457 protein-coding genes, 6 tRNA genes, 1 other RNA gene, 7 pseudogenes, 2 riboswitches and 1 other annotated feature (1 of these 474 only partly in view) are annotated in these 449,983 nt (G+C 56.1%); of the genes and pseudogenes, 222 read left to right on the top strand and 249 right to left on the bottom strand.

Going from position 1 to position 449,983, the window contains the following annotated elements; genetic code table 11:
* The 3 genes from malX to add all read left to right on the top strand — a co-directional run.
* On the top strand, window positions 1–1,192 hold the 3' portion of the coding sequence (gene malX / locus AC2TE5_RS09845; protein WP_213328473.1) for a maltose/glucose-specific PTS transporter subunit IIBC. Its footprint begins 401 nt before the window's first position; 1,192 of the gene's 1,593 nt are visible here — the last part of the coding sequence; the start codon falls outside the window, past its left edge; it ends in the stop codon at window positions 1,190–1,192.
* A 48-nt stretch (window positions 1,193–1,240) separates the two neighbouring features.
* The gene (locus AC2TE5_RS09840; RefSeq protein ID WP_213328474.1) at window positions 1,241–2,413 is read left to right on the top strand and encodes a MalY/PatB family protein; all 1,173 of its coding nucleotides are present in this window, start codon (window positions 1,241–1,243) and stop codon (window positions 2,411–2,413) included.
* A gap of 96 nt (window positions 2,414–2,509) precedes the next feature.
* Entirely contained in the window at window positions 2,510–3,511 is a 1,002-nt protein-coding gene (gene add, locus AC2TE5_RS09835) for an adenosine deaminase (protein WP_033145337.1), read from the top strand.
* A 51-nt stretch (window positions 3,512–3,562) separates the two neighbouring features.
* Here the strand turns inward: add and AC2TE5_RS09830 are convergent, their stop codons facing one another.
* A complete protein-coding gene (locus AC2TE5_RS09830) occupies window positions 3,563–4,603 on the bottom strand; it encodes an oxidoreductase (protein ID WP_484613120.1) in 1,041 nt (346 codons plus the stop codon).
* A gap of 243 nt (window positions 4,604–4,846) precedes the next feature.
* On the opposite strand from AC2TE5_RS09830, the gene blr reads away from it, so the two are divergent.
* The 12 genes from blr to gstA all read left to right on the top strand — a co-directional run bounded on the left by blr (window position 4,847) and on the right by gstA (window position 15,011).
* The gene (gene blr, locus AC2TE5_RS09825) at window positions 4,847–4,972 is read left to right on the top strand and encodes a division septum protein Blr (RefSeq protein ID WP_204624059.1); all 126 of its coding nucleotides are present in this window, start codon (window positions 4,847–4,849) and stop codon (window positions 4,970–4,972) included.
* 231 nt (window positions 4,973–5,203) lie between these two features.
* Window positions 5,204–5,419 carry a transcription modulator YdgT gene (ydgT, locus tag AC2TE5_RS09820; RefSeq protein WP_013096896.1) on the top strand — a complete coding sequence of 72 codons (216 nt, stop codon included), beginning with the start codon at window positions 5,204–5,206 and terminating at the stop codon, window positions 5,417–5,419.
* Between the two features lie 86 nt (window positions 5,420–5,505).
* Window positions 5,506–5,946, top strand: a complete 441-nt coding sequence (locus tag AC2TE5_RS09815) for a DUF2569 domain-containing protein (protein WP_023335458.1) — start codon at window positions 5,506–5,508, stop codon at window positions 5,944–5,946.
* Window positions 5,947–6,022: 76 nt separating this feature from the next.
* Window positions 6,023–6,604: an electron transport complex subunit RsxA gene (gene rsxA, locus AC2TE5_RS09810; protein ID WP_008500564.1), complete on the top strand. Its 582-nt coding sequence runs from the start codon at window positions 6,023–6,025 to the stop codon at window positions 6,602–6,604.
* Complete coding sequence (rsxB, locus tag AC2TE5_RS09805) at window positions 6,604–7,182, top strand: electron transport complex subunit RsxB (protein WP_032657710.1); 579 nt, start codon at window positions 6,604–6,606, stop codon at window positions 7,180–7,182. Before rsxA ends, rsxB begins: the two co-directional genes overlap by 1 nt.
* Window positions 7,175–9,196 carry an electron transport complex subunit RsxC gene (rsxC, locus tag AC2TE5_RS09800; RefSeq protein ID WP_484613119.1) on the top strand — a complete coding sequence of 674 codons (2,022 nt, stop codon included), beginning with the start codon at window positions 7,175–7,177 and terminating at the stop codon, window positions 9,194–9,196. The genes rsxB and rsxC overlap by 8 nt, the downstream gene beginning before the upstream one ends.
* Entirely contained in the window at window positions 9,197–10,249 is a 1,053-nt protein-coding gene (rsxD, locus tag AC2TE5_RS09795; protein WP_339277385.1) for an electron transport complex subunit RsxD, read from the top strand. It abuts the gene before it with no gap.
* 10 nt (window positions 10,250–10,259) lie between these two features.
* The gene (gene rsxG / locus AC2TE5_RS09790) at window positions 10,260–10,880 is read left to right on the top strand and encodes an electron transport complex subunit RsxG (RefSeq protein ID WP_063142978.1); all 621 of its coding nucleotides are present in this window, start codon (window positions 10,260–10,262) and stop codon (window positions 10,878–10,880) included.
* Window positions 10,881–10,882: 2 nt separating this feature from the next.
* A complete protein-coding gene (locus tag AC2TE5_RS09785) occupies window positions 10,883–11,569 on the top strand; it encodes an electron transport complex subunit E (RefSeq protein WP_213328476.1) in 687 nt (228 codons plus the stop codon).
* Window positions 11,566–12,201: an endonuclease III gene (gene nth, locus AC2TE5_RS09780; RefSeq protein ID WP_213328477.1), complete on the top strand. Its 636-nt coding sequence runs from the start codon at window positions 11,566–11,568 to the stop codon at window positions 12,199–12,201. The genes AC2TE5_RS09785 and nth overlap by 4 nt, the downstream gene beginning before the upstream one ends.
* A gap of 590 nt (window positions 12,202–12,791) precedes the next feature.
* Window positions 12,792–14,300, top strand: coding sequence for a dipeptide/tripeptide permease DtpA (gene dtpA / locus AC2TE5_RS09775; RefSeq protein WP_484613118.1), 1,509 nt, complete (start codon window positions 12,792–12,794; stop codon window positions 14,298–14,300).
* 105 nt (window positions 14,301–14,405) lie between these two features.
* Window positions 14,406–15,011, top strand: a complete 606-nt coding sequence (gene gstA, locus AC2TE5_RS09770; RefSeq protein ID WP_063142974.1) for a glutathione transferase GstA — start codon at window positions 14,406–14,408, stop codon at window positions 15,009–15,011.
* Between the two features lie 77 nt (window positions 15,012–15,088).
* Here the strand turns inward: gstA and pdxY are convergent, their stop codons facing one another.
* The 5 genes from pdxY to anmK all read right to left on the bottom strand — a co-directional run bounded on the left by pdxY (window position 15,089) and on the right by anmK (window position 19,673).
* Window positions 15,089–15,949, bottom strand: a complete 861-nt coding sequence (pdxY, locus tag AC2TE5_RS09765) for a pyridoxal kinase PdxY (RefSeq protein WP_484613117.1) — start codon at window positions 15,947–15,949, stop codon at window positions 15,089–15,091.
* Between the two features lie 68 nt (window positions 15,950–16,017).
* Complete coding sequence (gene tyrS / locus AC2TE5_RS09760; RefSeq protein WP_121423496.1) at window positions 16,018–17,292, bottom strand: tyrosine--tRNA ligase; 1,275 nt, start codon at window positions 17,290–17,292, stop codon at window positions 16,018–16,020.
* A gap of 125 nt (window positions 17,293–17,417) precedes the next feature.
* Complete coding sequence (pdxH, locus tag AC2TE5_RS09755; RefSeq protein WP_028017303.1) at window positions 17,418–18,074, bottom strand: pyridoxamine 5'-phosphate oxidase; 657 nt, start codon at window positions 18,072–18,074, stop codon at window positions 17,418–17,420.
* A gap of 57 nt (window positions 18,075–18,131) precedes the next feature.
* Window positions 18,132–18,455, bottom strand: coding sequence for a C-type lysozyme inhibitor (mliC, locus tag AC2TE5_RS09750; RefSeq protein ID WP_213328480.1), 324 nt, complete (start codon window positions 18,453–18,455; stop codon window positions 18,132–18,134).
* A 93-nt stretch (window positions 18,456–18,548) separates the two neighbouring features.
* The gene (anmK, locus tag AC2TE5_RS09745) at window positions 18,549–19,673 is read right to left on the bottom strand and encodes an anhydro-N-acetylmuramic acid kinase (protein ID WP_484613116.1); all 1,125 of its coding nucleotides are present in this window, start codon (window positions 19,671–19,673) and stop codon (window positions 18,549–18,551) included.
* A 254-nt stretch (window positions 19,674–19,927) separates the two neighbouring features.
* On the opposite strand from anmK, the gene slyB reads away from it, so the two are divergent.
* The gene (gene slyB, locus AC2TE5_RS09740; RefSeq protein ID WP_063142969.1) at window positions 19,928–20,395 is read left to right on the top strand and encodes an outer membrane lipoprotein SlyB; all 468 of its coding nucleotides are present in this window, start codon (window positions 19,928–19,930) and stop codon (window positions 20,393–20,395) included.
* 199 nt (window positions 20,396–20,594) lie between these two features.
* A complete protein-coding gene (locus tag AC2TE5_RS09735) occupies window positions 20,595–21,956 on the top strand; it encodes an MASE4 domain-containing protein (protein WP_484613115.1) in 1,362 nt (453 codons plus the stop codon).
* A gap of 36 nt (window positions 21,957–21,992) precedes the next feature.
* On the opposite strand, the gene slyA is transcribed toward AC2TE5_RS09735, so the two are convergent.
* On the bottom strand, window positions 21,993–22,433 hold the full coding sequence (slyA, locus tag AC2TE5_RS09730; RefSeq protein ID WP_033145325.1) for a transcriptional regulator SlyA: 441 nt from the start codon (window positions 22,431–22,433) through the stop codon (window positions 21,993–21,995).
* 186 nt (window positions 22,434–22,619) lie between these two features.
* Here slyA and AC2TE5_RS09725 point away from each other — a divergent pair, with 186 nt between their 5' ends.
* The 3 genes from AC2TE5_RS09725 to AC2TE5_RS09715 are packed head-to-tail and all read left to right on the top strand — an operon-like array spanning window position 22,620 to window position 25,752.
* On the top strand, window positions 22,620–22,856 hold the full coding sequence (locus AC2TE5_RS09725; RefSeq protein ID WP_023335444.1) for a DUF1656 domain-containing protein: 237 nt from the start codon (window positions 22,620–22,622) through the stop codon (window positions 22,854–22,856).
* A gap of 2 nt (window positions 22,857–22,858) precedes the next feature.
* A complete protein-coding gene (locus AC2TE5_RS09720; RefSeq protein WP_484613114.1) occupies window positions 22,859–23,719 on the top strand; it encodes an efflux RND transporter periplasmic adaptor subunit in 861 nt (286 codons plus the stop codon).
* Window positions 23,719–25,752, top strand: coding sequence for an FUSC family protein (locus AC2TE5_RS09715; RefSeq protein WP_484613113.1), 2,034 nt, complete (start codon window positions 23,719–23,721; stop codon window positions 25,750–25,752). Before AC2TE5_RS09720 ends, AC2TE5_RS09715 begins: the two co-directional genes overlap by 1 nt.
* On the opposite strand, the gene sodC is transcribed toward AC2TE5_RS09715, so the two are convergent.
* The 3 genes from sodC to AC2TE5_RS09700 form a co-directional block, all read right to left on the bottom strand.
* Entirely contained in the window at window positions 25,731–26,249 is a 519-nt protein-coding gene (gene sodC, locus AC2TE5_RS09710) for a superoxide dismutase [Cu-Zn] SodC (RefSeq protein ID WP_063142964.1), read from the bottom strand. The two genes, AC2TE5_RS09715 and sodC, sit on opposite strands and share 22 nt — an antisense overlap.
* An 81-nt stretch (window positions 26,250–26,330) precedes the next feature.
* Complete coding sequence (locus AC2TE5_RS09705) at window positions 26,331–27,227, bottom strand: aldo/keto reductase (protein WP_032638255.1); 897 nt, start codon at window positions 27,225–27,227, stop codon at window positions 26,331–26,333.
* A 48-nt stretch (window positions 27,228–27,275) separates the two neighbouring features.
* The gene (locus AC2TE5_RS09700; protein WP_023335439.1) at window positions 27,276–27,515 is read right to left on the bottom strand and encodes a DUF1289 domain-containing protein; all 240 of its coding nucleotides are present in this window, start codon (window positions 27,513–27,515) and stop codon (window positions 27,276–27,278) included.
* Window positions 27,516–27,664: 149 nt separating this feature from the next.
* Between AC2TE5_RS09700 and eptA the strand changes: the two genes are divergently transcribed.
* The 5 genes from eptA (at window position 27,665) to rnt (ending at window position 32,345) form a co-directional block, all read left to right on the top strand.
* Window positions 27,665–29,290 carry a phosphoethanolamine transferase EptA gene (eptA, locus tag AC2TE5_RS09695; protein WP_484613112.1) on the top strand — a complete coding sequence of 542 codons (1,626 nt, stop codon included), beginning with the start codon at window positions 27,665–27,667 and terminating at the stop codon, window positions 29,288–29,290.
* A 41-nt stretch (window positions 29,291–29,331) separates the two neighbouring features.
* A complete protein-coding gene (locus tag AC2TE5_RS09690) occupies window positions 29,332–29,931 on the top strand; it encodes a TetR/AcrR family transcriptional regulator (protein ID WP_063142961.1) in 600 nt (199 codons plus the stop codon).
* A gap of 53 nt (window positions 29,932–29,984) precedes the next feature.
* Window positions 29,985–31,082: an alkene reductase gene (gene nemA / locus AC2TE5_RS09685; protein ID WP_045353833.1), complete on the top strand. Its 1,098-nt coding sequence runs from the start codon at window positions 29,985–29,987 to the stop codon at window positions 31,080–31,082.
* A 100-nt stretch (window positions 31,083–31,182) separates the two neighbouring features.
* A complete protein-coding gene (gloA, locus tag AC2TE5_RS09680; protein ID WP_013096923.1) occupies window positions 31,183–31,590 on the top strand; it encodes a lactoylglutathione lyase in 408 nt (135 codons plus the stop codon).
* Window positions 31,591–31,685: 95 nt separating this feature from the next.
* Window positions 31,686–32,345: a ribonuclease T gene (gene rnt / locus AC2TE5_RS09675; RefSeq protein ID WP_159513975.1), complete on the top strand. Its 660-nt coding sequence runs from the start codon at window positions 31,686–31,688 to the stop codon at window positions 32,343–32,345.
* Between the two features lie 75 nt (window positions 32,346–32,420).
* Here rnt and grxD read toward each other — a convergent pair whose 3' ends face one another.
* Window positions 32,421–32,768 carry a monothiol glutaredoxin 4 gene (gene grxD, locus AC2TE5_RS09670; protein WP_003832760.1) on the bottom strand — a complete coding sequence of 116 codons (348 nt, stop codon included), beginning with the start codon at window positions 32,766–32,768 and terminating at the stop codon, window positions 32,421–32,423.
* A gap of 338 nt (window positions 32,769–33,106) precedes the next feature.
* Between grxD and AC2TE5_RS09665 the strand changes: the two genes are divergently transcribed.
* Together AC2TE5_RS09665 and sodB are read left to right on the top strand one after the other, a co-directional pair.
* A complete protein-coding gene (locus tag AC2TE5_RS09665) occupies window positions 33,107–33,880 on the top strand; it encodes a C40 family peptidase (protein WP_032657756.1) in 774 nt (257 codons plus the stop codon).
* A gap of 122 nt (window positions 33,881–34,002) precedes the next feature.
* Window positions 34,003–34,584 (top strand): superoxide dismutase [Fe], encoded by a 582-nt coding sequence (gene sodB / locus AC2TE5_RS09660; RefSeq protein ID WP_023311353.1) that lies wholly within the window; start codon window positions 34,003–34,005, stop codon window positions 34,582–34,584.
* A gap of 38 nt (window positions 34,585–34,622) precedes the next feature.
* On the opposite strand, the gene AC2TE5_RS09655 is transcribed toward sodB, so the two are convergent.
* The gene (locus tag AC2TE5_RS09655; protein WP_121423486.1) at window positions 34,623–35,789 is read right to left on the bottom strand and encodes an MFS transporter; all 1,167 of its coding nucleotides are present in this window, start codon (window positions 35,787–35,789) and stop codon (window positions 34,623–34,625) included.
* A 163-nt stretch (window positions 35,790–35,952) separates the two neighbouring features.
* Entirely contained in the window at window positions 35,953–36,042 is a 90-nt protein-coding gene (gene cydH, locus AC2TE5_RS09650; RefSeq protein ID WP_008500596.1) for a cytochrome bd-I oxidase subunit CydH, read from the bottom strand.
* Window positions 36,043–36,339: 297 nt separating this feature from the next.
* Here cydH and purR point away from each other — a divergent pair, with 297 nt between their 5' ends.
* The gene (gene purR, locus AC2TE5_RS09645) at window positions 36,340–37,365 is read left to right on the top strand and encodes an HTH-type transcriptional repressor PurR (protein WP_023335431.1); all 1,026 of its coding nucleotides are present in this window, start codon (window positions 36,340–36,342) and stop codon (window positions 37,363–37,365) included.
* Window positions 37,366–37,382: 17 nt separating this feature from the next.
* Here purR and punR read toward each other — a convergent pair whose 3' ends face one another.
* Complete coding sequence (punR, locus tag AC2TE5_RS09640; RefSeq protein ID WP_023311350.1) at window positions 37,383–38,294, bottom strand: DNA-binding transcriptional activator PunR; 912 nt, start codon at window positions 38,292–38,294, stop codon at window positions 37,383–37,385.
* Window positions 38,295–38,408: 114 nt separating this feature from the next.
* Here punR and punC point away from each other — a divergent pair, with 114 nt between their 5' ends.
* Both punC and cfa read left to right on the top strand, forming a co-directional pair.
* On the top strand, window positions 38,409–39,608 hold the full coding sequence (gene punC, locus AC2TE5_RS09635) for a purine nucleoside transporter PunC (RefSeq protein WP_484613111.1): 1,200 nt from the start codon (window positions 38,409–38,411) through the stop codon (window positions 39,606–39,608).
* A gap of 298 nt (window positions 39,609–39,906) precedes the next feature.
* A complete protein-coding gene (cfa, locus tag AC2TE5_RS09630) occupies window positions 39,907–41,055 on the top strand; it encodes a cyclopropane fatty acyl phospholipid synthase (protein ID WP_484613110.1) in 1,149 nt (382 codons plus the stop codon).
* 31 nt (window positions 41,056–41,086) lie between these two features.
* Here the strand turns inward: cfa and AC2TE5_RS09625 are convergent, their stop codons facing one another.
* Window positions 41,087–41,731 (bottom strand): riboflavin synthase, encoded by a 645-nt coding sequence (locus tag AC2TE5_RS09625; protein WP_023311347.1) that lies wholly within the window; start codon window positions 41,729–41,731, stop codon window positions 41,087–41,089.
* A gap of 225 nt (window positions 41,732–41,956) precedes the next feature.
* Here AC2TE5_RS09625 and mdtK point away from each other — a divergent pair, with 225 nt between their 5' ends.
* The 4 genes from mdtK to AC2TE5_RS09605 all read left to right on the top strand — a co-directional run bounded on the left by mdtK (window position 41,957) and on the right by AC2TE5_RS09605 (window position 45,355).
* Window positions 41,957–43,330 carry an MdtK family multidrug efflux MATE transporter gene (mdtK, locus tag AC2TE5_RS09620; protein ID WP_484613109.1) on the top strand — a complete coding sequence of 458 codons (1,374 nt, stop codon included), beginning with the start codon at window positions 41,957–41,959 and terminating at the stop codon, window positions 43,328–43,330.
* Between the two features lie 153 nt (window positions 43,331–43,483).
* A tRNA-Val gene (locus AC2TE5_RS09615) sits at window positions 43,484–43,560 on the top strand.
* A gap of 4 nt (window positions 43,561–43,564) precedes the next feature.
* Window positions 43,565–43,641, top strand: a tRNA-Val gene (locus tag AC2TE5_RS09610).
* A gap of 118 nt (window positions 43,642–43,759) precedes the next feature.
* Complete coding sequence (locus AC2TE5_RS09605) at window positions 43,760–45,355, top strand: FAD-NAD(P)-binding protein (RefSeq protein WP_484613108.1); 1,596 nt, start codon at window positions 43,760–43,762, stop codon at window positions 45,353–45,355.
* A 28-nt stretch (window positions 45,356–45,383) separates the two neighbouring features.
* Here the strand turns inward: AC2TE5_RS09605 and AC2TE5_RS09600 are convergent, their stop codons facing one another.
* Together AC2TE5_RS09600 and AC2TE5_RS09595 are read right to left on the bottom strand one after the other, a co-directional pair.
* Window positions 45,384–46,019, bottom strand: a complete 636-nt coding sequence (locus tag AC2TE5_RS09600; RefSeq protein WP_023335425.1) for a carbonic anhydrase — start codon at window positions 46,017–46,019, stop codon at window positions 45,384–45,386.
* 72 nt (window positions 46,020–46,091) lie between these two features.
* Complete coding sequence (locus AC2TE5_RS09595; protein WP_484613107.1) at window positions 46,092–46,874, bottom strand: MBL fold metallo-hydrolase; 783 nt, start codon at window positions 46,872–46,874, stop codon at window positions 46,092–46,094.
* 125 nt (window positions 46,875–46,999) lie between these two features.
* On the opposite strand from AC2TE5_RS09595, the gene AC2TE5_RS09590 reads away from it, so the two are divergent.
* Window positions 47,000–47,140 carry a hypothetical protein gene (locus AC2TE5_RS09590; RefSeq protein ID WP_008500607.1) on the top strand — a complete coding sequence of 47 codons (141 nt, stop codon included), beginning with the start codon at window positions 47,000–47,002 and terminating at the stop codon, window positions 47,138–47,140.
* 45 nt (window positions 47,141–47,185) lie between these two features.
* On the opposite strand, the gene AC2TE5_RS09585 is transcribed toward AC2TE5_RS09590, so the two are convergent.
* Window positions 47,186–48,592, bottom strand: a complete 1,407-nt coding sequence (locus AC2TE5_RS09585) for a DUF1996 domain-containing protein (protein ID WP_484613327.1) — start codon at window positions 48,590–48,592, stop codon at window positions 47,186–47,188.
* A 144-nt stretch (window positions 48,593–48,736) separates the two neighbouring features.
* Complete coding sequence (locus AC2TE5_RS09580) at window positions 48,737–48,904, bottom strand: hypothetical protein (protein ID WP_014831607.1); 168 nt, start codon at window positions 48,902–48,904, stop codon at window positions 48,737–48,739.
* Between the two features lie 245 nt (window positions 48,905–49,149).
* Between AC2TE5_RS09580 and AC2TE5_RS09575 the strand changes: the two genes are divergently transcribed.
* From AC2TE5_RS09575 to AC2TE5_RS09560, 4 genes are read left to right on the top strand one after another with little or no spacing between them, the layout of a single operon-like run.
* Window positions 49,150–49,980: an ABC transporter substrate-binding protein gene (locus tag AC2TE5_RS09575; protein ID WP_183078906.1), complete on the top strand. Its 831-nt coding sequence runs from the start codon at window positions 49,150–49,152 to the stop codon at window positions 49,978–49,980.
* Window positions 49,981–49,982: 2 nt separating this feature from the next.
* On the top strand, window positions 49,983–50,798 hold the full coding sequence (locus AC2TE5_RS09570) for an amino acid ABC transporter ATP-binding protein (protein WP_484613106.1): 816 nt from the start codon (window positions 49,983–49,985) through the stop codon (window positions 50,796–50,798).
* Complete coding sequence (locus tag AC2TE5_RS09565; RefSeq protein WP_121423477.1) at window positions 50,798–51,574, top strand: ABC transporter permease subunit; 777 nt, start codon at window positions 50,798–50,800, stop codon at window positions 51,572–51,574. The genes AC2TE5_RS09570 and AC2TE5_RS09565 overlap by 1 nt, the downstream gene beginning before the upstream one ends.
* Complete coding sequence (locus AC2TE5_RS09560; protein ID WP_484613105.1) at window positions 51,558–52,244, top strand: amino acid ABC transporter permease; 687 nt, start codon at window positions 51,558–51,560, stop codon at window positions 52,242–52,244. The genes AC2TE5_RS09565 and AC2TE5_RS09560 overlap by 17 nt, the downstream gene beginning before the upstream one ends.
* Here AC2TE5_RS09560 and fumD read toward each other — a convergent pair.
* The 4 genes from fumD to AC2TE5_RS09540 all read right to left on the bottom strand — a co-directional run bounded on the left by fumD (window position 52,225) and on the right by AC2TE5_RS09540 (window position 55,064).
* The gene (gene fumD, locus AC2TE5_RS09555; protein WP_008500615.1) at window positions 52,225–52,434 is read right to left on the bottom strand and encodes a fumarate hydratase FumD; all 210 of its coding nucleotides are present in this window, start codon (window positions 52,432–52,434) and stop codon (window positions 52,225–52,227) included. The two genes, AC2TE5_RS09560 and fumD, sit on opposite strands and share 20 nt — an antisense overlap.
* A gap of 110 nt (window positions 52,435–52,544) precedes the next feature.
* Entirely contained in the window at window positions 52,545–53,357 is an 813-nt protein-coding gene (locus tag AC2TE5_RS09550) for a MetQ/NlpA family ABC transporter substrate-binding protein (RefSeq protein WP_063142945.1), read from the bottom strand.
* Window positions 53,358–53,380: 23 nt separating this feature from the next.
* Complete coding sequence (locus AC2TE5_RS09545; protein WP_063142944.1) at window positions 53,381–54,049, bottom strand: methionine ABC transporter permease; 669 nt, start codon at window positions 54,047–54,049, stop codon at window positions 53,381–53,383.
* Entirely contained in the window at window positions 54,042–55,064 is a 1,023-nt protein-coding gene (locus tag AC2TE5_RS09540; RefSeq protein ID WP_484613104.1) for a methionine ABC transporter ATP-binding protein, read from the bottom strand. The genes AC2TE5_RS09545 and AC2TE5_RS09540 overlap by 8 nt, the downstream gene beginning before the upstream one ends.
* 400 nt (window positions 55,065–55,464) lie before the next feature.
* Here AC2TE5_RS09540 and AC2TE5_RS09535 point away from each other — a divergent pair, with 400 nt between their 5' ends.
* The 5 genes from AC2TE5_RS09535 (at window position 55,465) to lpp (ending at window position 60,336) form a co-directional block, all read left to right on the top strand.
* Complete coding sequence (locus tag AC2TE5_RS09535; RefSeq protein ID WP_484613103.1) at window positions 55,465–56,835, top strand: pyridoxal-phosphate dependent enzyme; 1,371 nt, start codon at window positions 55,465–55,467, stop codon at window positions 56,833–56,835.
* Between the two features lie 11 nt (window positions 56,836–56,846).
* Window positions 56,847–57,992, top strand: coding sequence for a trans-sulfuration enzyme family protein (locus AC2TE5_RS09530; RefSeq protein ID WP_484613326.1), 1,146 nt, complete (start codon window positions 56,847–56,849; stop codon window positions 57,990–57,992).
* Window positions 57,993–58,065: 73 nt separating this feature from the next.
* Entirely contained in the window at window positions 58,066–58,362 is a 297-nt protein-coding gene (gene ynhH / locus AC2TE5_RS09525) for a protein YnhH (protein ID WP_418921897.1), read from the top strand.
* A gap of 7 nt (window positions 58,363–58,369) precedes the next feature.
* A complete protein-coding gene (pykF, locus tag AC2TE5_RS09520) occupies window positions 58,370–59,791 on the top strand; it encodes a pyruvate kinase PykF (RefSeq protein ID WP_024909386.1) in 1,422 nt (473 codons plus the stop codon).
* 308 nt (window positions 59,792–60,099) lie between these two features.
* Complete coding sequence (lpp, locus tag AC2TE5_RS09515) at window positions 60,100–60,336, top strand: murein lipoprotein Lpp (protein WP_010430241.1); 237 nt, start codon at window positions 60,100–60,102, stop codon at window positions 60,334–60,336.
* A gap of 62 nt (window positions 60,337–60,398) precedes the next feature.
* Here lpp and ldtE read toward each other — a convergent pair whose 3' ends face one another.
* From ldtE to AC2TE5_RS09470, 9 genes are all read right to left on the bottom strand, one after another.
* A complete protein-coding gene (gene ldtE / locus AC2TE5_RS09510) occupies window positions 60,399–61,412 on the bottom strand; it encodes a L,D-transpeptidase LdtE (protein ID WP_484613102.1) in 1,014 nt (337 codons plus the stop codon).
* A 97-nt stretch (window positions 61,413–61,509) separates the two neighbouring features.
* The gene (sufE, locus tag AC2TE5_RS09505) at window positions 61,510–61,926 is read right to left on the bottom strand and encodes a cysteine desulfuration protein SufE (RefSeq protein WP_484613101.1); all 417 of its coding nucleotides are present in this window, start codon (window positions 61,924–61,926) and stop codon (window positions 61,510–61,512) included.
* A gap of 14 nt (window positions 61,927–61,940) precedes the next feature.
* Complete coding sequence (gene sufS / locus AC2TE5_RS09500) at window positions 61,941–63,161, bottom strand: cysteine desulfurase SufS (RefSeq protein ID WP_484613100.1); 1,221 nt, start codon at window positions 63,159–63,161, stop codon at window positions 61,941–61,943.
* Window positions 63,158–64,429: a Fe-S cluster assembly protein SufD gene (sufD, locus tag AC2TE5_RS09495; RefSeq protein WP_484613099.1), complete on the bottom strand. Its 1,272-nt coding sequence runs from the start codon at window positions 64,427–64,429 to the stop codon at window positions 63,158–63,160. Before sufD ends, sufS begins: the two co-directional genes overlap by 4 nt.
* Window positions 64,404–65,150, bottom strand: coding sequence for a Fe-S cluster assembly ATPase SufC (gene sufC / locus AC2TE5_RS09490; protein ID WP_166770071.1), 747 nt, complete (start codon window positions 65,148–65,150; stop codon window positions 64,404–64,406). The genes sufD and sufC overlap by 26 nt, the downstream gene beginning before the upstream one ends.
* Before the next feature lie 9 nt (window positions 65,151–65,159).
* Entirely contained in the window at window positions 65,160–66,650 is a 1,491-nt protein-coding gene (sufB, locus tag AC2TE5_RS09485) for a Fe-S cluster assembly protein SufB (RefSeq protein ID WP_023335409.1), read from the bottom strand.
* Window positions 66,651–66,658: 8 nt separating this feature from the next.
* Complete coding sequence (gene sufA / locus AC2TE5_RS09480; protein ID WP_484613098.1) at window positions 66,659–67,027, bottom strand: Fe-S cluster assembly scaffold SufA; 369 nt, start codon at window positions 67,025–67,027, stop codon at window positions 66,659–66,661.
* Between the two features lie 313 nt (window positions 67,028–67,340).
* Window positions 67,341–68,069, bottom strand: a complete 729-nt coding sequence (locus AC2TE5_RS09475) for a MerR family transcriptional regulator (protein ID WP_148243118.1) — start codon at window positions 68,067–68,069, stop codon at window positions 67,341–67,343.
* Between the two features lie 189 nt (window positions 68,070–68,258).
* Complete coding sequence (locus tag AC2TE5_RS09470) at window positions 68,259–69,479, bottom strand: diguanylate phosphodiesterase (protein ID WP_213328503.1); 1,221 nt, start codon at window positions 69,477–69,479, stop codon at window positions 68,259–68,261.
* 337 nt (window positions 69,480–69,816) lie between these two features.
* Here AC2TE5_RS09470 and ycgZ point away from each other — a divergent pair, with 337 nt between their 5' ends.
* The 4 genes and pseudogenes from ycgZ to fdhF all read left to right on the top strand — a co-directional run bounded on the left by ycgZ (window position 69,817) and on the right by fdhF (window position 73,027).
* On the top strand, window positions 69,817–70,056 hold the full coding sequence (ycgZ, locus tag AC2TE5_RS09465; RefSeq protein ID WP_484613097.1) for a regulatory protein YcgZ: 240 nt from the start codon (window positions 69,817–69,819) through the stop codon (window positions 70,054–70,056).
* Between the two features lie 4 nt (window positions 70,057–70,060).
* Window positions 70,061–70,381, top strand: coding sequence for a hypothetical protein (locus tag AC2TE5_RS09460; RefSeq protein ID WP_033145299.1), 321 nt, complete (start codon window positions 70,061–70,063; stop codon window positions 70,379–70,381).
* A 29-nt stretch (window positions 70,382–70,410) separates the two neighbouring features.
* Window positions 70,411–70,690 (top strand): annotated as a pseudogene (locus tag AC2TE5_RS09455) (biofilm/acid-resistance regulator YmgB/AriR).
* Between the two features lie 186 nt (window positions 70,691–70,876).
* Window positions 70,877–73,027 carry a formate dehydrogenase subunit alpha gene (gene fdhF / locus AC2TE5_RS09450; protein WP_484613096.1) on the top strand — a complete coding sequence of 717 codons (2,151 nt, stop codon included), beginning with the start codon at window positions 70,877–70,879 and terminating at the stop codon, window positions 73,025–73,027.
* A 50-nt stretch (window positions 73,028–73,077) separates the two neighbouring features.
* On the opposite strand, the pseudogene AC2TE5_RS09445 reads toward fdhF, so the two are convergent.
* The 8 genes and pseudogenes from AC2TE5_RS09445 to AC2TE5_RS09410 all read right to left on the bottom strand — a co-directional run bounded on the left by AC2TE5_RS09445 (window position 73,078) and on the right by AC2TE5_RS09410 (window position 80,739).
* Window positions 73,078–74,138 (bottom strand): annotated as a pseudogene (locus tag AC2TE5_RS09445) (capsule assembly Wzi family protein).
* A 389-nt stretch (window positions 74,139–74,527) separates the two neighbouring features.
* Window positions 74,528–75,160, bottom strand: coding sequence for a helix-turn-helix transcriptional regulator (locus AC2TE5_RS09440; protein ID WP_484613095.1), 633 nt, complete (start codon window positions 75,158–75,160; stop codon window positions 74,528–74,530).
* 53 nt (window positions 75,161–75,213) lie between these two features.
* The gene (locus tag AC2TE5_RS09435; RefSeq protein WP_213328507.1) at window positions 75,214–75,372 is read right to left on the bottom strand and encodes a hypothetical protein; all 159 of its coding nucleotides are present in this window, start codon (window positions 75,370–75,372) and stop codon (window positions 75,214–75,216) included.
* A gap of 25 nt (window positions 75,373–75,397) precedes the next feature.
* Entirely contained in the window at window positions 75,398–75,916 is a 519-nt protein-coding gene (locus AC2TE5_RS09430) for a fimbrial protein (protein ID WP_484613094.1), read from the bottom strand.
* Window positions 75,917–75,921: 5 nt separating this feature from the next.
* On the bottom strand, window positions 75,922–76,869 hold the full coding sequence (locus AC2TE5_RS09425) for a fimbrial protein (RefSeq protein ID WP_213328509.1): 948 nt from the start codon (window positions 76,867–76,869) through the stop codon (window positions 75,922–75,924).
* A gap of 10 nt (window positions 76,870–76,879) precedes the next feature.
* Window positions 76,880–79,408, bottom strand: coding sequence for a fimbria/pilus outer membrane usher protein (locus AC2TE5_RS09420; RefSeq protein ID WP_484613325.1), 2,529 nt, complete (start codon window positions 79,406–79,408; stop codon window positions 76,880–76,882).
* A gap of 44 nt (window positions 79,409–79,452) precedes the next feature.
* A complete protein-coding gene (locus AC2TE5_RS09415) occupies window positions 79,453–80,130 on the bottom strand; it encodes a fimbrial biogenesis chaperone (RefSeq protein ID WP_484613093.1) in 678 nt (225 codons plus the stop codon).
* A 78-nt stretch (window positions 80,131–80,208) separates the two neighbouring features.
* Window positions 80,209–80,739: a fimbrial protein gene (locus AC2TE5_RS09410; protein ID WP_484613092.1), complete on the bottom strand. Its 531-nt coding sequence runs from the start codon at window positions 80,737–80,739 to the stop codon at window positions 80,209–80,211.
* Between the two features lie 418 nt (window positions 80,740–81,157).
* Between AC2TE5_RS09410 and AC2TE5_RS09405 the strand changes: the two genes are divergently transcribed.
* Window positions 81,158–81,817 (top strand): helix-turn-helix domain-containing protein, encoded by a 660-nt coding sequence (locus tag AC2TE5_RS09405; RefSeq protein WP_213328512.1) that lies wholly within the window; start codon window positions 81,158–81,160, stop codon window positions 81,815–81,817.
* A gap of 69 nt (window positions 81,818–81,886) precedes the next feature.
* Complete coding sequence (locus tag AC2TE5_RS09400; RefSeq protein WP_213328513.1) at window positions 81,887–82,516, top strand: helix-turn-helix domain-containing protein; 630 nt, start codon at window positions 81,887–81,889, stop codon at window positions 82,514–82,516.
* Window positions 82,517–82,566: 50 nt separating this feature from the next.
* On the opposite strand, the gene AC2TE5_RS09395 is transcribed toward AC2TE5_RS09400, so the two are convergent.
* The 3 genes from AC2TE5_RS09395 to ydiJ form a co-directional block, all read right to left on the bottom strand.
* The gene (locus AC2TE5_RS09395; RefSeq protein ID WP_063448958.1) at window positions 82,567–82,761 is read right to left on the bottom strand and encodes a YdiH family protein; all 195 of its coding nucleotides are present in this window, start codon (window positions 82,759–82,761) and stop codon (window positions 82,567–82,569) included.
* An 85-nt stretch (window positions 82,762–82,846) separates the two neighbouring features.
* Window positions 82,847–83,257 (bottom strand): 1,4-dihydroxy-2-naphthoyl-CoA hydrolase, encoded by a 411-nt coding sequence (gene menI / locus AC2TE5_RS09390; protein WP_023311321.1) that lies wholly within the window; start codon window positions 83,255–83,257, stop codon window positions 82,847–82,849.
* Window positions 83,254–86,310, bottom strand: a complete 3,057-nt coding sequence (gene ydiJ, locus AC2TE5_RS09385; RefSeq protein ID WP_484613091.1) for a D-2-hydroxyglutarate dehydrogenase YdiJ — start codon at window positions 86,308–86,310, stop codon at window positions 83,254–83,256. Before ydiJ ends, menI begins: the two co-directional genes overlap by 4 nt.
* A gap of 199 nt (window positions 86,311–86,509) precedes the next feature.
* Here ydiJ and ydiK point away from each other — a divergent pair, with 199 nt between their 5' ends.
* Window positions 86,510–87,625: an AI-2E family transporter YdiK gene (gene ydiK, locus AC2TE5_RS09380; protein WP_029739766.1), complete on the top strand. Its 1,116-nt coding sequence runs from the start codon at window positions 86,510–86,512 to the stop codon at window positions 87,623–87,625.
* 208 nt (window positions 87,626–87,833) lie between these two features.
* An RNA gene (rprA, locus tag AC2TE5_RS09375) (antisense sRNA RprA) lies at window positions 87,834–87,941 on the top strand.
* 5 nt (window positions 87,942–87,946) lie between these two features.
* On the opposite strand, the gene AC2TE5_RS09370 is transcribed toward rprA, so the two are convergent.
* The 3 genes from AC2TE5_RS09370 to ppsA form a co-directional block, all read right to left on the bottom strand.
* Complete coding sequence (locus tag AC2TE5_RS09370) at window positions 87,947–90,322, bottom strand: glycoside hydrolase family 3 N-terminal domain-containing protein (RefSeq protein ID WP_484613090.1); 2,376 nt, start codon at window positions 90,320–90,322, stop codon at window positions 87,947–87,949.
* Between the two features lie 3 nt (window positions 90,323–90,325).
* Window positions 90,326–91,726 (bottom strand): MFS transporter, encoded by a 1,401-nt coding sequence (locus AC2TE5_RS09365; protein WP_484613089.1) that lies wholly within the window; start codon window positions 91,724–91,726, stop codon window positions 90,326–90,328.
* 233 nt (window positions 91,727–91,959) lie between these two features.
* Window positions 91,960–94,338: a phosphoenolpyruvate synthase gene (gene ppsA, locus AC2TE5_RS09360; protein ID WP_193939896.1), complete on the bottom strand. Its 2,379-nt coding sequence runs from the start codon at window positions 94,336–94,338 to the stop codon at window positions 91,960–91,962.
* A 335-nt stretch (window positions 94,339–94,673) separates the two neighbouring features.
* Here ppsA and ppsR point away from each other — a divergent pair, with 335 nt between their 5' ends.
* The 8 genes from ppsR (at window position 94,674) to AC2TE5_RS09320 (ending at window position 102,805) form a co-directional block, all read left to right on the top strand.
* Window positions 94,674–95,507, top strand: a complete 834-nt coding sequence (ppsR, locus tag AC2TE5_RS09355; protein WP_063142920.1) for a posphoenolpyruvate synthetase regulatory kinase/phosphorylase PpsR — start codon at window positions 94,674–94,676, stop codon at window positions 95,505–95,507.
* A 152-nt stretch (window positions 95,508–95,659) separates the two neighbouring features.
* Window positions 95,660–96,706, top strand: coding sequence for a 3-deoxy-7-phosphoheptulonate synthase AroH (aroH, locus tag AC2TE5_RS09350; RefSeq protein WP_213328518.1), 1,047 nt, complete (start codon window positions 95,660–95,662; stop codon window positions 96,704–96,706).
* 209 nt (window positions 96,707–96,915) lie between these two features.
* Window positions 96,916–97,098 (top strand): hemin uptake protein HemP, encoded by a 183-nt coding sequence (gene hemP / locus AC2TE5_RS09345; RefSeq protein WP_032638304.1) that lies wholly within the window; start codon window positions 96,916–96,918, stop codon window positions 97,096–97,098.
* A 78-nt stretch (window positions 97,099–97,176) separates the two neighbouring features.
* Window positions 97,177–99,159, top strand: a complete 1,983-nt coding sequence (locus tag AC2TE5_RS09340) for a TonB-dependent hemoglobin/transferrin/lactoferrin family receptor (protein WP_484613088.1) — start codon at window positions 97,177–97,179, stop codon at window positions 99,157–99,159.
* 35 nt (window positions 99,160–99,194) lie between these two features.
* A complete protein-coding gene (chuS, locus tag AC2TE5_RS09335; RefSeq protein WP_484613087.1) occupies window positions 99,195–100,223 on the top strand; it encodes a hematinate-forming heme oxygenase ChuS in 1,029 nt (342 codons plus the stop codon).
* Window positions 100,220–101,041: a heme/hemin ABC transporter substrate-binding protein gene (locus tag AC2TE5_RS09330; protein WP_484613086.1), complete on the top strand. Its 822-nt coding sequence runs from the start codon at window positions 100,220–100,222 to the stop codon at window positions 101,039–101,041. Before chuS ends, AC2TE5_RS09330 begins: the two co-directional genes overlap by 4 nt.
* The gene (locus AC2TE5_RS09325) at window positions 101,041–102,033 is read left to right on the top strand and encodes a FecCD family ABC transporter permease (protein WP_484613085.1); all 993 of its coding nucleotides are present in this window, start codon (window positions 101,041–101,043) and stop codon (window positions 102,031–102,033) included. Before AC2TE5_RS09330 ends, AC2TE5_RS09325 begins: the two co-directional genes overlap by 1 nt.
* Window positions 102,026–102,805 carry a heme ABC transporter ATP-binding protein gene (locus tag AC2TE5_RS09320; RefSeq protein WP_213328523.1) on the top strand — a complete coding sequence of 260 codons (780 nt, stop codon included), beginning with the start codon at window positions 102,026–102,028 and terminating at the stop codon, window positions 102,803–102,805. The genes AC2TE5_RS09325 and AC2TE5_RS09320 overlap by 8 nt, the downstream gene beginning before the upstream one ends.
* On the opposite strand, the gene AC2TE5_RS09315 is transcribed toward AC2TE5_RS09320, so the two are convergent.
* Window positions 102,784–103,695 carry a LysR family transcriptional regulator gene (locus AC2TE5_RS09315; protein WP_159513941.1) on the bottom strand — a complete coding sequence of 304 codons (912 nt, stop codon included), beginning with the start codon at window positions 103,693–103,695 and terminating at the stop codon, window positions 102,784–102,786. The two genes, AC2TE5_RS09320 and AC2TE5_RS09315, sit on opposite strands and share 22 nt — an antisense overlap.
* A gap of 140 nt (window positions 103,696–103,835) precedes the next feature.
* On the opposite strand from AC2TE5_RS09315, the gene AC2TE5_RS09310 reads away from it, so the two are divergent.
* From AC2TE5_RS09310 to AC2TE5_RS09290, 5 genes are read left to right on the top strand one after another with little or no spacing between them, the layout of a single operon-like run.
* Window positions 103,836–104,543 carry a CoA transferase subunit A gene (locus AC2TE5_RS09310; RefSeq protein ID WP_213328524.1) on the top strand — a complete coding sequence of 236 codons (708 nt, stop codon included), beginning with the start codon at window positions 103,836–103,838 and terminating at the stop codon, window positions 104,541–104,543.
* Between the two features lie 2 nt (window positions 104,544–104,545).
* A complete protein-coding gene (locus AC2TE5_RS09305) occupies window positions 104,546–105,202 on the top strand; it encodes a CoA transferase subunit B (protein ID WP_339277293.1) in 657 nt (218 codons plus the stop codon).
* A gap of 9 nt (window positions 105,203–105,211) precedes the next feature.
* Window positions 105,212–106,393 (top strand): acetyl-CoA C-acetyltransferase, encoded by a 1,182-nt coding sequence (locus AC2TE5_RS09300; protein ID WP_484613084.1) that lies wholly within the window; start codon window positions 105,212–105,214, stop codon window positions 106,391–106,393.
* A 44-nt stretch (window positions 106,394–106,437) separates the two neighbouring features.
* Window positions 106,438–107,829, top strand: a complete 1,392-nt coding sequence (locus tag AC2TE5_RS09295; protein WP_063142909.1) for a GntP family permease — start codon at window positions 106,438–106,440, stop codon at window positions 107,827–107,829.
* Between the two features lie 10 nt (window positions 107,830–107,839).
* Window positions 107,840–108,610, top strand: coding sequence for a 3-hydroxybutyrate dehydrogenase (locus AC2TE5_RS09290; RefSeq protein WP_213328527.1), 771 nt, complete (start codon window positions 107,840–107,842; stop codon window positions 108,608–108,610).
* Window positions 108,611–108,653: 43 nt separating this feature from the next.
* Here AC2TE5_RS09290 and selO read toward each other — a convergent pair whose 3' ends face one another.
* From selO to thrS, 14 genes are all read right to left on the bottom strand, one after another.
* Window positions 108,654–110,096 (bottom strand): protein adenylyltransferase SelO, encoded by a 1,443-nt coding sequence (gene selO, locus AC2TE5_RS09285; RefSeq protein ID WP_484613083.1) that lies wholly within the window; start codon window positions 110,094–110,096, stop codon window positions 108,654–108,656.
* A gap of 61 nt (window positions 110,097–110,157) precedes the next feature.
* Window positions 110,158–110,874: an EAL domain-containing protein gene (locus tag AC2TE5_RS09280; RefSeq protein ID WP_023335378.1), complete on the bottom strand. Its 717-nt coding sequence runs from the start codon at window positions 110,872–110,874 to the stop codon at window positions 110,158–110,160.
* A 293-nt stretch (window positions 110,875–111,167) separates the two neighbouring features.
* Complete coding sequence (locus tag AC2TE5_RS09275) at window positions 111,168–111,632, bottom strand: C40 family peptidase (protein WP_023335377.1); 465 nt, start codon at window positions 111,630–111,632, stop codon at window positions 111,168–111,170.
* Window positions 111,633–111,706: 74 nt separating this feature from the next.
* Window positions 111,707–112,462 carry a vitamin B12 ABC transporter ATP-binding protein BtuD gene (gene btuD, locus AC2TE5_RS09270; protein WP_213328529.1) on the bottom strand — a complete coding sequence of 252 codons (756 nt, stop codon included), beginning with the start codon at window positions 112,460–112,462 and terminating at the stop codon, window positions 111,707–111,709.
* The gene (locus AC2TE5_RS09265) at window positions 112,462–113,013 is read right to left on the bottom strand and encodes a glutathione peroxidase (protein ID WP_484613082.1); all 552 of its coding nucleotides are present in this window, start codon (window positions 113,011–113,013) and stop codon (window positions 112,462–112,464) included. The genes btuD and AC2TE5_RS09265 overlap by 1 nt, the downstream gene beginning before the upstream one ends.
* Before the next feature lie 34 nt (window positions 113,014–113,047).
* A complete protein-coding gene (gene btuC, locus AC2TE5_RS09260; protein ID WP_032650944.1) occupies window positions 113,048–114,028 on the bottom strand; it encodes a vitamin B12 ABC transporter permease BtuC in 981 nt (326 codons plus the stop codon).
* Window positions 114,029–114,131: 103 nt separating this feature from the next.
* A complete protein-coding gene (gene ihfA, locus AC2TE5_RS09255) occupies window positions 114,132–114,431 on the bottom strand; it encodes an integration host factor subunit alpha (protein ID WP_003857805.1) in 300 nt (99 codons plus the stop codon).
* Between the two features lie 4 nt (window positions 114,432–114,435).
* Window positions 114,436–116,823 carry a phenylalanine--tRNA ligase subunit beta gene (pheT, locus tag AC2TE5_RS09250; RefSeq protein ID WP_484613081.1) on the bottom strand — a complete coding sequence of 796 codons (2,388 nt, stop codon included), beginning with the start codon at window positions 116,821–116,823 and terminating at the stop codon, window positions 114,436–114,438.
* Window positions 116,824–116,838: 15 nt separating this feature from the next.
* Entirely contained in the window at window positions 116,839–117,822 is a 984-nt protein-coding gene (gene pheS / locus AC2TE5_RS09245; protein ID WP_010426091.1) for a phenylalanine--tRNA ligase subunit alpha, read from the bottom strand.
* 62 nt (window positions 117,823–117,884) lie between these two features.
* Window positions 117,885–118,009: a sequence feature (Phe leader region), on the bottom strand.
* Window positions 117,960–118,004, bottom strand: coding sequence for a pheST operon leader peptide PheM (pheM, locus tag AC2TE5_RS09240; protein WP_001386830.1), 45 nt, complete (start codon window positions 118,002–118,004; stop codon window positions 117,960–117,962). It overlaps the preceding feature by 45 nt.
* A gap of 117 nt (window positions 118,010–118,126) precedes the next feature.
* Complete coding sequence (rplT, locus tag AC2TE5_RS09235) at window positions 118,127–118,483, bottom strand: 50S ribosomal protein L20 (protein ID WP_000124850.1); 357 nt, start codon at window positions 118,481–118,483, stop codon at window positions 118,127–118,129.
* Window positions 118,484–118,534: 51 nt separating this feature from the next.
* On the bottom strand, window positions 118,535–118,732 hold the full coding sequence (gene rpmI / locus AC2TE5_RS09230) for a 50S ribosomal protein L35 (protein WP_003030583.1): 198 nt from the start codon (window positions 118,730–118,732) through the stop codon (window positions 118,535–118,537).
* Between the two features lie 97 nt (window positions 118,733–118,829).
* The gene (gene infC / locus AC2TE5_RS09225) at window positions 118,830–119,372 is read right to left on the bottom strand and encodes a translation initiation factor IF-3 (protein ID WP_014069901.1); all 543 of its coding nucleotides are present in this window, start codon (window positions 119,370–119,372) and stop codon (window positions 118,830–118,832) included.
* A 3-nt stretch (window positions 119,373–119,375) separates the two neighbouring features.
* Window positions 119,376–121,304, bottom strand: coding sequence for a threonine--tRNA ligase (thrS, locus tag AC2TE5_RS09220; protein WP_008500657.1), 1,929 nt, complete (start codon window positions 121,302–121,304; stop codon window positions 119,376–119,378).
* Window positions 121,305–121,446: 142 nt separating this feature from the next.
* Between thrS and yncL the strand changes: the two genes are divergently transcribed.
* Entirely contained in the window at window positions 121,447–121,719 is a 273-nt protein-coding gene (gene yncL / locus AC2TE5_RS09215) for a stress response membrane protein YncL (RefSeq protein WP_310742614.1), read from the top strand.
* A 98-nt stretch (window positions 121,720–121,817) separates the two neighbouring features.
* Window positions 121,818–121,925: a small membrane protein YniD gene (gene yniD, locus AC2TE5_RS09210; RefSeq protein ID WP_008500658.1), complete on the top strand. Its 108-nt coding sequence runs from the start codon at window positions 121,818–121,820 to the stop codon at window positions 121,923–121,925.
* 80 nt (window positions 121,926–122,005) lie between these two features.
* On the opposite strand, the gene AC2TE5_RS09205 is transcribed toward yniD, so the two are convergent.
* Window positions 122,006–122,764: a DUF481 domain-containing protein gene (locus tag AC2TE5_RS09205; RefSeq protein WP_029740435.1), complete on the bottom strand. Its 759-nt coding sequence runs from the start codon at window positions 122,762–122,764 to the stop codon at window positions 122,006–122,008.
* 295 nt (window positions 122,765–123,059) lie between these two features.
* Between AC2TE5_RS09205 and pfkB the strand changes: the two genes are divergently transcribed.
* The 3 genes from pfkB (at window position 123,060) to AC2TE5_RS09190 (ending at window position 125,355) form a co-directional block, all read left to right on the top strand.
* The gene (pfkB, locus tag AC2TE5_RS09200) at window positions 123,060–123,992 is read left to right on the top strand and encodes a 6-phosphofructokinase II (protein ID WP_213328573.1); all 933 of its coding nucleotides are present in this window, start codon (window positions 123,060–123,062) and stop codon (window positions 123,990–123,992) included.
* A 106-nt stretch (window positions 123,993–124,098) separates the two neighbouring features.
* Complete coding sequence (ghoS, locus tag AC2TE5_RS09195) at window positions 124,099–124,389, top strand: type V toxin-antitoxin system endoribonuclease antitoxin GhoS (RefSeq protein ID WP_047648044.1); 291 nt, start codon at window positions 124,099–124,101, stop codon at window positions 124,387–124,389.
* 105 nt (window positions 124,390–124,494) lie between these two features.
* Window positions 124,495–125,355 (top strand): fructosamine kinase family protein, encoded by an 861-nt coding sequence (locus tag AC2TE5_RS09190; RefSeq protein WP_029740438.1) that lies wholly within the window; start codon window positions 124,495–124,497, stop codon window positions 125,353–125,355.
* Window positions 125,356–125,390: 35 nt separating this feature from the next.
* On the opposite strand, the gene AC2TE5_RS09185 is transcribed toward AC2TE5_RS09190, so the two are convergent.
* Window positions 125,391–125,927, bottom strand: a complete 537-nt coding sequence (locus tag AC2TE5_RS09185) for a YniB family protein (RefSeq protein WP_023311291.1) — start codon at window positions 125,925–125,927, stop codon at window positions 125,391–125,393.
* A gap of 148 nt (window positions 125,928–126,075) precedes the next feature.
* Here AC2TE5_RS09185 and hxpB point away from each other — a divergent pair, with 148 nt between their 5' ends.
* From hxpB to AC2TE5_RS09170, 3 genes are all read left to right on the top strand, one after another.
* Window positions 126,076–126,747, top strand: a complete 672-nt coding sequence (hxpB, locus tag AC2TE5_RS09180; RefSeq protein ID WP_484613080.1) for a hexitol phosphatase HxpB — start codon at window positions 126,076–126,078, stop codon at window positions 126,745–126,747.
* A 101-nt stretch (window positions 126,748–126,848) separates the two neighbouring features.
* Window positions 126,849–127,439: a metal-dependent hydrolase gene (locus AC2TE5_RS09175; protein WP_023335366.1), complete on the top strand. Its 591-nt coding sequence runs from the start codon at window positions 126,849–126,851 to the stop codon at window positions 127,437–127,439.
* A gap of 127 nt (window positions 127,440–127,566) precedes the next feature.
* The gene (locus AC2TE5_RS09170) at window positions 127,567–128,958 is read left to right on the top strand and encodes an L-cystine transporter (RefSeq protein ID WP_484613079.1); all 1,392 of its coding nucleotides are present in this window, start codon (window positions 127,567–127,569) and stop codon (window positions 128,956–128,958) included.
* A gap of 48 nt (window positions 128,959–129,006) precedes the next feature.
* Here AC2TE5_RS09170 and cedA read toward each other — a convergent pair whose 3' ends face one another.
* Window positions 129,007–129,261: a cell division activator CedA gene (gene cedA, locus AC2TE5_RS09165; RefSeq protein WP_340674077.1), complete on the bottom strand. Its 255-nt coding sequence runs from the start codon at window positions 129,259–129,261 to the stop codon at window positions 129,007–129,009.
* 188 nt (window positions 129,262–129,449) lie between these two features.
* Here cedA and katE point away from each other — a divergent pair, with 188 nt between their 5' ends.
* Window positions 129,450–131,699 (top strand): catalase HPII, encoded by a 2,250-nt coding sequence (katE, locus tag AC2TE5_RS09160; RefSeq protein ID WP_219322253.1) that lies wholly within the window; start codon window positions 129,450–129,452, stop codon window positions 131,697–131,699.
* A gap of 55 nt (window positions 131,700–131,754) precedes the next feature.
* Here the strand turns inward: katE and chbG are convergent, their stop codons facing one another.
* The 7 genes from chbG to osmE form a co-directional block, all read right to left on the bottom strand.
* Window positions 131,755–132,504: a chitin disaccharide deacetylase gene (gene chbG, locus AC2TE5_RS09155; RefSeq protein WP_213328534.1), complete on the bottom strand. Its 750-nt coding sequence runs from the start codon at window positions 132,502–132,504 to the stop codon at window positions 131,755–131,757.
* Between the two features lie 11 nt (window positions 132,505–132,515).
* On the bottom strand, window positions 132,516–133,871 hold the full coding sequence (locus AC2TE5_RS09150; RefSeq protein ID WP_484613078.1) for a 6-phospho-beta-glucosidase: 1,356 nt from the start codon (window positions 133,869–133,871) through the stop codon (window positions 132,516–132,518).
* Window positions 133,872–133,980: 109 nt separating this feature from the next.
* Window positions 133,981–134,799 (bottom strand): transcriptional regulator ChbR, encoded by an 819-nt coding sequence (gene chbR, locus AC2TE5_RS09145; protein ID WP_047648049.1) that lies wholly within the window; start codon window positions 134,797–134,799, stop codon window positions 133,981–133,983.
* 29 nt (window positions 134,800–134,828) lie between these two features.
* Window positions 134,829–135,176 (bottom strand): PTS N,N'-diacetylchitobiose transporter subunit IIA, encoded by a 348-nt coding sequence (chbA, locus tag AC2TE5_RS09140; protein WP_063142895.1) that lies wholly within the window; start codon window positions 135,174–135,176, stop codon window positions 134,829–134,831.
* A 47-nt stretch (window positions 135,177–135,223) separates the two neighbouring features.
* Window positions 135,224–136,582, bottom strand: a complete 1,359-nt coding sequence (chbC, locus tag AC2TE5_RS09135) for a PTS N,N'-diacetylchitobiose transporter subunit IIC (protein ID WP_063142894.1) — start codon at window positions 136,580–136,582, stop codon at window positions 135,224–135,226.
* 79 nt (window positions 136,583–136,661) lie between these two features.
* On the bottom strand, window positions 136,662–136,979 hold the full coding sequence (gene chbB / locus AC2TE5_RS09130; protein ID WP_008500676.1) for a PTS N,N'-diacetylchitobiose transporter subunit IIB: 318 nt from the start codon (window positions 136,977–136,979) through the stop codon (window positions 136,662–136,664).
* Between the two features lie 281 nt (window positions 136,980–137,260).
* Window positions 137,261–137,605 (bottom strand): osmotically-inducible lipoprotein OsmE, encoded by a 345-nt coding sequence (osmE, locus tag AC2TE5_RS09125; RefSeq protein WP_213328535.1) that lies wholly within the window; start codon window positions 137,603–137,605, stop codon window positions 137,261–137,263.
* A 232-nt stretch (window positions 137,606–137,837) separates the two neighbouring features.
* Between osmE and nadE the strand changes: the two genes are divergently transcribed.
* Entirely contained in the window at window positions 137,838–138,662 is an 825-nt protein-coding gene (gene nadE / locus AC2TE5_RS09120) for an ammonia-dependent NAD(+) synthetase (protein ID WP_029740447.1), read from the top strand.
* A gap of 180 nt (window positions 138,663–138,842) precedes the next feature.
* Window positions 138,843–139,721 carry an excinuclease Cho gene (gene cho / locus AC2TE5_RS09115; protein WP_213328536.1) on the top strand — a complete coding sequence of 293 codons (879 nt, stop codon included), beginning with the start codon at window positions 138,843–138,845 and terminating at the stop codon, window positions 139,719–139,721.
* On the opposite strand, the gene ves is transcribed toward cho, so the two are convergent.
* The 7 genes from ves to astC form a co-directional block, all read right to left on the bottom strand.
* Window positions 139,699–140,256: an environmental stress-induced protein Ves gene (gene ves / locus AC2TE5_RS09110; RefSeq protein WP_484613077.1), complete on the bottom strand. Its 558-nt coding sequence runs from the start codon at window positions 140,254–140,256 to the stop codon at window positions 139,699–139,701. The genes cho and ves overlap by 23 nt on opposite strands.
* 297 nt (window positions 140,257–140,553) lie before the next feature.
* The gene (gene spy, locus AC2TE5_RS09105; protein ID WP_484613076.1) at window positions 140,554–141,048 is read right to left on the bottom strand and encodes an ATP-independent periplasmic protein-refolding chaperone Spy; all 495 of its coding nucleotides are present in this window, start codon (window positions 141,046–141,048) and stop codon (window positions 140,554–140,556) included.
* A gap of 338 nt (window positions 141,049–141,386) precedes the next feature.
* The gene (astE, locus tag AC2TE5_RS09100) at window positions 141,387–142,352 is read right to left on the bottom strand and encodes a succinylglutamate desuccinylase (protein ID WP_484613075.1); all 966 of its coding nucleotides are present in this window, start codon (window positions 142,350–142,352) and stop codon (window positions 141,387–141,389) included.
* Between the two features lie 10 nt (window positions 142,353–142,362).
* On the bottom strand, window positions 142,363–143,688 hold the full coding sequence (astB, locus tag AC2TE5_RS09095; protein ID WP_213821716.1) for an N-succinylarginine dihydrolase: 1,326 nt from the start codon (window positions 143,686–143,688) through the stop codon (window positions 142,363–142,365).
* Entirely contained in the window at window positions 143,675–145,162 is a 1,488-nt protein-coding gene (gene astD, locus AC2TE5_RS09090) for a succinylglutamate-semialdehyde dehydrogenase (protein WP_484613074.1), read from the bottom strand. Before astD ends, astB begins: the two co-directional genes overlap by 14 nt.
* Window positions 145,159–146,193: an arginine N-succinyltransferase gene (gene astA / locus AC2TE5_RS09085; protein ID WP_121423424.1), complete on the bottom strand. Its 1,035-nt coding sequence runs from the start codon at window positions 146,191–146,193 to the stop codon at window positions 145,159–145,161. The genes astD and astA overlap by 4 nt, the downstream gene beginning before the upstream one ends.
* On the bottom strand, window positions 146,190–147,410 hold the full coding sequence (astC, locus tag AC2TE5_RS09080) for a succinylornithine/acetylornithine transaminase (RefSeq protein ID WP_484613073.1): 1,221 nt from the start codon (window positions 147,408–147,410) through the stop codon (window positions 146,190–146,192). The genes astA and astC overlap by 4 nt, the downstream gene beginning before the upstream one ends.
* Before the next feature lie 433 nt (window positions 147,411–147,843).
* On the opposite strand from astC, the gene xthA reads away from it, so the two are divergent.
* The 6 genes from xthA to AC2TE5_RS09050 all read left to right on the top strand — a co-directional run bounded on the left by xthA (window position 147,844) and on the right by AC2TE5_RS09050 (window position 154,019).
* Window positions 147,844–148,650, top strand: coding sequence for an exodeoxyribonuclease III (gene xthA, locus AC2TE5_RS09075; RefSeq protein WP_213328544.1), 807 nt, complete (start codon window positions 147,844–147,846; stop codon window positions 148,648–148,650).
* Between the two features lie 6 nt (window positions 148,651–148,656).
* Window positions 148,657–149,340 (top strand): TVP38/TMEM64 family protein, encoded by a 684-nt coding sequence (locus tag AC2TE5_RS09070; protein WP_213328545.1) that lies wholly within the window; start codon window positions 148,657–148,659, stop codon window positions 149,338–149,340.
* 15 nt (window positions 149,341–149,355) lie between these two features.
* Window positions 149,356–150,516, top strand: coding sequence for an ABC transporter substrate-binding protein (locus tag AC2TE5_RS09065; protein ID WP_484613324.1), 1,161 nt, complete (start codon window positions 149,356–149,358; stop codon window positions 150,514–150,516).
* Window positions 150,489–152,018 carry an ABC transporter permease family protein gene (locus tag AC2TE5_RS09060; protein ID WP_484613072.1) on the top strand — a complete coding sequence of 510 codons (1,530 nt, stop codon included), beginning with the start codon at window positions 150,489–150,491 and terminating at the stop codon, window positions 152,016–152,018. Before AC2TE5_RS09065 ends, AC2TE5_RS09060 begins: the two co-directional genes overlap by 28 nt.
* Complete coding sequence (locus tag AC2TE5_RS09055; RefSeq protein ID WP_484613071.1) at window positions 152,018–152,638, top strand: ATP-binding cassette domain-containing protein; 621 nt, start codon at window positions 152,018–152,020, stop codon at window positions 152,636–152,638. Before AC2TE5_RS09060 ends, AC2TE5_RS09055 begins: the two co-directional genes overlap by 1 nt.
* A 73-nt stretch (window positions 152,639–152,711) precedes the next feature.
* Window positions 152,712–154,019: a sulfurtransferase gene (locus AC2TE5_RS09050; protein WP_484613070.1), complete on the top strand. Its 1,308-nt coding sequence runs from the start codon at window positions 152,712–152,714 to the stop codon at window positions 154,017–154,019.
* Here the strand turns inward: AC2TE5_RS09050 and AC2TE5_RS09045 are convergent.
* Both AC2TE5_RS09045 and AC2TE5_RS09040 read right to left on the bottom strand, forming a co-directional pair.
* Window positions 154,016–154,633: a CDP-alcohol phosphatidyltransferase family protein gene (locus AC2TE5_RS09045; RefSeq protein WP_484613069.1), complete on the bottom strand. Its 618-nt coding sequence runs from the start codon at window positions 154,631–154,633 to the stop codon at window positions 154,016–154,018. The two genes, AC2TE5_RS09050 and AC2TE5_RS09045, sit on opposite strands and share 4 nt — an antisense overlap.
* Window positions 154,626–155,195: a carboxymuconolactone decarboxylase family protein gene (locus tag AC2TE5_RS09040; protein WP_484613068.1), complete on the bottom strand. Its 570-nt coding sequence runs from the start codon at window positions 155,193–155,195 to the stop codon at window positions 154,626–154,628. Before AC2TE5_RS09040 ends, AC2TE5_RS09045 begins: the two co-directional genes overlap by 8 nt.
* Window positions 155,196–155,270: 75 nt before the next feature.
* Here AC2TE5_RS09040 and AC2TE5_RS09035 point away from each other — a divergent pair, with 75 nt between their 5' ends.
* Complete coding sequence (locus AC2TE5_RS09035) at window positions 155,271–155,687, top strand: pyrimidine (deoxy)nucleoside triphosphate diphosphatase (RefSeq protein WP_121423414.1); 417 nt, start codon at window positions 155,271–155,273, stop codon at window positions 155,685–155,687.
* Here AC2TE5_RS09035 and AC2TE5_RS09030 read toward each other — a convergent pair.
* Window positions 155,647–155,925, bottom strand: coding sequence for a DUF1496 domain-containing protein (locus AC2TE5_RS09030; protein WP_023335340.1), 279 nt, complete (start codon window positions 155,923–155,925; stop codon window positions 155,647–155,649). The genes AC2TE5_RS09035 and AC2TE5_RS09030 overlap by 41 nt on opposite strands.
* 228 nt (window positions 155,926–156,153) lie before the next feature.
* Here AC2TE5_RS09030 and gdhA point away from each other — a divergent pair, with 228 nt between their 5' ends.
* The gene (gene gdhA / locus AC2TE5_RS09025; protein WP_484613067.1) at window positions 156,154–157,497 is read left to right on the top strand and encodes an NADP-specific glutamate dehydrogenase; all 1,344 of its coding nucleotides are present in this window, start codon (window positions 156,154–156,156) and stop codon (window positions 157,495–157,497) included.
* Between the two features lie 71 nt (window positions 157,498–157,568).
* On the opposite strand, the gene AC2TE5_RS09020 is transcribed toward gdhA, so the two are convergent.
* From AC2TE5_RS09020 to AC2TE5_RS09010, 3 genes are all read right to left on the bottom strand, one after another.
* Entirely contained in the window at window positions 157,569–159,476 is a 1,908-nt protein-coding gene (locus AC2TE5_RS09020; RefSeq protein ID WP_484613066.1) for a DNA topoisomerase III, read from the bottom strand.
* Between the two features lie 4 nt (window positions 159,477–159,480).
* Entirely contained in the window at window positions 159,481–160,524 is a 1,044-nt protein-coding gene (gene selD, locus AC2TE5_RS09015; protein WP_008500702.1) for a selenide, water dikinase SelD, read from the bottom strand.
* 116 nt (window positions 160,525–160,640) lie between these two features.
* Window positions 160,641–161,192 carry an NAD(P)H nitroreductase gene (locus AC2TE5_RS09010; protein ID WP_484613065.1) on the bottom strand — a complete coding sequence of 184 codons (552 nt, stop codon included), beginning with the start codon at window positions 161,190–161,192 and terminating at the stop codon, window positions 160,641–160,643.
* A 167-nt stretch (window positions 161,193–161,359) separates the two neighbouring features.
* Between AC2TE5_RS09010 and sppA the strand changes: the two genes are divergently transcribed.
* From sppA to chiD, 4 genes are all read left to right on the top strand, one after another.
* Window positions 161,360–163,216 (top strand): signal peptide peptidase SppA, encoded by a 1,857-nt coding sequence (sppA, locus tag AC2TE5_RS09005; RefSeq protein ID WP_213328553.1) that lies wholly within the window; start codon window positions 161,360–161,362, stop codon window positions 163,214–163,216.
* 63 nt (window positions 163,217–163,279) lie between these two features.
* The gene (ansA, locus tag AC2TE5_RS09000) at window positions 163,280–164,296 is read left to right on the top strand and encodes an asparaginase (RefSeq protein ID WP_008500705.1); all 1,017 of its coding nucleotides are present in this window, start codon (window positions 163,280–163,282) and stop codon (window positions 164,294–164,296) included.
* Window positions 164,297–164,305: 9 nt separating this feature from the next.
* Window positions 164,306–164,947 (top strand): bifunctional nicotinamidase/pyrazinamidase, encoded by a 642-nt coding sequence (gene pncA / locus AC2TE5_RS08995; RefSeq protein ID WP_193939933.1) that lies wholly within the window; start codon window positions 164,306–164,308, stop codon window positions 164,945–164,947.
* A 219-nt stretch (window positions 164,948–165,166) separates the two neighbouring features.
* Window positions 165,167–166,423 carry a chitinase ChiD gene (gene chiD, locus AC2TE5_RS08990; RefSeq protein WP_213328555.1) on the top strand — a complete coding sequence of 419 codons (1,257 nt, stop codon included), beginning with the start codon at window positions 165,167–165,169 and terminating at the stop codon, window positions 166,421–166,423.
* 49 nt (window positions 166,424–166,472) lie between these two features.
* On the opposite strand, the gene AC2TE5_RS08985 is transcribed toward chiD, so the two are convergent.
* Both AC2TE5_RS08985 and msrB read right to left on the bottom strand, forming a co-directional pair.
* Entirely contained in the window at window positions 166,473–166,736 is a 264-nt protein-coding gene (locus AC2TE5_RS08985; protein WP_196239757.1) for a YeaC family protein, read from the bottom strand.
* Between the two features lie 56 nt (window positions 166,737–166,792).
* Window positions 166,793–167,206, bottom strand: a complete 414-nt coding sequence (gene msrB / locus AC2TE5_RS08980; protein ID WP_024908573.1) for a peptide-methionine (R)-S-oxide reductase MsrB — start codon at window positions 167,204–167,206, stop codon at window positions 166,793–166,795.
* A 341-nt stretch (window positions 167,207–167,547) separates the two neighbouring features.
* Here msrB and gapA point away from each other — a divergent pair, with 341 nt between their 5' ends.
* The 3 genes from gapA to AC2TE5_RS08965 all read left to right on the top strand — a co-directional run bounded on the left by gapA (window position 167,548) and on the right by AC2TE5_RS08965 (window position 170,846).
* The gene (gene gapA, locus AC2TE5_RS08975; RefSeq protein ID WP_213328556.1) at window positions 167,548–168,543 is read left to right on the top strand and encodes a glyceraldehyde-3-phosphate dehydrogenase; all 996 of its coding nucleotides are present in this window, start codon (window positions 167,548–167,550) and stop codon (window positions 168,541–168,543) included.
* A 229-nt stretch (window positions 168,544–168,772) separates the two neighbouring features.
* The gene (locus AC2TE5_RS08970) at window positions 168,773–169,414 is read left to right on the top strand and encodes a hypothetical protein (RefSeq protein WP_236545796.1); all 642 of its coding nucleotides are present in this window, start codon (window positions 168,773–168,775) and stop codon (window positions 169,412–169,414) included.
* 547 nt (window positions 169,415–169,961) lie between these two features.
* Window positions 169,962–170,846 (top strand): D-hexose-6-phosphate mutarotase, encoded by an 885-nt coding sequence (locus AC2TE5_RS08965; RefSeq protein ID WP_193939937.1) that lies wholly within the window; start codon window positions 169,962–169,964, stop codon window positions 170,844–170,846.
* A 96-nt stretch (window positions 170,847–170,942) separates the two neighbouring features.
* Here the strand turns inward: AC2TE5_RS08965 and AC2TE5_RS08960 are convergent, their stop codons facing one another.
* Window positions 170,943–171,689 (bottom strand): MipA/OmpV family protein, encoded by a 747-nt coding sequence (locus AC2TE5_RS08960; protein ID WP_024908575.1) that lies wholly within the window; start codon window positions 171,687–171,689, stop codon window positions 170,943–170,945.
* 430 nt (window positions 171,690–172,119) lie between these two features.
* Here AC2TE5_RS08960 and yeaG point away from each other — a divergent pair, with 430 nt between their 5' ends.
* The 3 genes from yeaG to AC2TE5_RS08945 all read left to right on the top strand — a co-directional run bounded on the left by yeaG (window position 172,120) and on the right by AC2TE5_RS08945 (window position 176,011).
* Window positions 172,120–174,054, top strand: a complete 1,935-nt coding sequence (gene yeaG / locus AC2TE5_RS08955; RefSeq protein ID WP_008500713.1) for a protein kinase YeaG — start codon at window positions 172,120–172,122, stop codon at window positions 174,052–174,054.
* A 74-nt stretch (window positions 174,055–174,128) separates the two neighbouring features.
* The gene (locus tag AC2TE5_RS08950; RefSeq protein WP_024908577.1) at window positions 174,129–175,412 is read left to right on the top strand and encodes a YeaH/YhbH family protein; all 1,284 of its coding nucleotides are present in this window, start codon (window positions 174,129–174,131) and stop codon (window positions 175,410–175,412) included.
* 98 nt (window positions 175,413–175,510) lie between these two features.
* Window positions 175,511–176,011 carry a YbaK/prolyl-tRNA synthetase associated domain-containing protein gene (locus tag AC2TE5_RS08945; RefSeq protein WP_029739834.1) on the top strand — a complete coding sequence of 167 codons (501 nt, stop codon included), beginning with the start codon at window positions 175,511–175,513 and terminating at the stop codon, window positions 176,009–176,011.
* 21 nt (window positions 176,012–176,032) lie between these two features.
* Here the strand turns inward: AC2TE5_RS08945 and yoaI are convergent, their stop codons facing one another.
* Window positions 176,033–176,137 (bottom strand): small membrane protein YoaI, encoded by a 105-nt coding sequence (gene yoaI / locus AC2TE5_RS08940; RefSeq protein WP_010430055.1) that lies wholly within the window; start codon window positions 176,135–176,137, stop codon window positions 176,033–176,035.
* Window positions 176,138–176,282: 145 nt separating this feature from the next.
* Here yoaI and AC2TE5_RS08935 point away from each other — a divergent pair, with 145 nt between their 5' ends.
* Window positions 176,283–176,729 carry a DUF441 domain-containing protein gene (locus tag AC2TE5_RS08935; protein ID WP_121423405.1) on the top strand — a complete coding sequence of 149 codons (447 nt, stop codon included), beginning with the start codon at window positions 176,283–176,285 and terminating at the stop codon, window positions 176,727–176,729.
* Here the strand turns inward: AC2TE5_RS08935 and AC2TE5_RS08930 are convergent.
* Complete coding sequence (locus AC2TE5_RS08930; RefSeq protein WP_335244213.1) at window positions 176,713–177,504, bottom strand: AraC family transcriptional regulator; 792 nt, start codon at window positions 177,502–177,504, stop codon at window positions 176,713–176,715. The genes AC2TE5_RS08935 and AC2TE5_RS08930 overlap by 17 nt on opposite strands.
* A 99-nt stretch (window positions 177,505–177,603) precedes the next feature.
* Between AC2TE5_RS08930 and AC2TE5_RS08925 the strand changes: the two genes are divergently transcribed.
* Window positions 177,604–178,791 (top strand): CynX/NimT family MFS transporter, encoded by a 1,188-nt coding sequence (locus AC2TE5_RS08925; RefSeq protein WP_484613064.1) that lies wholly within the window; start codon window positions 177,604–177,606, stop codon window positions 178,789–178,791.
* A 96-nt stretch (window positions 178,792–178,887) separates the two neighbouring features.
* On the opposite strand, the gene AC2TE5_RS08920 is transcribed toward AC2TE5_RS08925, so the two are convergent.
* Entirely contained in the window at window positions 178,888–179,598 is a 711-nt protein-coding gene (locus AC2TE5_RS08920; protein ID WP_213328560.1) for a CTP synthase C-terminal region-related (seleno)protein, read from the bottom strand.
* Between the two features lie 101 nt (window positions 179,599–179,699).
* Here AC2TE5_RS08920 and AC2TE5_RS08915 point away from each other — a divergent pair, with 101 nt between their 5' ends.
* The gene (locus tag AC2TE5_RS08915; RefSeq protein ID WP_213328561.1) at window positions 179,700–180,044 is read left to right on the top strand and encodes a DUF488 domain-containing protein; all 345 of its coding nucleotides are present in this window, start codon (window positions 179,700–179,702) and stop codon (window positions 180,042–180,044) included.
* Here the strand turns inward: AC2TE5_RS08915 and AC2TE5_RS08910 are convergent, their stop codons facing one another.
* The gene (locus AC2TE5_RS08910) at window positions 180,045–180,350 is read right to left on the bottom strand and encodes a nuclear transport factor 2 family protein (RefSeq protein WP_193939942.1); all 306 of its coding nucleotides are present in this window, start codon (window positions 180,348–180,350) and stop codon (window positions 180,045–180,047) included.
* 80 nt (window positions 180,351–180,430) lie between these two features.
* Window positions 180,431–180,685, bottom strand: coding sequence for a putative hemolysin (locus tag AC2TE5_RS08905; protein WP_029739839.1), 255 nt, complete (start codon window positions 180,683–180,685; stop codon window positions 180,431–180,433).
* Between the two features lie 309 nt (window positions 180,686–180,994).
* Between AC2TE5_RS08905 and AC2TE5_RS08900 the strand changes: the two genes are divergently transcribed.
* Entirely contained in the window at window positions 180,995–182,023 is a 1,029-nt protein-coding gene (locus tag AC2TE5_RS08900) for a sensor domain-containing diguanylate cyclase (RefSeq protein WP_484613323.1), read from the top strand.
* Window positions 182,024–182,068: 45 nt separating this feature from the next.
* Window positions 182,069–182,167, top strand: coding sequence for a YoaK family small membrane protein (locus AC2TE5_RS08895; protein ID WP_121423399.1), 99 nt, complete (start codon window positions 182,069–182,071; stop codon window positions 182,165–182,167).
* 129 nt (window positions 182,168–182,296) lie between these two features.
* Here AC2TE5_RS08895 and AC2TE5_RS08890 read toward each other — a convergent pair whose 3' ends face one another.
* The 3 genes from AC2TE5_RS08890 to AC2TE5_RS08880 form a co-directional block, all read right to left on the bottom strand.
* On the bottom strand, window positions 182,297–182,545 hold the full coding sequence (locus tag AC2TE5_RS08890) for a GlsB/YeaQ/YmgE family stress response membrane protein (protein WP_006174788.1): 249 nt from the start codon (window positions 182,543–182,545) through the stop codon (window positions 182,297–182,299).
* A gap of 284 nt (window positions 182,546–182,829) precedes the next feature.
* Entirely contained in the window at window positions 182,830–184,314 is a 1,485-nt protein-coding gene (locus tag AC2TE5_RS08885; protein ID WP_484613063.1) for a sensor domain-containing diguanylate cyclase, read from the bottom strand.
* Between the two features lie 113 nt (window positions 184,315–184,427).
* Window positions 184,428–185,948, bottom strand: a complete 1,521-nt coding sequence (locus tag AC2TE5_RS08880; protein ID WP_213328563.1) for an EAL domain-containing protein — start codon at window positions 185,946–185,948, stop codon at window positions 184,428–184,430.
* A gap of 235 nt (window positions 185,949–186,183) precedes the next feature.
* Here AC2TE5_RS08880 and AC2TE5_RS08875 point away from each other — a divergent pair, with 235 nt between their 5' ends.
* Window positions 186,184–187,683 (top strand): EAL domain-containing protein, encoded by a 1,500-nt coding sequence (locus AC2TE5_RS08875; protein WP_484613062.1) that lies wholly within the window; start codon window positions 186,184–186,186, stop codon window positions 187,681–187,683.
* A gap of 290 nt (window positions 187,684–187,973) precedes the next feature.
* On the opposite strand, the gene AC2TE5_RS08870 is transcribed toward AC2TE5_RS08875, so the two are convergent.
* The 3 genes from AC2TE5_RS08870 to icd form a co-directional block, all read right to left on the bottom strand.
* Entirely contained in the window at window positions 187,974–188,219 is a 246-nt protein-coding gene (locus AC2TE5_RS08870; protein WP_484613061.1) for a YmjA family protein, read from the bottom strand.
* 74 nt (window positions 188,220–188,293) lie between these two features.
* The gene (locus AC2TE5_RS08865) at window positions 188,294–188,641 is read right to left on the bottom strand and encodes a DUF1304 domain-containing protein (protein ID WP_032657956.1); all 348 of its coding nucleotides are present in this window, start codon (window positions 188,639–188,641) and stop codon (window positions 188,294–188,296) included.
* 77 nt (window positions 188,642–188,718) lie between these two features.
* Window positions 188,719–189,969, bottom strand: a complete 1,251-nt coding sequence (gene icd / locus AC2TE5_RS08860; RefSeq protein WP_332983785.1) for an NADP-dependent isocitrate dehydrogenase — start codon at window positions 189,967–189,969, stop codon at window positions 188,719–188,721.
* A gap of 117 nt (window positions 189,970–190,086) precedes the next feature.
* Between icd and rluE the strand changes: the two genes are divergently transcribed.
* From rluE to purB, 5 genes are read left to right on the top strand one after another with little or no spacing between them, the layout of a single operon-like run.
* Complete coding sequence (rluE, locus tag AC2TE5_RS08855) at window positions 190,087–190,740, top strand: 23S rRNA pseudouridine(2457) synthase RluE (protein ID WP_213328566.1); 654 nt, start codon at window positions 190,087–190,089, stop codon at window positions 190,738–190,740.
* 9 nt (window positions 190,741–190,749) lie between these two features.
* Window positions 190,750–191,223 carry an NUDIX hydrolase gene (locus AC2TE5_RS08850; RefSeq protein ID WP_033145233.1) on the top strand — a complete coding sequence of 158 codons (474 nt, stop codon included), beginning with the start codon at window positions 190,750–190,752 and terminating at the stop codon, window positions 191,221–191,223.
* Between the two features lie 40 nt (window positions 191,224–191,263).
* Window positions 191,264–192,376 (top strand): tRNA 2-thiouridine(34) synthase MnmA, encoded by a 1,113-nt coding sequence (mnmA, locus tag AC2TE5_RS08845; protein WP_213328567.1) that lies wholly within the window; start codon window positions 191,264–191,266, stop codon window positions 192,374–192,376.
* 27 nt (window positions 192,377–192,403) lie between these two features.
* On the top strand, window positions 192,404–193,033 hold the full coding sequence (gene hflD, locus AC2TE5_RS08840) for a high frequency lysogenization protein HflD (protein ID WP_013097081.1): 630 nt from the start codon (window positions 192,404–192,406) through the stop codon (window positions 193,031–193,033).
* A 19-nt stretch (window positions 193,034–193,052) separates the two neighbouring features.
* Entirely contained in the window at window positions 193,053–194,423 is a 1,371-nt protein-coding gene (gene purB, locus AC2TE5_RS08835) for an adenylosuccinate lyase (RefSeq protein WP_484613060.1), read from the top strand.
* Window positions 194,424–194,968: 545 nt separating this feature from the next.
* Here purB and AC2TE5_RS08830 read toward each other — a convergent pair.
* Together AC2TE5_RS08830 and AC2TE5_RS08825 are read right to left on the bottom strand one after the other, a co-directional pair.
* Complete coding sequence (locus tag AC2TE5_RS08830; protein ID WP_484613059.1) at window positions 194,969–195,421, bottom strand: hypothetical protein; 453 nt, start codon at window positions 195,419–195,421, stop codon at window positions 194,969–194,971.
* Complete coding sequence (locus tag AC2TE5_RS08825) at window positions 195,418–196,203, bottom strand: winged helix-turn-helix domain-containing protein (RefSeq protein WP_484613058.1); 786 nt, start codon at window positions 196,201–196,203, stop codon at window positions 195,418–195,420. The genes AC2TE5_RS08830 and AC2TE5_RS08825 overlap by 4 nt, the downstream gene beginning before the upstream one ends.
* Before the next feature lie 377 nt (window positions 196,204–196,580).
* Between AC2TE5_RS08825 and AC2TE5_RS08820 the strand changes: the two genes are divergently transcribed.
* The 3 genes from AC2TE5_RS08820 (at window position 196,581) to AC2TE5_RS08810 (ending at window position 200,739) form a co-directional block, all read left to right on the top strand.
* On the top strand, window positions 196,581–197,204 hold the full coding sequence (locus AC2TE5_RS08820; protein ID WP_484613057.1) for a helix-turn-helix transcriptional regulator: 624 nt from the start codon (window positions 196,581–196,583) through the stop codon (window positions 197,202–197,204).
* 96 nt (window positions 197,205–197,300) lie between these two features.
* The gene (locus AC2TE5_RS08815; RefSeq protein ID WP_484613056.1) at window positions 197,301–199,991 is read left to right on the top strand and encodes an autotransporter outer membrane beta-barrel domain-containing protein; all 2,691 of its coding nucleotides are present in this window, start codon (window positions 197,301–197,303) and stop codon (window positions 199,989–199,991) included.
* Window positions 199,992–200,196: 205 nt separating this feature from the next.
* Window positions 200,197–200,739 carry a hypothetical protein gene (locus AC2TE5_RS08810; protein ID WP_484613055.1) on the top strand — a complete coding sequence of 181 codons (543 nt, stop codon included), beginning with the start codon at window positions 200,197–200,199 and terminating at the stop codon, window positions 200,737–200,739.
* 364 nt (window positions 200,740–201,103) lie between these two features.
* Here the strand turns inward: AC2TE5_RS08810 and AC2TE5_RS08805 are convergent, their stop codons facing one another.
* The 5 genes and pseudogenes from AC2TE5_RS08805 to AC2TE5_RS08785 all read right to left on the bottom strand — a co-directional run bounded on the left by AC2TE5_RS08805 (window position 201,104) and on the right by AC2TE5_RS08785 (window position 204,743).
* Window positions 201,104–202,327, bottom strand: coding sequence for a tail fiber domain-containing protein (locus AC2TE5_RS08805; protein ID WP_484613054.1), 1,224 nt, complete (start codon window positions 202,325–202,327; stop codon window positions 201,104–201,106).
* 64 nt (window positions 202,328–202,391) lie between these two features.
* Window positions 202,392–203,339, bottom strand: coding sequence for a DUF6453 family protein (locus tag AC2TE5_RS08800; protein WP_484613053.1), 948 nt, complete (start codon window positions 203,337–203,339; stop codon window positions 202,392–202,394).
* A pseudogene (locus AC2TE5_RS08795) lies at window positions 203,339–203,944 on the bottom strand (phage tail tip fiber protein); the annotation flags it as partial. The pseudogene AC2TE5_RS08795 and the gene AC2TE5_RS08800, both read right to left, overlap by 1 nt.
* A pseudogene (locus AC2TE5_RS08790) lies at window positions 203,941–204,255 on the bottom strand (phage terminase large subunit family protein); the annotation flags it as partial. The pseudogenes AC2TE5_RS08790 and AC2TE5_RS08795, both read right to left, overlap by 4 nt.
* The gene (locus AC2TE5_RS08785) at window positions 204,255–204,743 is read right to left on the bottom strand and encodes a DUF1441 family protein (RefSeq protein WP_484613052.1); all 489 of its coding nucleotides are present in this window, start codon (window positions 204,741–204,743) and stop codon (window positions 204,255–204,257) included. The pseudogene AC2TE5_RS08790 and the gene AC2TE5_RS08785, both read right to left, overlap by 1 nt.
* A 430-nt stretch (window positions 204,744–205,173) precedes the next feature.
* On the opposite strand from AC2TE5_RS08785, the gene AC2TE5_RS08780 reads away from it, so the two are divergent.
* A complete protein-coding gene (locus AC2TE5_RS08780) occupies window positions 205,174–205,566 on the top strand; it encodes a hypothetical protein (protein WP_484613051.1) in 393 nt (130 codons plus the stop codon).
* A 77-nt stretch (window positions 205,567–205,643) separates the two neighbouring features.
* On the opposite strand, the gene AC2TE5_RS08775 is transcribed toward AC2TE5_RS08780, so the two are convergent.
* From AC2TE5_RS08775 to AC2TE5_RS08765, 3 genes are read right to left on the bottom strand one after another with little or no spacing between them, the layout of a single operon-like run.
* Window positions 205,644–206,213: a hypothetical protein gene (locus AC2TE5_RS08775; protein ID WP_484613050.1), complete on the bottom strand. Its 570-nt coding sequence runs from the start codon at window positions 206,211–206,213 to the stop codon at window positions 205,644–205,646.
* Entirely contained in the window at window positions 206,210–206,746 is a 537-nt protein-coding gene (locus AC2TE5_RS08770; protein WP_279262250.1) for a lysozyme, read from the bottom strand. Before AC2TE5_RS08770 ends, AC2TE5_RS08775 begins: the two co-directional genes overlap by 4 nt.
* Window positions 206,746–207,048 carry a hypothetical protein gene (locus AC2TE5_RS08765; RefSeq protein WP_484613049.1) on the bottom strand — a complete coding sequence of 101 codons (303 nt, stop codon included), beginning with the start codon at window positions 207,046–207,048 and terminating at the stop codon, window positions 206,746–206,748. Before AC2TE5_RS08765 ends, AC2TE5_RS08770 begins: the two co-directional genes overlap by 1 nt.
* Window positions 207,049–207,315: 267 nt before the next feature.
* On the opposite strand from AC2TE5_RS08765, the gene AC2TE5_RS08760 reads away from it, so the two are divergent.
* Entirely contained in the window at window positions 207,316–208,488 is a 1,173-nt protein-coding gene (locus AC2TE5_RS08760; RefSeq protein ID WP_484613048.1) for a nucleoid-associated anti-phage protein, read from the top strand.
* Complete coding sequence (locus AC2TE5_RS08755; protein WP_484613047.1) at window positions 208,475–209,731, top strand: anti-phage protein; 1,257 nt, start codon at window positions 208,475–208,477, stop codon at window positions 209,729–209,731. Before AC2TE5_RS08760 ends, AC2TE5_RS08755 begins: the two co-directional genes overlap by 14 nt.
* Window positions 209,732–209,750: 19 nt before the next feature.
* Here the strand turns inward: AC2TE5_RS08755 and AC2TE5_RS08750 are convergent, their stop codons facing one another.
* The 4 genes and pseudogenes from AC2TE5_RS08750 to AC2TE5_RS08735 form a co-directional block, all read right to left on the bottom strand.
* Window positions 209,751–210,098, bottom strand: coding sequence for an antiterminator Q family protein (locus AC2TE5_RS08750; protein ID WP_484613046.1), 348 nt, complete (start codon window positions 210,096–210,098; stop codon window positions 209,751–209,753).
* Window positions 210,091–210,459, bottom strand: a complete 369-nt coding sequence (locus tag AC2TE5_RS08745; RefSeq protein ID WP_484613045.1) for a RusA family crossover junction endodeoxyribonuclease — start codon at window positions 210,457–210,459, stop codon at window positions 210,091–210,093. Before AC2TE5_RS08745 ends, AC2TE5_RS08750 begins: the two co-directional genes overlap by 8 nt.
* A pseudogene (locus AC2TE5_RS08740) lies at window positions 210,452–210,745 on the bottom strand (Ref family recombination enhancement nuclease). Before AC2TE5_RS08740 ends, AC2TE5_RS08745 begins: the two are co-directional and overlap by 8 nt.
* 144 nt (window positions 210,746–210,889) lie before the next feature.
* Window positions 210,890–211,108 (bottom strand): hypothetical protein, encoded by a 219-nt coding sequence (locus AC2TE5_RS08735; protein ID WP_484613044.1) that lies wholly within the window; start codon window positions 211,106–211,108, stop codon window positions 210,890–210,892.
* A gap of 469 nt (window positions 211,109–211,577) precedes the next feature.
* Between AC2TE5_RS08735 and AC2TE5_RS08730 the strand changes: the two genes are divergently transcribed.
* Together AC2TE5_RS08730 and AC2TE5_RS08725 are read left to right on the top strand one after the other, a co-directional pair.
* The gene (locus AC2TE5_RS08730) at window positions 211,578–212,960 is read left to right on the top strand and encodes a hypothetical protein (RefSeq protein ID WP_484613043.1); all 1,383 of its coding nucleotides are present in this window, start codon (window positions 211,578–211,580) and stop codon (window positions 212,958–212,960) included.
* Window positions 212,957–213,355, top strand: a complete 399-nt coding sequence (locus AC2TE5_RS08725; RefSeq protein ID WP_484613042.1) for a hypothetical protein — start codon at window positions 212,957–212,959, stop codon at window positions 213,353–213,355. Before AC2TE5_RS08730 ends, AC2TE5_RS08725 begins: the two co-directional genes overlap by 4 nt.
* 159 nt (window positions 213,356–213,514) lie before the next feature.
* Here AC2TE5_RS08725 and AC2TE5_RS08720 read toward each other — a convergent pair whose 3' ends face one another.
* From AC2TE5_RS08720 to AC2TE5_RS08710, 3 genes are all read right to left on the bottom strand, one after another.
* Complete coding sequence (locus tag AC2TE5_RS08720) at window positions 213,515–214,399, bottom strand: helix-turn-helix domain-containing protein (protein ID WP_484613041.1); 885 nt, start codon at window positions 214,397–214,399, stop codon at window positions 213,515–213,517.
* Complete coding sequence (locus AC2TE5_RS08715; RefSeq protein ID WP_484613040.1) at window positions 214,396–214,572, bottom strand: DUF4222 domain-containing protein; 177 nt, start codon at window positions 214,570–214,572, stop codon at window positions 214,396–214,398. The genes AC2TE5_RS08720 and AC2TE5_RS08715 overlap by 4 nt, the downstream gene beginning before the upstream one ends.
* 97 nt (window positions 214,573–214,669) lie before the next feature.
* Window positions 214,670–215,053 (bottom strand): toxin YdaT family protein, encoded by a 384-nt coding sequence (locus AC2TE5_RS08710; RefSeq protein ID WP_484613039.1) that lies wholly within the window; start codon window positions 215,051–215,053, stop codon window positions 214,670–214,672.
* A 10-nt stretch (window positions 215,054–215,063) separates the two neighbouring features.
* Here AC2TE5_RS08710 and AC2TE5_RS08705 point away from each other — a divergent pair, with 10 nt between their 5' ends.
* The 7 genes from AC2TE5_RS08705 (at window position 215,064) to AC2TE5_RS08675 (ending at window position 220,658) form a co-directional block, all read left to right on the top strand.
* Window positions 215,064–215,405, top strand: a complete 342-nt coding sequence (locus AC2TE5_RS08705; protein ID WP_484613038.1) for a hypothetical protein — start codon at window positions 215,064–215,066, stop codon at window positions 215,403–215,405.
* Window positions 215,406–215,426: 21 nt separating this feature from the next.
* Window positions 215,427–215,666, top strand: a complete 240-nt coding sequence (locus AC2TE5_RS08700; protein WP_484613037.1) for a DUF4060 family protein — start codon at window positions 215,427–215,429, stop codon at window positions 215,664–215,666.
* A gap of 67 nt (window positions 215,667–215,733) precedes the next feature.
* On the top strand, window positions 215,734–215,949 hold the full coding sequence (xisR, locus tag AC2TE5_RS08695; protein ID WP_023343778.1) for an excisionase family protein: 216 nt from the start codon (window positions 215,734–215,736) through the stop codon (window positions 215,947–215,949).
* Entirely contained in the window at window positions 215,949–217,235 is a 1,287-nt protein-coding gene (locus AC2TE5_RS08690; protein WP_484613322.1) for an Arm DNA-binding domain-containing protein, read from the top strand. The genes xisR and AC2TE5_RS08690 overlap by 1 nt, the downstream gene beginning before the upstream one ends.
* A gap of 73 nt (window positions 217,236–217,308) precedes the next feature.
* Window positions 217,309–217,980, top strand: a complete 672-nt coding sequence (gene phoP / locus AC2TE5_RS08685; protein WP_028019015.1) for a two-component system response regulator PhoP — start codon at window positions 217,309–217,311, stop codon at window positions 217,978–217,980.
* The gene (gene phoQ, locus AC2TE5_RS08680; RefSeq protein ID WP_484613036.1) at window positions 217,981–219,444 is read left to right on the top strand and encodes a two-component system sensor histidine kinase PhoQ; all 1,464 of its coding nucleotides are present in this window, start codon (window positions 217,981–217,983) and stop codon (window positions 219,442–219,444) included.
* 92 nt (window positions 219,445–219,536) lie between these two features.
* Entirely contained in the window at window positions 219,537–220,658 is a 1,122-nt protein-coding gene (locus tag AC2TE5_RS08675; protein ID WP_023311180.1) for a ribosomal protein uL16 3-hydroxylase, read from the top strand.
* Between the two features lie 92 nt (window positions 220,659–220,750).
* On the opposite strand, the gene AC2TE5_RS08670 is transcribed toward AC2TE5_RS08675, so the two are convergent.
* Window positions 220,751–221,242: an REP-associated tyrosine transposase gene (locus AC2TE5_RS08670; RefSeq protein ID WP_484613035.1), complete on the bottom strand. Its 492-nt coding sequence runs from the start codon at window positions 221,240–221,242 to the stop codon at window positions 220,751–220,753.
* Between the two features lie 99 nt (window positions 221,243–221,341).
* On the bottom strand, window positions 221,342–222,565 hold the full coding sequence (pepT, locus tag AC2TE5_RS08665; protein ID WP_121425914.1) for a peptidase T: 1,224 nt from the start codon (window positions 222,563–222,565) through the stop codon (window positions 221,342–221,344).
* A 237-nt stretch (window positions 222,566–222,802) separates the two neighbouring features.
* On the opposite strand from pepT, the gene potA reads away from it, so the two are divergent.
* The 4 genes from potA to potD are packed head-to-tail and all read left to right on the top strand — an operon-like array spanning window position 222,803 to window position 226,611.
* Window positions 222,803–223,951 (top strand): spermidine/putrescine ABC transporter ATP-binding protein PotA, encoded by a 1,149-nt coding sequence (potA, locus tag AC2TE5_RS08660; protein ID WP_201283091.1) that lies wholly within the window; start codon window positions 222,803–222,805, stop codon window positions 223,949–223,951.
* Window positions 223,935–224,792, top strand: a complete 858-nt coding sequence (gene potB, locus AC2TE5_RS08655; protein ID WP_213328236.1) for a spermidine/putrescine ABC transporter permease PotB — start codon at window positions 223,935–223,937, stop codon at window positions 224,790–224,792. Before potA ends, potB begins: the two co-directional genes overlap by 17 nt.
* Complete coding sequence (gene potC / locus AC2TE5_RS08650) at window positions 224,789–225,580, top strand: spermidine/putrescine ABC transporter permease PotC (RefSeq protein WP_484613034.1); 792 nt, start codon at window positions 224,789–224,791, stop codon at window positions 225,578–225,580. Before potB ends, potC begins: the two co-directional genes overlap by 4 nt.
* Window positions 225,577–226,611: a spermidine/putrescine ABC transporter substrate-binding protein PotD gene (gene potD, locus AC2TE5_RS08645; RefSeq protein ID WP_484613033.1), complete on the top strand. Its 1,035-nt coding sequence runs from the start codon at window positions 225,577–225,579 to the stop codon at window positions 226,609–226,611. The genes potC and potD overlap by 4 nt, the downstream gene beginning before the upstream one ends.
* Window positions 226,612–226,658: 47 nt before the next feature.
* Here potD and AC2TE5_RS08640 read toward each other — a convergent pair whose 3' ends face one another.
* Window positions 226,659–227,888 (bottom strand): EAL and HDOD domain-containing protein, encoded by a 1,230-nt coding sequence (locus AC2TE5_RS08640; RefSeq protein ID WP_213328239.1) that lies wholly within the window; start codon window positions 227,886–227,888, stop codon window positions 226,659–226,661.
* Window positions 227,889–228,126: 238 nt separating this feature from the next.
* On the opposite strand from AC2TE5_RS08640, the gene AC2TE5_RS08635 reads away from it, so the two are divergent.
* Window positions 228,127–230,058, top strand: a complete 1,932-nt coding sequence (locus tag AC2TE5_RS08635) for a methyl-accepting chemotaxis protein (RefSeq protein ID WP_484613032.1) — start codon at window positions 228,127–228,129, stop codon at window positions 230,056–230,058.
* 45 nt (window positions 230,059–230,103) lie between these two features.
* Here AC2TE5_RS08635 and cobB read toward each other — a convergent pair whose 3' ends face one another.
* Genes cobB through lolC form a run of 5 tightly spaced genes read right to left on the bottom strand, consistent with a single transcriptional unit; the run spans window position 230,104 to window position 235,044 of the window.
* Window positions 230,104–230,925, bottom strand: a complete 822-nt coding sequence (gene cobB / locus AC2TE5_RS08630; protein WP_121425907.1) for a Sir2 family NAD+-dependent deacetylase — start codon at window positions 230,923–230,925, stop codon at window positions 230,104–230,106.
* Between the two features lie 14 nt (window positions 230,926–230,939).
* Window positions 230,940–231,851: an N-acetylglucosamine kinase gene (nagK, locus tag AC2TE5_RS08625; RefSeq protein WP_484613031.1), complete on the bottom strand. Its 912-nt coding sequence runs from the start codon at window positions 231,849–231,851 to the stop codon at window positions 230,940–230,942.
* A gap of 55 nt (window positions 231,852–231,906) precedes the next feature.
* On the bottom strand, window positions 231,907–233,151 hold the full coding sequence (gene lolE, locus AC2TE5_RS08620; RefSeq protein WP_193939993.1) for a lipoprotein-releasing ABC transporter permease subunit LolE: 1,245 nt from the start codon (window positions 233,149–233,151) through the stop codon (window positions 231,907–231,909).
* Window positions 233,151–233,852 (bottom strand): lipoprotein-releasing ABC transporter ATP-binding protein LolD, encoded by a 702-nt coding sequence (gene lolD, locus AC2TE5_RS08615; RefSeq protein WP_010429765.1) that lies wholly within the window; start codon window positions 233,850–233,852, stop codon window positions 233,151–233,153. Before lolD ends, lolE begins: the two co-directional genes overlap by 1 nt.
* Window positions 233,845–235,044, bottom strand: a complete 1,200-nt coding sequence (lolC, locus tag AC2TE5_RS08610; RefSeq protein WP_213328242.1) for a lipoprotein-releasing ABC transporter permease subunit LolC — start codon at window positions 235,042–235,044, stop codon at window positions 233,845–233,847. The genes lolD and lolC overlap by 8 nt, the downstream gene beginning before the upstream one ends.
* Before the next feature lie 256 nt (window positions 235,045–235,300).
* Here lolC and AC2TE5_RS08605 point away from each other — a divergent pair, with 256 nt between their 5' ends.
* The 3 genes from AC2TE5_RS08605 to ldtC all read left to right on the top strand — a co-directional run bounded on the left by AC2TE5_RS08605 (window position 235,301) and on the right by ldtC (window position 241,084).
* Window positions 235,301–236,374 carry an acyltransferase family protein gene (locus AC2TE5_RS08605; protein WP_484613030.1) on the top strand — a complete coding sequence of 358 codons (1,074 nt, stop codon included), beginning with the start codon at window positions 235,301–235,303 and terminating at the stop codon, window positions 236,372–236,374.
* Window positions 236,375–236,523: 149 nt separating this feature from the next.
* Window positions 236,524–239,970 (top strand): transcription-repair coupling factor, encoded by a 3,447-nt coding sequence (gene mfd, locus AC2TE5_RS08600; protein WP_484613029.1) that lies wholly within the window; start codon window positions 236,524–236,526, stop codon window positions 239,968–239,970.
* A 148-nt stretch (window positions 239,971–240,118) separates the two neighbouring features.
* Window positions 240,119–241,084: a L,D-transpeptidase LdtC gene (gene ldtC / locus AC2TE5_RS08595; RefSeq protein WP_484613028.1), complete on the top strand. Its 966-nt coding sequence runs from the start codon at window positions 240,119–240,121 to the stop codon at window positions 241,082–241,084.
* A gap of 75 nt (window positions 241,085–241,159) precedes the next feature.
* On the opposite strand, the gene bhsA is transcribed toward ldtC, so the two are convergent.
* Window positions 241,160–241,417, bottom strand: a complete 258-nt coding sequence (bhsA, locus tag AC2TE5_RS08590) for a multiple stress resistance protein BhsA (RefSeq protein ID WP_008500777.1) — start codon at window positions 241,415–241,417, stop codon at window positions 241,160–241,162.
* Window positions 241,418–241,661: 244 nt separating this feature from the next.
* Here bhsA and AC2TE5_RS08585 point away from each other — a divergent pair, with 244 nt between their 5' ends.
* Window positions 241,662–242,297 (top strand): TetR/AcrR family transcriptional regulator, encoded by a 636-nt coding sequence (locus AC2TE5_RS08585; protein WP_029739866.1) that lies wholly within the window; start codon window positions 241,662–241,664, stop codon window positions 242,295–242,297.
* A 60-nt stretch (window positions 242,298–242,357) separates the two neighbouring features.
* Here AC2TE5_RS08585 and AC2TE5_RS08580 read toward each other — a convergent pair whose 3' ends face one another.
* From AC2TE5_RS08580 to hinT, 8 genes are all read right to left on the bottom strand, one after another.
* The gene (locus tag AC2TE5_RS08580; RefSeq protein ID WP_008500779.1) at window positions 242,358–242,897 is read right to left on the bottom strand and encodes a glycine zipper 2TM domain-containing protein; all 540 of its coding nucleotides are present in this window, start codon (window positions 242,895–242,897) and stop codon (window positions 242,358–242,360) included.
* A gap of 193 nt (window positions 242,898–243,090) precedes the next feature.
* Window positions 243,091–244,395, bottom strand: coding sequence for an NAD(P)/FAD-dependent oxidoreductase (locus AC2TE5_RS08575; RefSeq protein ID WP_213328245.1), 1,305 nt, complete (start codon window positions 244,393–244,395; stop codon window positions 243,091–243,093).
* A 238-nt stretch (window positions 244,396–244,633) separates the two neighbouring features.
* A complete protein-coding gene (gene ycfP, locus AC2TE5_RS08570; protein ID WP_047650880.1) occupies window positions 244,634–245,176 on the bottom strand; it encodes an alpha/beta hydrolase YcfP in 543 nt (180 codons plus the stop codon).
* A 34-nt stretch (window positions 245,177–245,210) separates the two neighbouring features.
* Window positions 245,211–246,236, bottom strand: coding sequence for a beta-N-acetylhexosaminidase (nagZ, locus tag AC2TE5_RS08565; protein WP_484613321.1), 1,026 nt, complete (start codon window positions 246,234–246,236; stop codon window positions 245,211–245,213).
* A gap of 11 nt (window positions 246,237–246,247) precedes the next feature.
* Window positions 246,248–247,072, bottom strand: coding sequence for a thiamine kinase (gene thiK / locus AC2TE5_RS08560; protein ID WP_484613027.1), 825 nt, complete (start codon window positions 247,070–247,072; stop codon window positions 246,248–246,250).
* Window positions 247,053–247,697 carry a penicillin-binding protein activator LpoB gene (gene lpoB / locus AC2TE5_RS08555; protein WP_103791505.1) on the bottom strand — a complete coding sequence of 215 codons (645 nt, stop codon included), beginning with the start codon at window positions 247,695–247,697 and terminating at the stop codon, window positions 247,053–247,055. The genes thiK and lpoB overlap by 20 nt, the downstream gene beginning before the upstream one ends.
* Window positions 247,698–247,710: 13 nt before the next feature.
* The gene (locus AC2TE5_RS08550; protein WP_063144624.1) at window positions 247,711–248,085 is read right to left on the bottom strand and encodes a YcfL family putative periplasmic lipoprotein; all 375 of its coding nucleotides are present in this window, start codon (window positions 248,083–248,085) and stop codon (window positions 247,711–247,713) included.
* A gap of 1 nt (window position 248,086) precedes the next feature.
* A complete protein-coding gene (hinT, locus tag AC2TE5_RS08545) occupies window positions 248,087–248,446 on the bottom strand; it encodes a purine nucleoside phosphoramidase (RefSeq protein ID WP_006809243.1) in 360 nt (119 codons plus the stop codon).
* A gap of 350 nt (window positions 248,447–248,796) precedes the next feature.
* On the opposite strand from hinT, the gene fhuE reads away from it, so the two are divergent.
* On the top strand, window positions 248,797–250,986 hold the full coding sequence (gene fhuE, locus AC2TE5_RS08540) for a ferric-rhodotorulic acid/ferric-coprogen receptor FhuE (RefSeq protein ID WP_484613026.1): 2,190 nt from the start codon (window positions 248,797–248,799) through the stop codon (window positions 250,984–250,986).
* Window positions 250,987–251,068: 82 nt separating this feature from the next.
* Here the strand turns inward: fhuE and ptsG are convergent, their stop codons facing one another.
* The 14 genes from ptsG to yceD all read right to left on the bottom strand — a co-directional run bounded on the left by ptsG (window position 251,069) and on the right by yceD (window position 263,394).
* On the bottom strand, window positions 251,069–252,502 hold the full coding sequence (ptsG, locus tag AC2TE5_RS08535; RefSeq protein WP_484613025.1) for a PTS glucose transporter subunit IIBC: 1,434 nt from the start codon (window positions 252,500–252,502) through the stop codon (window positions 251,069–251,071).
* Between the two features lie 297 nt (window positions 252,503–252,799).
* Window positions 252,800–253,594 (bottom strand): metal-dependent hydrolase, encoded by a 795-nt coding sequence (locus AC2TE5_RS08530; protein WP_029739870.1) that lies wholly within the window; start codon window positions 253,592–253,594, stop codon window positions 252,800–252,802.
* A 10-nt stretch (window positions 253,595–253,604) separates the two neighbouring features.
* Complete coding sequence (gene holB / locus AC2TE5_RS08525) at window positions 253,605–254,609, bottom strand: DNA polymerase III subunit delta' (protein ID WP_213328248.1); 1,005 nt, start codon at window positions 254,607–254,609, stop codon at window positions 253,605–253,607.
* Window positions 254,606–255,247 (bottom strand): dTMP kinase, encoded by a 642-nt coding sequence (gene tmk, locus AC2TE5_RS08520; protein WP_484613024.1) that lies wholly within the window; start codon window positions 255,245–255,247, stop codon window positions 254,606–254,608. Before tmk ends, holB begins: the two co-directional genes overlap by 4 nt.
* Window positions 255,237–256,259 carry a cell division protein YceG gene (gene yceG / locus AC2TE5_RS08515; RefSeq protein WP_484613023.1) on the bottom strand — a complete coding sequence of 341 codons (1,023 nt, stop codon included), beginning with the start codon at window positions 256,257–256,259 and terminating at the stop codon, window positions 255,237–255,239. The genes tmk and yceG overlap by 11 nt, the downstream gene beginning before the upstream one ends.
* A gap of 2 nt (window positions 256,260–256,261) precedes the next feature.
* A complete protein-coding gene (pabC, locus tag AC2TE5_RS08510; protein WP_484613022.1) occupies window positions 256,262–257,071 on the bottom strand; it encodes an aminodeoxychorismate lyase in 810 nt (269 codons plus the stop codon).
* Between the two features lie 120 nt (window positions 257,072–257,191).
* Window positions 257,192–258,433: a beta-ketoacyl-ACP synthase II gene (gene fabF, locus AC2TE5_RS08505; protein WP_023335279.1), complete on the bottom strand. Its 1,242-nt coding sequence runs from the start codon at window positions 258,431–258,433 to the stop codon at window positions 257,192–257,194.
* A gap of 91 nt (window positions 258,434–258,524) precedes the next feature.
* The gene (gene acpP / locus AC2TE5_RS08500; RefSeq protein ID WP_003857954.1) at window positions 258,525–258,761 is read right to left on the bottom strand and encodes an acyl carrier protein; all 237 of its coding nucleotides are present in this window, start codon (window positions 258,759–258,761) and stop codon (window positions 258,525–258,527) included.
* A 154-nt stretch (window positions 258,762–258,915) separates the two neighbouring features.
* Window positions 258,916–259,650, bottom strand: a complete 735-nt coding sequence (gene fabG, locus AC2TE5_RS08495; protein ID WP_008500795.1) for a 3-oxoacyl-ACP reductase FabG — start codon at window positions 259,648–259,650, stop codon at window positions 258,916–258,918.
* A gap of 12 nt (window positions 259,651–259,662) precedes the next feature.
* Window positions 259,663–260,592 (bottom strand): ACP S-malonyltransferase, encoded by a 930-nt coding sequence (gene fabD / locus AC2TE5_RS08490; protein ID WP_059311028.1) that lies wholly within the window; start codon window positions 260,590–260,592, stop codon window positions 259,663–259,665.
* A gap of 15 nt (window positions 260,593–260,607) precedes the next feature.
* On the bottom strand, window positions 260,608–261,561 hold the full coding sequence (locus AC2TE5_RS08485) for a beta-ketoacyl-ACP synthase III (protein WP_032658014.1): 954 nt from the start codon (window positions 261,559–261,561) through the stop codon (window positions 260,608–260,610).
* A 6-nt stretch (window positions 261,562–261,567) separates the two neighbouring features.
* Entirely contained in the window at window positions 261,568–262,602 is a 1,035-nt protein-coding gene (plsX, locus tag AC2TE5_RS08480) for a phosphate acyltransferase PlsX (protein WP_060568787.1), read from the bottom strand.
* Between the two features lie 80 nt (window positions 262,603–262,682).
* A complete protein-coding gene (gene rpmF / locus AC2TE5_RS08475) occupies window positions 262,683–262,856 on the bottom strand; it encodes a 50S ribosomal protein L32 (RefSeq protein ID WP_003857964.1) in 174 nt (57 codons plus the stop codon).
* 16 nt (window positions 262,857–262,872) lie between these two features.
* Entirely contained in the window at window positions 262,873–263,394 is a 522-nt protein-coding gene (gene yceD / locus AC2TE5_RS08470; RefSeq protein ID WP_014883375.1) for a 23S rRNA accumulation protein YceD, read from the bottom strand.
* Window positions 263,395–263,534: 140 nt separating this feature from the next.
* On the opposite strand from yceD, the gene AC2TE5_RS08465 reads away from it, so the two are divergent.
* Window positions 263,535–264,119: a Maf family protein gene (locus AC2TE5_RS08465; protein ID WP_484613021.1), complete on the top strand. Its 585-nt coding sequence runs from the start codon at window positions 263,535–263,537 to the stop codon at window positions 264,117–264,119.
* Window positions 264,120–264,185: 66 nt separating this feature from the next.
* On the opposite strand, the gene rluC is transcribed toward AC2TE5_RS08465, so the two are convergent.
* Window positions 264,186–265,133 carry a 23S rRNA pseudouridine(955/2504/2580) synthase RluC gene (rluC, locus tag AC2TE5_RS08460; protein WP_024909023.1) on the bottom strand — a complete coding sequence of 316 codons (948 nt, stop codon included), beginning with the start codon at window positions 265,131–265,133 and terminating at the stop codon, window positions 264,186–264,188.
* 572 nt (window positions 265,134–265,705) lie between these two features.
* On the opposite strand from rluC, the gene rne reads away from it, so the two are divergent.
* The gene (rne, locus tag AC2TE5_RS08455) at window positions 265,706–268,834 is read left to right on the top strand and encodes a ribonuclease E (protein WP_484613020.1); all 3,129 of its coding nucleotides are present in this window, start codon (window positions 265,706–265,708) and stop codon (window positions 268,832–268,834) included.
* A gap of 41 nt (window positions 268,835–268,875) precedes the next feature.
* On the opposite strand, the gene AC2TE5_RS08450 is transcribed toward rne, so the two are convergent.
* Window positions 268,876–269,778, bottom strand: a complete 903-nt coding sequence (locus tag AC2TE5_RS08450) for a LysR substrate-binding domain-containing protein (protein WP_407601102.1) — start codon at window positions 269,776–269,778, stop codon at window positions 268,876–268,878.
* A 145-nt stretch (window positions 269,779–269,923) separates the two neighbouring features.
* Here AC2TE5_RS08450 and AC2TE5_RS08445 point away from each other — a divergent pair, with 145 nt between their 5' ends.
* The gene (locus tag AC2TE5_RS08445) at window positions 269,924–271,138 is read left to right on the top strand and encodes an MFS transporter (protein WP_484613019.1); all 1,215 of its coding nucleotides are present in this window, start codon (window positions 269,924–269,926) and stop codon (window positions 271,136–271,138) included.
* A gap of 75 nt (window positions 271,139–271,213) precedes the next feature.
* On the opposite strand, the gene flgL is transcribed toward AC2TE5_RS08445, so the two are convergent.
* From flgL to flgB, 11 genes are all read right to left on the bottom strand, one after another.
* A complete protein-coding gene (gene flgL / locus AC2TE5_RS08440; RefSeq protein ID WP_213328257.1) occupies window positions 271,214–272,167 on the bottom strand; it encodes a flagellar hook-associated protein FlgL in 954 nt (317 codons plus the stop codon).
* 14 nt (window positions 272,168–272,181) lie between these two features.
* Window positions 272,182–273,822, bottom strand: coding sequence for a flagellar hook-associated protein FlgK (gene flgK / locus AC2TE5_RS08435; protein WP_484613018.1), 1,641 nt, complete (start codon window positions 273,820–273,822; stop codon window positions 272,182–272,184).
* A 75-nt stretch (window positions 273,823–273,897) separates the two neighbouring features.
* Entirely contained in the window at window positions 273,898–274,851 is a 954-nt protein-coding gene (gene flgJ, locus AC2TE5_RS08430; RefSeq protein ID WP_484613017.1) for a flagellar assembly peptidoglycan hydrolase FlgJ, read from the bottom strand.
* Window positions 274,851–275,948: a flagellar basal body P-ring protein FlgI gene (locus AC2TE5_RS08425; protein WP_148243241.1), complete on the bottom strand. Its 1,098-nt coding sequence runs from the start codon at window positions 275,946–275,948 to the stop codon at window positions 274,851–274,853. The genes flgJ and AC2TE5_RS08425 overlap by 1 nt, the downstream gene beginning before the upstream one ends.
* A 12-nt stretch (window positions 275,949–275,960) precedes the next feature.
* A complete protein-coding gene (gene flgH, locus AC2TE5_RS08420) occupies window positions 275,961–276,659 on the bottom strand; it encodes a flagellar basal body L-ring protein FlgH (protein WP_148243242.1) in 699 nt (232 codons plus the stop codon).
* 57 nt (window positions 276,660–276,716) lie between these two features.
* Window positions 276,717–277,499: a flagellar basal-body rod protein FlgG gene (gene flgG, locus AC2TE5_RS08415; RefSeq protein WP_008500810.1), complete on the bottom strand. Its 783-nt coding sequence runs from the start codon at window positions 277,497–277,499 to the stop codon at window positions 276,717–276,719.
* An 11-nt stretch (window positions 277,500–277,510) separates the two neighbouring features.
* Window positions 277,511–278,266 carry a flagellar basal body rod protein FlgF gene (locus AC2TE5_RS08410; protein ID WP_484613016.1) on the bottom strand — a complete coding sequence of 252 codons (756 nt, stop codon included), beginning with the start codon at window positions 278,264–278,266 and terminating at the stop codon, window positions 277,511–277,513.
* A 20-nt stretch (window positions 278,267–278,286) separates the two neighbouring features.
* Window positions 278,287–279,537: a flagellar hook protein FlgE gene (flgE, locus tag AC2TE5_RS08405; RefSeq protein ID WP_029740348.1), complete on the bottom strand. Its 1,251-nt coding sequence runs from the start codon at window positions 279,535–279,537 to the stop codon at window positions 278,287–278,289.
* A 26-nt stretch (window positions 279,538–279,563) separates the two neighbouring features.
* Window positions 279,564–280,274: a flagellar hook assembly protein FlgD gene (gene flgD / locus AC2TE5_RS08400; protein WP_464283141.1), complete on the bottom strand. Its 711-nt coding sequence runs from the start codon at window positions 280,272–280,274 to the stop codon at window positions 279,564–279,566.
* 11 nt (window positions 280,275–280,285) lie between these two features.
* Window positions 280,286–280,690, bottom strand: coding sequence for a flagellar basal body rod protein FlgC (gene flgC, locus AC2TE5_RS08395; RefSeq protein WP_008500814.1), 405 nt, complete (start codon window positions 280,688–280,690; stop codon window positions 280,286–280,288).
* A gap of 3 nt (window positions 280,691–280,693) precedes the next feature.
* Window positions 280,694–281,110 (bottom strand): flagellar basal body rod protein FlgB, encoded by a 417-nt coding sequence (gene flgB, locus AC2TE5_RS08390; protein ID WP_023311135.1) that lies wholly within the window; start codon window positions 281,108–281,110, stop codon window positions 280,694–280,696.
* A gap of 157 nt (window positions 281,111–281,267) precedes the next feature.
* Here flgB and flgA point away from each other — a divergent pair, with 157 nt between their 5' ends.
* The 3 genes from flgA to flgN all read left to right on the top strand — a co-directional run bounded on the left by flgA (window position 281,268) and on the right by flgN (window position 282,744).
* Window positions 281,268–281,927, top strand: coding sequence for a flagellar basal body P-ring formation chaperone FlgA (gene flgA, locus AC2TE5_RS08385; protein ID WP_484613015.1), 660 nt, complete (start codon window positions 281,268–281,270; stop codon window positions 281,925–281,927).
* Between the two features lie 93 nt (window positions 281,928–282,020).
* Complete coding sequence (flgM, locus tag AC2TE5_RS08380) at window positions 282,021–282,314, top strand: flagellar biosynthesis anti-sigma factor FlgM (RefSeq protein WP_023335261.1); 294 nt, start codon at window positions 282,021–282,023, stop codon at window positions 282,312–282,314.
* A gap of 4 nt (window positions 282,315–282,318) precedes the next feature.
* Window positions 282,319–282,744: a flagella biosynthesis chaperone FlgN gene (gene flgN, locus AC2TE5_RS08375; RefSeq protein ID WP_025755834.1), complete on the top strand. Its 426-nt coding sequence runs from the start codon at window positions 282,319–282,321 to the stop codon at window positions 282,742–282,744.
* Between the two features lie 59 nt (window positions 282,745–282,803).
* Here the strand turns inward: flgN and murJ are convergent, their stop codons facing one another.
* From murJ to rimJ, 4 genes are all read right to left on the bottom strand, one after another.
* Complete coding sequence (gene murJ, locus AC2TE5_RS08370; RefSeq protein ID WP_484613014.1) at window positions 282,804–284,339, bottom strand: murein biosynthesis integral membrane protein MurJ; 1,536 nt, start codon at window positions 284,337–284,339, stop codon at window positions 282,804–282,806.
* Window positions 284,340–284,468: 129 nt separating this feature from the next.
* On the bottom strand, window positions 284,469–285,392 hold the full coding sequence (locus AC2TE5_RS08365; RefSeq protein ID WP_484613013.1) for a Gfo/Idh/MocA family protein: 924 nt from the start codon (window positions 285,390–285,392) through the stop codon (window positions 284,469–284,471).
* Window positions 285,393–285,394: 2 nt separating this feature from the next.
* Window positions 285,395–286,045 (bottom strand): YceH family protein, encoded by a 651-nt coding sequence (locus AC2TE5_RS08360; RefSeq protein ID WP_484613012.1) that lies wholly within the window; start codon window positions 286,043–286,045, stop codon window positions 285,395–285,397.
* Between the two features lie 9 nt (window positions 286,046–286,054).
* On the bottom strand, window positions 286,055–286,639 hold the full coding sequence (gene rimJ, locus AC2TE5_RS08355; RefSeq protein ID WP_008500822.1) for a ribosomal protein S5-alanine N-acetyltransferase: 585 nt from the start codon (window positions 286,637–286,639) through the stop codon (window positions 286,055–286,057).
* A gap of 236 nt (window positions 286,640–286,875) precedes the next feature.
* Between rimJ and mdtH the strand changes: the two genes are divergently transcribed.
* The 9 genes from mdtH (at window position 286,876) to AC2TE5_RS08310 (ending at window position 293,552) form a co-directional block, all read left to right on the top strand.
* Entirely contained in the window at window positions 286,876–288,084 is a 1,209-nt protein-coding gene (gene mdtH / locus AC2TE5_RS08350) for a multidrug efflux MFS transporter MdtH (RefSeq protein WP_213328265.1), read from the top strand.
* 123 nt (window positions 288,085–288,207) lie between these two features.
* Complete coding sequence (locus AC2TE5_RS08345; RefSeq protein ID WP_023311126.1) at window positions 288,208–288,768, top strand: lipoprotein; 561 nt, start codon at window positions 288,208–288,210, stop codon at window positions 288,766–288,768.
* Between the two features lie 126 nt (window positions 288,769–288,894).
* Window positions 288,895–289,941 carry a dihydroorotase gene (pyrC, locus tag AC2TE5_RS08340; RefSeq protein WP_484613011.1) on the top strand — a complete coding sequence of 349 codons (1,047 nt, stop codon included), beginning with the start codon at window positions 288,895–288,897 and terminating at the stop codon, window positions 289,939–289,941.
* Window positions 289,942–290,015: 74 nt separating this feature from the next.
* Complete coding sequence (dinI, locus tag AC2TE5_RS08335; RefSeq protein ID WP_008500826.1) at window positions 290,016–290,261, top strand: DNA damage-inducible protein I; 246 nt, start codon at window positions 290,016–290,018, stop codon at window positions 290,259–290,261.
* A 273-nt stretch (window positions 290,262–290,534) separates the two neighbouring features.
* Window positions 290,535–290,789 (top strand): biofilm formation regulator BssS, encoded by a 255-nt coding sequence (bssS, locus tag AC2TE5_RS08330; protein ID WP_008500827.1) that lies wholly within the window; start codon window positions 290,535–290,537, stop codon window positions 290,787–290,789.
* Between the two features lie 116 nt (window positions 290,790–290,905).
* The gene (gene solA / locus AC2TE5_RS08325) at window positions 290,906–292,024 is read left to right on the top strand and encodes an N-methyl-L-tryptophan oxidase (RefSeq protein WP_484613010.1); all 1,119 of its coding nucleotides are present in this window, start codon (window positions 290,906–290,908) and stop codon (window positions 292,022–292,024) included.
* 59 nt (window positions 292,025–292,083) lie between these two features.
* A complete protein-coding gene (locus AC2TE5_RS08320) occupies window positions 292,084–292,197 on the top strand; it encodes a YceO family protein (protein WP_032638658.1) in 114 nt (37 codons plus the stop codon).
* A gap of 208 nt (window positions 292,198–292,405) precedes the next feature.
* Window positions 292,406–292,972, top strand: coding sequence for a cytochrome b (locus tag AC2TE5_RS08315; RefSeq protein WP_063145757.1), 567 nt, complete (start codon window positions 292,406–292,408; stop codon window positions 292,970–292,972).
* A gap of 1 nt (window position 292,973) precedes the next feature.
* The gene (locus AC2TE5_RS08310) at window positions 292,974–293,552 is read left to right on the top strand and encodes a YceI family protein (RefSeq protein ID WP_484613009.1); all 579 of its coding nucleotides are present in this window, start codon (window positions 292,974–292,976) and stop codon (window positions 293,550–293,552) included.
* A 41-nt stretch (window positions 293,553–293,593) separates the two neighbouring features.
* Here AC2TE5_RS08310 and trhO read toward each other — a convergent pair whose 3' ends face one another.
* Complete coding sequence (trhO, locus tag AC2TE5_RS08305) at window positions 293,594–294,643, bottom strand: oxygen-dependent tRNA uridine(34) hydroxylase TrhO (protein WP_213328268.1); 1,050 nt, start codon at window positions 294,641–294,643, stop codon at window positions 293,594–293,596.
* Window positions 294,644–294,864: 221 nt separating this feature from the next.
* Between trhO and AC2TE5_RS08300 the strand changes: the two genes are divergently transcribed.
* The 3 genes from AC2TE5_RS08300 to AC2TE5_RS08290 all read left to right on the top strand — a co-directional run bounded on the left by AC2TE5_RS08300 (window position 294,865) and on the right by AC2TE5_RS08290 (window position 297,621).
* A complete protein-coding gene (locus AC2TE5_RS08300; RefSeq protein WP_032658045.1) occupies window positions 294,865–295,791 on the top strand; it encodes a Kdo(2)-lipid IV(A) acyltransferase in 927 nt (308 codons plus the stop codon).
* 140 nt (window positions 295,792–295,931) lie between these two features.
* Window positions 295,932–297,149, top strand: a complete 1,218-nt coding sequence (mdtG, locus tag AC2TE5_RS08295) for a multidrug efflux MFS transporter MdtG (RefSeq protein ID WP_484613008.1) — start codon at window positions 295,932–295,934, stop codon at window positions 297,147–297,149.
* 97 nt (window positions 297,150–297,246) lie between these two features.
* Window positions 297,247–297,621, top strand: coding sequence for a MysB family protein (locus AC2TE5_RS08290; RefSeq protein ID WP_023311118.1), 375 nt, complete (start codon window positions 297,247–297,249; stop codon window positions 297,619–297,621).
* A gap of 6 nt (window positions 297,622–297,627) precedes the next feature.
* Here AC2TE5_RS08290 and AC2TE5_RS08285 read toward each other — a convergent pair whose 3' ends face one another.
* The 3 genes from AC2TE5_RS08285 to mdoG all read right to left on the bottom strand — a co-directional run bounded on the left by AC2TE5_RS08285 (window position 297,628) and on the right by mdoG (window position 302,014).
* Window positions 297,628–297,855 (bottom strand): YceK/YidQ family lipoprotein, encoded by a 228-nt coding sequence (locus AC2TE5_RS08285; protein ID WP_008500835.1) that lies wholly within the window; start codon window positions 297,853–297,855, stop codon window positions 297,628–297,630.
* Window positions 297,856–297,939: 84 nt separating this feature from the next.
* A complete protein-coding gene (gene mdoH / locus AC2TE5_RS08280) occupies window positions 297,940–300,468 on the bottom strand; it encodes a glucans biosynthesis glucosyltransferase MdoH (protein ID WP_193940015.1) in 2,529 nt (842 codons plus the stop codon).
* Window positions 300,461–302,014, bottom strand: coding sequence for a glucans biosynthesis protein MdoG (gene mdoG / locus AC2TE5_RS08275; RefSeq protein ID WP_021240787.1), 1,554 nt, complete (start codon window positions 302,012–302,014; stop codon window positions 300,461–300,463). Before mdoG ends, mdoH begins: the two co-directional genes overlap by 8 nt.
* A gap of 254 nt (window positions 302,015–302,268) precedes the next feature.
* Between mdoG and mdoC the strand changes: the two genes are divergently transcribed.
* The gene (gene mdoC / locus AC2TE5_RS08270) at window positions 302,269–303,408 is read left to right on the top strand and encodes a glucans biosynthesis protein MdoC (protein WP_121425869.1); all 1,140 of its coding nucleotides are present in this window, start codon (window positions 302,269–302,271) and stop codon (window positions 303,406–303,408) included.
* Window positions 303,409–303,441: 33 nt separating this feature from the next.
* On the opposite strand, the gene ymdB is transcribed toward mdoC, so the two are convergent.
* From ymdB to csgB, 5 genes are all read right to left on the bottom strand, one after another.
* Complete coding sequence (gene ymdB / locus AC2TE5_RS08265; RefSeq protein ID WP_484613007.1) at window positions 303,442–303,984, bottom strand: O-acetyl-ADP-ribose deacetylase; 543 nt, start codon at window positions 303,982–303,984, stop codon at window positions 303,442–303,444.
* 106 nt (window positions 303,985–304,090) lie between these two features.
* Window positions 304,091–304,411, bottom strand: a complete 321-nt coding sequence (locus AC2TE5_RS08260) for a type 1 fimbrial protein (RefSeq protein WP_121425867.1) — start codon at window positions 304,409–304,411, stop codon at window positions 304,091–304,093.
* A gap of 164 nt (window positions 304,412–304,575) precedes the next feature.
* Window positions 304,576–304,908, bottom strand: coding sequence for a curli assembly chaperone CsgC (csgC, locus tag AC2TE5_RS08255; protein ID WP_032658052.1), 333 nt, complete (start codon window positions 304,906–304,908; stop codon window positions 304,576–304,578).
* 61 nt (window positions 304,909–304,969) lie between these two features.
* Entirely contained in the window at window positions 304,970–305,422 is a 453-nt protein-coding gene (gene csgA, locus AC2TE5_RS08250; RefSeq protein ID WP_213328273.1) for a curli major subunit CsgA, read from the bottom strand.
* A gap of 41 nt (window positions 305,423–305,463) precedes the next feature.
* Entirely contained in the window at window positions 305,464–305,919 is a 456-nt protein-coding gene (gene csgB / locus AC2TE5_RS08245) for a curli minor subunit CsgB (protein WP_213328274.1), read from the bottom strand.
* Window positions 305,920–306,662: 743 nt separating this feature from the next.
* Here csgB and csgD point away from each other — a divergent pair.
* From csgD to csgG, 4 genes are read left to right on the top strand one after another with little or no spacing between them, the layout of a single operon-like run.
* The gene (gene csgD / locus AC2TE5_RS08240; RefSeq protein WP_021240790.1) at window positions 306,663–307,313 is read left to right on the top strand and encodes a biofilm master transcriptional regulator CsgD; all 651 of its coding nucleotides are present in this window, start codon (window positions 306,663–306,665) and stop codon (window positions 307,311–307,313) included.
* 4 nt (window positions 307,314–307,317) lie between these two features.
* Window positions 307,318–307,707 (top strand): curli production assembly/transport protein CsgE, encoded by a 390-nt coding sequence (gene csgE / locus AC2TE5_RS08235; protein WP_213328275.1) that lies wholly within the window; start codon window positions 307,318–307,320, stop codon window positions 307,705–307,707.
* A gap of 23 nt (window positions 307,708–307,730) precedes the next feature.
* Window positions 307,731–308,144 carry a curli production assembly/transport protein CsgF gene (gene csgF / locus AC2TE5_RS08230; protein WP_213328276.1) on the top strand — a complete coding sequence of 138 codons (414 nt, stop codon included), beginning with the start codon at window positions 307,731–307,733 and terminating at the stop codon, window positions 308,142–308,144.
* Window positions 308,145–308,170: 26 nt separating this feature from the next.
* On the top strand, window positions 308,171–309,004 hold the full coding sequence (gene csgG, locus AC2TE5_RS08225; RefSeq protein WP_148243268.1) for a curli production assembly/transport protein CsgG: 834 nt from the start codon (window positions 308,171–308,173) through the stop codon (window positions 309,002–309,004).
* Window positions 309,005–309,047: 43 nt separating this feature from the next.
* Here csgG and AC2TE5_RS08220 read toward each other — a convergent pair whose 3' ends face one another.
* The 4 genes from AC2TE5_RS08220 to ghrA all read right to left on the bottom strand — a co-directional run bounded on the left by AC2TE5_RS08220 (window position 309,048) and on the right by ghrA (window position 311,962).
* Complete coding sequence (locus tag AC2TE5_RS08220) at window positions 309,048–309,530, bottom strand: DUF1097 domain-containing protein (RefSeq protein WP_073961616.1); 483 nt, start codon at window positions 309,528–309,530, stop codon at window positions 309,048–309,050.
* A gap of 96 nt (window positions 309,531–309,626) precedes the next feature.
* Entirely contained in the window at window positions 309,627–310,181 is a 555-nt protein-coding gene (locus AC2TE5_RS08215; protein WP_213328277.1) for a TorD/DmsD family molecular chaperone, read from the bottom strand.
* 20 nt (window positions 310,182–310,201) lie between these two features.
* A complete protein-coding gene (locus AC2TE5_RS08210) occupies window positions 310,202–310,939 on the bottom strand; it encodes a PHP domain-containing protein (protein WP_484613006.1) in 738 nt (245 codons plus the stop codon).
* An 84-nt stretch (window positions 310,940–311,023) separates the two neighbouring features.
* Window positions 311,024–311,962 (bottom strand): glyoxylate/hydroxypyruvate reductase GhrA, encoded by a 939-nt coding sequence (ghrA, locus tag AC2TE5_RS08205; RefSeq protein ID WP_484613005.1) that lies wholly within the window; start codon window positions 311,960–311,962, stop codon window positions 311,024–311,026.
* Window positions 311,963–312,193: 231 nt separating this feature from the next.
* Here ghrA and AC2TE5_RS08200 point away from each other — a divergent pair.
* A tRNA-Ser gene (locus AC2TE5_RS08200) sits at window positions 312,194–312,281 on the top strand.
* A gap of 242 nt (window positions 312,282–312,523) precedes the next feature.
* Here the strand turns inward: AC2TE5_RS08200 and AC2TE5_RS08195 are convergent.
* Window positions 312,524–313,429, bottom strand: coding sequence for a LysR family transcriptional regulator (locus tag AC2TE5_RS08195; RefSeq protein WP_484613004.1), 906 nt, complete (start codon window positions 313,427–313,429; stop codon window positions 312,524–312,526).
* A 109-nt stretch (window positions 313,430–313,538) separates the two neighbouring features.
* On the opposite strand from AC2TE5_RS08195, the gene AC2TE5_RS08190 reads away from it, so the two are divergent.
* The 3 genes from AC2TE5_RS08190 (at window position 313,539) to AC2TE5_RS08180 (ending at window position 315,322) form a co-directional block, all read left to right on the top strand.
* Entirely contained in the window at window positions 313,539–314,399 is an 861-nt protein-coding gene (locus AC2TE5_RS08190; RefSeq protein WP_213328281.1) for a pirin family protein, read from the top strand.
* Between the two features lie 20 nt (window positions 314,400–314,419).
* Window positions 314,420–315,097 (top strand): isochorismatase family protein, encoded by a 678-nt coding sequence (locus AC2TE5_RS08185; RefSeq protein ID WP_032638688.1) that lies wholly within the window; start codon window positions 314,420–314,422, stop codon window positions 315,095–315,097.
* A gap of 137 nt (window positions 315,098–315,234) precedes the next feature.
* Window positions 315,235–315,322 (top strand) — tRNA-Ser (locus tag AC2TE5_RS08180).
* Between the two features lie 370 nt (window positions 315,323–315,692).
* Here AC2TE5_RS08180 and phoH read toward each other — a convergent pair.
* The 4 genes from phoH to efeU all read right to left on the bottom strand — a co-directional run bounded on the left by phoH (window position 315,693) and on the right by efeU (window position 320,271).
* Window positions 315,693–316,481: a phosphate starvation-inducible protein PhoH gene (phoH, locus tag AC2TE5_RS08175; protein WP_008503509.1), complete on the bottom strand. Its 789-nt coding sequence runs from the start codon at window positions 316,479–316,481 to the stop codon at window positions 315,693–315,695.
* Between the two features lie 499 nt (window positions 316,482–316,980).
* Window positions 316,981–318,264 carry an iron uptake transporter deferrochelatase/peroxidase subunit gene (gene efeB, locus AC2TE5_RS08170; RefSeq protein WP_331412669.1) on the bottom strand — a complete coding sequence of 428 codons (1,284 nt, stop codon included), beginning with the start codon at window positions 318,262–318,264 and terminating at the stop codon, window positions 316,981–316,983.
* A 5-nt stretch (window positions 318,265–318,269) separates the two neighbouring features.
* A complete protein-coding gene (gene efeO / locus AC2TE5_RS08165; RefSeq protein WP_484613003.1) occupies window positions 318,270–319,397 on the bottom strand; it encodes an iron uptake system protein EfeO in 1,128 nt (375 codons plus the stop codon).
* 40 nt (window positions 319,398–319,437) lie between these two features.
* A complete protein-coding gene (gene efeU, locus AC2TE5_RS08160) occupies window positions 319,438–320,271 on the bottom strand; it encodes an iron uptake transporter permease EfeU (protein WP_484613002.1) in 834 nt (277 codons plus the stop codon).
* A 251-nt stretch (window positions 320,272–320,522) separates the two neighbouring features.
* Here efeU and AC2TE5_RS08155 point away from each other — a divergent pair, with 251 nt between their 5' ends.
* Window positions 320,523–321,707 carry a NupC/NupG family nucleoside CNT transporter gene (locus AC2TE5_RS08155; protein WP_045354577.1) on the top strand — a complete coding sequence of 395 codons (1,185 nt, stop codon included), beginning with the start codon at window positions 320,523–320,525 and terminating at the stop codon, window positions 321,705–321,707.
* 81 nt (window positions 321,708–321,788) lie between these two features.
* On the opposite strand, the gene AC2TE5_RS08150 is transcribed toward AC2TE5_RS08155, so the two are convergent.
* The 3 genes from AC2TE5_RS08150 to AC2TE5_RS08140 form a co-directional block, all read right to left on the bottom strand.
* Window positions 321,789–322,208: a DUF3574 domain-containing protein gene (locus AC2TE5_RS08150; RefSeq protein ID WP_032658073.1), complete on the bottom strand. Its 420-nt coding sequence runs from the start codon at window positions 322,206–322,208 to the stop codon at window positions 321,789–321,791.
* Between the two features lie 116 nt (window positions 322,209–322,324).
* Entirely contained in the window at window positions 322,325–323,836 is a 1,512-nt protein-coding gene (gene putP, locus AC2TE5_RS08145) for a sodium/proline symporter PutP (protein ID WP_484613001.1), read from the bottom strand.
* A 54-nt stretch (window positions 323,837–323,890) separates the two neighbouring features.
* Window positions 323,891–324,130 carry a hypothetical protein gene (locus AC2TE5_RS08140; protein ID WP_484613000.1) on the bottom strand — a complete coding sequence of 80 codons (240 nt, stop codon included), beginning with the start codon at window positions 324,128–324,130 and terminating at the stop codon, window positions 323,891–323,893.
* Window positions 324,131–324,259: 129 nt separating this feature from the next.
* On the opposite strand from AC2TE5_RS08140, the gene putA reads away from it, so the two are divergent.
* On the top strand, window positions 324,260–328,225 hold the full coding sequence (gene putA, locus AC2TE5_RS08135) for a trifunctional transcriptional regulator/proline dehydrogenase/L-glutamate gamma-semialdehyde dehydrogenase (protein WP_484612999.1): 3,966 nt from the start codon (window positions 324,260–324,262) through the stop codon (window positions 328,223–328,225).
* Between the two features lie 101 nt (window positions 328,226–328,326).
* A pseudogene (locus AC2TE5_RS08130) lies at window positions 328,327–328,720 on the top strand (lysozyme inhibitor LprI family protein).
* On the opposite strand, the gene rutR reads toward AC2TE5_RS08130, so the two are convergent.
* Window positions 328,717–329,355 carry an HTH-type transcriptional regulator RutR gene (gene rutR, locus AC2TE5_RS08125; RefSeq protein WP_213328288.1) on the bottom strand — a complete coding sequence of 213 codons (639 nt, stop codon included), beginning with the start codon at window positions 329,353–329,355 and terminating at the stop codon, window positions 328,717–328,719. The pseudogene AC2TE5_RS08130 and the gene rutR overlap by 4 nt on opposite strands.
* 245 nt (window positions 329,356–329,600) lie before the next feature.
* Between rutR and rutA the strand changes: the two genes are divergently transcribed.
* Genes rutA through rutG form a run of 7 tightly spaced genes read left to right on the top strand, consistent with a single transcriptional unit; the run spans window position 329,601 to window position 335,035 of the window.
* Window positions 329,601–330,692, top strand: coding sequence for a pyrimidine utilization protein A (rutA, locus tag AC2TE5_RS08120; RefSeq protein ID WP_100167076.1), 1,092 nt, complete (start codon window positions 329,601–329,603; stop codon window positions 330,690–330,692).
* Window positions 330,692–331,381 (top strand): pyrimidine utilization protein B, encoded by a 690-nt coding sequence (gene rutB, locus AC2TE5_RS08115; RefSeq protein ID WP_484612998.1) that lies wholly within the window; start codon window positions 330,692–330,694, stop codon window positions 331,379–331,381. The genes rutA and rutB overlap by 1 nt, the downstream gene beginning before the upstream one ends.
* An 11-nt stretch (window positions 331,382–331,392) precedes the next feature.
* Entirely contained in the window at window positions 331,393–331,779 is a 387-nt protein-coding gene (rutC, locus tag AC2TE5_RS08110) for a pyrimidine utilization protein C (RefSeq protein WP_010429508.1), read from the top strand.
* 7 nt (window positions 331,780–331,786) lie between these two features.
* Window positions 331,787–332,587, top strand: coding sequence for a pyrimidine utilization protein D (gene rutD, locus AC2TE5_RS08105; protein WP_484612997.1), 801 nt, complete (start codon window positions 331,787–331,789; stop codon window positions 332,585–332,587).
* 9 nt (window positions 332,588–332,596) lie between these two features.
* Complete coding sequence (locus AC2TE5_RS08100) at window positions 332,597–333,187, top strand: malonic semialdehyde reductase (RefSeq protein WP_484612996.1); 591 nt, start codon at window positions 332,597–332,599, stop codon at window positions 333,185–333,187.
* A gap of 9 nt (window positions 333,188–333,196) precedes the next feature.
* Complete coding sequence (rutF, locus tag AC2TE5_RS08095; protein WP_213328292.1) at window positions 333,197–333,691, top strand: NADH-dependent FMN reductase RutF; 495 nt, start codon at window positions 333,197–333,199, stop codon at window positions 333,689–333,691.
* A gap of 21 nt (window positions 333,692–333,712) precedes the next feature.
* Entirely contained in the window at window positions 333,713–335,035 is a 1,323-nt protein-coding gene (rutG, locus tag AC2TE5_RS08090; RefSeq protein WP_213328293.1) for a pyrimidine utilization transport protein G, read from the top strand.
* On the opposite strand, the gene AC2TE5_RS08085 is transcribed toward rutG, so the two are convergent.
* Both AC2TE5_RS08085 and AC2TE5_RS08080 read right to left on the bottom strand, forming a co-directional pair.
* Window positions 335,023–335,946: a DMT family transporter gene (locus tag AC2TE5_RS08085; protein ID WP_484612995.1), complete on the bottom strand. Its 924-nt coding sequence runs from the start codon at window positions 335,944–335,946 to the stop codon at window positions 335,023–335,025. The two genes, rutG and AC2TE5_RS08085, sit on opposite strands and share 13 nt — an antisense overlap.
* Before the next feature lie 116 nt (window positions 335,947–336,062).
* Complete coding sequence (locus tag AC2TE5_RS08080; protein WP_024909630.1) at window positions 336,063–336,236, bottom strand: con-10 family general stress protein; 174 nt, start codon at window positions 336,234–336,236, stop codon at window positions 336,063–336,065.
* A 390-nt stretch (window positions 336,237–336,626) separates the two neighbouring features.
* Between AC2TE5_RS08080 and wrbA the strand changes: the two genes are divergently transcribed.
* Together wrbA and AC2TE5_RS08070 are read left to right on the top strand one after the other, a co-directional pair.
* Window positions 336,627–337,223, top strand: a complete 597-nt coding sequence (gene wrbA, locus AC2TE5_RS08075; protein ID WP_198885131.1) for an NAD(P)H:quinone oxidoreductase — start codon at window positions 336,627–336,629, stop codon at window positions 337,221–337,223.
* Window positions 337,224–337,243: 20 nt separating this feature from the next.
* On the top strand, window positions 337,244–337,471 hold the full coding sequence (locus tag AC2TE5_RS08070) for a YccJ family protein (protein WP_008499832.1): 228 nt from the start codon (window positions 337,244–337,246) through the stop codon (window positions 337,469–337,471).
* 33 nt (window positions 337,472–337,504) lie between these two features.
* On the opposite strand, the gene agp is transcribed toward AC2TE5_RS08070, so the two are convergent.
* The gene (gene agp / locus AC2TE5_RS08065; RefSeq protein ID WP_484612994.1) at window positions 337,505–338,746 is read right to left on the bottom strand and encodes a bifunctional glucose-1-phosphatase/inositol phosphatase; all 1,242 of its coding nucleotides are present in this window, start codon (window positions 338,744–338,746) and stop codon (window positions 337,505–337,507) included.
* 152 nt (window positions 338,747–338,898) lie between these two features.
* Here agp and AC2TE5_RS08060 point away from each other — a divergent pair, with 152 nt between their 5' ends.
* A complete protein-coding gene (locus tag AC2TE5_RS08060) occupies window positions 338,899–339,342 on the top strand; it encodes a winged helix-turn-helix transcriptional regulator (protein WP_213328296.1) in 444 nt (147 codons plus the stop codon).
* A 125-nt stretch (window positions 339,343–339,467) separates the two neighbouring features.
* Complete coding sequence (locus tag AC2TE5_RS08055) at window positions 339,468–340,262, top strand: SDR family NAD(P)-dependent oxidoreductase (RefSeq protein WP_331412693.1); 795 nt, start codon at window positions 339,468–339,470, stop codon at window positions 340,260–340,262.
* Window position 340,263: 1 nt separating this feature from the next.
* Here the strand turns inward: AC2TE5_RS08055 and AC2TE5_RS08050 are convergent, their stop codons facing one another.
* The gene (locus AC2TE5_RS08050) at window positions 340,264–340,623 is read right to left on the bottom strand and encodes a winged helix-turn-helix transcriptional regulator (RefSeq protein WP_202774956.1); all 360 of its coding nucleotides are present in this window, start codon (window positions 340,621–340,623) and stop codon (window positions 340,264–340,266) included.
* A gap of 100 nt (window positions 340,624–340,723) precedes the next feature.
* Between AC2TE5_RS08050 and AC2TE5_RS08045 the strand changes: the two genes are divergently transcribed.
* Window positions 340,724–341,473, top strand: a complete 750-nt coding sequence (locus AC2TE5_RS08045; RefSeq protein WP_484612993.1) for an SDR family oxidoreductase — start codon at window positions 340,724–340,726, stop codon at window positions 341,471–341,473.
* A gap of 1 nt (window position 341,474) precedes the next feature.
* On the opposite strand, the gene AC2TE5_RS08040 is transcribed toward AC2TE5_RS08045, so the two are convergent.
* Entirely contained in the window at window positions 341,475–341,978 is a 504-nt protein-coding gene (locus AC2TE5_RS08040) for a DedA family protein (RefSeq protein ID WP_484612992.1), read from the bottom strand.
* Window positions 341,979–342,137: 159 nt separating this feature from the next.
* Window positions 342,138–342,307, top strand: a riboswitch (M-box (ykoK) riboswitch).
* 60 nt (window positions 342,308–342,367) lie between these two features.
* Here AC2TE5_RS08040 and AC2TE5_RS08035 point away from each other — a divergent pair.
* Complete coding sequence (locus tag AC2TE5_RS08035; protein WP_484612991.1) at window positions 342,368–343,369, top strand: magnesium transporter; 1,002 nt, start codon at window positions 342,368–342,370, stop codon at window positions 343,367–343,369.
* 85 nt (window positions 343,370–343,454) lie between these two features.
* Here the strand turns inward: AC2TE5_RS08035 and hpxK are convergent, their stop codons facing one another.
* The 7 genes from hpxK to hpxU all read right to left on the bottom strand — a co-directional run bounded on the left by hpxK (window position 343,455) and on the right by hpxU (window position 349,793).
* Window positions 343,455–344,684, bottom strand: a complete 1,230-nt coding sequence (gene hpxK, locus AC2TE5_RS08030; protein ID WP_484612990.1) for an allantoate amidohydrolase — start codon at window positions 344,682–344,684, stop codon at window positions 343,455–343,457.
* Window positions 344,681–345,922 (bottom strand): pyridoxal-phosphate-dependent aminotransferase family protein, encoded by a 1,242-nt coding sequence (locus tag AC2TE5_RS08025; RefSeq protein WP_484612989.1) that lies wholly within the window; start codon window positions 345,920–345,922, stop codon window positions 344,681–344,683. The genes hpxK and AC2TE5_RS08025 overlap by 4 nt, the downstream gene beginning before the upstream one ends.
* A gap of 13 nt (window positions 345,923–345,935) precedes the next feature.
* Complete coding sequence (locus tag AC2TE5_RS08020; RefSeq protein WP_032638731.1) at window positions 345,936–346,673, bottom strand: amino acid ABC transporter ATP-binding protein; 738 nt, start codon at window positions 346,671–346,673, stop codon at window positions 345,936–345,938.
* Entirely contained in the window at window positions 346,654–347,310 is a 657-nt protein-coding gene (locus tag AC2TE5_RS08015; RefSeq protein WP_010429434.1) for an amino acid ABC transporter permease, read from the bottom strand. The genes AC2TE5_RS08020 and AC2TE5_RS08015 overlap by 20 nt, the downstream gene beginning before the upstream one ends.
* A complete protein-coding gene (locus AC2TE5_RS08010) occupies window positions 347,310–347,975 on the bottom strand; it encodes an amino acid ABC transporter permease (protein WP_484612988.1) in 666 nt (221 codons plus the stop codon). Before AC2TE5_RS08010 ends, AC2TE5_RS08015 begins: the two co-directional genes overlap by 1 nt.
* A gap of 4 nt (window positions 347,976–347,979) precedes the next feature.
* Window positions 347,980–348,762 (bottom strand): transporter substrate-binding domain-containing protein, encoded by a 783-nt coding sequence (locus AC2TE5_RS08005; protein ID WP_023311064.1) that lies wholly within the window; start codon window positions 348,760–348,762, stop codon window positions 347,980–347,982.
* A 191-nt stretch (window positions 348,763–348,953) separates the two neighbouring features.
* The gene (gene hpxU / locus AC2TE5_RS08000) at window positions 348,954–349,793 is read right to left on the bottom strand and encodes a MurR/RpiR family transcriptional regulator HpxU (protein WP_213328303.1); all 840 of its coding nucleotides are present in this window, start codon (window positions 349,791–349,793) and stop codon (window positions 348,954–348,956) included.
* Between the two features lie 142 nt (window positions 349,794–349,935).
* Here hpxU and hpxW point away from each other — a divergent pair, with 142 nt between their 5' ends.
* Genes hpxW through hpxZ form a run of 4 tightly spaced genes read left to right on the top strand, consistent with a single transcriptional unit; the run spans window position 349,936 to window position 353,494 of the window.
* Window positions 349,936–351,519 carry an oxamate amidohydrolase gene (gene hpxW, locus AC2TE5_RS07995; RefSeq protein ID WP_484612987.1) on the top strand — a complete coding sequence of 528 codons (1,584 nt, stop codon included), beginning with the start codon at window positions 349,936–349,938 and terminating at the stop codon, window positions 351,517–351,519.
* 9 nt (window positions 351,520–351,528) lie between these two features.
* Complete coding sequence (hpxX, locus tag AC2TE5_RS07990; RefSeq protein WP_126794766.1) at window positions 351,529–351,717, top strand: oxalurate catabolism protein HpxX; 189 nt, start codon at window positions 351,529–351,531, stop codon at window positions 351,715–351,717.
* Entirely contained in the window at window positions 351,714–353,111 is a 1,398-nt protein-coding gene (locus tag AC2TE5_RS07985) for an AtzE family amidohydrolase (protein ID WP_484612986.1), read from the top strand. Before hpxX ends, AC2TE5_RS07985 begins: the two co-directional genes overlap by 4 nt.
* Window positions 353,108–353,494, top strand: coding sequence for an oxalurate catabolism protein HpxZ (hpxZ, locus tag AC2TE5_RS07980; protein ID WP_063143946.1), 387 nt, complete (start codon window positions 353,108–353,110; stop codon window positions 353,492–353,494). Before AC2TE5_RS07985 ends, hpxZ begins: the two co-directional genes overlap by 4 nt.
* 110 nt (window positions 353,495–353,604) lie before the next feature.
* On the opposite strand, the gene puuE is transcribed toward hpxZ, so the two are convergent.
* From puuE to AC2TE5_RS07965, 3 genes and pseudogenes are all read right to left on the bottom strand, one after another.
* Window positions 353,605–354,504, bottom strand: a complete 900-nt coding sequence (puuE, locus tag AC2TE5_RS07975; protein WP_484613320.1) for an allantoinase PuuE — start codon at window positions 354,502–354,504, stop codon at window positions 353,605–353,607.
* Window positions 354,422–355,295 (bottom strand): annotated as a pseudogene (gene hpxA, locus AC2TE5_RS07970) (allantoin racemase). Before hpxA ends, puuE begins: the two are co-directional and overlap by 83 nt.
* Window positions 355,295–356,011 (bottom strand): GntR family transcriptional regulator, encoded by a 717-nt coding sequence (locus AC2TE5_RS07965; RefSeq protein WP_010429412.1) that lies wholly within the window; start codon window positions 356,009–356,011, stop codon window positions 355,295–355,297. Before AC2TE5_RS07965 ends, hpxA begins: the two are co-directional and overlap by 1 nt.
* A 144-nt stretch (window positions 356,012–356,155) precedes the next feature.
* Between AC2TE5_RS07965 and AC2TE5_RS07960 the strand changes: the two genes are divergently transcribed.
* Together AC2TE5_RS07960 and guaD are read left to right on the top strand one after the other, a co-directional pair.
* Complete coding sequence (locus AC2TE5_RS07960) at window positions 356,156–357,652, top strand: NCS1 family nucleobase:cation symporter-1 (RefSeq protein ID WP_484612985.1); 1,497 nt, start codon at window positions 356,156–356,158, stop codon at window positions 357,650–357,652.
* Between the two features lie 98 nt (window positions 357,653–357,750).
* On the top strand, window positions 357,751–359,070 hold the full coding sequence (guaD, locus tag AC2TE5_RS07955) for a guanine deaminase (protein WP_484612984.1): 1,320 nt from the start codon (window positions 357,751–357,753) through the stop codon (window positions 359,068–359,070).
* Here guaD and uraH read toward each other — a convergent pair.
* Together uraH and uraD are read right to left on the bottom strand one after the other, a co-directional pair.
* On the bottom strand, window positions 359,050–359,373 hold the full coding sequence (uraH, locus tag AC2TE5_RS07950; protein WP_198885116.1) for a hydroxyisourate hydrolase: 324 nt from the start codon (window positions 359,371–359,373) through the stop codon (window positions 359,050–359,052). The two genes, guaD and uraH, sit on opposite strands and share 21 nt — an antisense overlap.
* Window positions 359,370–359,870, bottom strand: coding sequence for a 2-oxo-4-hydroxy-4-carboxy-5-ureidoimidazoline decarboxylase (uraD, locus tag AC2TE5_RS07945; protein WP_484612983.1), 501 nt, complete (start codon window positions 359,868–359,870; stop codon window positions 359,370–359,372). Before uraD ends, uraH begins: the two co-directional genes overlap by 4 nt.
* A gap of 239 nt (window positions 359,871–360,109) precedes the next feature.
* On the opposite strand from uraD, the gene hpxO reads away from it, so the two are divergent.
* From hpxO to AC2TE5_RS07930, 3 genes are read left to right on the top strand one after another with little or no spacing between them, the layout of a single operon-like run.
* The gene (gene hpxO / locus AC2TE5_RS07940; RefSeq protein ID WP_484612982.1) at window positions 360,110–361,264 is read left to right on the top strand and encodes an FAD-dependent urate hydroxylase HpxO; all 1,155 of its coding nucleotides are present in this window, start codon (window positions 360,110–360,112) and stop codon (window positions 361,262–361,264) included.
* A 17-nt stretch (window positions 361,265–361,281) separates the two neighbouring features.
* Window positions 361,282–362,316 (top strand): molybdenum cofactor-independent xanthine hydroxylase subunit HpxD, encoded by a 1,035-nt coding sequence (gene hpxD / locus AC2TE5_RS07935; RefSeq protein ID WP_484612981.1) that lies wholly within the window; start codon window positions 361,282–361,284, stop codon window positions 362,314–362,316.
* An 11-nt stretch (window positions 362,317–362,327) separates the two neighbouring features.
* On the top strand, window positions 362,328–363,263 hold the full coding sequence (locus AC2TE5_RS07930) for a PDR/VanB family oxidoreductase (protein ID WP_484612980.1): 936 nt from the start codon (window positions 362,328–362,330) through the stop codon (window positions 363,261–363,263).
* A gap of 123 nt (window positions 363,264–363,386) precedes the next feature.
* Here AC2TE5_RS07930 and AC2TE5_RS07925 read toward each other — a convergent pair whose 3' ends face one another.
* The 4 genes from AC2TE5_RS07925 to AC2TE5_RS07910 are packed head-to-tail and all read right to left on the bottom strand — an operon-like array spanning window position 363,387 to window position 368,328.
* The gene (locus tag AC2TE5_RS07925) at window positions 363,387–363,986 is read right to left on the bottom strand and encodes a DJ-1/PfpI family protein (protein WP_484612979.1); all 600 of its coding nucleotides are present in this window, start codon (window positions 363,984–363,986) and stop codon (window positions 363,387–363,389) included.
* A gap of 22 nt (window positions 363,987–364,008) precedes the next feature.
* On the bottom strand, window positions 364,009–365,199 hold the full coding sequence (locus AC2TE5_RS07920) for a glycoside hydrolase family 88 protein (protein ID WP_484612978.1): 1,191 nt from the start codon (window positions 365,197–365,199) through the stop codon (window positions 364,009–364,011).
* Window positions 365,200–365,212: 13 nt separating this feature from the next.
* Window positions 365,213–366,493, bottom strand: coding sequence for an oligosaccharide MFS transporter (locus AC2TE5_RS07915; RefSeq protein ID WP_484612977.1), 1,281 nt, complete (start codon window positions 366,491–366,493; stop codon window positions 365,213–365,215).
* Entirely contained in the window at window positions 366,490–368,328 is a 1,839-nt protein-coding gene (locus tag AC2TE5_RS07910) for a DUF2264 domain-containing protein (RefSeq protein WP_484612976.1), read from the bottom strand. Before AC2TE5_RS07910 ends, AC2TE5_RS07915 begins: the two co-directional genes overlap by 4 nt.
* 228 nt (window positions 368,329–368,556) lie before the next feature.
* Between AC2TE5_RS07910 and AC2TE5_RS07905 the strand changes: the two genes are divergently transcribed.
* Window positions 368,557–369,414, top strand: a complete 858-nt coding sequence (locus AC2TE5_RS07905) for a helix-turn-helix domain-containing protein (RefSeq protein WP_484612975.1) — start codon at window positions 368,557–368,559, stop codon at window positions 369,412–369,414.
* A 39-nt stretch (window positions 369,415–369,453) separates the two neighbouring features.
* Here AC2TE5_RS07905 and cobT read toward each other — a convergent pair whose 3' ends face one another.
* Genes cobT through AC2TE5_RS07800 form a run of 21 tightly spaced genes read right to left on the bottom strand, consistent with a single transcriptional unit; the run spans window position 369,454 to window position 386,559 of the window.
* Window positions 369,454–370,509 carry a nicotinate-nucleotide--dimethylbenzimidazole phosphoribosyltransferase gene (gene cobT / locus AC2TE5_RS07900; protein ID WP_252031637.1) on the bottom strand — a complete coding sequence of 352 codons (1,056 nt, stop codon included), beginning with the start codon at window positions 370,507–370,509 and terminating at the stop codon, window positions 369,454–369,456.
* An 11-nt stretch (window positions 370,510–370,520) separates the two neighbouring features.
* Entirely contained in the window at window positions 370,521–371,129 is a 609-nt protein-coding gene (cobC, locus tag AC2TE5_RS07895; protein ID WP_484612974.1) for an alpha-ribazole phosphatase, read from the bottom strand.
* Window positions 371,130–371,132: 3 nt separating this feature from the next.
* Complete coding sequence (gene cobS / locus AC2TE5_RS07890; protein WP_484612973.1) at window positions 371,133–371,891, bottom strand: adenosylcobinamide-GDP ribazoletransferase; 759 nt, start codon at window positions 371,889–371,891, stop codon at window positions 371,133–371,135.
* Window positions 371,882–372,433, bottom strand: coding sequence for a bifunctional adenosylcobinamide kinase/adenosylcobinamide-phosphate guanylyltransferase (gene cobU / locus AC2TE5_RS07885; protein ID WP_484612972.1), 552 nt, complete (start codon window positions 372,431–372,433; stop codon window positions 371,882–371,884). Before cobU ends, cobS begins: the two co-directional genes overlap by 10 nt.
* Entirely contained in the window at window positions 372,430–373,953 is a 1,524-nt protein-coding gene (locus AC2TE5_RS07880) for a cobyric acid synthase (protein WP_484612971.1), read from the bottom strand. The genes cobU and AC2TE5_RS07880 overlap by 4 nt, the downstream gene beginning before the upstream one ends.
* Complete coding sequence (locus AC2TE5_RS07875; RefSeq protein ID WP_121425809.1) at window positions 373,950–374,768, bottom strand: energy-coupling factor ABC transporter ATP-binding protein; 819 nt, start codon at window positions 374,766–374,768, stop codon at window positions 373,950–373,952. Before AC2TE5_RS07875 ends, AC2TE5_RS07880 begins: the two co-directional genes overlap by 4 nt.
* Before the next feature lie 11 nt (window positions 374,769–374,779).
* Complete coding sequence (locus tag AC2TE5_RS07870; protein WP_484613319.1) at window positions 374,780–375,457, bottom strand: energy-coupling factor ABC transporter transmembrane protein; 678 nt, start codon at window positions 375,455–375,457, stop codon at window positions 374,780–374,782.
* The gene (locus tag AC2TE5_RS07865) at window positions 375,444–375,725 is read right to left on the bottom strand and encodes an energy-coupling factor ABC transporter substrate-binding protein (protein WP_024908226.1); all 282 of its coding nucleotides are present in this window, start codon (window positions 375,723–375,725) and stop codon (window positions 375,444–375,446) included. Before AC2TE5_RS07865 ends, AC2TE5_RS07870 begins: the two co-directional genes overlap by 14 nt.
* A gap of 1 nt (window position 375,726) precedes the next feature.
* A complete protein-coding gene (gene cbiM, locus AC2TE5_RS07860) occupies window positions 375,727–376,464 on the bottom strand; it encodes a cobalt ECF transporter S component CbiM (protein WP_159513820.1) in 738 nt (245 codons plus the stop codon).
* The gene (locus AC2TE5_RS07855) at window positions 376,461–377,174 is read right to left on the bottom strand and encodes a cobalt-factor II C(20)-methyltransferase (RefSeq protein WP_213328322.1); all 714 of its coding nucleotides are present in this window, start codon (window positions 377,172–377,174) and stop codon (window positions 376,461–376,463) included. Before AC2TE5_RS07855 ends, cbiM begins: the two co-directional genes overlap by 4 nt.
* The gene (gene cbiK, locus AC2TE5_RS07850) at window positions 377,171–377,965 is read right to left on the bottom strand and encodes a sirohydrochlorin cobaltochelatase (protein ID WP_213328323.1); all 795 of its coding nucleotides are present in this window, start codon (window positions 377,963–377,965) and stop codon (window positions 377,171–377,173) included. Before cbiK ends, AC2TE5_RS07855 begins: the two co-directional genes overlap by 4 nt.
* Window positions 377,966–377,975: 10 nt before the next feature.
* Window positions 377,976–378,761, bottom strand: a complete 786-nt coding sequence (locus tag AC2TE5_RS07845; RefSeq protein ID WP_484612970.1) for a cobalt-precorrin-6A reductase — start codon at window positions 378,759–378,761, stop codon at window positions 377,976–377,978.
* Window positions 378,758–379,483, bottom strand: a complete 726-nt coding sequence (locus tag AC2TE5_RS07840; protein ID WP_193940066.1) for a precorrin-3B C(17)-methyltransferase — start codon at window positions 379,481–379,483, stop codon at window positions 378,758–378,760. Before AC2TE5_RS07840 ends, AC2TE5_RS07845 begins: the two co-directional genes overlap by 4 nt.
* Window positions 379,483–380,538, bottom strand: coding sequence for a cobalt-precorrin 5A hydrolase (cbiG, locus tag AC2TE5_RS07835; protein ID WP_484612969.1), 1,056 nt, complete (start codon window positions 380,536–380,538; stop codon window positions 379,483–379,485). Before cbiG ends, AC2TE5_RS07840 begins: the two co-directional genes overlap by 1 nt.
* The gene (locus tag AC2TE5_RS07830; protein WP_484612968.1) at window positions 380,519–381,292 is read right to left on the bottom strand and encodes a cobalt-precorrin-4 methyltransferase; all 774 of its coding nucleotides are present in this window, start codon (window positions 381,290–381,292) and stop codon (window positions 380,519–380,521) included. The genes cbiG and AC2TE5_RS07830 overlap by 20 nt, the downstream gene beginning before the upstream one ends.
* On the bottom strand, window positions 381,285–381,854 hold the full coding sequence (locus AC2TE5_RS07825) for a decarboxylating cobalt-precorrin-6B (C(15))-methyltransferase (RefSeq protein ID WP_213328328.1): 570 nt from the start codon (window positions 381,852–381,854) through the stop codon (window positions 381,285–381,287). The genes AC2TE5_RS07830 and AC2TE5_RS07825 overlap by 8 nt, the downstream gene beginning before the upstream one ends.
* Complete coding sequence (locus AC2TE5_RS07820) at window positions 381,844–382,449, bottom strand: cobalt-precorrin-7 (C(5))-methyltransferase (protein ID WP_484612967.1); 606 nt, start codon at window positions 382,447–382,449, stop codon at window positions 381,844–381,846. Before AC2TE5_RS07820 ends, AC2TE5_RS07825 begins: the two co-directional genes overlap by 11 nt.
* Window positions 382,443–383,582: a cobalt-precorrin-5B (C(1))-methyltransferase CbiD gene (gene cbiD, locus AC2TE5_RS07815; protein WP_484612966.1), complete on the bottom strand. Its 1,140-nt coding sequence runs from the start codon at window positions 383,580–383,582 to the stop codon at window positions 382,443–382,445. The genes AC2TE5_RS07820 and cbiD overlap by 7 nt, the downstream gene beginning before the upstream one ends.
* Window positions 383,579–384,211 (bottom strand): cobalt-precorrin-8 methylmutase, encoded by a 633-nt coding sequence (locus tag AC2TE5_RS07810; RefSeq protein WP_213328331.1) that lies wholly within the window; start codon window positions 384,209–384,211, stop codon window positions 383,579–383,581. Before AC2TE5_RS07810 ends, cbiD begins: the two co-directional genes overlap by 4 nt.
* A 12-nt stretch (window positions 384,212–384,223) precedes the next feature.
* Window positions 384,224–385,183 (bottom strand): adenosylcobinamide-phosphate synthase CbiB, encoded by a 960-nt coding sequence (cbiB, locus tag AC2TE5_RS07805; protein ID WP_484612965.1) that lies wholly within the window; start codon window positions 385,181–385,183, stop codon window positions 384,224–384,226.
* Complete coding sequence (locus AC2TE5_RS07800) at window positions 385,180–386,559, bottom strand: cobyrinic acid a,c-diamide synthase CobB (protein ID WP_484612964.1); 1,380 nt, start codon at window positions 386,557–386,559, stop codon at window positions 385,180–385,182. Before AC2TE5_RS07800 ends, cbiB begins: the two co-directional genes overlap by 4 nt.
* 100 nt (window positions 386,560–386,659) lie before the next feature.
* Window positions 386,660–386,834, bottom strand: a riboswitch (cobalamin riboswitch).
* A 444-nt stretch (window positions 386,835–387,278) separates the two neighbouring features.
* On the opposite strand from AC2TE5_RS07800, the gene AC2TE5_RS07795 reads away from it, so the two are divergent.
* On the top strand, window positions 387,279–388,145 hold the full coding sequence (locus tag AC2TE5_RS07795) for a GHMP family kinase ATP-binding protein (RefSeq protein ID WP_219324096.1): 867 nt from the start codon (window positions 387,279–387,281) through the stop codon (window positions 388,143–388,145).
* Here AC2TE5_RS07795 and AC2TE5_RS07790 read toward each other — a convergent pair.
* The 3 genes from AC2TE5_RS07790 to cobA are packed head-to-tail and all read right to left on the bottom strand — an operon-like array spanning window position 388,137 to window position 390,667.
* Window positions 388,137–388,784, bottom strand: coding sequence for a precorrin-2 dehydrogenase/sirohydrochlorin ferrochelatase family protein (locus AC2TE5_RS07790; RefSeq protein ID WP_484612963.1), 648 nt, complete (start codon window positions 388,782–388,784; stop codon window positions 388,137–388,139). The genes AC2TE5_RS07795 and AC2TE5_RS07790 overlap by 9 nt on opposite strands.
* A gap of 4 nt (window positions 388,785–388,788) precedes the next feature.
* Entirely contained in the window at window positions 388,789–389,859 is a 1,071-nt protein-coding gene (cobD, locus tag AC2TE5_RS07785; RefSeq protein ID WP_484612962.1) for a threonine-phosphate decarboxylase CobD, read from the bottom strand.
* Window positions 389,860–389,896: 37 nt separating this feature from the next.
* Window positions 389,897–390,667 (bottom strand): uroporphyrinogen-III C-methyltransferase, encoded by a 771-nt coding sequence (cobA, locus tag AC2TE5_RS07780; RefSeq protein ID WP_484612961.1) that lies wholly within the window; start codon window positions 390,665–390,667, stop codon window positions 389,897–389,899.
* Window positions 390,668–391,185: 518 nt separating this feature from the next.
* Here cobA and glmS point away from each other — a divergent pair.
* From glmS to cobO, 10 genes are all read left to right on the top strand, one after another.
* On the top strand, window positions 391,186–391,635 hold the full coding sequence (gene glmS, locus AC2TE5_RS07775; RefSeq protein WP_121425791.1) for a methylaspartate mutase subunit S: 450 nt from the start codon (window positions 391,186–391,188) through the stop codon (window positions 391,633–391,635).
* Window positions 391,635–393,023: a methylaspartate mutase accessory protein GlmL gene (gene glmL, locus AC2TE5_RS07770; protein WP_213328338.1), complete on the top strand. Its 1,389-nt coding sequence runs from the start codon at window positions 391,635–391,637 to the stop codon at window positions 393,021–393,023. The genes glmS and glmL overlap by 1 nt, the downstream gene beginning before the upstream one ends.
* An 18-nt stretch (window positions 393,024–393,041) precedes the next feature.
* Entirely contained in the window at window positions 393,042–394,487 is a 1,446-nt protein-coding gene (locus AC2TE5_RS07765) for a methylaspartate mutase subunit E (protein ID WP_484612960.1), read from the top strand.
* Entirely contained in the window at window positions 394,487–395,728 is a 1,242-nt protein-coding gene (locus AC2TE5_RS07760; RefSeq protein ID WP_213328339.1) for a methylaspartate ammonia-lyase, read from the top strand. Before AC2TE5_RS07765 ends, AC2TE5_RS07760 begins: the two co-directional genes overlap by 1 nt.
* Before the next feature lie 3 nt (window positions 395,729–395,731).
* Window positions 395,732–397,102, top strand: a complete 1,371-nt coding sequence (locus AC2TE5_RS07755) for an acyclic terpene utilization AtuA family protein (protein WP_213328340.1) — start codon at window positions 395,732–395,734, stop codon at window positions 397,100–397,102.
* A complete protein-coding gene (locus AC2TE5_RS07750; RefSeq protein WP_121425786.1) occupies window positions 397,099–397,416 on the top strand; it encodes a DUF4387 domain-containing protein in 318 nt (105 codons plus the stop codon). Before AC2TE5_RS07755 ends, AC2TE5_RS07750 begins: the two co-directional genes overlap by 4 nt.
* Before the next feature lie 165 nt (window positions 397,417–397,581).
* Window positions 397,582–398,874: a dicarboxylate/amino acid:cation symporter gene (locus AC2TE5_RS07745; RefSeq protein ID WP_484612959.1), complete on the top strand. Its 1,293-nt coding sequence runs from the start codon at window positions 397,582–397,584 to the stop codon at window positions 398,872–398,874.
* Window positions 398,875–398,927: 53 nt separating this feature from the next.
* Window positions 398,928–399,929, top strand: coding sequence for a glutaminase A (glsA, locus tag AC2TE5_RS07740; RefSeq protein WP_213328342.1), 1,002 nt, complete (start codon window positions 398,928–398,930; stop codon window positions 399,927–399,929).
* Window positions 399,930–400,011: 82 nt separating this feature from the next.
* Window positions 400,012–401,664, top strand: coding sequence for a class I fumarate hydratase (locus tag AC2TE5_RS07735; protein WP_213328343.1), 1,653 nt, complete (start codon window positions 400,012–400,014; stop codon window positions 401,662–401,664).
* A gap of 9 nt (window positions 401,665–401,673) precedes the next feature.
* Window positions 401,674–402,276, top strand: a complete 603-nt coding sequence (cobO, locus tag AC2TE5_RS07730) for a cob(I)yrinic acid a,c-diamide adenosyltransferase (RefSeq protein ID WP_484612958.1) — start codon at window positions 401,674–401,676, stop codon at window positions 402,274–402,276.
* Between the two features lie 47 nt (window positions 402,277–402,323).
* Here cobO and AC2TE5_RS07725 read toward each other — a convergent pair whose 3' ends face one another.
* Complete coding sequence (locus tag AC2TE5_RS07725) at window positions 402,324–403,229, bottom strand: LysR substrate-binding domain-containing protein (protein ID WP_121425781.1); 906 nt, start codon at window positions 403,227–403,229, stop codon at window positions 402,324–402,326.
* A gap of 162 nt (window positions 403,230–403,391) precedes the next feature.
* Here AC2TE5_RS07725 and AC2TE5_RS07720 point away from each other — a divergent pair, with 162 nt between their 5' ends.
* Window positions 403,392–403,634 (top strand): hypothetical protein, encoded by a 243-nt coding sequence (locus tag AC2TE5_RS07720; RefSeq protein ID WP_484612957.1) that lies wholly within the window; start codon window positions 403,392–403,394, stop codon window positions 403,632–403,634.
* A gap of 18 nt (window positions 403,635–403,652) precedes the next feature.
* Here AC2TE5_RS07720 and AC2TE5_RS07715 read toward each other — a convergent pair.
* A tRNA-Ser gene (locus AC2TE5_RS07715) sits at window positions 403,653–403,740 on the bottom strand.
* Window positions 403,741–404,017: 277 nt separating this feature from the next.
* Between AC2TE5_RS07715 and AC2TE5_RS07710 the strand changes: the two genes are divergently transcribed.
* The 7 genes from AC2TE5_RS07710 (at window position 404,018) to AC2TE5_RS07680 (ending at window position 410,265) form a co-directional block, all read left to right on the top strand.
* Window positions 404,018–405,151, top strand: coding sequence for a D-alanyl-lipoteichoic acid biosynthesis protein DltD (locus AC2TE5_RS07710; RefSeq protein ID WP_484613318.1), 1,134 nt, complete (start codon window positions 404,018–404,020; stop codon window positions 405,149–405,151).
* Window positions 405,151–405,273, top strand: a complete 123-nt coding sequence (locus AC2TE5_RS07705) for a hypothetical protein (protein ID WP_023335174.1) — start codon at window positions 405,151–405,153, stop codon at window positions 405,271–405,273. The genes AC2TE5_RS07710 and AC2TE5_RS07705 overlap by 1 nt, the downstream gene beginning before the upstream one ends.
* A gap of 9 nt (window positions 405,274–405,282) precedes the next feature.
* Window positions 405,283–406,401 carry an MBOAT family O-acyltransferase gene (locus tag AC2TE5_RS07700; protein ID WP_121425779.1) on the top strand — a complete coding sequence of 373 codons (1,119 nt, stop codon included), beginning with the start codon at window positions 405,283–405,285 and terminating at the stop codon, window positions 406,399–406,401.
* A complete protein-coding gene (locus AC2TE5_RS07695) occupies window positions 406,398–407,831 on the top strand; it encodes an AMP-binding protein (RefSeq protein ID WP_484612956.1) in 1,434 nt (477 codons plus the stop codon). Before AC2TE5_RS07700 ends, AC2TE5_RS07695 begins: the two co-directional genes overlap by 4 nt.
* Window positions 407,832–407,848: 17 nt before the next feature.
* Complete coding sequence (locus tag AC2TE5_RS07690; RefSeq protein WP_008499867.1) at window positions 407,849–408,067, top strand: acyl carrier protein; 219 nt, start codon at window positions 407,849–407,851, stop codon at window positions 408,065–408,067.
* A gap of 155 nt (window positions 408,068–408,222) precedes the next feature.
* Window positions 408,223–409,251 (top strand): diguanylate cyclase domain-containing protein, encoded by a 1,029-nt coding sequence (locus tag AC2TE5_RS07685; protein ID WP_484612955.1) that lies wholly within the window; start codon window positions 408,223–408,225, stop codon window positions 409,249–409,251.
* A 177-nt stretch (window positions 409,252–409,428) separates the two neighbouring features.
* Complete coding sequence (locus AC2TE5_RS07680; RefSeq protein ID WP_063439613.1) at window positions 409,429–410,265, top strand: alpha/beta fold hydrolase; 837 nt, start codon at window positions 409,429–409,431, stop codon at window positions 410,263–410,265.
* A gap of 98 nt (window positions 410,266–410,363) precedes the next feature.
* Here AC2TE5_RS07680 and AC2TE5_RS07675 read toward each other — a convergent pair whose 3' ends face one another.
* The 3 genes from AC2TE5_RS07675 to AC2TE5_RS07665 form a co-directional block, all read right to left on the bottom strand.
* A complete protein-coding gene (locus tag AC2TE5_RS07675) occupies window positions 410,364–410,621 on the bottom strand; it encodes a YjhX family toxin (protein WP_484612954.1) in 258 nt (85 codons plus the stop codon).
* Window positions 410,622–410,910: 289 nt separating this feature from the next.
* Window positions 410,911–410,998, bottom strand: a tRNA-Ser gene (locus AC2TE5_RS07670).
* Window positions 410,999–411,128: 130 nt separating this feature from the next.
* Window positions 411,129–412,757: an ABC transporter substrate-binding protein gene (locus AC2TE5_RS07665; protein WP_339277036.1), complete on the bottom strand. Its 1,629-nt coding sequence runs from the start codon at window positions 412,755–412,757 to the stop codon at window positions 411,129–411,131.
* A 269-nt stretch (window positions 412,758–413,026) separates the two neighbouring features.
* Here AC2TE5_RS07665 and yccA point away from each other — a divergent pair, with 269 nt between their 5' ends.
* Together yccA and tusE are read left to right on the top strand one after the other, a co-directional pair.
* The gene (yccA, locus tag AC2TE5_RS07660) at window positions 413,027–413,686 is read left to right on the top strand and encodes an FtsH protease modulator YccA (RefSeq protein ID WP_023335168.1); all 660 of its coding nucleotides are present in this window, start codon (window positions 413,027–413,029) and stop codon (window positions 413,684–413,686) included.
* 87 nt (window positions 413,687–413,773) lie between these two features.
* Window positions 413,774–414,103 carry a sulfurtransferase TusE gene (gene tusE / locus AC2TE5_RS07655; RefSeq protein WP_484612953.1) on the top strand — a complete coding sequence of 110 codons (330 nt, stop codon included), beginning with the start codon at window positions 413,774–413,776 and terminating at the stop codon, window positions 414,101–414,103.
* On the opposite strand, the gene yccX is transcribed toward tusE, so the two are convergent.
* On the bottom strand, window positions 414,100–414,381 hold the full coding sequence (gene yccX, locus AC2TE5_RS07650; protein ID WP_484612952.1) for an acylphosphatase: 282 nt from the start codon (window positions 414,379–414,381) through the stop codon (window positions 414,100–414,102). The genes tusE and yccX overlap by 4 nt on opposite strands.
* A gap of 92 nt (window positions 414,382–414,473) precedes the next feature.
* Here yccX and rlmI point away from each other — a divergent pair, with 92 nt between their 5' ends.
* Together rlmI and hspQ are read left to right on the top strand one after the other, a co-directional pair.
* A complete protein-coding gene (rlmI, locus tag AC2TE5_RS07645; RefSeq protein WP_484612951.1) occupies window positions 414,474–415,664 on the top strand; it encodes a 23S rRNA (cytosine(1962)-C(5))-methyltransferase RlmI in 1,191 nt (396 codons plus the stop codon).
* A 60-nt stretch (window positions 415,665–415,724) separates the two neighbouring features.
* Window positions 415,725–416,042 (top strand): heat shock protein HspQ, encoded by a 318-nt coding sequence (gene hspQ / locus AC2TE5_RS07640; RefSeq protein ID WP_008499919.1) that lies wholly within the window; start codon window positions 415,725–415,727, stop codon window positions 416,040–416,042.
* A 37-nt stretch (window positions 416,043–416,079) separates the two neighbouring features.
* On the opposite strand, the gene AC2TE5_RS07635 is transcribed toward hspQ, so the two are convergent.
* Window positions 416,080–416,493 carry a CoA-binding protein gene (locus AC2TE5_RS07635; RefSeq protein WP_028012609.1) on the bottom strand — a complete coding sequence of 138 codons (414 nt, stop codon included), beginning with the start codon at window positions 416,491–416,493 and terminating at the stop codon, window positions 416,080–416,082.
* 173 nt (window positions 416,494–416,666) lie between these two features.
* On the opposite strand from AC2TE5_RS07635, the gene csgI reads away from it, so the two are divergent.
* Together csgI and mgsA are read left to right on the top strand one after the other, a co-directional pair.
* A complete protein-coding gene (csgI, locus tag AC2TE5_RS07630; protein WP_121425765.1) occupies window positions 416,667–417,329 on the top strand; it encodes a curli synthesis inhibitor in 663 nt (220 codons plus the stop codon).
* An 80-nt stretch (window positions 417,330–417,409) separates the two neighbouring features.
* Window positions 417,410–417,868: a methylglyoxal synthase gene (gene mgsA / locus AC2TE5_RS07625; RefSeq protein ID WP_023311034.1), complete on the top strand. Its 459-nt coding sequence runs from the start codon at window positions 417,410–417,412 to the stop codon at window positions 417,866–417,868.
* Window positions 417,869–417,926: 58 nt separating this feature from the next.
* Here the strand turns inward: mgsA and helD are convergent, their stop codons facing one another.
* Entirely contained in the window at window positions 417,927–419,981 is a 2,055-nt protein-coding gene (helD, locus tag AC2TE5_RS07620) for a DNA helicase IV (protein ID WP_484612950.1), read from the bottom strand.
* 123 nt (window positions 419,982–420,104) lie between these two features.
* On the opposite strand from helD, the gene AC2TE5_RS07615 reads away from it, so the two are divergent.
* The gene (locus AC2TE5_RS07615; RefSeq protein WP_023311032.1) at window positions 420,105–420,551 is read left to right on the top strand and encodes a YccF domain-containing protein; all 447 of its coding nucleotides are present in this window, start codon (window positions 420,105–420,107) and stop codon (window positions 420,549–420,551) included.
* A 19-nt stretch (window positions 420,552–420,570) separates the two neighbouring features.
* A complete protein-coding gene (gene yccS / locus AC2TE5_RS07610; protein WP_484612949.1) occupies window positions 420,571–422,733 on the top strand; it encodes a YccS family putative transporter in 2,163 nt (720 codons plus the stop codon).
* On the opposite strand, the gene AC2TE5_RS07605 is transcribed toward yccS, so the two are convergent.
* A complete protein-coding gene (locus AC2TE5_RS07605; RefSeq protein WP_213328355.1) occupies window positions 422,690–423,316 on the bottom strand; it encodes a TfoX/Sxy family DNA transformation protein in 627 nt (208 codons plus the stop codon). The two genes, yccS and AC2TE5_RS07605, sit on opposite strands and share 44 nt — an antisense overlap.
* Before the next feature lie 217 nt (window positions 423,317–423,533).
* On the opposite strand from AC2TE5_RS07605, the gene sulA reads away from it, so the two are divergent.
* A complete protein-coding gene (gene sulA / locus AC2TE5_RS07600) occupies window positions 423,534–424,043 on the top strand; it encodes an SOS-induced cell division inhibitor SulA (protein ID WP_213328356.1) in 510 nt (169 codons plus the stop codon).
* A gap of 355 nt (window positions 424,044–424,398) precedes the next feature.
* Window positions 424,399–425,454 carry a porin OmpA gene (ompA, locus tag AC2TE5_RS07595; protein ID WP_148242612.1) on the top strand — a complete coding sequence of 352 codons (1,056 nt, stop codon included), beginning with the start codon at window positions 424,399–424,401 and terminating at the stop codon, window positions 425,452–425,454.
* 63 nt (window positions 425,455–425,517) lie between these two features.
* Here the strand turns inward: ompA and matP are convergent, their stop codons facing one another.
* Window positions 425,518–425,970, bottom strand: coding sequence for a macrodomain Ter protein MatP (gene matP / locus AC2TE5_RS07590; protein ID WP_063143983.1), 453 nt, complete (start codon window positions 425,968–425,970; stop codon window positions 425,518–425,520).
* 186 nt (window positions 425,971–426,156) lie between these two features.
* On the opposite strand from matP, the gene AC2TE5_RS07585 reads away from it, so the two are divergent.
* Both AC2TE5_RS07585 and fabA read left to right on the top strand, forming a co-directional pair.
* Window positions 426,157–427,917: an AAA family ATPase gene (locus AC2TE5_RS07585; protein WP_484612948.1), complete on the top strand. Its 1,761-nt coding sequence runs from the start codon at window positions 426,157–426,159 to the stop codon at window positions 427,915–427,917.
* A 68-nt stretch (window positions 427,918–427,985) separates the two neighbouring features.
* A complete protein-coding gene (gene fabA / locus AC2TE5_RS07580) occupies window positions 427,986–428,504 on the top strand; it encodes a 3-hydroxyacyl-[acyl-carrier-protein] dehydratase FabA (RefSeq protein ID WP_008499931.1) in 519 nt (172 codons plus the stop codon).
* 72 nt (window positions 428,505–428,576) lie between these two features.
* Here the strand turns inward: fabA and rmf are convergent, their stop codons facing one another.
* From rmf to rlmKL, 6 genes are all read right to left on the bottom strand, one after another.
* Window positions 428,577–428,744, bottom strand: coding sequence for a ribosome modulation factor (rmf, locus tag AC2TE5_RS07575; protein ID WP_013097261.1), 168 nt, complete (start codon window positions 428,742–428,744; stop codon window positions 428,577–428,579).
* Between the two features lie 256 nt (window positions 428,745–429,000).
* Window positions 429,001–429,567, bottom strand: coding sequence for a membrane integrity-associated transporter subunit PqiC (gene pqiC, locus AC2TE5_RS07570; protein WP_032658165.1), 567 nt, complete (start codon window positions 429,565–429,567; stop codon window positions 429,001–429,003).
* On the bottom strand, window positions 429,564–431,204 hold the full coding sequence (gene pqiB, locus AC2TE5_RS07565) for an intermembrane transport protein PqiB (RefSeq protein ID WP_213328359.1): 1,641 nt from the start codon (window positions 431,202–431,204) through the stop codon (window positions 429,564–429,566). The genes pqiC and pqiB overlap by 4 nt, the downstream gene beginning before the upstream one ends.
* Window positions 431,205–431,208: 4 nt before the next feature.
* The gene (gene pqiA / locus AC2TE5_RS07560; RefSeq protein ID WP_484612947.1) at window positions 431,209–432,462 is read right to left on the bottom strand and encodes a membrane integrity-associated transporter subunit PqiA; all 1,254 of its coding nucleotides are present in this window, start codon (window positions 432,460–432,462) and stop codon (window positions 431,209–431,211) included.
* Between the two features lie 13 nt (window positions 432,463–432,475).
* Window positions 432,476–434,383 (bottom strand): ABC transporter ATP-binding protein, encoded by a 1,908-nt coding sequence (locus AC2TE5_RS07555; protein ID WP_148242617.1) that lies wholly within the window; start codon window positions 434,381–434,383, stop codon window positions 432,476–432,478.
* A 12-nt stretch (window positions 434,384–434,395) separates the two neighbouring features.
* Window positions 434,396–436,504, bottom strand: a complete 2,109-nt coding sequence (gene rlmKL / locus AC2TE5_RS07550) for a bifunctional 23S rRNA (guanine(2069)-N(7))-methyltransferase RlmK/23S rRNA (guanine(2445)-N(2))-methyltransferase RlmL (protein WP_484612946.1) — start codon at window positions 436,502–436,504, stop codon at window positions 434,396–434,398.
* A 98-nt stretch (window positions 436,505–436,602) separates the two neighbouring features.
* Here rlmKL and AC2TE5_RS07545 point away from each other — a divergent pair, with 98 nt between their 5' ends.
* Window positions 436,603–437,712: a YcbX family protein gene (locus AC2TE5_RS07545; RefSeq protein ID WP_213328362.1), complete on the top strand. Its 1,110-nt coding sequence runs from the start codon at window positions 436,603–436,605 to the stop codon at window positions 437,710–437,712.
* Here AC2TE5_RS07545 and zapC read toward each other — a convergent pair.
* Window positions 437,709–438,251 carry a cell division protein ZapC gene (zapC, locus tag AC2TE5_RS07540; RefSeq protein ID WP_023311020.1) on the bottom strand — a complete coding sequence of 181 codons (543 nt, stop codon included), beginning with the start codon at window positions 438,249–438,251 and terminating at the stop codon, window positions 437,709–437,711. The two genes, AC2TE5_RS07545 and zapC, sit on opposite strands and share 4 nt — an antisense overlap.
* 165 nt (window positions 438,252–438,416) lie before the next feature.
* Window positions 438,417–439,427 (bottom strand): quinone-dependent dihydroorotate dehydrogenase, encoded by a 1,011-nt coding sequence (gene pyrD / locus AC2TE5_RS07535; protein ID WP_213328363.1) that lies wholly within the window; start codon window positions 439,425–439,427, stop codon window positions 438,417–438,419.
* 248 nt (window positions 439,428–439,675) lie between these two features.
* Between pyrD and ssuE the strand changes: the two genes are divergently transcribed.
* From ssuE to ssuB, 5 genes are read left to right on the top strand one after another with little or no spacing between them, the layout of a single operon-like run.
* A complete protein-coding gene (ssuE, locus tag AC2TE5_RS07530) occupies window positions 439,676–440,251 on the top strand; it encodes an NADPH-dependent FMN reductase (RefSeq protein WP_023335146.1) in 576 nt (191 codons plus the stop codon).
* Window positions 440,244–441,206 (top strand): sulfonate ABC transporter substrate-binding protein, encoded by a 963-nt coding sequence (locus tag AC2TE5_RS07525; protein ID WP_032638812.1) that lies wholly within the window; start codon window positions 440,244–440,246, stop codon window positions 441,204–441,206. Before ssuE ends, AC2TE5_RS07525 begins: the two co-directional genes overlap by 8 nt.
* Window positions 441,203–442,348 (top strand): FMNH2-dependent alkanesulfonate monooxygenase, encoded by a 1,146-nt coding sequence (gene ssuD / locus AC2TE5_RS07520; protein WP_484612945.1) that lies wholly within the window; start codon window positions 441,203–441,205, stop codon window positions 442,346–442,348. The genes AC2TE5_RS07525 and ssuD overlap by 4 nt, the downstream gene beginning before the upstream one ends.
* 9 nt (window positions 442,349–442,357) lie before the next feature.
* Complete coding sequence (ssuC, locus tag AC2TE5_RS07515) at window positions 442,358–443,149, top strand: aliphatic sulfonate ABC transporter permease SsuC (protein WP_023311016.1); 792 nt, start codon at window positions 442,358–442,360, stop codon at window positions 443,147–443,149.
* Window positions 443,146–443,916, top strand: coding sequence for an aliphatic sulfonates ABC transporter ATP-binding protein (gene ssuB / locus AC2TE5_RS07510; protein WP_484612944.1), 771 nt, complete (start codon window positions 443,146–443,148; stop codon window positions 443,914–443,916). The genes ssuC and ssuB overlap by 4 nt, the downstream gene beginning before the upstream one ends.
* A 104-nt stretch (window positions 443,917–444,020) precedes the next feature.
* Here the strand turns inward: ssuB and pepN are convergent, their stop codons facing one another.
* Window positions 444,021–446,633, bottom strand: coding sequence for an aminopeptidase N (pepN, locus tag AC2TE5_RS07505; RefSeq protein ID WP_193940106.1), 2,613 nt, complete (start codon window positions 446,631–446,633; stop codon window positions 444,021–444,023).
* A 254-nt stretch (window positions 446,634–446,887) separates the two neighbouring features.
* Between pepN and pncB the strand changes: the two genes are divergently transcribed.
* Complete coding sequence (gene pncB / locus AC2TE5_RS07500) at window positions 446,888–448,090, top strand: nicotinate phosphoribosyltransferase (protein ID WP_213328366.1); 1,203 nt, start codon at window positions 446,888–446,890, stop codon at window positions 448,088–448,090.
* A gap of 166 nt (window positions 448,091–448,256) precedes the next feature.
* Complete coding sequence (gene asnS, locus AC2TE5_RS07495) at window positions 448,257–449,657, top strand: asparagine--tRNA ligase (RefSeq protein ID WP_484612943.1); 1,401 nt, start codon at window positions 448,257–448,259, stop codon at window positions 449,655–449,657.
* Window positions 449,658–449,983: the final 326 nt, after the last annotated feature.

Genomic DNA, 449,983 nt, shown 5'->3' with positions numbered 1-449,983 from the left:
CATTCAGAGCGTGATTGGCATCCAGTCTATTGATACCGGGATCCTCGGTGCAGTGATCGCGGGTGTGATTATCTGGATGCTGCACGAGCGCTTCCACAATATCCGCCTGCCGGATGCCCTGGCCTTCTTCGGCGGTACCCGCTTCGTGCCGATTATCACCCTGGTGGTGATGGGCCTGTTTGGTTTGATCATTCCGCTGATCTGGCCGGTCTTTGCGATGGGGATCAACGGCATTGGCCGCATCATCAACGGCGCGGGAGATTTTGGTCCGATGATCTTCGGCACCGGCGAGCGTCTGCTCCTGCCGTTTGGCCTGCAGCATATCCTGGTGGCCCTGATTCGCTTCACCGAAGCGGGCGGTACGATGGAGGTGTGCGGTCACGACGTGAGCGGTGCGCTGACCATCTTCCAGGCGCAGCTGAGCTGCCCGACCACCCACGGCTTCTCCGAAAGCGCCACCCGCTTCCTGTCTCAGGGTAAAATGCCTGCCTTCCTCGGCGGCCTGCCGGGTGCCGCGCTGGCGATGTACCACTGCGCGCGCCCGGAAAACCGTCATAAAATTAAAGGCCTGCTGATTTCCGGCGTCATTGCCTGCGTCGTGGGCGGTACCACCGAGCCAATCGAATTCCTGTTCCTGTTCGTCGCACCGGTGCTGTACCTCATCCACGCGGTGCTGACCGGTCTGGGCTTTACCGTGATGGCGGTGCTGGGCGTGACCATCGGCAACACCGACGGCAACGTGATCGACTTCGTTGTGTTCGGGATCCTGCACGGCCTGTCCACCAAGTGGTATCTGGTGCCGGTCGTGGCGGCTATCTGGTTTGCGGTGTATTACGGCATCTTCCGCTTCGCCATCACCCGCTTTAACCTGAAAACGCCTGGCCGCGATGTTGATACGGCGAGCAGCGTTGAACAGGCGGTTGCCGGGACCGTGGGCAAATCCGGCTATAACACCCCGGCCATTCTGGCGGCGCTGGGCGGTGCGGATAACATCACCTCTCTGGACAACTGTATTACCCGCCTGCGTCTGTCGGTGGCGGATATGTCAAAAGTGGATACCAACGCCCTGAAAGCCAACCGGGCCATCGGCGTGGTACAGTTAAATCAGCACAATTTGCAGGTGGTTATCGGCCCGCAGGTGCAGTCGGTGAAGGATGAGCTGGCTACCCTGATGCGAACAGTAGAAGCCTGATGCCTCAGCCCCCTCTCATGAGGGGGTTTTACTTTAAGGATTAACGTCATGTTTGATTTTTCTACCGTCGTGGATCGACACGGCACCTGGTGTACGCAGTGGGACTACGTCGCCGACCGCTTTGGCGCGGCCGACCTGCTGCCCTTCACCATCTCGGATATGGATTTCGCCACCGCACCCTGCATTACCGACGCGCTGCATCAGCGCATCAATCACGGCGTGTTGGGCTACAGCCGCTGGAAGAACGATGAGTTTCTCGCCGCCGTCGCGCACTGGTTCCAGCAGCGCTTTAACAGCCAGATTGAGACCGAATCGATCGTTTATGGCCCTTCCGTCATATATATGGTCTCTGAGTTGATTCGTCTCTGGTCAAACCCCGGCGACGGCGTGGTGGTACACACCCCGGCATACGATGCGTTTTACAAAGCCATTGAAGGCAATGCGCGTCATGTGGTGCCCGTCGAGATGGAAAAGCATGCCGCTGGCTGGCAGGGAAATATGGCTGCGCTGGAAGCGGCCCTCGCGAAACCTGAAAACAAAATTTTGCTGCTGTGCAGCCCGCAAAACCCGACCGGCAAGGTCTGGACGCGGGAGGAGCTGACGCAGATGGCTGAACTGTGCGCACGCTATGACGTGGCGGTTATCAGCGATGAAATACACATGGATATGGTGTGGGGAGAGCATCGTCACACGCCGTGGAACGCGGTGGCGCGCGGCAAATGGGCGCTTCTCACCTCTGGGTCGAAAAGTTTTAATATTCCGGCGCTGACGGGCGCTTACGGCCTGATTGGCGATGAAGAGAGCCGTAACGGTTATCTCAGCGCGCTAAAAGGCCGGGACGGCCTCTCTTCCCCTTCCGTGCTGGCGCTGACGGCGCATATCGCCGCCTATCAGCAGGGAGCGCCGTGGCTGGATGCCCTGCGGGGTTATCTGGAAGAGAATTTGTTGTATATCGCGCAGGAAGTAAACAGCGCTTTTCCGAAACTGAACTGGCAGCCGCCGGAAGCGACCTATCTGGCCTGGATTGACCTGCGCCCGCTGAATATTGACGACCGGACGCTGCAAAAAGTGCTGATCGAGCAGCAAAAGGTCGCCATCATGCCGGGATATACCTACGGCAAAGAGGGAAATGGCTTTGTTCGCCTGAATGCGGGCTGCCCGCGCAGCAAGCTGGAACAAGGCGTTCAACGCCTCATTGCCGGGATTAACGCACTCCTGTAATCAATTTGCGCAACGGAATATTCCCTTGCGCAAATAGCTTTTTACCCCGTTTTGTTTTTATAATATGGCGCACTTTAACCAGAAAAGAGTGCGACCATGATTGATACACGCCTGCCTTTAACTGATATTCATCGTCACCTTGACGGTAACATTCGTGCCCAAACCATCCTCGATCTTGGCCGCCAGTTCAATTTAACGCTCCCAGCGCAGACGCTTGAGTCGCTGATCCCGCACGTACAGGTGACCTCCAATGAACCGGACCTGGTCAGCTTCCTGAGCAAACTCGACTGGGGCGTGAAGATGCTGGCCTCGCTGGATGCCTGCCGCCGCGTGGCGTTTGAGAACATTGAAGATGCGGCCCGTAACGGCCTGCATTACGTCGAGCTGCGCTTCTCGCCGGGCTACATGGCGATGACCCACAGCCTGCCCGTTGCAGGCGTGGTGGAAGCCGTCATTGAAGGCGTCCGCGAAGGGTGTAAAACCTTCGACGTTCAGGCCCGTCTGATTGGCATTATGAGCCGTACGTTCGGCGAAGCCGCCTGCCTGCAGGAGCTGGAAGCGCTGCTGGCCCATCGCGATGCCATCACCGCCGTCGACCTCGCCGGCGACGAGCTGGGCTTCCCGGGCAGTCTGTTCCTCTCCCACTTCAACCGCGCGCGCGATGCCGGCTGGCACATTACCGTGCATGCGGGTGAAGCGGCTGGCCCGGAAAGCATCTGGCAGGCCATCCGCGAGCTGGGCGCCGAGCGTATCGGTCACGGCGTGAAGGCGGTAGAAGATCGCGCCCTGATGGATTTCCTGGCGGAGCAGCGTATCGGGATTGAGTCGTGCCTGACGTCTAACATTCAGACCAGCACCGTGGCAACGCTGGCGCATCATCCGCTGAAAACGTTCCTCGAGCACGGCGTGCTGGCCTCGCTGAACACCGACGACCCGGCGGTTCAGGGCGTGGATATCATCCACGAGTACAACATCGCCGCACCGCAGGCGGGTCTGAGCCGCGAGCAGATCCGTCAGGCGCAGATCAACGGGCTGGAAATTGCCTTCCTGACGCCTGAAGAGAAACAGGCGCTGAAAGATAAAGTGGCTCGCGGTTAACACCGTTGCCGGGTGGCGCTGACGCTTACCCGGCCTACAAAACGTTTAAACTTATGCCAGACAGAGCGTGGCGCGATGTTTGGCAGATTCGATGCCCAGCTCAATCAGCTCCATAATCTGAATCGCCTGGCTGGCCGGAACCGGATTCTCTCCCGTGCCGTTCAGCGCATCGCGGATGGCCGCATAGTAGGCCGGATAGTTCCCCGGGATCGTCAGCAGGGTCTCCTCAACCAGCTCCTCACCTTCCACCCGCGTTACCACGCCGTCGCGCATGTCATAGCCCCAGTCTTCCTGCGGCAAACGTTCACCGCTTTTCAGTCGGTCCTCCTGCGGATCGAGACCAAACTTCACGTAGCTCCCGCGCGTACCGTGAATGATATAGCGGGCCGATTCTGCGGCCGCGACCATCGTGCCGTGCAGCACAATCCGCCGCTGCGGGTAGCTGAGCACCGCGTGGAAGTAATCGGTTGTCTGCGCTCCGGGCCTGAGCTGGGCCAGATCGACCGTCATGCTCACCGGCAGACCAAAAAGATTGACGGCCTGATCCAGCAGATGCGGGGCTAAATCGTACCAGATACCGCTGCCCGGACCGGCCTGCTCGCGCCAGCGGTTTCTTACCTGCGGGCGGAAGCGGTCAAAGTGCGATTCAAAAAAGAGGATCTCCCCTAGCGTGCCCTCGCTGAGAAGCCTTTTTACCGTCAGAAAGTCGCTGTCCCAGCGGCGGTTGTGGAATACCGACAGCAGCCTGCCCAGGCTCTTTGCCAGCGCATCCAGCTCGCGAGCCTGAGACAGCGTGACGGTAAAGGGCTTATCGACAACCACGTGCTTACCGGCTTCCAGCGCGGCCTTTGCCAGCGGAAAGTGGGTGTCGTTCGGCGTGGGGATGACGATTAAATCAATATTCGGATCGTTGAAAAGGTGTTTAGGTTCAGAGATAACCGGCACGGAGGGCCAGTCGGCGTGGACTTTAGCGGCATCGCTGCTGGATACCGCCGCCAGCGCCATCCCCGGCGTACCGGCTATCAGAGGCGCATGAAACGTTTTGCTCGCGTACCCGTAGCCGATAAGCCCGACGCGGATATTATCACTCATAGTGCCATCCTCTTTTATGACGTTCTTATTTCACACTGGCTAACCTGGCATGACCACAGATTAATAATGTGCCATATGACTTAAAATAGCAGGTTGTACGGGTTGTTTTTGTTACATAGTATTAACCTACTGATTTTGTTTAAGGGAACCGTTCCCAAAGCCCTTGCCGTCGGGGAAACGTCGCTGTAACATTTGCGCCCTGTATTTATGGATAAAGTACAATTACGAATCATGACGTCAATTATTAATCGAATCATTGAATTAGCGGGATGGATTGTCCTTGGGGTTTCGGTCATTTTGCTGGGCGTTGCCAGCCATATCGATAACTACCAGCCGCCGGAGCCTGTCACACTCGCCCAACCTAAGTAACCGGTTACTGCAATAAAGAGTGACATAATATGTCAGTTACTTATTGCCAGCCCTGGTGAACACGGTTAACCTTCTCTTCCAGGCATCGTCTGATGCCTGAATTTCAGCAAAGAAAACTCCTAATTTCGTCGCGTTACCTGAGTGGGCTGTTTACGTCTTTATTAATCCGTTTATTATTCGAACGAATTACCTTAACTGGTATTACTCACTTTTATATGGAAACTTATTAATATGACAGTTCAGGACTATTTATTAAAATTTCGCAAGATCAATTCGCTTGAGAGCCTGGAAAAACTGTTTGACCATCTGAACTACACCCTGTCGGATAATCAGGACATCATTAATATGTATCGCGCCGCTGACCATCGCCGTGCGGAGCTGGTTTCCGGTGGTCGTTTGTTCAACGTCGGTGAAGTGCCTAAGTCCGTATGGCGTTACGTTTTATAAGAAAGTAGCCATCCGCGCGAAATGTTATATACTCTCCGCCCTGCAAACTGGCTGTACAACATTTCGCGCAGATTATGGGAGAGTTCATGACCGCAACGCCTGGAGAACGCATTGGAGGCTGGTTAATCGCCCCACTGGCATGGCTGCTGGTTGCCTTATTAAGCGCATCGCTTGCGCTGCTGCTGTATACCACCGCACTGGTTACCCCTCACGCCATCCAGACCCTGATGTCGCAAAGCGTGCTGAATATTGCGATGTGGTTTGTGTCGTTCGTTTTCGCGATTGGAATGTGGTACTACACGCTGTGGCTGACCATTGCCTTCTTTAAGCGCCGCAAGAGTGTGCCGAAGCACTATATCATCTGGCTGCTGATTTCGGTCCTGCTGGCGGTGAAGGCCTTTGCTTTTTCGCCCGTTTCAGACGCTCTGGCCGTTCGTCAGCTGCTTTTCCCACTGCTGGCCGCGGCGCTGCTGGTGCCCTATTTCAAGCGTTCGACGCGGGTGAAAAACACCTTCGTGAACCCGTAATAACCCTACAGATAACCTGTTGTCGCCTGCGTTGGTTTGTCCGATAATAGGCGGCTTTTTTATTTCAGGCTAAATAATGACCGATTACTTACTGCTCTTTGTCGGCACCGTGCTGGTTAACAACTTCGTTCTGGTGAAGTTCCTTGGCCTGTGTCCGTTTATGGGCGTTTCCAAAAAGCTGGAAACGGCAATGGGTATGGGGCTGGCGACGACCTTCGTGATGACGTTGGCGTCCATCTGCGCGTGGTGGATCGATACCTGGATCCTCATCCCGCTGGGGTTGACCTATCTTCGTACGCTGGCCTTTATTCTGGTTATCGCGGTGGTGGTGCAATTTACCGAAATGGTGGTGCGCAAAACCAGCCCGGCGCTTTATCGCCTGCTGGGTATCTTCCTGCCGCTGATCACCACCAACTGCGCCGTTCTCGGCGTCGCGCTGCTGAACATCAACCTTGGCCATAACTTTATGCAGTCGGCGCTGTATGGTTTTTCTGCGGCAGTCGGTTTCTCCCTGGTAATGGTGCTGTTCGCCTCCATTCGCGAGCGCCTGGCAGCAGCGGATATTCCTGCGCCCTTCCGCGGTAACGCGATTGCGCTGGTGACCGCAGGTTTAATGTCTCTGGCCTTTATGGGCTTTAGTGGTCTGGTGAAGTTGTAATGAATGCTATCTGGATTGCCATCGCCTCTATCAGCGTTCTGGGGTTGGTGTTTGGCCTTATCCTGGGTTACGCCTCCCGCCGTTTCGCGGTAGAGGACGATCCTGTTGTTGAGAAAATTGATGAGCTTCTGCCGCAAAGCCAGTGCGGGCAGTGTGGCTATCCCGGCTGCCGCCCCTATGCCGAAGCGGTAGGGATTCAGGGTGAAAAAATTAACCGCTGCGCCCCCGGCGGCGAAGCGGTGATGCTGAAAATCGCGACCCTGCTTAACGTTGATCCGCAGCCCGTTGACGGCGATGCGGACGTGCAGGAGCCGGTCCGTGCCCTGGCCGTGATCGACGAAGCCAACTGCATCGGCTGCACCAAATGTATTCAGGCCTGCCCGGTTGACGCCATTGTCGGCGCCACCCGCGCTATGCACACCGTCGTGGCGGACCTCTGCACCGGCTGTAACCTCTGCGTGGCCCCCTGCCCGACGCAATGTATCGAGCTGCGCCCGGTTGAAACGACTACCGAAAGCTGGAAATGGGATCTTCAAACCATTCCGGTTCGCAATATTCCTGTGGAACAACATGCTTAAGTTATTTTCTGCTTTCAGAAAAGAGAAGATCTGGGACTTTGATGGCGGTATTCATCCACCGGAAATGAAAACCCAGTCCAACGGCACGCCGCTGCGTCAAATTCCGCTGGCGACGCGTTACGTTATGCCGCTCAAGCAGCATATTGGCGCTGAGGGTGAGCTGTGCGTGAAAGAAGGCGATACGGTGCTTCGCGGCCAGCCGCTGACCTTTGGTCGTGGACGCATGCTGCCTGTGCACGCGCCAACCTCGGGTAAGGTGGTCGCCATCGCCCCGCATACGGTGGCGCATCCGTCCGCGCTCTCAGAATTGAGCGTTATTATTGAAGCCGACGGCGAAGACCGCTGGATTGACCGTGACGGCTGGAGCGATTACCGCGCCCACAGCCGCGAAGCGCTTATCGAGCGAATTCATCAGTTCGGCGTCGCCGGGCTGGGTGGCGCGGGCTTCCCGACCGGCGTCAAGCTGCGCGGCGGTGGCGATAACATTCAGACGTTGATTATCAACGCCGCCGAGTGCGAACCGTATATCACCGCTGACGATCGTCTGATGCAGGACTGTGCCGCCCAGGTGGTGGAAGGCATCCGCATTCTTGCGCACATTCTGCAGCCGCGGGAAGTGCTGATTGGTATCGAAGACAATAAACCGCAGGCTATTTCCATGCTGCGCGCGGTGCTGGCGGGCAGTCACGATATTAGCCTGCGCGTTATCCCGACCAAGTACCCTTCTGGCGGCGCAAAACAGCTGACGCAAATTCTCACCGGCAAGCAGGTTCCGCACGGCGGACGCTCTTCGGATATCGGCGTGCTGATGCAAAACGTCGGCACCGCGTATGCCGTGAAGCGCGCGGTGATTGACGGTGAACCGTTAACCGAGCGCGTGGTGACGCTGACCGGGGAATCGATTTCTCGTCCGGGCAACGTCTGGGCGCGTCTGGGTACGCCGGTGCGCCATCTGCTGGAACAGGCTGAGTTTTGCCCGGGCAGCGACCAGATGGTGATCATGGGCGGCCCGCTGATGGGCTTTACCCTGCCGTGGCTGGACGTTCCGGTAGTGAAAATCACCAACTGTCTGCTCGCGCCTTCCCCGACCGAGATGGGCGAAGAGCAGGAAGAGAAAGGCTGCATCCGCTGCAGCGCCTGCGCCGATGCCTGCCCGGCGGATCTGCTCCCGCAGCAGCTGTACTGGTACAGCAAAGGCCAGCTGCACGACAAGGCAAAAGCCCACAACCTGGCCGACTGCATCGAATGCGGTGCCTGCGCCTGGGTCTGCCCAAGCAACATCCCGCTGGTGCAGTATTTCCGCCAGGAGAAGGCTGAGATTTATGCCATCTCCATGGAAGAAAAACGCGCTGCGGAAGCCAAAGCGCGCTTCGAAGCGCGCCAGGCGCGACTGGAACGCGAAAAAATCGCCCGTCAGGAACGCCATAAGCAGGCCGCCGTTCAGCCTGCCGAAAAAGATCAGGATGCCATTAACGCCGCGCTGGCGCGCGTTCGTGAGAAAAAAGCGACCGCGGCTCAGCCTGTGGTGATCCCGGCAGGTGAGAAACCTGATAACAGCGAAGCCATCGCCGCGCGTGAGGCACGTAAGGCCGCAGCGCGCGCCCGTCAGGCTGAAAAAGCGCAAACGGTCCAGGCAGAGGCTGAAGTCGACCCGCGTAAAGCCGCCGTTGAAGCGGCAATAGCCCGGGCCAAAGCCCGCAAAGCCGGTGAGCAAAGCGTGGTCGTCGAGCAGGATGCGGTAGACCCGCGTAAAGCGGCCGTTGAAGCGGCGATTGCCCGCGCCAAAGCGCGCAAAGCAGCTCAGCAGGCCCCTGCGGCAGAACCCGAAGCACCGGTCGACCCGCGCAAAGCCGCCGTCGAAGCGGCCATTGCTCGCGCCAAAGCCCGTAAGGCGGCGCAGCAGGAAGAGCAACCGCAGGCCGCCAACGATGACCCGCGCAAGGCCGCCGTCGCCGCCGCCATTGCGCGCGTTCAGGCGAAGAAAGCCGCACAGCAAGCAGTTAACGAGGATTAAATGGTTTTCAGAATCGCAAGCTCCCCTTACACCCACAATCAGCGCCAGACATCGCGCATCATGATGCTGGTCTGCCTGGCGGCGCTGCCGGGCATTGCCGTTCAGTGCTGGTTTTTCGGCTGGGGAACCCTGTTCCAGATAATCCTGGGCTGTGCCAGCGCCTTAGCGGCGGAAGCCCTTGTGCTTAAGCTGCGCAAGGCGGCTGTCTCCCGCATTCTTGCCGACAACTCCGCGCTGCTGACCGGCCTGCTGCTGGCCATCAGTATCCCGCCGTTCGCCCCATGGTGGATGGTGGTTCTCGGAACCGTTTTCGCCGTGATCATTGCCAAACAGCTGTATGGCGGGCTCGGTCATAACCCGTTTAACCCGGCGATGATTGGCTACGTGGTGCTGCTGATCTCCTTCCCGGTACAGATGACCAGCTGGCTGCCTCCGCACGAGATTGCCGCCACGGTTCCGGGCTTTATGGATGCCCTGCACGTTATCTTTACCGGCCAGACGGCGCTCGGCGCTGATATGAACGCGCTGCGCATGGGCGTGGACGGCATTAGCCAGGCGACGCCTCTCGATACCTTTAAAACGTCCCTGCACGCCGGGCACAGCGTTGAGCAGATCATGAAATCCGCGATCTACAGCGGCGTGCTGGCGGGTGCAGGCTGGCAGTGGGTCAACCTTGCGTATCTGCTGGGCGGCCTGTTCCTGCTGCAGCAGAAAGCCATTCGCTGGCATATTCCGGTCAGCTTCCTCGTGACGCTGGCGGTTTGCGCGACGCTGGGATGGGTCTTCTCTCCTGAATCCCTGGCCAGCCCGCAGATGCATTTGCTCTCCGGTGCGACCATGTTAGGTGCCTTCTTTATCCTGACGGATCCGGTTACGGCGTCAACGACTAACCGCGGCCGCCTGATCTTCGGCGCGCTGGCGGGCCTGCTGGTATGGCTCATCCGCAGCTTTGGCGGTTACCCGGACGGCGTGGCATTTGCCGTCCTGCTCGCCAACATTACCGTTCCGCTCATCGACTACTACACGCGTCCGCGCGTGTACGGCCATCGCTAAGGGTTTCGCCATGTTAAAAACGATGCAAAAACACGGCGTCACGCTGGCCGTCTTCGCCGCGGTCCTGACGGGGCTGACGGCACTGGTTAATGCGTTGACCAAAACGACCATCGAAGAGCAGGCCTCTAAGCAGCAAAAGGCGCTCTTCGATCAGGTGATCCCGTCAGATTTCTACGATAATGACCTGCAAAAAAGCTGCTTTGTGGTAGACGCGCCGCAGCTTGGGAAAGGCGCGCACCGTGTCTTTATCGCCCGCAAAGGGGATAAACCGGTAGGCGCAGTGATGGAAGCGACGGCGCCCGACGGCTATTCCGGCGCCATTCAACTGCTTGTCGGCAGCGATTTCACCGGCACGATACTGGGCACCCGCGTGACGGAACACCATGAGACGCCGGGTCTTGGCGATAAAATTGAAACCCGGCTGAGCGACTGGATTTTGCACTTCGCCGGTAAAGTTATCCATGGCGAAGGTGACACCGCGTTTGCGGTGAAGAAAGACGGCGGCGAGTTCGACCAGTTCACCGGCGCGACCATCACGCCGCGCGCCGTGGTGAACGCCGTAAAACGAGCCGGGCTGTATGCTGAAACGCTGCCCGCGCAAATCAACAATCTTCCGGCCTGTGGAGAGTAATCATGAGCCAGGTTAAAGAGGTTATTGTCCAGGGGTTGTGGAAGAACAACTCCGCGCTGGTACAGCTTCTGGGGATGTGCCCACTGCTGGCGGTAACGTCCACCGCCACCAACGCGCTCGGTCTGGGTCTGGCAACAACGCTGGTGCTGACCCTGACCAACCTCTCCATCTCCGCCCTGCGCCGCTGGACGCCGTCGGAAATTCGTATTCCGATTTACGTCATGATCATTGCGTCAGTGGTCAGTATCGTCCAGATGGTGATTAACGCCTACGCGTTCGGCCTGTACCAGTCGCTCGGGATCTTTATTCCCCTTATCGTCACCAACTGTATCGTCGTCGGGCGGGCGGAAGCCTTCGCGGTGAAAAACAGCCCCGCCATGTCGGCGCTGGATGGGTTTTCCATTGGCATGGGCGCCACGTGCGCCATGTTCGTGCTGGGCTCGCTGCGCGAGATCCTCGGTAACGGTACGCTGTTTGACGGCGCCGATGCGCTGCTCGGCGGCTGGGCCAAAGCGCTGCGCGTTGAAGTGTTCCACACCGATACGCCATTCCTGCTGGCGATGCTGCCGCCTGGCGCGTTTATTGGCCTTGGCATGATGCTGGCGATAAAATACCTGATTGATGAGAAACGTAAGCGCCGCGCGGCTGAGCGTAGCGTTCTGGAAGGGACACCCGAGAAGGCTTCATGAATAAAGAAAAGCGCATTGCGATCCTGACCCGTCTGCGGGACGAGAACCCGCACCCGACGACGGAGCTGAATTTTACCTCCCCGTTTGAGCTGCTGATCGCCGTGTTGCTCTCCGCGCAGGCTACCGATGTGAGCGTCAATAAAGCCACTGCCCTGCTCTATCCGGTCGCCAATACGCCGAAAGCCATGCTGGAGCTGGGCGTGGAAGGCGTGAAGTCCTATATCAAAACCATCGGCCTGTTTAACAGTAAAGCAGAGAACGTCATTAAGACCTGCCGGATCCTGCTGGAACAGCACGGAGGCGAAGTGCCGGAGGACCGCGCCGCGCTGGAGGCCTTACCGGGCGTGGGGCGTAAGACCGCGAACGTGGTGCTTAATACCGCGTTTGGCTGGCCCACTATCGCCGTGGATACGCATATCTTTCGCGTGTCTAACCGGACTAACTTTGCGCCGGGGAAAAACGTCGAGCAGGTCGAAGAGAAGCTGCTGAAAGTGGTTCCGGCAGAATTTAAGGTTGATTGCCACCACTGGCTGATTCTGCACGGCCGTTATACCTGTATTGCCCGCAAGCCTCGCTGCGGCTCCTGCATTATTGAAGATCTCTGCGAATACAAAGATAAAGTGTATTCCTGATCGCCCTAACCCACACCAAAAGAAGGGCTATCGAACGTTCTTCTTTTGGCCGTTATTTGTCCGTCTTTCGCTTCCTCCAACCTGTCACTTGTTCGGCTGTTTAACGCTCAAACAGGTTAATACTTTTTTCATAGCCAAAAATTTCTATATATCTGTGATCGCGATCACCCTGATAACTTCATGTTGAATTTTTGTTGTCAAAATCGGCCTAAACCCTTTGTCTGACAAGATACTCACCTCTCCTTACCGAAGATAAGACCAGCTATTTTTCAGAATATGGGCTATATCACTGCATGAAGCGGCAAATAGCAGAACATATCGCCAAAAGCCGGTCGGGGAGGGTTATTGCCAGTCGAAAAAACTACCTTTGCTCATGGTATGAAATTTAACGCTGAATAACATTTATATGAACCGACGATTATACCACTCCAGATATATGTAACAGATTATTACAAACGTATTGCCAGATGGGGCAGGATAGTGAACATTACCCGCCGTTTCTCCTCCCAATATAACTATAAGGCGTATGGGCTACGGCCATCACGCTATGAACACCCCCGTTAATATGGGATGTAAAAAAAGAGGTATATGTGTCTACTGCAAACAATAAACCAACAGATGAAAGCGTGAGTCTTAACGCTTTTAAACAGCCTAAAGCGTTCTATCTCATCTTCTCTATCGAGTTATGGGAGCGTTTTGGTTATTACGGCCTGCAAGGGATCATGGCGGTTTACCTGGTAAAACAGCTGGGTATGTCCGAAGCCGATTCCATCACGCTGTTCTCTTCCTTCAGTGCTCTGGTGTACGGTCTGGTCGCTATTGGCGGCTGGCTGGGTGATAAAGTCCTCGGGACTAAACGTGTCATCATGCTGGGCGCCATTGTCCTGGCAATTGGCTATGGTCTGGTTGCATGGTCAGGGCATGATGCCGCTGTCGTGTATATGGGTATGGCGACGATTGCCGTCGGTAACGGTCTGTTCAAAGCAAACCCGTCCTCCCTGCTTTCGACCTGCTACAACAAAGACGATCCGCGCCTGGACGGTGCATTTACCATGTACTACATGTCCATCAACATCGGTTCGTTCTTCTCAATGCTGGCAACCCCATGGCTCGCGGCGAAATTCGGCTGGAGCGTGGCGTTTGCGCTGAGCTTCGTGGGCATGCTGATTACCGTGGTGAACTTCCTGTTCTGCCGCAGCTGGGTTAAAGACTACGGTTCAAAACCTGACTTCGAGCCTGTGCATATGGGCAAACTGCTGGCGACCATCGTGGGCGTTGTTGTCCTCGCGGCAATCGCCACCTGGCTGCTGCACAACCAGGGTATCGCACGTGCCGTTCTGGGCGTGGTTGCGCTGGGTATCGTGGTCATCTTTGCGAAAGAAGCCTTCGCCATGCAGGGCGCTGCACGTCGTAAGATGATTGTTGCGTTCATCCTGATGCTGGAAGCGATTATCTTCTTCGTGCTGTACAGCCAGATGCCAACTTCCCTGAACTTCTTCGCTATCCGTAACGTTGAACATTCAATCCTCGGTATCGCGTTCGAACCTGAGCAGTTCCAGGCTCTGAACCCGTTCTGGATCATGATTGGTTCCCCGATTCTGGCCGCTATCTATAACAAGATGGGCGACCGTCTGCCAATGCCGCACAAGTTCGCCGTGGGCATGGTGCTGTGTTCTTGCGCCTTCCTGGTGCTGCCGCTGGGTACCAAATTTGCCACCGACGCCGGTATCGTGTCCGTTAACTGGCTGATCCTGAGCTACGCGCTGCAGTCTATCGGCGAACTGATGATCTCCGGCCTGGGCCTGGCGATGGTTGCACAGCTGGTGCCGCAGCGTCTGATGGGCTTCATTATGGGTAGCTGGTTCCTGACCACTGCCGGTGCGGCAATCATTGCAGGTAAGATTGCTAACCTGATGGCGGTTCCGGAAAACGTGACTGACCCACTGCTTTCCCTGAACGTGTACGGCACCGTGTTCATGCAGATTGGTATCGCGACTGCGGTTATTGCCGTTCTGATGCTGCTGACCGCACCGAAGCTGAACCGTATGACTCAGGACGACGACAAGACCGCTAAAGCGACCAACACCGCTACCGCGTGATTTCCGTGAGAAACGACTGACCAGAAGCCGCTAATGCATTAGCGGCTTTTTTTTTATCCGTTTGCGCACTAACATAGCTGGAACCTCAGCAAAAAGGAGTTACCGATGAAACTGTTCTACAAACCGGGCGCGTGCTCTCTTGCTTCCCATATCACCCTGCGCGAGAGCGGCAAAGATTTTACGCTGGATGGCGTTGATCTGATGAAAAAACGTCTGGAAAACGGTGATGATTTTCTTGCCATCAACCCGAAAGGACAAGTTCCGGCGCTCCTGCTGGATGACGGTACCCTGCTGACCGAAGGCGTGGCGATTATGCAGTTCCTGGCCGATAGCGTACCCGATCGCCATCTGCTGGCGCCGGTCAGTACCATTTCTCGCTATAAAACGCTGGAATGGCTGAACTACATTGCGACCGAGCTGCACAAAGGGTTTACGCCGCTGTTCCGCCCGGATACGCCAGAGGAGTTCAAACCGACCCTGCGCGCGCTTCTTGAGAAAAAGCTGCAGTACGTTAACGCATCGCTGAAAGACGATCAGTGGATTGCGGGTTCGCGCTTCACGATTGCCGATGCGTACCTGTTCACCGTGCTGCGCTGGGCGCGCGCGGTTAAGCTGAACCTGGAAGGGTTAGACCATATTGCATCGTATATGAAACGCGTGGCAGAGCGCCCTGCCGTGGCTGCGGCGCTGAAAGCGGAAGGTCTTAGCTAATATCGCCCGGCGGCGCTTCGCTTGCACGGGCCAACGGGTTTTGTAGGCCGGGTAAGCGCAGCGCCACCCGGCATCGTTTAAAGCTGGGTGGCGCTGAAATAGTGTTCCGGCTTCGCGATACGATCCTGTGCCGCGACCACCTGCAGTTCATATTCCTGCATCTCTTTCGTCGCAATCATGATTTCGTACACCGCCGCAGTAACATGCTCGAGCGCGTCGCGCATTGTCGCCCCTTGCAGTAATTTCACCAGCAGCAGACCGCTGGTGACATCTCCGACCCCAACCGGCTGGCGCTGGCCAAAATCCACCAGCGGACGGCTGATATGCCAGGCATCCTCTTTCGTCACCAGCAGCATCTCAAAACGGTCCTGGCTCAGCCCTGCGCGCGCAAGGTGTTTTACCAGCACAACGTCAGGCCCCAGCGCGATAAGCTCGCGGGACGCGCTTACGGCCTCTTCTACGCTGTTAACCGGACGCTCGCAGAGAATTTCGAGTTCGACCAGGTTTGGCGCAATGATATCGCTGGCGGGCAGCGCGTGGCGGACGTGAAACTCTGCGACGCCAGGCGCCACGATGCAGCCTTTCTCCGGATGGCCCATGACGGGGTCGCAGAAGTATTTTGCCGACGGGTTTGCGGCTTTCACCTGGCGCACGATGCCGAGGATATGCTCCCCCTGCTCCGCTGAGCCGAGGTAACCGCTCAGCACGGCGTCACAGCGTTTGAGCTGGTCGATATCGGCAATACCCTGCACAACCTCGGTGAGGTGCGAAGGCGGCATCACGCAGCCGGTCCATTTGCCGTACTGCGTGTGGTTAGAGAACTGCACGGTATTAAGGGGCCAGACGTTGACGCCGAGGCGACGCATCGGGAATTCCGCGGCGCTATTGCCAGCGTGTCCAAAAACAACGTGGGACTGAATGGCGAGGATGTTCTTCATTTTTTTCTTACCAAACCCTGAAAAAACAAAAAGGGGCGTGGTTTCCCACGCCCCCTGGAGACTGTTAATTACTTCCAGCAGACAAGGCAGTAGTTCTTCTTGCCGCGACGCAGCAGCGTGTAGCGACCATACAGACGGTCGCCGTCAACGAAGGTGTATTCCGGGTCGGCCTGTTTCTCACCGTTGATGGTGATAGCGTTAGACGCGATGGTTTTACGCGCCTGACCGCGGGAAGGCTGGAGCTCAGAGTCCACCAGCGCCTGCATCAGGTCAGCCCCTTTTTCCATCTCAACCATCGGCACGCCGTCCTGCGCCAGCTGTTCGAAGTCCGCTTCGCTCAGATCGCTCAGGGTACCGTTGAACAGGCTTGCGGTAATGCGTTTTGCCGCGGCCAGACCTTCTTCACCGTGAACCAGTTTGGTCACTTCGTCCGCCAGCACGTACTGAGCGCGCGGCGCTTTACCGCTGTTCTTGTCTTCTTCTTCCAGCGCGTTGATCTCTTCAATGTCCATAAAGGTGAAGAACTTCAGGAAGCGGTAAACATCGGCATCCGCCGTGTTGATCCAGAACTGGTAGAATTTGTACGGGCTGGTTTTCTTCGGATCGAGCCATACCGCGCCGCCTTCGGTTTTACCGAATTTGGTGCCGTCGGCTTTGGTGATCAGCGGAACGGTCAGACCGAAGACCTGATTCTGATGCAGACGACGGGTCAGGTCGATACCGGAGGTGATGTTACCCCACTGATCGGAACCGCCAATCTGCAGGGATACGCCGTGCAGTTTGTTCAGGCAGGCAAAGTCATAACCCTGCAGCAGGTTGTAGGAGAACTCGGTAAAGGAGATACCCTGGTCGTCGCGGTTCAGACGCTGCTTCACGGCCTCTTTGTTAATCATCTGGTTAACAGAGAAGTGCTTGCCGATATCACGCAGGAAGGTCAGCACGTTCATGCCACCAAACCAGTCGTAGTTGTTCGCGGCAATGGCGGCGTTATCACCACAGTTGAAGTCGAGGAACGGTGCAACCTGTTTGCGGATCTTATCCACCCACTCCTGCACGGTATCTTCGGTATTCAGTTTACGCTCAGCGGCTTTAAAGCTTGGGTCACCAATCAGACCGGTCGCACCGCCCACCAGGGCAACAGGCTTATGGCCCGCCATCTGGAAGCGTTTCAGGCATAACAATGGAACAAGATGCCCCAAATGCAAGCTGTCAGCGGTGGGGTCGAAGCCGCAATAGAGCGCGATCGGGCCTTGCGCCAGTCGCTCTGCTAACGCTTCCTCGTCCGTCACCTGGGCCACGAGGCCCCGCTCTTGCAATTGTTTAATCAAGTTACTGCTTGCCATCAAATTCTCCATGTATAAACGACTGCACCTTTGCCGGTACACGACTTTTCGCCTGATGCGAAAGGACCATAGAATAAAGCGCAAGCGCGGTGTGCGCTAGCGCTTAAATCAACAAATTTCGGGGATTACGGTGCCAGTCTGTCGATTTTCCAGCCGCCATTGTCGCGCTGGTATAAAAAGCGGTCATGCAGGCGATGTTCACCGCCCTGCCAGAATTCCATCTGCTCAATCGGGATACGGAAACCGCCCCAGAAGCTTGGCAGGGGAATTTCACCCTGCTGGAACTTCTGTTTCAGCTCCAGGAATTTACTTTCCAGCACGCCGCGGGCAGAAATTCGGCTGGACTGTTTTGAGACCCAGGCGCCAATCTGGCTGTCACGCGGACGGCTGTGGAAATACTTCACCACTTCCAGCGTCGAGAGACGTTCCGCCTTGCCGGTGACCATCACCTGACGTTCCAGCATGTGCCAGGGGAACAGCAGGCTGATACGCGGATTGTTTTCTAAATGGTGCGCTTTGCGGCTGCCGAGGTTGGTATAGAACACCAGACCTTTCTCGTCATAGTGCTTGAGCAAAACGATGCGCTGATACGGTTGACCGTTTTCATCAACCGTCGCGACAACCATCGCCGTTGGATCGGCAAGTTTCGCTTCGCAGGCCTGTTTCAGCCAGCGTTCAAAAAGCACGAGGGGTTCAGCGGGAAGATCCTGGCGACGCAGGCCGCCTTTGGTGTATTCACGGCGCAGATGCGCAATTTGCTGCAGTTCGTCGTTATCTGACATGGCGTTAGCTGACATTGAGAGTGGGTGGCGCTATTGTGCGCCGCCCCTGTAAAAATCTCAACGCTTCGGATTTTCAAGCTGGCAATTGTTCAGCACAATGCGGTCGCGTTTGTAGACCGTGGCGCTGTCGCCTTTCGACCAGAAGACGTAGATACCGTCGGTATAGCGCGCGCCGGAGGCCGACATGCCCTGCTTCAGCGTCAGCAGTTTATTGTCGTAAATAAAGCTGGCCTCCTGGCGTGGGTTATTCAGCTTCACGGTCAGCGGTTTTTCGTCGCAGCGATACTCCAGCGTATCGGTCTGCATGCGGTCAAGGAGCTGGTTATAGACGCTGCATCCTGACAGCAATAAAGGCGCGGCAATAAGAAGAAGTTTTTTCATGGGCGTATTCCGAAGACTTTCCTGGTCCTGGAGGGCATGGCTGCCCTCCTGTTTCGTTCCATTCTAACGACGACACGCCGCGCTGAATTTCAGTTAACTCTGATTATGACGAGGATTTGCCGGGAAAATCGCCCCGAGGACGCTCGCTTCACGTGCACCGGTTACCGACGGCAGGTTGCCCGGCAGTCCGGCAACGGTGCGCCAGGCGAGCCAGGCGAAGGCCAGCGCCTCCATATCATCACCGCTGATGCCGGCCTCATCGGTCGTGCTCACTTCGGTACCCGGCAGTAGCCCCGCAAGACGCGCCATCACCAGCGGGTTGCGGCTTCCTCCACCGCACACCAGCAGCCGCTCACATCCGCCGCTGAGCAGAACCTGTTCGGAAATCGACACGGCCGTCAGCTCGGCAAGCGTCGCCTGGACATCCTGCGGCGCGAGCGCAGGGAATGGCGCCAGCTGACGCTCAAGCCAGCCCAGGTTGAAGTATTCACGCCCCGTGCTCTTAGGGGCAGGCAGGGCAAAATAAGGATCGCTTAGCATCGACTGCAGCAGCGGAAGAATCACTTTCCCACCGCTCGCCCACTCGGCATTTTTATCATACGGTTGACCGCACTGACGCCAGATCCAGGCATCCATTAGCATATTGCCCGGGCCGGTATCGTAGCCGCGGACGGGCTGTCCCGGGATGAGCATCGACAGGTTGGCAATCCCGCCAATGTTGAGCACCATCCGCCGCTCTGTTGGGTGCGCCAATAACGCCTGATGGAACGCGGGTACCAGCGGCGCGCCCTGTCCGCCAAGGGCGATATCGCGACGACGGAAATCGCCTACTACCGTCACGCCCGTCTTCGCCACAATCTGGTTGTTATCGCCGATTTGCAGGGTATGCGGGGCATCTCCGCCGGGCTCATGCCAGACCGTTTGTCCGTGACAGCCGATGGCCACCACATCCTGCGGGCGAAGATGTTCTTTTTGCATCAAAGCCTGCACCGCATCCGCAAACAGCGCCCCAAGACGGACATCAAGCTGTCCAAGCTGGGAAAGGGTCAGCTGCTGCCCCTGACAGATACTCAGAATATCCTCTTTCAGTGAAATGGGGATTGGCCAGGTCAGGCTCGCCTGCTGTGCCACCATGTTTTCGTCAATGGCGGCCAGAACGACATCTACCCCATCCAGACTGGTGCCTGACATCACACCAATGTAGCGACCCGATTTCATGCGCTTTCCTTACGTTGCGTGGGCTAAGGACATCCACTCAACCATAAACGGCGCAGCTTTGCCATCCGGCAATAATATTTTTTAACAATGTCAGACGGGTAACACAGGCGGACCCTGTTTATGTCTCGTTAAGTCAAATTCAAGTACAATTTTCCTATTGTTAATGCAAAGATATGAACTATGGCTTCTTATGCCATATAATTTAGCCATAACGGATGCCCCACTCGGGCGTTTTTGGTGAACAGGAGATTCAAATGATTTTACGTGTACTGGGCGTTTCGCTGATTGGTTTAACTCTGGCTGGCTGTGTGAATGACAGTTCACTTTCTGGCGACGTTTACAGCGCTTCTGAAGCGAAACAGGTTCAGAACGTGACTTACGGTACCGTTGTTAACGCACGTCCTGTACAGATCCAGGGTGGTGATGAAAGCAACGTAATGGGTGCAATCGGCGGTGCCGTTCTGGGTGGTTTCCTCGGTAATACCGTCGGTGGCGGCACGGGTCGCTCGCTGGCAACAGCAGCAGGCGCCGTTGCGGGTGGCGTAGCCGGCCAGGGCGTTCAGGGTGCGATGAACAAAACCCAGGGCGTAGAGCTGGAAATCCGTAAAGACGACGGCAGCACTATCATGGTTGTACAGAAACAAGGCAACACCCGCTTCTCTGCAGGCCAGCGCGTAGTTCTGGCAAGCAACGGACGTCAGGTGACCGTTTCCCCACGTTAATTAAAAATGGATGTGGCCATCGGGCCACATCCATTTACAATATATATCACTCCCACAAATATATTTACAAAATATATTCACCACATCTATTATTTACCATGACATATATTGTTTCCGCGCAAAGTATTTAGCGCGCTAATTGATTAAACTCATCGCAATCCTCTTACCTTCATTCATTATAAAGTCGTTAAAAACGTATATGATTGCGAATCGTCGTTCTCTAAAGAGTCGTTATATCGCGTTCTGCCTCGGTTGCATTGCCGTCATCGGGATATTACAAACGCTCTATTTAAAGGTCGTTGAATGGGTACCGTCCTTTTCACCGCTTTTATTCCCTACGCTCACCATTTTTCTTCTGGTGTTCCACCTGTTTATTGCCTGTTTTATGGTGATGAAATACTGGTGTGACAGAAAACGGCTGTATCTGGTGGCCTTTGCCTTCGCCTTTGCGGGCTCCGCGTTGCTGATGGTCGGAACGCTGTCCAGCTTTCCCGCCTGGCTGGACCTCTACCAGTTCAACGTGGTGAACTACAACGATGCGATGATCTACTATATGTTCCGCCATCTCTTAATGGCGGTGCTCATCATCGTTGCGGCAATACTTTATACCACGCGCAATTACCCCCTTTCACGACTGGCGCATATCGCGATTGTAAGCGGCGAGTTTCTCTTTACGGCCTGTGCGGTGGGATTGGCCTGGATCTATTCCAGTCATTCACCACTCTTATCAATTGACCTGGTTGATAATGAAACCCGTCAGTTTATGGTTCTCTGGAGCCAGTTCATTAATATTTCATTAATTGCCCTGTGGGTGGTGACATTAGCAACGCTGATGTTTATTACGCGCGTACGCAATTTATTCTGGGTGGGCGGTAATTTTTTGTGCGTCTGCTATATCGTCACGCTCTCAATGCTGCTGGTGGGTGGACATGCCGAAGGTATCTCCTGGTATCGCGCCCGCTTATTTGAAACTGTCGCCACGCTGCTGATTATTTTTGTTTTGCTCTACGATGTCTTCAGGCTGTATCGCGACTCGCACGTGAAATACCAGCAGTCCTACCAGAACTCGATTCGCGACCCGCTCACGCGCCTGTATAACCGCAGTTATTTTTATGAATCACTAAAGCAGGCTCTGGATATCGCCAAACCCAGCCGCCCTGTTTCCGTCATCGTCAGCGATCTCGATCGCTTCAAGCGTATCAACGACACCTACGGGCATCTTCAGGGCGACAAAGTCCTGCAGTTTGTCGCCAACCTGCTAATGGATTCGGTGCGCCCGCAGGATATCGCGGCCCGTATCGGCGGTGAGGAGTTTGTTCTGATGCTGGCCAACACCTCATCAGACGCGGCGTACCAGGTGGCCGAACGCATACGGTTAAACCTGAGCAGCTTTGATCACAACAGCAGCGGCGGTCAGCTACCGGAGCCGATCACCATCAGCATGGGGGTGTTCACCGCGACGTCACCGACGATAACCGCAGAAGTTTGCGTGGAAAGTGCCGACAAGGCGATGTATGAAGCGAAGGAGACAGGCCGTAACCGTGTGGTCGTCTTTAAGTAAAAAAAAGGCCTTGCTGCTGCAAGGCCTTGTTGTTTGTCAGTCTCGCGACTGCAGCTCATGGATGTTCTGCTCGAGGCGTCCAATGAGGCTGATGAGCATTTCCAGTTCCGCCGGTGAAACGCCTGACAGGATTTCACCGCGCGTCTTGGTGATCACGGCTTCCATTTCCGTGATGATAGGCGCCGCTTTCTCGGTGAGTTTAATCCGTTTCGCACGACGATCGCTGGCGCAGGTTTGCCGCGAGATCAACCCCTTCTCTTCCAGCTGGTCAAGCGTGCGTACCAGCGACGGTTGCTCAATTCCTATCGCTTTTGCCAGTTGAATTTGCGACTGTTCGGGCGGCAGCTGATGGATGTTGTGCAGCGTGACCCAATGCGTCTGTGTGAGTTCCAGAGGTTTCAGGCGATGGTCAATCAGAGCACGCCAGACGCGTACCAACCTTGCCAGATCAGAACCTAATGGCGATTCCAATTTCATCTCCTTATAATTAGCTTGCTAAGTTATTATACTGATTTTAGAATAGTGTGCAGCATTTGTATTGCCAAAACAAATGCAATACTGCATTCATCGAACTTAAAAGTATGACTTACACTGAATTGTGATGCTTCATCATACTAAGACAAGCCAACGCGGCATTCTGTTCACTGCAAAGGATTTCTGCCCGTGACGTTTTTTCATCGCTCAGAGGGTTTACCCCTTCAGGACCTGATCTTCGGTGCGTCAGTCTACTTTCCTCCTCTGTTTAAGGCCGTTCTGGTGGGCTTTATACTCTGGCTCATCGCGCATCGTCTGCTTCGCGACTGGATGTACTCCGGCGAAATCTGGCATCCCATGCTGATGGATCTTTCCCTGTTTGCCCTCTCCGTAAGCCTGGGCCTTGCCGTTTTGACTGCGTGGTGAATATGTCCCTGAAAACGCTAAAATACTTTTCCACCCTCTTTATCCTTGCCCTCGCGCTGGTTGCGGGTTGGTGGATGTGGAATTTTTATATGCAGTCGCCCTGGACGCGTGACGGCAAAGTTCGTGCTGAACAGGTCAGCATCACCCCTCAGGTGTCGGGAAGCATCACGACGCTGTTGGTTAAGGATAACCAGTTCGTCAAAAAGGGAGACGTTTTATTCCGAATTGACGACACCCCGTACCACATTGCGATTCTGAACGCCCAGGCACAGCTGGCGAAAGCCCAGTCTGACCTGGCAAAGGCCAACAACGAGGCCAACCGCCGCCGACACCTGTCGCAAAACTACATCTCAGCGGAGGATTTAGACACCGCGAATATTAACGTTAAGGCCATGCAGGCGAGCGTCAACGTGGCGGAGGCGACGCTGAAGCAGGCGCAGTGGCAGCTGACCCAAACCGTGATTACGGCACCGGTCGATGGATGGGTGACCAACCTCTTCGCCCGCGTGGGTAACTACGCCACTACCGGCCAGCCGGTTTTCGCCCTCGTCGACAGCCACTCCTTCTACGTGGTGGGCTATTTCGAAGAGACCAAGCTTCGCCATATTCGCGAGGGATCGCCCGCCGCGATTACGCTTTACAGCGGTTCGCAAAAGTTACAGGGTCACGTATCCAGCATAGGCCGGGCCATTTACGATCAAAGCGTTGAAACGGATTCAGGGCTGGTGCCGGACATTAAGCCGAACGTTCCCTGGGTGCGCCTGGCCCAGCGCGTTCCGGTTCGCGTAGAATTTGACCGTTTGCCGGAGGACATTACCCTGGTATCCGGCACCACCTGCACCGTCTCCATCGGAACCCGCTAATGAAGCTGCAGGGGCTCACCTGGCACAACACGCCGTGGATGAAAGCGACGCGTCCCCAGTGGCGCTACGCGCTGCGTAACGGCATTGCCATGTGCCTTGCGCTGACCATCGCCTACTACCTGAACCTGGATGAACCCTACTGGGCGATGACGTCTGCAGCGGTGGTCAGTTTCCCAACGGTCGGCGGGGTGATCAGTAAAAGCCTTGGCCGTATCGCAGGCAGCCTGCTCGGTGCCACCGCGGCGTTAATTATCGCGGGCCATACGCTGAACGATCCGTGGCTGTTCCTGCTGAGCATGGCGGCATGGCTGGGATGCTGTACCTGGGCCTGCGCCCATTTTACCAATAACGTCGCCTACGCGTTCCAGCTGGCGGGGTACACCGCCGCCATCATCGCCTTTCCGGTGGTTAACGTGCTCGACACCACCGAGCTGTGGGATATCGCGCAGGCGCGCGTCTGCGAAGTGATTGTCGGGATCCTCAGCGGCGGCTTCATGATGATGATCCTTCCCAGCACCTCCGACGGCACCGCGCTCATCACCGCACTGAGAACCATGCATACCCGATTGCTGGAGCACGCGAGCCTGCTGTGGCAACCGGATACCAGCGATGACATCCGCCTCGCGCATGAAAAGGTTATCGGACAGATCCTGACCATGAATCTGTTGCGTATTCAGGCGTTCTGGAGCCACTACCGCTTTCGCCGTCAGAACACCCTGCTTAACTATTTGCTGCACCAGCAGCTGCGCATGACCAGTGCCATCTCCAGCCTGCGCCGGATGCTGCTCAACTGGCCGACGCCGCCTGAAAATACCCGCGCCGTGATTGAAGCGCTACTCGCGGCCCTTGCGCGCCCGGATGCGGATATCTATACCGTGGCGCGGATTATCGCCCCGCTCGCCCCGGTTGATGAGTACGACTATCGCCATCGCGCCTTCTGGCAGCGCCTGAATTACTTTTGTCGGCTGTACCTGCGCAGCAGCCGCTGGATCACGTCCGTCGAAAATGCGACCCCAGTAACGGAATTTAACGTCCCCGGCAGCCCGGCACTCGCACGCCATACCGACTACCTGGAAGCGCTGTGGAGCGGTTTTCGCACCTTCTGCGCGCTGATGCTGGTGGGGGCGTGGAGCATCACCACGCAGTGGGAGTCCGGCACGGCGGCCCTGACGCTTGCCGCCATCAGCTGCGTGCTTTACTCCGTCGCGGCCTCGCCGTTCAACTCGCTTACGCTCCTGCTGCGCACGCTGGTGCTGCTGTCGCTGTTCAGCTTCGTGGTTAAGTTTGGCCTGATGGTGCAGATAAGCGATCTGTGGCAGTTCCTGCTGTTTCTGTTTCCCCTGTTGACCACCATGCAGCTTCTGAAGCTGCAAATGCCAAAACTGGCGGGCCTCTGGGGACAGCTGATTGTCTTTATGGGGTCGTTTATCTCCGTGACGAATCCCCCGGTTTACGATTACGCCGACTTTCTCAATGACAACCTGGCGAAGATCCTGGGCGTGGGGCTGGCGTGGCTGGCTTTCGCGGTGCTGCGTCCCGGCTCCGATGCCCGCAAGAGCCGCAGGCATATTCGGGAGTTACGCAGAGGGTTTGTCGACCAGCTCAGCCGTAAACCGTATCTGGGTGAAAACGAGTATGAATCGCTGGTTTATCACCACGTCAGCCAGCTGAATAACAGCCAGGACGCGCTGTCGCGGCGCTGGCTGCTGCGCTGGGGCGTGGTGCTGTTGAACTGCTCGCACGTGGTCTGGCAGCTTCGCGCGTGGGAAACGCGCTCCGATCCGCTGTCGCAGGTTCGTGATGTTTGCATCTCCCTGCTGCGCGATGTGATGAGCGAGCGCGGCGTCCAGCAGCGGCCGCTGGAAACCACGCTGAATGAACTGCAGCGGATCTGCGATACGCTGGCACGGCATCATCTGCCCGCAGCCCGTGATTTGGCCTCGATAATCTGGCGCCTGCACTGCTCGCTGTCGCAGCTGGAACAGGCCCCGCCGCCGGGAACGATTGGGGATCAGATCACCCCACACGCATAGCGTGCCCCGCCGCCACCGAGCGGTTTAGGCCGATCGGACATATTGTCGCCGCCGACATGAATCATCAGCGCTTTGCCTTTCACCTCATCCAGCTTTTTCAGTCGCGGCGCGACAACGGGATCGGTGGCTTTACCGTCGTTATTCACCACCAGCACAGGCAGATCGCCTAAATGCCCCATGCCATCCGGGCCTTCATGCTTGCCGGAATGCTGCGGATCGAGGTGACCCCCGGCCGCTTCCGCCGCCGACGGTTTGCCCTCTTTTAAAGCGGGCTGGCAGCTGCCTTTGGCGTGAACATGGAAACCATGTTCACCGGGAGGGAGGGCTTTGAGGTTGGGGGCAAACTCCAGTCCTTTATCGGTTTCAGTGATTTTCACCGTTCCGATGGACTGACCCACACCCTGTGAGGTGACGAGATTCATTTCCACTTCATCGCTGGCTGCCTGCGCTCCTGCGCAAACAACCAGCGTGACCAGTGCCAGAGCAAAACGCTTCATAATGACCTCCGAGGGTTATTTTTTGCCCCTTAAGTGTATACCAGGGGCAAAGATTTCACCGGAAAGTCACCTTCAGGCGGTTTATGGTACGTCGTAACCCAGCGCGGCCTTGCGGATGCGGAACCACTGCTGGCGGGTCATCTGCAGTTCTTCAGCCGCCAGCGCAGAACGCACGCGCTCAATTTTGCCGGAACCGATAATCGGCAGCGGTTTTGACGGCAGGCGCAGGATCCACGCGTAAACCACCTGCTCGATGCTCTCGGCGTTGAGCTCGCGGGCGATAGTTTCAAGCTCGTTGCGCAGCGGCTGGAATTCATCATCATTGAACAGACGTCCTCCCCCCAGGCACGACCAGGCCATTGGGCGAATGCGCAGCTGCTGCAGCTGATCGAGGGTACCGTCCAGCAGCAGCGGCTGGTGTACCGGGGAGATCTCAACCTGGTTAGTGGCCAGGGTAAACGGCAGACGAGACTGAAGCAGCGCAAACTGTGCCGGGGTAAAGTTAGACACGCCGAAGTGACGCACTTTCCCACTCTGGTGCAGGTTCAGGAAGGCTTCCGCCACCTCATCGGCGTCCATCAGCGGGTCAGGGCGGTGGATTAACAGCAGGTCGATACGGTCGGTCGCCAGATTGACCAGCGACTGCTCGGCGCTCTTGATGATGTGCGCGCTGTCGGTGATGTAATGACCGAGGGCGTGTTCAGGTTTTGCCGTGGTGGCAATCCCACACTTCGTGACGATCTCCATGCGATCGCGGAGTGCCGGAACCAGTTTGAGCGCCTCGCCGAACGCGGCCTCGCACTGGTAGCCACCGTAAATATCCGCATGATCGACCGTGGTGATGCCTAAATCGAGGTGCTCTTCAATAAAGCTCGCCAGCTGGAGGGGGGACATATTCCAGTCCATCAGGCGCCAGTAGCCCATAACAAAACGGGAGAATTCTGGCCCCTGGGGGGCAAGGGTAATTCGCTGAACCATAACATTTTCCTCAAGGATGTAATGTCATGAGTATACGCAATTACCGGGTTAAAAAAGTGAAGGTTGCTGCGGTTCTTCGGTCTCACCGGCTTTGTTTGCGCGTATTTTGCGCAGAAAACGCTGTCGGCAGAGGCGTAGCACCTCCTGCTTCTGCGTGTCGCTAAAGTTTTGCCAGTTAAAACGCTCATCACGGGTACGCATGCACCCGCGGCAATATCCGCGTTCATCGACCTGACAAATACCCCGGCACGGGCTCTGGATGGGGAAAAACTCCAGCTGCTCTGCCACACTCACCTCCCGATAGCCACTCTCACCTACAGTGAAGACGCTAAACGCGCCGCGTGCAAGGCCTATATCACAGATTTATGGCATTAAGGTTTCACTAATCTTCCCTCTCTATACTCGGCCCATCATGACAATGACAGGTTCACCGATCGATGTGGTTAATCAAAAAGTTACAATGTAACGACATTAAATTTACTCTGGGCTGTGCACTCTTCTTTACTCTGCTTAACGGGCTGTTTATCCAGCGCAGCTGGGCCATTATCGCCCCTGCCCATCTGCACGACATCCTCTTTGCCGCGTCCGTACCGCTGGTGCTGTTTTGCGGCTGGGTGATTGTTTTTAGCCTGCTTATTATCCCGTATCTCCGTAAGCCGCTGCTGATTGTATTGACGATCGGATGCGCTGCGGCTACCTACTTTATGTACACCTATGGCGCGGTGATCGATCAGAACATGATTGTGAACGTGTTCGAAACCAACTCTCAGGAAGCGACCGCTCTGGTGACCCCGCAGATGATCCTGTGGATTGTCATTGCCGGCCTCGTGCCTTCCGTGGTGGTGGCGTTGACCCGCATTCGTACCGGGAAATGGTGGTATGCCCTGCTGACGCGGGTTGCCGCGATGCTCGGCGCCCTGCTGGTGATTATCCTGATCGCCGCGCTGTTTTATAAAGACTACGCGTCGCTGTTCCGCAATAACAAAAGCATCGTCAAAATGGTCACCCCGGCGAACTATGTCAGCGCCGTGGTGAAGTACAGCAAAATGCGCTGGTTTGCTGGCGATCAAACGCTGGTGCGCATTGGTGAAGATGCCCATAAAGGGCCACTGATTACCGGTCAACAAAAGAAAACCGTTCTGGTGCTTGTCGTTGGCGAAGCCTCGCGCGCGGCAAACTACTCCCTGAACGGCTACGGGCGCGAAACCAACCCGGAGCTGAAAAAGCAGGATGTGATTAACTTCCCGCAGGCCTCCTCGTGTGGGACTGAAACCGCGGTCTCCGTTCCCTGCATGTTCTCCGGCATGACGCGCAGCAAATACGATGCCGACCTGGCTCACCACCGCGAAGGACTGCTCGACGTGCTCAAGCATGCGGGTATCAACCTGCTGTGGCGCGACAACGACGGCGGCTGTAAAGGTGCCTGCGATCGCATCCCTCATACCGACATGACGCAGTGGAATCTGGATCAGTTCTGCAAAGACAAATCCTGTATTGACGACGTGAATTTCTACCGTCTGGACAACGTGCTGGATGGCGTGAAGCAAGACACGGTGCTGGTTATCCACCTGATGGGGAGCCACGGTCCGGCATACTATCGCCGTTACCCGGACAACTTCCGTAAATTCACCCCAACCTGCGACACCAATGAGATTCAGGATTGCGATCATCAGGCGCTGATGAATACCTATGACAACACCATCCTCTATACCGACAGCATGGTCAGCAAAACCATTGATGCGCTGAAAGCACGCCAGGGGAGCATGAACACCGCCCTGATTTATCTTTCAGATCACGGTGAATCGCTGGGTGAAAGCGGTATTTATCTGCACGGTACGCCGTACGTGCTGGCACCGGAGCAGCAAACGCATATTCCGTTTATGTTCTGGCTGTCGCCGGATTACGCGAAAAACTTTGGCGTCAACGAGCAGTGTTTGCGTGACCATGCAGCAAAAAATGCGGTTTCTCAGGACAATTTGTTCTCGACCGTGCTGGGTATGATGGACGTGAAATCAACGGTTTATCAACAGCAGCTGGATATCCTGAGCGCATGTCGTCAGTAAACGCGCTTGCATTAGACCGAACGGTCTATTAGAGTGCGGCCATGAGCAGAAATACTGAACACGATACCCGCGAACATTTACTGGCGACCGGCGAGCAACTTTGCATGCATCGCGGGTTCACCGGTATGGGGTTGAGCGAGCTGTTAAAAACCGCTGAGGTACCGAAGGGGTCGTTTTACCACTACTTTCGGTCCAAAGAGGCCTTCGGCGTGGCGATGCTGGAGCGTCATTATGCTGGCTACCACCAGCGTCTGGCGACCCACTTTGCGTCGGGTGAAGGCAACTACCGGGATCGTGTTCTGAACTACTATCAGGAAACGCTGAACCAGTTCTGTCAGCAGGGCATCATCAGCGGTTGCCTGACCGTTAAGCTGTCTGCAGAAGTGTGCGATCTTTCTGAAGATATGCGCACGGCGATGGATAAAGGTGCCCGCGGCGTTATCGCCCTGCTGGCCCAGGCGCTGGAGAAAGGCCGCGATGAAAAAACGTTGGCCTTTTCAGGCGAGCCGCTAACCCAGGCGCAGGTGTTATATGCGCTCTGGCTAGGGGCTAACCTGCAGGCAAAAATTTCGCGCAGTGCCGTGCCGCTGGAAAGCGCGCTGGCACATGTGAAAAACAGTATTACTGCGCCTGGCGTATAGCAGGCGTTTTTATTTACCTTATTACTAGTCGACTGGTCTACTCAGGAGTCTTTATGTCAGCTGAAAAATTATTTACCCCCTTAAAAGTGGGTGCCGTCACTGCGCCAAACCGCGTGTTTATGGCTCCGCTTACCCGTCTGCGCAGCATTGAGCCGGGTGACATCCCAACCCCACTGATGGGTGAATACTACCGTCAGCGCGCAAGCTCTGGCCTGATCATCACCGAAGCCACGCAGATTTCTGCTCAGGCTAAGGGTTATGCGGGTGCGCCGGGTCTTCACAGCCCGGAACAGATCGCCGCATGGAAGAAAATCACCGCGGGCGTTCACGCTGAAGAGGGTCGCATTGCGGTCCAGCTGTGGCATACCGGTCGTATCTCTCACAGCAGCATTCAGCCTGGCGGCCAGGCACCGGTCTCCGCTTCGGCCCTGAGCGCAAACACCCGTACGTCCCTGCGTGATGAAAACGGCAATGCGATCCGCGTGGATACCTCTATGCCGCGCGCGCTTGAGCTGGACGAGATCCCGGGTATCGTGAACGACTTCCGTCAGGCAGTAGCGAACGCCCGTGAAGCCGGTTTTGACCTGATTGAGCTGCACTCCGCCCATGGCTACCTGCTGCACCAGTTCCTGTCACCGTCGTCTAACCATCGCACCGACCAGTACGGCGGCAGCGTCGAAAACCGCGCTCGCCTGGTGCTGGAAGTGGTTGACGCCGTATGCCAGGAGTGGAGTCCGGACCGTATCGGGATCCGCGTCTCCCCAATCGGTTCTTTCCAGAACGTCGACAACGGTCCGAACGAAGAAGCGGACGCGCTGTATCTGATTGAAGAGCTGGCTAAACGCGGTATCGCCTATCTGCACATGTCCGAGCCGGACTGGGCTGGCGGTAAACCTTACACGGACGCATTCCGCCAGAAAGTGCGCGAGCGTTTCCACGGGGTGATCATCGGTGCGGGGGCTTATACCCCGGAGAAAGCCGAAGACCTGATCGGCAAAGGGCTGATTGATGCCGTCGCGTTTGGCCGCGACTACATCGCCAACCCGGATCTGGTTGCCCGCCTGCAGAAAAAAGCGGCCCTGAACCCGCAGCGCCCGGAAAGCTTCTACGGCGGCGGCGCGGAAGGCTACACCGACTACCCTTCTCTGTAATCTCACCGTTGTTCATTGATAGCGGCGATACTTCGCCGCTATACTAAAACATCGTTTCTGTTCAAAAAGACAGTCTATTTCATTGGTTAATGAGGAAATTATGCGCCTACTTCACACCATGCTGCGCGTTGGCGATCTGCAACGTTCCATTGATTTCTACACTAACGTACTGGGCATGAAGCTGCTGCGCACCAGCGAAAACCCGGAATACAAATACTCGCTGGCGTTCGTGGGTTACGGCCCGGAAACGGATGAAGCGGTGATCGAGCTGACCTACAACTGGGGCGTAGACAGCTATGAGCTGGGCACTGCCTACGGCCACATCGCGCTGGAAGTGGACAACGCGGCCGAAGCGTGTGAGCGCATTCGCAGCAACGGCGGTAACGTTACGCGCGAAGCGGGCCCGGTAAAAGGCGGCACCACCGTGATTGCGTTCGTGGAAGATCCGGACGGTTACAAAATCGAGCTGATTGAAGCCAAAGACGCGGGTCGCGGTCTGGGCAACTGATCCCTCAGGGCGCAACATGCGCCCGTTGTTTTACTGCATCACCCTGCAAAATTTGCCATAATGCGCTCTGCTTTTTCCCCTTGTAAGAGACCCTGATGTCCGATAACGCTCAATTTAGCGGTCTGTGCGACCGTTTTCGTGGTTTTTATCCCGTTGTCATTGATGTAGAAACAGCCGGATTTAACGCTAAAACCGATGCGCTGCTCGAAATTGCCGCCATCACGCTGAAGATGGATGAACAGGGCTGGCTTATCCCGGACACCACGCTGCATTTCCACGTTGAACCTTTCGAAGGGGCAAACTTACAGCCGGAAGCGCTGGCGTTCAACGGTATCGATCCGCATAACCCGCTGCGTGGTGCAGTGAGTGAATATGATGCGCTGCACGCCATTTTTAAAATGGTGCGTAAAGGCATGAAAGAGAGTAACTGCAGCCGCGCCATCATGGTGGCCCATAACGCCACCTTCGATCATAGCTTTACCATGGCCGCCGCCGAGCGCGCCGCGCTCAAACGCAACCCCTTCCATCCTTTTGTGACCTTCGATACCGCCGCACTGAGCGGCCTGGCCCTGGGGCAAACGGTGTTATCAAAGGCCTGCATCACGGCCGGGATTGAGTTTGACGGCACGCAGGCACATTCCGCTTTATACGACACGGAGCGCACCGCAGAGCTGTTCTGTGAGATCGTCAACCGCTGGAAGCGTCTGGGCGGCTGGCCGCTGCCGATGGGTGATGAGGCCGAGCGCCAATCGTAGGTCGGGTAAGCGCAGCGCCACCCGACAAAAAAAAAGCGACCACATAGCGGGTCGCTTTTTTATTTGCGCAGAAAATTACTCTGCGTCCGGCTCTTCAGTTTTGTACTTCGCCGCCGTCTCTTTGATCAGCTGCTGCAGTTCGCCGCGCTGATACATTTCAATCAGGATATCGCAGCCGCCAACCAGTTCACCGTCAACCCACAGCTGTGGGAAAGTCGGCCAGTTAGCATACTTTGGCAGCTCAGCGCGGATGTCCGGGTTCTGCAGGATATCAACGTAAGCAAAACGCTCACCACAGGCTGACAGCGCCTGAACCGCTTGTGCGGAGAAGCCGCAGCTTGGCAGCTTCGGAGAACCTTTCATATACAGCAGAATCGGGTTTTCAGCGATCTGGCGCTGGATTTTTTCAATAGTGGTGCTCATGTCTTGCTTCCTTTAACTTCTGTTACGGCATTCGTCTGACATTGTAGCGGGTCAGACTGGCATCGGAAAATAACATTTTTGTCACGTTTATACATTCTACCCCGAGTCACGAAAAGTTGCATTGCAAATGGTGTTTACCCCTGCGGCGGTCAGGGTTTTGCTTAGGGAGTGGGCAAATGTGCGACAGAACGATGAATTTTTTTGCACTTGCTAACGAAACACGATTGTAGATTGAAAAATGCTATTAACTTTCTGGGTTTTTATAGATTAGAATCGACGGGCTTTGTAAATCACACGCGGGTATTATTGATGACCTGCATTAATCAGGGGACTGCCCAGTGGCGCGGATAAATAAAATCTCGATCACGCTCTGTGCTTTACTGTTTACTTCACTCACTTTCACGCCAGTGGCAAACGCCTCTCAGCAGGCGCGGCATTCTGCTGTACAAAAAAACCATCTGGTGAAAGCCACAGAACGTAAGAAAAAAACCACCGCTAAGAACGACAAGAAAAAAACACCGGCTCAAACGAAACAGACCGCTTCCAGCAAGACGAAAACAAAACCTTCCCGCACTGCCCACTCCGCCAAAAGTAAAGCTTCGCAAACCGCCGCTAACCTCGTTACTGAAAAATGCATCACGCGTAAAGGCCACAAGGCGAAATGCACGAAGGTCACGAAAATAGCGGAAGTGCATAAAGTGCGTGTACAGAAAGCGCAAAAAACCGCGATGAACAAACTGATGGGGCAGATTGGCAAACCTTATCACTGGGGTGGCAGCTCGCCGCGTACCGGGTTTGACTGCAGCGGCCTCGTCTATTACGCCTATAAAGATCTGGTCAAATTCCGCATTCCTCGTACCGCCAATGAGATGTACCACCTGCGCGATGCCTCTCCGGTTGACCGCGGTGAGCTGGAAAACGGCGATCTGGTGTTCTTCCGCACCCAGGGTCGCGGTACGGCTGACCACGTCGGCGTCTATGTCGGCAACGGGAAATTCATCCAGTCTCCGCGTAGCGGCCAGGATATTCAGATCACCTCTCTCAGTGAAGACTACTGGCTACGCCACTACGTCGGCGCGCGTCGCGTGATGACGCCGAAAACCATTCGCTAACCCCTGCCCTGCCACATCCGTGGCGGGGTAAGTTCCTCTTTTGCATACCCTTTCAATTTGCTATCCTGTCCTTGTTGTCTGTGTGGTTATTGGCAACGCAAAATACAATAAGGAGAGAAGCAATGTCGTTCGAATTACCTGCACTACCGTATGCAAAAGACGCCCTGGCACCGCACATTTCGGCGGAAACCCTGGAATACCATTACGGCAAGCATCACCAGACGTACGTCACCAACCTGAACAATCTGATCAAGGGCACCGATTTTGAAGGCAAAACGCTGGAAGAGATCGTCCGCAGCTCAGAGGGTGGCGTATTTAACAACGCGGCTCAGGTGTGGAACCACACCTTCTACTGGCACTGCCTGGCGCCGAATGCCGGCGGTGAACCTGCCGGTGAACTGGCTACCGCTATCAATGCCGCATTTGGCAGCTTCGCGGATTTCAAAGCGAAATTTACCGATGCAGCCATCAAGAACTTCGGTTCTGGCTGGACGTGGCTGGTTAAAGAGGCGGATGGCAAACTGGCTATCGTTTCCACCTCTAACGCGGGCACCCCGCTGACCACCAGCGCTAAGCCGCTGATGACCGTAGACGTATGGGAACACGCTTACTACATTGATTACCGCAACGCGCGCCCGAACTACCTGGAGCACTTCTGGGCACTGGTTAACTGGGACTTTGTCGCGAAGAACTTCGCCGCGTAAGAGACACGCAGAAGGGTTCGCCCTTCTGCGTTTTTGGTTTATTCCGCAGCGCAGGCTGCTTCAGGCTGTTTACGACCCGACATCATCACCAGCAGCAGGCCGAGCGCGGCAATAATCGCCCCCATCACCGGCACAAAGCTGTACCCCAGTCCCCCCGAAATCACGGCCCCACCGGCCGCCGCACCGAGCGCATTACCCAGGTTGAAGGCACCGATGTTGACCGAAGATGAGAGGCCCGGCGCTTCATGGGCGACGCGCATCACGCGCATCTGCAGCGGCGGCACCACGGCGAAAGTGGCAGCTCCCCAGACGACCATCGCGATCGCGGCCCCAAACTCATTACGCGCCAGCCACGGAATGGCAATCATGATGACAATCAGCAGGGTTAAGAAGCCCTTCAGCGTCCCGCTCACGGAACGGTCGGCAAATTTCCCACCGAGATAGTTACCGATCGAGAAGCCTACGCCAATCAGCACCAGCATCGCGGTCACGAAGAGAGGCGTTGCGTGGGTGATGTCATGCAAGACCGGTGAAATATAGGTGTAGAGGGTAAACATCGCCCCTGCCCCCAGCACGGTGGTGAGCAGCGCGGAGAGCACCTGCGGGCGCATCAGCACCGACAGCTCTCTGCGCACGTCAGGACGTTCCCCCGCGCTGCCTTTCGGCAAGGAGAAGAACAGCGCCACCATCGCAACCACGCCCAGCCCGGCAGTCGCCAGGAAAGACATACGCCAGCCGATCGCTTCCCCCAGCCAGGTTGCCGCAGGCACCCCGCCGATGTTGGCAATCGTTAGCCCCATAAACATGGTTGCCACAGCGCTCGCCTGCTTATGTTTTGGCACCACGCTGGCAGCAACGACCGACCCCAGCCCAAAGAACGCGCCGTGGTTAAGGCTGGTCAGAATGCGTGAGAGCATCAATGTGGTGTAGTCCGGCGCAATGGCCGAAAGCACGTTGCCCAGGGTGAAAATCGCCATCAGGAAAATCAGCGCATTGCGGCGCGCGCGGTGCGAAAGTAGAAGCGTCATCAGCGGCGCTCCTACCATCACGCCGATGGCGTAGGCGCTGATTAACATGCCAGCCGCAGGGATCGAGACGTCTACGCCCCGGGCAATAACGGGCAGTAACCCCATCGGGGAGAATTCAGTGGTGCCAATCCCAAAAGCGCCAATCGCCAGGGCCAGCAGGGGAAAATTGATTTTCATGCGTCAACTCCGGATGCCGTGTCATGTGGTGACACAGAACAAAGAAGCGGAAAGCATGACATCAATCACAAAAAATGAGAAGTTAACAAAATGGCAAAAGATTTTTGCCAGAGAAGTAACAATCCGGGGAGTCGGGAGGGAGAAGGCTCTCCCTCCGCGTAAATCAGTGCAGCGCAGCCGTCAGACCGGCCGCGACAATCAGAGCCAGCACAACAACGGTGGTGAACAGCGAAAACTTAAGATCGGAACTCATCAATTTTTCTCCTTTTAATCCCCACACGAAAAGTGAGCTTGCTCATTTTTGCACAGATTACGTCAAAAATCTTCCTGGATTTATACTGATAACCACTTTACCTCTTCCCCTTTTCATCAAGATAGGACAAAATTCCACGCTAAATTTATTAGCGTACCGGCCATTGACCCCCTCCTGACGTCCCGTGTCGTTTTCCCGGCGTGCCGCAATTCAACATTGCGAGATAAGGGTGAGAGAAGGCAAACGTTTACCTTCAAGTTTTTCAGGAGTTTAGGATATGGTCTGGAGTGACATTTAATGGCAACAATTAAAGACGTAGCAAAACGCGCAAACGTTTCCACTACAACCGTATCACATGTAATTAACAAAACCCGCTTCGTGGCGGAAGAGACGCGCAATGCCGTCTGGGCAGCGATCAAAGAGCTGCACTATTCGCCAAGCGCGGTTGCGCGTAGCCTCAAGGTTAATCACACCAAGTCTATTGGATTGCTGGCGACCAGCAGTGAAGCGGCCTATTTTGCCGAGATCATTGAAGCGGTTGAAAAAAACTGCTTCCAGAAAGGCTATACCCTGATTCTGGGCAACGCGTGGAACAGCATTGAAAAACAGCGCGCCTACCTGTCGATGATGGCGCAAAAGCGCGTTGATGGCCTGCTGGTGATGTGTTCCGAGTACCCGGAATCCGTGCTGTCGATGCTGGAAGAGTATCGCCACATTCCCATGGTGGTCATGGACTGGGGCGAAGCGCGCGCGGATTTCACCGATTCCGTTATCGATAACGCCTTTGAAGGCGGCTATATGGCCGGTCGTTATCTGATCGAACGCGGTCACCGCGAGATTGGCGTGATCCCCGGTCCGCTGGAGCGCAACACCGGCGCGGGCCGTCTGGCCGGTTTTATGAAAGCGATGGAAGAAGCGCTGATCAACGTGCCGGAAAACTGGATTGTGCAGGGTGACTTTGAGCCGGAATCGGGCTACCGCGCGATGCAGCAGATTGTCTCCCAGCCGCACCGTCCGACCGCCGTTTTCTGCGGGGGCGACATCATGGCGATGGGCGCGCTCTGTGCTGCCGACGAGCTGGGCCTGCGAGTCCCGCAGGATATTTCTGTGATCGGGTATGACAACGTGCGTAACGCGCGTTTCTTCACGCCAGCGCTGACCACCATTCACCAGCCGAAAGATTCGCTGGGCGAAACGGCCTTCAATATGCTGATGGACAGGATCGTCAACAAGCGTGAAGAGTCGCAGTCCATTGAAGTTCACCCGCGTCTTATCGAACGCCGTTCCGTTGCGGACGGTCCGTTCCGCGACTACCGTCGTTAATCGCTTTACGGGGCCAGCTATGCTGGCTCCCGTAACCATTCCCGGTTTAGCGTTTCGCTATCTCCCAGATAATCCAGCAGCCAGGCCATCGCAGGCGAGACATCATTTTGCTGCCAGGTGAGGCAGCAGGCCGCATCCGGGAACGGATTCTCCAGCGTCAGCTCAACCCACTCTCCGGTATCGATGCGCGGACGCGCGAAATGAACGGGCACCATTGCGACGCACAGTCCGGCGCTGAGGCACGTCGCCGACGATTCCCAGTCGGGGGCCACCACCCGCCGCTGGTTGTCCAGAAGCCAGGTGATACGCTTGGGCAATGAACGGGACGTATCCTCCAGCACCAGCGACGGCCAGTTGCGCAGCGTATCATCGCTCAGCGGCCCTTCCATCGCCGCCAGCGGATGATCGCTTGCCACCACGCACTTCCAGCTCAGCATCCCCATATCGCGAAAGGCGTAACGCCCCCCGACCGGGATCGCCTGCGTGGCCCCAATCGCCATCTCTGCCCTGCCGTCAGCCAGCGCATCCCAGACGCCGTTGAACACCTCCTGCGAGACCCGCAGTTCGACATCCGAAAAATGACGATAGAAGTCGACGATCATCTGCCGGGTGCGTTCCGGCTTAACGATGTTATCCACCGCGATGGAAAGATGTCCCCGCCAGCCGTTAGCGATCTGCTGACACTGTTCGCGGGTGATCTGCATTTTTTTGATAACAGAACGCCCTTCCTTCAAAAACCATGCGCCTGCGGGCGTTAATTCCACATCACGATGCCGCCGTTCAAACAGCGGAACCGCCAGCCACTCCTCCAGCTGACGCACCGTATAGCTGATTGCCGAAGGGACGCGGTGCAGCTCCTGCGCCGCACCGCTAAAGCTACCGTTACGCGCAACAGCATCGACCACTTCAAGAGAATAATCTGACCACATTTTCTGCCTGCAAAAAATTTGAATGCACCCGCCAAATATTAGCGTTTCACAAGCGGCTTTGCACTCCCTACACTCAGCGCCACTGTATACCTGCCTCCTCAGGAGAATAAAATAATGCAACTCAGGAACGGTTTTTTAGTCTGGCTCGGCGGCTTAAGCGTGCTGGGCTTTTTGGCCACCGATATGTACCTGCCGGCGTTTGCCGCCATGCAGGAAGATTTGCACACCCCGGCTGCCGCCATCAGCGCCAGCCTGAGTTTATTCCTCGCCGGTTTTGCCTTCGCACAGCTTCTCTGGGGACCGCTTTCGGACCGCTTTGGTCGTAAACCGGTACTGCTGCTGGGCCTGGCCATTTTTGCCGTGGGCTGCCTGGGGATGTTATGGGTACGCGATGCCACCTGGCTGCTGGTGCTGCGTTTTATTCAGGCCGTGGGCGTCTGTGCCGCGGCCGTGACCTGGCAGGCTCTGGTCACCGACTATTACCCGGCTAACCGCACTAACCGTATTTTCGCCACCATTATGCCGCTGGTGGGTCTCTCACCTGCCCTCGCTCCCCTGCTGGGCAGCTGGATCCTCGCGCATTTCGACTGGCAGGCCATCTTCGCCACGCTGTTTGCCATTACCCTGGTACTGATGCTGCCGGCGTTCGCCCTCAAGCCCGCGCATAAAAAAGAAGCGCATGCTGACGCGAAGCCGATTACCTTCACGTCCCTGTTCAGCACCAAAGCGTATCGCGGTAATGTCCTGATCTATGCCGCCTGCTCGGCCAGCTTCTTCGCATGGCTCACCGGTTCGCCGTTCATTCTGCATGATATGGGCTACAGCCCGGCAGCCATCGGCCTGAGCTATGTTCCGCAGACTATCGCGTTCCTGGTGGGCGGGTACGGCTGCCGCGCGGCGCTGCAGAAGTGGGAAGGTCAGCAGATGCTGCCATGGCTGCTGGTGCTGTATGCGCTGAGCGTCATCGGGACCTGGGCCGTTGGCTTTATTCCGGGTGCCGGTCTGGCTGAAATTTTGATCCCATTCTGCGTGATGGCCGTCGCGAACGGGGCGATTTACCCGATTGTCGTGGCCCAGGCGCTGCGTCCGTTCCCGCATGCGACGGGCCGCGCCGCCGCGCTGCAGAACACCCTGCAGCTGGGGCTGTGCTTCCTGGCAAGCCTGGTGGTCTCGGCGCTGATTGCCACGCCGCTCCTGACCACCACCAGCGTAATGCTGGTCACGGTTGCGCTGGCGGTGATGGGCTATCGCATGCAGGCAGCCGCGCAGCGCGAGCAGGACAACCGCACTCAGGTTGAAACGTCGCATGCATAATCGCGCCGGAAATCATGTTAATTTTCAGTGATTAGGTTGCTAACAATTTTCTATTGAATCACCAAATTTTGAGGCCTATACTAAATTTGGTTCGATTAAATACGATAAATATTAAGTGTTAACGGGAGCCGGAGCGCTCCCGTTTTACCATGGAAGGCATTTCGGCAAGGGTTATCTCCCTTCCTCTGTTCTACGTCGGATATTAGCCTCGCGGTATTTACCGTGAGATTTCTCACAAACCAAAAAAAGCGTCTACGCTGTTTTAAGGTTCTGATCACAGTAGGGTGATGGAGAAGCTATGAGTTCATCGTGTATAGAAGAAGTCAGCGTTCCGGACGATAACTGGTCCCGGATCGTCAGTGAACTGTTAGGTCGAGCAGGCATCACTATCAATGGATCATCGCCATCCGATCCTCAGGTTAAACATCCCGACTTTTTTAAACGCGTGCTGCGGGAGGGATCGTTAGGCCTGGGAGAAAGCTATATGGACGGCTGGTGGGAGTGCGAACGTCTGGATACCTTTTTCGCCAGCGTGCTGCGTGCCGGTCTTGAAAATCAACTCCCTCGCAATCTGAAAGACACCCTGCGCGTCGCATCTACCCGACTGTTCAATCTGCAAAGTAAAAAACGCGCGTGGATCGTTGGCAAAGAACACTACGATCTTGGCAACGACCTGTTCAGCCGTATGCTGGACCCTTTCATGCAGTACTCCTGCGCCTACTGGAAAGAGGCGTCGACGCTTGAAGAGGCCCAGCAGGCCAAGCTGCGTCTGATTAGCGAGAAGCTGCAGCTGCAGCCCGGTATGCGCGTGCTGGATATCGGCTGCGGCTGGGGCGGGCTGGCGTATTTTATGGCGAAGCACTATGGCGTCAGCGTCGTCGGCGTGACGATTTCAGCGGAACAGCAAAAAATGGCGCGAGAGCGCTGCCAGGGTCTCGATGTCGATATCCGGCTGCAGGATTACCGTGACCTGAACGAACAGTTTGACCGGATCGTTTCCGTCGGCATGTTTGAGCACGTCGGGCCGAAAAACTACGATACCTATTTTGAGGTGGTGGATCGTAATCTCAAACCGGACGGCATCTTCCTGCTGCACACCATCGGCTCTAAGCGGACCGACAATAACGTTGACCCGTGGATCAACAAATACATCTTTCCGAATGGCTGTTTACCGTCCGTTCGCCAGATTGCCAACGCCAGTGAACCCCATTTCGTGATGGAAGACTGGCATAACTTTGGCGCGGATTACGACACCACGTTGATGGCATGGCATGCGCGTTTTCAGGAGACCTGGCCTGAGATTGCGGACAACTATTCTGAACGATTCAAGCGGATGTTTAGCTATTATCTGAATGCCTGCGCGGGGGCGTTTCGCGCACGGGATATTCAGCTCTGGCAGGTAGTATTCAGCCGTGGGATTGAACACGGACTCCGTGTCGCACGCTAAAAAATAACCCCGGAAGCCCGGGGTTATTTTTTTATTCTTCTTCTGCGGCGGTCTTTATTATTGCCGCTTCTTTTGCGGCCAGCACGCGCTCAACCGTATCCACCACCGCCTGGGTTTGCGGATCGATTTCGATATTCACGCGGTGCCCCAGTTTTTTCGCACCCAGCGTGGTGCGCTGCAGCGTTTCAGGAATTAAATGCACGCAAAAACGCGTTGGCGTTACTTCACCCACCGTCAGGCTAATCCCATCAATGCCAATAAATCCTTTATAGAGGATGTATTTCATTAATGAAGGATCCTGCATTTTAAACCAGATTTGACGGTTATTTTCCGAGGTCACGATTTTCGCTACTTCAGCGGTGGTCATGATGTGCCCGGACATCAGGTGGCCGCCAATCTCATCGCTGAACTTCGCCGCACGCTCAACGTTGACGGTATCTCCCACCGCCAGCTCGCCCAGGTTGGTGATGCGCAGCGTCTCTTTCATTAAATCAAAGCTGATCTGGTTGCCGTTAATTTCGGTAACGGTCAGGCAGCAGCCGTTATGGGCAATCGACGCGCCGGTTTCAATGCCCTCAAGCATATATTCCGGCAGCTCAACAACATGAGTACGGAAATTAGGTTTTTCATCAATGGACACCACTTTGGCGGTGCCCTGCACAATACCAGTAAACATGCTTACAACTCCTGTTTTTTCCGGACGGTGGTGACACCGTTTAATCCCACCACAATAACAGTTGGAAAAACAGGTTGCCAGCGGAGCGCATTTTCTGGCGATTTTTTCACTAGATAAATAGCTAAAGCCCGCTACAATAGCTGGCACCCCCCTGCATTTTCTTCTTGCTGCCCGTTTCGGCGGCTTTTTTAGTCTCTCAAATAACTACAAAATAAAGGTGTTCACGTGCAGAAGTACATGAATGAAGCGCGCCAGTTATTGGCACTGGCTATACCAGTGATCGTCGCGCAAGTGGCCCAGACCGCAATGGGATTTGTGGATACGGTAATGGCAGGTGGCTACAGCGCCACCGATATGGCGGCCGTTGCTATCGGCACGTCAATCTGGCTTCCGGCCATCCTGTTCGGCCACGGTCTGCTGCTCGCGCTCACGCCTGTTATCGCTCAGCTCAATGGTTCGGGTCGTCGCGAGCGCATTGCCCATCAGGTTCGTCAGGGTTTCTGGCTGGCAGGGTTTGTCTCCGTGCTGATCATGGTCGTGCTCTGGAACGCGGGCCATATCATTCGCGCTATGCATAACATTGACCCGGCACTGGCTGATAAAGCCGTGGGCTATCTGCGCGCCCTGCTCTGGGGTGCGCCCGGCTACCTCTTTTTCCAGGTAGCGCGTAACCAGTGTGAGGGCCTGGCGAAAACCAAGCCCGGGATGGTGATGGGCTTTATCGGCCTGCTGGTCAATATTCCGGTGAACTATGTCTTTATTTACGGTCACTTCGGGATGCCGGAGCTGGGCGGCGTCGGCTGCGGCGTGGCGACGGCAGCCGTTTACTGGGTGATGTTTTTCGCGATGATCACCTATGTAAAACGCGCCCGTTCCATGCGCGATATTCGCAACGAGAACAGATTTAGCACGCCGGACTGGAACATCATGACGCGTCTGGTGCAGTTAGGGTTGCCGATTGCCCTCGCCCTGTTCTTTGAGGTGACCCTGTTTGCCGTGGTCGCCCTGCTGGTCTCCCCGCTGGGCATTGTGAACGTGGCCGGGCACCAGATTGCGCTGAACTTCAGCTCCCTGATGTTCGTCCTGCCGATGTCGCTGGCGGCGGCGGTGACGATCCGCGTGGGCTTCCGCCTGGGCCAGGGCTCAACGCTGGATGCGCAAACGGCCGCCCGTACCGGGCTGGGCGTCGGCGTCTGCATGGCTATCTGTACGGCGCTCTTTACCGTTGCATTACGCGAGCAGATTGCCCTGCTCTATAACGACAATCCGGAAGTGGTGACGCTGGCCTCGCACCTGATGCTGCTGGCCGCGATTTACCAGATCTCTGACTCCATCCAGGTGATTGGCAGCGGCGTGCTGCGCGGATATAAAGACACGCGCTCCATCTTCTTTATCACCTTCATCGCCTACTGGGTGCTGGGACTGCCGGCTGGCTATATCCTGGCGCTCACCGATCTGGTGGTGGATCGCATGGGTCCGGCAGGGTTCTGGATGGGCTTTATCATCGGCCTGACGTCAGCGGCGATTATGATGATGATGCGTATGCGCTTCCTGCAGCGCCAGCCATCAACGGTTATTTTGCAACGCGCTGCACGTTAACGACGCAGTAGCCGCCCCCTGGCGGCTACTTTCTCTTCACTTTGCGCGGTAATGAAGCAATCGCGTGAAATCAGAGAGAAAAATGCATTTTCCCTCTTGCCACCTTGGTGCTCTGCCGCTAATATTCGTCCCCGTTGTCACCGACAACACGTTGCGTTCATAGCTCAGTTGGTTAGAGCACCACCTTGACATGGTGGGGGTCGTTGGTTCGAGTCCAATTGAACGCACCATTCTGCGTCCGTAGCTCAGTTGGTTAGAGCACCACCTTGACATGGTGGGGGTCGGTGGTTCGAGTCCACTCGGACGCACCATTTCAGTCCTGAAATGGTGCAAATCCTCTTCTGATATCCTGAATTTTCCTAATCCCTTATTTTCATCATTATTCTCCTGCTACGCTTTTCTTATGGAAAAAAAACAGGAAGACCGTCGATGAAGAAAATCGCGATTATCGGCTCCGGCCCCACAGGGATTTACACTTTTTATCATCTCCTTAAAAACAGCACGCCGCTCTCAGTTTCCATCTTTGAACAATCCCAAGACGCTGGCGTGGGTATGCCCTATAACGACGACGATAACTCTCGTCTGATGCTGGCGAACATTGCGAGCATTGAAATCCCGCCCATTTTTATGACCTACCTCGACTGGCTCAAGGAACAGAGTGACGCCCATCTTGCGCGCTTTAAGGTTGATAAAGCCCGCCTGCATGACCGGCAGTTCCTGCCCAGGCTCCTGCTGGGTGAGTATTTCCGCGACAGCTTTCTTTCCATCGTAAAAGAGGCAAAAAGGCTGGGATTCAACGTTGATGTCCATGAATCTGCGAAGGTCACAGACATCATTCCCACAACAACCGGCGTTACGCTTTCCGTAAACGGCAGCGTCTTGCCCGATCAATTCGACCTTGCGGTTATCGCCACCGGCCACGTCTGGCCCGAAGAGGATGAAGCCACGCGCACGTTCTTCCCAAGCCCCTGGTCCGGTCTGATGGACGCCCGTATTCCTCCCTGCCGCGTCGGTATTATGGGGACATCGTTAAGCGGTCTCGACGCGGCCATGGCGGTAGTGATGCAGCACGGTGCGTTTCGCGACGATAAATTCGTGCTGGATAAAGGTAGCGACGCGTTGAAGATTGTTCTGATGTCCCGGACGGGCATTCTGCCGGAAGCCGATTTTTACTGCCCTATCCCTTACGAACCGCTATCGGTATTGACCGAACGCGCGGCTGAAAGCGAGATTGCGAAAGGATCGGATGGCCTGCTCGACCGCATCTTTACCCTGATGGTCAAAGAGCTTCAGCTCGCTGACCCGACGTGGTGCGAGAAAATATCGCTGCATAAGCAGAATGCGGACAGCATCCGTGAGGCCTGGTTTGAGGATCGTAAACGGCACGGCCCCTTTACCTGGGCGGAAGATAACCTGAAAGAAGTTGAGAAAAATAAACGCGAACAGCGCACCGTGGCCTGGCGCTATGCCGTCCTTCGGCTGCATGAGGTGGTTCAGGAGATTGTCCCCCACCTCGACGAAGAGGACAGAGAGCGCTTTAAGCAAGGCCTGGCCCGGGTATTTATCGACAACTATGCGGCCATTCCTCCGCAGTCGATCCGCAGGCTGCTCGCGCTTCGCGAAGCCGGCATCGTTAGCGTGGCTGCGCTCGGTGACGATTACACGCTGGATGTTGGCAGCGATCGAACGGTGATAACCACAAAAGAGACCGTTTACCGCTTCGACGTTTTTATTGATGCGCGCGGCCAAAAGCCGCTCAAAACGAAAGATCTGCCCTTCCCGACGCTGCGCAAACAGCTGGAAGCCACGGGCGAAGAGATACCCGACATCGGCGAGGATTACACCTTAAAAGCGCCTGACACCGTTCGCGGGCGCATCGCCTTCGGCGCGATACCGTGGCTGATGCACGATCGTCCCTTCGTTCAGGGGCTGGCGGAGTGTGCAGAGATTGCGGAAGCAATGGCGAAGGCGGCGGAAAAACCCGCGTCCGGATCGCGGCGGAGATTGCCGTTTATTGAGAACTGACAGGGCTTCCATGCCCTGCTGTTGCTGATTACTCGAAGAAGACTTCCGGGTTTTCAGACAGCGAAACGAAGGTTTTCGTCTCTTTATCCAGTGCAAGGATTTTGCCGCTTTCAATGTCGTACACCCAGCCGTGCAGTCGGATAGAGTTATTACGCAGGCCCACCGCGACGGACGGATGGGTCTTAATGTTGCTCAGCTGCGCAAACACGTTCTCCTGCACCATCGCATTGACTTTATCGATCGGCTTGTCCCAGGTTTTCTTCTCAACCACGGCTTTCGCCGCGTCAGAATAGCGCAGCCAGTGTGACACGGCAGGCATCGGCTCCAGGTTCGCGTTATCGGCAATCGCCTTCATCGCGCCACAGTTGGAGTGACCGCAAATCACGATATCCGTGACGCCCAGCGCCACAACGGCGTATTCGATGGTGGCGGACACGCCGCCAGGCTCCGGCCCGAAAGGCGGCACGATGTTGCCAGCATTACGAATGACAAAGAGTTGTCCTGGCTCTTGCTGGGTGACCAGTTCCGGGACCAGACGGCTGTCGGAGCATGAGATGAACAGCGCTTTGGGATTCTGGCTGGACGCTAAACTGCGGAAGAGTTCTTTACGTTGCGGGAAAATCTCTTTTTGAAAGCTGAGAAAACCTTCAATGATATGTTGCATAGCAATGTCTCTTTTATCTGTTTTAGTTTAGGTATGATCGAGATCACACTCGTAAAGTTTACCCATCGTGGTTTACTTCAGACAAGCAATATATTTCTGGCCCGACCGCTGCACAATCTCGTCCGCACTGGACTGGATGTTCTGCCCTTCGAACGCGCCGTAAAGACGTTCAAAGGTTTTTCCTTCCAGATGACCCACGACCGACGCCACGGCGCGGGCCGGCAGTGGGAGATAATTCGGGTAGCTCCACATAAACGAGACGGCGTCTTTACCCGGCGTGACCTGTAGAATATCGCCCACCAGCAGTACCCCGCCCCCCTCCTGCCAGTGCAGCACCGTTCCACCGGCAAAATGCCCGCCCAGACGCAGCAAAGTGACCGACGGGAAAACGTCCAGCGCATCCCCCTCCCAGAAATGAATGGCCGGGCTGTCGCGCATGACCCACTCTCGGTCGCTGGCGTGCAGGTACACCGGCGCATCAAACGCCGCAGCCCACTCCTGCATCGTGGTGTAATAGTGCGGATGTGAAATCGCAATCGCGCTGATGCCGCCGAGGGCGGTAATGAGCGTTTTGGTTGCGGCGTCGAGGTTGGCGATGCAGTCCCAGAGGATATTCCCGTGAGGCGTTTGCAGGAGCAGCGCCCGCTGGTTGATCGCAAACGCAGGGACCGTTTTGATCCCAAACAGCCGCGGCTCCAGCTGCTGCCATTTGTTGCTATGCGTGGCGGTGACGGTGTCGAGATCGGTCCACGCCTGGCCCGTGGCGGGCACGTACTGGCGCTCGTCCTCGCAAATCGGACATCGGTCCGGCTGCGTATCGTAGGCGGTTCCACAGGTTTCACAGAGTGTAATCATGTGCTCTCCTCAGCGATAAAGCACTGAGTATGGCAGGGATTATCCTTATGTGCTGCGAGGTACATTGCTGGCTTTTTTTGCCCTATACTGTGCCAGAATCACATACTGAACAGAGCAGGTGCCACATGGAAATTGATCTCGATAACTTAGTCTTTAACGGTCTGGATGAAGCCGAAGAGCGTAATGCGGAACGTCTGGACGATGCAGACAAAAAAGCGCAGGCGATTATCGCCGACGACGACTGCGGCGACGCCTGCAAGATCTAATAAAAAAGCACCGGGAAACCGGTGCTTTTTTTCTCAGCGGGGGGATTACAGCTCGGGCGTCTTTTTAAACCCCGTCAGCATCAGCACCAGGCTTTCTGATGAAGAAGCCGGTTCGAACTGGTAGTGATTCCCCTGGCGGTCACCGCCGATGTACCACGAAATTTCGGTTTTCCCTTCCGCCAGCGCCTTACGCACGGCTTTGTCCACGTCCACCATCCGGTATTCACGAGAATGGTTCAGATAGAGCACGGCGTCTGAGCGATAGTTACAGGCCGGACGCGAGGCCCATCTCACGGTAGCAGGATCCCAGTCGTTGCTGGCCGGATAGAAGAAGATCTGATCGGCACCGTCAGTTTCCACTTTCCCGCCATAAATCCGCACGCGGTATGTAAACTGCGAAGGATCCTGCCCGACTGGCAGCGGAGGAATGTGAAACTTCACCAGCGACAGCGTTTCGCCATTTTTCGTGCGCCCCCCGTTTTGCCAGTTGTCTTGCACCAGTAAAACCTGCGGTTCTGGCTGGGAGAGTTCTGGCTCCAGGCTGCTGAGCCAGACGTTGGCCTTCGCCCTGGAATAACCATACGGGACGGTGGTGCCGCAATCTAACCCACGGTTCATGCACAGGTCCGTCATAAAGCGCGCGGCGTCTTCCGTCCAGCCGTTCATGAAGTCAGCATGCGCCGTGTACAGGCTACCCCACCGCTCTTCACGCTCATCGCCGTGCATGACGGGGTCGAGTGAGAGCTGCGCTTTGCTGGTATCAAGCGAGCTAATCGTCGGGAGCACGTAAGCAATGTTCATGTTCACGGTGGGAATTTTTACCGGGAACGCGGACGGGCACTGCCCCTTGATGTCGTAGGTGGCGTTCATCAGACCGTGGGCAGGCTTCAGGTTTACTCCGTCCCAGCAGTTCGGAAACTGAATGCCAATATTGAACTGCACGGCATCGTTGGCTTTGCGCAAGCCGCAGACCTCACCGGTTCTGGTGGTGTAACCCTTGCCGTTGGCGCATAAAAAGGTGATATGTGGATTTGGCGCGCTACCGTGGTGGTCGCCCGCCAGCAGCGACAGCCCCGCCGGGAAAGGGTGTAGCGGCCAGACGTCCACGTTCGACGCCTGATAATAGGTTTTTTGATACGCCGACTTTACGACCGTGCCGTCAGGCAGGCGCAGCGAAGGTGCCCAGTATGCCGAGCTGTCGGCTTTGTTATCGCAGGTGGTCTTTTCATCTCTGCGCAGGGATTCACGGCTGGCGTAAGCATCCGTTTGCACGTTGCCGAAGAAGTCGTGCAGCATGGCCTCGTTGGGCATGCCGTACATCATAATGGCATCATCGCCAAGGGTATGGGAGTAACTGCAAACAACGTGCGCCTGAGGTGCGGCGTGTGCCGAATGAAGTGTGAAAAGTAGCGCAGGGACAGAAAGCGCGCATGTTACCGTGGTCCGTTTCATCATTTTCTCCATGACTGAAAGGACACATTGGTAACAAAAGCGGGCTATTTAACCGAATGATTTACGGCGTACTTTTCCGTCTTTTGAGGCTTTACAGACGTCACGCACACCTCGTTCCAGTACGTTTCGCGCGTGCGGCGCAGTTCAGCGTGACGTTTTATCATGGAACCACTCCGGGTCAATGTTGGCAACGTCCACGCCATACAGGCTGGCGACAGGCAGTATTGACTCAAGAACACGTTGCGCGCTGTTCTCCGCATTCACTGGTCGGGTCGCAAAAAACCGCCGTAACGTGCTGATCCACTTTTTCATCGTCTTACCATCTCTCGCCGTGTCTGACCTCAGTTAAACACTCAAATGCCGCGCGGGGGAAATACCAAAATCCACTGTCGATGTGCAGGATTTGCAAATAGCATCCCGTTCGTTTCACTCTTCATTAACACCTTGTTCACTAATGCTTTTTTGCTCATAGCAAAGAACGATTTCTTATTTGGCGATAGCTTTCGCTTATGGGAGCGTAGCGGGGTAAAACAAAAACAACGGGATGGCGAATGACTATGGCAGCAAACATGAAAGGGTTTACCAAACGGACACTGGTTCTGGGATTACTGGCGGCGGGGAGCCTGCTTTCAGCACAGGCACAGGCCGATCAGCTGGCGGATATTAAGGCCGCAGGGGTGGTGAAAGTGGCCACGTTTGACGCCAACCCGCCGTTTGGCTCTATTGATGCAAAAACGCACGAGATCGTGGGTTATGACGTGGACTTCGCCAAAGCGCTGGCAAAATCGCTCGGCGTGAAGCTTGAACTGGTTGCCACCAATCCGGCTAACCGTATTCCGCTGCTGCAGTCCGGGAAAGCAGACCTGATCGTGGCGGATATTACCATCACCCCGGAACGCGCGCAGGTGATTGATTTTTCAACCCCTTACTTCGTCACCGGCCAGCAGTTCCTGGTTCCGGCTAAATCACCGGACAAGCTTGATGACTACAGCCGGGCGCGCATTGGCGCGGTCAAAGGAACGACGGGCGAGCAGGCGCTGCACCAGCGTTTCCCGCAGTCACGCGTGCTCTCTTATGACGATATTCCCCTGGCGCTGACGGCACTGCGCAATGGAAACGTGCAGGCCATTACCCAGGACAGCACCATTCTGGCCGGTCTGCTGGCGCAGGCGCCGGATAAAGCGAACTTCAAAATCCTGCCCGATCTGCTGAGCAAAGAAGAGATTGGCGTTGGGGTGAAAAAAGGTGAAACGGCGCTGCTGAAGGCCGTTAACGACGAGCTGGTTAATCTTGAGAAGAACGGCCAGGCGGCAAAAATCTACGACGTCTGGTTTGGTCCAGGCACCCCAGCTCCACAGCCTCGCGCCTTTAAAATAGAAGCCAGGTAATTATGCTCTCAGGTTTATTTTCACACTCCGCGGCCGGTGCCGCGGATTTTTCACATCTGGAACAGGCCAGCGTCGAGTTTCGTCATGTGGACAAACGCTACGGTGACCATCAGGTTTTAAACGACATAAATCTGACCATCACGCCCGGTGAAGTGGTCGCCATCCTCGGCCCCTCGGGTTCCGGTAAATCCACCCTGATTCGTCTCATCAACCAGCTTGAAAGCCTGAGCGGCGGGGAGATTCTGGTCGACAGCAAGCCTACCGCAAAGCTCTCCGGTAGCGGGCTGCGCCAGCTGCGCAGCCGCGTGGGGTTTGTGTTCCAGCAGTTCAATCTTTACGCCCATCTCACCGCCAGCCAGAACATTACCCTGGCCCTGGAGCACGTTCACGGCTGGAAGCCGCAGCCTGCCCAGGAGCGCGCGCTGGCCCTGCTGGAAAAGGTCGGGATGCTGGAAAAAGCCCACCATTTCCCGGCAGAGCTTTCCGGTGGACAACAGCAACGCGTCGCGATTGCCCGCGCCCTGGCCTCTTCACCGCAAATCATCCTGTTCGATGAACCCACCTCCGCGCTGGATCCGGAGATGATTGGTGAAGTGCTGTACGTGATGAAAGCCCTCGCCCACAGCGGGATCACGATGATCGTGGTGACCCACGAGATGCAGTTTGCCCGGGAAATTGCCGACCGGATTGTCTTTATCGACGGCGGGCAAATTCTGGAAACCGCTCCGCCGGCGCAGTTTTTCAGCCGGCCGTCGCATCCGCGCGCGCAGCGGTTCCTGCAAAAGGTACTCAACCCGCTGCATCAGGAGCATCTGTAATGCCCGCGCTGGACTGGCAGGGGGTACTGACCGGACAGCCTCTGCAGTGGATACTCTCCGGATTCCTCACCACCCTGTGGGTAACGCTTGCCGGGATGCTGCTGGCCAGCCTGCTCGCACTGCTCTTTATGCTTCTGCGCCTTTCCGGCGGACGCCTCGGGAACGCGGTCGTCAGCAGCTGGGTGTCGCTGTTTCGCAATACGCCGCTGCTGGTGCAGCTGCTGTTCTGGTATTTTGCCGCCTGGAACGGACTACCGCAGGCGTTCCGCGACGCGGTGAACGCGGATCACAGCTGGTCAATTCTGCCCGGCGACGTCTGGTGGTTTACGCCCGAATTTTTATGTTCTGCCTGGGGGTTGGGCGTCTTTACCTCGGCGTTTTTAATCGAAGAGGTGGAGTCGGGGTTACGTTCCGTGCCTGCCGGACAGCGGGAGGCGGCGCTCGCTCAGGGATTCTCCGCGTGGCGTCTGTTTCGTTACATCCTTCTGCCGCAGGGTCTGGCCAACGCCTGGCAGCCGGTCGTGGGCCAGTACCTTAATCTGATGAAGCTCTCCTCGCTCGCAAGCGGAATTGGCTTTGCCGAGCTGACCTATCAGGTCAGGCAGATCGAGAGCTATAACGCGCACGCGCTAGAGGCATTTACCCTCGGAACCGCACTCTATCTGCTGACCGGCCTGGTCATGGGGATGGTGCTGGTTCGCATCGGACCTGAAGCGAAACGTAAACGCCCAAACGTCGCCACCTCAGGGAGTGAAAAACATGATTGCCGGACTTAATGTCATCACCGATAACCTCGATTACCTGCTGTGGGGCCGCGCGGCAACGGGTGAACCGGGGGGCGTACTGCTCTCGTTGATGATGGCGGTTGGTGCCTCCGTCATCGCTCTGCCCGGAGGGATAGTGCTCGCGTGTCTGGCCTGGCGCTTTACCGGGCTTGTGCGAAAGGCCCTCTTTTTGTGGGCAGAGCTGATTCGCGGTATCCCGCTCATCTTCGTGATTTTCTGGATGTGGTATCTTCTGCCGCTTATGACCGGAGGCGATCTGCCGGGGGCGCTTACCGTCACGCTGGCCCTGGCCTGGTTTACCGCGGCAACCGTAATGCACTCGGTACTGGCCGGGCTTAACGCGCTACCGTCCGGGCAGTACGAGGCCGCACTGTCTCAGGGATTCAGCACGCAGCAAACCCTCCTGCGCGTGCTGCTTCCGCAGGCGCTGAGGAATATTCTGCCGTCGCTGGTGGGGATATTTATCAGCCTGCTGAAGGATACGTCGCTGGCGTTTATCGTGAACGTACCGGAACTGACCACGGTGGCGGGACAGGTCAACAACCGGGTGCAAATCTACCCGGCGGCCATTTTTATCTTTACGGGCGTGGTCTACTACCTGCTCTGCTGCTCGCTCGAGCAGCTTGCAAAACGCTGGCGCTTTACCCGGCCAGCGCTTTAACCACCGTTTCCATCGCTTCGGTTGTCAATTCACTGCGCTTAACGCGCTGGTTCGCCAGCGCGGTACGCAGGACTCCGGCAATGACAATATGCTTTGGCTCCTGCCCTAAATCACGCATCTCGAGCACCACCTTCCCGACCACCCGGCACATCTCCTGGTACAGCGCTTCATCTTTGGTCACGTTACCCATCGTCATCACTCCATTGCCTTTTAAACGTTGAGCTTAAATGATTCTCCTGCCGGATACAAAAAAGAAGCCCGGCGAGAGACCCGCCGGGCTTCATCTGTAAAATCAGTAAATTAGTTGTTTACTGGAATAACCGCGCCTTTGTACTTGGTGCGGATCCAGTCCTGAATCTCTTTCGAGTGCAGCACGTTCACCAGCGCGACGATATCTTTCTTCTTCTCGTCACCGCGGTGCACGGTAATGATGTTTGCGTACGGGTTGTTTTCACCGCTCTCTACCGCAATCGGGTCGTGAACCGGGTCCAGACCCGCGTCAATCGCGTAGTTGGCGTTGATCACCACCGCAGCGCCTTCGTCGTTGTTGTACATCTGCGGCAGCAGAGAGGCTTCAACGTTAGGCGTGAACTTCAGCTTTTTCGGGTTCTCGACGATATCGCTGATGCGCGCGGTCACTTTATCGATGCCCGGCTTCAGCTTGATCACGCCCTCTTTCTCGAAGATGGAGAGAATGCGCCCTTCTTCAGAAACCGCGTCACGCATGATGATCTTGCCACCTTCCGGCAGGTCTTTCAGCGACTTGTATTTTTTGGAATAGATGCCGATTGGCTCAATGTGGATCGCGCCCGCGCTGACAAAATCGTAGTCTTTATCGCCCGCATGATCTTTCAGCACGCTGTTCAGGTAAGGAATGTGCTGGAAATAGTTCGCGTCGATGTCATGACCCGCCAGCGCGGTGTTCGGCAGAATGTAGTCCTGGAACGGCTTAATCTCCAGGTCGATACCCTGCTTCGCCAGAATCGGCTTTGCCTGCTCCAGAATTTCGGCGTGCGGCGTGTTGGATGCGCCCACGGTCAGGGTATCAGCCCAGGAAGCGAAGCTCAGGGCGCTCAGGGTTGCGGCGGCGATCAGTGTCAGTGTCTTTTTCATGATGTGGTTCCTGTGTGTATTTATTAGCGTTTATCTAACAGTGAAGTAATGACATCGCCGCAGAACTGGATAATGAAAACGATGATCAGAATGGTCACCGTTGCCACCAGCGTGACGTCACCATGGTTGCGCTGGAATCCTTCCAGATAAGCCAGATTTCCCAAACCACCGGCGCCAATCACCCCCGCCATTGCGCTGTAGCTCACCAGCGCAATCAGCGTCACCGTAATACCTGATACCAGTGCAGGTGATGATTCCGGCAGTAAAACCCGAAACACTAACGTGCTCAGTCGTGCGCCCATCGAGCGCGTTGCTTCTATAACGCCTTTATCCACTTCACGCAGGGCGATCTCCACCAGGCGTGCGTAGAACGGTGCGGCGCCCACAATCAGCGCCGGCAGCGCCGCGTTGGCGCCAAGAATGGTGCCGACGACGGTCTTGGTGAACGGGATCAGCAGGACAATCAGAATGATGAACGGAATAGAGCGGAACACGTTCACCACAATCGAAATGACGCTGTAGACCGTGCGGTTGTGGAACAGCCCGCCGCGCGCGGTTAAAAACAGCGCCAGCCCCAGCACGAGACCCAGCACAAACGTCGCCACGCCGGACAGTGCGGTCATATACAGCGTCTCCAGCGTCGCCGCCCAGAGCTGATCCCACTTGAGATGCGGAAAGAGATTCTCAGCCATGTTTAATCACCTCGCCTTCAATATCGCTGTGCTGCAGGTCGGCGAGGATATTGTTCAGTTGTTCATCGGATGCCACTACATGCACCCAGAGCTGACCAAACACGCCGTGGGCGGTTTGCGTCATTTTCCCGTGCAGGATGTTAAACGGCAGGCCGTAGCGCAGGGTCAGTTCACCCACGATCGGCTTATGGGTGCTGTGCCCGGTAAAGGTCAGCCTGATGACCGTGCCTTCCAGATCCTTTGCCAGTTCGGTATTGAAGGTTTCCTCTTCGGCGTACTGGCTCACCTGGCGGACAAACTGCTGCGTAATCGGCTGCTGCGGATGGGTAAAGACGCTCAGCACGTCGCCCTCTTCCACGACTTTACCGTTCTCCATCACCGCCACGCGGTCGCAGATTTTGCGCACCACGTGCATCTCGTGCGTGATCAGCACGATGGTCAGCCTGAAGCGACGGTTAATATCCAGCAGCAGATCGAGTATCTGATCGGTGGTCTGCGGGTCTAGCGCGGACGTGGCTTCATCGCAGAGCAGCACGTCAGGGTTGTTTGCCAGCGCGCGGGCAATGCCGACGCGCTGTTTTTGCCCGCCGCTCAGTTGGGACGGGTAGGCATTCTCACGCCCCTTCAGGCCTACCAACTTCACCAGCTCGGCGACGCGCGCCTTGATGCTGGCTTTTGGCACACCGGCGATTTGCATCGAGAAAGCGATGTTCTCGCTCACCGTGCGCGACCACAGCAGGTTGAAGTGCTGGAACACCATGCTGATTTTCAGACGCGCCTGGCGCAGCGCTTCGCCCTTTGCGGCAGAGATATCCTGCCCGTTAATGGTGACGCTTCCGGCGCTGGGTTTTTCCAGGCCGTTCAGCAGACGAATCAGCGTGCTTTTCCCGGCTCCGCTGTAGCCGATAATTCCGTAAATCTGTCCCTGCTCTATCGTCAAATTGACGTTATCAACGGCAGTCAGCGCGACCTTTCCGTTGTCAAAAACCTTCGAAATATTCCTGAGTACGATCATTCTTATTCTTTATCCGTTTCGCGCATGGCTGTTTAGCAGTATGGATGTCCAAACGATAGTAAACAGGCGTTATCAGGTTTTAAATGACCAAAAAAGAATTTGTTATAACTTTCGGAAATAAACAGCGGATTGAGCGGGTGGGGAACATTTAGACCAATTTCAGCAATGATTATCTGCCGGATGCATATCTGCCGGTTGATGCCCGCGAAAAACGGTCATTTTTGCAGCATTTCATGCCGATATAGCCATCCTCACATCCAGACAACTTTACGTCTTGCTGTCCTGACTTCCAAAAATGGCATATATATTCTTTTCTGTTCTAAAGAGCAGTGAATGGTTCTTTATTGAGAAAATTTCACCGCCCTATCATCCCGTCATGACATCCAGAAAGGAAAACATCATGACGATTTATCACTCCGTCACTGAACTGATTGGTCGTACCCCGCTTATCCAGCTGCATAAGCTTGATACCGGTCCCTGCTCGCTGTTCCTGAAGCTGGAAAACCAGAATCCGGGCGGTTCTATTAAGGATCGCGTCGCGCTGTCGATGATTAACGAAGCGGAGCGTACCGGGCAGCTGCTGCCGGGCGGCACGATTATTGAGGCCACGGCGGGGAATACCGGACTCGGCCTGGCCCTGATCGCCGCCCAGAAAGGCTACTCGCTGATCCTGGTGGTGCCGGACAAAATGAGCCGCGAGAAGATTTTCCACCTGCGCGCGCTGGGTGCCCAGGTGGTGCTGACCCGCTCCGACGTCAACAAGGGCCACCCCGCCTACTACCAGGATTACGCCCAGCGCCTGGCCAACGAGCTGCCCGGCGCGTTTTACATCGACCAGTTCAATAATGAAGCCAACCCGCTGGCGCACCGCACCACCACGGCACCGGAGCTGTACGAGCAGCTTGACGGCAGGATCGACGCCATCGTGGTGGGCGTCGGCTCAGGCGGTACGCTGGGCGGCCTGCAGGCGTGGTTCGCCGAGCACTCTCCGCACACGGAGTTTGTCCTGGCTGACCCGGCCGGTTCCGTTCTGGCCGACCAGGTGGAAACCGGACGCTACCACGACGCGGGCTCCTGGCTGGTTGAGGGTATTGGCGAAGACTTTATTCCGCCGCTGGCCCACATTGAAGGGGTGAATCGCGCCTGGCGCATTACCGACCGCGAGGCCTTCACCACCGCGCGCGATCTGCTGAAAACGGAAGGCATTCTGGCGGGCTCCTCCAGCGGCACGCTGCTGGCGGCCGCGCTGAAATATTGCCAGGCGCAGACCGCGCCGAAACGCGTGGTGACCTTCGCCTGCGACAGCGGCAATAAGTACCTCTCGAAGATGTTCAACGATGACTGGATGCGTCAGCAAGGGCTCATCACCCGCCCTCAGGCTGGCGATCTCTCTGACTACATCGCCCTGCGCCACGATGAAGGCTCCACCGTCACCGCCGGTCCGGACGACACGCTTTCCACCGTACTGGCGCGCATGCGTCTGTATGACATCTCCCAGCTGCCGGTGCTGGAGAACGGCAAGGTGGTGGGCATTATCGACGAGTGGGATCTCCTGCGGCATATCGGCGGCGACGGCGATCGCTTCTCGCTTCCGGTGACGGCAGCCATGACGCGTCAGGTGGAGTTCCTGGATAAACACGCCCCGGAAAGCGCCCTGAACGCCATCTTCGACCGCGGTCTGGTGGCCGTGATTAATGACAACGACCGTTTTCTCGGTCTGATTACGCGCAGCGACGTTCTGACCGCCTGGCGCAACCGTCTTCAGCAATAAAGGAATAGATGATGAAAAACCTGGCTACCCTGAGCGTCCACAGCGGCGAGTTCAACGACCAGCACGGCGCCGTCATGCCGCCGATTTACGCCACCTCGACGTTTGCGCAACCGTCACCCGGCGAGCATACCGGCTATGAGTATTCCCGCAGCGGCAACCCCACCCGCCACGCGCTGGAAACCGCCATCGCCGAACTGGAAGGCGGCACGCGCGGCTACGCCTTCGCCTCCGGCCTGGCGGCCATCTCCACGGTGCTCGAACTGCTGGATAAAGACAGCCATATTGTCGCCATCGATGACGTTTACGGTGGGACGTACCGCCTGATTGAAAACGTGCGCAAGCGCAGCACAGGCCTGCAGGTCAGCTGGGTTAAGCCGGACGACCTGGCCGGGCTTGAGGCCGCCATTCGCCCGGATACCCGCATGGTGTGGGTCGAAACGCCAACCAACCCGCTGCTGAAGCTGGCGGATCTGGCGGCCATCGCGGCAATCGCCCGTCGTCATAACGTCATCAGCGTGGCGGATAACACCTTCGCGTCGCCGGTGATCCACCGTCCGCTGGAGTCGGGTTTCGATATCGTGGTGCACTCCGCCACCAAATACCTGAACGGCCATTCTGACGTGGTGGCCGGGCTGGCGATTGTCGGGGACAACAAGGAACTGGCGGATAAGCTGGGCTATCTGCAAAACGCGGTGGGCGGCGTACTGGATCCGTTCAGCAGCTTCCTGACGCTGCGCGGTATACGCACGCTTGCGTTGAGGGTAGAAAAGCACAGCACCAACGCGCTGACGATTGCGCAATGGCTGGATCAGCATCCTCTGGTCGAAAGGGTTTTCTATCCCGGCCTGGAATCGCATCCACAGTATCAGCTAGCCCGCACGCAGATGGCGCTGCCCGGCGGCATGATTTCCGTCGTCGTAAAAGGCGATGCGCAACGCGCCACCGAGGTGATTCGCAACCTGAAGCTGTTCACCCTCGCGGAAAGCCTCGGCGGCGTGGAAAGTCTGGTGAGCCAGCCTTACAGCATGACGCACGCCTCGATACCCCTTGAGCAACGGCTGGCAAACGGCATTGTGCCGCAGCTGATCCGTCTGTCAGTCGGGATTGAAGATCCGAAAGACCTGATTGCCGACCTCAGCCAGGCGCTGCAAAAATAAGCAAAACGCGGCAGGTCAATCACCTGCCGCCACAAGTTGTCATCATGGCTTAACGCCTTGATAACAATATTATGTGAAACTGCATAGATTATTTCTGAAACACCGTTTCCATTTTCCTTTTATCTTAAAATCAGCGTATAATGCGCGCCTAATCCCTGGTGAATGGTTTCAGCGCTTGGAATACAAAAAACAACGTACAACTTCTCCTCTCCTTCGTTGGGCTGTCACTCAGGCACACTTTCTTCTGCACGCTCATTTGATGTCTCCTATCCTTAGTGCGTGTCATATACTCTTTTGCAACACAGGTTTGACTCCGCGGCGGTGCGCCCCCGGAGCGAGATTTCCATATCCTTCCCAACTTAAAGACTAAGACTGTCATGAAAAAGACGAAAATTGTTTGTACTATCGGCCCGAAAACCGAATCTGAAGAGATGCTGACCAAGATGCTGGACGCCGGCATGAACGTGATGCGTCTGAACTTCTCCCACGGTGACTATGCAGAACACGGTCAGCGTATCCAGAACTTGCGCAACGTGATGAGCAAGACCGGTAAAAAAGCGGCCATCCTGCTGGATACCAAAGGTCCAGAAATCCGTACCATCAAACTGGAAGGCGGTAACGACGTTTCCCTGAAAGCGGGCCAGACCTTCACCTTCACCACCGACAAAACCGTTGTCGGCAACAGCGAAATCGTTGCAGTGACCTACGAAGGCTTCACCAGCGATCTGTCCGTCGGTAACACCGTGCTGGTGGACGATGGTCTGATCGGTATGGAAGTCACCGCGATCGAAGGTAACAAGGTTATCTGTAAAGTGCTGAACAACGGCGACCTGGGCGAAAACAAAGGCGTTAACCTGCCGGGCGTCTCTATCGCACTGCCAGCACTGGCTGAAAAAGACAAACAGGACCTGATCTTCGGCTGTGAACAAGGCGTTGACTTTGTTGCGGCATCCTTCATCCGTAAGCGTTCTGACGTGGTTGAAATTCGTGAGCACCTGAAAGCGCACGGCGGCGAGAAGATCCAGATCATCTCCAAAATTGAAAACCAGGAAGGCCTGAACAACTTCGACGAGATCCTCGAAGCGTCTGACGGCATCATGGTTGCACGTGGCGACCTGGGCGTAGAAATCCCGGTTGAAGAAGTGATCTTCGCGCAGAAGATGATGATCGAGAAATGTGTTCGCGCGCGTAAAGTGGTTATCACCGCAACGCAGATGCTGGACTCCATGATCAAAAACCCACGCCCAACCCGCGCAGAAGCAGGCGACGTGGCAAACGCCATCCTCGACGGTACTGATGCCGTTATGCTGTCCGGCGAATCCGCAAAAGGTAAATATCCGCTGGAAGCGGTGTCCATCATGGCCACCATCTGCGAACGTACCGACCGCGTAATGAAAAGCCGTCTGGACTACAACAACGACAGCCGCAAGCTGCGCATCACCGAAGCAGTATGCCGCGGTGCTGTAGAAACGGCTGAGAAACTGGAAGCACCGCTGATCGTGGTTGCCACCCAGGGCGGTAAATCTGCTCGCGCAGTGCGTAAATACTTCCCGGATGCGACTATCCTGGCGCTGACCACCAACGAAACCACTGCCCGTCAGCTGGTGCTGAGCAAAGGCGTGATCCCTCACCTGGTGAAAGAGATCGCGTCTACGGATGATTTCTACCGTCTGGGTAAAGAAGTGGCGCTGGAGCTGGTTGATCGTGGTCTGGCACAGAAAGGTGACGTTGTGGTCATGGTTTCTGGCGCGCTGGTACCAAGCGGAACCACCAATACCGCATCTGTTCACGTGCTGTAATAATTCCCGAACGAATTAATTTTGATAAAAAGCGCCTCCGGGCGCTTTTTTTATTCCTGTCATTAGCCAAAGTCATTCAAATTGCAAATCGGGTTTTTCTATTTAATTGCGAATTATCTAAGATGAATCCGATGATAAATGCCTTTTTTTACATAGATTTTTGCCCAAAAAGGGCTAATTCGATGCTTCTTTGAGCGAACGATCAAAAATAGGTGTATTCCCATCAAAAAAATATTCTCAACCCAAAAAACTTTGTGTAATACTTGTAACGCTACATGGAGATTAACTCAATCTAGAGGGTATTAATAATGAATCGTACTAAACTGGTACTGGGCGCGGTAATCCTGGGTTCTACTCTGCTGGCTGGTTGCTCCAGCAACGCTAAAATCGATCAGCTGTCTTCTGACGTTCAGACTCTGAACGCTAAAGTTGACCAGCTGAGCAACGACGTGAACGCAATCCGTTCCGACGTTCAGGCTGCTAAAGACGACGCAGCTCGCGCTAACCAGCGTCTGGACAACCAGGCTACTAAATACCGTAAGTAATAGTACCTGTTAATAAAATGGCGCACATTGTGCGCCATTTTTTTTTTGCTTGCGTCAAACGGCTACTGCGTCACCCTCTCCCCTTCATCTTCCGCTACCGCTGCGGACACCCGGCTGTTCTGCACCGACAGCACGCTATTGCTGGCTGACGGACCGCTACCTGACGACACGATAACCGGGATCCCTGCACGGCGTGACAGGGCGCGATCGATCAGCGCCTTATCGCTTCCCGCCTGAGAAACAAAGGTCGCAAAGTCTGCGGAATGAGTAATAGGCGAGACCTGCGGGTTTTCACCCTCAGCCTGCGCCAGCGGGCGGTGGACTTCAATATAGCGTTTACCATCCGGCTCGACGGCGAACTTCACGGGTTCATTGATAATCTGTACCCGCGTGCCAACCCGCACCTGTTCGAACAGGGCTTTAATGTCCGAGGCATTCATCCGCATACAGCCGGAGCTGACCCGCAGGCCGACGCTGTCCGGCGCGCTGGTGCCGTGGATGAGATATTCCCCATTACCCACGCCTAAACGCAGTGCGAAGCGTCCCAGAGGGTTATTTGGCCCGGCAGGCACCACCGGCGGTAATTTAATTCCCTGCTCCAGAGAGCGTGCTCTGATGCCCGGCGTAGGTGTCCAGGTGGGATTCGGGATTTTCTGGCTCACGCGCGTGGTCGTGACCGGCGTTTCCAGCCCCAGCTGTCCGATGCCGAGCGGGAAGACCTGAACGATGTTTTCTCCCGGCGGGAAGTAGTAGAGCCGAAGCTCTGCGAGGTTCACCACAATGCCCTCGCGCGGCGTGTCCGGCAGCAGCATCTGCGACGGGATGGTAATCACGGTTCCCGGCGCAGGGTTTACCGGCGCAATGGTATTGTTCGTTTCCAGGATCACCTGCGCCGCCGTATTAAACCGGCGGGCGATAGTCTGAAGCTTATTATCCCCTTCCTGTATCGTGTAGGTTTGATTTTGCCCAATCAGACGACTGCCTGCGGGCGGCAACGGATAGTCCATCGCGCGGGCCGAATTAAGGGCACCGAGCGAACTGAGGAGTAAGAGAGTTATTAGAGACGCGCGCTTCATGCTGAGATTCCTTATTCACTGACAGAACGCCAGAAAGCTGAAAAACCAGCGAGGCGGGAACCACCTCGCGAAACAGAATGAATGCTGTTCTGTAAGTCTAGCTAAGGATTGCAGCTTTGGCGCGAATGGCGCGGATCATCGCTTCCAGTCCCTGGGATCGGGACGGGGTGAGGTGTTGGGTCAGGGCCATTTTTTCAAACCACGGGCGGACGTCGAACGCGACAATATCCTGCGCCGACATCCGGTGATAAAGAATAAAGACGACCGCAATAAGCCCTTTTACAATTGCCGCATCGCTGTCGCCGTGCAGTTCGATAGTGCCGTCGTCCGACTGCGCCATCACAATCCACACCTGGCTCTGACAGCCCTGAATAATATTTTCCGGATTATGCGCCTCTTCACCGAGCGGCGGCAGACGCTGCCCCAGCTCGATGATATAAAGGTACTTCTCTTCCCAGTTTGCGCAACGCGAGAAGTTGCGCAGTAATTTGTCTTTGTCCGGCAGTTCCGCCATCTTTCGCCTCTCCGTTAGCCCAGCAGCTGATGAATGCGCTTAAGCCCCGCCACCAGCCTGTCGACCTCTTCCGTTGTGTTGTACATCACCAGCGACGCGCGGCACATTGCCGGTACCTGGTAAAACGCCATCAGCGGCATCGCGCAGTGGTGCCCGGTACGGACCGCCACGCCGTAGTTATCGAGGAAACTGCCCACGTCATAGGCGTGATGTTTCCCGAGATTGAACGCAATCACCCCTTGCCGGTCGGCAGGCCCGTAGAGAGTCAGATCCGGCACGCTGGCGAGCTCCGCAAGCGCATAGTGCATCAGCAGCTGTTCGTACTCCTGAATGCTATCAAGGCCGATTGCGGAGACATATGAAACCGCCGCCCCCAGACCGATAATCCCGCCGGTGTTGGGCGTGCCCGCCTCAAAACGCCAGGGCGCGCGGGCATAGGTAGTGCCTTCCGTCAGGCTAACGGTGGCGATCATCGACCCGCCCCCTTCCCACGGCGGCATCGCCTGCAGGATCGCCTCTTTCACGTACAGCACGCCAATCCCGGTCGGCCCATAGAGCTTGTGGCCTGAAAAGACGTAGAAATCGCAGTCCAGCGCCTGGACGTCAACCGCGTGGTGCATCACCGCCTGAGCGCCGTCAATCAGCACCTTCGCGCCCGCCTGATGGGCCTTTTCGACAATCTCTGCCACCGGGTTTTCCGTCCCCAGCACGTTGGAGACCTGGGTGACCGCCACCAGCCGCGTTTTATCGTCAAGCAGTACGTCTAGCTGCTCGAGCTGCAGCGTCCCGTCGGCATTCAGCGGGATCACCCGCAGCTGCGCGCCAACGCGCTCGCAGAGCATCTGCCACGGCACGATATTGGCGTGGTGTTCCATCTGGGTGATGATGATGTTATCCCCCGCGTGGACCTGCGCGTTGCCCCAGCTGTTAGCGACAAGGTTGATCCCTTCGGTGGTTCCGCGCACGAAGACCAGCTCTTCAGGCGAACGTGCATTGAGGAAGGCGGCCAGCTGCGTACGCACGTTTTCCATACGCTGGGTCGCCTCGGCGCTCAGGGTATGGATACCGCGATGCACGGCGGCGTAGCCGTGGCGATAAAACTCGGCTTCCGCATCCACCACCTGATTCGGCTTCTGGGCGCTGGCCGCGCTGTCCAGATAGGCCAGAGGGAGACCGTTTACTTCACGGGTCAGAACCGGGAAATCTGCCCGTACTTTCTCGACGGGAAAACTCATGCTTCGCCTCCAGGCAGACGCTGGCCGATACGCGCCAGCACCTGCTGTTTTAACTGACCATCGTGCAGCGCTTCCGTCAGCTCGGCGGCAAACGCATAGATAATCATTTTCTGCGCCGCCTGCTCGTCGATGCCGCGGGAACGCAGGTAGAACATCTGCTCGTCGTCTATCCGCCCGACCGTCGCACCGTGGCTGCACTTCACGTCGTCGGCGTAAATCTCCAGCTGCGGTTTGGTGTCCACCTCCGCCAGGCGCCCTAACAGCAGGTTGTTGTTGGTCATCTGCCCGTCGGTTTTAATGGCGTGCTGCGCCACGTTAATCAGTCCGTTAAACACCGCGCGGCCTCTGTCGCTGACGATGGTTTTATGCAACTGGCGGCTGTTGCAGTAGCCCTTATTGTGCTCAAGCCAGGTGCGCGTGTCGCACACCTCTGATTTAACCGGCATCGCCAGGCTGTTGATGCGCAGCGTGGTGTTTTCACCGTTAAGCTGCGTGCTGGTGTTGTGGCGCAGCACCGCCCCGCCGAGCAGGAAGCTATGGCTGTACGCCGCGGCATCCTGACCCAGCACAATGTCGTTATGGGCAAAGTGGTGGCTCTGCGCATTTTCAAACGCCAGCTTGACGTGGTGAAGCTGCGCATTGGCGGCAACGTTCATCGTCAGACGGGATCCGGTAAAGTGACGCGTCTCATTAAGGCTGACGTAATGTTCAATGACCGTGGCCTCCGCCCCTTCCGCCAGCTCCAGATGGTGGCGATAGTGCGCGGTGTTGATTTCATCGCCGTCCAGCCCCTGGGTGATGTGCATCAGCAGCAGCGGTTTTGCCGGACGCTGGTTACGCTTCACGCGGATGTGCGTCACGCTGCGGGCCAGACTCTCGGTCAGGTGCAGGAAAACCTCAGGCTGAACCGGGGCGCTCAGGGACTGGCGATCGTCGTTTATCTCAATCTCAAATCCGCTCGCCTGAAGCGCGTCGCTCAGCTCCGGACGGAACGCGCCATCGACAAACACGAGGCGCACGGCGTCCACGCCCACCGCCAGCGCGTCACGCTGCGCAGACGTGAGATCCGCCAGACGGGTCACATACTCGGCGTTCAGCAGGCCATCAAGCGGGGTGTACTTCCAGTTCTCATGCTTACGCGTCGGCAGGCCGAGACGCAGCATCTGCTGCAGATGCTGCTGCGCCTGCTCAGAGCGCGTGCCGCCCTGGGCTTCAAACAGCCTGTGCCACTGCTGGAGCGCATTACTGCTGTTCGGTAAGCCAGCCATAGCCCTGCTCCTCCAGTTGTTTAACCAGCGTGAAATCACCGGATTTCACAATACGCCCCTGGTAAAGCACGTGGACGTAATCCGGCTTGATATAGTCAAGAATGCGCTGGTAGTGGGTGACGATAATGAACGAACGCTTGCCGTCGCGCAGGGAGTTCACCCCGTCAGCGACAATCTTCAGGGCGTCGATATCCAGACCAGAGTCGGTCTCATCCAGAATGCACAGCTCGGGCTCCAGCACCGCCATCTGCAGAATGTCGTTACGCTTTTTCTCGCCGCCGGAGAAGCCAACGTTCACCGAACGGGTCAGCAGATCCTCCGGCATTTTCAGCAGCTTGATCTTCTCTTCCATCAGATCCTGGAAGTCGAAGCGGTCCAGCGCCTCCAGGCCGCGATACTTGCGCACCGCATTCAGCGCCGTCTGCAGGAAGAACTGGTTGCTGACGCCCGGAATTTCGACCGGGTACTGGAAGGCCATAAAAATGCCCTCTCCCGCGCGGTCTTCCGGCGACATCTCCAGCAGATCTTTGCCGTTAAACTCGACCGAGCCCTGGGTTACCTCATAATCTTCGCGCCCCGCCAGCGTCGCAGAAAGCGTACTTTTTCCGGAGCCGTTCGGCCCCATAATGGCGTGGACTTCACCCGGCTTGACGTCAAAATTGAGGCCACGCAGGATGGCTTTGTCTTCTACGCTAACCTGTAAATCTTTAATACTTAACATGTGCTTTCCTTAACCGACGCTGTGTTCAAGACTAATGGCGAGGAGTTTCTGGGCTTCAACGGCAAATTCCAGCGGCAGTTCAGAGAACACATCCTTACAGAAGCCGTTGACGATCATCGAGATGGCGTCTTCTTCGCTGATCCCGCGCTGCAGGCAGTAGAAGAGCTGATCTTCCCCAATCCGCGACGTCGTCGCCTCGTGCTCAAGCTGGGCCGTGTTGTTACGGCACTCGACGTACGGGAAAGTATGCGCCCCGCAGTCTGCGCCAATCAGCATCGAGTCACACTGGGTAAAGTTTCGCGCGTTGGTGGCCGTCGGCATGATTTTCACCAGCCCGCGATAGCTGTTCTGGCTATGCCCGGCGGAGATCCCTTTCGAGATGATGGTGGATTTGGTGTTTTTACCAATGTGGATCATCTTGGTGCCGGTATCGGCCTGCTGATGGCCGCTGGTCAGCGCCACCGAGTAAAACTCGCCGATGGAGTTATCCCCGCGCAGGATGCAGCTCGGGTATTTCCAGGTAATGGCCGAGCCGGTTTCAGACTGGGTCCACGACATCTTGCTGTTTTCGCCTTCGCACAGCGCGCGCTTGGTGACGAAGTTAAGGATACCGCCGGTATTGCCGTCGCCCGGGAACCAGTTTTGCACCGTAGAGTACTTCACCTCGGCATCTTTGTGGATGATGACCTCCACCACCGCCGCGTGCAGCTGGTAGCTGTCGCGAACCGGGGCGGAGCACCCTTCTATATAGCTGACGTAGCTGCCTTCATCCGCGACCAGGATCGTGCGTTCGAACTGGCCGGTTTTTTCGGCATTGATGCGGAAATAGGTGGAAAGCTCCATCGGACAGCGCACGCCTTTCGGCACATAGATAAAGGTGCCGTCAGAGGCTACCGCCGCGTTGAGCGCCGCGAAGAAGTTGTCGTTAGAGGGCACCACGGTCCCAATGTACTTTTTCACCAGTTCCGGATGATCGTGAATCGCTTCGCCGAAGGAGCAGAAAATGATCCCCTGCTCAGCGAGCTTCTCGCGGTAGGTGGTTGCCACCGAGACGGAGTCGAAAATGGCGTCTACCGCCACCTCTTTGCCCTCACGCACGGGCACGCCCAGCTGATTAAAGGCTTCTTCCACCTCTTTGCTGAGGAAGCTGTTCTCCGCACCGGTTTGCTGCACCGCGCCGGGCTGCGAGGCGCAGGTGTCGTCACAGCTGCCGCAGGACGGCGCAGAGTAGTAGCTGTAATCCTGATAGTTCAGCTTGTCATAATGCGCTTTCAGCCAGTGCGGCTCTTCCATCTCCAGCCAGGCGCGGAAGGCGCTCAGGCGAAACTCCAGCATCCACTCCGGCTCGTTACGTTTCGCCGAGATCGCCCGCACGACATCTTCGTTGATGCCTTTCGCCAGCTCATCGGTCTGCAGCTGGGTGAAGAACCCCTCTTTATAGTTGAGGTGCCCACCGCCCCAGGTATTTACTTCACTCGTTGCTTCAGTATTACGAGACATAGTACCGCCTATACCCCAAAGCTTTCGCCGCAGCCGCATTCGTTCTGGGCTTTCGGGTTATGAAATTTGAATAACTGGTTTAAGCCTTCGCGGACGTAGTCCACTTCGGTGCCGTCAATAAACGGCATGGCCTGCAGCGCGACGTACAGTTTCGCGCCGTCCGTCTCGAACACCAGGTCATCTTTCTCGGGTTCGGTGACGGTATCGAGCACGTAGCCAAAACCTGCGCAGCCGGTCTGTTTGACGCCCAAACGCACGCCGAGGATCTGGGGCTTTTTCGCCACCAGCTCGTGAATATGTGCCGCCGCCGCTGGCGTGAGCGTTAAACCGCGCCAGGCAAAATCGGCAGGATTAAAGGTTTCTGAATGCAGTTCCATAGGTCCACCTCATCTGATAAGCCATCAGGGCATAACACCATGTTAGTGATAACGATTATCACTTCAACCCTCTGTCAGCAGGGGCATTCGGCTAAACCGCCCTTTTTGCCTACTTTTATTAAGCATAGACCCTATGGCAGGATGCAGTCAGGATGGATGTATTTGTTCAATGCATTGATTAATAATGCATTTCGTCGCGGTATTTATGACGAAGAAGAGAAAAGTAAAATATGCATCGGAAATGCCTATTTTTGAGATAGCTTTTGCTCAGAAAATGACAAAAACAAAAAAAGGCCCTCAAGGCCTCTCACGATCAGTGATGAAATGAAACAGCAAACCCCTGTTCACGCCAGTGATCGAGCTGTTCCTGCTGGCGAGGCGTTGGGGATTTCCCCGTCCAGACGAAGATTTTTTGCCCGGGGAAGAGTTCAGGACGCGGCGAATCAATAGGTTCCGCCAGGACGTCAATGTGCCAGCCCTTCTGCGATAATCGCGCGGCTTCCAGCCACAGGTGGGTGCGGTCATCGCATTCCCAGCCAATCAGCAGCGCGTCTTTACCGGCTTTTTTGCGGGACTCCGCGAGGCTTGCAATGGCGAATTCGATCAGTACGCCGTCAAACAGGCTCGCCATGTGACGCACGGTATTTTGATCCTGATTCATTCGCTGACGGACGGGAGAGATAATATTGTCAATCAGCGCGTCTATCGCGTGATCGCGGCGGAATTCACTGATTTTGGCGCGCAGCTTTGCCGGGCTGGCGTAACGCAGAACGGTCATCATCTCTTCCTGGAACGAGACCCAGTTGCCCTGAGTCAATACTTCTTTGTTTTCCAGCAGGGCTTTGACTTTTCCGACCGAGACGCCGCTTTTCATCAGGCGCTTGATCTCTTCAATGCGCAGGATATCTTCATCGTCAAACTGACGATGACCCCCTTCGCTGCGCTGCGGCTTCAACAATCCATAACGGCGCTGCCAGGCACGCAGCGTAACGGGGTTGATACCGCATCGTTCGGCCACTTCGCCGATACTGTAATAGGCCATTAACTCCCTCACGCTCAGAACTTCCATACCTAACTGCACCAACCTTATCAGATTGTACACACCATTTGTATAACTAAGACCGCATTTTGAACGGGTGAACGGGGGTTCTTTCCCATCCACCTGTAAATACATTGTTGTATAAAATTTGCCATTCGTACAGTTAAGTCTGCCGGAATGTGTACAGCTTTATCAGAAGTCGAACTTTTTCTCCGGCCACGCAATCGCGGGAATACCGCCGTGGCGCGGGCTGGCAAAAAGATGCCCCTGGAACTGGGAAATCCCCGCGGACTCCAGCCACATCCACTCTTCCGCCTTCTCTACCCCCACCGCGCAGAACTGGATCTCAAGCGAGGAGCAGCATTTGATAATCGCCTGAATAATGGCCTGCCGGGGGCCACTTTTATGCACGTTCGCCACCAGATCGCGATTTATCTTAATTCTGTCCGGCTGGAACTGGGCCAGCAGCTGCAGCCCGGCAAAACCGGCGCCAAAGTGATCGATCGTCACGCTGATGCCCGCGCTTTTTAACTGCCTGACCGAATCCGTGAATTCATCAAAACGGGAAATGGCTTCGCTTTCTGTAAACTCCACCACAATTTGCTCGGGCACAAACCCATTTGCTTCAATCGCGGTGAGCAGGAAATCCACGGCGTTGGGAATGTTGACCAGCGTCATGGGCAGCAGGTTAAGGGATAACGTCTGGTCCTGTAGCCCCAGCGCGCTGGCCATGGAAAGCGCCACCTGCTTGCTCTGCAAATCAGACGCATATACCTCGTCACGCGGCCGGTTAGCGAAATAGACCCCCGGCGGGTCGCCGTCAGGAGTGCGGAGAAGCGCCTCCCAGGAGACGACCTGCTGCATAAACGGATCGACTATCGGCTGGAACGCAAAGCTGCAATCCGCCCCTTTCGCGACTACCTCGGGCTGCGCGGACAAGCGCGTTTCCTCGCGAACAAACTCCCAGGAATCCGCAGGCGGCAGTTCAAAATAGTTCGCTTTTTCCGTGGCCTCGACAAAGGTGCGGAAAAACTGCAGCGGGCGGTCGTTATACGTCAGCTGATAGCGTGTCGTTCCCCTGTTAAGCACCTGCTGCAGCACCTCATCCCTGTCGAAGTGGCGTAAATCAAAAAGCTCCATGCCCACGTTGCCAAAGCGTCGGACAGGTCCGTGATCGCGCATCAGCTCCACCACGTTATGGTGGCGCGGGTCGTTGCAGATCTGCTCATAGATAGCAGTGACGTGTTCCACTGGCCCTTCAAGCAGCTGAAAAAAATGCGTGCCGTTAAACAGCAGGATCCCCGTGACGTTGGATTGCCGGTTTTTACTATTTGCTGCAGCGACCATTGCTTCCAGCGCCTTCACTGGAACGTCCTCGCAGATATGACTGCGGTAAATGATGGTTGTGAGCATGCGATTCCTGGGGTTAGGGTTTTGGCCACAAATAAGGTGGATAAGAAGCATTTATAGCACATTAATTGACTGACAAATAATTTACATCTCAACCATTTACGGCAGTTAATGAAACATTTTTCTGTGCTGTACAACTTACCCGTATCAGACCATTTTGTACAATATATCCTGTAACGTTACCGGCTCATGACACACCATCAACATCATGAAAATTAAGTACTTTATAAAATATATCATAAAAATATTAAAAATTTGTACATTTTATATGTACAGATTTAAGAATTGTGTATACCTTAATTGTAACGTTAGTGATTACAAAATTTTACAGGAGCGAAACATGCAGCAGAAAGGTTACGCCATAGATTCCGCAGCAGCGATCGCACAGTACTTCGAAAAGGCTGCGCTTCCCACCCAGCAGGAGACGCTGGGCCAGGTGGTTGTCGAAATTCTCAGCGACGGGCGAAACCTGAATCGCAAATCGCTCTGTACCAAACTGCTCAGCCGCCTCGAAAGGGCCGATGGTCCGGAAGAGGAAGAGCATTACCACATGCTGCTTGGCCTGCTCTTCAAACGGTAACGTGATGAATAGCAGTGACGCAGACCGACTGATCGACACGCTTATCGGTGAAGCCGTTCTCTCTCTTCTGAAAGAGCGGGGGCCAGTGACAACCGAAGGATTGCTGCAGCGTCTGCGGGTAATGAAAGAACATGAAAAGGATCCCCGGCGGCGGGAGACACTTGCGGTGGTAATTGCCGAGATCGGCTCAAACAGCATCGCCTTTACACGTCGCAGAACCGCGCAAGGACGAACGAACAGAGAGGGACCTCTCAACGATAACAGAGACAATGTAGTGCCGTTATTTGGAAGTGGAAAACCGTCCGACCCCAAAAAAATACATTGACTGCAATTTAACAGCTACGGTGAGAACAAATGAGACAAAATATTCAGCTTCAACCCGAATACCATTCTGCTTTTTTAGACAGTGCGCTGTCGGAATATTTCCGTCACGCAGGCGATCGTTTTGCTGAAGAGTCCGCTGTTTTTTCTACTGCAGTACGCTGTGTTCTGGCCTCTGAAGGTCATCTGTCCAACAAAGCGATCATCCTCTGGCTCATTCAGACGCTGGAAGCCACCCCACGACGTGGTTCAGGCGGATGTGATTCGTAAGACTCTGGAAATCGTGGTGGGTTACACGATGGACGATCTGTAAGCTCCTGCGCTCCCCCCTACGTGTCATCGTCAAAACTGACGAATAGCCTGACGATGACACGCGCCTTTCCCGCGTAACACCCTGTAAAACCAGAAAAGCCAACCTGGCACGGTTCCTGCTTACCTCTGCTTACGGGACTGGGTTGTCCAGTCAACTTTGCTTCATTTCTTAACAGGTCTGTTATTGATGAAAAAGATCGCCAGCGTCTGCCCCTACTGCGGTGCAGGCTGTAAATTAAACCTTGTCGTTGAAAATAACCGTATCATCCGTGCCGAAGCGGCAGAGGGCGTCACAAACCAGGGCACCCTGTGTCTGAAAGGCTTTTACGGCTGGGACTTCCTCAACGATACCCGTCTGCTCACCCCGCGCCTGACCCAGCCGATGATCCGCTACCACAAAGGCGAGGCATTCACCCCCGTTACCTGGGAAGAGGCTATCCGCTACACCGCCCACCGGCTCAGCAGCATTAAAGCGCAGCACGGGCCCCGGTCGATCATGACCACCGGATCCTCCCGCGGAACCGGCAATGAAACAAACTATGTGATGCAAAAATTTGCCCGCGCGGTGCTGAACACCAACAACGTGGACTGCTGCGCGCGCGTCTGCCATGGCCCTTCCGTGGCCGGTTTACAGGAAACGCTCGGCAACGGCGCGATGAGCAACTCAATCAACGATATTGAAAACTCAAAATGCCTGCTGGTGTTTGGCTATAACTGCGCGGACTCCCACCCTATCGTCGCCCGCCGGGTGCTGAAAGCGCGTGAAAACGGCGCGAAAATCATCGTCTGCGATCCGCGGCGCATTGAAACGGCGCGCATCGCCGACCAGCATCTGCAATTGAAAAACGGCAGTAACATGGCGCTGGTGAACGCCTTTGGCTACGTGCTGCTGGAAGAGGAACTCTACGACAAAAGCTACGTGGCGCGCTTTACGGAGGGGCTTGAGGCCTATCGCCAGACGGTGAAAGACTATGCGCCGGAGAAGGTCGAGCATCTTACCGGCATTCCCGCCCGCGACGTTCGTCAGGCGATGCGCACCTTCGCGGCGGCCCCTTCCGCCACCGTGATGTGGGGGATGGGCGTGACCCAGTTTGGTCAGGCTGTGGATGTGGTCAAAGGGCTTTCCAGCCTGGCGCTGCTGACCGGTAACCTGGGTCGCCCCGCCGTCGGCGTCGGGCCCGTGCGCGGTCAGAATAACGTACAGGGTGCCTGCGACATGGGCGTTCTGCCGAATATGTTCCCCGGCTATCAGGATGTGACCGACCCGGCGGTCAGGCAGAAGTTCGCCGATGCCTGGGGGATTGACGTCAATAACATGGACGATCGGGTCGGGACGCGCATTACCGAGGTGCCTCATCTGGCGCTGGAAGGCAAGGTCAAGGCCTACTACATCATGGGGGAAGATCCGCTTCAGACCGAAGCGGATCTCGGTCTCGTTCGCAGCGGCTTTGAGGCGCTCGACTTTGTCGTGGTTCAGGACATCTTTATGACCAAAACGGCAGAAGTGGCGGACGTTCTGCTCCCGGCCACCTCCTGGGGTGAACACGGCGGCGTCTTTACCTGTGCCGATCGCGGGTTCCAGCGTTTTGGTAAAGCCATTGAGGCCAGCGGCAACGTGAAGCGCGACTGGGAGATTATCAGCCTGCTCGCCACAGAGATGGGCTACCCGATGCATTATGACTCCAACCAGCAGATCTGGGATGAGATGCGCGAGCTGTGCCCCCTCTTCTACGGCGTGACGTATGAAAAAATGGGCGAGATGGGCCACGTGCAGTGGCCGTGCCCGACGCTGGATCACCCGGGAACGCCGTACCTGTACAAAGACAATCAGTTCGACACCCCAACCGGTAAAGGGCAGCTCTTCGCCGCGCCGTGGCGCGCGCCGGCGGAAACCCCGGATGCGGATTTCCCGCTGGTGCTGTGTACGGTTCGCGAAGTGGGACACTACTCCTGTCGCTCGATGACCGGGAACTGCGCCGCGCTGCAGAGTCTGGCCGATGAGCCGGGTCGGGTACAAATGCACCCTGCCGATGCGGTCAAACTGGGCATTACTGACGGACAGCTGGTCTGGGTGCGTTCGCGTCGCGGCAAAGTGATTACCCGAGCCAGCATCAGCGAGCGTATCAACGCCGGGGCCGTCTACATGACCTATCAGTGGTGGATTGGCGCCTGCAACGAGCTGACCCAGGATAATCTCGATCCCATCTCCAAAACGCCGGAAACGAAGTACTGCGCGGTGCAGCTGGAGGCGATTGAGGACCAGCGCTGGGCGGAGGATTTTGCGGCGTCGGCGTATCAGTCCATGAAGTCGCGGCTGATTAACGCGGTGAATGTCTGAAGAACATGCCGGGTGGCGTCACTGCCACCCGGCAATGATGTTGTGATGAATCAGGGCTCACCATAAAGAAAAACGCGTACCTGAAGCCCGGCATCATTGCTTCTCCGATCGCTGTGGCTTAACCAGGCGCCTGACGAAACCGTAACGACGTTGTTGAGCGGGGTCTGCCAGGCTGTCTCGACCCCTTTCAGCGTCTCATTATGTGGATAAGCCTGGTTAAACGACTGCGACGTGCGGTTCACCCGAGCCCTCACGCCGCGCAGGCTTAGCCGTTGGTCGTTCTCAAATACCCACTCAACGCGCGCCGAGTACTGCGTGCCGTCACCGCCCATCGCATCCGCCAGCGGCCAGCCCTGCTGATAAAAACCGCCGTGATAGCAGTAGTGATAATAGATCACCCCGGTCTCTTTCATTTGCGAACGCGTATCCGCCGCTTCGAGAGCCCAGTTCACCTGGCTATTTCCCCATACATTATGCCCTTCGATCCCCCCAGCCAGGTGTTATGGGATGGCAAAAATCCAGCTTCATCATCACCCACAACCTGACCATATAGACTCACCGGAATATCTAACAGACTGGCTAAATGAACGCGAAAATCAATGCCGCCAAGCTGGTCTCCCGGATCGCTTTTCTGGTTTCCGGTATTGTCCTGCCCAATTAACGCATCCCGGAAGGACGCGTAGTTTTCCGGGCGCCCCTTTCCGCCCCACATGATCACACGGGAAAGGGCCAGTTCCAGCGCGTTACCTGGCGCAAAGGCCACTCTGGCTCCTGAAAGCTTCGGCTGCTCCGGGCGAGAATATTGCCGAATCTGTCCCGTAAAAATTTGATATTGCCATGCTCCCAACCATGCAAACCAGGGGCTCTCGAAGGGATACTGTTCATCACGCTGCATCATCAACCCCACCACCGGACGTGCTGCATCAGAACGGATTAGACTGGCATCATTTCCAGAGCCCCACCACTGCGGGATCTCACCGAAGCTTAACCACTGGTTAGCCAGACGCAACGCCGCATAGCTGCCGTTTGGGTTAACGCCGGACGCGTCAGCGATCCATTGTCTTCTCTCTACATTCCCCTTCAGGGTAATATCCCAGTCACTGTCATTCATATTGATAGCGGTGCTAAACGACTGCCCCGCGGTATGCTCTGCTCCCATGCCAGCCGGGAGCACGTTGCGGCCAGTCGCGGCAAAAGCAGAAACCTGTACCGACGATTTAAGTTGCTGTAACCGTTTTTGAATCCGATGAATAACCTGCAGGTTAACGGGATCCTGGCTGGAGCGTAGCGTTAACAGTGCATTTTGTATTTCCGCCTCACTAAGGGGCCATGTTGAAAGGTCAAGGTGTATTAATTTTCGGTCGGACAACCATGCCAGATCGTCACGCAGGGAGCGGTCGTTAACCACCAGTCCCGCAGAAAACCCCGGACAGCAAAAAAGGCAGAGGACAAGCGCCACTGTGTTATTAGCGAAACGAGACAGCATATCAATCCTGGATATTATCGATTCAGATACTGGTGAAATATATTCGCCCAGTTATTTTTCTCAGCAATTCTGTTAAGAAGCTTTATTAATTCATAATCGCTTCGCAAATGAAATTTCTGCATCAGCATATATTTATGCGTAAAAACCGTTTTATCACTGATGCATAGCTCATTCGCTATGTCGGTCACCGACAACCCCTTATACAAGCCAATCATAATGCGAACCTGTTGGGGTGATAATGTTTTTTGCTGGCACTCGAAACAAGAAATAGAAGGTCGTCGATATTTATTTAACGGGGCTACCTGCCAGGCGCTAAAGAGCGCATGACGTACCTGCGACAGAGGCGCTCTTCTTGAAATGAAAATAATATCCTGAAAACAGGATGGCAACGCTTTTACCGGGGCATCATCTTCCAGAATTCCGATGATGATTCCCTGCTGGCGCGCCTGCAATTCGGGAAAACAGGTAAAGTACTCCCCCTGGCACAACGAGAGCACAATGACATCAGCCGCTCTGATACTATCCGCTGTAAAATCAAACGTAAATGTAACGTCCCGCTGTGCGACATGAGAGAAAAAATCCTTAAAAAAATACTGCAAGCCGCACTGAAATAATATATCAGTCTCGCTTATTAAAATATTGACCATTTTTATGCCAGGGAGTCGTTAAAATAAATAGTAAAGTAACCGTTTTATTTTGATTACAAGTCTGTCGTCACTTGGCACTCAACTTTTGCAAGCGCGTTATCGCTTTGATCCCAATCTGCAGTTTTGATAACCGGCTCTTTAAAGGCCCACATAATGGACAGCAACAGGACCAGTACGATAGTTCCCTTTAACAAAAGGCGGATAAAATACATGTCATCTCCATCAGTCAAAAGCGTATCAGTTATATTGCATGGTAAGAACGACAACCGCGCTAATCGTCCCTGGCGTTGCACCACCCGCGACCGATTTAACCCTCGCCTGCATGGGTAAAGTAGCCGTTCTGTCTGCAGCAATATTTTGGGTGATGCTTGATCCCGTCCCCATGAGCACATCGCTGCTCATCTCCGTCATAGCGATAGCAACATTCTCTGCCGTGCCGCTATTCTTGTAGTAGCCGACTCCGGCAACAGGGTCGGGTGTTCCGCTAAAGGTGGCTGTTACGCTGCGGGTGCCCACTGGACAAAGGGTGAACAATAAATTAAACGCAACCGGATCGGAAAGGGATCCCGGTGTCGCCATATTGGATGCCTGAATATTGCCGAGATTAACATCCAGACTGGTATTGCCCCCATTAAATACGCAGGGGGAGGCAACAATATTGCCGGTGACGCTGACGTTAACGCTATCCGCGGCAATAACATTGCCGCTTATTACTGCCGCGATGAACGCTGCCGTGCGCATTATATTCATCGTCATCCCCTTTACTGGTAGGTCAAATTTAAGGTTGCTGACGCATTTGCGGTGCCGGGTTCTACCGTCGTTTGCGTCTGGTAATAACGCGCCGTTAAAGGGAACGCTTCCTGGCCGCCCGCCGCGAGTTTTAACGGCAGACGCGAGCTGAGAGTGAGAGGTGTACCGTTATAGAGCAACTGAACGCCAACCCCTTTCGCCGTGCCGGTATTACCCTGCCCCGTCAGCGCGAGCACGCTCGTTGTTGCTACGTCCGGGTTCTGAATGCCGCTGAGTGACACGTTGACGTTAGCCCCCGCATCGCAGTTAAGTCCGAGATTCTGCGTATTTTGGGCGCCCGCCGGTGTGGTGCCTACCGTTGAGCCAAAAACTGCGGCAGAAATATCGCCTATCGGAAATGTCAGTTGCGGTGTTGTTATATTGCAGGCCAGTACGTTAATGGTTCCGCCCAACAGGGTGGTCGTCAGGCCATCACGATAAACGCCGTCACTGCCCTGCAGCATCACCACGCCCAGCACGCCAGGCGTCAGCGACCCCGACGCAACCGCTCCGGTAACGATAAGTTCTATTTTACCGCCCCACCATTCGACATAATCCGACTGCGCGTTATAGGAGAAGGTATTGGTCGGGTTTTCAAAATAATTACCCGATGAAAAGCGCACGCCTATACCGTTTACATTGGTGTTATAAACATGATTACCGTAAGCACTCGGTGTCGCATTAAGGTAGCGCATGCTAAAACCCAGCATTAATGGATTGGCACATCCCGTTAAATAGGAACCGGTTAACGTCGCGTTTCGCGAAAATAATACGGTTCCAACGGCAACGTCGCGCTGAACCGTAATCGTGCCGATGGACAAGGTTGATTCCTGTGGCGTAATCGTCGTGCAGGTTCCTGCATGAGCACTGTTCCAGCCTGCTGCGACACACAGCAGGAATATGATGTTAATTAAGCGCATTTTAAAAACCCTAAAGACAATTGACGTTAATTTCGGTAATTCCGCCTGCCGAAGGCTGCGGGGAAAGCACGTACGGTGCGCGGCATTGCCGATCGCTTTCCGCTCCCCACGAGACGAAGACAGTTCCCTGTGTGTCCAGACCGGTGAGATAAGCCTGACCTCTATCGCCAACAATAACGCTGCTGCCGTCGGCGCCCTTCAGGCTTGCCGTTGCGCCAAAGGGAACAAACTGGCCGTTATGCAGTAAATTAAATAATGCCCGTCGCCCCACCTTCGCCTTATAGTCGGCCAAAACGATCGCGCCGCGCGTCGGCGTCACCGTCCGGGTATTAATATCCAGCTCAACATCATCCGGCAGGCTTTCCGGGGCAAGGGTGATGTCATTTTTACGGTATACGGAGAGATTGCTGACCACCGTATATCCGCGGTAATCCGTTCTGACACCCGGCTGATTGCGAATATCGACGTCGTGCGCGCCCGGCGCGCTAATCAGAACATTGGTCTCACCCAGGGGCTGCGAAAGCGTAATCCCCTCTCTGTGAGCGAGAATGCCCCCCTGTAAGCCGTAGTTAAGCCGCTCGCTGTTTTTGTCGTAGCTGTAGCCCGCCGTCACTTCGCCGTAGGTTCCCTTATAATCACCATTCATATTGCCCGTGTAGCCAACGCCGTCCGACCCGTATCCCTGCTGCACGTTCCAGTTCAGGGCGTGGTTTTCCAGCGCCACGCCGTTCAGGCCGACGTTGTGCGTGGTGCCGTTATTCTTGCTGGCGCTCACGCCATAGTTAGCCCAGGTTTGCGGCAAAAACTTCTCCAGAGGAATGCTGACGTTAAAGGCCAGCAACCGATCTTTGTCGTACCGTTTATTGTCATCGTATGAACCCGCGCTGCCGTTTTTACTGTAGGTCCAGGTGAGTCCATAACTGATGTTGTGCCAGTAGTTGTTGTAACCCAGGCTGTATGACGCCATCGTTTGACCCGAATTCCAGTAGTCTTCGCGGGCCGCGCTCAGCGTCAGCGAGCCAAGATTACCGCCCAGCGTCTGGCTCATCGTAAGTTCGGCCCGGTTGCGGCGTCGGTCCTGAAGCGCGGAGCTGTCGCCGTACGAATCAAGGATCTCCTGCATACCGTAGTAACCGCTGGTCGAGTAACGGTAGCCCGCAATCGAAAAATGGGTTCCGGTACCCACAAAGTTCTTGCTGTATCGCGCCCGCCAGGACTGGCCGTTGGATTTCTCACCTCCCTGCGGGGTGGACCAGGCCTGGGTCATGTCCGCAGAAATCGCGCCGAAATCACCCATATTTTTCCCGAGCCCGGTGGCGATCGACTGATATTTACTCGACTCCTGCAGCCCGCCATAGAGCGTGAGACCATACGACAACCCATAAATCCCGGTGATTTGCCCAAACGGGGTCTTATCAACGCTGCCGTTATATGAACGGTATTGCCCTCCGGTTACCGCATACTTGAGCCGTCCTTCGCGCTGTAAAACCGGTAAAGACGCGTACGGGAGGGTGAAATGCTGCTCGCTGCCGTCTGCTTCCTTAACGGTGACGTCCAGATCGCCCGCGCCGCCCGTGGGGTACATATCGGTAATCTCAAAAGCGCCCGGCGCCACGTAGGTCTGATAAATCTGGTAGCCATTCTGGCGAACAATTACCTGCGCATTGGTACGCGCGATACCCCGCACCACGGGCGCATAGCCTTTCAGCGAATCCGGGAGCATGTCATCATCAGAAGCCAGCTGTCCGCCGCGAAACGGCATGCTGTCGAACACGTCGGCTGGCGCGGAGCTATCCCCCAGGGTGAGCTGCGCTTTGAGCGGAATAATGGCCCGCTGTGCATAGGTGTAGACGGTATCCCATTTGTCCTGACCGCGCTCATCCCGCGACCAGGTGGTGTAATTTCGCAGTCGCCACGGCCCAACGTTGAGACCCGGGCGCAGGTTGGCATATTGACTGTTGGTGTTTTTACTCTCGTTCTGTTTCGCCCGGCTGTTTGCGCCACTCAGGCTGTAGTTCAGCATCGCGGCGGCGATCCCCTCATCCCACTGTTCTGGCGGGACATACCCTCTGGCAGGCAGGTCAACTGCGGCCTGAGGAATGCTGATAACCAGCCGCTGTGCGCCAAACTGAAAATCCGTACTGGCATGAGGGATCGCCTGCAGGTTGACGCAGGACGCGCCCTGGCTGGCTAAGTCGGGAAAAAGCGCGGTTTTGACGCCCCATTTGTTGAGCTGCTCAATACTCAGACAAGGCTGAAGGCTATCGCCCTCTTCCCCACCTTTCACTGAGGTAAAATCAATATCGCTTGTCTCGATGAGTTGGTCGTCAAGGATGATGTCAACGTGGTATTTCCCTGGTGCCTGCGAACCTGATTCAAAAGCAGATAAATCAGCTTTACCCGTGCCCGGGTTGTCCAGTTCAACCAGTTCGGCGTTGAACGAATCACGGGCATCAACAGTCTGCATTGCATTAACCAGCGCAAAAGCGATACAGATCGCCAGACGCGCAGGCTGCATTTTTTTAGTTTTCGTTGCCATCATCATTAACCTGACCTGATATGAGGATCGCCGCTTTTGATAAATTAAAAGCTGGCCTGATGTATTATTCCGGGACTGCCGTAATCATTAATGACTTTGAATGAAATATGGTTGCCATTGGCACCTGCGGGTAAGGTAAATGCCGCCATTGCACCAGGCGCCACCCAGGAGACCTCATCCAGTTTTTTATCACCGACGCTTATTTCATTAAAGTTGATGATATATTGCGTTGGATTGGTAACCATTAGCTTATTCCCGCTACGTGACCAGGTTAATTTATTCGCTTGTTCTTCCGGTGTTGATGCCTTCAGACTCGCCGGGCGATAAATAAGCTTGATGCGCGTTTTTACGGCAATTTGCAGCGAGTTTGCCTGTTTTGAAGCAGACGGTATCGCTTTAATATTCAGCCAGAAAAGACTTTCCTTATCCTGGGGTAGCGAACCCGAGAGTAAAATACGCTCAATGTTTTGCTGGCCACCATCCAGTCGATATAAAGGCGGAGTAACAATGAACGGCGCTTTATTAGCATTACCCTCTGGCATTTCAACCCAGGACTGGATTAAGTAAGGCACGCTATCGGCATTATTGATGCTAATTGATGCCTCTTTTTTCCCACCCTCAAAAATAACGCGGGTACCGCCGATAATGACCCCGGCATAAGCGTTCGAAAACGATGCGGTCAGAGCGGAAGCGATGAGCAGGGTCTTGCTAATAAAATTCATGTTACACCTCTTGAAACACGGGGGCAGTGGCTGCCCCCCGCAGAACGTCGTGGAACCGACTCGGGTTCTGCTTAATGACTAGTTATAAACAACGGAGAAATTTGCCACGGAGTTTGCAGGACCGGCAGTCACCGATGCCGCCGTTGAAATATACTGCGCGTAGAAATTCAGCGTATTATCGGCGGTGCTGCTTAACATATAGCTATAGCTGTTACTGCCGTGCAGCGGCAGATCCGCTTTATCCGCGGTCATCAAATTAATAGCAACACCCGTTGCCGCGCCGACGACGGAGGTATCAACAGCCAGCAGATCGGCGTTAGTCAGGTCAGGCGTACCGTCAAAACGGACTTTGGCACTGGTGACCGTGACCGGGCAGTTCTTCAGGACAATATCGAATTTCGTTGCTGCAGTTCTGGAGCCCGTTGCCGGAAATTCTGTTTTATTGTAATCGCCTAATACCACCACCTGATTTTGAGAGGCAACCGCGACATCGCAGGCGGAATCCAGGATGTTACCGTTAAAATTAACGGTTCCAGCAGCAGCGAAAGCATTGCCCACCATTAAGGCGGAACCTGTCACAACCATCGCTAAAATAATATTCTTTTTCATAATCTTCATTTTCCTGTTTACGGGATAACTTTATTTATTATTGAAACGCACGCAGTAGAAAGTTGATAAATGAATCGCTGTGGGTTCATTTATTTTTTTAATTAACGCTATAAGGTCTTTCTGACTGACCGGTTAAAATTTATATAATCATTTTGGTGAACACAACTTTTTGCTGGTCTAGCTGTAGACTCTGATTTAACGTAAATTCAACATTTCTTCAGGATACGCTTATACCTTATTTCCCGGGTCTATTAGTAGACTTGATCGCCTTTCTGTTTTCATTCAACACGTTAGATATCAGGCGCTCAACGGTCTACTTTTGGACCTTGCCGAAACATTCCCTGACCTCTTCATTTTTAAGATAATTCCCTGCGCAGATCAAAAAACGATCGAACCCGTAGTCGCTGTGAGGTATCTTATGAATACACGTTTAACCACGCCATTGAATAACCACGAATCAACCGTTCTTGGTTTAAAACCGTTTATCCATATCGATACCCTGATTAAATCAGTGCTACCTGCTGCGAACAGAATGATCATCTGTCGGGGAGAAACCGTACATTATTATAAAGATGACGTGCGCCAGTGTTTTTTACTTCTCCAGGGAAGCGTGGCGCTTCATCGTCGCGGCGACGGTATTGTTTTAAACTCTGAGTCAGCGCCGTTTATTCTGGGCGTCAGCAGTCAATTTTCTTCGGAGCATCTCTACGTCAGGGCCCTGGAGACGGCAGAAATCGCCCGCGTGTCGCTGGAGACGTTTAATCAGATTGTTTCACACCAGGATTTATGGGAGCATTTTTCAAAGCTGCTTATTTATACGGCCTCACGGGTGTATGAGCATTGCGCGCAAATATCGCAAATGTCTGCCTACGACATTATTCGCTTCCAGCTTGTTGAGCTCATGCAGGAGCCCGATGCCATACGGAAGAATACGACGGCGGCCGCGTACATCAAAAGCCGGACGTATCTTTCACGTAGCGGAATTATGCGTATTCTGGCAGAGCTGAGGACCGGGAAGTACATCACCATGGAGCGTGGGGTGCTGCTTGACATTCACCATCTGCCGCGAAAATATTGACAGCCAGCGTGCCTGTACCCGGGAGAAGCGCTATAATTAGCCAGGTTATTTTTAAGGTTGTCGGCTACCATGTCCCTTCCAGAAAAGTCTCAACGGGGTTCCCCCTACGCGCAAGAGCTTATTTCACACCTGATGCCTGATTGCACAACCCATCGCGCCGCCCGCGGCGAGCGGCTGGACCTGCAGGTCAACGGTCAGGGCATGTGCTATTTAATTCTTGAAGGCACCATCGCCATCTACAGAAGAAGCGATGACATGATGCTGTCTACGGCCCGCAGCCCCTCGGTGTTCGGCCTTGCTAACCTCACCGATATCTATTTCAATGATTATATTAAGACAGTCAGTCCTTGTCTGATAGGGACGCTCACCGCCGATCGGGTGAATGAAATCATTAAAGAGAAGGCGCTATGGGGACTGCTCTCTCAACAGCTCATGTTTGTGTACAGCCGTCTTTATAACAACGTGATGCCGCAGGGCGCGCCGACGGCATATGAGATGATTCGCCAGCAGCTGGTCAAGCTGATGGAGGAAGATGAGAGCTATCGGCTCAGCGTGACGGCGGAAAGGTATATCAGAGAGAAAACCCAGCTCTCCCGCAGCGGCGTGATGCGCATTCTGGCGGATTTAAAAACCGGCGGATTCATCGAGATGGAAGAAGGCAGGCTCATTAAAATCAATAAACTCCCCGCCCGATACTGAATTTCAGACACAAAAAAGGCCGCACTCGCGGCCCTTTTATTTTCATGTACTCAATGGACGTGAACGCCCAACCGCCAGGCAAAGTAGATCTCTTCTTTCAGTTCATTCGAAGAGAGCGCCAGCAAATCTGTAAATTCCAGCTCAAGCTGTTTCAGCTTTTTCAGGTACTGCGCCGGAGACAGGTTGCTCTTATCGCGACGTAAATATTCAATTGCCAGCCGTGTTGGGGTTATTTCAGTATCCATGATGTCCTCGCTTATGTACAAAACCTGACCAGTATATCACAACGCGCTGGCTAGTTTTTGACCAAAGGCAAGACATCTGAAAACTTTACACAACCGCCGTGGTCAGGCGCGACGAGCAGCACAGGCGATCCTGCTCGTCGAGAATATCTATTTGCCACACCTGATGGCGGCTTCCGGCGTGCAGCGCGCGGCAAACACCGCGCACGCGCCCGCTGCGCACCGAGCGAATGTGGTTAGCATTCACCTCGAGCCCGACAACCTTCTGCTCCCCTTCGGTACACAGATACCCCGCCACCGAGCCCAGCGTTTCGGCCAGCACGACGGACGCTCCGCCGTGCAATAAACCAAACGGCTGGTGGGTGCGACTATCGACGGGCATGGTGGCCTCAATCTCATCGTCGCCAATGCGGATGAACTGGATATCCAGCAGCCCTACCATATTCCCCTCGCCCATGGCGTTCAGCGCCTGCAGCGTCACGGCACGTTTCCAGATCATCCAATTATCTCCAGTAAAGCCTGCAATGGGTGACGTACGCCGTTACCTTCTACCCGTTTTACCTGGCTGCGGCAGGAGTAGCCCGTCGCCAGACAGCGGTTTCGCGGCAAACGCTGCATCGCCTGATGCCAGGACAGCTCATAGATGCCGAGCGAGTTGGCGTGGTTTTTCACTTCGTGTCCGTAGGTTCCGGCCATCCCGCAGCAGCCTACGTTGACGCTCTCCAGCTTCGCACCAAAGCGGGCAAAAACAGACGCCCACTGCGCGGGGGCACCCGGCAGCGCGGTCACTTCCGTGCAGTGACCGAACAGATACCACGGTTCACCGCTGACATCCTGAACAGCCTTATCTTCCAGCGCCGTCGGCAGCCACTCGTGCACCAGCATCACGTTGAAATCGCCGCGCTTATCGCCCAGCGTCTGCTTGTATTCATCGCGATAGCAAAGCACCAGCGCCGGATCGACCCCGACCATCGGTATCCCGAGCTGCGCCACGCGATTCAGGAAGTCAGACGTTTTCTGCGCGGTCTTCGCAAAGCGGTTCAGGAAACCTTTAATGTGCTGCGCCTTGCCGTTCGGAGAGAACGGCAGCACAACCGGCTGGTAGCCCACCTTCTCCGCCAGACGGACGAAATCGGCCACGACCTGCGCATCGTAGTAGCTGGTGAACGGATCCTGCACAACCAGCACTACATTGGCTTTTTGCTCCGGAGCGAGCGCCTCCAGCTGTTCCAGGGTCATGTTCGCCGAACGGTGGCCAACAAGCTGGCGCTGCAGAGACGGGACCGACAGCAGCGGCAGATCGACCATGCCGATGTGTTTTTCGGAGAGCTTGCGCACCAGCGGCTGGTTAATAAAGAAGTTGAAGGTCTTTGGCGCACGCGCCATCAGCGGCGCGTAGCTTTCTACCGTTGCCACCAGATGGTCGCGCACCGGGCGGAGGTATCGGGTGTGATAAAGCTGCAGGAAACGCGAGCGGAATTCCGGCACGTCGATTTTAATCGGGCACTGGGTGGAGCAGGCTTTGCAGGCCAGACAGCCGGACATCGCCTCTTTCACCTCATGGGAGAAATCGTACTCGCCCTTGTTGGCATGCCAGCTGTTGCGGGTGCGCTCAATCAGCGAGCGCAGGCTGGCCCGTTTTTCCGGCAGCTCCTGCTCCAGCTTGAGCGGATCCACCCCGCGGTCGGCCAGCAGACGCAGCCACTCGCGCACCAGCGTCGCCCGCCCTTTCGGCGAGTGGATACGGTTGCTGGTGATTTTCATCGACGGGCACATCGGGCTTTTCACATCAAAGTTAAAGCACAGGCCGTTGCCGTTGCACTCCATCGCGCCGCGCCAGGACGCGCGCACCGCAATCGGGATCTGTCTGTCGTACGTGCCGCGCTTGACGGCATCCACCTGCAGCATCGGGGCATCAACACCCTCAGGCGGGCATATTTTACCCGGGTTGAGGCGGTTATGCGGATCGAAAGCCGCCTTCACCTTGCGCAGCTCCGCGTAGAGCTGTTCCCCGAAGAATGCCGGGCTGTACTCCGCGCGGAACCCTTTCCCGTGCTCTCCCCACAGCAGACCGCCGTATTTGGCGGTTAAGGCCACCACGTCGTCGGAGATCTGCTTCATCAGGATCTCCTGCTGCGGGTCGCACATATCCAGCGCCGGACGCACGTGCAGTACCCCTGCATCGACGTGGCCGAACATGCCGTAGCTCAGGCCGTGGCTGTCCAGCAGGGCGCGGAACTCAACGATATAATCCGCCAGATGCTCAGGCGGCACGCAGGTATCTTCGGCAAAGGGAATGGGCTTCGCCGCCCCTTTCGCATTGCCGAGCAGGCCCACGGCTTTTTTACGCATCGCATAGATACGCTCAATCCCGGCCAGATCGTTACAGAGCTGCCAGCCGATCACGCCGCCTTCCCCCTGCGCAATCAGCTCATCCAGCCGCAGGCAGAGCGTGGTGACCTGGCGCTCTATCAGCTCCGCATCATCGCCGGCAAATTCCACGATATTGAGACCGAGCATCTCTTTATCCGGCACGTCGGTAATGAGGTCACTCACGGAGTGCCAGACAATATCTTCCCGGGCCAGATTGAGCACCTTAGAGTCGACGGTCTCCACCGACAGCGCCTGCGCTTTAACCATAAACGGCGCATTGCGCAGCGCGGAGTCGAAGGAGTCATATTTGACGTTCACCAGACGGCGCACTTTCGGCAACCGGGTAATATCCAGCCGCGCTTCGGTAATAAACGCCAGCGTCCCTTCGGAGCCGGTCAGCACGCGGGTTAAATCAAACTGGGTCAGGTCGTCGTTAAAGACGTGGCGCAGATCGTACCCGGTCAGGAAGCGGTTCAGTTTGGGGAATTTATCGAGAATAAGCTGGCGGTTGTCGCGGCAGCGTTCCAGCACGGTGCGATAGATACGCCCGCTGGCGGTGTTATCTTTGCCCAGCGTTTCCGCCAGTTCGACCGGCATCGGCTGGGTATCGAGGATATCGCCGCCCAGCAGCACCGCGCGCACGCCCAGCACGTGATCGGAGGTTTTACCGTAGACCAGCGAGCCCTGCCCGGAGGCATCCGTGTTAATCATCCCGCCAAGGGTCGCGCGGTTGCTGGTGGAGAGCTCGGGGGCAAAAAAGTAGCCGTAAGGCTTGAGATACTGATTAAGCTGATCTTTGATGACGCCAGCTTCGACCCGCACCCACCCCTCTTCCGGGTTGATCTCAATGATGCGGTTCATATAGCGCGACATATCAACAATGATGCCCTGGTTCAGCGCCTGACCGTTGGTCCCGGTGCCGCCGCCGCGCGGCGTAAAGACCAGCGAGGCAAACCGCTCCTGCGTGGCCAGCCGGGCGATAAGCGCGACGTCAGCCGTTGAACGCGGGAAAACGACGGCATCGGGAAGAAGCTGGTAGATACTGTTATCGGTCGCCATCGTCAGCCTGTCGGCATAGTTCGTGGCGGTATCACCTGTAAAACCCTGTTGCTCCAGTGCTTGCAAAAAATTAAGCACCAGCTGAACGACGCCAGGTGCCTGAGAAATCTGTGGGATCATGACCGTCGACCCTAATTAGAGTTGTATGAAATCGTTTGCGTGTATCTTAAAAGTTTTATCACATTTTTTTCTTATAATCTCTGCTGAATTACAGGCAAAATCCGCCTGTCAAAAACCGCTGAGATCATTAATGATTAAAGAGACGCGGTTTTCCGTTCCCGCCAGTGGTACTGGCGTTCTTTTAAGGAAAGTTTCATTTATGGTCAATCTTCGCCAGCCCAGGGATGTTGCGCAAATTTTGTTGTCGGTGCTGTTTCTGGCCCTCATGATTATTGCGTGTCTGTGGATTGTTCAACCCTTTATTCTCGGCTTTGCGTGGGCTGCGACCGTTGTCGTCGCCACGTGGCCTTTGCTGCTGCGCTTGCAGAAGCTGCTGTTTGGCCGCCGCGGGTTAGCCGTGCTGGTCATGACGCTCCTGCTGTTCCTGCTGTTTATTATTCCTATTGCCCTGCTGGTGAATAGCCTGGTGGACTCCAGTGGCCCCGTTATTCGCGCCATTAGCAGCGGCGACCTGACGCTGCCGGATCTCGCCTGGCTGAACAGCATTCCTGTTGTGGGCTCAAAACTCTACAGCGGCTGGCATAGCCTGCTGGAGATGGGCGGCAGCGCGCTGATGGCAAAAGTCCGCCCGTACATTGGCACCACCACCACCTGGTTTGTCGGTCAGGCGGCGCATATCGGCCGCTTTATGATGCACTGTACCCTGATGCTGCTCTTCAGCGCCCTGCTCTACTGGCGCGGTGAGCAGGTAGCTTTAGGCGTTCGTCACTTTGCCACCCGCCTGGCGGGCAAACGCGGTGACGCTGCGGTACTGCTGGCTGCGCAGGCCGTGCGCGCGGTTGCGCTGGGCGTGGTGGTCACCGCGCTGGTGCAGGCGGTGCTGGGCGGTATCGGTCTGGCGATTTCCGGCGTGCCGTACGCCACCGTGTTCACCGTTGTCATGCTGATGACCTGTCTTGCGCAACTGGGACCGCTGCTGGTGCTGGTACCCTGCATTATCTGGCTCTACTGGACGGGGGATACCACGTGGGGAACGGTGCTGCTGGTCTGGAGCTGCGTGGTCGGCACCATGGATAACGTCATTCGTCCGATCCTCATCCGCATGGGTGCAGACCTGCCGCTAATCCTGATCCTCTCCGGGGTGATTGGCGGTCTGATTGCCTTTGGCATGATTGGCCTGTTTATTGGCCCGGTGCTGCTCGCCGTCACCTGGCGTCTGTTCTCCGCCTGGGTGCATGAAATTCCGCCGCCGGGAACTGACCCGGACGTGATTTTGAGCGAACTGGAAGAGCTGGAAGAGAAGAACACGCATTAAGTTTTTTGCCGGGTGGCGCTAGCGCTTACCCGGCCTACATTCCCCCTCACAATACTTTAACGCTGCTAAAGTATTTATTCGCTACTCACTGGTCTGACCCGCCCTTTCAGCAGTAAGTCTGCTATTAACCTCAAGAAATCTTTACGTCTCTTAAACTATTGAGACGAATCCGATCGACGCTAAATAACACAATGCCTACTATTAGCACACGGTTATAAATCAACACCTTGGTTTATAAGCATGGAAATCCCCTGAGTGAAACAACGAATTGCTGTGTGTAGTCTTTGCCCATCTCCCACGATGGGCTTTTTTTTATCCTGACTATGCGCGCTTAACCTCACAGGCACTGAGCATCCGCCACTCCGCAGGCAGCACCCGCGTTTCCCCCGTCACATTGACCGTCACCGCCGCGCGGATATCCGCCGACGATGCGCCAACCTGTAGTTCAAACTCACCCGGCTCAACGATGCGTTTCCCGTCTCGACGGGTAAAGTTGAACATCTCAACCGGCAGCGTAAAGGCGAGCGTGGCGGTTTCGCCCGGCGAGAGCGTGACGCGCTGGAAGGCCTTCAGCTCCTGAAGCGGCCGCACCTGCGTGGCGACCTTATCCCTGACGTAAACCTGCACCACCTCGCTGCCGCTGCGCTCTCCGGTATTGGTGATATCCACACTCAGCGTCACCTCGCCGTCGGCCGGCACGCTGGATGCCGCCACTTTTGCCGCTCCCCAGCTAAACTGCGTCCAGCCGAGGCCGAAGCCAAACGGGTAACGCGAACCGAAATGGAACGCAAACGGCGTGCCGCCGCTTTTAAGCTTGTGATTGTAGTAATACGGCATTGCCCCGGCGCTTTTCGGCACGCTCACCACCAGACGCCCCTGCGGCTCGGCACGCCCCGTCAGTACGTCCGCAATCGCCCAGCCCCCTTCCTGGCCCGGCGCCCACGCCATCATCAGCGCCGCGACCTTGTCCTCCAGCCCCTGGAGGTTGTACGGACGCCCGCCGGTCATCACAACAATCACCGGCTTGCCCGTCGCCACCAGCGCATCCAGCAGCTGTTGCTGCACGCCCGGCAGGTTCAGGGAATCGGTATCGGAACCTTCCCCCACGGTGCCGCTCTGGAACAGCCCGGCGAGATCGCCCACGCAGGCGACCACCACGTCACTCTCCCTCGCGGCGTTTACCGCCTCGGGGATGAGTGCGGTGCTCAGTGAAACCGGCGACTGCTGCATCGGTTTGCCGCCGCTGTCGCCCGGGAAGACCGGCGTGCCCGCCATCCGTTTTTCGATAATGTGGCACCCTTTGGCATAGCGGACGTTCGATGCACCGAGATACTGCTCCAGCGCCGCGCGCGGGGTCGTGATCTGCGAGGTCTCTTCCACCATGTCGCTGATGATCAGGTGAACCGGGAAGCTGTAACCGCTGAGTAACGCCAGCGGATCGTCTGCCGTCGGCCCCACTACCGCCACGCGGGGTTTGCCGCCGAGCGGTAAAATGCCGTTGTTTTCCAGCAGCGTGACCGATTTTGTCGCCACCTCCCGCGCGGCCTGGCGGGTCATATCGTTTTGCAGATCGATACCGTTTTCATCCGCGTACGGCTGTTCAAACAGCCCCAGGCGGAATTTTTCGGTCAGCACGCGCGCCACGATCTCATCCACTTTCGCCATAGCGATCAGCCCGCGCTCTACCGCTTCCGCCAGATGCCGCGCGCAGTCGTCTTTCGGCAGCTCAACGTCCAGCCCGGCGTTGAACGCCAGCGCAGCAGATTCGGCCGCGTCGTGGGAAATCCCATGATGCTGGTGCAGCAGGCTGACGCCGCCGTAATCCGCCACAATAATCCCGTCGAATCCCCACTGTTCGCGCAGGACGGTGGTCAGCAGGAAGCTGTCGCTGTGCCCCGGCTGGTTATCGATATCGTGATAGGCGGGCATCACCGAACCGGCGTTTGCCAGCTTGACCGCCATTTCAAACGGCAGCAGGAAGGTGTCGTTCAGCTCGCTGAACCCCAGGTGCACCGGCGCATGGTTGCGCGCCCCTTCGCTGAACGAGTGGCCCACGTAATGTTTCAGGGTTGCCAGCAGGTCGCGTTTATCGCCCTGTAAGCCCTTCACGTAGGCGGTCGCCATCACGCCCACCAGCCAGGGATCTTCCCCGAAGGTCTCTTCGGTTCGCCCCCAGCGCACGTCGCGGGACACGTCCAGCACCGGCGCAAGCCCCTGCTGGCAGCCGACGGAGCGCGCCTCTTTGCCAATCTGCTCTGCCGCCCGCTGCACAAGCTCCGGATCCCAGGTCGAACCGTAGTTCAATGACGACGGGAACAGGGTGGCGTCTTTGCAGAGCAGCCCCACCAGACACTCTTCATGGAACAGCGCCGGGATGCCAAGGCGCGTCTCTTCCATCATCATCCGCTGCAGGCGGTTCGCGGCGCGCACGCCGGTTTTCGCGTCAACGATGTGGGTGCCCAGCGGACGCGTGATCTGCCCGACGCCCAGCTTCAGCCGTTCGCTAAGCGCAGCCTGCTCGCTCACGCCGGCGAATTCGTCGCTGAGGTCGCTGCGCTCGCGGTGGTTACCGTTTTCATCGAGGATCAGCCAGTACGCGTGCATCTGGGCGAACTTCTCTTCCGGGGTCATGCGCGCCAGTAAATCGGCGACGCGCTCGTGCACGGGACGTCCCGCGTCCTTATAGATAGCTGTCATGTTTTACTCCTGTAGTGCGGAAGGGGTTGCCGGGCTGAGCTGCCCCGCTTCGGGTCTGACTTCACGCTTGCTGGCCAGCTCCCGGGCGATGGAATCCACCAGCCGGCTGTTGAGCTTGTAGATGGCAAGAAGCGCGATCATGCAGAGGAACAGCGCGCATGGGATAAGGGTGAACAGCGCGCTGATGGTCGAGAGAACGTTCGGCGCCTGGGTTGCCTGTCCCGGGGCGTAATCCACCATGCCAAGCACCCAGCCGACCACCGCCCCGCCCAGCGCCAGGCCAAACTTGATGGCAAACAGCGCGGTGGAAAAGACCAGCCCGTCCAGGCGGCGGCCGCTGCGATGCTCCTCGTAGTCGACCACATCGGAGAACATGGTCCACTGCAGCGGCGTGGTGAGGTTTTGAATAAAGCTAAAGACGATGTTAAGGCCAAAGATGAGCCACACCTGTGAGGGCGGCAGGAAGAAAATCAGCGCGCCGAAAATCACGAAGGAAATAATGGTCCACTGATAGGCGCGCACGCGGTCAAATTTCCCCAGCAGCCGTTCAGATAATAATGCGCCGCTTAAGGAGGCCACCATGCCGGAAACAATAAAGGCAAAAACCAGATCCGGGCGCAACAGCACATAGTTTACGTAATACAGGGTAGCGGAACCGCGCGTCACCACCGCCGTTAACAGCAAAATATTAAACAGGAACACAATACGCCACTGGCTGTTCCCGGCCAGCAGTTTTAAATCGGTGAGCATGGAGCCGGAAGTATCATTGCGCGGAGAATAACGCTCGCGGGTCATCAGGAAACAGCAAAAAAACAGCACAATTCCCAGCAGCCCCATCAGGCTCATGGCATAGAAATAACCTTTCTGCACGTTGCCCTGGCCTAACAACGAGACCAGCGGCAGGGCGATAACCGTCACAATCAACCCGCCGATAAACGACAGGCCAAAGCGCCACGACTGCAGAGAGTGACGCTCGCGCGGGTCCAGCGTCAGCGCGCCGGGCATGGCGCAGTAAGGCACGTTAATCGCGGAGTAAATCAGGCTTAAAATCGCGTAGGTCACGCAGGCATAAACGATTTTCGCCGTCGGCCCAACGTCCGGCACATAGAAGGTAATCAGGCAGCTCACGCCAAACGGGATGGCGAACCACAGCAGCCAGGGACGGAAACGTCCGTGACGCGTCTGAGTGCGGTCGACCAGTGCGCCAATGCACGGGTCGACAAACGCATCGACCACGCGCACCACTAAAAACATGGTGCCCATAATCGCGGCGGGCAGCCCAAACACGTCTGTATAAAAATAAGCGAGAAATAACGTTGCCGTTTGCCAGACCAGCGCGCTGGCCATATCGCCTAAGCCATAGCCTATTTTATCTTTGGTACGCAATACAGAGGAGAGTGTCATTGTTATTTGCCTTTTTATCAGGTTAAAACGTATTTCAACCAGTTGCGCATCATCTGAAGGGAAATGCGCAGTAAGGCTCAAGTATTAGCAACGGTTTGCGCGCTAACAATTGTCTAAATTGACAGACAAATTATGATATTTGGTTTTTTGTTTTATTTGTGATGGGGAGCATATTTGGACGGAAATAAAAAAGGCGAGGAGATATCTCCTCGCCTTTATCCGTTTTTAAGCGGTTACTTATTCAGTTCCGCCAGGCTCAGCCAGGTTTGCACCACGGTGTCCGGGTTCAGGGACAGGCTATCAATCCCCTCTTCCATCAGCCATGCGGCAAAATCCTCATGGTCGGACGGACCCTGACCACAAATCCCGACGTATTTACCCTGCTTCTTCGCCGCGCGAATGGACATGGAGAGCAGCGCTTTCACCGCCTCGTTGCGCTCGTCGAACAGTTCGGAAACCACGCCGGAGTCGCGGTCCAGACCCAGTGTCAGCTGCGTCATGTCGTTCGAGCCGATAGAGAAGCCGTCGAAGTGCTCGAGGAACTGCTCGGCCAGCAGGGCGTTGGACGGGATTTCACACATCATGATGATCTTCAGCCCGTTCTCGCCGCGCTTCAGACCCTGACGCGCCAGCTCGTCCACCACGGCTTTCGCCTGATCCACGGTACGCACGAACGGGATCATGATTTCGACGTTGGTCAGCCCCATCTCGTTGCGCACGCGTTTCACCGCCTCACACTCCAGCGCGAAGCAGTCGCGGAAGCTGTCGGACACATAGCGTCCGGCCCCGCGGAAGCCCAGCATCGGGTTCTCTTCTTCCGGCTCGTAGCGCTCGCCGCCGACCAGGTTGGCGTATTCGTTAGACTTAAAGTCAGACAGACGCACGATCACGCGTTTCGGATAGAAGGCGGCGCCCAGCGTCGCGATCCCTTCGGTCAGACGGCCGACGTAGAACTCTTTCGGTGAGTCGTAGCCTTTCATCATCTCGCGGATTTCGTTCTGCAGCTTCGGATCCTGATCGTCAAACTCCAGCAGCGCGCGCGGGTGAACGCCGATCATACGGTTGATGATAAATTCCAGACGCGCCAGGCCAACGCCTTCGTTCGGCAGGCAGGCGAAGTCAAACGCGCGATCCGGGTTGCCGACGTTCATCATGATCTTCAGCGGCAGGTCCGGCATGGTATCTACGCTGGAGCTCTTCACGCTGAAGTCGAGAATATCGGCGTAGACGTAGCCGGTATCGCCTTCGGCACAGGAGACGGTCACGTTCTGCCCGTCCTTCATGCGCTCGGTGGCGTCGCCGCAGCCGACAACAGCAGGAATACCCAGCTCGCGGGCAATGATCGCCGCGTGACAGGTACGACCGCCGCGGTTAGTGACGATAGCCGCCGCTTTCTTCATGATCGGTTCCCAGTCCGGGTCGGTCATGTCGGTTACCAGCACGTCGCCTGGCTCAATACGGTTCATTTCGCTGATGTCGTGGATCACTTTGACCGGACCGGCACCGATACGGTGACCGATGGCACGGCCTTCCGCCACGATTTTGCCCTGTGCGTGCAGCGTATAACGCTCCATCACCTGACCGCGAGAGCGGACGGTTTCCGGACGCGCCTGAACGATAAACAGCTTGCCGGTGTTACCGTCTTTCGCCCATTCGATATCCATCGGACGGCCGTAGTGTTTTTCGATCTGCACCGCCTGCTTCGCCAGTTCCTGCACTTCGGCGTCGGTCAGGGAGAAGCGGTCGCGCTGCTCCTGCGGTACATCTTCAATTTTAACCTGCTTGCCATGCTCCTGGGTCGGGGCATAGATCATGCGGATTTTTTTCGAGCCCATGGTGCGGCGCACCACCGACGGACGGCCAGCGGCCAGCGTAGGCTTGTGGACGTAGAATTCGTCAGGGTTTACCGCGCCCTGCACCACCATCTCACCCAGACCCCACGCGGAGGTGATAAACACCACCTGGTCGAAGCCGGATTCGGTATCAATGGAGAACATCACGCCGGATGAGCCCACGTCCGAGCGCACCATGCGCTGCACGCCAGCGGAGAGCGCCACGCCGCGATGGTCGTAGCCCTGGTGCACGCGATAGGAGATGGCGCGGTCGTTGAACAGGGAAGCAAACACGTGCTTCACCGCCACCAGCACCGCATCGTAACCCTGGACGTTCAGGAAGGTTTCCTGCTGCCCGGCAAACGAGGCGTCCGGCATATCTTCTGCGGTTGCAGAGGAACGCACGGCAAAGGAGGCCTGCGCATCGTCAGCAGAGAGCTGGTTGTACGCGTCGTGAATGGCTTTTTCCAGTTCAGGCTGGAAAGGTGTGTCGATGATCCACTGGCGGATCTGCGCCCCGGCTTTGGCAAGCTCGGTAACGTCATCAATATCCGTTTTATCCAGCAGGTCGTAAATGCGCTGGTTAACACCGCTCTGGTCTAAAAACAGGTTAAAGGCATCGGCGGTGGTGGCAAACCCGTTCGGTACGGAAACACCCATACCCGACAGATTTGTAATCATTTCACCCAGGGAGGCATTTTTGCCCCCAACTCTGTCTACATCATTCATGCCGAGTTGGTTATACCAAAGCACCAGCGGTGACGAGCCATTGTTGGACATCGAAACAATCCTTTTGTGATATTTGATCGGAGTAAGTAACACCTGACTACGTATTTATACTGGCATATTTATTAGCGCTAAAAAAACGGTGAATCGTGTAAGCAATTTAAAATTTCAACTTTTCGGATACTTTCCCACCAGGCATTAACCCGATGATTCCTATATATTCAGCCAGAAACCCCAAAAATAAAGTCGCTATTTGAAAAATGAAATCCGCTTTTCAGGAAAATCAAAAACACCGTTTCATTTATAATTAAGACAAGTTCTTTGCTGTGTAATTTACTTTTTTAATTTATGCTTTCAGGCAATTAGGTCTGATATTCAGGGTGAATAAAATGGATAGTGCTGTCGATCGCCACGTTTTTTATATTTCTGATGGTACGGCGATCACCGCCGAGGTCCTGGGCCACGCGGTGATGTCGCAGTTTCCCGTTTCGATTAACAGCATCACGCTGCCGTTTGTCGAAAACGAAAGCCGCGCCAAAGCGGTGAAGGACCAGATTGACGCCATCTACCAGCAGACCGGCGTCCGCCCGCTGGTGTTCTACTCTATCGTGATCCCCGAGATTCGCGCCATCATTCTGCAAAGTGAAGGCTTCTGCCAGGATATCGTGCAGGCGCTGGTGGCTCCGCTCCAGAGCGAGCTTAAGCTCGACCCGACCCCTATCGCCCACCGTACCCACGGGCTTAACCCCGGCAACCTGATTAAGTACGACGCACGTATCGCCGCCATTGACTACACCCTTGCCCACGACGACGGTATCTCCCTGCGTAATCTCGACCAGGCGCAGGTGATCCTGCTTGGCGTGTCGCGCTGCGGCAAAACCCCAACCAGCCTCTATCTGGCGATGCAGTTTGGCATTCGCGCCGCAAACTACCCGTTTATCGCTGATGACATGGATAACCTGGTCCTGCCCGCCGCCCTTAAGCCGCTGCAGCACAAGCTGTTCGGCCTGACGATCAACCCGGAACGTCTTGCGGCCATCCGCGAAGAGCGCCGCGAGAACAGCCGCTACGCCTCCATGCGCCAGTGCCGGATGGAGGTTTCCGAAGTGGAAGCGCTGTACCGCAAAAACCAGATCCCGTGGCTGAACAGCACCAACTATTCGGTTGAAGAAATTGCCACCAAAATCCTCGACATCATGGGGCTTAATCGTCGCATGTACTAATATGCTAGTACATTAGCTCAGATTCAGGTATCATCATCTGCAACCACGGGGCGGTGTCGCCCCGAACTTGAAATCAGCAGGGATTGGTTTAAGGTGATGCCCATCACTTCCCGGTAGTCTGCCGATGAAGCAAAAATTTTCTGAGACATTCCATGAATAAAACCGATGAACTCCGCACTGCGCGCATTGACAGCCTGGTCACGCCGGCTGAACTGGCACAGCGGCACCCTGTTTCCGCCGCCGTCGCGGAACACGTGACGGCTTCCCGTCGCCGCATTGAAAAAATCCTGAATGGTGAAGACAAACGTCTTCTGGTGGTGATTGGGCCTTGCTCCATCCACGATCTGGATGCCGCGATGGATTATGCACAACGGCTTCAGGGACTGCGGGATAAGTACCAGCATCGCCTTGAGATCGTGATGCGTACCTACTTTGAAAAACCGCGCACCGTGGTGGGCTGGAAGGGACTGATTTCCGACCCTGACCTCAACGGCAGCTATCGCGTTAACCACGGTATCGAGCTGGCGAGGAAGCTGCTTTTACAGGTCAACGAGCTTGGCGTGCCGACGGCGACCGAGTTTCTCGATATGGTGACCGGGCAGTTTATCGCCGACCTGATCAGCTGGGGCGCGATTGGCGCGCGCACTACCGAAAGCCAGATCCACCGTGAGATGGCCTCCGCCCTCTCCTGTCCGGTCGGCTTTAAAAACGGGACCGATGGCAACACCCGTATCGCGGTGGATGCCATCCGCGCCGCCCGTGCCAGCCACATGTTCCTGTCGCCGGATAAGAGCGGTCACATGACCATCTACCAGACCAGCGGCAACCCTTACGGCCATATCATTATGCGCGGCGGGAAGAAACCCAATTACCATGCAGAAGATATTGCGGCGGCCTGTGAAACGCTGGCCGAGTTCGACCTGCCGGAACATCTGGTGGTGGATTTCAGCCACGGCAACTGCCAGAAGCAGCATCGCCGCCAGCTGGACGTCTGCGATGAGATCTGCCAGCAGATCCGCAGCGGTTCCACCGCCGTGGCAGGGATTATGGCAGAGAGCTTTATCAAGGAAGGCACGCAGAAAATCGTTGCCGGACAGCAGATGGTCTACGGCCAGTCGATCACCGACCCGTGCCTGAGCTGGGAAGACAGCGAACTGCTGCTGGAGAAGCTGGCTTCAGCCGTGGACACGCGCTTTTAAAATCCTGCCGGGTGGCGCTGCGCTTACCCGGCCTACGGTACGTGCCCTTCTCCCTCTCCCTGTGGGAGAGGGTCGGGGTGAGGGCATCAGACCGCACCTCACCCCCAAATTTGATCCCCTCACCCTTTTTTCACAAAAACGCTTGCCGTCAATTTGCAGTTTATTGATAATGATTATCATTGTTACATTGATTGCTATTTATAAACATTATGTCACGTACGGATAACAGCGCGGCAACGCCAGCAAAAACACACACAGCGCCAGCCCCCGCCGAGCGTCGGATTGACAGCAAAACCCTCCTCGGCGATGAGGGACGGGTCATTATCGAGCATGACGGACAGCGCTATCTTCTGCGCCAGACCCATGCCGGAAAACTGATCCTCACAAAATAAACAACACCTAAAAAATACGCCAGCCACCCAGGTGATACCCAGGCAGCCAGCGCTTTTCACTTCTTATGGAGAGTTGCTATGCCACACCTGCCTTCCGCATCTTTACGTCCGTCACTTCTGGCGCTGGCGATTGCCAGTACCCTGCCGGGCGTCGCGTTCGCCGCCACAGACGATATTACCGTCACCGCCACGGGCAACGCCCGCAGCGCCTTTGAAGCGCCCATGATGGTGAGCGTGATTGACGCCAGCGCGCCGGAGAAACAGACCGCCAGCTCGGCGGCCGACCTGCTGCGTAACGTCCCCGGTCTGACGCTGGACGGCACCGGGCGCACCAACGGGCAGGACGTGAACATGCGCGGCTATGACCGTCGCGGCGTGCTGGTGCTGGTTGACGGCGTGCGCCAGGGAACCGATACCGGCCACCTGAACAGCACCTTCCTCGACCCTGCGCTAATCAAACGTATCGAAGTGGTCCGCGGCCCGTCGGCCCTGCTGTACGGCAGCGGCGCGCTGGGCGGCGTGATCTCTTATGACACCGCCGATGCCAACGATCTGCTCGAACCGGGTAAAAACAGCGGCTACCGCGTGTTTGGAACGGGCGCGACGGGCGATCATAGCCTCGGGATGGGGGCCAGCGCCTACGGCCGCACCGATACGCTGGACGGTCTGGTCTCCTGGTCCAGCCGGGATCGCGGTGATATCCGCCAGAGCGACGGTGCAACCGCGCCTAACGACGAATCCATCAACAACATGCTGGCGAAAGGCAGCTGGAAAATCGACCCGGCCCAGACCCTGAGCGGCTCCCTGCGCTACTACAACAACGCCGCTCAGGAGCCGAAAAACCCGCAAACCACCGGGGCGGACAGCAGTAACCCGATGACCGACCGCTCCACCATCCAGCGCGATGCGCAGCTTGGCTACCACATTGCACCGGAAGGGTACGACTGGCTGGACGCCGACGCGAAGGTCTACTGGTCCGAAGCGCGCATTAACGCCCAGAACGTCGACGGCAGCGGTGAGTTTCGCAAGCAGACCACCAAAGGCGGCAAGGTGGAAAACCGCACCCGACTGTTCAGCGACACCTTTGCAGCACACCTTCTGACCTACGGCGGGGAGTACTATCGTCAGGAGCAGCATCCGGGCGGGGCAACCACCGGCTTCCCGGACGCGAAAATCGACTTCAGCTCCGGCTGGCTGCAGGATGAGATCACCCTGCGCGATCTGCCTGTTACCCTGCTGGGCGGCACGCGCTATGACAACTACCGCGGCAGCAGCGACGGCTACAACGATGTGGATGCCGACAAGTGGTCATCCCGCGCCGGGTTAACCGTCAGCCCAACCGACTGGCTGATGTTGTTTGGCTCTTACGCGCAGGCCTTCCGCGCGCCGACCATGGGCGAGATGTATAACGACGCCAAACACTTCTCCATTGGCCGCTTCTACACCAACTACTGGGTGCCAAACCCGAACCTGCGTCCGGAAACCAACGAAACGCAGGAGTTTGGTTTTGGCCTGCGCTTTGACGATCTGATGCTTGCCAACGATGCGCTGGAGTTTAAAGCCAGCTATTTCGATACCAAAGCCAAAGACTATATCTCCACCACCGTCGATTTTGCCGCCGCGACCACCATGTCGTACAACGTTCCGAACGCCAAAATCTGGGGTTGGGATATGATGGCAAAATACTCGGCCGACCTCTTCAGCCTCGACCTGGCCTATAACCGCACGCGCGGGAAAGACACCGATACGGGCGAGTACATCTCCAGCATTAACCCGGACACCGTCACCAGCAAGCTGGATATCCCGGTGGCGCAAAGCGGGTTCTCCGTCGGCTGGATCGGTACTTTTGTCGATCGCTCAACGCATATCAGCAGCAGCTACAGCAAGCAGCCGGGCTATGCGGTCAACGATTTCTACGTGAGCTACAAAGGCCAGGAACGTCTCAAAGGCGTGACCACCACGCTGGTGCTGGGCAACGCCTTCGACAAAGCCTACTGGTCACCTCAGGGCATTCCGCAGGACGGTCGTAACGGCAAGATTTTCGTAAGCTATCAGTGGTAATTCCCTTCGGGGCAACTATTCAGAAGGAAGAGACAATGAATCACTACACGCGCTGGCTTGAGCTAAAAGAAGCCAATCCGGGTAAGTACGCGCGCGACGTCGCAGGGTTAATGAACATCAGCGAAGCGGAGCTGACCTTTGCCCGCGTGGGTCACGACGCCTGGCGACTGCGCGGTGAAATCCGCGAGATCCTGGGCGCGCTGGAGGCGGTGGGCGAAACCAAATGTATCTGCCGCAACGAATACGCCGTTCACGAACAGGTGGGGAACTTCACCAACCAGCACCTGAACGGCCACGCAGGGCTGGTGCTGAACCCGCGCGCGCTGGATCTGCGCCTGTTCCTCAACCAGTGGGCGAGCGCGTTTCACATCAGCGAAACCACCGCCCGCGGCGAGCGGCAGAGCATTCAGTTCTTCGACCACCAGGGCGATGCCCTGCTGAAGGTCTACGCCACGGACAACACCGACGTTTCCGCCTGGGGCGACGTGCTGACCCGCTTTATCTTTGCCGACAACCCGCCGCTGGCGTTGAGGATGGCCGATGCCCCGGCTCACGCTGAAAACGCGGATGCCGCGCTGGTGGACAAAGAGTGGCGCGCCATGACCGACGTTCATCAGTTCTTCAGCCTGCTCAAGCGCCATAACCTCAGCCGCCAGCAGGCGTTTCGCCTGGTGGATGACGATCTGGCCTGCCGGGTAGAAAACACCGCGCTGGCGCAGCTCCTGGAGACGGCGTGCCGGGACGGTAACGAAATCATGGTCTTCGTGGGCAACCGCGGCTGCGTGCAGATCTTCACCGGGGCGGTGGAAAAGCTGGTGCCGATGAAAGGCTGGCTGAACGTCTTTAACCCAACCTTTACCCTGCATCTGCTTGAAGGATCCATTGCGGAAACGTGGGTCACGCGCAAGCCGACGGCTGGCGGGCACGTCACCAGCCTGGAGCTGTTTGCCGCCGACGGGACGCAAATCGCCCAGCTGTACGGTCAGCGCACGGAAGGCGAACCGGAGCAGAGCCAGTGGCGCAGCCAGATTGACGCCTTAACGGCCAAAGGGTTGGCCGCATGAAACGGTGGCTTGCCCTGCTCAGCGCCCTGCCCCTGCTGGCGCTTGCTGCGCCGCAGGAGAAAATCGTTACCCTTGGCGGCGACGTCACCGAGATTGTCTACGCTCTCGGCGCGGCGTCCTCGCTGGTGGCCCGCGACAGCACCAGCCAGTGGCCGCAGGCGGCGAACGACCTGCCTGACGTGGGCTATCTGCGCCAGCTCAATGCGGAAGGGATCTTATCCATGCGCCCTACGCTGGTGCTGGCCAGCGCCCAGGCGCAGCCGTCTCTGGCGCTAAAGCAGGTTGAGCAAAGCCACGTCAGGGTGATCGCTGTTCCTGCCGGTAACGACCTGAACGTCATTGACGAAAAGGTGAGGATCGTCGCTGAAGCGACGCACCGCGAGGCCGAGGGGGAGGTCCTGCGCAGCACGCTGCGCCAGGCGCTGTCGGCGCTTCCCGCGTCACCGCTCAATAAGCGGGTGCTGTTTATTCTCAACCACGGCGGGATGACCGCCATGGCCGCCGGGCAACAGACCGGCGCGGATGCGGCCATTCGTGCGGCGGGGCTGCAGAACGCGATGCAGGGGTTCACCCGCTATCAGCCGCTGTCGCAGGAAGGCACGATCGCCAGCCGACCCGATCTGGTGGTGATTTCTCAGGACGGTCTCAACGCCCTGGGCGGTGAAGCGAATCTGTGGACGCTGCCCGGCCTGGCGCAAACCCCGGCGGGACGGAATAAGCAGGTGCTGGCGATTGACGATATGGCGCTGCTGGGCTTCAGCGTGCGAACGCCGGAAGCCATCCAGCAGCTGCGTGCCAAAGCGGAACAGCTGCCCTGATGTCCCGGCGGATAACCTTATCGTTATGGATGCTGACCGCGATCCTGACCATCATGACGCTCGCAGCGACCGGGGTTGGGGCATTACGCCTGCCGGTCAGCCTGCTGTGGAACGGCAGCGACGAGGCGCTGCGTCAAATCTGGCTGACGATCCGCCTGCCTCGCGTGCTGCTGGCGCTGGCGATCGGCGGTTCACTGGCGCTGGCGGGCTGCGTGATGCAGGGGCTGTTTCGAAATCCGCTGGCGGACCCGGGACTGCTCGGCATCAGCAGCGGCGCGGCGCTCGCCGTTGCGCTGTGGGTAGTACTTCCGCTCTCGCTGCCTGCCCTGGTGATGCTGTACGCCCCGATGCTGGCGGCGTTTCTCGGCGCGCTGGCCGCCACCTTCGTGATTTTCCTGCTCAGCCGACAGCGTGACGCCACCCTGTCGCGCCTGCTGCTGGTGGGAATTGCCATCAACGCCCTGTGCGGCGCGGCCGTCGGGGTGCTGTCATGGCTCAGCAATGATGCCCAGCTTCGCCAGCTTTCGCTCTGGGGAATGGGCAGCCTCGGCCAGGCGCAGTGGTCAACCCTGCTGGCCGTCGCGTCGCTGATGGTCCCCACCGCGCTGGCTATCTGGCGTCTGGCAGGCGCCCTCAACCTGCTGCAGCTGGGCGACGAAGAGGCGCATTACCTCGGCGTGGAGGTTGCCGCCGTGCAGCGGATCCTGCTGCTGTGCAGTGCCCTGCTGGTGGCCGCCGCCGTTGCGGTCAGCGGCGTGATCGGCTTCGTCGGCCTGGTGGTGCCGCACCTGGTGCGCATGTGGCCGGGAGCCGACCACCGGGCCGTGCTCCCCGGCTCGGTGCTGGCCGGCGCGCTGCTCCTGCTGGTTGCCGATACGCTGGCGCGCAGCGTGGTCGCCCCGGCGGAAATGCCGGTCGGCTTACTGACCAGCCTTCTCGGCGCGCCGTGGTTTCTGTGGCTTATCTTTCGTCGCGGAGGTGCGCATGGCTGAACGCTACTGTGCAGAAAACCTTGTTTTTCGCGCCGGACAACGCACGCTGATTAACGACGTGTCGCTGACCTTATCTCAGGGCGAGCTGGTGGCGCTGATTGGCCCCAACGGCGCCGGGAAATCAACGCTGTTGCGGCTGCTGACCGGCTACCTTAAACCTGCGGGCGGACGGTGCAGCCTGGCGGGCACACCGCTTGCGGCCTGGCAGCCGGACAGGCTCTCCCGCTACCGGGCGGTAATGCGCCAGAACACGCAGCTCGGATTTGACTGGCCGGTTGAGGCGGTCGTCGGTATGGGGCGAGCGCCCTGGACCCGCACGCCTGAAGCGTCGGTTATTGAGGAGGTCATGGCCGTCACCGGCTGTTTACCGCTGGCGGGCAGGCGGTTTGCCGCACTCTCCGGCGGCGAGCAGCAGCGCATCCAGCTCGCCCGCGCGCTGGCTCAGCTCTGGTGCGACGGCGCGCCGCGCGGCTGGCTGTTCCTTGATGAACCCACGTCTGCGCTGGATCTCTATCACCAGCAGCATCTGCTGCGCCTGCTGAAGTCCCTGACCCGTCGGGGGCATCTGCACGTGTGCGCGGTGCTGCACGACCTTAATCTGGCGGCGCTGTGGGCGGACCGCATCCTGCTGCTGCATGGCGGCACAATCGTGTCCCAGGGAGCACCGGAAACCGTTTTACAGGCCGACGCGCTGGCGCGTTGGTACGGCGCGCAGGTGATCGTCGGCAGGCATCCGGCTCACGCCGCGCCTCAGGTGTTTCTCGCCCCCTGATCGGGCTGGTAAAAATCTTTCAGGGTTTCCAGCAGGGCATGCGCCGCCTTAGAGAGCTGCGTATGCCCTGGATGGATCGCTCCGATACACTTTTCAATGGGCGGGCTGTCCAGCGGAATACAGACCGCGCCCAGCGACGCCATCTGCGTCTCGCACAGCGCCGGGACGGCGCTGCCGCCGAGGCCACTCGCAACCATTCTCCCGACCGTCACCAGCTGATGACTTTCCAGCGCGACGTCCAGCTTTCTGCCGCTTCGCGCCAGCTCCTCTTCCATCATCAGACGCACCGCAGAGGGGCGCTGCAGGGTGATGAAATCCAGCGTCAGCAGCTCTTCCCACGTCAGGCGCTTTTTGCCCGCCAGCGAGGAGTCTTTCGGCACAATGGCAACAAACCTGTCGAGGCCCAGCGGGGTAAACAGCAGGTTGTGCGTCGGCGCGGGCTCAAAGGCGATGCCCATCTCGACCCGCCCTTCCCGCACCATCTCGATCACCTGCTCGTTAATAACGTCATGCACGGTGACGTTGACCCCGGCATGACGATCGCGAAATGCCTTTAGCACCTCGGGCAGGACATTCGCGGCAAACGACGGCATGGCGGCGACCGAGATTTTACCGCGCTGCAGGGTAAAGCACTGGTGCATCGCCTCTTCGACGTTATCCCAGTCGGCAAGCAGCTGGCGCGCCATGGGCAAAAACGTCTCCCCCTCCTGCGTCAGCGCGACCTTGCGCGTGCTCCGCTGCAGCAGCGGTCCGCCGAGCGTGTCCTCCAGCGCTTTAATGGTCAGGCTCAGGGCCGGCTGGGAAAGATTCAGCCGTTCGCTGGCGTGCGCGAAATTCAGAGTGTGAGCTACCGCTAAAAACGCGCGTAACTGTTTGACACTCATTCTCATTTTTCATCCTGTTAACTAATTGAAAAAATTTAGTTAACAGGAAATTAATAAAAAAACCAAATGAGTGGGTCACAAATTCAAAATTAACAAATGAGTCGCCGCCACTAATGATACCGGCACGGTTAACGGGAGGGATGACTATGGCGGGACTGGATAAGCGCGTCGGCAGCTATGCGCAGGCGCTGGATGGGCTGACGGACGGGATGACCTTGCTGGCGGGCGGCTTTGGCCTGTGCGGTATTCCGGAGAACCTGATTGCAGAGGTAAGACGCCGTCAGGTGAAAGACCTGACGGTGGTATCAAACAACTGCGGCGTGGACGGTTTCGGTCTCGGGCTACTGCTCGAAACGCGCCAGGTACGCAAAGTGGTGGCCTCTTACGTCGGCGAGAACGCGCTGTTCGAGCGGCAGGTGCTGAGCGGCGAACTGGAGATTGAACTCACGCCTCAGGGCACGCTGGCGGAAAAGGTGCGCGCGGGCGGCGCGGGCATTCCTGCATTTTACACGGCCACCGGCTACGGCACCCCCGTGGCTGTCGGCAAAGACGTGCGCCAGTTTGCGGGGAAGCACTACATCCTTGAAGAGGCCATTACCGGTGATTTTGCGCTCATTAAGGGCTGGAAAGCGGACTGGTACGGCAACGTTGTCTATCGGCATACCGCGCAAAATTTTAATCCGCTGATGGCAACGGCGGGCCGGATAACGGTCGTCGAGGTGGAAGAGATCGTTCCCCCGGGCGAGCTGCCTCCGTCGGCCATTCATACCCCGGGAATTTACGTCGACAGGCTGATTGTCGGCCAGTTTGAAAAACGCATTGAACAGCGCACGCTGCGCGCGCAAGGAGTGTGACGATGTTAACCCGTGAACAGATGGCCATGCGCGTCGCCCGCGAGCTGCGCGACGGTTACTACGTCAACCTGGGGATCGGCATCCCTACCCTGGTGGCGAACTACATTCCGGACGGGATGGACGTGATGCTCCAGTCGGAAAACGGACTACTGGGGATGGGGGCTTTTCCTGACGAGCAGAGCCTTGACGCCGACATGATCAACGCCGGTAAACAGACCGTGACCGCGCGCACCGGCGCGGCCATTTTCGACTCGGCCCAGTCGTTTGCCATGATCCGCGGCGGTCATGTCGACCTGACCGTGCTGGGCGCGTTTGAAGTGGACGTCGAGGGCAATATTGCCTCGTGGATGATCCCCGGAAAGATGGTGAAGGGCATGGGCGGCGCGATGGATCTTGTCGCAGGGGCGCAGAACATCATTGTGGTGATGACCCACGCCTCGAAAAGCGGTGAGTCAAAGCTGCTGCCGCGCTGCACGCTGCCGCTCACGGGCGCGGGCTGCATCCGTCGGGTCTTAACCGACCTCGCGTTGCTTGAGATCGAGAACGGCGCATTCGTCCTGCGCGAATACGCCCCCGGCGTCAGCATCGACGAAATTGCGGCTAAGACGGCCGGGAAAATGACCGTGGCGGACGACGTTCGCGAGATGCGCTTCAACTGAGGACTCACGATGAAAGAGGTCATGATTGTCGGGGCAACCCGAACCCCCATTGGCAGTTTTCGCGGATCGCTATCGTCCCTTTCAGCGGTTGAGCTGGGGGCCGCCGCGGTGCGGCATCTGCTGGAGAGCAGCGGTCTTAGCGCAGAACAGGTGGATGAACTGATTTTCGGACAGGTGCTGACGGCCGGGTGCGGACAAAACCCTGCGCGCCAGACGGCCATCACCGCCGGATTGCCCGTCAGCACACCGGCGACAACGGTCAACCTGGTGTGCGGCGCGGGCTTAAAAGCGGTGCAGCTCGCCGCGCAGGCGATCCGCTGCGGCGACGCGGATGTGGTGCTCGCTGGCGGTCAGGAGAGCATGAGCAGCGCCCCCTATCTGCTGGACGGCGCGCGTTCAGGGCTGCGTTTTGGCCATACGGGCCTGCAGGACAGCATGATTACCGACGGTCTGTGGGACGCGTTCAACGATTACCACATGGGGATCACCGCTGAAAACGTCGCCCGTGAGAATGACATTTCCCGCGCGCAGCAGGACGCCTTTGCCGCCCGGTCGCAGCACAAAGCGGCCTCCGCCATCGAAGCGGGTCGCTTTGACGACGAGATTGCACCGGTGACGGTGCAGCAGGGTAAAAAACCGCCGCTTATCGTCAGCCGTGACGAACAGCCCCGGCCAGGCACCACCGCTGAGCAGCTGGCGCAGCTGCGCCCCGCCTTTTTGCAGGAGGAAGGCACGGTCACGGCCGGAAATGCGTCAACGCTCAACGACGGTGCCGCTGCGGTGCTGCTGATGAGCGGCGAAAAAGCGCGGGAGAGCGGTTTGCCCATTCTCGGTCGTATCGTGAGCTACGCCGTGACGGGCGTTGACCCGTCGGTGATGGGTATCGGACCGGTCAGCGCCTGCCGGACGGCGCTGTCGCGGGCGGGCTGGACGCTGGATGACGTGGATCTCATTGAAGCCAATGAGGCCTTTGCCGCCCAGGCGCTGGCGGTGGGCAAGCAGCTCGGCTGGGATGAACGCAAGGTGAACGTTAACGGCGGCGCTATCGCCCTGGGTCATCCGATTGGCGCCTCCGGCTGCCGCATCCTCGTGACGCTGCTGTACGAAATGCAGCGCCGTGACGTTAAAAAAGGGCTCGTCACCCTGTGCGTAGGCGGCGGGCAAGGCATTGCTCTCACCGTCGAGCGTTAAGCATCTCGTTGGTACCCGAATAATAATTAAAGTGAGGAGTCGTAATGAGTGTGTTAATTGCCCTGGCGGCGCTGGCGCTGCTGATGCTGGCGGCCTATCGCGGATACAGCGTTATTTTGTTTGCGCCGATTGCGGCGCTCGGCGCCGTGCTGCTGACCGATCCGGGTGCCGTCGGCCCGACGTTTACCGGCTTGTTTATGGAAAAGATGGTGGGCTTCGTCAAGCTCTACTTCCCGGTGTTCCTGCTGGGGGCCGTTTTTGGCAAGCTGATTGAGCTTTCCGGTTTCTCACGCTCCATCGTCGCCGCCGCGATCCAGATCCTCGGTCGTCGCCACGCCATTCCGGTGATTGTCCTGGTGTGCGCGTTGTTAACCTACGGCGGCGTGTCGCTGTTCGTGGTGGCGTTTGCGGTTTACCCTTTCGCCGCGGAGCTGTTCCGCCAGAGCGGCATCCCCAAGCGGCTGATCCCGGCCACCGTGGCGCTGGGGGCATTCTCGTTTACCATGGACGCCCTGCCCGGCACGCCGCAGATCCAGAATATCATCCCCACCAGTTTCTTTGGCACGAACGCCTGGGCCGCGCCGTGGCTGGGGCTTATCGGCTCTCTGTTTATTATCGTCTTTGGCCTGCTCTGGCTGGAGCGCCAGCGTCGTAAGGCGTTCAATAACAACGAAGGTTACGGCACGGATCTGAAAAATGAGCCCGAAACGCCGGATAACATTAACCTTCCGCACCCGCTGATTGCTATCTCCCCGCTGCTGGTGGTGGGCATACTTAACCTGCTGTTTACCCGCTGGATCCCCGGCTGGTACGGCACGACCCACGAGCTTACTCTGCCAGGCCTGGCGAAACCGATTGTGACCGAGGTGGGCAAGATCACCGCCATCTGGGCCGTGGAAGCGGCGCTGATCTCCGGTATCGTGCTGGTGCTGATTTTTGGCTTTCGCAATATCCGGGGGCGTCTGGCTGAAGGCAGCCGGACCGCGGTGAGCGGTGCCATTCTGGCGGCGATGAATACCGCCTCTGAGTACGGTTTCGGCGCGGTTATCGCCGCCCTGCCCGGGTTCCTGGTGTTATCCAAAGCGCTGGCGGCCATCCCCAATCCGCTGCTGAATGAGGCCATCAGCGTGACGGTGCTTGCGGGGATCACCGGCTCGGCGTCCGGGGGGATGAGTATTGCGCTCGCCGCCATGTCCGACTCGTTTGTCGCCGCCGCCCACGCCGCCAATATCCCGCTTGAGGTGCTGCACCGCGTGGCCTCAATGGCGAGCGGGGGGATGGATACGCTGCCCCATAACGGCGCGGTGATTACCCTGCTGGCGATTACCGGCCTGAGCCATCGCCAGGCCTACGGCGGCATTTTCGCTATCACCATCATTAAAAGTCTGGCAGTGCTTTTTGTCATTGCCGTGTTCTATCTGACCGGCATTGTGTAAGGAGAGAAAGATGAATCTGAACGGTAAGACCGCGCTGGTGACAGGCTCGACCAGCGGCATTGGGCTTGGGATCGCCCGCGTGCTGGCGAAGGCCGGGGCACAGCTGATCCTCAACGGTTTCGGCGACAGCGAATCAGCAAGAGTTGAGATTGCGCAACTGGGCAAAACGCCGGGCTATCACGATGCAGACCTGCGTGACGTGCTGCAAATTGAAGCCATGATGCGCTACGCCGAATCGCAGTTTGGCGGCGTGGACATTCTTGTCAACAACGCCGGGATACAGCATGTCGCCCCGGTTGACGCGTTTCCGGTGGAGAAATGGAACGACATTATCGCCATTAATCTCTCCTCGGTATTTCACACCAGCCGACTGGCGCTGCCCGCCATGCGCGAGAAAAACTGGGGGCGCATCATCAATATCGCCTCGGTTCACGGACTGGTCGCGTCAAAAGAGAAGTCAGCCTACGTGGCCGCCAAGCATGGCGTAGTGGGCTTTACGAAATCGCTGGCGCTGGAAACCGCCCGCACCGGTGTTACCGCCAATACCATCTGCCCAGGCTGGGTACTGACGCCGCTGGTGCAACAGCAAATTGATAAGCGTATCGCTGAGGGCGTGCCGCCGGAGCAGGCTCGCGATCTGCTCCTGGCAGAGAAACAGCCTTCGGGCGAGTTTGTCACCCCTGAGCAGCTGGGTGAACTGGCGCTGTTTTTGTGCAGCGACAGCGCCGTGAACGTTCGCGGCGCCGCGTGGAATATGGATGGGGGATGGGTTGCGCAGTGATTTCCAGGCCGGGTGAAGCGACGCCGCCACCCGGCAAACATGGTTAGCTTGAGCAGCTGACCTCCAGCCGCTTGCCCCAGTCAGGCGGGCGGCTGACGTAATCATCATCCCGGTCGGCAAACGGCGCGCGTAGCGCCAGATGCAAGCGGTGTAGCTCGTCGTATTCGCCCTGCTCTGCCTGCTCAATCGCCCGCTGCGCCAGCCAGTTGCGCAACACCATCGCGGGATTCGTCGCGTTCATCTGCGTCTGTCTGACAGCGTCATCCACCTGCTCCTGCTGCAGCCGCGTGCGGTACTGCGCAAACCAGTCGTCAAACGCCTGCCTGTCGATAAACTCGTCGCGCAGCGGGGAGGCCGTGCTGTGCTGCTCCGTCTGGCTCAGCATCCGGAAGGTACGGGTATAATCGCTGCCCTCGCGCGCCATCAGGGCAAACAGGCCATTGAGGATGTCGTTATCGCCCTTCTCCTGCGTCATCAGCCCCAGCTTGTTGCGCATCAGCGTGCCATATTCCCGCAGCAAAATGTCCTGGTAGCTGTCGAGCGCATCGTTGAGGGCATCAACGTCAATAAACGGCGACAGGGTTTGCGCAAGCCGCTGCAGGTTCCACAGGCCAACCGCCGGCTGATTGTCAAAGCTGTAGCGTCCCTGATAGTCAGAGTGGTTGCAGATATAGCCAGGCTGGTAATCGTCCAGGAAACCAAAAGGACCGTAATCAAAGGTCAGCCCAAGAATCGACATGTTGTCCGTATTCATCACGCCATGGGCAAAGCCTACCGTTTGCCAGCGGGCAATCAGGGCTGCGGTTCGGGCAACCACATCCCTGAACCAGAGAACGTATTTATCCGCCTCGTCCTGCAGATGCGACCAGTGGTGACGAATGGCAAAGTCAGCCAGCTGGCGAACCTTGTCCGGCTCGCGGCGATAGTAAAAGTGCTCAAAATGACCGAAGCGCAGATGGCTTTGCGCGATGCGCATCAGCATTGCCCCCTTTTCTACCGTTTCGCGCACTATCGGCGTATCGCTGGTGACAATCGACAGCGCGCGGGTAGTGGGAATACCCAGGGCGTGCATCGCTTCAGACGCCAGGCTCTCGCGGATAGTTGAACGCAGCACCGCGCGCCCGTCGCCCATTCGCGACCAGGGAGTAAGGCCTGCGCCTTTCAGGTGCCAGTCAACCGTCTCCCCGTTGGGAAGCCGTTGTTCACCGAGCAGGATCCCCCTGCCGTCGCCCAGCTGCCCCGCCCAGACGCCAAACTGATGTCCGCTATAGACCTGAGCCAGAGGTTGCATACCGGCGAGAAGCGTTTCACCACCCCAGACGCCTGCACCCTCTGAACGCTGAAAGAACTCAGGCGGAATGGCCAGCTCTTCTGCCAGCAAATCGTTATGCCAGATAAGGCGTGAATTTTGTAACGGTGTCGGTTTGAGTGCGGTGTAAAAGCCTGGCAACTCGTCATGCCAGTGAGCAGTAAAAGACAGGGTCATAGGTCCTCCTGCTTTTAGTGTAGAGGGTTTACCCGGACTTAAACACGGGCGAAAGCAAGGGTTATCGCTGCTGAACCAGCGTAGTGACGTGTTCTGCAGAGACGGCTGGCCAGAGTGCCCCCTGCATTGCGCCAAAATTGAAGGACAAAACGCGCTGCAACAGGCCGTGGTCGTCAATGCCCGAGACGATCACTGACTGGCAGTGCGGCGTGATTTGCCAGAGGATGGCGCGCATAAAAGGCTCAAAAGAGAGCTCCGGAGCACGCTGCTGAATGAAGCCTTTATCAAGGATTACCCGTTTAAATAATCCATCATAGACCGCTTTGAGCGATGCGGCGCCTGCGCCAAAGTTTGCCAGGACCAACGGGAAATGGATTGCCATTCTCGCCAGCTGCAGATCGTCCTTTCCGTTATTTAAACCTGGATAGTTCTCATTAACAGTAAACTCAAGAAACGGATAACGCTCAAGGATTGAAACAGCGTTTCCATTACTTAATAAAAACTCAACTATTGCAGGTGTAATATTGATCCATGCAATTAACTGATGCTGAATAAAAAACAGTTTACAGGTATCAAGCAATTGCAGTTTTTCGTTAAACAGCGCTAACTCTTCAGCCGCTGAAAGCCGAGGGATAACAAGCTCAGTGGGGATCCGCACATCGCTGCCGACGCCAGTAAAGTTAACCAGAATTTCTAAACCTTTAAGCTCACCTGCACTATTACGGGCAGGTAAAAGCAGCAGTTCAGACTGGTAAGCATTATCTAGCGTAATAATCATTGCACTCGCCCCGCATTAAAGATGAGAGAGGACATCCTGGAGCAATTGCCGACACAATTCCACTGTCTTGATTTTAATAAGATTAATTTCATTAGTTCCGTATTAATTTTCAGATTTATCCCTGAATCTAAAATAATTTTATCCTGGTTGCAGAATAATAGCCAGTTTTAGATAAAACAGACACATGCAGGATTCACTAATTTTAGGCAAATTTAACTTTAAGCATCTTATTTGAGAAAAACGGCATGATTTATTACTGACCATGCCGTCATAAGAGAAGTATCCGACAAAGACTATATACGTCGTGCCTGCCAGAAATTTTTACGCCAGTAAACATTATCAAGAGAAGAGCGCATCACGCCGCGGCTGGTCGAGGCGTGAATGAACTGATTGTCTGTATCATATATTCCCACATGAAGACCGCTTTCACCCGATCCGGTTTTGAAGAAAACCAGGTCCCCGGGCAGAAGATCGTCTTTATCAATTTCAGTGCCAATTTCTGCCTGTTTTCGCGTTTCGCGCGGAAGCTGTAAATCAAACTTATCGCGAAACGTCATCAGCACGAAGCCGGAGCAATCCACGCCGCCGCGGCTCATGCCGCCGTAGCGATAAGGCGTGCCGCGCCAGTTGCTCAGCTGATCGTTAAGGCTGGCAATAACGGTGATCGAATCTGAAAGCCGTGGGTTAGGCGGCGGTGCACGATGGCTACTGCATCCCGCAAGAAAGAGTGTGGCCATCAGGAGAAACCAGAATCGCATTTTCAGACGAATCCTCTGCTTTTTTTGTTCTTTTCGTAATTTAGCGTGCAATTGTGCTAAGAGGCAAGGAACGGTTACGCCTGCCCGGTAGAAATCAGCATCTTATGTCCCTCTATATCCAGCCTGCGGAACGACATGTTGTAGGCGCGGGCAAGATGAGGCGGCGTAAGAACCCTATCCCGCGCACCGCTGGCGATCATCTTTCCCTTCGACAGCAGCCACACCCGGTGGGCATGACGCAGGGTGTGGTTGAGGTCATGGCTGCTCATCACCACGGCGATACCTTTTCGGCTCAGGGCGCTTAGCAGCGTATCCAGTGCCGCCTGCTGCGCCACGTCCAGACCGCTCATGGGCTCATCGAGGAGCAGCATCCGCCCGTGAGGATTGCCTGCCGGGTGGATCTGAAGGATGACGGCCGCCAGGCGCACCCGCTGCCACTCTCCGCCGGAAAGCTGGCTGGCGTGCCGGGACAGTTTATCTTCCAGCCCCAGAGCCGCGGCCACGTCCGTCAGCAGTGACGTTTGTTGTTTGTCGTGCAAATGCAGCATCAGATAGTGCCAGACCGGCATCGCAAAGGGCGGCATCTGCTGCTGCACAAGGTAGCTGCGCCGATGCGCCAGCGAGACCGGCGACCAGTCGGCGAGCGTATGCTCCAGCAGCGTTATCTGCCCTTCTCCGTCGGTCATGCCTGCCATCCGTGCCAGCAGCGTGCTCTTCCCCGCACCGTTTGGCCCGACAAGATGCAGGATTTCGCCCGCATTGACGGTACCGGTTATCGGCTCCAGACGTCCCCTCTCGGCAACGTCCGTGAGCTGCATCAGCAACGACATTATTTCGCCAGCGCCAGCTTGATCGATTCCATGACGATCGGATCCTCAGGGGTCATATCCGGCGAAAAGCGCTGAACCACCTGGCCGTCGCGACCAATCAGGAACTTTTCAAAATTCCACAGGATATCGTCCGGGTAAAGCGGCGCGCGGCCTTTGCTGGCCATGCGTTCATAAAAACCGCTTCCTTCCGGCGCAACGGCCTTCGGCGCGGCAGCGATCAGCTTCGCATACAGCGGATGGCGGTCTTCACCGTTGACATCAATTTTGCTGAACATCGGGAACGTCACGCCATAGGTGGTGCTGCAGAAGGTTTTAATCTCCTCTTCGCTGCCCGGCTCCTGGCCGAGGAACTGGTTGCACGGGAAGCCCAGCACGGTGAAGCCGTCTTTCTCCCAGGCTTTTTGAATGTTTTCCAGCTGCTCGTACTGCGGCGTCAGGCCACATTTGGATGCCACGTTGACGATAAGCAACACGTTGCCTTTGTAGCCTTCCAGCGTGGTTTTCTCGCCGTCAATGGTGGTCACTTCGGTATTCAGGATATCAGTCGGCATAGCATTCCCTCAGGTTGTCTTACGACTTGTTGATTTAACGTCCAGCTTTTAATAGTAGCCAGATAAATACCGGCGCGCCCAGCGTGGCGGTCACCACGCCAATCGGCAGCTCTGCGGCCGTCAGGGCTAGCCGGGCGATGATATCGGCCACCAGCAGCGTGACGGCCCCGGCAACCGCCGAGGCCGGAAGAAGAGTCCTATGGTCCGTGAGGCCACACAGACGCAGCATGTGTGGAATAACCAGCCCGATAAAACCGATCGCGCCCGCCAGAGCCACGCTGACGCCGACCAGCCAGCCAATGACGATCACCAGCACATTACGCCAGAACCCAATCGGCATGCCGAGCTGGCGGGCAGAGGTTTCACCCAGCGCGAGCATATTCAGCGGCTGCGCCTGCAGGGCAGCCCACACGATGACCGGTACCAGCAGCGCCATCAGCCAGCCCTGGTGCCAGTCAACGCCCCCAAAGCCGCCCATCATCCAGTACATCAGCTGACGCAGGTCAAAGGATGTTGAGAAGTAGACCGCCCAGGTCATCAACGCGCTGCAGATGATCCCCAGCGCCACGCCGGCAAGCAGCAGACGGCTGGTCGATAAGTGCCGTCTGGCGAAGCGAAGAAGGATTGCTGTGATCAGTAATGCGCCGAGAATAGCGCTCAGGCTAATACTCCATCCGGAGAGTTCTCCCCCGCCCAGCATCACCGCCGCAATCAGACCCACGCCTGCACCGTTCGACACGCCGAGCAGCCCGGGCTCCGCCAGCGGGTTATCAAACAACGCCTGCATAATGGTGCCGCACAGCGCCAGCGCGGCCCCCACCAGAACCACCGCGACGGTGCGCGGCAGGCGAATTTGCCAGACGAAGAGCTGCCCGTCCGGCCCCCACCAGCTTTCAGGCCCTATCCATCGGTCTCCGGCGCAGAGGCTCACGGCCGCGGCGACAATGAGCAACAGCACCAGCAAAAGCAGGCGACGCTTATCGGAACGGTGCTGGCGGTGGGCATAATCAAGCATGGGTACGGTTTTAGTAGCGTGAGATGTAATTGATTTTACGGCGGGTTTGCCGGAGAGCGCAAAGAAAAAAGGCCGCGTGGGCGGCCTTTTTAGTTAGTTCATATTACTCTGCTTTGGGCGTTGCGTTTTCGACACGGCTTTTTAACTTCTGGCCGGGTCTGAAGGTCACCACGCGGCGGGCTGTAATGGGAATATCTTCCCCCGTCTTCGGGTTACGGCCCGGACGTTGGTTTTTGTCTCGCAAATCAAAATTGCCAAAACCGGAGAGTTTTACCTGCTCACCATTTTCCAGAGCACGACGGATCTCTTCGAAAAACAGCTCTACCAGCTCTTTGGCATCCCGTTTGCTAAGCCCAAGCTTATCAAACAGATATTCTGACATTTCAGCTTTTGTAAGCGCCATAGGTTCAATCCCTCAATGATGCCTGGAATCGCTCTTTTAATGCCTCTACACATTTGGCGACGGTAGCGGCAATCTCCTCTTCTTCGAGTGTACGGCTGGTATCCTGAAGGATAAGGCTAATAGCGAGGCTCTTGAAACCTTCTGCTACGCCCTTGCCGCGGTACACGTCAAATAAGTTTACGCCAACTACCTGATTTACGCCAACTTTCTTACATTCGGCCAAAATATCTGCTGCGGGCACATTTTCCGCGACCACAACCGCGATATCACGGCGGTTTGCCGGGAAGCGGGAGACGTCCTGAGCCTGAGGAATAACGCGGTCAGCCACCGGGTTCCATTCCAGCTCGAACACGATGGTACGGCCGTTCAGGTCCAGCTTGCGCTCCAGTTCAGGGTGAACAACCCCAATAAAACCAACGCGTTTGCCGTCTAAATAGATGGCTGCGCTCTGGCCCGGATGCAGTGCCGGGATGGCTTCTGCGCGGAATTCAATTTCAGATAATTTACCGGTCAGATCCAGAATCGCTTCCAGATCGCCCTTCATATCGTAGAAATCAACCGTGCCTTTTGCCAGGTCCCAGTGCTCTTCATAGCGGTTGCCGCCGATGGCGCCAGCCAGCATGAGATCCTGACGGATGCCTAAATTTGCCTGATTATCCGGTACAAAGCGCAAACCGCTTTCGAAAATTCGCACGCGGTTTTGCTGACGATTCTGGTTATAAACGACAGTGCCCAGCAGGCCCGTCCACAGAGACAGACGCATCGCGGACATTTCGCTGGAGATTGGGCTTGGCAGGATCAGCGCCTCCTGGCCCGGGTGGATCAGCTGCTGAAGCTTTGGATCCACAAAGCTGTAGGTGATCACTTCCTGGTAGCCTTTGTCGTTCAGCATGGTTTTCACACGCTTCAGGGACAGGTCGGCTTCACGGTGGGAGCCCATCACCAGACCTGCCTGCACAGGCTCGTCAGGGATGTTGTTGTAGCCGTAAACGCGGGCCACTTCTTCCACCAGATCTTCTTCAATTTCCATGTCGAAACGCCATGATGGCGCAACGGCTTTCCACTCGTCCTGGCCTTCGGTCACTTCGCAGCCCAGACGCGTCAGGATGTCAGTCACCTGCGCATCGGCAACGTGATGGCCAATCAGGCGATCCAGCTTGCTGCGGCGCAGGGTGATGGTGGCACGCTTCGGCAGGGTCGCTTCGTTGGTGACGTCGATAACCGGGCCCGCTTCACCGCCGCAGATGTCGATCAGCAGGCGGGTTGCACGTTCCATCGCTTTATACTGCAGCGCCGGGTCAACGCCGCGCTCGTAGCGGTGGGAGGCATCGGTATGCAGGCCGTGACGGCGTGCGCGACCGGTGATGGAGAGCGGGCTGAAGAACGCGCATTCCAGCAGGACGTTTTGCGTCTCGTCGTTCACGCCTGAGTGCTCGCCCCCGAAGATACCGCCCATTGCCAGCGCTTTGCTGTGGTCAGCAATCACCAGTGTGTCGGCGTTCAGTTTCGCTTCGCTGCCGTCCAGCAGAACCAGGGTTTCGCCCTCTTTCGCCATGCGCACAACGATGCCGCCGTCGATACGGTCTTTATCGAACGCGTGCATCGGCTGGCCCAGCTCCAGCAGAACGTAGTTGGTCACGTCTACCACGGCGTCGATAGAGCGGATACCGCAGCGGCGCAGCTTCTCCTTCATCCACAGCGGGGTTGGCGCTTTAACGTTGATGCCTTTCACCACGCGACCGAGGTAGCGCGGGCAAGCATCCGCAGCGTCAACCTGAATAGGCAGCACGTCGCTGATGGTCGCTTCAACCGGCGTGATGTCCGGCGCGTTCAGTTCGGTCTGGTTCAGCACGGCCACGTCGCGCGCCACGCCGATGATACCTAAGCAGTCGGCACGGTTTGGCGTGACGCTGATTTCGATGGTGTTGTCATCAAGCTTCAGGTATTCACGGATATCGGTGCCGACTGGCGCATCCAGCGGCAGCTCAATGATGCCGTTGTGGTCGTCGGAAATACCCAGCTCGGAGAAGGAGCACAGCATGCCTTCAGACGGCTCGCCGCGCAGCTTAGCCGCTTTAATTTTGAAATCGCCCGGCAGCACTGCACCGACGGTCGCCACGGCCACCTTCAGGCCCTGACGGCAGTTTGGCGCACCGCAGACGATATCCAGCAGACGGTCACCGCCCACGTTCACTTTTGTCACGCGCAGTTTGTCAGCGTTAGGGTGCTGGCCGCACTCTACCACTTCGCCGACGACCACGCCGTTGAAGGCACCGGAAACCGGCTCAACGCCGTCCACTTCCAGACCCGCCATGGTGATCTGGTTAGAAAGCGCGTCGCTGTCCAGCGTGGTGTTCACCCACTCGCGTAACCACAGTTCACTGAATTTCATTGTTCTGTCCTGCCCTTATTTAAACTGTTTGAGGAAACGCAGATCGTTTTCGAAGAATGCACGTAAGTCGGTCACGCCGTAGCGCAGCATGGTCAGACGCTCCATGCCCATGCCGAAGGCAAAGCCGGAGTAAACTTCCGGATCGATACCCACGTTGCGCAGCACGTTTGGATGCACCATGCCGCAGCCCAGCACTTCCAGCCATTTGCCGTTTTTACCCATCACGTCAACTTCCGCAGACGGTTCGGTGAACGGGAAGTAGGACGGACGGAAACGAACCTGCAGATCTTCCTCAAAGAAGTTGTTCAGGAAATCGTGCAGCGTGCCCTTCAGGTTGGTGAAGCTGATGTTTTTATCAACAATCAGGCCTTCCATCTGGTGGAACATTGGGGTGTGGGTCTGATCGTAGTCGTTACGATAGACGCGGCCCGGCGCGATAATACGGATTGGCGGCTCCTGATCCTTCATGGTACGGATCTGAACGCCGGAGGTCTGAGTACGCAGCAGACGCGTAGCGTCGAACCAGAAAGTGTCGTGGTCAGCGCGTGCCGGATGATGGCCAGGAATGTTCAGGGCGTCGAAGTTATGGTAATCATCTTCGATTTCCGGGCCAGTCGCCACGGTAAAGCCGAGCTCACCGAAGAAACTTTCAATGCGATCGATGGTGCGGGTAACCGGGTGCAGACCGCCGTTTTCGATACGGCGACCTGGCAGAGAAACGTCAATCGTCTCTGCGGCCAGACGCGCATTCAGCACCGCGCTTTCCAGCTCGGCTTTGCGCGCGTTCAGCGCCTGCTGTACCTGCTCTTTGGCTTCGTTAATCACCGCACCGGCTGCCGGGCGTTCTTCTGGCGGCAGCTCGCGCAGGGTTGTCATCTGAAGGGTCAAGTGCCCTTTCTTCCCAAGATATTCGACGCGGACATTGTCTAACGCGGCAACATCTGAGGCCTGATTAATGGCGGCTGTTGCACTGGCAACCAGCTCTGCGAGATGTGACATGATTTTCCTCATTATGTCGGTGCAGACACCGATTTGGTGGAGTTATTCTCTCAAATTCAGGCACAAAAAAAGCCTCCATCGGGAGGCTTATCTGGCGCTGTTTTTCGTTTCATCTTTCACGCGCTAGCCTCCTGAAATCAGGTGCTAAAGTAAAAGAAGAAGCGGAAAATAGCAGCATTCATGCTTGCGTTACCTTGTCTGGTAAAAACCGTTAAGACCTTATTGAAAAGCCTGGACGGGTAAAAGTCAATGTTCTGATGATGTTAAAACAAAAGAGGGAGCAAAGCTCCCTCTCTCAACTGGCTTATGCCAGTGCTGCTTTCGCTTTTTCGACCAGAGCGGTGAACGCTACTTTGTCGAATACTGCGATGTCAGCCAGGATCTTACGGTCGATTTCAACAGAGGCTTTTTTCAGGCCGTTGATGAATTTGCTGTAAGAAATACCGTTCTGACGTGCTGCTGCGTTGATACGCGCAATCCACAGTTGACGGAACTGACGCTTACGCTGACGACGGTCACGGTAAGCGTACTGACCTGCTTTGATAACAGCCTGGAAGGCAACGCGGTAAACGCGTGAACGCGCACCGTAGTAGCCTTTAGCTTGTTTCAAAATTTTCTTGTGACGTGCACGTGCAATTACACCACGTTTTACGCGAGCCATATGTGCTCTCCTGTATCTATATTCTTAGTAAAAAAATTAAACGTTAACGGCTTATGCGTACGGCAGGCACGCGATAACCAGACCCAGATCGCCTTTAGAAACGAGGCCTTTTGGACGCAGGTGACGTTTACGCTTAGTAGATTTTTTGGTCAGAATATGACGCAGGTTTGCGTGCTTACGCTTAAATCCACCACCACCGGTTTTTTTGAAGCGCTTAGCAGCACCGCGTACGGTCTTAATTTTTGGCATCTTAATAACTTCCACTTCGCATTGTTAAATAAACGAAACATAGGCGAACAAAACCTATGAAACCCGAAGGCTCCACAGATTTTGCTGCTTGAAGGCCTTACTGTTTCTTCTTAGGAGCGAGCACCATGATCATCTGGCGGCCTTCGATCTTCGTAGGGAAGGATTCGACTACTGCCAGTTCACTCAGATCGTCACGGACGCGGTTAAGCACTTCCATACCAATCTGTTGGTGGGCCATCTCACGACCGCGGAAACGCAGTGTGATCTTGGCCTTATCGCCATCTTCCAGAAAGCGAATCAGGCTGCGGAGTTTTACCTGATAATCGCCATCGTCGGTACCAGGACGGAATTTGATTTCCTTAACCTGGATAACTTTTTGCTTCTTCTTCTGTTCCTTAGAAGACTTACTCTTTTCATAAAGGAACTTGCCGTAGTCCATGATACGACAAACTGGCGGTTCGGCGTTAGGGCTGATTTCAACTAAATCTACTCCAGCTTCTTCAGCTTTTTCGATCGCTTCTCTCAGACTCACAATCCCCAGTGGTTCACCTTCAAGATCTGTTAAGCGAACTTCCTGGGCGCGAATCTCGCCATTGATACGATTCGGACGTGCCGTTTGAACTCGTTTTCCGCCTTTAATACCTTATTCCTCCAGTTGTTGAAGACTGCGGCTGCGAATCTCTTGTTGCAGCTTCTCAATCACTTCACTTACGTCCAGGCTCCCCAGGTCTTTACCACGGCGGGTGCGAACGGCAACTTTGCCTGCTTCCACCTCTTTATCACCACAGACCAACATATACGGGACACGACGTAAAGTGTGCTCGCGGATTTTAAAGCCAATCTTCTCATTTCTCAAGTCTGCTTTTACGCGAATGCCCGCATTTTGCAGTTTCTGCGTCAATTCTTTAACGTAATCCGCCTGAGAATCAGTAATGTTCATCACCACGACCTGCACTGGCGCAAGCCAGGTTGGGAAGAAGCCAGCGAACTCTTCGGTCAGGATGCCGATGAAGCGCTCCAGAGAACCGAGTATTGCACGGTGAATCATTACCGGTACCTGACGCTCGTTGTCTTCGCCAACATAAGAGGCGCTTAAACGCTGCGGCAGGGAGAAGTCCAGCTGTACAGTACCGCACTGCCATGCGCGATCGAGGCAGTCATACAGGGTAAATTCAATTTTCGGACCGTAGAATGCGCCCTCGCCCAGCTGGTATTCGAACGGAATGCCGTTCTCTTCCAGCGCCACGGCGAGATCCGCTTCTGCGCGATCCCAGGTCTCATCGCTACCGATACGTTTTTCCGGACGCGTTGAGAGTTTGACGACGATCTTCTCGAAGCCAAAGGTGCTGTACATATCGTAGACCATACGAATACAGGCGTTAACTTCGTCACGGACCTGATCTTCAGTACAGAAGATATGCGCATCATCCTGAGTAAAGCCACGAACACGCATCAGACCGTGCAGCGCACCTGATGGCTCGTTACGGTGGCAGCTACCGAACTCCGCCATACGCAGCGGCAGGTCGCGGTAGGATTTCAGACCCTGGTTGAAGATCTGAACGTGGCCCGGGCAGTTCATTGGCTTGATGCAGTATTCACGGTTCTCAGACGAGGTGGTGAACATCGCATCTTTGTAGTTGTCCCAGTGGCCGGTTTTTTCCCACAGCACACGGTCCATCATGAACGGGCCTTTCACTTCCTGATACTGGTACTCTTTCAGCTTGGAGCGTACGAAAGTTTCCAGTTCACGGAAGATGGTCCAGCCGTCGTTATGCCAGAACACCATACCCGGCGCTTCTTCCTGCATGTGGTACAGGTCAAGCTGCTTACCGATTTTACGGTGGTCACGCTTCGCCGCCTCTTCCAGGCGCAGCAGGTACGCGTTCAGGGCTTTTTTATCGGCCCACGCGGTACCATAAATACGCTGCAACATCTTGTTGTTGCTGTCGCCACGCCAGTAGGCGCCCGCGATCTTCATCAGCTTAAAGTGATGACAGAAGCGCATGTTCGGCACGTGCGGTCCACGGCACATGTCGACGTATTCTTCGTGATGGTACAAGCCAGGCTTGTCATCATGCGAAATGTTTTCGTCAAGAATAGAGACCTTGTAGCTCTCGCCGCGCTTCACGAAGGTTTCACGCGCTTCGTGCCAGCTGACTTTCTTCTTGATGACGTCATAGTTCGTTTCGGCGAGCTCGTGCATGCGTTTTTCGAGCGCGTCGATATCTTCCTGAGTCAGGGTGTGGTCGAGGTCAACGTCGTAGTAGAAACCGTTGTCGATAACCGGACCGATCGCCATTTTGGTGTTTGGCCACAGCTGTTTGATGGCATGGCCTAACAGGTGCGCGCAGGAGTGACGAATGATCTCCAGACCTTCTTCGTCTTTCGCGGTGATGATTGCAAGCGTCGCATCGTTTTCGATAAGATCGGAAGCATCCACCAGCTCACCGTTAACACGGCCAGCGATAGTCGCTTTCGCGAGACCAGGACCAATGTCCAGGGCAACATCCATTGGGCTAACAGCACGGTCGAAATGGCGTTGACTGCCATCAGGAAGAGTAATTACAGGCATTTTATATCCTTATTTGCAGTGATGCCCCACACATAAGAGCATATACAAAGAAAATAATCGTGATTTGACAATAGATTACGACACCATCTGACCAACAATCGTCAAATTGGTTCGTCATCATTCACCTGCCGAATTCAGATTAATGCGGATTTACGGCAAGCGACGTAATGTTAACACTAACGCAAAGGAGATTGCACCCTCTGCGGCCAGATTGATGGGCTGGCACTTTCGTACGAATTTGCAGGTTGCTTCTCCCCTGCGCTCGCATTTCGAAGATGCTGGGCTACTCTTGAACAGGTCTTTAAACCCAAAGGTGCATACCATGAACGTATCCAGCAGAACGGTTGTGATATTGAATCTCCTTTCCGCCACAGGTTTATTGTTGATTCTCGCCGAACGATTCCACTGGTTCTGAGCCGACCCCTGCGCTGGCATAACCTAATCGATCCTGAGAAGGGGCATATTTCGGCCCTGTTTGGTAGACTGTGGATATCAACGAACAAGGATTAGGTTATGCCAACAAAACGATTTGCCGTAAAACACTGGAAAATGGTGCTGGTGCTGATTGCCATCTGCGGCGCAATGCTGCTACTCCGTTGGGCGGCAATGATTTGGGGCTAGGGGCGAAGACAGGTCATCAGAAGGGACGTCAAAAAACCACAGACAATAAACGGGCCGACATCATCGTCGGCCCGCTTTCATTACATTCTATAACCCAGTGAAACCGTGGTTCTGCGGTCGGTATGATCCGGCGCAGATTCTGGTGGTGAAGAGTTCCAGGTCACGTTGTAGGCCACTTTCAGACCAAAGTGTTCGTTGATAGCCACGTTCAGCGCCGTCTCAGAGTTCAGCGTCGTGTCGTCGGCACCAAATACAGAAACACCCTGGGTAAATTTGGTGTTGTCAGTCATCTGCCAGGCATAGGTACCGGAAGCGTAACCGAGCGGTTGGGTTTTGGTATCGCCATTGGTGTACTCGTCATAACGCACACCCGGACCGAATTCAAAACGGAGGCTGTGTACCGGACCGTTCAGGAACTGGCGACCATAACCGGCGGTGAACACATCGCGCTGGCGATAACCGTTGTAACGGTCAGTTAACCAGCTTGCCTGTCCAAACAGGTAGTCATAGTCGGTCATGTTGTAACGGCTACGTCCGCCTACCGCATATTTCTCGGAAGAACGTTCGTCATTAGCGGAAGTGTTGCTGGCATTACCCCACAGAGACCAGGCGGTGGTGTTGCCGTACCAGGTTAGCGTACTGTCCGCCGTCAGAGAAGAGCTTTTCGTGTTACCGGATTGTGCCAGGTACCCGGCGTTCAGGTTACCTTCAAACGGTTTTTTCGCGGTGGAAGGATCGTCCATGACAGTAAAAACGGTATCATCAGCGGTCGCGTTCATAGCCGCAAACACGCCACCCGCCAGCATCAGTGCAGCGGGCACTGTCTTTAAAAGCTTCATTTTATTAAGGAGTCCGTACAACAAAAAAAGAGACCACACGGTCCCGGAATCTTTCTTGAGGATCAATGACAAGGCGTCCAGAGAAAGGTAACAAATTATAAAAAGCCGCAAATAACATAGCAATGTTTTCTTATTTCATTTTTTGAATAAGAACGATCTCAAAAAGCGTTTTATTTTATATATCCCCCGCCTCACTTTTTGTCAGTATTCATATTTAAAATCATACTGTTATTTACATTGCCTTCCTGTCAAATGGTGCCAGGCTAATAAGAACCCATGCTAAAAGGAGGTAATGATGGTTTCTATCTATACTCTGACGCTCTCCCCTTCCCTGGATTCCGCCACCCTGACGCCGCAGATTTACCCGGAAGGTAAATTGCGCTGTAGCGCCCCGGTCTTTGAGCCCGGCGGCGGCGGGATCAACGTGGCGCGCGCCATTACACACCTCGGCGGCAAAGCCACGGCTATTTTCCCCACCGGCGGTGCCACCGGCGAACACCTGGTCTCTCTGCTGGCAGATGAACAGGTGGCCGTAGAGACCGTCGAGGCCAAAGACTGGACGCGGCAAAACCTGCATGTCCACGTGGGATCCAGCGGCGAGCAGTACCGTTTTGTCATGCCGGGCGCGAAACTGAGCGATGACGAGTTTCGTCAGCTTGAAGAGAAAGTGCTGACGATAGAAAGCGGCGCGCTGCTGGTGATAAGCGGCAGCCTGCCGCCCGGCGTAAGCACGGAAAAATTAACGGCGCTGATTCAGGCGGTACAGCAGCGCGGTATCCGCTGCATTGTCGACAGCAGCGGCGAGGCCCTGCAGGCGGCCCTGGTGCCGGGCAATCTGGAGCTGGTCAAACCCAACCAGAAAGAGTTAAGCGCGCTGGTCAACCGCGAACTGACGCAGCCTGATGATGTTCGCACCGCCGCGCAGGAGCTGGTACGCAGCGGCAAAGCGCGACGCGTAGTCGTCTCCCTTGGCCCTCAGGGGGCGCTGGCAGTCGATGAATCATCGTCCGTTCAGGTTGTCCCGCCGCCGATGAAGAGCCAGAGCACGGTTGGCGCGGGCGATAGCATGGTGGGTGCGATGACGCTAAAACTGGCGCAGGGCGCGTCTCTGCTGGAAATGACACGCTACGGCGTGGCGGCGGGTAGCGCCGCAACCATCAACCAGGGCACGCGTCTCTGTTCACTTGCCGATACGCAAAAAATCGTCGATTACCTGTCCCGAAATTAGCACCTTTTCCCCTTCGTCTTTACGGAGGGGAATGTCCTCGCTGAGTCGCCAAACGCAAACTATCGACTATGCTAAGAAAACTTCCATGATAACAATGAGGTGAATTATGAGCAGTGGTGACATCACACGTTACGTCGTGACCATCAACCTTCATGAAGCATCGCTGACCGAGCTGAATGAGCTCAACAATGCTTTCACCCGGGCTAATTTTCTCCTCACCCTGACGGATGACGAGGGCAATATTCATGATTTAGGTACCCTGGCATTTGGTCTAATCGGTGCCCTGAGCCAGGAAGAGGTTCATGCGCTGGCCGCCAGTCTGGTGGAAAGCGTGACCGACAAGCCTGCCGAAATCGACGTGGATACCTGGGAAAGCTGGCGGAAAAAAGAACAATAAGTGCGCTGTATGAATTTAAACCGCTCAGGTGTGCGTTAGTTCGTATTTTTTTACCGCCATTATGCGCTAACTTTATGATCTGGCAGACAACATGGGAGAGACAACATGTGGCAGGCTATCAGTCATCTTTTACGTGAGCAGCTGGGTGAAGGTGAAATTGAACTGCGTAACGAACTGCCAGGCGGTGAAATCCACGCCGCGTGGCATTTACGCTACGCAGGGCGCGATCTTTTCGTTAAGTGCGATGAGCGAGAGCTGCTTCCGATATTTACCGCCGAAGCCGACCAGCTGGAGCTGTTGTCGCGCAGTAAAACGGTGACGGTCCCGCAGGTTCTGGCCGTGGGGAGCGACCGCGACTACAGCTTCCTGGTGATGGAGTATCTCCCCGCCCGGCCGCTGGATGCCCATAATGCGTTCATTCTCGGCCAACAGCTGGCGCGCCTGCATCAATGGAGCGACCAGCCGCAGTTTGGTCTCGATTTTGACAACGATCTCTCCACCACGCCACAGCCCAATGCCTGGCAGCGTCGCTGGTCGACATTTTTTGCCGAGCAGCGAATTGGCTGGCAGCTTGAGCTGGCCGCCGAGAAAGGGCTGGAATTTGGCAATATTGATGCCATCGTCGAACACGTTCAACAGCGTCTGGCATCCCACCAGCCTCAGGCGTCTCTGCTTCACGGCGATTTGTGGTCCAATAACTGCGCGCTGGGTCCCAACGGCCCCTATATCTTTGACCCGGCCTGCTACTGGGGTGACAGAGAGTGCGATCTTGCCATGCTGCCGCTTCATCCGGAACAGCCGCCGCAGATATACGACGGATACCAGTCTGTTTCCCCCCTGCCGCCCGGTTTCCTCGACCGCCAGCCGGTGTATCAGCTTTATACGCTGATGAACCGAGCCATTCTTTTTGGCGGAGAACACCTTGTTAACGCGCAGCGGGCGCTCGAGCGCATGCTTGCCGCCTGAGAAGAGACGGGTGGCCTTGCCGCCACCCCTATCGCTTACAGAAAACCGAGCAGTGAGAAGAAGAAGTATCCCGCCACAATGATGATGACGGGAAGGATATAGAGCGGGAAAATTTGCAGGAAAATGGTGTGACGCGGCACAACAATGCGGGATTCAATCTGCTCCCGACTCATTCCTTCCGGGCCTTTGGCCTGCTCCAGAATCAACTGATCCTCAACGCCTTCGCGTAAAAAGCGCGTCTGGCGACTCATTCTCGCGCCAGAGGCCTGCAGTGCCAGCGCGACAAAGATCAGGGCGTATATCACCCAAAAGCCGATGTTCAGCTGTTGATGAAAATCCGGGGTGGGTGAATTAAACCAGAAAACATTCAAAAATGGCGTATTAAAACGCATCATCTCAATCATGACATGAGCGAAATCAAGCATTACCGCATTGATACCCGGCTGTTTTTCGCTGTGATCGTACATAAATTTGAGTACAGAAATCAGCGTAGAAATGACGGCAGGAATAAAAATTACCCAGCCAGCAATGCGTTTTAAGACCGCGATGCGTCCAGCTTGTTGATACGTCATCAGTTCCTCTTCATAAAGACGCGTTATTTGTGCCTAAGTCTACCTGCTGGCCATCAATTTCGCCCGATCTTTGAAAGCAATATGCTAAATTGCAGATTGTGCTTAGCACGTATCGTCTGTCGAACACCCTGGATAAGGAGACGTTGTGATGTCGACACCGCGCCAAATTCTTGCCGCAATTTTTGACATGGATGGATTACTGATCGATTCCGAACCGCTGTGGGATCGCGCCGAACTGGATGTGATGGCCAGCCTGGGCGTGGATATCAGCCGCCGTAATGAACTCCCCGATACGCTGGGCCTGCGCATCGATATGGTGGTTGACCTGTGGTTTGCCCAACAGCCGTGGGTAGGTCCCAATCGCGATGAGGTGACCGCACGCATTATCAGCCGCGCCATTTCTCTGGTGGAAGAGAACAGGCCGCTGCTGCCCGGCGTACGCGAGGCCGTTGCGCTGTGTAAAGCCAAGGGGCTGAAGGTTGGCCTGGCCTCGGCTTCACCGCTGCATATGCTGGAAAAAGTGCTGACGATGTTTGAACTGCGCGACAGTTTCGATGCGCTGGCGTCCGCTGAAAAATTGCCTTACAGCAAGCCGCACCCGCAGGTCTATCTGGACTGTGCCGCGAAGCTCGGCCTGGATCCCCTCAACTGCGTTGCGCTGGAAGATTCCGTTAACGGTATGGTGGCGTCGAAGGCTGCGCGGATGCGCTCCATTGTGGTGCCCGCTGAAGAAGGCCGTCACGATCCCCGGTTTGCGCTTGCCGATGTGAAGCTTAATTCACTGGCAGAACTCACGGCGCATCATCTGCAGGGCGGTTAACGCCCTTCTCCGGTTTGTGACAAACAGTTACACCGTCACCTCTTCCGCCTACTGTATAAAAACCCTATACTGTATGAATTGACAGTTTTGTGGGTTTTATCATGACGGCGGAAGGCCACCTGCTTTTTTCAATTGCGTGCGCGGTATTTGCCAAAAACGCTGAACTCACCCCCGTGCTGGCACAGGGGGACTGGTGGCATATTGTCCCTTCCGCCGTATTGACCTGTCTGCTGCCCGACATTGACCATCCTAAATCCTTTCTCGGACAACGCCTGAAGTGGGTGTCGAAACCCATCGCCCGCGCGTTCGGCCACCGGGGGTTTACGCACAGCCTGCTGGCCGTGTTTGGCCTGCTGACGCTTTTCTATTTAAAGGTGCCCGAAAGCTGGATAGTCCCCGCCGATGCGATCCAGGGGATGGTGCTGGGCTATTTAAGCCATATTCTCGCCGATATGCTGACGCCTGCGGGCGTGCCGCTGCTTTGGCCCTGCCGCTGGCGTTTCCGTTTTCCCATCCTCGCCCCGCAGAAAGGTAACCAGCTTGAGCGTGCACTGTGCATGGCGCTGTTTGCTTACGCCGTCTGGATGCCGCAAACCTTGCCCGAAAATAGTGCAGTTCGCTGGTCATCCCAGATGATTAATTCGCTGCAATTTCAGTTTAATCGCTTTATTCATCACCAGATTGAACAGTAAACCGACAAAATTATCCCATTTGTCATAACCCATTCCATTTGGATATAAGCGCTACATCACACTTCTGCTAACCTTCCGCCAACAGGATCGGTAAAAACCGACCCAATAATAAATCAGGAGAACGGGGATGAATTTTCCACTCATCGCGAACGTCGTTGTGTTCGTTGTATTGCTATTGCTTCTCGCGCAGGCGCGCCACAAACAGTGGAGCCTGGCGAAAAAAGTGCTGGTTGGTCTGGCCATGGGTGTCGTATTTGGTCTGGCATTACAGGCAATTTATGGCTCCGATAATCCAGTTCTGAAAGACTCTATTCAGTGGTTCAACATCGTCGGTAACGGCTATGTCCAGCTGCTGCAGATGATCGTTATGCCGCTGGTGTTCGCCTCTATTCTGAGCGCCGTGGCCCGCCTGCATAACGCCACTCAGCTGGGAAAAATCAGTTTCCTGACCATTGGTACGCTGCTGTTCACCACGCTGATTGCCGCGCTGGTGGGTGTGCTGGTCACCAACCTGTTTGGCCTGACCGCAGAAGGTCTGGTTCAGGGTTCCGCTGAAACGGCGCGTCTTACCGCGATTCAAACCAACTACGTTGGTAAAGTGGCTGACCTGACCGTGCCGCAGATGGTGCTCTCCTTCATTCCGAAGAACCCGTTTGCTGACCTGACCGGTGCGAGCCCAACCTCCATCATCAGCGTGGTTATTTTCGCCGCGTTCCTGGGCGTAGCGGCGCTGAAGCTGCTGAAAGACGATGCGCCAAAAGGCGAACGCGTGCTGACCGCGATTGACACCCTGCAAAGCTGGGTGATGAAGCTGGTTCGTCTGGTCATGCAGCTCACCCCTTACGGCGTGCTGGCGCTGATGACCAAAGTGGTTGCCGGCTCTAACCTGCAGGACATCATTAAGCTGGGCAGCTTCGTTGTCGCCTCTTATCTGGGCCTGGGCATTATGTTCGTGGTGCACGGCATCCTGCTGGGCGTGAACGGCGTCAGCCCGCTGAAATACTTCCGTAAAGTCTGGCCGGTACTGACCTTTGCCTTCACCAGCCGTTCCAGCGCCGCGTCTATTCCGCTGAACGTTGAAGCACAGACCCGTCGTCTGGGCGTGCCTGAATCCATCGCCAGCTTCTCTGCCTCCTTTGGTGCCACCATTGGTCAGAACGGCTGTGCGGGTCTGTACCCGGCGATGCTGGCGGTGATGGTTGCGCCAACCGTGGGTATCAACCCGCTGGATCCGGTTTGGATTGCCACGCTGGTCGGGATTGTTACCATAAGCTCCGCAGGCGTTGCGGGTGTTGGCGGTGGCGCAACCTTCGCCGCGCTGATTGTGCTGCCTGCGCTAGGCCTGCCCGTGACGCTGGTCGCGCTGCTGATCTCCGTTGAGCCGCTGATCGACATGGGCCGTACCGCGCTGAACGTCAGCGGCTCCATGACCGCCGGTACGCTGACCAGCCAGTGGCTGAAGCAAACCGACAAAGCGATTCTGGAAAGTGAAGACGACGCCGAGCTGGCGCACCGTTAATCACTTTAGAAATAAAAAAACCGCCTGATGGCGGTTTTTTTATTTCTGTTAATCTTCAACCTCTTCATCCTGGCGGATCTGCATCGCCCACCGCTGCGCTGACTCCGGCACCGTAAACGTGGGCGAGCGACGGAAGTGTTCGCCGATCAGCACAAAGGCCACATATTTCCCCCGCAGCTGCCAGACATCGCGAAAACCCTCCACTTTCAGGGCATGGTCAGGCGGCGCGGGCTCAACGCGGGGCACATAGCTAATAACCTGGCGGTTTTGTTGACGAAGAGGTTTCATAAGCGACTGGTTCACTAAAGCAAATTCTTGAAGCAGGAAAGTTCTATGATAGCCGATCCTGCTGCCTTCCGTCGCGCTCCGAGTGGGCGGGATGGCTCCTTTCGTTAATGATGGCATGTGAAAACTCTTAGTTCGCGAGCCATCTCGCGACATTGTTCTATCCTTAATAGGGTTTTTAGCAATGGATAAAGGAGAAGCGTGCAATGTCGAACAAAGATAAAACACATCAATCACCGATTCATGGCACTGAGGAATCTCAACCGGGTATGGACTCTCTCGCCCCTGCTGACGGCTCTCACCGCCCCTCCCCTGGCCCTTCCGCGCCAGGCGAACAGCCTACCGCACCGGGAAGCGTGAAATCGCCGGACACGGGAAACGAGAAGCTGAAATCGCTTGAGCCACACCGTAAAGGCGGCGAAGGTTTTGCGCTCACCACCAATCAGGGCGTGCGCATTGCAGACGATCAGAACTCCCTTCGCGCAGGCGCGCGCGGACCAACCCTGCTGGAAGACTTTATCCTGCGGGAAAAAATCACCCATTTCGACCATGAGCGCATTCCGGAGCGCATCGTTCACGCGCGCGGTTCCGCTGCGCACGGCTACTTCCAGCCATACAAGAGCCTGAAAGCGATCACCAAAGCGGACTTCCTCTCCGACCCGGACAAAATCACTCCGGTATTTGTGCGCTTCTCCACCGTACAGGGCGGCGCCGGTTCGGCAGATACGGTTCGGGATATCCGCGGCTTTGCCACCAAGTTTTATACCGAAGAGGGTATTTTCGATCTGGTGGGCAATAACACCCCGGTGTTCTTCATTCAGGACGCGCATAAATTTCCTGACTTTGTCCATGCGGTAAAACCGGAGCCCCACTGGGCCATACCGCAGGGACAAAGTGCGCACGACACCTTTTGGGACTACGTCTCCCTGCAGCCTGAAACCTTACACAACGTGATGTGGGCGATGTCAGACCGCGGCATTCCTCGCAGCTATCGCACCATGGAAGGGTTTGGCATCCACACCTTCCGTCTGATCAACGCCGAGGGTAAAGCCACGTTTGTGCGCTTCCACTGGAAGCCGGTGGCGGGTAAAGCCTCGCTGGTATGGGACGAGGCGCAGAAGCTGACCGGACGCGATCCGGACTTCCATCGCCGCGAGCTGTGGGAATCCATTGAAGCGGGCGACTTCCCGGAATACGAACTGGGCCTGCAGCTCATACCGGAAGAGGACGAATTTAAGTTTGATTTCGATCTTCTTGACCCGACGAAGCTGATCCCGGAAGAGCTGGTGCCGGTTCAGTTGGTGGGTAAAATGGTGCTCAACCGCAACCCGGATAACTTCTTTGCCGAAAACGAACAGGTTGCGTTCCACCCGGGGCATATCGTACCGGGGCTGGATTTCACCAACGATCCGCTCTTGCAGGGACGTTTGTTCTCGTACACCGATACGCAGATCAGCCGTCTCGGCGGGCCGAACTTCCACGAAATTCCGATTAACCGCCCAACCTGCCCGTACCACAATTTCCAGCGCGACGGGATGCACCGTCAGGATATTGATACCAACCCGGCTAACTATGAGCCGAACTCCATCAACGATAACTGGCCGCGTGAAACCCCTCCCGGGCCGAAACGCGGTGGATTCGAATCGTACCAGGAGCGTATCGACGGCAACAAAATTCGCGAGCGCAGCCCGTCGTTCGGCGAGTATTACGCCCACCCTCGCCTGTTCTGGAACAGCCAGACGCCGATTGAGCAGCAGCACATTATCGGCGGCTTCAGCTTTGAGCTGAGTAAAGTGGTGCGTACCTACATCCGCGAGCGGGTGGTTGATCAGCTGGCGCGCATTGATATTCAGCTCGCCCAGAGCGTTGCGGATAACCTGGGTATTACGCTGACCGATGAGCAGCGCAACCTTGCGCCGCCGAAAGAGGTTAACGGCGTGAAGAAAGATCCATCCCTGAGCCTGTATGCCGTGCCGGGTGGCTCGATTAAAGGCCGCGTGGTCGCCATCCTGCTGAACGACAACACCCGCGCCAGCGACGTGCTGGGGATCATGCAGGCGCTGAAAACCCAGGGCGTGCATGCGAAACTGCTTTATTCCCGCATGGGGGAAGTGACCGCCGATGACGGCTCCGTGCTGCCGGTGGCGGCAACCTTTGCCGGGGCGCCATCGCTGACCGTCGATGCGGTGATTGTGCCGTGCGGGGATATTGACAGCCTGCTGAACAACGGTGACGCCGTGTATTATCTGCTGGAAGCCTATAAGCACCTGAAACCGATCGCGCTGTCCGGCGACGCACGACGGTTTAAGGCGCAGCTGAAGGTGGCCGATCAGGGTGAGGACGGTATTGTCGAGGGCGACAACGTTGACGATGCGTTCATGACGAAGCTGTTTGATTTGCTCGCGGCGCACCGCGTCTGGTCACGCAGCAGTAAGATTGACCAGATACCGGCGTAAAAAAAGCCGGGTGGCGCTTGCGCTTACCCGGCCTACATTTCGACTGGCTTTGTCTTTAAAGATCCCCAAACGTCCCCAACCGATACCCACGCTCGGCAATCGCATACTTCAGCGACGCCGACGTCAGCACGTCCAGCTCCGCCAGGCGCGGCCAGCAGTAGGCGCTTTTCCGCACGGTGTTATCGACAAAAGCAGGATGCGCCATGACCTCCAGCGACTTTTCCCCCCGCGTGGCGGAATCATCCAGCACCTTCAGGAACAGCGCTTCGTCGATCTCGTCGCCGTAAAATGTGCTGCTGAACCCCTCTGTGGTTGTCACGGCGCAGTCCGGCACGCCGCGCGCGTCCCGATCCACGCGCATCGCCACGCCTTTGCGCTGTGCAAACTCCGCGACAATCGGGAAAATCGCCGGAATCATGTGCACGTGGTGATGGCTGTCGATATGCGTCGGCGCCTTACCAAACACATCAACAAAGCGGTTGAACTGACGCTCCAGCTCGCCGGCAATCTCTTCGAGCGGCAGAGCATCCTGCTCCGCCAGTTCCCAAATCCATTTGCCCAGTTGGCCGTCGCGCGTCAGGCCCGGCATTGGCGAAAGCGGCATCCCGAGCGTCAGCACAAAATGCATGCCGACGCCCAGCTCCGGCACCTCGCGGCTCAGCTGCGCCGCGTGTTCAACCGCCTCACCATTCACCAGCGCCGTGGTAGAGGTCACAACCCCCCGGCGACAGGCTTCAATAATGCCGTAGTTCTGGCCTTTCGAGAGGCCAAAATCATCGGCATTAACGATCAGCAGGTTTTCCATTGTGCGTCCTCTTAGTGGTGTTTGAACTTCAGCTTCTCGATCGTGGCGGCAAAGTTCGGCAACCATTTTTCATGCGCCAGGATCATCTCGCTGGCCAGCTGCTCCGCATCGCGGTCGGAATGCACCAGCGGGCTGAGGTTCAGCGCCAGAAGCACGTCATTGAGCTCGCCGCTCAGCGCCGCATTGCTTGCCGCCACTTCAAAGCCTTTGATGGTGTGGATCAGGCCCATGACCTTATCATCGAAGTGGGTGATGCGTGGATGCGGTTTAGCGCCATCGCGTCCCAGGATGCAGGTCATCTCAACCGCCCAGTCCGCCGGGATATTGTCGATATGGCCGTGGTGCGGCACGTTGACATAGTGCTCCGCCTGCTTGTCGTTGTAGATGGCGTTAATCACCTCGCACGCCGCATCGGAGTAGTAGGCCCCGCCGCGCTGCTCCAGCTCTTTCGGTTTGACGTTCAGGTTCGGATCTTTATACAAATCGAACAGCTGCTTCTCGACTTTCTGAACAATCTGCGCGCGCGCGCCGCCCTTATAATACTCGCCCATTTCGATGGCCAGCATCTCTTTCTGCTTGAAGTAGTAAAGCAGGTACGAGCACGGCAGCAGGTTCAGCGAGCGGATCAGCCCTTCGCTGAACGGCAGGTCAAAGATGTTTTTCACCGATGCCGCCGTCAGGCGACCGGAAGCCACGCCGTCGAGCAGTTCGGCAAAGCGCGATTTTCCGTTCACGATAACGTCTTTAATGAACACCATGTGGTTCAGGCCGAACAGGTCGATGGAGAGGTCGTCACTGTCGGTCAGTGCCAGCACGTCGCGGATAAACATCTTCATACCGATCGGAATATTACAGACGCCGATAAAGCGTTTGAAATCGGTATGACGATAGACCGCCTCGGTCACCATCCCGGCCGGGTTGGTAAAGTTAATCACCCACGCGTTCGGGCAGATCTCCTGCATGTCTTTGACGATATCGAAAATCACCGGGATGGTACGCAGACCTTTGAACAGGCCGCCCGCACCGTTGGTCTCCTGCCCGAGATAGCCGTGGCTCAGCGGAATACGCTCGTCCAGCTCGCGCGCTTTCAGTTGGCCGACGCGCAGCTGGGTGGTGACGAAATCCGCATCTTTCAGCGCCAAACGGCGGTCCAGGGTTTTATGCACGGTCAGAGGCACGCCCGCTTTCTCCACCATGCGCTTGCACAGGTCGAAAATAATATTCAGCTTCTCCTGACCTTCCTCCACGTCCACCAGCCATAATTCGCTGACCGGTAATTCATGATAACGTTTCAGGAAACCTTCAAGTAATTCCGGGGTATAGCTGCTGCCGCCACCAATGGTTACGACTTTTAATTTCTTCTGCATAATATCTCCCTTAGCGTATCAGGTTAATCGCCTGCAAGGTATAGCGTACTCTTCCCGCTATTTGGGCAAGCCATTAAAGCAATATTTGTGGCGGGTAATCCGCCGAAAGTTAATTAATTACCGTTAAGTTTTTCCGGTAACTGTTCGGTGTGAATGAAGTCAATTTTTTAAAGGTCTTAATAAACAGGCTGGGACTGCTGTATCCTGACTCGTACGCAATATCGGTAACAGAGTAGTTGGTAATTTCCAGCTGTTTCTTGGCAAAATTAATGCGGATTTCATTAATAATTTGCACGGGTGTTTTACGATAATAGCGCTGCGTCGCACGGGTCAGATATTCCTGGGATTTCCCCGACAGGGACACCATATTTTCCAGCGCATTTTCGCTGAACTGCCCTTTATCGTGCATCAGCTCAACGGTGCCGCGCAGCCATTGAGGAATATCATCCGTCACCTGCTGCTCTTCACGATGGTGGCGCAGTCGGTTCATCACGTAGAAGGTCACCGTTTCAATAAACTCATCAAATTCATTGTCGCGGAAGTTAAGCGAGGCGATAACCGTTTCAATCCAGGTCATAAACTCGTTTTTGACCCGATAGACCTGGGAGGCCACGAAGCAGAACGGCACCAGCGGCAGATAGTGCTTCTCAAAGAAGCGTCTGCTGACGCCCACATTCAGAATACGGGTGGCACCAAATTCGTAAAAGCTCTGGTGATAAGACCCCATCGGCAGGAAGACAAAATCCCCTCGCTCAAGCAGGACGCGCTTACCGTTGATCTCCTGGTAGTAGCGGCCGGTCAGAACAATCGTGAATTCGTAGTAGTCATGCTGGTGCAGACCACTGGCGCTCTCCGTTTTGTTGTAGATAACCACGTGAAAATTTTTGCCGTTAAACAGCTGCTGTTCAAGTGCGGTTTTAATTTCCATCGTGCTGACCTCCTGCTACTCAGTCTGACTTAGTGCATTTTCTCGTGAAGCTCAATGAGCTCCGCCACCAGCTCGCGCGCCAGCATCGAGGTCATCAGGTGATCCTGCGCGTGGACCAGCACCAGGCTGACCTTCATCTTCCCTTCGCCCTGGTCGCTTTCAATCAGCTTTGTCTGCACCAGGTGCGCTTCGTTCAGGGCCGTGCGGGACTGTTCCATCATGGTTTTCGCGGCGGCGAAATCCCCCTGCTTGGCCTGCTTCAGTGCGGCATAGGCCAGGCTGCGGGCCTGTCCGGAGTTGATGATAAGCCCCATCACCACTTCTTCGAGATCGTTCTCGACGGCTTCGTCTGCGACAATACTATCCAAATCTAACATTTTTAAGCTCCTTGTGGCTGGCGCGGGCTTCCCCGCGCCGGTCAATCTTAGAATTTCAGTGAGAGGGCGATATCCTCTTCGCTCTCTTCTTCATCAATAATGGTGGCTGCTTTGTTGGCAATCGCCACAAACGGCATGTACAGCAGGGTAGCAATCCCGAGGTTGAATATCGCCAGCAGGAAGGCCGCGACGCTGCCGTTGGTGTTGAAGAAGGCGCCCAGGCCCGCCGGCATGGTCCACGGCGCAATGTTGGTGACCGGTGGAATGATGCCCAGGTAATACGCCGTCAGGGTAATGGCGGCCAGCAGCGGCTGAATCAGGATGAACGGAATGAACATTACCGGGTTCATGATGATTGGCAGACCGAACAGAATCGGTTCGTTAATCTGGAAGATGCCTGATGGCAGCGCCAGCTTCGCGACCTGACGGTAGTCAGCACGACGAGAGACAATAAAGACCGCGATGATCAGACCCAAGGTCGCCCCGGTACCGCCCAGGAAGATATAGGAGTCAAGCATCGGCTTCGCCCACACATGGAAGGTTTTACCCGCTGCCAGCGCCGCGTCAACGGAGCCGTACTGTTGGTAAAGCGCAACGTTTTCCAGTGCCCAAGGGGTCATAATCCCGCTGTCCAGCGCGGCCAGTGCCAGTGAACCATGCACGCCAAAGAACCACAGCAGAGAGGTGAAAATCACATACGCCCAACCGACCACGCCCCCCATCGACGCCAGCGGCGTAGAGATAGAGTCCATGATGATCTGGTGGAAGTTTGTGCCCCAGTGGGAGAGCGCCCAGGCGATAATCCCCATGATGGAGAGAATAATGAAGCCTGGAATCAACGCGGAAAATGAACGAGATACGGAAGCCGGTACGCTATCCGGCAGGCGGATAACCCAGTTGCGACGGATAATAAAGGTGAACATTTCTGCCACCACCAGGCCGATAACAATACCGGAGATGATGTTGGCCCCACCCAGCCAGTTGGCGCCAACGGCATAGGCTTCACCCACGCTGTATGGCGTCACGGTCATAAAAGCGGCGACGGATAATAACCCGGCAGCCAGCGGATCCACTTTACGCTCTTCTGCCAGCGCCATCCCAATAAAGAAAGGCGCCATCAGCGACATAATCCCCAACGTACCGTTATAGACGTTGCCGCCGATGGCTTTAAAACCATTAAGGGTTTCAATTGTGGAAGCGTCTAACCGAATTCCTAATGAATAAAAGAAGGAACCTTCACCAAAGCTCAGAAAAACGTTGTTAATTAAAACGAACATGGCCCCGGCCAGCGTCAACGGCATTAATTTAATAAAGCCGTTTTTGATGGCGTTAACGTGAGGCTGCTTTCCTATTTTAACAGCAAAAGGAAGGAGTACCTTTTCAAGTGAAGCGATGACTTTACTCATAGGAAAATACCCTTAAATGCCGTAACGCATGTTACGGCGTATTGTGTGTGAAATAACTCTTTGACGGGAAAAATAAAAATTAATTAGCAGCTTTTTTAATTGCTGCCACAGCAGCTTTAAGAACACCTAAACCATCAATCTTGCCGTACAGCCCCGAGTCGATCACTTCGACCGGTTTATTCGGTAACAGTCGTTGAATTTCGGGCAACATATAGGCAATTTGCGGCCCCAGTAAAACGACATCGGCTGTCTGGCCTTTTTCGCCCGCCAGCGTCTCTGGAAACGCTTCAATCACCACAGGGACTTCATACTTTTCAGCCTGCGCACGCATCTTTGACACCAGAAGCGACGTAGACATGCCCGCTGAGCAGAACAGGTAGATATGTTTCTTTTCCATCGTGATTTCCCTCTTGTATGACTACCTGCCATCGCGCTATCACTCGACTCGCTGTCCCGGCAGACAGGTAGCTTGCGTACTGTTGTTTATCGTTGGAGTGAGTATACGCAATGGTACAGACAGGGGATAATTCTGGATAGGCTCAAATTGTCTCTCATTGACCTGGCTTGTTGACTCCCTTCACATTTCGGGCAAATAATTCGCGCAAAGAAATAAGATTTTCTGATGCATAAAAAAACCGGCCCTTGGGCCGGCTTGTTAACATCCTCAGGCAAGCAGGGTTACTGCGCCTTAGGTGCCTGCGGATCGGTATCATATTCAGCACAGGTCTGATAGCCGGAGTTGATCACATGACCGGTATCATCCAGGGCGACAAAGTAGGTTTCTGCCTTACCATCACGTTGACCCAGGATATAGGTCTGGCAGGTCCCCTTCGCATGAATCATGGTTACTTCAGAAGAAGGTTTACCGGCAATCGCAGCCACCTGCGAACGGTTCATCCCTTTTTTGACGTCTTTTACTACGGGCTGCGTAAACTGATCCTTGGTGCGATCGTAAGCCGTACACCCTGCCAGCATAGTCAGTACCGCCGCTGCGCTAAGAATTCCTGCTACGTTCTTGTTCATATTCCGTCCTCTTGTTTATCAGCGTGTTATCTAAGCATGGGATAAAAAGTACTATTGTTCAACTTTGTGAGTTACGCCAGACGAATTTCGGAAAATTCTAATAAAACAACGATAACCTGCTAAATCGGCGCAAATTAGCGCACTCGAAACTGTGATCCTTGTCGTTTCTCGCCCAAAGGGTTAGTTTTAACAGCTAACACATTCTGTTTATGTACTGCATATGGAGGGCGTGATGGCTCTGCAACAAGAGATTATTCAGGCACTGGGCGCGAAGCCCACGGTAGATGCACATGAAGAGATCCGCCGCAGCGTGGATTTTTTAAAGTCGTACTTAAAAAAGAACGCGTTCCTGAAATCCCTGGTGCTGGGCATCAGCGGCGGCCAGGACTCTACCCTGACCGGTAAACTCTGCCAGATGGCAATTTCAGAGCTTCGCGAAGAGACGGGCGATGAGACACTGCAGTTTATCGCGGTGCGTCTTCCTTATGGCGTACAGGCGGACGAGCAGGATTGCCAGGATGCGATTACCTTTATTCAGCCTGACCGCGTGCTGACCGTGAATATTAAGGGCTCGGTGCTGGCAAGCGAGCAGGCGCTTCGCGAAGCGGGCATTGAGCTGAGCGATTTTGTTCGCGGCAACGAGAAAGCGCGCGAGCGCATGAAAGCGCAGTACAGCATCGCCGGGATGACCAAAGGCGTCGTCGTCGGCACCGACCACGCGGCAGAAGCCATCACCGGTTTCTTCACCAAATACGGCGACGGCGGCACCGACATTAACCCTATCTTCCGTCTCAACAAGCGTCAGGGTAAGCAGCTGCTGGCCGCGCTGGGCTGTCCTGAGCATCTTTATAAGAAAGCGCCGACAGCGGACCTTGAAGACGATCGCCCTTCCCTGCCGGATGAAGCGGCCCTTGGCGTCACCTATGACAACATTGATGATTATCTGGAAGGCAAAAAGCTGGATGAAGGTACCGCGAAAATCATCGAAGGCTGGTATCTGAAAACCGAGCACAAGCGCCACACGCCAATTACGGTGTTTGACGATTTTTGGAAATAAACGCAAAACGGTAACCCAGGTTACCGTTTTTTGTGTTTGCTCCCTCTCCCGTGGGAGAGGGTTGGGGTGAGGGCATCAGGCCGCACGTCATGGCCGGGTAAGGCGTAGCCGCCACCCGGCTCTTTTTTAACCACCACACTCCTGCTACACTGTATACCTGAACAGTATATGGAGCAGTATGTGAGCAGGCGTCAATCCGCCCCGCGTCTTGAGTTTGAAGCGGCGGCTATCTACGAATATCCCGAACACCTTCGCCCCTGGCTTGAGGCGCTGCCTAAACAGCCGGGCGTGTACATCTTTCACGGCGAAAGCGACACCCTGCCGCTTTATATCGGCAAGAGCGTTAACATTCGCAGCCGGGTGTTATCCCATCTTCGTACGCCGGACGAGGCCGCGATGCTGCGCCAGTCGCGACGCATTACCTGGTTCCAGACGGCGGGAGAAATGGGCGCGCTGCTGCTGGAGGCGCGGTTGATAAAAGAACAACAGCCGCTGTTTAATAAGCGCCTGCGCCGCAACCGTCAGCTCTGCTCCCTGCAGATCAACGATGGCAAGCCGCAGGTCGTCTACGCGCGCGACGTCGATTTTTCTCATGCCCCGAATCTCTATGGGCTGTTCGCCAATAAGCGTGCCGCACTCCAGGCGCTGCAGACGCTGGCGGACGAGCGACAGCTTTGCTACAGCCTTTTGGGTCTGGAGGCAACCACCCGCGGACGCGCCTGTTTTCGATCCGCGCTGAAGCGCTGCGCCGGTGCCTGCTGCGGGAAAGAGAGCGTTGAGGCGCATCACGCCAGGCTCCTCAGCGGTCTGGCGGCCATCAGCGTGAACTGCTGGCCGTGGGAAAGCGCCGTTGCGCTAAAAGAAGTGGGCGAGGCAATGACCCAGTATCACATCGTCAACAACTGGCTCTGGCTGGGCGCCGTCGACGACATCAACGACGCGGCAACCCTGCTGCGCACGCCCGCCGGATTTGACCACGATGGCTATAAAATCCTCTGTAAACCGGTCCTGGCCGGAAAGTTTGAGATCGTTGTGCTCAATGACCCGGCAGCCACGTGATTTCGCTGAACAATAAGGTGCCCTGAGCCTCCAGCAGACGCAGCGTATGGGACCCCTCCTCCCAGCTGGCCCCCTGATCGGCCGTCAGCAGTTTATCCTCCAGCTGCCACGCCCCGCTTAGCACAAACGCCACGCCCCCGCGCGAGCCAAAGGTGGTAAAGGTTCGGTCAGCAACGCGCACCTTCGCCTGGCAGCAGTCGCGCCGGGTCATGATGTTGAAGTCCATCGCCATCCGCCCATCGGAAAGCAGCGCTTTCACCGGCAAATCGCCGGCAAAACTGTAGGGCTGATGATGCTTAAGGGTATGGAAGAACGCCTGACCCGCATCCAGCGTCACCTCTCCCCCTTCCAGCAGGGTAATCACCCGATCGACACCGGGAAACGAGGAGAATTCGCCGTTGCTGGCGATAGTCGCGATACTGGCACGCCAGTGAAAATCGCGCGTCGCGGGAGGGAAGCAGCAAATCTCACGCGTTTCGCCAGCACCATTGCGCCAGAGGCTGACCGGCATCTTACGGATATCAAAGAACTCCATCACCACTCCTGAATGGCACAACCCGTGCCAGGGCAAGGATATCGCTATCGTTGCTGTCTTGTTTGTTATCGTTGGGTATTCACAGAAACAGTATCGGCAGCAGAGCGGACAGGCCTTAACGGAACGTTAATAAAAATTCTAACGCCATGACTCTGCAAACATTCTCTGAAGCAACTACAGGAGGATACCGCGCTGGCGGCGGCAGGCAAGAGGGCAGGAAAGAAAAACCGCCGGTCCTGTCCACAGCGGTTGCGCTTTTGTGGACAGGATCCCGGCGGTCTTAAGAGTGTGAACCGATTATTCGGTTGGTGCTGGCATTTTACCTTCCATCGCCGGACGTTCTGTCAGACGCTTCTCAAAATTCGCATTAAATTGTTTTTTCTGTTCCGGGGTCAGAATGTTGTAGATCTTGTTCTGGGTTTCCATGTGAGCCAGCATGCGCGCTTTGTGCTGCTCGGCCATTTTGTCGATCTGCGCTTCGGCTTTCGCCTTATCGAAGCTGTCGCTGGCGATGATGTCATGCATCGCACGGCGCTCTTCAAGCGGAGGACGTTTCATCTGGTCGCGTTCACCTTTTTTGATGTCGCGGATCTGCTGCTTCTGCGCATCCGTCAGGTTGAGATCCTTAAACATCATCATCTCGTTGTGCATACCCGGACCTTTATGATGCATCATCATTTTGCCTTCAGCAGGCGCGGCAGTCGTAGTGGTCGCAGTATCTGCGGCGAACGCCATGCTGGTAGCGCCCAGAGCCAGGGTAGAAGCAACAAACAGTGCAGTAAGCTTACGCATAATTTATTTCCTTTCTTTCAGTTATTCTTCGGCGCTATGCCGTGTTGACGAGATTAACTTTACGGGGTTTATCGTCAATTAGTCAGAGCAACGGTAAAACAATGAAAGTGTAAAAAACAAATTTTCGCCAAATGTGGAGGAAATAAGGATAAAGCGTGGAGAGTTGCAACAAAAAATATTCAATGCGATGATTTTAAAGCGATTTAGCAGAAGTATAGCGAAGTGAAGATCAATAATAAAGCAATTCACCAGGAATATTCTGCAAAACAAGCGCAAGCGCTTTAATCGTTAAGAAAAGTTTTTTACTTCCCCCTCCCGGATGATGAGAGGGGAAAGGTTCAGGATATTTTTTCCAGCATCAGCCCGGCCCGCAGGCCAAACGCGACGGTGGGGTTAGGGAATAAGACATACTCGGTGGTTTTCTGCACCTCGTAACGCTCCTCGCCATCCTCAGCCAGCAGCGCCCCTTTGCGAAACGGGGTGAAGTTCAGGGTGTGCGCGGCCATGTGGAGCAGGAAGGCATCGCTGCGGCGCGTGATCTGCTGCACGACACGATACCGCTCAACGGGCTGATGCGCGTGCTCGGGAGACTTTCCTCCCAGCAGCGCCCGAAGGGCGAGATGCGTAGGCGCAAAGCGGGTCAGGTCGTTCTGGCCGAACGGTAGCGCTTTTCCCAGCTCCAGCGTGCAGGCCAGCGCAGCGAAACGTTCACAGGTGAAATGGGTAAACGTTCCGCCCGGCGACTGGTGAAATACCAGCGCCTCAAGCCCGGCGTCACCCAGCCAGCTCAGGAACGCTTCATCCCACGGCTGACTGCGCTGCGGCAGAACGCCGAAGCGAACGTGGTAGGACGCGCGGATTGCCGTATGCAGATCCAGATGCCAGCGCGCCGGTCCCGCGGCGGCAAAAAACGCGGTCACGACGTTCTCCAGCCACGCTGCCCGCGTCGTTTCATCACTCTGCGGAAACTGCGACCAGCGGCCGCCGAACATGCGGTTAATGTCGCTCACCAGATACCGTTTGTTTTGCGCCAGCGCAGGGGGATTGCCGAGCACCACCAGCACGCGGCACTTCAGGGCGATCTCATTGCGGTACAGCGCACGCAGCAGCAGATCAACGATCTCAACGGGTGCGGTTTCATTCCCGTGGATACCCGTTGAAAGCAGCAGCGAGAGATCGCTTTTTACGGTCGGCGTCAGCTCAAGCACCCCGCGCCCCAGCCACCGCCAGCGAAATGAGGGGCCGTCCCCCTCTTTCTGTTCCGGCATCTCATCGGCCAGGGTCAGCGCCAGTAAATTTTCCATATCCACTCCTTTAGCGCTGGAACGGGTAAACCGATCCCAGCTGCAGGATTGTCGATAACGCGTCCAGCGCCTCGCGCCCTTCACGCAGAAGCTGCGGGTCAACCAGATCCGCCTGCGTCAGACGATCGCGATAGTAGCGATCGACCCAGTCATTCAGCCGCGTAAAGAGCGTATCGTTCATCATGACCGCCGGGTTCACCGCCTGCATTTCGTCCTGGGTCAAGACCACGCGCAGACGTAAACAGGCTGGACCACCGCCGTTGGCCATGCTTTCGCGCAGATCAAACACGCGCAGTTCGTCAATCGGGTTATCGGCCTTCACCAGCTCCGTCAGGTAGCGCCACACGCCTTTGTGATCCCGGGACTCCTGCGGCAGGACCAGCATCATGCTGCCATCGTCACGGCTGAGCAGCTGGCTATTGAACAGATACGTTTCTACCGCGTCCTGCACGCTCACCGCCTCCGTGGGCACCTGGACTGGCGTGAAGCCGCGCACGCGTTCATGCAGCGTGGCGAGCAGCGTCTCCTGATGGGCAAACGCCTGCTCGTGGCAGAACAGCACCTGGCGGTTAGAGACGGCAATCACGTCGTTATGGAACACGCCCTGATCGATCACATGCGGGTTTTGCTGGGCAAAAATCACCTGGGAAGGATTGACCTGGTTCAGGCGGGCAACCGCCTGGCTGGCCGCCAGCGTCTGGCGAGCAGGATAACGGGTTGGCGCGGCGTGGCCCCCCTCTTCTCGTCCGTAGATAAACAGTTGCAGGCTCGGGTCGCCATAGTCGCCCCCCAGGCGGTTATGGTTGGCCGCGCCTTCGTCGCCAAACATCGCCACCTGCGGCAGGGCCTGATGCACCTCGAAATGGGCGTCATGGTTGAAAATAGCGCGCAGCACGCGCTCGGTGGTTTCCGCTTCGGTGGCGCGGTGGAATTTATTGTTCAGGTTCGCCACCGTCAGATGAACTTTGCCATCCAGCGTGTCGGCTGACGGGGCGACGGTCGCCGCGTTTGCCACCCACATAGAGGAGGCAGAGCTTGCCGCGGAGAGCAGGTGCGGCGTCTGCGTACCCGCTTTTTCAACCACCTGCTCATCAGTACCGCTAAAGCCGAGCTGACGAAGGACTGCCACGTTCGGGCGTTCCTGCGGCGGTATCACCGCCTGCGGGAAACCGGCATCCGCCAGCGCCTTCATTTTTAGCAGCCCCTGCTTCGCTGCCAGCTTCGGGTTCGAGACCTGAAAACGGTGCTTCGTCGAGGCCTCATTACCAAAAGAGAGACCGGCATAGTGGTGCGTCAGCCCCACCAGCCCGTCAAAGTTAACCTCACGCGCTTTCATGACGATCACCTCCGGTAAAATCCAGCCCCGGATTAAGCGTCTCCGGCAGCGTCAGCGCCGGGGTTTCCAGGCTCGCCATCGGCCACGCGCAGTAATCGGCGGCATACCACGCGCTGGCGCGATGGTTGCCCGACGCGCCCACGCCGCCGAAAGGCGCGGTGCTCGCGGCCCCGGTCAGCGGTTTGTTCCAGTTCACAATCCCGGCGCGCGCTTCCAGCAGCAGTTGGTCAAACTTCTCGCGATGCGGTGAGATCAGCCCGCTCGACAGGCCATAGCGGGTGTTATTCGCCATCGCAATGGCCGCATCGAAATCGTCATAGCGCCAGACGCACAGCAGCGGGCCAAAGACCTCTTCATCCGGCACGTTGCTCGCGCCGCTCATCTCAATAATGCCCGGCGTCAGCAGCGAGGTACCCGGCTGAACCTGCTTCGGCTCCAGCAGGGTTTTCGCGCCGCGCGCGACGTGGTCCTGCCAGGCCTTCAGCACGTTCAGCGCGGCCTGTTCGGAAATCAGGCCGCCGATAAACGGCTGCGGGTCGGCATCCCACGCGGCAGGCACCAGACGCGCGCTCACTTCTACCAGACGCTTCAGGAAGGCATCCCCCTGCGTGCCGCGCTTGACCAGCAGGCGGCGGGAGCAGGTACAGCGCTGGCCGGCGGTAATAAAGGCGGACTGAATCGTCAGGTGCACCGCGGCGTCGATATCATCAGGGTCTTCCACAATCAGCGGGTTGTTGCCGCCCATCTCCAGCGCCAGAATTTTCTCCGGCTGCCCTGCCAGCTGGCGGTGCAGCTGATAGCCCGTACCGGCGCTGCCGGTAAACAGCAGGCCGTCGATATCGCTCAGCGCGCTCAGCGCCTGACCGGTTTCCCGCCCACCCTGCACCAGGTTCAGCACGCCCGGCGGCAGGCCGGCCTGTTCCCACAGCCTAACCACCGCCTCGCCGGTTAATGGCGTGAGCTCGCTCGGTTTGAAAATCACGGTATTGCCAGCCAGCAGCGCGGGCACAATGTGGCCATTCGGCAGATGCCCCGGGAAGTTATACGGGCCAAACACCGCCAGCACGCCGTGCGGCCGGTGGCGCAGCGTGGCGGCGCCGTCCGGCATGTCGGTATGCTGTTCGCCGGTGCGGGCGTGGTACGCCTTGACCGAAATGGCGATTTTGTTGATCATCGCCGTCACTTCGGTTGTCGCTTCCCAGCGCGGTTTACTGGTTTCAGACGCGATGATGCGCGTCAGTTCGGCCTTGTTTGCCTCCAGCAGCCCGGCAAACTTTTCAACAATTTCCTGGCGCACGGCGAAAGGCTGTTTTGCCCACGCCGGAAACGCGCGGCGAGCGGCCTGGCAGGCCTGTTGTACCTGCGCGGCGCTGGCGTCATGCCCCTTCCAGAGCACCTCTTTTCCAACCGGATTGGTTTTTACGCGCTCTTCGCCTTCGCCCGTTACCCAGTCACCGTTAATCCATAATGTCATGCTGTTTTCTCCTCAGGGCAGAGACGCACCAGGCGAACCGTATCGCCGGCGTTACATTTCAGGGCATCCAGTTCTGCAGCCGTCAGCACCAGACGTTCACATTTCGGGTTGGTACGCACCAGCATGGCGCGGAAATTGGCGTAATTTTCGTTCGACACCAGACAGGCGGGCCAGTCACCCGGCGCGGGCTGGCCTTCAGAGACCTCAACCAGACGGCTTTTACGGATCGCGCGCACGCGGTCGATATCGCACTCAAGCGTAGGTCCGCCGTCAAAGATGTCGACATAGTTCCGGTAGCGGAACCCCTCTTTCTCCAGCACCGCGCGGGCGGGCGCGGTTTGCGGATGGACTTCGCCAATCACCGCCTGCGCTTCCGGGCTGAGGAAATGGGTATAAATAGGATGCTTCGGCATCAGCTCGGCAATAAAGGCTTTCTGGCCGGTGCCGCAGAGATAGTCCGCCCGGCTGAACTCCATCGAGAAGAAGCGCTCGCCCAGGCTCTCCCAGAACGGCGAGTAGCCGGTGTCGTCGATCACGCCGCGCATCTCTGCGACCACTTTTTCGTTAAAGCGATCGCGGAAGGCGGCCATAAACATAAAGCGTGATTTGGAGAGCAGGTAGCCGTTGCCCTCTTTGCGCCACGCCGGGTCGAGGAACAGCGTGCAGAGCTCGCTGGCGCCCGTGTGGTCATTACAGAGGAACAGCGTGGGCAGCGCGTTATAAACGTTCAGCTCTTTCGAGGCGTGAACCATGGTGCCGACGCGGTAGTTGTACCACGGGTCGTTAAGCCCGACGGCCACTTCAATGGCGCAGATCCCGGCCACGGTCCCCGTGTCGGTGTCTTCCAGCACGAAAACATACCCCTGTTCGCTTTTTGGCAACGTCCCCTGCCAGGTTTGCAGGGCGCGCTCAATGCGCGCCGACAGCGTTTTTTCATCGGCAGGAAGCGAGGTCAGCCCGCCTCCCGTCTTACCGGCAAGCTGCATGAGCCCGGCGATATCGCCGCGCTCAACGGGACGGATGACCATCATGATGACACCCCGGATTTCACTTTTTCACACGCCAGCGCAAAACGGTCCAGACCGGTTTGCACCTCTTCCTCGCTGACGATCAGCGCAGGCGCGAAACGCACCACGTTGGCACCGGCAATCAGCACCATCACGCCCACTTTTGCCGCTTCCTGTGAAATAAGTTTAGCTTTTCCGGCAAACTCGGCGGTGAGCTCGCAGCCGATTAACAGCCCCAGACCGCGAATTTCTTTAAACAGCCCCGTTTTGCCGTTGATGGCATTCAGGCGCTCGACAAACCAGTCGTGGCGCTGCTTAACGCCTTTCAGCACCTCAGGCGTGTTAATGATGTCGAGAACCTGCCCGGCGACGGCGGTTGCCAGCGGGTTGCCGCCGTAGGTGGTGCCATGGGTGCCCACGGTCATTACGCTGGCGAATTTATCGGTGGTCAGCATCGCCCCAATCGGGAAGCCGCCGCCCAGCGCTTTGGCGGTCGACAGCACGTCCGGCGTCACGCCGTAGTGCATATAGGCATACAGCTCGCCGGTGCGGCCCACGCCGGTCTGCACTTCGTCGAAAATCAGGACCGCGTCGTGGCGATCGCACAGCTCGCGCAGCCCCTGCAGGAAGGCTTTTTGCGCCGGAAGCACGCCGCCCTCGCCCTGCATCGGCTCGACGATCACCGCGCAGGTGGTGTCGTTAATCAGCTCGCTGGCGGACTGCAGATCGTTATAGATGCCATGGCGAATATCCGGCGGCAGCGGTGCGAAATCCTGTGAATATGAAGGCTGGCCGCCCGCGCTGACGGTAAAGAGCGTGCGCCCGTGGAAGGCATTTTTAAACGCCACGATGCCGCTCTTGTGGGTACCAAATTTATCGTGCGCATATTTGCGCGCCAGCTTCAGCGCCGCTTCGTTGGCTTCCGCCCCCGAGTTACAGAAAAAGACTTTTTCGGCGAACGTCGCGTCGATCAGTTTTTTGGCCAGGCGCAGCGCGGGTTCGTTGGTAAAGCCGTTACCGGTATGCCAGAACTTCGCCGCCTGGTCATTGAGCGCCTGACGCAGCGCAGGGTGCGCATGACCCAGCGCGTTGACCGCAATCCCACCTGCAAAGTCGATATACTCTTTACCCTGCTGATCCCACAGGCGCGAGCCTTCCCCACGAACCGGAATAAAAGCCGCCGGAGCGTAAACCGGCATCATCCATTCATCGAAATTTTCACGCGTAATTAACAGAGACATAGCGACCTCATCCGGTAAATAAAAAGTTATTTGAATGTTAAATAATTGGGTGTTTGCACTGTGAATGTAGATTGCAGCCTTCGTGCCAGCCAGCGATAAAAATGCATAAACGGGTTGGGGTAACAGAATATCAACAAGTTACGATATGGAGTTATTCACTGTTAGTGCATAAAAAGTGAATATTTTTACGACAAGCGGCGCTTTGCCGCATGAAAATCAGAAAGAGTATGCACAGGCCAAATATAATTCTGGAATTGTGATCGCTCGCGAAATTTATCGGTCATTTACGCCCTGTTTGAGGGCGAGGCGCGTCAGAATGGTGCAAATATTGCACCACCGGCATTATCTGTCGCAGTTATTGGTCGAACCCGGTAACAGTTGACGCAAATTCTGCTACCATCCATGCACTATTCACCTTGCACTGGCAGCGACTATGAAATTTGTCTCTTTTAATATCAACGGCCTGCGCGCCCGCCCCCATCAGCTTGAAGCTATCGTTGAACAACATCAGCCAGATGTGATCGGCCTGCAGGAGACCAAGGTTCACGACGATATGTTCCCCCTCGAAGAGGTGGCGAAACTCGGCTACAACGTCTTCTATCATGGGCAGAAAGGCCATTACGGCGTTGCGCTGTTGACCAAAGAGACGCCAGTTTCCGTCCGCCGTGGGTTCCCCGGCGATGACGAAGAAGCACAGCGCCGCATCATCATGGCGGAGCTGCCTTCCCCGCTGGGGAACATCACCGTGATTAATGGTTACTTTCCCCAGGGCGAAAGCCGCGACCATCCGACCAAATTCCCGGCCAAAGCCAAGTTTTATCAGGATCTGCAGAACTACCTGACAACCGAACTCAACAAAGAGAATCCGGTGCTGATCATGGGTGATGTGAACATCAGCCCGACGGATCTGGATATTGGCATCGGTGAAGACAGCCGCAAACGCTGGCTGCGCACCGGGAAATGTTCTTTCCTGCCGGAAGAGCGCGAGTGGATGCAGCGCCTGCTGGACTGGGGCCTGGTGGATACCTTCCGTACCGCTAACCCGGACACGCAGGACCGCTTCTCATGGTTTGACTATCGCTCAAAAGGATTCGATGACAACCGCGGCCTGCGCATCGACCTGCTGCTGGCCAGCTCGCCGCTGGCAGAGCGCTGCATCGAAACCGGGATCGACTACGATATCCGCAGCATGGAAAAACCGTCTGACCACGCGCCGGTGTGGGCTAAATTCAAGCTGTAATGACGCGTGAACATTCGAAAAATCGCTTTCCTGTGCGCCCTTCTGGGCGCATTTATTCTGACGTTTGTCATGCTTCCTCCAGGCACGCTCTCCCTGGAAGGGATTAAAACCCACCAGCAGGCATTACTCTCCCATGTTGACCACGCGCCGCTACGAAGCGCGCTGATCTTTTTTGCGCTCTATGTGGTGGTCTCCGCCCTGTCGATCCCCGGCGCGGCGATCCTCACCCTGCTGGGCGGGGCGTTATTTCCCCTGTGGGAAGGCACCGTGCTGGTCTCGTTTGCCTCCACGCTCGGAGCCACGCTTGCGATGCTCGCCAGCCGTTATCTGCTGCGCGACGGGGTCCAGCGGCGGTTTGCTCAGCAGATGAAAACGGTGAACGCCGGTATGGCGCATGACGGTGCGGGCTATCTTTTTGCCCTGCGCCTGATGCCGCTGTTCCCGTTTTTCCTGGTGAATTTGCTGATGGGGCTGACCCGCATTGGAGTCTGCCGCTACTGGTGGGTCAGCCAGGTCGCCATGCTGCCCGCGACGGTGGTCTTTCTGAACGCGGGGCGCGAGCTGGGGAAAGTGGCGTCGCCGAGCGATATTTTGTCGCCGGGCATGCTAATCGCCTTTACACTACTGGGGTTATTGCCGCTGGCTACGCGCCGGCTGTTTTCCCGTTATCTCCCGTCTGCTAAAAAGTGAGGCATTATGCGCCGTGTGCGTTTTTGCGCGTTTCTGACCGGTCTGCTGCTGGCAGCCCCCCTGTGTGCCGCCGAGGGCTGGCACGCTATCCAACAGCAGGCCAAAGGCCAGACCGTCTGGTTTAACGCCTGGGGCGGCGATCCGGCGGTCAACCGCTACCTTGAGTGGGTCAGCGGTGAGATGCAAACGCACTATGCCATTACCCTAAAAATTGTCCCGCTGGCGGATGCCGCCGATGCGGTAAAACGTATTCAGACCGAAGCCGCCGCGGGGCGTAAGACCAACGGCTCAGTTGACCTGCTGTGGGTCAACGGCGAAAACTTCCGCACGTTGAAAGAGGCGAACCTGCTGCAAACCGGATGGGCGCAGACGTTGCCAAACTGGCGCTATGTCGATACCCGTAAACCCGTCACGGAAGATTTTGCGATTCCCACCGACGGGGCGGAATCGCCGTGGGGCGGCGCGCAGCTGACCTTTATCGCCCGCAAAGCCAGCATGCCGACGCCGCCGGAGGATCCTCAGGCGCTGCTGGCCTACGCGCAGCAGCATCCGGGCAAGGTGAGCTATCCTCGCCCGCCCGATTTTACCGGCACGGCATTTCTTGAGCAGCTGCTGCTGACGCTCACCGATCGCCCTGAGGCGTTACAAAAAGCGCCCGATGAAACGTTTAATCACGTTACGGCGCCGCTCTGGGCCTACCTCAATAAGCTGCACCCGCTGCTGTGGCGCGAAGGCAAAGACTTTCCCCCTTCACCCGCGCGGATGGATGCCCTGCTTGCCAGCGGCAGTCTGAACCTGTCGCTGACCTTTAACCCGGCGCATGCGCAGCAGAAAGTGGCGAGCGGCGAACTGCCTGCCGACAGCTACAGCTTTGGTTTCCATAGCGGGATGCTCGGCAACGTCCATTTCGTGGCTATCCCGGCCAATGCCGGCGCGAGCGCGGGTGCAAAAGTGGTCGCTAATTTCCTGCTGTCACCGCAGGCGCAAATCCGCAAGGCCGACCCGGCCGTCTGGGGAGACCCGAGCGTACTGGATGCGAAAACGCTGCCCGAAGGTGACGCCAAACAGCTGCTGGCCCACACGCCTCAGGGGCTGCCGCAGGTGCTTGCAGAGCCGCAGTCCGCCTGGGTGAACGCGCTGGAGCAGGAATGGCTGCGCCGTTACGGCACCCGCTGAGCGGGCTTGTCTGGCTGGCGATGGCGGTGATTTATCTGCCGATCCTGCCCGCCAGCGTGATGCTGTTCGTACCGGCGTTTTCCGTGACAAACTGGCAGCGGCTGCTGGACGATCCGCAGCTGCCGCAGGCGACCGTCGCCACGCTGGTCTCAACGCTCATCGCCACGCTGGGGGCGTTGCTGATTGCCCTTTTCCTTATCTGCCTTTTGTGGCCCGGTCAACGCTGGCGACGCCTCTCTACCCGCCTGCCGTGGCTACTGGCGATCCCTCACGTGGCGTTCGCTACCAGCGCGTTGCTGCTGTTTGCCGAGGGCGGTCTGTTTTATCAGATCTGCACCGTCTGTTCGCCGCCGTTTGACCGCTACGGCGCCGGGCTGGGCCTGACGCTCGCGGTCAAAGAGAGCGCGTTTGTACTGTGGGCCATATACGCCGTACTGCCGGAAAAACGGCTCGCGCAGCAGAAGATCGTCCTGCAAACCTTTGGCTACGGGCGTATTCAGACTCTCAGCTGGCTGATCCTTCCGGCGATCGCTCCTGTCCTCGGCGCGGTGATGCTGGCGGTACTGGCGTGGTCACTTTCGGTCGTGGATGTGGCAATCGTTCTCGGGCCCGGCAACCCACCCACCCTGGCCGTGCTGGCCTTTCAGTGGCTAAGCCAGGGTGACGCCCAGCAGCAGGCAAAAGGGACGCTGCTGTGCCTGCTTCTCCTTATGATGCTGGCCGCGCTTGCCGCCCTGGGTTACGGCCTCTGGAAAGCATGGCGTCGCACGATCCCGGACCTCACGGGGACGCGCCCCCGGTCTCCACTCGTCCTGCCTGAGCGGGCATTCAGCGGGTTACTGCCCGCGTGCGGCATCCTGTGCGCCGCGGTACTGCTGATGCTGGCGCAAGGGGGCGACGTGGGTCCCGTGGGTACCAGCCTCTCCTTCGGTCTGCTGTCGAGCCTGATCGCCCTCATCGTCATTTTTCTCTGGCTGGAATGGGGACCGCAGCGCGGCGCAGTGTGGGTGTGGTCACCGCTCGCCCTTCCAGCGCTGCCGCTCGTCACCGGACAATACTTTATTGCTTTGCGTCTGGGACTCGACGGGCACTATGCCGCCGTGCTCTGGAGCCATCTGCTGTGGGTATTGCCGTGGATGTTGCTGGTTCTGCAGCCTGCCTGGCGGCGGATCGATCCCCGGCTTATCCTTACCGCCAGAACGCTCGGCTGGCGACGGGCGAAAATATTCTTACTGCTAAAATGCCCCCTGCTGGTGCGCCCTGCGCTGCTGGCCTTTGCCACCGGCTTTTCCGTCAGCATGGCGCAATACATGCCGACGCTCTGGCTTGGCGCGGGGCGTTTCGCCACGCTGACCACCGAAACCGTCGCGCTCAGCAGCGGGGGCAGCATCCCCGTTCTCGCTAGCAGGGCGCTGGGATTGCTGCTGGTCACGGGCACGGTGTTCGGTCTTGCCGCCCTGTTATCCCGGCTCGCGGGCCGCTACCGTCAAGGATTACGATAATGCTGAAGGTAAACCATCTCACCATCGAACCGCTTTTCCGCGAGATCAGTTTTTGCGTTCCTCGCGGGGAGATCGTTACCCTGATGGGGCCGTCCGGCAGCGGCAAATCGACCCTTTTTGCGTGGATGGTCGGCGCGCTGTCAGACGATTTTCAGGCACAAGGCGAACTGTGGCTCGACGCGCGTCGCTGCGATAGCCTCCCCGTTGAATCCCGCGGGCTGGGCATCCTCTTTCAGGACGCGCTGCTGTTTGAACAGTTCAGCGTCGGGCAAAATTTGCTGCTGGCGCTGCCTGAGCGGATCGTCGGGCGCGCGCGTCGGGAAGCGGTCGAGCAGGCGCTGGACTCCGCCGGGCTGAGCGGTCATTACGCCAGCGATCCGGCCACCCTCTCCGGCGGGGAGCGTGCCCGGGTCAGCCTGCTGCGCGCCCTGCTCGCAGAGCCGCAGGCGCTGCTGCTGGACGAACCGTTCAGCCGCCTCGATAAAACGTTGCGCACGACGTTTCGGACATGGGTATTTGACGCCGTCCGCGCGCGCAATATCCCGGCGGTGCTGGTCACGCACGATGAGGACGATATTCCGCCCGGCGGCAAGCTGATTGAGATTTCTCGCTGGCAATAATGTGCTAACGCAATGTTTTCCGTTTCTGGAGAGACGACAATGCCCCCCTCTTTTACTGACGTCAGGTTATTCGATGAAACGTGTTTCTCAACTGACCGCGCTGGCCCTGCTTTGCGGCCTCGCTTCCTTTTCCTCTCTGGCGGCTGATGTGGCCAACGCGATGACGCTGTCTCAGCTTCAGGCGCAGCACGGCACGCCTGTCGACACCCGTCCCAGCGCGTTTTACAACGGCTGGCCGCAGACCCTCAGCGGCCCCTCCGGGCATGAACCCGCCGCACTCAACCTTGCTGCCGCCTGGCTGGGCGCAATGAGCGACGAGCAGATTGCGAGCTGGGCAAAACAGCATCAGCTTACGCCTGCAACGGCCATCGCCCTGTACGGCGACGAGAACGATAACCTGGCGGTGAAGTCCCGCCTGGAGAAAGCCGGATACCGCCACGTCTCGCTGCTCAGCGACGCGCTGCAGACGCCCGAGCGCCTTCAGCGCCTGCCTCACTTTGAACAGCTGGTTTACCCGCAGTGGATCCACCGCCTCCAGCAGGGTAAACCCGTGACCGCCGCACCGTCGGGTGACTGGAGAGTGATTGAAGCCGCCTGGGGCGCACCGAAGTTTTACCTGCTGAACCACATTCCCGGCGCGGGCTACATCGACACCAACGAGGTGGAAAGCGAGCCGCTGTGGAATAAAGTCTCCGACGACAAGCTGAAAGCGATGCTGGCGAAGCACGGGATCCGTCACGATACCACCGTCATTTTGTATGGCCGTGACGTTTACGCCGCCGCGCGCGTGGCGCAGATTATGCTGTATGCGGGCGTGAAGGATGTACGCATTCTCGACGGCGGCTGGAAGGCGTGGTCAGATGCAGGCCTGCCGGTTGAACGCGGCACGCCCGGCAAAGTGGCGCCAGCCCTCGATTTCGGCGCGCCGATCCCCGGCCAGCCGCAGCTGATGGTCGATATGGAGCAGGCGCGCGGGATGCTGCACCGTCAGGATGCCTCCCTGGTCAGCATTCGTTCGTGGCCGGAGTTCATCGGCGAAACCAGCGGCTACAGCTACATCAAGCCAAAAGGTGAAATAGCCGGTGCCCGCTGGGGTCATGCGGGCAGCGACGCGACCCATATGGAAGACTTCCATAACCCGGATGGCACCATGCGCAGTGCGGACGATATCGCCGCCCAGTGGAAGCGCTGGAATATTCTGCCGGAGCAGCACGTCGCATTTTACTGCGGCACCGGGTGGCGGGCGTCAGAAACCTTCATGTACGCCCGGGCGATGGGCTGGAAGAATGTTGCCGTCTATGACGGCGGCTGGTACGAATGGAGCAGTCACCCGCAGAACCCGGTCACCACCGGCGAGCGCGGGCCGGAGAGTGCACTCTAAGGGTTGAGTGACTTCAGCGTCACATAGCCGCTCCAGATGCGCGTTGTGGTGGTCAGCCAGCACAGCGCGCCGAATACCCACGCGAATAGTGCAAAGTGTGCCGGGAAGAGGCAGCACAGCACGAACAGCGCGATGGTCTCCGTCCCTTCCGTTAACCCACCAATGTAATAAAACGACTTGTGCGCATAGCCGGGGTTGTCGATGTCATGCTTCGCGGCCAGCGCCGCAAACGCCAGAAAGCTGCTGCCGGTACCGATAAACGCAAACAGCAGCCAGGCGGCCGCCAGCGCATTTTCTGCGGGAGCCGCGAGCGCAAAGCCAAACGGCACCAGGGCGTAGAACAGAAAATCGAGCGCGATATCGAGAAATCCCCCCGCATCGCTCAGCCCTCTCCGGCGCGCCAGCGCGCCGTCCAGACCATCTAGCAGGCGGTTAAGCACGATGGCGACCAGCGCCGCCGGATACCAGCCGAGGGCCAGAAACGGCAGCGCCAGCACGCCGACGGCAAACCCGGTCAGGGTTAATCCGTCGGGCGTGATGCCCGGCTTATCCAGCACGGAAACCAGACGATTCAGAGAGGGCTTAACCCGCGGGTGCAGGTGACGGTCAAGCATGGGGAGTCTCGTTAAACGTGGCGCACAGCCCCTGCGCCGGAATATCCAGCGCGGCATTAAAGCGGGCGGAGAGATTCTGAAACGCAATGAGCGCCGTCATCTCGGTGATGGCCTCGTCCGTGAAGTGGCGCTTCAGCGCCGTTCTGATAGCTTCATCCGCCCGGGGCGGCGTGGCGGTTACCGCCTCGGCGTAGGCCAGCGCCGCGCGCTCCTGCTCGGTGAACAAGGCGGAGTCATGCCAGTTGCCCACGGCCTGAACCTTATCCAGCGCGCCGCAGCGCTCGGCCAGCCGCAGGCTGTTGGCATCAATACAGAAAGCGCAGTGACAGAGCTGGGACACCCGCGTCATGAGCAGCGAACGAAGCACGGGCGTCAGGCGCGCATGACGGCGCTCCAGATAACCGACAAACAGCGCCACCAGCCAGAACAGACGCGGCATGCGCCCCCACCAGCGGGTGGGATTCAGCACCGCGCCAAAATGCTTTTTCTGCATGGCGGCAATCGGCTTAAGGCTGGCGGGAAGGGTTTCGAGGGGGGCAACCCAGGCGGTGGTCTCTTTCACCTGATTCTCCTGATTACTGGACTCTGAGAAAGGGCACGATAATATGTCTTTTTTCGCTATCAATTATTGACGACCATGCTGAAAACACTCGATGTCGTTGCCGCCATCATCGAAAAAGACGGCAATATTTTACTGGCGCAGCGCCCTGCCCATGCCGACCAGCCGGGAATGTGGGAATTTGCAGGCGGTAAAGTCGAGGCCGGAGAAACCCAGCCAGAAGCGCTTATCCGCGAGCTGCGTGAAGAGTTGGGCATTGACGCCCTGCCGGGGCAATACGTGGCAAGCCACCAGCGGGAAGTCTCGCAGCGGTTGATCAACCTGCATGCCTGGCACGTTCCTGCCTTTCGCGGCGAGCTCACGGCGCACTACCACAGCGCGCTCGCGTGGTGTACGCCGGAAGAGGCGTTCGGCTACGCCTTAGCCCCCGCGGATATTCCGCTGCTGGAAGCGTTTATTGTTTTACGCGACGCCAGACCAGCGGGTTTGTGCTGATGGCGCGCTCGTCGCGCTGGCACTGCAGCAGAATACCGTCCGCTTTCACAACGGCCCCTTCCGAGTAGTTCTGATTCTGATAGATACAGCACTGATTGCAGGGTTGCACCGTTTGATTCTGGCCGCTGGAGCTAAACACTTCCGGCGGCACATTCACCTCCACGTCCGGGAGAATGGGGTTGGCCTGCACGCCTGCGGCAAAGATCGCACACAGCGCGGTGAGTAGATAACGTTTCATAGACACATCTTCCTGTAGTTCCTTGATAATGACTATAACGGTAAACCCGAGCGGAACCTTTAATTTATCTCTTCATCGCTTTTGGTTATGACGCCCGCGCTCTCATTAATTTCCCTTTCGGCATAAATTTCCGCTTGCCTCACAAAGCGGTACGGGTGGTATAGTCAAAAAAACAACACAAATCGCATAAGTAATACACATAAAATACGATAAGAGGTTCTTATATCTATGGATCAGACACGCTCTCTGGAAAGTTTCCTTGCCCATGTTCAGCAGCGCGACCCGCACCAAAGCGAGTTCGCGCAGGCCGTACGAGAAGTTATGACCACCCTGTGGCCCTTCCTTGAACAAAACCCGCGTTATCGCCAGATGTCGCTGCTTGAACGCCTTGTCGAGCCGGAGCGCGTGATCCAGTTCCGCGTGACGTGGGTTGACGATCGCAATCAGGTACAGGTTAACCGCGCGTGGCGCGTACAGTTTAACTCGGCCATTGGCCCGTTTAAGGGCGGCATGCGTTTTCATCCGTCCGTGAACCTGTCGATTCTGAAATTCCTCGGCTTCGAGCAGACCTTTAAAAACGCCCTCACCACGCTCCCTATGGGCGGCGGCAAAGGCGGCAGCGATTTCGACCCGAAAGGCAAAAGCGAAGGCGAAGTGATGCGCTTCTGCCAGGCGCTGATGACCGAACTCTATCGCCACCTTGGTCCTGACACCGACGTGCCTGCCGGTGATATCGGCGTGGGCGGACGTGAAGTGGGCTTTATGGCCGGGATGATGAAAAAGCTCTCCAACAACAGCGCCTGCGTCTTTACCGGCAAGGGGCTGTCGTTTGGCGGGAGCCTGATCCGCCCGGAAGCGACAGGATACGGCCTGGTTTACTTCACCGAGGCCATGCTCAAGCGTCACGGTTTAGGCTTTGAAGGCATGCGCGTCGCGGTGTCCGGCTCCGGTAACGTGGCGCAGTACGCGATTGAGAAAGTGATGCAGTTTGGCGCTCGCGTGGTAACCGCCTCTGACTCCAGCGGCACGGTGGTGGATGAAGCGGGCTTCACGGCAGAGAAACTGGCGCGCCTGTGTGAAATCAAAGCCAGCCGCGACGGTCGCGTGGCGGATTATGCCCGGGAGTTTGGCCTGACCTACCTCGAAGGTAAACAGCCGTGGGGCGTGCCGGTGGATATCGCCCTGCCGTGCGCCACGCAGAACGAGCTGGATGTTGAAGCCGCGCGTACATTGATTAGCAACGGCGTAAAAGCGGTGGCCGAAGGGGCGAATATGCCGACCACCATCGACGCGACGGACCTGTTCCTGGAAGCGGGCGTGCTGTTTGCGCCGGGCAAGGCCGCTAACGCGGGCGGCGTGGCGACCTCCGGCCTCGAGATGGCGCAAAACGCCGCGCGTCTCGGCTGGAAGGCGGAGAAAGTGGATGCGCGCCTGCACCATATCATGCTGGATATTCACCATGCCTGCGTGGAGTACGGCGGCGAGGCATCGCAAACCAACTACGTGCGCGGGGCGAATATCGCCGGGTTCGTGAAGGTGGCGGATGCGATGATTGGGCAGGGTGTGATTTAAGGTTTATATCGTGCGGCCGGGTGCCCTCACCCCGGCCCTCTCCCACGGGGAGAGGGAGAAAACCGGGCGTATCAGGCCGCGCTCTTTTTCTTCTTGAACGGTTTCTTCGCGCCGCTACCGGGTGCAACCATCCCTCTGAACGTTTTCACCGGCGTGCTGCGCGCCTGATCGATCAGCTGGTAAAGCGTCCCGACCAGCGGCTGCATAAAGTCCTGGTAGCGGCACTGCTTCTCGCTGATCTGCGTCAGCACCGATTCCCAGTGTGCGGTCATGTCCGGCCTGGCGGCCAGCTCCGGCAGAGAGTGGATCAGCGCCCGGCCCGGTTCCGTTGAGTGGATGTAGCGTCCCTTTTTCTCCAGGAAGCCGCGCTTAAAGAGCAGCTCGATGATCCCCGCGCGAGTTGCCTCCGTCCCCAGACCGTCGGTGGCGCGCAGGATCTTCTTCAGATCTTTATCCTGCACAAACCGGGCGATCCCGGTCATCGCCGACAGCAGCGTCGCGTCGGTGAAATGGCGCGGCGGCTGGGTCTGACGTTCAACCACTTCGCCCTTCTCGCACAGCAGTTCGTCATCTTTAGCGACCACCGGCAGCGGCGTGCCGTCGTTCTCTTCGTCGCGCTCTTTATTCCCCAGCAGCGTGCGCCAGCCTGCCTCTGCGAGGAAACGCGCTTTGGCGATAAACTTGCCTTTGGCAATCTCAAGCTCAATCACGCACTTGCGGAATACCGCGTCCGGGCAGAACTGCATCAGGTACTGACGGGCGATCAGGTTATACACCTTCGCTTCGTTCTCGGTCAGATTGACGCTGCTGGCACGCGCCGTCGGGATAATCGCATGGTGGGCATCCACCTTTTTATCATCCCAGCAGCGGTTATGGGTGTCCGGGTTTACCGCCGGCTGCGGGAGCAGATCCGGCGCGTGCACGCTAATGGCGTTCATCACCGAATGGCGTCCGGCAAAGTGCTCTTCCGGCAGATAGCGGCTGTCCGAACGCGGATAGGTGATGAGCTTATGGGTTTCGTAGAGCTTCTGACAGATATCCAGCACGTTCTGCGCGCTCAGGCCAAACTTTTTGGCCGCCTCAATCTGCAGTGCAGAAAGCGAAAACGGCAGCGGCGCGGGTTCTGATTCCCGTTTATCGTTATAGCTGGTGACGATAGCGGGCTGCCCGGTAATGCGGTTAACCACATGATCGGCCAGCGGACGATGGAGCAGGTGCCCCTCTTCATCCTGGTACGATTCGCAGGCATCGCTCGGCAGCCAGACGGCGGTAAAGCGTTCGTCTTTAGGCGTGACGATATGCGCTTTCACTTCAAAGAAATCTTTGGCGACGAAGTTCTCAATCTCTTCGTCACGACGCACGACCAGCCCCAGTACCGGCGTCTGGACACGGCCTACGGAGAGCACGCCATGGTAGCCCGCGTTGCGCCCAAGAATGGTGTAGGCACGGGTCATGTTGATGCCGTACAGCCAGTCGGCACGGGCGCGGGCTAAAGCCGAGACGCACAGCGGAATAAACTCGCTGTTGGCGCGCAGGCGCGAAATCGCCCGCTCGACGGCCTGCGGGTTGAGGTCGTTGATCAGGCAGCGCTGCACCTGCTGGCGCTTTTCCGGCGCCAGCTCCAGGTAGTCCAGCACTTCATCCACCAGCAGCTGCCCTTCCCTGTCCGGGTCACCCGCGTGCACGATTTCAGCGGCGTCATGCAGGAAGCGCTTGATCACGTTGAGCTGTTTGGTGACCGAAGGTCGGGGCTGCAGGCGCCATTTTTCCGGCACGATGGGCAGATCGTTCAAATTCCAGCGGGCGTAGCGGCTGTCGTAGACATCCGGCTGCGCCTGCTCAAGCAGGTGACCAATACACCAGGTGACCACCTGCCCGTTACCGCATTCGATAAAGCCGTCACCTTTGCGATGCGGTTTAGGCAGCACGTCGGCGATGGCGCGGGCCAGGCTCGGCTTTTCGGCAATAAACAACCGCATCGAATTAACGGATCTCAATCATCGGTCGGCCACCGCGCGCGGTCACCAACTCGCCGATCGCCGTCAGGGTGATGCCGAACTCGGCGGCAGTCGCCTGTACCTCGGCTTCGGATTCCGGCGTGACCGCCAGCAGCAGGCCGCCGGAGGTTTGCGGATCGCACAGCAGGTTGCGCCACTCCTCAGGCATCTCGCCCATCAGGTGACCGTAGCTGGCGAAGTTGCGCTGAGTACCGCCCGGGACCGCGCCCTGAGCAATATACTCCTCCACGCCCGGCAGCTTCGGCACGTCCTGATACCAGACCTGCGCCTGCACGCCCGCGCCCTGACACACTTCAGAGAGGTGGCCCAGCAGACCAAAACCGGTCACATCGGTCATCGCCTTCACGCCGTCGATATTGGCGAATGCCGCACCGGCGAGGTTCATCTGGCACATGACTTCCGTTGCCAGACCTTTGTGCTCCGGTTTCAGCAGCGATTTTTTCTCGGCGGTTGTCAGCACGCCAATGCCCAGCGGCTTGGTAAGGAACAGTTTGCAGCCCGCCTGCGCGGTGCTGTTGCGCTTCACGCGTTCGGTCGGCACCACGCCGGTGACGGCCAGACCAAAGATCGGTTCAGGCGCATCAATAGAGTGACCACCGGCCAGCGCAATCCCCGCCTGCTGGCAGGCAAAACGACCGCCATCAATTACTTCACGGGCCACTTCCGGCGGGATGGTGTTGATCGGCCAGCCCAGAATGGCAATCGCCATGATCGGCTTACCGCCCATGGCGAAGATATCGCTGATGGCGTTGGTAGCCGCAATGCGACCGAAGTCGAACGGGTTGTCGACAATCGGCATAAAGAAGTCAGTGGTGCTGATAATGCTGGTGCCGTTACCTAAGTCATAAACTGCAGCATCGTCACGCGTTTCGTTGCCGACAAGCAGGTTCGGGTCGACAAACTTCGCCTGTTCGCTGTGCAGGATGGTCTCCAGCACCTTCGGGGAAATTTTACAACCGCAACCGGCTCCGTGGCTGTACTGCGTTAAACGAATGGTTTGCTCGCTCATGGACGTCTCCTGTCATCTCAATCGCGCTATGGTAGCGCTCATTCCATAAAGAGGTAAGTATGACTGTCTGAATTCTGAGGCAGATGCTCAGAATCCAGACAGTTTAGCGTGCGTTATCAGAAACGGCTGACGAAAGGCGTGGTGTCCGGCACGCTGATGGTGCTGGAGGCTTTAAGCTGCGGGGTGCCGAGATAAAGGAAGCCGACAATTTTGTCATGCTCGCCGCAGCCAAAACCGTCACGGACCGCCGGGCTTTCGGTCAGCGCACCGGTGCGCCAGATCCCGTTAAAACCCTGTGCGACGGCGGCCATTTGCATCGCCATCACCGCACAGCCTGCGGACATTTCCTGCTCCCAGACCGGCACCTTATGGTCAGCCTGGCATTTGGCCACGACGGCGATAATCATCGGGGCGCGGAACGGGGCATTGCGCGCCTTGTCGATACCTTTCTCATCCTGCCCGGCGGCAACCGCGCCCTGCTCCAGCAGCTGGCTGAAACGATCGCGGCCTTCGCCTTCAAGCACAAAGAAGTGCCACGGCTGCAGCGTGCCGTGATCGGGGGCACGCATGCCGGCACGCAGAATGTTCTCCAGCTGCTCGCCTGCCGGGGCAGGTTCGGCCAGACGGGAAGCGCTACGGCGGTTAACAAGCAGTTCGAGTGCGTCCATTGGTTAACTCCTTTCTTGAAATTTACTCACAAAATTAACACGACGGCAGATTTTGTTACAGCCTGGCAGGCGATTCCTGCTGACAAGTGGCGGTTGGGTCATTACGATAACCCAACATTACCGTCCAGTGGCGACGGAAACAGTCATTTTCTGGTTAGGGAGAATACATGCGAACCCTTTGGCGAATCTTTGCCGGTTTCTTTAAATGGACGTGGAGACTGCTCAACTTCGTCCGCAACCTGGTGATGAACATCTTCTTCATCTTCCTGGTTCTGGTTTGCGCGGGCATCTGGATGCATATCAGCAATGCGAATCAGGCGCAGCATTCAACGCGCGGCGCGCTGTTACTCGATATCACCGGCGTTATCGTTGATAAGCCGTCCACCAGCAGTCGCCTGAGCGTGATTGGTCGCCAGCTGTTTGGCGCAACCTCAGATCGTCTGCAGGAAAATTCCCTGTTTGATATCGTCGATACCATCCGTCAGGCCAAAGACGACCGTAACATCACCGGGATCGTACTGGATCTGAAAGATTTTGCTGGCGGCGATCAGCCTTCTATGCAGTACATTGGTAAAGCGCTGCGCGAATTCCGCGACAGCGGCAAGCCGGTGATTGCCGTGGGCGACAGCTACAGCCAGGGGCAATATTACCTGGCGAGCTTCGCCAATAAAATCTGGCTCTCCCCGCAGGGCACCGTGGATCTGCACGGCTTTGCCACCAACGGCCTGTACTACAAATCTCTGCTCGACAAGCTGAAGGTCACCACCCACGTCTTCCGCGTCGGCACGTATAAATCAGCCGTCGAGCCGTTTATCCGCGACGATATGTCTCCTGCCGCCCGTGAAGCGGACAGCCGCTGGATTGGCGAGCTGTGGCAGAACTATCTGGGCACCGTTGCCGCCAACCGCCAGATTACGCCCGAGCAGGCGTTCCCGGGCGCAAAGGGCGTGCTGGAAGGCCTGCGTAAGGTTGACGGTGATACCGCGAAATATGCGCTTGATAACAAACTGGTTGATGCCCTGGGCACCAGCGCCGAGATTGAAAAATCCCTGAGCAAGCAGTTTGGCTGGAGCAAAGAGGATAAAAATTACAGCGCCATCAGCATGTATGATTACTCGACGAAAAAGCCGGATGACAGCGGTAATAGCGTCGCGGTGGTGTTTGCCAACGGCGCCATCATGGACGGTCAGGAGACCCCGGGTAACGTGGGCGGAGATACTACCGCGTCACAAATCCGCGATGCTCGCCTGGATCCGAAAGTGAAAGCGATCGTCCTGCGGGTGAACAGCCCTGGCGGCAGCGTCAGCGCCTCCGAGGTGATCCGCGCTGAACTGGCCGCGGCGCGTGCCGCCGGCAAGCCGGTCGTCGTATCCATGGGCGGAATGGCCGCCTCCGGGGGTTATTGGATCTCAACGCCAGCCAACTACATTGTGGCTAACCCAAGCACGCTGACCGGTTCGATTGGCATCTTCGGGGTGATCAACACCGTGGAAAACAGCCTGGATTCCCTGGGCGTGCATACCGATGGGGTTGCTACCTCTCCGCTGGCGGATGTGTCTGTGACCAAATCCCTGCCGCCGGAAGTCTCTGAGATGATGCAGCTCAGCATTGAGAACGGCTATAAACGCTTTATCACCCTGGTAGCGGACTCGCGTAAAAAGACCCCTGAGCAGATCGACCAGATCGCACAGGGCCACGTCTGGACCGGCCAGGATGCGAAGAGCAACGGTCTGGTCGACAGCCTCGGCGACTTCGATGACGCGGTGAAGAAAGCCGCCGAGCTGGCGAAGCTTAAGCAGTGGCATATCGAGTATTACCAGGACGAGCCGTCGTTCTTCGATATGGTCATGGACAGCATGTCCGGCTCGGTACGCGCCATGCTGCCGGAGGCGATGCAGGCTTACCTGCCTGCGCCGGTCGCCACGGCAGCGAAAGCGATGAAGGCGGAAAGCGACAAGCTCGCGGCCTTTAACGATCCACAGAGTCGTTACGCGTTTTGCCTGACCTGCGCTAACGTCCGTTAAAAACCGTCCCCTCTTCCCGCGAAGAGGGGATTTTTTTCTTTTGAAGAACAAGAACTCACTACCATGCAGAAGAAATCGATTTATGTAGCCTACACCGGCGGTACCATCGGTATGCAGCGCTCTGAAAACGGCTATATCCCTGTCTCCGGCCACCTTCAGCGTCAGCTTGCGCTGATGCCAGAATTCCACCGTCCGGAAATGCCTGACTTCACCATCCACGAGTACGAGCCGCTGATGGACTCCTCCGACATGACGCCGGAAGACTGGCAGCACATCGCGGATGACATTAAAGCCCATTACGACCAGTACGACGGCTTCGTGATCCTGCACGGCACCGACACCATGGCGTTTACCGCCTCGGCGCTCTCCTTCATGCTGGAGAACCTGAGCAAGCCGGTTATCGTCACCGGGTCGCAAATCCCGCTGGCGGAGCTGCGCTCGGACGGGCAGATCAACCTGCTGAACTCCCTCTACGTGGCGGCGAATTACCCGATTAACGAAGTGTCGCTGTTCTTTAACAACCGTCTGTATCGCGGCAACCGCACCACCAAAGCACACGCCGACGGTTTTGACGCCTTCGCCTCCCCTAACCTGCAGCCGCTGCTGGAGGCCGGGATTCATATCCGTCGTCTGGGCACGCCGCCTGCGCCGAACACCGCCGGCGAGCTGATTGTGCATCCGATTACTCCACAGCCGATTGGCGTGGTCACTATCTATCCGGGCATCTCTGCCGACGTGGTGCGTAACTTCCTGCGCCAGCCGGTGAAAGCGCTGATTCTGCGCTCCTATGGCGTCGGCAACGCGCCGCAGAACGGCGAATTCCTGAAAGAGCTTCAGGAAGCCAGCGAGCGCGGAATTGTGGTCGTGAACCTGACCCAGTGCATGTCCGGAAAGGTCAACATGGGCGGCTATGCCACCGGTAACGCGCTGGCGCATGCGGGGGTTATCAGCGGCTTCGATATGACCGTTGAGGCAACGCTGACTAAACTTCACTATTTACTGAGTCAGGATCTGGACATTCAGTCCATTCGCAGCGCGATGATGCAAAACCTGCGCGGCGAGCTGACCCCGGACGAATAAGGAGTGCTCATGAAGCAACGCGCCCTGCTACTGGTCGATTTGCAAAATGATTTCTGCGCGGGCGGTGCGCTGGCCGTCGCCGAAGGTGACAGCACCGTTGACGTGGCAAACACGCTGATGGACTGGTGCAAAGCCCGCGGCGAAGCGGTTGTTGCAAGCCAGGACTGGCACCCGGCGAACCACGGCAGCTTTGCCAGCCAGCACGACGTCGAGCCCTTCACTCAGGGGGAACTCGACGGGCTGGCGCAAACCTTCTGGCCGGATCACTGCGTACAGCAGACGGAAGGCGCGGAGCTGCATCCGCTCCTGAATCAGAAAGCCATCGACGCGGTGTTCCATAAAGGTGAAAACCCGGCTATCGACAGCTATAGCGCGTTTTTTGATAACGGGCATCGCCAGAAAACGGCGCTGGACGCGTGGTTACGTCATCACGAAATTACGGAGCTGATTGTGCTGGGCCTGGCGACGGACTACTGCGTGAAGTTTACCGTGCTGGATGCGCTCCAGTTAGGTTATACCGTCAGCGTCATCACCGACGGCTGCCGCGGGGTGAACATTCACCCGCAGGACAGCGCTCAGGCGTTTATGGATATGGCTGCGGAAGGCGCGACGCTGTATACGCTCGAAGACTGGCTGGAGACGCAGGCGTAAGCCTTTTTAGCCGGGTGGCGCTGACGCTTACCCGGCCTACCTTTCCCCGTAGGCCGGGTAAGGCGCAGCCGCCACCCGGCAAAACAACCCACTCCGTTATCCCATAAAGTGAACTCCCTCGCATCCTCAGCGAAGCGGCAATGCTATTCTCGTTAGGCTATTTTTTCGCCACGTCTTTTCTGTGGCGTGGTCGTTTTGTTTAGTCAAAGAGGAACTTGTATGAAACGTTTGCCCTTGCTGGCAGCATTACCCTTGCTTTGCGCGTCAGTTGCCTCCGCCAGTACCCTCATGTCCGTGGGCTATTTTAACGGGGGTGGCGATGTCACCGCCGGACCGGGTGGCGATATCAATAAATTAGACGTTCGTCAGATCACCCACCTGAACTACTCGTTTGGTCTGGTCTATAACGACGAAAAAGACGAAACCAACGCTGCGCTAAAAGATCCGGCGAAACTGCATCAGATCTGGCTATCGCCAAAAGTCGCCGCCGATCTGGCCCTCATCCCGACCCTGCGTAAGCAAAACCCGAACCTCAAAGTGCTGCTTTCTGTTGGCGGCTGGGGCGCACGTGGCTTCTCTGGCGCAGCGGCAACCAAAGAGACGCGCGCGGTGTTTATCCGCTCCGCGCAGGAGATTGTCGACAAATACGGCCTGGACGGGATCGATCTCGACTGGGAGTATCCGGTCAACGGCGCCTGGGGTCTGGTCGCAAGCCAGCCCGCCGACCGGGATAACTTCACCGCCCTGCTGAAAGAGATGCGTACGGCGTTCGGGCATAAAAAGCTGGTGACCATTGCGGTAGGCGCGAATGCGGAAAGTCCGAAAAGCTGGGTGGATATCAAAGCCATCGCGCCCCTGCTCGACTACATCAACCTGATGACCTACGACATGGCGTACGGTACGCAATACTTCAATGCCAACCTGTATGACTCCAGCGCCTGGCCGACGGTGGCAGCCGCAGACAAATACAGCGTGGATTTTGTGGTGAATAACTATCTGGCCGCCGGGCTGAAGCCGCAGCAGATGAACCTCGGGATTGGTTTCTATGGCCGCGTGCCGAAACGCGCCGTAGAGCCGGGGATCGACTGGACGAAACCGGATGCGCAAAAAAATCCGGTTACCCAGCCCTACTTTGGGCCTCAGGAGATCGGGTTGTTCAAGTCACTCGGCTATGACCTGACCAAAGATACCTACGTGAAGTACAACGATATCGTGAAGAAGCTGTTGAACGATCCGCAGAAGCGCTTTACCGAGCACTGGGACGACCAGGCGAAAGTGCCGTGGCTCTCGGTGAAGGGTGCCGATGGCAACGCGCTGTTTGCGATTTCGTATGAGAACCCGCGTTCCGTTGCGATCAAAGCGGACTACATCAAAGAGAAAGGTCTCGCCGGAGCCATGTTCTGGGAGTACGGGGCCGATGACAACAATCAGTTAGCGAAACAGCTGGCGGAGTCGCTCGGGATCCCGCATAAGTAGTAAGACAATTAAGCCCTCTCCCCGTGGGAGAGGGCATCAACCCGCACCGTTATTGCATTTTCATCGTCGCAATCGGCTTCGGCGTAATGCCGAAGTCTTCTTTCAGCTCGCGCTTGCTCTTCATCACCATCTGGCCCTGGGTGTCGATAGTCATGTGCTGCGCGTCGGTGTTATTGCGCGCCTGCCACAGCATCACCAGCTGCAGGCTGTTCTCTTTTTGCTCCGGCGTCAGCGCGACGCCATCCGGCCATTTTCCCAGCTCTACGGCGGTCACCAGACGCTGATAAATCTCCGGCGTCATACCGCTAATCATGTCATCAATATTCACAATCGCGCCCTTTTAAAGGAATAATTTGCTGAATCGTTTTTTCAACCCTTCACCTGGTCGCCGTTTTCGTCGTCAGTGAAGCTCATTGAGGCTGAGTTCACGCAAAAACGCTCGCCCGTGGGCTGAGGGCCATCCGGGAAGACGTGCCCAAGGTGCGCATCGCAGTTGCCGCAGCGAATTTCCGTGCGCACCATGCCATGCGACGAGTCGGTCAGGTAGCGGATTGCCTCATCGCTCACCGGCTCGTAGAAACTCGGCCAGCCGCAGCCAGAATCAAATTTCGTTTGTGAGTTAAACAGCGGCGCATCACAGACCAGGCAGTGGTAGACGCCGTCTCGCTTGTTATGCAGCAAACGCCCGGTGAACGGCGGTTCCGTCCCGTGATTCTGCGTCACGTAAAACTGCATTTCTGTGAGGTTTTTTTTCAAATCTTCAGGGTTACGTTGGTTCGACATATGCTTACATCTCGCTGTAGAAACAGACATCTTTTAACCCGGATTCTAACAAAACATTAACACCCTTGCGTGCACTTTTGATCTAAACTTATGTGTCGCGAAAAGGCGGTCAGGCAATTGTGATCATGCTCACATTTTTATCCTGCGGGGACTTTAAAATCCCGGGCGCAGCCCCCATTTGGTTGCAAGCTCAAAGGGAAAGTGAGGCGAGTCAGTCGCACAAACGTTAGTCACAGGATTGATTTGTCGCAATGATTGACACGATTCCGCTTGACGCTGCGTAAGGTTTTTGTAATTTTACAGGCAACCTTTTATTCACTAACAAATAGCTGGTGGAATATATGACTATCAAAGTAGGTATCAACGGTTTTGGCCGTATCGGCCGTATTGTTTTCCGTGCTGCTCAGAAACGTTCTGACATCGAAATCGTTGGTATCAACGATCTCCTGGACGCTGAATACATGGCGTACATGCTGAAGTACGACTCAACTCACGGTCGTTTCGACGGCACCGTTGAAGTGAAAGACGGCCACCTGGTTGTTAATGGCAAAACCATCCGCGTTACTGCTGAAAAAGACCCAGCTAACCTGAAATGGAACGAAATCGGTGTTGACGTTGTTGCTGAAGCAACCGGTATCTTCCTGACCGACGAAACTGCACGTAAACACATTACTGCGGGTGCGAAGAAAGTTGTTCTGACTGGTCCTTCCAAAGACAACACCCCAATGTTCGTTCGTGGTGCAAACTTCGAAACTTACGCTGGCCAGGATATCGTGTCTAACGCATCCTGCACCACCAACTGCCTGGCACCGCTGGCTAAAGTTATCAACGACAACTTCGGTATCGTTGAAGGTCTGATGACTACCGTTCACGCAACCACCGCTACTCAGAAAACCGTTGATGGCCCGTCTCACAAAGACTGGCGCGGCGGCCGTGGCGCGGCTCAGAACATCATCCCATCCTCTACCGGTGCTGCTAAAGCTGTAGGTAAAGTACTGCCAGAACTGAATGGCAAACTGACTGGTATGGCGTTCCGCGTTCCAACTCCTAACGTATCCGTTGTTGACCTGACCGTTCGTCTGGAAAAAGCTGCTTCTTATGAAGAAATTAAGAAAGCAATCAAAGCTGCTTCCGAAGGCGCAATGAAAGGCGTTCTGGGCTACACCGAAGACGACGTTGTATCTACCGATTTCAACGGCGAAATCTGCACTTCAGTATTCGATGCTAAAGCAGGTATCGCACTGAACGACAACTTCGTTAAACTGGTATCCTGGTACGACAACGAAACCGGCTACTCTAACAAAGTACTGGACCTGATCGCTCACATCTCCAAATAAGTTGAGATGAGTGCTTGATCTAAAAAGGCGACTTCGGTCGCCTTTTTTTATTGGTTTAAATTGTTGTTTAATATCATTTTTATCATCTCCATAAACCGCATACTGCCCACTATCATAGTGAATATCACTCACTCCCCTCATAAAAATGGGTATAAAAACCTTTCCCCCATTTCTGCCTTATGATTTTATGTCTCTGGGAGAAAGATTGTCATTTGAGGGAGTATATAAAATGGACAGCGCGAAAATATTAGCAAAAAGAATGCTGAAAAGCCTTAATGCGGACGACTCCGGATTTTTGGTTTCAATTGCTCATGGCATGCTCTCCTTCCCCGTCAGCATGTATTATCTAGGCTATGATTTCCTGGATACAACCCATCGTCATTCTAACTTTGATGATCGGGTTCGAATGGCGAACATGCTCAAACGAGGTATGTCACTCAATCAGGAGGCTCAAAAGATAGTAAATGTCGTTGTCAGAGAGTTCATGTCAAAAGTTAATATGGATGATGTTCAGGGGATTGCGCAAAATTTTACTGGCGTAATGGCTGGTAAATTTATATTTGCAGAGTTAACCGGAATAAAACTAGGTGCGGCGATATCCTCACAGATAATGGTTTCCTTTGCTTCTGGAGTGGTACTCGGAAGTGTTCTCACCATTGGTGCCGAGACCTCCAGGGCCATCTACACAGCCCGCAAACTTGAAAACCAGAACCCCGCTCTTTACTACCGACTTAAAGGGATGGGTGATTTGGATCTTCTTTACTTCCTTGTTGAAGATAAATTGAAACCTTTCATTGACGCTTGCAGTATGGCAGATGTTAACAAGCAAGAATTTAATGAGATGTGCAAATATTTTTTCGGTGGATTATGAACGTACAAGACTCTATCAGATTTATAGCATCCCGAATCTTGCGTGGATTAGGGATGGGGATTGCTTCTGCTGGCCTATTGTTCTGTATTTATTTCTTTTCATTTTCAAAAGATGAATCCCGATTCATCTGGGGCGGAGCGTCTGTTGCTCTCATTATCGTTGGTTACTTTATATACCGAATAGCTATCCTTAAGATATTTGACGAACGATGATGGTCTCACTACCCTCCCCCTGTCATTAAGCCCTCCATCGGTGGGTGTGATGCTAAAGAACCAGACATGTCTGCTCCCAGTGAATTTCACCCACTCCCAGGATCGGCGGAGCAGACATTTTTTCTTCGCCGTCTCGGATCCGCTTCCGTCTACCTTCTGTCGCTGCATCTGTGAGGCGTGGTTTAACAATTGCCCCAATCACTGATGTTAGGCGTGATTTTATGCTGTAGAATGTTGTGACCACATTACTGCAAAAACAGTAGCTTACTGAATTCACCAAATCACGATGGGCCACTTCGGTCGCCTTTTTTATTTTTAAGACAGAGGATTGCTTAATGATTAATAAAATTTTTGCACTTCCGGTAGTCGAACAACTTACCCCTGTGCTCTCCCGCCGTCAGATTGACGGTGCCGACGTTATCGTCGTTGACCATCCGCGCGTCAAAGCGTCCGTGGCGCTGAACGGCGCCCACCTGCTCTCCTGGAAACCGGAAGGCGAAGCCGAAGGTTTGTGGCTGAGCGATGCGACCTCCTTCAAAAAAGGGGCGGCTATTCGCGGTGGCGTGCCGATCTGCTGGCCCTGGTTCGGCCCGTCCGCACAGCCGGGTTTGCCGTCTCACGGTTTTGCCCGTAACCAGCAGTGGACGCTGAAAGCACATAATGAAGATGACAACGGCGCCGTGCTGACCTTTGAGCTGCAGGCTAATGATGAAACCCGCGCCCTCTGGCCGCACGATTTCACCCTGTACGCCCGCTTTAAGCTGGGTAAAACCTGTGAAATCGAACTGGAAGCCCACGGTGAGTTTGAAACCACCGCAGCCCTGCATACCTACTTCAACGTGGGTGATATCAGCGCAGTGAAGGTGAGTGGTCTTGGCGATACCTTTATCGACAAAGTGGATAACGCCAAAGAAGGTAAACTGAGCGACGGCGTACAGACGTTCCCTGACCGTACCGACCGCGTCTACCTGCACCCGGAAGCGTGCAGCGTGATCCACGACGGCGCGCTGAACCGCGCAATTGAAGTGGTTCATCATCATCACAGCGACGTGGTGGGCTGGAACCCGGGTCCGGCGCTGTCCGTCAGCATGGCCGACATGACGGATGAAGGGTATAAAACGTTTGTCTGCGTGGAAACCGCGTGCGTGAGCACGCCGCAAAAAGCGAGCGACGAAAAACCGTCTCGTTTAGGGCAAACAATTAAGATTGTGAAACGCTAAGGCATTTCACCTCCCCCGCTTCACTGCACCACATTAAAGCAAACGGGGCGCGAGCGCCCCGTTTTAATGCATCAATTGCACAATATTAGTGCGCAATCAGAACTTGTAGCTCACGCCGACAGAGAAAATACCTGCCCAGGATTTGTCGACCATCGGGCTATCCTTCACTTCGTCGCTAAGACGCTCATAGCGGCCGGTACCGTACACGCTCCAGTCGCCAAGGAAGTTGTAGCTCGCGGTCAGCTCCAGGTAAGGATCCCAGCCGTCATCTGCACTATAACTTTTCAGGCCACTGCGGCGGGACTCGTTTTTAGAGACGCCATAGTAGTAGTCGTTGTAGTTCTCGCTGTTGTATTGCACACCGATACCCGGCGTCAGAGTCAGCCCACCGTTGGTATAGCGATATAACCACGCCAGATCCCAGATAAAGCCGTTGCTGTTATCCAGCGTATCACCCGCCAGGGCCGTACGCAGGAAGCCATACTGGGTGTTATGCACGTATGAGAGCCCGGCCATCATCGAGCTTTTGCGCTTGTCGAGCTGGCGAAGCGCGTGGCTGTCGCTGTCACCCGGCTTGAAGTGCGTTGGATCGTAGTAGGCCATGATGGAGAGCTTATCGGCCGTATCGTTCCAGAGATAGTAGCCGCCGCCGAGCCCGCGGAACCAGACGTTATCGCCTTCATAGGTGATAACGGGAACAGGATACACATCACGGTCATACTGTTTGTACGGGCTGTTAATGACGCCAACACCCGCGCCAACCGTCCACTGACTTTCCGCCTGTGCGGTGTTCACTGCGGTCGCGGCAAGGATGCCCAATGCCAGAAGTTTGAGTTTGGTCACAATCCATTCTTTCCTGTAGTCAAATAATCAGCGGATGAAGTGTAACCGCCATTCCCGTACATCCCAAAATTTTTTGCCTGCTAATCAGTCTGATTAACCCGTTATTTTTAACTTTTCAGATGACAGCCCGCTTTCATTTATATGACCGCTGAATGAAAAACGTGCATTTGTCTTATAACGACAGTGGAAATTTTTGGATGAGTTATTGATATGTCATTGAAAGTAGATTTTCTGGGCATGCAAGTTTTGCAAATGCCATCTACGCTTTAATTTAAGAAGAGTTTTCCTGAACACCTGCGGTTCTTAGCGTCTGACCTGGCACACAGGTTGCTGCTCTGGCAGTGAGGTGCGAGAGATTCTCTTCCGGGAGCCTCCACTACTCATACGAACGGCTCTTATCCTGTGCTAAAAAACGAAAGGACGGCATGCCATGAATATATTCGATCACTATCGCCAGCGCTATGAAGCTGCCAAGGACGAAGAGTTCACACTGCAGGAGTTTCTTACCATCTGTCGGCAAGATCGCAGTGCCTATGCCAACGCGGCAGAACGGCTATTAATGGCTATTGGTGAGCCAAACATGGTTGACACTGCCCTGGAGCCTCGGCTTTCCCGTCTCTTTTCGAATCGGGTGGTCGCCCGATACCCGGCGTTTGAAGAGTTCTATGGTATGGAAGATGCCATCGAACAGATTGTCTCCTATCTGAAGCATGCCGCTCAGGGTCTGGAAGAGAAGAAACAGATCCTCTATTTACTCGGCCCGGTGGGTGGCGGTAAATCCTCGCTGGCTGAACGCCTGAAGTCGCTGATGCAGCGCGTGCCTATCTATGTACTGAGCGCCAACGGTGAACGCAGCCCGGTGAACGACCATCCGCTGTGCCTGTTCAATCCGCAGGAAGATGCGCAGATTCTGGATAAAGAGTATGGCATCCCGCGTCGCTACCTCGGCACCATTATGTCGCCGTGGGCGGCAAAACGCCTGCACGAGTTTGGTGGCGATATCACCAAGTTCCGCGTGGTGAAAGTCTGGCCATCTATCCTTGAACAGATCGCCATCGCCAAAACAGAACCCGGTGATGAGAACAACCAGGACATCTCGGCGCTGGTGGGTAAAGTCGACATCCGCAAGCTGGAAAACTTCGCGCAAAACGATCCGGATGCCTACGGTTACTCAGGCGCGCTGTGCCGCGCGAACCAGGGGATTATGGAATTCGTCGAGATGTTTAAAGCACCGATTAAAGTGCTGCATCCTCTGCTGACGGCGACCCAGGAAGGTAACTACAACGGGACGGAAGGTATCTCCGCCCTGCCGTTTAACGGGATTATTCTCGCCCACTCGAACGAATCTGAATGGGTGACCTTCCGTAATAACAAAAACAATGAGGCCTTCCTTGACCGCGTGTACATCGTCAAGGTGCCTTATTGCCTGCGGATCTCCGAAGAGATCAAAATTTACGAGAAACTGCTTAACCACAGTGAGCTGGTGCATGCCCCCTGCGCGCCCGGCACGCTGGAAACGCTGTCACGCTTCTCCATCCTTTCGCGTCTGAAAGAGCCGGAAAACTCCAGCATCTATTCGAAAATGCGCGTCTATGACGGTGAAAGCCTGAAAGATACCGACCCTAAAGCGAAGTCGTATCAGGAATACCGCGACTATGCCGGAGTTGATGAGGGGATGAACGGTCTGTCCACGCGTTTCGCGTTCAAGATCCTCTCCCGCGTCTTTAACTTTGACCACGCGGAAGTGGCGGCTAACCCGGTTCATCTGTTCTACGTGCTGGAACAGCAAATCGAGCGCGAGCAGTTCCCGCAGGAGCAGGCTGAACGCTACCTTGAGTTCCTCAAAGGTTACCTGATCCCGAAATACGCCGAGTTCATTGGCAAAGAGATCCAGACGGCCTACCTGGAATCCTATTCAGAATACGGGCAGAACATTTTCGACCGTTATGTCACCTATGCTGACTTCTGGATCCAGGATCAGGAGTACCGCGACCCGGATACCGGCCAGCTGTTTGACCGTGAATCCCTGAACGCGGAGCTGGAAAAAATCGAGAAGCCTGCCGGGATCAGCAACCCGAAAGACTTCCGTAACGAGATTGTGAACTTCGTCCTGCGTGCCAGAGCGCATAACAACGGGCGCAATCCGAACTGGACCAGCTACGAGAAGCTGCGCACGGTCATTGAGAAGAAAATGTTCTCTAATACCGAAGAGCTGCTGCCGGTGATCTCGTTTAACGCCAAAACCTCAACCGATGAGCAGAAAAAGCACGACGATTTTGTCGACCGTATGATGGAAAAAGGCTACACCCGCAAGCAGGTCCGCCTGCTCTGCGAATGGTATCTGCGCGTGCGTAAATCGTCTTAAAACAAGTGCCCGGTAGCGGTTAGCGCTTGCCGGGCCTACAAAATGCAAGTTGGCAAATGCAGTACGGGGGGTATATGACCTGGTTTATTGACCGGCGTCTTAACGGCAAAAACAAGAGCACGGTGAACCGCCAGCGCTTCTTGCGTCGTTATAAAGCGCAAATTAAACAGTCTATCTCCGAGGCCATCAACAAACGCTCGGTGACCGACGTCGACAGCGGCGAATCTGTCTCCATCCCCACCGATGACATCAGCGAACCGATGTTTCATCAGGGGCGAGGCGGCCTGCGCCATCGCGTACACCCAGGTAATGACCACTTCGTTCAGAACGACAGAATTGAGCGTCCTCAGGGCGGCGGCGGTGGTTCAGGAAGCGGTCAGGGACAGGCCAGCCAGGACGGTGAAGGTCAGGACGAATTTGTCTTCCAGATTTCGAAAGATGAATATCTCGACCTGCTGTTTGAAGACCTGGCGCTGCCAAATCTGAAAAAGAATCAGCATCGTCAGCTTAATGAATATAAAACCCATCGCGCGGGCTATACCGCCAACGGCGTGCCCGCCAATATCAGCGTCGTGCGTTCGTTGCAGAATTCACTGGCGCGACGCACGGCGATGACGGCGGGCAAACGTCGCGAACTGCGCGAGCTGGAGAGCAGCCTGAAGGTCGTGGAAAACACGGAACCGGCGCAACTGCTGGAAGAGGAGCGCCTGCGTAAAGAGATTGCGGAACTAAGAGCGAAGATCGAACGGGTACCGTTTATCGACACCTTTGACCTGCGCTACAAGAACTACGAAAAACGTCCTGAACCCTCCAGCCAGGCGGTGATGTTCTGTCTGATGGACGTTTCAGGCTCGATGGACCAGGCCACCAAGGATATGGCGAAGCGTTTTTATATTCTGCTCTACCTGTTCCTGAGCAGAACCTATAAGAACGTGGAGGTGGTCTATATCCGCCACCACACTCAGGCGAAAGAGGTGGATGAACATGAGTTCTTCTACTCGCAGGAGACCGGCGGGACCATCGTATCAAGCGCCCTGAAGCTGATGGATGAAGTGGTGAAAGAGCGTTACGACCCGTCGCAGTGGAATATTTATGCCGCGCAGGCGTCGGACGGTGATAACTGGGCCGACGACTCACCGCTGTGTCACGAGATTCTGGCGAAGAAAATTCTGCCGGTAGTGCGTTACTACAGCTATATCGAAATCACCCGTCGCGCGCACCAGACCCTGTGGCGGGAGTATGAACATCTGCAATCGATGTTCGATAATTTTGCCATGCAGCATATCCGTGACCAGGATGATATTTATCCGGTGTTCAGGGAGCTGTTCCACAAGCAATCTTCTACCAGCAACGCATAATCCAACAGCCAGCGAGCCCGCTGGCTGTTTTCTTTCGACCCCGCTCATCCCGTGCTAATGTAGAACGCTGCATACTGGATTATCACCGGGAAATCGTTATGACTGACGACGTTATTGGGGCAGGAACCCACCAGCAACTGATTACCTTACTCACCGAGCAGGGCGCGCGGTTTCGCGTCATGGAGCACGAGGCGGTCGGGAAATGTGAAGCGGTAAGTGAAATTCGCGGGACCGATCTGCGGCAAGGCGCAAAAGCCCTGGTCTGCAAGGTGAAGGGAAACGGTGTAAAAAAACACGTTCTGGCGATCCTCGCCGCCGATCTGCAGGCTGACCTGAGCCAGCTTGCCAGCCATTTTGGCGGGCTGAAGGCCTCCCTCGCCAGCCCGGCCGAGGTCGATACCCTGACCGCCTGCGTTTTCGGCGCTATCCCGCCCTTTAGCTTCCATCCTGATTTGGCACTGGTTGCCGACCCGCTGCTGTTCGAGCGTTTTGACGAAATCGCGTTTAACGCCGGCCTGCTGGAGAAATCCGTGATTATGGATACCCAGGATTACCTGCGCATCGCCCGTCCTGAGCTTGTAAACTTCCATAAAGCGTAACCGCTATGGCTGGCGACCCTGTCAGCCTTTTCTTTCCAGGAACAGCACGGAGGCGACGAGAATAACGGCAATAGCGAAAAACGATGAGGAGATAATCAGCGTTTCAACAAACATGTGATCGTTCATGATGGCGACCCCTTTTGTGATATCTGCCTCCGTTTTAATCCGCGTAAATGACAAGGTTATGACAACAATAAAATCTTTTTAAAGCTGTCCTGCGTCGCGTTTGCGCGTACTGTAAGCAGGTTAATTATTTTGGCAAGGATTCCCTATGTTTGACCCTACTCTGCTCATTCTCCTGGCACTCGCCGCGCTCGGCTTTGTCAGCCATAACACCACCGTCGCCATCTCGATTCTGGTGCTGATCATTGTTCGCGTGACCCCGTTAAATAGCTTTTTCCCGTGGATAGAAAAACAAGGCCTCACCATCGGGATCATCATTTTAACCATCGGGGTAATGGCGCCCATCGCCAGCGGTACGCTTCCCGCCTCAACCCTGCTGCACTCGTTTGTAAACTGGAAATCGCTGGTGGCGATCGCGGTGGGGATTTTTGTTTCGTGGCTGGGCGGACGCGGCGTTACGCTGATGAGCAGCCAGCCCTCGATAGTGGCGGGTCTGCTGGTGGGCACCGTTCTGGGCGTGGCGATCTTCCGCGGCGTTCCGGTGGGGCCGCTGATTGCGGCAGGCCTTGTCTCTCTGTTTATCGGGAAGTCGTAGTCAGGCTGGCCATATAGCGCGCCGGCGTCTGGCCCAGTCCCTTTCTGAACATGGTGATAAACGCGGTGGTAGAGTCATATCCCAGTGACTGTGCCACCTGCTGTACCGATTTCCCACTAATCAAATGCTGTAACGCCACGATCAGCTGCAGCTGGTGACGCCAGCGGCGAAAGCTTAAGCCGGTCTCTTTCACCACCAGCCGCGCCAGGCTGCGTTCGCTCATGGCAAAATGGCTCGCCCACTGCGCCAGCGTTTGCCAGGCGGCAGGCTCTTCCGCCATTTTCTCGCTCATCAGCCGAATTTTAGGATGGGGCGACACGGGCAGCTGCAGATGCTCCTGACGCTGGAGCGGCAGCTCGTCAAACAGGACGTCCACCAGGCGCGATGTGGCCGCAAGAGGAAGTTGTTCACGCGATTTTTCCGCCAGGGATAAAATCAGCTCCCGCACCAGAGGAGAGATTTTCAGGGTGCAGCAGCGGTCGGGCAAGCTTGCCGCCCCCGGCTCAATGAACAGAAAGCAGAGCTGCGCGCCCGGCGTGGCCCTGTTGCTGTGCGGCATTTGGCCGGGGATCCAGACGGCGTACTGGGGCGGAACCATCAGCATGGCATTTTCCACTTCGCAGGTGATTGCGCCGCCGAGGGCGAGAATCAGCTGCCCCTTACGGTGATGATGTCGGGGAATATATTGCTCCTCCGCCACCACGCGGATGCGAAATGCGACGGCAGCATCGTGCTGGCTATCGGGATCATAGCCGTCCAGTCCCAGACCAATCATCAGTTTGTCCGATTTTAGCGATAAACTGTCATTTTAGCCTGATTTCAACCGCGGAGAAAATCGGTATTGTGTGCCCTCGCTTGAACGTATGAGAACATAATGACTACTGCTATTCGCACCTCAGGAAAACACGGCGCGCTGTTGATTGCAGGCATCCTGATGATTGCCACTACGCTTCGCGTCACCTTTACCGGCGCAGCCCCGCTGCTCGACACTATTCGTCTTGATTATGGCTTAAGCACGGCGCAAACCGGTCTGCTGACCACCCTGCCCCTGCTGGCTTTCGCCCTCGTCTCGCCGCTCGCCGCAGGCGTTGCCCGACGCATCGGCATGGAGCGCAGCCTGTTTATCGCCCTGCTGCTGATTTGCGCCGGAATTGCACTTCGCTCGCTGCCTTCCGCCGCGCTGCTTTTCACCGGAACCGCGGTTATCGGCTGCGGGATTGCGCTCGGGAACGTGCTGTTACCCGGATTAATCAAACGTGACTTCCCGGGCCAGGTGGCACGACTCACCGGGGCCTATTCCCTGACAATGGGCGTCTCGGCGGCGTTTGGCTCAGCGATGATTGTTCCCCTGGCGCAGGGTAGCGCGGGCTGGCATGGCGCACTGCTGATGCTGATGGCGTTTCCGCTGGTCGCGCTGCTGCTCTGGCTGCCCCAGTGGCGTCAGAAACACGTTGCAACGGTAACGGGCGCTGGCGCACTGCATAATCGCGCCATCTGGCGCTCGGCCCTCGCCTGGCAGGTGACGCTTTTTTTAGGGATTAACTCGCTGATTTACTACGTCATCATCGGCTGGCTGCCGGCGATATTGCTTAGCCACGGCTACAGCGAAGCGCAGGCCGGCTCGGTGCACGGGCTGCTGCAGCTGGCCACGGCCGTGCCGGGGCTTGCCGTGCCGCTGGTCCTCCACCGTCTGAAAGATCAGCGGGCCATTGCAGGCGCAGTGGCGCTGCTGTGCGCGGTAAGCGCGGCGGGGCTATGGTTTATGCCTGGCATGGCGGTGATGTGGACGCTGGTGTTTGGCTTTGGCACAGGGGCAACGATGATCCTCGGTCTGACGTTCATCGGTCTGCGCGCCAGCTCCGCGCACCAGGCCGCGGCGCTCTCCGGCATGGCGCAGTCGATTGGCTATCTGCTCGCCGCCTGCGGCCCTCCGCTGATGGGGAAAATTCACGATAGCGCGGGAGACTGGCGGATACCGCTCCTGGGCTGCGCCCTGGCCGCCGTGATAATGGCTGTTTGCGGCGTGCTTGCCGGGCGAGACCGGGAGATCGCACCGCGTTAAATCCAGAGGCAGACCACCGGGTCTGCCTTTTCTTACCCGCGCGCAGAATTGTAGGCCGGGTAAGCGCAGCGCCACCCGGCAAGAGAAGCGACGACGTTATGAATCGCGCGCCGCGCGCAGCATCGCCTGCACCAGCACGACCGGGCGTCCCTCCAGCGCACTACGCTCATGCTGGAATAAGGTGATCACGAAGAACGGGTGCGTAACCAGTTCTGCGGCGCGAATTTCCCCCTGTTCGTCCCAGCCCGTAACGTGCATATCACCGCTTTCCAGCGCCTGGGCAAACGCTGGCGACACGCCATAGTTACAGTGATACCCCTCTTCAATTTCAGGCTTGCCGTACGCTTTTGCGATCAGCGTATTTTTGCGCAGCTCAATGGCATCGGTTTTTTCCACCAGCGAGCAGGCCAGCGGCGCAATCACCATGGTGCCTTCGCTATCCGTCTCAGCATGTGCCGCATCGGCCCAGCCCAACACATTGCGGGCATACTCAATCAGCGCATGCTGGAATCCACCGCAGGTGCCAAGGAACGGAATGCTGTTTTCACGGGCGTAGCGCGCGGCGATAAAAGCGGCCTCGGTATTTTTATAGGGGCTGGCGGGAACCAGCCAGATGGCATCGTAGCCCACCAGATCTTCAGGGCTTGTCAGCTCCGTGGTGGCAAGCCAGTCGTAATCGGCGGTGAGGTCAAGGACTGCGGCGGCGTCGTCAATGGCCAGCGGGATCGCCTGATGCGCAATAACACTGGGATTGTAATCGCCAACCAGCGCAATGCGCAGCGTCGTTTTAACCGGGAGGTGTTCCATGAAAGGTTCCTTATGCCAGAGTATTATCAGATAACATAAGGAACCTCAGACTACCGATCTTCTGCAATTATCACAATACCTTAAATTGGGAGGGTGGAATCATGATTCAATGCAAACGCGTGTACGAACAGGCAGCTCCGGACGACGGCTATCGGGTGCTGGTGGACAAGCTGTGGCCGCGCGGGGTCAAGAAAACGGACCTCGCGTATGATGAATGGTGTAAAGCGCTCACGCCCTCGAATGAATTACGCAAGGCCTTTCATAGCGAAACCATTGATTTCGCCGCCTTCAGTAAGGCCTATCGGGAAGAGCTGGCGCAGCACGCTGACGAGGGAAGGCGTCTGGCGACGCTGGCGAACAGGCAGACCGTCACCCTGCTCTTTGCTGCCAAAGACACGAAGCAAAATCACGCCCTGGTATTAGCCGACTGGCTGCGCCACCTGTGATCAGCCGATCGCCAGCTCATCGAGGATTTGCGGCGCTTCATCAGGGGTGAGCGGCATCAGATGTTCGGCGCGAACAAACGCAAAGCCGTGCTGATTGTCAAAGGCGTAAACATCACCCGTCACCAGCCAAAGCGCGCGATCCGCAGTTGCGGGGAGTTGCGTCATCACACCGTTGACCGGGTTAACGAAACGCAGGCCAGGCTGGCACAGGCCAAACAGCTCAACAGATTTACCAATATTGCGACGGCCTGACGCCGTGCGGGCACCCACGATCATCGCCATGCTGCCCGGTTTAAGCTGGAACATACTTCTCTCACGATAACGGTAGCCAGGGACTGGCTAAGAATAATCCTAAAGAGAAGTGTATCGCAGGCAATATACGTCTGTCACCTGGTGGGTTGAGGATGGTCGCGACGGTAGAGCGTCCATTCATCAATCACTTCGCCCCCCGGGAGTTTGCACTCCGTGCGTACGCCCTGCGGGCTTTGAACCGGGATCTGTTCCCCGCCTTTCTCAAGACAGTATACGGAGGCCGGGTTCGCCATACCGATAGCGTGCGGCGGTTTCGGGGCATCGGGTGGGGTCGTTTTAGCGGTGCAGGCAGCCAGGGGAAGCGCCAGCGCCAGAAGCAGAAATCTCATCTCATTGATCCTTGTGACATCATTACAGTCTAAGGGTAACGGCTCATCGCCGCTTTCTCCATGATTTCTCCATTTTAACTGCACTTTTCAACACTATAGTGAGGCGTGTTCTCGATATGACCAGAGAACATCATTCCGTAATCAAGATGTCTTTGCCCCGGTCTCAACAACGGGGCCTTTTTTCTATCCTGCTGCCCTCTCCCTGCATATATTAAATTTTCTATATTCATGTTTTACTATGCCTGAAGTCTAAAAACTCAGCATAACATGCAGATGCAGACGTCTTCTGCCTGGGAGTCATTCTACGTCATGTCGGATATTATCCTTGCCCGTGTTTCAGAAACCCTCGCCACTGAGCAATCCCTTGAAAGTCTCGTTCGTCAGCTGCTGGAGATGCTGGAGATCGTGACTGACATGGAGTCGACTTACCTCACCAAGGTAGATATCGAAGCCCGACTGCAGCATATCCTCTACGCCCGCAACAGCAAGCAGATGACAATCCCGGAGGGACTGAGCGTTCCGTGGGATGAAACCCTGTGCAAGCGCGCGCTGGATAGCGACACCGTATTCAGCAACGACGTTCCCGAACGCTGGCCGGAGTGCGAGGCGGCGAAAGCGCTCGGCATTACGACCTACATGAGTATTCCTGTCCATCTTTCGGATGGTTCGCTCTACGGAACGCTCTGTGCCACCAGCACGGCCAGAAAGCCGCTTAGCGAGCGCGGTGAACAGGTGCTGAAGCTATTCGCCGGGCTGATTGCCCAGTCCATTCAGAAAGAGTCGCTGGTGACCCAGCTTCGCGAAGCCAATGCGGCACTCATCGCGCACTCTTACACGGATGCCCTTACCGGTTTACCCAACCGTCGCGCCATTTTTGAAGACCTGACCACCCTGTTTTCGCTGGCGCGCCACCTTAAGCGTAACACCGTCATCGCGTTCATCGATCTGGATGATTTCAAGCTGATTAACGATCGCTACGGCCACGAGGCGGGCGACCAGTTCCTGATTGAAGTGGGTAAGCGTTTGACGGAAGAAAAACAGCAGGACGATATCATTGGTCGGCTGGGCGGCGATGAGTTTCTCGTGGCGTCGTTGAGCACATCCCACAGCGAAGGAGATAACGCGCAGGTCACCCTGCTCAAAACGCGTCTCAGCGCCTGTATTGCCGGTGAATACTGGCTGGGTAGTATCAACCTCATTTATCCCGGAGCCAGCCTCGGCGTTATCGAAGTGGACCCTCGGATAACCGATCCGGACAGCGCATTACGCGACGCGGATATCGCGATGTATCAGGATAAGAAAGGAAAAAGCAAAACACGCTTTCTCACTATGGATTAACCCCGTACACTCTACGGCGTTATAGAAACCGAAACAGGTGATGGTATGAGAATAGGGATCCTCTTCCCGGTCGTTATTTTTATAACGGCGGTGATTTTTTTAACGTGGTTTTTTGTCGGTGGTTACGCGGCTCCGGGGGCATAAATGAGAAAAACGACCCTCATTATGCTGATCGTTGCCCTCGCGGCGTTTGCCGGCACGCAGCTTGGCTGGTGGTAAACCCGCCACGTAAAAAAGGCCGCCATCCGGCAGCCTTTTTTAACGCGTTAAGGATCAGCTTTTGATTTTTCTGTAGATAAACAGCACAACCAGCGCACCGATCACCGCGACGGCGAAGCTGCCGAAGTTAAAGCCATCGACTTTGCCAAAACCGAACAGCGTACTGATCCAGCCGCCAACTACCGCGCCGATAATACCCAGTATTACGGTGACGATAAATCCACCGCCATCTTTGCCCGGCATGATCCACTTCGCCAGAATACCCGCAATAAGCCCAAAGATAATCCAGGATAAAATTCCCATAACTTTCCTCTCTGTATGGTTTTTGTCATTAAATCAACGACACAAAAAAGAATAGCACAGGATTTCAGAAAGGAAATTTGTGATAGGCATCACAATGAGAGAGTGCGCAATTATTCATCAACAAAAAGAGCGCGCCACATAAACTGTAGGGTTGCATCTTTTGTTGAGAAAGATTATCTTTCTCAACACTGAATAGTTGAGCGAAACACTCAGGTATTCAGTACGACATTGCTCACATTGCTTCCAGTATTTCTTGCCCACTTTAAGTGGGCTTTTTTTTCTGTTCATACCCCAACAAACGCGTACCGGTTACGTCCTGCGCGTTTTGCCTGGTAGAGCGCCTGGTCAGCGGCAATAATGATATTCTGCTGGCTGCCCGCGATGTCGACCGCTCGCGCGGTAGAAATTCCGACGCTTACCGTCACCCGCCCGAAGGGGCTGAAAGCATGCGCGATTTGCAGAGAAAACACGTTGCGTATAATCGTCTGCGCCAGTCGAAGCGCCTCCTGAATATCCGTATCAGGCAATATCAGCGCAAACTCCTCTCCGCCATATCGCGCCACAATCTGATTATCGCGGGTAAGGCTCTTCCTGAGACTGTTTCCCAGCAGCGTCAGACACCGATCCCCTTCCGGATGGCCGTAGTTATCGTTGTATTTTTTGAAGAAGTCCACGTCCACAATCAGTATCGAAATCGGTGCATCATGCGCGGCACAAAGCGCGATTTCCGAGAGGATTTTTTCATCAAAAATGCGGCGGTTGTAAAGCCCGGTCAGCGCATCCTCAGATGCGATAATCTTCAGCGCCTTGTTATCTCTGGCTTTTCTGGATAAGTCGGAATACAGGAAGTATGACGCGACAATGAGTACCGCAGTGAAAACGAAAATGAGTACCGCCAGCTGAATGGCCTGCTTGCGCCACGGAGCGAGGGCCTCATCGATGCTGACGGCCACGGTGGTGACCAGCCCGTAGCGTCGGTTTTTTTCATAGGCATAAATGCGTTCGATTTTATCAAACCGCGAAATGGAACTGGCTATCCCGGTATTTTGTACCTTGAGGTATTTCCTGAAGAGCGGTGAATCAGAAACGATCGTGCCGATATAGGTATTTTTAAAAGGATAACGGACCAGCAGCACGCCTGACTCGGTTGTTAAGCCAATGACCCCCGCGTGACCAATATTAATCTGCCCGTAGAGCGCGAGAAAATTCTCGATACCCAGCGTCACCACCACAACACCATTAAATGCCCCGGTGTGGGTTTCAAGACGCCGACTAATGGTGATGACCCATTTACCATTGGTTCTGCTGACTACGGGCTCGCCAATAAAAATCTGCTGATTTTTATTTTCCTTGTGATACATAAAAAATGACCTGTCCGATCCTTTGCGTGGGCCCGTAAAAGTTTCGTGCAACGCGGTAAAGATATCGCCCCTGGCATCGTAAACAACCACATTATTAATCTGGGAAAGAAGATTATCCTGATTATTTATCATCCACTGAATATGGGTCGCCTGTTGCGGGGTCATGCCATAAATTTCGATTATGTCGGAAACGGTAGTAATTAACATTTCACTCTGGCGCATGATCCCCTCGGTATAGACATCAAGGGTATGGCTCAGGTTAGCGACGCTGGTATTAATTTGCTGGATTGACTGCTGCCTGGACGTGGCAATTTGGACAGCAAGCGACAGCGAGATGATCAATGAGACAATGATGACGGTAATGGTTGTTGTGTAAAAAGTATTTTTCACATGCACGAGCTTTTCCACCTTATCACGCCTGACATCCCTGGCTGACAACTCTTGTCACTGTAACAAAGCTCAGGATAAGAGGAAAATGAATTGCACTTAAGCATACAACAGAAGCTCGTCTTAATTTCGTTTTACAAACTTACCGTCTCCCGAGGCTTAGATAAAATGACTTTAATAAATTCGATATAGGAGACAGGCTTACCAAAATAATAACCCTGCAACAGGGTAATCTCATTACGGTTGAGATACTCCAGCTGCGCTTTCGTTTCTACGCCTTCAGCCACAATGCGCAATGAGAGTTTTTTCGCCAGGTCAATGACGCAGTCCAGCAGGATCGTTGAGTCCTTTTCATCTGAAACCCGGTTCACAAAGCTTTTATCAATTTTAATATAATCAATGGCAAGCGCATTAAGGCATGACAGCCCTGAATAGCCTGTACCAAAATCATCCAGTGCAATGACAAAACCGGCGTTATGCAGCATGTTAAGGTTTTCCACCAGGTGCGGATTATCGGTCAGCGGTTCGCGCTCGGTCACCTCGAGAACCAGTTTGACTTCTTTACCCTGAAACCCCTTTCCGAAGACGCGACAGTCACCAATGAAGGAAGGTGCATTGATGTGTCTGGCGCTGATGTTCACCCCGATATGAAACCCGTCCGGTAGCTTAGGCAAAAGCGGCTTAAGCTGTGTCACCACTTTCGCCATCAGCCCCTTGGTTAGCGGAATAATCAAGCCGCTACGTTCGGCAATCGGAATAAAAACATCCGGTGGGATAAAGCCTGACTTTGGATGCTTCCATCTTGCCAGGACTTCAACGCCATACAGCCCGCCGGTATCGCCGTTCACGATAGGCTGGTAATACGGCACGATCTCCCCCTGCAAAATGGCCTTACGTAAATCGTCTTCAAATGAGGTGCTTTTCCCCTTGTAACGGCGGATCAAAATGCCCACCGCCACCGATAGCGCAAGAATAAGCAGTATCAGGCTCCATCCCTGTTGCAGTAGCCGCGTCAGGCTAAAAAAGGCAGGAGGTTGCCAGGCCAGGCTAAAGGGGAATCGCGTTGACGCCGTAATCGCTCCCGCCCAGGAGGCGGCTTTCCAGCCGGTAACATCACCGTTGCGCCCAAGCATGCTTTCGCCGACAACCAGCCCCAGATCTACGCTGTTTGATGCGCTCGCGATAACGTCCCGCAAGTGTGCATCACTCACGCTGACGATAACGCGCCCTCCCGCGACAGGCATCTGGAAAATAAGCACCGGAATGCCGTTCACCAGCCGATTGCCGGGTAACAGCATCAGTTTTTCGACAGGTAGCGTCTCCGGATGAATAATCAGCACGCCATTCCCGGGAAGGGATGTACAGATAATTTTACCCTGCTGCTGAATCATGATGGCGCGCAGATGCGGTTTTAGCGCGGCCTCGGTCCCCAGCAACAGCTGTCCGCTACTGGTACATCCTTCGGCCGCAACGCGCTTCGCCGTGTTGGCCGCACTGACGGCTTCAGCCAGAATGTTTTCTATTTTTTGGGTGCTTGCCGTGGCGGTATGACTATTATTAAGCTTCGCCATCTGCCATAGCTGCCAGTTAATAATCAGAATGCCGCTCAGAAAAAGAAACAAGGCACTGAGAATAGGGATCATCACGTTGCGCACGATGTTTTCCTTAATAGAAAAAGCAAGCATGGATGTTCTGGGAGAAAAGCCTGTGCTAACCCGGTATTGCTTATAACAATGAAAATAGCTTAGCTGAGAATTGTCTTAAAAAACTGATGCTTTCGTATGAGTTCACCTGCCCGAATTTACTCACATGACGTGACTATCAGGCTTGTGCCTTGCCCTGGCTGTGTTAAGATTTGTGAAATCAGGGAGCGGACAGGATAACCGGGAAATGAAAAAGCTCATTGCCGTTGCGATCGTTTCAACGCTTCTGGTCGTCCTGTCTCTTTATGCGGTCAATGCTGTTATCGTGGGGCAGCAGAAGAGCAAACAGCGTGAGATATCCCATACCCTATTACGTTATTCAGAAGACCTGTCCCAAAGCGTGGCGATGGCCCTTAAAAGCATCACTACGCAAGGATGTGATAAAACCAGCCTTGATAGCTACAGGCAAATAACGCTGAATAACTATTATTTCGACGATATCGGTTTTATCGAGAAGGGAAAAATAGTCTGTACAGCCTTTTGGGGTAAACTTGCAGCGCCCGTTGCGCTTCCTGCAGAACTGCATAAAACGCCGAGAGGCTTTCTTCTGGCGCAGTTTTCCAGAAAAGATTTTTTCACGGGCAATGCGGCAATTTATAATAATATTATTATCTTCACCACCCGCTATGCTTACGATAAATTCACCCCGGTTACGGCAAGCTATTCTCTGAGTACCACGACCAAAGACTTCGGCAGAGTCTTTTTTTCAACCGTCCCTGAGTTAACGCAGCAGAGCTGGCTGCATTCGAAGCTGTTTACCCTGACCCTGACGCAGTGCAGCGCCCTCTGGGACCTGTGCGTCATCGTGAAGCATCACGACGCTGGGCTGGCCTCGTTACCCCCGTTTATCTTTTCGTTTCTCGCCGTCATTCTCTATTTTATCTGGGTCGCGATAACGTTATTTATCTTCCGCATCTATGAAGACCGTTTCTCTCTGGAACGCACGCTGATCAAAGCCGTCATCACCAATACCATCAGCGTTAACTACCAGCCTATTATCCGCATTCACGATCAAAAAATCGTGGGCGTCGAAGTTCTGTCGAGATGGCGCGATCAAAAGCATGGGGACGTCTCTCCGGAGCTGTTTATCCCATTAATTAAGAAGATTGGTCTGTATAAAAAATATTACAGTAATATTATCGAGAAATCCCTTTCAGATATTGCCCCACTGGCGATTAAACATCAGCTGATAGTTTCCATTAACGTTGGGCGGAAGGAAATTGAAGACGGGCAGTTCATTAACATTTTGCGCCGTGAATGTTTAGCCAATCACCTTCCCCTTTCCCTGATGAAGGTCGAACTTTCCGAGAAAGCCGTTTCCACGGTAGATATCCTCGAGGGGTTTTGTCAGGAGCTCAAATCGCTCGGTGTTAAAATATCAATAGATGATTTTGGCGTGCAAAATTCAAACCTCGCCCGCCTGTCGCTGCTTGAATATGATGAAATCAAAATCGATAAGTCGCTGGTGGACGGCATCAGCGAGCATTATAAGCAAAACATCTTTGCTATCTTCAGCGATGCCCTCGCGAGATTAAATAAGACCCTTGTTTTCGAGGGCGTGGAAAATGAAATTCAATATCGCTTTATTGCGAGCCGATATCCCGATGCGCTGATTCAGGGATGGTATTTTTCAAAAGCACTCACCCGCAGCGAGCTGGCGAAGCGACTCACCGGGGTCGCACCGTAACCAGAAGCCTTGCGTATCCATTTTTTTCCAGTCGGGCATTTCCATTTTTTACGCAAAAACATATAGTCGTCACAATCAGACGGTAGATTACCCTGACGCACACTCATATTTTGGTTAAAAACGTGAAATTATCCTTACTATTACCAGTGGTACTCTTTTGTCTGACCGTTATTTTCGCGCTGTTTATCGACGCCCCCGCTTCACATATTCTGCGGAAAAAATGCATGTGGTCCGATAGCGTGATGCTGAGCTGTATTGCTAAGCATCAGCATAACGGTTTTTAAAGCAGACTATTCATTTCCCCACTGATTGAGGAAATTCGCAATATCATCAATGCGGCCCGCACGGATCACGGCCTCAGCGGCCATCTCCTGCTGAGCCTCCTCGCTGATCTCCTCATTATTCGATAAACGGGTGAGCAGCAGCTGGAAATAATGCGCCAGCGCGTCGCGCTCTGACTCAGCGACCGGGTCTGCGGCTTCCGTCGCATACTCATCGGCAATGTCATAATATTTCAGTGGGATATCGTTATTCATAACTGTCTCGTCGCTAACCTGTAAAGGTAAAGCCATCAGTATATCGGACGCCTTACCTCAACCAAAGCATTGCTTCAGATGAGTAACGCAAGCAGCGCTGCGAGCGCGGGCGCGGCCTGTACATACAAAATTTTTCGGCTGGCGGTGGCCGCGCCAAAAAGTCCGGCGACCAATACGCAGGCCAGGAAGAAGATGGCCACCTGAATCCCCTTTTCGCCGAGCCAGAGGCTCCAGAGCAGACCGGCCGCCAGAAAACCGTTATACAGCCCCTGGTTTGCGGCCAGCACGCGGGTGTCGCGCGCAAAGTCGGGACGCAGATTAAAGGCCTTATGCCCTGTTTTGGTATTCCACAGGAACATTTCCAGCACAAGAATGTAGAGATGGATGAGTGCAACGACAGCGATAAGGACAGTGGCTAACATCGTGTTGTCTCCCGCAGGCAGAGGCAAAAAAAACGGGAACCCTCAGGCCCCCGCTCTTGTTTAACCCAGAATCTGGATTACATGTTCGCGATAATCGCGTCGCCAAACTCTGAACATTTCAGCAGTTTAGCGCCTTCCATCAGACGTTCGAAATCGTAAGTTACGGTTTTCGCGTTAATCGCGCCTTCCATACCTTTAACGATCAGGTCTGCGGCTTCGAACCATTCCATATGACGCAGCATCATCTCTGCGGACAGGATGATAGAGCCTGGGTTCACTTTGTCCTGACCTGCGTATTTTGGTGCAGTACCGTGGGTCGCTTCGAACAGGGCGCACTCGTCACCGATGTTCGCGCCAGGGGCGATACCGATACCGCCAACCTGTGCTGCCAGGGCGTCAGAGATGTAGTCACCGTTAAGGTTCATACAGGCAATCACGTCGTATTCAGCAGGACGCAGCAGGATCTGCTGCAGGAACGCATCGGCGATCACATCTTTAATGATGATCTCTTTGCCGGTGTTCGGGTTCTTGATCTTCTGCCATGGGCCGCCGTCGATCGGCTCACCGCCGAACTCTTCGGTCGCCAACTGGTAGCCCCAGTCTTTGAACGCGCCTTCGGTGAACTTCATGATGTTGCCTTTGTGAACCAGGGTCACAGAGTCACGGTCGTTGGTGATTGCATATTCGATGGCTGCACGCACCAGACGTTTAGTACCGTCTTCAGAGCATGGCTTGATGCCGATACCGCAATGTTCAGGGAAGCGAATTTTCTTCACACCCATCTCTTCGCGCAGGAATTTAATCACTTTTTCTGCGTCAGCAGAGTCCGCTTTCCATTCGATACCCGCGTAGATGTCTTCTGAGTTTTCGCGGAAGATAACCATATCGGTCAGTTCAGGGTGCTTAACCGGGCTAGGGGTGCCCTGATAGTAACGAACCGGACGCAGACACACGTACAGGTCCAGCTCCTGACGCAGTGCCACGTTCAGGGAACGGATACCGCCGCCAACTGGCGTCGTCAGTGGGCCTTTAATAGCAACACGGTAGTCGCGGATCAGGTCCAGCGTTTCTGCTGGCAGCCAGACGTCCTGGCCATAAACTTGAGTAGATTTCTCACCGGTGTAAATTTCCATCCAGGAAATTTTACGCTCGCCTTTGTAGGCTTTCTCAACAGCGGCATCAACCACTTTCAGCATTGCCGGGGTAACGTCTACACCGATACCGTCACCTTCGATGAACGGGATAATCGGATTGTGAGGAACGTTAATCTTGCCGTTTTGCAGGGTGATCTTTTTACCTTCCGCCGGAACAACTACTTTGCTTTCCATTAACCTCTCCTTCGAGCGCTTCTGGTTGTTACTGATCTTATGTTAATAAATTGTAATGAGCCCTTCGATAGTACCTGATTGTCCTGCGCCATGAAAGGTCTTCGTTATTAGGCTATAATGCGGCAATTGATAACGCCTGAAAATACCATGAAGAAAACTTCTTTTACAAAACACCGGGTTGAGCGATTCAGCTCGCGACAACCCGCCAGAAGACCGCAGGAAACCCAGCCGAAGCGGGTTATTTTGTTCAATAAACCCTACGATGTTTTGCCGCAGTTTACCGATGAAGCCGGGCGCAGCACGCTGAAGGACTATATTCCCGTTCAGGGCGTCTACGCAGCCGGGCGTCTGGACCGCGACAGCGAAGGCCTTCTGGTCTTAACCAACGACGGCGCTTTACAGGCGAAGCTCACGCAGCCCGGGAAACGCACCGGTAAAATATACTTCGTACAGGTCGAAGGCGAGCCGGATGAAGCGACGCTGGCAGCGCTACGCAGCGGCGTGACGTTGAACGACGGCCCAACCCTGCCGGCAGGTATTGAACGCGTGAATGAACCGGAGTGGCTGTGGCCGCGCAACCCGCCGATTCGCGAACGCAAATCCATTCCGACAAGCTGGCTCAAAGTTACCCTTTATGAAGGCCGCAACCGCCAGGTTCGCCGCATGACCGCGCACGTCGGCTTCCCTACCCTGCGTCTGATTCGCTACGCCATGGGCAGCTACACCCTGGAAACGCTGGCAAACGGCGAATGGCGCGACGTTACCCCTTAAGGAGTCACTATGTTTAAACCTCATGTCACGGTTGCCTGCGTGGTCCACGCCCGGGGTAAATTCCTTGTAGTCGAAGAGAGCATTAACGGCAAAGCGCTGTGGAACCAGCCTGCCGGACACCTTGAAGCCAACGAGACCCTGCTGCAGGCAGCGAAACGCGAGCTGTGGGAAGAGACCGGCATCCACGCTGAACCCCAGCACTTCATCCGTATGCACCAGTGGATCGCGCCGGATCACACCCCGTTTCTGCGCTTTTTATTTGCCGTTGAGCTTAGCGAAACGTGCGCCACAGAGCCGCAGGATGACGATATCGACCGCTGTCTGTGGGTCACTGCCGACGAGATCCTGAACGCGCCAAACCTGCGCTCGCCGCTGGTTGCGGAAAGCATTCGCTGCTGGCAGTCTGCTGGCCGCTTACCGCTGGATGTTATCGGCGCATTTAACTGGCCGTTTACAGAGGGTGTCAATGGTGGGGGGGCGTGATAGAATACGCCGCCTTGAAGTTCAATGTCGTGAGTATTCCATGTCAGATAACAGCCAGAAAAAAGTGATCGTCGGCATGTCCGGCGGTGTCGATTCCTCCGTTTCCGCCTACCTGTTGCAGCAACAGGGCTATAAGGTGGAGGGCCTGTTCATGAAGAACTGGGAGGAAGATGATGGCGAGGAATACTGCACCGCAGCTGCGGATCTCGCCGACGCGCAGGCCGTATGCGATAAGCTCGGCATTGAGCTGCATACCGTTAACTTTGCCGCAGAATACTGGGACAACGTTTTTGAACTGTTCCTGGAAGAGTACAAAGCGGGCCGCACGCCGAACCCGGATATTCTGTGCAACAAAGAGATCAAATTTAAAGCCTTCCTGGAATTCGCCGCGGAAGATCTGGGCGCAGACTACATTGCGACCGGTCACTACGTGCGCCGTGCAGACGTGAATGGCAAAAGCCAGCTGCTGCGCGGCCTGGACGGCAACAAAGATCAGAGCTACTTCCTCTATACGCTGAGCCACGAGCAAATCGCCCAGAGCCTGTTCCCGGTCGGGGAGCTGGAAAAGCCGCAGGTGCGTAAAATCGCCGAAGAGCTGGAGCTGATCACCGCGAAGAAAAAAGACTCTACCGGCATCTGCTTCATCGGCGAGCGCAAATTCCGCGATTTCCTGGGACGTTACCTGCCTGCACAGCCGGGTAAAATTGTCACCGTCGACGGTGAAGAGATTGGCCAGCATCAGGGGCTGATGTACCACACGCTCGGCCAGCGTAAAGGGCTGGGTATCGGCGGGACCAAAGAAGGCAGTGAAGATCCGTGGTATGTTGTCGACAAAGACGTCGAAAACAATATTCTGGTTGTTGCCCAGGGTCACGATCATCCGCGTCTGATGTCCGTTGGCCTTATCGCGCAGCAGCTGCACTGGGTCGATCGTGAGCCGCTGAAAGGCACGCTGCGCTGCACGGTGAAAACCCGCTACCGTCAGACCGATATTCCTTGCACCATTACCGCGCTTGATGACGATCGCATTGACGTGCGTTTCGACGAGCCGGTCGCCGCCGTCACCCCGGGTCAGTCCGCTGTCTTCTACAGCGGTGAGATCTGCCTGGGCGGCGGGATCATTGAACAGCGCCTGCCGCTGCCTGCTGTTTAATACGATTGCACACATAAAGGAGACCGTGTGGCGAAGAACTACTATGACATCACCCTGGCGCTGGCGGGAATTTGCCAGTCAGCCCGTCTGGTGCAACAGCTGGCGCATCAGGGTCATTGCGACGCTGATGCCCTGCACGTTTCACTGAACAGCGTTATCGATCTCAACCCCGGCTCAACCCTGGGCGTGTTCGGCGGCAGTGAAACCAATCTTCGTCTCGGTCTTGAAACCCTGCTTGGCGTGCTTAACGCCAGCAGCCGTCAGGGATTAAACGCGGAGCTGACCCGCTACACGTTGAGCCTGATGGTGCTGGAGCGTAAGCTGAGCGCAGCAAAAGGCGCGCTCAATACTCTGGGCGATCGTATTGCCGGGTTACAGCGTCAGCTCGACCATTTTGACCTGCAGTCCGAAACGCTGCTCAGCGCCATGGCCGGCATTTATGTTGACGTCATCAGCCCGCTTGGCCCGCGTATTCAGGTCACCGGATCCCCTGCCGTGCTGCAAAGTCCGCAGGTACAGGCAAAAGTGCGCGCGTCCCTGCTGGCAGGGATCCGCGCCGCCGTGCTGTGGCACCAGGTTGGCGGTGGCCGCCTGCAGTTAATGTTTTCTCGTAATCGCCTGACCACTCAGGCAAAACAAATTCTTGCTCATTGTTAACCTCCCGGAGTTGCGAATTATGGAATTATCCTCACTGACCGCCGTATCCCCTGTCGATGGACGCTATGGCGATAAAGTCAGCGCGCTGCGCGGGATCTTCAGCGAATATGGTTTGCTGAAGTTCCGTGTTCAGGTTGAAGTACGCTGGCTGCAAAAGCTGGCCGCCCAGGCAGCAATCAAGGAAGTTCCTGCTTTTGACGAAAAGGCAAACGATTACCTTGATAAAATCGTTGCCGAGTTTAGCGAACAAGACGCTGCGCGCATTAAAACCATTGAACGCACCACCAACCACGACGTGAAAGCGGTTGAGTACTTCCTGAAAGAGAAAGTGGAAAGCGTCCCTGCGCTGCATGCCGTGTCTGAGTTCATTCACTTCGCCTGTACCTCTGAAGACATCAACAACCTCTCTCATGCGCTGATGCTCTCTACCGCGCGCAAAGAGGTGGTGCTTCCTTACTGGCGTAAAATCATCGACGCGGTAAAAGCGCTGTCCGCGGAATACCGCGACCTTCCGCTGCTCTCCCGTACCCACGGCCAGCCAGCCACCCCATCCACGATGGGTAAAGAGATGGCGAACGTCGCGTACCGTATGGAGCGCCAGTACCGTCAGCTTGAGCAGGTTGAGATCCTCGGCAAAATCAACGGCGCGGTCGGTAACTATAACGCCCACATCGCCGCTTATCCGGAAGTGGACTGGCACCAGTTCAGCGAAGAGTTCGTGACCTCTCTGGGCATTCAGTGGAACCCGTACACCACCCAGATTGAGCCGCACGACTATATCGCCGAACTGTTTGACTGCATCGCCCGCTTCAACACCATCCTGATCGACTTCGATCGTGACGTGTGGGGCTACATCGCCCTGAACCACTTCAAGCAGAAAACCATCGCCGGTGAAATCGGCTCTTCCACTATGCCGCACAAAGTAAACCCAATCGACTTCGAAAACTCCGAAGGCAACCTGGGCCTGGCGAACGCCGTGCTGCAGCATATGGCGAGCAAACTGCCGGTATCCCGCTGGCAGCGCGACCTGACCGACTCCACCGTACTGCGTAACCTGGGCGTGGGCATTGGCTACGCGCTGATCGCGTATCAGTCGACCCTGAAAGGCGTGAGCAAACTGGAAGTAAACCGTGACCGTCTGCTGGACGAGCTGGATCACAACTGGGAAGTGCTGGCGGAGCCAATCCAGACCGTGATGCGCCGTTACGGCATCGAAAAACCGTACGAGAAGCTCAAAGAGCTGACCCGCGGCAAACGCGTTGATGCCGAAGGCATGAAGCAGTTTATCGACGGTCTGGCGCTGCCGGAAGAAGAGAAAACGCGCCTGAAGGCGATGACCCCGGCGAACTACATTGGCCGCGCCATCACCATGGTCGACGAGCTGAAGTAACGCCCCTCTCCCCCTTTTCGCCCGAAAAGGGGGATGCTTTTCCCCGGTTTACTCAATGTTTATCCCCACAACAACATAATCAGCGTTAGACTGCATTGTTGAAATCTTAACTGTCGAAAAAACAAAGAGTTATTTATTTATCAACGACTTACGGAAAACAGATTATGGACATTATCAGACAATATTGGTCGTTTTATCGCCCCAAATAATGCCCCCAATTTCGATTTGCCCCCAAATTTGCCCCCAAATTCACAATTTTGCGTAGCTCATTCTGGTTCGAATCTCCCTGCTTTACCGCCTCTCGGACTTACATCATTATCTCTCTGCTTCAAAATCATAATTTTCCGTTGCGCACCTCTTTTTCTCGCTGATAGTGTTAAGCACTTGGTACTGTCTGTGCCGACTGGAGCTGTGATACTCCTTCATATCTCAGTCACCTGTATGGCGCGGCCATAGTGGTGATAGCTGAACACAGTAACTGACATAAATAATGTCATCCTGCGTAGTGGACTGAGTATCAGAACATGGCATACAGACTGCTACCATTAATGAATGTCATGACAGATAAATACCGGGGAAGATGAATTGCTGATCAGATATGAACTCACAAGGGTTTTTTGGATACGGTAGATCCGCGGTCCATGAAATAAATGTCGCAGGGCGATGGAATCCGGCAGATTATCGGCACCCTGTACGGTTGTTCTCAGCGGTGTCAACTCATAGACGCTGTCTTCCCTATTGATGAGCCTTACTTTTAGGTTAAAGGTTCTTTGCACCGTATATTTTTTTGGGGGATGCAGGAGCTCTCCCTCAAGGGATATATAGCTTGGGGCTCCCTGCAGAATATCCCAGATATACTCTCCGGAGAAGGATACCGGATCATCTGCATCGTTGAGAACTGCTGTGAAATGGCCTTCACAATGGATCCTTTCGTTTAATGCAATGGCATTTGCGGAGAAAAATATTGTCATCATAATCGCGATTAACTTTAGTTTCATATATCACCTCCGTGTAAAAAATAATAACTGTAGCAGTAATAACTCTCCTTCAGGAGGGTACAGTGTGCAATGAACTCTCTTCCCCTAGGCTGCTTATGGTTAAAGTCATTTAGCGGATTTTGTAGATACACCAGGATTTTGTCCTTAGGACCACAGTTCACCCTCAGTTTTTTTAATATTGCTGTAGCTCTTAGTAGATATATTTTTTTAATTTGTTCACTTCCCTCTCCCTCTGGCATATAGACATCACACTGATTGACATATTCTGACTTAACCCATCCAGCATACTGTAAGTCTGAGAATGGAGTGAATCGACTAAAAGTGAAATGCACCACAACAACAGTGCAGATGAAGCCAATAACCAACCAGTATATATTTTCGTTAATACTTTTTAATTCGCCAAGCATACTACTTCGTAGGTACGTTAATCGTTTTTTTCTTTGTATTGTCCTGATTTCCTGGATGCAGGTTACCCTCGCATTAAAACGTATTCCTTCCTTGGGTATATTCTCGATCACCGAATCATCAAAGCCATACCGTTGAAAATTCTTTCTGATTACGCTCAGATATTGTGACAGACTGGTTCCAGAAGGGGTGAGCCCTCTTTCTTCCCAGATATACTCAAACAATTCTTCACGCGTAATGATCCGGTTAGGATTCTCCACCAGAAAGGAAAGTAGTCGCATTGGGGTGGCTGTCAGCACAATCTCAGGTTCATTTACACCAATAGAACTCATCCCCCCATCTTTAACCTGAACACGGTCATCAATTATGTACTTCATATGTCCTCCGTCACTGCGAGAGATATGATAACGCATCTCATTTACATAAAATAAAAACCAATAAAATCAATCAAATATTAAATCCATGATTAGTTATTTTGCACTGGTGAAAACAACAGACTGCAACATAATATGCCGTTGTGATGATCTTTCTCGGTAGAAACCGAGAGTAAAAAGTTAAAAACAACAAAAATACTAGCTCAATATTTCAAAAAAATACAAAATTTAGCTAAATCAATTCAATATTTCTTTGTTCGCGGTTTAAAGTTCCATTTTATATTCGAATCCTTAATATTTATCTGGTTTTGGATGTGTCAGGTCTGGCAGTCATTTCTCGAAATGCGCTGCATGTAAACCTGCCACGAAAAGGGAAGAGTATGAGTGAGATGGTTAATTTATTTTTTAATAAAACTGGTAACTTCTTTCTACAATCAGCTCTTAAGGGTCTGACGGATGAATTTATCAATTTAGAGCAAAATCATGTCATCTGTGACATCGCAGTTATTGAGTTAGCTCGTTACCAATCGATGCGGGAACTGGTTAATGATCTGTCCAGAATCAAACTGACAACACCAGCCACCTCTGTCCTTTTGGTCACAACAGAGGAGCAAATAATCCCTAATCTTAAATGCGGTGCTGTGACAATATCGGCCCCTGTTCCCGTATGGAAAAAAAAGTTAGCCAGCCTAAAACGTGAGGGCAGTAATATTGATTCTGTGGTTCGTGAATGCATGACTTACATAAATCATCATCACCTCTCACCGAAGCAGACCAGGGTCATTGACTGTCTAGGAGAGGGGATGAATCCCGATGAAATCGCCAGACATTTGTTCCTGTCAGTTAAGACAGTGTATACATACATTTCCCTTGCAAGTAACAAATATGGATTTTCTACAAGTAAAAAATTCCACCGCTACATTATTAACGAATCGGTTGGAAGCGTGTCCTGCACTTCGAAATTAACGCTTCGCTTACCACTAAGTGATCATATTGTCTGGTGAGAACTAGCATTCCACATCTCACTTTTTGGGATTTAACTTGCAGACTTCTAATTATCAACTAAGCATTAGTAATGCTTTTACATGAGGTGAAAAAATATGATTTACCCACCAAAAATGGGTTACATGAAACGGAAACGAAAAACAGAGAAGCTATTCTCTAAAAAACAGATCGCATTTCTCATTTCAGTGAGTTCTGTTTTTTCTCCCTGTTCATCACTGGCAGCTGGGACTGAATACAAAGTTGACGGGATAACCGACAGTTTTAACTCAGATCCCGGTACGGCTTACTACGTCACCCTTGTGAATGGCGGCGTGCTGAATGTGGATCATGTTTTACTTGGGTCTATAGATAATACCCCCCACTCCCTCAGCAATGGTTCTGTTCTTAATATTCTTGGTGGGAATGTTTACGGCGACATTATCACCAATGACGGAACCGCTAATCAGATCAATTTTTCCAATGGAGCAACCTACACGGGACATATTAACACTCTAAATGGAAGCGGTGTTTATATAAATGGAGGCGATGTTTCTATAGAAGATTCGGTGATAAACGGAAGTATCCTCGCCGGAGGAGCTCTTTCAATCACAGGATCAAAGATTGATAACAGCAGTGGCGACGGAAGTGCGATTAATTTCCTAGGGGTTAATGAAGCCCTTGTCATTGATAATGCGAATATTCTGGCTAATTCCTCGGCTAGTTATACTGCGCTGGCAGTTAACGCTGAAGGTGCTCAGGTCAGAATTACTGACTCTTCTGTCATAGAGAATTCATCAAGCGTCACTGGTGTAGCAGCCGTTTTGCTGCTCGGGTTTGATCAAGCGGTGATATCCGGAACACAAATTCAGGCCCTAACCCGCGAAGCCCTAACTGCAGTGAGCGGAGAGCTTGTACTCCAGAACAGCAATATAACCTCATCAGGTAATATTGCTTATTATCATGCAGATGGAGACACGATAATCTCCGGAAGCCGTATCACTTCAGGTGCGCAGGAGGCCGAATCCTGTGGTGCTTCAGGCCAAGATGACTGCTCAGCCATCAGTTTTCGGGGGGGAAGCCTGAAAATCACTGACGGGTCCCAGGTGGAAAGTAATTTTACCGGAATACTTGTCCGCTCCTCTCCAGATAATCCTAATTACACTTCGTCGCTGCTGATTGATAATTCGATCATTTCCGGTGGGGAAGAAGCCATTCAAGTAGAATCGGACATAAAAAACAGTACCATCACCCTGCAGAACCATGCGGTCCTGAACAGTAGCAGCGGTACACTGATTAACATTCTTGACGATGCACAAAGTAACGTGACCATCGATAACAGTTCCCTGAGTGGCAATATCATAGCCAGCGACACGGCGGATTTTAATCTGACGATGCGCAACAATGCTGTACTCGCGGGTAACCTCAGCGGAGCTGACAGCCTGAACATGGCCTCCGGCAGTCGCTGGAGCATGGCGGGAAATAACACCGTCGGTTCGCTGACTATGGATAATGCGACTGTCGATTTTAACAGCGGGGAGGGCTTTCGAACGCTGACTGCCGGCAGTCTGAACGGCAGCGGCAGCTTCCTGATGCATACCGACCTCGCGGCCGGAAATGGTGACTTACTTAACATCACAGGCGAAGCGAACGGCAATCACTTGCTAGCTATTCGAAACACGGGTGCGGAGCCTGCGAATGGGAGCAGTGATCTGCAAGTTGTGCATAGCGGTTCCGGAAATGCACAGTTTGCAGTAAACGGCGGTAAGGTAGACGCCGGGGCATGGCAGTACTCCCTCACGCAGCGTGATCATGATTGGTACCTGACGCAAGATGCGTCGGACAACCCGGATGATCCTGATAATCCTGATAATCCGTCAATCCCCGACCGCAGTACGACACCTTCCACAGATGCTGTCCTGAGCATGGCCTCTGCCCCGGTCTATATTTTTAACAGCGAGCTGCAGAACCTTCGTTTCCGCCACGGTGACGTCCGAGATAACAGCATCAGTCCCGGGGGTGTCTGGGGACGATATCTGGGTTCCGATAACCGTATCAGTGGCGCTGCAGGCTCAGCTTATCGCATGAATCAGAACGGTATGGAATTGGGTGGGGATACGGTTATTGATATGCCCAATGGTCGACTTGCCCTGGGGGCCTTTGTGAGCTTCAGCGACAACAGTATCCGTCATGCCCGCGGTGGTAACAGTTCGGTGAACAGCAGCAGCGGGGGTCTGTATTCCACATGGCTGGATAATTCCGGGCTCTATGTCGATGCCGTGCTGAAAGCCAGCCATTTCAGCAATGACCTGCAGACGCGAATGACTGACGGTACACCAGTGAAGGGCGATTACAGCCAGAATGGCTTCGGGGGAAGTCTGGAGTCGGGCATGACATTTTCTCTACCAGCACAGACATGGGTCCAGCCGTTTATCCGGGCCACGGCCTTCAGGGCCGGAGGGATAAATCTCAGTCTGGACAACGGTATGAAAGCCCGTATCAGTACCACTAAATCCATGCAGGGTGAGGCCGGTGTCAGTGCCGGAATGGATCTGTCCCTGTCTGGAGTACCAGTGAAGCCATACGTTAAAGCGGCATTCAGCCACGAATTTGCGGATAACAATACGGTCCGTATCAATGACAGCTGGACGTTTAATAATGATATTTCCGGAACTACCGGAAAATATGGTGCAGGCGTGAGTGCCCAGCTCACGAAAAATGCCGGTGTCTGGGTGGAGGCGGATTACCAGAAGGGTAACCGTACCGAATCCCCGGTGACGGCGAATGCTGGCTTCCGCATTAATTTCTGATTGCCTGACGGCTGCAAGCTCCTGCAGCATGCGTGTAACCGGAATTTACATTATGGATAAAACGTTCCTGCTACTACTGTATCTGACCGGTGTACTGTCCGGCTACTGGCTGGCTCTGGTCATTATCCGGCTCTACATAGTGTAGAGCCGGAGTGCCGGGTGGCGGATGCCCCGCCCCCCGGCATGCGGCCGCGATTAATCGCGGATGTTTCATGTTTCTTGTTCCAGGGACGACATAACCAGCCATTTCAGTTCTTCAGTGCCAGGGCTTATCTCCGGAGAGGGACTGCTTGATATGTTTACCCCCTATAGACTTTGTAATATCTGGATACGGCTTGTTTCAGCGAACGGTTTTATTACGGATCCGTTAAAGAGTTTTATGACAAGGAGTTTAATGGTGAGATGGGAAGTCAGTTATACGATTTTCTGCCCAGAAACCGGCACCGCTTTTGCTGTTGTCCGCTCGGTAAAAAATCTCAGATTGATTTTATCTTACAAAGGAGAATGCTGGCTCCGTAATGGCAGTGAGATAGAGACAGCGGTTTCAGGGCTGATCGTTAACGGAAAGCTATGCAACATCACGGTTCTTCACGTTTTTCCGTTTACTGCATACCTGTGGAGTGATCTTATTCTGAAAAGCAGTTGTCCGGGAAATATGGACCCATTTATCAGACACTGCAGCCAGCCCGTAATCTGCCGTTTTGCTCCGTGTCCGTATGGCGCGATCCGCACCGACGCTAGGCACTGAGTACTTCACTTCTCCGGGCCGACTGAATGGCGGCCCTATACCTACTAGAAATCCGGGATTCCTTGCGGCCCAATGTTTCTGCTGGCCGAAGGTAATTCCCTTTTGGGTTTTCTCCTGCAGAGGTAGCGTTCTTGAAAGACAGAGAATCTATCATGACTGTTTAAAACTTTGCCTTTTCGTTTCTAAGATTCTATGTCGTTTCGAATTATGAGTTTTGTAAATTTTATGGCCGCGCCCCTGTAAGAGCATATTTAAGCCGGTTTGAAAACAGGAATTTTTTATACAAGGTGGATTATTCTGGTGTTATTGCACTTTTCCTCCAGTCCATAAAAGAACTTAACGACAAAATTGAAGGCAGCTTACGTTAAATAATTCCGAGTTGACGCTCAAGGTTATCAACTTTCTCCATTAATGTAAGGATCGCCTCATGGTGAAGAGCCGCGGCAACACCAAACGTATCAACTGATTTTACATCCTCAATTTCTGTTCTATCTCTTAAGGTTGTTTTTCCATATGATTTTACAGCGTCAGGAAAAGCCCTCTCAACTTCCTGAGCTATGAAACCATACCCGTGCGCGGGAGTATCGAGGCGGTCCCATTCGACGCCTCGAAGTTGCTGCATTTTCGTAAGCGGATCAGCGATTACCGTTACATTTTCTTTGATGCGTTCGTCAGATGCTGTTACCCAATTGCCTGTAGCAGCGCCATTGGAATGGAAAACCCAAGTGACCATCCCTTCCTGATTCGACCCTTTCAGGTTTAATGTGACATTATCAAAATTAGCCCCGCCACCACGGGCTCCCCCGAAAGACCATTCTCCTGTATACCAGGTGCCTTTGATGAGGTTGACGTAATTACCTGTATTTGGGTTATAGCCACTGGCCACGACCAGGCTGATGCCGTTATTCATCAATCCACCGCCACCATTATCCCCAGAATTGATGGCAAATCCGGGGTTACCGTTAATCCCTGGCTGGACTGTAATTGGGCTCGTAATTTTCCCCCCCGCTTTCTGATCGACAGAATTAAGGCGCGAATCATCGCCGGCGGCGACCGTTCCCGCCGCTGCGCCGACGTCTCTGATTGCGCTGTTTCCTAAACCGAGGTTTGTGCGAGCGCCTGATGCGGTTGTCGATCCGGTACCGCCCTGGTTAACAGGTACGGCCCCGCCGCTCTTAGTTGCCATATTGTCAGACAGATATTTCCATGAAGGGCCGGTGAATGTCGTACCATCTGGCAGCTTCACTGTGATATTTCCGGCGACGCTGTAAACCTGCTGCCAGTTCTGTTTATCGTAATTCAGTCCTCGCAGCGCTTCAGCACTTTGCGCCACCAGCGCGGCAGTTACCATGTTAAGCGCCACGCGAGGGACCGCTGACCAGGCCGCGCCGGATTGAGTTGGCCCGGTAAAGTTGCTAACCAGCGTCAGCTGAGTATTGCTCTCGACTGATTTCACCGGCAGCGTATAAGGTACACCACCCACAGTAGAGACAATGAAATCACCTGCGGCGAGTTCGGTTGCGAATGAGGTTCCGGTACCGCCAACAATCGCCGAACCATTTGTCAGGGTTATTGTTCCTGCCGACATATAGGACTCCTTAATTCAGAGAATAAAAAACCCCGCCATGGCGGGGTTTTTGGGTGGGGTTGTATCAATACATTGCGGGGATGATTGGAATACTCATTCCGGTATATCTCTCGCCGGTAACAGAATACTTGTCGGTCCATCGGGAACGGACACGGCCATTTCCACCTTTTACCGAGTTCCCGCTCATCACCAATCCCTTGGATCGCATGTTGCACCACCCGCTCGCTGTTGACGAGTTGAAACCATATGAGCCAAGCGCAATCATGCTATTGCCAATATCGACCCAGCTATTGCCCGGCGAATAAAACTGATTGCGGAATATAAATGGACGGCGAGTGGTAGAGAACGTGCACTGACCAGCGGCATTGATGAAATTTAATCCCCTCCCTGGTACAGGTGCCTGAACCGCAAAAATCGCTATATCAACATTCGCAGAACGGGCAATATCGTCATAGCCCGTGTAATCCTGCCGGGAGTAAATATTATTGCCATCACATTCAAGCGTTGCAGCGCTGTCATTCCAGCGGGCAAAAACGAGCCCTTTGGCCGGAAGAGTGTAAGTACCATTTACATTGACCGTTCCACTAAAAACACAGGAAGCAACGCGGCTGACATCAGTGATCGCAATAAAGTCTGTCGAGTCCTCAATGAGCAAACCTCGGTTTCCACTCTGCCCCGCAGGTAAAATCTGCCAGACTGTGCCAGGAAATGTTTTATCTTTACCCCAGCAGTCTGATGACCAGACACTTTGAGTCAGGGTTCCGTTGCCGTTATTGGTTATCCCGTCAAGAACCATAATCGTTGTGATCAGATTCGGCGAGCGAGTCACATTCACAACCGAGTTTGATGGAATGAAAAAAGGGGTAGCTCCGGCAACAAAGCCCTGAACAGTCATGGTCTGCTGGCCCCATGCCTCTAGCGCCTCCCCACCATACGACGGACATTTCATTCCGGTAGTGATGGTCATTGCCGGACGCCCGTCATTCAAATCAATATAAAGCCCCCTGGCCATCAAAATTCTCCCAGAACAATGCGCCCGCCGTTAGACAAACTGACAGTGACACCGTTGTTATTGATCGTGACTCCTCCAGTTGAGTTGGTAAATCCAAACTGCCCATTTTGGGCGTAAACCCCACCACGAACCGTCACATTATTGAATTCAGCATAACCATTCTTGTTGATAGTCCAGCCTGCTGTACCCGCACTGTAATCATTCGACTGAATGACATTTCCGATCTTGGCGTTGGTGATCGTTCCATCCTGAATAAATGCGGAGCTCATAAAGACCTGGCCATTGATTACAGCGAATGGAGAGTACTGGTTATCACCACTGCCGCTCATCAGCACAAACTGGTTAGCGTTGAAACCAACACGGGTAACGATCGGCTGCCCTGCCTGCGCCAGAACGGCAATCGACATCCCGGCGTTGTACATCACGCCATTAATCCTGACACCCGTTTTCAGCGTATAAATGGCTGATGCGCCGGTGGCGTCCACGACTGCACTCAGCTTGTCTTCAAGAGCGGCTGTTACATCGTTAAACTGCGCCTGCACCTGCGTGGACATCTCCGCCATTGCCTGGCTCACGTCAGCAATTGTCGTTTTGACAACCAGGATACCTGAATCACAAGCATATCTGCCGGATCGCAGACAATGTTATAAACAATCCAGCCGTCAATCAGCCCGATGGTTTTACCCGTTCGCGCCGGGCCCACAAACACCACCGCATCGTATTCACGCGATGCCAGGCAGTTCATCGGCTCAATCACATAGGGTGCCAGATCCGGATCCCATGGAACTGAGTTTCCCGCCCCCATTGGCACGCGCATATAAGTACTGACCGCATCGGCCACCGGCATACGACGCGGGGCTCGTAAAATACCGGAAACATCGCGGCGGATGTCCCTGGCGGATGCCCGCTTTGCCATCAGTCCTCCTCAGGCTCTTCCTCCTCTTTTTCAGCGTCCTGCACCCTCTCCGCCATCTGGTCGCGTAGATCATCGATAACGCTTTGCACACGAACTACCGCAGCAGGCGTTAAAGCACAGTCGCGCTCGAGCACATCCGGGAGGGTTTCAAGTACCATGACGACGGCTTTCGCCATCAATGAGAATTCTCGCGCCACTTCATCTGCGGGTATTAACTGCCCCGTATCCTGTTCGAACTTCAGCCTCTCGTTCTCTGCTTTCCAGTGGGACAGCCTGTCTGATGGGGACATATCATCGATATTCGCCGAAACGGTAGGGATCATCAGTTCGGTCAGAATGTCGGTCACCAGATAGAGCTTTAACTTGCTGTTGCTGCCCGGAGCAGGTTCGACATTTTTCAGTCTCGCGGCAACCGTCTGACGGTGTACGCCGGTCATCCCTGCCAGCTGGTTGATATTGAGTTTTAAAGTGGCAATTTCCTGGTCCATGATGGTGAGCACTTTTTGAACGATTCGACATCTTGCGAAAATGGCCTCTAATTAAATCAAAGACCTGCGCACATGATGATGATGACCTTGGATCCGAAAAACTAGCCGCTTCCCGCGAGCGAGCCGCCCCGTGGTTGGGGTACTCTCCGGGAGGACCCAATGAAACTGAACTCAACAATGACGTGTTTTATGAATCCCTTATCGTCAATCAAAGCAAGAGCAAACAAATTAAATCTTTAATATTTAACTTTAATCACAATTTTATTGCATAGAAATTCAACTTTCGGTATACAAATTTTGAATACCTCATCATACAGTTGAGCGTTAATCCTAAATGGAATATAAAATAAATATTTTTCACACAATGAGGTTTAAAATGAACACTTGCCATCTTGCATACTTCCGTAAAATTCATAGTTTACAGCAAATCATGAACAACTTTACCAGTTATGTTAAGAATGAAATTGTCACTTATTGCCAACAAACCCATTTCGCGGGAGAGTTATCCGCTAAATTAGATGATAGTAATGATCTAATTATTGAAATGCCATCAATCTGGAAGGAATTCATTAGTAGCCAAAAATTTATAGTTTCACATCAAGCAGGGGTATATGTACGCTTAAATTTCCATGAAAATAACTCACATATACTTGGACTTGATTTTTTTTCCGATGGAAAAGTTAACATCTTGGAATCAGCCATAAATTTTGACGGAAGCCAAGTTAAACACGGACAAACGTTAACATTACAATTTGATTATAATGATGTAAATTTAATTCCAGCTATTATCGAAAACCTCTTTCTCTCAGCAACATTAAGATGATATTTAAGCCTTACCTTAACGGTAAGGCTTAAAGCAATTAAAATAATTAACTCCCTAACTGACCGCCTTAAACTTATTCATTTTTCAATGAAAGACTGGCCATCATTTTTTAACCTAAATGATGGACTTAAATCTTGCCTCATAACTTCAATTTTTTTTATTGATGTAATGTTATTGTTGCCCTTTTCGATAACAGACAACAACGGCTTGATCCAGAGTACGGCCTGACAATAAGTCATTGAGCTGGAGGCAGTGGCACGAGCATCGGCTGCATCAGCTCTGTCGGTATCGGTAAACATTGCGCTGGCACGTAAACGGTGCGCGTATTTGAGCAGCCCACCAGCAATGTCAGCAGGAACAGGCAGATCACAGGTTTTTTCATGGCGGAGAATCTCCCGGTATTTGATTACGGTTTCTTCGGTGCTGGTGTCTATCAGGGAATTCAGCCTGTTAGTATGCTCTGCAACCTGATTGAACCGTTTGAAGTTGAATGCCTGAGTGGCAATCACCTGCTCCTGCAAAGTGTTGGCACTTCTCAGAACGTTGTTATCCCTCTGCAGGCTGCTGAGGTCTGAACAACTTTTAATTAGTGCTACTGACAAGCCAGCAATGACGACAATCGCAACCGGGAAAAAAATAAATTTCACTGATCTATCCCCCAGCATGCCAGAGCACTTTCCTGATCGCGCCGTTCCACCTGACCATAGCAGCCATTCTTCTGGCCTTTGGTCAGGCGGCAATCACGGCCACCATCTTTAATCCACCAGCGGATAGCTTCACAGGCCCCTTTCCGGTCACCAGCATTGATACGCTTGTAGAACGTCGAGGGGAAACATTTACCGGGACCGATATTGTACGGACAGAACGAAGCAATACCCGCTTTCTGCGGCTCGGTCAGCGGCACCTTAATATTGCGATCAACCCACGCAAGCGCCTTATCCCGTTCAATGGCGTTTACCTGGTCGCATTTCACCTGCGTCAGCTTCATGCCCTGCACCACCGGTTTACCATCAACCATCGTGGCGCCACGGCAAATAGTCCAGATACCACCGCCATCTTTGTACGCCGTGAGGCTGTTACCCTCTTTCTCATTCAGAAACTGATCGAGAATGACGGATGCCGGCGCACCAGCGAGTGCCAATCCCAGAACAGTAGCACTCAATTTTGCTCTGGTTCCCATCACTCACATTCCTTTTGTAATGCCTCTACGACCACGCTTGCAGCTGCAGGACGTTCGTGAAGCGGTTTATCACCAACGCCTTTCAGGTAGTCATTGACCATTTTTGTTCGCTTCTCATCCTCTTTACGCCTGCGGTGTGCATCTACACGCCCGTTAATGTAGGAGGCAAGCGAGATAAGCAAACCAGCAGCGCCAAAGAACATGAACACAAGATCCTGAGTGGTAAATCCAATGGCAGAAGCCAGAGCTGCTACCCACGCAAAGAACTGCGTGAAGATGTTCCCTGAATCATTCATTTTCATGGTCTCTCACCTCGCTGTGTGCGGGTGCTGTGTGAAGAAAATAAAAAAGGCCGCCAGTTGGCAGCCTCAAAAACGACAAACCCCGCCTATTCAGGCGGGGTTTCGATGATTAAGCGGTGTGACGAAGTAACCACTCTTAACAGGTTACGATAGTTTTTGCGTACGCGTTAGCTTTATTGTAATGTTTTGAAATAGGTATGGCTCTATGCTATAGCATTGTTACACAGCAAATTATATATAAATTAATAATTTCAAGGTGAGATTTTTATGAGCGGATTCGCTTGTCAGGAATGCGGAAATGTCATAGACGACATCGAACAAGATTGTGAAGTGTGTGGTGCAAGTCCCAATGTCGCAAGAATCGGCAATCAAAACTTCATGGTTGTGAATGCAATCACAGCACATCTTGAAAAAGAGAAAATTTTTGAGTTTACAATGGGACAGTTATGGAATCTTACCACTCCTGTCGCTACGGAATTCATTACTAGAATTGAAAAGAAATTTCGGCGCAAGAATAAATTCCATAATTACTTAGTCAAAGACACTCTTCCTAACTCAATTCCTACTCTATTATCAAAATTTAACGCAGGCACCATTATTTTCGAAACACTTTGTCAGTCTGTAATGAATAAATTGAAATTAAACTCCAATAACGAGAATGTTGTTTCAAAGTTGGTTGGTGGGACATTAGTATTTGTACATTATAAATCAATAAATGACGTCGATGATTTAGGCAAACTTTTAATAGTAATGGTAGATAAACGCGGCGCGTTCGATTTTGAAGAGGGTAGTTTACAGCCTAAACGTCTTAATCCTGTAAACACTGATGCTTTACGCCAAGCAGCGATGTTTGATCTGACTTTGTTCGATGAATGTTATCCGGATAATAATGGTCATTCCTACGTAGACTTTATTCAGGGGAAATCTCAGAGCGATGTTTTCAAAGATTCTCTAGGCTGTACTCGAGATGTTGATAACAAAAGAAGCATTAATGAAATTTTCAGAGCAATAGAAGTATTTGTCTCGTTGAACTCCTTGGGTAGAGCAGTCAGAGAAAATGCAGACATAGCCGTGAGAAATTTTCTTGACATTAAATCCAGAGATAACGTTGATAAATCAGTTAGTATTGACGAAATACAAGAAGTTATCGATAAGTGTTTACCGAAAAAATCTAAATACAGATCCACATTTAAAGATTTCGTCAATGAAAACGAATTTAAAATCGATGCACAATTTGAACCAACAATATACTCTGCGAAACAGGCGCTTACAATAAAACTCACAGATGAAGACCAAAACTTCGAAATCAAAATACTTCGAGGCGCGATTGGAGATGAGAACTCCAACAAACCAGTTATAATAGGCAAAAGAAATAATGAGGTAATCATTCGCCTCTCGCCCGAAGAGTTTAACAAACTGAAAAAGTATGCAGATGAATAATAGAGATAGTTTTGACAGAATTGCTACTTTGATTTCATCTTCCGAAATACTATCGGAAGATGGCTTTATCGTCATAAAACTTCCAAATCCTTGCAATGAGGATGAAAAAACTAGCCTGCAAGTTTCTTTTTCAAAAATCGGCTATCTTAAATCGGATGGAATTTTTGAAGGCGATTCAGCACTCTGGTTGGACAAACGGGCAAATTGTTGGAACGAAGGGCGCTGCCCTTTTTACACCAATTATGAGACTTTTTGGCAACGTGTTCATAGTTCGGAAAAACTACCTGACTATTTTTATATTATTAGTAATAAAGCATCCCACTTAGATATAAAAGAAAATAGTACTCTTAACATCTTCAATTTGTATTTCGCTTGGAAAAAAATACTCCTTAGTTTATCCGATCATTTCGCTAATGAATTTTATGTTTTTTTCTTAATGAACGACAAAGGCGGAGACAAAATTGAAATTGACTCAACACTCGATTTCAATGAACTGCCTGAAATTGATAGTCCGATTGATGATCTCAACATAGCTTCAAATCTAATTAAGAAACTCGAATTTGAAGACCTACATAAATTAGAGCGCCGCTCAGTCATGCGGGCAACTCTCTACGAATTAACTAAGTCTGCGGACAAAGATAGTAATTTACTAAAATTCATCATTAAACAGACAATTATATTTAACAAAAAATATAATGAGCTTTACGAAATTTACACCAAACGCTATTCAGTTAATAAACTTCTTAACGAACTAGATGAAAAGAGCTTGGAATTCACATCAAAGATAAATGAATTTATATCCTCTAGTCAAACAAAAGCGCTTACGATTCCTGGTGCGTTAATTGCTGTAGGTGCATTAGCTAAGGTAGACGCACCTCTTGAGGCAATTATTATTATTGCCGGATTATGGATGATAAAACAAGTGAACACTTCCTCAAACGAGGTTTACAGAGAAGCATTCTCAGCCTTAAATAACAGGCTAGATAATGCTTTCAAGAAGTACCTTACCTTTCACAACGAACTTGAAGTAAAGCAAAGTGCAAGTGATATTCAAAAGGAACTCTCTGAATTAATTAATAAATCCAGTGTTAGGTTAAATACTATCGATAGATTAGCATCTGCAATGTTTTGGGGTGGGTTGTTCTACCTGATTGTAAAACTCTCCAGCAGTTATGCTTATCCCAAAATAATACATTTAATCGAGAGAACAATTACTTCAACATGTAACTTTTTCGCCCCATAGTTTCATGGGGCATTAATAACTATTCAGTTAAAATTGATAGCAAGCCATCAACAAAACCTAGAGTGTTCTGGATTTTTTTCCTGATTGTCCCGTCTGAGCATTTCTGTTTTTTAGCTATTTTCCTTAAAGAAAGGCTTAGCACGAAATGAGCAATAATTATTTCATATTCTTCTGGTTTATATTTTTTAAGCCTAGCAACACAACCATCTATCATTATGCCTTCATCATCATCACATTGCAGGCGCGATTTCTTACCGTGCGGCAGTAGGCCTTTAAAACCAGCAGCTATTGGTTGCCAGTCGACTCCACTGCTATCAGCTGCAGCCCAGGCACCCCAGCGGTCCATTACCTCGTACATATCACGCATTTTTGTCTCCAATGTTTTCGATAATTATCATTCCGGTTTCGCCCCATATTTTTGATGTCCGGGTGTCCCAAATGTGGGAATCATCCTCAAACAAAGCGTCCAAAAGAGATTTTGTTAAGTTGTCCAGATCGGGCTTTTGCTGGTGGGGCTGGCCGTCCATAGACGCGCGCTTTTTATTGCTCCAACTCTGCGGCATCGGCAAAACGAAGGTGATATGGGCGCCGTTCTCCGGTAGATGGATTCCATGAAGGCGAGCTTCACCGCAAAACAGGCGATAGCGCATCACCGGCGGCCGCTGTTTCCATTTATCTCGGCGAGACATGCGGGGTTTTCCGACAGGAGTGATGATGTATTTAGGCATAGAAAACTCCCAGCTCTAACTGGACCTGCTCCAGCAGCTGCAACTCGGTACCGAAGTTATTCTCCTATTGCTTACGGCCAGCATGAATGGCCACACCATAACCGCCGTTGCGATGGTGCATATGGCACAGAGGAATTGATTTCCGATGGTCAGCGCGCTGGCTTGCGCCCTGCCCGGTTCGGATATGGTGAATTTCAGCAGGCGTTTCGCCCAGCTTCAAATTTCTGCACACAATGCAGCCCAGTGCGGCCACACGTGAAAGATGGAGGCTATCTGCTTTTTTCATGCTGGACCACCAGCATAAGCAGAAACACCGCGCGTAATCGTGCGGTGAAGGTGATTTTGGGTAAAGATCTGCGCCATTTTGATTCCTCAGGTTGGCGCAGTAATCAGCGGGTGTTCAGCCCGTTTGATTATTATAAATCAACCCTTACGGCTTGAGAACCTTGAGTACTTCCTGGAGGGAGTTTATGTTGATTATCCTCTCATCCGCAGTAAGAGCCCGGGCCGATAGTGTGTTGCCTTCCCGGCGTATCAGTGTGTGCAAAGTAGTACTGGTTACCAAATAGTCGGTTATTTCGCCATCAGACAGACATAAAACAAGCAAACCATCTTCAGTTAATCTGGCGACAAATTCATTTAGTTTCATGGGCATATCCCTAAGTTGGTCTTCCCCTTACGGGAGCGGTCCTTTATTCCCTGCACACTGATTTCATCAAAGGCTCCGCTAACCAGACGTTTTATAGGTTAGACAGAGCAATTTGCAGAAATTGTTCTGTCTAACCGATCGGCTATCAAGGCGCAGGAATCAGTTACAATCTCTCAGATAACCGGCCAGCAATCAGTGTATGGTATGCAGCCAGGGAAATGCGCCATGTGTCCCTTAGCAGAACGTTATCTTCACCTCCTGAACCATCAACAAATGTAATCTTCACTTCAAATACAAAATGGTTGAACGCGTAATTATTAAGCGTTATTACGCTATAGATTCCGTCAAAAAAATACTACTTTCCTGTTAGAGTGGTTATTTTTTTAGCAGTTATCCTTTGTCATGTGTATACGTAGTAAAGCTCATCCATTCAGCCAGGAATTTCCACATGTAATTTCGGAGGTATGTTATGTCTATTTTTGAAACCAGTGACTCTGCATGGTCCGCACTGACAAAGCAATTTGAACAAATGTCAGGCTCCCCTGGTACGCCACTTATTGTTCAGTCTCCCACTATCTTCAGGCCACTTACAATAACTGGTATCAATCCCGCACTCGCCTTAACCCGAAAATTGCTTTTGGGTGATAACCAACCTGCGTATCATAATTTAAACCAGACCGCATATACGCAGAGTAACAAATCAGTCCAGAAGGGATATATTCAATACCTTCAAACACTGCTTGTCGAAATGACAAAACGAATGAGTGCCCCTGTTGATTATGATGAGATTGAAAGGCTTCAAAAAATATATACAAAAGCACAAAGCGCCTTAAATATTTTCGTCAGAGATGCGAATGCTGACTGGGCATTGAAAAAAAGAAACAACCCCGGGCTTTCGAGGCAAACATGGGATGCCAATTATTGTCCTGAAGGTTTCACACCAAAAAAAACATTGCTTCAAAAAGACACGATGGCTAAGTATGGAGCACTACAATCAAAACAATCCGCTTACCCGGCTTTGACCAGAGTTACAACCGCGCTATTCAATTGTGAAATGAATGCCAGAGAAATTATAAACCTCCCTTTGTCTGAAGATGACTTAGCCTTACCTGATACATGGACACCTTTTTTAAGAACCAATCTTGAACCCGGAATGAAATGGGAAGATTTCTTCAATAAGGATGCCCCACAAACTATTGAAATCACATCAAGTTCATTCCATTCTGAGCATTATGACTCCTCCTGGTCCGCTGGTGGTTCTTTCTCATATGGTTTTTTCAGTTGTGGCGGAAGTGCAAGCGGTGGGCATGTAGAAGATCATTTAAGAAAGGGAACGCAAAAATTAAGATTCATTTTCAAACGCATGATTCCGGTTCAAATACAGCGTGGGGCATGGTATGACGAAGGCCTGTTATCGTATACGGATTATGTCGATAAGGAAGAGTTCTGGGGTCCCAGGGGTACGTTGAATCTTATACCAGTCAGCGCTGTTATCGGTAGAGGCTTGACTATTGAAATTGAAACGACAAGCGAAGCGTATGATTCATTTCAAGACTGGCGTAAAGCTTCTGGTAACGCAGGATTTAGTTTTGGGCCCTGGTCAGTAGGTGCCGGGGCAAACAGTTCAACCAATTCATCTTCCGTTTCCGATGAATCAACAGGAACAACGCTGCGTTTTACCGACAACTCAGATCAGATTTATATTCTGAGTGTAATCTCAATGAAAATGGATGAATATCTTAAACCTCAGTTTTTTGAAGAAATAGCGATGCAGGAACTTAATAAACTTGAATTGCAGTCCGACGTGGCATCCGAAACCATGAAGTCACTCCAGGAGTTTCTGGAAAAATGATGAACGCCTATTCCAGCATCACTCTCATGATAACCACATTTCTCGTGGGATGTAGCAGCGTTGCTACTTATCCGGTATGTGTCATGCAGGATGAAGTATCCGTTCAGCAATGGAATACGATCAGGGAAAATCTTGAAACAAGCATCAGGGTTATCGACCCAAATGCTAAAGTCAATATTGTCCCGAGTGTCGCTATTATCGAAGCAACCTCCGTAACCCATTCACGTCTCCGGGATGTATGGCCAAGCCAGGCATGTATTAGCACTGTTCGCACTGATGGAGATGATATCCTCTGGAGGGAATGTCAGCGTGTCGTAGCCGAATATGTTCATAAACCCTGGACATCCTGGCCTGGAGAAATCAAGAAAGGTCAGGTTTACTGTAAAACGCCATAAAATATTTTTATTAATTCATGCATATGTCATGTTCAGGTTTACGCTCATGGTGTATGAGACCATTATATCAGGCAAGAAAGGCAGGCTTACCTGCCTTCTTGCCACTAAAATTTTAATCATAATTTGATTATCTCAAATAAAATATTCTCCTGATTCATTTTATTCAGGTCTGACCCTGAAACCCGCGCTGGCTGCGACCTCATTATCGTTTTTGTAGTATTCATCGTCAAAGGAACTGCGCATTACTCCGCTATGAGCGACAGGTGCTAGTTTCAGTACCAGGTCATCCCATTTTTCACGCAACTTCGCTGGGCTTAGCACGTTTCGGCACCAGAACGGGTCGCTCTGGACTCGCCTGAACATGTCGCAAATCTGGCGGTGTGTGCGCCCGTCGATAGTGCGCATCAGCCGGATCTCGTTTGCCCATGCGTTCCAGTTTGGTTCTCTGGGGCGAGCAACTTCACCATCGGTTTCGGCTGCTTGTTCATACAGAGTTCGGATCCTGGAAAATATCCAGCTTGCGCATTGATGATCTTCTGGTGTGCCCCATTTTTTCGCGGCCGGTATTTTTTTGGCTGAATCTTCGCCGTCTGGAGATTCGCCAGAATTTCCGGACGAAGAGATCTGTTTTAATGATGGATCTGTAGTTACTGACGGATCGTGTCCAGATTCTGAACCCTGAGAACCCTGTTTATTCGCGTTTTCTGAACGTTCGGGATTTGAACGTTCAGAATCTGAACTCTGAAAATATGCTGCCGCCGTGCGTAATTTTTCAGCATTCAGCGTGTATAAATTAGTGCCGCTGCGCTGGCCGTTTCGACGTTCGGTACGGGTTAACCATCCGTCTGCCTCAAGCTGGGTTATCGCAGTTATCACAGTACTTCGCCCGGCCCCAAGCTGGCGGGAAATGGTGGCAACAGACGGCCAGCACACACCCTCATCCGAGCTAAAATCGGCCAGGCGAGCCATAACCAGCAGTTTTATGCCCTTGACACCTTGTGCGGCACAACCGTACCACACCCAAGAAGATAATTTCACGCTCACGACTTCACCTCAGTGAACTTAATTTCAAACTCTCGGCGCCCTGTTTCACTGACGCCGGTGTGCCCCTCCCGGCGATATGACACGCGGAGCTTGGATGCACGTAAAACAGTCACCATGCGCCCGCGTTCGTCGCGGTATCGCTTCCCTGGAATGATTTCACCGCGGCGATCCACTGGCTACTGAGCGGGTCGGTTATTCATCGCGTTTTTCATGCGCTCTGCCAGTGCGCTCGCTAATTCCTGAGAAGTACGCATAGTTGCCTCCAGAACGTTATGCAGCCCGATGGCTGTTCATGATTTGAACCTTTACGCCCACCAGCTGCGCCAGCGCGTCTATCGCTTCCAGGGTTTCTCGCCTGATTACCGGTTGCGGTTTGCCGGTGAAGACCGCGTTGGTGGCTTCGATACACTCTTTGTTAACCCTGGCAGCCCGGTAGAGCATGCAGTCTTTCTGCTCCAGTTCGTTATCAATCTCGGTGCGGATGGCATAGCTAAGCGCTTCAGCCTGTTTCAAGTAGTTAGGCGTATCGTTGCGGAAAGCACGTTGAATAATCTGCTTGTTGTTGTGCAGTCGGCGCGCGTACTCGTCTGGGTCCGTCACGTTATCCAGTCGCTGAAGCAGATCACCGAAGTGATGCGGGGTTATCACCGCCACAGAATTTTGCTTGTCTCCTGATTTCACCGACGAGGAGATCCACAACGTGGCCACCACCATGCTGGATAGCTGGTCCGATGAAATTAGCGTTCGTCGGAAAATCGCTCTTGATGCGATCGTGGAATACCGACGACCGGAACCACCAAAATCTTTCGTGCTCGATCCGCTGGCAGTTACTGCAAAGCCGAAAGCAGAGCCCGAACCAGCACCTGAAACAAACGCTCCGCTTTCTTCTGTGATCTACCTGCAACAGCTGACCATTGCAGCGCTGCAGGGCTTATGTTCCAACCCGGCATATTGCAATCAGTATGAGGAATTACCGGCTATGGCCGCCGGGCTTGCCCCGGCGTGATCAACCATCAAGAAGGCTCCTGTGCGTCTGATTAACCGTAGCAAGGGAGACAGCATCGGCGGGCCAGCATGTGCCGCCGCGCTCAAATGCCATTTTGATAAATATGGCGAGCATGGTCGCAGCGACAAACAGACTTTTTACACCATCAAGTTCAAAGGGAGAAAAATTACGGTTGAGGTTGTTAACCGCCCCCGTAGTTACGTGGCAACGGCAATGATCGGTGCCAGGCATCTTATTTGTCTCCCTGGCCTTGGTCGGTGATTTTTGACAATCAATATACTATCTGCCGCTACGGTATTGTGCTCGTGGCGGCGTCATGGAGTTAAGCATGGCGCAAATCATTTTCGATGAAGAGTGGATGGTGGCGGGAAGGCTAACTGAGAAAACGGGGCTGGATGACAGGCAAATAAAAGCTTATCGCCTCGGAAGCTGGATTGAAGGGGTTCATTTTAAGCGAGTACCCGCGGTACCCGGTGGAGAAAGCAAACGCGCTTTGGTCTGGTACAACTTTCCGCTGATCAATAGATTTATTCAGGAAGCATGATGAACTTTCCAACCGGCGTTGAACTTCATAACGGAAAAATCAGAATCACGTTTACCTATCGCGGCATTCGATGCCGCGAAGTTCTCCGTGGCTGGGTGGTTAACAGCAGTAACATCAAGAAGGCGGGAAACCTTCGCGCAGTCATCGTGAGTGAGATCCAGTTCGGCAAGTTCGACTACGCTGCGCGCTTCCCTGAATCGAAGGCTCTGAAAAAGTTTTCATCAACAAAGCGGATCACGACATTTAATGAGCTGAGCGATTTTTTCATTGATACAAAGGCTCTGGAGGTGTCGGGGGCTACCCTTCATTCACTCACATCCGCAGTTAACACACTGAAACATGTTGTGGGAGAAAATACTCCACTGGCTGATATTCAGCACGCCGATATCCTGAATTACCGCAAAGAACTGCTGACCGGCAGCGTATTAAACCATTCAATGCCTAACCTGGTTAAAAAGGGACGCGCGCCCTCAACAGTCAATAAACAGATGGCGGTTTTATCAGAAATGCTGAAGCTTGCTAATCGAAGTCAGTTTATATTACACGCTCCTTATGAGGGCGTGTCCCGGCTGAAGCTATCTAAGGCAGACCCCGATCCGCTTCTACTTCATGAGTACCAGGCACTGATTGCCGCCCTTCCCCGAAAACTGGCTTTGATCATCATTGTAGCCGTCCACACGGGAATGAGGCCCGGCGAGATTTGTGCTCTGGCGTGGGAGGATATCGATCTGAGAAAAGGTGAAATTCACGTATCAAGAAGCCTGACGAACAAGCGGGTGTTTGTGCCGCCGAAAACTGATGCTGGTATACGAACGATCACCCTGCTTAAGCCTGCACATGATGCGCTGCTGGAGCAGTTCGAAATCACAGGCAATAACCCAAGACAGCAGATCATTTTCCATCACCGTGAAATCGGCAAAACCGAGCCACAAAATCTGCGGTTTGTGTTTTCCCCGGAAAAGAAATCGTCAGTGAATGAGAGCTTTTTTTCCAAAAACTCGATTTCTTATGGATGGAAACGGGGCACTAAACTTTCGGGAATACGTGAGAGAAATCCATATCAGTCCCGACACACATACGCCTGCTGGACGCTTATGGCCGGTGCTAACCCTTCCTTTATCGCCAGCCAGATGGGCCATGAGGATGCGCGCATGGTGTATGAGGTTTATTCAAAGTGGATCGGCGATATGAACCAGGACCAGGTCAACATGCTGAACAACCAGATGCCGACAGCTGTGCCCCCAGGACGCCCCCAAGGTATTGGGAGTATTAAAAAAGTCATTTAATTTCATGACGCTGGTTTCAAACTACATAATCAGCGTTAAACTATTCATACCAATTATTTAGGGAGAAGAGATGATGCGCGTACTGGTTGTTGAGGATAACGCATTGCTACGCCATCACCTGAAGGTACAGCTTCAGGAGATGGGACATCAGGTGGACGATGCTGAAGATGCAAAAGAAGCCGATTATTATCTCAATGAACACCTGCCGGATATCGCCATTGTCGATTTAGGGTTGCCTGACGAAGACGGTCTGTCATTAATTCGCCGCTGGCGCAGCCACGATGTCTCCCTGCCGGTTCTGGTTCTGACCGCCCGTGAAGGCTGGCAGGATAAGGTTGAAGTGCTCAGCGCGGGTGCGGATGATTACGTCACCAAGCCATTCCATATTGAAGAGGTGGCGGCGCGCATGCAGGCGCTGTTACGCCGCAACAGCGGGCTGGCTTCACAGGTTATTTCCATCCCGCCTTTCCAGGTCGATCTCTCCCGCCGGGAATTAGCGATCAATGACGAAGTGATCAAGCTCACCGCCTTCGAATACACCATTATGGAAACGCTGATCCGTAACAATGGCAAAGTGGTGAGCAAAGATTCCTTAATGCTCCAGCTCTATCCTGATGCTGAACTGCGCGAGAGCCATACCATTGACGTGCTGATGGGACGTTTGCGTAAGAAAATTCAGGCGCAGTATCCGCAGGATGTGATTACCACCGTCCGTGGCCAGGGCTACCTGTTCGAATTACGCTAAATGAAACGGATTTTACGCCACATCCTGCCCCTCTCGCTGCGGGTTCGTTTCTTACTGGCAACAGCCGCCGTCGTGCTGGTGCTGTCGCTCTCCTACGGCATGGTGGCCCTGGTGGGCTACAGCGTCAGCTTTGATAAAACCACCTTTCGGCTGTTGCGTGGCGAAAGCAATCTGTTTTATACCCTGGCGAAGTGGGAAAACAACCGAATCACCGTCGAAATGCCGGAAAACCTCAACCAGCAGAGCCCAACGCTGGCCCTGATTTATAACGAAAAAGGGAAATTGCTTTGGGCGCAGCGTGACATCCCCTGGCTGGTCAAAAGCATTCGTCCGGACTGGCTCAAAACCAACGGGTTTCATGAAATTGAAGCCGATCTCAACACCACCAGCTCGCTGATCCGTGAAGATCGCTCCCTGCAGCAAAAGCTGAACGAGATCCGCGCCGACAATGCCGAAACGGAGATGACGCACTCCGTCGCGATTAACCTCTACCCGGCGACGCTGAACATGCCGCAGCTGACCATCGTGGTGATCGACACCATCCCGGTCGAGCTGAAGCGTTCGTATATGGTCTGGAGCTGGTTCATCTACGTTCTGGCTGCGAATCTCCTGCTGGTGATCCCGCTGCTGTGGGTAGCGGCGTGGTGGAGCTTGCGCCCCATTGAATCACTGGCGAAAGAGGTTCGTGAACTGGAAGAACATCATCGCGAAAAGCTGAACCCGGAAACGACCCGTGAGCTCACCAGCCTGGTGCGTAACCTCAACCGCCTGCTGAAAAGTGAACGCGAACGCTACGATAAATACCGTACCACCCTTACCGACCTGACCCACAGTCTGAAAACCCCGCTGGCCGTGATGCAAAGTACCCTGCGTTCAATGCGCAGTTCGAAGCTGAGCGTCGATGACGCCGAGCCGGTGATGCTGGAACAGATCAGCCGTATTTCACAGCAAATTGGCTATTACCTGCATCGCGCCAGCATGCGTTCCGGCAGCGCCCTGCTGAGCCGCGAGCTGCACCCGGTCGCCCCGCTTCTGGATAACCTCACGTCCGCCCTCAACAAGGTGTATCAGCGTAAAGGGGTGAACATCAGCCTCGATATCTCGCCAGAGATAAGCTTTGTGGGTGAAAAAAATGACTTCATGGAAGTGATGGGTAACCTGCTGGATAACGCCTGCAAATACTGCCTGGAGTTCGTGGAAGTGTCTACGCGCCAGACGGAAACCGAGCTGCATGTTATCGTTGAGGATGATGGCCCGGGGATCCCGCGCAATAAGCGTGACGTGGTGTTCGATCGCGGCCAGCGTGCCGATACGCTACGTCCAGGCCAGGGCGTAGGATTAGCCGTCGCGCGCGAGATTGTCGATCAGTACGACGGAAAAATCGAAACCAGCGAAAGCCTGCTGGGCGGGGCCAGAATGGAGGTCATTTTTGGTCGCCAGCAGCCCACATCGAACGATAGTTAACCCGTTATGTGAAAAATGCGAGGATCTCGCAGCCGGGGGGCTGAGCTTCCGTTATAATCCGAGTCAGTAAGAGCCTGCGGAATAAAAAAATTATGGATTATCACTTAACACTTAACTGGCCCGAGTTTATTGAACGTTACTGGCAGAAACGCCCGGTGGTTCTGAAGCGCGGGTTCAGCAATTTTGTCGACCCCATCTCGCCTGACGAACTGGCCGGTCTGGCCATGGAAAACGAAGTCGACAGCCGTCTGGTCAGCCACCAGGACGGGAAATGGCAGGTTAGCCACGGTCCTTTCGAAAGCTACGATCACCTCGGTGAAAACAACTGGTCGCTGCTGGTGCAGGCGGTCAACCACTGGCACGAGCCAACTGCCGCCTTAATGCGTCCGTTCCGCGCCCTGCCCGACTGGCGCATGGACGATCTGATGATCTCCTTCTCCGTACCTGGCGGCGGCGTGGGTCCGCACCTGGACCAGTACGACGTGTTTATCATTCAGGGTACGGGCCGCCGCCGCTGGCGCGTGGGCGAAAAAGTGCCAATGAAGCAGCACTGCCCGCATCCGGATCTGCTCCAGGTTGACCCGTTTGAAGGAATTATCGATGAAGAGCTGGAGCCGGGTGACATTCTCTACATTCCACCGGGATTCCCTCACGAGGGCTATTCCCTGGAAAACTCACTCAACTACTCCGTCGGGTTCCGCGCGCCAAGCGGCCGCGAGATGATCAGCGGATTTGCCGACTACGTTCTGCAACGCGAGCTGGGCAGCTATCGTTACAGCGACCCTGATGTGCCTGCACGCGAGCATCCTGCGGATATTCTGCCAGAAGAGCTCGATAAGCTGCGCGGCATGATGCTGGATCTGATTAACGAGCCGGAGCACTTCAAACAGTGGTTTGGTGAGTTTATCAGCCAGTCTCGTCACGAGCTGGACGTTGCGCCGCCGGAGCCGCCTTATCAGGCTGACGAGATTTACGATGCGCTTCAGCAGGGCGATAAGCTGACTCGTCTGGGCGGATTGCGCGTGCTGCGCATTGGTGAGGAGGTGTTCGTCAACGGCGAGAAGCTGGACTCTCCGCACCGTCCGGCGCTGGAAGCCATTGCCAGCCATCTGGTGCTGACTGCCGACACCTTTGGCGATGCGCTGGAAGACCCGTCCTTCCTCGCGATGCTGGCCGCGCTGGTCAACAGCGGGTACTGGTTCTTTGAGGACTGAGTCGTGATATTTGCCGGGTGGCGGCTTCGCCTTACCCGGCCTACAAAAGTGCGATCCTGTAGGCCCGGTAAGCGTAGCGCCACCGGGCGTTTTTATCTCCGCTCCCCCGCTGCAAAATCCTCGATCTCTCCCGCCCAATCCTCTGGATATAACCCTTCACGTACGTCCCGATGAAACGTTGAATACGGCCAGTCGCTGACTTTGCTGACGTAGCCATGCTTCAGCGGATTGATGTAGACGTAATCCATATGCCGCCGGTAGTCCTCTTCGTTACGGACGGTGTGCTCCCAGAAGCGTGGCTGCCAGATATGGCGCATTTCGATGTTGCGGCTAAATGTCTTTTTGATGTCGCGCCAGCGTGCCGAAAAGTCACTGTCGCCTTCCAGTAAGGTCCAGATACAGTGCATATGTTCAGGAAGGATTACCCATGCGTTGATAGTAAATGGCTTTGCATGTTTAACCGTTGAGGTGGCAGCACGCAGGCTGTCGATATGACGGGTAAGCAAATCGCTCTGGCGGTTTTGCAGATTGACGGTGAAGAACCAGGTTCCACCCGGGACGTAGTGGCGACGATAATTTGACATGGGCATTCCTTGCCTTTCTGCCCGGTGGCGCTTCGCTTACCGGGCCTACAATCCGAACGTAGGCCGCGTAAGGCGCAGCCGCCACCCGGCTTAAAGCGGCTACCGCTTCGCGGTCAACTCCGCTATCCGCACAATCACCTTCACCGCTTTTTCCATCCCTTCCAGCGTCACAAACTCATGCTTGCCATGATAGTTATAGCCACCGGTAAACAGGTTCGGGCACGGCAGCCCCATAAACGACAGCTGAGAACCGTCGGTGCCGCCGCGGATCGGCTTAAGCTGCGGTTCAATATCACAGTCGCGCATCGCCTGCTGGGCGATATCGAGAATGTGCGGATGCGCCATCACCTTCTCGCGCATGTTGTAATAGCTGTCTTCTATGATCAGCTCAATATAGCAATCAGGGTGTAATCCTTTACCGACCTTCTTGGCGATCTCCATCATCTTACGCTTGCGCGCCTCAAAGGCTTTGCGGTCGAAATCGCGGATGATGTAGTGCATCTGCGCGCTGTCCACGGTGCCTTTGATGCTGGTCAGATGATAGAACCCTTCATACCCGTCGGTCTGTTCAGGGCTCTCTTCCGCCGGGACTTCCGCATGAATGCGTGACGCCAGCGACAGCGCGTTCACCATGACGCCTTTCGCCGAACCGGGGTGAACGTTGTTGCCGACAATTTTGATCGTGACGGACGCGGCGTTGAAGTTTTCATACTCCAGTTCACCGACGCCGCCGCCGTCAACGGTATAGGCCCACTGCGCGTTAAAGGCCTCCACGTCGAAGTGCTTCGCGCCCTTGCCGACCTCTTCGTCCGGCGTAAAGGCCACGCGGATATCCCCATGCGGGATATTTTTCTCTTTCAGCACCGCCAGCGCGGTCATGATCTCCGCAATGCCCGCCTTGTCATCCGCCCCCAGCAGCGTTTTGCCGTCGGTGGTGATCAGCGTCTGGCCCAGCAGCTGGTGCAGCACCGGGAACATCACGGGCGAGAGCACTTCGTCGCCAATACCCAGCGCAATGTCGCCGCCGCGGTAGTTTTCCACAATCTGCGGGTTCACATGTTTACCGCTAAAATCCGGAGAGGTGTCGACATGGGAGATAAAGCCAATCGCCGGAATATCACCCTGAACATTCGCCGGCAGCGTTCCCATCACAGTGCCTTTCTCGCTTAACGTGACGTTGACCAGCCCCATGGCGTCAAGCTGCTCTTTGAGCAGGTTTAACAACTTCCACTGGCCTTCGGTGCTCGGCACCTGGCGAACACCCGGCTTAGATTGGGTATCCAGCGAAACGTACTGTAAAAAACGCTCAAGTAATTTATCCATGCAGTCACCCTCACTTTTTGTGACAACATTATCAATAAGCATCAAAACGCAAATATTGCGTCAGGTCACTTTTATCCCGCAAACGAGAATATTTTCCGTTTATATCGTTATGCGTTAATAAATGTAGCTTATGAATCAGTGACAAGGATTGGCGATTGCGGGGGATTGCCGTAGAATGTCCGCCCTCATTACGAGTCACCAAGGTGGTTACACACAAACCCCGCTTCAGTCTGCTGCCTGAGGCGTCTATATGGGACAGCGCAAAAATTGAATACACAATCCCGTTCACGTTCACCGCTGGTGCAACTGGAACGAATTCGTAAAAGCTTTGATGGCAAAGATGTCATTTCCGACCTCACGCTCACCATCAATGACGGTGAGTTTCTGACGCTGCTTGGCCCCTCTGGCTGCGGCAAAACAACCGTACTGCGCCTTATCGCCGGGCTGGAAAGCGTCGATAACGGCCATATCCATCTTGAGAACCAGGACATCACCCGGGTTCCCGCCGAAGATCGCCACGTCAATACCGTCTTTCAGAGCTATGCCCTGTTCCCGCACATGACCGTGTTTGAAAACGTGGCGTTTGGTCTGCGGATGCAAAAAACCCCGGCGAGCGAGATCGAACCGCGCGTCACCGACGCCCTGCGCATGGTGCAGCTTGAGACGTTTGCCCAGCGTAAACCCCATCAGCTTTCCGGCGGCCAGCAGCAGCGCGTTGCCATCGCCCGCGCCGTCGTCAACAAGCCTCGCCTGCTCCTGTTGGATGAATCCCTCTCGGCGCTGGATTACAAGCTGCGCAAGCAGATGCAGAACGAGCTCAAAGCCCTGCAGCGCAAGCTCGGCATTACCTTTGTCTTCGTCACCCACGATCAGGAAGAGGCCCTGACCATGTCTGACCGCATCGTGGTGATGCGCGACGGCAAAATCGAGCAGGACGGCACGCCGCGCGAAATCTACGAAGAGCCGAAGAATCTGTTTGTTGCCAGCTTCATTGGCGAGATCAATATCTTCGACGCCACGGTGATTGAGCGTCTGGACGACCAGCGCGTGCGCGCCAGCGTCGAAGGACGCGAGTGCAACATCACGGTGACTTTCCCCGTCGAAAAGGGACAAAAGCTCAACGTTCTGCTGCGCCCGGAAGATCTGCGCGTCGATGAAATTCACGGCAATACCGAGGCCGAAGGGTTAATCGGCTATATCCGCGAGCGCAACTACAAAGGGATGACGCTGGAGTCCGTTGTCGAGCTGGAGAACGGAAAAATGGTGATGGTCAGCGAATTCTTTAACGAAGACGACCCTGACTTCGACCACTCTCTCGACCAGAAAATGGTTATCAACTGGGTAGAAAGCTGGGAGGTTGTGCTGGCTGATGAAGAACACAAGTAAATTCCAGAATGTGGTGATCGCCACGATCGTCGGTTGGCTTGTGCTGTTTGTCTTTTTACCCAACCTGATGATCGTTGCCACCAGCTTCCTGACCCGCGACGACGCTAGCTTCGTTTCGCTGGTCTTTACGCTGGACAACTACGCGCGCCTGCTCGATCCGCTCTATTTTGACGTGCTGCTGCACTCGCTCAATATGGCGCTGATTGCCACCCTTGCCTGTCTGGTGCTGGGTTATCCCTTCGCATGGTTCCTCGCGGGCCTGCCGCAAAAGGTGCGGCCTCTGCTGCTGTTTTTACTGATCGTTCCCTTCTGGACGAACTCGCTCATCCGTATTTATGGCCTGAAGATCTTCCTCAGCACAAAGGGCTATCTCAATGAGTTTCTGCTGTGGCTGGGGGTGATTGATACGCCGATCCGCATCATGTTTACCCCGAGCGCGGTCATTATCGGCCTGGTCTACATCCTGCTGCCGTTTATGGTGATGCCGCTCTACTCCAGCATTGAGAAGCTGGATAAACCGCTGCTGGAAGCGGCAAAAGATCTGGGTGCCAACAGGCTGCAGACCTTTCTTCGCATCATTATTCCGCTGACGATGCCCGGCATTATCGCGGGCTGTCTGCTGGTGATGCTCCCGGCGATGGGCTTGTTCTATGTGTCGGATCTGATGGGCGGCGCGAAAAACCTGCTGATCGGTAACGTCATCAAGAGCCAGTTCCTCAACATCCGCGACTGGCCGTTCGGCTCGGCCACCAGCATTACGCTGACGGTGGTAATGGGCCTGATGCTGCTGGTCTACTGGCGCGCCTCACGCCTGCTGAACAAAAAGGTGGAACTCGAATGATCGGTCGACTGCTTCGCGGCGGTTTTATGACCGCCATCTATGCCTATCTCTATATCCCGATCGTTATTTTGATCGTGAACTCGTTTAACAGCTCGCGGTTCGGGATTAACTGGCAAGGGTTTACGACCAGCTGGTACAGCCTGCTGATGAACAACGACAGCCTGCTGCAGGCCGCTCAGCACTCGCTGACGATGGCGATTTTCTCCGCCACCTTCGCGACGCTGATTGGCTCGCTCACCGCCGTAGCGCTGTACCGCTATCGCTTTCGCGGCAAACCGTTCGTCAGCGGCATGCTGTTTGTGGTGATGATGTCACCGGACATCGTGATGGCCATTTCGCTGCTGGTGCTGTTTATGCTGCTGGGCGTACAGCTTGGCTTCTGGTCGCTGCTGTTTTCCCATATCACCTTCTGCCTGCCGTTTGTGGTGGTGACCGTCTTCGCGCGTCTGAAAGGGTTCGACGTGCGCATGCTGGAGGCGGCGAAGGATCTGGGCGCCAGCGAGATGACCATCCTGCGTAAAATCATCCTGCCGCTGGCGATGCCTGCCGTGGCGGCCGGATGGCTGCTTAGCTTCACCCTGTCGATGGATGACGTGGTCGTGTCCTCCTTCGTCACCGGTCCGAGCTATGAAATTCTGCCGTTGAAGATCTATTCAATGGTGAAAGTCGGCGTCTCACCGGAGGTGAATGCGCTGGCGACCATTCTGCTGGTACTGTCGCTGGTTCTGGTGATCGCCAGCCAGGTTATTGCTCGTGATAAAACAAAATCTCAGGGGACAATGAAATGAAAAAAATGCTCGCCGCTGCGGCGCTGGTGCTTGGCATGGGTGCCGCGCACGCTGATGACGGTAAAACGCTCTACTTCTACAACTGGACCGAATACGTGCCGCCGGGCCTGCTGGAACAGTTCACGAAGGAGACGGGCATCAAGGTGATCTACTCGACCTACGAGTCGAATGAAACCATGTACGCCAAGCTGAAAACCTACAAAGACGGCGCGTACGATCTGGTCGTTCCCTCCACCTACTTTGTCGACAAAATGCGCAAAGAGGGCATGATTCAGAAGATCGATAAAACAAAGCTAACTAATTTCTCAAACCTCAATCCGGAGATGCTCAACAAGCCGTTCGACCCGAATAACGACTACTCCGTTCCGTATATCTGGGGTGCGACCGCGATTGGCGTGAACAGCGAGGCCGTCGATCCGAAAACGGTGACGAGCTGGGCCGATCTGTGGAAACCGGACTACAAAGGGAGCCTGCTGTTAACCGACGACGCGCGTGAAGTGTTCCAGGTGGCGCTGCGCAAGCTGGGCTACTCGGGCAATACGACGGATCCTAAAGAGATCGAAGCCGCGTATAACGAACTGAAAAAGCTGATGCCTAACGTGGCGGCGTTCAACTCTGATAACCCGGCTAACCCGTATATGGAAGGCGAGGTTAATCTGGGGATGGTGTGGAACGGCTCCGCGTACGTGGCCCGCCAGGCCGGTACGCCGCTTGAGGTGGTCTGGCCGAAAGAAGGTGGGATCTTCTGGATGGATAGTCTGTCGATTCCGGCCAACGCGAAAAACGTGGATGGCGCGCTTAAGCTGATTAACTTCCTGCTGCGCCCTGACGTGGCGAAACAGGTTGCCGAGACGATTGGCTACCCGACGCCAAACCTCGCGGCACGCAAGCTGCTGAAGCCTGAGGTAGCTAACGATAAATCGCTCTATCCGGATGCCGAAACCATCAGCAAGGGTGAATGGCAGAACGATGTCGGTGACGCCAGCCGCCTCTACGAAGAGTATTATCAGAAATTAAAAGCGGGCCGATAAACGGTATCGCGTTCTTCCTCGCGCCGCCCGTACGGCGTGAGGAAGGATTAACTGACCGCATTCTCCCCGGCCCAGACCGTCGCCTTTCTCATCGCCTCAACCACCTCCTCATCCGACAGACCCAGCGCCTGGCGAACTCTGGTCGCCTCGTCCCACTGCTGCTGCTCATAGTAACGGCAAAGGCTCACCATATCGGCTAACCGTCCCTCCTGGTGGCACAGCGCATTGCTCACGCTCTGCGGCACCGCAATTTGCTTCATCAACTCGGCCATCGGCAGCTCAAGGAGGGTATCGAGCAGAGAAAACAGGCCACACATGAAGGCATTTTCAGCCAGCGCCGGTTCTTTCATCGTCTCAGCTATCAGCTCACAGAACTTGCCGCGCATCATACTCAACGGGTAAAGCTCGCTGACGGTGTCATTGCCCGCACTGGCGAGGACCACGACCGCAACAAACCGCCTCAACTGGTTTTCCCCGAGGTATCTGAGCACTTCACTCAGGGTTAACTTACTGAAATTACAGGCCCCGATATGTTTAAATGCGGTGTGCTTCATGTAGCGCATGATCTTATAGGACAGCGTGAGGTCGGTTTTAATCAACGACTCGACGATCCGGAAATCAGGCTTATTGCGCCCAACCTCCATTTGCAGCCGAAAAATCGCCAGCTGATTTTGCGATAGCCGTTTATATTTAATGACCTCCGGACGGCAGAAAAAATAGCCCTGAAACAGCGAGAATCCCTCTTCCCTGTATTGGTTGAATTCCTCTTTAGTCTCAATTTTTTCAGCGAGATATTTAATATGCCCGGTCAGATGTTTACGCTCTTTCAGATACGCTTTAATTTGCGCTAAGGAATAATTCCTGACGTCGAATTTCAGTATAGAAATATAGGGTAAAAAAGCATCCCATTCAGGTGCAAGGGTGAAATCGTCAAGCGCAAACTGATAGCCGTGCGCATTCATCTCCCTGACGGCCTGCAGCAGTTCAGCCCCTGGCACAGCATCTTCCAGGATCTCAATGACCACGCTCTCTTTATCCAGCGCTTCTCCGCTGCGGTCAATGACCATTCTCGACGGGAAATTAATAAACGACGTATGCGCCCCGGCGATGCGCTGGGACGGCACGCATAAAAACTGATCAGATATCATTCTGGAGGTGGCATATTCCGCCGACACGTCCGGAAAACGGTTTGTCATCCCATCTCTGAAGAGCAGCTCATAGGCCACCGTATTCATTTCAGGGTTAAAAATGGGTTGTCGCGCAATAAATCCGTACATATCCCATCCTCCTCTACAACTTTATTATTTATTAGCATCCTCTTTCTACACGACGATAACGAGCATTATCGAGCACTATTTTGATTGAATGCACAAAATAAAAGCATCCACACTAATTAACGGGATTTATATGTTCAGGATTTAAATTAAATATACCTGGCGATCTACAGAAAGAGGAAAAAATATCCGATAAGTAATATGTGCCTGCCCGACATGCACAATATTACGGGAGAAGAGAATGAAAGACGCCATGGTCCGAAGACAAAAAATAAGAGTCAAGACGTTGATGCTATTGTCCATTTTCCTCACCGTTACGGTGGGCTTTACGGCAACGATCGGGTTTATGATGTGGCAGTGGATGGCGCAGCAGGAGGTTCTGGCCAAAAAACATATCCGCCAGATTGCCGAGGTGCAATCGTTGCAGGTCAGCAAACAGCTTGATTCTGCCCTGACTGCCGCCCGGGACATGGGCAACAGCGCCCTGGCGCTGCGCGAGGCGGGCGTATCCGATCGCCAAAGCCTGAACCAGCTGCTCATCCACTATCTGTCGGCTCATCCACAGTTTCTCTCTATGTCGATGGCGTTTGAGCCCAACGCGTTCGACGATAAAGATGCCGCCTGGGCCGGTCAGAGCGGTGAAGATCCTGCCGGGCGCTACGCCCGCTACGTTGACCGGGACGCCACCGGCAAACCGGCATTACACCTGCTGACGGACATCGAAACCCCCGGCAGCGGTGATTACTATCTGCTGCCGAAACAACGGCATAAAGATGTGATCATCGAGCCCTATATTTATCCCTACAACGGCGTGGACGTGATGCTCACCTCGATTGCCGCCCCCATCATGCGCGACGGTCAGTTTCTGGGATCGGTCACCTCTGACTTCTCCCTCGCCACGCTGCAATCCACGATTGGCGCGATTAAACCGTGGAACGGCACAGGCTACGCCCTGCTCCTCTCCGCGGGTAATAACGTGGTATCCAGCCCGGACAAGCGCGCGGCAGGCAAGCCTTACGCCGGTCAGATTGCCGGTCATGACGTCACCCGGGTAAACGATCCGCTGCTGAAGGAGGACGTGTTTATCACCTGGCAGGACATCGCCGTCGGTAATAGCCAGACGCCGTGGAAACTCGCCATTATCACCCCGGTCAGCGAAGTGATGGCCGAAGCGCGCGCATTTTTACTGAAAGCCATCGTCCTGATGGTGTTAAGCATCGTGGCGGTTAGCCTGGTGATGGCGCAGATCTTTACCCGCAAAGTAGACCGTCCGGTGGGGGGTGAACCTTCGGAAGCCGCCGGGATCGCCCTGGCCGTTGCCCGGGGGGATCTGAACAACACCATCCCGGTGCGTTCCGGGGATACCCACAGCATTTTTTATGCCCTACACACCATGCAGATGCAGCTCAAGCGCATCGTCGACAATATCAGCGAAGCCAGCCATTCCGTGCACGGCGGCACCAGCGAAATTTCGGCGGGCAACCTTGACCTCGCCTCGCGAACCGAAGAACAGGCGGCTGCAATTGTTGAAACGGCAGCCAGCATGGAAGAGATTTCGGTCACGGTGAAAAATAACGCCGACAACGCCCATAAGGCGACCACGCTGACCGATCGCGCCGCGAGCCTCGCCGGGCATGGCGAAACGCTGGTAAACGACGTGGTCGTGGTGATTGGGGAGATTGATGAGAGCGCGCGTAAGATCGGTGAGATTAACAGCATTGTCGATGGCATCGCCTTCCAGACCAATATCCTGGCGCTGAATGCTACCGTTGAAGCGGCACGGGCTGGCGAACAGGGGCGCGGCTTCGCGGTAGTCGCAGGGGAAGTGCGCAATCTTGCCCAGCGAAGCGCCAACGCGGCAAAAGAGATCTCTCAGCTGATTGCCGAGTCCTCAGGCCGCGTAAGCAAAGGCGTTGAGCTGGTCAATGAAACCGGGGTGATGATGAAACAGGTGATTGAAGCGGTATCGCATGTGCATCTGGTCATCAACGATATTGTTCAGGCGCTGGACGAGCAAAATCGGGGGATTAGCCAGGTGAGCACTGCCGTTAACCAGATGGACAGTACAACCCAGCAGAACGCCTCTCTGGTTCAGCAGATCTCCGCGGCAGCACTCTCGCTGGATGAGCAGGCTAAATCGCTGGAGAAGACGCTGGCGTTCTTCCATTCATAACTAAACGGGCACCCGCTTGACGGGTGCCCGTTTTCTTTCTTACCGCTACAGCCCTTTCAGCAGCTTGTCGACAAACTCCGGGACGACCGTGCTTGCCAGACCGTAGTGTTTCTCTTCAAACTCGCTGCCCACCTGGCTTGGCTCAAGGTTCAGTTCAACCGTATGCGCACCGTGCAGTCGCGCTTCGTGGACAAACCCCGCCGCCGGGTAAACATGACCGGATGTGCCGATGGCAATAAACACGTCTGCCATCGCCAGGGCGCTGTAGATCTCATCCATTCCCAGCGGCATTTCGCCGAACCAGACCACGTGCGGACGCAGGCGCGACGGGAACTGGCAGCAGTGGCACTTATCCTCTGGCAGCACGTCTTCTTTCCAGTCCAGCACCTGGCCGCTCCAGGCGCAGCGAACCTTGAGCAGCTCGCCGTGCATGTGGATGATGTTCTTGTTACCGGCCCGCTCGTGCAGGTTGTCGATATTCTGCGTTACCAGCAGAAAACGATCGCCGAGCTCCTCTTCCAGCTTTGCCAGCGCCAGATGCGCCGCATTCGGCGCAACTTCAGGCTGCTGAAGCTGACGACGGCGGGCGTTGTAAAACGCCTGCACGAGATCCGGGTCGCGGGCAAAGCCTTCCGGCGTGGCCACATCCTCCACGCGGTGCTCTTCCCACAGCCCGTCCGCCGCGCGGAAGGTTCGAATTCCTGACTCGGCGGAGATCCCCGCCCCGGTCAGCACCACCACTCTGGGTTTATCCATCGCTTCTGGCATCATTCTGTCTCTGAAAAAGATCCGCTGGCGCAAGCGCTCACGCAAGCGGCGTTTGTTTTTGCGAAAACGGCTGAGTCGACCCTGGCGACGCGACAGCATAGAAACCTCGTAAACTAATCGGTGAGATGAAGGAATGCGGCTCCGCGCATGCCTCCTGCGTCCCCGTGTCGCGCGCGTTCAATACGCGGCACGCGGGCAACCGGCAATAAATGTCGGGGCAAACGCCCGGACAACCGTTCCGTAATCGCGGTAAAGTTTGAAAGCCCTCCCCCGATCACCAGCAGATCCGGGTCGACGATGGTGAGAATATTTCCCAGACACACCGCCAGCAGATCCAGATAGCGCTCGACGTGCTCACTCGCCTGCGCATCCCCTTGCTCCCACAGGGTAATGATTTGAGGGGCCTCAAGTTTCTGATGATAGAAGTGTTCGTAAAGCCATGCAAATCCGCGCCCTGAGAGGTAGTTCTCAATACAGCCGTGCTGGCCGCAGCCGCAGCGGGTCAACGGAAAATCACGCCCCACCACCTCCAGCGCGTCCACCGGCAGACGGATATGGCCAAACTCTCCGGTGATGTAGCTGCGCCCGGTAATGGGCTTACCGTTGATGACAATCCCCCCGCCGACGCCGGTACCGAGGATCAGCCCCATCACCAGCGGATAGTGGCGGAATTCATCATCCCAGGCTTCGGAGAGCGCAAAGCAGTTGGCATCGTTGTCTAAACGCACGTCGCGTTCAAGGAGGGCAGAGAGATCGGCGCGGAGAGGTTTACCGCTGGCGGCAGGCACGTTGGCGGCATACAGCGTGCCGTCGTCGGTTTCGGGCATCCCGGGAATGCCGATGCCGACGCTGCCTTTCACGCCAAAGCGTTCATCGGCCTGCGCCACCAGCGCGGCAATCGCGGTTAAAAATTCGTCGTAGCTTTCGCGCGGCGTGGGAACGCGGGTTTCCCACTGCAGCTTGAGGTCTTTATCAAACACGCCGAGCGCAATCTTGGTGCCGCCAATATCAAATCCATAATACATAAACGCATTCCTCTTTCTGACATAGCGGCCTCAGGACCGCTACACCATGACGTAATTACTGGCCACTTAATACCCTCGCCGGATCAATTCGGCTTGCGCGACGTGCCGGATACCAGCTTGCCAGCAGACTCAGTAAAAGTGCTGTAACCAGCACATAAAAAACATCCAGCCAGTGCAGTTCAGACGGCAGGAAGTCAATAAAATAGATATCACCCGACAGGAACTGGTGGCCGATAAGCTTTTCGATCCCGTTGATGATGGGGGTCAGCTGCAGGGAAACCACCACGCCAATCACCACGCCGCACAGGCTGCCAAACAGCCCTGCCAGCAAACCGTACCAGACGAAGATGGCGCGAATAAGACCGTCTTTCGCCCCCAGCGTACGCAGCACGGCGATGTCGCCGCTCTTGTCCTTGACCGCCATCACCAGCGTCGAGACGATATTAAAGCACGCCACACCAATCACCAGCACCATCGCCAGATACATGATGGCGCGGATCATCTGGATATCACGGTACATATACCCGTAGGTGCCGATCCAGCTTTTGATGTAGACATAGTTATTGGTCACGCTGCCCGCGTCGCGGACCAGCCTGTTGGCGTTAAAGACGTCGTTCACCTTAATGGCAATACCCGTCACGCTGTCGCCCATATCGAGATACTGGCGCGCATCTTCCATCGGCACCATGGCGAAGCTGTGATCGAGCTGACCGCTCAGCTGAAGAATACCGGTGACGTGCAGGCGCACGCGCTTAGGCTGCTGCAGCTTGTGGTCGGCGCTGGCGTTCGGGATCATGATTGACACCCAGTCGCCCTGCTTCACCTTCAGGGCATCGGCAACGCCTTTACCCATGATGATCTGCTGCTCGCCGGCCTTAAAGTTGGCCCACGCGCCGTTCTGCACATAGTTTGGCAGCGCGCTGAGACGCGCTTCCTGGACGGGGTTGACCCCTTTCACCTGAATGGCGCGCAGGTTTACCCCGCTCTCCACCAGCCCGGTAAAGTTGATGTAGGGCGCGGCCGCGGCAATGCCCGGCACTTTTTCAACTTTGTTGAGCGCATCGCTCCAGTTCGTCCACGGCTGGTTAACCGGCTCGATCTCCCCGTGCGGCACCACCGCCAGAATGCGGTTATTCAGCTCGCGTTCAAAGCCGTTCATGGCGCTTAAGCCCACAATCAGCACCGCCACGCCCAGCGCAATACCGATGGTCGAGATGACGGAGATCAGCGACACCATGCCGCCGCGACGGCGGCCGCGGCTAAAACGTAAACCGATGAGTAACGATAATGGTGACGCCATTACTCTGCTCCCATCAGGGTCAGTTCCGCGTTCAGATGGCCGTCGCGCATCTCAAGCTGACGCCCCATGCGTTTTGCCAGCTGCAGATCGTGGGTCACGACCAAAAACGCGGTGCCCTGCGAGGCGTTCAGCTCGCCCAGAAGCTGGAAAATACTGTCCGCATTGCGGGCATCCAGGTTGCCGGTAGGCTCATCTGCCAGCACCAGACGCGGGTTGTTGACCAGCGCACGGGCAATCGCCACGCGCTGGCGCTCGCCGCCGGAAAGCTCAGAGGGACGATGGTTACCGCGATGGCCCAGCCCTACCGCTTTCAGCATGTCGCTGGCGCGAGCGTTAATTTCTGCCGGTTTCTTTTTGCCAATCAGCAGCGGCATCGCCACGTTTTCCAGCGCCGTGAAATCCGGCAGCAGGTGGTGGAACTGGTAGATAAAGCCCAGCTCGCGGTTGCGCAGCTCGGCCTTCGCCGCGGAGGACATTTTGCTCATCGGCTGGCCGGAGAAAATCACGTCGCCTTCGGTTGGCGTATCCAGCCCGCCCAGCAGATGCAGCAGCGTACTTTTGCCCGAGCCGGAGCTGCCGACAATCGCCATCATCTCGCCTTCACCCACGCTAAAGCTCACATTGTGCAGCACGTCGGTTTGCACAGTGCCTTCCTGATAGCGTTTGGACAGGTTGTCGCATTGCAACAGGATCTTATTCATAACGTAAAGCCTCAGCGGGTTGAGTGGCGGCGGCGCGCCAGGAAGGATAAAGCGTAGAAAGCAGCGCAATGGCCATCGCGACCAGCGCAATACCGACCACCTGCAGCGGCTCGATAGCCACCGGCAGCGCCGCGCCGTCAAGCAGCGCGCCGATGATCGGCATTAAGTTATTAAGCTGGCTGGCAAGCAATGCCCCCAGCACGGCACCGAGCAGCGCGCCGATGATACCGGCACTGGCCCCCTGCACCATAAACACCGCCATGATCTGGCGCGGCGTGAGCCCCTGGGTTTGCAGAATGGCGACTTCGCCCTGCTTCTCCATCACCATCAGGCCCAGCGAGGTAATGATGTTGAATGCGGCCACGGCCACGATCAGGCTCAGCAGCAGCCCCATCATGTTTTTTTCCATCCGCACGGCCTGGAACAATTCGCCTTTGCGCTCGCGCCAGTCCTGCCATTTGGTGCCGTCCGGCAGTTTTTGCTGGCTGAGGGTATCGACCTTCAGCGGCGCATCGAGCCACAGGCGCCAGCCGGTGATGTTCCCTGCCGGGTAGCGCATCAGGCGTGATGCATCCTGAATGTTAACCAGCATCTGGTAGCCATCGACTTCGCTGTTGGCGGCAAAGGTACCAATCACGTTGAACAGGCGCTGGCTTGGCAGGCGCCCCATCGGCGTAAACTGGCTGGCAGAAGGCACCATCACGCGCAGCTGGTCGCCACGGTTGACGCCAAGCTGGCCGGCAAGCTGCTCACCCAGAATCACGTTGTATTTTCCGGCTTCCAGATCGGTCTGCTTCACGTTAACCAGATACGGCGTCAGCGGATCGTTTTGCGCCGGGTCAATACCCAGCATCACGCCGACCGCCACGCTGCGGGCGCTTTGCAGCACCACGTCGCCGGTCGTCAACGGCGCAACGCGCGTGACGCCCTGTAACTTCGCCGCGCTTTCCGGCAGCTGTTGCGGGTTAACCGAACCGTTGGATGATGAGAGAACGGCCTGCGGCATCAGCCCCAGGATGTTGTTTTGCAGCTCGCGTTCGAAGCCATTCATGACGGAAAGCACCGTCACCAGTGCCATCACGCCAAGCGTAATGCCAATAGTCGAAAGCCAGGAGACAAAGCGACCGAAGCGGTCCGCGGCGCGCCCACGCATGTAACGTAAGCCTATGAAGAGTGCGACAGGTTGATACATGAAATCCGTCTGTTTGCTGATAGCAGACCCACGAGTATATAAGCGAATCCGTTAAGCGTAAATGACTGAAACAGTAAGCTTTGGTAATCATTTTTCCGAAAAATTCAGATAAATCAGGGTGCTATTGTCTGAATACTCACCTCGCAACCTCCACCTTTTCCGAAAAACCTCCTGATACAGACTGTTACCCATTACATCCTGGTTTCGTTTTACAACAATTGCTCGTTCGTTTATGGCAATAAGGTAGTGGCGAACAATGAAGCAAAAAGCATTATGGATTAACCAGATAAAAGGGCTGTGTATCTGCCTGGTGGTTATCTACCATTCGGTTATCACGTTTTATCCGCATCTGATTGGGCTGCAACACCCGCTCTCCGGCCTTCTCGCCAAATGCTGGGTCTATTTTAACCTCTATCTCGCACCGTTTCGTATGCCGGTCTTCTTCTTTATCTCCGGCTATCTGATCCGTCGTTATATTGACGAGGTGGACTGGCGAACCAGTCTCGACAAACGGATCTGGAGCATTGTCTGGGTTCTGGCGCTGTGGGGCGTTCTGCAATGGCAGGCGTTGATCCACCTGAACGCCTGGCTGGCACCCGAGCGTGAGCTTGCCACCTCGTCGAACGCGGCCTACGCCGACTCTTTCTCAGGCTTTGTGCTGGGGATGATCACCGCCAGCACCAGCCTGTGGTATCTGTATGCTCTGGTGGTCTACTTCACGCTGTGTAAACTGCTGAGCCGCTGGAAGCTGCCGGTACTGGCACTGCTGGCGCTGGCAAGCATCGCGATTAACTTCCTGCCGCTGCCGTGGTGGGGAATGAACAGCGTGGTACGCAACATGATCTACTACAGCCTCGGGGCGTGGTATGGCGCAGAGCTGATGGCGTGGATGAAAAGCGTCAACCTGCGCCGCATCTGGCTGGCAACCGGCGCTTTCGCCGCCGTCTCGGTGGTGCTGTGGTTTGCTAACGTTCCGCTGCTGCTCTCATTGCTGTCGATTGTGCTGATCATGAAGCTGTTCTACAGCCTCGAGCAGCGCTATGCCGTTCACCCGAACAATCTGCTGAACGTGATTGGCTCAAACACCATTGCGATTTATACCACCCACCGTATCCTGATTGAGGCCTTTAGCCTGTTCCTGATTGGCGAGATGAATGCCGCATACTGGCCGGTCTGGGCCGAGCTGGGCTTAATTCTGGTCTACCCGTTTGTCAGCCTGCTTATCTGTACCCTTGCCGGGCTCGGGGTGCGTAAAATCTCTACCGCGCTGTTTGGGGACGTTTTCTTCTCTCCTCCGTCTACGCTGCCCCTGTCACCTTCAACGCGTTAATGCCCTCTCCGCCCCCGTTTCGGGGGCGTTTAGCCCTGCCGTGCGGTTACGATTTGCTTATGTAAAACGATCGAGGATAATAAAGACATTGCGTATCAGTGATATGCCCCAATACTGTTGGTATATCCATAAGAGACTCTGACATAGCCATGCCTGAAAACTATCGTTATTCATTACCTGTCAAAGCGGGCGACCAGCGCCAGCTGGGTGAACTCACGGGCGCGGCGTGCGCCACGCTGGTGGCGGAAATCGCCGAGCGTCATCCAGGCCCGGTGATTCTGGTTGCCCCGGATATGCAAAACGCCCTGCGCCTGCACGATGAAATTCGCCAGTTCACCGATAGCCTGGTGTTCAGCCTGGCCGACTGGGAGACGCTGCCGTATGACAGCTTCTCTCCGCATCAGGAGATTATCTCATCGCGCCTGTTGACGCTCTATCAACTCCCGACCATGCAGCGCGGCGTGCTGATTGTGCCGGTAAATACCCTGATGCAGCGCGTCTGTCCGCACAGCTATCTGCACGGTCACGCGCTGGTGATGAAAAAAGGCCAGCGCCTGTCCCGTGATGCCCTGCGCGCGCAGCTTGACGGTGCCGGCTATCGCCACGTCGACCAGGTGATGGAGCACGGGGAATACGCCACCCGTGGCGCGCTGCTCGACCTTTATCCAATGGGCAGCGACCAGCCGTATCGTCTGGACTTTTTCGATGATGAAATCGACAGCCTGCGCGTGTTCGACGCCGACACGCAGCGCACGCTGGAAGAAGTGGAGTCCATCAACCTGCTGCCCGCGCATGAGTTCCCCACGGACAAAACCGCTATCGAACTGTTCCGCAGCCAGTGGCGCGATAAGTTCGAGGTGAAGCGCGACGCGGAACATATTTATCAGCAGGTCAGTAAAGGCACGCTTCCTGCCGGGATCGAATACTGGCAGCCGCTGTTCTTCAACGAGCCGCTGCCTGCCCTGTTCAGCTACTTCCCGGCGAACACGCTGATTGTTAACACCGGGGATATCGACGCCAGCGCCAGCCGCTTTGAAAGCGAAACCCGCGCCCGTTTTGAAAACCGTGGCGTTGACCCGATGCGTCCGCTGCTGCCGCCGGAAGCGCTGTGGCTGCGCACCGACGAGCTCAACGCCGAGCTGAAGCGCTGGCCGCGCATGCAGCTGAAAACCGATTCGCTTGCCGATAAGGCCGCCAACACCAACCTCGCCTTCCGGACGCTGCCGGACCTGGCCGTTCAGGCGCAGCAGAAATCCCCGCTGGATAATCTGCGCAAGTTCCTGGAGTCCTTTACCGGCCCGGTGGTGTTCTCCGTTGAGAGTGAAGGCCGCCGTGAAGCTTTAGGCGAGCTGCTGGGACGCATTAAGGTGGCGCCGAAGCGCATCCTGCGTCTGAGCGAAGCGACCGGAAACGGTCGTTACCTGATGATTGGCGCCGCCGAGCACGGGTTCATCGACACGCTCAACAACCTGGCGCTGATTTGCGAAAGCGACCTGCTGGGTGAGCGCGTCGCGCGTCGCCGTCAGGACAGCCGTCGGACCATCAACCCGGACACGCTGATCCGTAACCTGGCCGAGCTGCATCCTGGCCAGCCGATTGTCCACCTGGAACATGGCGTTGGGCGCTATCAGGGGATGACCACGCTGGAAGCGGGCGGCATCAAAGGTGAATACCTGATGCTGACCTACGCTAACGACGCCAAACTGTATGTCCCGGTATCGTCCCTGCATCTGATCAGCCGCTACGCGGGCGGTGCCGAAGACAATGCGCCGCTGCACAAGCTGGGCGGCGATGCCTGGGCGCGCGCGCGCCAGAAGGCGGCGGAAAAAGTGCGCGACGTGGCGGCCGAGCTGCTGGATATCTACGCCCAGCGCGCGGCCAAACAGGGCTTCGCCTTTAAGCATGATAAAGAACAGTACCAGCTGTTCTGCGACAGCTTCCCGTTTGAAACCACGCCGGATCAGGCCCAGGCCATCAACGCCGTGCTGAGCGACATGTGCCAGCCGCTGGCCATGGACCGCTTAGTCTGCGGCGACGTCGGCTTCGGTAAAACCGAAGTGGCGATGCGCGCCGCCTTCCTTGCGGTCGAAAACAACAAGCAGGTTGCGGTGCTGGTGCCGACTACCCTGCTCGCTCAGCAGCACTTCGACAACTTCCGCGACCGTTTCGCCAACTGGCCGGTACGTATCGAGATGCTGTCGCGTTTTCGCAGTACTAAAGAGCAGACCCAGATCCTCGAACAGGCAAGCGAAGGCAAAATTGATATTCTGATCGGCACCCACAAGCTGCTGCAAAGCGACGTGAAGTGGAAAGATCTGGGGCTGCTGATCGTCGACGAAGAGCACCGCTTCGGGGTGCGTCATAAAGAACGCATCAAAGCGATGCGCGCCGACGTCGATATCCTCACCTTAACCGCAACGCCAATCCCGCGAACCCTGAACATGGCGATGAGCGGCATGCGCGATCTGTCGATTATCGCCACGCCGCCGGCGCGCCGTCTGGCGGTGAAAACCTTTGTCCGCGAGTACGATAATCTGGTGGTGCGTGAGGCCATTCTGCGTGAAGTGCTTCGTGGGGGACAGGTCTACTACCTCTACAACGACGTGGAAAATATCCAGAAAGCGGCAGACAGGCTGGCGGAGCTGGTACCGGAAGCGCGCATTGCTATCGGTCACGGGCAGATGCGCGAGCGCGAGCTGGAACGGGTAATGAACGACTTCCACCACCAGCGCTTTAACGTGCTGGTGTGCACCACCATCATTGAGACCGGGATCGACATTCCAACGGCGAACACCATCATCATTGAACGCGCGGATCACTTTGGTCTGGCGCAGCTTCACCAGCTGCGCGGCCGCGTCGGGCGTTCGCACCATCAGGCGTACGCCTGGCTGCTGACGCCGCATCCGAAAGCGATGACCACCGACGCGCAAAAGCGCCTGGAAGCCATCGCCTCGCTGGAAGACCTCGGCGCAGGCTTTGCGCTGGCCACGCACGATCTTGAGATCCGCGGTGCCGGCGAGCTGCTGGGTGAAGACCAGAGCGGCTCCATGGAAACCATCGGCTTCTCGCTCTATATGGAACTGCTGGAGAACGCGGTCGATGCCCTGAAGGCCGGGCGCGAGCCGTCGCTGGAAGATCTCACCAGCCAGCAGACCGAGGTCGAGCTGCGCATGCCTTCTCTGCTGCCGGACGATTTCATTCCGGACGTGAATACCCGCCTCTCATTCTACAAACGCATCGCTAGCGCGAAGAAGGAGAACGAGCTGGAAGAGATCAAGGTTGAGCTGATCGATCGCTTTGGTCTGCTGCCCGATGCGGCGAGAAATTTGCTGGACATCGCGAGACTGCGCCAGCAGGCGCAAAAGCTGGGGATCCGCAAGCTCGAAGGCAATGAAAAAGGCGGCGTGATTGAATTCGCCGAGAAGAATCACGTCAACCCGATGTGGCTGATCGGCCTGCTGCAAAAACAGCCGCAGCATTTCCGTCTTGATGGCCCAACCCGTCTGAAATTTACCCAGGAGCTGACGGAGCGCAAAACCCGTATGGACTGGGTGCGTAACTTTATGCGCCAGCTGGAAGAGAACGCGATCGCATAACCTCCCTTCCCCCTGTTAGCCCAGCGCTACGGGGGGACAATTTACAAACTCTTTGCACTTCACCCGATCTTCCCGACACACCCATTCGCCATAATTATGTTTAACGCCTTATAAAACAATAACCTTATCATTTACATGGATTATGGTGATGATGACCTCTTCGCGTTTTACTCGCTGGATGACCCTGTTTGCGCTGGCAGCCACCATTGCGGTTGCGCTTCCCGCTCGGGCAAACACCTGGCCCCTTCCCCTTCCCGGCAGCAAGGTGGTGGGTGAAAACCGCTTTCATGTGGTTGAAAACAACGGTGGTTCTCTGGAAGCGATTGCCAAAAAATATAACGTCGGTTTTCTGGCCCTGCTGCAGGCGAACCCCGGCGTCGATCCTTACGTCCCGCGCGCGGGCAGCGTACTGACCATCCCGTTACAGACTATCCTGCCGGACGCCCCGCGCGAGGGGATGGTGATAAACCTCGCCGAGCTGCGCCTGTACTATTACCCGCCGGGTAAAAACGAAGTGACCGTCTACCCTATCGGTATTGGTCAGCTGGGCGGCGACACGCTGACGCCGACGATGGTCACCACCGTCTCAGATAAACGCGCGAATCCAACCTGGACCCCGACTGCCAACATTCGTGCCCGCTATAAGGCCCAGGGGATCGATCTTCCTGCCGTGGTGCCGGCAGGCCCGGATAACCCGATGGGGCACCACGCAATCCGCCTGGCGGCATACGGCGGCGTCTACCTGCTGCACGGAACGAATGCGGACTTTGGCATCGGCATGCGCGTCAGCTCCGGCTGTATTCGTCTGCGCGATGACGATATCAAAACGCTGTTTAACGTCGTTACGCCGGGAACCAAAGTGAATATTATCAATACGCCGATTAAAGTTTCAGAAGAGCCCGGCGGCGTGCGGCTGGTTGAGATTCATCAGCCGTTATCGAAAAACATTGGCGACGATCCGCAGACGCTGCCCATTAACCTGAATGCCGCGATGGTGAGCTTCAAAACGAATGCCAATACCAATAGCGTGGTGATGGAGCGCGCGATGGAAGCGCGGTCAGGCATGCCGACCGATGTCACCCGGCATCACGACGTCGTCCAGCAGTCGATGTAACTCAGAAATAAAAAAACGCCCTGCTGAGCAGGGCGTTTTTTATTGCAGTGGCATAAATGAGGGTTTATGCCCGGCTTATTTGTAGATGACAGCCGTGCCGTGCAGGGTGTTAGGACCGGTCACGGAGGTGATGCGGTAAGATTTTGCACCCATCTCTTGCGCTTTTTGTGCCAGCTGATCTTCCAGGGAACCCAGGTTAGTACCGGCAGAAGCAGAGATTGTCCCGACTTTATGCTGGTCAACAGGCGTAGATTGCACTTGTACAGCAGCAAAGCTTGCGAAAGAGAGTGAACTCAGGACAGCGGCAGCGATGAGGGTTTTTACGTTTTTCATGATGTTTACCTTTAGCAGATGAATTTGGAGGTCGCTAATCATTTAGTTAACGATCGATAGGTAAATCATAAATGTGATCCAGGTCACGCGTCAACATAATTTTATAACGAGCGTTAACTTAATTTTAAAATTGTTATTTTTCATACATATATGATTAATTTATTTTTAAGCATTCTGCACTGGTGGTGGGTTGCGTTTATTTTTATAATGGTCATTCACCAAACCAACAGAGGACCACCGGCAAATGACAACCGATGTCACGAGTTGTGCGAAGAAAAGCCGTGGCCGACCAAAAGTGTTTGACAGGGATGCAGCGCTTGATAAGGCCATGACTCTCTTCTGGCAACATGGGTATGAAGCAACCTCGCTTTCCGATCTGGTAGAAGCCACCGGAGCCAAAGCGCCGACGCTGTATGCCGAATTTACCAATAAAGAGGGGCTGTTCAGGGCGGTACTGGACAGATACATTTCGCGCTTTGCGGCGAAACACGAAGCCCAGCTGTTCTGTGAAGAGAAAAGCGTTGAACAGGCGCTTCGCGACTATTTCACCGCCGTCGCGACCTGTTTCACCAGTAAAGAGACGCCTGCGGGCTGCTTTATGATTAACACCTCTGCCACCCTTGCGGCGTCCTCTAAAGAGATTGCCAATACGGTGAAATCGCGGCATGCCATGCAGGAGGAGACGCTCAGCGCATTTCTGGCTCAGCGCCAGCAGCGCGGTGAAATCCCCGCGCAATGCAACCCTCAGCTACTGGCGCAATACCTGAGCTGTATTTTGCAGGGGATGTCGATCAGCGCCCGTGAAGGGGCCACGCTGGAAAAACTGCAGCATATTAGCGAAACCACGCTGCGGCTGTGGCCTGAGCTATTGAAAATCTGATGCAAAAAAAAAGCTCCTCAGCCTGAGCGCATGAGGAGCTAAATTCAGAGAACATCTTTTTTACACTTTGTTATTCAGAACCAGCTGGCCATTTCCATCCAGTGGAATTTGCGTGCCCGGGTCTTTATCCATGCGGATTTTGCCCTGCTGATCGCCAATTTTGTACGTCACGTCATAGCCCAGCATTTTTTCCGACTTGTCATAGACGGTTTTGCAGCGTTGCTGAGTCGTGGTGTAGGTATCATTATCCTGCATCGCGCCCTGCACCTGGTTACCGGCATAGCCGCCACCCAGCGCGCCGACCACGGTCGCCACGTCTTTACCCCGGCCGCCGCCAAACTGGTGACCAATCACGCCACCCGCTACCGCACCCAGAACAGAACCGGCAATGCGGTTTTCATCCTGTACCGGACGACGGTGCGTCACGGAGACGTTGCGGCACTCCTGACGAGGGGTTTTCACGGTTTCTTTAATCGGTGTAGCAGAAACCACCTGTGCATACTGCGGGCCGCGATCTAATACGTTGAGACTGGCAACGGCAGCCACACCTAACGCAGCCGCGACGCCAATCCCTATACCCGCCAACATTGATTTATTCACGGGACTTCCTCCTTTGTTGCTATTGGTAACAATTTTGCAATGGAGGCGACGCTTCGCCAATAAGATAAAGGATCAAAAAAGGGGCGTTGAGAGGAGATATATTGTATTTAGGAGAACTCTTAAGCAGTCAAACTGTGATCCACAGCATGAAATGCTAAAAACTCCCTCCGGAGGGCCCGGAGGGAGTGGAAGATTAGTGCAGCTTCAGACGCGGACGGATCACGCGGTTGATTCTGCCCACCAGCATCATCAGCCCGGTTTTGAAGTAGCCGTGCAGCGCAATCTGGTGCATACGGTACAGGGAAATATACACGAAGCGGGCAATGCGCCCTTCTACCATCATTGAGCCGCGCATCAGGTTGCCCATCAGGCTGCCGACGGTAGAGAAGTTTGACAGCGACACCAGTGAACCGTGGTCTTTGTAGACATAGGCTTTCATTGGCTTGGCTTTGTACTGCGCCAGAATGTTGTGCAGCACCAGGCTTGCCATCTGGTGAGCGGCCTGCGCGCGCGGCGGCACGAATCCACCTTCAGGACGCGCGCAGGAGGCACAGTCACCGATAGCAAAGATTTCAGGGTCACGCGTGGTTTGCAGCGTTGGCTCGGTTACCAGCTGGTTAATGCGGTTCGTTTCCAGACCGCCGATCTCTTTCATAAAGTCAGGCGCTTTGATACCTGCCGCCCAGACCATCAGATCTGCTTTAATATACTCGCCGTCTTTGGTGTGCAGACCGCCTTCGTCGGCGCTGGTCACCATGGTTTGCGTCAGCACCCGCACGCCCAGCTTGGTGAGCTCATTGTGCGCCGCACCGGAAATTCGCGGAGGCAGCGCAGGCAGGATGCGTTCACCGGCTTCAACCAGCGTGACGTTCAGCGCTTCGTTAGTTAACCCTTTATAACCGTAGCTGTGCAGCTGTTTCACCGCATTGTGCAGCTCCGCAGACAGCTCAACGCCGGTCGCGCCGCCGCCGACAATGGCGATATTCACCTTACCGTTCGCACCCATATTGCTGGTGTACTTCAGGAACAGGTTCAGCATTTCCTGATGGAAACGGCGCGCCTGGTGCGGGTTATCGAGGAAGATACAGTGCTCTTTCACGCCCGGCGTGTTGAAATCGTTGGAGGTACTGCCCAGCGCCATGACCAGCGTGTCGTACGCCAGTTTACGTTCGGGAACCAGCAGCTCCCCTTTTTCATCGCGCAGCTCTGCCAGGGTGATGGTTTTGCTTTCACGGTTGATGTCCACCACCGAGCCCAGCTGGAACTGGAAATGATGGTTGCGCGCGTGCGCCAGATAGCTGAGCGCGTCCACGCCCTCATCCAGAGAGCCAGTCGCCACTTCGTGCAGCAGCGGTTTCCACAGGTGGCTGTGGTTACGATCCACCAGCGTAATTTTGGCTTTTTTACCGCGACCCAGCTTCTTGCCCAGCTGTGTAGCTAGCTCCAGCCCGCCAGCACCACCGCCTACAATCACTATCTTTTTCAATGGCGTAGTCAACGTGACCCCCTCAAATTATTAACCAATTGTTAATTAAAAGTTATAAAAATAACCCTTAATTAACAACAGGTTACAGCACTGAAACCATTCAGGTGCATTGAGAATAACACGTCAGGCGCATTGGTCATACCAAAATTGATATGCATCAAGTTTTGATGGCTTAAAAGTAGACAATTCTGGTCAAAAAGAAAGCCCGGAACGCTTTCGCGGCCGGGCTTTGATGCCTGTGGGTATAGAGTTAACCCAGCGTTTTAAACGCTTTGATACGCTGCAGATGCGGAGAGATGTTTTTGAACTTGTGGGTCTGTTCTTCGTCCCAGACGATCTCATAGTAATGATGCAGCAGTTCTGCTGCCCGATGGCTGTTGAGCGCTTCATCATTACGGGAAAGGATCGCCAGGCAGCGGTCGCGGTTTTTCTCACGAAAATTGCTGACGCACTTGGTCGCAATATCGACATACTCTTCCGGGCGGTCAATTTTGCCTTCCATGTTCTCGTTCGGGAACAGGTTAGGATTGAACACCACCTGGCGAATGTCGCACAGGAAGCCAATACGCTCCGCCCAGTAGCCGCCCAGCCCCACGCCGCAGATCAACGGGCGATCGTCGACGTTGAGCTGCAGCATCTTATCCACCTCTTTGAGCAGATGCTGCATATCATGCTTCGGATGGCGCGTGCTGTAGCTGATCAACCGTACATCCGGATCGATAAACTGCAGCTGCAGCACCTTCTCATGATTACCAGGACTGTTTGAGTCAAAACCGTGTAAATAGATGATCATCGTCTTCTCACCACGCTACGCCTTCCGGGAGGGTTTACAGGCTGGCTTTATGTGCCTGCCAGCGCTCATTCAGGTCTTCAAGCCGGGCGTTGACCGTCTTCCAGCGCGCCGAATCCATCAGCTCCTGACGGCTAAATGAACCTTTATGATACAATTGTGTAACACGCTCTGCATTGATCGGCGACAGGTTATCCAGCACGCTAACGGCACCTTTACGATTATTGCAGACCAGGATCATATCGCAACCTGCATCCAGCGATGCCTGACCGCGTTCAGCGTAGCTGCCCATAATCGCGGCCCCTTCCATTGATAAATCGTCAGAGAAAATCACGCCGTTGAAACCGAGTTCCTGACGCAGAACGGTTTTCAGCCAGTGCGGAGAACCGCTCGCTGGACGCGGGTCGATGTCGCTGTAAATGACGTGCGCGGGCATAATGGCATCCAGCTTGTTATCGGTGATAAGCGACTGGAAAACCGACATATCTTTGGCGCGGATCTCCGCTTCCGGGCGCGGATCGCGCGGGGTCTCTTTGTGAGAATCCGCCGTCACCGCCCCGTGCCCCGGGAAGTGTTTCCCGGTGGTTTTCATCCCGGCATCGTGCATGCCGTCGATGAACCGGGTCGCCACTGCCAGCGCAATACGCGGATCGTCATGGTATGAGCGCTCGCCAATGGCAGCGCTGATATGCCCTACATCCAGCACCGGGGCAAAGCTGATGTCGATATCCATGGCAATCATTTCGCTGGCCATCAGCCAGCCGGCCTCCTGCGCCAGTTTTCCACCCTCTTCCGTGCCCAGCAGCGCGGCAAAAGACTGGGCGGCGGGCAGGCGGGTAAACCCTTCGCGAAAACGCTGCACGCGTCCGCCTTCCTGATCGACGGCCACCACCAGATGATTGCGCGACGCGGCGCGGATCTGACGCACCAGCTCACGCAGCTGCGCCGGATCGTGATAGTTGCGGGTAAACAGGATCAGGCCACCCACCAGCGGATGCGCCAGAATTTCACGCTCCTCCGCATCCAGCTCAAACCCTTCTACATCCAACATGACTGGACCCACATCCACCTCTCTTATCCTTTAGTTTGTAACTGACGCCAGGCATCGTCTGCCAGCGCAATAAATTGTTTGTCTCTGGACTGCCGATAGCGCATTTCAAACCAGCCAGCCATTAGCATGACGACCCAGGGTCGCCAGCGCCTGACCTGACGCGTAAGCGCATCGGGGTCAATATGTGCCACCCGGGCGTACTCCCTGATGAGCGTCTGCCGCGCGGCGTCACTCTCCGTCCAGACTGCCGCCAGCTCCAGCGCCACATCGCCATCTCCGGCATACTCCCAGTCGATAAGCCTGATGCCCGCTGGCGTATGAACAATATTCCCGGCATGAACATCCATGTGCAGCGGCGCGAGCCGAATCGGCTGCGGCTCGCCCGTTTTACGCAGCCGCTTAAGATGTGCCAGCCATACTGGGGTACGCCTGCCAGGCAGGGCTTGCTGCCAGTAGTGCTCAAGCAGCGGGAATAACGTAATTCGCCATCCCAGACGTGGCTGCCGGTGCAGATGATACAGTATTGCCGCAAGCTCTGGGGTGTCCGGCAGCGCGCTTTTAACGTCACCGTCCAGATAGTCGACGGCCATCCAGCCCTGTCTGAAAAAACGGGGTTCAGGCACGAGATCTGACGGAAGACGTCTCAGGGCTCGAAACTGACGACGGAAATGGAAAGCAGGCGCGTAGGGATCGTGATTTTGCCGCAAGACCAGACGGTGTTCGCCCTGCTCTATAATGCAACTCGCGCCGCCAAGCCCGGAATGGGCCTGCGGCGCGATAAGGCGATACTGAGGAAAATAGCGCGTCAGAATCTCTTCACGCGTGCCGTCATTGTTGCGTAACCGCACCTTTACCTGACCAGATAATTTCGCCTGTCTGAACCAGCATCAGCTGCATCTGCAGGGCTGGGGTATTCACGTTACCGGTGGCGTTAGAGTAAAGCACATACTGCGCGCCAACGTTACGGGCGATGCCGATCGCCTTGCTGCGTGTGCCGAGGCTATCCTGCGGCGACAGGCCCAGCTGCTGTTTGGCTACCGCGAGCTGCTGAGCCGAGACCAGCGTAAACTTGCCGTTGTTAGCCAGAGCATTGCGCAGGGTTTCCGTCGCTTCACCCGCGTTCAGCGAACCGTTGGTACGGTTGTTGACGCTGTCGACCAGCAACACGCTGCCCGCCGTCACGCCCTGCGCCTGCAGCATTTTGCCTACCATCGGCTGCATTGCCCCGTTCCAGTCGTAATGGCGCACGCGCGGCGTGGGCTGTGACGTCTGGTCCGGATGCTCAATCGGGCCCGGCTGGGCCGGAATAGATGGTACAGACGGCACGGTTGGCTGCTGCTGCGTTGGCGGTGTCGGCTGTTCAGTACCCGGTTTAGCCTCTTCCACAGGCGCAGGCTGTTCAGTTCGGGTCACACACCCTGCGAGAAACAGAGCGAAAGCTGTCACGAGCGCATAGCGGCTCAAATTTTTAATCAAGGTTCACCCCTCAGAGATAAAGATAAAGTCTCACCTTATGTGCACCCAGATAGTTGGCGCTGCCATAGAGCGTTACCGACGACCTGGCCGGAATGGTGACGCTGCGCGGCGCCTCCAGCGGATGCATTTCAAGACCTCTTACGTCATACCAGAAAAAACGGTAGTGAACCGTCACTGGTTCATGTCTTTCATTAAAGAGCGTAGAGGAGGCAGATGAGTTGATTTCACTGATGGTCAACGCGGGCTGTTGCGCCGTGATGCCCGCGGCAAGCACGGAGGATTCCATGACCAGCGTCTGTTCATCATTCACGGGGATTGCCGGACGCGAGCTGCACCCCACAATCATCATCGTCATTACCAGCGCTGCAATACGCCCTTTAAGCATGTCAGAGACCTTTATGTGCCAGCATCGGCCCCAGAGGACGTCCACCCAGCAGATGCATGTGAATATGATAAACTTCCTGGCCACCATGACGGTTGCAGTTCATGATCAGACGGTAACCGTCTTCTGCAATCCCTTCCTGTTCAGCGATTTTCGCGGCCACCGTCAGCATACGACCTAACGCCACTTCATGCTCGGTTTTTACGTCGTTTACAGTCGGAATCAGAATATTGGGAATGATAAGGATGTGCGTCGGGGCCTGAGGGGAAATGTCCCGGAAAGCCGTCACCAGTTCATCCTGATAGACGATATCCGACGGAATTTCGCGGCGGATAATTTTACTGAAAATCGTTTCTTCAGCCATGACCTTTTCCTTTTTTGTTTAATCTGGCGCAATGCGTCCGCTGTAAACACACTCCGGGGATCGGTGTGTGACACAATTCAAGAGTATGAGCGAGTTTCTCCTGTCCTTTCAACCTCCTCCCTCGATTTCTTTCCTGAATGTTCATCAGCTGGGTGAAGAGTGACCGCTCGTATGCCTCAACGGGCTGAAACATTATTTCAATTCCGGTCGACACATTTGTTTACAGCATTAATAGCAATGCGTATATTTCGCATTTGCATTTTCATGCGCATTTTTAACATAGAAAACGACGCCAGCCCGTTTCTGCGGGACTGACGCATACCCTCTACACCGTTCATAAGGGTTTGATAATGTCTTTCATTAATCACACCAGGGATGGGCAACATCAGCCTGTCGCAACGCCTTCGTTGCTGGCAGTCTGCATTGCTATGGCATTGACGCCAGCCGCCGCTTTCGCTGCATCAACAGCCGAAGATACCGTCATCGTAGACGAAGGTTTTGACAATACACAGGATCCTTCCGCAAACCAGACTCAGGATTACAGCGTAAAAACCACCACCACCGGAACCAAACTGCTGCTGGTTCCCCGCGATATCCCGCAGTCCGTCAGCGTGATCAGCCAGCAGCGCATGGCCGATCAGAACCTGCAGTCCATCGGCCAGGTGTTAACTAACACCACGGGCGTTACGGCGCAGGTGCAGGACAGCGACCGTACCGTGTTTTACTCACGCGGGTTCTTCGTTAGCAACTACGCCTATGACGACCTGCCGACCTCCATCAGCGAGGTGTGGAACTTTGGTGATACCGCCGCCGATACCGCGATTTATGACCGCATCGAAGTGGTGCGCGGCGCAACCGGCCTGATGTCCGGTACGGGCAACCCGGCGGCGTACGTTAATATGGTACGTAAGCATGCGGACAGTAATGAATTCAAAGGTAACGTCTCCGCCAGCTACGGCAGCTGGGACAAGCAGCGCTACGTGCTGGATTTGCAGGCGCCGCTGGTGGAGTCCGGTAAGGTGCGGGGCCGCCTGATTACGGGTTATCAGGATAACGACAGCTTCGAGGATAACTACCACTACCGAAAAAAATTCCTCTATGGCGTGATGGACGCGGACATCACCGACAGCACCGCCCTCTCTGTGGGATATGAATATCAGGAAAGCCATACCGCCGACCCAACCTGGGGCGGACTGCCGACCTGGTACAGCGACGGAAGTAAAACCGATTACAATCGTAGCCAGACCGTCGCGCCAGACTGGGCGTACTCGGACAAGGACAGCACCCGCATCTTCGCTAATCTGACCCAGCGTTTCGACAACGGCTGGGAAGCGCACATTAACGGCATGCATGCTGAAACCAACTTCGACTCTAAGCTGATGTATATGTCCGGTTATCCGGATAAAGAGACCGGCGCGGGCATGGTGGGCTACGGCGGCTGGAACCGCGGTGAACGTAAACAGGATGCAGTGGACGCTTTCCTGCGCGGCGGTTTCGATCTCTTTGGCCGTCAGCACGAAATGATGTTCGGCGGCAGCTTCAGCCGTCAGCGTAACCATTACGACAACACCATGCCTGACGCGGTTTATGGCATGGTTGATGTGGGTAACTTTAAGAACTGGAACGGGAACATTGCCGATCCGCAGTGGACGCCGTGGAAGCTCTACAGCCAGGACGACATCCGCCAGTCCTCAGCGTATACCTCCGCCCGCTTCTCGCTGGCTGACCCGCTGCATCTGATCCTCGGCGCGCGTTATACCAACTATAATATTCGCTATAACCCGGCGGGCTCCCCGGACACCCGTCTGGAAAGCACTAAAGATGACGTTGCGCCCTACGCGGGCCTTGTCTACGACATCAATGAAGACTGGTCGACCTACGTCAGCTATACCTCCATCTTCCAGCCGCAGGACAAGCGTAACACCAGCGGACGCTATCTCGACCCAACCACGGGCAAAAGCTACGAAGCCGGTGTGAAAGCAGACTGGTTCAATACCCGTCTTACCACCTCGTTGGCGATTTTCCGCATTGAGCAGGATAACGTAGCAAGCAACACGTATACCTACATGCCGAGCGGTGAGTCGATCTATCAGTCGCTGGACGGCGTAGTGAGCAAAGGGATTGAGTTCGAGCTGAACGGCGCGTTGACCGATAGCTGGCAGTTGACCTTCGGCGCGACTCGTTACATTGCTGAAGATAAGAACGGCAACGCGGTGAGCGCCGATCAGCCGCGCACGACCATGAAACTGTTCACCCGTTATCAGCTGCCAATGCTGCCAGCGCTGACCGTAGGCGGTGGCGTAAACTGGCAAAACAAAGTGTGGACGGATGTGGATGGCGCTCCGGCTGGCCGCAACCGTGCGGAGCAAGGCAGCTACGGGCTGGTTAACCTCTTTAGCCGCTATCAGGTCACCAAAGATTTTGCCGTTCAGGCGAACGTCAACAACCTGTTTGACAAAGAGTATTACGATTACGTCGGCTCTTATGTGGTTTATGGCGCGCCGCTGAACGTCTCGGTGAGCGCGAGCTATGACTTCTGAGTGACAGCCGCCACCCGGCACCATAAACCGCAGGAATAAAAAAGGCAGCCATTCGGCTGCCTTAGTCTCCCCAGGTCACAACTTAGTTGCTGCGGATGTACTCATCCATTTCGGTTTTCAGGTTATCGGATTTGGTACCGAAGATTGCCTGTACACCAGAACCTGCAACAACTACGCCCGCTGCGCCCAGTTTTTTCAGACCCGGCTGGTCTACTTTCGCTACGTCGGCAACGCTCACACGCAGACGAGTGATGCACGCGTCCAGGTTAGTGATGTTCTCTTTACCACCGAACGCTGCGACCAGTGCCGGAGCCATTTCGCTGGTAGCGCCTGCTTTGCTGTCTTCTGTCGCATCTTCACGGCCTGGGGTTTTCAGGTCCAGTGCTTTAATCAGCACGCGGAAGATGGTGTAGTACGCAACCGCATAGCACGCACCCACGATTGGGAACAGCCACAGCTTGCTGCTGTTACCGGACAGAACGATGAAGTCGATCAGGCCGTGAGAGAAGGACGTACCGTCACGCATACCCAGCAGAATACAGATTGGGAACGCCAGGCCCGCCAGAATCGCGTGGATAACGTACAGGATCGGCGCAACGAACATGAAGGAGAACTCGATCGGCTCGGTGATACCGGTCAGGAACGAGGTCAACGCTGCGGAGATCATGATACCGCCCACTTTTGCACGGTTCTCTGGCTTAGCAGAGTGCCAGATAGCAATCGCAGCGGCTGGCAGACCGTACATTTTGAACAGGAAGCCACCAGACAGTTTACCTGCAGTTGGGTCGCCCGCCATGTAACGTGGGATATCACCGTGGAATACCTGACCTGCTGCGTTGGTGAATTCACCAATCTGCATCTGGAATGGAACGTTCCAGATGTGGTGCAGACCAAATGGCACCAGGCAACGCTCGATGAAGCCGTAGATACCAAACGCCACAACCGGGTTCTGGTAAGCAGCCCACTGAGAGAAGGTCTGGATAGCGGAGCCGATTGGCGGCCAGATGAAGGACAGGAGCACGCCAGTGAAAATCGCTGCCAGACCAGAGATGATCGGAACGAAACGCTTGCCCGCGAAGAAGCCCAGATACTCAGGCAGCTTGATGCGATAGAAGCGGTTAAACATATACGCTGCAATCGCACCGGAGATGATACCGCCCAGAACACCGGTGTCCGCCAGGTGTTTCGCGGCGATCTCTTCTGCCGGTAAATGCAGAACCAGCGGCGCAACCACAGCCATGGTTTTCACCATGATGCCGTAGGCAACCACTGCAGCCAGCGCAGAAACGCCGTCGTTATTGGTGAAGCCCAGAGCCACACCGATCGCGAAGATCAGTGGCATGTTAGCAAAGACAGAACCGCCTGCTTCGGCCATCACGTGGGACACTACGGCTGGCAGCCAGCTGAAGTTAGCAGAACCGACACCCAGCAGGATACCTGCGATAGGCAGTACGGATACTGGCAGCATCAGCGATTTACCGACCTTTTGCAGGTTAGCAAATGCATTCTTAAACATAATTGAGAGTGCTCCTGAGTATTTGTGCTTTTTTTACGCTTTCACGCATTGGCCCGGGGGGAGTACCGTGCCGTGGACAGGACATCTAAGCGCCCTTTATTTATTACACAGAGTAAAATAATTCCCTCTGAGTTTGTTTGACGGCTATCACGTTTCAGCTTAAGGCGGTCGAAAAACTTTCAGTTATTTACAAAAAGCATGTCCGGATGTGTCTAAAAACACCCTCACCGCCCCAAATGAGGCGGTGAACTTTACTCGCTTTACTTATTAATTACGAGCCTAAAAAAAACAGGTGTATCAGACAGATTGCAGGCGGGCGGGGTCGATATGGAACAGCGTGGAGAAGTTTTCCGTCGTCACGCGGGCCAGCTCGTCGATGCTGACGCCCTTCAGAACGGCCATGTACTCAGCCACATCTCTCGTCATAGCGGGCTGGTTCTCTTTACCGCGATGCGGTACCGGTGCGAGATACGGAGAATCTGTCTCCACCAGAATGCGATCGAGCGGAACATAACGTGCAGCATCACGCAGCTGCTCAGCGTTACGGAACGTCACGATCCCCGAAAACGAGATATAAAACCCTAAATCAAGCAGCTTACCCGCCGTTTCTCTGTCTTCTGTGAAACAGTGTAGTACGCCACCGCAATCCGTCACGTTTTCTTCCCGGAGGATCGCCAGGGTATCCGCACGCGCATCGCGGGTGTGGACGATAACCGGCTTGTTCAGCTCCCGGCCAATGCGAATATGGTTGCGGAAGGATTCCTGCTGACGCGGTTTGGTTTCCGGCGTGTAAAAATAGTCCAGCCCGGTCTCACCCATCGCCACCACGCCCTCTTCTGCCGCCAGTCGGCGCAGATCCTCAACGTCGTACGCCTCGTCCTGATTCAACGGATGCACGCCGCAGGAGAACACCACGTTATCGCGAACGCCCACCAGCTCACGCATGGAGCGGTAGCCCGGCAGCGTGGTTGCTACCGCAAGACAGAATTTCACATCGCGGGCAGCGGCTTTTGCCAGCACGTCATCCACGTTTTTATGCAGGGATTGATAATCCAGGCCATCAAGATGGCAGTGTGAGTCGACTAAAAACATAATGTCTCTCTCAGAGATGGGAAACTGGCGGTGTGACGCCGGGTTGCAGGTAATGTTCGATACGCAGTAACTGGTCGGTCAGTAAAAGCTCGCGATTAAGACCCGTCACGGTTAAAAGCTGTTCACGACTCTGGCAAATTTCATGGAGCATCGCGTGAAGAATCTTTCCTGAAAGGCGGTTCGCCAGCGTATTTACCAGCGGCCACGCATCCGGGTTGGTCAGAAGCGTTGCCCCTTGCTGGATTTTGAGCGCATCCAGCAGCAAGGAGGCCAGCCAGTGCAGACGCTCAACGGCCCGATCGCTGTTAAGCGCAGGCAGTAAACTTAGCCAGTCGTGACTGTTCAGTGAAGCGTCGACGGCCCGGCAGAGCGTTTCTCGCTCTGACCAGACGTCAGGCTGCAGTAATGCCAGTGCCGCAGCAGGCGCACCGCTGCTCAGACGCAAGGCGGTCAGCGCGCTCTCAGGTGACGTTGTCACCTCACGCTCAAGCCAGCTCAGCGCCCACGATTCCTGGGGCACCGCCAGGTGATGAAGACGACAACGGCTGCGCAACGTCGCCAGCAATCGTCCCGGGTCACGGCATGAGAGGAAAAACCACGTTTTTACCGGCGGCTCTTCCAGGGTTTTGAGCAGAGCGTTAGCGGCCGCCTCGGTGAGCAGCGTAGCGTCTTTAAGCCAGACCACTTTAGCGCCGCCCAGTCGCGCGTGTTCATACAATTTTTCACCGACTTCACGCACGGCATCAATACCGAGCGCGCTTTTGCCTTTTTCAGGCTCAAGGGTGTAGTAGTCAGGATGCGTGCCCGCCTGCATCAGCTGACAGCCCCGGCATTTACCACAGCTCTTGTGCCCTTCCGGCTGCTGACACATCAGAAAACGGGTGATGGCATAAATCAACGCATCATCACCCATCCCCGGCAATGCCTGAATCAGTAACGCATGATGCCCCCGACCCGCCTGATAGCTGCCGATCAGCTGTTCAAAGTGTGGGCGCAACCATGGATACCATTTCATGCCTGCTGCTCCTGCACCCATTGCGTAATGGTATGCTGAATGTCACGCGTGACGTCGTCCAGAGACTGCGTCGCATCGATGGTACAAATTGAGCTGTCCTGTGCGGCCAGTTCAAGATAGCGCGCACGGGTGCGGTTAAAGAAATCAAACGACTCTTGTTCAATGCGGTCCAGCTCGCCGCGCGCGCGGGCACGCTTGAGGCCCACTTCCGGCGTCACATCCAGATAGAGCGTCAGGTCGGGGCGAAAATCACCCAATACGGCATTACGCAGCGTGGCCAGCATTGTCTGGTCGATACCGCGTCCTCCGCCCTGATACGCCTGAGTCGACAGATCGTGACGGTCGCCGATCACCCACTTGCCGTCGGCCAGAGCAGGTTTGATAACCGTCTCAACCAGCTGAACGCGCGCCGCGTAGAACATTAGCACTTCGGCTTTGTCAGTGATAACTTCGTCGCCGACGGATTTGATATCCAGCACCAGGCTGCGCAGCTTTTCAGCCAGCTGCGTGCCGCCCGGCTCGCGGGTAAATACCATGTCCGCCACGCCAAGCGTTTTGAGCGTATCCACCACCACGTTGCGGGCGGTGGTTTTACCCGCCCCTTCGAGTCCCTCAATGACAATGTATTTACTGCGCATTTTTTTCCTTAAGTGCCTTCAGATAGTCCTGAACAGAGCGATTGTGGCTGGCAAGGTTGGTGTTAAAGGTATGCCCCCCTTTTCCATCAGCCACAAAATAGAGATACGGTGTTTTAGCCGGATGCGCGGCGGCTTTGAGCGACGCTTCGCTCGGCGTGGCGATCGGGCCCGGCGGTAAACCGCTAATCACGTAGGTATTATACGCCGTTGGCGTCTCCAGATCTTTTCTTGAGATCTTGCCGGTATAGCTCTCGCCCATGCCGTAGATAACGGTAGGGTCGGTTTGCAGACGCATGCCGATGCGCAGACGGTTGATAAATACTGACGCTACCCGATCGCGCTCGGCGGCAACGGCTGTCTCTTTCTCGATAATCGAGGCCATGGTCACAAACTGATTCTGATCGCTGTAAGGCAACCCTTCCATTCGCCCTTCCCAGGCGGCATCCGCGGCGGCGACCATTTTTTTGTGCGCCCGCTTCAGGATGGCTACATCGGTCGTGCCTGCCGTGTACATCCAGGTGTCTGGCCAGAACCAGCCTTCAACCCATTCCGGATGTTCAAGCTTCAGTGCGTCAGCCACCGTCTGATAGCTATCGTCTTTTAACGTATGTTTGATATAAGGCGCATCACGCAGCTGTTTGAGGTAATCGCTCAGGCGCATCCCTTCTACAAACCGCAGGGGGAACTGGGCTTCTTTACCGCTTTCCAGCAGCTGTAGCATCTCCCTGACGGTCATTCCCGGCGTAAAGCGATAGGTACCGGCTTTGAAATGTGACAGCTCAGGCTCCACGCGCAATAGCCACTGGAATACCCGTGGACGATTGATAATCTTGTCGCCATAGAGCTGTTCCCCCAGCGCCTGACGGCCGGTTCCCGCTTTCAGGGTAAAGATCGTTTCGTCTTTAACCAGGATTTTGCTGTCCGCCAGCTGGCGAACTTTCCATACGCCAGCTCCGCCAGCGACGCCCAGCGCAACGATGAGGATAAGGACAAAGCGCAACATTTTTTTCATGACTATCTGGTTTGCTCACATATCGGGGCTAAAAACTGAAACAGTTCGCGCGAAGACCAGCGTTGTTGGCCATACGCGCGGACGGGTACAACAGGCATCAGCGCATTGCAGATGATGACTTCATCGGCAGTCTGTAGCGCGGCTTCTCCTGCGCTAACTTCGACAACGCGAAAGCCAGAGCGTGCCAGCTGTTGCAGACAAAACTGACGCATTAACCCATTTACGCCAGCGTGTTCCAGCGACGGAGTGAATACCTCTTCCCCCTGCCGCCAGAATAAATTAGCCGCACAGCATTCCGTAATGAACCCTTCGCTGTCAAGAACCAGCGCCTCATCGGCGTCCGTCTGTTCAAGATGAGTACGAATGAGCACCTGCTCCAGGCGATTGAGATGCTTAAGCCCGGCCAGCATCGGGTTTCGTCCCAGCCGTACCGGGCTCAGCGTCAGCGTGACGCCGTCTTCTCGCCAGCGAGAGTAATGCGCGGGATAAGCAGAAACGGAGAGAATACGCGTTGGGTTGATACACGATGCGGCGCTGTAACCCCGGCCACCACTGCCGCGGCTGATGATGACCTTGAGTACGCCGCTGTCCTTCCCGGTTGCCAGCTGGCACATTTCCTGGCGCAGCGTGTTCCAGTGCGTGAAGGGGATCATGAGCTTTTCACAGCCATGCTGCAGGCGTCGAATATGCGCCTCCAGCAGGCAGACATCGCCATCCAGAATGCGCGCCGTCGTAAAGCAACCATCACCGAACTGTATCGCCCTGTCGCTGGCAGGCAGCGTGTCCTGCTCAAGGCCATTGATTAAAAACATGGTGGCTCCTTATGCGTGGGCGTTTAGTCTGGCAGGATGTCATGCAGCCGACAAGAAGATTAGGCTTAATAAAAAAGGCCCGGCAAGCGGACCTTTTTAAACGCTATCGGGACGTCAGGATCAGATCTTTTTGAAGATCAGAGAGCCGTTGGTGCCGCCGAAGCCGAAGGAGTTACACAGGGTGTACTCCATACCGCTAACCTGACGCGCTTCGTGAGGAACGAAGTCCAGATCGCAACCTTCATCCGGGTTATCCAGGTTGATGGTTGGCGGTACAGCCTGATCGCGCAGCGCAAGGATGGAGTAGATTGACTCTACTGCACCCGCCGCACCCAGCAGGTGACCGGTCATGGACTTCGTGGAGCTCACCATTACGCGGCTGGCAGATTCGCCGAAGATAGACTTAACCGCCTGAGCTTCAGCTTTATCGCCTGCAGGCGTAGAGGTGCCGTGCGCGTTCACGTAGCCAATTTGTGCTGGGGTAATACCCGCATCACGAATCGCGTTTTCCATCGCCAGCGCAGCACCCGCGCCGTTCTCAGGAGGAGACGTCATGTGGTAAGCATCGCTACTCATGCCGAAACCAACGATTTCAGCATAAATTTTCGCACCGCGTTTTTTCGCGTGTTCGTACTCTTCCAGTACGATCATGCCCGCCCCGTCGCCCAGCACAAAGCCGTCACGGTCTTTATCCCACGGACGGCTCGCCGCCTGCGGGTTATCATTACGGGTAGACAGCGCACGCGCCGCACCAAAACCGCCGACACCCAGTGGGGTACTGGCTTTTTCAGCACCGCCCGCAACCATAGCATCTGCATCGCCGTACGCGATAATGCGCGCGGCCTGGCCGATGTTATGTACGCCAGACGTACAGGCGGTCGCGATAGAAATGCTTGGCCCACGCAGGCCGAACATGATGGTCAGGTGACCCGCCACCATGTTAACAATCGTGGACGGAACGAAGAACGGGCTGATCTTACGCGGGCCGCCATTCATCAGAGATGTATGGTTTTCCTCGATCAGGCCAAGACCGCCAATCCCGGAGCCGATAGCGGCGCCGATACGGGTTGCGTTCTCTTCCGTAATCTCAAGGCCAGAATCCTGCATGGCCTGAACGCCAGCGACAATTCCATATTGAATGAAGGCATCCATCTTGCGCTGTTCTTTGCGCGAGATGATCTCTTCACAGTTAAAATCCTTTACTAAGCCAGCAAATTTCGTTGCATAGGCGCTAGTATCGAAATGGTCGATTAGGCTGATGCCGCTCTGACCGGCAAGGAGAGCTTTCCAGGTGGACTCTACGGTATTGCCGACAGGAGACAACATGCCAAGTCCGGTCACAACTACACGACGCTTAGACACGTTTGTCCTCCAGGGAGGGATAAAAAAAGAGATTCGTGGGACTAAAAAAGATAAAACTCAGGCGGTCGAATGACCGCCTGGAGATGTTCACTTACGCCTGGTGACCGTTGATGTAATCAATGGCAGCCTGAACGGTGGTGATCTTCTCAGCTTCTTCGTCCGGAATCTCAGTATCAAACTCTTCTTCCAGAGCCATTACCAGCTCAACGGTGTCAAGAGAATCTGCGCCCAGGTCTTCAACGAAGGAAGCGGAGTTCACAACTTCTTCCTGCTTAACGCCCAGCTGTTCGCCGATAATTTTCTTAACGCGTTCTTCGATAGTGCTCATACTCTTAAATTTCCTATCAAAACTCGCTTTCGCGATGGTTTTCGTAGTGTATAAAATGTTGAAAAATTTGCAACTAAATCCCGGCAGTTCTTACCACGATTTTACGTTATTTTGAGGCCATTCGCCCTAATAACGCAAATATTTTTCATCGTGGTTAAACCATATACATCCCGCCGTTGACGTGGAGGGTCTCACCAGTGATGTAACCCGCTTCGTCAGAGGCTAAAAATGCAACCGCACTGGCGATTTCTTTAGGGTCGCCAAGACGACCCGCCGGAACTGCCGCCAGCGTACCCGCACGCTGCTCATCAGTCAGCGCACGCGTCATGTCCGTTTCAATAAAGCCCGGAGCAACAACGTTTACCGTAATACCGCGGGACGCAACTTCACGCGCCAGCGACTTACTGAAACCAATCAGACCTGCTTTCGCCGCAGCGTAGTTAGCCTGACCAGCATTTCCCATGGTACCAACCACAGAACCGACAGTGATAATACGACCATGACGCTTTTTCATCATAGCGCGCATTACCGCTTTTGACAGACGGAATACAGATGACAGGTTGGTTTCGATGATATCGTTCCACTCGTCGTCTTTCATTCGCATTAACAGGTTATCGCGAGTGATGCCGGCATTGTTTACCAGAATATCCACTTCGCCAAACTCTGCGCGAATATTTTCCAGAACAGATTCGATAGATGCAGGTTCAGTCACATTCAGTACCAGACCTTTACCGTTTGCACCCAGATACTCGCTGATGGCCTGAGCGCCATTCTCGCTGGTTGCTGTACCAATCACCTTCGCGCCGCGCGCAACCAGTGTTTCAGCAATTGCACGCCCGATACCGCGGCTTGCGCCAGTGACCAGGGCGATTTTTCCTTCAAAACTCATGGTATTCCTCTTTTATTGCGAGAGTGCCGCTGACATTGCTTCCGGCTCGTTAATCGCCGAGGCTGTCAGGGTGTCAACAATACGTTTTGTCAGACCGGTGAGGACTTTACCTGGGCCGACTTCATACAGATGCTCAACGCCCTCCGCTGCCATAAACTCAACGGTTTTGGTCCACTGTACCGGGCTGTAGAGCTGGCGAACCAGTGCGTCACGGATAGCTTCCGGCGTGGTTTCGCATTTCACATCGACGTTGTTCACAACGGAAATCGTCGGTGCGTTAAACGTAATTTTTTCCAGCTCAACCGCCAGTTTCTCGGCAGCAGGCTTCATCAGCGCACAGTGAGAAGGCACGCTGACCGGCAGCGGCAGCGCACGTTTCGCGCCAGCAGCTTTACAGGCAGCACCCGCACGTTCAACCGCTTCTTTATGACCGGCGATAACCACCTGGCCCGGCGAGTTGAAGTTTACCGGAGAGACAACCTGGCCTTCAGCAGATTCTTCACACGCTTTTGCAATTGCAGCGTCATCCAGACCGATGATGGCAGACATGCCGCCCGTGCCTTCCGGCACCGCTTCCTGCATGAATTTACCGCGCAGTTCAACCAGACGTACCGCGTCAGCAAACGCGATCACGCCGGCACACACCAGCGCAGAGTATTCACCCAGGCTGTGACCGGCGAGCAGCGCTGGCGCTTTACCGCCCTGCTGCTGCCAGACGCGCCACAGCGCAACGGACGCGGTCAGCAGCGCTGGCTGAGTCTGCCAGGTTTTGTTCAGTTCTTCGGCCGGACCCTGCTGGGTCAGCGCCCATAAATCATAACCCAGTGCATCAGAAGCTTCACGGAAAGTCTCTTCAATTACCGGGTAGTTTGCTGCCATTTCAGACAACATCCCAACCGTTTGAGAGCCCTGGCCCGGGAACACAAAAGCAAATTGCGTCATTTTTTATTCCTTATCCTAGAAACGAACCAGCGCGGAACCCCAGGTGAACCCGCCACCGAAGGCTTCAAGCAAGACCAGCTGGCCCCGTTTGATTCGTCCATCGCGTACCGCTTCATCAAATGCGCACGGTACCGACGCCGCAGAGGTGTTGCCATGACGATCCAGCGTCACCACAACGTTATCCATCGACATGCCGAGCTTTTTAGCGGTCGCGCTGATGATACGCAGGTTCGCCTGATGCGGTACCAGCCAGTCAAGCGCGGAGCGCTCAAGGTTATTCGCTTCCAGCGTTTCATCAACGATGTGTGCAAGCTCAGTCACCGCCACCTTGAACACCTCGTTCCCTGCCATAGTCAGGAAAATCGAGTTGTCCGGATTAACGCGATCGGCGTTAGGCAGGGTCAACAGTTCGCCGTAGCTGCCATCAGCATGCAGATGCGTCGAGATGATACCCGGCTCTTCGGACTGCCCCAGCAGCACCGCGCCTGCACCATCACCAAAAATAATGATCGTTCCGCGATCGGTTGGATCGCAGGTGCGCGCCAGCACGTCAGCACCGATCACCAGCGCATATTTAACGGCACCGGATTTCACGTACTGATCGGCAACGCTCAGCGCATAGGTGAAGCCTGCACACGCGGCAGCGACGTCAAACGCCGGGCAGCCTTTGATGCCGAGCATGTTTTGCACCTGGCACGCCGCGCTTGGGAAAGCATGCGTGGCAGACGTCGTGGCGACCACGATCAAACCAATCTGTTCTTTATCAATGCCCGCCATTTCGATAGCACGCTGTGCGGCTTCGTAACCCATGGTCGACACGGTTTCGTCTGGCGCGGCAATACGACGTTCACGGATACCTGTGCGCGTGACAATCCACTCGTCAGACGTATCTACCATTTTTTCCAGATCGGCGTTGGTACGCACTTGTTTTGGCAGGTAGCTGCCGGTACCTAAAATCTTCGTATACATGTACGCTCAGTCACTTTTAGCTAATACAGATTCCAGGCGAGCGGCAATCCGCTGAGGGACTTGTCGCTGCACCGCCTGCACTGCCTGTTCAATCGCGACAGCAAATGCTCGCTGATTGGCGGCGCCATGACTCTTAATCACGATGCCGCGCAATCCTAACAGACAGGCGCCATTATACTGGTCGGGGTTGAGGTGACTGAATCGCCGCGTCAGGCTCTTTTGTAACCAACGCTTCAATAAAATTAGCCACCAGGCGCTTTTTTTGCCTTCTCCCTGAGATTTCAGCAGAGAAAGAAACATGCGCACGACCCCTTCCATGGTCTTCAACGTGACGTTTCCGGTGAAGCCATCGCACACCAGAACATCCGTTTTACCCGTCAACAACTCATTGGCTTCGAGATAACCAATATAGTTGATGGAGGGAACCTGTTTGAGCAATTCAGCCGCTTCGCGAATGCTGTCCAGGCCTTTGGTCTCTTCTTCACCAATGTTCAGTAACGCAACACGGGGAGTGTTGATCCCGACGACTTCTTCTGCCAGCACCGATCCCATCACGGCAAACTGAGCCAGCATAGTACTATCACAGTCGACGTTAGCGCCCAAATCGAGCACCACCGTTTTGCCCTTCTGCTGATGCGGTAACACCGTCACCAGCGCCGGACGCTCAATACCTTCAATAGGTTTGAGCAGTAATTTCGACAGCCCCATCAGCGCGCCGGTATTCCCCGCGCTAACGCAGGCCTGGGCTCGCCCTTCTTTCACCAGCTCCAGCGCTATCCGCATAGAGCTGCCACGACTATTGCGAATAGCCTGCGAGGGTCGGGCATCACTGGCAATAACTGACTGCGCAGGAATAATCTGCAGACGCGAACGTTGTTCAAAGTCAGCTTTTGCGAGTAATGGCGTGATTGCGTCGGGATTGCCGACTAAAAGAAGTGTGAGTTGCGAATTAGAATTCAGTGCCTGCAATGCTGCAGGCACTGTCACGGAAGGGCCAAAATCTCCCCCCATGACATCTAACGCCAGGGTTAGACGTGTCAAGGTATCGTCGCAGCCTGGTTCGGTAAATTCCCCGTTTGCACGGGGAAATCCTCACTAAGCCTAATCACGCTTGCGCGTGATTACTTAGTGATAACCTTGCGGCCGCGGTAGAAACCGTCAGCGGTGATGTGGTGACGCAGGTGTTTCTCACCAGAAGTCTTGTCTACAGACAGGCTGGTAACTGCAGTCAGCGCGTCATGGGAACGACGCATGCCACGTTTGGAACGGGTTGGTTTATTCTGTTGTACGGCCATGGACCTTACTCCTCAATTACTTACGCTTTAAGCTGGCTAATACGGCAAATGGGTTTGGTTTTTGCGCTTCATCAGGCAGTTCCCCAAAGACCATGTCCGCCTCGGACACTTCACAGTGTTCAGAATCATGCACCGGAACCACTGGCAAGGTGAGGATGATTTCATCTTCAACCAGAGCCAGAAGATCGATTTCACCGAATTCGTTAACCTCAATCGGCTCATACGCTTCCGGGAGTGCTTCAGCCTGTTCGTCAGAACGAACCGGACTGAAACAATACGTTGTGTGAACATGCTGTACAAACGGTTTCCCGCAACGCTGACACTCGAGCGTTACCGTCACCTTTGCATCACCGGTTAAAACGGCGAGACGCTGGTTGTCGATAGCGAACGACATGGAGCATTCTACATCACTGTCCACACTGACTACGGATTCGGCAATACGCTCAGCCTGATCGGAAGTATAGATACCTTCGTAATCGAGGCGTTTTTGAGCCGTACGAACCGGATCAAGAGTCAGGGGTAATTTTACCTTTTGCATAGGGCGCGCATATTAACTTTGTAACGTCATAGAGTCAAAGAAAAAGGCAACCAGAGCTGCCTTTTGCCAATTATTCGCACACATTGCGGCCTGTAGTTTAAAATGGCTGGCATCGATACGCTATATCTGGTGATAAAAATATGCCAAATCTCGTCCTTGCTTCCACTTCTCCCTACCGCCGAACGCTGCTGGAAAAGCTCGGGATCCCGTTTGAATGCGCCGCGCCAGAGGTTGATGAGACGCCACAGCCGGGCGAATCACCGCGTCATCTGGTGACGCGTCTTGCTAAGGAAAAAGCGCAGTCGCTGGCCGCACGCTATCCTTCGCATTTGATTATAGGCTCCGATCAGGTTTGCGTGCTGGACGGCGAAATCACCGGCAAGCCCCATACGGAAGAGAAAGCCTGCCAGCAGCTTCTGCGTGCGCGAGGCACGATCGTGACCTTTTATACGGGCCTGGCGCTCTTTAACTCCGCCAGCGGTCATCTGCAAACGGAGTGCGAGCCGTTCGACGTACACTTCCGCCATCTCAGCGAGCAAGAGATCGTGGATTATGTGCGCCGGGAACGACCGCTGAACTGTGCGGGGAGTTTTAAAAGTGAAGGATTGGGGATTGCGCTGTTCGACAAGCTGGACGGTCGCGATCCCAACACGCTGGTGGGGTTACCGCTGATTGCCCTGTGTCAGATGTTAAGACGAGAAGAGTGTAATCCGCTGACAATGTGACTGGGACGCTGCGGCCTGATGCCCTCACCCCGGCCCTCTCCCACAGGGAGAGGGAGGAAAGCAAAATCAGCCGCGCAGAACCTTAAGACAGCGTTTCAACTGCTCATCTAACGGCGCTTCAATACGGATGACTTCCCCCGTATTAGGATGGGTAAACTTCAGCGCTGCCGCATGCAGGAACAGACGCGACAGCCCCGTCCCCGCCAGTTGCTTATCAAACTCGCGGTCGCCATAGCGGTCATCAAAGGCGATTGGGTGTCCTGCAAACTGCGTATGCACGCGGATCTGGTGGGTACGACCGGTCACCGGACTGCAGCGCACCAGCGTGGCAAACTCATAGCGCTCTTCAACTTTAAAGCGCGTCTCAGACGGTTTCCCTTCCTGGCTCACGCGGACAATACGTTCACCGCTTTGCAGAATATTCTTCAGCAGCGGCGCCTGCACCACCTTTACATGGGACTGCCACTGACCGCGAACCAGCGCCAGGTAGTCTTTCTGCATCCCTTTTTCTCGCAGCTGTTCGTGCAACGAACGCAGCGCAGAACGCTTTTTCGCCACCAGCAGTACGCCAGAGGTGTCGCGGTCAAGACGGTGCACCAGCTCAAGGAAGCGCGCTTCCGGGCGCAGGGCTCGCAGCCCTTCAATCACGCCGAAGCTCAGACCGCTACCGCCATGGACAGCCGTTCCTGACGGTTTATTGAGCACCAGAATGTGATCATCTTCGTAAAGGATCACATCGCTCAGGGCCGCCACTTTCTGTAGCTTCGGTGAAACGGTCTCTTCTTCACGTTCCGCAACGCGCACCGGCGGAATACGCACTTCATCGCCCGCCTCGAGTTTGTACTCGGGCTTCACGCGTTTTTTGTTAACCCGCACCTCGCCCTTACGCAGGATGCGGTAAATCATACTCTTTGGCACACCTTTCAACTGGGTGCGCAAAAAGTTATCGATACGTTGCCCCGCGTCATCTTCGGCGATGGCAACCATTTTTACGGCTGGAGTCTCTGTTTTCATGGTTGGCGATTCTAAATATCGTCAGCCATTAGCGCCACTCATTTTTCTATGCTTATATTTACTTTTATCTGGCCAGCTCCCCGTTTCGCGCAACCGATTTGGTGGTTATTAAACCAATCGCCATTCTGAAGTGAAGAAACTGTGAGTAACCGGGTGATAATTGGTAAAAGTCATCTTGCTATAACCCGGCGAGCAGTGGAATAATGAGGCTGTTTTCCGTGTTAAATCCTGGTTAAGTAAGGATGTTGACGGAATGACCAATTTTGTCTGACCGATCATCAACGCAGCAATGGCGTAAGACGTATTGATCTTTCAGGCAGTTAGCGGGCTGCGGGTTGCAGTACTTCCCGGTATAAGGATTGTTCTCTGGAGAGTTCTACCCAGGCAATTCCCCTGATAATTGCGCTGTGTTTCCGTATGAAACACAGGCAACCGACACTCTGCGCCTCTTAAGCGAGCGACAACCGTGAGGTTGGCGACGTGAACAGACACGAGGCCATCGGTTCATACCCCGGAAAGCGTCACCTTGCCCGCAGCTTTGTCGTCAATGTAAGAATAACGAGTAAGTTACGATGAAAAGAATGTTAATCAACGCAACTCAGCAAGAAGAGTTGCGTGTCGCCCTTGTGGATGGGCAGCGCCTGTACGATCTGGATATCGAAAGTCCTGGACACGAACAGAAAAAAGCGAACATTTACAAAGGTAAAATCACCCGCATTGAACCAAGCCTTGAAGCTGCATTTGTCGATTACGGTGCTGAGCGTCATGGTTTCCTCCCCCTGAAAGAAATCGCCCGCGAATATTTCCCTGCAAACTACAACGCCCATGGCCGCCCAAACATCAAAGATGTTCTGCGTGAAGGTCAGGAAGTTATCGTTCAGATTGATAAAGAAGAGCGTGGCAACAAAGGTGCCGCACTGACCACCTTTATCAGCCTGGCAGGGAGCTATCTGGTTCTGATGCCTAACAACCCGCGTGCGGGTGGCATCTCTCGCCGTATCGAAGGTGATGACCGTACCGAGCTGAAAGAAGCGCTGGCAAGCCTCGAACTGCCTGATGGCATGGGGCTTATCGTGCGTACCGCAGGCGTAGGCAAATCAGCCGAAGCGCTGCAATGGGACCTGAGCTTCCGTCTGAAGCACTGGGAAGCCATTCAGAAAGCAGCGGAAAGCCGCCCTGCTCCGTTCCTGATCCACCAGGAAAGTAACGTTATCGTGCGTGCCTTCCGTGATTACCTGCGTCAGGACATCGGTGAGATTCTTATCGATAACCCGAAAGTGCTTGAGCTGGCGCGCCAGCACATCGCCGCGCTGGGTCGTCCGGATTTCACCAGCAAAATTAAACTGTACACCGGTGAAATCCCGCTGTTCAGCCACTATCAGATCGAATCCCAGATTGAGTCGGCCTTCCAGCGTGAAGTGCGCCTGCCTTCCGGCGGTTCTATCGTTATCGATACCACTGAAGCGCTGACCGCTATCGACATCAACTCCGCACGTGCAACGCGCGGTGGCGATATCGAAGAGACCGCCTACAACACTAACCTCGAAGCCGCTGATGAAATCGCCCGCCAGCTCCGCCTGCGCGACCTGGGTGGTCTGATTGTTATCGACTTCATCGACATGACCCCTGTTCGCCATCAGCGTGCGGTTGAAAACCGTCTGCGCGAAGCAGTGCGTCAGGACAGGGCGCGTATCCAGATTAGCCATATCTCACGCTTTGGCCTGCTGGAGATGTCCCGTCAGCGTCTGAGCCCGTCTCTCGGTGAGTCCAGTCATCACGTCTGTCCGCGCTGCTCCGGCACCGGTACCGTGCGTGATAACGAATCTCTGTCCCTCTCCATTCTGCGTCTGATTGAAGAAGAAGCGCTGAAAGAGAATACCAAAGAGGTTCACGCCATTGTGCCAGTGCCCGTTGCCTCTTACCTGCTGAACGAAAAACGTGCAGCGGTAAGTGCGATTGAAGCGCGTCAGGGCGGCGTTCGCTGCATCATCGTGCCAAACGACCAGATGCAGACCCCACACTATCACGTACTGCGTGTGCGTAAGGGCGAAGAGACAACCACCCTCAGCTACCTGCTGCCGAAGCTGCATGAAGAAGAGATGGCCCTGCCTTCCGATGAAGAGCCTGCCGAGCGCAAACTGCCAGAGCAGCCTGCGTTAGCGACCTTCATCATGCCAGAAGCGCCACCGGAAGCAGCTCTGGAAAAACCTGCTGCCAAACCTGAAGCGCAGAAACCAGAAGCAGCTGCAGCGAAAGCCCAGCCGGCACAGCCGGGTCTGCTGAGCCGCTTCTTTGGCGCGCTGAAGAAGATGTTTGCTGAAGAAGAAGTTCAGCCAGAGCAGCCGAAAGAAGAGCCTAAAGCGGCCAAACCAGAGCGTCAGCAGGATCGTCGCAAGCGTCAAAACAACCGCCGCGATCGTAACGACCGCAGCGATCGTAATGACCGTAATGACCGCAGCGAGCGTCGTGACAACCGCGACAATCGCTCTGAGAATGGCGAAGGCCGTGAGCAACGCGAAGACAACCGCCGCAACCGTCGCGAGAAACAACAGCCAAATGTTGAAGATCGTGAAATTCGCCAGCAGGCGGGCGATGAGTCTGAGAAGAGCAAACAGCGTGATGACCAGCAGCCGCGCCGTGAACGCAGCCGTCGTCGTAACGACGAGAAGCGTCAGGCACAGCAGGAAGTCAAAAACCTGAACCGCGAAGAGCCTGTTGAACAGCAGGACGGCGAGCAGGAAGAACGTACTCAGGTTATGCCGCGTCGTAAGCAGCGCCAGCTTGCTCAGAAAGTTCGCTTCGCCTCTGAAGTAACCGAAGAGTCAGCCGTTGTCGCGGTTGAAACCAGCGAGAGCACAACCGGTACGCAGCTGGCGAAAGTTGATCTCCCAGCGGTCGTTGAAAACAACGTTGAGCAGGATGATAACGGTGAAAACCGTGATAACGCCGGTATGCCGCGCCGTTCACGCCGTTCTCCACGTCATCTGCGCGTCAGCGGCCAGCGCCGTCGTCGCTATCGTGACGAGCGTTACCCAACTCAGTCGCCAATGCCGCTGACCATTGCCTGTGCTTCACCAGAAATGGCCTCCGGTAAAGTCTGGATCCGCTACCCGGTTGCTCGCCCGGAGCAGGTTGTTGAAGAACAGCCTGTAACCGAAGAGGTGATTGCACCCGCAGCAGCGATAGAAGACGTCGTGACTGAAGCGGCAACCGTGGTTGAGCCTCAGGTTGTTGAAACTGAAGCACCTCACGCAGTGGAAGTTGAAACCACCCATCCAGAAGTGATTGCCGCGCCGGTTGATGCCGCACCGCAGCTTATCGCCGAGGAAGATGCCGTGGTGGCTGAGGAAGTCGCTGAAGAGGCTGAACCTGTAGCCGCAGTGGAAGACACCGCTGAAACCCTCGTTGAAACCACCACTGAAGAAGTCGTTCAGGACGTTGAGATTCAGGTTGAACCGGTTGTCGAAGAAGCGAAAGCGCCTGAGGTGAAACCTGAGCCGGTTGTCTCTGCGCCAGCCGCTGCCCACGTGGCGACGGCACCAATGACGCGCGCCCCGGCGCCGGATTACGTGCCAGAAGCCCCGCGTCACAGTGACTGGGTACGCCCGGCGTTCAGCTTTGACGGTAAAGGCGCTGCAGGCGGCCACAGTGCAACGCATCAGGCGACTGCACCGGCAACGCGTCCGCAGTCTGTCGAATAACGACGCTGAAAGTAAAAAGCCGACCTTAGGGTCGGCTTTTTTTATGGCTGCTGCACGGGCTTTCTCATCCCGGTGACCTCCGGCATGACCTGCCGCATCAACTCCAGAAAACGCCGCAAGCGTGCCGGATAATAACGGGACCAGGGATAGACCAGATGCACCGGTAGCGCCGCTGGCTGCCACTCTGGCAGCAAATGCACCAGCCGCCCTTCCCGAATATCATCCTGTACCGTCCAGCTGGATACCACCGCGACGCCAAGGCCGGTAAGCGCCGTGTTGCGTGCGACATACAGGCTATCGGTGCTGAGGCGTGGGGTAATCGCCACTCGCGCGGTGGCAGGTGATGCATCGTGAAAAAGCTCTACATGGCGCTGGTAGAAAGAGCTAATCGCTATCCAGGGAAACTGCTGCAAATCCTCCGGCGTGGTAACCGTTGGAAAACGGGCCAGCAGCGCCGGTGAAGCCACCACCGAGCGCGGCACTTCGGCCAGCAGCACGGATACGGTCGCCGGATCGACCTCCACGCCCACCCGAATAGCACAGTCAAGGTTGTCGCCGAGGAAGTCCGCCGACCGATCGTTGAGCATCCACTCAATCGAAAGCTGCGGATAGCGTTGCAAAAATTCGGTTACGGGTTTCAGAAGCTGGTCCTGACCAAACGCGTGGGGTGCCCGCACCCGCAGCACGCCTACGGGCTCATCTTCCGTCTGCCCCACCTCATCTTCCAGCGCCAGCCAGCTGTCAATCACCCGACGGGCGTGTTGATAGCAGCGCTCGCCGTCATCCGTCAGCCGCGTCGTATGGGTAGTGCGCAGTATCAGGCGCACCCCCAGCATGGTCTCCAGCGACTGTAACCGTCTGCTCACCGTGGCCTGAGTGGTGGCCAGCTGCCGCGCCGCCGCAGAGAGGGAACCCGCCTCCACAATGCGGACAAACGTCCGCATTAACTCGACCCTGTCTATACGCTCAGCTCTTTTCATCGCATTTTCACTTATACGTTCAACGTATAAGCGTTTTACCACCGGGCCCGCTACCGTCGCAAGACGTACTGATAAAAAATAGCCTCACACGACGAATGAGGAACATCTTATGAACACAACAACCGCCGCCCATGCCGTGAGCCGCTGGGTAATCTTAATGCTGGCGATAGGTGCAGGTTTCAGCGTGGCATCTATCTATTATGCTCAGCCTCTGCTGCCGCTGATGGGCGCAGACCTTCACCTGAGTATCGAAGGAATGGGCCTGGTCCCGACGCTCACCCAGGCGGGATATGCCCTGGGGATCCTGTTCCTGCTACCGCTCGGCGATCGCCACGACCGCAGGACGTTAATCCTGATAAAGAGTGCGGCGCTGGCGCTGTTTCTTCTCGGCTGTAGCCTGACCGGGCAGATCCATTCTCTGCTGCTGGCAAGCCTGCTCATCGGCATGGCCGCCACCATGGCACAGGATATCGTCCCTGCCGCGGCCATTCTTGCGCCGGAAGGTAAACAGGGGAAAACCGTAGGCACGGTAATGACCGGGCTGCTGATGGGCATCTTATTATCAAGAACCGTGAGCGGCGTGATGGGCGAAGCGTTTGGCTGGCGCGTCATGTACCAGCTGGCGGCGGCGAGCATTGCGTTCATCGGGGTTATGATGTGGTTTGTGCTTCCCCGTTTTGCCATTCACTCCACGCTGAGCTACCCGGCGCTGATGCGCTCAATGGAACATCTGTGGCGTCGCTATCCGGCGCTGCGCCGTGCGGCGCTGGCCCAGGGTTTTCTGTCGGTTGCCTTTAGCGCCTTCTGGTCTACGCTTGCGGTCATGCTGCTGGAACGCTATCACCTGGGTAGTGCCGTCGCGGGGGGCTTTGGTATTGCTGGTGCCGCCGGTGCGTTAGCTGCCCCGCTGGCAGGAGGTCTGGCGGACAAACTCGGCGCGGGAAAAGTCACGCAGCTTGGTGCAGTTCTTGTGACCGTCTCATTCGCCCTGATGTTCCTGATGCCCGCGTTGGGCGTTCATGGACAGCTGATGCTGATCGCCGTCTCCGCCGTCGGGTTCGACCTGGGCCTGCAGTCCAGCCTGGTCGCTCACCAGAACCTGGTATACAGCCTTGAACCGCAGGCGCGGGGTCGTCTCAATGCCCTGCTCTTTACGGTGGTCTTTATCGGGATGGCGCTGGGTTCCGCGTTAGGCAGCAATATCTACTCGCTGGCTGGCTGGACGGGCGTGGTCGCGCTGGCGACAGTCTGTGGCGTCATTGCGCTGGCAATCCGTCTGATAGAAAGCGCACGAGTCGCCTCCGCACCGGCGGAAGTTGCATAAAAAAAATGCCCAATCCAGACGGATTGGGCAGTAAAACATGCCCAGTGTCAAGACATGTTCTAAGAGGTCAAGATGTTATTTGTTCAGCTGGAACAGAGACATGCCCTGCATATCGCTAAACGCTTTATAAGACGCCTGCAGGGCCGCCTGCTGCATGGTGTAAGAGGAAATCGCTTCGTTCCAGTCAACATCCACCAGGTCACTCATCTGCTTGGTCTGACCCAGGGCGCGGTCATCACCCAGCGTATCGAGTTTTTCCAGCTCGTTCATCTTGGTTCCCACATCCGCAACGACCGTCAGGACGTTGTTCTGGGAGTTTTTGATGCCGATTTGCGCATTGGCAATCACCTGGTTTTGCGCCGTTGCGGCAGCCGGATCGTTCTCAATCGGTGTCTTCAGCGACGCAATGGCAGAATCCAGGATTTTGAACATGTTGGTCTGGCCATATCCACCGCCCGGCAGCTGTTCCGCATTACTGGTAATGCTTTCGAAAATTTGCTGTCCGGTATGGCTGATGGTCATATTTCGCGCCGTATCAACCTGCTGGGTGATGGCCTCTGCGCCGCCGTTGTAATCCCCGGTCGCGGCATCAAACGGTGCGCTCTCGGTTTTGTATCCCGCAAAGATAAAGCGACCATTACCATCCGTCGTGTTGGCCAGGTTCATCAGCTGATCGCGGATCCCCTGAATATCGGTCGCCAGAGAAAGACGGTCGTCATCGCTTAATGTGCCGTTCGACGCGTAGACTAACTTCTCGCGCACGCTTGAGATTGCGGTGTTCACCTGGGTTAACACGTTATCTTCCAGCGAGACCTTCTGCGTTGCAAAGGTACGCGCGAGTGCAAACTGGCTGTTTTGCGACTGAGATTGCGACAGAACGATGGCCTGCGACGCGGCGATAGGATCGTCCGAAGGACGATTGACGCGCTTACCGGAGGACATCTGCTCACCGTAGCTCAGCCATCTGCTCTGGGAATCGGTGATCCCACGCATGTTCTGCTCATACATCATCTGGGTGCTAATACGCATTGTTCACCTCAACCTTAACGAATGTTGATAATTGCATCGAAGAGCGTACTGGCAGTTTGTAACACCTGGGCATTGGCCAGGTAATACTGCTGATAACGCTGCAAATTGCCATACTCTTCGTCGAGGTTTACCCCAGAGATGGTTTGCTGCTGCTTGACTAGCTGTGTTTCCACATTGGCTTTCGTCTGGCTACTCACCTTCAGTGACGCCGTTGAGCTACCGACGGTACTGACGAGAGAGGCATACGCATCGTTGAAGGTTTTGTTGCCCCCCACCACTTTAGCGTTTTGCAGATCGAGCAGTTTTTGGCCGTTACGGTTGTCACTTTCGCCGCCGTTCTGCACCGATGCCATCGCCAGTTTTGATTCGTCGCTGATCGCGAGATCCATGTTCATGATGACGTTGGAAACAGGCTTCACGGTGAAACTGTCTTTGGTATTTGCCGTGCCGCTGACGTTGACGTTAAGGCCATCAAACGACAGATTACCGCTGGCATCCGGGCTCATCGTAAAGCTGGTTTTGTCTGACGTGCGGGTGACCGTCCAGTCAGTACCGTTAAACTGCAGCTTATAGTCTGTCGCCTGGACCTGTTTACTGTCCGCCACGGAGGCCGTGACAACGGCCGAGCCGCCGTTCTTGCTGTTGGACAGCACCGCCGGAGAACCAAAGTTGAACAGCTTACCGCCCGCATCACCGTTCGCATCAAAACCGGCTTCATGCTGCGTGTTCATCGCATCGGCGAAGGCCAACGCCATCTGGTTCAGGCTGTTACGCGCTTTATCCAGATCTTCCGTGCGGAAGGTCAGTAAACCGCCCAAAGAACCGGTGGTGATAAATTTCTCGGGGATCTCAATATTACCCGCCACGTCATCGACGTAGGCGATGGTCGTACGAGCCGGATCGGCGCTGGACTTCACGGCTGCCAGCTGGCTGGCTTTGCTGCCCTGCACCAGGCTGTAACCGTTGCCGAGAGAGATATTAAACGTGCCGCTATCCTGTACGGAGACTTCCACGCCCACGATTTTGTTCAGTTCGGTCACGAGCTGATCCCGCTGGTCAAGCAGGTCGTTAGGCGAAGCACCCGCACCAACGCCGGTCAATCGAGAAATCTGATCGTTCAGATTCGCAATCTGTGTCGCGTAGTTGTTGATCTGAGACACGCTGCTTGAGATGGCGGTATTGACCTGCGTATCCTGGTCACGAAGATACTGATCGTTGGTTTTGAACTGATTGACCAGACCACCCGCTTTCCCCAGCACCGTCTGACGTGCAGCCGGGTCTTCCGCGTTGCTCACCAGGGTTTGCAGGCTTTTGAAGAAATCCTGCAGGGTGGTGGAGAGCGAGTTGGTGGTATCGGAGAGCACATCATCGATTTTTGACATCTGCTGATAGCGCGTCGTCAGACCGCTGCTCTGCGTCTGCGCGGCGCGCAGCTGGTTGGTGATGAAGGCGTCATACTCACGCTGGACACCGGAGACATAAACCCCGTTACCCACCCAGCCACCGCCGGTCAGCGTGCTGTTAGATGCGCCCAGCACCGTGCTCTGGCGGGTGTAACCTGCCACGTTATAGCTTGAAATATTATTACTGACGGTATTGAGTGCCGACTGCGCGGCACTGAGGCCACTCATGGCGCTGTTAATCAAACTGGACATGGGGGTTCCTTTTATACGTTCAGACACGAGTCCTGATGAAGGTTATCGGCAACCTCCACCGGGACTTGAGAACTTTCAGAACAGATTTTCAATATCTGTGCTATAGGCTTTGCTGACCTTCTCGCCCATGGATTTCAGCTGCTGGATCATGCTGGTGAGCTTGCGTGCATAGTTCGGGTCAGTCGCGTAGCCCGCGTTTTGCAGCGCCTGAGCACCCTGCTCCGCCGTCGCCGCCTGCGTAACGGCGGTATAACGCGGATTTCGGCTCAGCAGGCCGACATAATCGGACAATGCTTCCAGATAAGAGCTGTAGACGCGGAATTTTGCTTTGACCTTCACCGCCGCACCGTTCTCGTATTCGGTGGTGGTGATCTCCGTTGTCGGCCCCTTCCAGCTGGAGGTGGCCTTCACGCCGAAGATGTTGAAGCTCGGCTCGCCGTTTTCCTTGCGGATCTGGCGCTGACCCCAGCCCGACTCCAGCGCGGCCTGCGCCAGAATCAGGTGATGCGGCACGCCGCTCTGCTGGCTGGCAAGGCGCGCAGGCAGAGAAAGCTGCGCCAGGAAGTCTTTGCTGTCACCGGAGAGCGGCTCATCGCCGCTGCCCGTCGCTTTAGGTATGGCTTTACGCACCATTTGCGTCAGGGCCTGGTTCTGATAACTGGTCACCGTTTCCAGGTCGAACTTCATCGGCACCTGCTCCGGCTGCTCCTGAGGCTGAATGCCCTGCGCGGCTTCGGTCTGTTTCACAATCATGTCAGCCAGACCGAGGCCTTTACCGGCGGTCATCTGCTGCGCAATCTGCTGGTCATACATGCTGGTGTAGAGACGCGTTGAATCACTGCTGAACATCCCGTCTTTCGGCAGGGTTTCACGCATGCTTTTCAGCATCATCTGTACAAACATCCCTTCAACCTGGCGGGCGACCGGGCGGATGTTCGCCGCCGGGTCTTTGCCTGCTTTGGTTTTCAGTTCGTTGAGCGACTGGGCGTCCCAGGCTGCACTGGTCAACAGTTTGCTATCGGTCAGCATTAGATGATTTCCAGTTTGGCGCGCAGGCAGCCCGCGCTTTGCATGGATTGCAGGATAGACATCAGGTCCATCGGCGTTGCCCCCAGGGCGTTCAGGGCGCGTACCACGCTGTTCAGGTTGGCGCTGGAGCGAACGCTCTGCAGCGACCCGCCGCTCTGGCGCATATCAATCTGCGTTTGCGGCGTCACCACCGTCTGACCGCCACCAAATGGCGTATTCGGCTGGCTCACGTTCGCGGAGCGGTTTACCGTCACGGAGAGATTCCCCTGCGCCACGGCACAGCTGTCCAGCGACACTTCCCGGTTCATCACCACCGATCCGGTACGGGAGTTGATGATCACCTTGGCATCCTGTACCGGAACGTTCACTTCCATATTCTGGATATCCGCCAGCATGCGCACCTGGTTGCTGCTGCCGGTGGAGGTGCGGATCTGCACGGTGCGCGCATCAAGAGCCGTTGCATTACCGTAGCCGCGGCTGCGGTTGATGGTATCGGCAATTTGCTGCGCCATCGTGAAGTCTTCATTATTGAGCTGCAGGTTGATGGTGTTGCCCGCGCCAAACTGGGTCGGCAGTTCACGCTCAATGATCGCACCGTTGGTGATACGTCCACCGTTCAGCTGGTTCACCTGCACGCTGCTTCCACCTGCGGATGCACCCGCACCGCCAACCAGAATGTTCCCCTGCGCCAGCGCATACACCTGGCTGTCAACGCCTTTCAGCGGAGTCATCAGCAGCGTACCGCCGCGCAGGCTTTTGGCGTTACCCATTGAGGAGACCACCACATCAATGGTCTGCCCCTGACGCGCAAACGCCGGGAAGGAGGCGGTGACCATTACCGCGGCCACGTTTTTCAGCTGCATGTTGGTTCCCGCCGGCACGGTAATGCCGAGCTGGGAAAGCATGTTGTTCAGGCTTTGGGTGGTGAACGGCGTCTGGGTCGTCTGGTCACCGGTACCATCCAGACCCACCACCAGGCCGTAGCCAATCAGGGAGTTTTCACGTACGCCCTGAACGCTGGTGAGGTCGCGAATACGGTCAGCCTGGGCAAATGTTGCCACCAGCGCGAGCGCCACGGCGAAGATCGATTTAAACATGGGTCACCTCGCTTACATCGGCGATAAATTAAGGAAGAAGCGCTGCAGCCAACCCATATTTTGCGCTTCATTGATATAGCCGTTACCGACGTACTCAATGCGCGCATCCGCCACCTGGGTGGACGGAACGGTGTTGGTGCCGCTGATGGTGCGAGGGTTAACCACGCCCGAGAAGCGAATGAATTCAGTGCCCTGGTTGATGGCGATCTGTTTTTCACCCACAACGTGTAAGTTGCCGTTAACCAGAACCTGGTCAACCGTGACCGTCAGCGTACCGCTGAAGGTGTTGCTGGCGTTCGCGCCGCCTTTGCCGTTAAAGGTATTGCCGCCGGACGCGTTCACATCAGCACGCGCGTTGCCGAACAGCCCTTCGAGATAACGTGGCACGGTATCGAAGCCAAAATTGGTTTTGCCATCGCGGCTGGCGTTCGCCGACGAGCTCTTGCTCGCGCTGACGTTTTCCTGCAGCACAATGGTCAATGTATCGCCGACGTTACGCGGGCGGCGATCTTCAAACAGCGGCTGATAGCCGTAATTAATCGGCTGCGCGGTCTGGAAAATGGAGCCGTTTACCACTGGCGAAGGGCCAGGAACGGGTTGGGCAGTCGTCGCACCCTGGACCAATGGTTTAGACGGGATCAAAGCACACCCGCTGAGGGTGACAGCCAGAACAGTCAGTATCGGATAACGAAACGCCGCGTTTTTTTGCATTGCCTTCATCTTCGAAAACAGGGAGCCGGTGCGGCGTTTACCGCACCGGGCTACACCTTAGAGTTGCGTCAGTTTCTGCAGCATCTGGTCGGTCGTCGACACTGCTTTACTGTTAATTTCATACGCGCGCTGAACCTGGATCATATTCACCAGCTCTTCCGCCACGTTCACGTTGGACGTTTCAACATAACCCTGGTACAGCAGGCCCGCACCGTTCAGGCCCGGGGTGCTCTCATTCGGCGTACCGGAGGATTGCGTTTCGGTGTAGAGGTTCTCACCAATGCTTTCCAGACCGGTATCGTTCATGAAGGTGGTCAGGTTAAGCTGCCCAACCTGAACCGGCGCGGCCTGTCCCTGCTGGGTCACGCTGACCACACCGTCACGTCCGATGGTGATGCTCAGGGCGTTCGCCGGGATGGTAATCGCAGGCTGAACCTGGAAACCGCCCGCCGTCACCAGCTGGCCGTTCTGATCGACCTGGAACGAACCGTCGCGGGTATAGGCAGAGGTACCGTCAGGCAGCTGCACCTGGAAGAAGCCCTGGCCTTTGATCGCCACGTCTTTACTGTTGTTGGTCTGTGACAGGTTGCCCTGGCTGTGCAGACGCTCGGTGGCCACCGGGCGAACGCCGGTACCGATCTGCAGGCCCGACGGCAGCGTCGTCTGTTCAGAAGACTGCGCGCCCGGCTGGCGGATGGTTTGATAAAGCAAATCTTCGAAAACGGCACGCTGACGCTTGAAACCATTGGTGCTCACGTTTGCCAGGTTGTTGGCAATCACGTCCATATTGGTTTGCTGGGCGTCCAGGCCAGTTTTCGCGATCCATAAAGAACTGATCATAAGGAGTCCTGTTAACTCATAGCCAGAAGTTGGTTAGCTTTGCTCGCGTTTTCATCCACGCTGCTGATGATCTTCATCTGCATTTCAAAACGACGGGCGCTGGCGATCATGTCGCTCATGGCGGCTACCGGCTTGACGTTGCTGCCTTCCAGAACGCCGGACATCACGCGGATGCTCGGGTCGGCCTGTAACGTGGCACCACGCGTCGCCTGCGCCGCCTGGGTCAGACGGAACATGCCGTCGTCGCCACGCTGCACGTCTTTGCCTTCCGCCTTAACCAGCTTCAGACGTCCGACGGGCGCAACGGTGTTGGCCGGGTCGCCCGGGTTCAGCGCCGAAATGGTGCCGTCCGCGGCGATAGTCAGCTCAGAGCCTTCCGGCACGGTCAGCGGACCCGCTTCACCCATCACCGGATGACCCTGAATCGTCAGCTGGCCCGTCGCGCTCACCTGGATATTGCCGTTACGGGTATAGCCTTCGCTGCCGTCCGCCGTTTGCACCGCCAGCCAGCCGTCCTGCTGCAGGGCTACGTCCAGCGGGCGTGAGGTGTAGTCCATCTGCCCTGGCGTCATGTCTGCACCAGGGGTTGATGCCGTCACCAGCGTACGGGTTGGCAGAGAGAGCCCTTCAACCGGCACCGCGCGCAGCGCATTAAGCTGCGCGCGAAAGCCCGGCGTAGAGGCGTTTGCCAGGTTGCTGGCAGTAACGGCCTGCTGATTGAGCGTCTGGCTTGCCGCGCCCATCGCGGTATATATTGCGTGATCCATTGCGCTTTCCTGTTAGCCGCTTAACGCAGGTTAACCAGCGTGTTGAGGATCTGATCCTGGGTTTTGATGGTCTGCGCGTTCGACTGATAGTTACGCTGCGCGACAATCATGTTCACCAGTTCTTTACTCATATCCACGTTGGAGGCTTCCAGCGCGCCGTTGGTCAGCTTGCCGAAGTTACCGGTGCCTGCGGTACCCAGCAGCGCCACCCCGGAGGACTGGGAGGCAGACCAGACGTTGTCGCCTTCCGATTTCAGGCCTTCGTTGTTGGCGAAGTTTGCCAGCACGATCTGTCCCAGAACCTGAGACTGTTCGTTAGAGTAGCTTCCCACCACGGTGCCATCGTCGTTGATCTGGTAGCTCACCAGATCGCCAGGCTTGTAGCCGTTCTGATTGGTTGCCACAACGCTGTTCGCTCCAGTGTTCTGCTGCATGGAGTTCTGGAAGCTCAGGGAGAAGGTCGCAGCCGTCGCACCGCTGACAGAACCCGTGGTGATGTTAATTGCCGGCGTGGCGTTTGGCGTTGCGCTCAGTACACCCGCAGCGTCGTAGTTATAGACACCCGCCAGGTTACCGTTCGCATCAAAGTTCATCTGCGCCGCTTTGGCCGCAGTAGAACCCGCAACGCTGCCGTCCTGAGTGTAAAGATCCCATTTATTGTCGGCCGTCTTAACGTAGTAGACATACATGTTATGGGCGTTACCCTGGCTGTCGAATACGGTCACGGTCCCTTTTTTGTTATAGGTATCCGGGTTTGTCGCATCGAAGGGGGCTGTTTGAACAGGATCGGTTGAGTTCAGGTTGATCTGCTGCGTCGCGGTGGTGGTCGATTTCGCCGCCATCAGGGTATTCGGGATAGTAATCGCCTGAGGGTTCGCACCGGTCTGAACGGTTGGTGGCGTACCCGCTACCGGGTAGCCCGTCAGCTGCATGCCCTGCATGTTAACCAGCGTACGGTTTTCGTCCAGCTTGAACTGACCGTTACGGCTGTAGAACACAGAGCCGTTGGAATCGACCATACGGAAGAAACCGTTCTGGCTGATGGCAACGTCCAGACCACGACCGGTGTTGGTGGTGGTGCCGTCGGTAAAGTCCTGAGTGATGCCCGCAACTTTCACGCCCAGGCCGACTTTGGAACCGGCAAACATGTCTGCAAATGAAGCAGAACCGGATTTAAAACCGTAGGTCGCGGAGTTGGCGATGTTGTTGCCAATGACGTCCAGGTTGGTGGCCGCAGCATTCAGGCCGCTGACCGCTTGAGAAAAGGCCATGACTTACTCCTGATAAGTGTTAAGGCTTAGATAATCTGCCGAACTTCGTCGAGTGTGGTGGAACCAGAGGTTCCCAAATCCAGTTTGTTGCCGTCGCTTCCTTTAATCACGCCCTGGACCAGCGCGAACTGCAGCGGCTGCGCCACCAGCTGGGTCGTGCCGTTGCTGGCGCTGATCGCGACTTTGTAGGAACCGTTTGGTGCTTTAGTGCCGTCGGTCAGGCTGCCATCCCAGGTAAAGGTGTGAACGCCCGCCTTCAGCTCGCCGATATCAATGGTGCGAACCACCACGTTATTGGCATCCGTGATCGTTGCAGTCACCTTTTCAGCCGGCTGCTGGAGCTCAACGCCAAACGGCGTTGTGGTCGTTGTGGTGTTGCCTTCGGTGGTGCTGGTGCCCGCCAGAATCGTGGTTCCCGGGATCATCACCCCGTGACCAATCAGACTTGCCGCCTGCAGAGACTGCGCACTGTTAATCTGCCCAGAGACGGAGCCGAGGGTGGTGTTGAGTTTCTCAATGCCGCTCACGGTGCTGATCTGCGCAAGCTGCGTGGTCAGTTCGTTGTTCTGCATTGGGTTGGTGGGATCCTGGTTCTTAAGCTGCGCCACCAGCAGCGTCAGAAAGCTGCCCTGAAGATCGGAGGCATTGCTCCCGGTGAGGGAGTTAGAACCTGTCGTACTCTTCGTGTTATTAACACCCGAGTTCGTAGGATCATTCACATTTACGGCGATGGACATGCATGTCTCCTTTACTGGCCGAGAGTGAGCGTTTTGAGCATCATGCTCTTCACGGTATTAAGCACTTCGACGTTGGCCTGGTAGCTACGGGAAGCCGACATGGAGTTCACCATCTCACCCACCACATCCACGTTTGGCATTTTCACGTATCCGCTGGCATCCGCGAGCGGGTTACCCGGTTCATACACCAGCCTGTCCGGCGCCTGGCTCTCTACCACATCAGACACCTTCACGCCGCCCGTCGCCGCGCCAGGCGCAGCATCGACCTGAAAGACAACCTGTTTGGCCCGATACGGCTGGCCGTCTGGTCCGGTTACGCTGTCGGCGTTTGCCAGGTTACTGGCAGCCACGTTCAGGCGTTTGGACTGCGCGGTTAACGCCGAACCGGCAATATCAAAAATATTCAACAAGGCCATCTATCAGTTCCCCCCCTGCAGGACGTTCATCATGCCTTTGATTTGTCCGCCGAGTACGGTCAGGCCCGTCTGGTATTTCAGGCTGTTATCGGCAAACTGCGTACGCTCCCGGTCCATATCCACGGTGTTACCGTCGAGTGAGGGCTGATCGGGAATGCGGTAAAGTAAATCGGTCGCTGGCGCGGTCATCGCCTGAGCAGGTATATGGCGAGAGGATGTCATGGCAAGTGCAACACCCGTTCCTTCGGCACGTCCACGCTCCATCACCTTTTTGAGTTCACTGGAAAAATCAATATCGCGCGCCTGAAACCCTGGGGTATCGGCGTTAGCGATGTTGGCGGCTAAAATCTCCTGCCGCTGGGCGCGTAAATTGAGCGCTTCCTGCTGAAAACGTAACGCGGCGTCGAGTTTATCGAGCATGTCTCCTCCGCTGATGGCAAAATTTCAGTTCACAGCTTAAATCTCACCCGGTCTCCCCTATCGACGGAATAAGCGCAAAATGCGTCGCTATTTATTGCGTTGATGCAAAACCACTGCAGGTAGAATTCATTCAACTCTGGAAACGGTGGAACTTGCGATGCAAACGTTAAAACGTGCCCTGATGGCAACTTTCTTGCTGTTTAGCCCTCTGGTGCAGGCTGAAGGCTTACAGGATCGGCTGACGGCTTTTTTTGCTGAAAAGCTGGCAGGCTTTAGCGATGAGGTTAACGTGACCGTGCGCACCCCACCGAATCTGTACCCTACCTGTGACCAACCGTCATTCAGCGTGACGGGGACCACCAGGCTGTGGGGAAATGTGAACGTGCTGGCACGCTGCGCCAACGAAAAACGCTATTTACAGGTTGCAGTTCAGGCGACGGGCAATTATGTTGTCGCCGCCGTGCCGATTGCGCGCGGCAGCGTGCTGCAGACGAACAGCGTGACGTTGAAGCGCGGCCGTCTGGATCAGCTGCCTCCACGTACCATGCTGGAAATGAATCAGGCACAGGACGCCGTCAGCCTGCGCGATGTCGCCCCCGGCCAGCCGATACAGCTCTCAATGCTGCGGCAGTCATGGCGGGTAAAAGCGGGTCAACAGGTGATGGTGGTGGCCAACGGAGATGGCTTTAGCATCAACAGTGAAGGGAAAGCGTTAAACAATGCCGCGGTGGCGCAAAACGCCCGCGTCAGAATGTCCTCAGGCCAGGTGGTGAGCGGAACCGTCGATTCTGATGGGAATATTCTGATTAACCTATAATCTTTTTAAAGATTTCGCGGCGCGTGCCGATAAATATTCCACTAATGATGATGTCAGGCGCAAACGCCGCGAACCCTCGATGAGGACAACACTATGAGCATTGATCGTACATCAGCCCTGAAGCCGGTAAGCGCTGTACAACCTCGCGAAACGAATGACGCGACGACGCAGAAAACGCGTCTGGAAAAACCGTCAACGTCCAACAGCACCAGCGTAACCCTGAGCGACGCGCAGGCAAAACTGATGCAGCCAGGCAGCAACGATATCAATATGGAACGTGTTGAAGCGCTGAAAACGGCTATTCGTAACGGTGAGCTGAAAATGGATACCAGCAAGATTGCTGATGCCCTGATTCAGGAAGCACAGAGTTTCTTACAGAGTAACTAACCGTATGAGTCGACTGTCAGAAATACTGGATCAAATGACGGTTGTCCTGAACGACCTGAAAACGGTAATGGACGCTGAGCAGCAGCATCTCTCTTCCGGTCACATCAACGGCAGCGCGCTGCAGCGTATTACTGAAGACAAAAGTTCGCTTCTGGCAACGCTGGATTATCTGGAGCAACAGCGCCGCGCTGAGCAGGATCCTAAGCGCAGCGCCAATGACGATATTGTTGAGCGCTGGCAAACCATTACCGAAAAAACCCAGCACCTGCGCGACCTTAACCAGCACAACGGCTGGCTACTGGAAGGTCAGATTGAGCGTAATCAGCAGGCGCTTGAGGTCTTGAAACCGCATAAAGAAACCGGACTGTACGGTGCGGATGGTCAGACGGCGACTGCGCGTATTGCGGGAGTTAAAAAGATTTCGATTTGACGCCTGGGCGAAAAATCATGCAGCGGGGAGCACCATAAGGTGAACTCCCCTTTTGGCGTTTATGCCGTACGGCGGGCAAACTCTTTCACTTTGAAGCCCAGCACCGCGAGCGTGGCAAAGTAAGCCACCACCCCGACGCCTACCACGGCCATCAGCCGCATCAGACGGTAAGGCATGGTGCCCTGAGACCACTCCGGCATCACGTACATCATGCCGAGCAGCGCGGCAGACATCACCAGTACCGCCACAACCAAACGCACGAGGAAACTTCCCCAGCCCGGCTGCGGCGTAAAGATATCCTGCTTGCGCAGCTGCCAGTACAGCAGCCCGGCATTCAGACAGGCCGCCAGACCAATCGATAATGACAGGCCTGCATGCTTCAGCGGACCAATAAACGCCAGGTTCATCAGCTGGGTCATAATCAGCGTCACAATGGCAATTTTCACCGGCGTTTTGATGTCCTGACGCGAGTAGAACCCGGGCGCCAGCACCTTGACGACGATCAGCCCCATCAATCCGACCGAGTAGGCAATCAGCGCGCGCTGGGTCATGGCGGCATCAAAGGCGGTGAATTTTCCGTACTGGAAGAGCGACACCGTCAGCGGTTTAGCCAGAATACCCAGCGCCACCGCGCTTGGCAGGGCCAGCAGGAAGCAGAGACGTAACCCCCAGTCCATCAGGCGGCAATATTCATCATGGTTGCCGCTGGCAAAGCTTTTCGACAGCGACGGCAACAGGATGGTCCCCAGCGCCACGCCCAGCACCCCGGACGGGAACTCCATCAGACGGTCGGCGTAGTACATCCAGGAAACCGAGCCGGACACGAGGAAAGAGGCAAAGATGGTGTTAATGATAAGCGAGATCTGGCTGACGGAGACGCCGAGAATAGCGGGCCCCATCTGCTTGATCACGCGCATCGCCCCGGCATCTTTGAGATTGATGCGCGGCAGCACCAGCATGCCGATTTTTTTCAGATGCGGCAGCTGGTACGCCAGCTGCAGCACGCCGCCGACGGTGACCGCCCAGGCCAGCGCCAGCACCGGCGGGTTAAAGTGCGGCGCGGCGAACAGGGCAAAACCGATCATGCTGACGTTGAGAAACGTCGGCGCAAACGCCGGAACAGAGAAGCGGTTCCAGGTATTCAGGATCGCCCCCACCAGCGAGGCCAGCGAGATGAGCAGAATATAGGGGAAAGTAATGCGCAGCAGCTGCGAGGTCAGCGCAAATTTGTCAGCCGTATCGGCAAAACCGGGCGCGGTCACCATAATCACCCACGGCGCGGCCAGCATCCCGAAAACGGTCACCACCGCCAAAGCCAGCGTCAGCAGCCCGGAGACATAAGAAACAAAGACGCGCGTCGCGTCTTCACCCTGCTTGCTTTTATATTCCGCCAGAATAGGCACGAATGCCTGAGAAAACGCCCCTTCCGCAAAAATACGACGCAGCAGGTTCGGCAGTTTGAACGCGACGAAAAAGGCGTCCGTGGCCATCCCTGCACCAAATACCCTTGCCACAATGGCGTCGCGCGCAAAACCCAGCACGCGGGAAAACATGGTCATCGAGCTGACGGCCGCCAGCGATTTTAATAAGTTCATTAACGTGAATTTCCAGAACCATACGGAATTGTAGGCCGGGTGAGACTAAGCGCCACCCGGCAAAGCCAACAAGCGGCGCTTAGTCTAACCGGATTTCAACGAATTACTATCCGCAGATGTTACAGCGAGTTATTCGCTCATGGCATCGCGCCAGAGCCTTTCCACAATGCGCTGCGCCAGAATGGCCTGCTCGCCGGACGTTTCAGGAACCGTCTGATTTTGCACGCAGGTGATAAAGTGGCGGGCGCATCCTGCGAAACCGCGCTGCTCCAGGGTGCTCTGCCAGCCTGGCGCCGGGAGCGTCACCACGCCGTTGCCCTTCTCTTCCCGCCACTCGCGCATGTCCGTAATGTCATACAGCGCGCCGTCGGTCACCGCCTGCACGGATTCACGCTGGCTTCCCGCCCGACGGTGCATGCTGGTAGTAATCTGAAGATGCTCAACGGCGAAGTGGTGTTCCGCGTAGACCATCTGCCCCTGGTCATTCGTCAACAGGGTACCGCTTTTCAGCAGCGCTTCGCCGTTGCTCAGCCACAGCGCCGTATCCACAACGTGCAGATAGTCATCCAGAAGGGTGAAGCGCAGATCGTTTGGCCCAATGCTGTCGGTACGGTGCTTATCCATCCGCAGCGAGGCGAGCGTGCCCGACTGCGCCTTCAGCTGCTGATAAAGCGGCGCGAAGCGGCGGTTGAAGCCCACCATCAGCGTCAGTTTTTTGCGCGCGGCCAGCTCAATCAGCCGTTCGGCATCATGAACATTTTCAGCCAGCGGTTTATCCACGCAGACGTGAACCCCCGCATTGAGCAGCTCGCTCACCACCTGATAGTGGGTTGCCGTTGAGGTATGCACAAAGACCGCATCACACTCGCGGGCCAGATCCTGCAGGGAGGCAGCATACGGAATGCGCCAGGTTTCGCAGATACGTTCTGCCTTTTCGCGGGTGGGTGACCATGCCCCTTGCAGGGTCCAGTCCGTCGCCGCACCTAAAACAGGCAGCCAGGCTTTTTGCGCGATGCCGCCCAGCCCCACCACGCCTACGCGTAATTTTTTCACCGTCAGTCTCCCAAATGTGCCAGCAACGCATCCAGACGCTCTTTCAGCCCGGCGACCTCTTCTTCCAGCGCCTCTACCCGCGCGGCAAGAGTGTCATTGATTACTGAGGATTCCGCGTCGCTCTCCACGGTAGCGACATCGACGTCGCCGCTGAACAGATGCATATAGCGGCTTTCACGTTTGCCCGGTTCGCGCGCCAGTCGCACCACGTACGGGCCGTCTTCGCGAGAAGCCAGCCCTTCCAGGGTCTGCTCGACCTCCTGCATATCGCTGAACTCATGCATACGGGAAGCGCGCGTGCGCAGCTCCCCCGGCGTCTGCGCCCCGCGCAGCAGCAGCGTGGTGATGACCGCCACTTCCGCGCTGCTCAGCTTCAGGTCACCGAATTCAGAGTTACAAAAGCGCTGTTCGTATTTGGTCACGCGGTTGCCGAAGCCGCTGACGGTGCGCAGATAGTGGCGTTTTACCAGCGCATCCAGCACGTCCTGAACGTCATGCTCGCTGAGGTTCATCACCGGCTCGCGGTTGGTCTTCTGGTTGCAGGCCATGGTCACGGCGTTGACGGAGAGCGGATACTGCTCCGGCGTGGTGACCTGTTTTTCGAGTAAGCACCCAATCACGCGCGCTTCTGTACCGTTTAGCTGATACTTCATCTTTTCTCCTTAACGACCTGCGGTCCAGTCCCGGGTGGTTAACGCCGTCAGAACGTGGTCGCGCCACTCTCCGTCTATCAGCAGATAGTCTTTAGCGTAACCCTCTTTCTCGAACCCTAAACGCGCCAGCAAATTGCCGCTTCGCTGATTATGCGGCATATAGTTCGCCATGATGCGATGGATATGCTGCGTGCGCTGCATATAGCGGATCGCCACCGTTAACGCCTCGTACATCAGCCCCTGCCCCTGCCATTTCTGGCCGATGGAGTAGCCAAGATAGCAGGCGTGAAACGATCCCCGCACCACGTTTGAAAAATTGGCGATCCCGATAATCTCTTTCTCTTCAGGATCCAGCAGCGCGAAATAAAACGCGCTGCCCTGCTTGTGAAATTCCGTAATCATGCTGAGGCGCGCCTGCCAGCCGGAAGGGTAACAATGGCTCTCATCCCGAACGGGTTCCCAGGGTTTTAAAAACTGGCGATTCTCGGCGTAATAATCCGCCAGACGCCAGGCATCACGCTCATGCACCAGACGAACGACCAGCCTGTCCGTTGTCAGACGCACTTTTGGCACATTACTGCGATAGCCAAACATCGATACCACTCCTTCCCGTCACTTCTGCTTACCCATTAGCTTTACTATACCTGCGCCTGCGCCGTCTGTGAAAACAGTGACATACCATTTTGCCCTCTTTTCATTATTTTCGATGAGAACTCTCTATCAAAGCACCCTTTTGATAAAAAAATATTGTCACGCCCAGGGGTGGGAAAAAACGCGGCGACACCGCAGAATGTTAGCGTGCTCACCTTCTTATTTTCCCTGGAGGGAAAATGTCCCGCGTATCACAGGCCAGGAGCCTGGGTAAATATTTCCTGCTCGTCGATAACATGCTGGTCGTGCTCGGCTTTTTTGTCGTTTTTCCATTGATATCGATCCGCTTTGTCGATCAGATGGGCTGGGCGGCATTAATGGTTGGCATTGCCCTGGGGTTACGCCAGTTTGTCCAGCAGGGTCTGGGCGTCTTTGGCGGGGCCATTGCCGACCGCTTTGGCGCTAAACCGATGATCGTTACCGGTATGCTGCTGCGCGCGGCAGGCTTTGCCACGATGGCGGTCGCCCAAGAGCCCTGGCTGCTCTGGTTCTCCTGTTTCCTCTCCGGTATCGGTGGCACGCTGTTCGATCCGCCACGCACCGCGCTGGTGGTGAAGCTTATTCGCCCCCAGCACCGCGGCCGTTTCTTCTCGATCCTGATGATGCAGGACAGTGCCGGGGCGGTTATCGGCGCCCTGCTGGGAAGCTGGCTGCTGCAGTATGACTTCCGACTGGTCTGCGCGGCGGGCGCGGTGCTCTTTATTCTGTGCGCGCTGTTTAATGGCCTGTTCCTGCCCGCCTGGAAACTGTCGACGGTCAAAGCGCCGGTCCGGGAAGGGCTTGGCCGCGTCCTGCGCGACAAACGTTTTGTCACCTATGTGCTGACCCTGACGGGATACTACATGCTGGCTGTGCAGGTCATGCTGATGCTGCCGATCATGGTTAACGACATTGCGGGCACGCCTGCTGCCGTTAAATGGATGTACGCCATTGAAGCCGCACTCTCCCTGACGCTGCTCTATCCGATTGCCCGCTGGAGCGAGCGGCGTTTTCGTCTGGAGCATCGCCTGATGGCCGGGCTGTTCCTGATGACGCTGAGCATGATGCCGATCGGCCTGGTGAACTCTCTCCAGCAGCTGTTTACCCTGATTTGCACGTTCTATATAGGGTCGATCATCGCCGAGCCTGCCCGTGAAACGCTGAGCGCCTCCCTTGCGGATTCGCGTGCGCGCGGCAGCTATATGGGCTTCAGCCGGCTGGGGCTGGCGCTTGGCGGCGCATTAGGCTACGCCGGCGGCGGCTGGTTGTTTGATGCCGGCAAAGCGTTAAACCAGCCCGAACTCCCGTGGATGATGCTCGGCGCGGTAGGCTTTATGACGCTCCTTGCCCTGTGGTGGCAGTTCAGCCAGAAACGCAGCGCGAGCGGGATGCTCGAGCCTGGCGCGTAGCCTTTCCCTCGGGCGGGAGCCGCTCCCGCCCCACTTCTCAGTTTTTTCTGCTGGTTTCTGCCAATTCACACTGACATACTGACGTAACAGGACAGAAGCGCCGATTTTTCGTTGAGGAACACTATGAAGAAAATTGTCTTTGCCGCGGCATTAGTTGTCAGCGGTCTGCTGGTTGGCTGTAACCAGCTCACGCAATATACCGTCAGTGAACAGGAAATTAATCAGGCGCTGGAAAAACATAACAATTTTTCTAAAGACATTGGCGTGCCGGGGCTGGCGGACGCGCATATCGTGCTCACGAATCTGACCAGCCAGATCGGACGTGAAGAGCCGAACAAAGTCACCCTGGCCGGTGACGCGGATCTCGATATGTCATCCCTCTTTGGCAATCAGAAAGCCAACATCAAGCTCAAGCTGAAGGCACTCCCCGTGTTCAACAAAGAGAAAGGGGCGATTTTCCTCCAGGAGATGGAAGTCGTCGATGCGCAGGTTTCGCCGGACAAGATGGCACCGGTTCTGCAAACCCTGATGCCCTATCTCAACCAGTCGCTGCGTAATTATTTCAACCAGCAGCCCGCGTACGTCTTAAGCGAAGACAAAAGCAAGGGCGAAGCTTTGGCGAAAAAATATGCAAAAGGGATAGAGGTGAAACCGGGAGAAATTATCATTCCTTTCACCGATTAACCTGAAGGGCGCTGCGGCGCCCTTTTTTTTACGGAAAAGTGTGCAAACGAAAACGTTTCCGCTTATGATTTGTGTCCGGCAAAAACAGCCATCCTTATGACTGATTCCTGACAAGCCGGAGCTTCCATGACTGCACAACCCCAGGTTCTTAAAATCCGCCGCCCTGACGACTGGCATATCCATCTGCGTGATGGCGATATGCTGAAAACCGTCGTGCCTTATACCAGCGAAATTTATGGCCGCGCGATTGTCATGCCTAACCTGGTTCCACCAGTCACCACCGTCGATGCCGCGATGGCCTATCGCCAGCGCATCCTGGATGCCGTCCCTGCGGGACACGATTTTACCCCGCTGATGACCTGCTATCTGACCGACTCGCTGGACCCGAACGAAGTGGAGCGTGGGTTTAACGAAGGCGTATTTACGGCGGCGAAACTCTACCCGGCGAATGCCACCACCAACTCCAGCCACGGCGTCACCAGCATTGATGCCATCATGCCGGTTCTGGAACGCATGCAGAAACTGGGCATGCCGCTGCTGGTCCATGGTGAAGTCACGCATGCCGAGATTGACATATTCGACCGTGAAGCCCGCTTTATCGAGACCGTGATGGAGCCTCTGCGCCAGCGCCTGCCCGCGCTTAAAGTGGTCTTTGAGCATATCACCACCAAAGACGCGGCAGAGTATGTGCGTGACGGCAACGAACTTATTGCCGCCACCATTACGCCGCAGCACCTGATGTTTAACCGTAACCACATGCTGGTGGGCGGGGTGCGCCCTCACCTGTACTGCCTGCCGATTCTCAAGCGCAACATCCACCAGCAGGCGCTACGCGAGCTGGTTGCCAGCGGCTTCTCCCGCGCGTTCCTCGGCACCGATTCCGCGCCTCACGCACGCCACCGTAAAGAGGCGAGCTGCGGCTGCGCAGGCTGCTTCAACGCCCCAACGGCGCTTGCCAGCTACGCGACCGTATTTGAAGAGATGAACGCGCTGGAACATTTCGAAGCGTTCTGCTCCCTTAACGGCCCGCGCTTCTACGGCCTGTCGGTCAATGACACCTTCATCGAACTGGAGCGTAAAGCGAGCCACGTTGAGGAATCCATTGCGCTGACGGATGACACGCTGATCCCCTTCCTGGCGGGCGAAACCGTCAACTGGACGGTAAAACGTTAAAAAATCAGTGCCCCTTGTTGTCAAACCGATAATATACCTGTATAAATAAACAGTATATTACACAGGGGGCATTTATGCGTATTGAAGTCACCATAGCCAAAACAACCGTTCTGCCTGCCGGCGCGCTTGATGCACTGGCAGGCGAATTATCCCGCCGTATTAACAACACCTTTCCCGACAACGCCGGTGCCGTAACGGTGCGTTACGCCGCGGCGAACAACCTCTCCGTCATTGGTGCTGCGAAAGAAGATAAAGATCGCATCAGCGAAATCCTGCAGGAAACGTGGGAAAGCGCAGACGACTGGTTTATCACTGATTAACACTGCTCCCTCATTGTGTTTTTTGCCGGGTCGCCCCGGCTTTTTTTTGTTTAAAAATACGGTAAGTTCAAATTAATTCGGCATCTTCTTTAAGAATCGTGAACAAGATGGTGTTTTATTGTTCGAACAATCCTAAAAAGCAGAAAAATGTGTTGCCACCTGTTTATTTTTCCCGTCGGAACCCTTATTACTTGGTATACTGAAGTTGCTTTCAGAAAAACATGCATTGAACCTCAGAGCCGTTGTCTTCTAACACGCATTAAGGGGGTTATAATGGAAAAGAATAGTGAAGTGATCCAGACCCATCCACTCGTTGGCTGGGATATCAGTACCGTAGATAGCTACGATGCGCTGATGCTGCGTTTGCACTACCAGACCCCGAATCAACTCAACCGTGAAGAAGCGGAAGTTGGACAGACGCTGTGGCTAACAACAGACGTCGCCCGTCAGTTTATTTCTATTTTAGAGGCAGGTATTGCAAAAATAGAATCTGGCGACTATCAGGAAAATGAGTATAAACGGCACTAAGCTTATGCCCACTTTTCTCTCTACAGGCACCCTCGCGGTGCCTTATTTATTTCTCCCTTGTCTAACCCCGCGTTGTTAATTACTCTGCTAACAAAACGTCAGTTTACGAGATGCATATGAGATACGACTTAATCATTATTGGTAGCGGCTCCGTGGGTTCCGCCGCCGGTTATTACGCAACGCAGGCAGGTCTGAAGGTCCTGATGATCGATGCCCATCTTCCTCCCCATGCGGAGGGTAGCCATCATGGCGATACCCGCCTCATGCGCCATGCGTATGGAGAAGGCGAGCGCTATGTACCGCTGGTGCTTCGCGCCCAGACGCTGTGGGACGAGCTGGCGAAACAGACCGAAGAGCGTATTTTCGAGCGTACCGGCGTTATCAACCTTGGCCCTGCCCACTCTGATTTTCTCGCCAGCGTCGAGCGCAGCGCGAAAGCCTTTAATCTCGATGTTGAGAAGCTGGACGCCACGGGCATTACCGCGCGCTGGCCTGAAATTAGCGTCCCGGACGATTACATTGGCCTCTTTGAAGCCCACTCCGGCGTATTGCATTGTGAAACGGCGATCAAAACCTGGATCGATCTTGCCGCGAAAGCCGGCTGTGCGCAGCTGTTTAACTGTCCGGTGGAGGCCATCACCCATGACGAGAATGGCGTCACGGTAACGACTATTGACGGCGACTATTCAGCGTCCCGCCTGCTCGTCAGCGCAGGGACCTGGGTCACTCGCCTGCTGCCGGAACTGCCGATCCAGCCGGTGCGCAAGGTCTTCTCCTGGTTCCAGTCGGATGGTCGCTACAGCGCGCAGAATAAATTCCCGGCCTTCACCGGCGAACTGCCGAATGGCGATCAGTTCTACGGTTTCCCTTCCGAGAAAGACGCGCTGAAAATCGGTAAACACAACGGCGGCCAGGCTATCACCTCCCCTGAAGAGCGTAAGCCTTTCGGCGCCTTTCCACAGGATGGTTCGGAAGCCTTCTCGTTCCTGCGTACTATCCTTCCGGGCGTCGGTGGCTTGCTGTATGGCGCGGCCTGTACCTACGACAACACGCCGGATGAAGACTTCATCATTGATACGCTGCCCGGGCATGACAACACCCTGCTTATCACCGGGCTGAGCGGCCACGGCTTTAAGTTCGCTTCCGTGCTGGGTGAAATCGCCGCGCAGTTTGCCCAGGGTATCACGCCGCAGTTTGATCTGACGCCCTTCTCACTCTCGCGTTTTAACGGATAATCCGCACGGGCTCCGGACGTTCCGGGGCCCGTGTCATTCACACTGCATTACGGGGCGTTATGCGCAGGATCGTTAGCTTTCTTATGAATAATATTCGCGAGCACTTTATGCTCTATATCTTATTGTGGGCGCTGCTGGCCATTATTGATTTTGTTTACATTGTATTTTATTGAAAGTCCCGGCTGACAATAATTGACATTTATTTAGCTTTGTTGAAAATCTCAATTCCATCTTGCACGAAGACATTGAATTACCTTTATCAATCCTGTTCAAAAGCGCTGAAATAAATAAAATAAAAATCAATAGACAATTTTTTCAGTTGCAATATCACATCTTCCCGTTCATTTTTACCCTTCGGTTAATTTGAAAATGGACATTCTGATGCAATTGCGTAACTCCTCCCGGCGCTACGGAATAATATCCATAGGTTTGCACTGGATATTTGCTATTGCCGTCTACGGTATGTTTGGACTTGGGCTCTGGATGGTCACGCTCAGCTATTACGATGGCTGGTATCACCAGGCACCGGAGTTACATAAAAGCATTGGCGTCCTCCTGATGCTGGGGCTGGTTTTTCGCGTAATCTGGCGGCATGTTTCCCCGCCGCCCGCCGCGCCGAAGACCCATGGCAAAATGACCCGCCTGAGTGCAGTTGCCGCGCATATTGCGCTCTATGCGCTGCTTTTCGCCATTCTTATCAGCGGCTACCTTATCTCGACGGCGGACGGTAAGCCGATTAGCGTCTTTGGCCTTTTTGACGTCCCGGCAACGCTCAGCGATGCGGGCGCTCAGGCTGACACTGCAGGGGTCGTTCACCTCTGGCTTGCGTGGAGCGTCGTGATCCTGTCGGTACTGCACGGGCTTGCCGCCCTCAAACACCATTTTATTGATAAAGACGATACGCTAAAGCGCATGCTTGGCCGCTCGTCAGTTGACTCTGGAGCATAAAATGAAAAAACACCTGCTGGGTATCGCCCTGGGTTCTCTGTTATTCACCGCCGGTTCCGCCGTGGCGGCCGATTATAAAATTGATAAAGAGGGCCAGCACGCTTTCGTCAATTTCCGTATTCAGCACCTGGGATACAGCTGGCTGTACGGTACCTTTAAGGATTTTGACGGCACATTCACCTTTGACGAGAAAAATCCTGCCGCCGACAAGGTCAACGTGACCATTAATACTAACAGCGTGGATACCAATCATGCTGAACGTGATAAACATCTGCGCAGTGGCGAATTCCTCAATGTCGGGAAATACCAACAGGCTACTTTCACCTCCACGGAAGTGAAAAAAGAGGGTGATAAGCTGAATATTACCGGCAACCTGACGCTTAACGGCGTAACAAAACCGGTCACGCTTGATGCTAAATTACTGGGTCAGGGTGACGATCCGTGGGGCGGTAAACGCGCAGGATTTGAAGCAGCGGGTAAAATTCACCTGAAAGATTTTAATATCACAACGGATTTAGGCCCGGCGTCTCAGGACGTTGAGCTGATTATTTCCGTTGAAGGTGTGCAGCAGAAATCATAATAGATTCGCCCGGCAGGCTTTTGCCCTGCCGGGCGTTATTATCATTCCGGGTCGGGGATACCCAGCCTGGTATTCAGACGGCCGCGTGATTTATTGAAAATCTTGTTGCCGTTTTCACGTCCTGCGCGGCGGCGACGCTGCTCTTCTTCCGGCAGGATGCTCTCTTCGCTGCACAGCTCGCTACAGCAGCCGTTAAACTTCTCGGCACAGGCCGGGCACTGAATAAACAGCAGATGGCACCCGTCGTTTTTGCAGTTGGTATGGGTATCGCACGGTGCGCCGCACTGGTGGCACTGGGCAATAACGTCTTCCGAAATACGCTCCCCCATACGCTCGTCAAAGACAAAGTTTTTCCCGATAAAGCGTACCGGTAAACCCTGTTCACGGGCACGGCGGGCGTACTCGATAATGCCGCCTTCAATATGCCAGACCTTATTAAAGCCGTTGTGCTTCATCCACGCGCTGGCTTTCTCACAGCGGATACCGCCGGTGCAGTACATAACGATCTTTTTATCTTTATGTTCCTGCATCATCTCAACCGCTTTGGGCAGCTGCTCGCGGAAGGTGTCGGCCGGAATTTCCATCGCGTTCTCGAAATGCCCCACTTCGTACTCATAGTGGTTACGCATATCAATGAACACGGCATCCGGATCGTCCAGCATTGCATTCACTTCCGCAGCCTTCAGATATTCACCGACATCCGCCGCGTTAAACGCAGGATCGTCAATACCGTCCGCCACGATGCGCTCACGCACCTTCATGCGCAGCACCCAGAAGGATTTCCCGTCATCGTCCAGAGCAATGTTCAGGCGTAAGCCGTCAAGGGCCGGATCGAAGTGATAAAGAGCGTCACGGAAAGCGCTGACTTTGCTTTCCGGTACGCTAATTTGCGCGTTGATGCCTTCACGGGCAAGGTAGACGCGGCCGAAGACGTTCAGCGCCGTGAACGCCTGATAAAGCGCATCGCGGGTCGCCTGTGGATCGTTGATGGTGAAATATTTGTAGAAAGAGATGGTTGTGCGCGGTTCGGTTTCAGCCAACATGCGCGCTTTTAACATCTCATTCGACACGCGGTTGTGTAACACTGGCATGGTGTACAGTCCTGGAATCGTTAGAGAGAATGAAAAATCGGTCGGCATCATATAGCAAATAAAACCAATTTACATCCACACAATTTACGCTACATTTCACACACCCTGATTAATCAGGATTAACAATTGCTGTATTCGTGCACGCTTCGAAAGCAGATATTTTGGCTACGTCTCAAAAAATGAGACACTAGCAAAACAGGACGTTTGAAAACAGGAATGACATGACCCAGTTACCAAAATTTACTGCCGCCCTTTTGCATCCCCGTTATTGGTTGACCTGGCTTGGCATCGGCTTTTTATGGCTTCTGGTACAGCTTCCCTACCCTGTTATTTTTCGGTTGGGTAAATTTCTGGGCCGTTTCGCGCAGCTGTTTATGAAGCGTCGCGCCAGAATCGCGTACCGCAATCTTGAACTGTGTTTTCCGCAGATGAGCGAGTCAGAGCGTCACGATATGGTCGCGAAGAATTTCGAATCCGTCGGGATGGGGCTCATGGAAACCGGTATGGCGTGGTTCTGGCCGGACAAACGCATGGCCCGCTGGAGCGAGGTGACGGGGACCGGCATGGAGCCGGTGCATACGCTTCAGGCCAATCAGACGGGCGTTCTGCTGATCGGCGTCCATTTCCTGACGCTGGAAATAGGGGCGCGCATGTTCGGCATGCAGGCGCCCGGCATTGGCGTTTATCGTCCTAACGATAACCCGGTCATTGATTTAATCCAGACCAACGGCCGCATGCGCTCCAACAAAAGCATGATCGACCGTAAAGATCTGAAGGGGATGATCCGCGCGCTGAAATCCGGTGAAGTGGTCTGGTATGCCCCCGACCACGACTATGGCCCACAGGCCAGCGTATTTGTCCCCTTCTTCGCCGTTGAAGAGGCCGCCACAACGACCGGTACCTGGATGCTGGCGCGCATGTCCAAAGCCGCCATCGTGCCTTTTGTCCCCCGCCGTAAGCCGGATGGTTCAGGCTACGAGCTGATGATGCTGGAGCCGGAACTCGCGCCGCCGCTTGACGATGCAGAAACCACCGCGCGCTGGATGAACAGCGTTGTGGAGAAGTGCATCATGCTGGCGCCTGAGCAGTATATGTGGCTGCACCGCCGTTTCAAAACGCGCCCTCAAGGGACGCCGTCCCGCTATTAATCCTCATGCGGTCCTCAGGGCCGCATGCCGTTTTAGCTTTAAAAGCTCCTCCTCATTGCGGCATTCATAACCCAGGCGCATAATTAGCAGGCTTATTACTTTATGCTTCAGGTGCTCTGCACCTCATTATGCGGATTTTTATGTCACCCTCAGATGCCCCCATAAACTGGAAGCGTAACCTCACGGTTGCGTGGCTTGGCTGTTTTCTTACCGGCGCGGCGTTTAGCCTGGTCATGCCCTTCCTGCCGCTCTACGTCGAACAGCTTGGCGTAACGGGCCACAGCGCGCTCAATATGTGGTCCGGCCTGGTATTCAGCATCACGTTTCTCTTTTCCGCGATAGCCTCGCCCTTCTGGGGCGGCCTTGCCGACCGCAAGGGACGTAAAATCATGCTGCTGCGCTCGGCGCTTGGGATGGCCATTATCATGGCGCTGATGGGCGTGGCGCAGAACGTCTGGCAGTTTCTGATCCTGCGCGCGCTGCTGGGCCTGCTGGGAGGATTTATTCCTAACGCGAACGCCCTGATAGCCACGCAAATCCCCCGCCATAAGAGCGGCTGGGCGCTAGGAACGCTCTCCACCGGCGGCGTGAGCGGTGCTCTGCTGGGACCGCTGGCCGGGGGATTACTGGCGGATAACTACGGCCTGCGTCCGGTTTTTTTCATCACCGCCAGCGTGTTGTTCCTGTGCTTTATCGTCACCCTGCTCTGTATTCGTGAAAACTTCACGCCTGTCGCCAAAAAAGAGATGCTCCACGCCAGGGAGGTGCTGACCTCGCTTAAAAATCCCAGACTGGTGCTGAGCCTGTTCGTGACGACAATGATTATCCAGGTGGCGACCGGGTCGATTGCCCCTATTCTGACGCTGTACGTTCGCGACCTGGCGGGTAACGTCAGCAGTATTGCGTTCATCAGCGGGCTGATTGCCTCCGTACCCGGCGTGGCGGCGCTGCTGAGCGCCCCGAGGCTGGGAAAACTGGGGGACCGGGTGGGTCCGGAAAAAATCCTGATCTGCGCGCTGGTGATTTCCGTCCTGCTGCTTATTCCGATGTCGATGGTGCAAACGCCATGGCAGCTGGGCTTACTTCGCTTTTTGCTGGGTGCCGCCGACGGCGCGCTGCTGCCCGCCGTACAGACCCTGCTGGTCTACAACTCCACGAACCAGATTGCCGGGCGTATTTTCAGCTATAACCAGTCATTCCGGGATATCGGCAACGTCACCGGACCGCTGCTCGGGGCCGGGATATCCGCCAGCTTCGGTTTTCGCGCCGTCTTTATCGTGACGGCGGGCGTCGTGTTGTTCAATGCCATTTATTCATGGTTCAGTTTATCCCGTGCGCTACGGCCCGTGACGGAATAAGACGAACGCCTGACGGCTTATTTTCGCATTCATACTTGCAGAATCTTATATTCAGCTATTCTTTCCCTGAAACCTTCTGGAAAACAGGGAGACACCAATGACCATGTACGCCACGCTGGAAGAAGCTATTGATGCCGCTCGTGAAGAGTTCCTCGCCGACAACCCCGGCGTTGAAGAAGAAGATGCTGACGTGCAACAGCTTAATATCCAAAAATACGTTCTGCAGGACGGGGATATTATGTGGCAGGCCGAATTCTTTGCCGATGAAGGTGAAGAAGGGGAATGTTTGCCGATATTAAGCGGTGAAGGTGCGCAGGCCGTCTTTGATGGCGACTATGACGAAATCGAACTTCGGCAGGAATGGCTGGAGGAGAACACCCTGCACGAGTGGGATGAGGGTGAGTTTCAGCTCGAGCCGCCGCTGGATACGGAAGAAGGTCAAACCGCTGCCGATGAGTGGGACGAGCGTTAATTTACGCTATTCGTAAGGGCCGTGGCTGGCATCGATCGGCAGCAACAGCGTGTCGAAAATCAGCGAGAACGGCAGATCGAGCACGGTCAGATAGCGCCATGCGGAATCACGGAGATCCCATTTCACGCCCGGGTAATACTGATTACCGTGGCCCTGCCCTGGAATGGTGCGACTGATGATACTGCCGCAGCCGCTGAGCAGGCATGCCATCAGAACGACGATGATTATTCTCATCTCTAGCCTCTAAAAAAATACCGGCCTCACAGCCGGTATTTTATCTGGCGGGTGGCGCTTCGCCTACCCGCCCTGCTTAACAACTTACTTCGCCTTCAGTGCAAGCGGATTCAGCTTCACGTCCTTATAGTAGTTCACCCACGAAGAGTATTTCTCCGGAGCGGACCACACGCGGTAGTGAAGACGCGCCATTGTCACCGGGTCGCTCAACAGCACCAGTCGACGGTCGCGGTTGAGTTTTTCCGGGGTCTCGTTAAGCGCCTGCTCAACGTGACGATCGCGAGCAATCTCCAGCACCTGGCTGGCACGGTGACGCGCCGTCGCCATTGCCGTTGCCAGGGCGTTGAATGACGGGTTAAACACGGCGTGCATGAAGCCGTCATCCAGCGAGCGACTGCGGTTCTGTTCCAGATAACGATCGGTATCCACCAGCACCTGCGGCGGGGAATACTCTTCCGGGATCAGGAACAGTTTCCAGCGTTTGGTTCGCAGCCCCACCGTTGAACGGCTGGAAATCACGGACACAAACGGCGACAGGATCAGCGAGAAGACAATCGGCGCCAGCCAGAACAGGAAGCGCAGATCCAGCCAGGCCATACCGGCCGCCCACACCAGACCCAGCAGCAGCTGAGAACCGTGGCGCATAAAGGCTTCACTCCACGGCGTAGAGTCGTCATCACGCTGCGGCGAGTTCCAGACCACTTCCCAGCCCAGGAACGCACTGACCACGAACACGGTGTGGAACAGCATACGTACCGGCGCCAGCAGCACGGAGAACAGCACTTCCAGCAGCAGTGAAAGGGTCACGCGGAAGAAACCGCCGTACTCTTTCGAGCCTTTGCACCAGATCAGAATGATGCTGAGCAGCTTAGGCAGGAACAGCAGCACCATGGTGGAGGCAAACAGCGCAATCGCCAGCTCCGGACGCCACTGCGGCCACACCGGGAAGAGCTGGCGCGGTTGCAGGAAGTATTGCGGCTCCGTCAGGGCATGGACGACCTGCAGCGCAGTGGAGAGCGCGAGGAACATAAACCACAGCGGTGCGGAGAGATAAGACATCACGCCCGTCAGGAACACCGCACGGTGAACCGGGTGCATCCCTTTTACCAGGAACAGGCGAAAGTTCATCAGGTTACCATGACACCAGCGGCGGTCACGCTTGAGCTCGTCAAGCAGGTTTGGCGGCAGCTCTTCGTACGATCCCGGCAGGTCGTAGGCAATCCAGACGCCCCAGCCAGCACGACGCATCAGCGCCGCTTCTACGAAGTCATGCGACAGAATAGAGCCGGCAAACGAACCCTCACCCGGCAGCGGCGCCAGCGCACAGTGCTCAATGAACGGCTTCACGCGGATAATGGCGTTGTGACCCCAGTAGTGCGACTCACCCAGCTGCCAGAAGTGCAGACCCGCCGTAAACAGCGGCCCGTAAACACGGGTGGCGAACTGCTGGCAGCGCGCGTAAAGGGTGTCCATGCCGGACGCTTTTGGCGAGGACTGAATGATACCCGCGTTAGGGTTGGCTTCCATCAGACGCACCAGGCCGCTCAGGCAGTCTCCGCTCATGACGGAGTCAGCATCCAGCACCACCATGTAGCTGTACTGGTTACCCCAGCGACGGCAGAAGTCATCGATGTTACCGCTTTTACGCTTCACACGACGGCGGCGGCGGCGGTAGAAGATCTGGCCTTCGCCCTGCACTTCTGCAATCAGCTCCATCCACGCTTTTTGTTCTGCAACGCAGATATCCGGGTTGTAGCTGTCGCTCAGGATGTAAACGTCAAAATGCTCCGCGTTGCCGGTCGCCTTTACGGACTCCCAGGTCGCACGCAGGCCCGCGAATACGCGGTCAACGTCTTCGTTACAGATAGGCATAATCAGCGCGGTACGGTGCTCGGGATTGAGGGGTTCATCCCCGACCGTTGACGCTGAAATGCTGTATTTGTCACGCCCCATCAGCAGCTGCAGGAAGCCCATCAGCGCGGTCCAGAAACCGGCAGAGACCCAGCAGAAGAGGACCGCGAACAGTAGAAGAATGCCGCTCTGCAGGATATACGGCAGCAGCTGCATGAAGGAGACCCAGAGATCCTGGCCCATCATGTCCGTCGGGTTGATAAACGCCCAGCCCTGGTAAGGCAGAATGGTTTTCATATACCAGGTCGCGACGACGGTCTGCGCCAGCGTCAGAAGCAGCAGGATATAGCGACGGATTGTCCCCACGGTACGCCATTTCTGTTCGGACGCCTGCTCTTCTTTCGTCAGGCGCGACAGATAGCGCGGCGTAACATCACGCCCGCGCAGGCGATCCCAGAAACGGCCCACCGGGTTGGTGCGCCATGGGTCGGGGAACATAGAGGAACGCGTGGCCTTCGGCATCGCCTGAAGCTGATCGCGTCCTTCATCGTCTTTAATCAACTGCCCTTCCGCCAGCGAGTCCGGCCAGGCCTGCTCCAGACGCGCCTTGACTGACCCGAGCGGCGTATCATCATCACGAGAAAACGTATGATGTTCACCATCCAGCGCGGTGTGAACCGCGCGGATGTCGCTCTTAGGCAGTGCCGCTTTTTCGATATCCGTCAGCGGCATGGCATCAATATATTCAGATGTATTATTCATTGGCAGGTAGCTGATAGCTCCAGGTTTCACTCAGCGGCTGATCGTTACTGACCAGCGCAGCACGCATTTCAGTGGTCTGTTTCGGATCTTTCACTTTCACGCGCAGGGTCAGACGCCAGCCTTTGGTTACCGGGTTGTAACGCACGGTATTCTCAACGATTTCACCGTTATCACCGATGCTGGCCTGAGCGGCAACGGCGGTGTCCGGTGATAGTTTCTTCATATCCTGGCCCGTGAAGTCCACGACGAACGCCACGGTACCGTCAGGCTGACGGATAAGATTTGACTGCTTCACATCACCCGTTGAGCGGCGAGTCTGCATCACATACGCGTTATCCGGCGCATGCAGCTTATCTTCGTCGCGGCTGAAGGTAATGGTGTACTTGAAGTTCATCTCTTTACCGGCTTCCGGCAGCTGATCCGGTGTCCAGTAAGCGACGATGTTATCGTTGGTTTCGTCGTTGGTTGGAATTTCTACCAGCTCGACCTTACCTTTACCCCAGTCACCGTTTGGCGTGACCCAGGCGCTTGGACGCTGGTCATAGCGATCGTCCAAATCTTCAAAGCGGGAGAACTGACGACCACGCTGCAGCAGGCCGAAACCTTGCGGGTTTTCCATTGCGAAGCTGCTAACCGCCAGATGTTTCGGGTTATTCAGCGGACGCCAGATCCACTCACCGTTACCGGCATGAATAGACAGACCGTTGGAGTCATGCAGTTCCGGGCGGAAGTTGGTTGCCGGAGACGGCTGGTTCGGCCCAAACAGGAACATGCTGGTCAGCGGTGCAACGCCCAGTTTGCCCACTTTATCACGCAGGTAAACCTTGGACTGCACGTCAACTACCGTGTCACGACCCGGCATAATCACAAAGCGATAGGCACCGGTTGCACGCGGGGAATCCAGCAGCGCATAAATGGTCAGACGTTTATCCGTTGGTTTTGGACGTTCAATCCAGAACTCACGGAAACGCGGGAACTCTTCACCTGATGGCAGCGCGGTATCAATAGCCAGACCACGCGCAGAAAGCCCGTATACCTGCCCCGCGCCAATGACGCGGAAATAGCTGGCACCCAGCATGCTGACGATTTCGTCGTTTTTATCTTTGCTGTTGATCGGGTAAAGCACCTTAAAGCCTGCGAAGCCCAGGTCTTTCACCGTATCTTTGTCGTGTTGCACATTGCCAAAGTTGAAGTAATCCGGGCTGTACTTAATCTTACGAACCGCAGTCGCCGTTACTTCATTGATGGCAACAGGCGTGTCGAAGTACATACCCTGATGATAAAATTCAAGCTTGAACGGGGTTTTAATATTGCTCCAGTACGCTTTATCGTGATTGAACTGGATCTGCTGATAGTCCGCATACTTCATGTCGCGGAAAACGGAGGGCAAGTTACTTTTCGGCGCTTCGTAGCTCTTGCCTGCCATCGATTTTGCCTGTTTTGCGACATCGTCGATGTTAAAGGCCAGTGCCGATGAGGTATACAGTGACAACACCACTGCAGCACCTAACCAACGCATTTTCATCATCTGTGGTTTATGTTTCATAATAAGTAAGCACTTCCCCCTTTGTGTGCTTATATCGATCCGATCCATTTTAATGGAAACTCAGGCAATCCGACAACATTATCACTGCTTTGTTCAGCTGCTGGCTCATGGATTAAGCAAATGAAAGAACCCGCTATTCACTTTGCGTGCTTATCCTGGAGACAGGGTGTCGGTCTTGGTGTAGGGTTGGCTTCGAATGTAACCATTATGAGTCTTAGGGATAAGGCGAAAAGTCTGAGAATGCACAACGTTATATGAGCACAACACCAATACAACGGGAATATTTCCTCGACTCGATCCGGGCATGGCTGATGCTATTGGGGATCCCCTTTCACATTTCACTGATTTACTCCAGCCACACCTGGCACGTGAATAGCCAGATGCCCTCCTGGTGGCTGACGCTGTTTAATGACTTTATTCACGCCTTCCGTATGCAGGTGTTTTTTGTCATATCCGGCTATTTCTCTTACATGCTGTTTCTGCGATACCCGCTCAAGCGCTGGTGGAAAGTGCGCGTAGAGCGCGTGGGGATCCCCATGCTGACCGCAATTCCGCTGCTGACGCTGCCTCAGTTCATTATGTTGCAGTACGTGAAGGGCAAGGCGGAGAACTGGCCGAATCTGACGCTGTATGAAAAGTACAATACGCTGGTCTGGGAGCTGGTATCTCACCTGTGGTTCCTGCTGGTCCTGGTGGTGCTCACGACGGTGAGTCTGTTGATTTTCAGCCGCCTGCGCCGCCATCTGAGTACGAAAGCCGACACCTTTTTCGCCAACGTTACGATGGGCAAACTGTCAGTGCTCTTCTTGCTGTTGGGGATTGCCTATGCCGCCGTGCGACGGACCCTGCTTATCGTTTACCCGCCGATTTTGAGCGACGGGTTATTTAATTTTGTGGTGATGCAGTCGCTGTTCTACATTCCGTTCTTTTTAATCGGGGCGCTCGCCTTTATTCATCCGAAGCTTAAATCGCTGTTTGTCACCCCGTCACCGTGGTGCGCGCTGGGAGCCACGCTCGCGTTCGCGGCCTATCTGCTGAATCAGCGTTACGGCAGCGGCGACGCCTGGATGTATGAAACGGAAAGCGTGATCACTATGCTGCTGGGCCTGTGGATGGTGAACGTGGTATTCGCGCTGGGCCACCGTTTGCTGAACTTTAAGTCCAGCCGCGTGACCTATTTCGTTAATGCTTCGCTGTTTATCTATCTGGTGCATCACCCGCTGACGCTTTTCTTCGGGGCTTACATCACACCGCACATCGCCTCCAACACGCTGGGCTTCTTTACCGGGCTGGTGTTTGTGGTGGGGGTGGCGATCGTGCTCTACGAGATCCATCTGCGGATCCCGCTCCTGCGTTTCCTCTTTTCAGGAAAACCACCGGCGAAAGCCTCATAAACCGCGCGGCGCACCCGATGCGCCGCGTTTGCTTCAGCTTTCCAGCTCTTGTCTGCGCTGAGTCAGAAGCCGCTGATACAGATGCAGGGTGTCCTCGTCAAAACAGACAAAAGTCACTTTCTCCGGCAGCGGTTTTAACGACAGATAGCGATAAACGGTTTCTACGGCGATCGTTGCGGCGGCGGCCTTAGGGTAACCATACACGCCGGTACTGATGGCCGGAAACGCCATCGTTTTATAGCCGTTGTCGGCGGACAGCCGCAGACAGTTCCGGTAAGCCTCTTCCAGAATACTCGCTTCGTGCTGGTCCCCGCCATGCCAGACGGGCCCTACGGCATGAATAACCGCTCTGGCAGGCAGATTGCCCGCAAGCGTAATCACCGCGTGACCGGGAGGACATTCGCCCTGCTGTTGCCGCACGGTTTTACAGGCTTCCAGCAGCTGCGGTCCGGCAGCCCGGTGGATTGCCCCGTCCACGCCGCCTCCCCCCATCAGGGATGGATTGGCCGCATTGACGATAACGTCGACGTGCATTGTCGTAATATCGCCATGAATAATGTCAATTTGCGGTTTCATAAAGCCCCTCTGCAACCCGCCATTTTCTTAAGTGTATCGCAGAGGAGACCGGGAGAAAAAACTATCAGAAAAAATCCTCTTCCACCGCAGGGCGGAAGAACGCGCACTAGCGATACTGGATTTCGACAACCGCGAGCGTTTTTTCAGGATTAAGGTATTTCATATTGAGCGTCGCCAGGCTTGAGTCGCTCACTTTACCGTTAAGCGCCTCTTCGTAGCTGACCATACGCGTTTGCATACGGTTATTGTTTGGACATGACATTGCAAACTGTTGCTTCTGGGGAGTGACTTCACAGGGGTCTGCGACAATGGCACCGCGGAAATGAATGACACCACCGTCAACAACCGTGGCCGAATAAGCCGGGATACTCAAAGCAGAAACGACCAGACCCAGACCTGCCGCGAGTCGAGCAAAATAGTTGTTCATTATAGGTACTCCTCAATGAAAATCGTCCATGAGGGGTAAACGCGCTTCATTTATTACGGCAAACGAAGTTTCACGTTACGGAACATAACGACCTGGTCCCTGATATCAGCATAGCTCAACGGCACAGACCCGCCACATTCGCAACATATTGATTTCATGAATGTTTAGAGCGAGCGTTCCGCTGGCGACCACTGTTGTGATAAATGCAGCGATTTACCGTCTGAAACGGTGACAACGATTTTTACCGTGTCCCCCGCGCTAATATTTAAACTCAGGCGCATTAAATCAATCGTCTGATTAGCGGGTATAAAAAGTGTGTTTTGCTGTCGGGAAGAACTTTGCCCCCCCTGCCCTTCTCGCAGAGAAACAATCTGAACCTGACAATCACACGATTGCGCCAGAGTGACCTGCGGAATAATGGTGGTCATATTTTCCTGCTGTGACGTTTTGAAGGTTATCTGGCTGGAAAGCGCGGCGAGGAGAATTAAGGTATTCATGATGAACTCCCGAAAAAAAACAGGGCTGATGCCCTGTTTTTTTGTAGCACAGATTTCAGTATCAGTACTGATGAGCTGTCGCGTGGTTACCAAAACCGATCTGGGTAACGTTGACAGTAGAGTTGGACGCAGTCTGGTCTACCAGTGCACCGTTAAAGCCGCCGGACTGGCTAACATTCATGACGGATTTTTTACTGTTCCACTGATCAAGTGTTGCACTGTTGCCAAATCCTTTCTGGGTCAGGTTGATTTTACTGTCATCAGAACCCTGACCAACGTCAGCACCGTTACCGCCACCTGTCTGGCTAATATTCAGCACGGAATTTCTGGCGTCTGTCTGCAGGGCAACCGCGGAGTTACCGCCACCGTTCTGATAAATATTCAGGGTTGAATTTGGGCCACCGTATCCGCCATGACCATGCCCATGACCCCAGCCATCCTGATTAATCAGACCAGCCATAGCACTACCAGAAACTACGATTGCTGCAAGCGCTGCCACTTTGATAAATTTCATGGTAAACCCCCGTCGGATTGATTAAAGTCGTCGCGAAAGCACTAATGTTGAATAACGTTAATCGCCATTTGCGACTGTTTCTGCACTACAACTGCGTTTTTCTGCGTACCGTACTGCGTAATGTTTGCTCTATTACCCGACCCTTGTTGGATAATTTTCGCACTATTACCGTATCCATCTTGCGTAATACCTGCATCATTCGCGTTACCGCTCTGATCGATCCAGGCTATATTGTAACTCCCTGATTGATCGACTCTCGCTCTGTTGCCTACCCCATCCTGGGAAACAATGGATAAGAGTTTTGAACCTTCCTGGCGAACCTGAGCATCATTGAAAACGCCCCGTTGACCAATAATGGCTGCCTGATTTAATGATGAAAGACTTAATTCGTTAGCCGCAAAGTTATATTCAGAATTTGCCAAATCTGAATTCGCTGCGGCTACAAATCCAGGCGCACCCAGTAATGTAAACATCACAATTAACGATGTGGTTTTCATGTTGTCACCCTGGACCTGGCTATTTAATTACTCCATATTTAAACGGCTCGTATGGTGTTAACGCGTCGTTACGGTGAAGAGTATGTCCGCTGAAACATTTTAAATATCTCACCCGCGCGGCTTATTTTTATTTATCGGATCACCACAAAGTCGTAATTTATGTCAAAAATCACTGTAATCAGGCCAGCTTATATTTTTTATTAAAGGTGTGCTGCGAAAGGGTTGTACAACGAGAGAAAGGCTGTCCACGCTTCCTCCCGGGTTGTTTAAACGTAACGGCAGGAGAACATTTTTCTCATCGCGTGACACGGAGCCTCTTTTCTTAAGCCAGACAGTCACTCATTCGTGGGCTTAGAAATTATCTGAAACTCATACTTAATTATCGCTTCTTTAAAATAATAAATAACCTTAAAAATCAATTCATTAAAAATATTTGTATGATTTTTAAAAACTGTGCACCTCTATTTACGTGTACAACTTTCTCATCATTTATTGCCATTCCAAACAATCGAATTTCACAAATTAATATTGATTTTTACATCCTGTTACATGTTTAACACTTGCTTTAAACTTCGTAAAAGCTAGATTGAAATTAGATGTACGAAATTGGTTTTATATTTACCTCCCTGTGGAGGTTATGGTCTGATTCTACACACAGCAGTGCAACATCTGTCAGTACTTCTGGTGTCCTCTTTTAAACAGGAGGACAGCTGCCAGGTGCCAAAAAAAAGTGGGGTTTCATCATGTATAATGAAGTCCATAGTTTACATGGTCATACATTACTGTTGATCACAAAACCTTCTTTGCAAGCGACAGCGTTATTACAACATTTAAAGCAATCTTTATCACTGAACGGGAAATTGCATAATATTCAACGTTCTTTTGATGATATTGCACCTGGCAGCATCATTCTTTTCGATATGATGGAAGCTGATAAAAAGCTTATCCATTACTGGCAGGATATTTTAAGCAGGAAAAACAATAATATCCGCGTGCTATTGTTGAATACGCCTGATGAATATCCTTTCAGAGATATTGAAAGCTGGCCGCATATCAATGGCGTGTTCTACGTCACGGAAGAAGAAGACCGGGTGGTAGAGGGGCTGCAAGGTATATTGCGCGGAGAGTGTTATTTTTCGCAAAAGCTTGCCAGCTATCTCATCACGCACTCCGGAAATTATCGCTATAACAGTTCAGAGTCAGCACTGCTCACGCACCGTGAGAAAGAGATCCTGAATAAGTTACGCATTGGTGCTTCAAATATTGAAATCGCCCGTTCGTTATTTATCAGCGAAAATACGGTAAAGACGCACCTTTATAATCTTTTCAAGAAGATAGCTGTGAAAAACCGAACTCAGGCGGTTTCGTGGGCAAACGATAACCTCAGGCGTTAATCACATGAAGCGCACGTTGAGTTGGATCGCCGCAGCGAGTTTCCTGCTCGCTGCTGGGAATCTGAAGGCCGTCGAGGTCGAAGTTCCCGGATTGTTAACAGACCATACTGTCTCATCGGTCGGGCACAGTTTTTACCGTGCCTTCAGTGACAAATGGGAAAGTACATACACGGGTAATATAACAATTAACGAGCGGCCCAGTGCACGATGGGGAAGTTGGATAACAATAACGGCTAATCAGTACGTTATTTATCAAACGTTTTTATTCCCGACCAAAATGGACTTCGATAAAAACGTAGTCTTAGCACTGGCACAATCAGAAGACGCTATTAATCGCCTGCAAATAGATAAAGCCCTATTAAGCACCAGCGATTTAGCAAAAGACGAGTTCTAGCGAACCGATATGCGGAGGCTGTCATGCGTATTGCATATGCAGTTGTTTCGATAATGCTGATAACACCCATCAGCTGGGCCGGAAACATGACGTTTCAGTTCCGTAACCCTAACTTTGGCGGTAACCCTAACAACGGCGCGTTCCTGCTGAATGAAGCTCAGGCGCAAAACTCCTATAAAGACCCCAGCTTAAAGAATTTTAGCGTTGATACCCCGTCGGCACTGGATAACTTCACGCAGGCCATCCAGTCGCAGATTTTAGGTGGGTTATTAACCAACATTAATACCGGTAAACCCGGGCGGATGGTGACCAACGACTTTATCGTTGATATCGCCAACACGGATGGACAGCTTCAGTTGAACGTGACCGATCGTAAAACCGGAAGAATCTCCACCATTCAGGTTTCCGGTCTACAAAACGATTCAACTAACTTCTAAACAACAACGAAATAAGGACAACAATCATGCAGCGCTTCCTGATATTTGTTGCAGTGTGCTTATTGAGCGGTTGTTTAACTGCTCCACCTAAAGAAGCTGCAAAACCAACATTAATGCCTCGGGCCCAAAGTTATCGTGATTTAACGCATTTACCTTCACCTACGGGGAAAATATTTGTCTCCGTATACAACATTCAGGATGAAACCGGGCAATTCAAACCTTACCCGGCAAGTAACTTCTCCACGGCCGTGCCGCAAAGCGCCACCGCCATGCTGGTTACCGCGCTCAAGGATTCGCACTGGTTTATTCCGCTGGAACGTCAGGGGCTACAGAACCTGTTGAATGAACGCAAAATCATTCGTGCCGCCCAGGAAAATGGCACCGTTGCGGACAATAACCGGACACCACTGCAATCTCTGGCGGCAGCGAACGTAATGATTGAAGGATCGATTATCGGCTACGAAAGTAACGTTAAATCGGGTGGTGCGGGAGCACGTTACTTCGGTATCGGTGCGGATACCCAGTATCAGCTCGACCAAATCGCCGTTAACCTGCGTGTGGTTAACGTCAGTACAGGCGAAGTGCTCTCTTCGGTGAACACCAGCAAAACCATTCTGTCTTATGAAGTTCAGGCTGGGGTATTCCGCTTCATCGATTACCAGCGTTTGCTGGAAGGTGAAATCGGCTACACCTCTAACGAGCCGGTCATGATGTGTCTGATGTCAGCCATTGAAACCGGCGTGATCTACTTAATTAACGACGGTATAGACCGCGGGCTGTGGGATCTGCAAAACAAAGCAGACGTGCAGAACCCGATACTGGTGAAATACCGCGATATGTCAGTCCCTCCGGAATCCTGACAGGAAGCGCATAAAAAAGGCGAGATGATTATCTCGCCTTTTTTTATTCGCTCACTGCCGTGATGTTTTGCGCTTTTTCCCGCCGCGATGCCAGCCATAGTCCGCTGTTTTTCATGGCATAGCCAAACAGCAGCCCCAGCGCCAGCGAGGGGACTACCAGCTTCCAGTCCCCCTGCCCTGCAAAGGTCGCGCACGCCCCCATAAAGGTTCCCGGCACAAATGAAAGCAGCAGATGCTTAGCCTGGATGCACATTAAAAAGGCGACGACACCCGTCATGACGTATCCCAGGATTTCCAGATGCGGCGCCAGCGCGCTGCCTTTCATGATCACCAGCGCCCAGATAACACCGCTCATCAGCGTGCAGCCTGAGATAAAGAGCCCTTTGACTCCCCCCTGCGGACAGGCGAAATAGGCGGTACAGCCGAGGAACCCGGCCCAGCTGAGCAATCCGAGAGACACGGCCACCCATCCCCAGAGCCCGGAGAGAATACCTGTCGTAATTGCGATACAAAGTAATATGTTCATGGCGCGCATCTTAGCAGAAGCGCACCATAGAAATGAGATCGGCAGCACATTACGTGCAAATTGGAATGTTGAGTTGCAGAATTTATGTGACCTAAATCACTCTTCGTTCTCTTCTTCCAGCTCATCCCACATTGCCGCGATAGCGTCGCGGGTCAGCGGTGCCAGCGTTCTCCAGAATGGCGAGGTGGCATGCGCTTCAACTTTACCCAGGAATGTCCCGACCCACGGCAGCAGGTACGTTTCGAACAAGGTTCCGATGGCTTCGTTCTCATCATCACCGGCGTTGTCTTCGATCCAGGACGCCGCCAGCAGCAGCGTACCGATATGATCGGCTGGCGTATCGCTCAGCGGCATACCGCGCGTGGAGAGGAACGCACGGACTTCCGCTTCCGTTGCCCCGTCCTGCCAGGCTGAACGGTATGGCGAAACGCGGCACTCATCGCCGACGAACAGCGCATTGTAGTCCGTCGCAATCTGCTGCATGTCGCAGCTTTTTTGCAGACGCTCCAGTAAATCATCCTGTTCCAGCGGCCAGTTCTGCGCCAGCTTACCTTCACGAATTAACGTAAAGAGCGGCACCAGCAGCGGATCTTGCGGCTGGCGATAATAGAGCGTACCCAACACGCGGCAGAGGATGGAGAACTCATTCATTTTTTTATTCCATTACACAATTAAAGATCGGCAAATTCGGCAATCGGCTCCATTCCGCGCGACTCGAGGAAATCGAGCATGCGGCGTGGGGTCACGTTCAGGATTTGCGCTTCCGGGAAGTTAACATCATTCAGCACTTTCAGGCATTCGCTGAAATCACCCAGCGTAAACGCGGTATGAGAGTCCGAGCCCAACGCCACCATGCCACCCGCATCACGCACGGCGGCCGCCACGGCGCGACAGTTAGCTTCACTGCCCTTACGCGAGTGAACAAAGGAGGAGTTATTAATCTCCAGCGCCACGCGATGTTTCGCTGCCGCCTGCGCGACAGCCTGAATATCAATCGGGTACCTCGGATTGCCGGGGTGGCTGATAATGTGCACATTGCCGCTGGCAATGGTGGCAATCATCGCCGCGGTATTGGTGTCTTTATCCTGAGGTGGGAAAACCGGCTCATGGAAACCGGCGAGAATAAGATCAAGTGACGTCAGCATCGGGCCGGTGCAGTCGATCTCACCGTCGATATTTTTGATGTTCGCCTCAATGCCGCGCAGTATCCCAATGCCGTCCACCAGACGTGGCCAGATCCGCATATTCACAAAATGCCAGTAGTGCGGCGCATCCGCCATGTCCGGGCCATGATCGGTGATCGCGAACAGCTTAATACCTTTAAGCTTCGCCTGGGCGATATAATCATGGAGGTTGCTGTACGCGTGGGTGCTGGCGACGGTGTGCATATGCAGGTCAACGGGATACATCTCTTTCTCCTCTGCGGTTTTTCCAAAGGATAGCAGTTATCAGCGGCGAATATTAGCAAAAACCCGGCGAACGCCGGGTTTCTCTCAGTAGCCGCGCTGTCTGTCGACCTGTCCGGTGACCGCGTGACCCTTTTCCATTTCGCTGATGGTGTGGGAGATATACGCCACCGCTTCTGCCGGACGCGTTACGGCAGCCACGTGCGGGGTCATCGCCACGCGCGGGTGCGCCCACAGCGGGCTTTCCGCGGGCAGCGGCTCACGGCTATAGACATCCAGCATGGCGCCTTTTAGCTTTCCGCTGTCCAGCGCCTTCAGCAGATCGCCTTCCACGACATGGACCCCGCGCGCCAGGTTCATCAAGTAGCTCTGCTCGGCTAACTGGTTCAGGAGAGTGCTATTGATAATGCCCACCGTTTCGGCGGTATTCGGCAGCAGGTTGATAAGCACGCGTGTTCCTTTCAGGAATGCAGGAAGCTCATCCGTTCCGGCAAAGCTCTCAACGCCCGGATAGTCCTTGCGGCTGCGGCTCCAGCAGCGCAGCGGGAAGCCCCACGGGGCGAGCGCTTCTGCCACTTTTGAGCCGAGCACACCCGCGCCGAGGATCCCGACGGTAAAATCTTCATGTCGATAATCCGGCAGCGGCTCCCAGTGGGCCTGCTGTTTAAAGGCCTGATAGTCGTCGAAGCGGCGGAACCAGTGCAGCACCCGGCTCACGGCATATTCCTGCATTTGCTGGCCCATTCCGGTATCTTCCAGGCGGAACAGGGGGATCTCTTCCGGCAGCATTTCTGGATGCGCTTTCAGTTTACTGAGAATGGAATCAACGCCCGCGCCCAGGGCGAAAACCGCCTTCAGTTTACGCCCCTGGAGCATTTCTACCGGAGGATGCCAGACCAGCGCATAGTCGGCATGTTCATTATCGCCACGCTTCCACTCGCGAACGCGTGCGCCGGGCAGCGCCGCCGAAAGTGCGTCAATCCAGTAAGCGGTATCAAATGTAGGGTGATAGAAGAGAATATCCATGGTCATTCCTGCCTTTTATTGCGCTGTTTTGTTTTCGTTTTCAAGTGGATTGCCAGCATAACAAATTTATCAGGAAACCGCGTTGCTGATAAAAGAGGCGCTTTGTGCACATTTAGGAGTCAGGTTGCTTGAAGTTTGTCTAAACGCGCTAAATTACTGAAAAAGTGAGTTGACGGCAGTTCGGCTTTTCCTTACATTAGCGCCCGTCCCGGCAACAACGGGAGACAATATGGTGAGGTGTCCGAGTGGCTGAAGGAGCACGCCTGGAAAGTGTGTATACGGCAACGTATCGGGGGTTCGAATCCCCCCCTCACCGCCATATTTAAAGAAGAGCTCGCATGAAAATGCGGGCTTTTTTTTTGCATGTTGCACACCTCTGGGGGGGTGAGAATCCCCGACCGGGGTTCGACAACTGGCGACAGCCAGTTGGACAGACTGAGAGCGAAGCGAACAGGCTGCCCGCAGGGCGAGCGAAGCGAGTCAATCCCCCCCGGTGCTATATGCAGCTCAATGCGGCCTGAGCCCCTCACCCTGCCCCTCTCCCCAGGGGAGAGGGAAGTGTTACTCTTCCACCATCCGCGCATACTCTTCGGTAAGAAAATCCACCAGCGTCCTGACCGACGGCAGCATGCCGCGCCGTGAAGGATAAACCGCGTGAATCACTTCCCGTCGGGGTTCCCACGCGTCCAGCACCCGTACCAGTTCCCCTGACGCAAGCTGATCCTTCACCATCAATATCGGCAGCTGTACAACGCCCACGCCCGCCATCGCCGCTTCCCGCAGTGCCAGCATGTCGGTGGTAATAAAGCGCGGTGCGTAGTGGATCTCCGCTTTCGCCCCCGCTGGACCGCTGAGTTCCCATTTATGCACCTGTTTACCGGCCCCCATACTTAAGCCAGGCCATTCACTGAGCTCAGAAGGCATTCGAGGTTTACCCATACGTTCAATCAACTGCGGACTCGCCACCAGGCAGTGCCCCCTGTCAGCCAGCACCCTTAAGACCAGATCGCTGTCATCAAACGGACGCGGACGCACGCGGATCGCCACATCAATGCCTTCGCCAACAAGATCGACCCGACGATTGGTGGCCTCAAGCTGGAGATTAATCCCGGGGTAGCGCGCCATAAACCGCGCCAGCATCGGTCCCACGTGGACGTGCAGTAACGTGACGGGACAGGTGATCCTGACGACGCCGCGCGGCTCAGCCTGCAGCGCAGCAACGGCCTCTTCTGCCGCTTCTGCTTCTATCAGCATTGCCTTACAGTGCTGATAGAAAGTCTGCCCCACTTCCGTCACCGTAAACTGCCGCGTAGTGCGCTGTATCAACCGTACGCCAAGCCGCTCCTCCAGCTGCGCGATCCTGCGGCTCAGTTTGGACTTGGGTTGGTCGAGCGCCCTTCCCGCCGCCGCAAAGCCACCGTAGTCCACCACCTTTACAAACCAGACGAAGTCATTGAGATCCTGCATAAACCCTCATCGTTCCATTTTAAGAACAGTGAATGCCATTTTCACTATCTACCGGGATATTAACTCTGAATATAAGCTAATTACATCAACAGAACATCAGGAGTTAATCATGAAAAACGTAACAGGCGTTTATACCGCTCCGCGTCAGCACTGGGTTGGCGATGGGTTCCCGGTTCGTTCGATGTTTTCTTACCAAACCCACGGCGAGCCGCTGAGTCCGTTCCTGCTGCTGGACTACGCGGGCCCGTACACCTTTCCGGCAGATGGGGCAAAACGCGGCGTAGGCCAACACCCTCACCGGGGTTTTGAAACGGTCACCATCGTCTATTCCGGTGAAGTGGAGCATCGCGACTCCACGGGCAAAGGCGGCGTTATTGGCCCCGGCGACGTGCAGTGGATGACTGCTGGCGCAGGCATTTTGCATGAGGAGTTCCACTCCAGCGCGTTCTCGCAGAAAGGCGGAGAGCTGAAAATGATGCAGCTCTGGGTCAACCTTCCGGCGAAAGACAAAATGGCGGCACCGGGCTACCAGAGCATCACCAAAAGCGATATCCCGGTTGTGACGCTACCGGATAACAGCGGCACCCTGCGGGTGATTGCCGGTCGCTACGACGAGGTTACCGGCCCGGCGCACACCTTCTCACCGCTGAACGTCTGGGACATCGCGCTGAACCAGGGAAGCCATCTGACGCTCAATCAGCCCGAAGGCTGGAGCACCGCGCTGGTCGTGCTTGAAGGCAACATCACGGTGAACGGCACAGCGCAGGCAGGTGAAGCCCAGCTGGTCGTACTGAGTCAGGAAGGCGACAAACTGCACCTGGAGGCGAACAGCGATGCAAAAGTGCTGCTGATGGCCGGCGAGCCGCTGAATGAACCCATCGTGGGCTATGGCCCGTTTGTGATGAACAGTAAAAGCGAAATCAACGAAGCCATTCGTGATTTCAACTCCGGCCGCTTCGGCCAGATCTGAACGTAATAAAGGAGAAGAACATGTCTACACCTGCGAATTTTAACGGCACTCGTCCGGTTATTGATGTGAACGATGCGGTGATGTTGCTTATCGATCACCAGAGCGGCCTGTTCCAGACCGTTGGAGATATGCCAATGCCTGAACTGCGTGCCCGTGCGGCTGCGCTGGCAAAAATCGCGACCCTGGCGAAGATCCCGGTGATCACCACCGCGTCCGTCCCACAGGGACCGAACGGACCGCTTATCCCGGAGATCCACGCCAACGCGCCGCATGCGCAATATGTTGCCCGTAAAGGTGAGATCAACGCCTGGGATAACCCGGAGTTCGTGGCCGCGGTGAAAGCGACCGGACGCAAGACGTTGATTATCGCGGGCACGATCACCAGCGTCTGCATGGCCTTCCCGTCAATCAGCGCGGTGGCGGACGGGTATAAAGTGTTTGCGGTGATTGATGCCTCCGGCACCTACAGCAAGATGGCGCAGGAGATCACCCTGGCGCGCGTGGTGCAGGCCGGTGTGGTTCCGATGGATACGGCAGCGGTGGCCTCTGAGATCCAGCGAACCTGGAACCGTGAGGACGCGGCCGAGTGGGCTGAGGTTTACACCCACATCTTCCCGGCATATCAGCTGTTGATCGAAAGCTACGGCAAAGCACAGGAAGTGGTTAAAAACAGCGAAGTGCTCGATTCACAGCGTTAATAACCCGTGCTTCGGCAAGAGCTGATTAAGGCTTAACCGAACGAGCACGAATACAGAAAATCTGCTTGACCGTTTTAGCGCAACTCCCTATAGTAGCGCCCCGTTGCCCCCCAAGCGGTCAGGCAGCAAAACAATATGGTGAGGTGTCCGAGTGGCTGAAGGAGCACGCCTGGAAAGTGTGTATACGGCAACGTATCGGGGGTTCGAATCCCCCCCTCACCGCCATATTTAAAGAAGAGCTCGCATGAAAATGCGGGCTTTTTTTTTGCATGTTGCACACCTCTGGGGGGATGAGAATCCCCGACCGGGGTTCGACAACTGGCGACAGCCAGTTGGACAGACTGAGAGCGAAGCGAACAGGCTGCCCGCACAAAAACGCCGGGAGCGTTTTTGAACAACGCCTGCGTTGGCCCCAAAGGGGCGAGGCCCATGGATGGGCCGAGTAACCGCGAGCGAAGCGAGTCAATCCCCCCCGGTGCTATATGCAACTCAATGCGGCCCGAGCCCCTCACCCTAACCCTCTCCCCAAGGGAGAGGGAATAAAATGCACAAAAAACAAAGCCCGGTTTCCCGGGCCTTGAACACAACAGCAAACTCAATAATACGCTTGCAGCGTGCGCTGGCAGAGCGCGGAGCGCACGCAGTCATCTTTGGTGAAGCGTACCACCCCAATCATCTCATCTTCCTCAAAACGTGACATGGCGTCGCTCAGCCCGGATTTCACGCCGGATGGCAGGTCACACTGGGTAATATCGCCGTTAACGATAACCGTCACGTTCTCCCCGAGGCGCGTTAAAAACATCTTCATTTGCGCAGCGGTCACGTTCTGAGCCTCGTCAAGAATGACGACCGCATTTTCAAATGTACGTCCGCGCATATAGGCGAACGGCGCGATTTCCACCTTGCCAATCTCTGGTCGCAGGCAGTACTGCATGAAGGATGCACCCAGTCGCTTCACCAGCACGTCATAGACGGGCCTGAAGTACGGGGCAAACTTCTCCGAAATATCTCCGGGCAAGAAGCCGAGATCTTCATCAGCCTGCAGTACCGGACGGGTAACAATAATTCTCTCCACGTCCTTATGGATCAATGCTTCCGCCGCTTTGGCTGCACTAATCCAGGTTTTCCCGCATCCGGCTTCACCGGTTGCAAAGATGAGCTGTTTACTCTCGATAGCATTCAGGTAGTGCGCCTGAGCCTCATTGCGCGCCACAATTGGAGAATTATCACGGCTGTCTCGGGCCATGCCAATTGCTTCTACGCCACTCATCTGCACAAGCGAGGTGACCGATTCTTCTTCACGCTGTTTATGGCTACGTGAATCCCGTCTCAGCACACGTTTTGCTTCGCGACGAGCTTTGATCACTGCTTTTTGTCTTCCCATGGATAGCACCTTGAGTTGTTGGTATTCATCACACGCGCCAGCTTCGGCACGATTATGCGCACGAACATCAGAGGGTTGGCTTCCTTGTAAGCCATTGCTTGCTTTATCGGATGACGATACGGAACAGCTACGCGCACCGTTCTGCACGTCGGTCGAATCAGATTCTTGAGGAAGGGGGAGAATTTAGTGGTGAGGAAATCGCTGCCGGAGTCTGAGCCTCCGCGCCGGGTGCTGCGGTTGTTATGTTTACCTTGTCCAGTACAGGACGCAACCATTCGCGATCTCCATAGTGATTCAGCATCACTGCCGGGAACTACCGCTGTCTTATCTTAAGTACATCAGGAGTTATCATAAATGCAACATTTATTTTACCTGAATGCAACTTTTAAGACTGTCCCTACAGGTGGAATCAGTCTCATATAGAAATATTACAGAAATATAACAGGAAGATAGTCATATGAAAAAATAATGTCCCCGCGAACTGTCGCAGGGACGATTATCAGGCCTCAATAAGACCTTGTGCGAGGTACGCGTTGCTGTCGCGCACGCCCGGCAGGGCAAAGAAATAGCCGCCCCCGATAGGTTTTATATACTCTTCCAGCGCTTCGCCGTTGAGCCGCTTCTGTACGGTCAGGAAGCCTTTTTCCAGATCGTGCTGATAGCAGACAAACAGCAGCCCCATATCGAGCTGGCCGGAGTTGGTCACGCCCAGCGAATAGCTGTAGCCCCGACGCATCATCAGGCTGGACTGCGTCTCTTTGGTGCGCGGATTGGCCAGACGAATGTGGCTGTCCAGCGCGATGGTATCGCCATTGGGATCGCTGGCGTAGTCAGGCACGTCGTGCTCGTTCTTCATGCCGAGCGGTGCCCCGCTTTGCTTATCCCGACCAAAGATCGTCTGCTGCTCTTTCAGCGGCGTGCGGTCCCAGAACTCCACGTGGAACTGGATAATGCGCACCGCCTGATAGCTGCCGCCCACCGCCCACGCCGGTTCGCCCTGATCTGCCGTCACCCATACCACGTCTTTCATCAACGCCGCATCGCTGCTGTCCGGGTTGGCCGTACCGTCCTTAAAGCCCAGCAGGTTAACCGGGGTCTCTTTGCCTTTGCTTCGGGCGGCGTGGTCCGAGATAAACCCTTCCCGCTTCCAGCGCACGCTCAGCAGATCCGGCGTGTGCTTGATAATATCGCGCAGGGCGTGGATCACCGTGTCCTGGGTATTGGCACAAATTTGCAGAAGCAGGTCGCCGTGGCACAGCGCCGCGTCGAGGGAGTCATTCGGGAAACGCGTCATTTTCTGCAGCGCTTTCGGCTTCTGTTTTGCCAGCCCGTAGCGCGCGTCAAACAACGACTCACCGAGCGAAACGGTAATGGTCAGGTTATCCGGGGCGATAAACGGCCCCAGAATGCCGGAGTCCATTGGCGGCAGGCGCGGGTTCGGCGTATCGGGCGCCGGTCCGCCCGCGGTAAGAAACGCGATGCGTGTCGTCAGCAGGCGGAACAGACGCGCCAAATCGGCTTTATCGCTGGCCAGCGAATCAAAGGCCACCAGCATCATGGACGCCTGCTGCGGCGTCAGGATGCCCGACTGATGCTCGCCATAAAACGGCTGCGTCTCCATGCGGGCATTGGGTGACAGCGTGCCGGGCGCGCTTTGCGGTTTCGCCGCATGCGCTACCGGACAGCCCCCGGCCAGCGCAAGGGCGCCCCCCAGCGCCCCTACCCCTTTTAACAACCGACGACGTGAAGGCTCAACCACGTCGTTCTCGCTATGCTTATTCATCGTGCTTAGTCCAGACCCAGTACGCCACGCAGCAGAGAGAGATCTTCCGCCAGGGCGGTAATCGGGCCTTTCAGCGCGTTACGGTCGGCATCGGTCAGCTTGTCGTAGGTTTCAAACCCGTCTTTGGTACGGTACTTCGCCAGAATGGCGTCGACTTTTTTGAAGTTGGCATCCACTTTGGCCAGCAGTTCGCCGTTATCTTTCTGCAGCTGAGGTCGCAGCAGCTCGACAATTTTCTGCGCGCCGTCGACGTTGGCCTGGAAGTCCCACAGATCGGTATGGCTGTAGCGATCCTCTTCGCCGCTGATTTTACTCGCGGCGACTTCTTCAATCAGACCGGCCGCGCCGCCCACCACTTTTGACGGCGGGAAGGCCAGCTCGCTGATGCGCTTTTGCAGCTCCAGCACGTCGCCGTTCAGCTGCTCGGCGTATTTCTCCATCCCTTTGGTGGAGTTGTCGCCAAACAGGGCTTTCTCCAGACGGTGGAAACCGGTGAATTTCGGATCGGCAGCTTTCTGCTCGAAATCGTCTTCGCGGGCATCAATGCTGCCATCCAGGTCAGAGAACAGCTCGGCAATCGGCTCGATACGCTCGTAGTGCTGACGGGTTGGCGCATAGAGGGATTTCGCTTTTTCGATGTCACCGGCTTTCACCGCATCGGTAAAGGCTTTGGTTGCCGTCGCCAGGTCCGCCGTCTCTTTCGTCACATAGGCTTTATACGCGGCGATCGCGTCACCCAGGCTCAGCACCGCAGCGCCTTTCGCCGCATCGGCCGTCGCTTCACCTTTGACGATCAGCTTCCCTTTAGGGTTGGTCAGCAGGCCGCAGGTCATCTCATACTCGCCCGGCTGCAGGTTGGCGGTCATCTTCTGGCTGAAGCCAGGGGCGATATTTTCACGCTCCTCCACCACCAGAACCCCTTTCAGGATCTCCCACTCCAGCGCCTTCTGGCTGTGGTTCTGAATAATGAACTGGGTTTTGCCGCTGTTCACCGTGAGGGTCATCGGCTCGCACTGCTTATCGTTGACGGTGACTTTAACCTGAGGAACATCCGCGCCCCAGGCGGAGAATGCGGAAGCGAACAGCGCGGCAATGCCTGCGCATAACGCACTACGACGGAACTGAATTGCCATGACTCTTCCCTTTGAAAGTATGTTGTAACTAAAACAAAAATTATGGCGTAACGCGCGACGCCTGCGAGCCGGTACGCGGCGGCATTGCGAACAGCACCAGCGCCGGAACCAGATAAATAAAGTACATCGCCACTTCGCTGACGCTCGGCGCTTCCTGATAGCCGAAGATGCCTTCAAGCAGAGTGCCGGTCAGAGAATGGGTGGAGAGCACGTTGCTGAGATCGAACGCCACATCCTGGAAATGGTTCCACAGGCCCGCCTCGTGGAAGGCGCGTATCGCCCCTGCCGCCAGCCCTGCCGCCACCAGCAGAATAAACAGGCTGGTCCATTTGAAGAACGCGCCCAGGTTCAGGCGAATACCGCCCCAGTAGAGCAGGAAACCGAGCACCACGGCCGTGGCAAGACCCAGCACGGCCCCCAGCGGTGGCCAGATCCCCACGTCCTGCTGAAACGCCGCCAGCAGGAAGAAAACAGACTCCAGGCCTTCACGCGCGACGGCGAAAAAGACCATCATAATGAGCGCCCAGCCGTGGTTGTTGCCCTTTTGCAGGGCGTTATCCACCGCCTGTTCCAGCTGCACCTTCACGTTGCGGGAGACTTTACGCATCCAGAACACCATCCAGGTAAGGATCACCACCGCAATCACGGCGACGATCCCTTCGAACAGCTCCTGCTCTTTCTGCGGGAACTCCCCGGTGGTTTCGTTGATGAGGATACCGAGGCCCAGACAGAGCGCCGCGGCAAGGAATACCCCGACCCACATGACGCCAATCCAGCGTCCGCGCTGGGTTCGCTTCAGATAACTGGCGATGAGGCTCACGATGAGGGCAGCTTCGAGCCCTTCACGTAACATAATGAGAAATGGAACAAACATGCCGACACCTTAAATGTTTATCGCGGTCAACTGATGCAAAGAAAGGTAAATTCTTGTGATAGTGATTATCATTACGGCGAAAAGAAACACAAGCGAAATGTGCGGTGTTTTGATGACGAGTTGTAAACGCAAAGCCTGTTAATAGTTGCCGACGTTACCGTTAAGTTTATAAGTTATAATAAAATTGCCCATTTACGGTTAACCAGCGCTGTGGCTAAATATCCTCCTCAAAAACCAACTGAAAATAAACCATGTTTAAGATTGTCCATTTCCTGCTGGCGCTGGTGATTATTCTTGCGCTCGCCTGGCTGGTGAGTTTCGACCGCCGAAAAATTCGCATTCGTTATGTTTTACAGCTTATTGTCATTGAAATTGCCCTGGCGTTCTTTTTCCTGCACGCTGAAAGCGGGTTATTCCTGATTAAATACGTCTCGGGATTTTTTGAATCACTGCTTAAATTTGCCGGTGAAGGCACCAATTTCGTCTTTGGCGGAATGGGGGAAAAAGGGCTGGCGTTCATTTTCCTCGGCGTGCTTTGCCCAATTATTTTTATTTCCGCGCTGATTGGTATTCTTCAGCACTGGCGGATCCTGCCGATTTTTATTCGGGTAATCGGTACGCTGCTGTCAAAACTGAACGGTATGGGCAAGCTGGAATCCTTTAACGCGGTGAGCTCGCTGATCCTCGGCCAGTCGGAAAACTTCATTGCCTACAAGGGCGTGCTGGGCGATCTCTCTTCTCGTCGTCTCTTCACCATGGCGGCCACGGCCATGTCGACGGTCTCCCTGTCGATTGTCGGCGCCTATATGACCATGCTCGACGCCAAATTTGTCGTCGCGGCGCTGATTCTGAACATGTTCAGCACCTTTATTATTCTCTCGGTCATCAACCCGGCGCGCCCGGAAGCGGAGCCGGATATCAAGCTGGAAAAACTGCACGAATCGCAGAGCTTCTTCGAAATGCTCGGCGAGTATATTCTGGCCGGTTTTAAAGTGGCGATGATTATTCTGGCCATGCTGATTGGCTTTATCGCCCTTATTAGCGCCGTTAACGCCCTCTTCTCCAGCGTATTTGGCATGAGCTTCCAGCAGATTTTGGGCTATGTGTTTTATCCGCTGGCATGGCTTATCGGTATTCCGCTGAGTGACGCCCTGAACGCGGGCAGTATTATGGCGACCAAGCTGGTGGCGAATGAATTTGTGGCGATGATTGAGCTGCAAAAAATCGCGCATCAGATGTCCCCGCGCGGGCTGGGCATTTTGTCCGTCTTCCTGGTATCCTTCGCGAACTTCGCCTCCATCGGCATTGTGGCCGGGGCGATTAAGGGCCTGAACGAGCAGCAGGGGAACGTGGTATCGCGGTTTGGTCTGCGTCTGGTGTACGGCGCGACGCTGGTGAGCCTGCTGTCGGCGAGCTTTGCGGGGTTGGTGTTGTAAGTTTTGTGCCGTTTGTGCCCGGCGGCGCTTCGCTTGCACGGGCCTACGATACAATAACGGCGGGTTATCCCGCCGTTTTTATTAAAACTGCACGCACACCGGCTGGTCGACGCGCATCACCGACTCCTGCGCGAAGCGTGATTTATAAATCCCGCGCAACGCTTCGATGTTCTTCTCGCTCTGCGCATCTTTACCGTGGATCAGCATCAACGCTTTGCTCGGCTCACGCGCCACTTTCCCGTCGTTCCCCAGCCACTGCCCGCGCGCATCAAATACCGTTAAGCCATCGCGAAAGCGCGGCGTCACGTCCTGGTCAACAAACTGCTGCCACTCGTTGCCGGTGATCTGCGCCCCGGCAGGTCGATTTAAGCCGAAATAGAGCGTGGTTTGCTGCATCTGGTTATCCGCTTTGCAGGTCTCTACCGCTGCGTGTTGCGATGGCGCGTTGCAGCCAGCCAGCATCAATAATGCCGCCGCCATTAACCCTGTTTTGATTGTCATGCTTCGCTATCCTCATTGTTATAAGCACATGGATATCACAGGAAAATACGGATTTTGGCAAGAAAAAAGCCGGGTAGCGCTAGCGCTTACCCGGCCTACGGTGTTACGTGGGAAAATTATTCCGGCTGCAGCTTAGACGGCGGCGCGGAGTGGTAATGCGCGTCGGCTTCAGCAAAGCGTTTCTGCATAGAAGCAGACGGCGCTTTACCCAGCAGGCTGAACACCACGATGCCGATGCTGCCGAAGAGGAAGCCTGGAATGATTTCGTACAGGCCCAGCCACGCGAACTGTTTCCAGACGATAACGGTCAGCGCACCGATAATCATTCCCGCCAGCGCGCCGTTACGGGTCATACGTGACCACATGACGGAGAACAGCACCACCGGACCAAACGCCGCACCAAAGCCCGCCCACGCGTAGCTCACCAGGCCCAGCACGCGGTTTTCCGGGTTGGCCGCCAGCGCGATGGCAATCAGCGCCACCACCAGCACCATAAAGCGCCCTACCCACACCAGCTCTTTCTGGCTCGCGTTTTTACGCAGGAAAGCTTTGTAGAGGTCTTCGGTGATCGCACTTGAGCAGACCAGCAGCTGGCAGCTCAGGGTCGACATCACCGCCGCCAGGATCGCGGAGAGCAGAATACCGGCAATCCACGGGTTAAACAGAATTTGCGCCAGCTCGATGAACACGCGCTCGGCGTTCTGGTTCACCGCGCCCGCCTGCGCCGGGTTGTTGTTGAAGTACGCGATACCGAAGAAGCCGACCGCACACGCCCCCGCCAGGCACAGGATCATCCACGTCATGCTGATGCGACGGGCGTGAACGATGGTGTGGTGAGAATCCGCCGCCATAAAGCGCGCCAGGATATGCGGCTGACCGAAGCAGTAGCCCAGGCCCCAGCCCATCAGCGACACGATGGCCACGAAGTTCAGCCCTTTCAGCATGTCGACGTTTTCAATGCTTTTCTGCTTGATCACTTCCAGCGAATCGGCAAAGCCGCCAACGGTGAAAATCACAATCACCGGGGTCAGGATCAGGGCGAAGATCATCAGGCTCGCCTGCACGGTGTCGGTCCAGCTCACGGCCAGGAAGCCGCCCACGAAGGTATAGAGGATGGTCGCCGCTGCACCGGCCCACAGGGCGGTTTCGTAGCTCATGCCGAAGGTGCTTTCGAACAGACGCGCGCCGGCCACAATGCCGGAGGCACAGTAGATGGTGAAGAACAGCAGAATAACCACCGCGGAGATAATGCGCAGGATGCGGCTGTTGTCTTCAAAGCGTCCGGTGAAGTAGTCCGGCAGCGTCAGGGCGTTGTTGTTAGCCTCGGTATGCACGCGCAGACGGCCTGCCACCAGCTTCCAGTTGATCCACGCGCCGACGGTCAGGCCGATGGCGATCCAGCTTTCCGAAATACCGGAGATGAAAATCGCGCCCGGCAGCCCCATCAGCAGCCAGCCGCTCATGTCGGATGCGCCCGCAGAGAGTGCGGTCACCATCGGGCCTAAACTGCGTCCGCCCAGAATGTAGTCGTCAAAGTTCTTCGTTGACCGCCACGCCAAAAACCCTATCAGGATCATGCCAAAAATATAAACGAGAAATGTCACCAGCATCGGTGTGCTAATAGCCATTCAAATTCTCCAAAAATGTCGAGCGACAGCCGTCCGGGCTGCCTTGTTATATGATCACCGGAACGAGGTGAATGTATCTTGTGTTTCGGTTGGGCGCGCTATCCTGCCGTATGCGCCTTCCGCTGACAAACGATTTAACACTGCATTTACATCAATTTCATCCCCGGTTTGATACAAGTTTCCTGTAGGTTGCACTCGCTCACGCTTTTGCGGGTTGCACCTTTGAAAAGTGTTAACTTCCGCATAAAAACAGGCTTCACGTAAAGCAGCCAGCACGTTTTTCCAGCTAACCATTCATTAACAATCCATTCATTTTCCGGGTTGCAAACCAGGTCACATTTAACACGGTTGCACAAAGTTGCAACATGGGGGATATTTCACGCTATCTACAGAACGCTATTACAGAACAACAGGAGCTTTGGCATGGGTATGACCACCATGGGGGTTAAGCTGGATGACGCCACCCGCGAACGGATTAAGACCGCGGCAACCCGCATTGACCGCACGCCGCACTGGTTAATTAAGCAGGCGATTTTTAACTATCTCGAAAGACTCGAGAGCGATGAGGGCCTGCCGGAGCTGCCTGCCCTGCTGGCCGGCGCGGCGAACGAAAGCGAGGAGGCGCCCGCCGCTGGCGACGAGAACCATCAGCCGTTCCTTGAGTTTGCCGAGCAGATCCTGCCGCAGTCAGTCAGCCGTGCCGCCATTACCGGCGCCTACCGCCGTGCCGAAACCGACGCCGTGCCGATGCTGCTGGAGCAGGCTCGCCTGCCGGAAGCCATTGCCGCACAGGCGCATAGCCTGGCGTATCAGTTAGCCGACAAGCTGCGCAACCAGAAAACCGCCACCGGCCGCGCCGGGATGGTTCAGGGTCTGCTGCAGGAGTTTTCCCTCTCGTCTCAGGAAGGCGTGGCGCTAATGTGCCTCGCGGAAGCGCTGCTGCGTATTCCGGATAAAGCCACCCGCGACGCGCTGATCCGCGACAAGATCAGCAACGGCAACTGGCATTCCCACATTGGCCGCAGCCCGTCGCTGTTCGTCAACGCGGCCACCTGGGGCCTGCTGTTTACCGGCAAACTGGTTTCCACCCATAACGAAGCCAACCTCTCCCGCTCCCTGAACCGCATCATCGGTAAGAGCGGCGAGCCGCTGATCCGCAAGGGCGTGGACATGGCGATGCGCCTGATGGGCGAGCAGTTCGTTACCGGGGAAACCATTGCCGAGGCGCTGGCGAACGCCCGCAAGCTGGAAGATAAAGGTTTCCGCTACTCGTACGACATGCTGGGCGAAGCGGCCCTGACCGCCGCCGACGCGCAGGCCTACATGGTCTCTTACCAGCAGGCGATCCACGCCATCGGTAAAGCGTCCAACGGTCGCGGTATTTATGAAGGCCCGGGCATCTCCATCAAGCTCTCCGCCCTGCACCCGCGCTACAGCCGCGCGCAGTACGACCGGGTGATGGAAGAGCTCTACCCGCGCCTGAAGTCCCTGACCCTGCTGGCGCGCCAGTATGACATCGGCATCAACATTGACGCCGAAGAGGCCGACCGTCTGGAGATCTCCCTCGATCTGCTGGAAAAACTGTGCTTCGAGCCGGAGCTGGCAGGCTGGAACGGCATCGGTTTCGTTATCCAGGCCTACCAGAAGCGCTGCCCGTTCGTCATTGATTACCTGATTGACCTGGCCAGCCGCAGCCGTCGTCGCCTGATGATCCGTCTGGTGAAAGGCGCCTACTGGGACAGCGAAATCAAACGCGCCCAGATGGACGGGCTGCTGGAAGGCTATCCGGTGTACACCCGCAAGGTTTACACCGACGTCTCTTACCTCGCCTGTGCGAAAAAGCTGCTCGGCGTGCCGAACCTGATCTATCCGCAGTTCGCGACCCACAACGCCCACACCCTGGCGGCAATCTACAGCCTGGCCGGGCAGAACTACTACCCTGGCCAGTACGAGTTCCAGTGCCTGCACGGCATGGGTGAACCGCTGTACGAGCAGGTCACCGGTAAAGTGGCGGACGGCAAGCTGAACCGCCCGTGCCGTATCTATGCTCCGGTGGGCACCCACGAAACCCTGCTGGCGTACCTGGTGCGTCGTCTGCTGGAAAACGGCGCGAATACCTCCTTCGTTAACCGCATCGCCGACACCACCCTGCCGCTCGACGAGCTGGTGGCCGACCCGGTGCAGGCCGTTGAGAAGATGGCGGCGCAGGAAGGCCAGATTGGCCTGCCGCATCCGAAGATTGCCCTGCCGCGCGAGCTGTACGGCAAAGGCCGCGTCAACTCGGCGGGTCTGGATCTCGCTAACGAACACCGTCTGGCATCGCTCTCCTCTGCCCTGCTCAACAGCGCGCTGCAGAAGTGGCAGGCTAAACCAATTCTGGAGCAGTCCGCAGCTGACGGCGACATGCAGCCGGTCATTAACCCGGCAGAGCCAAAAGATATCGTCGGCTACGTGCGTGAAGCCACCGAAGCGGAAGTGGACCAGGCGCTGGACAGCGCGGTGAATAACGCCCCTATCTGGTTCGCCACGCCGCCGCAGGAGCGCGCCGCGATTCTGGAACGCGCAGCGGTGCTGATGGAAGATCAGATGCAACAGCTCATCGGCATTCTGGTGCGCGAAGCGGGTAAAACCTTCAGCAACGCCATTGCCGAAGTGCGCGAGGCCGTCGATTTCCTGCACTACTACGCGGGCCAGGTGCGCAATGATTTCGATAACGAAACCCACCGTCCGCTCGGTCCGGTCGTCTGTATCAGCCCGTGGAACTTCCCGCTGGCGATCTTCACCGGCCAGATTGCCGCCGCCCTGGCCGCAGGCAACAGCGTGCTGGCAAAACCGGCAGAGCAGACCCCGCTGATTGCCGCGCAGGGCATCAACATTCTTCTGGAAGCGGGCGTGCCTGCTGGCGTGGTTCAGCTGCTGCCGGGCCGCGGTGAAACCGTCGGCGCCAAACTGACTTCCGACAACCGCGTGCGCGGCGTGATGTTTACCGGTTCGACCGAAGTGGCGTCTCTGCTGCAGCGCAACATTGCCACCCGTCTGGATGCGCAGGGTCGTCCTACGCCGCTCATTGCGGAAACCGGCGGGATGAACGCCATGATCGTTGATTCCTCCGCGCTCACCGAGCAGGTGGTGGTCGACGTGCTGGCCTCCGCGTTCGACAGCGCCGGTCAGCGCTGCTCCGCCCTGCGCGTGCTGTGCCTGCAGGACGACGTGGCGGACCACACCCTGAAGATGCTGCGCGGCGCGATGGCCGAATGCCGCATGGGCAACCCGGGCCGTCTCACCACCGACATCGGGCCGGTGATCGACGCGGAAGCCAAAGCCAACATCGAAAACCACATTCAGACCATGCGCGCGAAAGGCCGTCCGGTATTCCAGGCGGTGCGTGAAAACAGCGAAGATACCCGCGAATGGCGGACCGGCACCTTTGTGCCGCCAACGCTGATTGAGCTGGCAAGCTTCGACGAGCTGAAAAAAGAGGTCTTCGGCCCGGTGCTTCACGTGGTGCGCTACAACCGTAACAACCTGAACGAGCTCGTTGAGCAGATCAACGCCTCCGGTTATGGACTGACGCTCGGCGTGCATACCCGTATCGACGAGACTATCGCGCAGGTGACCGGCAGCGCCAAAGTGGGCAACCTGTACGTCAACCGCAACATGGTCGGCGCGGTCGTGGGCGTACAGCCGTTTGGCGGCGAAGGCCTCTCCGGCACCGGTCCGAAAGCGGGCGGTCCGCTTTACCTGTACCGTCTGCTGGCGAATCGTCCGGAGAACGCCCTGGGCGTCACCCTGGCACGCCAGGATGCGGACTATCCGGTGGATGCGCAGCTGAAAGCCGTGCTGACGCAGCCGCTGGAGGCGCTGATCGCGTGGGCGGAAAAACGTCCTGAACTGCGTGCCGTTGCCCGGCAGTACGGCGAGCTGGCCCAGGCGGGCACGCAGCGTCTGCTGCCGGGGCCAACCGGCGAGCGCAACACCTGGACGCTGATGCCGCGCGAGCGCGTGCTGTGCGTGGCCGATAACGAGCAGGACGCGCTGGTGCAGCTGGCCGCCGCCATGGCAACCGGGTGTGAAGTGCTGTGGCCGGAAGATGCGCTGCATCGCGATCTCGCCAAACAGCTGCCGAAAGCGGTCTCGTCCCGCATTCACTTCGCGAAGGCCGATGCGCTGCTGACGCAGCCGTTTGATGCCGTAATTTACCACGGTGATTCCGACCAGCTGCGCGAACTGTGCGAGCAGGTCGCAGCCCGCAGCGGAGCGATTGTGTCGGTACAGGGCTTCGCCCGCGGTGAAACCAACCTGCTGCTGGAGCGTCTGTACGTGGAGCACTCGCTCAGCGTCAACACGGCGGCGGCAGGCGGTAACGCCAGCCTGATGACCATCGGTTAATCGTGTAAACTCTCCCCGGTGACGCTACGCTTACCGGGGCTACAAAATCACCCCAGGCCGGATAAGCGCAGCGCATCCGGCTTTTTTACACGGAGGGAATGATGAAAAGAGTATTTCTCGCAGGCGCAGCGCTGCTGCTGAGCGCCAGCGCGCTGGCCGACGAGTGCGACAAAGCGACCACCCAGCTTGAGCTGAATACCTGTAGCGCGCAGCAGTACCAGGCTGCCGATAAAAAACTCAACCAGACCTATCAGGCCGCCATCAAACGCGCGGCGGCCCCCCAGCGCGACCTGCTGAAAAAAGCGCAGCAGGCGTGGATTACCCTGCGCGACGCGGACTGCGCGTTTATCGGTTCGGGGACGGAAGGCGAGCGTCCAGCCAATGATTGTTAACCAGTGCCTGGCGGAAAAAACCGTGGAGCGCGAAGCGTTTCTGGCCTCGCTGATGCAGTGTGAAGAGGGCGACTTAAGCTGCCCTCTCCCGCCGGGAAACTAGCGCAGGCGGATCCCTTCGATAATCATCCGCTGCACGTTTTCCAGCGTGCTGTGGAAAAACGCCTCGTCCTGGAGCGTTTTACCGGTCACCGCTTCAACCTGGGCCGCAAAGTCAGCGTAATGCTGGGTGGAGGCCCAAATCATAAAGATCAGGTGATGCGGGTCGACCGGGGCCAGCTTTCCGCTGGCGACCCATCCGGCAATAATGGCCGACTTATCGTCCACCAGCTGTTTTAAATCTCCGGTGAGTTCCGCCTGCAACAGCGGCGCGCCCTGCAGCATCTCAAGACAAAACAGCCTTGATGCCTGCGGATAATCGCGCGACACCTCCAGCTTCAGGCGAATGTACTCTTTGATCGCCACCAGCGGGGCCAGTTCTTCGCGGAACGCCTTGAGGGGCGCCAGCCAGATATCGAGGATCTGCTGCATCACCGCGATATAGAGCGCCTCTTTCGACGGGTAGTAGTAGAGCAGATTGGTTTTGGATACCCCGGACTGCTCCGCCACCTGCTCCAGGCGCGTGCCGTGAATACCAAACTGCGAAAAGGTCTCCAGCGCCGCGCTGAGGATCGCCTGTTTCTTAGCGCTCACCGCCTGCGAACGTTTACCTGGTGTTTTCACTGCGCCTTGTGCCATTCCCGCTCTCCTTATTCTGCGTTGCCCTCAGCATAGCAAAACCCCCGTCTCGCCACGACATCCTGCACTCCGATCGCGCATGAATGCCTGTTTTCTGTGCAATGTTTTTGACCATTTAGTCCACATTTAGCCACATCAATCCACCAACTTCTGGTTAACACATTAATAACACTGCCATTTTCAAAACTGGCACTGCCTTTGCAAAAACACCGTTACACCTGCGACGTAATGAAGAGAGGTTCGTGATGAAAATTGGCGTATTTGTACCCATCGGCAACAACGGCTGGCTTATCTCGACCACTGCACCGCAATACATGCCGACCTTTGAGCTGAATAAAGCCATTGTGCAGAAAGCGGAGCACTACCATTTCGACTTTGCGCTTTCGATGATCAAGCTGCGCGGCTTTGGCGGCAAAACCGAATTCTGGGATCACAACCTGGAGTCCTTTACCCTGATGGCCGGGCTGGCCGCGGTCACCTCGCGTATTCAGATTTACGCCACCGCCGCCACCCTCACCCTGCCCCCGGCGATCGTGGCGCGCATGGCCTCCACCATCGACTCCATCTCCGGCGGGCGCTTTGGCGTTAACCTGGTCACCGGCTGGCAAAAACCCGAGTACGAGCAGATGGGGCTCTGGCCGGGTGACGACTACTTCTCGCGTCGCTACGACTACCTGACCGAATACGTGCAGGTGCTGCGCGATCTGTGGGGTACCGGCAAAAGCGATTTCAAGGGCGATTTCTTCACCATGAACGACTGCCGCGTCAGCCCGCAGCCGTCGGTGCCGATGAAGGTGATTTGCGCCGGGCAGAGCGATGCGGGAATGGAATTCTCGGCGAAATATGCCGACTTTAACTTCTGCTTCGGCAAAGGCGTGAACACGCCTGCCGCCTTCGCCCCGACCGCCGCGCGGATGAAAGAGGCCGCCGACAGGACCGGACGCGACGTGGGCTCCTACGTGCTGTTCATGGTGATTGCCGACGAAACCGACGACGCCGCGCGCGCCAAATGGGAGCGCTATAAGGACGGTGCCGACGAGGAGGCCCTGAGCTGGCTCACCGAGCAGAGCCAGAAGGATACCCGCTCCGGGGCGGACACCAACGTTCGCCAGATGGCTGACCCGACCTCTGCGGTCAATATCAACATGGGCACCCTGGTCGGCTCTTATGCCAGCGTCGCCAGAATGCTTGACGAAGTGGCGGCCGTCCCCGGCGCAGAAGGCGTCCTGCTGACCTTCGATGATTTCCTCACCGGCGTGGAAACCTTCGGCGAGCGCATCCAGCCGCTGATGCAGTGCCGCGCCCACATCCCTGCCGTCACGAAGGAGGTGGCGTAATGACCACTCTTAACGCACGCCCGGAAGCCATTACCTTTGCGCCGCAGCAAAGCGCGCTGATCGTGGTGGACATGCAAAACGCCTACGCCAGCCAGGGCGGCTATCTGGATCTGGCGGGGTTCGACGTCTCCACCACCCAGCCGGTGATTGCGAACATCAAAACCGCCGTCGCCGCCGCGCGCGCTGCGGGAATGCTCATCATCTGGTTCCAGAACGGCTGGGATGACCAGTACGTCGAGGCCGGCGGCCCCGGCTCGCCCAATTTCCACAAGTCGAACGCCCTGAAAACTATGCGTAAGCGGCCCGAACTGCAGGGCAAGCTGCTGGCGAAAGGCGGCTGGGACTATCAGCTGGTGGATGAGCTGGTACCGCAGGCGGGCGACATCGTCCTGCCCAAACCTCGCTACAGCGGCTTTTTCAACACGCCGCTCGACAGCCTGCTGCGCAGCCGGGGTATTCGCCACCTGGTATTCACCGGGATCGCCACCAACGTCTGCGTGGAGTCGACCCTGCGCGACGGCTTTTTCCTCGAGTACTTTGGCGTGGTGCTGGAAGACGCGACCCATCAGGCCGGGCCGGAATTCGCCCAGAAGGCGGCCCTGTTCAATATCGAAACCTTTTTTGGCTGGGTCAGTAACGTTGCAGATTTCTGCGACGCCCTGAATCCCCCGCTCGCCCGTATCGCCTGAGGAGACACCTGATGCCAAAATCCGTGATTATTCCGCCGGGCACCAGCACGCCCATCGCCCCGTTTGTTCCCGGCACCCTCGCCGACGGCGTGGTGTATGTCTCCGGCACGCTGCCGTTTGATAAAGACAACAACGTGGTGTTTATCAACGACCCAAAGGCGCAAACCCGCCACGTGCTGGAGACGATCAAAACCGTGATCGAAACGGCGGGTGGCACGATGGAGGATGTGACCTTCAACAGCATCTTTATCACCGACTGGAAAAACTACGCCGCGATTAACGAAATTTACGCCGAGTTCTTCCCCGGCGATAAACCGGCGCGGTTCTGCATTCAGTGCGGGCTGGTGAAGCCAGAGGCGCTGGTTGAAATCGCCACCGTTGCGCACATTGCGAAGTGAGGCAGGTATGAAACTCTCCGTCTCGCCGCCCCCGTATGAGGGTGCGCCCGTGGTGGTCTTTATTTCCGGTCTCGGCGGCAGCGGCAGCTACTGGCTGCCCCAGTTGGCCGCGCTGGAGCCGGAGTATCAGGTTGTGTGCTATGACCAGCGGGGAACGGGCAATAACCCTGACACCCTGCCGGAAGGGTACAGCCTTGCGCAGATGGCGGACGAACTGGCCCAGGCGCTGGCTGATGCCGGGATTGCCCGCTACAGCGTCGTGGGTCACGCGCTGGGGGCGCAGGTCGGCCTGCAGCTGGCCCTCGACAGGCCCGACACCCTCACCGCGCTGGTGTGCGTCAACGGCTGGTTGACCCTCAACGCCCACACCCGCCGCTGCTTTCAGATCCGCGAGCGCCTGCTGCATTACGGCGGCGCGCAGGCGTGGGTCGAGGCGCAGCCTCTGTTTCTCTACCCGGCGGACTGGATGGCTGCCCGCGCCCCTCGTCTGGAGGCAGAAGAAGCGCTGGCGCTGGCCCATTTCCAGGGCAAATCCAACCTGCTGCACAGGCTCAACGCCCTGAAAAAGGCCGACTTCAGCCGCCATGCCGCGCGCATACGCTGTCCGGTACAGATTATCTGTTCCGCCGACGACATGCTGGTGCCCTCCGTCTGCTCGTCGGAACTGCAGGCCGCGATCCCGCACAGCCGCAGCGCGGTGATGCGCCAGGGCGGGCATGCCTGCAACGTCACCGAGCCGGATACCTTTAACACCCTGCTGCTGAACGGGCTTGCCAGCCTGCTGCACAGCCCGGAACCCGCTTTATAAGGAGCTTTAATGAGCGAAGCCATTACCCCCGCCGCGCTGGAAACGCTTTTCACCGGCGCCCGCACCCATAACGGCTGGCAGGATATGCCCGTCAGCGACGAAACGCTGCGCGAAATCTACAGCCTGATGAAATGGGGTCCAACGTCCGCCAACTGCTCCCCGGCGCGGATTGTGTTTGTGCGAAGCGCAGAGGGGAAAGAGAAGCTGCGCCCGGCGCTCTCCAGCGGCAACCTCGAGAAAACGCTCACCGCCCCGGTCACGGCCATTGTCGCCTGGGACGGTGAGTTCTACGAGCGCCTGCCCGAGCTGTTCCCGCACGGCGATGCAAAGAGCTGGTTTACTACCAGCCCCGCGCATGCGGAAGAGACCGCCTTTCGCAACAGCTCAATGCAGGCCGCCTACCTGATTTTCGCCTGTCGCGCCCTGGGGCTGGACACCGGCCCGATGTCGGGCTTTGACCGCCAAAAGGTCGACGAGGCCTTTTTCACCGGCACCACGCTTAAAAGCAATCTGCTGATCAACATTGGCTACGGCGATACCAGCAAACTTTACGGGCGCCTGCCGCGTCTGGACTTCGACGATGCCTGCGGGCTGGCGTAAGGAGCGATTATGACGACACCGGATAAACAAACCTTCCGCGACGCCATGGCCTGCGTTGGCGCGGCGGTCAATATCATCACCACCGACGGCCCTGCGGGGCTGGCAGGCTTCACCGCCAGCGCGGTGTGCAGCGTCACGGATTCACCGCCCACCCTGCTGGTGTGCCTGAACCGCGGCGCGTCCGTATGGCCAACGTTTAGCGAAAACCGAACCCTTTGCGTGAATACCCTGAGCGCCGGACAGGAGCCTTTATCTAACCTGTTTGGCGGGAAAACGCCGATGGAGGAACGCTTTGCCGCCGCCCGCTGGCAGACGGGCGACACGGGCTGCCCGCGCCTGGAGGATGCGCTGGCCTCGTTTGACTGCCGCATCAGCCAGGTGGTGAGCGTCGGCACCCATGACATTCTGTTTTGCGACATTGTTTCGATTATCCGCCACCCCGTGCCGCAAGGGCTGGTGTGGTTTGACCGCGGCTACCACGCGCTTATGCGCCCCGCCTGTTAACCCGCTCTAAGGAGACAGACCATGTTCGGATTTCCCCACTGGCAGTTGAAATCGACCTCCACAGACGCAGGCGTGGTCGCGCCGGATGAACGTCTCCCGCTCGGGCAGACGATGGTGATGGGCGTTCAGCACGCGGTCGCCATGTTTGGCGCCACGGTGCTGATGCCAATGCTGATGGGACTCGATCCCAACCTCTCCATTCTGATGTCGGGGATCGGCACGCTGCTGTTCTTTTTCGTCACCGGCGGGCGCGTGCCCAGCTATCTCGGATCCAGCGCCGCCTTTGTCGGAGTGGTCATCGCCACCACCGGGTTTAACGGCCAGGGGATCAACCCCAACCTGAGCGTGGCCCTCGGCGGCATCATCGCCTGCGGTCTGGTGTACACCCTGATTGGTCTGGTGGTGATGAAAATCGGCACGCGCTGGATAGAGCGAATGATGCCCCCGGTCGTGACGGGCGCCGTGGTGATGGCGATTGGCCTGAACCTCGCCCCGATTGCGGTCAGGAGCGTCTCCGCCTCGCCGTTTGAAAGCTGGATGGCAGTGATCACCGTGCTGTGCATCGGCCTGGTGGCGGTGTTCACGCGGGGCATGATCCAGCGGCTGCTGATCCTGGTCGGGCTGATTGTCGCCTGTCTGGTCTACGCCCTGCTGGCCAACGTTTTCGGTCTGGGCAAGCCGGTTGATTTTACCCTGCTGCATCAGGCCGCCTGGTTCGGCCTGCCGAAGGTCACCTCGCCCACCTTTAACGCTCAGGCGATGATGCTTATCGCACCGGTGGCGGTGATCCTGGTGGCGGAAAACCTGGGCCACCTGAAGGCGGTGGCGGGGATGACCGGGCGCAGCATGGATCCGTACATGGGCCGCGCGTTCGTCGGTGACGGGCTGGCGACCATGCTTTCCGGCTCCGTGGGCGGCAGCGGCGTCACCACCTATGCCGAAAATATTGGCGTGATGGCGGTGACCAAGGTCTACTCGACGCTGGTCTTCGTGGCGGCGGCGGTGATGGCGATGCTGCTCGGCTTCTCGCCGAAGTTCGGCGCGCTGATCCACACCATTCCGTCACCGGTCATCGGTGGGGCATCGATTGTGGTGTTTGGGCTGATCGCCGTGGCCGGGGCGCGCATCTGGGTGCAGCATCGGGTCGATCTCAGCCAGAACGGCAACCTGATTATGGTGGCGGTCACGCTGGTGCTGGGCGCGGGCGATTTTGCCCTGACGCTGGGCGGGTTTACGATTGGCGGGATTGGCACGGCGACCTTCGGCGCGATCCTGCTTAACGCCCTGCTGAGCAGCCGAATGGCCGCCGCGCCGCAGGGCGCCGTCGTGCATCAGGATTCCTGATTTAACGCCGCGCTGTCATTTTCTGGCAGCGTGTTTTTCTTCCGTTTGAGCTTTAACTCGCTCACCAGCACCCCGGCAACAATAAATGCCGCGCCCACCAGGGCCAGCAGCGGCAGACGCTCCCCGGCCAGTCGCCCGAAAATGCCCGCCCAGACCGGTTCACCGGTATAAATCACCGTCGCGCGGGTTGGCGATACGCTGCGCTGCGCCCAGTTCATGGTGACCTGAATAATGGCGCTGAAGATACCCAGCCCCAGTGCGACCACCACCAGACCGGTGGACATCGGCGGTACGGACTCGCCTGCCGGCACCATCGTCGCAAACGCCACCAGCGACGCGGTGGCAAGCTGCACCACCGTCACCCGCTTGACGTCGACCTTGCCCGCCCAGGCGCTAATCAGAATAATTTCCGCCGCAATGGCAATCGCCCCAATCAGGGTGATGATTTCGCCCGGCCCCAGCGCCAGCAGGTTATTTTCCGGCCCGGCCAGCAGGATCAGGCCGATAAACGCCAGCACGATGCCAATGCAGGACATCAGGCCCGGAATTCTGCCGAGACAGAGCCACTGCAATAGCGGCACCAGCGGTACGTACATCGCAGTGATAAACGCGGATTTGCTGCTGGAAATGGTCTGCAATCCCCACGTCTGCAGGCTGTAGCCCATCGCAATAGCTACGCCAATCGCTACCCCAGCCTTCAGCTCTTTGAGCGTTAACCCGCGCAGGGTTTTCAGGGAGATGAGCGCTACGGCAAGCGCCGCCGTCGCGAAGCGCAGGCCAACAAAAAAGAACGGATCGCTGAGGGTCACCGCGTACTGAACGGCCAGGAACGTCCCGCCCCAGAACATGGTGATGAGAATGAGGATGGCTTCCTGCGGTTTAACGGAGAATTTGAAGCGTGAGACAGACATGCGGCACTCGCGGTTAAGATCAATTCCCTAGTGTGCGTTGCCTTTGGTTACAGTTCAATGTTGCAGAAATAAAAAAACCGCCGGGAGATCCCGGCGGCAGGGTTCAACCCGGCGTGTTACTTACTGCTGCTGCCGTGGCTGTTTTTGCCCCCTTTCTTGCCAGCTTCAGATGCGCGTTGCGGGTCATTCTTGAAGTTGCCCCCGCTATGCTGGCCACCTTTACGGCCTGCTTCTGATGCTCTTTCACGGTCTTCTGCGAAATTACCTGAACCACCACGATGGTTTGCCATCTCTAACCTCCAGAATGTGAAACATTAGACATCATATTGCATTCAGTAAAAGAGGAATCTTTCACCTCGCAACACAAGGACAGTGCCTTTATCTGTGCCGCGTGAAACTAAGCTTAGTGGAATGCCGCTATCCGGCAAGCCGCAGGTAATATTCTGCAACATGAACTCAGCCTTTCGGGTGAGATGACGCGACGGGGATGCATAAGCCTTTCTTATCATTTCAAAAATCCATCGCCTAAAAGTTGTTTCATTTTGCTACAAAGCCCTCTTGTCATCATATTGTTATAAATCAAAGAAATGCCGTTCATTTTTGCAGTCTGGCTGTGATGGCATATCTTTAAAAGAACGCAGCGATCCGCTGTCAGAAAAACCAACGAGGAGTGATGCAAAATGGCAAAAGTTCTGGTGCTCTATTATTCCATGTATGGACACATTGAAACCATGGCTCACGCGGTAGCAGAAGGTGCAAACAGGGTTGATGGCGTTGAGGTTGTGGTGAAACGCGTACCGGAAACCATGCAGGCGGAAGCCTTCCTGAAAGCCGGGGGGAAAACACAAAACGCCCCGGTCGCCACCCCGCAGGAGCTGGCGGATTATGATGCCATTATCTTCGGCACCCCGACCCGCTTCGGCAATATGTCGGGCCAGATGCGCACCTTCCTCGATCAAACCGGCGGACTTTGGGCATCCGGGGCGCTCTACGGCAAACTCGCCAGCGTATTCAGCTCTACCGGCACCGGCGGCGGTCAGGAGCAGACGATTACCTCAACCTGGACTACCCTTGCTCATCACGGGATGGTGATTGTGCCGATTGGCTACGGCGCGCAGGAGCTGTTTGACGTTTCCCAGGTGCGCGGCGGTACGCCGTACGGCGCAACCACCATTGCCGGTGGGGATGGCTCACGTCAGCCAAGCAATGAAGAACTGGCTATCGCCCGCTATCAGGGTGAATACGTCGCGGGTCTGGCCAAAAAACTGAACGGCTAACACCCAACAGGAGGACAAGCATGCCAACTCAAGAATCCAAAGCTCACCACGTGGGCGAATGGGCAAGTTTACGCAACACCTCTCCGGAGATTGCCGAAGCTATCTTTGAAGTCGCAAAATACGACGAGAAGCTGGCCGAGCAGATTTGGGAGGAAGGTAACGATGAGGTGCTGGTGCGCGCCTTCGAAAAAACGGATAAAGACTCGCTCTTCTGGGGCGAGCAAACCATCGAACGTAAAAACGTCTAAGCGTTTCCCCCCGCCGCAGCGGGGGGTTCTCCTTTACTTCGCCGCGTTATTCATCACCGCATTGAATTTATCGACAGGACAGAAGCCGTTCGCATCCACCGGGCAGCCTTTCAGCTCCAGCGTCACGCGCTGCGCAGGGGACTGCAGCGACAGCACGCTGGCGTTACGCAGCTGCTCTGCGCTCTGGTAGACATACTCAATTTTCATCAGCTCCTGGTTGGCATTTTTGTCATGCCAGCGCTGGAAGACAATCTTGCCGCCAATCGGGGTACGCTCCTGCTGGTCGTGCAGCTGGTACGGTTTGAAATCCAGCGCGGTGAGCAGGGAAGCAATGTTCGAGTCATGCCCCACCAGAAGGGTGATCTTAGGCGCTTTCGCCTGTTCGGTGACCAGGGTTTTATCAATGTACTTCACCAGCGGCTTCGCCACGTTTTGCGCCACCTCGGTAGAGGTAAACAGCGAGTCCTGATAGCCGTTCTTCAGCTTCGACAGCACGCGCCACTGCTGGTCGGTTTTGATTTCGCCCCAGGCCACCTGGTCGGCCGGGAAGCCTTCGTAATACTGCAGCGTAAACGCGTCCACCAGCGAGTTACCCACCTTCAGCGGCCCGGATACGCCAGGCTCTTTTTCATAGTCGGCGCTGAAGGTATCTTTCGCGTCTGCCAGCGAGCAGACCTTTTTCTCCTTGCAGGACGGGGAATCCGCGTAGTTCGTCAGCTGCTCCAGCAGCTTATAGCTTTCACCAAGCTGCATTTTCTGCCGCTCGGACTCCATCGCCTTGAGCGCTTTTTCGCGGAATTCCGGCGAGTTATCGGTAATCACCGGATTGAAGGTCGGATCCATGGTGCCCATTTTTTCCTGATGGTGCACGGGAACGTCGCAGCCCGGGAACGCGCCGGTGATAAAGAACTGCGCGGTGGCGACGGTGCGCTGCAGGCTGTTAGCGTAAGCATAAACGCTATCCGCCGCTGGACACTCTCCCGTCTTCACCATCCCCTGCTGCGCCAGCCACTCGCGCATGTAATGGCCCATATAGACTTCCAGCACGCCCCCCTTGGTGGTGAGCTGGCCGCCCGGCACCTCCCACTCCGGCCACTGCTTCGGCGTGGACTGCTCCAGCACGCTGCCGTTATTGGCCAGCGGCGCGCGCAGGTTATGGCGACTCATGATTAAAACTTGCTCCAGCTGATACCCTTCCGGCGTCTCTTGCGCCTGCACGCCAAACGTTGCTGAAATGGAACCGGCGACTGCCAGCGCGAGTAGTGCTTTTCTCATCCCTAATTCCTCACTCGTTTTAAAATGTCGCGCTCAGTGTGACAGATTGGTGACAATTTTCCGGGAAGCATTTCTCAAACTGATGATTAACCTGCTTACGACGCGCGCAAATTAGTTTTATAATAAAACCACACCCTACCGGAGAATTGACCGTGAAACGTACCCGCCTCGAAGAGAGCACCTGCCCCGTCGCCCGTTCGCTGGATATCATCGGCGACTGGTGGTCGCTGCTGATCGTACGCGACGCGCTGCGCGGGGTTAAACGCTTCGGCGAGTTCCAGAAAAGCCTCGGCATCGCGAAAAACATGCTGACCACGCGGCTAAAACTGCTGGTTGATGAAGGGATCCTCCGGCTCCAGCCCGCGTCCGACGGCAGCGCCTGGCAGGAGTATGTCCTGACCGAGAAAGGGCGCGCCCTGCAAACGGTGCTGGTTGCATTGTCCCAGTGGGGCAATGAATTTTTGTTTGCTGAAAACGAATGCGGCACCGTGCTGGTCGATGCCGAACAGCGCAAACCCCTGCGCAAGCTGGCGCTTATCGCCGACGATGGGCGCGAACTGACGCCTGAAGAGATCGTGGCTAAACTCCCCTCCTGATCGTTCCGGACGGCAAAAGCACAAAACGATCGTCAATATAGTTGCATTATAGAACCAAATGGCAGAGAGTTAATTCAGTTTCATATTGAAACCAAATAACCCACTTTGCCTTGAGGTAACACACGATGACTACGCAAATCACCACCGCCCTGATTACGGGCGCCTCTTCCGGGATCGGTGCCGTCTATGCCGATCGTCTTGCCGCGCGCGGTGCCAACCTGGTGCTGGTTGCCCGCCGCGAGGATCGTCTGAAAACCCTCGCTGCAGACCTGCGCGCGCGCTATGGCGTAGCCGTCGATATTCTGGTCGCCGATCTTACCGATGAAGCCGGGATCCGCGCCGTGGAAGAGGAGCTGCGCAGCAATACCGCCATTGATACGCTCATTAACAACGCAGGCACCGCCCAGATGGCACCGTTCCTCGCGGGCGAGGTGGCGCAGCATCAGGCCATTAACACCCTGAACACCACGGCGCTGATGCGTCTGACCTACGCCATCCTGCCCCGCCTGGCGCAGAACAATCGCGGCACGCTGATCAATATCGCGTCCGTGCTGGCCCTGCACGTGCGGGCGGGCAGCGCGCTCTACAGCGCCACCAAGGCGTGGGTGTTGAGCTTTACCCGTGGGTTACAGGAAGAGTTTGCCGACAGCAGCGTGCGCATTCAGGCCGTACTGCCCGCCGCCACGGCGACCGAAATCTGGAGCCATTCGGGCGTCACGGTGAACGATCTGCCGGAAGGATCGGTGATGACCACCGACGATATGGTGGATGCCTCGCTGGCGGGTCTGGATCAGGGTGAACCGATCACCATCCCGCCGATGCATGACGCAGGCCTGTGGGAGCGCTACGAAGCGGCGCGCCTTGAGCTGTTCAACAGCGCTCGCACCGGCATTCCGGCACCGCGCTACGTAAAACAGTAGCCTAACGCTCCAGCTGGTCGCCGTACTCGCTCATCCAGGCGGCCAGCGGCGAGAGCGCGTCCTGCAGGGTTAACCCCAGCCCGGTGATCTGATACTCCACGCGCGGGGGGATCTCCGGGTAGACCGTCCGCGTCACCAGCCCGCGCTGCTCAAACAGGCGCAGCTGCTTCGTCAGCTCCTTCTGCGTGATGGGGGCTGCGGCACGCAGCAGATCGCCAAAGCGTACGGGCGTGTTGAACACAATCAGGCGGTAGAGAATCGGGATCGCCCACTTACCGGATATCAGGTTGACAAACTGCGTCATCGGGCAGGTATACGCCTCAGATTTTTTTTCGCAGCACACCTCCAGCCTTTCTGCCATAGCACACCTCTTGCCTCGTTAGTATCCATTTGGTACCTGGTTTCCTTTCGATACTAACGTTTCTATAGTGCTTTCTCCAGTGACATTTCAGGAGAAGAACATGGGTCGTTTAACAGATAAATATACGCTGATCACCGGCGGCACCAGCGGCATCGGTCTTGCCACCGCGCAGGCGTTTATCGCCGAAGGCGCGCACGTCGCCGTGACCGGACGTAACCCGGAAACGCTCGCCGAAGCAAAACGTATTCTGGGCGATAAGGCCTGGGTGATCCCGACCGATGCGGGCGATATCGCGTCGCAAAAAGCGCTTGCGGAAACCCTCGCCGCCCGCTGGCCACGCCTGGACGCGGTGTTTCTCAACGCGGGCGACGTGACGCACGCGCCGCTGGAAGCCTGGCAGGAGGATGCCTGGGACCGCCTGATGGGCATCAACCTGAAGGGACCGTTCTTTTTAATTCAGGCGCTGCTGCCGCTGCTGAATAACCCATCGTCGGTGATCCTCTGCGGCTCCGTAAGCGCACGCATCGGCCTGCCCACCAGCAGCGCGTATGCCGCAAGCAAGGCCGCCCTGCTGTCGCTGGCGCGCACGCTGTCGGCGGAGCTGCTGCCGCGCGGGATCCGCGTCAACGGTCTGAGCCCCGGCCCGGTAGAAACCCCGGCGTTTACGAAGACGGGCCTAAGCGATGAGGCGCTTAACGCAATGATGGCAGAGGTCATTAAGCTGGTGCCGCTCGGCAGAATGGGCTCGACGACGGAGCTGGCAAAAGCCGCGCTCTATCTGGCGTCCGACGAGTCGAGCTACACGGTGGGAACGGAGCTGCTGGTCGACGGCGGAATGGGGAGTTTGTAACTCAAAAGGCGCTGATGCTGGTGACGATGCCGACATACAGCGCCGCCCATACGCAGGCGGAAAGCAGGCTGACGGCGTAGACCTTTGCTGCATTCAGCCTGAGCATCCCCGCCGCCAGCGGGACGATGTAACGCAGGACCGCCAGAAAGCGCGACGTAAACAGCACGATGACCCCGTTCTTTTGCAGCTGATGCTGCACCCGCAAGAACTTATCGGCATGCTTTGAGGTAAAACGCGTGACCAGCCGGGTGTGCCCCATCAGCTGGCCAATATGGTAGTTCAGCACCGAACCCGCCGCTGCTCCCATTACCACGGCGAGCCACGCCAGCGCGGGATGCATGGTCGCCTGGCTGACGGTTATGCCCGCCAGCAGCATCACCGAGGCGGGCGGCAGCACGGAGGAGATCAGCACCGTCGATTTACTCAGCGCCATCATAAATAGCAGCGCGAAAAGATGTGCCGGATACAGCGCAAAATGATTCAGCAGATTATCAAACCACGCCATTTTCCTCTCCTCCGTTGATTATATAATCCTCCATTAGAAATGAATTACCTTAAATAAACCGTCAACGCTTTATTAATAAGATTCTCCTAAACCGTTCTTAAACATTATTTAATTTCCCGAGCGGCAATATCAAATAAGCGTATTATTTCTCACGTTTTACAACGATCTCGTTATGGCGAGGCTCCTGTACAAATACACGTTATCGCTCTGGTAGGTTCGAGAGAACCGGCACAGGGTAAAACAGGCACTGTCGAATCAAGGCTTTGTCAGTATAACTTCCCTCACGGGATACGGTGTACAGTGCTGAACCCAGGACGTGGGGATCTCCTCTTCGACATGCCCTGTCTTGCTCGCCCCTGAGAGATGTTATTATTCAAAGGGAATTCACTATGTCTTACGCTATTCACAACCAAAACCTGGCATTCAATGACAGCGCGATCGCGCAATATATGAATACCGATTTTATTGTCCTCGATATTTCATTATGCGTGGCGCTGGCGCGCGAGCAATTCTTCGAAAAATTAAAAGCCGACGATATTCCGTCTCATATTTTTATTGAAGACAATGGCCGCCTGGCGGGTATGATTGCCGTGCGTAAATTGCTGCAGACCGCCGACACGGTACAGCCGGTGAAATCGCTGATGATTTCGCAGTTTTTGCAGGTAAAACCGGAGGATGAACGTGCTGACGTTGCCGGGCTGCTGGCGCACGGCGGCGCGGACGTGGTGCCCGTGGTCACCCACGGCAAGCTGGTCGGCTGCCTGACCGAGCGCGAAATCGCCCATCTGCTGGAAGATGACGTCACCGAAGATGCTCAGCTTCAGGGGGCGACGCTGCCGCTGGAGAAGCCCTATCTGGACACTAGCCCGTACAGCCTGTGGAAGAAACGCTCCGTCTGGCTGCTGCTGCTGTTTGTCGCGGAGGCCTATACCAGCTCGGTGATCCAGCATTTTGAAGAGGCGCTGGAGTCCGCCATCGCGCTGGCGTTCTTTATTCCGCTGCTGATCGGCACGGGCGGCAACAGCGGGACGCAGATCACTTCCACGCTGGTGCGCGCCATGGCGCTGGGGGAAGTCCGTCTGCGCGACGTTGGCCGCGTGCTGCGTAAAGAGATGACCACCTCGCTGATGATTGCCGCCACGCTCGGTATCGCCGGGTGTATCCGCGCCTGGATGATGGGGATTGGGCTGGAAATCACGCTTATCGTCAGCCTGACGCTGGTGTGCATTACGCTGTGGAGCGCGATTGTGTCGTCCGTCATCCCAATGGTGCTCAAGCGCTGCGGCATTGACCCGGCGGTCGTCTCCGCGCCGTTTATCGCGACGCTTATCGACGGCACCGGGCTGATTATCTACTTCAAAATTGCCCAGTACACCCTGGGGCTGGAGTAATGGGATTCCTTGCCGGGTGGCGCTGCCGCTTACCCGGCCTACCCATCCCGTAGGCCCGTGCAAGCGTAGCGCCGCCGGGCACTACTCAGATCGCACCAAGCGCTCTCACCGCCCGCCCAAACGCCTCAATCGCCAGGGCAACATCCTCAGCCATCACCGATTCCGCCGGATGGTGGCTGACACCCCCTTTGCAGCGCACAAACAGCATGCCGACCGGCCAGCGTTCTGCCAGCGCGATGGTGTCATGCCCGGCACCGCTCGGCAGCGATAATGAACGCCCCTGCACCGACGCAACGGCGTCCGCCAACAGATGCTGCAAACGCGCATCGCACGGCGTGGCGGCGATACGGTAAAACTCCTCTGCGCTGAAGCTCAGCCCGCGACGAGCGGCAATGGCCTGCGCCTGCGCCAGCAGTTCCGCGAGCAGCGCGTCAAGCGGGCCGTCCTGCGGGCCGCGAATATCCAGAGAGAGCGCAACCTCGCCCGGGATCACGTTGACTGCGCCGGGCAGGCAGCGCAGCTCCCCGACCGTCGCCACCCGATTACCGCCCTGCTGTCGGGTGGTGTTTTCGATCAGCACCATCCATTCGGCGGCGGCGGCCAGGGCATCCTTACGGTGATTCATCGGCACGGTTCCCGCGTGTCCGGCCTCCCCGGTGAAGTGGCAGTTGAGGCGGCGCGCGCCGTTAATGGCTTCCACCACGCCCAGCGCCAGACCTTCCTGCTCCAGACACGGCCCCTGTTCGATGTGCAGTTCCAGACAGGCGCTGAAATCGTCCTGATGGCGTGCCGCGAGCGCCACGCGGGCGGGATCGAGCCCCGCCTGCACCATCGCCTGCGCCACGCTGATGCCGCTGGCATCGCAGGTCTCCAGCCAGCCCTGCGGCCAGGTGCCCGTGATGCCCCGGCTGCCTAGCAGGGTGATGCCAAAACGGGTCCCCTCTTCGTCGCCAAACCCGACAATCTCGATGGCCTGCGCCAGATGCAGCCCCTGCTGATGCAGGCTGTCCACCACCTCAATGGCGGTGAGCACCCCGAGCATGCCGTCGTAGCGCCCGGCGTTGCGCACGGTGTCCAGATGCGAGCCGAGCAGCACCGCCTGCGCCCCTTCCTGCGCGCCCTCATAGCGTCCACAGATATTGCCCACGCTGTCCTGCCAGACGGTCATTCCCGCCTGGCGCATCCACTCTCCGACCAGCTGGTTGGCCTGCAGATGCTGGGTGGAAAGATAGACCCTTGTCAGCGCATCCGGGGTTTCGCTGATGGCGGCCAGCGCGTCGGCGCGCGCCATCACCCGTTCTGCCGCCGGACTCATTGCGGCGTCTCGCGGCGATAGTGGTCCCACGCGGCCTGCATGGCGGCACCCTGCGTGGTGGTGAATTTCAGGTAGTTCAGCACCGACTCCAGCGCGCTCAGGGTGGTCATCACGCAGTCTTTGCGCGCGTTGTAGCCCATGGTGCCAATCCGCCACACCTTGCCGTGCAGCGGGCCAAACGAGGTGCCGATTTCAATCCCGAAATCCTCCAGCATCAGCTTACGCACCTGGTCGCCGTTGACGCCCTGCGGGATAACCACGCCCAGCACGTTGTTCATCTTGTGCTTCAGATCGCCGAAGGTCTCCAGCCCCATCGCCTGAATGCCCTTCAGCAGCGCATCGCCGTGCAGCTTATGGCGGGCGATGCCGTTATCCAGCCCTTCCTGCAGGATCAGCCGCGCGCATTCGCGAGCGCCAAACAGCGCGGTGGTCGCTTCGGTGTGGTGGTTCAGCCGCTCCGGTCCCCAGTAGTCCATCACCATGCCGAGATCGAAGTAGTTGGAGTAGATCATCTCCTCGTCGCCGTCGCGGTGGGCGTCGGTGCGAATGCCCTCCTCAACGCATTTGCGGCGGCGGATCGTCTCCTCCATGCGCGCGCTCAGGGTGATCGGCGACGTGCCCGACGGGCCGCCGAGGCATTTCTGCATCCCGGCCGAGACGGCATCCAGCCCCCAGGCGTCGGTCTCCAGCGCGTTGCCGCCGAGCGACGCGGTGGCATCGGTGTAAAACAGCACGTCGTAGCGGCGGCAGATGGCACCCAGCTCGGCGAGCGGCTGCAGCATGGTGGTGGAGGTGTCGCCCTGCACGGTCAGCAGCAGGCGCGGGCGAATACGCTTAATCGCATCCTCAACCTGGTCCGGGGTGAACACCTCGCCCCACGGCACCTCGATGGTATGCACCTCCGCGCGGCAGCGGCGGGCAATTTCGCACAGCAGATGACCAAAGCGGCCAAAGACCGGCACCAGCACCTTATCTCCCGGGCGAATGGCGGAGACCAGAATGGCTTCAATTCCCGCGCGGGAGGTGCCGTCCACCAGCATCGTCCAGCGGTTCTCGGTGCGGAACACGCCGCGATAGAGCGCCATCACCTCGTTCATGTAGTGGGTCATGGCCGGATCGTACTGGCCGATCAACTGGCTCGACATGGCGCGCAGCACGCGCGGGTCGGCGTTGATCGGGCCCGGCCCCATCAGCAGGCGCTGGGGCGGGTTGATTTGCGGAAAGCGTGCGATATCCATTTTTCAGTCCTTATCAGTTGAGGCCGCGCACGGAGGAGATGAACTGCTTCAGTTCCGTGGTCTGCGGGTTGGCGAACAGCGTTTTGCTGTCGCCCTGCTCCCAGACTTTCCCCTGGTGCATAAACACCACGCGGTCGCCCACTTCGCGGGCAAAATTCATTTCATGGGTAACCAGTATGAGCGTCATCCCCTCGGCCGCCAGCTGCTCCAGCACCTTGAGCACTTCGCCCACCAGCTCCGGGTCAAGCGCGGAGGTGATCTCGTCACAGAGTAAAACTTTAGGCGACATGGCCAGCGCCCGGGCAATCGCCACGCGCTGCTGCTGGCCGCCGGAGAGGCTCGACGGGTAGTAATCCAGACGATCGCCTAAGCCCACTTTCTCCAGCATCTGCTGCGCCAGCTCGCGGCATTCGGCGGCGCTTTTCTTCAGCACCCGACGCGGGGCGAGCATCACGTTTTCCAGCGCCGTCATGTGCGGGAACAGGTTGAAGCTCTGGAACACCATCCCGACCGAGCGGCTGATTTCCCGCGCCTGAGAATCCCGGTCGGTAATGGTCATGCCGCCCAGCTTGATGCTGCCGTCCTGATAGCCTTCCAGTCCGTTGATGCAGCGCAGCAGCGTGCTTTTGCCCGATCCGCTGCGCCCGATGATGGAGATCACCTGGCCCATGTCGATATCCAGATCGACGCCCTTGAGCACGTGGTTATCGCCGTAGTACTTCTGCACCTGATTAATGGTGATGAGAGGCATTGAATTTCGTCTCCAGATAGCGGCTGTAGCGCGACAGCGGATAACACAGAATAAAGTAGCCGAGCGCCACCAGCGCAAAGACCTTAAACGGCTGATACGTCACGTTGGTCAGCATGGTCCCGGCCTTGGTCAGCTCGATAAAGCCGATAATCGACGCCAGCGCGGTGCCCTTGATCACCTGCACGGCAAAGCCGACCGTCGGGGCGATGCCGATGCGCAGCGCCTGCGGGGCGACCACGCGAAACAGGGTCTGGCCAAAGGTCAGCCCCAGGCAGCGCGAGGCTTCCCACTGCCCTTTCGGCAGCGCGCGAATGCTACCGAACCAGATGTCGAGCAGAAACGCGCTGGTGTAGAAGGTGAGCGCCAGCGAGGCGGCGGTCCACGGCGAAACGTCGATGCCGAATAGCGCCACGCCGAAGAAGGCCAGGAACAGCTGCATCAGCAGCGGCGTGCCCTGAAAAAGCTCAATATAGCCGCGGATGATGCGCTTCACCGCCCGCCCGCCGGTGAGGCGCAGCAGCAGGAGCGGCAGCGTCACCGCCGCCCCGCCGACAAACGCCACCAGCGACAGCAGCACCGTCCAGCGTCCGGCCAGCAGCAGGTTGCGAATAATGTCCCAGTCGGTAAAGGTGGTCATCATGCCTGCACCCCCAGCCATTTCCGTCCTGCCGCCATCATCAGCTGGCGCAGGGTAATCGACAGCGCTAAGTAAATCCCGGTTGTCACCAGATAGACCTCAAAGCTCAGAAACGTTCTGGACTGGATCAGGTTGGCGGCGAAGGTCAGCTCTTCATACGAGACCTGCGACACCACCGACGAGCCGAGCATCACGATGATGCACTGGCTCACCAGCGCCGGGTAAATGCGCTGCAGCGCGGGCGGCAGCACCACGCGAATAAAGGTCTGCATGCGGGTCAGCCCCAGCACGCGTCCGGCTTCCCACTGCCCTTTTGGCGTGACCTGAATGCCCGCGCGGATAATCTCGGTGCTGTAGGCGCCGAGGTTCACCACCATGGCCAGCAGCGCCGCTTCCCCCGCCGTCATCTTCAGTCCCAGATTCGGCAGGCCGAAGACGATGAAAAACAGCTGCACCACAAACGGCGTATTGCGGATGATTTCCACGTACGCGCCCCAGATCCGGCTGAACCAGGTGGTGCGTCCGCTGCGGATCGCCGCCCCGAAAATCCCTATTGCCAGCCCGCCGACGGTCGCCATCACCGTCAGCTGAACGGTGACCCACAGCCCCGCCAGCAGCTCCGGCCAGTGCGGCCAGAGCGCGGAGAAATCAAGTTGCTCAGTCATCGGCTCAGGCGCCAAGGTTTGCCGGCAGCGGGGCCTTCAGCCATTGCTCAGACAGGCCGTTCAGCGTGCCGTCCTTGATGCCCTGCTCAATCAGCGCATCCACTTTTGCCTTCAGGGCCGGTTCGTTTTTCTTCAGCCCAATAAAGCACGGCGAATCTTTCAGCATAAAGCTCGGCACGGGGGCTTTATCCGCGTTCTGGCGCGAAATAGCCGCCACCACGAGGTTGCCGGTTGCCACGTACTGCACCTGTCCGGAGAGGTAGGCGGAGAGCGTGGTGTTGTTATCTTCGTAGCGCTTCACGTCCGCGTCTTTCGGCGCCAGGCCGGTCAGCACCATGTCCTCCACCGCTCCGCGCGTCACGCCGATGGTTTTTCCGCTCAGCGCGGCGGCGTCCTTCAGCTCGGCCCCTTTCGGCCCAAACACGCCGAGGAAGAACGGCGCGTAGGCGCGGCTGAAGTCGATCACCTTCTCGCGCTCCGGGTTTTTACCGAGGCTTGAAATGACCAGATCCACCTTATCGGTTTGCAGGTAAGGCACGCGGTTGGCGCTGGTCACCGGCACCAGCTGCAGCTTGAGCTTCATCTGTTTGGCCAGATAGCGCGCCATGTCGATGTCATAGCCCTGCGGCTGCAGATCGGTCCCCACCGAGCCAAACGGCGGGAAGTCCTGCGGAACGGCAATGCGAATGGTGCCGCGCTTCTCGATATCCTGAAGCTGGTCAGCCTTTGCCGGCAGCTGTGTGAAGAGGCATGCGGCCCCGGCCAGTGCAATCAACAATTTTTTCATGGTGCTTCCCCGTAACGTTAACATGAAACAAAAGATTCTTTGAATGTGATTTTGCAACCAATGTGCCAGATAAGGCGAAGCGGGAAATATTCTTGTAACGCCTGATAAAACGCGGACGGGTCGAAAAAACCTGCGTTTTTTCGACCCGCCATATGCACCATTTTAATGCAAAGCACCAGCCTGATGCCCCATTATCGCTGTTCGAGTTCGTCCAGCTGCTGGTAGAGGGAGGCAATGTCGTGAATGCGCGGACGGCCTTTATCGAGAATTTCATGCAGGAAGGCATTCGCCAGCAGGTTGATCAGGCTGTTGACCGAGGAGTAACTGTCATAGGCCGAGACGCTGTCCAGCGGGGCGCAGAGCTGCCAGCTCGCCAGCGGAAACAGGCTGTGCGCCTGCGGCTCGCACATCAGCAGCACCGGAATACCGCTGCTCTGAAGCTGCTGCATCAGCGGGCGGATAATGCGCGGGCGGCGGCGAAAGGCCATCATGACCACCAGATCGTCCGGCGTTAAGTCCACCAGCTCTTCGCCCAGGCTCTGCCCCGGCTGCGGCAGGACCAGCACCTGACCGCGCGCCTGCAGCAGCTGCTGGCGCAGGTGCAGCGCCGCCGGATAGGCGTTACGCATGCCGATAATGACGATGCGCCGCGCCTTCACCATGCAGGCCATGGCGTCGGCAAACTGCTGCGCGTTGAGGGCATTGACCCACTGGGTCAGGTTCGCCATCTCCTGCTTATAGTGGCGCGCCAGCAGCGTATTGCCCTGCACCGCGTCGCGGTTATCGGTGAGCGGCATCCCGCTCTGGCGCAGGGTGCGCAGCTCGTCGCGCATGTCCTTATATTTCTCATAGCCCAGACGCTTAAACAGACGGCTGACCGTAGCTTTCGACACCCCGCTCAGCTGCGCCAGCTCGGCGCTGTTGTAGCTAATCAGATCGTCAAAATGATCGAAAATAAAATCCGCCACCCGCTGCTCCTGCGGCGACAGCGACGGGTACTGTGCTTTCAGACGTTCATCCAGTTGTTCCATAGCGCCTCTGTAACTTTTGTTTCATCACATTTTGCCTTTCATTCTACCTTTCATTATACGTGCCAGTTTACTGAAACTTTTCTTTCAGAACTGGAACAGCTTTTGCAGCACCTTGTGACTTTCAGGGTTACGAGGACGCTTCATGCAAAGTAATGTCTCCACGCACGGCATGGCCGTTGCGCCCCACCATCTTGCCAGCCAGAGCGCGCTGGCGGTTCTGCGCGAAGGCGGCAGCGCGATAGAGGCGATGGTCGCCGCGGCGGCCACCATTGCCGTGGTTTATCCGCACATGAACGGGCTGGGCGGCGACGGCTTCTGGCTTATCGTGCCGCCGGACGGCGAACCTGTCGCCATTGACGCCAGCGGCGCGGCGGGATCGCGCGCGACGCTCGCCGCCTACGACGGGCTGGCGCATATCCCCCATCGAGGCCCCCGCGCGGCGCTGACCGTCGCCGGCACGGTGAGCGGCTGGGACGAGGCGCTGAAGGTCTCCCGCGAGATGACCGGCAAGGCGCTGCCGCTGGCCCGCCTGTTGGCCGACGCCATTGACTATGCGCAGAACGGCACCCCGGTCACGGCCTCACAGGCCCATGCCACCGCCAGCAAATTCGACGAGCTGAAATCCATCCCCGGCTTCGCGGAAACCTGGCTGGTGGACGGTAAGCCGCCGCAGGTCGGGAGCCGCTTTTACCAGCCCGCCATGGCCACGACCCTGACGCGCCTGGCGGAAGACGGTCTGGACAGCTTTTACCGCGGCCCGCTGGCGGACGTGCTGGCGCACGGCATGGAGACGCTGGGCCTGCCCGTAACGCTGGCCGATTTACACGCCCACGCTGCCCGGCGCACCGCGCCGCTGAGGCTGCAGCATCAGCAGGGGGAGATCTTTAACCACGCCCCGCCGACGCAGGGGCTGGTCTCGCTGGCGATACTCGGCATCACCGACCGCCTGAACATGGCGGAGGCCGACGACGCCGACACCGTTCACCGCATCGTTGAAGCCACCAAGCTGGCCTTTGGCCTGCGCGACGCCCACATCACCGACCCGCGCGAGCTGAAAACCGATATTCAGGGTCTGCTGGATCACGCCGCTCTGCAGGCGCTTGCCGACAGGGTTGACGACGGCCGCGCCGCGCCGTGGGGCACCGGAAAAGGCCCCGGCGATACGGTGTGGATGGGGGTAATGGACAACAGCGGGTTCGCCGTGTCGTTTATCCAGAGTATCTATCACGAGTTCGGCAGCGGCGTGGTCCTGCCCGACACCGGCATCGTCTGGCAGAACCGGGGCGCATCGTTCAGCCTCGATCCGGCTCATCTTCTGGCCCTCGCGCCGGGCAAGCAGCCTTTCCATACCCTGAACCCGGCGGCGGCGCGCCTCAGGGACGGGCGCGTAATGGTCTACGGCTCCATGGGCGGCGACGGCCAGCCGCAAACCCAGGCCGCGATCTTTACCCGCTACGCGATTCAGGGCGTGCCATTACAGGAAAGCATTTCCCGCCCGCGCTGGCTGCTGGGACGTACCTGGGGACAAACCTCGGACACGTTAAAGCTGGAAGGACGCTTTAGCGCTGAGACGGTCTCGCAGCTCCGCGCGCGGGGACACGAGGTGGAAATATTCCCTGACTTCAGCGAAGCGATGGGCCACGCGGGCGCGATTGTTCGCCACCCCAACGGGCTGTTCGAAGGGGCATTTGACCCGCGCAGCAACGGCGCGGCCGCCGGATTCTGAGGAGAAAAAATGACGACACCACAACCCGACTGGCAGGCGTATCTTGCGCAAATGGAGTCCGTGCTCGGCGTAGAGCTGGACGATGCCCGCCGCGCCGAGCTGCAATTGCAGTTCAGCCGCATTGCCACCCTGGCCGCCCCGCTGATGGCGCTGCCGCTCGACGACCGTCTGGAGATCGCAGGAGTATACAAAGCATGAGGCTACACGAGATGAGTATCAGCGCGATCCAGCATGCGCTGAGCGCAGGCGAGCTGAGCGCTCGCGAGATTGCCCGCCAGACGCTGGAGGCGATTGCACGCGTGAACCCGCAGATCGGCGCCTGGACCGCCGTGACGGAAGCGCGCATGCTCGCCGAGGCCGAGAGCATCGACACCCTGCGCCGCGAAAAGCGCCCCCTGCCGCCACTGGCGGGCGTGCCGTATGCGGTAAAAAATCTGTTCGACGTTGCCGGTCACACCACCCTCGCCGGGGCAGATCTGTTCAGCCAGCGCCCTGCCGCGGCCGCTGACAGCTTCGCGGTGCGCCAGCTGCGCAGCGCGGGCGGGCTGCTGACCGGAATGGTGAATATGGACGCCTACGCCTACGGCTTCACAACCGAAAACAGCCACTACGGCACGACGCGTAACCCGCACGATCTGGCGCGCATTGCGGGCGGATCGTCCGGCGGTTCAGCCGCCGCCGTGGCCGCCGGGCTGGTGCACTTTTCGCTCGGCACCGACACCAACGGCTCGATTCGCGTTCCGGCCTCCCTGTGCGGCATCTACGGCCTGAAGCCCACCTTTGGCCGCCTGTCGCGATCCGGCAGCCATCCGTTTGTCGCGAGCCTCGATCATATCGGCCCCTTTGCCCGCCGCGTGTGCGACCTGGCGTCCGTGTACGACGCGCTGCAGGGGCGGGACAGCAGCGACGGTTTTCAGGCGGAGAGCTCGCGCGAGCAGACGCGCCCCCTGCTCGATCGCGGGCTTGACGGCCTGCGCTGCGCGGTGCTCGGCGGCTACTTCACCACCTGGTGCGATGCGGATGCCAGAGACGCCGTGGCGCGGGTGGCGAAGGCGCTCGACGTGCAGGATGAGCTGCAGTTCCCGGACGCCGAGCTGGCGCGCTCCGCGGCGTTTATCATCAGCGCCTCCGAAGGGGGAAACCAGTACCTGCCCGCGCTTCGCCGCGAGCCTGAACGTTTTGAGCCGCATTCCCGCGAACGCCTGCTGGCCGGGGCGATGATCCCCTCCGCCTGGTACATTCAGGCCCAGCGGTTTCGCGCGCACGCCCGGCAGACGTTTAAAACCCTGTTCGCGCAGGCCGACGTGCTGATCGCCCCGGCGACGCCTCGCAGCGCAACGCTCGCGGGTGAGCAAACCATGGAGATTAACGGCCAGCCGCTCCCCGTCCGCGCCAGCATGGGGATGCTGACCCAGCCGATATCATTTTTGGGCCTGCCCGTGACCACCGTTCCGCTGCGCACCGCCCAGGATGCGCCGATTGGCCTGCAGCTGATTGCCGCACCGCTTAACGAGCAGGCCTGCCTTCGCGTCGCGCGCGTGCTGGAAGAGAGTGGAATCACCGATGCCCGTCCGGCGGAGGTGGCCGCATGATGAATCACGATGACATTAACCTGCCGTGGGTGGTTGCCGAGGTGACCGCCGCGTTTTACCGCTATGAGGACGCGCTGGTCAGCAACAACGTTGCGGTGCTGGACGAGCTGTTCTGGCACGATAAAAACACGGTGCGTCTGGGGGCAGGTGAAAACCTGTACGGGATTGATGAAATCCGCGCCTTTCGCGCGGCGCGCCCTTCCGCCGGGTTACAGCGGACGTTGCGCCACACCGTCATCACCACCTTCGGGGAGGATTATGCCGTATGCAGCACCGAGTTTACGCGGGAGGGCACGGAACGCATTGGCCGCCAGCAGCAGACGTGGGTGCGGTTTGCCTACGGTTGGCGGATCGTGGCGGCGCAGGTGAGTTTGATGGTGTAACGCTGAAAAACCTGCCCGGTGGCGCTTACCGGGCCTACAATGTCCCGTATGCCCTGTGGGTTCTGTAGGCCGGGTAAGGCGCAGCCGCCACCCGGCTAAACACGGCACACTTACTTCTGAAACGGATGCTCCTCCCGCCAGTGGTCGGCAATCTGCTGGCGGGTACAAACCCACACCCGCTCGTGCTGCTGAATATAATCCAGGAACCGCTTCAGCGCGCGAAAACGCCCCGGCCGCCCCAGCAGGCGGCAGTGCATGCCGATGGACATCATCTTCGGCGCGCGTTCACCCTCTTCGTACAGCACGTCAAAACTGTCCTTCAGGTACGTATAAAACTGCTCGGCGGTGTTAAACCCCTGCGCGGTCGCGAAGCGCATGTCGTTCGCATCCAGCGTATAGGGCACAATCAGGTGTGGTTTTTGGGTGCCGTCGCCGCAGGCCACTTCCGTCCAGAAGGGCAGGTCGTCGCCATAGTAGTCGCTGTCATAGTCGAAGCCGCCGTGCTCCACCACCAGCTGGCGGGTGTTGGGGCTGTCGCGCCCGGTGTACCAGCCCGTCGGCGGCTTGCCGAACAGGTCGGTCAGTACCTGCACCGCCCTGTGCAGATGTTCGCGCTCCTGTTGGATATCCATGTGCTGATAGTGGATCCAGCGCCAGCCGTGGCTCACCACGTCGTAATCCGCCGCCCTGATTGCCTCGACGATCTCCGGGTGACGCGCCAGCGCCATCGCCACGCCAAAGACCGTCAGCGGCAGGCCGCGCTTTTGAAATTCACTGTGGATCCGCCAGAACCCGGCGCGGCTGCCGTATTCGTAGAGGGAGTCCATCGACATGTGTTTATCCGGGTAGCTGGCCGCGCCGATGATGTCCGACAGGAACTGCTCGGATCCGGCATCGCCGTGCAGAACGTGGTTTTCCGCCCCTTCCTCATAATTGAGCACAAACTGCACGGCGACGCGCGCCTGATTCGGCCACCGCGCGTGCGGCGGGTTGCCCGCGTAGCCGCGCAGATCCCGCGGGTAATTCTGTTCAAAAAGCGCCATTACGTCTCCCCTCACCCTCAAAATGGATTCAATGCCTGAAACTGTCCGCTTAACGCTTTTTTCTCCGGGAAGGCCAGATCCCCGTGCTTGCTGGTCGACAGCCCCAGCGCCACCAGCGATTCCACCATCTTCACCGCCGCGCTGACGCCGTCGATGACCGGCACGCGCAGCTCGCGGGTCAGCTCCTGCGCCAGCGTCGCCATGCCGCCGCAGCCGAGCACGATGGCGCCGCACCCATCCTCTTTCAGCGCCTGTATACAGCGCGCGCGCACTTTTTCCTGCGCCACACCGCTGCCGTCTTCCAGCGCCAGCACCGGGAGATCGATAGCGTGCAGCGCCGCGCACCTGTCCTGAAAGCCATACTGGTGCAGCAGATGACGGGCAATGATCAGCGTGCGCGGCAGCGTGGTCACCACCGAAAAACGCGTCGCCACCAGCGTCGCCATATGCATGGCGGCTTCCGCAATACCCACCACCGGCCCCTGCGCCAGCTCGCGCGCCGCCAGCAGGCCGGGATCGCCAAAGCAGGCGATGACGTGACCGTCCACGCCCTGCTCTCTGCCGAGCTTGACCTGTTCGAGAACCCCCACGGCGGCGATGGCCTCATCAAAGTGGCCCTCGATAGACGGCACGCCCGCGCTCGGGCAGACCGCGAGGATCTCCGTCCCCGGAGCCGCCACCGCCCGGGCCGCCGCGCCGATGGTTTCCGTCATCGCGAGGCTGGTGTTGGGGTTGATCACTTGTATACAGACAGACATTACGACTCCTTGTGGCCGGCAAACAGCCGGGCAAAATCAGGCAGGCACTCGCCCGCCCGCTCGAAGCAGAGGCTGGCGACGATATGTTCAAAATGGTGCATTAAGGCATCGCTGAGCGGCTGGAGCGCCTTCTGGCGCAGCAGATCCACAAGCTGTTCGTGATCGTTGCAGCGGCAGCCCTGACGCCACGGCGCGCCCCAGGTGGCAATCACCAGCGACGAGCGCTGGCTCAGGCCGGTCACCATTTCCGTCAGCACCTGGTTGCCGGAGATGGCCTGCAGTTGTATGTGGAAATTGGCGGAGTGGCGGATCGCCGCAGGGCCGTCGTACGCCTCGTGCGCCTGCTGCTCCTGGCGAATGATGGCCTCCAGCGCGGCAAGGTGCGGCGGCTGGCAGCGGGCCAGCACGTCCGGCAGGTTGGCGACCTCCAGCAGGGCGCGGGTGCGAAAGATGTGCTGCGCCTCTTCCACCGTCGGGCTGGCGACGTGTGCACCACGCTTGGGCGTTAAGGTGACCATTTGCACAGCCGCGAGTCGCTGCAGCACCTTACGGATGCCCGTGCGGCTTACGCCAAACACCTCGGCCAGCGCCTCTTCCGGCAGTTTGCTGCCCGGCAGCAGCTGATGTTCGACAATCGCGGTCATCAGCGCCTGAAAGATCGATTCATCTTTGTCATGCAGGTCTGGCGCGGTCTGCAGGGCGTTTATGTTGTTCATTCACCACTCCGTCTTTTACTCTTCGTTATCGAATCGTATACATAAAAATAAAATATTGCATACAAGATTTATTATTTTGGCCTGGATCCTGCAACACCGTCTGCACTCCCACTCAACGGGTTTTCATTCACAGGAGCAGGTTTCATGCCAAACAGTCAAAACGCGCAGCAGGGTACGGCCGCTGATTCCGGTGCGGTTTACAGCCCACGTCTTTGCAATGAGGATCTGGCACCGACGCGTGACCAGAACTGGAGCTGGTACAACATCTTTTCGTTCTGGATGTCGGACGTTCACAGCATGGGGGGTTATGTTGTCGCCGCGAGCTTCTTTACGCTCGGGCTGGCAAGCTGGCAGGTGCTGCTTTGCCTGCTGGTGGGGATTTGCATCGTGCAGCTGTGCGCCAACCTGGTGGCCAAACCGAGCCAGATGGCGGGCGTGCCCTACGCGGTGATCAGCCGTCAGGCGTTTGGCATCTTCGGGGCCAATATTCCGGCGGTGATCCGCGGGCTGATTGCCTTCGCGTGGTACGGCATTCAGACCTATCTGGCCGCCAACGCCCTGATGCTGGTGGCGCTGAAGTTCTGGCCGTCGCTCTCCTCGCTCACCACCGGCGCGTTCCTGGGCCTGTCGCATCTGGGCTGGATCTGCTTTGCCATCATGTGGGTCCTGCAGGCGATGGTCTTCTGGCACGGCATGAGCGCCATCAAGCGCTTTATTGATATCGCCGGTCCGGCGGTCTACGTGGTGATGCTGGCCCTCGCAGGCTGGATTGTATACAAGACCGGTTTTGACGGCATCTCCTTCACCCTCGCCAGCAAATCCCTGAGCGCGGGCGAGCAGACCTGGCAGATGATCACCGCGACCGCGCTGGTGGTTTCTTACTTCTCCGGCCCGCTGCTCAACTTCGGTGACTTCTCCCGCTACGGCAAAAGCATGGGCGAGATCCGCCGCGGCAACCGCTGGGGCCTGCCGTTTAACTTCCTGCTGTTCTCCATCGTCACCGTGGTGATTGTCTCCGGCACCCAGTCGCTGTTTGGCCGCATGATCACCGATCCGATTGAAACCGTCAGCCGCGTGGGCAACGATCTGGCCGTGGCGATTGGCCTGCTGACGATGATCACCGCCACCATCGGGATCAACATCGTCGCGAACTTCGTCTCCCCGGCGTTTGATTTCTCTAACTGCTCGCCGCAGAAAATCAGCTTCCGCACCGGGGGCATGATTGCCGCCGTCGGCTCGATCCTGCTCACCCCGTGGAACCTGTTCAACTCGCCGGAGCTTATCCACTACACCCTGGACGTGCTCGGGGCCTTCATCGGCCCGCTGTTCGGCATTCTGATTGCCGACTTCTACCTGATTAAGCGCGGCAAGGTGTCGGTCGACGATCTGTTCGACGACACGCCAAAGGGCAAATACTGGTACCGCAACGGCTTTAACCCGAAAGCCATTGGCGCGCTGATCCCGTCCGTTGCCGTGGGCCTGGTGATTAGCTTTATCCCGTCCCTGCATGAGGTGGCGAACTTCAGCTGGTTCATCGGCGTCTTCCTCGGCGGCGTGACCTACCGCTGGCTGGCGCGGGAAGATCGCGAGACGGCGGGCGCGACGTCGTTCAGCTCCCCCGTGGCGACGCAAAAAGAGTAACCCCTCCCTCCGGCCGCAGCTTGTCTGCGGCCCGTTCATTCTGGCATCGTTCTTGCTGCGCCTTGTCACCCCGCTACGCAAACACTAAGGCAGGAACCATGATGGATTACCAGACAGCGATCCGCGGTGCATTTTTTGATATTGCCCAGGTCTGCGACAGCGCAGACGCGATTGCCCAACACGCGCGCTACCTTGAGGACGGGCTGCTGTTTATACAGAGCGGGAAAATTCTGGCGCAGATTCCGTGGCAGGAGGGCGAGCAGTATCTTGACCCTCATAAAGGCTACACCGACCTGCGCGGCAGGCTGCTGCTGCCCGGTTTTGTCGACACCCACGTCCATTATCCGCAAACGGAGATGATCGGCGCCTTTGGCGAACAGCTGCTTGAGTGGCTGACCACCTACACCTTCCCGGTGGAGAGCCAGTTTGCCGATGAAGCCTACGCGAAAGAGATCGCCGAATTTTTCATTCAGCAGCTGGTGAGCAACGGCACCACCACCGCGCTGGTGTTTTGCACGCTGCATCCGGAATCGGTCGAGGCGCTGTTTACCGAAGCCCTGCGCCTCAACATGCGCCTTATCGCCGGAAAGGTGATGATGGACAGACACGCGCCGGACTACCTGAGCGAAGACGCGAAGCAGAGCTACCGGCAGACGCGGGCGCTGATCCAGCGCTGGCATCATCGGGGACGCCTGGGCTACGCCATTACGCCGCGCTTTGCCCCGACCTCATCCCCCGAGCTGCTTGCCGCGGTCAGCCTGCTCAGAGAGGAGTTCCCGGATACCTGGATGCAGACCCACCTGAGCGAAAACCCCAACGAAGTGGCCTGGGTGAGCGATCTCTGGCCGGAGCACGAGCGCTATCTGGACGTGTATCACCACTACGGCCTGACCGGCGAGCGCAGCGTGTTTGCCCACGCGATTCATCTTCACCACAGCGAGTGGCAGTGCCTGCACGACACCGGTTCGGCGGTGGCGTTTTGCCCCACCTCTAACCTGTTTCTCGGCAGCGGGCTGTTTCGCCTGCCCGCCTGCTGGCAGCACGGGGTGCGGATGGGCATCGGCACCGACGTCGGTGCGGGCACCACCTTCAGCATGCTGCGCACCCTGGGGGAAGCCTACAAGGTCGGCCAGCTTCAGAGCTACCGCCTGCGCGCCAGCGAGGCCTTTTACCACGCCACGCTGGGCGGCGCGCACGCCCTCCGGCTGGACGATAAGATTGGCAACTTCGCGCCCGGCAAAGAGGCGGATTTCGTGGTTATCGACCCTGACGTAACGCCGCTGCAGCGCCTGCGCAATCGCCGCTGTCAGGATATCTACGAGCAGCTTTTCGTGCTGATGACGCTCGGCGACGAGCGCAACATCAGCGAGACCTGGGTCAACGGCGAGCGGGTCTGGTCAACTGCCCCGGTAGGTTGACCACCCGCCGGGCGCAATCACAAACGGCAGGTGGAAGTGCTCGCCTGCCGCTTCTCCCGTTACAAAATCAATTTGCGCGCAGGGGTAGAGCGTGTCGCGACCGGTTTCGCTAAACCACGCGCCGATCTCCGCCACCAGCCGATAGCGGCCTTTTGGCAGGAAAGGGACAAATTCGGTGATGCGACCGTTCACGTTGGTCACGCCCGTCGCCATGATTTCGCCCTCCCGTTCGAGATGAACCGTCACGCCCGCTGCGGGTTTGCCCGTCGAGATATCCAAAATATGGGTGCTGAGAGTGCTCATTCGCTAATGACTCCTTCCAGCCGTAGCAGCGTAATTTCCCGCAGCTGTTCCAGCGCGGCACGGACTTCCTGCGCGTCGCTGTTCTCAAGCCGCGCGTGCAGCGCCTGTAAAATATCCTCGCCGCTGCGGCCCTTCGCGCGGATCAGAAAGACGCGTCCGAAGCGGGCCTCGTAGCGGGCGTTGCCCTCGCGCAGCGCCTGGGCAAGGTCAGCATCGCCGTCATTCACCGCGCCCTGCTCCTGACGCGACAGCGCCGCCTCCGCCTGTGAACCCGCAGGCTTTTCCCCGATGCGCGGATGGGCGCTCAATGCCTGCGTTAATGCCGCTTCGCCCCAGGCTTGCGTCAGCGCTTTTGCCGTACTGAGCAATTCGTCCCGGCTGGCGTAGGGCCGCCCCAGCGCCAGCGCGTCGGCCCAGTCGGGGAGCGCCACGCAGGGGTGAATCAGCGCTAACGCCTTTTCGTGGGAAAGATGGTTGAACTCGTGCAGTGCGATCATAGCGTCTCCTTTATTGTCTTCCTCCAGGTTATTGCACAAACCACGCCACTCTGAGCGCGGGCGTGAAACAGTCGATTCCGCATAGCTCAACTGGAAATTTTTGATTCAAAAAAAGGCACGCTCACCGCGTTTGCGCACCTTAGCAGTGCAAACCCACCTCTCACAACGCCGTTTTCGCCACTCTGCAGCCTGGTACGCAAATTGCTGAATGCCTTTACACCCTGCAAAAGGAGAGAAGCATGAGAGCAATCGTCATTGGCGCGGGTATTGGCGGCCTGAGCGCCGCCGTCGCGCTGAAGAAAGCGGGCATCGACTGTACCGTGTTTGAAGCCGTAAAGGCGATCAGGCCCGTCGGGGCGGCCATCTCCATCTGGCCTAACGGCGTGAAATGCATGCAGCACCTCGGCATGGGCGACATCATCGAGACCTACGGCGGGCCGATGCGCTTTATGGCCTACAAGGATTACCGGCGCGGCGAGACCCTGACCCGCTTTAGCCTTGCCCCGCTGGTTGAGCGTACCGGCGGGCGTCCCTGCCCCGTCTCGCGCACCGAGCTCCAGCGCGAAATGCTGGACTTCTGGGGGCGCGACAGGGTGCAGTTCGGCAAGCGCATCGAACGCGTAAATGAAGACGACGCGGGCGTGAGCGTGACCTTCACCGACGGCACCACGGCATCCGGCGATTTTCTGATTGCCGCCGACGGCAGCCACTCGGCGGTTCGCCCGTACGTGCTGGGATATACCCCCGAGCGCCGATACGCCGGGTACGTGAACTGGAACGGGCTGGTGAAGATTGACGAAGAGATCGCCCCGGCCCACCAGTGGACCACCTTCGTTGGCGAAGGCAAACGCGTGTCGCTGATGCCCGTCTCCGGCGGTCGTTTCTACTTCTTTTTTGACGTGCCGCTGCCCGCGGGCCTGGCGGAGGATCGCACCACCCTGCGCGCCGATCTCACGGGCTACTTCCGCGGCTGGGCGCCGCCGGTGCAGAAGCTTATCGCGGCGCTGGATCCTGAAACCACCAACCGCATTGAAATCCACGACATTGAGCCGTTCGACAGCCTGGTGCGCGGCAACGTCGCGCTGCTCGGCGACGCCGCGCACAGCACCACGCCGGATATCGGCCAGGGCGGCTGCGCGGCGATGGAAGACGCCGTCGTGCTGGGGGAGTGCCTGCGCGAAAACCACAGCATTACGCTGGCGCTGCGGCAGTACGAAGCGCTGCGCTGCGACCGGGTGCGCGACCTGGTGCTGAAGGCGCGTAAACGCTGCGACGTCACCCACGGGAAAGACATGGCGTTGACGCAGGCCTGGTATCAGGAGCTCAAAGAGGAGACCGGCGAGCGCATCATCAACGGTCTGTGCGAGACCATTCAGGGCGGCCCGTTAGGCTGAACGCAAGAGGGACAACGATGAAAAGAGAACCGACTCCACCCGCCCACTGCACGTTTGAGCCAGAGGACTGGCTGCGCCTGGCAAAATGCTGGCATCCGGTCGCGCGCGCCTGCGACGTCGGCCCGGCGCCGGTCAAGGCGACCCTGCTGGATGAACAGCTGGTGATTTACCGGATTAACGACCAGGTCGTGGTCGCCCGTGACGTCTGCCCGCACCGCGGCGTGCCGCTGACGCTGGGCTTTCACGACGAGCACGGGATCGTCTGCCCCTATCACGGCCTCCGCTTTGGGGAGGACGGGCGCTGCAACCGTATTCCGTCCAGCCCCGACCAGCCCGTTCCGGCGAAGCTGAACCTGATTAACTACGCCGTGGAGGAGCGCTTCGGCCTGATCTGGACCTGCCTGGCGTTTGATCCGGAAAACCCCGCGCCGCTGCCCACCATGCCGCACTGGGATGACGACGGATTTCAGCAGATCAACTGCCCGGCGTTTGAGGTGAACGGCTTCGCCGGGCGTCAGGTGGAGGGGTTTCTGGACGTGGCGCACTTTGCGTGGATCCACACCGATACCTTTGCCGATCCCAATAATCAGCTTGTGCCCGCCTATCAGCCGCAGGAGACGCCGTTCGGCTTCGTGGCGGATTACTGGAGCTCCGTGAGCAACTATCCCGCCGGTTCACCCGTGCAGGCGCCAGAAGGGTTCCAGTGGCTGCGCCATTTTGAAATGCATCTGCCGTTTACCGCCACCCTGACGATTCATTTTCCGGGAGAGTCGAGACTGGTCATCATGAACGCCGCGTCGCCGGTGTCATCGCGCGTGACCCGCATGTTCGCCCCTATTGCGCGCAACCTAGACCTGCATATTCCGGTGGAAGACGTGCATGCCTTTAACCTGCGCATCTTCGAAGAAGATCGCCTGATGGTGGAAACCCAGCGCCCGGAAAGCCTGCCGCTGGATCTGACGCTGGAAGCCCATATTCCCGCCGATAAAAGCTCAATTGCCTACCGTCGGGGACTGAAAAAAATGGGCTTTGGCGAATTTTTCCTGGTATGACGGAGGCCGACATGCTGAGCGTAATTGTTGACGGGCTGTGGCGCGAGGGCGACAAAAGCCTCGCCGTCAGGCTCGTGGCTGAAGACGGTAAAGCGCTGCCGACGTGGCTGCCCGGCGCGCATATTGATGTCCACCTGCCCTGCGGCGTGGTGCGCCAGTATTCCCTGACCGGGTCATGTCAGGACGAGAGCTATCTTATCTGCGTGGGCCGGGAAACCGCCTCGCGCGGCGGATCGCGCTACGTCCACGAGACGCTGCGGCCCGGACAGACGTTGACCATCTCTGCCCCGCGCAATCTGTTTCCGCTTGCTCAGGCCGAGCGGGTTTTGCTGCTGGCGGCGGGCATTGGCATTACGCCGCTGTATGCGATGGCCCTGCAGCTGAAGGCGGCCGGAACGCCGTTTACGCTGCACTATTACGTCAGAAACCGCGAAAGCGCGGCGTTTGCGCGCGAACTCTCGCAGTGCGATGGGTGCATCATTCATACAATAAGCCCGCGCACAGCGCTGGCAGAGCATCTTCCGGCGGCCGAGGCGGGGCTTCACGCCTGGATCTGCGGTCCGGCAGGGTTTATGGAAAAAGTGCGTGAGGTCGCCACGGCGAAGGGCTGGGAGGACGCCCATCTTCACAGCGAGGCGTTTCAGCCCGCGGCCCCTGCCGCAGGCGGTGAATCCGGCGAGATCTTTACGGTCAAACTCGCCTCCACCGGAGAGCGCTGGCCGGTGCCTGCGGACAAAACCATCGCCCAGGTGTTACAGGCAAACGGCGTGGACGTGCCGCTGTCCTGCGAGATGGGGATCTGCGGGGCCTGCCTGACGCCGGTGATTGACGGCGTGGTGGATCACCGGGATAGCGTGCAGTCGGAGGCGGAAAAAGGCGCGACGGAGCAGCAGGTGGCGCTGTGCTGCTCGCGGAGCCATTCGGGGGAGCTGGTGATCGGGTTGTAAACCACCTGCACAGTTTTTCTTGCCGGGTGGCGCTGCGCTTACCCGGCCTACATTGCCCAGACTTTTCAAGTGGTTGCACGTTTTATTGTAGGCCCTTGCAAGCGTAGCGCCGCCGGGCGAAACTCACAAATCGCACTTTGCCAGCCCGTAAACGGGCTCGCTATCCTGCCACGCGTACTCAATATGGCTGGCCTGCTCTTGCGCCAGTGCCCCATCGCCCTGCAATCGCGCCGCCAGGGTGAAGGCGAAATCAAACACGTTGCCCAGCCCGCGGCCGCTTAGCAGATTGCCGTCCTCCACCACGTCGGCATTGACGTAAATGCCATCGCTGACCGTTTTCCACAACTCGCCGGAACAGACATAGCGGCGCCCTTTGAGCAGTCCGTTGCCGCCCAGCACGCGGGCGGCGGCGGAGCAAATCGGGCAGATATATTTGCCCGCTTCATCATGGCGGCGAACGAAGGCAATCACCTCCGCGCTTTTCGCCAGGTTGACGCTGCCTTCCGGGCCGCCCGGCAGCACCACGGCGTCAAAGGTCCGATCGAGGCTGGCCTTCAGGGTGCTATCCGCCACCATTGGGATGGCGTGATAGCTCACCACTTCGCGACTCTCGCCGCAGGCAATCGTCTGCACCGTAATATTCAGGCGGCGCAGGATATCGATAGTGACAATCGCTTCCCCCTCTTCAAAACCGGGGGCTAATAGCACGGCTACGTTTTTCATCTTGCTCTCCATTGCTTAAGGGTTACCAGTACGGATGCCAAATCTGTCGCAGCCGCGCCAGCAGCTCAAGATAGAAATAGTCGCCCCAGCTACAGCACTGATCGACGCCCTTACCGCTGCCCATATGATAAACCGAGTGCTGCAGCAGCCCTTCGGTCGGATCGTCGTCATGAGCCAGGTAGTTATCGGTCAGCGACTGCGCAATACGCAGCGCCATCTCTTCATAATACGCGCGGTGTGCGTCGAGCGTCGGCAGCGCCTTGACCAGCTCCAGCAGGCCACAGGCGGCAATCGCCGCCGCTGAACTGTCGCGCACGTCGTCGGTACCGAGCAGGGCCAGATCCCAGTGGCAAACGTCATCTTCCGGCAGACGGTTGAGGAAGTAATGCGCCAGGCTGCGCGACAGCTCAACCATCTGCTTATCGCCGGTGTGCTGATAGCTGAGCAGAAAGCCGTAAATGCCCCACGCCTGGCCGCGCGACCAGCACGAGGTATCGCTGTAGCCCTGATGGGTATTGCCAAAGCGCGGCTCACCCGTCTGCACATCCATATAGTAAGTGTGATAGGTCGAGGCATCCTCACGCACGATATAGTTCGCTGCCTGTCCTGCGTGCGCCGTCGCCGCTTGCGCATAGCGCGGATCCCCGGTCTGTTCGCTGGCCCAGTACAGCAGCGGGAGGTTCATATTGCAGTCGATGATCATTCGCCCCTGCTGCTCCGGGTCGTTTAAATCACCCCACGCCTGAATAATGTTGGCCGTCGGATTAAAACGCTCCATCAGGCGCTCGGCTGCCAGCAGCGCCGACTGGCGAGCGGCTTCGTTGCCGGTGAGCCGCCAGGCGCTGATGCAGGAGAGCGAATAGAGGAACCCGAGATCGTGCGTTGCGGTGTCGATACGCTGCTCAATACGCCGGGCGAACGACGGTAAATAGCGCTCGGCGGCTTCGCGATAATGCGCTTTGCCGGTCATCTCCCACGCCAGCCACAGCTGGCCAGGCCAAAAGCTGGTGGTCCACTCCACGTTATCGGTGCGCGGCCAGACGCCCTTCTCACAGGCTTCGCCGGGGAACTTATCGCCGAAGGCGACAATATTTTTGTCGAGCTTGCGCGTTACGCGGGTTAAGGCCGCTTCCAGCTTCTGGCTCAGCGCCAGGCGATCGACCTGATGCAGTTCGATCGGCCGCAGCGCTTCGGTGATAACAGATTTGGTCATAACAACTCCTGAATTAATGTTTGGCCGGTTCAACCGGGGCGGTATCTAAAGCCGGAGCAAAGGGTCGTGAGGCATCGCGCGTCGACTGGCAGCGCGACAGCGTAAAGGCGGAAATCAGCGTAAATACCAGGGCGCAGCAGCCCATCAGCAGATAGGTATGTTCAAAGCCTATCCTGTCGTACAGGTAGCCGGCAGGCGGGGCGACCACAATCGAGCCAACGTAAATCATCGCCTGGTAGCCCAGCAGGTACATCGTGGCGTTAACCCGACGATGGAAATGTTCGGCGATGTATTTGAAGACCGAAATCAGCAGCAGCGCGATCTCGACGCCATAAAAGGGTTTGATGATGGAGATAACAATCGGGTCGCTGGTCAGTCCGGAGGCGATCAGCCGTGCGCCGACCACGCAGCCGCAGAACAGCAGGCCGCGCTTAGCGCCGTAGTGGTTCACCAGCCACGGGATAAACATCATCATCACGAACTCCATCCCCGACTGGACGGTGCTCAGGTAGCCGTACCAGGCATTCCCCTGCTCTTTGGTGGCGAAGAACGACACGAAGTAGCGCGGGAACTGCTGCTCGGCGATAAACATCATCCACGCCACCCCGGCAACGTAGAGGCTGAACATCCAGAATTTGCGGTTTTTCAGCAGCATCAGCACGTCGGCAAAAACGATCTTATTGGCGGAGATGACGCTGTTGTTGCGCAGCTGCTCGTCGCCGATTTTGAGGCTGATCAGCACCAGCAGCATCAGTACCGAGGTACCGCTGCTGAGCAGAAAGTTGGCGAGCGGCGTGAAGTTAAACAATAGCCCGGAGACCGAAGCCGCCATCGCCCAGCCCAGCGAACCCCACATTCTGATGCGGCCAAACTCCAGCCCGTACAGGCGGCTAAAGCGGTCGGCGTAAGATTCAGACGCCGCCACGCCGGCGTACCAGCCCAGGCTCAGATACAGCGCGCCGATGATAATCCCCGCCATCGCATGGCTTTGCAGCAGCGGCTGATACACCAGAGCGAAGAACGGCGCCATCAGCGCAGAAATGGCGCAGACAAAATAGAGCAGCCACTTGCTCATGCCGATTTTGTCCATGATGTAGCCGTACACCGGCTTCAGGACCACCGCGAAGACGCCGTTGATGGCGAACACGCTGCCGATGGTGATGCTATCGAGGCCCACTTTCTGGCTCAGCCATAGGGCGTACAGACCAAAGCTGGATGACCAGGTGAAGAAGTAAAGAAAAATAAAGGTACTCATTTTGTACTGTGCGGCGCGTACGGACGATGATGTGTTCATAGCGATGCCTCCGGGGCCAGGACGAGCGTCGTTTCCTGTCGTGCCGTCACGAAGCGTACCGCGTCATCGCTAATGATGGCCTGTGGGCAGCGTTGCGGATCGAAGTCGGCGGCATTTCCCGCCCACACCGCGCATATCAACAGATGCTTGCCGGGGTCGAGTTCACCGCGCAGCAGCGGCACCGCCGCGCGCTCGGCGAACAGCAGATTGCTGTTTGGCGGCGTCAACACCGTCTCGCCGCGTCGGGCGTTCGGGTGTAGACAGAAAATGGCTGATACATCCCGGGCATTGCGTAACCAGCAGGCGCGGTCGCTCTCGTGTGCCTGCGGCTGCGGGCGGTTTGCCAGGCTAAAGCCACCCTCCGCGCAGTCCAGCGCGCGCCGGGTATTGATACGATGGACGCGCAGCTGCCAGTCGCCCAGCGCCAGCAGCCAGCTCTCAATCTCCACGTCGCGCCACGGCAGCCAGAGGCTGTAAATGGTGCCCTCTGCGGTGACCACGCGCTGGCATTCGCGGCGGCCACGCCAGTAGTTATCCTTTTCGGCCAGCAGCAGCATCGAATCGGGCGCGGCATGGTTCAGGCCGTAGCGCCCGCGTTCGATGGTGAAGCCAAAGCGGGTGGAATAGGCAAATTTGCAGTATTTCGCTTCGGTATTGACGAAGTTGTTCAGCTCCAGCTGGCCGGAAGTCAGCATCCACAGGTGATCGGCCTGATGCACCACCACCTGATCCGCATGAGATATCGTGTGCCGGGCGGGCAGCGGCGGCAGCGGCAGCTCGGCCGCCTGCCAGAAGGCATCGCCCTCTTCTAATGCCAGCACCAGCAGGGTCTTCAGGCCCCAGTACGGCGAACCCGGCGCGTTGTAGTCTTCCGCCATCGCCAGATTCGGGTAGCTGTAGCCGACGCTCAGCACGCCGTCGCGGTCGAACATCGGCTGCTTCAGCCACCAGCGCAGATGGCGCAGAACGATGCCCTTAATCACGCCGGGCGAAAAGACCTCCAGCCCGGCGAAGGCCGCCGCACTCCAGAACGCCGCCTCGGCAAAGCGGTAGGTCAGGCTACGGCCAAACGGGATCGCCGCGCCGTCTTCGGCAAAGAAATGGATGAAGTCAGAGGAGAAACGCGCGGCGCGGTAACGCAGCGTTGCACAACGTTCTGGATCGACCTCGACCATGAGCTTCGCGTAAATCAGGCCATAGAAATGAAAGCCCATCGAGATGTAATAGTCGCGCGGCCGCCCCGGACCATCGGAGTACCAGCCATCGCCGAGATAGTAGTGCTCCATGGCAGCAAAATGATTTTCCAGCACCTGCGGGTTGGTCGGCATACCGCAATAATGGAAGCCGACCTGCACCAGAATCGGAAAGAAGTGCCAGTTGTTATCGGGGATCTCCTGGGTCTCGCACTGCTTTAGCCAGCGCCATAAATTCGCTTTCTCCGTCTCGGTGAAGTGCGCCAGTACGGTATCGCCCGCCAGCGCCAGCAGCAGCCCGTAGGCCGCCATCTCGACGATTCGCTGATCGTACGGTTCGACGTCGCCCCAGTAGTCGGCATGCTGCGGATTGGTGCCGTTTTTTATCGCCTGTAAATAGAAGGAGAAGCGCTGCGGCTCGCTGCCGCCGGCCAGCAGCGGCGTCACGCCCCACAGCAGGCGGGAAAACGTTTCCATGCTTGCGACCTGCTGGCCGTAGTGAGCGGTAAAGTTCGCTAAATCAATGCGGCTGGCGTCGTTTTTAAACCAGGGCGCCACCGCGTTCAGCATGTCGTTGACCAGCCGTTGCACCTCTTCCCGGCTTGTCAGTGGATTATCCAGATGAATATTTTCAGGTTGCACAGGGTCCTCCCGCATTACACGAGGGTAGAGATAAGTTATTGTTATTAGGCTTTATAAAGCCATGAGTGCGACGTCTGGATGAAGAGTAACTGCTTTTATTCCCGGCGCTGAGTGAGCAGACTCACAAATTTGAACCGCTATTTCATTTTTTGTGGATTTTGTCGGTCGCGAGGGGGATAAATTACAAATGATGGCCTAAAAATTTAAATCTGTTGTCCTGGAGGTAAAATGGGTGAAACGCAGCTGCTGGAACGCATTACGCTCGATCGGCAGGCCATTTCTTTTAACCGCCTGTACGCCAGCAGCGCAACTTACTACCACTGGCATCAATGCGTTGAATTGCTCTATATCTCCAGCGGCTACGGCATCGTGGTGGTGGATAATCAGCACTACACCGCCCGTCCGGGGCGATTATTTATCTTCCCGCCCTTCCGCTTGCACAAAGTGCAGGTCGATCATAGCGATAAGAATCCCTATCACCGCACCACGATGCACATTGAGCAAGCGGTCGTCGAAAGTGCGCTCAGCGCCTTCCCGCGCCATCAGGCCCGGTTCGCCGCGCTGGCCGCCAGCAATCTGCCCGCGCAAATCTACGATCTCAGCGAGCACGCGGCGTTTATCGAGAGGATCCTTGAGCAGTTTAAGCGCCTGGAGGGCAACGAGCAGACCGAGGCCTGCGAGGTGGCGTTTCTGGTGATGCAGCTCATGACATTTCTCCCCGAGCAGCCGCAGCCCTACCCGCCGCGCCAGCAGACCGTCGCCTCGCGGATTATGAGCTGGATCGAAGCCCACTATGCCAGCAAGTTTTCGCTCGACCAGCTAGCGCACGACCTGGGGCTTTCGCGCAGCTATACCTCACGCATCTTCCGCCAGCAGACCGGGGGCAGCATTCACGAATATTTGCTGACCCGGCGGATAAAAAGCAGCTGCGATCGGTTACGGTACAGCGATGAGACGATTGACGCCATTGCCCTGGCCGTCGGGTTTAGCGAGGTGACCTACTTCATCACCTGCTTTAAAAAAATGATGCGTCAGACGCCGCTGCAGTATCGACGTCGTATCCTCAACACCAGAATGCCGGGTTAACGGGGGTTTGATGACTGGCCCAAAGCTGAACGCTTTCCGTCATGCCGGAACCGGCAACTCAATGCCGCTTTGCGCCAGTTGCCCCATCTCGCAGTACATTGCGCACGCCGCACTGACGATAGACATTGCCAGCGCGGCGCCGCTCCCTTCGCCAAGACGCATATCAAGATGGATAAACGGCGCCAGCCCAAGGTGCTCCAGCGCGCGCCGGGCCCCCTTTTCGGCGGAAAAATGAGAGGGAATACAGTAGTTCTTAACCTCTGGCGCAATCTGACAGGCGGCGATGGCGGCGGCATACGAGAGAAAACCGTCTAACACAACGGGCAGCCCGCATGCGCCAGCGCCCAATATCACCCCGGTCATGCCCACCAGGTCATAGCCGCCGACTTTGGCCAGAACATCAACCGCATCGCGCGCATCCGGCTGGTTAATGCGTATCGCCTGCCGGACAATGGTTTCCTTATGCTGCACCCGGTCCTGCGGCAAATTGGCCCCAATCCCCACCACATCATGCGGATCGCTGTCGGTCAGCACGCTGATGATTGCCGAGGCCGGCGTGGTATTGGCAATACCCAGCTCGCCAACGCCAAAGATGGAGATCCCCTCCTGAGCGCGTTTTTTAACGAGGCTGGCACTCGCCAGCAGCAGGTGCTCGGCATCCTGACGGCTCATCGCCGGACCCTGAGCAATATTACCGCTGCCGCGCGAGAGTTTAAGGCTGAGCATATTGTCGATAGGCTCGCCGTCAATACCGATGTCAACGGGCAGTACCGACGTCTGGCTATTGCGGGCCAGCACGCACACCCCGGTCAGCCCTTTTTGCATATTGACGGCCTGAAGCCAGGTCACCACTTTCGGCGTCACGGCCACGCCTTCATCAAACACGCCGTGGTCGGCGCACATGACGATAATCTCTTTTTGCAGATTATCGAGCCTGTCGATGCCCCACATTCCCGAAAGCTGTATTGCCAGACTCTCCAGCCGTCCGAGGCTGTTTGTCGGCTTTATTAAACCATCGACATGCCGCGAGGCCGCCTGAATCTTCTGTTTATCAAGCGGTCTGATGGCCGCCGCCAGCGCCTTCACTGTCCCCATCCTCATCACCCTCACTCTTCTGTTTGCCAAACGCTTCTGCCGTTAAATACCCGTAACACCCAATACCCGGCCCGATTTTCAACGACCGTGTAGGCATCGTGACGGAACGGGAAATGCCACATCGCCGCCACGGGCATCCCTAACCAGGTTGCCAGCAGCAGGCTCAGCACGCCCTGGTGCGCCACAATCAGCGTGTCTTCGCGCTGCTGAAGCTGACTCATCTCATCCGCCGCCGCCCTGACGCGCGCGGCGAAATGCGGGAAGGCCTCGCCGCCGTCGGGCGTGGCGTTTTGCCAGTCATCCATCCAGCGCTGCCACGACGCGGGACTTTCTTTTTCGATATCGCTGAAGTGCCGCATCTCCCACTCGCCAAAATCCAGCTCGTTAAGTCGCGCATCAACATGGACATCATGGGCCGTCGGCACGATAAGCCGCGCCGTTTGCTGCGAACGCTGGAGCGCGCTGACGCGCGTGTGCCCGAACGCGACGCCGGACAGGTACCCGGCAACACGCTGGCTTTGCGCAATACCCTGCGGCGAGAGCGACAGATCGGTGCTCCCGTAAAATACGCCGCTGACGTTAGCGGCTGTTTGACCGTGCCGGACCAGAAATATGCGCATACATCAGACCCACAGAAGCGACAGCAGGAAGACCATTTCGCCGATCTCTTCCATCGCGCCCAGGGTATCCCCCGTCAGCCCGTTCAGTCGGCGGCTTAAAAAGGTCTTTACGGCGTTGACGACAATCCAGGTGATGATGCTGGCGACCAGCCCCTGCATCCCCGCCAGCAGCCCCACGAGCGTCACGCCGATGCAGAGGGTGATGACCGTCTCTTTGCCGCTGATATGGCCGAGATAGGCGTTTGCCATTCCTGCACCTTCGCGCGCATAGTGCTGCCGGTACATGACCAACACCATTCCCGTTCGCCCGACGATCGGCGCACACACCAGCAGCGCAAACAGGGTATTAACCGGAAGGTGAGCCAGGGAAATCACCGCTGCGACCTTGATAAGGATGCAGAATACGATAGCCAGGCCGCCGTAGGTCCCCAGCCGGCTATCGCGCATAATCTCCAGCATCCGTTCGCGGGTGCGGGCAGAAAAAACGCCATCGCAGGTGTCCGCCAGTCCGTCCAGATGAAACCCGCCGGTCAGCAGCACCAGCGCCAGTACCCAGGCGACCGCGCCGATATAGATGCCCCCGCCGGTCTGGCTCACCGCCAGATAGCCTAAGGCGGCCAGGACGCCAACGATCAGGCCCACCACGGGGAACCAGGGGACGCCACGGCCATACTGCGAAAATTCAACGCCGTCGCTCCACTTTTGCGGCACCGGAATGCGGGTAATAAATCCCAGCGTCGCCCACAGCATTTTTAACGGCATTTAATCTTCACTCCAATTCCCGAGACCACCAGCCACACTTCCTGAGCCGCCCGCGCCAGCCTTTGGTTCGCGCGCCCGGCAATATCAACAAAATGACGCGCCAGACGATTCTCCGGCGTGATGCTCATGCCTAGCTCATTGGTCACAATATAAACCGGCGCCGCCGACTGCTGGCAGGCCGCAATCAGGTCGTCCACCTGCTGTTGCAGCACCGCCTCAAGCGCGGAAAAATCGAGGGTTTCCGGCGAAGCGCCGCCGCTGGCGTCATAGAGCAGGTTCGACAGCAGGGTGGTGACGCATTCCAGAACCACGCCTTCGCCCGGCTGCACCTGATGGCGAATCACGTCGCCCAGATCGCGGTACCCTTCCCAGGTTCGCCAGTGCGCAGGACGCTGGGCGCGGTGCCTGTCAACGCGCAGCGCCATCTCTTCATCGGTAATCACCGACGTCGCGATATACAGCACGCGCTCGCACTGCTGCGCCGCCAGCTGTTCGACGTGCGCACTTTTCCCGCTGCGCGCGCCTCCGGTAACCAAAATCATGCGCCTTCCTCCTGATGCTCCCGCATTATTTGATAGATCTTTTTAATATCAATATGTTCTCTCATCGCGCTCGCCAGGATATCAAACTGTTGCGCTTTATAGCCCGCGTAATCTACCGCAACGTCTAAGGGCGCCAGCCCTTTGCGCTGGCGTAGGCCGTCCACCATCGCACGCGTGAAGGCATCGTTATCGAATAGCCCGTGGAGATAGGTCCCTATCACCTGCCCGTCAGCGCTGATGGCGCCGTCCGCTATGCGCTCGCCCTCTTTTTCGAGAAACAGCGCCGGACTATCGTCGGATGTCAGTTGGGTCTCTCCCATATGAATTTCATAGCCCTGCACCTTAATGCCCGCCGCCGACTTAAGCCACGCCGGGAGCGCCGACGCCATCTGCGCCGAGACCTGCGTCGTGGTTTTTCGCTGCGCGAAGCGGGTCACGGTATGGAGCAGCCCCAGCCCCGGCTGGGTTCCCAGCCCCGACTCCACCTCATCAATGATGGTGTCGCCAAGCATCTGGTAGCCGCCGCAAATGCCCATGACGGGCACGTTCTGCTGGTGGGACTGCAGCACCGCGTGCGCCATGCCGCTTTCCCGCAGCCAGGCCAGATCGCCCAGCGTATTTTTACTGCCGGGTAGAATCACGAGGTCAGCCCCCGCCAGCTCCTGGGGATAGCGGACATAGCGCACGCGTACATCGGGCTGCGCCGCCAGCGCGTTAAAATCGGTGAAGTTGGAGATATGCGGTACCTGCACCACGGCAATGTCGATATCGCGCCGGGCGGTTCGCAGGTATTTTCCCTTTTGCAGCGCCACGCCGTCTTCGTCTTCCAGATCCACCTCCAGCCACGGCATAACGCCCAGCACCGGCACGCCGGTCAGGTTTTCTATCTGCTCAATACCCGAGTAAAGCAGCGCAACATCGCCTCGAAATTTATTGATGATGACCCCTTTCACCCTCGCCCGCTCGCGATCGTGCAAAAGCGCCAGCGTGCCGTAGATGGCGGCAAAGACGCCGCCTCTGTCAATGTCCGCCACGAGGATCACCGGGCACTGCGCCATTTCGGCCATTCCCATGTTGACGATATCGCGATCGCGCAGGTTAATCTCCGCCGGGCTGCCCGCCCCTTCCAGCACCAGCACGTCATACTCCCCGGCCAGGCTGTTATAGACGTCGCGGATCTGCTCCCGCAGGCGCGGTTTATACTCGTGGTAGCTGACCGCGTCCATATCGGTTGCCACCTGCCCCATCAGCACCACCTGCGCTTTACGGTCGCTGGTCGGTTTTAACAGCACCGGATTCATTCGTACGTCCGGCGTAATCCCCGCCGCCTCAGCCTGAAATATCTGCGCGCGGCCCATCTCTTTTCCCTCCGGCGTGATACCGGAGTTGAGCGCCATATTCTGCGACTTAAACGGTGCGGTACGCAGGCCATCCTGATAGAAAATCCGGCACAGCCCCGCCACCAGGACGCTCTTGCCCACGTCAGAAGCGGTGCCCTGCAACATAATTGCCTGCGTCATGAGGCCTCCTTCATTACGTTTTTTTGTCGCATACGGCTGAAAAATTCATCTTCGGTTTTACATAACGGCAGGCCAAGCTGCGCGTGCAGTTTGACGAGCCAGGGCTGCGTTAATCCGGCCCGTTCAATCAGTTCGCCGCGGGCGAAAACCTCACCCGGCGCGCCGTGCGCCAGCACTTCTCCCTGGCGCAGCACGTAGACGGCATCGCTGACTTCGTAAATCAGGTCAATATCATGACTGGAGATCACCACGTGGTTCCCCTGCGCCACAATACGCCTGATAATCTCGATCATCTGCGTGCGCCCTGAAGGATCAAGCCCAGCCGTGGGCTCGTCCAGCAGAAGATAGCGGGCCCCCAGCACCAGCGCCCCGGCAATGGCGACCCGCTTCTTTTGCCCGTGGCTCAGGCACTGGATCGGCTGCTGGCGAAAACGCTGCGCGTCGACCAGCGTCAGCGCATCGTCCACGCGCCGCGCAATCTCCGGTTCCGCCACGCCCAGGTTGCGCAGGCTGAAGGCGATGTCGCTATCAATATCGGTATAAAAGATCTGCTGATCGGGATCCTGAAACACCGTTGCGACCTGCTGGCGGAGCGCCAGCAGTCCGCGCTTGCTGTAGTCCAGCGGCTTCCCCTGCCACAGCACCGCACCCTGCTGCGGCCTCAGCAGGCCGCTCAGGTTCATAAATAACGTCGACTTTCCGCAGCCGTTAGCCCCGACCAGCCCGGTGACCGGATGGGTCGAAAAATCCAGCGTCAGCCCTTTGAGTACCTGCGCCTCCTGATAGCGAAACCAGAGATCGGCGGTGGTAAGCATGGTGCGATTCCTTACAGGGGAAAATCACCCTGGTAGAGTTTAATATCCAGCGTGGTCGCCATCTGCTGATAGCGGATCAGCACCCGGGTGAACAGCAAACCGACCAGCATCGCCAGCGAGCGATAGCCTTTTGGCAGGCTACGATAGCCAAAACGCAGCGTCTGCGCGCGGTGAATCGCCAGCGCTTCGTCTAACAGAATAAAAATAAAGCGCCAGGTCAGCAGGATCTGCTCGGTAAGCAGGCGCGGCACGCGCGCCCGCTTAAGCAGCACTATCAGCTGCGGAAACGGCAGGTTCAGCACCAGCCAGAAGGTCGCCGCCAGCGCGGCAAGGCTGCGCCAGAAGGTTTCATTGGCGACGGTCAGCCCGGAAGCGGTTATCCCCAGCCAGTAGTGCCCCACCGGGACGCCTGCCACCAGCGTGTACGGGTCACGGGTGACGCTAAAGAGGATCGTCAGCACGCCGACCAGCAGAAAACCAAACGGCAGCGCCATCCAGCGGCACCAGCGCCAGAAGGTCATCCGCAGCAGCCAGCAGGTCAGTCCCGCCGTCAACGCCAGGACGATCCCCTGCCCCAGCGGCGGTAGCGCAAACGCCAGCATCATCAGCGCCAGCCAGAGCAGAAACTTGCGTTCCGGCGCAACGTGAGCCCAGCGGCTCTGGTAGCTAAGCCTGTCAAGCCCGGTCATCACGGCGCTGTCTGCCTTTGGTGTAGCCCAAAATATAGAAAATCACCGCTGCGCCAATGGACCCCTGAAGCGTAAACAGCAGGCTTTCAATTTCGCCGCTGGCGGGCTCATAGAGCGGCGTGAACCACGGCGTGTAATGAGGCGCCACAACCTGAATCTGGTTTTCGGCTTCGCCATCCGAGCCGCCGAATTCCCCCCCGTGATCGATAAAAAACGGCAGTACGATCAGGGCAAGCACCATCGCCAACAGCATCAGCGTCTTTTTCATCTCAGTGTCCTTGTGCGGTAATCAGCTGACGTTTGGTCAACTGGTCATAAATCATGACGGTTAACAACCCCTCTGCGATGGCGATGGGGATCTGCGTCAGGCAGAAAATGCCCATGAATTTCACCATCGAGCCCGCGGCACCCGTCGCCGGGTCCGGGAACGCCGCGCCAAGCTGGACCGAGGTGACAAAATAGGTCACCAGATCCGCCAGCATCGCGCACAAAAATACCCCTACATCACGACGGAGCCCGGCGCGGCAGGCCATTTTCCACACCATGTACCCGACAACCGGCCCAATCACCGCCATCGACATGCCGTTCGCGCCAAGGGTGGTTAACCCACCGTGCGCCAGCAGCAGCGCCTGAAACAGCAGCACGATGGCGCCGAGAATGGCGACGACGCCCGGCCCGAACAGAATCACGGCGAGCCCCACGCCGGTCGGGTGCGAGCAGCTGCCGGTCACCGAGGGGATCTTCAGCGCCGACAGCACGAAAATAAACGCCCCGCACAGCGCCAGCAGAACTTTCTGGTGGCTATCCTCCTGCACGATACGGCGCAGGCGTACCAGCCCGTACCACAGGCACGGTAAGAAGATCAGCCACCACGCCAGCGCCCACATCGGCGGTAAAAATCCTTCCATGATGTGCATCGCGAACGCCTGCTCCGGCACCACCATCAGCAATAGCGCCGCCGCCAGGCCGCTGAGTGACAGCTGTTTAAGCTGTTGTTCGAGTTTCATTGGGCATACTCCCACTGTTTGTTGACCAGAATGGTCGAGAAATAGGGTAACGGCTGGTCATCAGCTACCTCATCCAGATGCCGCCAGCACTGCTCGCCGGGGAGCGTGGCCTCTGACATCATCAGCGCGCAGTTCAGCAGCCCGGCCTGCCTCAGCAGCGCTTTGATACGCGCAAACCGGCCATAGACCTTCATCAGCACCAGGCTGTCGTGCTGCTGCAGCGCCTGCGCAATTTCCGCTTCCGGCGCGGTACAGGCGATCACCGCCAGCGACTGCTGTTCCATCGCCAGCGGCGTTTTGGACCGCGCGGCAATCGCGGCAAACGACGTCACGCCGGGCACAATTTCCAGCCAGTCCGGGCTGCCGATGCGCTGAAGTAAGAACACCCAGGTGCTGAACAGCATGGCGTCGCCCAGGGTGATAAAGCCAACCTGTTTTCCGTCGTTCACCTCCCTCACTAACGCGTCGGCCACCGCATCCCACACCGCCTCCTTTTCGGCGCTGTCGGCGCTCATGGGAAAGTGGCAGCAGCGGATTTCGGTCTGCTCGCCGACATATTCACGAACGATAGAAAGCGCCAGACTGTCGCCCCCTTTTCGTCCCGCCGGGGCGTAGAGAATATCCAGCGAACCGAGGATCCGTGAGGCGCGCACGGTGATGAGGTCCGGCGCGCCCGGCCCGGTACTCAGGGCGTACAGTTTGCCGCTCATGCTGCCTCCTCCATCGCCACGCTCAGCGCCTGCTGGAGATGGGCAACGAACATCGCGCGCACCGCCGGGTTTTCTCCCAGCCCGCTCAGCCACGGCGTTGCCGGGATCCCGGCGGCGTTAAACAACGTCTTCCAGGAGTCCTCGTCGTCAGAGGCCATATCGTTAATGGCGTGATCGCCCGCCACCAGCATCAGCGGCATCAGATGCACGGCGGTAACGCCTTCTCTACCGAGGCTCTCAATCAGGATGTCGACTTCCGGATAGCTCTCCACCGCGCCGACGCGGGCCGGGAAGCCCTGGGCCATCATCATGTGGTCGAGACAGGCATAGGCCGCAAAGGCGTGATGGCTGGCGCCGTGGCCCATAAACACCACTTTTTCCGTGGCCCCAAGCGTCGGCATCTGCTGTTGCAACGCGCGCATCAGCCGCGCGTAATCGTCGTGGCTGCTCAGCAGCGGTACCCCCAGCGTCAGGCGGGTAAACAGCGGGCGCAGGCTCTGCACTTCCCGGACGATTTTCTCGTACTCATCGCCGTTGATGATGTGCAGGGACTGGATCGCCACGTCCTGATATCCCTGAGCCGCAAGCTTTTTCAGCGCCTGCAGCGGCGTATCGATCTCAATGCCGTCACGCTGTTTGAGCTTGCGAATAATCATCCCGGAGGTGAATGCCCGAAACGGCTCGCGGTCAGGGCAGCTTTCCGCCAGCGCACGTTCGCAGGCCACAATGTTTTTCTCGCAGGTATCGTGGTAGCTGGTACCAAAGCTGACCACCAGAAGCGCCTTTTTCATCTCTAACTCCTTAAGCAGCGGCCAGCCAGCGGGCTAAACGCCCGGCGAATGCGGCCTGACTTTCCAGTAACTCGTCTCCCGTCACCAGCGGCGCCGGGCGTGTAATCACGATGCAGGGGATGCCCGCATCCAGACAGGGTTGAACCTTTTCCCGATAGCCGCCTTCCGCACCGGACGCTTTGGTGATCATCACGTCAGCCCGGCACTGGCGATAAAAAGCCGCGTTAAACTCAGCGCTGAAGGGCCCGCACATAGCGAAGATCTCGGTAACGCCAAAGCCAAGCCCGGCGCATTGCTCAACGACCTCCGGCACCGGCAGCACCCGAGCCAGCAGCGTTTTCTCCGGCAGCCCTGCGCGCCAGCGCGCCAGATCTTTACTGCCGGTGGTCAACAGCACGCGTTCGCCCAGCCGCCGCGCGATGTCGCAGGCCTCGTCAATTCCCGGCACGCTGTAGAGCAGCGGATGCGTCAGCTCGCTGAGCTGTTCGGGGCGCTGATAGCGGCTAAGCAGCACGCCCACCGCTTCACAGGCCGTCACGATGTTGCGGCTGACCACCTCGGCGTAGGGATGCGATGCGTCAATCACCCAGCGGGTCCTGTTTTCCGCAAGCCAGTCAACCATCTGCTGCGGCTCCAGGCGGCCACAGCGCACCCGGCCGTTAATGTCGCCCGCCAGCCGCTGCCCGGTGGGCGTCGCCACCGACAGGGTGTAGGCCACGCCCGCCGCATCCAGCTGCTGGCAGATCGCGCGGGCGTCGCTGGTGCCGCCCATGACCAGCACGTCGCCATAGTTCACAGCACATAGCCCCGGGGCGTGATCATCAGCCCCTCCTGCACATAGGTGGCCTTATTTCCGACGATCACCAGGCTTGTCATATCGACCGGCTCAAAGTCCATGTCGCCCAGCGTGGTCAGCCACTTCTCCTGCTTTTTACGCCCGGCAGACTTCACTACCCCTACCGGCGTTTGCGGGCTTTTGCTGGCGGACAGCAGCTCAAACGCCCGCGCCAGATGGCCCTCGCGACCCCGGCTGCGCGGGTTATAGAAGCAGATGACAAAGTCCGCCTCTCCTGCGGCGACAATGCGTTTTTCGATGACCGGCCACGGCGTCAGCAGATCGCTCAGGCTGATGTGGCAAAAATCGTGCATCAGCGGCGCGCCAAGCAGAGACGCAGCGGCGATACTGGCCGTCATCCCGGGGATCAGGCGAACCTCAACGTCCAGCTTCTGCCTGCTGACCAGCTCCAGCACCAGCCCCGCCATCCCATAAATACCGGCGTCGCCGCTGCTGATAAGCGCGACGTTATGCCCGGCCTGCGCCAGCTCGATCGCCGCCTGACAGCGTTCAATCTCTTTGCACATGCCGGTTTTGATCACCTGTTTGTCGCCGGTGAAGGCCTTCACCAGATGGGTGTAGGTTTTGTAGCCAACGATGATTTCTGCCGCCTGCAGCGCGTCTACGGCTTCCATGGTCATCATGGCCTGCGAGCCAGGGCCGATTCCAATTACGGTTAACATCAGTGTGAAACTCCCAAAGTGATAGTGACGCCCTGTTCGCGCAGGGTTTCTCCTCGTAGCTGCCCATGGCTCAGCAGCCACGCTGCCGGTCCCGAGACGCTCCCCACCCCAACCGTCTGGCGTACAAACGGTGAAGCCGGAAAGCGATGTTCGTGCTCACGCAGCGCGTCAGCGGTAAAGGTTTCAAACGGCACGCCCCAGCAGGCGGCAAGCTGAAGCAGGCCCGCCTCGTCTTTTTTAAGGGAAACGCTGCCAATCGCTTTCAGCGCCAGCGGATCGAACTGCTGCGCCTCAAGCTGACGCGCCAGCAGCGTCGCCAGCAGCGGAAACGGCGTGTCGCGTCGACAGCCGATGCCCGCCACGACCCGCAGAGGGACCAGCTTCCAGTGCGGCAACGGCAGTTCCGGCAGCGCGTTGCGCAGCGTGATACACACCACCGCATCCAGTTCCGGCAGGTGATGCAGGTCGCTTACGGTGATAAACCCGCGCCGATCGCACCGGCTGACGTCGTCGTCGAGTTCCGCATCCCACCACAGCCCTACCCGCTGGTGGCTCACCAGCATCTGGTTGACGATTTTTACCGACGTTCGGAAATCGCTCATTCGGGCACTCAGCTGGAAGGCAAGGGTATCCAGCGCGGCCATCTCGTTGACGTCCGTGGCGGTGGTAATCACCGGGTCCGCCCCCAGCATTCCCGCCAGATAGCGGGTCAGCGCATTCGCTCCGCCAGCATGGCCGGAAAGGAGGCTAATCACGTGCTGCCCGCGCTCGTCGATCACCACCACCGCCGGGTCGCTCAGCTTGTCGTGGATGAGCGGTGCCAGGACGCGCACCGCAATGCCGGTGGCGCCGATAAAAACCAGCGCCGAATAGTGCGTGAACGCCTCGCGAACCGCCGCGGCAAAGCCCCCGTCGAAGGAGACAAAGCCCTCTTCCTGCAGGCGCTCGCTGGTAAAGCAGGTGACCGGCAGCATCGCCGCCAGGCGCTTCGCCAGCCGCACGCCGCCCGGCGTCAGGCAAAACAGCGCGATGGACTCAGGCTTTACGGTATTCATGGCTAAAATCCGCGGCATAGAGTTTCGAGTAGTGATACTCCTCGCCCAGGAACTTCCCGACCAGAATGAGCGCCGTTTTGCGGATCCCCGCCTCGCGGACTTTGTCGGCGATATCCGCCAGCGTGCCGCGTACGGTGTGGCTTTCCGGCCAGGTCGCTTTATAAATGACGGCAACGGGCGTGGTGGCCGGATAACCGCCTTCAATCAGGCGTTCCGCCACCCGGTGAATACGCTGGACCGAGAGATAAATCGCCATAGAGGTCTGATGGCGGGCAAATGACTCCAGCTGTTCACGCTCCGGCACCGGCGTGCGGCCTTCGAGGCGGGTAATAATCAGGCTCTGTGAGACTTCAGGCACGGTGTATTCCACCCCAAGCTCCGCCGCGGCGCCGAGGAAGGCGCTGACGCCGGGCACCACCTGCCAGGCGATGCCGCGTTTGTTCAACTCTTCGCCCTGCTCGCGGACGGAGCCGTAGAGCGAGACATCCCCGGTCTGCAAACGTACCACCGTTTTTCCGGCCTTCACGCCCGCCGCCATCAGGTCAATTATCTGTTCTAAATGGAGTTCCGCGCTGTCGTGGCATTCGGCCCCCTGCGGGCAATACGCCAGCAGTTCGGTATTGATCAGCGAACCGGCATAGATAACCACCTGCGCCTGCTGCAGCAGCCGGTAGCCCTTGAGCGTGATGAGCTCACGGTCGCCGGGACCTGCTCCGACAAACCACACGCAACGGGAATCAAACGTCTCAGACATGGTGTTCTTCCTTCTGACAGGCGATAACAAAAACGGGATTATTCGGTTTGAAATAGTGGCCGCTGCCGAGCGGGGTCAGCGCGGAGACCTGCATTTGCAGGCAATCAATGCCCTGGACGCCGACCTGCTGCAGATGGGCCAGCGCGGTATGGAGGTTTTCCTGCAGGATAAACGTCATCACCAGACGTCCGCCCGGATGTAGCTGGCGCAGGGACCAGTCAATAAGCGAGGTCAGATGGCCGCCGCTGCCGCCCATGAATACCGCATCGGCCTTATCCGCCACCGGCAACGGCGCGACGCCGGGCAAAATAGCGATATTGCGACAGGCAAAATGCTGGCGATTTTCCGCAAGCAGCTGCAGAGCCGCAGGGTTACGCTCAATGGCCGTCACCCGCAGCGAGGGAAACAGCAGCGCCGCCTCTATCGACACGCTCCCGGTCCCCGCGCCGACGTCAATCAGGTGGCTGGCGCGGTGCAGCTCGAGCTTCGTGAGGGCCAGCGCGCGTACCGCCTCTTTGGTCATCGGCACCGTTTCGCCGCGCAGAAACAGTTCATCTTTCATCGAGGATCACCACCGCATTCATCTCATAGTCGGCACTGACCTCGCTGACGGGCAGCCAGTGGATCCGTTCGTTTTCCATCGCCAGGTTTTCACCAATCACCATCCAGCGATGGCCCTTACCGCGTGCCGCCAGCTGCGCGGCAATCTCTTTCGGCCCGCACCGGCTGTCGGTGACCATCGCCACTTTGCGATGCCGCGCCAGCTCGTCCACATTAACGCTGCGGCCATGGCTGCTGGTGAGCCACATCTCATTCATATCAATACCCGCCTGCGCGCACAGGTACTGCACCGCGCTGATGCCGGGAATAATGCGCACGCGCGCAATACCGAAATGCGCCACCATCCGCGATCCGATGCCGTAAAAGAGCGGATCGCCGGAGGCCACAATCACCACCTTGTTCTCCTGACGCGCCTCAACCCAGGCCAGCAGCGCCGGAACGTTGGCGCCCAGGACAAACGTCTCGCCGCAAAACCCCGGGAACTGCAGCAGATGGCGTTTTCCGCCGACCAGCGCATCGGCGCGATCGATGGCTTCACGCGCAGCGGGCGTCATCAGGCGCAATCCCGCAGGCCCCATTCCCACGACCGTTAACATTGCAGCTCCCGGGCAATCGCCTCGACCGGGCGGTTGCTGCCCAGCACCTGGTTATCAAAGGAAAACAGAATGGCGTCGCAGGTCGGCGGATTTTTGGTAAAGCGCAGCATCTGCATTACGCGCAGGCAGATCCGTTCGGCAAGGTGGCTATAAAGCGCCTGAAAACCGTAGATTTCGATGTGCTCCATCGCCGCTTCGGTGGTATCGCACTCGCTGACGACGGTGAGTAATTCCAACGGCGCGCCGAGCAGCGCCAGATGCGCCACCAGCGTTTCCATACGCGCATCGGCGATATGGCTGTGGGTGTGGAAAATCCCGGCGGCAATTTTGATGAGCTTGCCGGGATGGCCGACCAGCACTATCTGGCGAAACCCCAGCCGCACCGCCTCTTCGATCATGTAGCCAACAAAGTTGCTCATGGTGACCACGACATCTTCATCGATGCCCATCTGCTCGCGCACAAAGCGTTCGCCATGATTGCCCGGCACCAGCACGACCCGCTCCAGCCCGGCCGCGCGTTTAATCTCCAGCTCCAGAGAAAGCGAGCGTTTCCAGCTCTCCTCTGACATCGGCGTGACAATCCCGGTGGTGCCGATGATTGAAATACCGCCCAGGATGCCGAGGCGTGAGTTGTAGGTTTTCTGCGCCCGCTCTTCACCTTCAGGCGCGAAGATTTCAACGTCGGCCCCGCGCGTCGGGCCAATCGCCTCGCGCACGGCGGACTCAATGGTGTGACGCGGCGTGCGGTTGATCGCCGCGCTGCCGATGGGCAGGCCAATGCCTTTGCGCGTCACGGTCCCCACGCCCTCGCCGCCCGCCAGCGTAATCTCGCCGCTGTCGTTGAGCGTCACGCGGGCGAAAATCAGCATGCCGTGGGTGGCGTCGACGTCATCACCGCCGTCTTTGCGGATGGCCGCCATCGCCTGCTGCCCTTCGATGTGCGGCGATTCCACGTTCAGACACAGCGTGACGCCGGAGGGGGTCACAATGGAGACCTGATGAATGAGGTGCTGGCGCAGCACCATCAGCGCGGCGACTTTCGCCGCCGCGGTCGCGCAGGAACCGGTGGTGTAGCCTTTACGTAATGCCTTCCCGTTATGCCATACCGGGGCATCGAAGGTGGACTCGCTCATCGCGCCCCCTGCAGGTAGTAGAGCATGGCGTTCACAATCGCCGCCGCCACATTGCTGCCGCCTTTGCGCCCGAGTGCCGCAATCGCGGGCAGATGGCTGTGCGTCAGCGCCTCTTTCGATTCCGCCGCCCCCACAAACCCCACCGGAACGCCCACCACGCCGCTGACGGCAACGTCATGCTCAAGCAGGCGAAACAGCGCCGTGGGCGCGTTGCCAAAGACAAAGATCTTCTCGCTCTCTTCCGTCACCGCGATATCAACGGCCGCCATCGAGCGGGTGATTCCCTGGGCTTTTGCCTGCGCCACTACCCGCGGGTCGCTGATATAGCAGCGACACTCGCCCCCGAACGTGGCCAGCAGCGTTTTGTTGATCCCGGAGAGCGCCATCGTGGTATCGGTGTAGATAACGGACGGGCGACGGAGCGCCGCGCAAAGCTGCTCCAGCGCGTCATCTGAAAACCAGAGAATATCCAGCCAGTCGAAATCTGCGGTGGTATGGATCACCCGTTTGACGATCGCCTCGTGCAGCGGGCTGGCGAACCGGTATGCTGGCCGCGTTTCGCGAATGATTTCGCCAATGATGTCGAAACTTTTGGCTTCAATCGCCTGGGGTTGCTGGATGTATTGCATTGTCTTTTGTCCTCAGGCCGCGCCAGCCATCAGCCAGCGTGCTGCGATAAACAGCGCCAGCGCCAGGGTGGAGGAAACCCACATCAGTCGAATGGTTCGGGAAATGTCGTCTACCGCAATCGGGCGCAGCGCGTCGCCGATCCACGGCTTTTCCACGCGCTGGCCAAAATAGGCGTTGGGTCCGCCAAGCCGGATGCCCAGCGCACCGGCAACCGTTGCTTCTGCCCACGCGCAGTTGGGGCTGCTGTGGTTGTAGCGGTCGCGCCAGCCGACGCGCAGCGCGCGGGAGGGTTCCTCGCGGCATAGCCATGCCGCAGCGCTCAGCAAGAGCCAGCTCAGGCGCGCGGGGATAGAGTTCGCCACGTCATCCATACGGGCGCTGACCATGCCGATTGCGCGGTATTTTTCGTGCCTGTAGCCCACCATTGAATCGAGGGTATTTACCGCCTTATAGGCCATCGCCAGCGGCGCGCCGCCCAGCAGGAGGAAGAACAGCGGAGCGATAACGCCGTCGACCGTGTTCTCCGCGACGGTCTCCACCACCGCCCGGTTGATCTGTTCCGGCTGAAGCTGAGAGGTATCGCGCCCCACTATCCATGAGAGCTTTTCGCGGCTTTCATCAAGGTCGCCCGCCCGCAGAGGGCGTTCAACGTCCCGCGCGGCGTTGGCCAGGCTGCGCCCGGCCAGCACGGTAAACATCATCCACACCTCAATCGCCCAGCCCAGCCAGGGATGAACCCACCGTCCGAGCGCCAGGACGCCCCAGGCCATGCCCCAGGTCAGCCCCACTACCGCCAGCCACATGACGCCGCCGCCAACGCGTAACGCCGCGTCGCTATGGCAGCAGCGGCGAATACCCCGCTGCACCGTATCGATCAGGCTGCCTATCCAGCGCACCGGATGCGGCCAGCGCTGCGGGTCGCCGATGATGACATCGAGCACCCACGCGACGCACCATGCCATCAGGGTCATAACGCCCCCCTCGCCGCCGTCAGCCAGCGGCTGAGCATCAGGGGCCGCTGGGCAAAGTGGAGGTGCAGATAACTCGCGAACGTGTTGCCAACCTGCCAGCCGCCCGCCCATTCCTGCATCGTCACGCCATCGCGCACTTTGCGGCACGCCAGCACCGCGGGGGTTTGCGGGGTAAAGTCGGAATAGTGAAACTCATGCCCGCGCAGCACCTCCCCGCTATCGGCCAGCAGCGTGGGCTGGCGCGCCTGCGCCTCACAGTAGCCAAAACGGGTCAGCCGTTTACCCATCCTGCTGTGGCCGGGGATAATATTGGCCATCCGGTGGGTGACCCCCTCGCTATCCTCCAGCGTGCTGCCGAGGTACATCAGCCCACCACATTCGGCGTAGATCGCCACGCCGCGCCGGTGCGCCTCCCGCAGGCTGGCGAGCATCGCGGTGTTTTCCGCAAGCCGTGCCGCATGCAGCTCCGGGTAACCGCCCCCGAGCCAGACCATCTGGCAGTCAGGTAAACGGCTATCGCGCAGCGGGCTAAAGCGGACAATGTCGACCCCGGTACGTTCGAGCAGCGTGATGTTATCCGGGTAATAGAAGCTGAAGGCGTCGTCATCGGCCATCGCGAGCGTTAACCCCCGTCCGGCGTCCCCGTCAGGAAGCGCGGGCCAGGCGCCCTGCGGCAGCGACGCCATCTGGCTGAGCGCGAGAAGTTGCCCGATATCCAGCGTACGTTCGAGAATGGCGGCAAAATTTTGCCAGGTCTGCGGGTCCGAGACCGACTCCCGGGCGGTGACCAACCCAAGATGGCGCTCGGGCAAACCGACGCCCTCAACGTGCGGCACATAGCCCAGCACGGGGATCGTGCAGTAGTGCTCAATGGCCGTTTTGAGCAGCTGATAATGCGATTCGCTGTTGACGCGATTGACAATCACCCCGGCAATATTGAGGGTGGGATCGAATTGCTGAAAGCCCATTACGGTAGCGGCAATCGACGTAGAAACCGCCTTGCCGTCCACCAGCAGAATCACCGGACAGCCCAGCTGTTTCGCCATCGCGGCGGTGCTGCAATAGTTCGGATCGGTGCCGTAGCCGTCATACAGCCCCATCACGCCCTCAATGACCGCGATATCCGCCTGCTGCATATGCTCGCAAAACAGCGCGTTGAGTATCGGTTCAGGAAGCATGAAGCTGTCGAGGTTGCGGGAGGAGGTACCGCTGACGTTGGTATGCCAGCCGGTATCAAGATAGTCAGGGCCCACTTTGTACGGCTGGACGCGTAGCCCACGCTGTTTTAACAGACTCAACAGGCCCAGCGTCACCGTGGTTTTACCACAACCGCTTCCGGTACCTGCCAGAACAAACGCGTGCTGCATTGCCGCCATGACCCCGATCCTGTCCAGGGTGGTAGGGAGGTATAGATACACGTCGTCCCAGTCTTTCAACTGTATGATGCATCAGTACAACCCACTTCCCACCGAAGTTGTTGAACGTTCCCGACAGGCAGGTCTTCTGGCTTAGCGTCCTCCTCGCCCGTCCTTCCCAATCTTGCGATCAGTGGTCATTACGGGGTCGTCAGCATCACAGCAGCGGGGGCTGCGGGGGATTGTCACCCCCTTCCCTACCACAAATGTGGCAAACCTGTCGGCTTACATTATGAGAAAGAGTATGTTCTCAAAACAGCAATGCTATTTACGGCGTTTCAATTCACCTTAGGCAAATACTTAACCGCAAATGAAAACCATGCTGAGTAAAACGTGGCGTCAGAATAATTGGCGCCCTTCTCAATAACTCAACGTTTTATCACAAAAAATAAAAAGCAAAGATAATTACGCTTAAAATCTCAATATTTATTGCGCTACGACAAGTTATTGCACCACTTGATATTTTTTCATTTTATCGTGATAAAAATTCATCAGGATATTAAAGTCTGGCAATAACATAATATTGCTATTCATCGCAGGGCCGTGTGGTTTAATTGATGCATTACGCGTTCAGCAGGATCGCAGAATAATATGGAGGCTATAATTTGCGGTATATCAAGGTAAGAGGAATATCCTCATGACACTATGCTCCAGAAATTGCTGACCAGAAAGGTGAAAAGGTGGCTGTTGCGCAATGCCCCGCGTCGTGCGGTGAGCTTATCCAGGGCTGGATATTGGGCAGTGAGAAGCTGGTCTCCTGCCCTGTCGAATGGTACAGCACCGTTGAGGTGAGCCACGGCTCACCCGTGGCGGATGAACGCCCGCTGTCGCGCGCGATGGTCGAGCGGTTACTGCAGCACTGGCACTATCCGGCGCAGCTAAGCCAGGATATCCGCATTGACGTGCACTCGACCATCCCGGTAGCCAAAGGGATGGCCAGCAGCACCGCAGATATTGCCGCCACCGCCGTCGCCACCGCCCGTCATCTGGGGCGTCAGCTCGACGAAAGCACGCTGGCAGCGCTCTGCGTTTCGCTCGAACCCACCGACAGTACCGTGTTTCGCCAGTTGACCCTTTTCGATCATAACGACGCTTCAACGCAGATTGCCTGCGACGCCCAGCCCGATCTCGACCTGCTTGTTCTCGAAAGTCCGCAAACGCTGCGCACGGCAGATTACCACCGCATTCCGCGTCAGGCGGGGCTACAGGCCGGTGCGCCAGCGCTGAAACGCGCGTGGGAAAAAATCCAGGAGTCCTGTATCACGCAAAACCCTTACCGACTGGGCGAAGCGGCAACCCTCAGCGCCATCGCCAGCCAGAGGCTGTTGCCTAAACCGGATTTTGACGCCCTGCTCTCACTGGTGGAAGAGTGCGGTATTTACGGGGTGAACGTGGCGCACAGCGGCAGCGTGGTGGGGCTGATGCTGGACAGAAGTAAAGACGATGTCGACTATGTGATATGGCTGCTGGCGAAAAAACAGCTCACCCGCCACTGGCCTCAACACCACCTGCTGCGGATGGTAAAAGGCGGCGTGACGCTACTCTGACAGCAGCCTGTGCTGAATGAGCCACTCGACCTGCTGCTTAACCTCCTGCTCGTGCTCCTGCGCTAAAGCCTGCTGCAGCGGCACATGCCGGAAGAACGCGTCCCAAAATGCACGCTTGCGCTCCCGGTCACCGCATGCGCCATTAATCCTTTCACGAAGCGCCCCCGCCAGCCGCACGCTTTCACGCATGCCCGCAGGAAGATGGTCTGCGACATGCGCTTTGAGGATCGTGCTGTAGACCGGCGCGTTGCCCCCGCAGCTCAGCGCAATAATGACCGGCGAACGGTCGATAACAGCCGGTGAGATAAAGGTGGCAGCCGAAGGGTCGTCGGTGACATTGCAAAAGATACGCTCCGCGCTGGCGGCCCCGGCGACCTGACGGTTCACCTGCCGATCGCTGGTCGCGGCAATGACCAGCCAGCATGACTGCAGATACCGCGGCGAAAACGTCGCCGGGAACCACTCGATGTCACCGCTCGCGTGCAGGCTGGCGAGTTCCGGCGTCAGGGTGGGCGCAACCAGGCGCAGCACCGCCCCGGCGGCCAGCAGCCCCTTTGCCTTATGCGTCGCCACCAGCCCGCCACCGACGATCAGGCAGCGTTTCCCCTTCAGGTTGCAAAATATCGGGAAATAGTCCATCGCCCTAGCCTTGTAAAACGTGAGTCAGCGCGTCAATAAACCGGCGGTTCTCCGCTTCGGTACGCACGGCAATCCGGTAGTAGTCGCGATCGAGCCCAGGATAGTTTTCGCAGTGGCGGATAAGAATATGATGGCCGAGCAGCGCCGCCTTCAGGTCGAAACCCTGACGCAGGCAGCGGAAGAAAATAAAGTTGGCCTGCGGCTTCCAGACCGCCAGCGAGGAAAAGCGCGTCATCGCCTGCCACAGGACATCCCGCTCCCGGGCGATAAAGGCGTGGCTGCGCGCAATATAGTCCTCATCCAGAAGCAAATGTTGCCCCACCAGCGCCGAGAAGGCATTCACGGACCAGGGCTCGCGGGTGCGTTTCAGTTGGCGAATGGTTTGCGTATTTCCGCTCAGCAGATACCCAAGGCGCAGCCCGGGAATAGCAAAAAACTTGGTCAGGGAACGCAGCAGATAAAGATAGCGTGACTTCGCCAGCCGCGGTGCCAGCGTGGAGCCCTGCGGCAGAAAATCGATGAACGCTTCATCCACAATCAGCGCAATATGTAGCGCTTCGCACAGCGAGGCCAGCCGGTCGAGAAGATCGGCATCAGGCATGAGCCCGGTAGGGTTGTTTGGCGTCGCGATGAACAGGCAATCGGGCCTGTGCGCGCGAACGGCGTCCAGTATGGAAGCATCCACCTGGAACCCGTTCTGCTCGCTCAGCGCATAGTCGATTATCTCGCAACCCTGCTGCTGTAATGCCCGGCGATATTCGGCAAACCCCGGCACCAGCAGCATCGCCCGGCGAGGGGCAAGCGTTCGCACCAGGCCGTAGATCAGCTCCGTTTCGCCATTCCCGGCAATCGTCTGGTCATAGTCACACCGGCTGGCGCTGGCCAGCGCCTGATGAAGATGGCGGTATTCAACGTCCGGGTACTGCATGATGATATCCAGATGGGACACAATGAGCGACCTGACGCGCTCGGGCAGCCCTAGCGGATTGATGTTCGCGCTAAAGTCCAACAGCAGCTCGGGATCGATCCCCAACTGCAGCCCCGTTTCCAGAACGTTACCACCATGCTCACTCATTCGTTTCACTCGTCCATTTCAAAATGTCAGGATAACATCAGACAACGATCTGATTCAGCGCGAGATGTGATGCGGTAAACGCCAGTATCTCCTGCAGGTTGACGACCTCACCGATGACGATAAGCGCCGGAGCATGCAGTTTTTGACGTTCAACCTCGAGGTGGATATCGGTCAGCGTGCCTTTGGCGATCTGCTGACGAGGCTGGCTGGCATACATCACCACCGCCACCGGCGTCCCGGCGGACATGCCTCCCTCGATAAGCTGCTGGCAGATTTCCGCCAGCCGGGTCATACCCATCAGAACGATCAGCGTTCCGTTGATTTGCGCCAGAGCATGCCAGTTTTGCGGGTCGTTTCCCTGGCACATATGGCCGGTCACAATATGAAAGCTGGAGGCGTAATGACGGTGCGTGACCGGGATCCCGGCATAGGCCAGTCCGCCAATCGCGGAACTGATCCCCGGCACAATTTCGAACGTCAGGCCGTCTTTCGCCAGCTGCTCGGCCTCTTCGCCCCCGCGGCCAAAAACGTAGGGGTCTCCGCCTTTCAGACGCACCACCTGTCGCCCTTCCCCGGCATGCCTGACCAGCAGGGCATTGATTTGTTCCTGAGGGACCGGATGATGGCTTGGGGTTTTACCGACATCAATAACCAGACAGCCTGCCGGAGCCTGGGCCAGTAGTTCAGGGTTAACCAGGCGATCGTGAACAATCACCTCCGCATGGCGGATACAGTGCAGACCTTTTACCGTAATTAAAGACGCATCGCCAGGCCCTGCCCCTACAAGCCAAACCTTCCCTTTACTCATCGTTATATCCTCAGATTAAATATTTTAAGACGCAAGAAAGCGGATAATTAAAATTAGCGCTGAATTATACATCCCCTCCACGCGTCAAAAATTTGATGTGTTTATCACTCTTTCTTAATTTTACGAATGGCGTTTATGACCAATATCAATAAAACAGTGAATACCGCCTTTCCTCTGCCATTACGCCATTATTGCTTTGGTCATTATGCTTAAAAAAACATATTAACCACTATCAACAATAAAACAGGCGCGCGATCACAAATATTACAATGGTTTTGTCAGCGACGTTTACAGATAAATATCAAGCCTAAAATGAATAGCCCACAACCAATTGATATAAAACACTTTTAAATGTTACGCCATTACCATCGTCATTTTTGGAAGGATTTTTTGAAAATAGATCAATTGCTTCCCTTTCGTCTTCAAAACACACTCCAACACCATTGACCGACCCAATGTACATTAACCGTTTTTAATACCCTTTTTATTTTCACCATCAGCCCTACAGAGGATTACCCATGAAGAAATCAACACTTGTTATTGGCGTCATTGGTGCTGACTGCCATGCGGTAGGCAATAAAGTTCTGGACCGCGTTTTTACTTCCCATGATTTTCACGTCATCAATCTTGGCGTGATGGTGAGCCAGGATGAATATATTGATGCGGCCATCGAAACGGGTGCTGATGCTATTGTCGTTTCATCCATCTACGGCCATGGCGACATCGACTGCCTGGGGCTGCGCGAGCGCTGCATCGAACGCGGTATCGGCGACATTCTGCTTTATGTTGGCGGTAATCTGGTCGTAGGCAAGCACGACTTCGCCGATGTCGAAGCCAAATTCAAAGAGATGGGTTTCAACCGCGTGTTCGCCCCGAGCCACGACCTGGAAGACGTCTGTCAGCTGATGGCGAACGATATACAGCAGCGTCAGCGCGTTGAAGAGCTCTGTCTTGAAGAGGGCTTCTGATGCAAATCGTCTCAGTCGACATTGGCTCGACGTGGACCAAAGCCGCGCTCTTCACGCCGGAGGGTGATGCGCTAACGCTGGTCAACCACGTTCTGACCCCGACGACGACCCACCATCTGGCGGAGGGCTTCTTTACCAGCCTGAACCAGGTGCTAAACGTTGCCGATGCGCGACCGCTGCTTAACAGCGGGGACGTTACGCTGAAATACTCGTCGTCGGCAAAAGGCGGGCTCGCCGTTGCCGCAATGGGTCTGGTGCCGTCGATAACCCTGGAATCAGCCAAAGTCACCGCCCATTCAGCGGGCGCCAAAATCGCCCAGTACTACTCCTACAAACTGAACCGTCACGATATCCAGGCGCTGGAGGACTCCCCGCCGGACATTCTGCTGTTCACGGGCGGTACGGACGGCGGCGAAGAGAGCCACGGACTGGCCAATGCCCGCGCGCTGGCAGCGTCAAACCTGGATTGCGCCATTATCTACGCGGGAAATCGCGATATTCAGGACGACGTGCAGGCCATTCTTGGTCACAAGGATCTGATCGTGGTCGACAACGTTTTGCCTGACCTCGATCACCCGAATCCCTATGCCGCCCGCAAGGCCATCTGCGATGTCTTTCTCTCCCGCATCGTGAAGGGGAAAGGACTGGACGTTATCGTCGGGGAAACCGGCGAAGAGCCGATGCCCACGCCGTGGACCGTCTACGAGCTGGTGAAGGCGATCAGCGATGTCGACAGCGCGTGGAAAGAATTCATGCTGATCGACATGGGCGGTGCCACCACCGACGTCTACTCCGCCAGCGCCAATATGCTCTCCCCCGATACCGTTCTGCACGGCGTGCCCGAGCCGTTTGTGAAACGCACCGTAGAGGGCGACCTCGGCATGCGCGTCTCGGCGGTGGTGGTCGGCGAAAGTACGCAGGAACTGGTGAACGCGGTGTTTGCCCATCAGCCCCAGCGCAGGGACGCGTTTTATGGCTATCTGCGCCATCTGGTCGCGCATCCGGACTATCTCCCTGTTACCGAAGAAGAAAAGCATTTCGACACGCTGCTGGCCGGGCTGTGCGTGGGGTACGCCAGCGAGCGCCATGCCGGCACCAAAAAACAGGTCTGCACCTGCGTAGGCAACGTCGATTTGCAGATGGGGCGCGATCTGACCACCGTGCGCAAGGTGGTGGGCTCCGGGGGATGGCTCTCCCGCGCCAGCCAGTTCGATATTCACCGCTGGCTGAAGTACCGCGAGCTGGACGACAGCAGCAGGCGCGTGCTTTTACCCGGGCAGTTTGACTATTACCGCGATGCAAAAGGTCTGCTTCCTCTGCTGGCGAACGTCGCCAGGCTGGACCCGCAGGCGGCGGCTCGCACCAGTATTCATTGTTTAACCCTATAAAACCTAAGGCAGCAACGAATGGAACTTCGAAATAAAAAGCTAACCCATGACGAATTCATGACTGAGCGGCAACAGGTCTTGCAGACCTGGCACACCGGCAAGGACGTTGAGAACTTCGAAGATGGCGTGAAGTACCAGCAAACCATTCCTGAACAAAAACGCTTTTCTCACGCCCTGCTGAAGGCGGACCAGGAAGGTAAGACCCTGAGCCAGCCGCGCGCAGGCGTAGCGCTGATGGATGAACATATCGCCCTGCTCAAAACGCTGCAGGAAGATTGTGATTTGCTGCCCAGCACCATCGATGCCTATACCCGTCTGAATCGCTATGAAGAGGCGGCGGTAGGGATCCAAAAATCCATCGAAGCGGGCACCTCCAGGCTTAACGGCTTACCGGTCGTCAACCACGGCGTCGCCGCCTGCCGCCGCATGACGGAAGCGCTGGAGAAACCGATTCAGGTACGTCACGGCACGCCGGATGCGCGCCTGCTGGCGGAGATCGCGATGGCCAGCGGCTTTACCAGCTATGAGGGCGGCGGTATCTCCTACAACATTCCGTACGCTAAGCGCGTCACTCTGGAAAAATCCATCCGCGACTGGCAGTACTGCGACCGCCTGATGGGCCTGTACGAAGAGAACGGCATTCGCATTAACCGTGAACCGTTTGGCCCGCTGACCGGCACCCTGATCCCGCCGTTTGTGTCCCACTCGGTGGCGATTATCGAAGGCCTGCTGGCGCTGGAACAGGGCGTGAAGTCAATTACCGTTGGCTACGGCCAGGTCGGTAGCCTGACGCAGGATATCGCCGCGATTCAGGCCCTGCGCGAGCTGTCCCACGAATATTTCCATAACCACGGCTTTGACGATTACGAGCTGAGTACCGTCTTCCACCAGTGGATGGGCGGCTTCCCGGAAGATGAGTCGAAAGCGTTTGCCATTATCTCCTGGGGCGCAGCGGTTGCCGGTATGTCCGGGGCGACCAAAGTGATCACCAAGAGCCCGCACGAAGCGTTCGGTATTCCGACCGCCGCCGCAAACGCCCAGGGGCTGAAGGCCTCGCGTCAGATGCTCAACATGGTCAGCGATCAGAAATTCCCGCCGTGCGCCGCCGTCGAGCAGGAGGTCGAGCTCATTAAGAGTGAAGTCCGCGCCGTGCTGAAGAAAGTCTTCGAGCTGGGCAACGGCGACGTCGCGCGCGGGACGGTGCTGGCGTTTGAAGCCGGCGTGCTGGACGTACCGTTCGCCCCCGCCTCCTGCAACGCGGGCAAAATCCTGCCGGTTCGTGATAACGCAGGCGCCATTCGCGTGCTGGAAGCCGGTGCGGTTCCGCTGCCGAAAGATATTCTCGCCCTGCATCACGATTACGTCGCCGAGCGCGCGCGTTTTGAAGGCCGTAAACCCTCATTCCAGATGGTTGTTGATGACATCAACGCGGTATCCCACAGTAAATTAATAGGAAGACCATAATGAAAATTAAGCAGGCCCTTTTCACCGCAGGCTACTCCTCATTCTATTTCGACGATCAGCAGGCCATCAAAAACGGTGCCGGGCATGACGGGTTCATCTATACCGGCAATCCGGTAACGCCCGGGTTTACGTCCGTTCGTCAGGCGGGTGAATGCGTCTCCGTACAGCTGATTCTGGAAAACGGTGCGGTGGCGGTGGGCGATTGTGCAGCCGTGCAATATTCAGGCGCGGGCGGTCGCGATCCGCTGTTCCTGGCTGAACACTTCATTCCGTTCCTCAACGATCACATCAAGCCGCTGCTGGAAGGCCGTGAGGTTGACCGGTTCCTGACGAACGCCCGCTTCTTTGACGAACTGCGTATAGACGGCCATCTGCTGCATACCGCCGTGCGCTATGGCCTGTCGCAGGCGCTGCTCGACGCGGCGGCGCTGGCGACCGGCCGTCTGAAAACGGAAGTGGTGTGTGATGAATGGCAGCTGCCGTGCGTCCCGGAGGCCATTCCGTTATTTGGGCAGAGCGGCGACGACCGCTATATTGCCGTCGACAAGATGATCCTCAAAGGCGTTGACGTGCTGCCGCACGCGCTTATCAACAACGTGGAGGAGAAGCTGGGCCTGAAGGGGGAAAAACTGCGCGAGTATGTGCGCTGGTTATCCGACCGCATCTTAAGCCTGCGCACCAGCCCGCGCTATCGCCCGACGCTGCACATCGACGTATACGGCACCATCGGTCTGATTTTCGATATGGACCCGGTACGCTGCGCCGCCTATATCGCCAGCCTCGAAAAAGAGGCCCAGGGCCTGCCGCTGTACATCGAGGGGCCGGTGGATGCGGGCAACAAGCCGGATCAGATCCGCCTGCTGACCGCCATCACCCACGAGCTGATGCGTCTGGGTTCCGGCGTGAAAATCGTTGCCGATGAGTGGTGTAACACCTATCAGGACATTGTGGACTTCACCGATGCGGGCAGCTGCCACATGGTGCAGATTAAAACCCCGGATCTGGGCGGTATTCACAACATCGTTGATGCGGTGCTGTATTGCAACAAACACGGCATGGAAGCCTATCAGGGCGGGACCTGTAACGAGACGGAAATCAGCGCCCGCACCTGCGTGCACGTGGCCCTCGCAGCTCGCCCGATGCGCATGCTGATCAAACCGGGCATGGGCTTCGATGAAGGTCTTAATATCGTGTTTAACGAAATGAACCGCACCATCGCACTGTTGCAGACTAAGGATTAACAGATGGCACGTACATTTAAGATCTTATCGCCAACGGCTATCCTGGGCTATGGCTTCCCGGAAGAGAGCTTTCGTAAGGCCATGGAAGCGTCGCCGGATCTTATTGCGGTCGACGCGGGCTCTTCCGACCCTGGCCCCCACTACCTGGGGGCAGGTAAGCCTTTCACCGACCGGGCGGGGGTAAAACGCGATCTGCGCTATATGATCGTGGCCGGCGTTAAGCACAACATTCCGGTGGTGATCGGTACCGCCGGTGGGTCCGGCGCCGCGCCGCATCTGGAGTGGTGCCGACAGATAATCCTTGAGATTGCTCAGGAAGAGAAGCTCTCGTTCTCTATGGCGCTGATCCCGTCGGATGTTGATAAAGCCACCGTGCATCAGGCGCTGGATAACGGGAAAATCACCGCCCTGGATTTCGTCCCGGCGCTGACCCACGAGGCCATCGAAGAGAGCACCTATATCGTGGCGCAAATGGGTATCGAGCCTTTCCAGCGGGCGCTGGCGGCCGGGGCGCAGGTGGTGCTGGGCGGACGGGCGTACGATCCGGCCTGCTTTGCCGCGCTGCCCATCATGCAGGGCTTCGATGAAGGCCTGGCGCTGCACTGCGGTAAGATCCTGGAGTGCGCGGCGATTGCCGCTACGCCGGGGTCCGGCTCCGACTGCGCGATGGGCATCATTGACGATAACGGCTTTACGCTGAAAACGTTTAATCCGAAGCGTAAATTCACCGAAACGTCGGCCGCGGCGCACACCCTGTATGAGAAATCCGACCCGTACTTCCTGCCGGGGCCGGGCGGTGTGCTGAACCTGAAAGGGTGCAGCTTCAAAGCGGTCAACGAGGGCGAAGTGTACGTCAGCGGTTCCCGCCACGAAGAAACGCCGTATGCGCTGAAGCTGGAAGGCGCCCGCCGGGTCGGCTTCCGCTGCCTGACCATTGCCGGTACGCGCGACCCGATCATGATTGCCGGGATCGATAATATCCTCGAAGAAGTGCAGGCCAGCGTGAAGCGCAACCTCTCGCTGAATGACGACAGCATCCGCATGACGTTCCACCTGTACGGAAAGAATGGCGTGATGGGCAACCATGAGCCGATGCAGTCCGCCGGGCACGAGCTGGGGATTTTGCTGGATGTCGTAGCCCCCACCCAGGATATCGCCAACAGCGTCTGTTCGCTGGTGCGCTCTACCCTGCTGCACTACGGCTATGAAAACCGGATCGCAACGGCGGGCAACCTCGCGTTCCCGTTCTCCCCTTCCGACATTCAGAGCGGCCCGGTGTATGAGTTCTCAATCTACCACCTGATCGAAGCGAGCGACGCGCTGCGTTTTGATTTCCACCTCGAGCAGGTCACGCCAGAAGGAGTTCAGCTATGAAACACGGTATTTGCTCACTGGCGCAGGTCATTCGTTCTAAAAACGCCGGACCGTATGAGCTGGTTCTGGATATTTTATTTAAAACGCGTGAAGACTATCAGCGGGTAAAAGCCTCGGAGCAATTAACGCCGCAGCTTATTGCCCGTTTATATAACGTTAAGCCTGACTTTATACATCGCATTATCTGGTTCGACCCGGCCAATGCGGTCAAAATCGTCATGCCTCGCGATATTATCTCCGGCAACGTCGGCGACAATGATGTCTATGGTGCCCAGCAGCATGCACCGTTATTAAGTATCGAGTTCGATCTGTAACACTACAAATACAACAACGTCCATTGGGATATAGATATTTGCTGTATCACTGTATTCCAGATAATTCATGCGGTTGGTCACAACAAACGTGCGTCTGAGCGGTTCGTAAGGGCTCAGGCGCACGCGCCCCTACACATTAACCAACCTTTATCCGATGGAGTAAACATGAAAAAAATAAGCTTAACGAAAATGATCATATTAGGTTTGATACTCGGCATGATAGCCGGGGTGGTCATTAATAATATGGCATCAGCAGATACAGCAAAATCGTACGCACAGGATATTCCTATTTTCACCACCATATTCTTACGCATGGTGAAAATGATTATCGCCCCGCTGGTGATTTCCACCCTGGTGGTTGGCATAGCCAAAATGGGTGATGCTAAAACGCTTGGCCGAATATTCTCCAAAACCTTTTTCCTCTTTATTTGCGCCTCGCTGCTGTCCATCGCGCTGGGGCTGGTTATCGTCAACATCTTCCAGCCTGGCGCAGGCATTAACTTTGTTCCCCATGACGCCGGGGCCGTTGCGGCCGTTCAGTCCGAGCCGTTCACGCTGAAAGTGTTTATCTCTCACGCGGTACCGACCAGCATCGTTGATGCCATGGCCCGCAACGAGATTTTGCAAATCGTGGTGTTTTCAATTTTCCTCGGCTGCAGCCTGGCGGCCATTGGCGAGAAAGCCGAGCCCATCATTAAGGTGCTCGACTCTCTGGTGCACGTGATGCTGAAGCTGACGGGCTACGTCATGCTGTTTGCACCGCTGACCGTCTTTGCCGCAATCTCCGGTCTGATTGCCGAACGCGGTCTGGGCGTGATGGTCAGCGCCGGTATTTTCATGGGCGAGTTCTACATGACGCTCGGCCTGCTGTGGGCGATTCTGATTGGCCTCTCCACGCTGATTGTCGGTCCGTGCATCAGTCGTCTGACTAAAGCGATTTTCGAACCTGCGCTGCTGGCCTTTACGACCTCAAGTTCAGAAGCGGCTTTCCCGGGCACGCTGAACAAACTGGAAAAATTCGGCGTCTCCTCAAGGATTGCCAGCTTTGTCCTGCCCATCGGCTACTCCTTTAACCTGGTCGGCTCAATGGCCTACTGCTCGTTTGCGACCGTGTTTATCGCCCAGGCGTGCAACATCGAGCTGAGCATTGGCGAGCAGATCACCATGCTGCTGATCCTGATGCTGACCTCTAAAGGAATGGCGGGCGTGCCGCGCGCATCGATGGTGGTTATTGCCGCCACGCTCAACCAGTTCAACATTCCGGAAGCGGGCCTGATTCTGCTGATGGGCGTCGATCCGTTCCTCGACATGGGCCGCTCCGCCACCAATGTAATGAGTAACGCGATGGGTGCCGCTATCGTCGGTCGCTGGGAAGGCGAGCACTTCGGCGTCGGCTGCCGCGGCAAGGTTCCGGCCAAAGAGAGCACCGCTTCAGAAACTGAAATCGCCATGTATTGATTACAAAGGCCAACCGTCGTTGGCCTTTCGTCTTCCGATGACAGGATAGCCCCATGAAGATAAACATTTTCGGCGTCAGCCTCTTATCCGTGAGCCTGTTGTTTAGCGCCGCCGCGCTGGCGCAACCCGCGCCGGACTACGCGCAGCTGCTTGAGCAGGCTCACCAAAAATTCAAAGGTAATCATGAGGGGAAGGTCGCCGACTACATCCCTGCCCTGGCGACCTATAGCCCCGACAATTTCGCCATCACCCTCGCCACGGTCGACGGCAACATTTACCAGGTTGGCGACGTGAAAAAAGCGTTTCCAATGGAGTCGCTGAGCAAAGTTTTCACCCTGGCGCTGGCGATGGAGCAGCGCGGTCCGCAGGAGGTGCTGGATAAACTCGGCGCCAGCGCGACCGGTCTGCCCTTCAATTCCGGCTTAGCCATTGAGCTGACCAAAGGCGCGCCGGAAAACCCGCTGGTGAACGCGGGGGCGATGAGCACGGTAAGCCTGATTGAGGCGAAAGATAAGACCGACCGCTGGAACACGATCCTCAATAACCTGAACGCGTGGGCCGATGCCTCGCTGACCGTCAACGAACCGGTGTTCAAATCAGAAATGGAGACCAATCAGCATAACCAGGCGCTGGCGATGCTGATGGCCTCCTACAACAGCTTTTATGGCGATACCCGGGAAGCCGTCGAAATCTACACCCGCCAGTGTTCCGTAGACATCACCGTTGAGCAGCTCGCCAAAATGGGCGCGGTGCTGGCGAACAAGGGCAAATCGCCTTTCAACGGTAAGCAGCTGCTGAATGAACGCTACGTGCCGCAGGTTCTGGCGGAAATGGCGATTGCCGGGCTGTACGACGGCAGCGGCAAATGGCTGTACACCGTTGGGATCCCGGCGAAGAGCGGCGTCGGCGGCGGCATGGTTGCCATCGTGCCCGGTCAATACGCCATCGCGGTCTACTCGCCGCCGCTGGACGCCGCCGGGAATAGCGTTCGCGCCCAGCAGACGATTGCGTATGTCGCCGGGGCGACGCAGGCCAACCTCTTTTTAGCCCATTGATCCTAATAGCCTGTGATTTTGTCAGCCGGGCGCGGCAGCTGCGCCAGCGCCCGGCAAAAACAACCACAAAGTGAGAAGTACTATGTCTAAACCATTTGTCTGGCAGGACCTGTTTGTTCAGAGTAACGATACGACGGAATATGAACTCCTCAGCACGCAGCACGTTACGGTGACGGAGCTAGAGGGCGAGGAGGTCATTAAGGTGGCGCCTGAGGCATTGACCCTGCTGGCCCAGCAGGCCTTTTATGAAGCCTCATTTTTCCTGCGCGCCGGACATTTAACGCAGATAGCCAGCATCCTGCACGACCCGCAGGCCAGCAGTAACGATAAATATGTCGCCCTGCAGCTGCTGCGCAACGCCGAAGTATCGGCAAAAGGCGTCCTGCCAAACTGTCAGGATACCGGCACGGCCACCGTTGTGGCGAGCAAAGGCCAGCACGTCTGGACCGGCGGGGATGACGCCGAAGCGCTGAGCAGGGGGATTTACGCCACCTTTAGCGAGTGTAACCTGCGCTACTCGCAAAACGCACCGCTGGACATGTACACCGAGGTCAACACCCAAACCAACCTGCCGGCGCAGATAGACATCAGCGCCACGCCGGGGAGCGAATATCGCTTCCTGTTTGTCAATAAAGGCGGCGGATCGGCTAACAAAGCCGCGCTGTTCCAGGAAACGAAATCTATTCTGCAGCCGGATAAACTTACCGCGTTCCTGATCGAGAAGATGAAGTCGCTCGGTACGGCGGCCTGTCCACCGTATCACATTGCCTTTGTGGTCGGCGGCCTCTCTGCCGACCAGGCGCTGAAGGTGGCGAAGCTGGCCTCCACAAAATATTATGACAACCTGCCCACCAGCGGGAACGAGTTGGGCCAGGCGTTCCGCGATACGGCGCTGGAAGCCACGCTGCTCAACGCCAGCCGCGAATTCGGCATCGGCGCCCAGTTCGGCGGCAAGTACTTCGCGCACGATATTCGCGTCATCCGCCTGCCGCGTCACGGCGGCTCCTGCCCTGTCGCCATGGCGCTCTCCTGCTCCGCCGACCGCAATATCAAAGCGAAAATCAACAGGCACGGTATCTGGCTGGAGAAGCTGGAGCATAACCCAGGGAAATATATCCCGGAGGCCAGCCGTGATGCAAACGACGCCCGAGCCGTACAGATCAACCTGAATCGCCCGCTGCGCGAGATCCTGCGCGATATGTCCGCCCTGCCCATCGGCACCCGGCTGTCGTTAAGCGGCCCGATCGTGGTCGCCCGCGATATTGTCCACGCAAAAATCAAAGCGCGGCTGGATAACGGCGAGCCGATGCCGGAGTACATGAAAAACCATATCGTCTATTACGCCGGTCCGGCGAAAACGCCGGAGAATCAGGCCTGCGGCTCCCTCGGTCCAACCACCGGCGGGCGCATGGACGGCTACGTCGATGCTTTCCAGGCCGCGGGCGGAAGCCTGATCATGCTTTCCAAAGGTAACCGCAGCCAGCAGGTCACCGATGCCTGCCATAAGCACGGCGGCTTCAACCTCGGCAGCATCGGCGGTGCGGCGGCGCTGCTGGCGCAGCAGTACGTGAAAAGCCTGCGCTGCCTTGAGTATCCCGAACTGGGCATGGAGGCGGTGTGGATGATGGAGGTCGAAAATCTGCCCGCCTTTGTGCTGGTGGACGACAAAGGGAATAATTTCTTCAGCCAGTTTGAGCAGCAGCATCGCTGCGCATCCTGCCCTGCCGGACATTAAGGAGCGACTATGGAAGCGCGAGCTAACGCAGACAAACACCGCCAACGACAGCAAAAGCGCAAAGAGCAGGTTGATATCCGCGTGGCGGCGGCAACAGAGAAGAGAGGCATTCTGATCGTCTTCACCGGCAACGGAAAAGGCAAGTCCACCGCCGCCTTCGGCACGGCAACGCGTGCCGTCGGCCACGGTAAAACCGTTGGCGTCGCGCAGTTTATTAAAGGCCAGTGGGATAATGGCGAATACAACACCCTGCATCCGCTCGGCGTCGAGTTTCACATTATGGGCACCGGCTTTACCTGGGAGACGCAAAACCGGGAGACGGATATTGAAGCCGCAACGGCAGTGTGGCAGGAGAGCAAACGCATGCTGGCTGACCCGAGCTACGACCTGGTGGTTCTGGATGAGCTCACCTATATGCTGGCGTATCACTATCTGGATACCCAGGAGGTGATCGCGGCGGTTGAGAACCGTCCGGTGCAGCAGACCGTGATCGTCACCGGGCGCGGCTGCCACTCGCAGTTACTGGCGCTTGCCGACACGGTTAGCGAAATGCGTCCGGTAAAACACGCATTTGACAGCGGTATTCAGGCGCAGGAGGGCATTGACTGGTAAGCGTGTCTGTACCGGATGGCGCGCCGCGCTGCCGCCATCCGGTGTTATTACTCTACCGGCGAGACCACTGATTTTTGTAATAGCCACTCGCGGAAGGTCTGTAACGGCAGGGACTGAGCCTTTTCCTCTCGCCACGTCATGATGAAGCGGTTGCCGGTGCGGATAGGAACATCGCAGGGGATAACCATCTCGCCGCAGTCCAGGTCATGCTGGATGGCGAAGCGGGGAAGCAGCGCGACCCCAAGATTCGATCGTACTGCGGCAATCAGCATTGAGAGGAGGTCAAAGCGCGGGCCAAGGTTCACGTCCGGACTGGTGATACCGGACAGCGCAAACCACTCCTGCCAGCCATTGATGCGGGTGCTTTGGTGTAACAGCGGAAACTCCCTTAGCAGCTCCTCCACCCCCAGCTTCTGCTCCGCGCTGGGGAGCAAGCTTCGGCTGCAGACCGGCAGGATCTCCTCTTCAAATAAATAATCGACTTCCGACCACGGGGGACAAAAATCGGCGCGCATAATAGCCGCATCGTATTCACGATTTAAAAAATCGCCGATATTGGCCAGCGAGTGAATGTTAACAATAATATCAGGATTTAATTTATTAAACTCCCATAAATTAGGGATCAGCCAATGCGTACTGAAGGTGGGATTTACCGCCAGCTCCACAACCTGAACGGCAGGCTGCCAGGACATTATCATATTTGTATCGCGTTCCAGCTTATTAAGCGTCTCTTTGACGATATTCAGATAATGCTTTCCCGCTGCATTCAGAAAAATCCGCTTTTTGGCATGATTGAATAATGAGGTGTGTAAAAACTCCTCCAGGGCCGTCACCTGTCTGAACACTGCACTCTGCGTTAACGCCAGCTCTTCTGCGGCGCGGGTATAGCTTTCGTGACGCGCCACAACTTCGAACGTCACCAGCAGCTCGCTCTTGGGGATTTTTCCTCTCATCATGTCTTCCATTCATGGTGGGTAACAGTAATTTTTTGAAGCGAATAAACCCTGCTTCAGAACGATACCGCCATTATATTTTAGTTATGCTCCGTCGGCAGTGATCCACACCATGATTTAATCAGTTTTGCGCGTCAGGCCAGAGTACTTGCTGAAAATGAAATGAAACATGAAAAATTATTAAGACCTGTTCAATTTGTGTCTTACATAATGGCGGCAGCGCCTTATTATACGAAAAACCGTATGGGCATTAAAAACAGGAATAGTGCAGGACAGAACGTTAAAAAATATAAAACAAAACGTTGTGCTAAAAATAGAACGGGGTTTTGTGTACGTCCTTTCGATAACCGGCGCTCCAGCGCGCATGCTGAAACCGGATCAAAACAAAAAACCCAGGTCGCATAACGACCTGGGTTTCGAATTTGGCGGAAGCGTAGAGATTCGAACTCTAGAACCCTTTCGGGTCGCCGGTTTTCAAGACCGGTGCCTTCAACCGCTCGGCCACGCTTCCAAAGTGAGGCGCACTATAAACATCTATTAGCGCCTTGTAAAGCAGGAATTTTTCTAATTTTACCCACCGGCGTTTGACTGCGCAAAAATCACCCAGACGCTGACGGCGCATCGGTCTCTGCTCGCTTGTACATACCGTAACACAGCAACGCTCATCCTTTTAAATCGCTCTGGTATAGAATGCCACAAAAATAAACGGTCATTTGTTGTGTAATTGTTATAAATCTGAGCAGTCACAGATTTTAGAAATTACTGCCATGCAGTGTTACTGGTTGATGATGAAAATCAAAAATACGTTTTGCTTACATATCCTGATGGCGACCCTGGCCATTCTGTTTCTGTGCGTTCACCCACTGGTGACGAGCTTCGATCCGCCCCTCACCTTCCAGCCGCTGATTAAATCAATGGACGGCACGCCGAAAGAACAAGCGGAAAAAATTGCGACTATTTCTCACGCCTTAGAAGGGAATGCTATTTTCTTCATTGGCGCGTCTGAGGTGGCAACCTCAGAAGATGAACATTACGCTGTATATAATTACTTTAATAAGCAATTGCACACGCCCGTCGTGGCGTATGGCGATGCATTTGTCGATGACGAAACGCAATTTTTACTGTTCTCACGTTTTAAAAATAGCCTTAACGCAAACAGTAAAGTGGTTTTGCTTCTGGCACCTGACAGCTTTTACTCAAAAGGTCTGCCACCGGCTATCTATGCCGATAATTTCCCCGGTTCTATTTTTAATCCGCTGATGAAGGATCCGCAGGCGCGCCCGCTGCTGGTTAATTATTTAAAGCATATTGATAGTAAAGACATAAGCCATTTAACCTTTGGCCAAATGCGCGTCTTTGGCTGGCACCCCGATCTGATGTGGGACGAGCTGAGCTTCCAGTTTGCGAACCTCTGCACCCTAATAAAAAACGACTGGCTGGCGCTGCTCAACGTCACGCCCCAGACGGTACAGCCCTGGCCGCAGCAGCCAACCACCCACATCGCCCCAGACTGGGATAAAGAGCTGGCGAACGCGCGCGAGTTAAATAAAAAACGCCAGCAGAGCGCGGCCACGCTGTGGATGGACAAAACGATTTACGAAGAGGACGGTAAGCCACAGCAGTGGGATGACACGCCGGTCGTGCCTGCGCAAATCGCCGCATTCAGTAAAACCGTTCAGCTGCTGAAAGAACGTCACGTGCAGGTGATTGCTATCGTCGACCCGGTTAACCCCTGGGCGCTTTACAATACCGATACCTTCCGCCCGGTTGATAAGCAAATTAAAACCATTCTGGAAAAGAACCAGATCCCTTATTTAGATATGTACGCCATGCCTTATCAGAATGGCTGGAACTGGGATCGTTTGCACCCTTCCGAACTGGCCTGGGTTCCTATGATTCGCTTTATTGCACAGAGTTTTTAATGATGAAAATCGCGATCCGTCTTTTTTTCCTTTATCTCCTGCTGGCGATCACCATCGTCGCGTGGACCTCTGTCGATGACAGCATGAGTATGCAGCTGCATTTTGAATATCAAAAGTTCTGAGGCCGAATGATGTATAGCTCAGGCATGTTTTTTGTTTATTTGTTTTCCTCCGCCCTGGCGTTTGCGCTGGTCAATCGCGTATTACGCCATCGCCTGACCTGGCTGTCAGCGCTGTCGGTACTGACGGCAGTCGGCTGGGGCTATATATTTCAGGGGGATTATATTGTCCCGGCGGCCGTATTTATCACCTTTTATGTGCTCGCGACCTTTAAAGAAAAAGGCTGGTTAAAAACCTGGCAGGCAATCATTTTAACGTTGCTGCCCTTATTTTTAGTAAAGCTGCATTTAAATAACCACTGGGGCATGATCGGCCTCTCTTTTATGACGTTCCGCGCGGTGGACGTGCTGCTCTATCGCAGTAAAAAAGAAGGTCAGAATTTCCTGCACTATTTCTGCTATCTGTTTATGCCTTTTATTATTCTGGCCGGCCCCATGTACCGCTGGCGGACATGGATGAGCGATGTCAGCAAGCCCGTATTTGCCCTTAACCGTGAACAGTTTTTAGTCGCGTTAGAGCAAATCATTACCGGCATTGTCCAGAAGTTCCTGTTTGCCATGCTGATCGATTCGCTTGTCGTGCAGCCCTGGAGCCATAAGCCGTTTACGCTGACCGTGGGCGTGGTGATGTCGATTGCCTATAGCACCTACCTGTACTTTGATTTTGCGGGTTACAGCAATATGGCCATCGGCGCGGGCCGCCTGTTTGGGCTCAACATTCCGGCAAACTTCAACATGCCGCTTCTGGCAAAGAACCCGCAGGATTTCTGGCGCCGCTTCCACATCAGTTTGTCTGAATGGCTGCGCGATGTGGTCTTTATGCCCGTTTACATGAACCTGATGAAGTTCAACTTTTTCCGTCAGAACAAAACGCTGGCGCAAAATATCGGTATTTTTTGCACCCTGTTCTGCATGGGGGCATGGAATGGCCTGGAGCGCCATTACGTTATCAGCGGCGCGCTGTTTGGCGCGATTTCCGTCACCCATAACATGCTGCTGTGGTCAGCCAAACGCAGCCCGGCATTGCACCGCGGTTTGCAGTATCCGGCCGTTGCGTTTTTAGGGCGAATTCTGACGCTGGGAAGCGCCGCGGGATCCCTTTACATCTTTAGTGGAATGTCACCTCTATGAAAAATCACTCCGATCTTCAGGAACTGCAGGATTTCTTACGTGCGGCATTATGCGATCCCGCCTCTCCGCAGCAACTGGCCATCAGCGGCAGCGACGAAGCCTTAAGCTGGCTACAGCTTTCTGCTGCCGTGACGGACTGGACGCAGCGCTATCAGCGTTGCCAGCCTGTTGCCGGTACGCCGGTCGTCCTGTACGGACACCAGCAGGCCGAGTTCGCCGTGGCGATTTATAGCTGCCTGCTGCACAACATTCCGTACATCCCGGTGGACTGCATCTACCCGCAGGAGCGCCTGCGCGAGATCTGCCATCTTGCCAATGCCCCTTACTATTACGACGTCGCGACCCGGCAGTTCATCGCCACCGGTGAGCCGGGCAAGGTGCTGGAGGAGCAGGATCTGGCCTACATCATGTTTACCTCGGGCAGCACCGGTAAACCTAAAGGCGTGCAGATTGGGCGTGAAAGCGTATGGCACTTCATGAAATGGGTCAGCCAGGACTTTTCACTGCCGGAAAAACCGGTCCTGATGAACCACGCGGTATTCAGTTTTGACCTCTCCCTGATCCCTTTGCTGGCGAATCTGGCGATGGGCGGACACATCGTGCTGAACGCCAAAGAGGATATTCAGAAAGAGAACTGGCTGGAGCGACTGAAAAGCAACGCGGTCTCCGCCTGGGTTTCCACCCCCTCTTTTGCGTACCAGCAGCTGCTTTCCCCGCAGTTCAACAGCGAGTATTTGCCTGCGCTGAGCGTCTTTATCTTCATTGGTGAAGTGTTAAATAAGGCGCTGGTCAAACAGCTCCGCCGCCGTTTCCCGCAGGCCAAAATCATCAACTCCTATGGTCCAACGGAAGCGACCATCGCGACGACCGTGGTTGAAATCACGGATGAGATCCTGAACAGCGACAGCGCCGTGCTGCCGGTGGGGGTCATGATGCCTGAGAGCAAAATGGAAATTTCCGCCGACGGAGAGCTGATTATCTGGGGTAAAAATGTCATGCGCGGCTACCTCGGCCTGCCGCAGGAGAACGCGGAAAAATTAATCCGTCGGGAAAATGAAGCGTTTCGCGGCTACCGGACCGGCGATCTGGGCTATAAAGCGGGGCTTATCTATTGCCAGGGCCGCAACGATAGCCAGGTCAAACTGAATGGCTACCGTATTGAAATCAATGAGATTGAAAACCGCCTGCTGGCCATGTCCGGCATCAACGAAGCGGTGGTTCTGCCGCTGATGAAATCCTGCGGCAGCGTGCTGCGCATTGCCGCGTTCTGCGTGACGGATATGGCGCCGGATACCATCAAAACGTCGCTGTCGAAGGTGGTTCCGCACTATATGGTGCCTTCACAAATTATCGTAAAAGACGCTTTGCCGCTGAATCCTAACGGCAAAATTGACCGCAAGCTGCTGGACGCTTACGCCCGCACAAATTAATGACTCCAGGAAAAATTATGGAACAAGAAATTCTCGCCCTGTTCGAAAAAGTGTTATCCCGTAAGGTGGGCTTTCACGATGAACTGATTGAATCCGACATTCTCGACTCCATCCTGGCAGTCGATATGGTGCTGGAAGTGCAGGACGTTTACGGCTGTATGATCCCGCCAACTGACGTGGCGACGGTGCTGAAAACCCCGGCGGACCTGGCCCGCTATATTGAAGAAAACCGCTAATCCGGAAGGCTCTGGGGGCATGCTCCAGAGCCTCTTTTATTGCTGCTGTCCAGAATACCTGCAAGCCCCCTACCGCCGTCCTGCCCCCCCGATACAAAAAGTTATCTAAAGCGCCATAATTGATAGGTACTTAACCCTTTTGCCAGGAATTCAGTATGCCGCCACGTACCGCCAGCGATCTCTATTCAGAAATGAAAAATATGTCCGTTGAAGAGCGGATCCGCTTCTTCTCCCTTTCGCTGGCGGAAATGCACCGCGAGCTGCAGGAGAGCATCAGCCAGATAGAGTCGATGAAGCAGGCGCTGGAAGAGAGTGAAGAGTACCATCGTCAGCTGGTTGAAACCGCGCAGGATGCGGTGATTACCATCGATCATGTCGGTAACGTTGTGAACTGGAACCAGGCGGCAGAGCGAATGTTCGGCTGGTCAGCGGAAGAAGCGACAGGCAACAGCCTTGGCAAGATGATCGTACCGGAAGCGTTTCGCGAGCAGCACGCACGCGGCCTGATGCGCTTCCAGGCCGGGCAACCGTCGAATATTCTCAACCGCACTATCGAGATCGCTGCGCTGCATCGCACCAAGGGCGAGTTCCCTATTGAGCTCTCGATATGGCCGCATCAGCAAGCGGGTAAGCAAATATTTTCGGCCTTTATTCGCGATATTACCGATCGCAAACAGCGTGAACATATCGCGTGGCTGCATGCTAACTTTGATGCCCTGACGGGGTTACCGAACCGGAGATTACTGGTTAACCGTCTGGAGCTGGCGATCGCCCAGGCTATCGCCCACGATAAAGAAGTGGCGCTGCTGTTTATCGACCTCGACCGGTTTAAACCGGTGAACGATCTCCATGGTCATGCCGTCGGCGACGAGCTGCTGCGGCTGGTGGCATTTCGCCTGCAAAGCGTACTGCGCGAAGGTGACACGGTGGCCCGCCTCGGCGGCGATGAGTTTGTCGCCCTGCTCCCCGATTTAACGACCAATGATCCCTTACCCACACAAACGGCGGAAAAGGTCAGCGCCGCGCTGGCACAGTCTTTTTTGATTAACGAGCAGGTGATTACCATCTCCGGCAGTATTGGCATTGCCCGCTTTCCTCATGACGCGGGTGATGCCGATACGTTGCTCAATAGCGCAGACAAGGCGATGTATACCCGCAAGCGGGTTACGCCGGGAGAACGATGATGGGGCTGGCAATGGAGCCTTTAACAGCAATGAAACCAACCGCTTTTACTATTTCTCCTACACTTTAGGAGTACTGTCGGTACGGGAAACAGAAAAAAGCCAACTTAATTAAGGCATTAATGATTCGCTGTGCGTTCAGCCGGGGATCGTTTTGCCTTTAACAGAGGAGTCTGCGGTATGGCATTCGTAACAACGAAAGACGGCGTCAATATTTACTACAAAGACTGGGGCCCAAAAGAGGCTCAACCCATTGTTTTCCACCACGGCTGGCCGCTGAGTGCCGATGACTGGGATAACCAGATGCTCTTCTTCCTCGCAGAAGGCTATCGCGTTATCGCTATCGATCGCCGTGGTCACGGGCGTTCGGACCAGGTGAGCGAAGGCCACGACATGGATCATTATGCGTCCGACGCGTCAGCCGTGGTTGAAAGCCTGGATCTGCGCAATGCCGTGCACGTCGGTCACTCCACCGGCGGCGGCCAGGTCGCCCGCTATGTTGCCCGGTATGGACAGCCGCAGGGGCGCGTCGCCAAAGCGGTGCTCGTCAGCGCCGTGCCGCCGCTGATGGTCAAAACGGACGCTAACCCAGGCGGAACGCCTATTGAGGTTTTCGACGGCTTCCGCAAAGCGCTGGCGGCTAACCGCGCCCAGTTTTACCTCGACGTCGCCAGCGGTCCATTCTACGGCTTTAATCGGGAGGGCGCGGACGTTTCACAGGGCACGATCCAGAACTGGTGGCGTCAGGGGATGATCGGAAGCGCTAAGGCCCACTACGAGGGGATTAAGGCGTTTTCAGAGACCGACCAGACGGAAGATTTAAAAACCATCACGGTTCCCGTTCTGGTGTTGCAGGGCGACGACGATCAGGTCGTGCCGTATAAAAACGCTGCCCTGCTGCAGGACAAGCTGCTGGCGAACAGCGTACTGAAAATTTATCCGGGCTTCCCGCACGGGATGCATACCACCCATGCGGACACCATCAACGCGGACATTCTGGCCTTTATTCGCTCATAACGCCGCGTTTCTTGCCGGGTGGCGCTGCGCTTACCCGGCCTACATTTGCATAATTCAATGCATGAACGCCACCCAGGAGGTGGCGTTGTTTATTCCGCTTAGCGATTATCCAGCTGGGCGCGAACGTTGTTCAGCCCGGTGGTGTTGATGCGGTAAGGCTGCCCGTTCATGGAACGGATCAGCTTTTTGGTGCGGAGTTTTTTGAAGACGCTGAGCGTGCAGTCGCTCAGCACCAGCCCTTCACGGGTGTAGCACTCAACGGACGTGACGCGGCCAGAACTGTCGCGGACGTGCACAATTCGTCCACCTTTGGCGAGAACGTGTAAGGTTCGTTGTTCCTGACGGGATAAATTCATACTGGAAAACCTGTGTAATCATCATGCGTAAAACGAGCCCACACCCGCAGGTGCGTGCGTAAGGTTTAAGCGCAGCGATAACCAGTCCGTCCTGAAAAGGGCGGGAAACTGATTATCTGATGAAAACATTCTCCAGCATCAAAGCCTCGGTGAGAGATGAAAAGATATTTACGGACTGAATGATAACGCCTGGTTTTTGCAGGGGAATAGCGGGGTTTTAAAAGTGTGAGGCGGATCGGTCAATCCAAAAGAAAAACCCCAGGTTAACGAGTAACCTGGGGTTTATGTTTGGCGGAAGCGTAGAGATTCGAACTCTAGAACCCTTTCGGGTCGCCGGTTTTCAAGACCGGTGCCTTCAACCGCTCGGCCACGCTTCCTAAGTGAGGCGAACTATAAACACCTCACCGCGTGCTGTAAAGAGTGGCTGCACTCGTTCGCTGTAAAAATAGTCAAAACGTGTTTAATCGGTTGAACTGACGACACATCGACGATTTTATCAGCACAGGCTTAGTGCTTTTTGATGTACATGTCTTTCGTGAAATAGTACCCCAGCTTATCCGGCGTAAATCCACCGACCCACGGTTTCACCAGGTGCGTGCGGACGTAGTGATAAACCGGAATGGCCGGCACGTCACGTCCCAGCAGATCTTCCGCCTGCTGGTAGTACTTACCCCGCTCTTCCGCCGTTTTGGCTTTTGCAGCGTTCACCAGCGCGCTATCGTAGTCCGGATTGCTGTACTGGCTGGTGTTTTCGCTGTCTCCCGTGCGGAAGTTGTTCAGGAAGGTCGCCGCATCGTCGTAATCGGCAATCCACGCGTAGCGCACCGCGTCAAAGTTGTGGGTGTGCATGGTGTCCAGCATGGTTTTCCACTCCTGGTTTTGCAGCTTCGCGTCCACGCCGAGGTTTTTCTTCCACATGGAGCTGGCCGCAATCGCGATGCGCTGGTGCGATTCAGAGGTGTTGTAGAGCAGGTTGAAGCTCAGAGGATGGCTGGCGTTATATCCGGCCTCGTTCAGCAGCTTTTTCGCCTCCGCGATGCGCTTGTCCAGCGGCCAGCTGGCGTAATCCGGGTTCTGTAGCTTAACGCCGCCGATATCCGGCTGGCTGATGAGCCACGCCGGGCGCTGCCCCTGCCCTAATACTTTTCCGGCAATGATGTCTTTATCCAGCGCCATGTTCAGCGCCTTACGCACGCGCGCGTCGTTGAACGGCGGACGGGTGGTATTGAATTCGTAGTAATAGGTCGCAAGCTGAGGTGAAACGTCCAGCTGGCTGCCCAGGGTTTTCTTGAGCTGGGCAAACTGGTTAATCGGCACCGTGTACACAATGTCAATTTCGCCCGCTTTGTAGCGGTTCACATCCGAGGCCTCCGACGTGATGGGCAGGTAGGTGACCTTGTTAATCACGGTGTGCGCGTTGTCCCAGTAGCGCGGGTTGCGCTCCGCCACGATGCGTTCGTTGACCACCCACTGCGACAGCTTGTACGCCCCGCTGCTGACGAAATGCTCCGGCTTGGTCCACTTATCGCCAAAACGGCCAATCAGCACCTTATCCACCGGCACCAGCGACGGGTGCGCCAGCATCGCGAGGAAGGCCGCGTTTGGCTGCGTGAGCGTCACTTCCAGCGTGGTGTCGTTAATCGCTTTTACACCCAGCGTATCGGGCGCTTTTTTCCCCTGGGCGATATCGGCCGCGTTGGCGATATGCATGTTGCCCGGATAGCTCGCATAAGGCGAAGCCGTTTTCGGGTCGATCAGGCGCTGCCAGCTCCAGACCACATCCTCTGCGGTAATCGCCGTGCCGTCGCTCCAGGTGATGCCCGGACGCAAATGGAACGTCCAGACGGTGTTGTCCTTATTCTCCCATTTTTCCGCCAGTCGGGGCTGGACTTCTCCTGCCGGAGAGACGCTGACCAGCCCTTCGAATAAATCACTGATAATATTGAATTCGACATCGCTTTCGACTTTATGCGGGTCGAGCGAAGCCGGTTCACTGCCATTATTCCTGACCAGTTCCTGCTTATCGGCCAGCGCGGTTCCTGCCGGCACGTTAGCCGCCCAGGCTGCCGTGCTGGCGCACAGGATCCCGGCGGTTAACAAAGAGAGCGTAAAGTTCGTGCGTGTTTGTGGTTTCATTTCCTTCGCCTTATTGTCTGTTTTATGACGATCCGGAAATAACTCTTAGCGTTCGAATGGTAATAACGCAATATTTTTCAGTAACCTATAAGAGCTTGATCTGGTAAATTGTCGCAAACCGCTGTTCATACTGGTGAAACGCACTTCTGCAGAAGAAATAACCACCTCCAGCGCTAACGTGCTGAGTAAAGATGGGTAAAACCACTTTGAGACTGGCGTGCCGTTTCCTATTCTTTCCGCTAATTACATCTGTCATAAGAGAGTGACTCATGGATCGTATAATTACTTCTTCACGCGACCGCACATCGCTACTCAGCACCCACAAGGTGCTGCGCAATACCTATTTCATGCTCAGCCTGACGCTGGCATTCTCAGCGATCACCGCCACCGCCAGCACCGTGCTGATGCTGCCGTCTCCGGGGCTGATCCTGACGCTGGTGGGTATGTATGGTCTGATGTTCCTGACCTACAAAACCGCTGACAAACCGGTCGGTATTCTTTCTGCTTTTGCCTTCACCGGCTTCCTGGGCTATATCCTGGGGCCGATGCTGAACGCGTATCTTTCTGCCGGTATGGGCGACCTTATCGGCATGGCGCTGGGCGGTACCGCGCTGGTGTTCTTCTGCTGCTCGGCCTACGTGCTGACCACCCGTAAGGACATGTCCTTCCTCGGTGGTATGCTGATGGCGGGTGTCGTGGTCGTGCTGGTGGGTATGGTGGCAAATATCTTCCTGCAGCTGCCTGCCCTGCATCTGGCGATCAGCGCCGTGTTTATTCTGATTTCTTCAGGCGCGATCCTGTTTGAAACCAGCAACATCATTCGCGGCGGTGAGACGAACTATATCCGCGCTACCGTGAGCCTGTACGTATCGCTGTACAACATCTTCGTCAGCCTGTTGAGCATCCTGGGCTTCGCCAGCCGCGATTAAGCCGCAGCGCTGTGAACCTGGCCCCGCTTATGCGGGGCTTTGTTTTTTGGTACACTGCTGCGGTTTTTGACTGACGCGTGAATGACTATGTTGAGTTTTGAAGGCAAAGAGATCGAGACAGATAACGACGGTTATCTCAAAGAGAGTAGCCAGTGGAGCGAAGCGCTGGCAGAAGTAATTGCTGAGAAAGAAGGGATTACCCTCTCTCCCGAACACTGGGAAGTGGTGCGTTTTGTGCGCGAGTTCTATCTTGAATTCAACACCTCTCCGGCCATCCGCATGCTGGTCAAAGCCATGGCCAATAAGTTCGGCGAAGAGAAAGGCAACAGCCGCTATCTGTATCGTCTGTTCCCGAAAGGCCCGGCAAAACAGGCTACAAAGGTTGCTGGCCTGCCGAAGCCGGTGAAGTGTATTTAATAGCGGATACCGAAGTTAACGTACTCCCGGCCGGGTTGATGCGGTTCCGTTAAGACCTTATCAACCCGTGCGCTGCGCGGCCCGCCCGCTTTCAGCCACGCCACCAGCTTGTCGACCTGCTCCGCTTCGCCGCAGGCGACCACCTCAACGCTGCCGTCGTCCATATTTCGCGCGTATCCCGTTAGCCCAAGCTCAACCGCTTCGCGCTGGGTGCTGTAGCGGAACCCGACGCCCTGAACAACGCCGTGAACCCAGGCAATAATGCAGACTTTTGACATCTTCCTTCTCCTTATCCGTCTGGCGCGTTGCATTTCCCCAGCGAACTCGGGAAAATGGCGGCCATTTTCTTGAATCGACAGAACAGCAAATTATGAGTGTACGTTTAGTGTTAGCCAAAGGGCGCGAAAAATCATTACTGCGCCGTCATCCCTGGGTCTTTTCCGGCGCGGTTGCCCGTATGGAAGGCAAAGCCAGCCTCGGTGAAACCATTGATATCGTTGACCATCAGGGGAAATGGTTAGCGCGAGGCGCCTACTCGCCAGCGTCCCAGATCCGCGCTCGCGTCTGGACGTTTGATAAAGATGAAACCATCGACATCGACTTCTTTGTCCGCCGCCTGCAGCAGGCGCAGCAGTGGCGCGACTGGCTGGCAAAACGCGACAGGCTGGACAGCTACCGCCTGATTGCCGGTGAGTCCGACGGTCTGCCGGGCGTGACCATCGATCGCTTCGGTAACTTCCTGGTGCTGCAGCTCCTGAGCGCCGGAGCGGAATACCAGCGTGCCGCGCTGATTAGCGCGCTGCAAACGCTGTTCCCGCAGTGCGCCATCTATGACCGCAGCGACGTTGCTGTGCGCAAAAAAGAAGGTATGGAGCTGACTCAGGGGCCCGTAACGGGCGAACTGCCACCTGCCCTGCTGCCGATTGAAGAGCACGGCATGAAGCTGCTGGTGGATATTCAGGGCGGGCACAAAACCGGTTACTACCTCGACCAGCGCGACAGCCGTCTGGCTACGCGTCAGTACGTTGCCGACAAACGCGTGCTGAACTGCTTCTCCTATACCGGCGGTTTTGCCGTTTCGGCGCTGATGGGCGGCTGTGCCCAGGTGGTGAGCGTGGACACCTCCCAGGAAGCGCTGGACGTGGCAAAACAGAACGTCGAGCTCAACAAGCTGGACTTGAGCAAAGCGGAGTTTGTGCGCGATGACGTCTTCAAGCTGCTGCGTAAATATCGCGACCAGGGCGAGAAGTTCGACGTTATCGTGATGGATCCACCAAAGTTTGTGGAAAACAAAAGCCAGCTGATGGGCGCGTGCCGTGGGTATAAAGATATCAACATGCTGGCTATCCAGCTGCTGAACCCGGGCGGGGTTTTGCTCACCTTCTCCTGCTCCGGCCTGATGACCACAGATTTATTTCAGAAAATCATCGCCGACGCCGCAATAGATGCTGGTCGTGATGTACAATTTATAGAGCAGTTCCGTCAGGCAGCCGATCACCCCGTGATTGCTACCTACCCGGAAGGACTGTATCTGAAAGGGTTTGCCTGTCGCGTCATGTAACTTGAAAAGAGAAATATTGCCCGCACATTGAGTGTAAGTAGTGTTTCCCGGGAGGTGACTATGATTGCCAGCAAATTCGGTATCGGCCAGCAGGTCCGCCACACTTTGCTAGGGTATTTGGGTGTGGTCGTGGATATCGACCCGGAGTATTCCCTTGATGAACCGTCAGCAGACGAGCTGGCGGTGAACGCAGAGCTTCGCGCTGCGCCCTGGTACCATGTGGTGATGGAAGGTGATGATGGACAGCCCGTTCACACCTATCTTGCCGAAGCGCAGCTGAGTAGCGAGCTGCAGGAAGAGCATCCGGAGCAACCCACAATGGATGAGCTTGCTCAGACTATCCGCAAACAGTTACAGGCTCCGCGCCTGCGGAACTAAGCGTGTAAAAAAAGCCCGATGAACGGGCTTTTTTTTATTACTTCGCCAGCCCCAGACGGGGGATGTCAATCGCCGGACAGCGGTCCATGACGACCTTCAACCCCGCGTCCCGCGCCAGCACGGCGGCCTGCTCGTTAATCACACCCAGCTGCATCCACAGCGTTTTCGCGCCGACGGCGATAGCGTCCTGCGCCACTTCCCACGCCGCCTCGGAATTACGGAAGACATCGACCATATCAATTTTTTCCGGCACGTCAGCGAGCGTGGCATAGCCCTGCTGGCCCAGCAATGTTTTCCCCGCCACTTTTGGCGAGACCGGGATGACGTGATAACCCTGATCGAGAAGGTATTTCATCACCCGATAGCTTGGACGATCGGGTTTATCGCTCGCGCCCACCAGCGCAATGGTACGCGTGGATGTCAGAATCTCGGCAATATCGTTCTCTTTCATGGTTTTCCTCCTGGCTTTTTTAAAAGTGTACGCCAAACCGCACATCTCAACCATCCATCCCATACAGATGCATGAGGGCAAAACGGCGAAATATGTCTATATGTTAGTAAACGTGATTCTCGAAAAATCTAGATACATTAATGCGGCGACAGGATTTCTGACGGGAGCCTTCTATGAAAACCGGTATTGCCACTGCTCTGATTGCGTTAGTGATGCCGGTCTGCGTTTTTGCTACCACGCTCCGGCTTTCTACCGACATTGATCTCCTGGTACTGGACGGGAAAAAGGTCTCCAGTTCGTTATTGCGGGGTGCAGACAGCATAGAGTTAGATAACGGACCGCATCAGCTGGTCTTCCGGGTAGAAAAATCGATCGGTCTGGCTAATCACGAGCAACGGATGTACATCTCCCCACCGCTGATCGTCAGCTTTAATACCCGACAAATCAGTCAGGTGAACATCACCCTCCCTCGCCTTGAAACGGAGAAGGAATCCGCGGCCTTCGACGCCTCACCCCGCATTGAACTGCTGGACGGGGATGCAATGCCGATTCCGGTGAAGCTGGATATTCTGGCGCTGACGGCCTCACCGAAAGGTCCGGATTACGAGGCCGCAACCCAGACCTATAACAAAGCGGGTAAACGCGCCTCGCTTCCACAGTTTGCCACCATGATGGCGGACGACAGTACGCTGCTATCCGGCGTCTCGGAACTGGACGTTATTCCTCCCCAGTCCCAGACCCTGACGGAACAGCGCCTTAAATTCTGGTTCCAGCAGGCCGATCCCGACACGCGGGCCCGGTTTTTACAGTGGGCAAAACAACAACCTTCATCATAAGCCACATTTTTTACGCCTTTCTCTTGCAGCGTCAGACGGTTCCCGTCATCGTGTAGTCAGTTAACCTGATGGATATGATTATGGAACTGACAACACGCACGCTGCCTGAACGCAAACACATTGCTCTGGTGGCGCACGATCACTGTAAACAAATGCTGCTTAACTGGGTTCGCCGCCATCAGTCTTCGCTGGAAAAGCACGCCCTGTCGGCGACCGGCACAACCGGTAACCTGATCCAGCGCGAAACGGGTCTGCAGGTGAATGCCATGCTGAGCGGCCCGATGGGCGGCGATCAGCAGGTCGGCGCGCAGATTTCCGAAGGGAAAATTGATGTGCTGATCTTCTTCTGGGATCCGCTGAACGCGGTTCCGCACGATCCGGATGTCAAAGCGCTGCTGCGTCTGGCAACGGTATGGAATATTCCGGTGGCGACGAACCTCTCCACGGCGGATTTCATCATCGAATCGCCGCAGTTTAACTCGCCGGTTGATATCCTTATTCCGGACTATCAGCGTTATCTTTCCGACAGACTGAAGTAGTTTTTTTGCCGGGTGGCGGCTACGCCTTACCCGGCCTACAAAATCTTGCCTGACATCGTTATGGTTTACGCGCCACCGGCACATCAATACTCTTCAGGATATCGACAAACACGGATGGCTCCTCTTTATTGAACAGCAGCCACACGCGATGCCGCGCGCGGGTGATGGCCACATACAGCAAACGCCGCTCTTCGGCATCCGGGAAGTCTTCCGGCACCGGCAGTAAGGCCTCTTCCATTACCGACTCGCGGGCCGGGGCCGGGAAACCGTCGCTACCCTCTTTCAGCCCCACCACAATCACATAATCGGCCTGCTGCCCTTTGCTGGCGTGAATGGTCATAAATTCAAGCTGCAGTTTCGGCCAGCGGGTGGCGGCTTTTTCCAGCGCCGCGGGTTTAAGGTGATGGTAGCGCGCCAGCACCAGAATACGTTCATCGGGCTTTGCATAGCCGCTGAGCTTGTCCAGCAGCGGTTCCAGCTGGTCATCCGCCAGCAGGGTGACCGCTTTTTTATCTCCTGGGCGCAGGCTGTTGAGCGGCTTTGCCAGCTGATGCGGGTTCTGCTGGATAAAGCGGTTGGCGATCTCACCAATTCGTGAATTGAAGCGGTAGGTGGTGTCCAGATCGCTGCGGTCTCCTTCGCCAAAATAGTGGTGGAACGCGGTCGTCAGGGAGAGCTGCGCCCCGCTGAAGCGATAGATGGCCTGCCAGTCGTCCCCCACCGCAAACAGCGACGTATGTTTATTTTGCGCCCGTAGCGCCGAGAGCAGTGCAGCACGCTGCGGTGAGATGTCCTGGAACTCATCCACCAGAATATGTTTCCACGGGCTGACAAAACGTCCCTTCTCAAGAATGATGATGGCCTGATGGATCAAACCGGAGAAATCAACGGCGTTTTCCTCTTTCAGCGCGGTTTTCCAGGCTTTCAGCATTGGAGCCATCAGCTTGACCCGCTTCGAAAACAGATCGCGGATCGCCTCCGGCGCGCTTTCAATCATCTCTGCCTGCGATCCACCGTGCATTCGCATCAGGCTGACCCAGCGGTCAAGTCGTGAACCCAGCCGACGCGCCAGCTTATCGTCCTGCCAGAAGCTGCCCTCTGGCACCTCCCAGTTGAGCTCCTCCTCCAGCCACTGACGCCACCCTTTCGCCTGCGCTTTTTTCTCACTGCACTGCTGGCGCCACGTTTTGATGAACAGCGCCTGACGCGCCTGCGCGTCGTTTTCCAGCTTACTGATGGAAGGCACTTTTTTACTGCCCTGCTGAATAATATGCAGCGCAAGGGCATGGAAGGTTCTGGCCGTGATATCCCGGGTGTGCAGGCGTTCCTGGATACGTTCGTCCATCTCCTGGGCAGCCTTGCGGCCAAAGGCCAGAAGCAGAATTTGATCGGCGACCGCTTCCCCGGTCGTCAGCAGCCAGCCGGCACGCGCCACCAGCACCGACGTTTTACCGCTACCGGCCCCCGCCAGCACCAGCAGCGACTGCTCGCCGTTGACCACCGCGCGCGCCTGGGCCGGATTGAGCGGTGAAGATTCCACCGTACTGAAAAAGTCGGCGTATTGGGTGAGCATGGCGTCCGTCCACGCCTGGTTATGGGCAAGACGGCTTTTATCCTTATCGTTCAGCCAGGCCTGACACTGGCGCCAGGCGTCGCGACAGTTGTCAAACTCGTCGAGACGCGTCACGGAGAGCGGCAGCGCCGAAAGTGCCTGTCGGATCTTTTGCTGCAGCCCGGCGGTCTGCTGACGGGTCAGCCACGCGTGTTGCGCGTTGCTTTGCGCGATATCGTCCAGCACCTGCTGGAGCACCTGGGCGGCAATCACGCTCATATCCTGGCTCCACTGCTGCCAGAGCGCGTTCAGGTGATGATGGAAACGCTGAGTTTCCGCCCACTCGGTGCCGTGAAGACGCACGACTTTATCGTCAGGCAGAACGAACTCCAGCTCGCCCCACACCAGCCCGCGTTTGCAGTGGATAGCCAGAAGCTGATTAAACGGAATAAGGTATTCGTGGCGTTCCCCGGAGACTTTCACCCCGGCATTAAGGAGAACAACCCTGTCGTAAGGGTGTTGCGCCAGGCGTTTGCCTAACGACGTTGCTTTCAGTTCCATGTTCCGCCAAATCCACGAAGAGATAATTTACCTGACAGTTTAACTGCCAGTTTTAAGGTGCTCCAGCCTAAAAAAACGTTACAATCATTGGGCGTTAATTTTATCGAAAGGAAGTGAGGGTTTATGCGTACCGTTCTGAATGTGTTGAATTTTGTGCTGGGCGGTTTTGCCACCACCCTTTCCTGGCTTTTTGCCACGCTGGTGAGCATCGTCCTGATTTTCACGCTTCCCCTGACCCGGTCCTGCTGGGAAATCACAAAACTCTCCTTAATCCCCTACGGGAATGAAGCCATCCACGTTGACGAGCTGAATCCGGAGAGCAAAAACGCCCTGATGAATACGGGCGGAACCCTGCTGAACATTCTGTGGCTGATTTTCTTCGGCTGGTGGCTGTGCATCATGCATATTTTTGCCGGTATTGCGCAGTGCATCACGATTATTGGCATTCCGGTGGGGATCGCAAACTTTAAGATCGCCGCCATCGCCCTTTGGCCCGTCGGTCGCAGGGTTGTTCCGGTAGAAGTGGCCCAGGCGGCGCGTGAAGCAAACGCTCGTCGTCGTTTTCAGTAAATAAGGACCGGCCGCGTTTATGCTAAGCCCACTGCTTCGCCGTTATACCTGGAACAGCACCTGGCTATACAACGTCAGGATATTTATCGCGCTTTGCGGCACGGTTGCCCTGCCCTGGTGGCTGAATGATGTCAAGCTCACCATTCCGCTCACGCTGGGGGTGGTGGCCGGGGCGCTGGCGGACCTGGACGATCGTCTGGCCGGGCGTTTACGTAACCTGGTCATTACGCTTGTCTGCTTTTTCATTGCGTCAGCGTCCGTTGAGCTGCTTTTCCCGTGGCCCTGGCTGTTTGCCCTGGGCCTTACGCTCTCAACCAGCGGGTTTATTTTGCTGGGCGGCCTTGGGCAGCGCTATGCCACCATCGCTTTTGGTGCATTGCTGATCGCCATCTACACCATGCTGGGCGTTTCCCTGTACGACCAGTGGTACCAGCAGCCGGTTCTGCTGTTGCTGGGCGCCATCTGGTATAACCTGCTGACGCTAACCGGTCATCTGATCTTCCCGGTTCGCCCTCTGCAGGATAACCTTGCCCGCAGCTTTGAGCAGTTAGCCCACTATCTGGAACTGAAGTCCCGGCTGTTCGACCCGGATATTGAGGAAGAAAGCCAGGCTCCGCTCTACGATCTGGCGCTGGCAAACGGCCAGCTGGTCGCCACCCTTAACCAGACAAAAGCCTCTCTGCTTACCCGCCTGCGCGGCGATCGCGGCCAGCGCGGAACCCGAAGGACCTTACACTACTATTTTGCCGCCCAGGATATTCATGAACGCGCCAGCTCCTCGCACGTTCAGTATGCTGCCCTGCGCGAGAAGTTCCGCTACAGCGACGTCATGTTCCGCTTCCAGCGCCTGCTGTCCATGCAGTCCCAGGCGTGCCAGCAGCTCTCGCGCTCCATTCTGCTGCGCACGCCCTATCAGCATGATCCCCGCTTTGAACGCGTATTCAGCCATCTTGATGCGGCGCTCGACCGAGTTCAGGCCAGCGGAACGTCACCGGAGCACATCAAAGCGCTGGGCTTTCTGCTGAACAACCTGCGGGCGATTGATGCTCAGCTGGCGACAATTGAGTCCGAACAGGCGATGGCGCTGCCGGGCAGTGAGGTGGAAAATCAGCTTGCTGATGACAGCGTGCACAGCGTTAGCGATATGTGGCTACGGCTGAGCCGCAATTTTACGCCGGAGTCGGCGCTCTTTCGCCACGCGGTGAGAATGTCGCTGGTCCTGTGCGTGGGTTATGCCTTTATTCAGATAACCGGGCTGCACCACGGCTACTGGATCCTGCTGACCAGCCTGTTCGTCTGCCAGCCGAACTATAACGCCACCCGACACCGTCTTGCGCTGCGTATTATCGGCACGCTGGTTGGCGTCGCGATCGGCCTTCCGGTGCTCTATTTTGTGCCCTCCGTTGAAGGTCAATTGATTCTGATCGTGATCACCGGCGTGCTGTTCTTTGCGTTTCGCAACGTGCAGTATGCCCATGCCACCATGTTCATCACGCTGCTGGTGCTGCTCTGCTTTAACCTGCTGGGTGAAGGGTTTGAAGTCGCCCTGCCCCGCGTGATCGATACCCTGATTGGCTGCGCGATTGCCTGGGCCGCTGTCAGCTTTATCTGGCCGGACTGGCGTTTCCGCAATTTGCCGCGCGTGGTAGACAGGGCGATGAACGCCAACTGTCGATACCTTGACGCTATCCTGGAGCAGTACCACCAGGGGCGCGATAACCGCCTGGCTTACCGGATAGCACGTCGCGACGCGCACAACAGTGATGCAGAACTGGCCTCCGTTGTCTCTAACATGTCAACGGAGCCTCGCGCCACGGCGGAGATCCGTGAGACCGCGTTCCGCCTGCTCTGCCTGAACCATACGTTCACCAGCTATATTTCGACGCTGGGTGCCCACCGTGAGAAACTCACCAACCCGGGTATTCTCAACCTGCTCGATGACGCCGTCTGCTATGTCGATGACGCGCTTCATCACCGGCCGGCCGATGAGCCCCGCGTTGAACAGGCGCTGGATGAACTGGCTCAACGCATTGCGCATCTTGACCCAGGAAACGACAGCAAAGCGCCGCTGGTTCTTCAGCAGATAGGCCTGCTTATCGCTCTGCTGCCTGAAATTTGCCGGCTGCAACAGCAAATCGCTACCTGGAGGAGTGATTCTCCTGCGGCTCAGGCAGCGCATTAAACCACTCCGTCAGCTCCCGGCGAATGCCTGCCGGGAGTGCCGCCTCATGCAGCCCTTCGATAGCCCCTTCCAGCGCGAAGAGAACTTTAATACCGAGCGCTTTGTTTTTTGCCCGCATCTTTAGCCAGCTCGCTCTGGCACCGAGCTCCCGGAGCGTTTCCTCGTTAGTGATGCCTGCTTCAAAGAGTAAGACCTCAAGCTGAAAGGTCAGGTTTGGCAGATCCTTCAGGCGGTTTCGCTGATGGCGCTGATAGCGCTCTTTTCTTGCCGCACTAAGCGCAAACGAGGAGAGCTGAAGCAACCGGTCCCTGTCCTGCCATAATCCGTCATCCACACGGTAATAGTTGAGCAGCACCGGGCGGCCACGCTTCATCAACGTCAAAAATGAAGAGGCATTCTTTACACAGTATTTCGCACTCTCCTCACAGGCCCGAAGATAAAGCTCGCCATCAGACACCATGGCAAAAACTGCATCATCTACCGCCAGGGTGTAGCCTCCAAACAGCGCGCGATGATGTATCTCGCCCAGCGGGGAGAGGTATTCCTGGGATTTATAAATCCGTTCATAAGATATCTTTTTCATGATATTTCCCTTAAAAATCATAACGTAACAACGAAATTTCTTACTAGCGGATCCGTTAGCAGGAAAATAGGCAACTTATCGCCGTTGAGCAAGATGATTTTTCGAGGAGCATCAAGATTGAATGAATTTTGCGAGTCGCTTTCCGAAAATGAGGTTGATCTTTATGCATACAGGGGTTACTGTATATCCATACAGTAACTACAGGGCTGGAATGAATATGCACACTTCAGGCTATGCAAATCGCTCAACCTCTCTCTCTTCTACCGCAGGCAATGTCGCGCAGAATTCCGTCGAGCGTGTTTCCACGGGGCTTATCAGTGAAGTGGTTTATCGTGAAGACCAGCCCCTGTTGACGCAACTTCTGCTGTTGCCGTTATTGCAACAGCTTGGTCAGCAATCACGCTGGCAGCTTTGGCTCACGCCTCAGCAAAAACTGAGCCGTGAGTGGGTTCAGTCCGCAGGCCTTCCGCTAACTAAGGTCATGCAAATTAACCAGCTCTCGCCGTGCGATACCGTGGAGTCGATGATTCGCGCGTTACGCACCGGAAATTACAGCGTGGTGATTGGATGGTTACCGGAAGAATTGACGGAAGAGGAACATTTCCGTCTGACTGAAGCAGCTGAAGAAGGGAGTGCGATCGGGTTCATTATGCGTCCGGTTCGATCGGATTCTTACCGCAGAGGACAACTTTCTGGGCTAAAAATTCACTCGAATTTGTATCATTGAGTGAAATTAAGATTTTTCCTGGAATTTTTTTTTGACTACAAGATGGCATTAAAGTTCCCTGACTGAAAATTGCGGCAAGGCTTGTCTGGTGCGGTTCTCCTTAATTTTATTGCACAAAATTCGTTCGAAAAATGTTAAATAATCGGTATACGGAACTTTTTTTTTCATATGCCTGACGGACTTCACACTTGTAAGTTTTCAGCTACGTTGTAGACTTTACATCGCCAGGGGTGCTCGGCCTAAGCCGAAGATATCGGTAGATTTATATTTGACCACGCCCCCCGGTGAAGGATTTAACCGTGATTCTCTCCTGAGACTTTCATGGCGAATTTTGGATGATAACGAGGCGCAAAAAATGAAAAAGACAGCTATCGCGATTGCAGTGGCACTGGCTGGCTTCGCTACCGTAGCGCAGGCCGCTCCGAAAGATAATACCTGGTATGCAGGTGGTAAACTGGGCTGGTCTCAGTTCCACGACACCGGCTGGTACAACAGCAGCCTGAACAATGATGGCCCAACTCACGAGAGCCAGCTTGGTGCAGGTGCGTTCGGTGGCTATCAGGTTAACCCGTATGTTGGTTTTGAAATGGGTTACGACTGGTTAGGTCGTATGCCATACAAAGGCGACACCATCAACGGCGCTTTCAAAGCACAGGGCGTTCAGCTGACCGCTAAACTGGGCTACCCAATCACTGACGATCTGGACGTGTACACCCGTCTGGGCGGCATGGTATGGCGCGCAGACTCCAGCAACAACATCGCTGGTGACAACCATGATACCGGTGTTTCCCCAGTATTCGCTGGTGGCGTTGAGTGGGCTATGACCCGTGACATCGCTACCCGTCTGGAATACCAGTGGGTTAACAACATCGGCGACGGCAACACCGTTGGTGTTCGTCCAGACAACGGCATGCTGAGCGTAGGTGTTTCCTACCGTTTCGGCCAGCAGGAAGAAGCAGCACCAGTTGTTGCTCCAGCGCCGGCTCCAGCTCCAGAAGTACAGACCAAGCACTTCACTCTGAAGTCTGACGTTCTGTTCAACTTCAACAAAGCGACTCTGAAACCAGAAGGTCAGCAGGCACTGGATCAGCTGTACTCTCAGCTGAGCAACCTGGATCCTAAAGACGGTTCAGTAGTGGTTCTGGGCTTCACCGACCGTATCGGTTCTGACGCTTACAACCAGAAACTGTCTGAGAAACGTGCTCAGTCTGTTGTTGATTACCTGATCTCTAAAGGTATCCCAGCTAACAAGATCTCCCCACGTGGTATGGGCGAATCTAACCCAGTTACTGGCAACACCTGTGACAACGTGAAAGCTCGCGCTGCACTGATCGACTGCCTGGCACCAGATCGTCGCGTAGAGATCGAAGTTAAAGGCATCAAAGACGTTGTAACTCAGCCAGCGGCATAAGTTATCGTCTTATAAAAAAACCCCGCCATGCGGGGTTTTTTATTGTCTGCAGAAAAGAAAAATCTACTTTTTACCCAACAGAGCCTGAAGGTCGTTCTTCAGCGTCGACATCTGATTGGCGTACTTCTCTTTATGTTCGGCATCCTCAATCAGCTGCACGATGGTTTCCGAAAGCGTTTTGCCCCGTCGTTGTGCCAGCCCAGCCAGGCGTTGCCAGACAACGAACTCCAGGTCGATTGATTTTTTGCGAGTGTGCTGATGCTCAGCATTAAAATGCCGTTTGCGTCGCGCGCGGATAGTTTGCTTCATCCGGTTTAACAACGCGGGATTGATGTGTTTCTCAATCCAGCTGTTAACCTGTACCGGTTCATTTTCGAGGGTCAGCAAAATATCCACGGCTTCTTGCGCAGCGCTGGCTTCGATGTAGCAGGTGATCAGCTCCCCTTCTCGGTGCTTTTTGACCAGGTACTTCCATTTCCAGCCGCTTTCGAGATTTTCCAGTTGTTGATATTTCATTGCGATCTCAGTGTTACCACGTAACTCTGTTCAGAATATCAGTTTTTTAGCAATCTGCTGAAAAGAAATCATATCCTGTGAGTGAATGCAGCCAATCGCCCTGTCGAAATACCCAATCCTGCTTGGGTACAGCCCCCCGCTTACGGTATACTCCACGCTTTTACATCTGACTAAAAAACATCAACTTTGACCATTACGAAACTTGCATGGCGTGACCTTGTTCCGGATACCGAAAGTTACCAGGAACTGTTTGCACAGCCCGAACTCGCAAAAGAACACGAATTCATCCTTAGCGATACGCAGCCTCGTTTGCATTATGCGCTGGAGCAGGTGTTAAGCCCATGGGCAACTGCGCCCTTCATGCTGCTCAAGGCCCCGGAAGAAGCGGAATACCTGACGCTGCTCGGAGATGCCGTGCGCCAGCTGAAGCCGGAAGCGAACGCAGTTTTTGGCGGCCAGTATCGTATTGCGGGACATGATGTCACTTTCGAACCGGCGGCGCAGGCCGATGGTCGTTTTGCCGCTAAGGGCGAAGTGATTACCGCTAACTGGGCCGAGGCGGAACAGCTCTTTGGTTGTCTGCGCCAGTTTAACGGTGAACTTTCGCTGCAGCCGGGGCTGGTACATCGCGCAAATGGCGGTGTTCTCATCATCTCACTGCGTACCCTGCTCTCGCAGCCGCTGCTGTGGATGCGTCTGAAAACCATCGTGCACCAGCAGCGTTTCGACTGGGTCGGCTACGATGAGTCTCGTCCTCTGCCTGTCTCCGTTCCGTCTATGCCGCTGTCGCTAACCGTCGTGCTGACGGGCGACCGTGAATCGCTGGCGGACTTCCAGGAAATGGAGTCGGAACTCGCAGAGCAGGCGGTGTATAGCGAATACGAAGACAACATCCAGATTGCTGACGCCGACGATATGGCACAGTGGTGCCAGTGGGTGATGGCCGTTGCTGAACGTTTTACGCTGCCAACCCCTGCGGCTGACGCATGGCCGGGCTTAATCCGCGAAGCGGTGCGCTACACCGGTGACCAGGAAACGCTGCCGCTTTGCCCGCTCTGGATCGGTAAACAGCTGCGTGAAGTGGGTGCGATCAGCGGTGACGGAGCGTTCACCGGCGAACAGCTCACTCAGATGCTGGCTCAGCGTGAGTGGCGAGAAGGCTATCTTGCCGACCGTATGCAGGATGAAATTCTGCTGGAACAAATTCTGGTGGAGACCGAAGGCGAGCGCGTCGGGCAGATCAACGCCCTGTCGGTGATTGAATTTCCCGGCCATCCGCGCGCATTCGGGGAACCGTCTCGTATCAGCTGCGTTGTGCACATTGGCGATGGCGAGTTCACCGATATCGAACGGAAAGCCGAGCTGGGCGGCAACATTCACGCGAAAGGCATGATGATCATGCAGGCGTTTTTGATGTCAGAGCTGCAGCTTGAGCAACAGATCCCCTTCTCCGCCTCGCTGACGTTTGAGCAGTCCTACAGCGAAGTGGATGGCGACAGCGCCTCTATGGCCGAGCTGTGCGCCTTAATCAGCGCCCTGGCGGAAGTGCCCATCAATCAGAACATCGCGATCACCGGTTCGGTGGACCAGTTCGGCCGTGCCCAGCCTGTGGGAGGCCTCAACGAAAAGATTGAAGGCTTCTTCTCTATCTGTCAGCAGCGCGGTTTAAACGGCAAACAGGGTGTGATTATTCCTGCTCCCAACGCACGCCATTTGAGCCTCAGTCAGGACATTCTTGATGCGGTTGAGCAAGAGCAGTTCACCATCTGGGCCATCGAAGGGATTGAGGATGCGCTACCCTTACTGACAAATCTGGTTTGGGATGGCGAAGGGCAAACCACCCTGATGCAGACCATCCAGGAGCGCATTGCTCAGGCGACGCAGCAGGATGCTCGTCATCGTTATCCATGGCCGTTACGCTGGCTGGGCTGGTTTAGTTCGAACTGATCGGACTTGTTCAGCGTACACGTGTTAGCTATCCTGCGTCCTTCACTAAAATAAGGCTTACTGAGAACATGGTAGATAAACGCGAATCCTATACAAAAGAAGATCTTCTTGCCTCTGGTCGCGGCGAACTGTTTGGCGCAAAAGGCCCACAGTTGCCGGCCCCGAACATGCTGATGATGGACCGTGTCGTGAAAATGACCGAAACCGGCGGCAACTTCGATAAGGGTTACGTAGAAGCAGAACTCGATATCAACCCGGACCTGTGGTTCTTCGGTTGCCACTTTATTGGCGATCCGGTAATGCCTGGCTGTCTGGGCCTGGATGCCATGTGGCAGCTGGTTGGTTTCTATCTGGGCTGGCTGGGCGGCGAAGGTAAAGGCCGCGCGCTGGGCGTGGGCGAAGTAAAATTCACTGGCCAGGTTCTGCCTACAGCGAAGAAAGTGACCTATCGTATTCACTTCAAGCGCATCGTTAACCGCCGCCTGATTATGGGCCTGGCTGATGGCGAAGTGCTGGTAGACGGCCGTCTGATCTATAGCGCTAGCGACCTGAAAGTTGGCCTGTTCCAGGACACTTCCGCGTTCTGATTGTGCTTTTCGCACCTCCAGAAAGGCGAAACCTCCGCATTGCGGAGGTTTCTTTTTTTGAAAGAGACGTTATCAGGCTATGAGTGCCCTGTCGCCGATGGCTTCTCGCCAGCCTCCAAGCCATTGTGACCTTTGATTTATCGTCTGATAAGGACACATTTCTTTAGAACGTCCAGCGATGCCGGCCTGATAACCACGTTGATGAGCCCGTTCCAGGCGATCTCGTTTCTGTCTCTTCATGCCTCGTTTCCCTCATTCTTTTGTCTGGTGGAAAGAAAACAGTGTCTGCACTAAATGCACAGGCACAGATAACGAATACCCCGAATTAGTCGCAGCGTCAATGTTCAAAATTCATACGGGTGTCATATTTGTGAGCTACCTGGAAGTTCATTTGTACAAAAATTGTGACGTGGCACAAGTAACAACCTGAAGTGAAAACGAAAAAAAAACCGCAATCAGCGACAGGCCAACTGCGGTTTTTGATGATGAATTTTACTTATGGCAGCCGGGAAATTTCTCTCGCGATGCTGGCCGACTCCTGTGCCCAACCCTGAGCCAGGACTTTCACCATTTCGTCATAGCCATCTTTCTGCTGCTTCAGCTCCAGATGGAAAGGACGCTTAATTAGCTGCCCCTGGTGATTCAGCAACCACTCCCCGCTGATCACCACCGCACCGTCGTAACGGCCGTGGAAGGCCGTTACCGTGACGTTCAGCGTATCCTGGTCGTTACCCAGCGGCTGCGACGCGACAACCCAACCCGGAAGCTGGCTGCCCAGATTGGCCACCAGCGTGTTGCGCAGCTGCTGATCCAGCGGGCTGGCCCACAGGTTGTTCGTCGCAATCACGTATTTAACGTCGCTGGTCTGATAGACCACGCCGTTTCCTGCCAGATAATCCGGCACCGCAACCTGCTCAACCCACAGCTGACGGTTTCCCTGGCTGGCCGTGCTTTGCCCACCGCTGTGGGTAGCCACAGGCAGCTGATAGTAACTTTTATTATCTACCCCTGAACTGCACGCCGTTAACAGCAGAGCGCCAACCATCAATAGCCACTTTTTCATTCTTTTGCCCTCTTCGGCTCAGGATCCTTTTTATCTTTCGCTTCGAACACCAGCGCATTGCTCTTCTCGTTGAGCGTTTTCAGCACCGGCTGCAGTTCACGTAAGACCTGATCAAGACGCTGCATATCTGCCACCATCTTGTTGTAGGCCGCTGAACCCGGCTGGAAGCCCTGCATACTGCGGTTCAGCTCACGCAGCGTTTTCTGCATATCCTGCGGCAGCTGCTGCATACTCTGGCTCGCCGTGATCTTGTTGATGTTATCCAGCGTGGTTTGCAGACGACGCATCGTTGCCTGGCTTTCGCTCAGAGAGTTCGTCGCCGCTTCAATCATCGGATTCAGCGGCAGATTGTTGATCTTATCCAGCGTCTCCATCAGGCGCTGCTGGATCTGAGCCAGACCGCTGCTCACCGTTGGGATGATCTTGTAGCCGCCGAATTCACGAATACCGGTAATCGGCGGTGCTTTCGGGTAGAAGTCCATATCCACATACAGCGCACCGGTCACCAGGTTACCCGTCTTCAGCGATCCGCGCAGACCGCGTTCCATCAGTTGACTGATATGGGCAGCAATATCCTGATTCTCACCAATCTGATTAAGCAAACGTTCCGGCTCGATGCGGATCAGCACCGGAATACGATAATCATCGTCCAGCATCTGGCTCAGGCCAGGTACAAAGAACGGAACTTGCCCCACCGTACCGAGACGAATACCGCGGAACTCAACAGGTGCTCCCGGCTGCAGACCGCGGACGGAATCTTTGAAGAACATCAGGAAGTCAATGTGATCCGTATAGAGCGCGTCCTGAATGCTTCGCTGATCGTCAAAGAGTCTGAACGCCGTTTTCTCGGCAACCGGCTGCCCCAGATCCTGCCCTTCCGGCACATCAAAGCTCACCCCGCCGCCAAACAGCGTGGTTAATGAACCCATTTCTACGCGCATCCCCGCCGAGGTCAGATCCACCGCGATCCCGCTGTCCTTCCAGAAGCGAACATTGCTGGTCACCAAGCGATCGTTTGGCGCATTGATGAACAGCTGATAGCTGATGGTACGCTTTTGCGCATCGAAGGTGCTGGTCTCTACGGAACCGACGCGGTAGCCGCGGAACAGTACCGGGTCACCCGCCGTAAGCTGGCCCGCTTTTTTGCTGTCGAGGATCACGCGGATACCCTTGGCATCAGGCGGCGCAAGCGGCGGTGAGTCGAGAAGCTGATATTGCCCAGGCTGGCTGCCCTTCGTGCCGGGCTGCAGTTCAATGTAGGCCCCAGAGAGCAGAGTCCCTAAGCCGCTGATCCCTTCGCGCCCCACCTGCGGTTTAACCACCCAGAAAACGGAATCGCCATGCAGCAGTTTTTCCATGCCGGCATTAAGGCGCGCCTTAATCTCCACATGGGTTAAATCGTCGGTCAGGGTTGCGCTTTCGACCACGCCCACGTCCACGCTACGGCTTTTGATGGTCGTTTTACCGCCCTCAATCCCCTCGGCATTGGTGGTTATCAGCGTGACTTCCGGTCCCTGATGGCTGTAATGATAAAACAGGATCCATGCACCGATCAGCGCGGTCACGATGGGAAAAATCCACACCGGAGACCAGTTTTTGACCTTCTGCACTTTCGCCTCTCCACTCTTATTTTCCATGCTCTTACTCTTCCTCATGGCTTGATTCAGGCTCACGATCCCACGATAAACGAGGGTCGAAGGTCATGGCCGCAAACATGGTCATAATCACAACCAGTGCAAACATTAAAGCCCCCATCGCGGGATAAATACTCATCAAACCGCCCATCCGCACCAGCGCAGAGAGAACGGCGATGACAAACACGTCAATCATTGACCAGCGTCCGACAAACTCGACCACTTCATAAATCAGGTGCATACGCTCGCTGTCGCGTTTCCCATGACCTTTCGCATCCCAGCAGAGCCAGGCGATGGCGATCATTTTTAGGGTTGGCACCATAATACTGGCGATAAAGATGACGCCGGCGACCGGATAAGAACCTTCGCCCCACAGCAATACCACCCCGGCCAGGATCGTCGAGGGCATTTTGTCGCCGAGCAAATCGGTGATCATGATCGGCAGAATATTGGCGGGCAGATACAGCATGATGGACGTGACCAGCAGCGCCATCGTCCACTGCAGGCTATTTTTACGGCGTACGTGACCTTTCGTTTCGCAGCGCGGACAAACGTCGAGATCGGCGGGCAGCACGGCGGTGCAGCATGGGCAAGAGCGCAGCCCCTGACGAATACCGGGCACGCCGACCTTCACCTTCTGCGCAAGCGTCGGTGCCGGAGCGATATCATCCCACGCCCAGCGCCTGTCCACGCACTGGAACGCGCGCAGCTGCAGGACGCAGTACAGGCACCACGGAACAAAGCTGCTGCCGATCCCTACATCGCCATACGCCATCAGCTTCACGAAACTGACCAGAATGCCCGCCAGAAAGATTTCGGCCATGCCCCAGCTTTTAAGCTGAAAAAGGATACGCGCAAGCCGGATTTTCAGTGATACCGGCATCCTGACGCGGTTCACCAGCAAAAGGATGGCGACCAGGCACAACGCCGGGACTATCTGGACAAACAGGAGAAAAAAGGTGCCGAGGCTGGCGTAATCTTCCGAGAACATCACGCCCGGGATTTCAAGCAAATCCACCTGGCTGGTTATCCCCCCCACCTTCATATAGATGAAGGGGAAGAGATTGGAGAGCAGCAGCATGAACAGTGCTGCCAGAGCGTAAGCAGTGGGACGCTGCCGCGGCGCGTCCCACTCGGTTGTCAACGTCGCACCGCAACGTGGACACAGGGCTTTATGTCCGTGACCAAGCTCTGGCAACGCCACGAGCATATCGCATTGCGAGCATAAAATATGCCTGTCGGCATGGTGCTGGTCACACATATGTTATCCCTGTTTATGCGCCGTTCTTCAGAGACTCAAGGTACTCCCAGCGCTCAAATGCTTCTTCCAGGGCTTTTTCAGCCGCGGACAGTTCAGACAGTACTTTCTGAGTATAGTCATGCGATTGGCTAAAGAATGACGCATCAGCAACCTGTTTTTGCAGATCCTCAAGCGCGGCCTCCAGCTCTTCCAGACGCTGAGGTAGCCCCTCCAGTTCGCGCTGCAGGTTATAACTTAGTTTAGCCGAGGTTTTCTTGACAGTTTCTGCTTTTGTTACAGCAGGTTCAGAACTTGTTTTGGACTTTGACTGTTTCTGCGCCAGAGACTGCGATTGCTGCCCTTTTGCATCATGATAACCGCCTACGTATTGTCCAATTCGCCCTTCTCCTTCGAAGATCCAGCACTCGGTTACGGTGTTATCAACGAACTGACGATCGTGGCTGACCAGCATCACGGTGCCCTGATAGCCGTCAATCAGCTCTTCAAGCAATTCCAGCGTTTCGACATCCAGGTCGTTCGTTGGTTCATCGAGAATCAACAGGTTACTTGGTTTCAGGAACAAACGCGCCAGCAGCAGACGATTACGCTCTCCGCCAGATAACGCACGCACCGGGGTCATTGCACGTTTAGGATGGAACAGGAAGTCCTGCAGATAGCCCAGCACGTGGCGCGGTTTACCGTTAACCATCACCTCTTGCTTACCTTCAGCAAGGTTATCCATTACCGTTCTGTCTGGGTCCAGCTCTGCACGGTGCTGGTCAAAATAGGCGACTTCCAGCTTTGTCCCGCAGTGAACACGGCCGCTGTCAGCCTGCAGCTGACCGAGCATCAGCTTGAGCAGCGTGGTTTTACCACAGCCGTTCGGGCCAATGAGGGCAATTTTATCGCCACGCTGCACCTGAGCGGAGAAGTCTTTCACCAGAACTTTTCCATCGACCTGGTAATCGACATTTTCCATTTCAAAGACAATCTTACCGGAGCGGGATGCCTCTTCGACCTGCATCTTCGCACTTCCCATAACTTCACGACGAGCGCTACGCTCGTTACGCATCGCCTTCAGGGCACGCACGCGGCCTTCGTTACGGGTACGGCGGGCTTTGATACCCTGACGGATCCAGACCTCTTCCTGTGCCAGCTTGCGGTCAAACTCCGCATTTTGCAGCTCTTCCACGCGCAGGTTTTCTTCTTTTTCCAGCAGATAGGTATCGTAATCGCCAGGATAGGTCACCAGCTTGCCGCGATCGAGATCGACAATACGCGTTGCCATATTGCGGATAAACGAACGGTCGTGTGAAATGAAAATAATGGTGCCGTTAAAGGTCTTCAGGAACCCTTCCAGCCAGTCAATCGCTTCGATATCCAGGTGGTTGGTCGGTTCGTCCAGCAACAGCACCTTCGGGCCGCTGACCAGCGCGCGCCCAAGCGCCGCTTTACGCAGCCAGCCGCCGGAGAGCGCCGACAGCTCCATATCCGCATCCAGGCCTAACTGATCCAGCACTTCCGTAATACGGCTTTCAAGCTGCCACAGACCGTGATGATCCAGAAGCTCCTGCAGGCGTGCCATCTCATTGAGATTTTTTTCACTTGGGTCGGTCATCACCAGATGTGAAATTTCGTGATAGCCCTTCAGGTATTCAGCCTGTTCAGAAATCCCTTCTGCAACGAAATCATAAACGGTACCCGCCACGTTACGAGGAGGATCCTGCTGCAGACGGGAAACAATCAGATCCTGCTCGTAAACGATACGGCCATCATCCAGGCCCTGTTCACGGTTGAGGATTTTCATCAGCGTGGATTTACCCGCGCCGTTACGGCCTACAAGACAGACGCGTTCGTTGTCTTCAATATGCAGTTCAGTATCATCGAGAAGTGGCGCATCGCTAAAAGAGAGCCACGCGCCGTGCATGCTAATTAATGACATTTATTTTTCCTTTCAGACCGCGGTAATCAACCAGCAGTTATGAATTTGACGGTTACGGGCAAAGTCCTGAGACAGCGTTTTTTGGCTGATTTCTTGTGCTTTCAGGCCCAGGGCTGCTAAACCGTCATGGTCCATACGGAAGCCGCGTTTGTTGTTCGAGAACATAATGGTGCCGCCCTTGCGCAGCAGGCGCTTCAGGTCGGTCATCAGGCGCAGGTGATCGCGCTGTACGTCAAAGCTATCTTCCATACGCTTGGAGTTGGAGAAGGTCGGAGGATCGATAAAGATCAGATCGAACTGCTCGTCGGTTTCACGCAGCCAGCCCAGCACGTCGGCCTGCATCAGGCGGTGCTGACGTCCGGTTAAACCGTTAAGACGCAGGTTGCGCTCCGCCCATTCCAGATAGGTACGGGACATATCCACCGTGGTGGTGCTCCGCGCGCCGCCCAGACCCGCATGCACGCTCGCGCTGCCGGTATAGGAGAACAGGTTGAGGAAATCTTTGCCCTTGCTCATCTGGCCCAGCATGCGACGGGCGATACGGTGGTCAAGGAACAGGCCGGTATCCAGATAGTCGGTCAGGTTTACCCACAGGCGGGCGTTGTATTCGCCCACTTCGATGAAGTCGCCCTTCTCATTCATCTTCTGGTACTGGTTTTTCCCTTTCTGGCGCTCGCGGGTTTTCAGCACCAGCTTGTTTGGCGTGATGCCGAGCACGGCGATGGTCGCCGCAATGACGTCCAGCATGCGCTGACGCGCTTTTTGCGCATCGATGGTTTTCGGTGGAGCATATTCCTGAATCACCACCCAGTCCGCGTAGCGGTCAACCGCCACGTTGTACTCCGGCAGGTCGGCGTCGTACAGGCGGTAGCATTCAATCCCTTCCTGCTTCGCCCACTTCTCATATTTCTTCAGGTTCTTGCGCAGGCGGTTGGCGTAATCTTCCGCCACGCCGGATGGCTTGCTGTCCGCCGCTTTCTCCGCCAGATGGTAGTTCTTCTGCACGCAGTCCAGCGGGCCGTTTTTCGCCTTAAACTGGCGATCGGCACGCAGCTGCAGGCAGCTCAGCAGCTCCGGCGAGGCGCTAAACAGAGACAAGTTCCAGCCGCCGAAGTAGTCCTTCATATTGCGCCCCAGCAGGCTGTGCAGGGCAATCAGCGCCGGCTCGCTGTCCAGACGCTCGCCGTATGGCGGGTTGCTGATCACGGTACCGTACGGGCCTTTTGGCAGCGGGTTGGTCAGGTTCGCCACGTCCTTCACCTCGAAGGTGACCAGCTCGCCGATACCGGCGCGACGGGCGTTGCTGCGCGCGCGTTCAATGACGCGCGGGTCGCTGTCCGAACCGTAGAAGTGCGAGGTGTACTCTGCCAGACCTTTGCGCGCGCGGGTCTGCGCGTCGTCTTTGACCTCTTTCCAGATCGCTTCGTCGTGCTGTGCCCAGCCTTTGAAGCCCCAGTGGCCGCGATGCAGGCCCGGCGCGCGGTCGGTTGCCAGCATGGCCGCTTCAATCAGCAACGTACCGGAACCACACATCGGATCGAGCAGCGGCGTGCCCGGCTGCCAGCCGGAGCGCATGACGATGGCGGCAGCCAGCGTTTCTTTAATTGGCGCCATACCGGTACGATCGCGGTAGCCGCGCAGGTGCAGGCCTGCGCCGCTCAGATCGAGAGAAATACTCGCCGTGTCGCCGTTCAGCCAGACGTTAATACGCAGATCCGGATTTTCGCGATCGACGTTCGGGCGTTCCTTATTTTTACGCGTGAAGCAGTCCACGATGGCGTCTTTTACGCGCAGGGCACCGTACTGGCTGTTGCGGATCTCGTCGTTCACGCCGTTGAAATGCACCGCAAAGGTGGCGTTTGGCGTGAAGATCTCTGTCCAGTCGATCATCTGTACGCCGGTATAGAGGTCCAGGTCGCTATAGACCTTGCACTCCTTCATCGGCAGCATGATGCGCGACGCCAGACGGCTCCACATCAGGCTCTGGTAAATAAGCCGCGTGTCGCCCTCAAAATGGACACCACCCTGAACCACCTGGCACTCTTTCGCGCCCAGGCTTTCCAGTTCAGTTTTTAACAGCTCTTCCAGCCCACGGGCCGTACTGGCAAACAGAGAATTCATATCGTCACTTTTACTCTTAGAAAATTGTCGCGCATTATAGCTAATATGGCGTGTATGTCATAAAGTTGAAGGCTTATTTTCATTTGTGGGAGTGTGCAGTGGCGACGTTATCCAGGCTTTTTATCCATCCGGTGAAATCCATGCGCGGTATAGGCGTCTCTCACGCGCTGGCCGACATGAGCGGATTCGCCTTCGATCGTATTTTTATGGTCACCGAGCCTGACGGCACGTTCATTACCGCACGCCAGTTCCCGCAGATGGTTCGCTTTACCCCTTCCCCGCTTCATGACGGTTTGCATCTGACCGCGCCGGACGGTTCCAGCGCGGTCATTCGCTTTGCTGATTTTGCGCCTGTCGATGCGCCAACGGAAGTGTGGGGCAATCATTTTACCGCACGCATCGCCCCGGATGAAATTAACCGCTGGCTAAGCGGTTTCTTCTCCCGCGACGTGCAGCTGCGCTGGGTTGGGCCTGAACCGACGCGTCGCGTGAAGCGCCATGACGCCGTTCCCCTCTCCTTCGCCGATGGCTTCCCGTTCCTGCTAACCAACGAAGCCTCGCTGCGTGATTTACAAGGCCGCTGCAAAGCGAGCGTTCAGATGGAACAGTTCCGTCCGAACCTGGTGGTGACGGGTGTCGACGCCTGGGACGAAGACACCTGGAAGGTGATCCGCATCGGCAGCGTGATTTTCGACGTAGTGAAGCCATGCAGCCGCTGCATTTTCACCACGGTGAGTCCTGAGAAAGGCCAGAAGCACCCTTCCGGTGAACCGCTGAAGACGCTGCAGTCGTTTCGCACCGCGCAGGACAACGGCGACGTGGATTTTGGCCAGAACCTGATCCCGCGCTCCAGCGGCGCAATCCGCGTCGGTGATGAGGTAGAGATCCTTGCCCGAGGGCCTGCAAGAGTGTACGGCTCAGGTCAGGAAGAAGAAATGGTCGACGTTGTGACGAATGTCGCTTCAGCGGTAGATATTCACTGGCAGGGCAGCGTCATCCGTGGCAACAACCAGCAGGTATTACTGGAGCAACTGGAGCAGGCAGGTATTCGCGTACCCTATTCCTGTCGCGCAGGCATTTGCGGATGCTGCCGCATCAAGCTGGTGGATGGAGAGGTCAGTGCGCTGAAAAAATCGGCAATTGGAAATGACGGCACAATTCTGTGCTGTAGCTGCATACCGAAAACGGCCGTACAGTTGGAAGCTTAAACCGCCTGTTCGAGGCTGAAGGAATCTACGCGCAGCTGTGGCTTCAGCCTGTCGTTCATCACTTTAATGGCATCGCCAAGCTGCATCGTCCGCCCGGCAATGGTTACGCCGGGCTGTGCCAGCAGGCAGAGCGCAGCATTTTCGCCGGGCTCAACCACCAGCAAGCTCACCTCTTCTGCGGTATCGCTCAGATTTACGCTGGCCGCGTCACCCGTTGCCGGGGTCCAGCTCATACCGTGCGCAAGAAAATGCCAGCTTTTTGGCATTTGCGGTTTCAGGAAGCGGATAGCCACCAGCGCATTTAATACCAGCTCGGCACGCTGCTCTTTAGAGAGCACCAGATCGCGGCATTTTTCTTCAAAAGAGAAATAAAGCGCCGCGTCGTCAACGCAAAAGCCCGACGGGGAAAACGCGTCCGGGGTTAACATTCGGCGGGCAAAACGAGAACGAAACAACATGCCATTGGCTAAATCGAGCATCATGCGATCGTGCTCGTCGCAAAAATACCAGCGCCAGTTATCGTCAGGTTTAATTCGCATGTGTCTCTCCCGTCCCCAAACATCCTGTACTAAAATTGTCCTGATCGCCGCTTCGTTTATAACACCATTAATAAAAGACTATAATGTCTAAATAAGCAACAGTGACGGAATATAAAACAACCAGGGCTGGAAATAAAGCCCTGGTTGTCTGATTAAGAGAAAAGATTAGATATGAGTAACGATTTCTTTAATCAGCGGTGGTCCTTTAAAAATAAAGCCGGAATAGATTTGCACCAGTGACGCACCCGCCGCCATCTTCTCGCGTGCAGCAATCACTGAGTCAATGCCGCCGACGCCAATAATCGGCAGACGTCCTTTTAATTCCGCAGAAAGGGCGCGAATAATTTCGGTGCTTTTTAATTGTACCGGACGTCCACTTAACCCACCCGCTTCGTCACAGTTTTTCATTCCTTGCACGAGGGAGCGATCGAGGGTGGTATTGGTTGCAATCACACCATCAATATTATGGCGAACTAAACTGTCGGCAACCTGGATCAATTCTTCGACAGAAAGATCCGGGGCGATCTTAACCGCGACCGGAACATATTTATGGTGGATCGTCTGGAGTTCATTTTGCTTATTTTTAATGGCACTCAGAAGATCGTCCAGCGCTTCGCCATATTGTAAGGAACGCAGCCCCGGGGTATTGGGTGAAGAAATATTCACCGCAATATAACCGGCATAGGCGTAGACTTTTTCCATACAAATCAGATAGTCATCTTTACCCTGCTCTACCGGCGTGTCTTTATTTTTGCCGATATTGATGCCTAATATCCCGTCAAAATGGGCTTTTTTTACGTTCTCAACAAGGTGATCAACACCGAGGTTATTAAAGCCCATGCGGTTGATCAGCCCTTCGGCTTCAACCAGGCGGAACAGGCGCGGCTTGTCATTTCCCGGCTGCGGGCGCGGCGTGACGGTACCGATTTCAATGGAGCCAAAGCCCATCGCGCCCAGGGCATCAATGCACTCGCCATTTTTGTCCAGACCCGCCGCCAGACCCAGCGGATTTTTAAAGGTCAGACCCATGCACTGCACAGGTTTTTCCGGCACATTCTGACGCACCAGAGCGGCCAGAGGCGTTCCGGTAATACGACGTAATTGCTGGAATGTAAATTCATGAGCGCGCTCAGGGTCGAGCTGGAAAAGGGCTTTACGAACGAAGGGGTAGTACATGAACTCTCCTGGATTCCCGGTGTGCAAACCGGGAGGGGATTATGGGCGATCCACGCGCGAAAGGGAATTGACCTGCGGCAAAAAATCAGCGTAAAACGCAATCGTTTACCTCCCTGTCTATTTCTTATGCACTTTTTCGCATTTTAATTGCAGATAAATCATTTAGTGGAATAACCGCGCGGTGTCACACTCCTGAAAATTGTTATGAATGTTAGATAAAAGCAAACAATTAGTTATAAGGAGGAAGTATGCGCGTCATTACCCTGGCCGGAAGTCCACGATTCCCTTCGCGCTCCAGCGCCCTGCTGGAATATGCCCGCGAAAAACTCAATGCCCTGGATGTGGAAGTGTGCCACTGGAACCTGCATAACTTCGAACCTGAAGATCTGCTCTATGCCCGTTTCGACAGCCCTGCGCTTAAAACGCTCATCGAGCAGCTTAACGGCGCTGACGGCTTAATTGTGGCAACGCCCATTTATAAAGCCTCTTTTTCCGGGGCGCTGAAAACCCTGCTCGATCTGCTTCCGGAACGCGCGCTGGACGGCAAAGTCGTGCTGCCGCTGGCAACGGGCGGTACGGTGGCCCATTTACTGGCCGTGGATTATGCCCTGAAGCCGGTGCTGAACGCGCTGAAAGCGCAGGAGATCCTCCACGGCGTTTTCGCAGATGACTCCCAGGTTATCGATTATCAACATAAACCTCATTTTACGCCGAACCTGCAAACCCGCCTCGATACTGCCCTGGAAACCTTCTGGCATGCTCTGCACCGCAGGGATATCCAGGCGCCGGCGTTTGGTCAGCCTCAAGGAGTCGCACATGTTTAAAACGTTAACCCGCATCGGCCTGGCAGGTCTGATGGCGCTTACCTCGCTGGCCCATGCAGCAGAAACGGCTCCGGAAAGTTTACGCATTGGCTATCAGAAAGGCAGCGTCAGCATGGTGCTGGCGAAAAGCCACCAGCTTCTGGAAAAACGCTTCCCGGACACCAAATTCTCCTGGGTGGAGTTCCCGGCTGGCCCGCAAATGCTGGAGGCCCTGAACGTTGGCAGTATCGATCTCGGCAGCACGGGTGATATTCCGCCGATATTCGCCCAGGCGGCGGGAGCGGACCTCGTCTATGTTGGCGTTGAGCCGCCCAAACCGAAGGCCGAAGTGATTCTGGTGCCTGAAAACAGCGACATTAAAAGCGTCGCCGATCTTAAAGGGCATAAAGTTGCTTTCCAGAAAGGTTCCAGCTCACACAACCTGCTGCTGCGTGCCCTGCAAGAAGCCGGGCTCAAGTTCACTGACATTCAGCCTGTTTACCTGACGCCTGCCGACGCGCGCGCCGCGTTCCAGCAGAAGAATGTTGATGCCTGGGCCATCTGGGATCCGTACTACTCCGCCGCATTACTGCAGGGCGGCGTTCGCGTGCTGAAAGACGGCACCACGCTGAAGCAGACCGGCTCGTTCTACCTGGCCGCGCGTCCTTATGCGGAAAAGAACGGCGCATTTATTCAGGGCGTACTGGATACCTTTACCCAGGCCGATGCGCTGACCCAGACCCAGCGTCAGGAGAGTATTGCCCTGCTGGCGAAAACCATGGGCTTACCTGAGCCGGTGATCGCGAGCTATCTCAACCACCGTCCGCCGACCACCATTACGCCCGTGGACGCGCACGTCGCCGCGCTTCAGCAACAAACGGCTGACCTTTTCTATCAAAACCACCTGGTGCCAAAACAGGTCACTATTCGCGAACGCATCTGGCAGCCCGCAGGCAAAGAAGGAGCTAAATCATGAGTCTGAATCTTTTCTGGTTTTTACCCACCCACGGTGATGGACACTATCTTGGTACAGAAGAGGGCTCGCGCCCGGTTGACCACGGCTACCTGCAGCAGATTGCGCAGGCGGCGGACCGAATCGGTTTCACCGGGGTGCTGATCCCGACCGGACGTTCATGCGAAGATGCCTGGCTGGTCGCCGCGTCGATGATCCCGGTCACCCAGCGCCTGAAGTTCCTGGTTGCGCTACGCCCGAGCGTTGTCTCCCCCACCGTGGCGGCACGTCAGGCGGCAACGCTGGACAGGCTGTCCAACGGTCGCGCCCTGTTTAACCTGGTGACGGGTAGCGATCCGCAGGAGCTGGCGGGCGATGGGGTATTCCTCGACCATACCGAGCGCTATGAAGCCTCCGCCGAGTTCACCCGCGTCTGGCGACGTCTGCTGGAAGGTGAAACCGTCACCTTTGAAGGCAAACATATTCACGTTCGCGACGCGAAACTCTACTTCCCACCGGTGCAACAGCCGCGCCCGCCGCTCTATTTTGGCGGATCGTCGGATGTGGCCCAGGATCTGGCAGGAGAGCAGGTCGATCTTTATCTGACCTGGGGCGAACCGCCTGAGCTGGTGAAAGAAAAAATTGCCCAGGTCAGCGCTAAAGCGGCTGCCCATGGCCGCAAGGTGCGCTTCGGCATTCGCCTGCACGTGATTGTGCGCGAAACCAATGAAGAAGCCTGGGAGGCCGCCGACCGCCTGATTTCCCATCTGGACGATGACACCATCGCGAAGGCGCAGGCTGCGTTTGCCAAAACCGACTCCGTCGGACAGCACCGAATGGCGTCCCTGCACAACGGCAAGCGCGAGAACCTAGAGATTAGCCCGAACCTGTGGGCGGGCGTCGGCCTGGTGCGCGGCGGTGCGGGCACGGCGCTGGTCGGCGACGGTCCGACCGTAGCCGCGCGTATCAATGAATACGCCGAGCTGGGTATCGACAGCTTTATTCTCTCCGGTTACCCGCATCTGGAAGAGGCGTACAAGGTGGGCGAGCTGTTATTCCCGCATCTGGATGTTGCCATTCCGGAAATTCCGCAGCCGCAGCGGCTTCAGCTTCAGGGCGAAGCCGTGGCGAACGAGTTTATTCCACGCAAAGCCGCGCAGAGCTAAGGAGTGACAATGTCTGCCACCTCACAAAAATGGCTGCTGCGCGCCGCGCCGTGGTTTTTACCCGTCGGCATTGTGGCTCTCTGGCAGCTCGCGTCGTCCACCGGCTGGCTGTCGAGCCGCATTCTGCCCTCTCCGGAGGGCGTCGTAGAAGCGTTCTGGTCGCTGAGCGTGAGCGGTGAGCTGTGGCAGCATCTGGCGATCAGCTCCTGGCGCGCCGTGATTGGGTTTTCCATCGGCGGCAGCATCGGTCTGGTTCTGGGCTTGATCAGCGGCCTTTCCCGCTGGGGCGAGCGGCTGCTGGATACCTCCATTCAGATGCTGCGCAACGTGCCGCATCTGGCGCTGATCCCGCTGGTTATCCTGTGGTTTGGTATTGATGAGAGCGCTAAGATCTTCCTCGTGGCGCTGGGCACATTGTTCCCGATCTACATCAATACCTGGCACGGCATCCGCAATATCGATCGCGGTCTGGTCGAGATGGCGCGCAGCTACGGCCTATCGGGTTTTTCTCTCTTTATCCACGTGATCCTGCCGGGCGCCCTGCCCTCCATTATGGTCGGGGTGCGTTTTGCGCTTGGCCTGATGTGGCTGACGCTGATTGTGGCGGAGACCATCTCGGCCAATTCAGGCATTGGCTACCTGGCGATGAACGCCCGTGAATTCCTGCAAACGGACGTGGTGGTGGTAGCCATCATTCTGTATGCCCTGCTCGGCAAACTCGCCGACGTTAGCGCCCAGTGGCTGGAGCGCAGCTGGCTGCGCTGGAACCCGGCCTACACCCTTCAGGAGGCGAAAGCATGAATACTGCACGACTGAACCAGGGAACACCGTTACTGCTGAACGGCGTGACCAAACGCTACGGCGAAAACACCATTCTTAACGGGCTGGATCTGCATATTCCCGCCGGGCAATTTGTGGCCGTTGTTGGTCGCAGCGGCGGCGGCAAGAGTACCCTGCTACGCCTTCTGGCCGGACTGGAAGCCCCCAACGGCGGTGACATTCTGGCAGGAACGACGCCGCTTTCGAATATTCAGGACGATACCCGCATGATGTTTCAGGACGCGCGCCTGCTGCCGTGGAAAACGGTTATCGACAACGTTGGGCTCGGTCTGAAGGGAAACTGGCGGGATGAAGCCCGCCAGGCGCTGGCCGCCGTTGGGCTGGAAAATCGTGCGGGTGAATGGCCCGCGGCCCTCTCGGGTGGACAGAAGCAGCGCGTGGCGCTGGCGCGGGCGCTGATTCACCGACCGGGCCTGCTGTTGCTTGATGAACCGCTCGGCGCGCTCGATGCCCTGACGCGGATCGAAATGCAGGATTTGATTGGTTCCCTGTGGCAGGCGCACGGCTTTACGGTACTGCTGGTGACGCATGACGTGAGCGAAGCTGTGGCGATGGCTGACCGGGTGCTGCTGATAGAAGACGGGAAGATTGGCCTGGATTTGACGGTGGATATCCCGCGCCCTCGCCGCGTGGGGTCGGCAAGACTGGCGGAGCTGGAAGCTGAGGTGTTGGATCGGGTGATGAAGCGTGGGGTAAGTGAACGGGCGTTGATTAAAGCTAATGCCTGATGCCCTCACCCCGGCCCTCTCCCACGGGGAGAGGGAGAAAAAACTAAAAACGGCAACCGAGGTTGCCGTTTTGCTTTTACTTGCCCACCGGGCACTTTTTCGTATTACGCTAAGGCCTTAGCAATCTTCTCGTACAGATCGCCAGACAGGTTCTCCAGCCCTTTCAGCTGCTCAAGCGCGGCACGCATCTTCGCCTGACGCTTCGCATCGTAGCGTTTCAGACGGATCAGCGGCTCAATCAGACGGGACGCCACCTGCGGGTTACGGCTGTTCAGCTCGGTCAGCATTTCCACCATGAACTGATAACCGCTGCCGTCTTCGGCGTGGAACGCCGCAGGGTTGCTGCTGGCAAACGCGCCAATCAGAGAGCGCACGCGGTTTGGGTTGCTCAGGGTAAAGGAGCGATGCTTCAACAGGCTGCGCACTTTGCTGAGCGCATCGGCCGCCGGGCTGGTCGCCTGCAGGATGAACCACTTGTCCATCACCAGACCATCCTGATGCCACTTGTCGTCGTACTCCTGCATTAGCGCATCACGGCACGGCAGTTCGGCGGCAACGCTTGCGCCCAGCGCGGCCAGCGCGTCGGTCATGTTATCCGCTTCGTGATACTGCTTGCTCACCAGGGTGTTCGCCAGCCCGGTTTCACCAAACGCAAGATAGCGCAGGCAGGTATTGCGCAGAGAACGTTTACCAATGTCCGCGTGCTCAACGCGATACGCGTCAAGCTTATTGGCGTTATAAATGGCCAGGAACTCATCGGCCAGTTCTGCAGCCAGCGTACGGGTCAGCGCTTCACGCACCGCCACGATGGCAATCGGATCGATGATATCAAACAACTCGGCGATTTCAGTCGCTGACGGCAGGGTCAGAATTTCAGCGGCCAGCGCCGGGTCAATCTTCTCATCCAGCAGGATCGCGCGGAACGCGTCAGCCACATGGACAGGCAGCGACAGCGGCTGGCCCTGCTGATGACGGTTTACGTTGATCTTAATGTAGGTCGCCAGCAGGCTTTGCGCTGCATCCCAGCGGGAGAAGTCGTTACGCGCGTGACGCATCAGGAACGTCAGCTGCTGATCGCTCCACTTGTACTCCAGCTTCACCGGCGCGGAGAATTCGCACAGCAGCGCAGGCACCGGCTGGAAGTAGACGTTATCGAAGATAAAGGTCTGCTCGGCCTGGGTCACGTTCAGCACGTGGTGTACCGGGTGGCCGCCCTTCTGGAGCGGGATAACTTTGCCTTCGTTATCGTACAGCTCAATGCTGAACGGAATATGCAGCGGATATTTCTCTTCCTGCTCCGCCGTCGGCGGCGTGCGCTGGCTGATGGTCAGGGTGTACTGCTCGGTTTCCGGATTGTAATCGTCTTTGACGGTGACAACTGGCGTACCGGCCTGGCTGTACCAGCGGCGGAAGTGAGAGAGATCGACATTAGAGGCATCCTCCATCGCCTGCACAAAATCGTCGCAGGTGGCCGCGCTGCCGTCATGACGCTCGAAGTACAGCTGCATCCCTTTCTGGAAGTTCTCCTCACCCAGCAGGGTGTGGATCATGCGGATAATTTCAGCGCCCTTCTCGTACACCGTCAGGGTGTAGAAGTTGTTCATCTCGATGACTTTATCCGGGCGGATCGGGTGCGCCATTGGGCTGGCATCTTCCGCAAACTGCAGACCACGCATGGTGCGCACGTTGTTGATGCGGTTCACCGCGCGTGAACCCAGGTCGGAGCTGAACTCCTGATCGCGGAAGACGGTCAGGCCCTCTTTCAGGCTCAGCTGGAACCAGTCGCGGCAGGTAACGCGGTTACCGGTCCAGTTGTGGAAATATTCGTGGCCGATGACGCGCTCGATATCGAGGTAGTCTTTGTCCGTTGCGGTATCGGTACGCGCCAGCACGTATTTGGAGTTAAAGACGTTAAGGCCTTTGTTCTCCATTGCGCCCATGTTGAAGAAATCGACGGCGACGATCATATAGATGTCGAGGTCATATTCGAGGCCGAAGCGCTCCTCGTCCCACTTCATGGAGTTGATGAGGGAGGTCATTGCCCACGGCGCACGGTCAAGGTTGCCGCGGTCAACAAACAGCTCCAGCGCCACTTCGCGGCCTGAGCGCGTTTTGAAGGTGTCGCGCAGCACGTCGAAATCCCCCGCCACCAGCGCAAACAGGTAGCACGGTTTCGGGAAGGGATCCTGCCACTGCACCCAGTGACGGCCATTCTCCAGCTCGCCTTCGCCTACGCGGTTACCGTTGGAGAGCAGGAAGGGATACAGGGTTTTATCGGCGATGATTTTGGTGGTGAAGCGCGCCAGGACGTCCGGACGGTCGAGATACCACGTAATGTGGCGGAACCCTTCCGCTTCACACTGGGTACACAGCGCCACGCCTGACTGGTAAAGCCCTTCCAGCGCGGTGTTGGCGGCAGGGCTGATTTCATTCACGATGCGCAGCGTAAACTGTTCCGGCAGGTTGTCGATGACCAGCTGGTTGTTTTCTTCTTTATAGTCTGACCAGGCTTCATCATTAATGTGCAGGGAGACCAGCGTCAGGTCTTCACCATCCAGACGCAGCGGCACCGCAGTTGCGCTGTGGCGCGTCACCTGGCTCACCGCAGTGACAACGGTTTTAGTGGCATCCAGGTCAAAAGTCAGATCGATTTCGCTAATCAGGTAATCCGGCGCACGGTAGTCGTGGCGGTATTTGGCTTGTGGCTGTTGTGTCATAGAAAACCTTATGCATCGTTTGTCGAGTAACGTTTCAATATATTCCTGTTGCGCAAAACGCGCTATGCAGAATGTTCATCTTTTCAGGGTCAAAACCTTTTTTTGCTACATTTGTATAACACGGGGCACAAAATGCCCTCGACCATAAAACGCGCTTATGTTGTGATCGGGGTTCAATAAATCACTAAACAAGGTATACTCCGGAGTTGTTTATTGTACTAAACGCTCCTGTGAGAGGATGCTACTGCGCACCTATGACTCAATTCGCTTCTCCAGTTCTGCATACGTTGCTGGATACCGACGCGTATAAACTGCATATGCAGCAAGCCGTTTTCCACCATTACTATGACGTTCATGTCGCGGCGGAATTCCGCTGTCGTGGCGACGACTTGCTTGGTATCTACGCAGACGCCATTCGTGAACAGGTCAATGCTATGCAGCATCTGACGCTGCAGGACGAGGAATATCAGTGGCTTTCTGGCCTGCCTTTCTTCAAAGCCGACTACCTGAACTGGCTGCGCGATTTCCGCTATAAGCCGGAGCAGGTCACCGTGCTTAACGATAACGGCAAGCTTGATATTCGCCTTGAAGGTCCGTGGCGGGAAGTGATCATGTGGGAAGTGCCGCTTCTGGCAGTGATCAGTGAACTGGCTCACCGCTACCGTTCGCCGGAAACGGGCGTCGAGCAGGCGGTCGCCGCGCTGGAAAATAAACTCGCTGCCTTCTCCACGCTGACCGAAGGGCTGGACATGTCCCGCTTCCGCCTGATGGACTTTGGCACCCGTCGCCGTTTCTCGCGTGACGTTCAGGAAGCCATCGTTAAACGTCTGCAGCAGGAGCCGTGGTTCGTGGGCACCAGTAACTACGATCTGGCACGCCGCCTCGGCCTGACGCCGATGGGCACCCAGGCGCACGAGTGGTTCCAGGCGCATCAGCAGATCAGCCCCGACCTGGCTAACAGCCAGCGCGCGGCACTGGCCGCATGGCTTGAGGAGTACCCGAATCAGCTCGGGATCGCCCTCACCGACTGTATTACGATGGATGCCTTCCTGCGCGACTTTGGTCCCGAGTTCGCTGAACGTTACCAGGGGTTACGCCACGACTCCGGGGATCCGGTTGAATGGGGCGAGAAGGCCATTGCCCATTACGAGAAACTCGGCATCGATCCGATGAGCAAGGTGCTGGTCTTCTCCGATAATCTCGACCTGGCGAAAGCGGTCGAACTCTATCGCCATTTCAACACCCGGGTGAACCTGAGCTTCGGAATTGGTACCCGTCTGACCTGCGATATTCCTCAGGTAAAACCTCTGAATATCGTCATCAAACTGGTGGAATGTAACGGCAAGCCGGTGGCAAAACTCTCCGACAGCCCGGGTAAAACCATCTGCCATGACAAAGCGTTTGTCCGCGCATTGCGCAAAGCGTTCGATCTTCCCCAGATCAAAAAAGCCAGTTAAGCGCTTACGGGAGCCTTCATGGCTCCCTTCTCCTTATTTATTTCTCAATTCTTCTCGTTTGACTGCGAAATTTACTTGTCTGATAGCAGATGGCAGGTAACATAGATATCCCCCCATAAGGGTGGACAAGTGTTTATTTTTTCCGACTATTAACAGAGAGAATATTATGAGCGTTGTGCCTGTAGCCGACGTACTCCAGGGCCGTGTCGCCGTTGACCAGGAAGTCACCGTGCGCGGATGGGTGCGTACCCGCCGAGATTCTAAAGCTGGCATCTCCTTCCTCGCCGTCTATGACGGTTCCTGCTTTGATCCTGTACAGGCCGTCATTAATAATTCTCTGCCCAATTACAATGATGACGTTTTGCGCCTGACAACCGGTTGCTCCGTCATTGTTACCGGCATGGTTGTGGCATCACCGGGCCAGGGCCAGAGCTTCGAAATTCAGGCCTCTGCGATTGAAGTCACCGGCTGGGTTGAAGATCCGGATACCTATCCGATGGCGGCAAAACGTCACAGCATCGAATATCTGCGTGAAGTCGCCCACCTGCGTCCGCGTACCAACCTGATTGGTGCGGTGGCGCGCGTGCGTCATACGCTGGCGCAGGCGCTGCATCGTTTCTTCGATGAGCAGGGCTACTTCTGGGTGTCTACCCCGCTGATCACCGCGTCCGATACGGAAGGTGCGGGTGAGATGTTCCGCGTCTCGACGCTGGACATGGAAAACCTGCCGCGCACGCCTGAAGGTAAAGTGGACTATGACAAAGACTTCTTTGGTAAAGAAGCTTTCCTGACGGTATCCGGCCAGCTCAACGGCGAAACGTACGCCTGTGCGCTGTCTAAGATCTACACCTTTGGCCCAACCTTCCGTGCCGAAAACTCCAACACCAGCCGTCACCTGGCGGAATTCTGGATGCTGGAGCCTGAAGTGGCCTTCGCCGACCTGGACGATGTTGCGGGTCTGGCGGAAGCGATGCTGAAGTATGTGTTCAAAGCGGTTCTGGAAGAACGTCCTGACGACATGAAATTCTTCGCAGAACGCGTAGACAGCGATGCTGTGGCGCGTCTGGAGCGTTTCGTGTCCGCCGACTTTGCGCAGGTGGACTATACCGACGCGGTGGCGATCCTCGAGAAATGCGGTGAGACGTTCGAGAACCCGGTTTACTGGGGCGTTGACCTGGCGTCTGAACACGAACGCTATCTGGCCGAGAAGCATTTCAAAGCGCCGGTTGTCGTTAAAAACTACCCGAAAGACATTAAGGCCTTCTATATGCGCCTTAACGAAGACGGTAAGACCGTGGCAGCGATGGACGTTCTGGCGCCGGGCATTGGTGAAATCATCGGTGGCTCTCAGCGTGAAGAGCGTCTTGACGTGCTGGACGCGCGTATGGAAGAGATGGGGCTCAACCCAGCTGATTACAGCTGGTACCGCGATCTGCGTCGTTACGGTACCGTACCGCACGCCGGTTTTGGTCTGGGCTTCGAGCGTCTGATTGCCTACGTTACCGGTGTTCAGAACGTACGCGACGTGATTCCTTTCCCACGTACTCCTCGTAACGCCAGCTTCTAATCGGTACAAGACTAAAATGGCCAGCTTATGCTGGCCATTATTTTATTCTGTATTGTCAGTTTTCGTCAGCGCAAAGTCAGCGTCTTTCAACCTTCACCCCGTCACAACCACTACCTGTTACGTTTTGTTTCCGCGAAATATCCAGCCACAAAAAATAAACCCCATTCTTATTGCGATTATTGCTTCCTCAAGCGATAGCACAAATTTCAACCACTTTTACAGCCATCCAGAAGTCTTTTTGGGGTCATAAGAAAAACAGAGTCGTTTAACGTCTGTTTATACGAATCGCCTTTATCTTAATTAATCATAAGCAATTCATATATATA

It is taken from the genome of Enterobacter sp. N5-15, from assembly GCF_057221635.1.
This window is presented reverse-complemented; position numbering and strand designations above follow the sequence as displayed.

Coding starts and splice junctions, on each gene's coding strand:
- efeU (WP_484613002.1), bottom strand. CDS start 320,271: ATGTTTGTTCCATTTCTCATTATGTTACGTGAAGGGCTCGAAGCTGCC.
- AC2TE5_RS08780 (WP_484613051.1), top strand. CDS start 205,174: ATGAACAACTTTACCAGTTATGTTAAGAATGAAATTGTCACTTATTGC.
- AC2TE5_RS07555 (WP_148242617.1), bottom strand. CDS start 434,383: ATGTCATTAATTAGCATGCACGGCGCGTGGCTCTCTTTTAGCGATGCG.
- mdoC (WP_121425869.1), top strand. CDS start 302,269: ATGAGCACAACACCAATACAACGGGAATATTTCCTCGACTCGATCCGG.
- flgG (WP_008500810.1), bottom strand. CDS start 277,499: ATGATCAGTTCTTTATGGATCGCGAAAACTGGCCTGGACGCCCAGCAA.
- AC2TE5_RS08070 (WP_008499832.1), top strand. CDS start 337,244: ATGCCAACTCAAGAATCCAAAGCTCACCACGTGGGCGAATGGGCAAGT.
- hpxW (WP_484612987.1), top strand. CDS start 349,936: ATGCAAAGTAATGTCTCCACGCACGGCATGGCCGTTGCGCCCCACCAT.
- mdoH (WP_193940015.1), bottom strand. CDS start 300,468: ATGAATAATACATCTGAATATATTGATGCCATGCCGCTGACGGATATC.
- csgA (WP_213328273.1), bottom strand. CDS start 305,422: ATGAAATTTATCAAAGTGGCAGCGCTTGCAGCAATCGTAGTTTCTGGT.
- sufS (WP_484613100.1), bottom strand. CDS start 63,161: ATGAGTTTTCCCGTCGAGAAAGTACGGGCAGATTTCCCGGTTCTGACC.
- cobU (WP_484612972.1), bottom strand. CDS start 372,433: ATGATTTTGGTTACCGGAGGCGCGCGCAGCGGGAAAAGTGCGCACGTC.
- AC2TE5_RS09605 (WP_484613108.1), top strand. CDS start 43,760: ATGAAGAAAATCGCGATTATCGGCTCCGGCCCCACAGGGATTTACACT.
- ydiK (WP_029739766.1), top strand. CDS start 86,510: ATGGTCAATCTTCGCCAGCCCAGGGATGTTGCGCAAATTTTGTTGTCG.
- astE (WP_484613075.1), bottom strand. CDS start 142,352: ATGGAAAATTTACTGGCGCTGACCCTGGCCGATGAGATGCCGGAACAG.
- uraD (WP_484612983.1), bottom strand. CDS start 359,870: ATGATCGCACTGCACGAGTTCAACCATCTTTCCCACGAAAAGGCGTTA.
- AC2TE5_RS09530 (WP_484613326.1), top strand. CDS start 56,847: ATGAAAAACCTGGCTACCCTGAGCGTCCACAGCGGCGAGTTCAACGAC.
- yccX (WP_484612952.1), bottom strand. CDS start 414,381: ATGTCAAAAGTCTGCATTATTGCCTGGGTTCACGGCGTTGTTCAGGGC.
- sufB (WP_023335409.1), bottom strand. CDS start 66,650: ATGTCTCGTAATACTGAAGCAACGAGTGAAGTAAATACCTGGGGCGGT.
- AC2TE5_RS08985 (WP_196239757.1), bottom strand. CDS start 166,736: ATGATTAGCGGTATGACGCCGGAGATTTATCAGCGTCTGGTGACCGCC.
- AC2TE5_RS09060 (WP_484613072.1), top strand. CDS start 150,489: ATGGCTGCGCCGTTACGGCACCCGCTGAGCGGGCTTGTCTGGCTGGCG.
- yeaG (WP_008500713.1), top strand. CDS start 172,120: ATGAATATATTCGATCACTATCGCCAGCGCTATGAAGCTGCCAAGGAC.
- AC2TE5_RS08950 (WP_024908577.1), top strand. CDS start 174,129: ATGACCTGGTTTATTGACCGGCGTCTTAACGGCAAAAACAAGAGCACG.
- flgH (WP_148243242.1), bottom strand. CDS start 276,659: ATGCAAAAAAACGCGGCGTTTCGTTATCCGATACTGACTGTTCTGGCT.
- AC2TE5_RS08930 (WP_335244213.1), bottom strand. CDS start 177,504: ATGATTGGTCTGGGACTGGACGGCTATGATCCCGATAGCCAGCACGAT.
- pqiB (WP_213328359.1), bottom strand. CDS start 431,204: ATGGAAAATAAGAGTGGAGAGGCGAAAGTGCAGAAGGTCAAAAACTGG.
- chiD (WP_213328555.1), top strand. CDS start 165,167: ATGAAACGTTTGCCCTTGCTGGCAGCATTACCCTTGCTTTGCGCGTCA.
- AC2TE5_RS08020 (WP_032638731.1), bottom strand. CDS start 346,673: ATGCCTCTCATCACCATTAATCAGGTGCAGAAGTACTACGGCGATAAC.
- yccA (WP_023335168.1), top strand. CDS start 413,027: ATGGATCGTATAATTACTTCTTCACGCGACCGCACATCGCTACTCAGC.
- AC2TE5_RS08830 (WP_484613059.1), bottom strand. CDS start 195,421: ATGAAACTAAAGTTAATCGCGATTATGATGACAATATTTTTCTCCGCA.
- tusE (WP_484612953.1), top strand. CDS start 413,774: ATGTTGAGTTTTGAAGGCAAAGAGATCGAGACAGATAACGACGGTTAT.
- chbC (WP_063142894.1), bottom strand. CDS start 136,582: ATGAGTAAAGTCATCGCTTCACTTGAAAAGGTACTCCTTCCTTTTGCT.
- menI (WP_023311321.1), bottom strand. CDS start 83,257: ATGATCTGGAAACGTGCCGTGACGCTGCAGGCGCTGAACGCCATGGGC.
- AC2TE5_RS08215 (WP_213328277.1), bottom strand. CDS start 310,181: ATGAATGAGTTCTCCATCCTCTGCCGCGTGTTGGGTACGCTCTATTAT.
- yniD (WP_008500658.1), top strand. CDS start 121,818: ATGCCAACAAAACGATTTGCCGTAAAACACTGGAAAATGGTGCTGGTG.
- AC2TE5_RS08040 (WP_484612992.1), bottom strand. CDS start 341,978: ATGGCGTGGTTTGATAATCTGCTGAATCATTTTGCGCTGTATCCGGCA.
- AC2TE5_RS09050 (WP_484613070.1), top strand. CDS start 152,712: ATGAAACGTGTTTCTCAACTGACCGCGCTGGCCCTGCTTTGCGGCCTC.
- AC2TE5_RS08530 (WP_029739870.1), bottom strand. CDS start 253,594: ATGTTTTTAGTCGACTCACACTGCCATCTTGATGGCCTGGATTATCAA.
- rutB (WP_484612998.1), top strand. CDS start 330,692: ATGACCACTCTTAACGCACGCCCGGAAGCCATTACCTTTGCGCCGCAG.
- rsxG (WP_063142978.1), top strand. CDS start 10,260: ATGTTAAAAACGATGCAAAAACACGGCGTCACGCTGGCCGTCTTCGCC.
- ghrA (WP_484613005.1), bottom strand. CDS start 311,962: ATGGATATTCTCTTCTATCACCCTACATTTGATACCGCTTACTGGATT.
- AC2TE5_RS07855 (WP_213328322.1), bottom strand. CDS start 377,174: ATGAGCGGCAAACTGTACGCCCTGAGTACCGGGCCGGGCGCGCCGGAC.
- dinI (WP_008500826.1), top strand. CDS start 290,016: ATGCGTATTGAAGTCACCATAGCCAAAACAACCGTTCTGCCTGCCGGC.
- flgK (WP_484613018.1), bottom strand. CDS start 273,822: ATGTCCAGTTTGATTAACAGCGCCATGAGTGGCCTCAGTGCCGCGCAG.
- ssuE (WP_023335146.1), top strand. CDS start 439,676: ATGCGCGTCATTACCCTGGCCGGAAGTCCACGATTCCCTTCGCGCTCC.
- AC2TE5_RS08300 (WP_032658045.1), top strand. CDS start 294,865: ATGACCCAGTTACCAAAATTTACTGCCGCCCTTTTGCATCCCCGTTAT.
- glmS (WP_121425791.1), top strand. CDS start 391,186: ATGAAGAAATCAACACTTGTTATTGGCGTCATTGGTGCTGACTGCCAT.
- AC2TE5_RS08905 (WP_029739839.1), bottom strand. CDS start 180,685: ATGAGATTTCTGCTTCTGGCGCTGGCGCTTCCCCTGGCTGCCTGCACC.
- AC2TE5_RS07870 (WP_484613319.1), bottom strand. CDS start 375,457: ATGACCGGGCTTGACAGGCTTAGCTACCAGAGCCGCTGGGCTCACGTT.
- AC2TE5_RS08825 (WP_484613058.1), bottom strand. CDS start 196,203: ATGAAGTACATAATTGATGACCGTGTTCAGGTTAAAGATGGGGGGATG.
- holB (WP_213328248.1), bottom strand. CDS start 254,609: ATGAAATGGTATCCATGGTTGCGCCCACACTTTGAACAGCTGATCGGC.
- yceD (WP_014883375.1), bottom strand. CDS start 263,394: ATGCAAAAGGTAAAATTACCCCTGACTCTTGATCCGGTTCGTACGGCT.
- AC2TE5_RS07735 (WP_213328343.1), top strand. CDS start 400,012: ATGTCTAAACCATTTGTCTGGCAGGACCTGTTTGTTCAGAGTAACGAT.
- AC2TE5_RS09055 (WP_484613071.1), top strand. CDS start 152,018: ATGCTGAAGGTAAACCATCTCACCATCGAACCGCTTTTCCGCGAGATC.
- AC2TE5_RS07915 (WP_484612977.1), bottom strand. CDS start 366,493: ATGAACACATCATCGTCCGTACGCGCCGCACAGTACAAAATGAGTACC.
- sodB (WP_023311353.1), top strand. CDS start 34,003: ATGTCGTTCGAATTACCTGCACTACCGTATGCAAAAGACGCCCTGGCA.
- AC2TE5_RS07695 (WP_484612956.1), top strand. CDS start 406,398: ATGAAAAATCACTCCGATCTTCAGGAACTGCAGGATTTCTTACGTGCG.
- rutA (WP_100167076.1), top strand. CDS start 329,601: ATGAAAATTGGCGTATTTGTACCCATCGGCAACAACGGCTGGCTTATC.
- AC2TE5_RS08425 (WP_148243241.1), bottom strand. CDS start 275,948: ATGTTTAAATCGATCTTCGCCGTGGCGCTCGCGCTGGTGGCAACATTT.
- AC2TE5_RS07875 (WP_121425809.1), bottom strand. CDS start 374,768: ATGCTTACCACCGCCGATCTCTGGTTTCGCTATCAGGAGGCGCAGGTA.
- solA (WP_484613010.1), top strand. CDS start 290,906: ATGAGATACGACTTAATCATTATTGGTAGCGGCTCCGTGGGTTCCGCC.
- csgE (WP_213328275.1), top strand. CDS start 307,318: ATGAAGCGCACGTTGAGTTGGATCGCCGCAGCGAGTTTCCTGCTCGCT.
- nth (WP_213328477.1), top strand. CDS start 11,566: ATGAATAAAGAAAAGCGCATTGCGATCCTGACCCGTCTGCGGGACGAG.
- selD (WP_008500702.1), bottom strand. CDS start 160,524: ATGAGCGAGCAAACCATTCGTTTAACGCAGTACAGCCACGGAGCCGGT.
- AC2TE5_RS09405 (WP_213328512.1), top strand. CDS start 81,158: ATGAATACACGTTTAACCACGCCATTGAATAACCACGAATCAACCGTT.
- gstA (WP_063142974.1), top strand. CDS start 14,406: ATGAAACTGTTCTACAAACCGGGCGCGTGCTCTCTTGCTTCCCATATC.
- AC2TE5_RS09435 (WP_213328507.1), bottom strand. CDS start 75,372: ATGTATTTTATCCGCCTTTTGTTAAAGGGAACTATCGTACTGGTCCTG.
- tyrS (WP_121423496.1), bottom strand. CDS start 17,292: ATGGCAAGCAGTAACTTGATTAAACAATTGCAAGAGCGGGGCCTCGTG.
- glmL (WP_213328338.1), top strand. CDS start 391,635: ATGCAAATCGTCTCAGTCGACATTGGCTCGACGTGGACCAAAGCCGCG.
- lolC (WP_213328242.1), bottom strand. CDS start 235,044: ATGTATCAACCTGTCGCACTCTTCATAGGCTTACGTTACATGCGTGGG.
- AC2TE5_RS09295 (WP_063142909.1), top strand. CDS start 106,438: ATGAGTGTGTTAATTGCCCTGGCGGCGCTGGCGCTGCTGATGCTGGCG.
- cbiG (WP_484612969.1), bottom strand. CDS start 380,538: ATGAATACCGTAAAGCCTGAGTCCATCGCGCTGTTTTGCCTGACGCCG.
- nemA (WP_045353833.1), top strand. CDS start 29,985: ATGTCAGCTGAAAAATTATTTACCCCCTTAAAAGTGGGTGCCGTCACT.
- AC2TE5_RS07760 (WP_213328339.1), top strand. CDS start 394,487: ATGAAAATTAAGCAGGCCCTTTTCACCGCAGGCTACTCCTCATTCTAT.
- mnmA (WP_213328567.1), top strand. CDS start 191,264: ATGTCAGATAACAGCCAGAAAAAAGTGATCGTCGGCATGTCCGGCGGT.
- AC2TE5_RS08875 (WP_484613062.1), top strand. CDS start 186,184: ATGAAAAAGCTCATTGCCGTTGCGATCGTTTCAACGCTTCTGGTCGTC.
- AC2TE5_RS09415 (WP_484613093.1), bottom strand. CDS start 80,130: ATGAATTTTATTAGCAAGACCCTGCTCATCGCTTCCGCTCTGACCGCA.
- ydgT (WP_013096896.1), top strand. CDS start 5,204: ATGACAGTTCAGGACTATTTATTAAAATTTCGCAAGATCAATTCGCTT.
- pepT (WP_121425914.1), bottom strand. CDS start 222,565: ATGGATAAATTACTTGAGCGTTTTTTACAGTACGTTTCGCTGGATACC.
- ymdB (WP_484613007.1), bottom strand. CDS start 303,984: ATGAAACCGCAAATTGACATTATTCATGGCGATATTACGACAATGCAC.
- AC2TE5_RS09815 (WP_023335458.1), top strand. CDS start 5,506: ATGACCGCAACGCCTGGAGAACGCATTGGAGGCTGGTTAATCGCCCCA.
- AC2TE5_RS07820 (WP_484612967.1), bottom strand. CDS start 382,449: ATGTTAACGGTCGTGGGAATGGGGCCTGCGGGATTGCGCCTGATGACG.
- AC2TE5_RS07920 (WP_484612978.1), bottom strand. CDS start 365,199: ATGACCAAATCTGTTATCACCGAAGCGCTGCGGCCGATCGAACTGCAT.
- AC2TE5_RS09420 (WP_484613325.1), bottom strand. CDS start 79,408: ATGGCAACGAAAACTAAAAAAATGCAGCCTGCGCGTCTGGCGATCTGT.
- rne (WP_484613020.1), top strand. CDS start 265,706: ATGAAAAGAATGTTAATCAACGCAACTCAGCAAGAAGAGTTGCGTGTC.
- AC2TE5_RS07725 (WP_121425781.1), bottom strand. CDS start 403,229: ATGAGAGGAAAAATCCCCAAGAGCGAGCTGCTGGTGACGTTCGAAGTT.
- AC2TE5_RS09570 (WP_484613106.1), top strand. CDS start 49,983: ATGCTCTCAGGTTTATTTTCACACTCCGCGGCCGGTGCCGCGGATTTT.
- AC2TE5_RS08045 (WP_484612993.1), top strand. CDS start 340,724: ATGGGTCGTTTAACAGATAAATATACGCTGATCACCGGCGGCACCAGC.
- rluE (WP_213328566.1), top strand. CDS start 190,087: ATGCGGCAATTGATAACGCCTGAAAATACCATGAAGAAAACTTCTTTT.
- cobB (WP_121425907.1), bottom strand. CDS start 230,925: ATGCTGTCGCGTCGCCAGGGTCGACTCAGCCGTTTTCGCAAAAACAAA.
- AC2TE5_RS07865 (WP_024908226.1), bottom strand. CDS start 375,725: ATGAAAAAGACGCTGATGCTGTTGGCGATGGTGCTTGCCCTGATCGTA.
- rutD (WP_484612997.1), top strand. CDS start 331,787: ATGAAACTCTCCGTCTCGCCGCCCCCGTATGAGGGTGCGCCCGTGGTG.
- AC2TE5_RS07905 (WP_484612975.1), top strand. CDS start 368,557: ATGGGTGAAACGCAGCTGCTGGAACGCATTACGCTCGATCGGCAGGCC.
- AC2TE5_RS08690 (WP_484613322.1), top strand. CDS start 215,949: ATGAACTTTCCAACCGGCGTTGAACTTCATAACGGAAAAATCAGAATC.
- mgsA (WP_023311034.1), top strand. CDS start 417,410: ATGGAACTGACAACACGCACGCTGCCTGAACGCAAACACATTGCTCTG.
- sulA (WP_213328356.1), top strand. CDS start 423,534: ATGCACACTTCAGGCTATGCAAATCGCTCAACCTCTCTCTCTTCTACC.
- putP (WP_484613001.1), bottom strand. CDS start 323,836: ATGGCTATTAGCACACCGATGCTGGTGACATTTCTCGTTTATATTTTT.
- AC2TE5_RS08155 (WP_045354577.1), top strand. CDS start 320,523: ATGTTTAAGATTGTCCATTTCCTGCTGGCGCTGGTGATTATTCTTGCG.
- gapA (WP_213328556.1), top strand. CDS start 167,548: ATGACTATCAAAGTAGGTATCAACGGTTTTGGCCGTATCGGCCGTATT.
- eptA (WP_484613112.1), top strand. CDS start 27,665: ATGTGGTTAATCAAAAAGTTACAATGTAACGACATTAAATTTACTCTG.
- flgD (WP_464283141.1), bottom strand. CDS start 280,274: ATGTCCATCGCCGTAAATGTGAATGATCCTACGAACTCGGGTGTTAAT.
- AC2TE5_RS08965 (WP_193939937.1), top strand. CDS start 169,962: ATGATTAATAAAATTTTTGCACTTCCGGTAGTCGAACAACTTACCCCT.
- osmE (WP_213328535.1), bottom strand. CDS start 137,605: ATGAACAAGAACGTAGCAGGAATTCTTAGCGCAGCGGCGGTACTGACT.
- rutF (WP_213328292.1), top strand. CDS start 333,197: ATGACGACACCGGATAAACAAACCTTCCGCGACGCCATGGCCTGCGTT.
- efeB (WP_331412669.1), bottom strand. CDS start 318,264: ATGAATAAGCATAGCGAGAACGACGTGGTTGAGCCTTCACGTCGTCGG.
- matP (WP_063143983.1), bottom strand. CDS start 425,970: ATGAAATATCAACAACTGGAAAATCTCGAAAGCGGCTGGAAATGGAAG.
- flgM (WP_023335261.1), top strand. CDS start 282,021: ATGAGCATTGATCGTACATCAGCCCTGAAGCCGGTAAGCGCTGTACAA.
- AC2TE5_RS09170 (WP_484613079.1), top strand. CDS start 127,567: ATGAATTTTCCACTCATCGCGAACGTCGTTGTGTTCGTTGTATTGCTA.
- AC2TE5_RS08210 (WP_484613006.1), bottom strand. CDS start 310,939: ATGTATCCCGTTGACCTGCATATGCACACCGTCGCCAGCACCCACGCG.
- AC2TE5_RS08220 (WP_073961616.1), bottom strand. CDS start 309,530: ATGAACATATTACTTTGTATCGCAATTACGACAGGTATTCTCTCCGGG.
- AC2TE5_RS08055 (WP_331412693.1), top strand. CDS start 339,468: ATGACTACGCAAATCACCACCGCCCTGATTACGGGCGCCTCTTCCGGG.
- astA (WP_121423424.1), bottom strand. CDS start 146,193: ATGATGGTCATCCGTCCCGTTGAGCGCGGCGATATCGCCGGGCTCATG.
- AC2TE5_RS08315 (WP_063145757.1), top strand. CDS start 292,406: ATGCAATTGCGTAACTCCTCCCGGCGCTACGGAATAATATCCATAGGT.
- AC2TE5_RS08605 (WP_484613030.1), top strand. CDS start 235,301: ATGAAGCAAAAAGCATTATGGATTAACCAGATAAAAGGGCTGTGTATC.
- rsxC (WP_484613119.1), top strand. CDS start 7,175: ATGCTTAAGTTATTTTCTGCTTTCAGAAAAGAGAAGATCTGGGACTTT.
- csgF (WP_213328276.1), top strand. CDS start 307,731: ATGCGTATTGCATATGCAGTTGTTTCGATAATGCTGATAACACCCATC.
- cbiM (WP_159513820.1), bottom strand. CDS start 376,464: ATGAAACTCGAACAACAGCTTAAACAGCTGTCACTCAGCGGCCTGGCG.
- pncB (WP_213328366.1), top strand. CDS start 446,888: ATGACTCAATTCGCTTCTCCAGTTCTGCATACGTTGCTGGATACCGAC.
- AC2TE5_RS09470 (WP_213328503.1), bottom strand. CDS start 69,479: ATGCTCACAACCATCATTTACCGCAGTCATATCTGCGAGGACGTTCCA.
- AC2TE5_RS08785 (WP_484613052.1), bottom strand. CDS start 204,743: ATGGACCAGGAAATTGCCACTTTAAAACTCAATATCAACCAGCTGGCA.
- putA (WP_484612999.1), top strand. CDS start 324,260: ATGGGTATGACCACCATGGGGGTTAAGCTGGATGACGCCACCCGCGAA.
- murJ (WP_484613014.1), bottom strand. CDS start 284,339: ATGAACTTATTAAAATCGCTGGCGGCCGTCAGCTCGATGACCATGTTT.
- pncA (WP_193939933.1), top strand. CDS start 164,306: ATGAAGCAACGCGCCCTGCTACTGGTCGATTTGCAAAATGATTTCTGC.
- AC2TE5_RS07830 (WP_484612968.1), bottom strand. CDS start 381,292: ATGTCTGAGACGTTTGATTCCCGTTGCGTGTGGTTTGTCGGAGCAGGT.
- helD (WP_484612950.1), bottom strand. CDS start 419,981: ATGGAACTGAAAGCAACGTCGTTAGGCAAACGCCTGGCGCAACACCCT.
- gloA (WP_013096923.1), top strand. CDS start 31,183: ATGCGCCTACTTCACACCATGCTGCGCGTTGGCGATCTGCAACGTTCC.
- pheT (WP_484613081.1), bottom strand. CDS start 116,823: ATGAAATTCAGTGAACTGTGGTTACGCGAGTGGGTGAACACCACGCTG.
- hpxU (WP_213328303.1), bottom strand. CDS start 349,793: ATGGAACAACTGGATGAACGTCTGAAAGCACAGTACCCGTCGCTGTCG.
- AC2TE5_RS08725 (WP_484613042.1), top strand. CDS start 212,957: ATGATGAACGCCTATTCCAGCATCACTCTCATGATAACCACATTTCTC.
- mdtG (WP_484613008.1), top strand. CDS start 295,932: ATGTCACCCTCAGATGCCCCCATAAACTGGAAGCGTAACCTCACGGTT.
- AC2TE5_RS08085 (WP_484612995.1), bottom strand. CDS start 335,946: ATGTCTGTCTCACGCTTCAAATTCTCCGTTAAACCGCAGGAAGCCATC.
- rutG (WP_213328293.1), top strand. CDS start 333,713: ATGTTCGGATTTCCCCACTGGCAGTTGAAATCGACCTCCACAGACGCA.
- flgC (WP_008500814.1), bottom strand. CDS start 280,690: ATGGCCTTGTTGAATATTTTTGATATTGCCGGTTCGGCGTTAACCGCG.
- AC2TE5_RS07765 (WP_484612960.1), top strand. CDS start 393,042: ATGGAACTTCGAAATAAAAAGCTAACCCATGACGAATTCATGACTGAG.
- AC2TE5_RS09475 (WP_148243118.1), bottom strand. CDS start 68,069: ATGGCCTATTACAGTATCGGCGAAGTGGCCGAACGATGCGGTATCAAC.
- AC2TE5_RS09370 (WP_484613090.1), bottom strand. CDS start 90,322: ATGACAGCTATCTATAAGGACGCGGGACGTCCCGTGCACGAGCGCGTC.
- nadE (WP_029740447.1), top strand. CDS start 137,838: ATGGCTCTGCAACAAGAGATTATTCAGGCACTGGGCGCGAAGCCCACG.
- AC2TE5_RS08005 (WP_023311064.1), bottom strand. CDS start 348,762: ATGAAAAAATTGTTGATTGCACTGGCCGGGGCCGCATGCCTCTTCACA.
- AC2TE5_RS07720 (WP_484612957.1), top strand. CDS start 403,392: ATGAAACATGAAAAATTATTAAGACCTGTTCAATTTGTGTCTTACATA.
- AC2TE5_RS09395 (WP_063448958.1), bottom strand. CDS start 82,761: ATGGATACTGAAATAACCCCAACACGGCTGGCAATTGAATATTTACGT.
- cobO (WP_484612958.1), top strand. CDS start 401,674: ATGGAAGCGCGAGCTAACGCAGACAAACACCGCCAACGACAGCAAAAG.
- chbG (WP_213328534.1), bottom strand. CDS start 132,504: ATGGAAAACCTGCTGATCGTTAATGCCGATGATTTTGGCCTCTCGAAA.
- fabG (WP_008500795.1), bottom strand. CDS start 259,650: ATGAGTTTTGAAGGAAAAATCGCCCTGGTCACTGGCGCAAGCCGCGGT.
- ldtC (WP_484613028.1), top strand. CDS start 240,119: ATGATGACCTCTTCGCGTTTTACTCGCTGGATGACCCTGTTTGCGCTG.
- cobS (WP_484612973.1), bottom strand. CDS start 371,891: ATGCCGTTAAAAATGCTGTGGGCGACGCTGGGATTTATTACCCGCATT.
- AC2TE5_RS08260 (WP_121425867.1), bottom strand. CDS start 304,411: ATGAACAACTATTTTGCTCGACTCGCGGCAGGTCTGGGTCTGGTCGTT.
- flgA (WP_484613015.1), top strand. CDS start 281,268: ATGCAAACGTTAAAACGTGCCCTGATGGCAACTTTCTTGCTGTTTAGC.
- AC2TE5_RS08815 (WP_484613056.1), top strand. CDS start 197,301: ATGATTTACCCACCAAAAATGGGTTACATGAAACGGAAACGAAAAACA.
- AC2TE5_RS09045 (WP_484613069.1), bottom strand. CDS start 154,633: ATGCTTGACCGTCACCTGCACCCGCGGGTTAAGCCCTCTCTGAATCGT.
- thrS (WP_008500657.1), bottom strand. CDS start 121,304: ATGCCTGTAATTACTCTTCCTGATGGCAGTCAACGCCATTTCGACCGT.
- AC2TE5_RS08195 (WP_484613004.1), bottom strand. CDS start 313,429: ATGCAGGATCTCAATGACTTCGTCTGGTTTGTAAAGGTGGTGGACTAC.
- csgI (WP_121425765.1), top strand. CDS start 416,667: ATGAAAACCGGTATTGCCACTGCTCTGATTGCGTTAGTGATGCCGGTC.
- AC2TE5_RS08140 (WP_484613000.1), bottom strand. CDS start 324,130: ATGGTTAGCTGGAAAAACGTGCTGGCTGCTTTACGTGAAGCCTGTTTT.
- purB (WP_484613060.1), top strand. CDS start 193,053: ATGGAATTATCCTCACTGACCGCCGTATCCCCTGTCGATGGACGCTAT.
- cbiB (WP_484612965.1), bottom strand. CDS start 385,183: ATGACCCTGATGGCATGGTGCGTCGCGTGGGTGCTCGATGTCATCATC.
- AC2TE5_RS08345 (WP_023311126.1), top strand. CDS start 288,208: ATGAAGAAAATTGTCTTTGCCGCGGCATTAGTTGTCAGCGGTCTGCTG.
- AC2TE5_RS07680 (WP_063439613.1), top strand. CDS start 409,429: ATGGCATTCGTAACAACGAAAGACGGCGTCAATATTTACTACAAAGAC.
- rsxA (WP_008500564.1), top strand. CDS start 6,023: ATGACCGATTACTTACTGCTCTTTGTCGGCACCGTGCTGGTTAACAAC.
- chbA (WP_063142895.1), bottom strand. CDS start 135,176: ATGTTAGATTTGGATAGTATTGTCGCAGACGAAGCCGTCGAGAACGAT.
- AC2TE5_RS08820 (WP_484613057.1), top strand. CDS start 196,581: ATGAGTGAGATGGTTAATTTATTTTTTAATAAAACTGGTAACTTCTTT.
- katE (WP_219322253.1), top strand. CDS start 129,450: ATGTCGAACAAAGATAAAACACATCAATCACCGATTCATGGCACTGAG.
- AC2TE5_RS09290 (WP_213328527.1), top strand. CDS start 107,840: ATGAATCTGAACGGTAAGACCGCGCTGGTGACAGGCTCGACCAGCGGC.
- AC2TE5_RS09600 (WP_023335425.1), bottom strand. CDS start 46,019: ATGCAACATATCATTGAAGGTTTTCTCAGCTTTCAAAAAGAGATTTTC.
- pdxY (WP_484613117.1), bottom strand. CDS start 15,949: ATGAAGAACATCCTCGCCATTCAGTCCCACGTTGTTTTTGGACACGCT.
- AC2TE5_RS08485 (WP_032658014.1), bottom strand. CDS start 261,561: ATGTATACGAAGATTTTAGGTACCGGCAGCTACCTGCCAAAACAAGTG.
- AC2TE5_RS08850 (WP_033145233.1), top strand. CDS start 190,750: ATGTTTAAACCTCATGTCACGGTTGCCTGCGTGGTCCACGCCCGGGGT.
- AC2TE5_RS08670 (WP_484613035.1), bottom strand. CDS start 221,242: ATGTCAAATTATCGTCGCCACTACGTCCCGGGTGGAACCTGGTTCTTC.
- AC2TE5_RS09020 (WP_484613066.1), bottom strand. CDS start 159,476: ATGCGGTTGTTTATTGCCGAAAAGCCGAGCCTGGCCCGCGCCATCGCC.
- csgG (WP_148243268.1), top strand. CDS start 308,171: ATGCAGCGCTTCCTGATATTTGTTGCAGTGTGCTTATTGAGCGGTTGT.
- AC2TE5_RS07705 (WP_023335174.1), top strand. CDS start 405,151: ATGATGAAAATCGCGATCCGTCTTTTTTTCCTTTATCTCCTGCTGGCG.
- astD (WP_484613074.1), bottom strand. CDS start 145,162: ATGACATTATGGATTAACGGTGACTGGGTAACGGGCGAAGGCGAAGAG.
- AC2TE5_RS08025 (WP_484612989.1), bottom strand. CDS start 345,922: ATGGATATCGCACGCTTTCCGCAAATCAACCCGCCCCAGCGCCTGCTG.
- AC2TE5_RS09205 (WP_029740435.1), bottom strand. CDS start 122,764: ATGAAGCTTTTAAAGACAGTGCCCGCTGCACTGATGCTGGCGGGTGGC.
- AC2TE5_RS09430 (WP_484613094.1), bottom strand. CDS start 75,916: ATGACGATGAATATAATGCGCACGGCAGCGTTCATCGCGGCAGTAATA.
- AC2TE5_RS09575 (WP_183078906.1), top strand. CDS start 49,150: ATGGCAGCAAACATGAAAGGGTTTACCAAACGGACACTGGTTCTGGGA.
- AC2TE5_RS08290 (WP_023311118.1), top strand. CDS start 297,247: ATGACCATGTACGCCACGCTGGAAGAAGCTATTGATGCCGCTCGTGAA.
- sufC (WP_166770071.1), bottom strand. CDS start 65,150: ATGTTAAGTATTAAAGATTTACAGGTTAGCGTAGAAGACAAAGCCATC.
- rpmI (WP_003030583.1), bottom strand. CDS start 118,732: ATGCCAAAAATTAAGACCGTACGCGGTGCTGCTAAGCGCTTCAAAAAA.
- AC2TE5_RS07755 (WP_213328340.1), top strand. CDS start 395,732: ATGGCACGTACATTTAAGATCTTATCGCCAACGGCTATCCTGGGCTAT.
- pheS (WP_010426091.1), bottom strand. CDS start 117,822: ATGTCACATCTCGCAGAGCTGGTTGCCAGTGCAACAGCCGCCATTAAT.
- btuC (WP_032650944.1), bottom strand. CDS start 114,028: ATGCTTGATTATGCCCACCGCCAGCACCGTTCCGATAAGCGTCGCCTG.
- pyrD (WP_213328363.1), bottom strand. CDS start 439,427: ATGTACTACCCCTTCGTTCGTAAAGCCCTTTTCCAGCTCGACCCTGAG.
- cobC (WP_484612974.1), bottom strand. CDS start 371,129: ATGCGCATATTTCTGGTCCGGCACGGTCAAACAGCCGCTAACGTCAGC.
- AC2TE5_RS08895 (WP_121423399.1), top strand. CDS start 182,069: ATGAGAATAGGGATCCTCTTCCCGGTCGTTATTTTTATAACGGCGGTG.
- AC2TE5_RS09030 (WP_023335340.1), bottom strand. CDS start 155,925: ATGAAACGTTATCTACTCACCGCGCTGTGTGCGATCTTTGCCGCAGGC.
- nagK (WP_484613031.1), bottom strand. CDS start 231,851: ATGTATTATGGATTTGATATTGGCGGCACCAAGATTGCGCTCGGCGTG.
- AC2TE5_RS09400 (WP_213328513.1), top strand. CDS start 81,887: ATGTCCCTTCCAGAAAAGTCTCAACGGGGTTCCCCCTACGCGCAAGAG.
- hxpB (WP_484613080.1), top strand. CDS start 126,076: ATGTCGACACCGCGCCAAATTCTTGCCGCAATTTTTGACATGGATGGA.
- AC2TE5_RS09320 (WP_213328523.1), top strand. CDS start 102,026: ATGGCTGAACGCTACTGTGCAGAAAACCTTGTTTTTCGCGCCGGACAA.
- icd (WP_332983785.1), bottom strand. CDS start 189,969: ATGGAAAGCAAAGTAGTTGTTCCGGCGGAAGGTAAAAAGATCACCCTG.
- yncL (WP_310742614.1), top strand. CDS start 121,447: ATGCGGATTTACGGCAAGCGACGTAATGTTAACACTAACGCAAAGGAG.
- pykF (WP_024909386.1), top strand. CDS start 58,370: ATGAAAAAGACGAAAATTGTTTGTACTATCGGCCCGAAAACCGAATCT.
- AC2TE5_RS09310 (WP_213328524.1), top strand. CDS start 103,836: ATGGCGGGACTGGATAAGCGCGTCGGCAGCTATGCGCAGGCGCTGGAT.
- bhsA (WP_008500777.1), bottom strand. CDS start 241,417: ATGAAAAACGTAAAAACCCTCATCGCTGCCGCTGTCCTGAGTTCACTC.
- rluC (WP_024909023.1), bottom strand. CDS start 265,133: ATGAAAACAGAGACTCCAGCCGTAAAAATGGTTGCCATCGCCGAAGAT.
- AC2TE5_RS07605 (WP_213328355.1), bottom strand. CDS start 423,316: ATGAAAAAGATATCTTATGAACGGATTTATAAATCCCAGGAATACCTC.
- rlmKL (WP_484612946.1), bottom strand. CDS start 436,504: ATGAATTCTCTGTTTGCCAGTACGGCCCGTGGGCTGGAAGAGCTGTTA.
- AC2TE5_RS09785 (WP_213328476.1), top strand. CDS start 10,883: ATGAGCCAGGTTAAAGAGGTTATTGTCCAGGGGTTGTGGAAGAACAAC.
- AC2TE5_RS09550 (WP_063142945.1), bottom strand. CDS start 53,357: ATGAAAAAGACACTGACACTGATCGCCGCCGCAACCCTGAGCGCCCTG.
- mdtH (WP_213328265.1), top strand. CDS start 286,876: ATGTCCCGCGTATCACAGGCCAGGAGCCTGGGTAAATATTTCCTGCTC.
- AC2TE5_RS08450 (WP_407601102.1), bottom strand. CDS start 269,778: ATGCGGACGTTTGTCCGCATTGTGGAGGCGGGTTCCCTCTCTGCGGCG.
- AC2TE5_RS08465 (WP_484613021.1), top strand. CDS start 263,535: ATGCCAAATCTCGTCCTTGCTTCCACTTCTCCCTACCGCCGAACGCTG.
- ansA (WP_008500705.1), top strand. CDS start 163,280: ATGCAGAAGAAATCGATTTATGTAGCCTACACCGGCGGTACCATCGGT.
- mdoG (WP_021240787.1), bottom strand. CDS start 302,014: ATGAAACATAAACCACAGATGATGAAAATGCGTTGGTTAGGTGCTGCA.
- rsxB (WP_032657710.1), top strand. CDS start 6,604: ATGAATGCTATCTGGATTGCCATCGCCTCTATCAGCGTTCTGGGGTTG.
- rutC (WP_010429508.1), top strand. CDS start 331,393: ATGCCAAAATCCGTGATTATTCCGCCGGGCACCAGCACGCCCATCGCC.
- AC2TE5_RS09840 (WP_213328474.1), top strand. CDS start 1,241: ATGTTTGATTTTTCTACCGTCGTGGATCGACACGGCACCTGGTGTACG.
- AC2TE5_RS08945 (WP_029739834.1), top strand. CDS start 175,511: ATGACTGACGACGTTATTGGGGCAGGAACCCACCAGCAACTGATTACC.
- AC2TE5_RS08285 (WP_008500835.1), bottom strand. CDS start 297,855: ATGAGAATAATCATCGTCGTTCTGATGGCATGCCTGCTCAGCGGCTGC.
- xthA (WP_213328544.1), top strand. CDS start 147,844: ATGAAATTTGTCTCTTTTAATATCAACGGCCTGCGCGCCCGCCCCCAT.
- AC2TE5_RS07615 (WP_023311032.1), top strand. CDS start 420,105: ATGCGTACCGTTCTGAATGTGTTGAATTTTGTGCTGGGCGGTTTTGCC.
- csgD (WP_021240790.1), top strand. CDS start 306,663: ATGTATAATGAAGTCCATAGTTTACATGGTCATACATTACTGTTGATC.
- cbiD (WP_484612966.1), bottom strand. CDS start 383,582: ATGAGCGAGTCCACCTTCGATGCCCCGGTATGGCATAACGGGAAGGCA.
- AC2TE5_RS08910 (WP_193939942.1), bottom strand. CDS start 180,350: ATGTTCCAGCTTAAACCGGGCAGCATGGCGATGATCGTGGGTGCCCGC.
- AC2TE5_RS07880 (WP_484612971.1), bottom strand. CDS start 373,953: ATGACGCAGGCAATTATGTTGCAGGGCACCGCTTCTGACGTGGGCAAG.
- csgB (WP_213328274.1), bottom strand. CDS start 305,919: ATGAAAACCACATCGTTAATTGTGATGTTTACATTACTGGGTGCGCCT.
- AC2TE5_RS07925 (WP_484612979.1), bottom strand. CDS start 363,986: ATGAAAAACGTAGCCGTGCTATTAGCCCCCGGTTTTGAAGAGGGGGAA.
- AC2TE5_RS08760 (WP_484613048.1), top strand. CDS start 207,316: ATGAGCGGATTCGCTTGTCAGGAATGCGGAAATGTCATAGACGACATC.
- AC2TE5_RS09830 (WP_484613120.1), bottom strand. CDS start 4,603: ATGAGTGATAATATCCGCGTCGGGCTTATCGGCTACGGGTACGCGAGC.
- AC2TE5_RS07985 (WP_484612986.1), top strand. CDS start 351,714: ATGAGGCTACACGAGATGAGTATCAGCGCGATCCAGCATGCGCTGAGC.
- AC2TE5_RS07525 (WP_032638812.1), top strand. CDS start 440,244: ATGTTTAAAACGTTAACCCGCATCGGCCTGGCAGGTCTGATGGCGCTT.
- AC2TE5_RS08150 (WP_032658073.1), bottom strand. CDS start 322,208: ATGACAATCAAAACAGGGTTAATGGCGGCGGCATTATTGATGCTGGCT.
- pabC (WP_484613022.1), bottom strand. CDS start 257,071: ATGTTTTTAATCAATGGCCTTGAGCAGGACACGCTGCCTGCCAGCGAC.
- bssS (WP_008500827.1), top strand. CDS start 290,535: ATGGAAAAGAATAGTGAAGTGATCCAGACCCATCCACTCGTTGGCTGG.
- rutR (WP_213328288.1), bottom strand. CDS start 329,355: ATGGCACAAGGCGCAGTGAAAACACCAGGTAAACGTTCGCAGGCGGTG.
- cfa (WP_484613110.1), top strand. CDS start 39,907: ATGAGTTCATCGTGTATAGAAGAAGTCAGCGTTCCGGACGATAACTGG.
- lolE (WP_193939993.1), bottom strand. CDS start 233,151: ATGGCGTCACCATTATCGTTACTCATCGGTTTACGTTTTAGCCGCGGC.
- slyB (WP_063142969.1), top strand. CDS start 19,928: ATGATTTTACGTGTACTGGGCGTTTCGCTGATTGGTTTAACTCTGGCT.
- ppsA (WP_193939896.1), bottom strand. CDS start 94,338: ATGTCCAACAATGGCTCGTCACCGCTGGTGCTTTGGTATAACCAACTC.
- AC2TE5_RS08765 (WP_484613049.1), bottom strand. CDS start 207,048: ATGAAAATGAATGATTCAGGGAACATCTTCACGCAGTTCTTTGCGTGG.
- sufD (WP_484613099.1), bottom strand. CDS start 64,429: ATGGCTGGCTTACCGAACAGCAGTAATGCGCTCCAGCAGTGGCACAGG.
- hpxO (WP_484612982.1), top strand. CDS start 360,110: ATGAGAGCAATCGTCATTGGCGCGGGTATTGGCGGCCTGAGCGCCGCC.
- fabA (WP_008499931.1), top strand. CDS start 427,986: ATGGTAGATAAACGCGAATCCTATACAAAAGAAGATCTTCTTGCCTCT.
- flgL (WP_213328257.1), bottom strand. CDS start 272,167: ATGCGTATTAGCACCCAGATGATGTATGAGCAGAACATGCGTGGGATC.
- chbR (WP_047648049.1), bottom strand. CDS start 134,799: ATGGAAATTAAAACCGCACTTGAACAGCAGCTGTTTAACGGCAAAAAT.
- AC2TE5_RS07800 (WP_484612964.1), bottom strand. CDS start 386,559: ATGGCGGCAATGCAGCACGCGTTTGTTCTGGCAGGTACCGGAAGCGGT.
- flgB (WP_023311135.1), bottom strand. CDS start 281,110: ATGCTCGATAAACTCGACGCCGCGTTACGTTTTCAGCAGGAAGCGCTC.
- AC2TE5_RS08640 (WP_213328239.1), bottom strand. CDS start 227,888: ATGTACGGATTTATTGCGCGACAACCCATTTTTAACCCTGAAATGAAT.
- flgJ (WP_484613017.1), bottom strand. CDS start 274,851: ATGCTGACCGATAGCAAACTGTTGACCAGTGCAGCCTGGGACGCCCAG.
- AC2TE5_RS09655 (WP_121423486.1), bottom strand. CDS start 35,789: ATGAAAATCAATTTTCCCCTGCTGGCCCTGGCGATTGGCGCTTTTGGG.
- AC2TE5_RS09190 (WP_029740438.1), top strand. CDS start 124,495: ATGTGGCAGGCTATCAGTCATCTTTTACGTGAGCAGCTGGGTGAAGGT.
- AC2TE5_RS09440 (WP_484613095.1), bottom strand. CDS start 75,160: ATGGTCAATATTTTAATAAGCGAGACTGATATATTATTTCAGTGCGGC.
- pepN (WP_193940106.1), bottom strand. CDS start 446,633: ATGACACAACAGCCACAAGCCAAATACCGCCACGACTACCGTGCGCCG.
- chuS (WP_484613087.1), top strand. CDS start 99,195: ATGAATCACTACACGCGCTGGCTTGAGCTAAAAGAAGCCAATCCGGGT.
- add (WP_033145337.1), top strand. CDS start 2,510: ATGATTGATACACGCCTGCCTTTAACTGATATTCATCGTCACCTTGAC.
- AC2TE5_RS07635 (WP_028012609.1), bottom strand. CDS start 416,493: ATGAAAGAGAACGATATTGCCGAGATTCTGACATCCACGCGTACCATT.
- purR (WP_023335431.1), top strand. CDS start 36,340: ATGGCAACAATTAAAGACGTAGCAAAACGCGCAAACGTTTCCACTACA.
- yoaI (WP_010430055.1), bottom strand. CDS start 176,137: ATGAACGATCACATGTTTGTTGAAACGCTGATTATCTCCTCATCGTTT.
- AC2TE5_RS08080 (WP_024909630.1), bottom strand. CDS start 336,236: ATGGCAAACCATCGTGGTGGTTCAGGTAATTTCGCAGAAGACCGTGAA.
- msrB (WP_024908573.1), bottom strand. CDS start 167,206: ATGTCGAACCAACGTAACCCTGAAGATTTGAAAAAAAACCTCACAGAA.
- AC2TE5_RS07750 (WP_121425786.1), top strand. CDS start 397,099: ATGAAACACGGTATTTGCTCACTGGCGCAGGTCATTCGTTCTAAAAAC.
- AC2TE5_RS09705 (WP_032638255.1), bottom strand. CDS start 27,227: ATGGTTCAGCGAATTACCCTTGCCCCCCAGGGGCCAGAATTCTCCCGT.
- AC2TE5_RS08360 (WP_484613012.1), bottom strand. CDS start 286,045: ATGAAGTATCAGCTAAACGGTACAGAAGCGCGCGTGATTGGGTGCTTA.
- btuD (WP_213328529.1), bottom strand. CDS start 112,462: ATGTCGTTGCTGATGCAGCTCACGGACGTTGCCGAGAGGGGACGTCTG.
- ycgZ (WP_484613097.1), top strand. CDS start 69,817: ATGCAGCAGAAAGGTTACGCCATAGATTCCGCAGCAGCGATCGCACAG.
- hpxD (WP_484612981.1), top strand. CDS start 361,282: ATGAAAAGAGAACCGACTCCACCCGCCCACTGCACGTTTGAGCCAGAG.
- AC2TE5_RS09315 (WP_159513941.1), bottom strand. CDS start 103,695: ATGAGAATGAGTGTCAAACAGTTACGCGCGTTTTTAGCGGTAGCTCAC.
- cobD (WP_484612962.1), bottom strand. CDS start 389,859: ATGAGTGAGCATGGTGGTAACGTTCTGGAAACGGGGCTGCAGTTGGGG.
- AC2TE5_RS08770 (WP_279262250.1), bottom strand. CDS start 206,746: ATGGGAACCAGAGCAAAATTGAGTGCTACTGTTCTGGGATTGGCACTC.
- selO (WP_484613083.1), bottom strand. CDS start 110,096: ATGACCCTGTCTTTTACTGCTCACTGGCATGACGAGTTGCCAGGCTTT.
- AC2TE5_RS07675 (WP_484612954.1), bottom strand. CDS start 410,621: ATGAATTTATCCCGTCAGGAACAACGAACCTTACACGTTCTCGCCAAA.
- fumD (WP_008500615.1), bottom strand. CDS start 52,434: ATGGGTAACGTGACCAAAGATGAAGCGCTGTACCAGGAGATGTGCCGG.
- AC2TE5_RS09540 (WP_484613104.1), bottom strand. CDS start 55,064: ATGATCGTACTCAGGAATATTTCGAAGGTTTTTGACAACGGAAAGGTC.
- flgN (WP_025755834.1), top strand. CDS start 282,319: ATGAGTCGACTGTCAGAAATACTGGATCAAATGACGGTTGTCCTGAAC.
- hspQ (WP_008499919.1), top strand. CDS start 415,725: ATGATTGCCAGCAAATTCGGTATCGGCCAGCAGGTCCGCCACACTTTG.
- AC2TE5_RS07700 (WP_121425779.1), top strand. CDS start 405,283: ATGTATAGCTCAGGCATGTTTTTTGTTTATTTGTTTTCCTCCGCCCTG.
- AC2TE5_RS08915 (WP_213328561.1), top strand. CDS start 179,700: ATGATTCAATGCAAACGCGTGTACGAACAGGCAGCTCCGGACGACGGC.
- fabD (WP_059311028.1), bottom strand. CDS start 260,592: ATGACGCAATTTGCTTTTGTGTTCCCGGGCCAGGGCTCTCAAACGGTT.
- grxD (WP_003832760.1), bottom strand. CDS start 32,768: ATGAGCACCACTATTGAAAAAATCCAGCGCCAGATCGCTGAAAACCCG.
- AC2TE5_RS09365 (WP_484613089.1), bottom strand. CDS start 91,726: ATGACACTCTCCTCTGTATTGCGTACCAAAGATAAAATAGGCTATGGC.
- sufA (WP_484613098.1), bottom strand. CDS start 67,027: ATGGAACTGCATTCAGAAACCTTTAATCCTGCCGATTTTGCCTGGCGC.
- AC2TE5_RS07685 (WP_484612955.1), top strand. CDS start 408,223: ATGCCGCCACGTACCGCCAGCGATCTCTATTCAGAAATGAAAAATATG.
- hpxK (WP_484612990.1), bottom strand. CDS start 344,684: ATGAGTCCGGCGGCAGAACGGGTGATGGCGCGCGCCGACGCGCTGGCC.
- yccS (WP_484612949.1), top strand. CDS start 420,571: ATGCTAAGCCCACTGCTTCGCCGTTATACCTGGAACAGCACCTGGCTA.
- rmf (WP_013097261.1), bottom strand. CDS start 428,744: ATGAAGAGACAGAAACGAGATCGCCTGGAACGGGCTCATCAACGTGGT.
- AC2TE5_RS07960 (WP_484612985.1), top strand. CDS start 356,156: ATGCCAAACAGTCAAAACGCGCAGCAGGGTACGGCCGCTGATTCCGGT.
- ssuD (WP_484612945.1), top strand. CDS start 441,203: ATGAGTCTGAATCTTTTCTGGTTTTTACCCACCCACGGTGATGGACAC.
- phoH (WP_008503509.1), bottom strand. CDS start 316,481: ATGGGAAGACAAAAAGCAGTGATCAAAGCTCGTCGCGAAGCAAAACGT.
- aroH (WP_213328518.1), top strand. CDS start 95,660: ATGAATAAAACCGATGAACTCCGCACTGCGCGCATTGACAGCCTGGTC.
- AC2TE5_RS09580 (WP_014831607.1), bottom strand. CDS start 48,904: ATGAAAAAGTGGATCAGCACGTTACGGCGGTTTTTTGCGACCCGACCA.
- spy (WP_484613076.1), bottom strand. CDS start 141,048: ATGCGTAAGCTTACTGCACTGTTTGTTGCTTCTACCCTGGCTCTGGGC.
- cydH (WP_008500596.1), bottom strand. CDS start 36,042: ATGAGTTCCGATCTTAAGTTTTCGCTGTTCACCACCGTTGTTGTGCTG.
- mliC (WP_213328480.1), bottom strand. CDS start 18,455: ATGAAAAAACTTCTTCTTATTGCCGCGCCTTTATTGCTGTCAGGATGC.
- AC2TE5_RS09625 (WP_023311347.1), bottom strand. CDS start 41,731: ATGTTTACTGGTATTGTGCAGGGCACCGCCAAAGTGGTGTCCATTGAT.
- fhuE (WP_484613026.1), top strand. CDS start 248,797: ATGTCTTTCATTAATCACACCAGGGATGGGCAACATCAGCCTGTCGCA.
- AC2TE5_RS08635 (WP_484613032.1), top strand. CDS start 228,127: ATGAAAGACGCCATGGTCCGAAGACAAAAAATAAGAGTCAAGACGTTG.
- AC2TE5_RS09275 (WP_023335377.1), bottom strand. CDS start 111,632: ATGCGATTCTGGTTTCTCCTGATGGCCACACTCTTTCTTGCGGGATGC.
- AC2TE5_RS08920 (WP_213328560.1), bottom strand. CDS start 179,598: ATGGAACACCTCCCGGTTAAAACGACGCTGCGCATTGCGCTGGTTGGC.
- ssuC (WP_023311016.1), top strand. CDS start 442,358: ATGTCTGCCACCTCACAAAAATGGCTGCTGCGCGCCGCGCCGTGGTTT.
- AC2TE5_RS08035 (WP_484612991.1), top strand. CDS start 342,368: ATGTCTTACGCTATTCACAACCAAAACCTGGCATTCAATGACAGCGCG.
- astC (WP_484613073.1), bottom strand. CDS start 147,410: ATGTCTCTGTTAATTACGCGTGAAAATTTCGATGAATGGATGATGCCG.
- AC2TE5_RS09425 (WP_213328509.1), bottom strand. CDS start 76,869: ATGCGCTTAATTAACATCATATTCCTGCTGTGTGTCGCAGCAGGCTGG.
- AC2TE5_RS08050 (WP_202774956.1), bottom strand. CDS start 340,623: ATGGCAGAAAGGCTGGAGGTGTGCTGCGAAAAAAAATCTGAGGCGTAT.
- AC2TE5_RS09175 (WP_023335366.1), top strand. CDS start 126,849: ATGACGGCGGAAGGCCACCTGCTTTTTTCAATTGCGTGCGCGGTATTT.
- AC2TE5_RS08445 (WP_484613019.1), top strand. CDS start 269,924: ATGAACACAACAACCGCCGCCCATGCCGTGAGCCGCTGGGTAATCTTA.
- AC2TE5_RS09585 (WP_484613327.1), bottom strand. CDS start 48,592: ATGAAACGGACCACGGTAACATGCGCGCTTTCTGTCCCTGCGCTACTT.
- tmk (WP_484613024.1), bottom strand. CDS start 255,247: ATGCGCAGTAAATACATTGTCATTGAGGGACTCGAAGGGGCGGGTAAA.
- phoP (WP_028019015.1), top strand. CDS start 217,309: ATGCGCGTACTGGTTGTTGAGGATAACGCATTGCTACGCCATCACCTG.
- AC2TE5_RS08585 (WP_029739866.1), top strand. CDS start 241,662: ATGACAACCGATGTCACGAGTTGTGCGAAGAAAAGCCGTGGCCGACCA.
- AC2TE5_RS08735 (WP_484613044.1), bottom strand. CDS start 211,108: ATGAAACTAAATGAATTTGTCGCCAGATTAACTGAAGATGGTTTGCTT.
- AC2TE5_RS08970 (WP_236545796.1), top strand. CDS start 168,773: ATGGACAGCGCGAAAATATTAGCAAAAAGAATGCTGAAAAGCCTTAAT.
- phoQ (WP_484613036.1), top strand. CDS start 217,981: ATGAAACGGATTTTACGCCACATCCTGCCCCTCTCGCTGCGGGTTCGT.
- AC2TE5_RS07745 (WP_484612959.1), top strand. CDS start 397,582: ATGAAAAAAATAAGCTTAACGAAAATGATCATATTAGGTTTGATACTC.
- lolD (WP_010429765.1), bottom strand. CDS start 233,852: ATGAATAAGATCCTGTTGCAATGCGACAACCTGTCCAAACGCTATCAG.
- slyA (WP_033145325.1), bottom strand. CDS start 22,433: ATGAAATTGGAATCGCCATTAGGTTCTGATCTGGCAAGGTTGGTACGC.
- ssuB (WP_484612944.1), top strand. CDS start 443,146: ATGAATACTGCACGACTGAACCAGGGAACACCGTTACTGCTGAACGGC.
- guaD (WP_484612984.1), top strand. CDS start 357,751: ATGATGGATTACCAGACAGCGATCCGCGGTGCATTTTTTGATATTGCC.
- pqiC (WP_032658165.1), bottom strand. CDS start 429,567: ATGAAAAAGTGGCTATTGATGGTTGGCGCTCTGCTGTTAACGGCGTGC.
- potB (WP_213328236.1), top strand. CDS start 223,935: ATGAAGAACACAAGTAAATTCCAGAATGTGGTGATCGCCACGATCGTC.
- AC2TE5_RS09590 (WP_008500607.1), top strand. CDS start 47,000: ATGGAAATTGATCTCGATAACTTAGTCTTTAACGGTCTGGATGAAGCC.
- potC (WP_484613034.1), top strand. CDS start 224,789: ATGATCGGTCGACTGCTTCGCGGCGGTTTTATGACCGCCATCTATGCC.
- AC2TE5_RS07840 (WP_193940066.1), bottom strand. CDS start 379,483: ATGTTAACCGTAATTGGAATCGGCCCTGGCTCGCAGGCCATGATGACC.
- trhO (WP_213328268.1), bottom strand. CDS start 294,643: ATGCCAGTGTTACACAACCGCGTGTCGAATGAGATGTTAAAAGCGCGC.
- AC2TE5_RS09595 (WP_484613107.1), bottom strand. CDS start 46,874: ATGATTACACTCTGTGAAACCTGTGGAACCGCCTACGATACGCAGCCG.
- sppA (WP_213328553.1), top strand. CDS start 161,360: ATGCGAACCCTTTGGCGAATCTTTGCCGGTTTCTTTAAATGGACGTGG.
- AC2TE5_RS07710 (WP_484613318.1), top strand. CDS start 404,018: ATGAAAATCAAAAATACGTTTTGCTTACATATCCTGATGGCGACCCTG.
- AC2TE5_RS09690 (WP_063142961.1), top strand. CDS start 29,332: ATGAGCAGAAATACTGAACACGATACCCGCGAACATTTACTGGCGACC.
- pqiA (WP_484612947.1), bottom strand. CDS start 432,462: ATGTGTGACCAGCACCATGCCGACAGGCATATTTTATGCTCGCAATGC.
- AC2TE5_RS09305 (WP_339277293.1), top strand. CDS start 104,546: ATGTTAACCCGTGAACAGATGGCCATGCGCGTCGCCCGCGAGCTGCGC.
- AC2TE5_RS09325 (WP_484613085.1), top strand. CDS start 101,041: ATGTCCCGGCGGATAACCTTATCGTTATGGATGCTGACCGCGATCCTG.
- ldtE (WP_484613102.1), bottom strand. CDS start 61,412: ATGAAGCGCGCGTCTCTAATAACTCTCTTACTCCTCAGTTCGCTCGGT.
- AC2TE5_RS08100 (WP_484612996.1), top strand. CDS start 332,597: ATGAGCGAAGCCATTACCCCCGCCGCGCTGGAAACGCTTTTCACCGGC.
- AC2TE5_RS09460 (WP_033145299.1), top strand. CDS start 70,061: ATGAATAGCAGTGACGCAGACCGACTGATCGACACGCTTATCGGTGAA.
- anmK (WP_484613116.1), bottom strand. CDS start 19,673: ATGAAATCGGGTCGCTACATTGGTGTGATGTCAGGCACCAGTCTGGAT.
- AC2TE5_RS08745 (WP_484613045.1), bottom strand. CDS start 210,459: ATGCCTAAATACATCATCACTCCTGTCGGAAAACCCCGCATGTCTCGC.
- potD (WP_484613033.1), top strand. CDS start 225,577: ATGAAAAAAATGCTCGCCGCTGCGGCGCTGGTGCTTGGCATGGGTGCC.
- ompA (WP_148242612.1), top strand. CDS start 424,399: ATGAAAAAGACAGCTATCGCGATTGCAGTGGCACTGGCTGGCTTCGCT.
- uraH (WP_198885116.1), bottom strand. CDS start 359,373: ATGAGCACTCTCAGCACCCATATTTTGGATATCTCGACGGGCAAACCC.
- pdxH (WP_028017303.1), bottom strand. CDS start 18,074: ATGTCAGATAACGACGAACTGCAGCAAATTGCGCATCTGCGCCGTGAA.
- wrbA (WP_198885131.1), top strand. CDS start 336,627: ATGGCAAAAGTTCTGGTGCTCTATTATTCCATGTATGGACACATTGAA.
- cbiK (WP_213328323.1), bottom strand. CDS start 377,965: ATGAAAAAGGCGCTTCTGGTGGTCAGCTTTGGTACCAGCTACCACGAT.
- AC2TE5_RS09330 (WP_484613086.1), top strand. CDS start 100,220: ATGAAACGGTGGCTTGCCCTGCTCAGCGCCCTGCCCCTGCTGGCGCTT.
- rsxD (WP_339277385.1), top strand. CDS start 9,197: ATGGTTTTCAGAATCGCAAGCTCCCCTTACACCCACAATCAGCGCCAG.
- cobA (WP_484612961.1), bottom strand. CDS start 390,667: ATGAGTAAAGGGAAGGTTTGGCTTGTAGGGGCAGGGCCTGGCGATGCG.
- sodC (WP_063142964.1), bottom strand. CDS start 26,249: ATGAAGCGTTTTGCTCTGGCACTGGTCACGCTGGTTGTTTGCGCAGGA.
- agp (WP_484612994.1), bottom strand. CDS start 338,746: ATGAGAAAAGCACTACTCGCGCTGGCAGTCGCCGGTTCCATTTCAGCA.
- punR (WP_023311350.1), bottom strand. CDS start 38,294: ATGTGGTCAGATTATTCTCTTGAAGTGGTCGATGCTGTTGCGCGTAAC.
- AC2TE5_RS08310 (WP_484613009.1), top strand. CDS start 292,974: ATGAAAAAACACCTGCTGGGTATCGCCCTGGGTTCTCTGTTATTCACC.
- asnS (WP_484612943.1), top strand. CDS start 448,257: ATGAGCGTTGTGCCTGTAGCCGACGTACTCCAGGGCCGTGTCGCCGTT.
- AC2TE5_RS07790 (WP_484612963.1), bottom strand. CDS start 388,784: ATGGACTATTTCCCGATATTTTGCAACCTGAAGGGGAAACGCTGCCTG.
- AC2TE5_RS07810 (WP_213328331.1), bottom strand. CDS start 384,211: ATGCAATACATCCAGCAACCCCAGGCGATTGAAGCCAAAAGTTTCGAC.
- AC2TE5_RS08190 (WP_213328281.1), top strand. CDS start 313,539: ATGAAAAACGTAACAGGCGTTTATACCGCTCCGCGTCAGCACTGGGTT.
- ptsG (WP_484613025.1), bottom strand. CDS start 252,502: ATGTTTAAGAATGCATTTGCTAACCTGCAAAAGGTCGGTAAATCGCTG.
- pyrC (WP_484613011.1), top strand. CDS start 288,895: ATGACTGCACAACCCCAGGTTCTTAAAATCCGCCGCCCTGACGACTGG.
- efeO (WP_484613003.1), bottom strand. CDS start 319,397: ATGGCAATTCAGTTCCGTCGTAGTGCGTTATGCGCAGGCATTGCCGCG.
- yceG (WP_484613023.1), bottom strand. CDS start 256,259: ATGAAAAAAATGTTGCGCTTTGTCCTTATCCTCATCGTTGCGCTGGGC.
- AC2TE5_RS09565 (WP_121423477.1), top strand. CDS start 50,798: ATGCCCGCGCTGGACTGGCAGGGGGTACTGACCGGACAGCCTCTGCAG.
- AC2TE5_RS08015 (WP_010429434.1), bottom strand. CDS start 347,310: ATGACCACCTTTACCGACTGGGACATTATTCGCAACCTGCTGCTGGCC.
- AC2TE5_RS08865 (WP_032657956.1), bottom strand. CDS start 188,641: ATGTTAGCCACTGTCCTTATCGCTGTCGTTGCACTCATCCATCTCTAC.
- lpp (WP_010430241.1), top strand. CDS start 60,100: ATGAATCGTACTAAACTGGTACTGGGCGCGGTAATCCTGGGTTCTACT.
- AC2TE5_RS08925 (WP_484613064.1), top strand. CDS start 177,604: ATGACTACTGCTATTCGCACCTCAGGAAAACACGGCGCGCTGTTGATT.
- acpP (WP_003857954.1), bottom strand. CDS start 258,761: ATGAGCACTATCGAAGAACGCGTTAAGAAAATTATCGGCGAACAGCTG.
- AC2TE5_RS08935 (WP_121423405.1), top strand. CDS start 176,283: ATGTTTGACCCTACTCTGCTCATTCTCCTGGCACTCGCCGCGCTCGGC.
- cobT (WP_252031637.1), bottom strand. CDS start 370,509: ATGGGGACAGTGAAGGCGCTGGCGGCGGCCATCAGACCGCTTGATAAA.
- AC2TE5_RS07665 (WP_339277036.1), bottom strand. CDS start 412,757: ATGAAACCACAAACACGCACGAACTTTACGCTCTCTTTGTTAACCGCC.
- AC2TE5_RS09035 (WP_121423414.1), top strand. CDS start 155,271: ATGCTGAAAACACTCGATGTCGTTGCCGCCATCATCGAAAAAGACGGC.
- ydiJ (WP_484613091.1), bottom strand. CDS start 86,310: ATGATCCCACAGATTTCTCAGGCACCTGGCGTCGTTCAGCTGGTGCTT.
- AC2TE5_RS08805 (WP_484613054.1), bottom strand. CDS start 202,327: ATGTCGGCAGGAACAATAACCCTGACAAATGGTTCGGCGATTGTTGGC.
- AC2TE5_RS07930 (WP_484612980.1), top strand. CDS start 362,328: ATGCTGAGCGTAATTGTTGACGGGCTGTGGCGCGAGGGCGACAAAAGC.
- astB (WP_213821716.1), bottom strand. CDS start 143,688: ATGAAAGCGCGTGAGGTTAACTTTGACGGGCTGGTGGGGCTGACGCAC.
- AC2TE5_RS08550 (WP_063144624.1), bottom strand. CDS start 248,085: ATGCTTAAAGGGCGTATTGCAGCGCTGGTAATGACGATGATGATTGTG.
- AC2TE5_RS08755 (WP_484613047.1), top strand. CDS start 208,475: ATGCAGATGAATAATAGAGATAGTTTTGACAGAATTGCTACTTTGATT.
- hinT (WP_006809243.1), bottom strand. CDS start 248,446: ATGGCTGAAGAAACGATTTTCAGTAAAATTATCCGCCGCGAAATTCCG.
- hpxZ (WP_063143946.1), top strand. CDS start 353,108: ATGATGAATCACGATGACATTAACCTGCCGTGGGTGGTTGCCGAGGTG.
- AC2TE5_RS09010 (WP_484613065.1), bottom strand. CDS start 161,192: ATGGACGCACTCGAACTGCTTGTTAACCGCCGTAGCGCTTCCCGTCTG.
- gdhA (WP_484613067.1), top strand. CDS start 156,154: ATGGATCAGACACGCTCTCTGGAAAGTTTCCTTGCCCATGTTCAGCAG.
- ihfA (WP_003857805.1), bottom strand. CDS start 114,431: ATGGCGCTTACAAAAGCTGAAATGTCAGAATATCTGTTTGATAAGCTT.
- AC2TE5_RS09265 (WP_484613082.1), bottom strand. CDS start 113,013: ATGCCGACTGATATCCTGAATACCGAAGTGACCACCATTGACGGCGAG.
- csgC (WP_032658052.1), bottom strand. CDS start 304,908: ATGAATACCTTAATTCTCCTCGCCGCGCTTTCCAGCCAGATAACCTTC.
- AC2TE5_RS09150 (WP_484613078.1), bottom strand. CDS start 133,871: ATGCAGAAGAAATTAAAAGTCGTAACCATTGGTGGCGGCAGCAGCTAT.
- rpmF (WP_003857964.1), bottom strand. CDS start 262,856: ATGGCCGTACAACAGAATAAACCAACCCGTTCCAAACGTGGCATGCGT.
- AC2TE5_RS08900 (WP_484613323.1), top strand. CDS start 180,995: ATGTCGGATATTATCCTTGCCCGTGTTTCAGAAACCCTCGCCACTGAG.
- AC2TE5_RS07965 (WP_010429412.1), bottom strand. CDS start 356,011: ATGAACAACATAAACGCCCTGCAGACCGCGCCAGACCTGCATGACAAA.
- AC2TE5_RS08810 (WP_484613055.1), top strand. CDS start 200,197: ATGTTTCATGTTTCTTGTTCCAGGGACGACATAACCAGCCATTTCAGT.
- AC2TE5_RS09715 (WP_484613113.1), top strand. CDS start 23,719: ATGAAGCTGCAGGGGCTCACCTGGCACAACACGCCGTGGATGAAAGCG.
- AC2TE5_RS08730 (WP_484613043.1), top strand. CDS start 211,578: ATGTCTATTTTTGAAACCAGTGACTCTGCATGGTCCGCACTGACAAAG.
- rnt (WP_159513975.1), top strand. CDS start 31,686: ATGTCCGATAACGCTCAATTTAGCGGTCTGTGCGACCGTTTTCGTGGT.
- rimJ (WP_008500822.1), bottom strand. CDS start 286,639: ATGTTTGGCTATCGCAGTAATGTGCCAAAAGTGCGTCTGACAACGGAC.
- AC2TE5_RS08870 (WP_484613061.1), bottom strand. CDS start 188,219: ATGAATAACGATATCCCACTGAAATATTATGACATTGCCGATGAGTAT.
- AC2TE5_RS08185 (WP_032638688.1), top strand. CDS start 314,420: ATGTCTACACCTGCGAATTTTAACGGCACTCGTCCGGTTATTGATGTG.
- fdhF (WP_484613096.1), top strand. CDS start 70,877: ATGAAAAAGATCGCCAGCGTCTGCCCCTACTGCGGTGCAGGCTGTAAA.
- ycfP (WP_047650880.1), bottom strand. CDS start 245,176: ATGATCATCTATTTACACGGTTTTGACTCAAACAGTCCTGGTAATCAT.
- ppsR (WP_063142920.1), top strand. CDS start 94,674: ATGGATAGTGCTGTCGATCGCCACGTTTTTTATATTTCTGATGGTACG.
- rplT (WP_000124850.1), bottom strand. CDS start 118,483: ATGGCTCGCGTAAAACGTGGTGTAATTGCACGTGCACGTCACAAGAAA.
- AC2TE5_RS09280 (WP_023335378.1), bottom strand. CDS start 110,874: ATGATTATTACGCTAGATAATGCTTACCAGTCTGAACTGCTGCTTTTA.
- AC2TE5_RS09545 (WP_063142944.1), bottom strand. CDS start 54,049: ATGGCTGAGAATCTCTTTCCGCATCTCAAGTGGGATCAGCTCTGGGCG.
- AC2TE5_RS08890 (WP_006174788.1), bottom strand. CDS start 182,545: ATGGGAATTTTATCCTGGATTATCTTTGGGCTTATTGCGGGTATTCTG.
- chbB (WP_008500676.1), bottom strand. CDS start 136,979: ATGGAAAAGAAACATATCTACCTGTTCTGCTCAGCGGGCATGTCTACG.
- AC2TE5_RS09185 (WP_023311291.1), bottom strand. CDS start 125,927: ATGACGTATCAACAAGCTGGACGCATCGCGGTCTTAAAACGCATTGCT.
- AC2TE5_RS08750 (WP_484613046.1), bottom strand. CDS start 210,098: ATGCGTGATATGTACGAGGTAATGGACCGCTGGGGTGCCTGGGCTGCA.
- AC2TE5_RS08675 (WP_023311180.1), top strand. CDS start 219,537: ATGGATTATCACTTAACACTTAACTGGCCCGAGTTTATTGAACGTTAC.
- AC2TE5_RS09340 (WP_484613088.1), top strand. CDS start 97,177: ATGCCACACCTGCCTTCCGCATCTTTACGTCCGTCACTTCTGGCGCTG.
- mfd (WP_484613029.1), top strand. CDS start 236,524: ATGCCTGAAAACTATCGTTATTCATTACCTGTCAAAGCGGGCGACCAG.
- AC2TE5_RS07825 (WP_213328328.1), bottom strand. CDS start 381,854: ATGAAAGATGAACTGTTTCTGCGCGGCGAAACGGTGCCGATGACCAAA.
- rlmI (WP_484612951.1), top strand. CDS start 414,474: ATGAGTGTACGTTTAGTGTTAGCCAAAGGGCGCGAAAAATCATTACTG.
- pfkB (WP_213328573.1), top strand. CDS start 123,060: ATGGTTTCTATCTATACTCTGACGCTCTCCCCTTCCCTGGATTCCGCC.
- AC2TE5_RS07690 (WP_008499867.1), top strand. CDS start 407,849: ATGGAACAAGAAATTCTCGCCCTGTTCGAAAAAGTGTTATCCCGTAAG.
- punC (WP_484613111.1), top strand. CDS start 38,409: ATGCAACTCAGGAACGGTTTTTTAGTCTGGCTCGGCGGCTTAAGCGTG.
- AC2TE5_RS09410 (WP_484613092.1), bottom strand. CDS start 80,739: ATGAAAAAGAATATTATTTTAGCGATGGTTGTGACAGGTTCCGCCTTA.
- AC2TE5_RS09560 (WP_484613105.1), top strand. CDS start 51,558: ATGATTGCCGGACTTAATGTCATCACCGATAACCTCGATTACCTGCTG.
- AC2TE5_RS08320 (WP_032638658.1), top strand. CDS start 292,084: ATGCGCAGGATCGTTAGCTTTCTTATGAATAATATTCGCGAGCACTTT.
- AC2TE5_RS09535 (WP_484613103.1), top strand. CDS start 55,465: ATGACGATTTATCACTCCGTCACTGAACTGATTGGTCGTACCCCGCTT.
- sufE (WP_484613101.1), bottom strand. CDS start 61,926: ATGGCGGAACTGCCGGACAAAGACAAATTACTGCGCAACTTCTCGCGT.
- ghoS (WP_047648044.1), top strand. CDS start 124,099: ATGAGCAGTGGTGACATCACACGTTACGTCGTGACCATCAACCTTCAT.
- AC2TE5_RS08800 (WP_484613053.1), bottom strand. CDS start 203,339: ATGGCCAGGGGGCTTTATATTGATTTGAATGACGGGCGTCCGGCAATG.
- AC2TE5_RS09300 (WP_484613084.1), top strand. CDS start 105,212: ATGAAAGAGGTCATGATTGTCGGGGCAACCCGAACCCCCATTGGCAGT.
- xisR (WP_023343778.1), top strand. CDS start 215,734: ATGGCGCAAATCATTTTCGATGAAGAGTGGATGGTGGCGGGAAGGCTA.
- flgE (WP_029740348.1), bottom strand. CDS start 279,537: ATGGCCTTTTCTCAAGCGGTCAGCGGCCTGAATGCTGCGGCCACCAAC.
- hpxX (WP_126794766.1), top strand. CDS start 351,529: ATGACGACACCACAACCCGACTGGCAGGCGTATCTTGCGCAAATGGAG.
- AC2TE5_RS08410 (WP_484613016.1), bottom strand. CDS start 278,266: ATGGATCACGCAATATATACCGCGATGGGCGCGGCAAGCCAGACGCTC.
- ves (WP_484613077.1), bottom strand. CDS start 140,256: ATGGAGTTCTTTGATATCCGTAAGATGCCGGTCAGCCTCTGGCGCAAT.
- glsA (WP_213328342.1), top strand. CDS start 398,928: ATGAAGATAAACATTTTCGGCGTCAGCCTCTTATCCGTGAGCCTGTTG.
- AC2TE5_RS09720 (WP_484613114.1), top strand. CDS start 22,859: ATGTCCCTGAAAACGCTAAAATACTTTTCCACCCTCTTTATCCTTGCC.
- zapC (WP_023311020.1), bottom strand. CDS start 438,251: ATGCGAATTAAACCTGACGATAACTGGCGCTGGTATTTTTGCGACGAG.
- AC2TE5_RS09735 (WP_484613115.1), top strand. CDS start 20,595: ATGATTGCGAATCGTCGTTCTCTAAAGAGTCGTTATATCGCGTTCTGC.
- AC2TE5_RS08010 (WP_484612988.1), bottom strand. CDS start 347,975: ATGACTGAGCAACTTGATTTCTCCGCGCTCTGGCCGCACTGGCCGGAG.
- hemP (WP_032638304.1), top strand. CDS start 96,916: ATGTCACGTACGGATAACAGCGCGGCAACGCCAGCAAAAACACACACA.